Raw genomic sequence first — 461,373 nt, 5'->3', positions numbered from 1 at the left:
CTTCGCCGAGTACGTCCGCGCCGTGCGCGGGCTCCTGGCGGGTGACACCGTTTTGCTGGACGGCGAGCCGGCGCGCATGCTGCACGCCCCCGGGTTGACGGCGGCCCGCCCGCTGGACGTGCCGGTGTGGCTCAGCGTCTTCGGCCCCCGGGGCAGCGCCCTGGCCACAGGGCTGGCCGACGGGATCATCGGTAGGCCACATCCCGGCCTCCCCACGGCGACCATCGTGTCCGGCACGGTCCTCGACGACGGCGAGGACGCCGACAGCGCACGCGTGCGGGAGGCCATCGGGCCCTGGCGGGTCGTCGACTGGCACGACGCCTACGCGCGCGGCGGTGCCGAGGCGGTCGACGCCAAGCCCGGAGGGCGCGCCTGGCGGGAGGCGCTGGAGGAGGTCGCCGAGGCCGGGGAACACCGCCTACTCACCTTCGAGGGGCACGTCACCGACCTGACGGACCGTGACCGGCTGCTGCTGGAACACATCGACACCGCGACCATGGTCGGCGATGCCGCCCGCATCGGCCGCAAGCTGACGCGGCTTGGTGAGCTCGGCTTCCAGGAGGTCGTCTACACACCGACGGGACCCGACGTCCGGCGGGAACTGCGGGCCTTCGCCGGGACCCTGTGACGCCGCGCCGCAGCCGACCGGGTAGCCGCTCCCCCGGCATGCTCGGTAGCTCATGCGCACGATTGGTCCAGCCGCGTGCCCCGTGCCGGGACCGTCGGCCGAGCCCCGAGGAACCGGAGGCCGACGCTCGGGTTCGACCAGGCGGGGCGTTCCAGGCCGTCGGACCGCCCATTCTGTACGCCTCGGCCGTGGCGCAGATCCTTGGCCGGCATCCGGTCCGGGCTCTTCCCACCGGGCAGCGCGCTGCCGGCGGAACGGACGCCGGCGAGCCGGTTTGCGGGTCAGCCGCGGCTCCCTCCGGGAAGCGCTGGGCGCGTGCCGGAGGACGCCGGTACCTGGACATCCGGACCGGCAGTGGCACTTGATCCGCGAGAGCTGCGGATGCGGTGCCGCCCCGTGACCGTAGGCAACGGGGCGGCACGCTCCGGTGGTGGCACAGGGCGCCACCACCGGGCTCAGGCCCGTTCCAGCACGATCAGGTAGATGGCGTTTGGCGCGAGATCGACGGTCGCGGTGTGGGTCCTGCCCGGCCTGACGATCTTCTTGTCGACCAGCTGGAGGCCGGCCTTGGCCGGGTCGAAGAAGTAGTTGCTGGTGTTCTGGTCGATCCGGTACATGAGCTGGCGGACGGGACGGTTCCTGAGCTCGGACGGCATCCGGGACATGTCGATGGTGGCCCGGTAGCTGCGGTCGCCCACGTGCTGCCAGTTCCAGACCATCAAAGACGCGCCGGTACGGTCCTTCGACGCCATCGCGTAGACGCCGTTGTCCCCTTCGAGCGCGCCCGACACGCCGGCGGACACCCTGGTGTCCTTCATCCGGGACTGCATCAGCATGGTGTTGCCGTAGGGAGTGAAGGTGTCGTTGATCGGACCGTTCGGGGTGCGGGTCACGAGCTGGTCCTTGCGCTCCTCGACCCGGTGCCGGACGCACCAGTTGAACATGTAGGTGTCCGGCTGGTTCGCGAAGTAGTAGGCGTAGGTGGCCATGCCGGCGGCCTGCCGGACGTAGTCCTTCTTGGGGTCGGTATCGTCGTAGGCCGGACCGGGGTAGATGCCCGTCTCGGTGACGTAGCTCGGGATTCGCTGGTGGATGCGACGCTCCTTCAGCCAGCCCAGCAGGGTCTCCCGCTGTGACGCCACCACCCTCAGGTCGCCCTTGTACATCGTCGGTGACTTGTACGTGTCGTCACCCCAGGTGAGGTACGCGTGGTAGGCGAGGAAGTCCAGACGCTTGTGCGGGTTCTCGTCGGCGGCGTAGTCGTCGAGGAAGGGCTTCATCCACTTCGGGTCCAGCCACGACAGCGCCGGTCCGCCGAGCTCGATACGGTCCGCGCGCCTGAGGCCCTTGTTGACCTTGTTGATCGCGTCGTAGTACGGCTCGTAGAAGCGGTACAGGTCACCCGGCTGCAGTGTCGTCCTGTCCGGCGGGATTCCCTGCCTGCGCTGGTTGCCGTAGAACTGCCAGTCCGGCTCGTTGAAGGCTTCCACGTACTTGACGCGCGGGTACTTCGCCTTGACGCTCCGCACGATCAGTTCGAGCATCGGCTCGAGGTCTTTCAGAGGCCGCTTGCCCTCGACGAAGTCCGTCGGATTGAGGTTGATCAGCACCGAGTCGGACACTGTGCTCGCCTCGGTGAGGTAGGCGTCCAGTGTGGACAGGTCGCACCGCCGGGTCTTCAGGTCGCACAGGTTGAACACGTCCAGGCCGTCCGCCGCGTTCGGGCTGCTGAGCCAGATGCGGTAGACGTCGCCGTGCAGGCCCTGCCTGTTCAGGAACTTCGCGTCGCCGGCGCGCTGGTCGGGCCACGCCGTCACGTTGCCGAAGTTGTTCAGCCGTTCCGGGCGCGGCAGTTGGCCCTCGCGCGAGCCGAAGTCGACCGAAACCGCAGCCGGCGAGAGCGAGGCGGGGGGTTCGGCCGCCTGAGCCGCGACGGACTGGACAGACGTCACGGCCAGCAGCGAAGCGGCCGCTCCGGCCAGCAATCCTCGCCGGGTGGGAAGTCTCGTACTCGGGTGCATAAGGGAGAACCTCGCTTCCATGAAGCAATGGCGGCCGCTTGCCGCGGGTGTGTGGGGTCGCCGACGGGGGGTTCAGCATAGGGGCGCTCTCTCCAAATGAGAACCTACGTCGCAATGATGGAGAACAAGATTCTGACAACCGGAGAAGTGGCAGGCGCTCGGGTGCGTGCTGGTTCCATCTCGGGTCTCTCGGTGGCGAAGATGTCACGCGCTTGGGGCAGCGGGTGCGGTAGGAGCAGCCAACCGTCCGGAGGGGCGGGGGGTCTCGCCCGCGACGGCTTCGGGGAGAGCGTCGTCGTCGAGGTCCGCCGTGGCACGACCGGGCGAGGCACTCAGCAGCGCCCTGGATGGACACGCCGTGGGCCGACACCGGCTCGTCCATCAGCAGCTCTGGCCGCAGCGGGAGCGCCCGCGCGATGGCGACCCGCTGCCGATCGGCCGTCGCGGCCGTGGCGAGGTCCCGTCGCCCGACGGTGATGCCGGGATGACGTGAATCAAGACGCCGTAGGGTCGTCGATGTCAAGCGAGGTGAGGGCCCGCTCCCACGGCGTCTACTCGTCGCGTGCTCCTGCCTGCCGGGTGACCGAGCGCAGCAGGGGGCGGCTCAGGCCGCCGGCCGCGAGAATCCCGCCGATCCCTGCGGCGCAGCACACCGCGAGAACGGTCAGGCCGCGGGCGTCGAACGACGAGTCGCCGCCGGCCAGCATCATCGAGCCCCCGCACAGCAGCCCGGCCGCGACGGCCCCGCCGGCCAGCACCGTGACCGGGATGAGGGTCTCCCGGTTCCGGGCGCTGTCCAGGACCTGTAGCGGGGTTCCTGCAAGGTGCAGCAGGGCGTAGGTGCGGCGGCGGTCCAGGACGGAGGCGGCCGCGGTGATCCCGGCCGAGGTGATGGCGACCGTGAAGGTCACCACGAGGACCACTCGGGTGAGGGTGGTGAAGTCCTGGGTGAACAGCGACTCGGACCAGTTCACCTCGGTGGTGGTGAGCGGGTACTGATCCGGTGTCAGGCCGGTCAGCGCGGTGCGGGCGCGGTCCAGTTCGGCCGGGCCACCGGAGACGGTGACGGTGACCTGGCGGCTGTCGTAGGGAGCCGTGGCCACGAAGCCGTCGTCCACGCCGACCACGGCGCTCACGTCGGCGGCCCGCAGACGCCGTTCGGCCTGTTCCCGCACCTGTGCCACCTTGTGGACCGGGGCCGCGACGGCGAGCTGGTCGGGGCGTCCTCCCCACGGGGGAGCCGCGTTCAGGGTGAGCAGGGCGAAGAACCCGGCGACGAAACCGGCCAGGGTGAGCCCGGAGACGATCCGCCAGGCGGCCTTGGGATCATCCAGGAGCCGGCGCCCGGCCAGGAGCGTCGCGGGCCGCTTGGCCAGGGCGGTGACGATCCTGCCCAGTATCCGGGCCACCCAGGGCCCGATCACGGCCAGCGCCAGGAAGACCGCGGCGAACGCGTACAGCGCCATCGAGTCGTCGCTGCCGTACTTCTTACTGATCCAGCCGTATCCGGCGACGACGGCCACGAAGACCACCGCCCGCACGGCGCTCGCGCCGCGGCCGAGGGAGCGGCGGGTCACGCCCAGCGGGCCGACGACCACCTGGCGGAGCCCGGCGAGCGCGCTGACGACGACCAGCGCGATCACCCCGGCCGTCACGGCGAGCAGCGGTGGTGCGCCGATCCACAGGTCGGCCGGGTACCAGGAGCCGCCCGCCAGCGGCAGGCTCGCCTCGGCCGGCAGCAGCACGGCGTACCCCAGGGCGCCGAGCAGCGCCCCGGCCGTTCCGGTCAGCAACGCTTCGGCGGCGGTCAGCCCGGCGACACGGCCCGGGGTGGCGCCGATCAGGCGTAGCGCGGCGAGCCGCTGATCGCGGCGGGAGACCGACAGCCGCGCGGCGGAGGCCGCCAGCATCAGCAGCGGAACGATGACAAGGACGGTGGCGACCCGGGCCACGGACTCGTACGCCTTGCCCATGCCGTCCGTCAGCGGCGCACCGGTGAAGGACGCGATGCGGGTGGGCGAGACGATGTCGCCCACCCGGCGCGGGTCCGGCGCCCGCTCGGCGGTGACCGCCGGGTCGCCGGGGCGATGTCCGATCACCGCGACGAGTTCACCGGGGTGGGCCAGTGCCGCGCGGCCCAGGGTTCCGGTGGGTGTGCCGGGCAGCGGGTGACGGTCGGCGGGCAGCCGGTCGAGCAGGGCGCCGAGCGCCGGGGAGACCCACAGTTCGCCGGGGGCGGGGAAGCGGTCCAGACCGGGTGGAGCGGGAACGGCACGTCCGGGCAGTCGGGCGACGTCCACGACGGTGACGGGTACTCCCCGGGTGAACGTGGTCCCGACCGCCTCGACGGCCACGGGGCGGGAGGAGGCCACGGGGTTGCGCCAGTCGGTGCGGTCCGCGCGGTGCTGGAAGCCGAGGTTCAGCGCGACGCACAGCAGCAGCAGTGTGGTGGACACTGCCGCCGCCGCGACCGCGAGCCCGGTGGCGAGCAGGCCGGTGCGGCCGCCGGCCCGGGTGAGCCGCCAGGTCAGTGCCCAGGTGGTGCGGTCCATTGCCCTCATCGCCGGATCCCCGCCTCCGCGTCGGTTCCGGTCTGCGCCGCAGCTTGCTGTCCGGCCAGGCGGCCGTCCCGGACCTCCACCGTGCGGTCGCACCAGCGGGCCACGTTCGCGTCGTGGGTGACCAGGACCAGGGCGGCGCCCTGGCGGCGGGTGACGTCCGTCAGCAGGTGGATCACCTCCATGCCGGTGGCCTGGTCCAGCGCGCCGGTCGGTTCGTCCGCGAAGATCACTTTCGGGCGGCCGACCAGGGCCCGGGCGATGGCCACCCGCTGCGCCTGACCGCCGGAGAGCTGACCCGGACGCCGACTCTCCAGACCTTGCAGGCCCAGCGGCCCGAACCACTGCCGGGCCTCCTCGACGGCCGTCCGGCGTGCCGTGCCGCCGAGCATCAGCGGCAGGGCGACGTTCTCGTCGGCGGGCAGTTCCGGCAGGAGTTGGCCGGACTGGAAGACGAAGCCGAACTCGGTGCGACGCAGCTCGCTGCGGGCCGGCTCGCCGAGCCGGTCGATGCGCCTGCCGTCCAGCAGCACCTCGCCGGAGTCGGGTCGTTCGATGCCCGCCAGGCAGTGCAGCAGGGTGGATTTGCCGGAGCCGGACGGGCCCATGACGGCCAGTGACTGGCCGACCGTCACGTCGAGGTCGACCCCGGCCAGGGCGCGAGCCGTGCCGTAGGACTTGAACAGGCCGGTGCCGGCCAGGACTGCGGAGGAGGTGTTCATCGGTTGCTCTCCCCGGGGGAGGCGGTGTTCAGCGGTTGCATGCCGTTCACTTTCGGCGTGCGCGGCGACCGGTCGGCTCGGCCGGACGGCCGGTTGTGGGGGCCGGACATCGGCCATTCGGCCGAGGCACCTGGGAAGCGCCCATTCCGTATCCTGCGAGGCGTGAACTCCGAAAGTCCGCTGCCCGGCAGGGCGCTGATCGCCGTCGGCTGGATCGTCCTTGGCCTGCTGGGGCTGCTCGACGTGTTCGCCAACGGGGTGCCCGACTACCACGGGACGAGCTTGCTGCCGATGATGTCAGGGCCGCTCATCTGCGTGGCGCTGCTGTGGCCCGCTCGCCGAGCGACCGTGCGGGTACGCGCCGCGATCGTCGCCGGCGGCTCGCTCGTCCTCACGACCGTGATCGCCATCTGGGCGAGCCCGGACAGCAACGGTACGTTCGGGCTGCTGGAGAGTGCCGCTCTGCTGGTGCTGCTCTCCCGCACGGTGGCGGCTGTGCCGCGCACGAAGACCGCGGCGGTCGCGGCGGCAGCCCTGGCTGTGGCGGTCATGGCGATGCCGCTGCGCTTTCTGCCGACGGACATCCACTACGGCAGCGACAACTCCGTCACCGGGTCCCTGCTGATGACGCTCGCCGTCGGCCTGGCTCTCGCCTGGGGCCTGCGGGCAGGGCTGCTGGAGGAGCAGCGGGCTCGCGACATCGCCGCCGTACGCCAGCGTCAGCGCCTGGAACTCGCCCACGACCTGCACGACTTCGTCGCCCACCACGTCACCGGCATCGTCGTCCAGGCCAATGCCGCGCTGCTCCTTCAGCACACCGCGCCGGAGCAGGTCGGGCCGCTGCTGGAGAACATCAGCCGGTCCGGATCGGAGACGCTGGACTCGATGCGCCGCCTGGTGCGGGTCCTGCGCGAGGACGACCACCAGGGCATCCGGCCCGGTGAGGTGTGGGCGGAGATCGCCCGCATGGTCTCCGTGTTCGCCGAGGACGAGGCGGGCGTCCAATTCCACGTCGGCGCGGCGGCCCGCGAGGTACGGCTCGCCCCCGAGGTCGAGACCTCCGTGCACCGCGTCGTGCAGGAGGCCCTCACCAACGTGCGCCGCCACGCGTACGGCGCCGTGGTGGCCGTACGGGTCGACGTGGCCGGGTCCCGGCTGCGGGTCGAGGTGCACAACACCGCGCCAGGTGTTCGCCATTCGGGCCCGGTGGGCGGGCGCGGCGGCTTCGGGCTGGTCGGTCTGCGCGAACGCGTCGAAGCGGTGGAGGGCACACTGACCGCCGTCCCCACCGACGACGGCGGCTGGCGCGTGACCGCCGACTTCCCGGTGCTGGCCGCTGTGGCAGGATCACCGGCGTGAACGACACGGCGATCCGGGTACTGATCGCGGACGACCAGGAACTGCTCCGCATGGGCTTCCGGCTGATCCTCGACGCGCAGTCCGGCATCGAGGTGGTCGCCGAGGTCGCCGACGGCGCCGCCTGCGTGGAACTCGCCCGCCGGCTGCGTCCTGACGTGTGCCTGGTCGACATCCGGATGCCGAAGCTGGACGGTCTGGACGTCACCCGTGCGCTGGCGGGACCCGGGGTCCACCATCCGATGCGGGTCGTGGTGATCACCACCTTCGACCAGGACGACTACGTGTACACCGCCCTGCGCAACGGGGCCTGCGGTTTCCTGCTCAAGGACGCTCCGCCCAGCCTGCTGATCGAGGCGGTGCGTGCCGCCGCCCGCGGCGACGCGCTGGTCTCCCCCGCCGTCACCGTCCGGCTGCTGAAGCAACTGGCCGCCACACGGCCCGCCCCCGACGCCGACAGTCCCCTCACCGACCGCGAGCTGGACGTGGCCCGGCTCGTCGCGGTGGGCCGCACCAACCAGGAGATCTGCGAGCAACTGGTGGTGTCCCTGTCCACCGTCAAGACCCACCTGGCCAACATCCAGCAGAAGATCGACGCCCGCAACCGGGTCGAGATCGCCGCCTGGGCATGGGAGTCCGGGACGGTGCGGGGACGGTAGGACCGGCTGCACAGCCGCTGCGAACCGGTAGTTCGGACGGCGTGTGTCGATGTGTCCCTACGATCGGAACCAGACGGCGCAGGCCCGGCCGGCCGGCATCGCCAACTCCTTGCTGCCGGATTCTCAGTAGCGCTGGGCCCGTGGTCCGGGTCTATGTCCGAGAGTGTCGTGTACGCCGGAGGGGCGTGGCAGGCCCTGCCGACGCGCCCTGACAAGTGGCGACGGTCAAGAGGGAACCGGACGGTGAGTCCCTCGCGCAGGTGCTGCCGTGCCAACCGGCCAGTGCCCGCACGATGGAGTCCGTTGTCGTGGTGAACCGGGTGTGCCGGCACGTGACCGCCCGCACCAGAGCCCCTGTGGGGATTCAGACCGAGCTGGACGACGTCGCCGACGGCGCCGACCGGCGACCCCACCAGCGCCCCCGCCGTCTCGTCCACCTCGACTCCGACGAGACAGCGTGGTCCCCCGCGCTTCTTCGACCGCTGCTTCTTCGACCGCTTCTCGCCGCCGGGCTCAGGGTCTTCGCGGTAGCGGCCCTGACCGGCTCCGTACTGTTTGGCTCCGTGCCGTTCTGCCCCGCAATGGCGCCCTGTGCGCCGCAGGGGAGAACGTCCCATCCCATGGCACACGCCCGCGCTGAGTCCCCGAGTGGCCGCGGACACGCAGAAACTGGGACGGCGGAGCCGACCCGGCGATGGGATGCTCCCCCGCCGCCCCTGACCTCTACGTTCGCGACCGGAGCGGAAGCGGCGTAGTGCCCGAGCCCAATCAGAACGCTTGGGCTTCGTGCTGCCGCCCATATGCCCCACCAGGTACGCGGGGCGAACCTCGTGTGGCACACGAGGAGGCAATGCAGTGATTCCTGAGACGACGCGCATCCGGGCTACCAGGCCCCGGGTGGCCACGCTGAGCGAGTACGCCATCGACGCCGAGCGCGGGTTCGTGCCCGGCGAGGACCCGGTGGACGCGTTGCCCCTGTACTACGAGCCCTGGGAACGGCTCGGCCGGAACATCGCGGCCCTGATCATGACCGGACGTCTGCGCCCGGCGGTGGAGTCGCTGCCCGTCCTGACTCCGGACCGGCTCCGGTCGGCGGGGGAGCAGGAGCGGGCCATGCTGTTGCTGTGCTGTCTGGCGAACGCGTACGTCTGGGGCGCCGAGAGCCCCGTGGACACGCTTCCGGCGCCGGTGGCGCGGCCCCTGCACACACTCGCCCGGGAGCTGGACCGGGCTCCGATCGTCGCCCACGGCTCCATCGTCCTGAACAACTGGCGGCGCATCGACGCCGGTGAACCGCTGAGCATGTCCAACATCGACACCCAGGTGACGTTCCTCGGCGGTGTCGACGAGAAGTGGTTCTACCTGGCGACGGTGGGTGTCGAGCTCGCCGGCGCCCCAGGGCTGCCCCTGCTGGTGCAGGCGCAGCATGCCGTGGCGGCCGATGACCATGCCCTTCTCACCAAGGCGCTGCTCGGCATCCGCGTTGTCGTCGACCAGGTGACGGACGCGTTCCTCGACGTGGAGCGCTGGTGCGACCACTACGTCTTCTACCACCGGATCAGGCCGTTCCTCACAGGTTGGTCCGCGCCGGGACTACGGTTCGAGGGCGTGGACCGGGAGCCGCTGGTCCTGGCCGGCGGGAGCGCCGCGCAGAGCTCCCTCATCCAGGCCTTCGACGCCGGACTCGACATCCCGCACGAGCACGAGACGACGGCGGGATTCCTGAGCGGCATGCGCGCGTACATGCCCGCGCCGCACCGACGTTTCCTCGAGGACCTGGAGGCCGGCCCGTCGGTACGCGGCTATGTCGAGCGGCATCGCAGCATCTCTCCGCGACTGTGCGTCGCCTACAACGGGGCGGTGGAGTCCCTCGTCCGGCTCAGGGCCCAGCACATCGGCATCACCGGGCGCTACATCAAGCGGTTCCAGCGCGACGAGGAGACCGCCAAGGGCACCGGCGGCAGTGATTTCGTCAGCTTCCTGAGGAAGTCGCGTGAGGAGACCACCGAACGGTTGCTGCCGTGACGGCGCGGGTGTACGGGAACTTCGACCAGGCGCAGTTGGACGCCCAGTACTCCCCCAGCAGCCTGGTGGGCGACATCCAGCCGTTCCTGGACGACTACGCCGAGAGCAGTCGTCTGGCTCGGCACGAGCTGGCCCCCGTGGCCCGTCGAGACTCTCGTTTCGGGCCGGCCCCCGACGACCTGCTGGATGTCTACGGTCCCTCGGGATCGGGCAAGGACACCCGGCCCGCCCTGTTCTTCGTGCACGGCGGGTACTGGCAGCAGTTGTCGAAGGAGGACTCCGCGTTCCCGGCTCCCGCCCTGGTGGAGGCGGGCGCTGTCTACGCGACGCCGGACTACACGCTGGCCCCGCGGGCCAGGCTCTCGGACATCGTCGACCAGGTGCGCAGGGCCTTCGCCTGGTTGTGGCACCGCGCGGCCGACCACCGTATCGACCCCGGGCGGATCGTGGTCGCCGGGTCGTCGGCCGGGGCCCATCTGGCCGCCATGCTGCTCGCCACGCGCTGGCGCCGATGGGGCCTGCCCGACGCCCCTGTCGCGGGCGCCGTGCTGTTCGGCGGCATCTACGACCTGGCCCCGGTGCGACAGACCTACGTCAACGACGTCGTCCGCATCGACGCCGGCGAAGTCCGGGACTGCAGCCCCCTGTTCCTGACCGGCGTGCGTTGCCCCGTGGTGATCGCCTGGGGAGAGCATGAGACGGACGAGTTCAAGCGGCAGTCCTCTCTGTACGCGGCGCATCTGCGCCGGCTGGGGTGCCACGTCACCGCCTTCGAGCAGCCCGGACGCAACCACTTCGACTCACCCATGGAACTCGGCACACCCTCCACCCGGGTGCACGCCGAGATGCGCCGGTTGCTGGGCCTGCCGTCCACGTAAGGCCTGCCGCCCACCTGGTCCATCCAGATCCGCCGTTCGCGTCGGCCCGCAGTCCACGCGAACGGCCACACCGCCCGGTCCGGCCGCGCCGGTCCACCGCTAGACATCTGAGGAAGTGCACACCTTGCTCACTCACCTGACCGCCTCGGAAGGCGAGGCCCACCAACTCGACGAAGCCCTGCCGGGCCACCGGGAGTTGTTCCACATACCGCCCGCCGACGGCGGCAGATACCCCGAGACGGCGTACTTCGCGGGCAACTCCCTCGGCCTGCAGCCGAAGGCCACCCGGACCGAACTGGTCGAAGACCTGGCGGACTGGAGCCGCTTCGGCGTCGAGGGCCACCACGACGCCGGCCGCCCGTGGTTCGGCTACCACCGGCTGCTGACCGAGCCGGCCGCACGTCTGGTCGGGGCGCTGCCCGAAGAGACCGTCGTCATGAACTCCCTGACGGTGAACCTGCATCTGCTGATGGTCTCCTTCTACCGCCCCCGGGGCGAGCGCACCCACATCGTGATCGAGGACAGCGCCTTCCCCTCCGACAGCTACGCCGTGCGCAGCCACGTACGGTTCCGCGGACTCGACCCGGACGAGGCGGTCATCAGGCTGCGTCCGCGCCCGGGAGAGGACTGCCTGCGCACGGAGGACGTCGTCGACTTCCTCGACCGCCAGGGACACACCGTGGCGCTGGTGCTGCTGGGCGGCGTCAACTACCTCACGGGCGAGCTGATGGACATCCCCGCCATCACCGCCGCCGGGCACGCCGCAGGCGCGACGGTCGGCTGGGACCTGGCCCATGCGGCCGGCAACGTCCCGCTCCATCTGCACGACTGGAACGTCGACTTCGCCGCCTGGTGCTCCTACAAGTACCTCAACTCCGGCCCGGGGGCCCTTTCCGGGGTCTTCATCCACCAACGGCATGTCACCGACCGCACCCTGCACCGCTTCGAGGGGTGGTGGAGCACCGACGCCGCCACCCGGTTCCTGATGGAGCCGGTCTCCAGCCCGCCCGCCACGGCCGACGCGTGGGCCATCTCCAACCCGCCGGTCCTCGCCATGGGACCCGTGCGCACCTCCCTGCAGATCTTCGACACCGTCGGCATGGTGGCGCTGCGCAAGCGCAGCGAGAAGCTGACCGGATACCTGGAGGGGCTGCTCGACGAGGTCACCGCGACCCGTCCGCTGACGGTGATCACCCCCAGGGACCCGCGGCGCCGAGGCTCCCAGCTGTCGCTGCGCGTCGGCGGTACGACGGCAGCCGATCTCGCCCGGACGCTGCGCCACGAGCACGGAGTTATCGCCGACGCCCGCGAGCCGGACATCATCCGGCTGGCTCCGGTGCCGCTGTACTCAACCTTCCACGACTGCTGGCGGGTGGCCAACGCGCTGGCCCACGCCGTACCGGAGACGACATGACCCGCACAGGCAACGTGACGCCCATCCCGCAGGGACCGCCCCCGACCGCACACGGTGACCGGCAGCCCACGGACGAGCTCACCCGTTCACTCACCCACCGCCAGACCACCATGATCGGCCTGGGCTGTGCCCTGGGCACCGGCCTCTTCCTGGGATCCGGCTCGGCCATCGGCACAGCCGGTCCCGCCGTGATCCTGTCCTACATCGCCGGTGCGGTACTCGTCGCCATCATCGCCCGGGTGCTGGGCGCGATGACCATCGTCCATCCCGTGCGCGGCACCTTCGGAACCATCGCCCACCTCTACCTCGGCCCGTGGGCGGGCTTCCTCGTCCGATGGCTGTTCTGGGCCGGGACCACGGTGGCCATCGGCGGCGAGGTGGTGGCAGCGGCGATCTACATCCGCTACTGGTGGCCGCAGGCCCCGATGCTCCTGCTCATCGCGGCCGTGGCCGCCTTGGTACTGGGGATCAACATCGTCAGCGTCAAGTCCTTCGGCTTCGCGGAGTTCTGGCTCTCGAGCGTGAAGGTGACCGCGGTCGTGGTGTTCATCGCCGCGGGTCTGCTGCTGGTGTTCGTCGGGCTGCCGCACACACCGGCCGCGGGACTGGGAAACCTCACTTCCGACGGCGGCTTCTTCCCACACGGACCTCAGGCCGTCTGGGCGGCCCTGTCCGTCGTGATGTTCGCCTTCGTGGGCTTCGAGACCACCTCCATCTCGGCGGCGGAGACGACCGACCCCACGCGGTCCATCCGCACCGCGATGCGCGCGCTCGTCTGGCGCCTCGGACTGTTCTACGTCCTGTCCATCGGCATCATCGTCACCCTGGTGCCGTGGCGGGACACCGCAGGCGGCGACGGGAGCATCACCGGCAGCCCGTTCGTCCGCGTCTTCAGCCAGATCGGCATTCCTGCCGCCGCCTCACTGACCAACGCCATCGTGCTGATCGCGGCGATCTCCTCGGCCAACGCCCAGCTCTACGCGGCCAGCCGCTTCCTGCACTCGCTCGGCCACGACAGATGCGCCCCCGCTGTGCTGGCCCGTGTGGACACCCGCGGAGTGCCGGTGCGGGCCCTGGTGGTCTCCGCCGCCGGCATCGTCGCGGCAGCCCTGCTCGCCGCCTTCGGGGTCGACAGCGTCTTCAACGTGCTGGTCTCCGTCGCCATCTTCTCCGTCCTCCTGGTGTGGCTGCTGATCCTCGCCTCCTATCTCGCCTTCCGTCGCTCCGACGCCCCGGCGACGGGGCAGGGCCTGCGGGTGTGGGGCGGGGCGTGGACGGCCTGGGCCGGTATCGCGGGTGTGCTGGCGGTGGCCGCGACCGCCGCCGTGGTGCCCGTGATGGCGCAGGCCGCCTGGGTCGGCACCGGCTTCACCCTCGCCCTGCTGCTGGTGTACGCCCTCAAGGTGCGCCACGTGGTGGACCGCCACACGACGGCCGCGCCGAGCGAGGAGGCCGTCGATGCGTGATCAGCCGTTCCTCCCACCGGAGCTCCGGACGGACAGGACAGCCGCCGGAGGCAGCACCCCGCACTCACCGCCGACGACCGGCCACCGCAGGCCGATGCGGCTCGATCACGCATCCGGCTCCCTCCGGACCACCGCGGCGCCCGCCCCGCTGGAGGCACCCCATGCCCACTGAAACCGTGCCCGTCATCCGCAACTTCGTCGGCGGCACCTTCGCCGAAGCCGACCCCGAACACTGCTTCACCAAGACCAACCCGGCCACCGGCACGCCGATGGCCACCGTGCACGAGGCGGACCGGGCCCTGGTGGACCGCGCGGTCCGTTCGGCCCGTGGCGCACTGGAGGACGGCTGGGCCGATACTCCCGTCCGGGAGCGCACGGCGCTGTTGTGCCGGGCCGCCGACCTGATCGAGGAGCGCTTCGAGGAGTTCGTGGCCGCGGAGGTCGGCGACACGGGCAAGCCCGTGACGGAGGCCAGGGAACTCGACGTCACCCGCGCTGTCGCCAACTTCCGCGCGTTCGCCGACATCGTGGCCGCCGCCGGCCAGGACTCGTACCTCACCGACCTGCCGGACGGGCGCCGCGCCCTGAACTACGCGGTGCGCAAGCCGCTGGGCGTGGTGGCCGTGATCGTGCCGTGGAATCTGCCCCTGCTGCTGCTCACCTGGAAGGTCGCCCCCGCGCTCGCCTGCGGCAACGCGGTGGTCGTCAAGCCCAGTGAGGAAACCCCGTCCACCGCCACCCTGCTGGCCGAGGTGCTGGCCGACGCCGGTCTGCCCGCCGGGGCCTACAACGTCGTGCACGGCTTCGGCGCCGGCTCCGCGGGCGAGTTCCTGGTGACCCATCCGGGCGTGGACGGCATCACGTTCACCGGATCGTCCGCCACCGGAACCGAGGTGATGCGGGCGGCGGCGCCCGGCGTTCGCCCGGTGTCCTTCGAACTCGGCGGCAAGAACGCCGCGATCGTCTTCGACGACGTCGACGTCGAGGAGGCACTCGACGGCCTCTCCCGGTCGGTCTTCACCAACACCGGTCAGGTGTGTCTGTGCACCGAGCGGCTCTACGTCCACCGGGCGGTGTTCACGGACATCGTGGACGGCCTGGCCGAGCGGGCCGCCCGGCTGCGGCTCGGCGACCCGCTCAGCACCCGCACCACCACCGGCCCGCTGATCTCCCACGAGCACCGGCGCAAGGTGCTGCGCTACTTCGACCTGGCCGAAGCCGCCGGCGCCAAGGTGGTCGCCGGGGGCGGGACACCGCACCTCGGGCCGGACCTCGACGGCGGCGCGTGGATCGAACCCACCCTGTGGACCGGGCTGACCAACGCCGACCGCCCCGTACGCGAGGAGATCTTCGGACCCGTCGCCGCCCTCATCCCCTTCGACACCGAGGAGGAGGCCGTCGCCCTGGCCAACGACACCCCTTACGGTCTCGCCGCCGCGGTGTGGACCAACGACCTGCGTCGCGGTCACCGGGTCGCCCAGCGCATGGAGGTGGGCATGGCCTGGGTCAACACCTGGTTCCTGCGCGATCTGCGCTCGCCGTTCGGCGGTGCCGGGCTGTCCGGTATCGGCCGGGAGGGCGGCGCCTCCTCGCTCCACTTCTACACCGAGCCGACGAACGTGTGCGTGCAGCTGTGACGACCGACATCGACACCCACCCCGACGCCGTGGGCCGGCGGGCCGGAGACGGCCCCGGCGACGCGATCGAGGCCGCCGTGTCCCGCCTGACCGGCGCTGCGGCGACCCGAACGCCCTGCGCACCCGTACGCGACCTGCTCGGCGACACCGGCATCGACGCCGCGTATGAGGTGCAGCGCCGCCTGGCCGCCGCGCGGACGGCCGCGGGAGCACGCCGCGTCGGCGCCAAGATCGGCCTGACCGCGCCCGCCGTGCAGGAGCAGTTCGGCGTCTTCGAACCCGACTTCGGGATGCTCTTCGACGACATGGTGTTCGCCCACGGTGAGCCCGTGGCGCTGGACCGCTTCCTGCAGCCGCGCGCCGAAGGAGAGATCGCCTTCGTCCTCGGCAGCGACCTGGACCTGCCGGGCGCCACTGTCGCGGACGTCCTGCGGGCCACCGCCTTCGTCCTGCCGGCCATCGAGATCGTGGACTCCCGCATCAGCCGGTGGGACCTGACCATCGCCGACAGCGTCGCCGACAACGCCTCCAGCGGCGCCGTCGTGCTGGGTACCGTCCCGCACACCCTGAACGGCCTCGACCTGGCCCAGGTCGGGATGACGCTGTACCGGGACGAGGAGCCCGTCTCCTTCGGCGCGGGCCACGCCTGCCTCGGTTCTCCAGTCGTCGCCGTCACCTGGCTGGCCCGCGAGCTGGCCCGACGGGGGCAGCCCCTGCGCGCCGGTGACGTGGTGATGTCCGGTGCCCTGGGCCCGATGGTGGAGATCACCGGCGGTGGCCGGTACCGCCTGGAACTGGATGGACTCGGCAGTGTCGAGTCGCGGATCGAGGAGAACGTATGAGCACCGAAGCCGCGACCGCGGCCGGCGGCGTCAAGGTCGCCATCCTGGGCTCGGGAAACATCGGAACCGACCTGATGATCAAGGTGCTCCGGCAGTCGGAGACCCTGCGGACGGCGGCCATGGCGGGTATCGACCCGGCCTCCGAGGGCCTCGCCCGCGCCCGGCGCCTGGATGTGGCCACCACCCACGAGGGGATCGACGGTCTCGCCGCGATGGACGAGTTCGCCGATGTCCGCATCGTGTTCGACGCGACCTCGGCCGGCGCCCACACCCGCCATGCCGAAGTCTGCCGCGAACACGGCAAGCTGATCATCGACCTCACTCCGGCCGCGTCGGGTCCCCTCACGGTTCCCTCAGTGAACCTGGAGAAGCACCTCACCGCCGAGGACGTCAACATGGTCACCTGCGGCGGGCAGGCCACCGTACCCATCGCCGCGGCCGTCTCCCGGGTGGTCCCGGTGGCCTACGCCGAGATCGTGGCCTCCCTCTCCTCCCGTTCCGCCGGCCCCGGCACCCGTGCCAACATCGACGAGTTCACCGAGACCACCGGCCGGGCGCTGCGCGAGGTCGCGGGCGCCGACACGGCCAAGGCCGTCATCGTGCTCAACCCGGCCGACCCGCCGGTGGTGATGCGCAACACCGTCTTCTGCGTCGTCGAGGACGCCACGGCCGGCACCCTCGAGGCCATCGAGGACTCGGTGCGGCAGACCGTGCGGGACGTCCAGGAATACGTGCCCGGCTACGAACTCGTGCAGGACGTGCAGTTCGACGCCCTGCACGAGGTGTGGATCCCGCACCTGGGCCGTCACGTGACGGGCACGCAGGTCACCTGCTTCCTGCAGGTCCGCGGCGCGGGCCACTACCTGCCGGAATACGCCGGCAATCTCGACATCATGACCTCCGCCGCCCTGCGGACGGCCGAGCGCATGGCCGAACTCCGAGGATGGGTGAGCTGATGCACATCTACGTACAGGACGTGACCCTGCGGGACGGCATGCACGCCGTCGGACACCGCTACACCACCGCCCAGGTCCGTGACATCGTGACCGCCCTCGACCGCGCCGGGATCGACGCCGTCGAGGTCGCCCACGGCGACGGTCTCGGCGGCTCCAGCGCCACCTACGGGTTCGGGGCCCACACCGACGACGAATGGATCCGGGCCGCGGCCGAGGTCATCGAGAACGCCACCCTGACCACCCTGCTGCTGCCGGGCATCGGCACGATCGCCGATCTGCGCCGTGCCAGAGACCTCGGCGTGGGCAGCGTGCGCGTGGCCACCCACTGCACCGAGGCCGACATCAGCGCGCAGCACATCGCCTGGGCACGCGAGAACGGGATGGACGTCTGCGGCTTCCTGATGATGAGCCACATGGCCACTCCGGCCCGGCTCGCCGAGCAGGCACGGCTGATGGAGTCCTACGGCGCCCACTGCGTCTACGTCACCGACTCCGCCGGGCGGCTGACCATGACCGATGTCGCCGAACGCGTCGACGCCCTGCGCCAGGTCCTCGCCGAGGACACGCAGATCGGCATCCACGCCCACGAGAACCTCTCGCTGTCGGTCGCCAACAGCGTCACGGCCGTCGGGCATGGGGCGCTGCGTGTGGACGTCGCCCTCGCCGGGCAGGGAGCCGGGGCCGGAAACTGCCCCGCGGAGCCGTTCGTCGCCGTGGCGGACCTGATGGGCTGGCACCACGGCTGCGACCTGCTCGCCCTCCAGGACGCCGCCGAGGACCTCGTCCGGCCCCTGCGGGAGCGGCCCGTCCAGGTCGACCGCGACACCCTGACGCTCGGCCGGGCGGGCGTGTACTCCAGCTTCCTGCTGCACGCGTCCCGCGTCGCGGCGCGGCACGGGATCGACTCCCGTCATCTGCTGCAGGAGGCCGGCCGCCGCGGCCTGGTCGGCGGCCAGGAGGACCTGCTCACCGACATCGCCCTGGACCTGGTCCGGGCCTCCACCACGGCCACGGCTCAGTCCGTCACGGCAGGAGGCGCGGCATGACCAACCCCAGCCATCCGCAACTCGCTCATCGTCTGGACACTGCCCAGAACGACCGGAGCCCCATCCCCAGCATCGCCGACACCTACCCCCTCGGCATCGACGACGCCTACGCCGTACAGGAGGCCCTGGTCGGCCTGCGGAAGGCCAGGGGGGAGTGGCTCACCGGCGTGAAACTGGGCTTCACCAGCAAGGCGAAGATGGCGCAGATGGGCGTCCGCGAGGTCATCGTGGGACGTCTGACCGACGCCATGCGCATCGGCGACGGCGCGGAGCTGGACCTGTCGGACTTCATTCATCCCCGGGTCGAGCCGGAGGTGGCGTTCCGGCTCAGCGAGCACGTCGATCCCGACGATCCCACGACCGACATCGAATCGTGCGTGGACGCGGTGGCCCCGGCCCTGGAGGTCATCGACTCCCGGTACCAGGACTTCCGTTTCACCCTCACCGACGTCGTCGCCGACAACACCTCGGCCGCCGGTTACGCCGTCGGCGCCTGGCGTCCGCTGGGCGATGTGGCGAACAAGGCGGTGCGGCTGCGCACCCCACAGCGGGAGGCCGTCGGATCCACCGCGGCGATCCTCGGGGCGCCCCTGGCCGCCCTGCACGCCCTGCTCGGCATCTGCCGCAAGCGCCGCATCCCCCTCGCACCCGGGCAGATCGTCCTGGCCGGCGCCGCCACCGCCGCCCTGCCGCTCACCGCCGGCGTCACCGCGTGCCACATCGCGGGGCTCGGCACCGTCACGCTGAAAGGCCGCTGATGAACACCGCACACGTCGTCGACGGACTGGCCACCCCCCGGGGACGTTTCCCCCACGTCAAGGTCGTCGGCGACCTCGTCTTCGTCTCCGGCACCAGTTCCCGCAGACCGGACAACACCTTCGAGGGCGCCGAGGCCGACGCCCTGGGCACGACCACCCTGGACATCCGCGCCCAGACCCGCGCCGTCATCAAGAACCTGCGGGCCATCCTGCGGTCCGTGGGCGCCGGCCTGGAGGACATCGCCCAGATCACGACCTACCTGGTCTCCATGAACGACTTCGGCGGCTACAACGAGGTCTTCGCCGAGTACTTCGACGTCGACGGCCCCACCCGCACCACGGTCGCCGTCCACCAGCTGCCGCACCCGCACCTGCTCATCGAGATGCAGGCCATCGCCACCCTCACCCACCGCCGCCAGGGCCACTGATCCGCTCATCCCAGAAGGACACCGTCATGACCCCCATCCCCGAGGTCATCCACTTCCAGAAGTGGATCGCCGACCACGCCCACCTGCTCAAGCCGCCCGTCAACAACCGCACCATGGCCCTGGGCACGGACTTCATCGTGCAGGTCGTCGGGGGCCCCAACCAGCGCACCGACTACCACGTCGACCCGTACGAGGAGTGGTTCTACCAGCTGCGCGGCAGCATGTACGTCAACGTCATGACCGAGGACGGGCCGCACGCCGTGCACATCCGGGAGGGCGAGACCTGGCTGCTGCCGGGAAACCTCCCGCACTCCCCGCAGCGCCCGGAAGACGACAGCGTCGGCCTGGTCATCGAACGCGTCCGTGAGCCGGGCACCCTGGAGAAGTTCCAGTGGTACTGCCCCCAGTGCCACGCCCTCATCCACGAGGTGGAACTCCAGGTGACCGACATCGTGGCCGACCTGCCCCCGGTCTTCGCCGCCTTCTACGACGACCCGCAGGCCCGCGTCTGCGGCGCCTGCGGGACCGAGCACCCCGGGAAGGGATGACCCGTGCACGACCACGACCCTGCACAGGACCCGCCCCAGCGCGAGGCCGAGAACGACACCATCGACGTCCACACCCACTACGTCCCCCACGGCTGGCCCGACCTCCGCGCGGACGCCGGCCCCCTCGCCCCCTGGCTGCGCATCGAGTCGGAGACCGAAGCGATGATCATGATCGGGTCGCAGGAGTTCCGCCGGATCGGCGCGCAGTGCTGGGACGCGGAGACCCGCCTGAAGGACATGGACGCCGACGGCATCGGCAGGCAGGTCGTCTCACCGACGCCGGCCTTCTTCCACTACGGCCGCAGCGGCGCGGAGGCGGCCCGCATCGCACGGATCTTCAACGACCTGGCCCTGGACATCGTCGCCCCGGCACCCGACCGCCTCATCCCCTTCTGTCAGGTGCCCCTGCAGGACACCGACGCGGCCTGCCGCGAACTGGAACGCTGCCTGGCCAACGGACACCGCGGAGTGGAGATCGGCAACCACGTCGGTGACCGAGACCTGGACAGCGAGGGCATCGTCACCTTCCTGCAGCACTGCGCACAGCTGGAGGTCCCGGTCTTCGTCCACCCCTGGGACATGGACGACTCACCGCGCCTGCGCCGCTGGATGGCGCGGTGGCTGACCGCCATGCCCGCCGAGACCCATCTGTCGCTGGTGGCGATGGTCCTCGGCGGGGTCTTCGACCGCATCGACGACCGGCTGAGGATCTGCTTCGCGCACGGCGGGGGATCCTTCGCCTTCTGGCTCGGCCGCATGGACAACGCCTGGCGGGGCCGCCCCGACGTGGTCGGCACCTCCCAGCACCCGCCCTCGCACTACTCCGGCCGGTTCCATGTCGACTCCGTCGTGTTCGACCCCCGCGCCCTGCGCCTGCTGGTGGACACCTACGGCCCTCGGCAGGTCATGGTCGGCAGTGACTATCCCTACCCGCTGGGGGAACGGCCCGTCGGCCAGGTGGTGCGCGACAGTGCCTTTCTCACCCTCGAGGAGAAGGCGCTGATCCGCCGGGGCAACGCCGAGCGCTTCCTCGGGCTCGTCGGCTGACCAGAGCCGCGCACGGTGCCGCGCAGGTGCCGCCTAGCATGGCTGTCGGAGCCGGGGAGGTGGGTGTGATGTTCCAGCCGGAACCCGAGACCGCGGCTGCCGGTCAGCGGGAAGACCTTTTCTCGATCATCGACGCGGCCGGGGAACTCCTTCACGTGCCCATCGTCCTGGAGGACACCGACTTCCGGGTGCTGGCCTGGTCGAGAGGGCAGCACACAGCCGACGAGGAAAGGGTCTCCGGGATCCTCGAGCGGCAGGCCCAGCCCTGGCTCGTCGAGGTGCTGCGCTCGCGGGGGGACATCGCCCGCCTGATCAGCTCCCCGGAACCCGCCTTCCTGGAGCCGGCCTCCGACCAGGCCAAGCCCCGGATGGCCTGCCGGGTCCAGCACGACGGTCCGCATCTGGGCTATCTGTGGGCCAGTACGGAGACTCCCTTCGACTCGCGGCAGTCGGCCCACTTTCGCGCCGCCGCACAGACGATCGCCGTCCGTATGAGCCGCTCGGGCGGCCAGGGCGCCACCGAGCAGGACGACCTGCGGGCCGTCCTGCTCGGTACTGAGGCCGCCGAACAGGCCGCCGGTCGGCTGGGTCTGCCGGCCGCCAAGTTCACCGTGCTCGCCGCCGCGTCGTGCAGGCCGGCGCACGATGCGGCGTTCGCCCAGATCCCGGCGGACGTCCTGCGTCTGTACCTGACGACAGCGCACCCTCGCTCCTTCATCGCACGGCACGATCACGCCACCTACGCGGTGCTGCTGTGGCCGGAGTCCACGGACGACGCCGAAGCCATGGGCCGCTCCCTGAAGATCGCCCGGGACCTGTGGGACCGCGCGGCACTACGCGAGCGCATCGTGCTGGCCGTCAGTACCACCGTCGGGGATCCCGGCCGGATCCCGGCCGCCCGGTCCCAGGCCGACCGGGTCACCGGACTGCAACAGCAGTACCCGGCAGCGCCCCGTGTGGCCTCCTTCGAGGATGTCCAGCTTCTGTACGCACTCTCCCGTCTGCGCGGAGCCCTCCGCCAGGACGATGAGATCCTCGGCGGCGCCGTATCCCTCCTGGAACGCCACGACCGACAGCATCACACGCAGCTCCTGGCCACCTTGCGCTGCTACCTGGACCATTTCGGCGACACCAACGCCGCGGCCACGGAACTGCATCTGCACCCGAACACCTTCCGCTACCGCCTGCAACGCATCCGTGATGTCAGCGGCTTCGACCCGCGCGACGCGCAGACACGTTTCCTGGCGGAGCTGCACCTGCGCCTGCGCGACCTGGACCGGACGGGCGGACCATGACGATCGAGTTCCGGGTCCCGGCCACCGCCACGGAACTGGTGGGCTTCTCCTATTCGCCCGCCCTGGAGGCGGTACTGAGCCTGCACGTCCTCGTGGAACCCAAACACCACCCCGTCCAGCACCCGTGGGTGAGGGCGATGCGCCGACTCTCGCCGGCGCTGAAACGCGAGATCGACGCGTTCTCGTTCGCTTTCCGGTCCTACTTCCCGGAGTTCTTCTTCCCCTCGCCGACGGGCGAGCTGCTCGACTTCGCCGATGAGCTGGAGCGCCTGCGGAGGATCGACCCGGAGCTGGCCCGTCTGGAGTTCGCCCTGCCCCTGCTCACCCCCTGGCCGGCGGACGGCCCGGTCAGGGACCCCGACGTGCTCGCTGAGCCGGTCGTGCGCCGCCGGCTGTCCGAACAGGCGGCAGCCGTCTGCGGAGAGACGCTGGCCACGCTGCTGCTCGACGACCCGGGCGCCCTTCTGGAGCGCTTCCTGCGGCTGCTGGAAGGCTACTGGGAGGAGGCGTTCGCCGAGGAGTGGCGCCGAATCGAGCCGGAACTGGCCGACAGCGTCACGGAGGCCGGCCGGCAGATCGCCGAGCACGGCCTGTACGGCATGCTGCGCGCGCTGTGGCCCGAGGTGCGATGTGATCCCGCGGCCGGAAGGTTCTGGCTGGAGCGGCCGCACGACCATCAGGTCTCCATCGGCCCGCACGAACAACTCGCCCTGGTGCCCAGCGCCTTCGTATGGCCGCACATCCGCGTCAACTGCGACGGCCCGTGGCCTCTCGGGCTGGTTTTCCCCGCATCCTCCATCGTGCGGGAAGCCCGCCCGCGTATCCCCCCGGCCCAACTGGTCGGCGTCCTGAGAGCCCTGGCGGACGACACCCGCCTGCGGGCGCTGCGCCTGATCGCCGAGCGGCCCCGCAGTACCCAGGAACTCGCCCCGCTCGTCGGGGTCAGCGAGGCCGCCCTGTCCAAGCACCTGCGGGTGCTCGCCGACGCGGGACTGCTGGAACGCTGTCGTCAGGGCTACTACGTCCTGTACCGGCTCGTGCCCCGGAAAGTGGCTGAGCTCGCGCCCAGCCTGGAAGGCTTTCTCGGCGGGAACAGCGCCCCGCCGCCGCTTGATTAGCGTTTCGATGAATAAGTTGAACAGCGAATTCATCGACGCCCACAGTTGCGGCATGCCGCTTCTCAACGACCGAAATCTACTGCTGCTCTTCGTCGGCCAGGGCGTCTCCCGCCTCGGAGACGGCCTGTACACCGCCGCCGTCGCCTGGCAGGCCTGGGCCCTCACCCACGACCCGTCGGCGGTCGCGCTCGTCACCGTGGCCGCCTATGCCCCGGCGTTCCTGGCCACCTTCGTCGCCGCCTCCTACGCAGACCGCTACGACCGAAGACGCCTGATGATCGGCACCGATCTCGCCCGCGCCGCCGTGGTCACCGCCGGGGCCGCCATGCTGCTCGCGGGCGTACAGAACCTGACGATCCTGGTGCTGGGAACGGCCCTGCTGGCACTGATCGGCGCTCCGTTCGCCCCGGCCCGCAACGCCATCGTGCCGCAGATCGTGCCGACCGAGCGCCTGCAGCAGGCCAACGGCATCCTGCAAGTCGCCTTCCGAGCCGCCTTCTTCGTCGGACCGCTGCTGCTCACCCCGCTGCTCACCTACGCGTCCTTCGCCGCGGTTCTGGTGCTGGACGTGCTGACGTTCCTGGTCTCCGCCGCGGCCGTGGCCGCCCTGCGTGTCCCCCACCCTGCGCCGGCGGGGCGTCGCCGGGGCCTGGTGACGGACCTCGCCGAGGGCCTCGCAGCCATACGCTCGGCCCCCGACGTGCTGGTCGTCATCACGACCTTCGTGTTCGCGCTCGCCGTGGCCAGTGGCTTCCTGGCCGTCGGCCTCGTCGCCCTGGTCGGCCAGGGTGGTCCGTACGGGCTCCTGCTGGGCATCGCCGGCCTCGCCGAGATCGCCGGCGCGCTGGTGCTCACCAGGCTGCCTCTGCCCGGCCTCGCCGTGACCGCGGTCCTGGCGTGGGGCCTGCTCGGCGCCTTCCGCCTCCCTCTGGGCCTGGTCCACTCGACCGCGGCGATCGCCGTGCTCCTCATCGTCACCGGACTCGCCTCCGCGCTGACCGACATCCCGCTGATCGCGCTGGTCCAGCAACGCATTCCCGAGGCCCACCTCGCCAAGGCACTGGGCCTGTGGGAGGCAGGCGTCGCGGGCGCCCTGGCGGTATCGCCATTCCTGGCCTCCGGCGTCATTGGCCGTATCGGCGTCGGCCCCGCCTTCGTCGTCTCCAGCGCAGCGCTCATGGCACTCGCCGTCGCCGCCGCTGTCGTTCTCACCGCCGTCTCCCGGGCCGGCCGTCACCGCGCCGATCCAGGCAGGGACAGAGGAAACTCCCCAGGTGCCTCGCGATCGCCCGGATCGGCAACTGCTCGGCCAGATACAACCTGCGAATCTCCGCCCAGCCCTACGTGGCCACGTTTGTGATAGCAGGCACGCGCGATCCCTGCGGGGTCTTGGCGTACTCGGCCGGGCGGCCGCTGTGGTGACGAACTTTCCGCTCGTCACCACCGGCGACCAGGCATCTGCCCAGCCTACGAGCGGTATTCCCACTGTTGACAGCGAGAGGCTCTGAAAGGACTTCTACGCGCAATCATGCACACGCACCCCATCGCGGATCCGGCCGCCACGAAGGCAGCCGGCTACGCGCCACCGGCAACCGCGCACTGCTTTTCCGGTCAACGGTCTTCCACTACGGACGGGGGCCAGTTGCCCCTTCACCAGTGTTCTTGCAGAGCCAGCGGTGCGTGATCTCCGCGATCTCCGCCCACCGCGGGTGGAGGGTGACGCCATGACCGAAGTCAGCCGCGTAGTGGTAGTCCGCACCCAGCATCCGGGCCAGCCGGTGAACACAGGCTGGATCGGACAAGATCACTGCTCAGTGACAGCAACTGCCACATCGACACACGAATCGTGGCCACGGTTCCCTACGACAGCCGCCAGGTCACCGCCACCGTCTCCGGCGGCCCGGCCGAACTGGACCGCGCCCGCACCGCGCTGACCGGCCTGACACCGGACCAGTACCCGCTCACCACCACCGACGTGAACTGGTCCGAGACACAGTTCACCCAGGACTTCACCACCCTCACCCAAGTGGTCCTCGTGGTGACCTTCACGATCGCCATCACCTCGGCCGGGATCACCGCGGCCGCCGCCGTCCTGGACCGCCGCCGCACCTACGCCCTGCTGCACCTGGCAGGAACCCCGCTACAGGTCCTGGACAGCGCCCGGAACCGGGAGACACTCATCCCGGTCACGGTGCTGGCCGGCGGGGCCGCCGCGGCAGGACTGCTGTGCGGGGGCTCGATGACGCTGGCCGGCGCCGACTCGTCGTTCGACGGAGCACGCAACGAGTAGACGCCGTGGGGGCGGGCCCGGCACCCAGGACGGAACATGCCGAAGCTGCGCGCGAACCCTTCACCCAGTACATCGAGGACCGGGACCTCGACGGATTGAGTTCCTTGCCCGACGAACACGCCATGTTCCTACCGGGAGCGGGACAGGAACCGGTCTGTCGCACGCCGTGATCGCTCCGCGGCTCTTCCTGGAGAACCTGCTTCTGCCGCCGATCCTCGGCGTCGTACGCACCCAGGGCGTGCTGCGCTACCCGCCGGCCGCGGACTTTCCGGTCTTCTGGTCGTCGCACCTGGACAACGCCGACGTCGCCGCTGCCCTGTTCGATCGCCCCGACATCACCGGCACGATCGCCGTGGGACAGAATCCGGGGATCACGAGCCCCGACCCCGCCCAGGCCATCACCGACCACTTCGGCCGACGCGTGTCCTACGAACCTCTCGCCCGAGGCGTTCGGCCACTGCTCGTCCCCCGCGCCGTCCCTTCGGCCCCGAACGCGTGCAGGCCCACCTGGCCGAGGACTTCCACGACCACAACCGCCCCGCAGGCTTCGGCGACGAAGCCAGCGACCGCGACGTCCTTGTCATGCTGCTGACCGCACTGGCCGCGGCGTTTCCCGACGGCCGGCACACCATCGAACGACTCACCCCGGTCGGAACCGCTGAAGCACTGCTGTACCGGCGGTTCTCCGGCACCGCTTTCCTCGGTGCCGTGGCAGCCGGTGCCCGCGTGGACTTCGCCGGCACCGACCTGTCCGCCGCCGGCAGCGGAGCCTTCACCGCACAACGCCACGTCGAAGACCTGCTCACCCTCACCGGCCAACCGCGCCCGCACCACACCGGATCATGACCGTGTCACCGACGCCGGAAAGCAAGCGGCGGCCGCATCGAGAATGTCGATACGGCCGCCGCTGCCGTGACGAGGTTCCGTCGCCCGACGGTGATGCCGGGACGACGAGAATCAGACGGCGTAGGGGTTTTCGATGATGTAGACCCAGTCCCCCTCGCTCGTCCTCTTCATCACCTCGACCGACTTTCCTTCCAGGGTGCCGTCCTCGCCCGTGATCCGCCAGGGCACCTGGACCATCGCCAGGTCGCCGTTCTGATGGACCGACGCGGCCCCCATCTCAAAGGTGCCGGGCGCGGCGAGGTAGGGCTTCAGCGCTTCCTTGATGCCTTCCCTGCCGTAGACCGGCTCCTGCCCCGGTCCCGGTACGAACATGGCGTCTTCGGCGAACAGGGAACCCAGTCCGTCGAGGTCCTTGTCCTTGAGGTACTGGGCGAAGCGCTCGTGCACGACTTCCGGCTTCATATTCTTTCCTCTTTTCTTTTCGTTTCTTCGTTGCGGACGGGCGGGTCGCCTACAGGCCGATCTGCGTGAGCCATTGACCGGTGGTGCGCGGCGTCAGCCCCGCAAGCTGCTGGGCGCTGCCGTGCGCGCTGATGATCTTTCCGGCACAGTGGCGAGGCCCTCATGCAGTGCGGTGACCGCAGCCGCTCCCGCGCCAGCGGCGGCACGGGGTGAGGTGTCAGCGGGTGTGCGGGACGGGCAGGGTGAGGGGTGCGCCAGTGCAGCGGGGGCCGCATCGAGAATGTCGATACGGCCACCGCTGCCGTGACGAGGTTCCGTCGCCCGACGGTGATGCCGGGATGACGAGAATCAGACGCCGTAGGGGTTGTCTATGATGTAAACCCAGTCCCCCTCGCTCGTCCTCCTCATCACCTCGACCGCCTTTCCTTCCACGGTGCCGCTCTCGCTCGTGATCCGCCAGGACGGCTGGACCATCGCCAGGTCACCGTTCTGATGGACCGACGCGGCCACCACCTCCATGGTGCTGGGCGAGGCGAGGTAGGGCTTCAGCGCTTCCTTGATGCCTTCCCTGCCGTAGACCGGCTCCTGCCCCGGTCCCGGTACGAACATGGCGTCCTCGGCGAACAGGGAACCCAGCCCGTCGAGGTCCCGGTCCTTGAGGTACTGGGCGAAGCGCTCGTGCACGACTTCCGGCTTCATATTCTTTCCTCTTCTATTCTTTTCGTTTCTTCGCTGCGGACGGGCGGGTCGCCTACAGGCCGACCTGCGTGAGCCATTGACCAGTGGTGCGCGGCATCAGCCCCACAAGCTGCTGGGCGCTGTCATGCACACTGATGATCTTGTCCGGCACAGTGGCGAGGCCCTCATGCAGTGCGGTGACCGCAGCCGCTCCCGCGCCGGCGGCGGCACGGGGTGAGGTGTCAGCGGGTGTGCGGGACGGGCAGGGTGACGGGCTCGCCCGGGGTGGGCCAGTGCAGCGGGACGCCGGCGGCGTCGAAGGTCTGCTGGACGTGGCCGCGGTCCTCGGTGTAGTGCGCCCAGCCCTCGGCGTGCACGGCCACCACGAGGGGGTCACCGAGCAGGCGGCGGGCCTCGACGGCCTGGGTCGCGGTCAGCGACAGTCGTATGTCACCGAGCTCCTCGAAGCCGGCCGCGCCCAGGTGCAGCAGCGCCACGTCGACGCGGTACCGGCCGGCCAGGGCGCTCATCGCGTCCAGGTCGACGGTGTCACCGGAGACGTACACGCTCGGTGTGGAGCCATCGTCGGTGTGCAGGAGGAAGCCGGTGACCGGACCGGTGATGTCCTCGGTGCCGACGGGCCCGTGGCGGGCGGGGACCGCGGTGATGTTCAGCGGCGTACGGCCCGGCTTCGACAGGGTCCGGATCTGCCAGGGCTCCAGGCCGACGGCCGCGCCCCCGAGATCGGTGGCGCCGGCGACGGTGGTGAACACGTCCGAGGCACCGGAGGCCACCGCACGCCCGGCGGTGTCAAGGTTGTCCAGATGCCCGGTGTGGCTGACCACGACGGCATCGAGAGCGGGCAGTTGTGCAGGCTTCAGCGCCGGGCCGGCGGTCTTGCGCACCACGACCGGGCCGTCCCGGTACTCGGTGCCGGCGGCGTCGAAGGTCGGGTCGGTCAGCAGCGTCCATCCGGCCAGGCGGATCAGCGCGGTGGGGCCGCCGAGCACCGTCACGGTGTTCACGGCACGGGTCACGGCAACATCGGATACCACAGGTACTCCTTGACGATCAGCGGTTGACTCCCTCACTCTGACCTAGTTACTTCCTATGGGGAAGTACATACCTTTAGGTGAGGTGAGCACGTGCAGGAAAGCACGCGCGGCAACGTCCGTAATCCGGTCTGCCCCGGCAGGCAGCTGTTCGACCTGGTCACCGCCCGGTGGGCCGCCCTGGTCCTGGTCGACCTCATGGAGGGCCCGCAACGCTGGTCCGAGCTGCGCCGACGGGCCGGCGGCGTCAGCGACAAGATGCTCGCGCAGACACTGCGCGACCTCGAAACCGGTGGACTGATCACCCGCACCGTGCATGCCGACCGCCCGCCGACGGTGCTGTACGCCCTGACCGACCTCGCCCGCGGCGCCACCACCGCACTGCAACACCTGCAGAACTGGGCTGAAGAACACACCAGCGACTACGCCCACCACCGACACACCCACCCGAAGCCCTGAAAAGGCAGGCTCGGAGTGCACACGTCACCGTGCTTCTGCCGTGTGAGCGAGCGCCCTGACCAGCACGAACCCCGTGCGGAACCCAGAACTCGATACGGCTCGCTGTCACTCACGGTAGATGTGCTGCCACCGACGGGGGCCGTGCGTTGCGAGCTGCCCAGAGGACCGACGGGGCCGGTCTTGTTCATCCAGAGCATGATCTCGACCTGTTGGGGTCCCAGATGCCGTACGCCGTCGTGTACGCGCCGCTGGAGGGGACGGTCACGTTGAAGCTGGACGTGACCGAGCGCAGCTTGCTGAGCTTCTTGCCGATGCGGTGGGTGGCGTTGGGGTTCGTGCGGCCGGAACGGTGCAGACCTGGGTCCGTAAATCCCAGGTCGGCGGGCAGCGCCTGGCGACACCTTCGAGGAGGCCGCGGAGATCAAGCGACTCAAGACGAGAACATTCGGGGTGGTGTGAGCGTGCACGGCCGTCCGATGACCGCTCCGCGCTGTGTCTCGTTTCCCCGACCAAAGCGACGGCCTCAACGAACCGCCGTACACCACGTCCGTGGACCTGACCGTTGAGACGTCCGCCCAGCGAGATCGTGGTCTGCGTATGCCTGCTCACCGAGTTCGTCGGAGGTGGTGTCGACGATGGTGACGCCGCGCGTGACGTGCGGACTGAACGCCCAGGGGAAGCCGGCCGCTCCCGCCGCCGCGTGTCGCGGAAGCACCGCCGACCACCCCGAAGGCGTGTTATCGGCGGGGTGTGCTGTCCCGCAGGACTACGTTCGTGGAGACCGGTACGATCCGCGGGGCATCGTCGTCGGAGAGCGCGAGTTCCATCGCGCAGAGTCCGACCTGGTGCAGGGGTACGGTCACGGTGGTCAGCGCCGGGTGGACGTCCACCGCTGGGCCGATGTCGTCGAAGCCGGCGACGGCGACGTCCTGGCCGGGGGCCAGCCCGGCGTCGCGGAAGGCCGTCATGACCCCGATCGCCATGACGTCGTTGACGGCGAAGACGAGTTCGATGGCGGCCAGGCCCCTCCGGACGAGCTCGCGGGCGGCCGCACAGCCGCCTCGGCGGCTGAATTCGGCTTCGACCACGTACCGCTCGTCCACGTCGATGTTGAACTCGCGAAGGCCCTCCACGAAGCCGTCGCACCGGTCACGGGACGTCTTGAGTCCGGCGCCTGCGCGGACCACCGCGAACCGACGGTAGCCAAGGCCGACCAGGGCGCGGGCGAGTTGCCGCGCTCCACCGTAGTTGTCGATGCTGACGGTGTGGAACGGCAGGTCGTGCCGGCTGATCAGGACCACGCTGCCGCCCGCTTCCCGGTAGGCGTCGAGTTCCTCGACCAGAGGGGCGCGGGTGTCGGTGCCTTCGATGCGGCTGCCGGTCAGGATGATGGCGCGGGGCCGCATGCCCCGCAGGGTCCTGACGATCTGGAGTTCCCGCTCGGGGGAGCGGTCCGCGACCGCCATGGTGACGATGAGTCCCGCGGCCTCCGCCGCCTGCGTCACCCCTCCCGCGATGGAGGAGAAGTACGGGTCGTCGACACCGTTGACGACCAGCGCGGCGGTGTTGGTCGAGCCCCGCGCGATCGCCTGGGCGGACAGGTGCGGGGTGTAGTCGAGTTCAGCGGCTGCGGCGAGCACACGGGCGGCGTTCTCCTGCTGGACGTTCCGGATGCTGCCGTTGAGCACGCGCGACGCGGTGGCTTGCGAGACGCCCGCCGCTCGCGCCACATCACGCAGGGTCGCCTTGCGCTCCCCCGACACGGACTTCCCGCTGGGGGGCGGAGGAGGCGCTGCCGACCCATCTTCCATGCCGCATATTGTGCACCGGGCCGCACAGCGTCTTGGAGTGCGGGGTGATCAAGGAAGGTCACTCCACGGCAGAACGCTCGCGCCTTCGGATATGTCGCCACGGGCGCGCGGTTACGGAACCGCGATCGGCGAAACCGGCCGTATCCCGTAGAGGGCCGCCACGGATATTCTCGGATACCGTCCCGGCGGCTCGCCTCGTCAAGCGGGAGGGAACGGCACGATGCCTCATCCAGCCAGACCGACAGTCACTCTGCGTGATGTGGCGGCGGCTGCCGGTGTGTCGGTGCCGACTGCGTCACGAGTCCTGGGCGGCAGTTCCCGGACGGTCGCGGCGGAATACCGGCAGCGGGTCCTCGCCGCTGCGGCTGCGTTGCGCTACAGCGCGGACACCTCGGCCCGGGCGATGCGGCGGGCGAACGACGCGATCGCGGTCGTCGGCGACGACCTGACGACCCCTTCGATGGGAATGGTCGCCGCGGCGATGGAACGGCAGGCGCGGGACGCCGGTGCGTTCGTGACCGTCTCGTCGACCCACGGCACCGCCGCGCGCCAGCTGGAAACCGTCCGGCTGCAGCGTGCCCTCCGGCCCCGTGCGCTCATCCTGACGTCCAGCCGCCTCGACGCGAACGCGCTCGACGGGCGCCTGCTCGACGAGCTGCTCGGCTACGAACGCGAGGGCGGCCGGGTGGTGATCGTCGGCGACACCGACATGCCGTTCGACTCCATCAGCTTCGACAACTTCGGCTCGGCAAAGGAACTCGCCCATCACATCGCCGAGTTGGGGCATCGGCACGTGACGATCCTGGCCGGCGCCCGCCGGCGGGGGAACGTATCCGCCCGCACCGCGGGCTTCATGGCCGGGCTCCGCGACGGCGGTGTCGAGGAGCGACACATCCGGATCTCGCATGGTGCGGTGAGCCGCCACGGTGGATTCGACGCGGCGCAGAGGCTGGTCGCCGAAGGGCTGGAGCCGCCCCATGCGGTGCTCGCAGCCAACGACACCATCGCCATCGGTGCGATGTCCGCCTTCCGGGCTGCCGGAGTGGCGGTGCCGGCGGACGTCTCGCTGACCGGTTTCGACGACATCGAACTCGCGACCGACGTGACACCGCGGCTGACGACCGTGTCGTTGCCGCTGGCACAGGCGGGTGCCGAAGCGGTCCGCCTCGCGCTCAGGGCTCGTGCGGAAAAGGAGCACTTGATGATGCGCGGCCAGGTCGTGGTGCGCGACAGCACGACGATCCGCGTGGCCTGAACCGCCCCTCAGCCGGGGTCCGGCCCGGTGGAGGGAGGGCCGACGCACGCAGGACCTCCAGGAACCCCTGCACAAACCCTTGACGCCTTCGGTCACAGACGGCCACACTGCCCGCGGAATACGATTTCCCTACCGTTTCCGAGTACAGACATCTGGGCTTTCGGCAAACTCCAGCGGTTGCCCGAGCTGCCTCGGCTTCCCCGTGGCGATCGATGTGCAGTCGACCGATCAAGCCCAATGCGAGTACGACCTCCCCAGCCTGGCCCCTGCCGGACGCGCGATTCCACGCAACAGGGCCCAGGACCGCGTCTCAGTGCAAGTCACACACCCGCGCCGCCCCCAAGGAAGGCCCCCGTGCACAATGCTTTGAGCCTGCCTGACAGGCACATCAGACGGTTGGCGGCCCTGGCCGCCCTCCTCATGGCACTGGCCCTGCTGACCGGCCGAGCAGTGTCGCCGGCGTATGCCTCCACCGACACGGCGATCACCGTGGACGGCGCCAGCGGCGGCCGCACCTTCGACGGTGTCGGAGCGATCAGCGGTGGCGGCGGCAACAGCCGCCTGCTGTTCGACTACCCGGCCACCCAGCGCAGCCAGGTGCTGGACTACCTGTTCAAGCCCGGCTACGGCGCGGCCCTGCAGATCCTCAAGGTCGAGATCGGCGGCGACACCAACTCCACCGACGGTTCCGAGGCCAGCTTCGAGCACGCGAGGGGCGAGATCGACTGCAACGCGGGCTACGAGTGGTGGATGATGGAGCAGGCCAAGGCCCGTAACCCCGGCATCAAGCTCTTCGCCCTGGCCTGGGGCGCACCCGGCTGGATCGGGAACGGCAGCTTCTACTCGACGGACGGGATCAACTACCTGATCGACTGGCTGGGCTGCGCCAAACAGCACGGCCTGACCATCGACTACATCGGTGGCCGGAACGAGAAGACGTACAACGCCGGCTTCTACGAGCAGCTCAAGTCCGCCCTGGCGGCGAACGGCTACACCTCGACCAAGCTGGTCGGCAGCGATGAGACCAACTGGAACATCGCCACCGCCATGAAGACCGACAGCACCCTGAACAACGCCGTGGACATCGTCGGCGCGCACTACCCCTGCACGTACGCGTCCGCGATGACCACCTGCTCCTCCACCGCCGACGCCCAGTCGCTGGGCAAGCAGCTCTGGGCCAGCGAGAACGGCTCGGAGAACGCCGAAACCGGAGCGGCCCCGGTCGCCCGCGCCATCAACCGCGGCTACCTCGACGCCAAGATGAGCGCCTACATCAACTGGCCGATGCTCGCCGCCGACTACCAGAACCTCTACTTCCACGACCAGGGCCTGGTCACCGCCAACCAGCCGTGGTCCGGCGCCTACAGCGTCTCCCGCACCGCCTGGTCCATCGCCCAGACCACGCAGTTCACCTCGCCCGGCTGGAAGTACCTCGACACCGCCTCCGGATACCTCGGCGGCGACCGCACCAACGGCAGCTACGTCAGCTACGCCGCACCCGACAAGAGCGCCTGGAGCACCGTCTTCGAGACCATGGACGCCACCGCGTCCCAGACGGTCACCCTCAACATCGCCGGCGGCCTGCCCGGCGGCGCACTGCACGTGTGGTCCACCGACCTGTCGCAGCCCGGCGGCGCCACCCCGCGCATGGTGCAGAACAGTGACCTGACCACCGGCAACGGCACGTACACCCTCACCCTGGACCCCGGTCACCTCTACACCGTGACCACCACCACCGGTCAGGGCTCCGGAACGACCACCCCGCCCGCCCGCAACCGACTCTCCATGCCGTACTCGGACTCCTTCGCCGGATACAGCACCGGGCAGGAGGCCAAGTACTTCGCCTCCATGAACGGCGCCTTCCAAGCCGCCCCCTGCACCGGGGGCCGCACCGGCCAGTGCCTGCGCCAGACCGCACCGCAGAAGCCGATCATCTGGTGGTATCCGGCCTCGAACGCCCTCCAGCCCTACACCATCATGGGCGACATCGGCTGGAGCAACTACACGGTCAGCTCCGACGTACTGCTGGAGAAGAGCGGCAGCTCCGCAGAGCTTCTGGGCCGCGTCGGCACCCAGACGAAGTTCAGCGCCGGGGGAATGAACGCCTACCACCTGCGCCTGTCCGACACCGGAGCCTGGTCGCTGCTGAAGACCGACACCGCCGGCAACAACTCGTGGAACTGGACCACCCTCGCCAGCGGTACCGTCACCGCGCCCGGCACGGGTACCTGGCACAAGCTGGCCCTCACCTTCCAGGACAGCACCATCACGGCCAAGATCGACGGAAACACCGTCGGCACGGTCACCGACGCGAGCTACGGCGCGGGCCTGGCCGGCCTGGGCACGGCCGGCTACTACCCCGTCGAATACTCCAACTTCTCCATCACCCACGAACCGGTCAGCGACCTGTCCGGCACCTACAAGCTCGTCAGCCTCAGCAGCGGCAAGGTGCTCACCGTCTACAACGGTGGAACCAGCGACGGCACGCCCGTTGTCCAGAAGACCGACGCGAACAGCGGCAGCCAGCAGTGGAAGCTGGCCTACACCAGCGGTGGCTACCTCACCGTCACGGGTGTGACCAGCGGCAAGGCCCTCGACGTCAGCGCGGCATCCACCTGGCCCGGCACTCAGTTGCAGGTGGGGACCCCCAGCGGGAGCGTCACCCAGCAGTGGCTGATCGTCCCGGCCGGCAGCGGCACGTACACCATCGAGTCCCGTTCGAACGGGTCCAAGGCCGACGTGTCCAAGGCCGGGACCACCGACAACACCCCCATCGACCAGTGGTTCACCAACGGCAGCAGCAACCAGCGGTGGAAGCTGGTGAAGGTGGCCTGACCGGCTGAGCAGCGAGCAAGACCGTGAGCGGGGCAGGCCCGAACCCCGGGCCTGCCCCCCGACTGGTGCCGGAAGCAACGGCGCGCGTGTCAGACCGGCCCACCAGAGCCGGCCCGCTCAAAGCCTTGACGCACTTGACAACCGCTGGGCACCCTGGGCGGAATACGTTTTCCCGCAGGCTTTCCAGAACACTTCCGGAGAGGCAGACATGAGGATTCTCGGCCAACCGCGGTGGCGGAAGAACGGCGACCACGAGGACTCGCGCCACGCCGCGTTCGAGGTGTCGGAACGTCCGCAGGGCCCGGCCGCCGAAGAGCCATGTCCGCCCGGACTCCCCCGGATGTCGTCGCACACTCGCTGGTGCGTCCACCGCACGGACCGGGGCCGTCCGGGCCCCGAGCCGTTACCCGCAGGCCCGGCCACAGGCGTCATGACAGGAGCCAGGACCACACCCCGGACGACAAGAAGAGGACCATGACCGTCAATCGAAGACTTCTGCCACAATCGACCGCCGCCGTACTGTGCGTGCTGGCCGTCGTGATCGCGTCCATCGTGCTCATCCCCGCGCAGCGGGCTTTCGCCGCGGGCACCACCTACTACGTGAGCACGAACGGCAGCGACAGTAACGCGGGCACTACCAGCAGCGCCCCCTGGCGCTCCCTGACCAAGGTCAACTCGACGACGTTCCAGCCCGGCGACATCATTCGCTTCGAGGCCGGTGACAGCTGGACCGGGCAACTGTGGCCGAAGGGGTCCGGCATCGACGGCTCCCCGATCTCCATCGACAGCTACGGGACGGGTGCCAAGCCGAAGATCGCCGGTCAGGGGACGGTCGGCGACGCGGTGCGGCTGAACAACCAGCAGTACTGGGAGATCCGCGACCTCGACGTATCCAACGCGGTGCCCACGGGGACGACGGACGGTTCGAAACTCGGTGACTTCCGCGGCATCGGCGTGCACGGTGACAACGGGCAGACCCTGCACCACTTCGTGATCGACTCGGTCGACGTGCACGACGTGACCGGCGAGGTCAAGTGGGTCGGCGGCAGCACAGCCAACAACAAGCCGGGCATCACCTTCGCGCAGGGCTGGGACCGCTCGAAGGACACCGGCGGCATCGCGTTCCTCACCGGCGTGCAGGACATCACCGCGCCCGGTGCCCCCACGGTGCTCGACGACATCACCGTGGAGAACTCCACCATCAAGAACACCTCGTTCAACGGGATCGTCACGAAGCAGTACGCCGGTGACGCGCCCGGTGCCGTCTACACCGGCTGGGGCAAGCGCGCCACGGCCACCGACCCCGCCTATACCCCGTACACCAACGTCACGTTCCGCGGCAACTACATCACGCAGGCGAACACCCCCTACGGCTGCAACGGCATCTATCTCACCGGCGTCCGCGGCGGACTGGTCGAAGGCAACGTGATCGACCGGGTCGGCGTCTCCGGCGTCGAGACCAACATGGCCGACAACGTCACCGTCCAGCACAACGAGATCATGGGCACCCACCTCGCGGCGGGCGGCGCTGACCAGAACGCCCTGGACCCCGACATCGGCACCACCAACCAACTGTTCCAGTACAACTACCTGCACGACAACGGCGACGGCATCCTGCTGTGTGCGTGCAACTCCGCAGTCAAGTTCGGCAGCGTGATCGTGCGCTACAACGTCGTGACGGGCAGCAGCAGATGGACCCTTCACCTGTCGCAGTCGGCCGGCACGACGGCGGACATCTACAACAACACCTTCTACAACACCGCCGCAGCGGCCATGGTTGACGGCGGTGTCACCAGCCCCGGCAAGGCCACGCTGACCAACAACCTGTTCGGCTCCACAAAGGACGCCACCTTCAGGCTCGAGTCGAGCATCATCTACACCAACAACGGGTACTCGGACACGCTGACCAGCCTGCCCGAAACGACGCCCAAGAAGGGCAACCCGCTGTTCGTCAACGCCGCCGTCACCGGACCCTACGGCGACGAGAACGGTCCCAGACTCGACACCGCGGCCAACTTCGCACTCCAGGCCGGGTCCCCCTTCGTCGACGCCGGTGTCAGCGTCGCCAACAACGGTGGCCTCGACTTCGCCGGCGCTACGGTGCCGCTCGGGAACGCTCCGGAGATCGGCGCCTTCGAACGCGGAGCGCCCAACATCGCCTTCACGGACACCTTCGACAGCCGGCCGACCGGGACGCTCGCCAACGGGACGAACGGCTGGCGGGTCATCTCCACCAATAACGACATCTCCGTGGTGGAGACCCCGTCCGCCACCGACAAGAGCGTCCGCCTGACCCGCACCGTCGACGGCGGCGGCACAGACGGCACGAACCTCGCCCGGCTTTTCAGCACCCCGATGCAGGGCCTGGTGACCATCGACGCGCAGGTTATGCGCAACGACACGCAAGCCGGCTGGTTCGGGTTGCCGTACGTGTACAACTCCAGCGGCGTCCAGGCCGTCAGCGTCGCTTTCGCCCGCGGCCAGATCCACGCCTATCAGGGCACCACCGACACTGTGCTCGGCACGTACACCAACGGCAAGTGGTACCGGGTCACGCTCACCGTGGACACCGTGAACCAGCGCTTCGACCTGGACATCGACGGCGAGCGCATTCTGACCGACGCCACGTTCCGCACCTCGATGCAGGGGATCGCGAAGATCGCCTGGTACTCGAACGGGGGTGAGCGAGGGTCGGTGCACGTGGACGACGTCCGGTTCACGCGCGGTCCCGCGTACGGCCAATAATATCGGCCCTGAAAAGATAAAATCAGGTCTGTCGGGCCGGCGCCGGCCCGACAGACCTGATTTCCGCGCATCGATCAACGTGATGAAATCTGCTGCAGTCCGGCGGTTACCACCGGCACATAGAATGCGGTGATACCGGCCATGTTGGGGTGCGTTCCCGATCCCTCTGTACCAGGAAGACCGTCGACCAGGTCGTCGAATGTGTATTTCGCCCGGTGAGCATCATCGCGGGTGTCGAACGCGGTTTCCCCGAAAACGTCGGCAATGGCGACATCCCACTGCCGACAGGCCTGCAAGGTCACCTTGCGCAGGGCTACCTGAATGCCCCAGTCCCGCGAGCCGAGTTTGTGGGCTGCGACGTACGCGATGCGAGCGGTCGGCCATTTCCGCTTCATCGTCTTCAATGTCCTCTCCAGCTCTTCCGCGTAAGTGCCGACGTCATACGCCCGATCCCGGTAGATCGACTGCGCATCGTTGGTGCCTCCGTCGAAGATGACGAAGTCGGGCGCGACGTCGGGCGCATCCTCGACCTGCGCACGTATTTGCCCACCGGAGGCATGAGGGTCGGCGCCGATGGTGGCACCATTTCGGGCGAACTTGGTGAGGGTCATGCTCTCCTGCTCGGCGACGATGTCCGCAAAACTGCGCGGATACACGTGTCCGTACACAATGCTGTCACCGAACGCGTAAACACTCTTGCCTGCCAATCCATTGTTCACATCATCCTCCTTGCCGCTCCGTCAGCGAGGTTCGATTTTAAGCATAATATTGACCCGGCGCGTGAGGTGCATGTAAATTCACTAGGAATAGAAATCGCTTACTGTCTCACGAAATGGAATGCGCGCGCACATGACTGCAACCAACACAGGATTGCCTGGGGGCGTCGCCATCTCACACGTGTCGGTGTACGACTGGCCTGCCGCCGACGGGGGATGCGGCGGCACTCCTCACATGCACCTGGCGTGTTCGGAGGCCTACGTCGTCACCGGCGGACGCGGTGTCGTGCAGACGCTGACCACATCCGGATACGAGGTCACCCCGCTCCGGGCCGGCACGGTCGCCTGGTTCACGCCCGGCACCATCCACCGGCTGGTCAACGAGGGTGATCTGAGGATCACCGTGCTGATGCAGAACAGCGGGCTGCCGGAGGCGGGGGACGCCGTCCTCACGCTGCCCCCGGAGTACCTGATCGATCCGGAGGCGTACGCACGCGCCACCGTCATCCCGCCCGATGCGCCCGAGGAGGAGCAGGAGCGCGTCGCCCGGGCCCGCCGGGACCTCGCCCTGGAGGGCTACCGGGCACTGCGCGACGCCGAGGGGCCCGAGGCCCTGGCCGCGTTCCACCGGGCCGCCGCCGCGCTCGTGCGACCGCGTATCGAAGAGTGGCGCGAGCGGTGGCGCCGGGGCGCCGAGGCCGCCGCCGCGGCCACCGGGGTGCAGCTCGACTCGCTGGAGCGGGGAGAGTGTCCCCACCTCGCCGATGCCGTCGTGAGATCCCAACAGCCCGCTATTCGTGGGAAGTTCGGAATGTGCGGCCGGCTCGACGTATACGAGAACTGATGCCGGTGCCGCGGGTCACGTCACTGCTTCAGCGGTTGATGGACCGCCCGACGGCGTTGCGCTGCTGGTGGGCGTCGTGGTCGAAGGCGGGTGACCTGCCGAACCGACTGCCGCGCCCCAACCCGTGGAAGCCTGCCGGCTCGCGGGACACCGTGCTCGCGTGGGTCCGTATCGCGCGGGAGGAGTACGCCTTGCCGGCCCGGGCCAACTCCGGCCCGGTGGCGCACGCTGCCGCACCGGCTCGCTCCTCAGAACCGGCCGGAGGGCCGGTCAGGCAGGGGAAAGCACATCGGCTGCCCCGCGACCGCTCCTCCGGCGGCGGTGCCCGCCCTTGGTCACCGCCTGCGGCTGGGTCGCCCTGTCGCAGGCGGCTCGGCCGTCGACTCCCGCCAGATGACGCGGAACAGGGATACCTCAGCCGACACGGTCGCTGTGTGCCTCAAACCCGCGATCAGCTTGTCCATGGCCTTGCTGCCGAGCCGTTCGAGGTCCACGTCGACGGTGGTCAGGGACGGGTTCATGAACTGACCCACGCCGACGTTGTCCCAGCCGGTCACGCTGATGTCGGCCGGCACGTCCCAGCCGCGTTCCCGGGCGCCGCGGACGACGCCGGCGGCGACGAGGTCGTTGGCCGCGATCACCGCGGTCGGTCGCGAACGGCTCGGGAGCGACCGGATCGCCTCGATGCCGGACTCGCCGGACCAGTCGCCGTCGAAGACCCCGACCGACTCGAGGCCGAGGTGTTCGATCGTGTCCAGATAGCTCTGTCTGCGCGCTCGCGCGGAGGCGAACTGCGCGTCGCCGGCCACATGCAGGAACCGGGTGTGGCCAAGTGCTGCCAAATGCTCGATCATCTGAGCCAGGGGCCTGGCGTCGGCCAACTCTCCGATGACGCGCATCTCGTCGTCGAAATCGGCCGAGATCACCACGGTCGTCCTCTGGTGCAGTTGGTTCTCCACCGAGGGGAGTACGGGGGCGAGGGAGAGCATGCCCTCGAACTGTCCCGAGTCGGCGAGTTCCAGCAGGCGCTCGCTCCTGGCCCGTATGCCGCCCCCGGCGCTCACGACGTCCACGAAGTATCCTGCGGCCTGTGCCGTCGCGCTGGCTCCCGCCAGCATGCGTGAGGGGTTGAAGGCCATGGCCGGCATGATTATCGCCAGCCTGCCGGTCTTGCGCGTGCGCATGGACCGCGCCACCAGGTTGGGGCGGTAGTCCAGTTCACGGATCGCCTTCTCCACGCGTTCCAGGGTCGTCGGCTTCAGCCCGCCGTTGAACCGCAGGTACCGCGACACCGTCTGGGGTGACACCCCGGCCAGCTGTGCCACGTCTGTGATCGTCGGCCGTCGTCGCGCCGTGTCAGCGCCGTCCATCCGCTTGCCCCCACCTTCTGCCAACCTTCCGGAAGTCAGAGAGTACACACTCTTGACGGAAAAAGTGATCGTTCACTATGGTCCTCGCAACCCACAGGGTGAACGATCACTTTTTGCGGGAGGGCGGGACCCGGGACGGTCCCGCACCACTGTGTTTCCGATGCCGCCGCTCAAGGGAGCAGTGCCATGAGCTCCATCAATGAACTACGCCGGCTGCGCGGGTCCCAACAGGGCGCGCGACAGCAGAACAAGGCGGCGTTCTTCTTTCTTCTGCCCTGGTTCGTCGGGCTCTTCGGGATCACTCTCGGCCCGATGCTGGCCTCGCTCTACCTCAGCTTCACCAAGTACAACCTGCTGCAGCCGCCGCAGTTCAGCGGACTCGACAACTGGACGCGGATGCTCCATGACGAGCGTCTGCACCAGTCGCTCCAGGTGACGTTCACCTACGTCCTGGTCTCCGTCCCGCTGCAACTGGCGCTGGCCTTGGGACTCGCGCTGCTGATGGACAAGGGAGTGCGGGGCCTCGCCTTCTACCGCTCCGTCTTCTATCTGCCCTCACTGATCGGCGGCAGCGTCGCGATCGCGGTGCTGTGGCGCACGGTCTTCGGCACAAGCGGTCTGGTGAACAAGGGCCTCGACCTGTTCGGCATCCAGGGGCAGGGCTGGGTCTCCGAGCCGGGAACCGCGTTGTCGACCCTCATCGTCCTGAACGTCTGGACGTTCGGCGCCCCCATGGTCATCTTCCTCGCCGGCCTGCGGCAGATTCCGACCTCCCTCTACGAGGCGGCGTCTGTCGACGGCGCGAAGCGCTGGCGCCAGTTCCGCAGCATCACGATCCCGCTGCTGACACCGATCATCTTCTTCAACCTGGTGCTGCAGATCATCCACGCCTTCCAGACATTCACTCAGGCCTTCGTGGTCTCGGGCGGCACCGGAGGCCCCGCCGACTCCACCCTCTTCTACTCGCTGTACCTCTACCAGCGGGGGTTCGGCCACTTCGACATGGGTTACGCGTCCGCGCTCGCGTGGGTCCTGCTCCTCATCGTCGCGCTCTTCACCGCCGTCAACTTCTGGGCCTCAAAGTACTGGGTGTTTTACGATGACTGACCGCGCCGTAGCCGTACCCCGCACGCCGACCGTCGCCCGCTCCCACGGGCGCCGCGGACAGCGCAAGATCCGCGCTCTCCTCAAGCACATCCTCCTCATCGCCTGTGCGCTGATGATGCTGTACCCCGTCCTGTGGATGGTCGTCAGCTCTCTGCGCCCGAACAGCGAGATCTTCCGCAACGCCGGGCTCACTCTGACGCACCTGCGGCTGGAGAACTACAGCAACGGCTGGAACGCCTTCTCCCACCCGTTCAGCCACTACCTGATCAACTCGCTGATCGTTGTGACCGGCGCGATCCTCGGCAACCTCTTCGCCTGCTCCCTGGCCGCCTACGCGTTCGCCAGGCTCGAGTTCAAGGCGAAGCGCGCGTGGTTCGCCATCATGCTCGTCACGATCATGCTGCCCGTCCACGTGATCATCGTTCCGCAGTACGTCCTGTACTCGCAGCTCGGCTGGGTCAACACCTTCCTGCCCCTGATCGTGCCGAAGTTCCTGGCGACCGACGCCTTCTTCATCTTCCTGATGGTGCAGTTCATCCGCGGCATCCCGCGCGAGATCGACGAGGCCGCACGGATCGACGGCGCCGGGCACGCGCGGATCTTCTTCCACGTCATCCTGCCGCTGATGGTCCCGGCGCTGGCGACCACCGCCATCTTCACCTTCATCTGGACCTGGAACGACTTCTACACCCAGCTCATCTACCTCACGGATCCGGACAAGTACACGACACCGCTCGCGCTGCGCACGTTCGTCGACCAGCAGAGCGCGACCGACTGGGGCTCGGTCTTCGCCATGAGCGTCGTGTCGCTCGTTCCCGTCTTCCTCGTCTTCCTCGCCGGACAGCGCTTCCTCCTTCGAGGCATCGCCACCACCGGCGGCAAGTAACCGCGAGGGCGACAGCCGGACCTGCGGAGGCACCGGGTCATGACCGCTCGGGAGCACCGCGGCCACAGAACACACCCACACATCACACACAGGAGAACCACATGCACGCCAACCCCTTCAGACGCGTCGCGATCGGAGCGGTCGCCTCACTCTCGCTCGTACTGACAGCCTGCTCCGGAAGCGGCACCGACACCCCCGCCAAGCTCAGCGACAAGCCCATCACCCTCCGCCTCACCTACTGGGGAGCGGACGCCCGCGCCAAGCTCACCGACGAGGCCATCGCCGCGTTCGAAAAGAAGTACCCCAAGATCAAGATCAAGGGACAGTACAAGGACTGGAACGGCTACTGGGACGCGCTCGCGACGACCACCGCGGCCAAGGACTCGCCCGACGTCGTCCAGATGGACGAGCTCTACCTCGCGTCCTACGCGGACCGCGGAGCGCTGTACGACCTCGGCCAGGCCAAGAAGTTCCTCGACACCTCGCAGTTCGACGCCAACGCCCTCGCCACCGGACAGGTCGACGGTACGCAGTACGCGCTTCCCGTCGGTATCGGCGTCATGTCCGTCGTCGTGAACACCGACCTGTTCAAGAAGTACGGCGTGGCCCTCCCCGACGACAAGACGTGGACCTGGGACGACTACGCCAAGGTCGCGAAGGAGCTGACGGACAAGAGCGGCGGCAAGATCCACGGCACGGCCGGCGCCCCCGGCTTCGACGCCGGAAGCCTCAAGTACTGGGCCCGTCAGGAGGGCGGCAACGTCTTCGGCAAGGACGGAAACGTCACGCTCAAGCCCAAAGCGCTCGTCGACATGTGGAAGTACGGGCTGAACCTCATCTCCTCCGGGGCCAGTGTCAAGGCCTCGACGATGGTCGAGGACCAGACCGCCGGTATCACCGCCGGCAGCTTCGCCACCGGCAAGGCAGCCATGACCGGGGCCTACAACACGCAGGTCACCGCGTTGCAGCAGGCGACCGGCGCGCAACTGAAGCTGCTCCAGATGCCCCACGTCGGCACCGCGAAGGCAAACTTCCTCAAGCCCTCCATGTACTGGGCGGTCTCCAGCCAGAGCAAGCACCCGGCCGAAGCCGCCGAGTTCGTCAACTTCCTGCTCAACGACCCGGCGGCCGCGGACATCCTCAAGACGGAGCGCGGAATCCCCGCGAACAAGAAGATGCTCCAGCACCTCGATTCGGGTCTGGCGGGGACCGACAAGGCGGCCGTCGACTACATGAACGCGGTGACGCCGGGTGAGTCGCCGGTCGTGACGCCCAACGGCGGAAGCGGGATCGAGCCGGAGCTGCAGCGCTACAGCCAGGACGTCTACTTCAAGAAGACCTCGCCCGAAGCCGCCGCGAAGGCCTTCATCAAGGAGCTGCAGGGCGAGATCGACGCGGCCAAGTGACCTCTCCTCCGGGGCCGTGGCCCCTCCCCCCGCGGCCCCGGGGAGAGCCCGCGTCAAGCGAGTCAGAAATCCAAGAGAGAGAAACCACCCATGCCCAGCTCCCGGCCGCCGTACCGCGTGGCCATCATCGGCACCGGCGGTATTGCCCACGCCCACGCCGAAGCCCTCACCGAACTCTCCGCACGTGCACAGCTGGTCGCCGTGGCCGATGTAGACCGGACACGTGCCGCTGAGTTCGCCGACCGATTCTCCGCGCCGCAGGTCTTCAGCGACCCGAAGGACCTGCTGGAGAGCGATGAGTTCGATCTAGTGCACATCTGCACGCCACCGCAGACCCACGCACCCCTGGCATCCCTGGTGATGCAGGCAGGCGTCACCGCACTGGTGGAGAAGCCGACCGCGCTGAGCCTGCGCGAGATGGACCAACTGGCCGCGGTGCAGGAACAGACCGGCTCCAGGGTCCTGACGGTCTTCCAGCACCGGTACGGGGCGGCGGCCGTACGCCTGCGCCGACTTGCGGCCTCCGGCGTACTGGGCCGGCCACTGGTCGCCACCTGCGAAACCCTGTGGTACCGGCCCGACGAGTACTTCGAGGTGCCGTGGCGGGGACGCTGGGACGTCGAAGGCGGCGGCCCCACCATGGGACACGGCATCCACCAGTTCGACCTGATGCTGTCGGTGCTCGGCCCCTGGTCCCGGATCACCGCACTCGCCGACCGCCAGGCGCGGCCCACGGACACCGAGGACGTCTCGATCGCCGCCGTCCGGTTCGCGGGCGGAGCCCTCGCCACGGTCGTCAACTCCCTGCTCTCCCCGCGGGAGACCTCCCGCTTGCGCTTCGACTTCGAGTACGCCACGGTCGAACTGGAGCACCTCTACGGCTACCGCGAGGAGCACTGGCGATTCACCCCGGCACCCGGCCACGAGGAACTCGCCGCCCACTGGGCCGACGGTCACGAGCCGGACGTCACCAGCGGACACAGGAGCCAGATCGAGGCGATCTTCGACGCCTGGGACGCCGGTCAGGAACCCGGCGTCTGCCTGCCGGAGGCGCGCCGCACCCTGGAGTTCGCCGCGGCGACATACGCCTCGGCCTTCCGCGGAGTCCCCATTGCCGCAGGGGAACTGACCGGCGACGACCCGTTCACGCTCAGCATGGACGGCGGCGCCGTGCCCTGGGAACCCATCAAGGAAGTCCTCGTATGAACGCTCTTGCAATCCGCCACGACCTCGGTGCCTCCGTAACAGTCCGAGACGGCGACACCGAGCTGTTCCGCTACGTCTACCAGCCGGACACCGTTCAACTGGAGTCGCCCAAGCCCTACATCCACCCCCTGCGCACTCGGGCCGGCAAGGTGGTCAGCCTGTTCCGTCCCCACGACCACGTATGGCACAAGGGCATCGCATGGTCCCTGCCCCACGTGGGCGAGGAGAACTTCTGGGGCGGCCCCACGTACATCCACGGACGCTTCTACGTCCAGCTGGCGAACAACGGAACCCAGGCGCACCGCCGTATCGTCGCCATGAACCGAGACGCCGATACGGCAACCGTCGCTCACGACCTGGACTGGACCACCCAGTCCGGCGCGCTGTTCTTCACGGAACGCAGGACGCTGCGGGCGCACTTGATCTCCCCGGACGCCTGGGCGTTGACGTTCGAGACGCAGATGACGAACGTCTCCGGAACAGACGTCGCCATGGGATCGCCGACCACCAAGGGACGGGAGAACGCCGGCTACGGCGGCCTGTTCTGGCGGGGGCCACGATCGTTCACCGGCGGTCAGTTCGTGACCGAGGAAGGCCTGGGCGGCGACGAGGTCCGCGGGCGGCGCATGCAGTGGATGGCTTTCGCGGGCCGCCACGACGAGACCGACGCCGAGTCGCTGGTGCTCATGGTCGACGACGCAGCCAACCCCAACCACCCGCCGCAGTGGTTCGCCCGTACAGAGGAGTTCGCCTGCCTCAACCCCGCACCGTTCTTCAGCGAGGAGCTGACCATCGAACAGGGCTCCACCGTGCGGTTCCGCTACGGCGTCGGGATCGCCGATGCCGACGCCAACGCGGCTCCCGCGCTCGCCGACGCGGTGCGCGAGGTGCTCGCGCGGTCCGAGGCGCCCGTCGCTGCCGGTGAAACCGTATGAGCCCCACAGGGTGGTGACCGGAGTGCCGGGCGGGTGTCCGGCACTCCGGCTTGCCCAAGAGTTCGGACATAACGGAGTCCAACTAGGTGTCCTGCGCAGGAGGGTCGAAGGCCCGCACTGGCGGGAGTGGTCCGTCAAAGCGTTCGACCTGGACAAGTGCCGTTCCTGAGCTTGGGCCTTGGGCGAGCTTCGAGGTGCCCTTGTCGAAGGTGAGCACGTTCGGGTTGCCGTGCGCGTCGAGCCCACCAGGCTCGATGGGGTCGTACCACGCTCCGGCATGGAGCACGACGACGCCGCTGCGGACTCCTGGGTCGATCACCGCACCGGCGAGACACTGACCACGGTCGTTGAAGACCCGAACGACGTCACCCGCGCGGATGTGGCGGGCTGTCGCGTCGTCGGGGTTCACCTGTATCGGCTCGCGTCCCCGGACCTTGGACTCAGCGCTGTGGTCTGCTTGGTCGTACTGGCTGTGTAGACGGGTTCGCGGCTGCGGAGAGAGCAGGTGCAGGGGGAAGCGCTCCGCAACCGTCGAGCCCAACCACTCCTGAGGCTCGAGCCAGGTGGGGTGTCCCGGACAGTCGTCGTAGGCGAAGGACTCGATCGTCGCCGAGGTCAGTTCAACCTTGCCGGAAGGCGTGGCCAACGGGTTTCGCATCGGGTCCTCACGCAACAACGCCAACGGGTCGGCCCGCCGATCGGGCTCCGGCAGGGGAATGGTGACCTCGCCGGCGGCCCAGAAGGTCCGGAAGTCAGGAATCGGCATGCCGGCAGCGGCCAGGCCGTCTCGCGTGGTGTCGTAGAGATGCCGCACCCACTCATCGGCAGACCGACCTTCGGTGAACTCGCGGCGGAATCCAAGCCGGTCTGCCAAGTCCGCGAACACCGCATAGTCGTCGCGTGCCTCTCCCGGGGGGTCTACCGCGGCGTGCATGACAGAGAGGTGCGACTCGTGGCGGCCGAACGCCACGTCGTTGCGTTCGAGATAGGTGGAGACTGGCAGCACGATGTCGGCATGCTTGGCGGTGGCGGTCCAGAAGGACTCGTGCACGATGATCGTACGGGGTTGTTGCCAGGCCTCCACCAGGCGATTGAGGTCCTGGTGATGATGGAACGGGTTTCCCCCGCACCAGTAGACGAGGTCGATGTCGGGAAAGGTCACGCGGCGGCCGTCGAAGTCGATCTCTTGCCCAGGACCCAGCAGCATGTCGGCGATGCGAGCAACCGGGATGGGCGCGATCTCGGGAAGCTCACGCACTTTTTGCGGGAATGCGGCGACCGGAAGCTTGCGTTGACGCGCGCCGGTGCTGTGGTGGGTGCCGAACCCGAGCGCGACCCCCCTCTGGGGCCGACCCAGGTGACCGGCCATGGCGGCGAGAGCAATGGCGGCCCAGAAGGGCTGCTCGCCATGGTCACCGCGCTGAATGGACCAGCTCACTGTGATCAACGTCCGGCCGCCCACGATCCGGCGCGCAAGGTCACGGATGGTGGCGTCAGGGATGTCACACACCTCGGCCGCCCAGCTCGCGTCCTTGACGACGCCGTCCAGAGACCCGGACAGGTATGCTACGAGATCCTCGGCCCCCACGCAGCACTCCCGCAGGAACTCGGCATCGTGGTCGCCGGCGGCCCACACCTCGTAGGTCAGGGCCAGCATCAAGGCGGTGTCTGTGTTGGGCCTGACGCGGACCCATTGCGCATCGTCGATGTCGAGGTCGCTCCGCTGTGGACTGATGTTGACCAGCTCGACGCCGGCCTCGGCGCACATCCGCAGGCCCGAGCGCGACCGGTGCACGTGCACCCCGCCGGGGTTGACCTGAGCGTTCTTGGCAGGAAGGCCACCGAAGGCCAGGAGGAGGTCGACGTGGTCCGCGATCTCCTCCCACGTCGGGACGGACAGCAAGTGCTCATTGGCTGAGGTGCCGAGCACGTGCGGGACGATCCGCGCCATGGCGGCGAAGCTGTAGCTGTCGGTCGAAGGCGTGTAGCCACCTGCCACGTTGAGGAAGCGATGCACCTGACTTTGCGCATGGTGAAAGCGCCCAGCGCTTGCCCACCCGTAGGAACCTCCGAAGATCGAGCTGGGCCCGCGCGTGTTGTGGGCGCGCTTGATCTCTTCTGCCACCAGGTCGAGCGCGCGCTCCCACGAGACAGGTGTAAAGGTGTCGTCGCCCCGTGGTCGCGCGGGCGTATCCCTGTTCCGCAGGTAGCTGGTCCGAACCATGGGACGAAGGACACGACCTCGACCTTGGTCATAGCTCGTTCGGCGGTAGCCGATCGTGGCCGGCTCCGGGTCGTCCAGGGGTGAGATCCAGCGGACCTCCCCGCCCTTGACGACGACTCGATACCTCCCCCAGTGCGTGGCAGTCGTGAACACTCCGTGGTGCACATCTGTTCGAGCGGGGCGCGGGTTCTGCATAGGTGAACGTCCTCTCATCAAGCAATGCGTGGCAGTCGTGACCGAGCGGAGTTCACCGCTCGTACTGACCCGAGCACGGCGGACCCACCATCCACCGAGACCCGGATGGTGAACGGCGTTGGACAACGACTCGAGAGCCGGCCCCGTGGGTGGCAGGCGTCTGGCTGCCCGCTCGCGAGTCCCGACCTCGCTCAGGCCGGGCGAAGACCTTGGTCAACCCTCGTTCGAACGCCTCTGGGGTGCGTGCGGACGCCGACCCAACCTCGCGGTTTCGCCTCACATGAGCGCTGCCATCATCGCCCCGCCATCGAGCCAGACCTCCTTGCGCACGATCAGACCCTCGCGGCACGTCATGACGTCGAGGATGCCGAAACTCACGCGTTGCCCGCGCGGCTCGACCACCGTGCCGCCCAGGTTCCATAGCTTGGCCAGGGTGCCGGTGAGGATCGAGCGGCACAGGTAGCCCCCGTCGTGGGCCACGATCTCCTGGAGGTCGAACTGCTGGTCGGGCCGGGCTTCGAGCAGGAACCCGAAGGCCGCCCGGCACTCCTCGGAGCCTCGCGCCTCGGGCGCTCCGGCCATGTGGACCTTGGAGTCCGCCGTGCGCGAGCAGCACCGGAGTTGACCGAGTCGACGACTCACTCCCGGGCTGCCTCCTGGCAACATGAATCCCGCCGACTTCGTAGTCAACGATCGTGTTCGACCTCGCGTCTTACCTTCGGCCAGGGACCCGGACCGCTCAGTGACGGGTAATGGGATGGGACTCAGCGGTGCTCAGATGGCCGAAGAACGGCAGCAGGCCGGTACGGTCGTGACAATTGACGTATTCGGCTCGGGCGCCGCCCTCCGGCACCACATAGACCTCGTGACCGAGCACCACGGTGACGTCTGGCGCGAAGTGCGCCGCCAGCTCGCCGAAGCTCTTCAGGATCGCAAGATGAGTCGGATGCTCATGGGCCCATGCCTCGAGGTGCGCCAGCGACTGCCACCAAGCCAGAGAGGACGTCTGCACCTGCGATCCGGCCGGGAAGTCGACGTCGAGCTTGCGGATACTGAGACACCCGGTCGTGAGGGGGTTGTCCACCAGGTAGTCGACCCCTACTTGATAGACGGGGAGCATCCGCTCCTCGAACCAGTCGCGCTCTGCATCGGGACAGTGCCGCCAACCCTGAGGCGACCTGATGAAGCAGGCGTTTTCCGGCACCTCGAACCAGATATGGCGGTCAAGCGAAGTCACGACGCCCATTGAGACGTCCTGCACGGTCGCCGGAAGGGCGCCGTCCTCGGCGTCGTGGATACGGTCGCGCATCGACCCGAAGTAGGAGTGGAACGGGTTGAGCTGCGTCGATCGACTCTCGGCGATACCCCATCGGACGTCCTCGGTCGAAAAGGACGTCTCCAGTCGGCGCGCCGGCACCTGAATCGTCTCGACCCACAGGCCGATGCCTCGCTCAACCAAGCTCGGCGCCCAGGACTCCAGGGGGTGCTCCGCACGCCATCGCTGGTAATCCTCGTCGGAGGTCCAGTAGGTCATGAAAACCTCGTTGGCGCGGCCGGCTGCGTCCACATGGCGTCCGGCCTCGGCCTGATAGACACAGGACTCTGCTGCCAAGGCCCCCTGCAGCCGCTCATGCACGTCCTTCGCATCAGTTCCTGGGAGGTACTGAATGCCTATCTGCGCCATGACGATGACTTCGTCGAGCGATGAGAAAGTCGAGCTGTACGCGGAGTAGGGATTGTGGAAGTCGCGAGGTCGTATCTTCGTCACCGTCGGTTCCTCTCATGGGCAACTCATGGCTCAGCGTTGCTGCGCGCGACCCCGCGTCGTCAGACCCCGAGCAGGTACTGCCGACCCGTACTCGTTGGAGGCCACCGAGGCGTGCGACGGAGACCGAGACGCGCCGGCCGTCACCCGAACGGGTCCTCTTCGCTTCGCAACCTTCCGTCACAGCGCCGGCGGGGCTGTTCAGACTTGACCCTGCTCCCGCATGGGTCGATCCTCGGAGCAGCGCGAGCGGTGAGGTCACCACGCGCCGGCCTTCCCGGGGACCAAGTGAATATCGGGTTCTTTGGACAGAGGCGAATGACGACGCACGAAACCTTTCAGGCACCAACGGCGCCTCGTGACGGGCGCCGCCCTTCGTATCTCGCGCGTACTCAGGGAGATCTGTTTGCAGCAGCTGGTGTCGTACGTCGGGCATCGACCAGCGGCTCGGCCGCAGAAAGGCGCCCCGTGTGGAGGGTTCGGTGAGCACCACGCTGCTCCGGTTCGCCGCCGAGGCACGCATGTGTGGGGAGCAGGAGGAGATCCAGACCAGGATCCTTGAGGAAATGTGCCGCGTCATCCCCGGAAAGGCCGCGGGCGTGTATCTCCTGGGCAGCGACGGTAACGCGGCATCGAGCGTGCTTGCGCATGGCGTCAGCGAGTACTTCCTCGCCAGGTACGAACATCAGGGGCGCGACTCGGACCCTGTGCTGCAGGCGGTGTTGACACGTCGTTCAGCGGTGACGGAAGCAGAGATCTCAGAGCCAGCCGAGTGGATGCTCCTTCCCCTCTACAGGCAGGTGCTCGCCCTGCACAGCATCGCCCACACGTTGCAGGCACCTCTGATCGTGGCCGGAGAGGTACGAGGCACCTTGAACGTGGCTCGGACGTCGAGCCAGGGCAGATTCGCTCTCGCGGAGCTGACCGTGATGGAGGCGCTCGGCCGTCTGTCCGGCCTGGCCATGGAGAGGAACAACGTCGCTGAAGAGCTCGACAGACGGCTCGCGCGCGCGTCCGCGGCCCTTGAGCTGATCGACGAACCGGTCATCGTGACGGACACACGCACTGCGGAACGCACCGCGAATCCAGCGGCACGGCAGGTCCTCGCCGGGCTGTCAGAGGACCAGACCTTCGACGATGTTCTGGCCAGGGCGCGCGAAGGAGCAGCACATGTTCGCGACGGTACGGCGCGCCCGAGCGTAGATCCGGAGACCGGCCTGAGGCTACGGTCGGTTCACCTGCCGGACGACGACATGATCATCACGATCATCCACAACCGGGTCGACGCACCGTCACCGACTCACGCACGGACTTGGATCCAGGGAGTCCTGAGCCCCAGGGAGTACGAGATAGCAGACCTCGTTGCCTCGGGCTTGAGGGATGGCGAGATCGCGGTACAGCTCTTCCTGAGCCCTCACACCGTCAAGAAGTACTTGAAGAGCACGTACCGTAAACTCGCGTTGCGGTCACGGGTGGAGCTCACTCGAGCGATGCACGGTGGTGCCTAGGCGGTGTCTTCAAATGATCTTGCGTGGTGGATTATGGTCGGGTGATACGTCGTCATGAACTGTCTGATGCGGAGTGGGAGTTCGTCCGGCCGCTGCTGCCCGAGTCGTTGCGTGGCAGGAGGCGGTTGGACGACCGCACGGTGCTCAACGGGATCGTGTGGAAGTTCCGCACCGGGGTGGCCTGGCGGGATGTACCCGAGCGCTACGGTCCGTGGGCCACGCTGTAGCTAGCGGTGGTTTGTTGACGGCGGATCGGAGCGGTAGTAGATCGGAGGTGAGAGTTTCCAACTCGCCTTCGTGGAGTCGCAGATGACGAAGCGGCTGCCATGCCCGCCTGCTCCCGGTCCGTTGGAAGCCTACGCCGCCCGATTCGATGATCTCTTCGAGACGCTGGCGCAGCGGCGTGGCTTTCGCGAGTATCTGTCCGGGCTGCTGCTTCCGCGGGACCGGAACAAGACACTGACCTGCCTCGTCGGCACCGAGCCGGTGGTCGGCGCCCAGCATGCGGCGGTGCAGCGGCTGCAGTTCTTCCTCTCGGAGTCGACCTGGGACAACCACCGGGTCAACGGGCGCCGTCTGGAGCTGCTGGTAGCCGACCCGGCGACCGGGCCACACCCGGGCGGGGTGCTGGTCATCGACGACTCGGGTGACCGCAAGTCCGGCAGTGCTACTGCTCATGTGGGCAAGCAGTACCTGGGCTCGGTCGGGAAGGTCGACCGGGGCGTCGTTACCGTGACCACCTGCTGGGCGGACGAGCGCATCTACTACCCGGTGCACGCCCGCCCCTATACCCGGCCCACCACTTCCCGCAGGGGAAGAAGGACCCGGGCTTCCAGTCCAAGCTGCAGATCGCGGTGGCCCTGGCTGCCCAGGCCAAGGCGGCCGGGATCGTCTTCAGGGCGGTGGCCGCCGACTGCGCCTACGGCGACCACGACAGCTTCCGTGCTGGCCTGCACGCAGCTGGCCTGGCGTTCGTCATGGCCCTCAAACCCCGGCACGGCACCTGGTCCTACGGCACCGACGCGTACACCCCCGTCGACGCCGCCCACACTCTGACCTGGACCGACGCCGACCATCCCGGGGACTGGACACGCATCGAGCGCACCTTCCGCGACGGACACGCTGCCACCTGGTGGGCCGCTGAAGTCCGACTCGGCTGGTGGGGCCCGGACGGTAACGTCCGCCTGGTCGTGGCCACCACCGACCCGGCCACCCTGCCGGCGAAGGCGACCTGGTACCTGGCCACCGATCTGCCCCGACCCGGCTCCCCACGCGTTGCCGACTCGCCCTACCTGCCCGCCGACCTCGCTGAGATCGTGCGGATCTATGGGCTGCGGCACTGGGTCGAGCAGAGTTACAAACAGGTCAAAGACGAACTCGGCTGGGCCGACTTCCAGGTCCGCTCCGACACCGCCATCCGCCGCCACCAGACCCTGGTCGACTGCGCGTTCAGCTTCTGCTGGAACACCTGGTTCACCCCACCGCCACCACCGTCGGTCGACCCGACGCCCGAGCCTGACACGCCGTCAAAAGCGGCAGCGAGGGGGCGGTACAGAACATCATCCGCCCCAACTGCCCTGCTGGCCCCGGGCGATCCGGGCCGTCCGTGGCTGGCTGGTGCCCTGGAACATGCTGCAACGTTGCTGGCGGGCCTGGAGAGCCCAGCCTCCGCCCAGCGAACTCCAGGCACTGCTCGACGCCGTCGCCACCGGCAGACCTCTTGACCTCTACCGCTCCGATCCGCCGTCAACAAACCACCGCTAGCCTCGCCGTTTCACTTGAGTACGACGGCTGTTGAGGCGGAAACGCGAAAGTGCCTTCCTGACCTGGGACGATGAACCTTGCTGAGGGGTTCTGTCGGTCGCGGCGGAGGGCACTTTCTACGTGCAGGTTATCGGGTTGCGCCCCAAGATCCATGTCAGCGCGGATGGCTCGGGGGTGGTCGGTCATGCCGGGGCACGACTGCTGGCGGATCTCGCCGATGCCACCGGGCTGAGCGCCGCGTACTCCGCCGCGCTCAGGCCACTTCGGCCGCGCGGAACCGGACATGACCCGGGCCGGATCGCCACCGACCTGGCGGTGATGCTCGCCGACGGCGGTGAGGCCATCGCGGACCTGGCCGTCCTGCGTGACCAGGCAGAGGTGTTCGGCCCGATCGCCTCGACACCGACGGCCTGGCGGCTGCTCGCCGACACCGACGAGAGGGCACTGGCTTCGCTGCGGGCGGCCCGCGCCCAGGCCCGGGAAGTCGCCTGGCTGCAGGCCGCCGAGCACGGTGAGGGCATCCCCGCAGCCCGGGCCGCGGGACGCATGTTGCCCGGTCTGGTCCTGGACCTTGATGCCACACTGGTCACCTGCCACTCCGAGAGAGCGCAGGCCGCACCCACCTACAAGGGCGGCTTCGGGTTCCACCCGCTGCTGTGCTTCCTGGCCAACACCGGCGAGGCACTGTCCGGCCGGCTGCGGCCCGGCAACGCCGGCGCCAACACCGCCACCGACCACATCATGGTGCTCGACCAGGCCCTCGCGCAGATTCCCGACGCCCACCGGCACGGAACCGACATCCTCATCCGCACCGACGGCGCCGGATCCGCGAAAGCCTTCACCATGCCAAAGCAGCGAAAACGACTCGCCCACCCGACAGCTGACGATCAACTACGTCTCATCAGCCCAACCGAAACGGCGAGGCTAGAACTGCTCATGCTGCAACCCTACGGGCGGACACCTGACGCGACGAGACCCCGGCAGATTCGTCGGGGCCTCATCGCGCTCCGAGGATCGGTCCCCTACGAGACGTTCGCCGTCTTGACGCTCGTGTTGCCGATCGGCACGTCGATCCGGTCCCGAGCGACGACGACCCCGTCCTTGACGACGTAGCACTCGACGACGTGCTCACCCTTGAAGTCCGAGTGCTCAATGCGGACTCCCCGCTTGCTCGAGTCGACGATCTGGCCACGGATCATGTCCCGCCGCTCGGCTTCCGGACCACGATTGAGCACCTTCCACTTCAGCGTGTAGGGCTCCCCGACCGAGCAGTGGGTGACCACGAACCTCAAGCTCTTGTCGGCCTTGAGCAGGATCCCGCCGCGACGCATCGCGCGGAGCCAGGTCGGACGCCATCCGGCCTGCGTGACCTCGCAGTCGATGGACACAGTCTCGGAGACGTCGACCGGGAACTCGTCCTCGATAAACTCCTCGGTGTCCCTGAACGACCGGGACGACTCGCTCGCGCTCTTCGCCAGCGGCACCGACGTGCCGAAGACCTCGCGCCACTTCTTGTTGGCGGACGTCTTGTCTTCGTCCGTGATCGCCTCGAGGCATCGGTTGTACGCCTTCTTCGCCTTCGGCTGGAACTGCGCCTTGACGTGGACCCGCTGCCGGCTGCCCAGCGCCAGGTAGTACTCCTGCTCTGGCTGATCTTTGAGGAATTCGAAGAAGTCGCGGGCCATGAGGTCGAACGAGCCTGTGCCCGCTGCGTCGTAGTCGTCGGTCTGGTCGAAGAAGTTGTAGATGAGGGCGTCGATGAGCAGGCCGCCCATGTTTACGCCGGTCGCGTTCTTCCATGCCCTTGTCATCCGGGCGAGGTGGCGCATGTTCGTCGAGGTGCGGTCGTTGCACTCCTTGGTCGCGGCGATCTCCTCGCGCGGTTTGGTGACCTTCCAGCCCTCAGCCTTCGTGTCCGGGTAGTCGAAGCTGCCGTCGGCGTTCTCGAATGCCGGCTGGACCTCGAACTTGAACGCGTTGGACGTGAACCGCACTCGGACGACGCACTGGTCGACGCGGATCTCCGTGTTCTTGTACCGCGCCTTGAGGTCGTCGCGGACCCTCTCGAGAATCCTCCGCGGGCCGGTGTCCCCGTCGTAGCTCGACCGGATCCCGGGCGGGAGGATGAAGATCATGTCGAGGTCGGACACGCCCTTGATCGCGGTGTGCCGGCCGAACGATCCGACCATCAGCTTGTAGTCGGTGCAGCCGTCCTTGTCGCGGAAGTCCTTGTTGAGCGCTTTCGTGATCTCGTCCCGGCGCGAGGCGACCGTCGTGGCCGTCTCCCCGACCTTCAGGTTCTGGAGCAGCGTTTCGAAGATCTCTGAGGTCTTCATCGTCATGCCTGTCCTTCGCCGAGCCGGAGCGCCTCCGGGAGGAAGAGGTCGATCTCGCGCGAGGTGAACGTCATCTCCTCGTTGTTCTGCAGCCCACCCTGGGCGCGCGCGAACGCCCTGTTGCTCGTCCTGGGCGCGTCGGCGTACGCGTTGTGCGCGGCCTGCTGCAGCTCGTCCCGCCGTTCTCGGCCCTCCGCGCTGGAGACGGTGCCGGACATCAAGTCGGCGATGAGGGAGATGTACGACTCCCGGACGTCCCACAGCCGAGAGGCGATGCCGCGGTGGGCCTGAGACTCCTCCTCGAACTTGAAGGTCTTCGTCCCAAGGCTCATCCAGCTGACCAGGAGCGCGATAGAAGAGGTCGCGAGGCTCGTCAGCACCGCGTTGCCCAGCAGGCCGACCACCGCGGCAAGGAAGGTGCCCGAGCTGATCCCGGTGAGCGCAATGAGGACGCCCTGCTGCCACCGGTGCTTACTGATCTCGGCTCGTTAGGGTGATGTTTGCTGAACTTGCTGATGCGGGTGAGGTGTTGTCGGTAGTCCGTGGTGTGTGAGATACGCGGATGGGGGCGGGCTGACGTCTTCAGCACGGCGGCGTCGGGAAGCGGTGCGGTTACAGGCGGCGGAACTGTTCGCGCAGCAGGTCAAACCGCCCGAGGTGGCCCGGCAGCTGCGTGTGAGTCTGAAGTCGGCTTACCGGTGGCAGCAGTTGTGGCGGCAAGGCGGTGCCGACGAGATGCTTTCGCGAGGACCGAGCGGGAGTCGGTGTCGCCTTTCGCCACGCTGTCTGGAAAAGCTCGCCAGGTATCTCGAGCAGGGTCCGGCCGCGCACGGCTGGACGGAGGACCAGGTGTGGACCGCGGCGAGGGTGGCCACGCTGATCGGCAGGAAGTTTCACGTCTCCTACAGCGTCTCGGGCTCGACGAGGCTGATGCACCGGCTCGGCTTCAGCCCGCAGGTCCCTGCGCGGCGGGTCGCCGAGCGCGACGAGCAGGCCGTCATCGCGTGGAAGGAGGCGACCTGGGCGGAGGTAAAAGAGCCCGGGCGGCCTGTGGGGGCTACATCTGCTTCGAGGACGAGGCAGGCTTCACCCGCCGACCGCCCAGAGGACGCACCTGGGGCCGGCGCGGCCACACCCCGCAGGTGACGGTGAGCGGACGACGCTCGGGACGACTGTCCGTGGCCGGGATGATCGCCATGCGGCCCGGCTCCCGCACCCGGCTGTGCCACCGCCTGCGCACCCACCGAGCGGGCAAAGGCAAACGTCGCAGCATGGGCGAGCGGGACTTCATCGCGCTGATCGACGGAGTCCACCAGCTCGTCAAGGCGCCCATCGTGCTGGTCTGGGACCGCCTGAACACCCACGTCTCCCGCGCCATGGGCGAGCTGATCGCCGAGCGTGAGTGGCTGACGGTATTCCTGCTGCCCGCTTACTCACCCGACCTCAACCCGGTCGAGTGGGTATGGGCGCACGTCAAACGCAGCCTGGCCAACCTCGCCGTCGTCGCCCTCGACCGGCTCGAAGCACTCGTGCGCAACAGGCTCAAGCGCCTTCAGTACCGGTCCGGCATCCTCGACGGCTTCATAGCGGGCACCGGCCTGGCCCTCGACGAACCAGCGTCACCCTGACGAGCCGAAGTCAGTAGTGAAGCAAATGTCCGCTTGCTTCTCATGAGTCTTGTGGCTGTAGACCACGCGCCCGAAAGCCTCTCGCATCTGCGTCAGAAGGTAAAGGTCGCGGTCGGGCACCGCGTTGCTCTCGGGTGTCAATTCGTTCCTACTCGGTCGAGGACTCCTGGACAGGCGCCTGAAAGTCAGTTGCACATCTTCTGAGTATCGCGGCGACCACTGACACTCCGACCGACTTGAACTACCTCCCGTTCAGACCTCGCTCGATCCGGCCCGCCCTGCGGCCCTCTCCTGCTTCGCGCAGGTAGCGGAGAGCGGTGGACACAATGCCGCGGAGCCGCTCACGCTCCTTATGGGTTGATTCGCGGCAAGGTGGGGAGGTCGTTGCCCGTCCTCTGGAAACCCCCGGCCGCCTTCGCGGCGGCGGCCACGCAAACCACGTTCAGGATTTTTTACAGACGATCATGAAGTCATGATCACCACAGAGTCCCAGGCCACCCCGGGCGGACGGCAAACAACTCATTCCGGGAATCCAGAGAACCAGTTCCCTCTGACGCCGCCCCTCTGGGTAGCCAGCCCATCTACATCTCGGCGCCTGACAGCAGTGAGAGAAGCTGTCGAAAATCTTGATCTTCGTACCTGGCCGGTCCCGACAGAGGCGGTCGGTGAGCCGCCGGACCGGAGCCCGGCGCTGTTACCGACCGATGTACCTCTACAGATCGCGGTGACCACAATTGGACTCCGCAAGTTGTGGCTCCACCGCTCCGCCTAAAACACATGCCACCACCTGCTTCTGCATAGCGACCACGATGCGCCACACGGCTCGTGGGTGGTCCGGCGCCATTGCTGGCACCGGAACCATACTCAGGCAAGAGAGGAGCTCCTGACGCGCTGTTGCAGTGGCCAGGCTCGGCGGACCGTCGGGTCCAACTGGTAGAGCTGTTCGTCGTCCTGGGCCAGAACGTCAAGGATGCACAGCACTTCCAGGGCCCGTTGCGGTGCGGGGTGGCAGTCCTGAAGGAGCTCCACCAGGTCGTCCCACGGCAGAGGCTCGTCGAAGGCAACCAGCTCGGTCAGGAGTGTGCCCATGTCAGGGGACGCCGTGAGCCCGAGCCCATCCAGGAGGGCGGTGCCGAGATCACCGGTGGCGACTGCCTCGCTGACGTTCTTGCAGATCGCCGGAACGCGGCGGCCCTGTCGGGCCTGTGCGAGTGCTGCGTCCAGGAGAATCGGCCAGCCCCCGGTGGCCTCCATGAGCCGGTTACGGGCCTCCGTCTCCGCGAAGGGCTCGAGTGCCTCCACGTCCGTGGCCCAACTGCTGATTCCTTCGAGAGTGACCCGGCGCAGCGGGATCAGGGCGTTGTCGGGATCGAACTCGGCCGCGAGCGCCACATGCTCGGCCTTGCAGGCGTCTGCCAGCGCCACAACGGTCCTAGTGACACCGGCCGGCGGCTGAACCGTTTCCACCTGCCGGAGGCTCTCTCTAGCCTTGTCCAGATCTTTCAAACGGCTGAGTTTCACCACCACGATGCGGTGCATGGGGCCGGGCCGGCCCGTACTGAGCAGGTCCTTGTATTGCTGTGGGGATTTGGAAGAGACGATGGGTTCCAGCTTGGAAGGAGCCCTGTTCTGCTGGTCCGCAAGCACGGCCTCGACAGTGTCCAGCCCGGTGGCGGTACTGCCGATGACGATTCGCAGTTCATTTCCCGGAGCGGTGAGGCGGGCGAGCTGCTGTTCGGTGAGCGGGCTGATGCGGCTGTCGGCGGTGATGGGCCGCCTCGCCTGGGCCGCAGTGAGCTTGGTCAGCGGCTTGGAAGTGTCGTGGTTCTCCAGAGCCTCCTCGATTGCATGCTGATTTCCCAGGAGGCGAAGGACGTTGGAAGAGCGCAGTCGCCAGCCCTGCGGGTCGCCGGCCAGGATCCCCAGGCCGGTCATCTCCTCCAGTAGCGCGCGGAACTCGTCGGGGCCCTGGCCGGTGAACCCTTGCGGCCACCATTCGTCGCAGGCCCTGCTCAGCGCCCGGGTGGGCATGCGGTGATCGACGCCGCCCGCGTGTGCTTCGAGGGCCACAACGAGCGCGATGAGCTTGTAGCGAGGATCCAGTTCGAGGGTCAGGTTGATGGTGTTGCGCGTGCGGTCGGTGAGATCCTGCGACCCGATGACCCTTTCGAGGACGGCGTTGTCCACATGCCACGGTGGTGTGCCGGGAGCAGGCGGCGTGCTGACGCGGGTGTTGAGAGAAGCCTGCACGAGCGCCTGTCCGGCAAGCTGAAGCAGTTTGGGGTGGTAGTTGCAGTAGGCAAGGATCCGATGGATGAGCTCGTCAGGGATCCGGATTCCCAGAGCTTCCAGGGGCTGCCGGACGAGTCGGAAGGCCGGTGCCGGCGCCAGCGGTCCGATGACGACGGGCTTGCCAAAGTGGGCGTCGTACAGAGGCTGATTCGGCAGGCCGGAGAAACGCTGCACCTGGTGGAGGCCGGCGAAGACGGGCTTGAACCTGCGGTTGGTGTTGCTCATGAGTTCCCGCAGGCGCGTCGTCTGCGGGAAGTTCTCCTGGGCCTCGGCATCGAAGAAGATGTCGCACTCGTCGAACAGGACGAGGAGCCGGCGGGCAGGGTCGTCGTCGAGCCAGGCAGTGATGGCGGCGGTGACACGGTGTTGCGCGGTGCCACGCCTGGCCTGCCGGACCGGCGGGCCGATGTCCTTGCGGTCGAGTTCACGACCGATCATGTCCCACAGCTCGTCGGTCTTCTGACCGAGCCCGAGCGTGGTGGGCAACGCGATGTAGAGCGCGGCATGACCCGGCGTCGTCTCGAAACGGCGTGCGGCGGCGCGCAGGAGCGCCGACTTGCCGAGCTGGCGTCCTCCATACAACAGCTGGGCGCCTGTCATGGAGGTGATGTCGCTGAGTTCTTGCTGGCGCCCGTAGAACATCTCGCTGGGGACGGACTCATTCGCGTCGGGGCGGTAGGGGTTGGTGGCGGCGAACGGCGCGAGGATGCGCTCCGTCGTGGTGAACCGGTTGCTGGCCTTGGACGCCAAGTAGGCCACGGCTGCGGCGTCCAGGCACAGCATGGGCTTCATGGGCTGTTTGGCCGTCTGTAGAGCGAGTTCACAACGGGAGGCGGCGGGCAGCGTGCCCAGGACGACGACGAGGATGGGCAGAGTGCTGGTGTCCTGGTCAGCCCACGCGGTCAGGGTGGTCACGTCCGACACATCGGGAGTCAGGAGTACGCGCAGTCGGCCGCCCGCCTCGGAGCCGAAGGCCGGGAGCCGGCATCCACCCAGCAGCTGGACATCGGTGAGTTCGATCCACCTCCGGTTAGGGGCGTACGGACCCACCGGGTGTTCGCTGCCGTACTCGATTCCCGCGATGCGCAGTGCGCTGCGGAGCAGATGATTGCCGCTCTTGAGGGTGCGCCAGTTCCTGAGGAGTTGCGCCCAGGCACGCAGCGTCTCCGTAGTGGTATTGCGCTCGCGGGTGCGCAGTTGGGAGAAGTCCAGACCGGCGTGCGTGCCACCACCGTCAACAGCCTCGATGAGCTCCGGTGTGATGCCCTTGGGGAGGCTGTCGGGCACCGAGGGGAAAAACTGTTCGAGGTCGTTCTCCGGTGCCGAGGTGGGCGGGTGTTCTCCGGCGAGCGCGGTGAGCAGGTAGTCCTCCGCCGTCGCCAAGTCCCCTACGTCGACGAGTTGCGTGATTCTCGTCATGACGTCGCTGGGGACGCCTCCCTGCGCGTTGTTGATCTCCTCCTTGGCACGTTGCATGAGGTCGGACCCGGCCCGGTCGGCAAGCCGGGGCATGATGTCTTTGATCGCGCCGATCTGCCGGTCGACAGCGCTGAAGTCGTCGCCTGCCAGGTCGGTTTCAGCGGCCTCGACCCGTGCCGTGACATCGGAGCGGCCCGGTTCGGGAAGGCGACCTTGTCGTGTGGCTGTCGCCACGATGCCGCGGATCTCGTCGATCGACGCGCGTGCCGTGGCCAGCGCATGGCCGCGGGCCTGCTCGACGGCGTCCCGCAGGGAGGTGTCGTCGTCCTCGGACTCGCCTTCGGCCGCTTCCACCGCCGCACGTGCCGCCGCGAAATTGCCAGCGTCCGCCTGGTCACGTGCCGCCTGTGCCCAGGTACGGGTCTGAGCGTGCACGATGTCGTCCAACGTCACCTCGCGCGCCGGTTCCAGCGCCCTGGTCAGCGGGAGACGGGAGCAGCGCAGCAGGTCGGCGTTGAGCGCGCTGCCCGGCGTAGGCTCGGCGCCGGGCAGTGTGGCGCCGTCCAGCAACCGGGTAGTTGTCCGGATGCTGTCCAGGACCGTCTCGGTCACGACGGCACTGAAGGACTCGGAGACGGTGTCCGCATGAGCGCGCAGCTCGGTGTAGGCGTCGTCGGTCTGCGCGCGGACGTCACGGCGGAGATTCGCGAGCACGCTGTTCAGCGAGGGGCTACGGGCAGCGCTGCGGGTGGCCAGCAACCAGGTGTTGACGATGTCGAGCGACTCCGCGGCGTACTGAAGAATGCGGCGCCGAGCAGCGCCCTGCAGTACGGCACTGTTGCGGCGGAGCCGGTTGTCGATGTCCTTGAGTTCTTTGGCCAAAGCGGCAGTAGTGAGTCGGCGCACCTGGGCGGCGACCTGGTCGGCGCGGTCGCGCAGGTCGCCGGCCGCCGTCGCGACCAGTGACCCGATCAGGCCGTCGGCGTCCCACCAGGAGCGGACGATCGCCTCTGCGCGGGGGAAGTGCAGGTGGCGCGGCGCTGCGAGGTGCAGGCGGGCATCCTCCGAAGCCCGGCTGACCTCGGTGTCGGCCTCGGTGATGCTCTCGAAGACGTTGAGGCCGTCTGCTGCGCTGAGTTGACCGCGTGCGGAGGCTGTCCCCACCGCGCGGCACAGCTGCTGAAGGTGTGTCATGCCGGAGCAGTTGGCTGCAAGGGCGTTGACCAGTTCGCCGGCGTTGGGGTCGGCGGTGAGAAGGGCTGCTCGGAGGGCGGCAGCGAGCAGCAACATACGCTCGTCGTGACCGGTCACGCTCGGGTGATCGATTTCCAGGTCGATGCGCTCGCGTACGGCGCCGGCGCACGGGCCCATCTCCGAACGCACGCAGTGCGCCAGTTGAAGGGTCTCCAGCGCCTGCCGGAGGGAGGGACGGCCTGCGGCGTGGGCCGCGTGTCCCGCCAGCGCGAGTTCGCCGGTGGAGATCAGACGCGTGATCAGCGCGATGTCGGCGGGAACAGGCTCTTGTGCCGCCAATTCGGTGACGGACGGTGCCAGTGCTTCGGTCGCCGTGTCCTCCGGCAACGGCGACTCGGTGCGGACGATCGCGGGTGAGGTGACATGAGCGGCTTCGGACGGTGGGGCCGTCTCTGGATCGGGCACCTCGTCGGAAGACTCTGCCGAGGTGGATTCGGGGGCGGGATCAGTAGGTGGCACTTGTGTACTGGGGGGATCGACCGGCGGCTCCTCTGCGTCGCCTGCCGAGCCGTCCTGTGCGGTCACCTTTCCGCGCAGGATCAGTGCGGCGACGCTGCTGACGTCCTGGGGTGCCTCTTTGAGGAGGGCAAAGAGTTCATCGACCGCTGAGTCGTCGTCACCCTCGTGGGCATCCGCCAGCGCGACGAGCAACCGCAGATGCTCCGAATCGGCCGCGGGGGCGTCGAGCAGCCGCAGTGCCTGTTCGCGGACGGACTCCAGGGATGTGCTGCCGGACGGGCCCTTGAGCGCGGCGACACGCAACAACAACGCACGATTTACCGCCTGTTGCGTCTGCTCGGCGGCGGCAGTACGGGCGGCGGCGCACAAGGACCGGACATCGGCCGGATCCGGCGGCACGGCCGCGGAGACCCGGGTACCGAGATCTTCGTGCAACTCGATCGCGGCACTCCGCAGAGCGGTGAGGGCGGCGATGTCGTCGTGGGTGGGCACCCGCTCCGACGTCAGATGGGCGGTGACGCGCGCTGCGGCAGATCGTGCAGAGACGAGCAGCGCATCCAGGTCCTCGGCCCGGGTGCTCCAATCGGCGCGTTCCGGCTCCCCTCCCGCGGACGAATGGTCAGGTGCGAGGCCTGTGTTCGCAGCCTGTGACGGCCCCGTCTCGTCATGGCGACCGTTCTGGGAATTGGGCACGAGAAGGAGCCAGGCTCGCTCCAGGGCGGAGCAGGCGTCGATGGTGTTATGCACATCCTCCTTCGGCCACGCGGGCATGGGGTACCTCTGCAATGCGTGGCGCAGGAGGGCGGTGTGGCCAGGTGAGAAGAAAGGAGCCGAGAAGGCGGCCAGCAACAGCTCCGGACGGGACTCGGAGAACGCGGCGACGGCTTGGTCGAGATGGTGGTCACCACCATGCCACTCATGGTCGTGAAGGGCGCCGGCAAGCGCTCTGATGGTGGGCTGGGAAATGGTGCCCGCAGCCCGCATCTGCGTATCGGCATTGCGTTTGCGCAGTGTGGCAAGACACTGCTCTGCAGCCCGCGAACTGAGCCGGGCGGAGGGCACACGCAGATTCTGGAGCATGGCGATGCGGTCACGGTTGCGTACGCGTTGCAGCAGTTGGAGTAAGGCCGTGGCATCGAGTGCGGCGAGTACGTCCCCGATGGGGTTGCCCAGATGATCGATGGCCTCGCGCAGCTTCTCGGCCAGGTCGGCCGGCGGCTCGGGCAGCTGAGGAGTGTTCGATGTGTGTCGCGTCATGGTGGACCTCAAGTGCATTCGCTCAAGTCATCGTGCCAGGAAGGGGGTTGTTCGGTGCCGCGCCGATGACCGCGGACGAAGGTGTAGCCAGCTGGGAGGGTTATATCGGCGTCCGGACCGAGCATCTCGATGCGCCACCGCGCATAGGCGGCGCGTGCGTGATCGCTTGCCTGCCGCCCCGGGGGGAGCTTACGACGATCAGGTGGTACGTAGTGCGCTTTTACATGATTTCGTAGCACCCGGTGTTCAAGTGCGTCCGTCCGCTGTCGCGTTGTGGGCGCTTTGTCACCCGGCCACCAAATGAACAGGTCCGGTTCCCCCGCTCCCGTCTCGCGCTCCAGCAGCCCTCGGGCGGCCATGTCTTCACAGGTGTGAATCACCGTCCACATGAGCCGGGGCGGCACGGGGCCAGGTCCGAAAAGAGCGGCGCTGAGTCGGTGGCCCCGCATGGAGCGGGCGTCGAACAGGCCCGGTGTGCCGTGGCGGCGCAGTCCCGCGACGACGAGGGAACACAGGCTGTCGACCGCTGGGGCGTACCCGGTGCGCGCTGGCCGCCGAGGAGCCGGGGGCTGCCGCTCCGGCTCTTGCGGTGTGAGGCCGAGGTGGCGTCGTAGGACGCCGATGTCGCAGGCCCAGGAGAACGGGCCGTGGCCGTCGAGATGAAGGGGCTCGTCCAGCGGGGCCGTGATGGCGTGCAGACGACGTCCCCCGCGCGGCACGGTGACGGTGAGTTTGATGCCGGGATAGAACGACCATGGCCAGGCTACGCCGGTCAACCCTGCACCTGTTAGGCCGATTTCCTGTGGTTCTCGGGGGTCCTCCGCATCACCGTCGTGATGTAGTTCGAGGATGAACGGGCCGTCTGGCAAATCCTCCCGGGCGATGGTCGGCAGCGGAAGGGTGCCGTCGTCGATGTGGCGCGGCAGCAGAGAGCAGGTGTAGACGGTGAGGCTGTCGTCGAGATGCTCGACGGCCGGCACGGGTTCGTCAGGTGCGTTCTCCTCCGGCAGGGCTGGTGCCGAAGTGTCCTCCGGCGGGGTGCAGGGCTCCCCTGACGGCTCTTGCCGGACGGGGGCCTGGTCGAGGTCCGGCGGTGTGGCGGGGAGGGAGCCCGTGTGCTCGTGGTGTCCGACACCCAGCGGTACCAGCGGGTCGACGCCGTGGACATACCAAGGGACGGGAGGCTGCTGTGCACGCCAGATGCCGCCTTGTTGCCACAGGTCGTCGATACGCAGGTCGACCTGTGGCGTGGGCTGGGCCGCACGGTCGGCGATCGCGAGGTTGACGACAGCCTGGGAGACCAGCGCGTTCGTACCTTCGGTGAGGTCCCGTGCTCCTGCCGCGTCGGCGGCGGCACATAGCAGAGGCCAGATCGCGGTGTAGCGCGGTGGGCCGGTACGCGCACGGTGGACCCGTTGGGCGACCTCGTCGACCATGGAGCCCGGCAGGCCGACCGTGTCGATCGCGGTCACGGCGTACGGACCCCACGTACGCAGGCCGGGCGAACGGCGGAGCAGGTCGGCGATGGTGTCGAAGCTCGCGGCGAGTGCCTGGTCCAGCAGGTCGGTGTCGTGAGGGTCGTCGATGAGCCCGGCGAGCGGACCGGTGGCCAGCAGGGGACGTGCTTCGGTGAGCAGGTACCTCTGGTAGAACGCCGCGTCGTCGAGCAGCGGGAGGTCAGGCGTCTGGTACAGGGCGGTGGACGTCAGGTGCCCACGTGTGTCGAGGAGTCCGGACCTGCGCAGTCTGGCGGTCTCCTTCAGCTCGATCGCGGAGGGCGGGCCGAACGCGCCGGTGTCCACGACCAGGGTCTCCTCGCGCTCCCAGAGGCCGTCTGGACGAAGGAAGCCGGCGCGGTCGCCCGAACGGGCGGCGGGCATCCAACCGTCGTCGTCACACTCCCGGGACGCGCCGAACTTGCCCACGGCCTCCGCCCACAGCCAGCGTGTTCCGCGCTCAATGCGGATGAACGCGCCGACCGGTACCGCGGACCGGGCCGCGTCCGCGGCGGGACGGACCGCGTGGAAGCACTCCGGATCCAGTAAAGCCGAGTGGTAGGCGCCGAGGGCGAGGTCGAAGCCGAAGTGCAGTGCGTTCCAGGCACAGGCGAGGTGCAGGGCCCCGCCGCGTGCAACCGCGACCTGGCGCAGATAGCGGCTCGTACGTTCCGCGACAGCCGTATCCATCTGATCCGCGCCGAGCAGCAGTTCCGGTACGAACAGCGGTTCGTCGTCGAAGGGCGCCCACGCGGGTGGCTCCGTCAGGGGCAGCATGCTCACACCTCCTGCGGCGAGTGCTCGGCGTAGCGGCGCAGCCGCCACAGGGCCCCGTCCTCTGTGGGCAGTACATGGTCGTCCGCATGGAGGCGTTGGAGGGCCGCGAGTACGTCCGATGAGTGGATGCCGGGATCCACACCGCGCAGTCGGTGGTACAGCAGGCGGGGCCACAGCGGTCTGCGAACACCGTCCTTGCGGGAGAGGTAGGTCTCCTCGCCGCGCAGCACCCGGCGGATCATCGCCCGTGTCAGGCCTCGGTAGTTGTCCCAGAGCAAGGCGTAGATCCACTGGTCGGCCGCGCGCCGGTAGGGTTCGCTGTCACGGTGCACTGCCGGGCGCGGCCGCGGGGTGTTCAAGGCCTGCAGCAGCCGCGGTGTCTTCGCGGCAGAGACGTCGGTGGCCCAGCAGGCCGAGCAACGGGTCGCCGAGGTCGCGCACACGTGCCCGTCGCCACCGAGCGGGCTGCCGGTGAAGTAGACGCTGAACGCCTCGGTCGCGCAGTCGGCGGCGCTGTACCAGTCGCGCAGGTCGGCGAGGTCCTGGCGTGCGCGTTCACGGGCGGCGCGCATGCGGGCGTCGAAGGTGTCCGGCAGAGCCGTGCCGTCGGGTACCCGAACCGCCGTCAGCGTGCGCCGGTTACCGGCCTGGGAGACGTCGACGACGCCCAGGTCGTGCAGGGCCGCGAGCGCGGTCCACGCGGCGGCGGGGTCGGGCACTACCGGACCCGCTGCGCTGTCCTGAAGGAGCGCGTACACATCGGTCACCTGGTGGCTTCCGGGCCTCTGCTCGGCGAGATCGCCGACTACCGCCGCGGCCGGGCCCCATTCGGAGCCGACGGCGCGGAGTGCGCTGGGTATCGGCGTGATCCGCACGCGCTCGGGGAAGTCACCCAAGTCGGTGAGCGCGTCCAGCGAGGCCAGGACGGCAAGCGCGCGTACCACGGAAGTGCGGTATGTATCCCACACGGCCATCTGCTGAGCCTGCTGAGCCGGCAGCAGGCCCGCCTGGAGGTCGGCGGCCATGCAGTCGGCTGCGAGCCGCTCCGGGTCGAGGATCCCGGAGGCACCGGCTCGCAGCACCGACTGGCCCAGTCGGCGCAGTACATCGGGTGACAGGCCCTGGGCTGCCAGCCAGGCCACGGTCCGTAGCCCGCGCCCCGTTCCGAGTGCCATACCGGTCGACGGGGCGTCGACCTCGTTCTGCGCTCGCCCGGCCTGGTCCCGGCCCGCCCGACCGAGCTGCTGGTAGAGCGCCGACAAGTCCGTGGGCGGCGACACCACGAACACACAACGGATGTCGCGGCGGTTAATCCCCAGCCCGAAGGCACTCGTCGCGACGATCAGCAGCGGCGCGAACCCGTCCTCGCCGGGGCCCGGCGCTTCCTTGAACTCCGTGAGCACCGCGGCCTTCTCCGCCTCTGACAGCCTGCCGTGGAAGCGCCTCACGCGCTGGCTGCCCTGGACAGCGAACTCGCGCAGATGGGCGTAGAGCGCCTCGACCTCCTTCACCGTCAGGCAGTAGAAGATCGCATGGTCCTCGCACGCTTCTGCGACCCGCTCGGCGAGACCGGCGACGGCTTGAGGGCCGCCCGACCGCATCGTCCGTCGATAGACCGCCAGTTCGGGCCGGAGCGGTGATGCCTGCACCGTCACCAGAGTCTCATCGCCCGCCGCCGTGCTCTCCAGGCCGAACAGTCCCTCCCGGAGACCGGCTCGAACCTGCCGGTTCGCCGTCGCGGTCACCGCCGTGACCCGCACCCCGAACCGCTCTCGCAACTCGCGGAGCAACACCTCCACGCGGCGGAACCCCGGACGGAAGTCGTCACCCCACTGCACGAACGTGTGCGCCTCGTCTACTGCCACCCGCTCCAGAACACCGGTGCGCGCGGCCTGCCTCAGCAGATCCGCGAAACGTCGATCGGCGAGTCGCTCCGGGGAGACGTACACCAGCTTGATGCCGTGCCGACCGGTCCCGCGGAGTTCCTCAGCGACCTCGGTCTTCCCGCTGCGGCTGTTTGATTCCGCCATGGGACCGACCAGCGCCCGCACCGCGCCGCCAACCGCGGACGACAGCTCCAGTGCCTGGTCCGCCATCAGCGCCACCAACGGCGAGACCACCACGGTCACGCCAGGCAGGACCAGCGCCGGCAGCTGGAAGGTGTACGACTTTCCGAACCCCGTGGGCAGCAGTGCCAGCACATCCCGGTTCTCCCCCACCGCGCGGAACACGGCATGCTGCTCGGGCTTCAACGTCATCGGGCCGTCTTGGAAGCGCAGGTGTCCGGCGACCGCCTCGCAACGCTCGGCCAGCAGGGAAGGGAGCGTCCCGTCCTCGCGGGCACGCACAACTTCCTCGGGACTGAGCCCTGCCTGGCGAATCAGACGCGTGGCAGGCAGCAACGTGTGCTCCTCCAACGCCTGCGGTGTGCACAACTCCTCTGCGCGCGAGGCGTCCAGGCGCCCCTGCTCGGCAAGAAAGCGCCAGATGATCTCCCATCCCTCAGCCATCGTCACGATGTTCCCGCCCGCCGCCTCGCCCGTGAGCGGATCGGCTGTGAGCAGTCCCTGATCCAGCGACTCCAGAAAGACCTGGCGGTAGGCGCGGCGCAGGGCGGTCGTCCCGGCCAGTTTCCGGTCGCTGATCACGACGACACCCCGGTGGTCCACCGAGCGCAGTAGCCGTCCCACGGCCTGGCGCAGGTCCATCGCCGCCAACGGCAGGTAGTACTCACGCGTAGCGGCTGCCTCGGGGTCGGCCACCCCTGCTGCCCTCGCCCGTTCCGCGGCTGCCGCGCGCCGAGCGGCGATGATCGGGTCCGCGAAGGGTGCGAACGGAAGTTTATTGATCCATACCAGGCCCAGCCGCCGTGCGGGGAAGTCGACTCCCTGCCACATGCCGCGCGTGGCGACGCAGAAGCCTCCCAGGTCATGGAACTCCCTGGCCGCTCTCGCGTTGCCCAGCAGCGGCGCCACCGCCAGCGGCAGTGAAGCGCCGTCCACAGCCAGTTGCTCCGACAGTCGCTCCGATACCGCCTCCGCCGCCGCCGTAGACGTCGTCAGCACCAGCGCACCGTGTTCGAAGGCCCCGTGCCGTTCACGAACCACCTCACGCGCGTAGCCCGCCAACTGGTGCGCCACCGTACGGTGGGCGGCCTGCGGATGCTCGGCCCAGCTCGGGAAATCCGCGAGACACAGCAGCCGGGCCTGCCGGGAGGCGTCGAACGGACTCGGCAGCGCGATCCCATCCACCTCACTGCCCAGGCCGAGACGTTGCCGCACGAAGGCCCAGGACCCCGCGACCGTGAGGGTCGCCGACACATAGAGGATGCGGCCGAAGCCACTGCGCACCCGGTGCCACTGCGGATCCCCGCTCAGTTCGATCGGTGCGGAGGAGACCGAGAAGGGGTAGCGGCGCGCCGTCACCGCGGCGGTCACCTCGCCGCCCTCGCTCGCGAAGACCACTCGATTCGCCAGACCTGTTCTCGCCGTCAGCCCGGGCAGAACCTGTTGCAGCGGCTCGTCCACCAAGTCTTGCGTGCTCTCCGAGGGCTCCTCGTCCCACTCCGGTTCGTCGTCTCCGTCATCACCAGCCGCCTCGTCCGTGGTGTCCACCGGGTCCGGGGACGTCCCCAGCACAGCGCGAGCGTCGGCCACCACCGTCGCGGCCTCCTGCGCCAGCATCCCTACACGCGCGATGAGCAGTGCGGCACGTTCGCGTTCCCACCACGGCGCCTGCAGTACCTCCGGCAGCCGCGTCAGCCGCGCGAACTCCCGGCCCGCTGCCTGAGCCCAGCCGCCCAGCTGCTCAAGGCGCCCCAGCAGCTGACGTGCCCCGGCCACCGTGATGAGCCCCCCGTACGGACTCGCCAAAGTCGCGACGCGCCGTCCCGGTTCGCCTCCCACCGCGTCGAAGACCCCCTGCGCCGCACGGGGCATCGCCTCGGTCTCCAGCAGCCGTTGCCCTTCGCGCAGCAGCCTCGCGAACTCCGAGACATCGGCGCGTTGGAACTCCCGGGCCCACCGCTCCGTGTCGGCGAAAAGGTTCTCCACCACGCGGATGTCGACCTGCGCCGTCGACGCCACGGTTACCGCCTGCTCCAACGCGTGTGCCTCATCGGCCACCAGCAGGGTCGAACGGTCGAAGGCACCGGCATGCGCCTGCAACAACGCATGGTTCGCGATCACAAGTCGATGCCCGGCCACGGCCTCGCCCACCGAGTCCGTCCACGGCGCGAGCGGCGAACCCGAACCAGGCCGGTAGTCCTCCGCCTCCTGGCTCACACTCGCCAGCCACAGCGCCAACATCCCGCCGGACAAGGCCTGCACGTACTCCACCAGGAACGCCGGCAGATCCTGTACGTCCACACTGCGCGCCGACCACACCTGCGCCCGCCCCCGCGCAGTCGCCAAGCGACGTACGAACCACACCAGCACTTCACGGAAGATCACGTCGCCGACGAAGCGAATACGGCCCGCCCGACGCCCGCCAGCCGCCTCGGCCGCATCCACGAGCGCGGCCACCAGCGCCCGTAACGACACGCGATTGCGCCGGCCCTTCACCACATCAGCGAGCGACTCCAACCCCGGCGTCACCCGAGACAGGGCCATCACATCACCCGCCAACTGCCCCTGCAGCTGGCGGGTGAAGGTCGAGATCACCACCCGTCGGCCAGGGTCGGCCGCCAACCAGTCCAGAGCCGCCGCCAGCACGGCCAGACTCTTGCCGGTCCCCGTCGGAGCCTCGCACAACCCGTCCCGCCCGGCGTCGACCTGTGCGCCGAGCCACCGTGCCATCTCCTGCTGCGCCGGCCGCCACTCCACCTCCCTGCCCGCCGCGACGGCCACAGCGAGCCGGTGCGGGTCCACCCGACCGCCAGGACCCAGGAGTTGAGCCGGAAGCGTGAGAGCGGCCAGGCCCGGACTCTCTCGGTCCGGCGCGCGGACCGGCTCGCCCCACTCGTGCAGTGCAACCGCCAGCAACTCGGCGACGCTCTCGTCGTCCACGCCCCCGACCGGCTTCCGGTCCGTCAGCGACGCCACCAGCTCCCACGCGGCGGATCCCGTCCCGACGGACGCCACCAGCCGCCACCACGGTTCCGACCAGCCGGCCACGACCTCCACCGCCGCCCCCACGACCAGTGCGGTCACCCGGGCATCCACGAGAGCGTCATGCAGCCGCCCGGCCTGCGTCGCAACTCCTCCCGACGCGGCCACATCAGCGAGCCGGTAGGAGTCCAGCCACGGCCACACCGCCTGTGCCAGGTACAGCGCGTCCACCCGCAGCACACCATCGACCACGGGGAGCCCTGCCCGAGAGCACTCCTCGTCGAGCCAGCCGAAGTCCGCGGCCGTGCCGTTGTACGCCACCAGCGCGTCGGCGTCCCCGAGCCACTCCCGAAAGGCGCCCAACACATCCTCGGCTGCCCGGACTTCCTCCCGATACCGGGCCAGGGCCTGATCGCCGCGGATCAGCTCCTCCCATTCCGGATCGGGCAGACGCAGCCATGCCTCGAACTCCGGTGCCTCGTCCACCCATCCGGCATCGGCGGACAGCCGCACCGCACCGAGCTGGTAGATCCGCCGCTCCCCACCGGAATGCTGGGCACTGGGCCGGACCGCGGCCTCGACATCCAGCACCACCGCTCGTAACACGCCTGGTCTGCGCCCGTCCCCCTCTTCCGAGTCCGTGATGTCGGCCACCACACATGCCTCGACGACCCCATCACTTGTCCTTACAAGCCCCAGGCTCTCGGCGTCGCGGACCAGTTGAGCCAGACGTCGGCGACTCACCCCGGGCCAGAACTCGCGGGCAACGCGCAGCAGGGTGTCAGAGTCCATGGCACCGTGCTCTCTCAGCAGCTCGGCCAACCGGCGAATCAACGCGTCCGACACCCGGCGTCTCCCTAGCCTTGACCGAGAGTTAAGTCGATCACATTTATCCCAGGTCGACCAGCGATTCGCCCATCTTCCCGACTTGGTTCGGATGCGACCTCCCCCAGATGCGGGGTGCGCTCAGCAGGCTCCTCGGGCACCACCATGAGGTCGCCTGCACAGACCTCCGCGCTGCTCGCCACCGCTGACGGACCCGCGGTTGCCGACCTTGCACAACGACTCTTCTGAAGCCTAAAACCCTGGGACCCTTCTCACTGACCAGCCATCGGCCACGAACATCCCACAAGCACGGGGTGAAGGTCGCGATGTTGTCCCGTTCGTCCGGCTGAGGCCCCCGCAGGGAGGGAGCAGCCGACACCGTCCGGATGGTCGTTCGCCAGCACGGGAACACCCCTTGAGGAGCACATCAGTTCCCGATGTCGTCTCGCGAGTCGGGAACAGCCCCGCCAGCGCGGGGAGCAGCGGTGCATCGGCGTCACGGTGATCGTGCGCTCGGGAACGACCCCGCGAGCGGGGGGGAGCCCCTCGCACGTGCCCGTAATGAGTGGGACCGTGCGCTCTCTCGGCTGCCACAGGGATGGTCCCGCCCATGCCGGTTGCCGAAGGTATCGCGGTGCTCACCGGTGTGACGGCAGCCGGCTTTTGAGTCCGCCGTTCGACCCAACGGTGAGGTTCGCTTCCTCGACGCTCTTCGGCCGCCGACGACGTCCGGAAGCCCGCTCCTGGACCGAACAATGGCTTTGCTACGCCCCCTTCGGTGACTACCAGCGGCAGCTGCGTCGGTGAACGACGCGTATGGAGAAGGCCGAGAGGCGGCTTCGGGTCACTCGTCCTTGACCAAGATCCGGGCCATACGCGGACCATAAAGTCACCCGCCCACCGGTACCGCACCGTCACCGCAGGTCAGCGAGGGTATTGCTCATGTACCACCAAGAGACGAAGAATCTGCTGGTGAGCTACTCGCCGAAGAAGCCCGGTTTCTTCTAGGCACCGAAAATGGGCGCCTGAACTGGGCAGATGCCCGTCAGGCGCCCATCTGTCGATGCACCCGCACTACGAGCCGAAATTCGGCCTCACTCCCGATTCCTTTCGCCGGTATCCCACCTCTGACCAGCTGTTCCGGGGCGTGTCCGGGCCAAGCCCTGGCCAAGGCGCCTGTGGACGCATCCTCGTGCCCGTCCCACCGCCGCATGGAAACGGTTCGCGTGGTGACGTGCTTCGGCGAGGAACGTGGCGTGGCGGCGGAAGAGAACCTGGATGCTCTGCCCCGCTCTTGGCGCGCACTCGGCCGGGTCGACCCCGGACGCCAGCCGGAACGGGATGCCTGCGTGGCGCAGTTCGTATGGCCGTGGCGCCAGTTCATGGGCAAGCCCGTACCGAGCGAGCGCTCCCGTGCTCGCGCCATTGATTGCGGCCGTCACGTCGGCGGCCCTGACCGACGGCGTGGCTCGGCTCCAAGCCGGTGGCAGCCGACAGCCGCGGGTTTCGCTGTCGGCGGGCGCCGAGCGGCGACCCGGGCCGGGCCCCGGACGTCGTGTGCACCGCTCACCGCGCCGACAGCCGCGCCGTCCGTGTTGAGGAGCGAGCCCGCGGCAGATCAGTCGTCGTCCCCGGCGCCGCCCGACGCCGTCTTGGAGAAGCCGTCGTGCCACGCGGCCTTCGCCCCCGAGTCGCCGATGCGGTAGACGTCCACGACGGCTCCGGCGGCCACGACGAGCGACAGGACCGCGGCCGCTATGCGCACCGGCGCGGCGGACAGGCGTGTGCTGCGCCGAGAGGTTCCGGACTCGGCGGTGCGGCGGGCCGCCCACCAGACGACGACCGCCAGAACGAACAGGCCCCCGGCCCAGGGGAGCAGGCCGTCGCCGAGCTCAGCATGCCGGCGCACCAGCGCGTTGCTGTCGACGTGTTCCTCCAGCCACTCCCCGGCCTCCGTGGCAAGCGGTACGCTCGCCAGCGTCACCAGGGCGAGCAGCGGCAGCACGATGCCCATCCGCTGTGCCGCCTTCGGCCAGAACGCGCAGACCGCGAGTGCCAGCGCGGTCAGGGGAACCAGCACGACGACGAAATGCACGAGCAGGACGTGCGCGGGCAGGCCGTTGACCAGGCTCATTGGAAAGCTCCTCCAGCAGGTTGACAGACCGTCTGTTGATCAGGCGCGTCAGCCTGGCACAGGAAGTTCTCAGCTTCTTCTGAGCTCCCTCCCGATCGATTTTCGGCAGTCGGTGATGTCGTGGCGTACCCGGATGCCGGACAGCGGTTCGCCCATCGGTTCGGCCCGATCTCACGGCTTTCCCCGTCCCCGCTCGGGGAACGTTCGGGACGACGAGAGGCTGCCGCAACATTCGGGTGCACGTGAGCCGGCAGCGGTCAGCATCATGCCCCGGCGCCTTGCCCGCGGCCCGGCCGCTCCAGCGACCGTGACCACGCCCTCGCTCACACCGGCAGCCTGATCACCTGACGCCGGGCCGGCGTCCGGACCCGCTACCGGCACCGGCACCGGCACCGGCACCGGCACCGGCGAGCCTGGTGCCCTGATGGCAACGTGAAACGGATCGTCCAGCGGGCCGAGGATGTCACTCCCTTCGTCCACTCACGCCTGGCATGCCCGCTCACGCCGGACACGCCCGCTCACCGACGGGTTCGCCCAGCGGGGAGAGCCGCTTCGGCAGGTGCTCGACCTCCGGCCGGAACAACGTGCCTCGATCAGAGGGAGTTCGTCTTCGTGGCCCGGCCAGGCCGCCCGGTGGGTCGGACGCGGGTGGCCCGGCAGTACCGGGATCAGCCCTGGTAGCCCACCAACGCCATCATTCCGGCTTCTCCGTGGTAGGCGTTGTGGCAGTGCAGCATCCATTGCCCCGGGTTGTCCGCGTCGAAGAACACCGACAGCGTCTTCTTCGGCAGGACGATCGCGGTGTCCTTGCGCGGGCCGCCGCTGCCGATCTGGTAGGTGTGGCCGTGCAGGTGCATCGGGTGCCACATGGTGGTGGTGTTGACGAAGTCCAGCCGTACCCGCTCGCCTTCCTCGACCGTGATCGGGTTCGCGGTCGGGTTGTTCATGTCGAAGCGTTCGCCGTTGATGGCCCAGTTGTACGTCATCATGCTGCCGGTCAGCTCGATGCGGTGGACCCGCTCCGCCTTCCTCGTCGGCAGCCGCACGTCGTCCGCAGCGCGCAGCCTCGCTGCGGTCGTGATCATTCCGTCCAGTTCCTTCGGGCGGGTCGTCGGCTTCGGCGCACCGCCCGAGCCGGTGCGGACCAGAGCCATACCGCCGGCGTTCTTGCCTTCCGCCAGTGCGACGAGCGGGAAGACGCCGTCGTCCAGGGTGACAAGGGCGTCGTAGCGCTCGCCCATGCCGATCAGCACGGTGTCGACCTGCTGCTGCCGGATCGGGAATCCGTCGGTGTGGGTGAGGGTGAGCTTGTGGCCGCCGAGGGCCACGCGGTAAGCGGTGTCGCCGCCGGCGTTGATCAGGCGCAGCCGGACCCGCTTGCCGGGCCTGGTGCGAAAGACGTCCGGGTCGGCCGGGACACGGCCGTTGATCAGGTGGTAGGGGTACCTCACATCACCTGCGTCACCCCCGAGCAGTGGGCTCTGGGCGCCCATCATCATGAACTTCATCGACATGCCGCCGCTGGAGGAGGGGGACGGTGAGCTGCTCGTCATGCCCGTGTCACTGCTCATGTCCCGCATGTCCATCCCGCCCATGTCTCCCATGTCGTGGCCCTCGTGGCCGGAGGAGGTGGACGAGCTGGACGAACTGCCGGAGTCGTCGCCCATGTGCATCCCGCCCATGCCCCGCCTCAGCTCGGCGAAGGCTTCGTCCGGGGTGCCGGTGACGCCGTCGAGCCAGTCGTCGAGGACGATCACCCACTCCTCGTCGTACGACAGTGGCTCCCTCGGGTCCTCAACGATCAAGGGTGCGTACAGGCCCCGGTCGAGCTGTACACCGACGTGCGGGTGGAAGAAGTAGGTGCCGGGGGCGTCCGCGGTGAACCGGTAGGTGAAGTTTCGTCCTGCCCGGACGACGTCCTGGGTGGCCGGCGGTACGCCGTCCATGTCGTTGCGCAGGGCGATGCCGTGCCAGTGGACGGAGGTGGTGGCTCGGTCCGGCAGCTGGTTGGACAGCGTGGCGGCGAGCGTGTCGCCAGCCGAGAGGCGCACTTCCCTGCCCGGCATCCGACCGCTGAAGGCCCACGTACTGGCCGTGGTCCCGGCGCCCAGGTCGACCGTGGCCCGGGCTGCGGTCAGGGTCAGTTCGTGTGTCCTGCCAGTGCTGGTGCGCTTTTTGTCGGCGGCGACGACAGCCGGTCCGGAGGGGCTGGTCAGGGCGGGCGTGTTGCTGGAGTCGCCGCAGGCGGCGAGCGTGCCCGCGCTCGCGACGCCGAGCCCGGCCAGCAGGACGGATCGGCGGTTCATGCTGTTCACAGAGAGTGTCCTTGTCTCGATATCACCGGTGTTCGGTCGCGTACGGGCATGACTGGGCGCAGGTGTGGCGCGCTCAGCCGTGAGTGCGGCCTACAGCAGCAATCGAGAGAGAACCGAATCGGGTGGTGCCCTGCCCGTCGTTCCCGGGACGTCCCGGCCGGCGGCTGCTCCGCGGTGGAAGGCCGGAGCCCAGCCGGTGACGGGCTGGTGGGGAGGCGCGAGCTTCAGGCTGTCGACGCCCACGGCGGAGCAGTGCTGCATCGCCGTACTGGAGCATGCCCCGTCATCCTCGGCCGCAGTCGCGGGCGCGGGCGTGGTACCGGGCGGGACGTTGTGCCCGTTCGTGTGCAGGGGCGCGGTCGGCGGGGGCGCGTGGTGCATCCCCGTGAAGCTGCTTGTGTCCGCGGTCCCCGTCGGCGGCACGTGGGTGATGGCCGCGGCCGTCTCGTGGTGTACGAGAACGGCGAGCACCGTCGCCATCGCGATCACGGCAGCGCGTGTCCACCGGAGCATGGCACCGTGAGCCGCGCCTCCTCGGTGAGCGACTGTCGTCATGGCTTCCATCCGCGCTCGAGCTGTAACGGCCCGTCACCGTCAATATACCCGGGAGGGGTAATCCGGCTCCTCCCCTGGCGGGTCGCTCTTCAGCCTGCGCTCGGGTACCCCTACCAGGTAGGGGCTGAACGGCCCACCGGTCCCGGGCCGTCCGGCCCCGGACCACCGCACCGGGCAGAGCAATGATGGACGTGAAGGCAATGAGTCGCCGGGAGCCCTCCCAGCGCCCGGTCGCCGACAAGCCGAAGCCGAAGCAGGTGAGTGGCGATGATGTTCTGGTACGCCCACGGTATGAACGGGTGGGGCTGGTTCGGGATGTCGATCGGCATGGTCGCGTTCTGGGCACTGGTCGTCACGGCCCTCGTGCTGGGTTTCCGCGCCGTCAACCGGCCCTACGAACACACCCACGCCCCCGCCGTACCCACACCGCAGCAGATCCTCGCCGAGCGGTTCGCCCGCGGGGAGATCGACGAGGAGGAGTACCGGCGCCGCCTGGGCGTGCTGCACGTCGGCCCTGCCGCCAAATCCTGAATACCCGGCCGCGCCCTGTGCGGCCTCGGCCTTCCGCTGAGGGAGGTTCGTGATGAACGGCAGGCGCAACTACGCCATGTACGCGCTCGCCGCAGCGATCGTCGTCGTCGGCGGCGCCCTGATCGTCGGCCAGCGGGCAGGCCGCGACGAGAGCGAGCCACGCCAGGCCCTCCAGGGACACGATGATGTTCTTCATGATGAAGGGCATGCACGACCAGGGCATGCACGGCGGCCACGATCAGCACCGTGACGACCGGGACGAGGACCCGCTGCGCAAGCACGACCACCCCACCGGACCGGGTCCGCCCCGACCGGCCCGGGTCCGCCCAGGGGGTGAGTGCCGAGGCTGCTGTCATCGCCCACGCCGACCTCCGGCCCGCCTGAAGGCCGAGGTGACGAACCGAGCCACGTCGGCCTTCAGGCGGGCCGGTGAGTCGGATGGCGGTATCACCGTGGCGAGCGCTCCCGGGTACGGCGAACCTGGGAACGCCGGCCGGTCTCCGGCCGCGCCTGCCCACAGCAGCCTCGCTCCCGAAAGGCCGTCCCCGTATGTCATTCACCTCTCCGCACCGGGGCCGCACCGCACTTGCCATGGGCAGCGCCTGCGCCCTGCTCACCCTGGCCGGGTGCTCGAGCGGTGACGGCACCGGCCCCGCCACCACGAGCGCCTCATCCGCCGCGACCGGCACGAGTCCTGGCGGGACGAGGATCGTGATCGAGAACTTCGCCTTCAGCCCGGCGAACCTGCGGGTGCGTCCCGGAGCGAAGGTCACCGTCGTGAACCGGGACTCGGCCGCACACACCGTGACCGCCACCGGGGACAAGGTCTTCGACACCGGCACCATCGGGGGCGGAGCGACCACCACGTTCACCGCTCCGTCCACTGCGGGCAGTTACTCCTACCTCTGCACCATCCATCCGAACATGAAGGGCACCCTCGTCGTGACGTGACGCCGGAGGGGGTCCCGACCTCTGCCCGAGTGCGCGGGGCTGGCCCCCGCGGGCAGGGCGAGGACGCCCTGCTCCCCCTTTGTCCCACTGGCCGCGGCCGGCACCCCGTGAACGGCCGGTACCGGCGGCAGCTGTGATGGGGGCAGGGCTTGGCAAGGGCCGCTACCCTGCGCCTCCAGGCTGCCGGGTCAACAGTGAGCGCAGCTCCTTCAGCGCGGCCTCGGTGACGTCCGGCTCGTCGAGGACCAACTGATGCAGCACGAGGCCCTCCAGAGCGGCGAAGACCAGCCGGGTCAGGGCAGGGCTGGTGCCTTCGGGCAGGCTGCGGAACAGTTCCCTCTCCGTGGCCTGGAAGTACTCGTCGTACAGCGCGCGGATCTGCGGCAGCAGCTCGGGCCTGCGCCGGGACTCGAGCATGAGTTCGTACTGGAACGTCTGCAGGGCCGGCTGGCGGGTGACCATGTCCGCCAGTCCCGCCGCGAAGTCCGCGATGTCGCCCGTGCCGGGTTCCAGGGAACTCGTACTCGCGCTGGTGCGCACCGCGTGCTCGAGGGCTGCCTCGATCAGCGCGTCGCGTGAACCGAAGTGGTGCACCACGAGGCCGTGCGTGACACCCGCTTCCTCCGCGACGGCGCGATAGGTGAGCTTGCGCAGCCCGCCCCGGGCCACGACACGCACGGCCGCGTTGAGCAGGGCCTCGCGGCCGGTCCCGTAATCCACCCGCTTGCGGGGCCGGGCGGGTGGCTTCTCGGCGGAATCGCTCATGGGCGCGACCCTACTCGTACGCCGGGACCGGCAGACCGCCGCAGGGGGTCAACGCCTCGGCGGGCGGATGCCGCGGAACTCCCCGTCGCCACCGAGGACGGCGGACAGCACCTCCTCGACGGTCTCGTCCTGATCCTGGCGCCGTGCCGGTCCGCGAACTCCGCGATGTTCCCGGCCGGTTCGGGATCCCCGGGGAAGCCCTACGACCCCCGGCACGTCCCGCGGCGCCGAATTCACGGGACCGAGTCGGCGTAGCACCTACGGGTATCGGCCAGGACGTCCGGGGTCGGTATCGGAGCGGACGGTGGCCGGATTCCGGGGCGGACGGTGGCGGCCTCCACAGTGCTTGGGCCACGCCCGGCGCCGGGCCGTAGGATCTCGGTTGCCGGGACCACCAGGTTTAACACATGTGTTCGAATGCCGGCAGGGCCGTTCAGGCATGAGCGGAAGGTGCCGACGGCACCTTTTCTGGAGGGAGCGGGAGTGGCGGAGAGTCCGGCGCAGGGGCGGAAGGGCGGCCCCGCGGCGCCCCAGTTGCGGCTGGATGAGCTGCTGGAGGGCCTGCAGGCACAGGTGGCACAGGTTCGCGCGACACGGGACCGAGTGCACACGCTGCTGGACGCGGTCCTCGCCATCGGCTCCGATCTGGATCTCGATGTGGTTCTGCGCCGCATCACCGAGTCTGCGGTCACCCTCGTGGACGCCCGGTACGGGGCCCTGGGCGTGCTCGGCGAGGAAGAGAAGATCCGGCAGTTCATCACGGTCGGCATGGATGAGGACACCATCCGCACGATCGGCCACTATCCCGACGGCCAGGGCATCCTCGGGCTGCTGATCCGCGAGCCGGAGCCACTGCGCCTGGCCGACCTGGGCCGCCACCCCGACTCGGTGGGCTTCCCCGCCGGGCACCCACCGATGACCACCTTCCTCGGGGCGCCGGTGCGCGTGCGCGACCAGGTCTTCGGCAACCTGTACCTGACCGACAAGAACGGCGGGGCGCAGTTCGACGAGGACGACGAGGCCGTGCTGCGCACGCTCGCTGCCGCGGCCGGCGTCGCGATCGACAACGCCCGCCTGTACGAGGACTCGCGCCGCCGGGAGCAGTGGCTGGCGGCGAGCAGCGACCTGACCCGCAGTCTGCTGTCGGGCACCGACCCGAACCAGGTGCTGTACAAGGTGGCCTCCACCGTCAGGACTCTGTCCGGAGCGGATCTGGTGACGCTGGCGGTGCCGTTCGACGGCGGAGACGAGCTGGTGATCGAGGCCGCCGACGGCGAGGGTGCCGAGCAGGTCCACGGGCTGGTACTGCCGGTCACCACACTGGCCGCGAAGGTCTACCTCTCCAACGAACGGATCACCAGCAGCGCCTTGTCCGACGAACCGCAGGCCGGGGGCGGCTCCGCGGCGCAGATCGGCCTGGGGCCCGGCTTCCTGCTCCCCCTCGGCGGCGGCGAGCACGCGCGCGGGGTCCTGCAGGTCGCCAACCTGCCCGGCGGCCCGGAGTTCTCGGACACCACCATGGCCATGATCAGCAGTTTCGCCGACCAGGCCGCGCTGGCCCTGCAGATCGCCGAGCACCGGCGCGAGGCCGACCACCTGCTGGTCCTGACCGACCGCGACCGCATCGCCCGCGACCTGCACGACCTGGCCATCCAGCGCCTCTTCGCCTCCGGACTGACCCTGAACTCGGTGCTCGGCCGGGTGTCCGACCGGCCTGAGGTGGCCGAGCGGGTCCAGCGGGTCGTCGACGACCTCGACGACACCATCAAGACCGTGCGAGGCACGATCTACGCCCTGCGCGAGCGCGACCGCTCCGACGGGCGCGGCGGGCTGCGCGCGAAGCTGCTGGCCGAGACCGACCGGGCCGCCGCCGTACTCGGCTTCGCCCCCGCCCTGCGCATGACCGGCCTCCTGGACACCGACGTGCCCGCCGACCATGCCGAGCACCTGTTGGCGGTGTTGCGCGAGGCGCTGTCGAACGCCGCCCGGCACGCACACGCCTCCGCCGTCGAGATCACCGCCGAGACCGACGGCACCCGGCTCCGGCTGCGCGTCGCCGACAACGGAACCGGCATGGCCCCGGCCGTCGACCGCCGCAGTGGCCTGGACAACCTCCGACAGCGCGCCGCCGACCTCGGGGGCAGCTTCACCCTCGAGCCGAACGATCCCACCGGCACCATCGTGGAATGGACGGTGCCACTCGCCGTGGCCTGAGCCCCGTAGACCGTGATCGTTCCGGTCACGGTGGGCCCGGTCGTGTAAGCGCGCCCGCCGGACGCCGGTCCGGCGGGCGGTCCTGGCCGTCCTCGCGGGCCCCGTGCTGGGCCAGGTCCCGCAGCCCTTGCCGCTCGGCGCGGGGGTCCTGTCAGTCCAGCCGGACGGTGAGCAGGACGAGGGTGTCGCTGTCGGCGATGAGCCGGTGACGCTGATCGGGGATGGCCACGAGGACGTCCTCCCGCAAGTCCCATTCCCGCTCGGCGGTGGCCAGTCGGGCTCGGCCGGCAAGGCAGATCAGGGTCGCGGCGCCGGGGGCCTGGTGCTCGGCGAGTTCACGTCCCGCTGTCAGGGCCAGCAGCGTGGTTCGCAGTCCGGGCACGGCTACGACGGTGCGTGCGGCGCGCCCGGAGCCGGCCGTGCGGGCCTCGGCCAGCAGGTCCTGGCCCAGATCGCGCAGTGGCACGACCGCACCGGGTCCGTCGGGTGTCGAGGTCATCGGGTGCGCTCCCATCCCCGGCGCGGCGCGCGGGCTCCGAGCTGGACGTCGCGGCTTCGGTAGACGATGTAGGGGCGGGTCAGGTAGCCCACCGGCGCGGTGAGCATGTGGACGAGCCGGGTGAAGGGCCAGGCCGCGAAGAGCAGCAGGGCGCTGATGGCGTGGAGCTGGAACAGGACGGGCGCGCCGGTCATCCGGCCCGGGTCGGGCTGGACGTAGAAGATGCTGCGGAACCACGGCGAGATGGTCTCGCGGTAGTCGTAGCCGCCGCCGACGACGTTCGCGGCCACGGTGGCGGACAGGCCGAGCACGATGGTCAGGGCCAGGGAGACGTACATGGCCTTGTCGTTGCGGGTGGTGGCGGAGAAGACCGGGCCGACGGTGCGGCGGCGGTAGATCAGGATGGCCAGCCCGCCGAGGGTGGCGACGCCCGCGATCGTGCCGAGGACGACCGCGCCGATGTGGTACATGTGTTCGCTGACGCCGGCCGCTTCGGTCCAGCTCTTGGGGATGACCAGGCCGCCGATGTGGCCCAGGAGCACGACGAGGATCCCGAAGTGGAACAGCGGGCTGCCGATGCGCAGCAGGCGGTTCTCGTAGAGCTGGGAGGAGCGTGTGGTCCAGCCGAACTTGTCGTAGCGGTAGCGCCAGACGTGGCCGAGGACGAAGACGGCCAGGGCGACGTACGGGAGAACGACCCACAGCAGAATGCCGCCGGTGCCGGCCTCCGCCGCCAGGGTGAGGGGCTGCGCGGGCGCGGTCATCGGGGACCTCCTACGACGGGGTCGGGCAGGAACACCGGGGATGCGTACGGGTCGAGGCCGACCTGTTCCTCGGGCGGGCCCTGGGCGGCCAGCCGCAGGACGGCTTCGCGGTCGTCGCCGGCGAGGGCGGGCAGGGTGGCCGAGACGGAGTCCAGCACGGGTGCCCAGGGCGAGCCGTCGTCGTCGAGGGCCAGGCGCAACAGCTCCAGGCCCGCGCGGTGCTCGACGAGCAGTCGGTGTCCGGCTTGCGGGTCGGTGGCCGCGAACTCCAGGACGACAGCGAGGTGGTCGGGCAGTTCGTCGTCCCCCAGGCGCCATCCGGCCGCGGCGTAGGTCTGCTTCAGCCGCAGCAGGGCGAGGCCGCGCTTCCTGGTGTCGCCGTGCGCGTAGTACGTCAGGTACAGGCAGCAGCGTTTGCGGTGGTCGAAGGTGGCGACGTACGCGGTGGCCAGGTCGGCGGGGGCGTTCTGCTCGGCGTGTGCGGCGAAGCGGAGCAGGGGGCGGGCGACCGGCTCCGGCAGGGTGGCGGCGACCCGGCGGGCCAGGGCCAGGCGCTGCTCGAACTGCTCGTCGGGATAGGCGAGCAGCAGGGACTGGGCCTGCCAGGCATGCGCGTGCCAGGACTGGGCGCGGGTTGCGCGCTTGGTCTTCTTCATGGCTTCGGCTCGACCTCCCCACCGTCGGCCCCACCAGCGCCGGAGCCGCCGGGTGGTTGGTCCGGGAAGAGGCCGGGCGGGGAGCCCTTGCCGTCCCAGTTGAGGAGGTTGACTCGGGTGGCCTTGTCGGTGGGGGTGGCCGGGTTGTCGGAGGTCTGCCGGTCACGCAGGACGTGGAAGTTCTCCACCGCGATCGGGGCGGCGCCGCCGGAGGTCTCGCCGAAGGGACCGGAGCCGCCCATGCCGGGGCCGCCCTCGTAGTCCAGGCTGCACTCGGTGGCCAGCTCCTCGAGCTTGTGGGCCTGTTCGGCGTGGGCGGGCGGGATGACGTACCGCTCGTCGTACTTGGCCAGGGCCAGCAGCCGGTACATGTCGTACATCTGCTCCTCGCCCATCCCGACCGCCTCCGGGATGGACGCGTCCGGCTCACGGCCGAGGTTGATGTCGCGCATGTACGCGCGCATGGCCGCCAGGCGGCGCAGCACGGCGTCCACCGGGGCCGGGTCGCCGGCGGTGAACAGCTGGGCGAGGTAGTCGACGGGGATGCGCAGGGCGTCGACGGCGGCGAACAGGGTGCGGTGGTTCTCGGCGTCCTGGCCGGTGTCGCGGACGGCGTCGACGACCGGGGACAGCGGCGGGATGTACCAGACCATGGGCAGGGTGCGGTACTCCGGATGCAGCGGCAGCGCCACCTTGAAGGTGTTGATCAGGGCGTGGATCGGGGAGCGCTGGGCGGCCTCGACCCAGTCCCTGGGGATGCCCGCCCGCTCCGCCTCCCGCACGACGTCCGGGTCGTTCGGGTCGAGGAAGACCTTCCGCTGTGCCTCGTACAGGTCGGTGTCGTCAGGGGTGGAGGCGGCCTGAAGGACGCGGTCGGCGTCGTACAGGACCAGGCCGATGTAGCGCAGCCGGCCGACACAGGTCTCCGAGCAGACGGTGGGCAGGCCGACCTCGACCCGCGGGAAGCAGAAGGTGCACTTCTCCGCCTTGCCGGTGCGGTGGTTGAAGTAGACCTTCTTGTACGGGCATCCGGTGACGCACATCCGCCAGCCGCGGCAGCGGTCCTGGTCGACGAGGACGATGCCGTCCTCCTCCCGCTTGTAGATCGCGCCGGAGGGGCATGAGGCCGCGCAGGACGGGTTGAGGCAGTGCTCGCAGATCCTGGGCAGGTAGAACATGAAGGTCTGCTCGAACTCGAGCTTGATCTTCTCCGAGACCTGGTTCAGGAGCACGTCCTTCTCGCCGGTCGCGGCGGAGTTGCCGAGGTCGTCGTCCCAGTTCGCCGACCAGGAGATCTTCATGTCCTTGCCGGTGATCAGGGACTTGGGGCGGGCGACCGGGGTGTGCTCCTGCAGCGGTGCGTTGGTCAGGGTCTCGTAGTCGTAGGTCCAGGGCTCGTAGTAGTCGTCGAGTGTGGGCAGCACCGGGTTGGAGAAGATCGTGATGAGCTTCTTGAACCGGCCGCCCGCCTTCAGCGCGAGCCGGCCCTTCTTGTTCAGCTCCCAGCCGCCGCGCCATGTCTCCTGGTCCTCGTAGCGGCGAGGGTAACCCTGGCCGGGCCGGGTCTCGACGTTGTTGAACCACACGTACTCGACGCCGGTGCGGTTGGTCCACGCCTGTTTGCAGGTGACCGAGCAGGTGTGGCAGCCGATGCACTTGTCGAGGTTCATCACCATCGCCATCTGGGCCATGACACGCATGTCAGTACTCCACGTCCTGGTTCGTGCGACGGCGGATGACGGTGACCTCGTCGCGCTGGTTGCCGGTCGGGCCGAGGTAGTTGAAGGCGTAGGACAGTTGCGCGTAGCCGCCGATGAGGTGGCTGGGTTTGATCAGCAGCCGGGTCAGGGAGTTGTGGATGCCCCCGCGACGGCCCGTGGTCTCGGTGCGCGGCACGTCGATCAGGCGGTCCTGGGCGTGGTGCATGTAGACGGTGCCCTCGGGCATGCGGTGCGAGACGATCGCGCGGGCGGCGACGACGCCGTTGCGGTTGACCGCCTCGATCCAGTCGTTGTCCTCGACCCCGACCTTGGCCGCGTCCTGGGTGCTCATCCAGATCGTCGGCCCGCCTCGGGACAGCGACAGCATGAACAGGTTGTCCTGGTACTCGGAGTGGATGGACCACTTGTTGTGCGGGGTCAGGTAGCGCACGGTCACGCCGAGCTCGCCGACCTCCCCCACCCGGGGTTCGCCGAACAGCGCCTGCATGTTCAACGGTGGCCGGTAGACGGGCAGTTGCTCGCCCAGCGCGGTCATCCAGTCGTGGTCGAGGTAGAAGTGCTGCCGTCCCGTGAGGGTGTGCCAGGGCTTGAGCCGTTCGACGTTGACGGTGAACGGCGAGTAGCGGCGCCCTCCGGTCTCCGATCCGGACCACTCCGGCGAGGTGATGACCGGCACCGGGGCGGCCTGGGTGTCGGCGAAGGTGATCTGCTTGCCCTCGTGCTCGGCGGCCAGATCGGCCAGTCGGGTCCCGGTACGCGCCTCCACGGTACGGAAGCCCTGAGTGGCCAGGTGCCCGTTGGTGGTGCCGGACATCGCGAGGATCGCCTCGCACGCTGCCACGTCCCGGGCGATGGACGGCCTCCCGTCGGCCGCCCCGCCGCGCACGGTGCCGTTCTTGTGCCGCAGGTACTCCAGCTCGCGCTCCAGCTTGAAGGTGACGCCCTTGGTGGTGGCCCCCAGGCTGTCCAGCAGCGGTCCGAGCGCGCCCATCTTGTCGGCAACGGCCGCGTAGTCGCGTTCCACCGTGATCAGCTTGGGCATGGTGCGGCCGGGCACCGGCTCGCACTCGCCCGCCTTCCAGTCCCGGACGCGCCCGTGCGGATTGGCCAGCTCGTCCGGGGTGTCGTGCAGCAGCGGCGCGGCCACCACGTCCTTGCGCACGCCCAGATGCCGGGCGGCCTGGTGGCTGAACTCCTTCGCGATCGTGTGGAAGGCGTCCCAGTCGGTGCGGGTCTGCCAGGGCGGGGCGATCGCCGGGTTGAACGCGTGCACGAAGGGGTGCATGTCCGTGCTGGACAGATCGTGTTTCTCGTACCAGGTCGCGGCCGGCAGCACCACGTCCGAGAAGACCGTGGTGCTGGTCATCCGGAAGTCCAGGGTGAGCAGCAGGTCGAGCTTGCCCTCGGGGGCCTCCTCCCGCCACACCACGTCCTTCGGCCGCGCCTGTGGCGGCGCCTCGGTGGCGCGCACCGATGCGTCGGTGCCGAGCAGGTGCTTGAGGAAGTACTCGTTGCCCTTGGCCGAGGAGCCCAGCAGGTTGGCCCGCCACACGGTGAGCACCCGTGGGAAGTTCTCCGGGGCGTCCGGATCCTCGCCCGCGAATCGCAGGCGGCCCGCCTTGAGTTCCTCCACCACGTGCGTGCCCACATCACGGCCCGCGGCCTCGGCCTCGTCGGCCAGGCCGAGCGGGTTGCGGTCGAAGGTGGGGTAGGAGGGCATCCAGCCCATCCGGGCCGACTGGGCGATCACGTCGGCCGTGCTCTTCCCGGCGAAGGGGCCGCCGCCGCCCGCGGCGGCGAGGGTGTCGGCGGAGAACGGGTCGTAGCGGAACTGGTCCCCGTGCAGATACCAGTAGGCGGTCTGGATCATCTGCCGGGCCGGCCGGTTCCAGTCGGCCGCGGTGGCGATGGCCGAGTAGCCGGTGATCGGCCGGACCTTCTCCTGACCGACGTAGTGTGCCCAGCCGCCCCCGTTGACGCCCTGACATCCCGTGAGCGTGGTCAGGGTGAGGAAGGCCCGGTAGATGGTGTCGGAGTGGAACCAGTGGTTGGTGCCGGCCCCCATGATGATCATGGAACGGCCGCCGGACTCCTCCGCGTTGGCAGCGAACTCCCGGGCGATACGGGCCGCCCGGTCCGCGTCCACGCCCGTGATGGCGGCCTGCCAGGCGGGGGTGTACGGCTCCTGCGCGTCGTCGTAGCCGCCGGGCCACCTGCCGGGCAGGCCGTCGCGGGCCACTCCGTACTGGGCCAGCAGCAGGTCGAAGACGGTGGTCACCAGCTTTCCGGCGACCCGGCGTACCGGCACCCCGCGCCGCAGCCGGCCCGCGCTGCCGTCGGGGACGTCGAAGCGAGGCAGCTCGACGGCGACCGGTGCCTCGTCGCCGCCCTCGGCGGACAGCAGCGGGTCGACGCCTGCGAGGTCCAGGTTCCATTTCCCGGCGCCCGCATCGCCGTAGCGGTCGCCGAGCGTGCCGTTCGGCACCACCGGCTGCCCGGTGGCCGCGTCCAGCAGCACGGTACGGAACTCCGCGTGCTCGGTCGCAGCAGCCTCGCCGCCGAGGTCGGCGGCGGTCAGGAACTTGCCCGGCGTGTACGTGCCCGGTTCTCCCTCGGCCTCGTCGAGGGTGACCAGGAAGGGCAGATCCGTGTACTGCTTGACGTAGCCGGTGAAGTACGAGGTGGACCGGTCGACGAAGAACTCCTTGAGGACCACATGCCCCATGGCCATCGCCAGCGCGCCGTCGGTCCCCGGCTGGGCGGGCAGCCACTCGTCGGCGAACTTCACGTTGTCCGCGTAGTCCGGAGACACCGCGACGACCTTCTGGCCGCGGTAGCGGGCCTCGGCCATCCAGTGCGCGTCCGGCGTGCGGGTCACCGGCAGGTTCGAACCCCACATGATCAGATAGCCGGCGTCCCACCAGTCCCCCGACTCCGGCACGTCCGTCTGGTCGCCGAACACCTGAGGTGAGGCCACCGGCAGGTCCGCGTACCAGTCGTAGAACGACAGCATCACCCCGCCGAGCAGGGAGTAGAACCGCGCGCCGGCGGCGTGCGAGACCATCGACATCGCCGGGATCGGGGAGAACCCGGCCAGCCGGTCCGGGCCGTACTCCTTGATGGTGTGCACATGGGCGGCGGCGACCATCTCGGTCGCCTCGTCCCAGTTCGCCCGCACCAGGCCGCCCTTGCCGCGCGCCTTCTTGTAGCGGCGTGCCTTCTCCGGGTCGGAGACGATGTCCGCCCAGGCCGCCACCGGGTCACCGAGGCGGGCCTTCGCCTCGCGGTACATCTGCAGCAGCACCCCGCGCACGTACGGGTAGCGCACCCGGGTCGGCGAGTAGGTGTACCAGGAGAAGGCGGCTCCGCGAGGGCAGCCGCGCGGCTCGTACTCGGGGCGGTCGGGGCCGACGGACGGGTAGTCGGTCTGCTGGGCCTCCCAGGTGATGATGCCGTCCTTGACGTACACCTTCCACGAGCAGGAGCCGGTGCAGTTCACGCCGTGGGTGGAGCGGACCACCTTGTCGTGCGACCAGCGGTCCCGGTAGAACTCGTCGGCCTGCCGGCCGCCCTTCCTGTGCAGGGTGCGCAGGTCGTCGGAGACCTCCGCCCGGGTGAAGAACCGGCGGGAGCGCACCAGGGCCTCCGCCAGATCGCTGTCCATGCCTGCCCGTCCCGGGCTGATCTCCGCGCTCACCGTGCACTCCACCCCGGGCACCGCAGGCCCGTTCGAAATCGTGATCGGTTCCGGCCGGAAACGACTCTATGGCCTCCTCCCACTCGAAGGTCAACAGCCACACCACGAACCACCTGCGGCTCGGCAAGGATCGTCAGCGTCCGCGGGCGGTCGCCCGGGCTCCACGAAGCCGTACCACCGACCGGACTCCGCGCCCCCGCTCGGCAGGAACGGGGGCGCGGAGTCCGGTCGGTGTGCTCATGAGGGGACGGGATCGCGGCCAGGTCAGGCGGCCGGCCGGGACAGCGCGCCGCCCGCCTCGGTGCGCACAGCCTCGACCGCTTCCCACTCCTCGGTGCTCAGGTTCGCCAGTGCGGCAGGAAAGACGCCGTCCTGCTCCTTGAGAATGTGGTCCCGCAGCAGGGCCATCGCCTCCATCAGTCTCTGCGGCCAGGCCGGGTCCGAGGGCGTCGCGCCGTCGGCGGCCTCGTCGAGCACCGACTCGATGCGGCGGTGCTCGGCCTCCAGGACGGCGATCTGGTCGGGGAAGTCCCCGGCCAGAGCGGGGAACAGGCCGTGCTCCTCCACCCGGGTGTGCGGGCCGAGCACGGCCACGATCTCCCGGGCGACCTCCGCCATCCCGGCCACCCCGCCCTCCTGGTGGGCGGGGAGCAGGTGGCTGATCAGGCGGACCACCTCGTCGTGTTCACGGGTCAGCTCGTCGATCGACGCCAGGGACTGGCATCCGCAGTATTCGCACACCGGCTCTTCTCCCTGTCCTTCGTTTTCCCTGGTCTCGTCGGGTCGGGGTCAGGCGGTGGTGCCGGCGGTGCGGTGCCCGCGCCCGCTGCCGGTGCGCGGCTTGCGCTCGCCGTCCTCGGCCGCGGTACGGACACCGGTGAGGGTGAAGGCCAGGGCCGCGGCGGCGACGACCGCGAGCAGCACGAGACCGGCCGCGTACGTCCCGTACTCGCCGTACAGCGAGCCCATCACCAGCGGCGGCAGGAATCCGCCCAGCCCGCCCGCGGCACCGACCACGCCGGTGACCGAGCCGACCTGGTTCGCCGGGGTCCGCAGGGCCACCAGGGCGAAGGTCGCCCCGCTGCCCGCGCCGAGCGCCCCGGCCATGGCCAAGAACGCGATGGTCCCCACCGGGGCCAGCGCCGGGGTGAACGACTGCACGACCGCGCCGGCCACGACCACGGCCAGCGACCCGGCCAGCACCCGGACCGGACCCAGCCGGTCCGACAGCCAGCCGCCGATCGGCCGCATCGCCACCGCCAGCAGCACGAACCCGGCCATACGGTTCGCGGCGTCCGCCTGGGTCAGCCCGTAACCGGTCTTGAGATAGGTGGGCAGATACACCGAGAAAGCCACGTAACCGCCGAACGCGACCGCGTACAGCGCGGACGCCTGCCAGGTGATGCCCAGCCGGGCGGTGGCGGCCAGCCGCCGCGCCAGCGGCTCGCTCGGCACGGTACGGCCGGGCGCGTCACGCAGCAGCAGCGCGGCAGCCACGGCATACACCGCCAGGACCGCCGCGGTGATCAGGAACGGCGTCGCCATGCCGCGCGCGTCGACCAGCTTCACCGTGGTCAGGGCACTGATCGCGGTACCACCCATACCGGCACCGAACACACCGATCGCCAGGCCCCGCCGCTCGGGCGGGAACCACGCGTTGACCAGCGGCACACCCACAGCGAAAGCGGTACCGCCGATCCCCAGGAAGAACCCGCCGACCAGCAGCGCGGCCAACGAGGAATGCCCGGCCAGACCGAGGTAGAGCACCGGCACGATGGTCACCGCCGACACGATCGGGAACATGACCCGGCCACCGAACCGGTCGGTCAGCGCACCCACCGGGATCCGCCCCAGAGAACCCACCACCACCGGCACCGCCACCAGCAACGACTGCTGAAACGACGACAGATCCAGACCGTCCTTGAACCGCGGGCCCAAGGGACTCAACAGCGCCCACGCCCAGAAGTTCACAGCGAAACCCACCGTGGCCAGAGCCAGCATCAGCCACGCCCGGCCGGACACCGGAGCACCCGCCGACGCGCTCCCGCTCCTCGACTTCAACGACTGGACCATGGTGTCCGTCCCTTTCCTCTGCCCGGTGGTACCGCACCACGCGACCACACCCAGCAGGCCCCTTGCCTGCCCAACGGCATCCGCAACCACTGTCCGCAACCACCACCACCGGCATGGGCCAAGAGTCCCTACCGACCGCCGAACAGACCCCCCATTCGGGGCCCAGCCGTCCCACCCCCACCCAACCACCCCGCCCGCCTCCCCACTCCTCAACCTCCCCGCTCCTCAGCCTCCCCGCCTCCCCGCCCGCCCGCGCACGGATCGCCGACCCGCCCTACCTGCCTGCCTGCCCGCGCACGGGTCGCCGGCCCGCCCGCCCTGCCTGCCGGCCTGCGCACGGGGGCCGCCAGGCCCGCCCTGCCTGCCTGCCTGTGCACGGGGCCGCCAGGCCCGCCCTGCGCGAAACAGGGACCCCGGGTCGGCGCTCCCGACGGATCACCGGAAAAGGTGGGCCGGTCGGCCCTACCTCCACGCAGCACCTGCGGGGACCCTGGACCGATGTCCCAGAACGACGCCTTTCGCGCACTCGACCGGCAGGAGTGCCTGCGCCTGCTGGCCAAGGTGCCCGTCGGCCGCGTGGTGTACACCCGGCAGGCACTGCCCGCGGTCCTGCCCATCAACTTCTCCCTGGACACCGACGCCTCCGTCCTGCTGTGCACCTCACCGGACTCGGACCTCGCACGCGCCATCGACGGCGTCGTGGTCGCCTTCGAGGCGGACGAGTTCGACGCGGCCACCCGCTCCGGCTGGAGCGTGGTCGTCACCGGACGGGCCACCGTCGTGACCGACCCCGCCGAACACGAACGCCTCTCACACACCGGCCCCAGCTCCTGGATGCCCCTGCACAACCCGGCATTCATACGCATCAAGTCCGAGATGGTCACCGGACGCGAACTCACCGGAGCGCACGTCACGCGGTAAGGCGCACCCCCGAGCGACCGCTGGTTTCCGCGGAGGGCTCGGCGCCGCTCGATGACTCCCTTCGTCTCGGCTGCGGGTCAGGTGGCGGGCAGGGCGGTGGCCAGCAGGACGACGCCGAGCGAACCGACGAGAGAGACCACCGCCAGGATCCGGGCGAGTTCGGCACGGCCCTTGGCGTGGGCGATGCCGTGCCCGCCCGCGGCGGCCATCACCACGACGAACAGGGCGAGTTTGGTCGCGAGGGTGCGTCCGTAGCCGGGTTCCGCGAGCGAGGCCCAGGTGACTCCCGTGTGCCAGGCCATGGCCCAGCCCGTGGCCAGCTGCGCGGGCAGGAACACCCCTGCGGTCAGCATGCCGAACCGGCGGCCCGCCGCGGCGGTGAAGGGGTCCTTGGCCTCCGGTGCGAGCAGGTGACGGGCCAGCGGCAGGACCACCAGCGTCAGGGCCAGTTGGCCGCCGACCCACAGGGCGGCGCCGGCCACGTGCACGAACCGCACCAGGGACCACCAGCCGACGGTGTCCATCAGCCGCTCACCTCCACCATTCCGTGCGCGCCGGCTTCGGCGTGACGCATGTCGTGGTCGACGAACGCGTAGTGGCCGGCTTCGGGGAACGTCGTCTCGACGAAGCCGCCCTGCGCCGTGGCCAGGTCCAGCACCTGCGAGCCTCCTGCCCCGCCGGGCTTGAGCAGGTAGGCGCCCTCCTTGTACACGGTGTCGAAGACGGTGCCGACGATGTGGAAGGCGATGCCGTCGGACGGGCCGGCGGCGATGACCCAGAAGCGGGCCCGCTCTCCGGCCCTCACCTTCAGGGGCCGCTGCTCGTACTGGTTGGCGACGCCGTTGAACACCCAGGCGTCGGGCATGTCCTGACGCATCTTCGCCACCTGGGCAGCGCTGCCCGGCGTGCCGAGGTAGAGCTCGGAGGAGACCAGTACGTACTCGTGGTCGGCCTTCGCCAGGCCCGGCGGGTCGATGATCACGGCGCCGTACATGCCGTTGCCCATGTGCTGGAGCATGGGTGCGGTGCTGCAGTGGTACAGCCACGCCCCGGCCCTGTCGGCGCGGAAGCGGTACACCAGTCGCTCGCCGGGCTGGATGGTGCGCATGGGCTTGTCGGGGGCGAGTGAGCCCGCGTGGAAGTCGATGCCGTGGCCCATGCCCGGGTCGTCGTCGACGAGGGTCACCTCGAAGACGTCGCCGACCTTCCCGTGCAGGGTGGGGCCCGGTGCGGTGCCGCCGAAGGTCCACATCTGCTGCTTCACACGCGGGGCGACCTCGACCGTCGCACGGGCTGCGTGCAGTTCGACCTTGTGGACCGTGCCGCCGGGCGCCGGGGCCAGGTCGGCGGTGCGCTCTTTCCAGCCCTTGGTGAAGTCGGCGGACAGGTCGAGAGCGGCACCTTTCGTGGCGGTCATGGAGTGGCCGTCGTGCGCGCTCGCCCCGTCGGCGGCGCCGGTGACGACGATGTCCATGGTCATCCCGGCTGCCCGGTGGCCCGGCAAGGTGCACCATGCCTCGCGGTTCTCGGTGACCGGTCCGAGCTCGAGTGTGCGGGTCTGGCCGTGGGCGAGCATCGGAGTGGTGGGCCCGTCCTCGACCCTGAGGTCGTGGCGCTGGGTGTCGGTGTTGGTGATCTTCAGCTTCAGGGCGGTGCCCGCGGTGACCTCGATCCGGGCCGGGCGGATGCGCATGTCGGCGAGGGTGACGGCGACGGTGTGGGTGATTCCGGATCCCGCGCCGTGCGCTCCGGCGCCGCTCGCCTCACTGCCGGTGTCCCCGCCGCTGTTGGCCACGAGCACGGCCAGCACGATCAGGACGGTGCCGGCCGCGGTGCCCCACAGGACCGGACGCCGTGACGCCCCGCCCTGTTCCGCGTCCCGGCGAAGGCCCCGTCCGCCGCGGACCAGTACGCGTACGACGAGGGCGAGGAAGACGGTCCCGGCCCCGCCGGCCAGCAGCATGCCCGCCGTCCGGAAGGCGTGGGGCAGCGGCAGCGCCGGCAGGGCCACGCCGAGGTTGAGCGCGCCCACCCGCGCCACCCAGCCCCGTTCGAGTACCGCCCGCAGCGAAGCCCGCTCCTTGGGACCACTGGACAGCACGATGGGCAGCAAGTAGGTGAGGGCTCCGATGAGGACCTGCGCGACGAGGCCGACGAGCAGTACCGGGAGAAGGGAGCCGATGTCGTCCCGGACCGCGGCGAGCGGCCGTGCGGCCAGGAGCACCAGGTCCACCGTGACGCCGACGCACAGCCACCCCATGGCGGCGGCCAGCATCCATGCGGCGGCTGCGGAGATCGCGGGCCGCCTGTGCACCGTTCGGGCGAACAGCTGCGCCGCGACGGCGACACCGGCCGCGTAGAAGGCGACACCGCATGCTGCGGCGGGGCGCGATCCGGCTGACAGCCCGGCGACGGCGGTCAGCAGGCCGCCCCCGGTCAGCACCAGCACCCGGCGTGCCGACCGGGTGGTGCGCTCGGCCATGCGCACGCCCAGCACGGTGGGCCAGAGCATGAACAGCGTGCCCAGCACGGGCAGTCCGATCCAGCCGAGGAGCGTGACGTGCACGTGAGCCAGCTTCAGGCCGCTGTAGTGCTCCGCACCGGCCTTGCCGGTGGCCAGCAGCCAGCCCAGCACCGCGCCGACGACCAGTGCCGCCGCGGCGGCCCGGTAGTAGTCGGCGATCGGGGCGAGCCTTCCGCCCAGCGCGCCCCGGCCCATGCGGACCAGCACCGTCAGGTGCGCGCCGACTGCGGCGATCAGCAGTACGCAGCCGACGCCGGTCAGGACGGACCGGTCGGCCCACACACCGGTCAGGACACCCAGCGTGCCGATGTTGACGCCGGCCAGCCGGGCGTCGCTCCAGCGCCGGTCCGGTGGCCGGGCGTGGAGCATGGCGACGGCGAAGTGCTCGCTCCACACCACGATGGCGGTGGTGGCGGCACCGAGCAGGAACAGGTGGATGGCCAGCCAGCGGGCCACCGGCAGCGTCTGCTGGATGCTCGCCGCCGACAGTGCGAGCACCACCCAGACCGCGACCAGGATGTGGGCGCCCAGGTGGCGGCTGCGCAGGCCGGACGCCTTGAACCTGCTGGGCGGGTGGCCACCGCCCCCGGCCGGGTCATCGTTCTTGCTGTACACGGTGCTCCTTGCCGCCTTCTGCGGCGGTCGGACCGGGACGGGCCGGCGAGGGATCGCCCGTGTCGCCGGACAGCAGCGCGGCCAGTTCCCGTTGGTGTGGGAAGGAACCGGGGACGTAGCCGCACCACGGTTCCTCGGCGAACGGATCGCCGGTGACGCCGTAGGCGCGGGAGCGGGAGCCGCCGCAGACCCGCCGGAACTCGCATTGCCCGCACCGGCCGCCGAGCATGCCGTCGGCGCGTAGGCCGGTGAACAGCGGTGAGGTGCGGTAGATCGACGTCAGCGGCGACTCGCGCACGTTTCCCGCGCTCAGCGGCAGGAAGCCGCTGGGGTGCACGGTGCCGGTGTGGGAGACGAAGACGAAGCCGCGGCCCGCGTTGACGTCCAGCGGCGGACGCCGGACCCGGCGCGTGGCGGCGTCCAGGCCCAGGACCGCGGCCCTGTCGGTCAACTCCTGGTACAGCGGCCCGAGTCCGAGCACCGCCACGTGGTCGTCGCCGGTGGCGGCGAGGATCTGGCGCTGCAGGGCGACGCGGCGGAAGTGGTGGGCCTCGGTGGTCTTGGCGGGCACCGCCAGGCCGACGTCGTGGACGAAGTTGAGGACGTCCTCCACCTCGGCGGGGGTCAGTGCGCCGAGGGTGCGGCCGCGGCCGGTGGGCACCAGGAAGAAGGCGCTCCACAGCATCGCCCCGTGGTCGGCGACCAGGCGGACGATGTCGGGCAGGTCGTGCAGGTTGTGCCGGGCGACCGTGGTGTTGATCTGCACTCTCATCCCCAGGGCGCGGGAGGTGTCCCAGGCGTCCAGGGTCCAGCGGAACACCCCGGGCACCCCGCGGAAGGTGTCGTGGATCTCGGCTGTGGAGCCGTCCAGGCTGAGCGAGAGGCCGGACGCGCCCGCCGCGTGCACTTCCCGCAGCCGTTCCTCGGTGAGCGTCGGCGTGCCAGAGGGGGAGACAGCGACCCGGACGCCCGCTTCCCTGCCGTACGCGATGAGTTCGCACAGGTCGGGGCGCTGGAACGGGTCGCCGCCGGTGATCACGAACAGTGGGGCGGGCTGCCCGAAGTCGGCCACCTGGCGCAGCAGGTCCTTGGCGGCCGCGGTGTCCAGTTCTCGCGGGTCGCGGTCGGGCACGGCCTCGGCCCGGCAGTGCAGGCAGGCCAGCGGACAGGCCCGGGTGGACTCCCAGATGACGATGAACGGGCGCTCGGCCGCGTCGTGCCGCTGGCGCCGGATGGCGTGGGCGGGGGCGCTCATCGCACGGCCCTTCCGAGCGCCCTCGCGCTGTGTCCGGCCGCCCTGGAGTCAGGGCAGACGAGGCGGGCGGCCGGACGATGGCCGGGCCGGGCCGTGCGCGGCACCCACCGCGAGCGACAGCGGTGGAATCGGCCTCTTTGGCGGTCGATGTGGTCGTGCACGGGACTACCTCCGGATCGGTCGCCGTCAGCATCCACCGGCGGCGGTGCTCGGCGCGGCGGCCGATGGTCTTCACTGGCAGGGCCGACAGTCCCTCTTCGCGCGAGGTGGCGCAGGGCCGGTCGGGCCGTAGGGCTGCGGCAGGGTCAGGTGGGGTTCGAGGAGCGGGAGGTCAGGGCGCCCGCGGTGGCCACCAGCGCGCCTCCCAGGCCGGTGAACGCGGCGCCCAGACCCGTGACCAGGGTCGTGAGGTGCCATGCCTGGTAGGCGGACATCAGCGAGGCGCGCAGGGACTGGCCCATGAACGCGGTCTGGCGCAGCTGGGAGAGTTTCTCGTCGTCGCCTCCGGCGGCGTGCAGCTCGGTCGTGATCTCCGCGTAGGTACGGCCGCCGGTGGCCTTGGCGAGGTTGCCCCTGATGAACTCGGCGTAGGCGTGCGCCTCGGGGCCGGTTTCCACCCGTCGGCCGGCGTAGGCGGCGAGGTCGGCGGGCAGCCCGCGTTCGGGGAAGGCGATCTTCTGGGCGGCCAGCTCGGTGGTGATCTCCTTCCTGCCGCTGCGGCCGCGCCACAGCATGACGGGTCCGGCGACCACGAGCGCTGCGCCGACCGTCCCGAGCAGGGTGCCGGCCCGGCGGTGCGATCCGTCCATGACGTGTCTTCCTTCTTTCCTTTGCTGCGGGTTGCGTGACGGCGTGTGCACGTCGGCTGGGGCCGGGTGCACGCACCGCCGGGACGAGTGGCGCGGGGTCAGCGGTGGCTGAGCCGCAGTCGCCAGGCTTCGGGGCCGCGTTCCAGGTACTCCACCGAGAACACCCCGGGGCTGCGCTGCTCGATCTGCGCGAGCAGCGGCAGCGGGTCGTGATGGGCGACCAGTACCATCGCGGTGCCGGCGGGGACGGCGTCGAGGGCGCCGAAGACCGTGGCGTGTCGTATGGCGTGCGGCACGTCCCGGACGTCCAGTTGGGGTTCGTTCTCCTCCTGCGCACCGCCGCAGCCGCACACTCCGCCGCAGCCGCCGGTCTCCTCGTTCTGCCGTTCGTACATGTCGTGGCCTTCCTCGTGGTGCCGGTCCTGGGTTGCGCCCTTGGTGGACGAGTCGTTCGCGAGCCGGTGGTGCATGTCCGTGAGCAGTTCCGCCAGACGGACGTCGGGGGTCATGGCGAGCAGCGGCAGCACGAGGCCGTTCTCCTTGGCCAGGTGCTCCTCGAAGAGCACCTGGAGGGCCCGGGCGTCGGCTGCGGCGTCCACCGGTTCGGGTGCGGCGCGCAGGGCGCCGACGAGCGTGGTGAGGCAGCGGTGTTCGCCGATCAGGCTCTCGACGAGCAGGCGGGCCTCGGGGATGCGGTGGGCGGCGGGGTAGAGCGCGGCTTCCTCGGCCGCGGCGTGGGGCAGGAGCGAACGGTCGCAGAAGGCCACGAGACCGGCGTGGAGCTGCTCGGCGGCGCTCGGGTCGCGGTGGACGGCGGTGAGCAGCATTTTCACCCGTCCGGCCAGTTCGCCGGCGAGTCGGGCGTGGTGGGCCTCGGCTGATTGCAGGGCCGTGGCGTCCTCGGCGTCCGAGGCAAGGGTCAGCTCGCTCATGGCGGTGTCTCCAGCAGGTCGGGGCGGCTCAGCCGGCCCATGGGTGGGGAAACGCGCATCCGCGGTGCCGGCGCCCGGGTGGATGCGGCGTCCGGCCGCACCGGGCGGCCGGACGCACGATCGAACCGGGCGACACGCGCCTTACCCGCTGCGCCCGCGGCGGCCAGGGACGGGGGATCGGCCACCAGAACGGGCGCGGGATGCGGTCGTACCTGACAGATGGGCATCTGCGGTTCGATCAGTGCCCAGCATGCATGACGAGCCTGCCCGACTCCCTGGCCGACCGGGCCCGGCACCGGGGCCATTGGTCCCTGTTGGGAGCGCCGCGGACGGGCCGGAAGGCCACCCGGCAGGGACCGGCGGCCCCAGGTGCGGCAAGGCCCGCGCCCCATAGCGTTCCCAGTCATGGAGAACGATCAGAACGCGCGGCGTCGGGCGCCGAGCGCGGGTGAAGGCCGGCCGCCTGCGGCCCGCCGACTGCGCACCTGCTCCCCCGGCCGGGTCCGCTGTCCGTACGTGCGCGGCACCCTGCTGAAGCTGTGACGCGAAGCCCACGAGCGGTTCGGCGACCTCGTGGCAGCCCGGACCGAGATCACCGGCGCCTCCGCGAAGGCGCGGGCATACAGCTGATCCTGCCGCGCTCCGGCCCTGAACCGACCTCGGTCCGGGCGGAGTCGACAGCCGTGGTGAAGGCCCTGCCGGCCACGCCCGCGGCGGAGCACCCGGCCCGGTTCACCGACTGGTCCGCCGCACAGGACCCCGGGGCGCCGGAGCGCCACGGAGACGGCGAGTTCGCCCCTCCGGGCATCCGCGTGCCTTCCACGCCCACCCCGCCCACTTGCGTGCCACCCGCTCCGACCAGCCGTACGGAAGGCCCCCGATGAGCGCCGCCCCCACCCCCCTGGCCCCCGCCTCTACGAGCGGCGCCGACCTGCTGCTGTGGGTCGCCGTGCCCTACATCTGTCTCGCGGTGTTCGCCGTCGGACACGTCTGGCGCTACCGGCAGGACCAGTTCGGCTGGACCTCACGCACCACCCAGCTCCTCGAACACCGCTGGCTGCGCTACGGCAGCCCCCTGTTCCACCTGGGCGCCTTCATGGTGATCGCCGGACACGTCGTGGGACTCGCCGTCCCCGACTCATGGACCGAAGCCGCCGGCATCACCGAACACGCCTACCACACCACAGCCGTCTGGGCCGGCTCCGTCGCGGGCATCGCCATGGTCGCCGGACTGGGCATGCTGTCCGCACGCCGCCTGCTGACACGATCGATCCGGCTGGGCACCGACCGCAGCGACAAACTGCTCTTCCCCCTGCTGTCCGCCACCGTCCTGCTCGGCATCACCGCCACCGCCGCCCACAACGTCTTCGGCCCCGGCTACGACTACCGCTCCACCGTCTCCGTCTGGTTCCGCGGCCTGTTCGTCCTGCAACCCCACCCCGAAGCCATCGCCGGAGCACCCCTGCTGTTCCAGCTCCACGCCCTGAGCGCGTTCCTGCTCTTCGCCGCCTGGCCCTTCACCCGCCTCGTCCACGTGTGGAGCGCCCCGGTCGGCTACCTCACCCGGCCCTACCTGGTCTACCGCCGACGGGCCACACCGGCTCCGACGGCAGCGGGGGGCCGGCGACGGTCGGCATCCACCGGGCGGGCGGCATGAGCCACACACCCGCGCTCGCACCGGACGCCACGACCGCCCCGCGCACGAACGCGGTGGGCGCGAGCCGCCGAACGGGCCTGGTCATGCTCGTCACCGGGATCGTCGGCTGGCTCGCCTCCTTCCAGCTCACGGTGGACGACTGGCGGCTCCTGAAGGACCCCGCCTACCGACCACCGTGCAACATCAGCCCCGTCGTGAGCTGCGGCAGCGTCATGTCCAGCTCGCAGGGCAGCCTCTTCGGCTTCCCCAACATGCTGCTCGGACTCGGCGCCTTCGCCGCGGTGACCGCCCTGGGCGTCGCCGTCCTCTCCGGGGCGCGCCTGCACCGTGGGCTGTGGCTCGCGCTGGAGGCAGGGATGCTGGCGGCGGTGGTGTTCGTGCACTGGCTGATCGGGCAGTCGCTCTACGAACTCAACAAGCTCTGTCCCTACTGCGCCGTCGTCTGGATCGTCACCATCACCCTGTTCTGGTACATCACCGTGCACTGCCTGGAGCGGGGAGTGATCCCCGCGCCCCGGGGTGTGCTGGCGGTCGTCCGGGACACGCACTGGATACTGCTCGGCGCCTGGTACGGGGTGATCGCTCTCCTGGTCCTGACCCGCTTCTGGCCGTACTGGAGCAGCCTGATGTAGCCGGCCACGGCGCTGCGCACCGCCTGCTCGCTGATCACACGGACGAAGGAGGACCTGATCGTGGACGACGTACTGAGGGAGTGGACGGCGGTGGTGAAGGCCGACCTGGGCATCGACCTGGAAGTCGACCGGGCCCTGCTCCTCGCCCTCGCGGGCGATGCCGCACACGGCGTCGCCCGGCCCGCGGCCCCTTTGACGACCTTCCTCGTCGGGTATGCGGCGGGCCGTGCGGGCGGCGGCTCCCGAGCAGTGGCGGATGCGGCCCGACGCGCCGGGGACCTCGCCGCCCGGTGGGCCGGTGAAGCCGGCCACGGTCCCCGGACCGCGTGACAAGTCCTCCGCGCCGCCCCGTCCGACTGCCCCTGTGTCTAGGTGTCCCTCCGTCGCTGTGCCCCCGGTGTTCCGTGTTCCCGGTGTTCCCGGTTGTCCCTGTGCCCCTGGCCTCGCAGACCATCGTGAGGTCAGGGGCACAGGGACAACCGGCTGTGTCGGCGTGGTCAGGAGGTCCCCTCGTGCGAGGCGGGCGCACGGCCGAACAGGCCGCCCGGTGAGGCTGCGTTGCGGACCTCGCGCAGACCGGGATGGCGTTGCCGCAGCCGGCGCTCCAGGCGCTGGTGCAGCGTGAACCAGGAGGCGGGGCAGCCGTGGCAGGCGCCGCCGAGGCGGACCGTGACGATGCCGTCGCGAACGCCGACGAGTTCGATGCTGCCGCCGTGGGACCGGACGAAGTCGCCCACCTCCCCGGCGAGGACCTCGCGTGCCACACCGTGCAGTTGCTCGTCGTCGTCGCAGGAGGAGGTGCCGTCGACCGTGATCCATCCGGCGGGGTCGTCGAGGGCGGCGTACAACGCGCTGCGGACCCGGGCGCCCTCTTCGGACCAGTTGCGTTCCGCGCCGAGGCAGGTGATCACTGCCTCGCCGTCCAGGGTGATCTGCGCGAGGGTGCCGTCGGCCAGCAGCGCGGCCAGCGGTGCGGGTACGTCGGCGAGCGGGCCGGTGCCCCTGCCGGTGAGGACGTCGCCGGACATGACCCAGCGCAGCCGGTCGGGCCGGCCGGGCATCTGCTGAGGATGCATGGGAATCATGGCCGCCGCTCACCCGCCCAGCAGGACGGTGACCGTCCGGGCCAGGTAGGCCATCAGCCAGGCCAGTACGGTCAGATAGGTGAGGGCGATCGCCGGCCATCTCCAGGTGCCGCTCTCCCGGCGCAGGACCGCCACGGTGGCCATGCACTGCAGGGCGTACACGAAGTAGACCAGCAGGGCTGCGATGGTGGGGGCGGTGAACACCGGCTCTCCGGCGCGGGGCCCGTCGGGGTACGTCATGGCCTGTAGTGCCCGGCCCGGGTGTTCGGGGTCGTCGGCGGCGGCGACCTGCCCGAGGGTGGCCACGAACGTCTCGCGGGCACCCTGGGCCGACAGGACACCGACGTTGATGCGCCAGTCGAAGCCCAGCGGGTCGAAGACGGGGGCGACCATGCGGCCGAGGTCGGCGGCGTAGCTGTGGTCGACGGTGTAGGCGGACACGGCGACGGAGTCGGTGGTGTCGACGCCGGCCGTCCGCAGCTGCGCGTCCGTGTACAGGGGCAGGTTCAGCAGCAGCCACAGAAGGACGCTGGTGGCGACGATGACGGTCGTGCACTTGCGCAGGAAGGCGCGTGCGGAGGACCACATCGCCACCAGCACCGCGCGCGGGGCGGGCAGCCGGTAGGGCGGCAGTTCCATGAAGAACGGCACCGGTTGTCCGTGACGGTCGCCGAGCTTCTTGAACGCCCAGGCGGCCAGCATCGCGGATACGGCGCCCAGCAGGTACAGGCCGAACATGACCAGGCCCTGCGCGCCGAACGGGCCGGCCTTCGCGGACGGGTCGACGAGCAGGCCGATGAGCAGCACGTAGACCGGCAGTCGTGCCGAGCAGGTCATCAGGGGCGCGGCCATCATCGTGGCGAGGCGGTCCTTGGCCGAGGGCAGCGTGCGGGTGGCCAGGATGCCGGGGATCGCGCAGGCGAACGACGACAGCAGCGCCACGAAGGCCCGGCCCTCGAGGCCGAAGCGGGCCATCACCCGGTCCATCAGGAACGCCGCCCGCGCCAGGTAGCCCACCCCTTCCAGCAGGGCCAGGAGCAGGAACAGCAGCACGATCTGCGGAACGAACACCAGCACGCCGCCGACACCGCCGATGAGGGCGTCGCCCAGCAGGCCGGACAGCCTCGGACTGTCGACATGGGCGTGCACCTGGCCCGACAGCCACGCGAAGAGCGTCTCCACCCAGTTCTGCAGCGGGGCGGCCAGCGTGAAGACAGTCTGGAAGAACAGCGCCATGACCGCGAAGAACACCATCGGCCCCCACACCGGATGCAGCACCACCGCGTCCACGCGCCGGGTGCCCCGGTGGTGTTCGGGAGGCCGGTAGCCGGCGAAGGCCAGGACCGATTCCGACCAGGCGTCGCGCTCGGCGGGGTCGGCGGGCGGTGGCACGGCAGGGGCCGGCCAGCTGCGCCATGTGGTGAGCCGCTCGCGCAGCTGCGCGATGCCCAGGCCGCGGTGGCCGACCACGGGCTGCACGGGCACGCCGAGCGCCTGCGCGAACGCGTCGATGTCCAGGCGCCCCTGGCGGCGGGCCAGTTCGTCGGTGAAGGTCACCACCACACAGGCCGGCAGCTCGCGGGCGAGGACCTGGGCGACGAATCCCAGGGAGCGCCGCAGCGTGGTGGCATCCACCACGACCAGCAGGGCGTCGGGCCGGTGCGCGCCCTCCAGCCGGCCTTCGAGCACATCGACGGTGATCTGTTCGTCGGGGCTGACCGGCTCCAGGCTGTAGGTGCCGGGCAGATCCTCGATCTCGTGCCGGTGCCGACCGGTCCGGGACGTGCCGACGAAGCGCGACACCGTCACGCCGGGGTAGTTGCCGGTCTTGGCGCGCAGACCCGTCAGTCCGTTGAAGACGCTGGTCTTGCCGGAGTTGGGGGCACCCACCAGGGCGATCCGCGGTGCTCCGGTCACCGTCGTGTCCGTGCCGCCGGCGTCGTGGCAGCCCGCGCTCACCGCTGCACCTCGCCGACGTGCACGCAAGCGGCCTGGGCCCGTCGCAGGCACACCTCGTAGTCCTTGACGCGGTAGAGGACCGGGTCACGCAGCGGCGCCCGGCGTACCACCTCCACCACCGCTCCCGGCGTGAACCCGAGGTCGTGCAACCGGCGGACCACGGTGGGCGCCCCGTCGGCGACGACGCCCGTCACCGTGGCGCGAGCGCCGGGCACGAGATCGGCCAGTGAGCGCGGCGCGGCCGTCACGGTGATCTCCGGCCGCGTGAGTCCTCGTACAGCCCGTCAACAGCACTCATCCAGGTCTCCACCACGTCGCACCGGGGCGACCAGCACCCCGCACAAGGAACATCAAGAACGTTTGATAAGGCGACGCTAACCTCACCTCCGTGCTGGAGAGGTGGGGCTTACAGCCCTGTGGCAGGGGCCCTTCGGCCCCATCGGCCAGGACCACAGGGCCGTCAACAGGCTCGCCGGACGAAGGGCAGGGCTGCCACCATCGGTTCGGGGCGGATGCCCGCTCCGTGGCCATGTCACCGGCCTCGCTCGCGGGCCTGCCCGCCAGGGGCCGCTCCAGTGCGGCGACGGCCGTGGGCAGCGGCTCGGCGCCCGGGAGGTTCGCCAACAGCGCGACGGCTTCACCCGGTTGCGGACCGGCTGCGCCATCAGCCGTCGCGTCAGTCGTGAAGGGCACTGTGCCCGGCGGTGCTTCGGCAGCCCGGGGCCGGCCCGGTTTCGCGAGACGGCCGTCCGGCCCTGCCAGGACGACCCCGTCGGCCTCTGCCGCCGCCGGTCACCGATCCGTCACCTCCGGCCGGACGCTCCGCAGGCCGGAGCCGTCGGCCTCGTCACCGGCCGGCCCCGCCCGGACGGCTCCGCCGGCCCGTCCACATCAGAGTGCCGGCCTTGTTTTCGTACGCTTCCCCAGTGGCCGGTTCCGGACGCGCCAGTGACCGTTGCCCGCCGGGAAGCACCGTCCGGCGGGCCGCTCTTCCGGCACTCACACGATCTCGAGGACGTCCCTGACGGGGCGGCGGGGTGTGGCCGGGCCCCTCGGGCCGTAGCCGACGCGCAGCACCATCTGCACCTGGCCCGTGCCCGATCCCGGGTCGCGGGCCAGCAGGCGCAGCTCGCGGCTCTCCAGGGCGTGGGAGGTCAGGGAGGTGGCCAGATCGGCCAGCGTGGCCTCCAGCAGGACGCGTTCCAGTGCCTGCCCGGCGCGCAGCCAGTCGGCGGGTCCGTCGCCGAGGGTGCTCAGAAGGGCCAGGTGGGGGGTGTGCTCGAAGGTGGTCGTGCCGCGGTCGGCCACGGCGCGGCGCCCGGCGAAGTCGCGCACAGGGGCTTTGCCGTCCCATTTGCGGGGCCCGAAGGCGTACTCGGGGACGCCGTCGACGGCGGTGTCCGCCTCCGGGCCGAGGCGGGTCCAGCGGACCAGGTCCTCGCCGGCGTCGGGGTCCATGGCGTCGCGGCTCTCAGCGTCTCGGACGAGGTCGAGCAGGGTCTCGGTGTGCCAGAGGCCGGGGAAGAGCAGCTCGGCTTCCTCCCGCGCCGCCGCGCTCCGCAGGACGGCCCGCAGCTCGTCGGGGATGTCCTGCTCGGCGAAGGGGTGCCGACTGGTGTGCCGCTGCCGGATCGCGGGATACAGCCGCGCCAGGCCGTCGTCCCGCGGGTTCCCGGCCGGGTCGGCGAGATGAACGGCGGCGAGCAGCAGCGGGTCCTGCGGCTCGGGCAGCAGCCTTGTCCGCGGCACGAGGTCCGCGTGCGCGGCGGCGACGCGCAGGTTGAACAGAGCCGCCCCGCAGCCGATGTGCAGCGCCCGGTTGCCGGGATCGGAGCGGGGCATGGCCCGCTCCGGATCGGCTCGCAGCAGCAGGAGACGCTCGTCGGACAGAAAGCGGAAACGCCACGGCTGCGCGTTGTGCATGGACGGGGCCGCGGTGGCCTCGGCCACCAGCATGGCCACCCTCTTCTCGTCGAGCTGACGCAAACCCATGTCGGCCTCCTCGTTCGCTCCCGCCACAAGGGCCTGCCGCCATCAGGTACCCCATTGGGCAGTGGGGCGGACGGCTTGCCGCCGCACATCACAGGGGCGGTCGGTCTGCACCCGGCGGGCCGACCCCCAGTGTCCTCCCGACGGGAGCCCGCGGTCGTGAGTTGCGATTGCGGCGCGTCACGGCCGCCGGCCTCCACTCCCCCGGCGGCACATGCCGCCGGAGCCACCCGCGGGCGCTCGGAACCTCAGGCGGCGGGCGGTCGGACGAGGGTGTTGTCGCCGGTGCGGCCGGCGAAGTAGTTCACGACGTTGGCCGCGGTCGTCTCGGCGATCTGCCCGACGGCGTCCTGGGTGAAGTACGCCTGATGGGATGTGACCAGGACGTTGTTGAAGGTCATCAGCCTCGCGAGGCGTTCATCGGTCATCACCTCGAGCGACTTGTCGAGGAAGAACACCCCGGCCTCCTCCTCGTACACGTCCAGGCCGACACCTCTCAGCCGCCCCGCCCGCAGGGTTTCCAACAGCGCGTCGGTGTCCACCAGACCGCCGCGGCTGGAGTTGACCAGGATCGCGTCGTCCTTCATCAGCGCGAACACACGGGCGTCCACGAGGTGGTGGGTGTCCTCCAGCAGCGGCACGTGCAGGCTGACCAGGTCCGCCTCGGCGAACAGCCGCTCCCGTTCGACGTACTTCATACCCAGGGCCAGACAGTCGGGGTTCTCGGCCACGTCCCAGCCCAGCAGCCGCATCCCGAAGCCGTGGGCGATCCGCGAGAACGCGGCCCCGATCTTCCCGGTGCCCACCACCCCCGCGGTCCGGCCGCGCAGGTCCCTGCCCATCAGCCCGTCGAGCCTGAAGTCGAACTCCCGGGTCCGGTGCGCGGCCCGCACGATCCGGCGGTCCACGGCGAGCGCCAGCGCCCAGGCGAACTCGGCCACCGAGTACGGCGAGTAGAACGAAACCCGCGCCACGGTCAGCCCCAGCGCCTCGGCCGCCGTCAGATCGATGTTGTTGTAGCCGGTGGAGCGCTGGGCGATCATCCTCGTGCCGCCCTCGGCCAGCGCGCGCAGCACGTCCGCGTCCAGGGTGTCGTTGACGCTGCTGAGCACCACCTCGCGGCCGGCCGCGGTCGGGGCGGTGTCCCGGTTCAGGAACAGCCGCAGACAGCGCAGTTCATGACTCTCGCCGAACTCGCGGGCGAATGCGTCGTGCAGCAGGGGTTCCTCGTCCGCGAGGACCCCGTACGCGATGATCTCCATGTGTTCCCCTCCCGTGGGCGGTTGATCATCTCTCCACCGTAGAGGCGGAGTCCTGGGGCAGGTCCGACGGGCCTCAACGGCATGGCGGACCGCGTCACACGCCGGGGGCCGCTCCTGGCGTGCGGGGATCGCGGCCGTTGCGGGCATCCCGACGCGATCCTGCCCGCTCGCCCGGCGGGTGGACGGCAGACACCCGGCCCTCTTTCGGGGACCTTCGGCCCTGCTCGGCGCCCTGGCGTGCCGCCTACCGCGGGTGCGGGAAAGGGATGCCCGACGGCCGGCCCGCACATCCTCGCAGCACCTCCGCGACACGGTCCTCCGAGCCTGGGACACCGCGATGTCGATCTTCCCGGCGCCGTGGACGAGCGACGGCGTGCGCGTCAGGGCCGGTTAACCTGTCGGCGTGATCGAGAACCTTCCTCCATGCCCGAAGTGCTCCTGCGAGTACACCTACGAGATGAACACCCTGGTCGTGTGCCCTGAGTGCGGCCATGACTGGATGCCCGCGGAGAGCGGGGCGGACGAGGACGGCGCTTCCGCGGTGCGGGTCGTCAAGGACTCCGTCGGCAACGTGCTGCGGGACGGCGACAGCGTGATCGTGGTCAAGGCGCTGAAGGTCAAGGGCAGCCCTTCCGGGATCAAGGCCGGCACCAAGGTGCGTGGCATCCGCCTCGTCGACGGCGTCGACGGCCACGACATCGACTGCAAGGTCGACGGTTTCGGGGCGATGCAGCTGAAGTCCGCCGTGGTCAGGAGAGCCTGACCCCGCCACCCCCGCCCTTCCCGTCGGGACCACCGGCACAGTGACCTGCAGAATTGCAAAATTTCGCAATTGGTTAGATGCTGTGTTGGTTGTGTATGCAGGTAGCCACGAGCAGAGCCGTTCGCGTCCGCCCCTCCGGGCGGGGTTCGCAGGGAAGCCGAGGAGTCGTGTCCGTTCCGCTGTACCAGGCCGAGGCCGAGTTCTTCCGGACGCCGGGGCATCCTGTGCGGATACGGGCACTGGAGCTGCTCCAGGAGCAACCGGTGCGGGCGCGGGACCTGCTCGCGGCCGTCGCGCTGAAGCCCTCCGGCCTGTCGCGGCAGCCGGCGGTGCCGGCCGGACGGAACGAGCGGCTGACCGAGTTGCGGGAAGGCGAGGTCGCCACGCGATGACCTCGCAGACGAGCCGGGTCCGGGCCCGGATCACTTCGCTGCTGCCCACGCGTGCCGACCTGGCGGAGACGCGGCGCGACCCTCGCCGGGATCTGCTGGCCGGGCTGACTGTGGCCATCGTGGCGCTGCCGCTCGCCCTCGGCTTCGGCGTCTCCTCCGGCCTGGGCGCGGAGGCCGGCCTGGCGACCGCGGTCGTCGCAGGTGCGCTCGCCGCGGTGTTCGGGGGGTCGAATCTGCAGGTGTCGGGGCCGACCGGCGCCATGACGGTCGTTCTCGTGCCCATCGTGGGCGAGTACGGGCCCACGGGCGTCCTGACGGTCGGCCTGATGGCCGGCGTGATCCTCGTGGCGCTGGCCGTACTCAAGGCCGGCCGTTACATGCAGTACATTCCGGCGCCCGTGGTCGAGGGCTTCACCCTCGGCATCGCCTGCGTGATCGGCCTGCAGCAGGTCCCGAACGCACTCGGCGTACCCGGGCCCGAGGGCGACCGGGTGCTGGTGGTGACCTGGCGGGCGGTGGAGGAGTTCACGAAGTCCCCGAACTGGACCGCGCTCGGCTTCGCCGTCGCCGTCGCCGCGGTCATGCTGGTCGGGGCGCGATGGAGGCCGACCGTTCCGTTCTCCATCCTGGCCGTGATCGCGGCGACGGTGGTCGCGCAGGCCGCCGGGCTGGACGCGGCGAAACCGATCGGCGACCTGCCGGCCGGGCTGCCCGCGCCCTCGCTGTCCTTCCTGGACATCGGCTCCCTGGGGACGCTCATGGCCCCGGCCGTGGCGGTCTCCGCCCTGGCCGCCCTGGAGTCCCTGCTGTCCGCCTCGGTCGCCGACGGCATGACGGTCGGCCAACGCCACGACCCGGACCGCGAGTTGTTCGGCCAGGGGCTGGCGAACATCGCCGCCCCGCTGTTCGGCGGGGTACCGGCGACCGGCGCGATCGCGCGTACCGCGGTCAACGTCCGCACCGGCGCGAGCTCCCGGATCGCCGCCCTCACCCACGCGGCGGTCCTCGCCGTGATCGTCTTCGCGGCGGCGCCTCTGGTCTCGAAGATCCCGCTCGCCGCGCTGGCGGGCGTGCTGCTGGCCACGGCCGTCCGCATGGTCGAGGTCGGCTCGCTGAGGGCCATGGCGAAGGCCACCCGCTCGGACGCGCTGATCCTCGTCCTGACCGCCGTCGCGACCCTGGCCCTGGACCTCGTGTACGCCGTCATCATCGGCCTCGCCGTCTCCGGCGCGCTCGCGCTGCGTGCCGTCGCCAAGCAGGCCCGCTTCGACCAGGTGCCGCTCGACCGAGGTGACCACAGCGCCGAGGAACACGCGCTGCTGGCCGAGCACATCGTGGCCTATCGCATCGACGGTCCGCTGTTCTTCGCCGCCGCCCACCGCTTCCTGCTGGAGCTGACCGACGTCGCCGACGTCCGCGTCGTGATCCTGCGGATGTCCCGGGTGTCGACGATGGACGCCACCGGCGCCCTGGTCCTGAAGGACGCGGTGGAGAAACTGCGCCGTCGCGGCATCACGGTCCTCACCTCCGGGGTGCGCCCGGACCATCGGCAGGTCCTGGACTCCGTCGGCGCGACGGAGTTGCTGCGCCATGAGGGCGGGGAGTACGACACCACCCCCGAGGCGATCCGAGCCGCCCGCGGTCACCTGGAGGCGGCCGGCGTGCTGCGCGCCGTTCCCGCCCGGAGTCCCCGAGCCCCCGGTGTGTCCAGCACCTCCAACACCTCCAGCAAGGAAACCTTGCGATGAGCACTCCGCCCGTTCCCCTCCGTGTGGCCGGGGTCTTTGGTGCGGATGCGCTGCGGCCGGCTGAGGGCGGCAGCACCGGCCGGCCGACGCACCCGGCAGCGGAACCTGACCGTGATCCGGCCCACCCGGCACATGTGGAACACGGCCGCCCGGTCGTGCGTACGCCTTCCCCGGCCGCGGTGGTGCCCGCGACGGCGACGTACCGAGTGGACGAGATCCGTGGCGTGCCCGGCACCGGCACGACGGTCACCGTCTCCGGTCCCGCCGCGGTGATCACAGACCTCGACGAGGCCGCCCGCCCCCACTGCCTCAAGGGCATGCGGGGTGCCCCCCTCCGGCGCACCCCGAGGACCCGGACCGACGGCGCGCACGACGTCCTGCTGAGCCCGCGTCCCCGAACCGGCACAGGTCTGCGCCCTGCCCGCGCGGAGGTGTGATGTCCACGCGGCTCGAAGCCCTGCCCTACCGGCACGTGCTCACGCTGCCCACCGAACCGTCCGCGGTACGGACGGCACGCGAGACGGCCGAGCGGGCCCTGGTCGAATGGCGGGTAGGGATGCGTCACCCCACGGTGGGCCCGGCCCTGCTGATCCTCAGCGAGCTGGTCACCAACAGCGTCCGCCATGCCGCGGACCTCTCCCCGACGATGACCGTGATCTACGCGGCGGGCCCGGACTGTCTGGCCTTCGCCGTCCATGACCGCCATCCCTACCAGCCCGCCCTGTACGGGGCGCTCGCCGTTTCCGGCACGGGCGGTCTGGCCACCGTCATGGAGATCACCCTCGGCCTGGGCGGCACGGCGGTGGTCCGCGCGGACGCCGACGGCCGGGGCAAGAGCATCTGGATCACCCTGCCCCTCTGACCGATGGTCACGCATACCACCTGCAACCCGCACAAGGGAGCTCACCCGATGACCATCGACTGGCGCTACACCGTCGGGGAGAACCTCGGCATCCTCTCTGTCGCGGGATGCCTCGGCCCGGAGGCGGTGCACCGCTTCACCGGCGCCATCGGCTGGGCCCTGGCCCGCGGCACCGGGCCGGTGATCGTCGAGCTGACCGAGCTGCGCGGCTGGTCGGCCGAGGGACAGGCGGCGATCGCCGAAGCCGCGCGCTGCATGGCGGAGGCCGGACGCAGCCTGGAGCTTGCCGCCATCCCCGCCGACGGCTCCCTCGTCCCGACCGGAGACGGGGTGCCGATCCCGGTGCACGCCGACCTGGCCGCCGCTCTCGCCGCGCACGCCCCGGGAATCGGAGAGCACGTCCAGGGCCGCCACGAGTGGCGCACCACCGGATGGACTGACGAGAACCCGCCGGGCACCTGACCCCGTCGGCGCCCGACCCCGTCGGCTCGCCACAGGGCGAAGGCCCCGTCGCCGTGGCCGGCGGGCGTGACAGCGGCGCGACGGACGGCCGACGGTGCGCCCGGCCGACGGGCTCGGGCCGCGGGAATCCGCCACTCGGTCCGACGGCGATGTCACCGCACTTGCGGCGGCAGCCGGGGCAGGTGAGTCAGGCGACGCCGGTGCCGCGCAGCGCGGTTCGCCTCATGTCACCCTCCTCACGCGACCTCAGAAATTGCTAATATTGGCAATTCCTGAGGTCGTCATTGCCGGATGCGGCGATCCGGTTTCTCCATGCGGGTTCGGCATGGCCGGAGCCGCACGCGAGGATGGGCCACATGTTGTCGACGAGTGGGTGGATGCGATGCGCCGAGGCCCGGCCGGAGGGGCCGTTCTGTCGGGCCGAGGAGGCGACGGCACGATGAGTACGCCGCTGTACCAACTGAAGGCCGAGTTCTTCAAGACCCTCGGCCACCCGGCCCGTATCCGCATCCTGGAGCTGCTGAGCGAGCGCGAGCACGCGGTAGCCGAGATGCTTCCCGAGGTGGGCATCGAACCCGCCCATCTCTCCCAGCAGCTCGCCGTGCTGCGGCGCGCGAACCTGGTGGTGACCCGCAAGGAAGGCTCCACCGTCTACTACTCGATGACCAGCCCGCACGTCGCCGAGCTCCTCCGGGTCGCCCGCACCATCCTGTCCGGCGTCCTGGCCGGCCAGGCCGAGTTGCTCGCCGACCTGCAGGCCGCGCAGGGGGAGGCGAAGCCGCCGTCGTAGCGACCGCCCCGGACGGGCACCCCGGCGAGACGGGAACGCACCCGCCGGAGAGCTCCGCGCATCACGGTGAGCGCGGTGACAGGGTCAGCCGGGAGCTCGGCGTGACGGGAACGGTCCGAGTATGCCGAGGCGCTTCGTCGGAGAGGGCGAGACGAGGCATGGGAGTCCTCGGGTCGCGGCCCAGCGGTACTGCCAGACCCGCTTTCTGTGCGACAAGTACGGCCTGCCGCTACCGACCGCGTTGACGACCGACGGGGACGACGACCCCCTGGCCGACGTCATGTGACCAGTGGCGCCGGCACACCGAGGTTGACCCTCCACCATGTCGAGGGCTCAGGGTTACGGGTGTGGAGAACGAGATGCGCAGCATCGGGGAGATGGCCCGGGACAGTGGACTGAGCGTGAGCGCGCTGCGGTTCTACGACCGTGCCGGGGTCCTGGGCCCCGCCTGGGTGGACCCGGTCAGCGGCTACCGCTGGTACGAGCCGGGGCAGTTGGAGGAGGCCCGTTTGCTGGCCCGGCTGCGTCGGGCGGGCATGCCCCTGGCCGACATCCGGCTCGTGCTGGCCGGCTGGGCCGGTGCCGACACGGACCTGGTGCGCGGTCTGCTTCAGGCGCACCTGCGCCGTCTCGAGCTGGCGCTGTCCGATGCCCGCGTCGAGTTCTCCACGCTCCGAGCTCTACTCGACCGCAGGGAGACAGACCCCATGACCTCATCCCACACCGCCGCCCCCGCCGCCCGGTTCTCCGTCCCCGCGCCGGAGTTGGCGGCCGCGTTGGACGCTGTGCGTTTCGCCGCCGGTACGGACGCGGAGCTGCCGATGCTCGGCGGAGTCCTGTTCGACGTCGAGGGCGACGGCCTGCACCTCGCGGCCACCGACCGCTACCGGATGGCCGTCGCACAGGCGCCCGCGACCGGTCACGAAGGGGACCGGAAACAGGTCGTCGTGCCTCTTCCGCTCGTGGACTCGATGCGGGCGCTGCTGACCGGCGAGGAGCCCGTCCGGCTCGCGGTGGACGGTGACCGCGTGACGCTGGAGACCGGCGACCGGCAGACGGCCGGTCGGAGTCTCGGCCACGAGTTCCCCGACTACCGCCGTCTCGTCGACGTCCCGGCCGGTCGCCGGGCCCACGTCGACACGACGGCTTTCCGTAAGGCTCTGGAGACCGGCCCGGTCCGCACGAACGAGACGCGGGATCAGGACGGCGAGCCGCACGATCTCAGTGTGCTCAGGGTGACGGAGAACGGGACCGTCGTCGTGTGCGACGACGGTGACGACGACCAGGGCAACGTCGCCGTCAACCGTGAGTTCCTGCTGCACGCGCTCGCCGCCGGAGCCCGTGACGAGCTGATCCTGGAGCTGGGCGCGCCCACGGCGCCGCTCGCGATCCGCCGGCCCGACGGTGAAAGCGCCTTCTCCTTGCTGATGCCGGTCCGTCTGGAGAACTAGACGAGTCATTCCGAATGCTGACGGTGCGTCTGGGAACGAAGGCAGGGCGTCCAAGATCGATCTGTGACGAATGATCTGGACGCCCCGCTGACCGCACTGCACGTGAAGATCGACGACGAGGCCTGGCCGGCGAGGAAGCCGCGGCCGAGCGGGGACCAGGGCACCAGGCCGATGCCGAGTTCCCGCAGAACGGGAAGGATCTTCTCCTCCACCTGCCGCTCGAAGAGCGAGTACCCGTACGGGAGCACGGAGACCGGGGTGACGGCGACGATCCCGCGTCGACCACGATCAGCAGGGTCAGAAGCCGTTGCGCATCTACCGTCAGCGACGGCGAGTCGAGCCCTGAGCTTTGCATGCAGTTCATGCTGCTCAGGGCGCTCGCTCATACGGCGGAAGCCGGTGACGTGTGCACACCGAGCCTGCCCTTTTCAGGGCTCCGGGTCGGTGGTGTGGGTGCGCCGGTAGTGGTCGTAGTCGCTGGTGTGTTCTTCGGCCCAGTTCTGCAGGTGCTGCAGTGCTGAGGTGACGCCGCGGGCGAGGTCGGTCAGGTCGTACTGCACCGTCGGTGGGCGGCTGGTGTGCACGGTGCGGGTGATCAGTCCACCGGTCTCGAGGTCGCGCAGGGTCTGCGCGAGCATCTTGTCGCTGACGCCGCCGGCCCGTCGGCGCAGCTCGGACCAGCGTTGCGGGCCGTCCATGAGGTCGACCAGGACCAGGGCGGCCCACCGGGCGGTGACCAGGTCGAACAGCTGCCTGCCGGGGCAGGCGGGATTACGGACGTTGCCTCGCGCGCTTTCCTGCACGTGCTCACCTCACCTGAAGGTATGTACTTCCCAAGAGAAAGTAACTCGGTGAGAGTGAGGGAGCCAACCCCTGATCGTCAAGGAGTACCTGTGGTAACCGACGTTTCCGTGACCCGCGCCGTGAACACCGTGACGGTGCTCGGCGGCCCCACCGCGCTGATCCGCCTGGCCGGCTGGACGCTGCTGACCGACCCGACCTTCGACGCCGCCGGCACGGAGTACCAGGACGGCCCGGTCCTGGTGCGCAAGACCGCCGACCCGGCGCTGAAGCCCGCACAACTGCCCGCTCTCGACGCCGTCGTGGTCAGCCACACCGGGCATCAGGACAACCTCGACACCGCCGGGCGTACGGTGGCCTCCGGCGCCTCGGAGGTGTTCACCACCGTCGCCGGCGCCACCGATCTCGGGGGTGCAGCCGTCGGCCTGGAGCCCTGGCAGACCCGGACCCTGTCGAAGCCGGGCCGCACGCCGCTGAACATCACCGCGGTCCCCGCCCGTCACGGGCCCGTCGGCACCGAGGACGTCACCGGTCCGGTCACCGGCTTCCTCCTGCACACCGACGACGGCTCCACGCCGAGCGTGTACGTCTCCGGTGACACCGTCGACCTGGACGCGATGAGTGCCCTGGCCGGCCGGTACCGCGTCGACGTGGCGCTGCTGCACCTGGGCGCGGCCGGCTTCGAGGCATTCGGTGACATACGACTGTCACTGACCGCGACCCAGGCCGTCGAGGCCCGCCGCCTGCTCGGCGACCCCCTCGTGGTGGCCGTGCACGCCGAGGGCTGGGCGCATTACACCGAAGACCGCAGCCACGTCCAGCAGACCTTCGACGCCGCCGGCGTCCCGCTGCACTGGCCCACCCCGGGCGAGCCCATCACCCTGCCCGACCCGCACACCCGCTGACGCCTCACCCAGGGCCGCCGCCGGCGCACCGGCCCGCCCCTTCTACGCCGCCGCAGACGCGGGAGCGGCTGCGGTCGCCGCACCGCGCGAGGGCCTCGCCACCGTGCCGGACATCACCATCGGCGCGCACGACAGCGCCCAGCAGCTTGTGGAGGCCGACGCCGCGCACCACCGGTCAATGGCTCACGTGGATCGGCCTGTAGCCGACCCGCCCGTCCGCAACGAAAGAAAGAAAAGGAAAGAACATGAAGCCGGAAGTCGTGCACGAGCGCTTCGCCCAGTACCTCAAGGACCGGGACCTCGACGGACTGGGTTCCCTGTTCGACGAAGACGCCATGTTCGTACCGGGACCGGGGCAGGAGCCGGTCTACGGCAGGGAAGACATCAAGGAAGCGCTGAAGCCCTACCTCGCCTCGCCCAGCACCATGGAGGTGGTGGCCGCGTCGGTCCATCAGAACGGCGACCTGGCGATGGTCCAGCCGTCCTGGCGGATCACGAGCGAGAGCGGCACCGTGGAAGGAAAGGCGGTCGAGGTGATGAGGAGGACGAGCGAGGGCGACTGGGTCTACATCATCGACAACCCCTACGGCGTCTGATTCTCGTCGTCCCGGCATCACCGTCGGGCGACGGAACCTCGTCACGGCAGCGGTGGCCGCATCGACTTTCTCGATGCGGCCACCGCTTGCTGTCCGGCGTCGGTGACACGCTCAGTGTCCGGTGTGGTCCGGGCGCGGTTGGCCGGTGAGGGTGAGCAGGTCTTCGACGTGGCGTTGTGCGGTGAAGGCTCCGCTGCTGCCGGCAGTGAACAGGTCGGTGCCGGCGAGGTCCACGCGGGCACCGGCTGTCACGGCGCCGTGATCCGAAAACTGCTGACGGCAGGGGGTGTGCGGGACTGCCAGGAGGTCGGGCGGGCTCTGGCCTCGGCCTCGGCCTCGGCCCGGCCATCGTGCGGGATGTCGCGAAGTCGCACGGCGGCACCGTCTTCGCATGCACAGGAAATGGCGGCGCGGAAGTCGGGTTCGGCGCGAACGGCTCACGACTGGTGCGGCGAGCCTCGCTCACGGCGGGCCGTCCGGAATCGGGGCCGGCGGGACGACAGCAGGGGGTCAGTCACCGGGCGGACTCCGGCGCGACTGCCGGTTGTTCGGCCTCGGAACCAGGCGGGACGCCGATGCGCAACTGCCCGGGCCGCTGTGCTCTGGCTGTGCGGGCCAGGGTGAGCGCGGCGGTCACGGCCAGAACGACGAGGGCGGCGCCCGAGAGGAGGAAGGCGTCCTTGACTCCGGTGAGTGCGATGGTGGTCGAGGCCACGAAGGGAGAAACGGCCAGGGCTCCCGCCACTCCGGCCTCCCACAGACCCAACGCCTTCGCCAGATGGTGGCTCGGTATGCGCTGCTGCACCAGCGCGATCAGGGGGATGTCCGTGAGGGCCGAGGCCAGCCCGGTGGCGATCAGGAGCACTGCGGCCCCGGCAGTGGAGGTGACGATTCCGAGCGGCGCACGGAAGATTCCGAGCAGGGCCCAGGCCAGCACCGCCGCCAGGGCGAGTCTGCGCATCCGCAGGCCGGCCAGCAGGAGTGCCCCCGCCACTTCCGCGACCCCGGCGACGCCCAGCAGCAGGCCGTAGCGGCCGCCCTGCCCCACGACGACAACCAGCCCAACCGTCAGGAAACCGCTGGTCAGAGCGAGGGCGAGCACGAAGGTCACGATGACCACGATCACATCGGGAGCGGCCCGAACGGCCTTGAGCCCGGCGGCGAGATCGGCCCACAGGCCCGCCTGGCCGGCGGCCAGGACGGGGCGGGTCACGCGGATGGCGGCCACGGCGCCCGCCGAACCGAGGAAGGTCAGTCCGTTGACCACCAGCGCCGCCCGCAGGGAGCCGTAGGCCAGCAGCGGCGCGAGCATGAGCGGGCCGACGAAGAAGGCGGCCCGGAAGGCGACTTGCAGCAGACCGTTGGCCTGTTGCAGACGGTCGGCCGGGGCGATCTGCGTGACGATGGCGTTGCGGGCCGGGGCGAAGGGGGCGCCGATCAGGGCCAGCAGTGCCGTTGTCACCACGAGCAGGGGCAGGTTCAGCAGACCGAGGGACAGCAACACCGCGGCCACCGCCACTACGGCGACCCGGGCCAGATCGGTGGCGATCATCAGCTTGCGGCGGTCGTAACGGTCGGCGTACGAGGCGGACACGAACGTGGCCAGGAACGCGGGCGCGAACGCGGCCACGCTGACCACGGCGACGGCCGTCGGGTCCTTCGTCAGCGACCAGGCCAGCCAAGCGGTCGCGGCGGTGTACAGGCCGTCGCCGAAGCGTGAGACGGCCTGGCCGAGGAAGAGAAGCAGGAAATCGCGGTCCCTGAGCAGTGACATGCCGCCACTGTCGGATCTTCTCGGGCACCTGATCCAGTTATTAGGCAGATGACTAATCAACGGGGTCGGTGGTGTGCAGAAAGCTCTCCAGGCTGGGGGCGAGACCGGCCACCTGCCCGGGCAGGAGCCGGTACAGGACGTAGTAGCCCTCACGGCGGCGTTCGAGCAGGCCCGCGTCCGCCAGGATGCGCAGGTGCTTGGACAGGGCGGCCTCGCTGACGCCGACGAGCGGCGCCAACTCCTGGGTGCTGCGCGGGCGTTCGGCGATCAGCCGGAGGGCCCGCAGGCGGGTGTCGTCGGCGAGCGCGCGGAGCATGCCGACGAGCTGTGCGGGAGGAATCCTGGGGCGGGCTTCCCGGGCGATCGACGAGACGGGAAAGACGAGCCCGAGGGGCCAGGGGCCGTCGCAGTTGACCCGGACGTGCGGCCACACATAAGTGCTGGGGGCGAGCAGCAGGGTGTCATCCGGGCCGATGGCGACCTCGTGGTCGTGCGGGCGTTCCAACCAGAAGCGTTCGGCCTGCCGGTCGCTGCGCACCTCCGGCCACAGGCCGCGGAGCATGCCGTACAGGCCGCGCTGTTCGATCTGGTGCCCGGCCTCGCTCACCCCGGCGGCCAGTTGCGGTTCGATCCGCGCCCATTCCCCCTCGAACGCCTCCCGCCAGTAGCGCTCCAGCATGCTCAGGAACCTTTCGAGGAGTGCGCGGGGGTCGTCGAGGAGCATCGCGGCCATCGCTTCGTCGCTCTCACGTGTGACCCGCTCCCGCAGCAGGCCGCGTACGTCCGGTTCCCGCAGCGCGTGTGGATCCCTGCCCTCGCCGCCCCACCACGGCGAGAGCAGCGGGATGGCGAACTCCAGCCGGACCAGGTCCGGGTCCGCCATGCGCAGGCCGGCCAGCTCGCTGCCGAAGTCCGCGAGCCCGCCGGTCGGCCGCGGAAAGAGGAACTCGGGGGTGTACGAGCGCACCGCGTAGGAGAACGCCTCGATCTCCCGCTTCAGGGCCGGCGACAGCTTGCGCATCGCGCGTACCCAGCCGTGCTGGACGGGGTGGTGTTTGGGTTCCACGAGCACATGCAGGCTCAATACGGCTTCCATCGTCGGCGAGTAGGCGAACCCCACCCGCTCCGCACCACCGGCGGGCACCCGGAACACGATCGTCATGACTCGCCATCATCGCCGTCCGGCGGCCCCGGAGGGAGCGTGCCGCGCGAGACGGTCGTCGGCGATGCCGACTTGACGGCCAGGATGTGCGCAGTCGCCGGGCACAGTGGCGTCACGGAGCACTTCGCCGAGGAACTCCTCACCCCTTGCGTGCGGTTTGCCCCTTACGCCGGTGGCTGTCCGGTGGCAGGAGGTGTGGGGCCGGTGGGCGAAGTGGCAGACCTTGTCGCGGTACAGGTGGTCCGACAGCTCGTTGCCGCAACCACCGAGCTGGGTGCCGCACCAGTACGTGTAGGCGGGATGGCGCCGGCGCCAACGGGTCAACTCGTCCGCGTCGGTCGGCAGGATGATCGCGCGCCCGGAGTTTCGGCCTCCGATCACCGCGGCAACGGCCGGGCGACGACGTACTGCTGTGGACCCGGGAGATCCAGAAGCTGGCGGAGCACTACGCCGGTCGGTGACGGTCTCGTCGGTCGGCCTCGGCGGGGCGTCCGCCGGCGTGACCCCGACGAGGAGTGGGCCGGTCCGCCTCAAGCTCCCGCCGTGGGAAGCAGCACCTCCGCCCAGACCGTCTTCGTGTACGCCTCGTGGACCGTGCGTCCCCAACGGTCGGCGTAGGCCTCGACGAGGAGCAGGCCGCGGCCCGACGTCTCGTCCGCGGGCCGCGCGGTCACGGGCGGGGGCATGCGTTCGGGGCGGCTGTCGGTCACCTCGATCCGGAAGCGGTCGGGCAGGAGGCGCAGCGTCAGCCGGAAGTCGCGGCCGGGGAGGCTGCCGTGCCGGATCGCGTTGGACGCCAGCTCGGCGGTGACGAGCGCGACGGCGCGGGCCGGGTCGGCGTCGTACGAGATCCCGGTCCACTCGGTGAACTGCTGGACGGCGAGCCGGCGGGCGAGGCGGGCGCCACGTCTCGTACTGGTGAAACGCAGGGTCAGTTGGCGGACGGGAGCCAGCGACGGCTTCGCCTCGTCGGTGAGGTGTTGGTGTGTCACGGTGTCAGCGTGACCGGGCGTATGGCCCGCTGACCAGGTACGACGCCCGTACGCCGTCCTCATCGTACGGAGTGGGCGGGCGGTTGCGGGCTTGGTTGTACGGGGCTTGTACGGGCGTTGTACGGGTCCGGCGCGTGTCCCCGTTCCCGCGAACCGCGTTGGGCATGGACCGGTGGCGAGCGCGGCCGTGGCGGGGCGCGGAGCGGGATGGGAAGGACGTGAGGCTGTGAGGACGGCACGGGACGCACGGGAGACGCGGACGGGGCGAGGCGCGAAGACGAAGGACGAGGGGCCCGACGCGCCGGGCGAGTGGTCGGCGTACGGGGTGCTGTTGCAGTACCTCCGCAAGCGGGCCGGGCTGAACCAGCAGCAGCTCGGGGACACGATCGGCTACTCGCTGGAGCAGGTCGCCTCGGTGGAGCAGGGACGGCGTCCCGCGAAGGCGGCGTTCACGGTGGCGGCGGAGCGGGCACTTGAGGCGGGCGGGGTCCTGGACGCGCTCCAGGGGGAGGTGGATCGGGCCAAGTTGCCGAGGTTCTTCAGGAACGTCGCGCTGCTGGAGGCGGAGGCGCTGAGCAGGTTCTCGTACGATCCGCTGCTCATCTCTGGGCTGTTGCAGACGGAGGCCTACGCGCAGGCGCTGCTCGAAGCTCACTTTCCGCCCTTGGACGACGAGACCATCGAGCAACGCGTCGCCGCGCGCCTGGCACGGCAGGGCCTGCTCACCCGCAAGAGCCCGCCCGTGGTCTTCGTGTTCGTGGTAGAGGAAGCCGCACTTCGACGTGTGGTGGGCAACAAGGCAGTGATGCGTGAACAGTTGAAAAGCCTGTTGGCATGCTCTCGAAGTCGTAACGTCGAACTTCAAATCATGCCAACTGCCCGAGGTGCCCACAGCGGGCTCAACGGACCCATGGTGTTGCTGGAGTCAAGGAATCGCACGCGGCAGGTATACGTCGAGGCGCAGGACGTGGTGACCGTCAGGACTGCTCCGGACGAGGTCAGCGAGTTCTGGCTGCGGTATGGGATGCTGCGCACGCAGGCCCTCAACACCGAGGAGTCCTCTCGTCTCATCGAGCGCATGGCAGGGGAGCTATGAGCACCGACCAGCACACCGCTGAGGCCGCTGAACTGGACTGGTTCAAGAGCAGCTACAGCGGAACCAGCGGCGGCGACTGCGTTGAGGTGGCCGCCAGCCTGGACGCCGTGTACGTACGGGACTCGAAGGCCGTGGGTGGCGGGCCGGTGCTACGGGTCGGCCGGGGCGAGTGGGCGGCGTTCGTCGCGCTCGCGGTGGAGTAGGGCCAAGCGCGGCTTCTGAACGGAACAACGGGCTCGCTCACAACACTTGGGGTGTCGTGAGCGAGCCCGTTGTCATGCCGACGGTTCAGAACAGGGCACCCTCAGCGCCCTCACGGAAATCCGACCCGCCTCGCGCGGCAGGGGGCTGGTGAGCGACATGAGCGATCGGCTTGCGGCAGGCGGGCTGGCAACCTGATCACCCACGTGACGATGTGTCAGCCCTTGTTGGCGCCAAGGGTGAGACCGCTGACGAACTGGCGTTGGAGGACGAAGTACACGATCAGGGTGGGGATCGCGGTGAGCAGGGCGCCGGCCGCGACGAGGTTGGGGTCGGTGAAGTACTGGCCGGAGAGGTTGTTCAGGGCCGAGGTGATCGGCATGTTCTCGCCGGTGGAGATCAGCACGATGGCCCAGAAGAAGTCGTTGTAGATCCAGATGGACAGCAGGGTCGCCAGCGCGGCCATGGCGGGGCGGCACAGCGGGAGCACGATCTGCCAGTACAGCCGCCATACGGAGGCGCCGTCGACGAGGGCGGCTTCGGTGAGTTCGTGGGGCAGTGAGCGCATGTAGTTGGCGAGGACGAAGGCGCAGAAGCCGGACTGGAAGGCGACGTGGATGAGGACCAGGCCGAGCGCGGAGTCGTACAGTTTGCCGCTCATGGTGATGCCGGGCAGGTCGGCCAGCAGGTAGAGGCGGTACAGCGGGGTGATGATCACCTGTTGGGGGAGCAGGTTGCCGGCGGTGAACACCAGGAGCAGGAAGAGGTTGACGCGGAAGTCGAAGCGGCTGACGTAGAAGGCGACGCAGGAGGAGAGGAACAGGGTGAGCAGTACCGCCGGGACGGCCACCAGCAGGGTGTTGGCGAGGTAGTGGAGCATGTCCGACTGTTCGAAGGCGTCGGTGAAGTTGTCCGGGCTGAGGGTGTCGGGCCAGGAGACGTAGCCCTTGGTGCTGGTCTCGGCGTAGGGGCGCAGGGCGGCGAACAGGGCCCACAGCAGGGGGGCCAGCCAGGCCAGGGCGGTGGCGGCGAGGAAGGTGTGCAGCAGGATCCGGGCGGGCCGCGGTGGGGTGCGCTGCTTTTGGAGCGCGTTCACGGTGCTCATGCGCTGCGTTCCTTCCGGAAGGTCGACACGAGGTAGGGGATGATCACGGCGAGGGAGATCACCAGCAGGACCACGGCGATCGCGGAGCCGTAGCCGATGCGGCTGGACTCGCCGATGATGTTGTTGGTGACCAGGATCGAGAGCAGTTCGGTGCCCTGGGCGCCCTTGTTGAAGACGAAGACGAGGTCGAAGGCGCGCAGCGCTTCGATGATCGTGACGACGAGGACGACGGTGTTGGTGGGGCGCAGGGTGGGGAAGACGACGTTTTTGAAGGTCTGCCATTCGTTGGCGCCGTCGAGTGCGGATGCTTCGCGCAGGGAGGGGTCGACGCCCTTGAGTCCGGCGAGGTAGAGGATCATCATGTAGCCGGCGTGGCGCCAGGACGCGGCGATGAGGACGGCCCACAGGTTGAGGTCGGGGTCGCCGATCCAGTCGATGTAGTGGCCTGGCCGGTTCGCGCCGATGAGGTTGTTGATCAGGCCGGTGTCGGGGTTGTAGACCAGTTGCCAGACGAAGCCGATGACGGCCATCGAGACCACGACCGGGAGGAAGAACGCCGTCTGGTAGAGCCGGCTGAAGCGGATCTTCTTGTCCAGCTGGACGGCCAGGAACAGCCCGAACGGGGTCGGGACCAGGATGAGCACGACGAACCAGACGATGTTGTGCTCGACGGCGGGCCAGAACTGCGGGTTGTTGGTGAACAGTTCCCGGAAGTTGTCCAGTCCCACCCAGGTGATGGAGCCGAAGCCGATGCCGTCCCAGGTGGTGAAGGCCAGCGCGATCGAGGCCAGGGCGGTGACCCAGACCAGGGCGATGTGCAGGACCGTGGGCACGCCGGCCATCAGGGTGAGGGTGAGCCGGTCGCGGCGGGTCAGCAGCCGCCGGTGGCCCAGCGGGGCCCGCTTCTTCGGGGGTGCGGTGCCCGCAGGCGGTGGGGGGGCCGCCTGCGGGGTCTTCGGTGTGGTTTCGGAGCTCATGGTGTCGGTGTTCGTCCGCTTCAGCAGGAGGGTGGGTCTCAGCCGGAGGCGAAGATCGTCTTCTTCTGGCGTTCGATCGATGCCAGCAGGCCGTCGATGCCCTTGGGGTCGCGGACGAACTTCTGCAGCGCGGGCTGCATCACCGTGGAGGTGAAGTCCGGGCGGCTGTCGCGGTCCATGAACTGGGTGAGGTGCCTGGCGCCGGCGATCGTCGCGTACGCCTTCTTCTGCAGTGCGGTGTAGGAGGAGGTGTCGGCCTTGTTGGAGGCGGCGACCAGGCTCGGGTCGGACTTCAGGTAGATCTGCTCGGCCTGCGGCGTGCCCAGGAACTCCAGGAGTTTGAGCGCACCGGTGTTGTTCCTGGGGTTCTTGGAGAGCATGAAGCCGTCGGTGGGCGCCTCGACGGTGTCCTGGCCGTGGGCGGGGTCGATCTGCGGGAAGGGGAAGAAGTCCAGGTCGTCCAGGTCGGCCTTGTTCGTGAACTGCTGGGCCACGAAGCTGCCGAACAGGTACATGCCCGCCTTCTTCGAGATCAGCGTCTGGGCGGCGTCCTGCCAGGTCCGGCCGACGGCGCCGTCCTGGTGGTAGGGCAGCAGCTCGGCCCAGTGGTCGAAGGCGGTGCGCACCTTCGCATCCGTCCACGACGCCTTGCCCGCCATCAGCTCGACATGGAAGTCGTAGCCGTTGGTACGGAAGTTGATCTGGTCGAAGGTGCCGAGCGCGGGCCAGGCGTCCTTGTCGCCGAAAGCGAACGGGACCAGACCGTCCTTCTTCATCTGCTTACACAGCGCGAGCAGCTGGTCGAAGGTCGCCGGGACGGTGTAACCGTGCTGCTGGAACACGCTCTTGCGGTAGAAGACCCCCCAGATCGACGTGGAGACCGGCACGAAGTAGTACTTGCCGTCCGCGCCCTTGCTCAGCGCCTTCATCGCGTCGGGGAAGTTGCCCCCGATCTTCTGCCACACGTCGTCGACCGGGGAGGCCAGGCCCTTGGCCGCGAAGAACTGCATCCGGTAACCCGCGAACCAGTTGAACACGTCGTCCGGCGTGCCCTGCAGATAGGAGTTGATCTGCTCCTGGAACGTGTTGTGGTCCTTGGTGTTCACGTCCACCGCGATCCCCGACTGCTTCGTGAACGCCGCGTAGATCTCGGCGAACGCCTTCTTCGGCACCGCGTCCGAGGCGTTGGAACCGAGCGTGACCGTCTTCGGGTCGGCAGCGCCACCACTGCCGCCACAGGCACTGAGCACCGGCACACCGGCACCCAGAACCGCAGCACCGGCGACACCACGCAAGACCGTACGGCGGCTCGCGGCAGGCACCGGCCGGCCGAAGGACGAAGGGTTCATTTTGGCTCCTGACAGGACGGCCGAACCCGAGACGGCGGGTCGACCGAGGGATGCGACGGGGAAGTGGTCGTCAAGGCGACCCAGACTCAACACGATCGAACAAATACGACCGGCGGCTGCGAGGAAGAGTGAATGCTCCCGGGAGTCGCTGTCAAGCCCCTCCACCCCGGAGGCGGTGCCGACTGCACCGGTCCGAAAATCCGGCACATTCCCGCCGTACAGGAGCGGCCGCCCCACGCCGTGAGCCCGGCAGCGAGCCCGGCAGTGACTGACAACACATCTTCTGACCAGCATCTTTGCGTCGCGTGAAAAATCCAGCGGCGAACGCCGTGCCCCCTCGTGCCGGACCGCCGCACTCCCCCGCATCCAGCGCCCCGCCACCAAATCGATGCCGCGCGGACCCTTGACGTACAGCTCTCGGCTACGTAGACATGACCACGCGATCAGACCGCGTGATCATAGGGTTGACCTCGTTCGATGCAGATGTGTGACCTTCTGGAGACTTCATGGCACCAGCGATGGGCGAGAACGACGGCTTCTCCGCGCCGCGCAGCGCGGACGTGGCCCGCCTGGCCGGGGTGTCCCGCAAGACGGTCTCGCGGGTGCTCAACAACGAGCCCTACGTCTCCGACGCGGCTCGCCAGAAGGTTCTCGCAGCCGCCGAAGAACTCGGATACCGCCTCAACCAGGCGGCCCGCACGCTGGCCTCCGGGCGCACCGGCTCGATCGGCGTGGTGGCCCTCGGAACCGTCGGGTACGGCACCGCCTCCCTCCTCCTGCACATCGAGCGGGCCGTGCGCGACGCCGGATACGCGCTCCGCGTGGTCAACACGCCGGACGGCGACCCGGTGGGCATCGCCGGCGCCGTGGAGTCACTGCTGGAGCAGGGAGTGGACGGCGTAGTCGTCTCCGAACCCATCGTGGAAGGAGACGTCGGCGTACGCGTCGACGTGCCGGTGCTCTTCCTGGGGGCGCCGCCGGCGTTCTCCGCCGCACGGACGCTGACCGTGGGCGTGGGCGCCCACGCGTTGGCGCAGGCGGCGACCGAGCATCTGCTGGACCTGGGACACGCGACCGTTCACCACCTCGCCGGTCCGCGCCGGTGGTACGCCACCAAGGACCGTATAGAGGGATGGCGGGCGGCGCTCGCGGCGCGGGGCGCGCACGAGCCGCCGCTGCTCAACGGTGACTGGTCGCCCGCCTCCGGATACGCGGCGGGCTACGCTCTGGCCTCGGACGCCTCGGTGACCGCGGTCTTCGCCGCGGGCGACGAGATGGCCATCGGCCTCATCCACGCCCTGCGGGACGCAGGGCGGCGCGTGCCCGAGGACATCAGCGTCGTCGGTTTCGACGGCAATCCGGTCTTCGCCTATGTCTCCCCTCCCCTGACCACCGTGCGTCAGCCCTTCGAGGCCGCGGCCCGGGAAGGCATCCGCCTGCTCGTGCACGCGATCGAGAAGCCCGACACCGACCTGCCGCAGGCGAGCGACCCACCGGTCCAACTCGTCGTCCGCGGCTCGACCGCGCCTCCGCCGTCCCACCAGGACCGGACGGTGCGGCGCTCCGTCTGAGGAACCCGGCAGGGGAAACACCCGCACACCCGGGCACCGCTTTGCCGCTCGTCGGCCGTCTCACCGTGAGCCGGCCGATCCCCGTCGCCGCGCCGCCGACTTCTTCCCCGACGGCGGCCGCGGCCCGCGGGCCCGCCGCCCCCACCGGGATCTCTCCGGGGCGGCGGGCACCGCACCACACCATCCCTTCCCTGTTCTGGGAGCCGCACCATGTCCCCTGCTACGTCGGTCGTCAGACCCGGCACCGCTCAGCGTTCCGCCCCCGCCACCGTCCTGTTCCTGCTGCTGTCGCTGGTCGTCGCCGCGGCGACGGTGTTGCTGCCCGCCGCGGACCGGGCGCAGGCCCTGTCCCGTCCCTCGCAGACGATGTACACGCCGCCCCCGGGTGCGCCTTCACCCGGTTCGCTGTACCCGCGAGCGGTACGCCTGCAGCACAACGGATCCGCCAACGGCACCCTGCTCGGCACGTTCGAGCAGTACACCTCCGGCACGCCCGTCTTCCCGATCTACCGCAGCACCGACAACGGCAACTCCTGGAGCAAGATCTCCGACATCGCCGACACCCAGAACGGGTGGGGCATGCGCTGGGAGCCCGAGCTGTTCGAGCTGCCCACGGCCATGGGCGGCTTCCCGGCGGGCACCATCCTGGCCGCCGGCGCCTCGGTTCCCTCGGACCGCTCGGCCATCAAGATCGATGTCTACGCCAGCACCGACCGCGGCCTGACCTGGACGTTCGTCAGCAACATCGCGACCGGCGGCACCGCGTTCGACACCAACGGGAACACCCCCGTCTGGGAGCCGTTCTTCCTGGTCTCCGGCGGCAAGCTCATCGTCTACTACTCCGACCAGCGCGACCCCGCCCACGGCCAGAAGGTCGTGCACCAGGTCTCGACGGACGCCCGCACCTGGGGCCCGGTCGTCGACGACGTGGCGATGCCCACGTACAGCAACCGTCCCGGGATGCCGACCGTCACCAGGCTGCCGAACGGCAACTACGTCATGGCGTACGAGTACGGTGGCGCGCCCGAAGGCAACTTCGCCGTCTACTACAAGATCTCCTCCGACCCCGAGGCCTTCGGCTCCGCCACCGGCATCCCCCTGCGTACGGCGGAAGGCGTGGTACCCCAGAGCGCTCCCTTCATCACCTGGCTGCCCACCGGAGGCCCCAACGGCACCCTCGCCGTCAGCGCCAACAGCGCCGACGACCTGTTCATCAACACGCAGAACGGCGCCGCGAACACCTGGACGCGCGTCAACGCCGGCGTGGCCGGCGGATACAGCCGCGGTCTGACCCCCCTCGCCGACGGACACAGCCTGCTGATACTCAGCGGAGGACGGGGCGGCAACAACCTCTCCAACCCCGTCACCTACGGCACGATCGACCTGGGCGGCAGCATCTCCGACGGTGCCACCTACACCGTCACCAACGCGGGCAGCAGCCGGCTGCTCGCCATCGCGGGCGGCTCCACCACCAACGGCACCTACGCCACCCAGCAGAACGCCGACAACGCGAACGACCAGCAGTGGCGGTTCGTCCAGCAGCCCTCCGGCTACTTCAAGATCTTCAACGTGGCCAGCGGCAAGGTGCTGGGCGTGGAGAACCAGTCCACCGCCAACGGCGCCAAGATCCTCCAGTGGGACGACAACGGCACCGTCGACCACGAGTGGTCGGTCGCCCCGAACCCCGCGGGCGGCTTCTCCCTCGTCAACCGGCTGACCGGCAAGTACCTGGAGATCCCGAACGCCTCCACCACCGTCGGAACCGTCGCCGGACAGTGGGACGCCACCAGCTGCGCCTGCCAGCGCTGGAACCTCGCCCAGACCGCCCTGTCGCCCCTGGGCACCGGTCAGTACGTGCTGGTGAACAAGAACAGCGGCAAGTACCTCGACATCCCGAACGGCTCCACCACCGCGGGCACCGCCGTCGGCCAGTGGCAGAACACGGCCTACACCTCCCAGTACTTCACCTTCCAGTCCGCGGGCAGCGGCGCCTGGACCATCAAGAACGTCAACAGCAACCTCAACCTCGACATCCAGGGCTCCTCCGGTACCGCGGGCGCGGCCCTCGTCCAGAACACCGCCTCCAGCGCCAACTCCCAGAAGTGGACCCTCACCGACGCGGGCGGCGGCTACTTCAAACTCCGCAACGTGAACAGCACCCTCGTCGCAGGCGTCGCGCAGTCCTCCACCGCCAACGGGGCAGCCGTCGTGCAGTGGAACGATGTCAGCGTCGACGACCAGCTCTGGAAGATCGTCCGAATCAACTGACGGCTTCCGCCTGTGTCATGACGGGCGCGGGGACCGCCGACGAAGCGGTCCCCGCGCCCGCCGTACGTCCCGGCCGGCCGGTCCCTTCCTCCTCGGGGCCGGCCGGTCGCGCGGGCACAGCCGATCTCCCCTCCACGGTGACCGAGGCGCTCGGCTCCACGCGCCGCACCGTCGGCATCCCACGCGAAGGCCCGCAGGCGACGCCGTGAGCGGCACGTCGGTCCTGCCGCGCGGCGCGGGGTTCAGCGGTTGCGCAGAGCCTCGCGCGCGGTGTTCAGATCGGCCGCGCCCGGCCGGTTGTGGGGCAGTTTGCCGAGCAGGGTCGCCATCCCGCACGTGTTCGTGACAGCGGAGTAGACCAGGCCGCCCGCCATGCCGGCCGACATCAGCAGCAGGACCGGATGCACGAGCAGGCCGAGCAGGACGCCGAGCAGGACAGCGCTGCCGGCGGTGAAGCGGACCTGGCGTTCCATGCTCCACACCGCCCGGGTGTCACGGGCGGCCGGTGTGTCCAGGCCGTGCCCCGCGGCGGTCCAGGCTCCGGTGCCGCCGACGAGGGTGGCCGTGACGACACCCTGCTCGGCCAGGATCTCGCAGGCGTTCGCGGAGCGGGTTCCGGAGGCGCAGACCACCAGGACGTCCGTGGCCTCGGCGGCATGCCGGATCTCCGGCAGCGCGCGCCGGATCTGGTCGAGGGGGATGTTCAGGGCTCCGGGCAGGTGGCCGGAGGCGTACTCGGCCGGGGTGCGCACGTCGATGACGGTCAGCTCATGGATGCGGGTGCGCGCCTGATCGGCGCCGAGGGAACGAGGAAAGGAGATGTGAGTCATGGCAGATGTGATCCTTGATGGTCGACGCCGTCCCGAACCGGGACGTACAGTACCCCTAGGGGTATTTTCAGAGGAGTGATCGTGGAACTGGAGCTCGAGGGTGCGGACCTGAAGGCCGTGCTGAACCGGCTGCGTCGCGCGCAGGGTCAGATCTCCGGAGTGATCCGGATGATCGAGGAGGGGCGTGACTGCGAGGACGTCGTCACCCAGCTCGCCGCCGCTTCCCGCGCGCTCGACCGGGCCGGCTTCGCGATCATCGCGACCGGACTGCAACAGTGCGTGGCCGAACTGGACTCCGGGCGCAAGAACGGTGAGGACACGGTCGCCATGCGCGCACGGCTGGAGAAACTGTTCCTGTCGCTGGCCTGAGAGCCCGCGCGTCGGTGGCGCTCACCGCCGCCGACAAGCGAGCCCGTCGGTCACCACGGTGGCGCTCACCGCGGCACCGCGGTGGCGCTCACCGCACCGCGTCGATCAGCATGGAGGCCGCCACCGCCAGCAACACCCCCGCGAAGATCCGCTGAAGCGTGGGCCCGGACACTTTCGCGGCCAACCGCTTGCCGTCCCACGCGCCGAGGACCGCGGTCCCGACGAACGGACCGACGACCGTCCAGTCGAGCTTCTCGACCGTGCCCGCGCGCATCGCCAGCGCGGCCAGCGAGTTGACGCTGATGACCAGCAGGCTGGTAGCCACCGCGTTGCGCATGCGCAGATCCAGCACGCTCACCAGCGCCGGTACGGCGAGAAAGCCACCGCCGACCCCGAGAACGCCGGTGACCGCGCCGAGTCCGGCACCGGCCCCCGCCGCCCGCGCCGGCCGCACCGTCACCGAGCTCCCGGCGGCCGGCCTCGGCCACAGCATGCGCACGGCGGCGGCACCCGCGACCACGGCGAAGCCCGCCGTCAGGGCGGCGGCCGGGACCCGGGCGGCCAGGGCGCCCCCCAGCATCGCCGGACCGATCCCGGCCGCCGCGAACAACAGCCCCGTCCGCCAGCGGACGTTCCCGTCCCGAGCGTGCGCGGACAGGGCCGTGACCGAGGTGATGGTGACGACGACCAGACTCGCGGTGGTGGCCCCGACCGGACTGAAACCGAGCAGGTAGATCAGGGCGGGGACGGCCAGCACGCTGCCGCCGCCCCCGAGCGCGCCGAGCGCCAGCCCCATGACCCCCCCGGCGGCCAGGGCGAGTATGAGAGCACTCACGCGACCGTGCCGTTTTCCCCGCGCGCGTCCACGACCGGCAGACCCGCCTGCGCCCAGTCGCGCATACCGCCGATCACGTCCACTGCCGCCGCGCCGCGCGCCGCCAGCAGTTCGGCCGCCTGCCGGGAGCGGTTCCCGGCGCGGCAGACCACGATCAGGGGCCACGCCTGCGCCTGTGGGGGCAGCCCCGCGCCGGCGGCCAGCGCGGACAGCGGCAGGTGCACGGCCCGGGGCGCGTGCCCCGCCTGCCACTCGTACGGCTCGCGCACGTCCAGCAGCACGGCGTCGACCGCGCCCTCGGCCGCGCTTGCGTGGCCGGTGCGCGCGGCGGCCTCCCGCACGGTCACCCGCCCCGCGCCTGTCTGTACTCGTCGAAACATGCTCATGTCGGCTTCTCGCTCCTGTCTGCCACGCCGGTACGAGGGACCGGCAGGGGTCCGGGTGGCGCCTCGCGCCCGTGGGGGATTCCGGTGTCAGGGATTCCGGACGACGAGTCCGGCCCGGCCGGCCGCGTCGAAGGAGTCGTCGACGGCGACGACGTCGCGGCCTGCGGCGTCCAGCAGGGAGGCGGCGATGGCGGCACGCATGCCGCCCGCGCAGTGCACCCACACCTCACCGTCGGGGACCTCGCCCAGGCGGCGGTGCAGGGTGTGGACCGGGATGTGCAGCGAGCCGTCGATGTACCCGCCCGCCCGCTCCGAGCCTCGCCGGACGTCGAGGACGACGACGCCCTCGGCCGGATGACGAGCCGCGAGGTCGGCGAACGCCGCGCGACGGCAGGAGGCCGGAGCCTCGCCCTCGCGCAGCCAGTCGGCCGGCCCGCCGGTGGCCGCCGCGGCCGGCCGGTCGATGCCCACGCGGACCAGCTCACGCTGGGCACGTGCGAGTTGTGCGGGTGACTCGGCGAGCAGGGTCACCGGCTTGTCCCACGGAATCAGCCAGGCCAGATACGTCGCGAGCTGCCCCTCGGCCTCGAAGTTGAACGAGCCGGACACATGCCCGGCGGCGAAGGCGACGCGGTCGCGCAGATCCACCACCCACTCCCCCGCCGCCAGCCGGGCGGCGATCTCGTCGGCGTCGGCCACGGCCGGTGGAGTGAGATCGACGGGTGCGGGTCCGGCGGCGTTGGCCGGCCCCATGTGCGCGTAGTAGGCGGGGATGTCGTCCAGGCCGGCCAGCAGACCGGCGACGAAGGCGTCCACGTCCCGGGTGAGGGCCTCGTTGGACGCCTTCTCCTTGCCGATGGTCGAGGCATCGCCCTGCGACTGCGAGGACGAGCAGAAGCTGCCGAAGCCGTGCGTGGGCAGCACCTCCGCGTCCTCGGGCAGCTCGGTGGCCAGCCGGTGCACGGAGGCGTGCTGGGCCCGGGCGAGCCGCTCCGTCAGCCGTGGCTCGACGAGGTCCGGCCGGCCGACGGTGCCGATCAGCAGCGAACCACCGCTGAACACCGCGACCGCCGTGCCGTTCTCCTCCAGTGCGTAGGAGGTGTGGTGCGGGGTGTGGCCGGGCGTGGCCAGCGCCCGCAGGGACAGGCCGGCGCGGGCGTCGATCTCCGCGCGGTCCCCGTCGTGCACCGGTACGCGCTCGAAGGCGACGCGGGCCCCGGCGGGGACGAGATAGGCGGCGCCGACGACCCGGGCCAGCTCCAGGCCCCCGGTGACGTAGTCGTTGTGGACATGCGTCTCGACGACATGGGAGATGCGCACCCCTCGCCGGACGGCCGCGGCGATCACCAGGTCGAGGTCACGCGGCGGGTCGACCGCCACCGCGGTCTCCTCACCGCCCGCGAGATAGCTCCGGTTGCCCAGACCCGACAACTCGATCGTGTCGACGAAGAACACGACGTACTCCCTTCCAGCGATGAATTACCCCCGGGGGTATATCTACGAAGGTAGCATGAGTACCCCGGGGGGTATTTTCGGAACCGGGAACCGGCAGGCCCCGGCGACCCGACCGCGCGCCTTCGCCGCCGTGCCCGGCCCGGGCGTCGCCGTGCTCGACGGGCACGCCCGCACCGCCGGCCGCCGCTCGCGCCGGCCGCCGCATGCGGAGGACCTCGGCCCGCGGCACGGATACACGACGCGCACGTCACGGACGGCCGTGGGGCGGGCGTCACCCGGGAACTCCGGTCCGGCCGGCCCCGGGACGACCGGATAGAGTGCGCGAAACGGCAGCCTGGTCAGGCACTGGTCAGGAACCGGTCAGGGAGGGGAAGCGTGACCGACACCCGACCCGCGGACGGCGAAGCGCAAGCTCAGCGGCAGAGCCGACTGCTCCACCGCCTGATGCGCCACCTCCCCCTGATCGCCCCCGTCCTGCTGTGGGCGGTGCCCTGCGTGGTGCTCCTGCACACCGGACAGCACTGGCCGCCGTCCGTCACGTGGGCCGGCACCGCCCTGTTCGCCCTCGGCCTGGTCGGTATGCCGCTCGCCATGGCGCGCGGCCACGGCCGGCGTCAGCAGGACCGGGCCGCGATCGTCGGTGACACCCTGCTGGGCACGAGCTGGGTTCTGTTCACCTGGTCCGTCCTGCTCGGCGTCCTCCTGCGACCCGCCCTGACCGTGGCCGGCGCGGGCGGGAGTCAGGACCGGGCCCGCATCGTCACCTGGGCCGTCCTCGGCGTGAGCGCCGTGCTGCTCGCCCGGGGGTACGCCGAGGCCCGCCGCGTACCGCGGGTGCGCCGGCTCGACGTGCGACTCCCGCGGCTGGGCGCCGGACTGGACGGCACCCGCGTCGCCCTCATCACCGACACCCACTACGGCCCGCTCGACCGCGCCCGCTGGTCGGCACGGGTGTGCGAGACGGTGAACGCCCTGGAGGCCGACCTGGTCTGCCACACCGGCGACATCGCGGACGGGACGGCCGAACGCCGCCGCGCCCAGGCCCTCCCGCTCGGTTCCGTGCGGGCCACCCGGGCCCGGGTGTACGTCACCGGCAACCACGAGTACTACAGCGAGGCCCAGGGCTGGGTCGACCTGATGGACGAGCTGGGCTGGGAGCCGCTGCGCAACCGTCATCTGCTGCTCGAACGCGGCGGCGACACCCTCGTGGTCGCCGGCGTGGACGACGTCACCGCCGAGTCCTCCGGTCTGGCAGGCCACCGCGCCCACCTCGCCGGAGCCCTGGACGGCGCCGACCCCGACCTGCCCGTCCTGCTGCTGGCACACCAGCCCAAGTTCGTCGACCGGGCGGCGGCCGCCGGCATCGACCTGCAACTCTCCGGCCACACCCACGGCGGCCAGATGTGGCCCTTCCACCTCCTGGTCCGCATCGACCAGCCCGTCGTCGCGGGCCTGAGCCGGCACGGCGCCCGCACCCTCCTCTACACCAGTCGCGGCACCGGCTTCTGGGGCCCGCCGTTCCGCGTCTTCGCCCCCAGCGAGATCACCCTGCTCGTACTGCGCTCCCCGCACCCGCCCACCGCGTCGTAGGAACACCGGGCGATGGCCGTCGCCGGACGCCCCAGGCTCGGAGGTGGGTCACCAGGCCGGTTCGCCGTGACGGTCGTGAAGGGACGGTCTCCCCGCCTGGTCCCGCCGGGGTCCGGCACATGCCGGCGCGCCGCGCGGGGTGGTCCCGTGGGTGTGTTCGGTGCGGACCGGACCCCGCTGTCCAGGACTCCCGCCCGGGCCGGGCCGCCGGGCGATCCCGGCGCACGGACACGCGCCGAGCGGAACCCGGTGCGGGCGGTCGTCGTACGGGGCCCCGTGGCTCGCCGCCCGGCCCGTGTTCCAGGACGGCGACGCCCTGAGCCCCGGGCGGTGCCACGTCCGGCCGAGGAGGCCGGCCGGCGGGCGCCGGGTCGAGCGCGGTGCGTCAGCGCATGTCCGCCGCGTCGAGCAGGGCGGCCACCGTGGGAGCGACGAGCCCTGTCGGCGTGTCGGCCCCGATCCCCGCACGGGCACTCGCGCCGTCGAAAACCAGGATCAGCTGCCGGGCCAGCAGATCCGGGTCGCTCGCCCCACCCCGTTCGGCCTCGGAGCGGAAGAAGGCCGTCAGGTTCTCCTTGATCCGGTGGGCCACCCGGCTCGCCGGGTGGCCCTGATTCTTGAGCTCGATCTGTACCGCGAGGTACCGGCACCCCTGGAAGTCGGGCTCACCCGCCTGGGTCACCAACTGGTCGAACACGTGCATGATCCGCTCACGAGGTGAACGGTTGTCGTCCGCCGTGGGCAGGAGCGTCGCCGCATAGGCGGAGGCGCGCTCCTCCAGGCTCGCCGCCAGCAGTTCGTCCTTGCTCTCGAACAGCTGGTACATGGAACGCTTCGACACCCCCGCCGCCTTGCACAGCGCGTCGACGCCGATGCCGACACCGTCTCGGTAGGTGAGGGTGGCTGCCGCCTCCAGCAGGCGCTCTCGGGGACTTGGCTTCGCGTCGGTGCTCATATGGCGAGGTTAACCCGATTCCGCCCAATTGAAAACCGATCGGTTTACGAGGGGCGGTGGGGCGGTCCCCGACGCCGCCCAAGGCCGGGAAGGCACGGGAACAGGGTTCCCACCCCACCGGGATGGCGGCCTTCCCGGCCGCACCCGCGCGGGCGGCGGGAGCGCGGCGCTCGCCACGAGCGTGCCGGGAACATCGAGCCTGGGCCGCTCGGTGACCGCGGGCCTGGCGGCCGGCAGCAGCACCGCACCCGCCGGCGCGACGGCCGCGAAGACGACGTTCACGTACATCACCCAGCGCCATGACGCCCATTCGGTGAGCATGCCGCCGAGCGGCAGCCCGATCGCGCCGCCCGCACCGGCCGGCGCACTGAAGACGTCGAACGCCTTCGGCTTCTCGGCCGGGCCGGTGAAGGTCACGCCGAGCAGTGAGAGCGCCGCGGGCGCGAGCAGCGCGGCGAAGAGACCCTGGGCCACCCGTGCCGTGACGAGGACGTCGAAGCCGGTGGCCGCGCCGCCGGGGACGGACGCGCACGCGAATCCGATCAGGCCCGTCACGAAGGCGGTACGCCGGCCGAACAGGTCGCCGAGCCGGCCACCGGGCAGCAGCAGACCGCCGAAGGCCAGGGCGTAACCCGGTCACCCCGGACCGCGATCCCCTCGCGGCGCTTGCGTCGGGAAACCGATCGGTTTACCGTGGTGGAAACCGATCGGTTTCCGATTCTGTGGAGGCAGTCATGACCGCTCTGAAGGGCGCGAACGTCCTCGTCACCGGCGGCAGCCGGGGCATCGGCAAGGCCCTGGTGGAGGAGCTCTACGCACGCGGCGCCGGCAAGGTCTACGCCACGGCCCGCGACCCGCGCAGCGTGACGCACCCCGACGCGGTACCCGTGGCCCTGGAAGTCACCGACCCGGCCTCAGTGACGGCCGCCGCCGCACAGGCGGGGGACGTCACCGTGGTGATCAACAACGCCGGCGCCGCGGTCGGCGCGTCCTTCCTCGACTCCCCGGTGGACGACGTGCGCCGGGAGTTCGAGACCAACTTCTACGGCCCGCTGCTCGTCGCCCGTGCCTTCGTGCCGGTCATCGAGCGCAACGGCGGCGGCCACCTGCTCAACGTGCACTCCGTGCTCTCCTGGATCGCGCTCGGCGGCTCCTACAGCGCTTCCAAGGCCGCCCTGTGGTCGCAGACCAACTCCCTGCGCCTGGAGCTGCAGCCGCGCGGTATCTCCGTCACCGGACTGCACGTCGGCTACGTCGACACGGACCTCGCGGCCGGCGTCGACGCACCGAAGTCCGACCCCCGCGACGTGGCCGCGCTCGCCCTCGACGGCATCGAGACCGGGGCCTACGAGGTCCTCGCCGACGACATATCACGCCAGGTCAAAGCGGGCCTCGCCGGCGATCTCGCCGGCCTGTACGCCCAGCTTGCCAAGTAGCCCCACTTCACACAGGAGACGACGACATGGCCACCCAGGACCCACGTCCCACGATTCACGTCCCCGGGACCACCAGCCACACCATCCCCCCGCGCGCGGGACGCCACCGCCACGAGGGGAACCTGCGCTACCTCGAGGCGGGCACCGGTTCCCCCGTGGTCCTGCTGCACACCGTGCGCACCCAGGCCGAGCACTTCCGCCACCTCGTCCCGCTCGTCTCGGACAGATACACCGTGTACGCCCTCGACCTGCCGGGGATGGGCTACTCGGAGATCGTGCCCGGGGCGTCGTACGACGAGCCGGCCATGCGCGCGGGCGTCGAGCGGCTGCTGACCGGACTCGACCTCCACGACGTCACGTTGGTCGGGGAGTCCATGGGTGCGGTGCTCGCCCTGACCACGGCGGCGGACCTCCCGGAGCGCGTCCGGCGTGTCGTGGCGGTGAACGCGTACGACTTCCACGGCGGGATCGCCCGGTCCTCCCTCCTCGCGCGCGCGGTGGTCGGCGGCGTCCTCGCGCCCGGCGTGGGCCCGGTGATCGCGGGGGTGGAGCCCAGGCCCGTCCTTCGCAAGATCCTGCAAGGCGGCCTCGGCGACCAGACCGCGCTGCGGGAGGACTACGTGAACGAGCTCCTCCAGGTGGGCGGCCGCCCCGGCTACCCGGCCGTCGCCCGGGCCGTGTACCAGGCCCTGCCCGGCCTTATCGCGGCCCGCTCTCGCTACCCGCAGGTCAAGGCCCCTGTCCACCTGGTCTACGGGGAGAAGGACTGGTCCCGGACGTCGGACCGGGAGGCCGACAGGAAGCTGCTGCCGGCCGCCGACTTCACGCAGGTGCCGAAGGCCGGCCACTTCATCTCCCTGGAACGGCCCGACGTACTGGCCGACTTGCTGAACGCCGTGGCGTGACCGGCCCGGGACGGCCGTGGTCGCCCCTGTTCGGGTCCAGCGCGGGTGCGGTGCGTTCGGGGACCAGGTCCGACCGGACGGTGGACGGGGCCTGGGCGGGACGGGCCCGCGCCGCCGAAGTAGGGGGTGTCGGCCTGGAGGACGAGGCCCCGAACCGCGACGGACCCGTGGTCCCGGTGTCTCACTTCTCCAGGACGAAGATCGGCTTGTGGCCGGCGCGGCCCGAGGTCAGCACGTCGGGGATCTCGTCCCAGCCGTGGATCCCACTGGTGACCAGCTCGGGGTGGAGTGTGCCGGCCGCCACCGCCTCCAGGGTCGGCGTCATGTTCGGCCGCGCGTGGCCCTTGCCGTTGTGGAAGTGGACGCCGCGCTGGTAGAGCGAGAGCAGCGGGAGCCGGACGTCGTCGAAGTAGATGCCGACGCTGTTGACGTGACCCTCGGGCATGACCGACAGCAGCGCCTTGCGCAGCCGCTCGGGGTCGCAGCCGGCGTCCACGGCGAGGTGGAAGTCCTTCTCGCGCTTGCCGTCGATGTGGTGGACCTCGGCGCCGAGTTGCTCGGCGACCTTCATCCTGACCGGGTCGTCGTCGTAGTAGACGGTGCGGGCGTTCGCGCAGTGGACCGCGACGTCGACGCAGTAGAGGCCGATGGACCCGGTGCCGCCGAAGACCGCGACCTTCGGGTCGAGGATCCCGGCGACGGTCGGCATCACGGTCTCCCAGCCGAGGGCGAGGTTGTCGCCGATCGACGCCAGGTGTACGGGGTCGACCCCGGCGGGCAGCTTGGCGAGGTTGAAGTCCGCGTAGGGGACGCGGACGAGTTCGTCGAAGGTGCCGCCCCAGGCCCCGTTCACCGGAAGGCCGTACTGGGCGTCGCCGTGGAGGAGGCAGCGGGCGGTGTGCCCGAGCCTGCACTGCGCGCAGGTGCCGCACGCGATGTGCCACGCGACGCCGACGACGTCACCGACCGCGACGTCCTTGCAGTCGGGGCCGACCTCGACCACCGTGCCCACGCACTCGTGGCCGATCGGGAACGGGCCCGATCCGGAGAACGGCGTCCTGTCGTCGATGACGTGGTGGTCGAGGTCGCACGTCGTCGCCGCGAGCGGGCGCACCAGCGCGTCCGTCCCCTCGACGACGGTGGGGGCCTCGACCTCCTCGAAGCGCAGTTGCCCGGGGGCGACGAACATCAGGCTCTTCATGGGAATGCTCCTCGGTTGTGTGGGGGCTCCCGGGCCGAACGGCGGGTCCGTCGGCCCGGGTCGCGCGTTCGGTCAGACGGCGCCCAAGTCCGGGTCACCGGCCGGGATCGCGTCCAGGAAGACCATGTCCGGGGGGCCGGCCAGCGCCTGCGCCAGGGCGGCGCCGATCTCCCGCATCGCGGCGCCCTTCATGTGCGCGCCCAGCGCCTCCCGCGAGGCCCACTTCTCGATCATGACGAACTCACCGGTGGTGCCGGCCTTGCGGTGCAACGCGTACCGCAGGCACCCGGGTTCCGCGTGCACCGCGGCCATGGCCGCCTTGAACGTCTGCTCGACCAACTCTTCCCGGCCCGGCTTCGCGACCATCGTCGCCACCAGGACCACCTGCTCGGACATGGGTACACCTCTCCGTTATGACGATCGTAATAATCCTGGCAGATGCTACAGGCTCGTTCACGACGGCCGGCGGACGCCGGTTCTCCGCGCCACGTCGGCGTGCGGGGCACACCGCGCAGTTCACGGCGCAGGCGGGCGCGCGCGATGTCGGCGGAGTCCAGCAGATAGGTCTGGCGCATCCGCCACGGTGCGCGGTGGCCCTGCCGGGGGAAGCTCTGGACGCCGCGCCGGACGTAGCCGGCCGCCAGCTCGATCATGGGCTGAACAGGTCCGCGTCGGCCGAGATGCACACGCGCTCGGCGTGTAGATGTCGGAGTCGGCACGGACCCCCGGATACCGGAAGAGATCCCACGTCCCGCCCGGTGACTCCCGGGCCTCCAGTACGGCGTACGACCGGTCGGGACACTGCGACTGCACCCGGTACGCGGCGTCGATGCCGGAGATCCCCGCGCCGACGATCAGGACATCGACGTGGGCGGGCGGCGAGGGGGGCGAGGAACTGGTCATGGCACTCGAGTATCGAAGCGCCCGGGTGCCTCCGCTTGCCCCTGGACGACAAATATTTAACCCTGCGCGACAGCCTGCGCAGGGTCGGGCGGCGATGCCGGATGCGTGTGCGGGTGGCCGGCCTCGCGACGGACCTGCGACGGCGTCCTGCCGAACCACCGGCGCACCGCACGGGTGAGCGCCGCCTGTCCGGCCAGTTCCACCATCGATGCCACCTGCGAGAACGGCATGTCGGTCCCCGTCAGCAGCCGGTGCGCGGCGTTCTTCCGCACCTCGTCGAGGATCGCCTGGAACGAGGTGCCTTCCCGCGCCAGCCGCCGCTGCAGGGTGCGCGGATGCAGGTGCAGCCACTCCGCGATCACATCGATCCGCGCCGGGACCGTGCCCAGTGCACGGCCGACCGCCGAACGCAGCAGGGCCGCCCCGTCGCCGCCGAGACGGTCGACAAGGCGATCGATGCCCCGGATCGCAGCGGCCCGAATCTCCATCCGGGGTTCAGACGCCCAACGCGGCGCGCACCGCCTTGACGCGCTCCTCGGTGAAGACTCCGCTCTCCAGCAGCGGCAGGACCGACAGCACGCCTCCGGACGAGCCCCAACTGCCCTCGTCGATCACCCGGAAGTTGACCCACCAGGCCGGCGCCGGCTTCTCCAGCCCACAGGCCGCCGCCAGCGCGGCCAGCACGCGCTCGATCACCTCGGCCCGCACCTCCGGCTGCCAGGCCGCGTCCATGACCGCGAGGTCGATCACCATGACGTCGGTTCCCGGGTCGAGGTCCGCCACCAGTCGGCCGCCAATGGCCATCATGTCCCGCTCGCGCTCCACGAAATGCACCTGGAACCCGACCCGAGCGGCTGGGGCGTGCTGCCCCACCTCGGGCACCAGCACCGCGTCCGTCAGCGATTCGGCCAGCTCACGGCGTTGCTCCAGGCTCAGCCGGCCCTTGGGCGTGTTCACGGTGATGATGGTCACGGCATCCCCCTATGACAGTCGTTATAAGTCGCAGATTACACCATTCCATAACGGTCGTCATACAGGCAGGCCCCTCACCACACGACCCGGCCACGGCTTCCGACCTCGGGCTTCGGACCTCGGACCTCGAGTTCCCGCTCAACGCCAACCATGAGGCCGGCACCATCCGTCCGGGGGTGACCGCCGACGACTTCCCCCGCGCCATCGCCGGCATCTGGCAGATCGACGTCAACGGCGACCGGCGCGCTCAGGCCACCGGACTGCCGGACATCGTCATGGACGGCCTGCACGCCGGAGCACCAGGGCGACGCTGAGCGCGGACGGGCAGACGACGGCGGCGAGAGGCGAGAGGCGGTGGGCGGTCGGGCGTCGAGAAGCGGGAGCGGTCACCGGAATCCGCGCGGCGCCGACACTGCCGTCGCCGCCGTCGCCGCCGTCGAACACGGTCCGGTTCCCTCCATGCGGCGATCAGGCGACGGGCTCCAGGCGGACACAGCACCGACCCGGACCGGGTGAAAGACAGGCCGCGTAACCGCTCTCCCCCAGCCCGCGCAGAACACCTCGCAGCAGGTGCAGGTTCATACCGCAGACCGTCTGCGTGTGCTCACGGGCCAGGGCATGGAAGGGACAGTTGCCCAGCACGATGGCGCCCTCCTCGCGGTGCGGCTCGAATCCGTACCGCTCGAGGACGTCGCACAGGACCGCGCCGCCCGACTCCCCCAGGCCGGCACCGAGCTCTTCGGCCTTGCGATGCAGCACCTGTCGCACCGCCTCACCGGTCGCGGCGGATTCCTCCACGGCCTGGGCGAGCAGTCGCCCGGCGAGTTCGTAGCGCCGGTCCGGCAGGCTGACCGCGATCTGTTTCGTCGAGCGCCGGTACAGCTTGGCCGGCCGGCCCGCGCCAGGCCCCACTCGCCCGCTGCGCCGCTCATAGACCACGTCGAGGAGGGACTCGTCGGCGAGGCGGTCGAGGTGGAACGCCGCGGTCTGGCGCGCCAGACCCAGTGCGGCCGCCGCCTCGTCCCGGCCGACGGGGCCCGGTTGGCGCACCACATGGTCGTACAGCCTCCTGCGCGTCGGCTCGTCCAGAGCGGCGATGGCGGAGACGTCTGCGTCGCGTACTTCCTTCGGGTCGGTCACGAACACCAGTGTAAAACCCATGGCCATTGACTAAAGAAGAGTTCCGAGCTTCTATAAGTAATGAGAGTTGTCGATAGAAGGAGTGGTCGTCATGTCCTCCGTCACCACAAGCACCACGTCCGCCGCCCCGCGGCGCGGCCTGCTCGCCGATCCGGGCTATCAGGCGTTCGTGATCCTGCGTACGGCCTTCACGGTGGCGCCGATCGCGTTCGGGCTGGACAAGTTCGCCAACCTGCTCGTGGACTGGCCCGCCTACCTCGCGCCGTGGATCGACGACCTCGTTCCCGGGAGCGCCCAGGCCGCCATGTACGCCGTGGGCGCGATCGAAATCGTGGCCGGCGTCTCCGTCGCCCTGGCTCCCCGCTTCGGCGCCTGGCTGGTCGCAGGCTGGCTGGGCGGCATCATCGTCAACCTCCTGACCATTCCCGACTACTACGACATCGCGCTGCGCGACTTCGGCCTCCTCCTCGCCGCCGTCGCACTCGCCCGCCTCGCCGAGCGTTACCACGGCGCACGACGGCGCTGAACAGGCGCGACGCGTGCCGGCCGGCTCCGGCGGGCGGGCCCTGCGGGGACCGCCCGTCACGGCCGGCCGACCTGCCGGCCAGGGCATCCGGCCGACGCGGCCCGCACCCGTACAGCGAGGCTCCTGCCGGGCCGGACGCGGGACGGAACCTCTGACGGGCGAGCCGTTCGGACCCGGCGTCCGTCGGGTGGCCACAGCGGACGAAACGGGAGGAGGCTGGAAGCAGGCGACCTGTTCCGGCAGCGGTTCTCGATCGCCGCGGAGGTCACGGCAGCGGTCTCGATCGCCGCGGAGGCGGCGGACGCGCGGGCCGTCCAGCGGATGGAGGAAGCCCATGAGGGTCGGAGTACTGACCGGCGGTGGTGACTGCCCCGGCCTGAACGCCGTGATCCGCAGTGTCGTCCGCAAAGGCGTCGACGCGTACGGCTTCGACTTCGTCGGGGTACGGGACGGCTGGCGCGGCCTGCTCCGGGATGTCGTCCTGCCACTGGACATCGCCAGGGTGCGGGGGATCCTCCCCCGCGGCGGTACCATCCTCGGCTCCTCCCGCACCAACCCGCTCACCCACGAGGACGGGCTGCGACGCGTCCGGGACACGCTCGCCGCGCACCACGTGGACGCGCTCGTCGTGATCGGCGGCGAGGACACGCTCGGCGTGGCCACCGAACTCAGCCGTCAGGGAGTCCCGCTGGTCGGTGTGCCCAAGACCATCGACAACGACGTCTCCGGCACGGACTACACCTTCGGCTTCGACACCGCGGTCGGTATCGCGACCGAGGCCATCGACCGGCTCCACACCACAGCCGAGTCCCACATGCGCGCCCTGGTGGTGGAGGTCATGGGGCGGCACTCCGGATGGATCGCCCTGCACGCCGGCGTCGCGGGCGGCGGCAACGTGATCCTCGTCCCGGAGCGGCCCTTCGACATCGACGAGGTCTGCGAGCAGGTGAGGAACAGATTCAGGATCAACTACGCCCCGATCGTCGTGGTCGCCGAAGGGGCCACCCCGAAGGAGGGGCAGGTGGTCCTCAAGGACCGATCGCGCGACGAGTTCGGCCACGTACGGCTGTCCGGCGTCGGCGAGTGGCTGGCTCGGGAGATCTCGGAGCGCACCGGGAAGGATGCCCGCACCACGGTGCTCGGGCACGTTCAGCGCGGTGGCACCCCGAGCGCCTTCGACCGCTGGCTGGCCACACGCTTCGGGCTGCACGCCATCGACGCGGTCGAGGACGGTGACTTCGGCGTCATGGTCGCCCTGCGGGGCACCCGGATCGTCCGCGTCCCCCTCGCCGAGGCCACGGCGACGACCAAGCTCGTCGATCCGTCGCTGTACGACGAGTTCGAGGTCTTCTTCGGCTGACCGGCCCCGCCGACGGGGCGGGAGGCGGCCACGCGGCTCCCGTACGGCCGAGGCGCACCACGAGTGCTGCGCAAGGAGCGGCGGCCGAGGGCCGGGGGCAGATTCACGGACGACCGGGCCCGCAGGTTCACGGACGACCGGGCCGCAGGTTCACAGACGGAGAACGACCAGCGCGGTGTCGTCGGTGGCGCCGGTCGGGGGCAGCAGGTCGGCCAGGAGGGCGTCGGCCAGTTCCTCGGGGTCGGACCGCCCGTGCCGGACGAGGGAGTCGGCGAGCCGGGCCAGGCCGACGTCGATGTCCTCGTGGCGACGCTCGATCAGGCCGTCGGTGTACAGGACCAGGGTGGCGCCCTCGGCGAAGGCGGTGCTGGCCTGCGGCCGCGGGACGTGCTCGGGACGCGCGCCGAGGGGCGGGTCGGTCGCCTGGTCGAGAAAGGTCACGGTGCCGTCCGGGTCGAGCAGGGCGGACGGCGGATGCCCCGCGCTGCTGTACGTGAGGGTGTGGGTGGCCCAGTCGATGAAGGTCTTCACCACGGTGCTCGACTCGGCCCCCTCGACATGGCGGGCGTACAGGCCGAGGGCCTCCACGGCCCGGGCGGGGCCGTCGGCGACCCGGGAGGCCGCGCTGAGCGCGCTGCGCAGCTGCCCCATGACACCGGCCGCCCGCAGACCGTGGCCGACGACGTCACCGACGGCGACCGCGATGCGGTCACCGGGCAGCTCGACCAGGTCGTACCAGTCGCCGCACACGTTGAGGGTGCCGACGGCGGGCCGGTAGCGGACGGCGGCCCGATGGTGCCCCACCAGCGTGGGGGCGGGCAGCATCGCCGCCTGCAGGGCCAGGGCGACCTCGCGATCGTGCGCATGGGCCCGGCGCAGACGTTCGTTCACGTCCTGCAGTTCACGGGCACGGGTGTACAGCTCGGCCTCGAGCACACGGGCCCGGCTGCTGTCACTGCCCGTGCCGCCGCGGGCGCGGATGAGTTCGGTGACCTCCTCCACCCGGTGCACGATCAGCACCACGTCCCCGTCCGGGCCCAGGACCGGCGCGTTGACCGGGCTCCAGAAGTGCTCCACCCAGTGGCCGGGCCGTGCGCGGTCCTCGATGTCGTAACGCAGCAACGCCATGGTGTCCCGCTCGCCGGTGGCCACCACGCGCAGCATCGACGCCTGGGTCTCCCGCATACCGGCGGCGGCCGCGTCGTTGGGGTTCTCGGGGAAGACGTCGAACATGTAGCGGCCCAGCAACTGCTCGCGGGTGCGCCCGGCCAACCGGAGGAAGTCCTCGTTGGCGTCGGCGTACACCAGATCGGGGGTCAGCAGAGCCACCATCCCGGGGAGTGCCCGGAACACGGCCGCGTAGTCGATCCGCGGTTCCCTCATGTGCTGCCCGCCTCGGTGCCGCCCGTCACTGTGCTGCTCCACGATAGGAGGGAATGCGCCACCGGGTCCGGGCACTGCCCCTTCCGGCCCACAGCCGTCACCTGCGCGGCCCCCCAGCGACGGCGGCCTTCCTCGCCGCGTGCGATCGGATCGTTCACCCGGTCGATCCGGCCTGTTCCGTCCGGCCGTCCGGCCTGTCCGGCTCCTCCGTCCGGCCTGCCTGGTTGTCGGGGCCGGTTCTCCGGGCCGGTTGTCGGGCTTGTCCTTCCGGTCCCGTCCCGCGAGGTCGGGGACCTATGTCCCGTCGGGTTGGGCCCTTCGGCCCAGGACGGGCGAGTGGACGTGGGACGACGGTGAAGGTGGCGCGCCGCAGGGCCGTCCCGCGTAGCGGAGTCGGCCATCTGCCCGGCAGGCGATGACGGGGCAGTCAGTACCGCCCCTCGGAGGGAGGCAGGTCCGGTGTCCGTAAGCGCACTCGAGACGGCAGCCGTGCCGGCGTTGGTCGAAGACGCTGCGGCGGCCCCGTCCATGCACAACGCACAGCCCTGGAGATTCCGGTTCCTGCGCGCGGACGACGTGTTCCAGGTGTACGCGGATCTCGAGCGGGCCATGCCGCAGGCCGACCCCACCACCCGCTGTCTGCACCTGGGCTGCGCCGCCGCCCTGTTCAACCTGCGCACCGCCATGGCGCACGCGGGCTGGGCGACGGACACCGAGCTGCTGCCCGACCCGGCGGACCCGCGCCTGCTCGCGGTGGTGCGGCTGACCGGCCCCGCGCCCACCGAGCGTGGCGTCGTGGAGGATCTCGCTCCGCTGTACCCGGCGATCCGCCGCCGGCACACCAGCCGTCGGCCCTTCACCGACGAGGTGATACCGCACGCCGTCAAGGACGCCCTGAGCGCCGCCGCGCTTCTGGAAGGGGCGCGGCTCGTCTTCCCCGACCCGTGGCACATCCACACACTGTTGGACCTGGTACGCGACGCCGAAGGGCGCGATGCGACGGATGCCGCGGCATCCGAGGAGCTGCGGCGCTGGATCCGGGTGGGTCAGGACGCGGTGCGAGCGGCGAGCGACGGGGTGCCGGACTACGCGTTCGGTCCTCGCAAGCTCTACGGAAGCGCGCCCGTGCGTGACTTCGCCGGCCGGGGCGCGGTTCCCGGCCGGGAGGCCGCCGCGTTCGAGAACGTGCCTCAGCTCGCCGTGCTGGGCACCACGAGCGACGGGCCCAGGGACTGGCTCCTGGCGGGCCAGGCGATGGAGCGCGTCCTGCTCGAGGCCACTCTGGACGGGCTCGCCACGTCCCTCACCTCCCAGGCCCTCGAATGGCCCGAACTGCGATGGACCCTGCGCGACCCGCAGTCGGCGATGGGATTCGTCCAGATGGTCCTGCGGCTCGGATACGGCCCCGCGGGCCCGGGCACGCCGCGCCGCCCCGTGGACGAGATCCTGGAGATCGCCTGACGGAGGGGAGATCGCCCGACGGAGGGACGCCGACGAGAGCCTTCCTCCGAGCGCTGCCGACATGGCGGAGGAGCTGTGCGGTCGCCGTGGACAGCGGCCGTCCGCCCCCCTCCGGAGACGGTTGACGGCTACCGGACCCGGGCCGGATACCGAGTTGCCGGGACCTTCGGCCCCATGCGCCGATCCCCTCGCCGTCCGAGGGTGGTGACAGGTGGTGGGAGACGGCCGGCAAGCAGCTGGAGGCCGATTCATGGACGCACAGGATTCGCCGTACACATCCGGTCCGCCGTCGAGGCGCGGCGATGACGCGCCCCGGGGTGCGGACTCGCTGAGACGTACCTCCGACCGCGTCGAACACTGGTTTCGGCGCTTCCTGACGGTCGTTCTCCTCGTCGGCCTGCCGACGGCCTCGGTCAGCGCGGGTCTGGCGTCGTACGAGGCGTCGATGCGCACCGTACGAGCCCAGGCGGCGGAACGGCATCAGGTCACCGCCCGGCTGGCATCGACCGTCGGCGGTGACGAGTGGGCGAAGCGGCCGGCGCAGGTCCGCTGGACCGACGCCGACGGCACCACGCGGACCGGATCGGCCCTCGTGAAGCCGGGAACGCCCAAGGGCACCACCGTACGCATCTGGGTCGACCGGAACGGAACGGTCACCACCGAGCCGACGACCACGCTCAACGCGATCGCCGCCGGCTGGCTCATCGGCGGGATGACGGCGTTCGGCGTGGCCGCCGGGACCCAGGCGGCGCGGGCGGGCATGCGCCGGGCCCTGGACCGGAGAAGGTATGCGCAGTGGGACGCCGAGTGGAACCTGGTCGAACCCTTCTGGTCCGCACGATTCCGCAGGTGACAGCACCACCTCGGGGAAGGGGCCGGGTCATGGCGTCTCCCGCACGGGCACGCCGCCGGCGGTCTCTCGACGCCGGCATGACACACCCGGCGGTCGGGGCAGTCGGGCATTCAGCCATTCGGACGGGGCAGTCGGGCGCCCGGCGGTCGGCGGGCCGTGACCCGCCGGACGACGACCGGCCCCGGCAGACCCGACCGCCCCGTCGGAAGCCGTCAGGGCCGCCGTGCGCGCGCTACGCCCTCCGCAAGGGCACCCGCCAGGTCAGCGTGGTTCCGCCGCCCTCGGGACTGCCGGACACCAGCCGGCCGCCGAGCTGCTCGGCGCGCTCCGCCATGTTGCGCAGCCCGCTGCGGCGGCCGTCGGCGGGGATGCCCACGCCGTTGTCGGTGACGGTCAACCGCACCTCCCGGCCGTCCGTGGCCAGGACCACCTCGGCACGGCTCGCACGGGCATGCCGGGCGACGTTGGTCACGGCTTCGGAGAGCACGGCCACCACGTGGTCGGCGGTCTCCTTCGGGACGTCGGTGTCCAGCAGCCCCTCCATCCGCACGCTCGGGGCGAAACCCAGGACCGGCGCCGCCTCCCCCACGACCCGCACGGCACGCGCCCGCAGACCTGCCTCCCCCGAGCCGTCCCGGGTGCGCAGCCCGAAGATCGTCGATCTGATGATCTTGATGGTCTCGTCGAGGTCGTCCACCGCCCGCGCCACGCGTTCCGAGGCCCCCTCGTGCTCGATGAAACGGCCCGCGCTCTGGAGGGTCATCCCGGTCGCGAACAGCCGCTGGATCGCCAGGTCGTGCAGGTCGCGGGCGATCCGGTCCCGGTCCTCCAGCACGGCGATCTGTTCGGCGTCCGCACGGCGTTCGGCCAGCTCCATGGCGACGGCGGCCTGCGCGGCAAAAGCCTGCAGGGTCTCGGTCTCGGTCTCCGAGAACATCGGCCCGCCGGCCTCCCGTGCCAGCAGGACCACGCCTCGTGCGCCCGCCTCGCCCGTGCCGATGGGCACGGCCACGGCAGGGCCCAGTCCGTCGAACCGGGCAGGCTCGAGGGAGATCCGTTCGTCGTTGTGGACGTCGACGCTGGTGACCGGAGCCGCGCCGGCGAAAGCCAGTCCCATCAGGCTCCTGTCCATGGGCAGCACGAGGCCCCGGTGCGCCTCGGCGTCCATCCCGACGGCGATCTCCACGGCGAGCGCGCCGGTGTCCTCCATCGGCGCCGCGACCGCTGCCAGGGCCGCCCGGGTGAGCTCACCGGCCCGCTCGGCGATCAGGCCGAGGACATCGGTGCGCGAACCGCCGGACATGAGGCTGTGGGTGATCTCCGCGTTCGCCCGCAGCCAGCGCTCGCGCTGCCGGGACTCGGCGTACAGCCGGGCGTTGTCGATCGCGACCCCGGCCGCCACGGCCAGCGTGAGCGTGACCGAGACGTCGTCCTCGTCGAACTGGGCGCCACCCCGTTTCTCGGTCAGGTACAGGTTTCCGAAGATCTGGTCGCGCACCCGGATCGGGACGCCGAGGAAGGTGTTCATCGGCGGGTGGTGGGCCGGGAAGCCGTACGAGGCCGGGTGATCGGAGATCTTCGCCAGACGCAGCGGCTCCGGGTGACGGATCAGCTCGCCCAGGATGCCGTGGCCCTCCGGGTACGGGCCGATCTCGGCGATCTGCTCCTCGCTGACCCCGACCGTGTGGAAGGCGGACAGTCGCTTTCCGTCCGGACCGATCACGCCGAGCGCCGCGTACTCGGCGTCGACGAGCACCGCGGCCGCCTCCACGATGCTGCGAAGGGCCTGTTCGAGGTCCAGCTCGCGGCCGACCGCCAGTACCGCCTCCAGCAGGCTGTGCACGCGGTCGCGGGTGCCCCGGGCGGCGTCCAGCCGCGCCTGCAACTCCTCCAGCAGCTCGTCCAGTCGCAGCTGAGGCAGCCGTACGCGGGCCTCCTCCGGGCTTCCCACGTGTGCTCCTCCAGGTCCCCTCGAGCTCGGACGCCCACGAGTCCGATCATGTGTCACGTTAGTGCCCGGCCCGAGCGCGCGGTAGCGGATCCGGCCGGGCATCCGTGGATTCCTGCCCGGACCGCCCTGCCCCCGGAGAGAACCGACGGCCCCTGTCCCGCCGTCACCGCGGTGCGGCCCCGGAGCGCGTCACCCGCGGTGCGACCCGTCATGCGTGCGGCCGCCACGGGGGTCCGGTCCGCGGGCGGCCGGGCACGGCGTTTCCAGATCCCCCGGCCGGGCCGCTCCGGCCGTGGGCCGACGGCGGCAGGGGCCGCCCGGCCACCGTGGCACGGCCGGGCGGCCCCGATCGAGCGGACCCCGTGGGGCCGATGCGCCCGAGTGAGGGGGCCCTTCGGCCCTGCTTCGGCCCGCAGGCCCGAACAGCGCCGAAACGCGGCCCCGCGACTGGTACACAGAAGACGCCACCGCCCGAGGCGACGCGGCTTCCCTTCCCCCACCTCTTCCGGGAGATCCCATGCTGTCCGCAGAATCCGCAGCTCTCGTACGGGCCACCCTGCCCGCCGTGGCCGGAGCGCTCGACGAGATCACCACGCGCTTCTACGCCACGATGTTCCACGACAGGCCGGAGCTGCTCGACGGGATGTTCAACCGCGGCAACCAGGCCAGCGGCGCGCAACGCCGCGCCCTCGCCGGTTCGATCGCCGGCTTCGCCTCCGCGCTGCTGGAGAACCCCGAAGCCCGTCCGGACGCGCTGCTGTCCCGGATCGCCCACAAGCACGCCGCCGTGGGTGTCACCGACGACCAGTACACGATCGTGCACAAGTACCTGTTCGGCGCGATAGCCGAGGTTCTGGGGGACGCGGTGACGCCGGAGGTGGCGGCCGCCTGGGACGAGGTCTACTGGCTGATGGCCGGCGCCCTGATCAGCCGCGAGGCCCTGCTGTACCAGGACGCGGGAGTCCAGCCCGGCGGGATCTGGCGGCCCTGGACGGTCGTCGGACGCCGTGCCGAGACCGCCGACGTGGTGTCCTTCCTGCTCCGTCCGGCCGACGGCGAACCGGCGCCGCGGGCCCGGGCGGGCCAGTACGTGAGCGTCCGCGCGGCCATGGCCGACGGAACCCACCAGCTGCGCCAGTACAGCCTGTCCTCGGCCCCGGGCGAAGACCTGCGGCGGATCACCGTGAAGCGGGTGGACGGCGACGCCGACGGCCCCGACGGCGAGGTCTCCACCCTGCTGCACGACACCGTCCGCGAGGGGGACGAACTGCTGCTGTCCGCCCCGTTCGGCGACGTCTTCCTCGACGGCCCGGCCGGCGACGTCACCCCGCTCGTCCTCGTGTCGGCGGGCATCGGCTGCACGCCCATGACCGGAATCCTGGCCCACCTCGCGTCCCTCGGATCGACCCGCCCCGTACTGGTCCTGCACGCCGACCGCTCTCCGGCCGACCACGCCCTGCGCGCCGAGACGCACGACCTCGTCGCGCAACTGCCGGACGCGCGGGCCGTCTTCTGGTACGAGCACCCGGCGGCGGAGGAACCCGACGCCCGCACCGGCCTGATGGACCTGGAGGGCATCGAACTCCCCCGCGACGCCACCGTGTTCCTGTGCGGTCCACTGCCCTTCATGCGGGACGTGCGCGGCCGGCTGCTGAGCGCCGGGGTCCCCGCACAGCGCGTCCGCTACGAGGTCTTCGGCCCCGACCTGTGGCTGCCCGGCACCGCCGCCTGAGCCTCGTGGTCGCTACGGCCTCCACGGGGAGGCCGTAGCGACCGACGGCGACACCGGGGCGCCACCCCCGGTCCGCCCGCGTCGCGACGGCGCCCGCGGGCGAGGGCGCACCCGGGCGTTCGGCACAAGGCCCGGGCAGTGTCTCCACCGTCGGTGACGCTCCGCCGGAGGCGTCGCGTGCCGGGGGCGTCCGCCTCCCCCGGGCGGTGCCGGTCGGGCCCGGAAGCCCGCGGCAGCCGCCGAACGGGCCCGGCCGAGCACTGAACCGCCCTCGGTTCAGACCCTGATGCGGCGTCCCGTGACGGCGTACGGTTCGACGCGCACCCACACGTCCCGCCGGCCGCCGGCCCAGGGCGTGCTGTAGGCGTGCCGCGCGAGCCGTTCGGCCTCGCCCGGGTCCGTCACCATGCGCGCGTTGCCGCGCACCAGCACACTCCACCCCTGGCTGAACGCGTCGTCGATGCGATCGATCTCGAAGGCGACCCGGCTACCGACCCCCAGCGCCGGCGTCGCGCCCCGTGCGGTCCTGAAGACGATCGTGCCGTCGACGACGCTGTAGTTGACCGGGACGATCACCGGGCCCTGGGCGGTGGACACCGCGAGCCTTCCGACACCGTGGGTCGAGAGCAGGTCGCCGCACTCGGTCCTGCTCAGCTCGGTGAACTCGGCCGTACGCTCGGCCCGTCCGGGGCCCGGTGGCAGATCGACGTCCCCTCCGGTGAGCGCCGCGAGCGTGGTCTCCAGGACTCCCGCCAGTCTGAGCAGCGCGCCCTGGCCCGGCGCGGCGACGGCGTGCTCCTCCAGGTGGCGCAGATAGCCCGGGTCCATGCCCGCGCGGATGGCGGTCTCCTGGCGTGTCAGCCCCAACTGGGTCCGCCGTGCGGCCAGTCGACGGCCCAGGTCGCCCGAGGGCCGCCCCTTCGTCGGGTCGGCGTGCTTCGGTTCGGTCATGCCCGTTCACGTCCTCTCCTCAGGTCGCCCGGACAGCGACTTCCTCGTGCGGCTGCTCGCCGAGGACCACCTTGAGCGCGCCGGTGTCGGCGGCCCGGCCGAAGACGTCGTACGCCTCCTCCATGCGGTCCAGCGGGAAGGTGTGCGTGACCAGTTGGGCGGTGGGCAGCCGGCCTGCGGCGGCCATCCGCAGCAGGGTGGGCGTCGAGCGGGTGTCCACCAGACCGGTGGTGATGGTCACGTTCTTGATCCACAGGTCTTCCAGGTGCAGCGTGACGGGCCTGCCGTGCACACCGACGTTGGCCACGTGACCGCCGGGCCGCACCATCCGGGTGCACAGCTCGAAGCTCTCCGGCGCCCCCACCGCCTCGATGACCACGTCGGCGCCGAGCCCGTCGGTGAGGTCGGCGATCAGCTGCCCGGGATCCTCGCGGGCATCGGCGACGGCATCGGCGCCGAACTGCCTGGCGGCCTCCAGCCGGGAGGCGGCCAGGTCGACGGCGACGATCCGCTCGGGCGCGAACAGGCGCGCGGTGGCGATCACCGCGAGGCCGATGGGCCCGGCCCCGACGACGGCGACGGTGTCTCCCGGACGCACTCGCCCGTTGAGGACGCCCACCTCGTAGGCGGTCGGGAAGATGTCCGCCAGCAGGACGGCGTCCTTGCTCTCGACCGCGCTGGGCAGGACGTGCACCGACAGGTCGGCGTAGGGGACGCGGACGTACTCCGCCTGGGTGCCGTCGATCAGATGGCCCAGGATCCAGCCCCCACCGCCCCGGCACTGGCCGTGGGCGCCCTCGCGGCAGTAGCGGCAGCGGCCGCAGGCGCTGATGCACGAGACCAGCACACGGTCGCCCGGACGCACGGTCCGCACATCGCTGCCGACCTCCACGATCTCTCCGACGGCCTCGTGGCCCAGGACCGTGCCCGGGCGCACCTCGGGGACGTCGCCCTTGAGGATGTGCAGGTCCGTGCCGCAGATCGTGACGGCGACGACCTTCACGACGGCGTCGGTGGGCTCCTTCAGAGCAGGGTCGGGGACCTCTTCCCAGGCGGACCGCCCGGGACCATGGAAGACGAAGCCTTTCATCTCGCTCCTCACCGTCCCTCTCGTCGCGTACCGATTTGTCCTGTACGTTCAGCCTGTCCGATAATCACCCTTTCCGCTTGGGCCGTCCGGCCCACCCGGCCCGCCGGACGGTCCCGTGCCGCCGGGGTCAGCTGTTCCAGGTCCAGTCGGCCACCTCGGGCAGGTCGGTGCCGTGCTCGCGGATCCAGGCCTGGTGCCGGGTGCGGGCGTCGGCCATCCGCTGGCGTACGGCGGCGGCGCGCACGGCGAGGCCGGGGACGCGGTCGATGACGTCCATGACGAGGCGGTAGCGGTCGAGGTCGTTGCGGACGACCATGTCGAACGGCGTGGTCGTGGTGCCGGACTCCTTGTAGCCCCGTACGTGCAGGTTCCGGTGGCCGGTGCGGCGGTAGGCGAGGCGGTGGATCAGCCACGGGTAGCCGTGATAGGCGAAGATCACCGGCTTGTCGGTGGTGAACAGCCCGTCGTACTCGAAGTCGCTCATCCCGTGCGGGTGTTCCTCGCGCGGCAGCAGCCGGGTCATGTCGACGACGTTGACCACCCGGACGGCGAGGTCCGGAAGGTGCCTGCGGAGCAACTGGGCGGCGGCCAGCACCTCCTGGGTGGGCACGTCGCCGGCACAGGCCAGCACGACGTCCGGCTCACCGCCGTTCTCCGTGCCCGCCCACTCCCAGATCCCGGCGCCGCGCGCGCAGTGGGCTCGGGCCTCGTCCATGGAGAGCCAGTCGAAGCAGGGCTGCTTGCCGGCCACGACGACGTTGACGTAGTCGCGGCTGCGCAGGACGTGGTCGGCCACGGACAGCAGCGTGTTGGCGTCCGGCGGGAGGTAGACCCGTACGACGTCCGGGCTCTTGTTGAGGACGTGGTCGACGAAGCCGGGGTCCTGGTGGGAGAAGCCGTTGTGGTCCTGGCGCCAGACGTGCGAGGTCAGCAGGTAGTTGAGGGAGGCGATGGGTGCGCGCCAGGGCAGCTCCCGCGAGGTCTTCAGCCATTTGATGTGCTGGTTGACCATGGAGTCGACGATGTGCACGAACGCCTCGTAGCAGGAGAACAGACCGTGCCTGCCGGTCAGCAGATAGCCCTCCAGCCAGCCCTGGCAGGTGTGTTCGGACAGGATCTCCATGACCCGGCCGTGATGCTCCAGGTGCTCGTCGACGGGAAGGTGTCCGGCCTGCCACGCCTTTCCGCTGACGTCGAAGACGGCCTGGAGCCGGTTGGAGGCGGTCTCGTCCGGGCCGACGAGGCGGAAGTCGCGTCGATCGCCGGTGTCCTTCATCACCCGGGCCAGGAGGTCTCCGAGGACGCGCGTCGGTTCGTGCAGGGTGGTACCCGGTTTGTCGACGGGGACGGCGAAGTCGTCGAGCGGCGGGACGGGCAGGTCCCGGACGAGCAGTCCGCCGTTGGCGTGCGGGGTGGCGCCGAGCCGCTTGGGGCCCTCGGGGACGCAGGCGAGGACGTCGGCGGTCGGCCGCCCGTCGGGGCCGAAGAGCTCCTGCGGACGGTACGAGCGCAGCCAGGTCTCCAGCTGACGGAGGTGCTCGGGGTTCTCCCTGACGCCGGCCAGCGGGACCTGGTGGGCGCGCCAGGTGCCTTCGACGGGCAGGCCGTCCACCTCGGCGGGACCGGTCCAGCCCTTCGGAGTGCGCAGCACGATCACGGGCCAGTGCACGCGCTCGGTGACGCCGTCCTGGCGGGCGGTCTGCTGCATCACGGCGATCCGGTCCAGGGCGTCGTCCATCGCCGCCGCCATGGCCCGGTGCACCTGCATCGGGTCGTCGCCGGTCACATGGATCGGGTCGTGGCCGTAGCCGCGCAGCAACGCGTCGAGTTCGGACTCGGGGAGGCGGGAGAGCACCGTCGGGTTGGCGATCTTGTAGCCGTTGAGGTGCAGGATCGGCAGGACGGCGCCGTCGTGGACCGGGTCGAGGAACTTGTCGGAGTGCCAGGAGGCGGCCAGCGGACCGGTCTCCGCCTCGCCGTCGCCGATCACACAGGCGACCAGCAGGCCGGGGTTGTCGAAGGCGGCGCCGTAGGCGTGGGACAGCGAGTAGCCCAGTTCACCGCCCTCGTGGATGGAGCCGGGAGTCTCCGGGGCGACATGGCTGGGCACCCCGCCCGGGAAGGAGAACTGCCTGAACAGCCGGGCCATGCCCGCGCCGTCCCTGGGCACGTCCGGGTAGGTCTCGCTGTAGCTGCCCTCCAGCCAGGAGTTGGCCAGGATCGACGGCCCCCCGTGACCGGGCCCCCACACGCACAGCGCGTCGAGTCCCCGCGCCCTGATCACCCGGTTGAGGTGGGTGTACACGAGGTTGAGACCGGGCGAGGTGCCCCAGTGGCCGAGCAGCCGGGGCTTGATGTGCTCGGGCCTCAGCGGCTCGGTCAGCAGCGGGTTGGACATCAGGTAGATCTGCCCGGCGGCCAGGTAGTTGGCGGCCCGCCAGTGCGCGTCCAGGGTGCGCAGTTCGTCGTCCGTCGGTGCGGTGGTGGTCCGGGGCTCGGCCTCGGGCATCGTGGGACTCCTGAAATCGTCGGTGTGGACGGCCATTTCCGTCACGCCTGCTCGGGGACGACCGCGACGGCGCAGGCGGAGTGGTGCAGGAGCGCGTGGGACACCCGGCCCAGCTGGAGCCCCAGGTGTCCCGGGTTGCGGCGGGCCCCGACCACCACCAGGTCGGCCTCGCGCGAGGCATGCAGCAGGACCTTCCTGGCGGGGCCCTCGACCGTCCGCCGGTGCAGGTCGATCTCCGCGGGCGTCCCCTTCAGCGCCCGGTCCAGGACTTCGACGGCGTGCTGCTCGTGCAGACGCGCGGGTTCGCCGGCCAGCAGCGGGTGGTCCGTGGTCTCGTGCGAGGGGCACCGCCAGGCCCGTACGGCGTCCAGGGTCGCGTGGCGCAGCTGCACCTCCCGGGCGGCGAAGCGCAGGGCGGCGGAGTCCTCCCCCTGCTCGCCGACGCCCACGGTCACGCGGCCGCGCGCGTCCGCTCGGACCCGGTTGTCGCCGCCGGGACGCACCACGATCACCGGGCAGTCCGCGTGGGCGGCGACGGTCAGGCCGACCGACCCGAGCAGCATGTCGACGAAGCCGCTGCGGCCCCGGCTGCCGAGCACCAGGGCGCAGGCACGGTGCCCCTCGTGCACGAGCGCGTACTCGGGCTCCTCCGGCAGCACGTCGGTGGAGATCCCGACGCCGGGCTGCCGCAGCCGGGCGCGCTCCGCGGCCACCCGCACGATGTCCGCGGCCCGCACCTGCTCGGACGGCTTGCCGAGGTCCTCCGCGAGGGACTCGCCCTCGTAGCGCTCCCAGAGGGAGGCGTACACCAGCCGCAGCGGGGCCCCGCGCAGGGCGGCCTCGTCGGCCGCCCAGTCGACGGCCCGCAGGCTCGGCTCCGAGCCGTCCACTCCGACGACGATCGGGAGATCCACGGCGCTCACCGTCCCGCGTCCAGGTCGAACACGATCCGGGCCTTGACCTCGCCGCGCAGCACCTCGTCGATGGAGTCGTTGACGGAGGCGAGGGGGCGGGCCTCGTAGACGACCCGCGTGCGGCCGGCCGCGTGCAGCTGGAAGACCTCGGCGAGGTCCTGCCGGGTGCCGACGATCGAGCCGATCACCGAGGTGCCGTTCAGGACGGTGTCGAAGACGGGGACGCGGACCGTGCCGTGTGCCGGCAGGGCCACCATGACCAGCTTGCCGCCGCGCCGCAGCCCGGAGTTGACCGCTTCGAACGCCGCGTCGTTCACCGCGAGCGCGATGGCCGCGTGGGCGCCGCCGTGCCGCCTGAGCACCTCGCCGACGTTCTCCTTGCGGGCGTCGACGACGATGTCCGCGCCGAGTTCGGCGGCCAGTTCGAGCTTCTCGTCGGTGACGTCGATCGCGGCGACCGTGGCTCCGGCGATCTTCGCGTACTGCACGGCCAGGTGGCCGAGGCCGCCGACGCCGGAGATCGCGACGAGCTGGGCGGGCCTGACGTCGGCGACCTTGAGCGCCTTGTACGTCGTGACGCCCGCACAGGTCAGCGGGGCGGCCTCCAGGGCGGTGATCCCGTCGGGCACGGGCTGGGCGAAGTCGGCCCAGGCGAGCATCTTCTCGGCATGCCCGCCGTCGCATCCGTAGCCCGTGTTGATCTGCTGCTCGCAGAGCGTCTCCCAGCCGGACAGACAGTGCTCGCACCGCCCGCAGGCCTTGCCCAGCCACGGAACGGCGACCCGCTGCCCGACGGAGAGGTGGGTGACTCCCTCGCCGAGCGCCTCCACCAGGCCGACTCCCTCGTGCCCGGGGACGAACGGCGGGTTCGGCCTGACCGGCCAGTCACCGTGGGCCGCGTGGATGTCGGTGTGGCACAGCCCGGACGCCTCCACCCGGACGCGGACCTGGCCCGGGCCGGGCTCGGGGTCGGGGCGTTCCTCGATGACCAGGGGCTCACCGAACGCTCGTACGACCGCTGCCTTCATGGTTCTCTTCTCCTCGCGAGTGATCGGGAGTGATGGGGGGTGGCCGGGGCCGGGGGTGGGTCAGCCGTGGGGGACGACGGCGACGGGGGCGGTGCAGTGATGCAGGACGGCGTGCGTGACATGGCCGATGTGCGCGCCGAACGGGCTGCGGCGGATACGCCGGCCCACGACGACGAGAGAGGCGTCCCCGGAGGCCTCCACGAGGTGGACTGCCGGACTGCCGTAGCGGGACACCTCGACGACCTGCACGTCCGGGTACTTCTGCTGCCAGGGCCGCAGAGCCTCCTCCAGGGCCGCGGCTTCGGCGAGTGCGAGTCCCTCGTGCAGGGCGGGGCTGACGGGCGTGCCGTACGCGTAGTACGGCGGCGGGTTCCAGCCGTGGACGACCCGCAGGGACGTCGCCCGGCGCCTGGCGGCGTCGAAGGCGAACTCGACCAGCGTCTCGTCCGCGTGCTCGACGTCGAGTCCGAGGACGACGGGCAGGAAGGGCGTCGCGGCGGAGGGGACGCCCGCGGGGTCCGCCTCATGCTCGTCGGCCGCCACTTCCAGGGCCCGCACCAGCACCACGGGGCGGTCCGCGTGCGCGACCGTGGACAGGCCGACCGAGCCGACCACGAACCCGCCGATCCCGCCGAGGCCGCGCGAGCCCAGCACGAGCAGTTCGGCGCTCTTCGCCGCCTCGGCCAAGGCGTCGGCCGGGTTGCCGGAGACCTGCTCGGTGTGCACCTCGACGCCGGGGTGACGCAGCCGGAGGCCTTGCGCGGCCTCCCGGGGGACCCTCTCGGTCCAGTGCTGCTGGGTCTCCGCGCCGAGGAGCGGCGCCTGAGCCATCGGCTCCGGTACCGGCTCCCACACGTGGACGATCTTCAGCGGCAGCCCGCGCAGTTTCGCTTCGCGGGCCGCCCATTCCGCGGCCGCACGGCTCTCACGCGAGCCGTCGAGACCTACGGTGATGGTGCGGAGCATGATCTCCACCTCCTGGGGCGAGGGATCTGATTCCAGAGTCGTCTTCGGGCGGTTCCCGCGGCAGGGGCCACTGGTCCCGGGTCGGGGCCGTCCGGCCCCCGCACGTCCTCGCGCCGGGGCAGGACGGCGGGCTCACCACGTCGGCGGCGTTCACCGCGGTCGGCCGTGGTCGCGGACGACGGGCAGCCGGACCCGGAGCCGACCGGCGCCCGGGGTGTCGCCGCCGACGACACGTCGGGGCGTGGCCCGACCCGACTTACTCTGGTCCCGCCCCCGGCCGAACGCCGGATGCCGAAGGTCCGCGCCGAAGGGGCCGAACGGCCTTGTGTGCACGGGCCGTTCGACTCGATGTGACCCTGCTGACGCGCCGGACCCCGCCGAAGGGCGCGTAGCCGGTCACCCAGCGGTGGATCATGTGGGCAGACGAGGGAAGGCAGCAGATGTCCAAGGGGCCGGCCAGGTATGCGGGGTGGCGACGACTGATGCCCGGTGCGGTCGCGCTCCTCGGCTACCGGCGCGCGTGGCTGTCGGGCGACCTGCTCGCCGGGGTGACCGTGGCCGCCTATCTGGTGCCGCAGGTCATGGCCTATGCGGGCGTGGCCGGGCTGCCGCCGGTGGCCGGACTGTGGGCGATCCTGCCGGCGCTCGCGCTGTACGCGGTGTTCGGATCCTCACGGTTGCTGTCGGTCGGCCCGGAGTCCACGACGGCTCTCATGACGGCCGCCGTGATCGCACCGCTCGCCGCGGGCGACCCGGGCCGCTACGCCTCCCTGGCAGCGGCCCTCGCGGTCACGGTCGGGCTGCTCTGTCTGGTCGCCCGGACGGTACGGCTCGGCTTCCTCGCGGATCTGCTGTCCCGCCCGGTCCTGATCGGCTATCTGGCGGGGGTGGCGCTCATCATGATGGTGGATCAGCTGCCCAAGCTGACCGGGGTGCGCGTGAGCGGTACCGAGTTCTTCCCCCAGCTGTGGTCCTTCCTCGCCCACCTGCCCGACGCGCACCCGGCGACCGTCGTCTTCTCCGCCGTCGTGCTCACGTTCCTCTTCCTGACGGCCCGGTACGTCCCCGCCGTGCCCGGCCCGCTCGTCGCCTTCGTCCTCGGCACGGCCGCCGTCGTGCTCTTCGACCTCGACGGGCGGTACGGGCTGAAGGTCATCGGCGAGGTGCCGTCCGGTCTGCCGGGCCTCGCCGTGCCGGACCTGAGTGAGCTGCCGCACCTCGTCCTGCCCGCGCTCGGCGTGCTCCTGGTCGCCTACACCGACTTCATCCTCACCGCGCGGGCCTTCGCCGACCGCGACGCCGAAGGCCCCGGGCTCGATCCCGACCAGGAGTTCCTCGCCCTGGGCGCGGCGAACCTGGGCGCGGGGGTGCTGCACGGATTCCCGGTGAGCAGCAGCGCCAGCCGCACCGCGCTCGCCTCCACGGGCGGCGCCCGCAGCCAGGCGTACTCGCTGGTGGCCGCGGCGGTGGTGCTCGCCGTGCTGCTCTTCCTCAGCCCGCTGCTGACCCGCACGCCGTCCGCCGTGCTCGGCGCGCTCGTCGTCTACGCGGCGGTCCGCATGATCGATCTCGCGGGCTTCCGCCGGCTGGCGTCCTTCCGTCGCAGGGAGCTGCTGCTGGCGCTCGGGTGCCTCGCCGGGGTCCTCGCCCTGGACATCCTGTACGGGGTGATCGTGGCCGTCGGCCTGTCGGTGGCCGAACTGCTGACCCGGGTGGCGCGCCCGCACGACGCGATCGAGGGTGTGGTCCCCGGCGTGGCCGGCATGCACGACGTCGACGACTACCCGCAGGCCCGCACCATCCCCGGTCTCCTGGTCTACCGCTACGACTCGCCCCTGTTCTTCGCCAACGCGGAGGACTTCCGGCGTCGCGCCCTGGCCGCCGTCGACGAACAGAGCGCCCCGGTCCGCTGGTTCGTCCTCAACACCGAGGCCAATGTCGAGGTCGACATCACCGCCCTCGACGCGGTGGAGGATCTGCGACGCGAACTGAGCCGCCGCGGTATCGTCTTCGCCCTCGCCCGGGTGAAGCAGGACCTGTGGGACGACCTCGAGAAATACGGCCTCGCGGCGTCGGTCGGCGGGGACCACGTCTTCCCGACCCTGCCGACGGCGGTGGCCGCCTACCGCGCGTGGCTCGACCGTCGGTAGACGGCCGGGCCCCGCTCCCCGAAGGCGCTCACCGACGCTCCCGGACGGGCCCGGCCCCCGCGGGAACCGGACGGGTCCGGGGCCCTGTGCGAAGCGGTGTGCGGTACCGAAAGGACCGGTCACTGGACCACATGGCCCATGGTCCCCGTCATGAACGAAGCGCACGCTGTCCCCGGAAGCCCGAAGCCGGCAAGGGAGGCCCGTCATGCCCACCACCTCAACCCCCGACATCGTGCACTCGCTGTCCGCCGAGCACCGCGAGCGGCTCATGCGCTTCGCCCGCGAGGTCAGTGTCCCCCAGGGAACGCGTCTGTTCGAAGAGGGCGAACGCGCCGACCGCTTCTGGATCATCCGCACCGGCAGGGTCGATCTCGACATGCGCGTACCGGGCCGTCGGGCGGCCGTCATCGAGAGCCTCGGTCACAACGAGCTGGTCGGCTGGTCCTGGCTGATCCCCCCGCACGCCTGGCAGATGGGCGCCGAGGCGATGACTCCGGTGCGGGCCTACGAGTTCGACGCCACGGCCGTCCGGTCGATGTGCCAGGACGACCCGGCCCTGGGTCATGAGATCGGCCAGTGGGTGGGCCGGGTCCTCGCCCACCGTCTGCGTTCGGCCCGGACCCGCCTCCTCGACCTGTACGCCCCCTACGGCGCCGGCAGCCTCATCTGACGCGCCGGACCCGGCCGGCGGAGTAGGGCCGGTCGGCCCTGGCGCACTCGGCCCCCGCGCGTGATGATCGGAAGCACGGACAGGTCGCTGTCCGGCCTTTGCCGGGGAACGAGGGATCACCATGCCAGAGCCGCGCACGTTCAGCGAGCAGAACCCGATCCGGGTGTTCCTGCTGGACGACCACGAGGTCGTCCGACGCGGTCTGGCGGACCTGCTCGAGGCCGAGCCGGACATCTCGGTGATCGGTGACGCGGGCACCGTCGACCACGCGCTCGCCCGGGGCCCGGCACTGCGCCCCGACGTCGCCGTCCTGGACGTACGGCTGCCGGACGGCGACGGGATCTCGGTCTGCCGGGAGTTGCGCAGCCAGATGCCGGAACTGGCCTGTCTGATGCTGACCTCGTTCGACGACGAGGAGGCCCTGCTCGACGCGATCATGGCCGGCGCCTCGGGCTACGTCCTCAAGCAGATCAAGGGGTCCGACCTGGTCTCGGCGGTGCGCACGGTGGCCTCGGGCCAGTCGATGCTGGACCCCTCGACCACGGCCCGCCTGATGCGTTCGCTGCGGGCCGACCCGGTGGACGACCCCGCCGTGCCGTCCGAGCTGGCGAGCCTGTCACCGCGCGAGAGGGACATCCTGGCCCTCATCGGCGAGGGGCTGACCAATCGCGAGATCGGCAAGAAGCTCTACCTCTCCGAGAAGACCGTCAAGAACCACATCTCCCGCCTCCTGGCCAAGCTGGGCGTGCAGCGCCGGGTCCAGGCCGCGGTCCTCGCCTCCCACCTGGAGCAGCCGGAAGCGGGCGAACGCCGGGCGAGGTGACGTTCCGGCAGTCGCCCGGGCACCGTCGGCTTCCACGCCAGTCCGTCGCCTAGTCACCCCCGCCGTCCCCGCCTCCCCCGTCACCCCCGCTGTCGCCTCCGCCGCCGTCCGCACCCCAGCCGTCACCGCCGCCGGGTTCGTTGTCGTCGCTCCCCCTGCCGAGGTTGGTGAACCAGGGGCGGCCCCACCCCTCGTCGTCGGCGACGGGCTCGGCCCCGCGCGCCGGACGCCGCTCCGACCGGAACCGCGCCGAGCCCGTCGTGTCGCCGAGCCCGAAGGCCACGGCGAAGACCTGTGCCACGACGGCGTCCAGCGGATCGGGACTCTCGTACCGCACGGACGCCAGCGGCAGCAGTACCGCTCCAGGCTCGGGCGCCGGTCGGCGCGGGGGCCTCGTCAGCAGGGCGACACACCGTTCGTCGCGCAGCAACCGCGAGGTCAGCGCGTTCTCCCGGCGCAGCACCCAGCGCCGCCCCGGCAGCCGCACCTCCACGTGACTTCTGGATCTGCGCAGCTTCTTCCTCAGTGTCAGCCGCGCAGCGACGCCGTCGACCGTCAGGCGCAGGCCGGCGGACTGTTCGGTGGAGTAGGGGTCGAAGCCCTGCGGGGCCCGGATCCGCACGACGGGGGCGTGTGGCCCCCACGCGTCCACGCGCACCAGACGCCGGTCCACGGCGACGGTTATCGGCCCGGCCGGGCCCGGTGCGAAGCGCCGGGCGATCCAGAGCGGCACCTCCTCGGCCCGGGCCCGGTCCGCCAGGGCGGCCACCTGGGCGGGCCCACCGCACTGCCGTACCGCCAGCTCTCCCAGGCCGCGGGCGAACTCGGCGGCCCGCCGCACCCTCACCGGCACGGCGGCGCCCGTGACGCGGGTCACCGGCACCACCCCCGCGTCCTCCGCCAGCCGCTCCAGCGGGCGCTCCGTCCCGCCTCCGCCGAGCCAGTACCCGCGCTGGAACGCGTCGGCCATGGCAGCGAGGTTGAGTTCGCTCAGCGAGGTGGTCCTGCCGCCCCTGCGCATGTGGTCCTCGGTCAGGTCCACGGTCCGCGCGAGCGGGTTCCACGACCGTTCACCGTAGAGCACCCGGTTCATCCTTGCCCCCGTTCACACACTCGGCTCGACAGAACCCACCTGTACGCATCGCTACTTGCTGACGGCGAAACGCATCAGGGCGTGTTCGTCGCCCTGCTTGACCTTGCCCGTCACGTTGATCACCTCGAGTTTCCAACTGCCGCCGACCCGCAGGGCCTTCGCCACGGCGCAGCCGTTGTCCTGAGTGAGCAGGCTCGGCCAGATGTCGGCGACCTGCTGGGAGGTGCCGCCGGTCGCGTCATAGACCTTGAAGCTGATGTTGCGCGCCTTCTGGAAGGAGCTGCCCTTCTTGTAGGCCGCGGCGACGAACACGATCGACGTGATGTTGGCCGGTATCCGGGCGAACTCGACGGTCACCGTCTCGTCGTCCCCGTCCCCGTGGCCGGTCTGGTTGTCACCGCTGTGCACCAGCGAGCCGTTGCCCATCGGGTCCAGCGAGTCGAGGCCCGCGAGACGCACCGGGTCCGTGCCCTGCATGGCGACGGCGATCAGGTCGAGGTCGGTGCCGGTCTTGCGGCGCAGCTTGCCCAGCACGCCGCCGCTGCTGCCGGCGGTGGGGTCCCAGGAGACCCCGATGGACAGACGGGTGACTCCGTCCAGGTCGGCCGGGCCGTCTTCCTTGGTGAGGGTGATCATGCGTGGCTCATCCTTATGTCAGAAGGGACTACAACCGCAGAGTCTGCCTGGTGGCTCCGCGGTTCCCGCATCGCGGTCGACGATGTGGGCGTCGTGGGCCCGACGGCGCTTTTGGACCTGTTCGGTGCGCAGTGCGGTCGCGGTACGCGCCGCTGCCGCCCGCCCCGCGGGCAGCAGCGCCCCCAGGTTCACGCGGCAAGGGAGCCAGGGCACGGCGATCCACCACGACCTGGCCTCGCTGACCTCGCGCGAACGTGAGGTCCTGGGTCCGGTGGCCCGCGGACTGAGCAACGCCGCAGTGGCCGGCCGTCTGCACCTGGCCGAGACCACGGTCAAGACCCGTGTCTCCCGCGTACTCGGCAAGCTGCAACTGCGCGACCGCGTCCAGGCAGTGATCGCCGCCTACGAGACCGGGCTGGTCAGCGTGGGAGAGCGGGGGCCCGCGCAGCCCAGCGCCGGGCACCCGTGAGGCGGACCGGCGGTCGCCGATGGCGCGGCACCTCGTCGAAGCAGCGAATTCGCCGTCCCGCTGCGCGCCGGAGTCCGAAAATCCTATGCTGACGCCGAGGGTGGCAACGACCTGGGGAGATGCCTGATGAGCGCAGCAGGCAAAGGCACGTCGGCATGGAAGTCCGGGGTCAAGCGGCTCCTGGGGCGCACGGGATTCGACATCGTGCGCAGCGGCAACAACCTGGGGGGCGTCGACGACTTCATCCCCTTCGAGGCGACGATGCGGGCCGCCCGGGCGTCCGGTCTGTCGGTCGGCGACCACATCGACGCGGTGATGAACGGGACGCCAGGCGCCACCCAGTCCACGATCGACGAACTACGCGCTCTCGGAGTCTTCGCCGCCGGCCCCGCGACGGTGCTGGAGATCGGCCCCGGGTCCGGACGGTATCTGGAGAAGACGCTGAAGGAGTGCGCGCCGGACCGCTACGAGATCTACGAGACGGCGGCGCCCTGGGCCGACTACCTGGTGAACACGTTCGGCGTGATCGCTCTGCCGACCGCGGGATCCAGTCTCGCGCCGACACCCGACGGCAGCGTCGACCTCGTTCAGGCGCACAAGGTCTTCAACACCGTGACCTTCCTCTGCGCCGCCCGCTACTTCTTCGAGATGGCACGTGTCACGAGGCCCGGTGGCCGCATCGTCTTCGACGTCATGACCGAGACCTGCCTGGACCCGGCCGCGGTGCGCACCTGGGCGACGCAGGGCGGGACGGGACACGGCTCCTTCCCGGCGGCCATGCCGCGCGGGATGTGCGTGGACCTCTTCGCGTCCCTCGGCTGCGGCCTGGAGGCCGGCTTCCTGGCCCCGATGGGCGTCGCCTCCACGGAGGTACTCGTGTTCCGCAAGGCGGCCTGACCAGCCCTGCGGGCGCGTCGACCCACTGAACACGCACATCACGAGCGGCTTCCGATCTCCCGCCCATGGGCCGGACAGGGAAAGCCGATTTCCGTGCGGTTCCGTGCGGCTCCGGTCGGCGGCGCGGGCTCCGCGGGTCAGCCATAGGGGTGGCGTCGCGGAAAGGCCGACCAGGGTGACAGCGAGGAGCCGGGGGTGCCGACGCGCGTGGACGGCCCTGCGGCTCAACACGGCCGGCTAGAGCCAGCCGTTGCGTTTGAAGCCGCGGTGGATGACGACACAGGCGGCGGCCATGACGGCGAGGGCGAGGGGGTAGCCGAAGCGCCAGCGCAGCTCGGGCATGTGGTCGAAGTTCATGCCGTAGACGCCGCACACCATGGTGGGTACGGCGATGATCGCGGCCCAGGCGGTGATCTTGCGCATGTCCTCGTTCTGGGCGACGGTGACCTGCGCCAGGTGGGCCTGGAGAATCGAGTCGAGCAGGGCGTCGAAGGCGGCGATCTGTTCGGTGACGCGCAGGAGATGGCCGGCGACGTTACGGAAGTACGCCTGTATCTCCGGGTCGACGCGGCTCCTCGGATCGGTGGCGAGCCGGTCGAGGGGGCGGGCGAGCGGGACGACGGCACGCTTGAATTCGAGGAGCTCGCGTTTGAGCTGGTAGATCCGGCCGGCGTCGGCGGTTCGGGGGCTGAGCGGGGAGAAGACGTCGGTCTCGGCCTGCTCGATGTCGTTGTGGACCGCGTCCGCGACGGCGACGTAGTCGTCCACGACGTGGTCGGCGATGGCGTGCAGGACGGCGGAGGGGCCCTTGGCCAGTTGCTGCGGGTCCGCCTCGAGGTCCTCCCGCAGGGGTCCGAGGGAGCCGTGCCGGCCGTGGCGGACGGTCACGACGAAGTCGGGCCCGGTGAAAACCATGATCGATCCGGTGTCGACGACCTCACTGGACGCGGTCAGCTCGGTGTGTTCGACGTAGGTGACGGTGTTGAACACGGCGAACAGGACCTCACCGTACTGCTCGACCTTGGGGCGCTGGTGGGCGTGGACGGCGTCCTCCGCGGCGAGCGGATGCAGACCGAAGAGCTCCGCGGCTCCGGCGAATTCCTCCGCGCTCGGTTCGTGCAGGCCCAGCCAGACGAATCCGCCCCGGTGCCTGCGGGTGTACCGCACCGCCTCCTCCACGGAGCCGGCCGACGGCCGGCGGACTCCGTCGTGGTAGACGACGCAGTTGACGACGGCCGAGCCGAGCGGGGATCGGGCCGGATGGCTGAGGTCCACGCGCCGTCGGCTGCGCCGCGCCAGGTTCGCGACTTTGCGCAGGTGGGCGACCATCGACATGCGGGACCTCTTTCACCGGGGTGCGGACAGTGTGCCAAACACCCGCGAGCCGCAAGTGAACCGGACCGGCGGAACGCCCGGCCCGAGCAGGGACTCGGACGTTCCGGCGGCCTGCCGGGCGCCATGACGCCGGGCAGGCCGCGACTTCGCGTCAGACGGCCACGGCGGTCAGGGCCTCGGCCCCGCCCCCTCCCTCGGCACCCTCGGACCTCTCGACTTCCTCGGCCTCCTCGGCTTCCTCGAGGAGGCCGACGAGGGTCGCTCGCGCCCGGGCCACCCGCGAGCGGATCGTCCCTACCGGGCAGCCGCCGGCCTCGGCCGCCTCCGCGTAGGGCAGGCCCGCCAACTGCGTGAGGACGAACGCCTCCCGGCGCTCGGCGGGCAGCGCGTCCAGCAGGTCGAGAAGGGCCACGCCGTCGTCGAAGCCGGGCAGGCCGGCGGGCTGGGCGCGCTCGGCCCAGAGCGTCCAGTCGTCCACGTCGGCCCGCCGCGGCCGGGCGGCGGCGTGGCGCAGACTGTCGACGACCGTGCGGCGTGCGATGGACAGCAGCCAGGTGCGTGCGGAGGAGCGCCCCTCGAACCGGTGCAGGCTGCCGAGTGCCCGCAGGAACGTGTCCTGCGCGAGGTCGTCGGCCAGCTGGCGGTCTGCGGACAGGTACGTGACGTAGCGGACGACGTCCGGACGCAGGGCCCGCACGAACCGGTCGACGGCGTCGCGATCGCCGGTGCGCGCGGCGAGCGCCCAGCCGGTGGCCGCGTCGTCGGGCGGCGTGGTCCCGACGTGCCGACCGGACGCCGTGTGCCCCGTGTCGCGCTGCCCGGACGGCGCCGGGAGCAGGGGGAGAACGGGAGTGATCACCTGAAGTCCTTCTCGGGTGGTCCGGGACGACCGGCGCGAGGCGGCACGAGGCGGCACGGCACGCCACGGCATCCGGGCGGGTGCCCGGAGGGACGTGCACGCCGTGCGGTCCCGCCGCCGCGGAAGGTCCCGGGACAGGGGGGAGAGGGGAACGGGGCGAGGACGTACGACGTGTGCACGCCCCGTGCCCGAAGCCTCGGAGCCGGCGGCCGCGACGGACACGGCGCCGGCAGGACGGCTTCGGGAAGCCGGCTGTCTCAGACGACAGCGGTCCCGGCCGGGGGCCCCCGGGAGATGATCGTGTGCGTGAGCGTCAGCCGCGGGATCCGCTCGGCGCGCTCGCGCGTCGGCCGCAGGCGGGGCCGGCGCGGCACGGCGGGCAGCGCCGCGAACGGGAGGAAGAGCGGGACGGCGAGCCGTCCGGCGACGGCGCGCAGGAGCCGGAACGCGGCCCGCTCGCCGTGGGCCAGCCACAGACCGGTCAGCAGGGCGGCCAGCGTGTGGGCGGCGAGCATGCCCAGCGACGACATGCCGCCGGCGCCGTGTGCGAGGTGGCCGAGGTGCTCGGCGTGCGCCGCGTGCCCCGGGTACGGGGAGCCCGCGGAACCCAGGGAGCCCATGCCCATCGCGCCCATGTCCATCGTGTTCATGGACATCGAGCCCGCGGACACCGAACCGGCGGACATCGAGCCCGCGGACACCGAACCCGTCGACATGCCGCTCATGTCGGGTGCCGCGGAAGCGTTCGCGGACGCCGGCGCCGCCGTCAGGCCCCACGAGAAGGCCGAGTGGAGCGCCCCCTGCGCGACGACCACGACGGAGACCACCAGCGGGAGCCGGCGCTCACGGCCCGCCAGACTCCAGCCGACGCCGCTCGTGGCGGCGAAGCCGGCGGACATCGTCCACCACGGCACGGCGGAGCCCGACATGAGGACGTGTCCGAGGGCGGCGAGCAGCACACAGACGGCCGCGAACACCGCGACGCGTACCGTGCGCACACCCCATCCAGCAGTCATGACGGCCTCATCCTCGCATCCGGACTCCGCTCGTCGCGGGTGGATGCGCACAACGCCCTGAGCGTTCGCGCACTGCGAGACCGGCGCGCGCGGGGGGGCGTAAGGTCCGATGATGAGGGAGTAACTCCTGACCGCGCTCCCTGGCCCTGCGTTCCGGGGAAGGTGAGAACGTGGCGGACACCTCCGCCGAAGGCCGCCGTGCCGACCCGGGTCCGGAACTGCTGGAGCCGGTGCTGGTCGAACTCGCGCGGCGGACCGGCGCCTCCGTGACAGCCGTCTATCTGCTGCAGGAGGACCAGCCCGTCCTGCGGCTGACCGCGCTGGGCGGGGCTCCGTGGGAGATCTCGATGCCCTGGGCACGGGTGGTGCTGGACGCCGTCTCGCCGGTCTCCGACGCCGTCCGGGAGCGGCGCCTGGTGTGGGTGGGCGGGCAGGAGGAGATGGCGCGCCGCTACCCGCGGCTGGCGCTCGTCGTGCCGTACCGCTTCGCGCTGGCCGCCGCCCCCGTGGCCACCGGCGCCGAAACCTGGGGCGGTCTGGTGCTGCACTGGCCCGCCTCGCACCCGCCGGAGCTGAGCCCGCACGAGCGGGAGGCCATCACCGGCGCGTGTCACCGGCTGGGCCTGATCCTGCGGCACGCCGCCGAGAAGGGCCGGCCGGTGCGGCCCGGTGCGGAACCGCTGATGCTGCCGCCGCCGCGGGCCCGCACCACGGAACGGGCCGAGGCGCAGGCCGCGGTCGACTTCGTCGAGCGCATCCCCGGCGGCTGCTGCTCACTGGGCGTGGACGGCCGTATCGCCTTCGTGAGCACCAGGGCCGCCGAACTGCTCGGCGCCGACATCGAGGCCCTGCTCGGCACGAAGCCGTGGGAGGCCCTGCCCTGGCTGGACGAGCCGACCGCCGAGGACGGTTACCGGGCGGCAGTGCTCAGCCGTGAGCCGGTGTCCTTCACCGCCCTGCGCCCGCCGGACCGGTGGCTGTCGTTCCGGCTCACCCCGGACGGGTCGGGCATCAGCGTGCACATCGTGCCCACCCATTCGGCGCACGTCCACGCGCCGGTCTTCGACCCGCCCCGACAGGAGGCGGGCGCGTCCACGGCTCCCGGACGGGCCGCCACCCTGTACCACCTGATGCATCTGGCCGCCACGCTCACCGAGGCGGTCGGCGTGCGGGACGTGGTCGACCAGGTCGCGAACCAGATGCTGCCCGCCTTCGGCGCGGAGGCGCTCGCCCTGATGACCGCCGAGGACGGCAGGCTGCGGATCATCGGCTACCGCGGCTATCCCGCGGACGTCATGGAACGCTTCGACGCCGAACCGCTCACCTCCGCCACCCCGGCCGTGCGCACCCTGGCGACGGGCGTGCCCGCCTTCTTCGGCGACTTCGCCGAGCTCAAGCGCGCCTACCCGCCCGCGGTGCTGCAGGACGGCATGGGAGCCTGGGCCTTCCTGCCGCTGATCACCTCCGGCCACCCCGTCGGTTCCCTGGTGCTCGCCTACCGCCGGCCCCGTGCCTTCGCCCCCGAGGAGCGCGCCGTCCTCACCTCCACCGCCGGACTGATCGCGCAGGCCCTCGACCGCGCCCGCCTGTACGACACCAAGCACCAACTCGCGCACGACCTGCAGGCCGCCCTGCTCCCCCACGCCCTGCCCGGCGTCCCCGGCCTGGAGGTGGCCGCCCGCTATCTCCCCGCCACCCGCGGCATGGACGTCGGCGGCGACTTCTACGACCTGATCCGCCTCGACGCCACCACCGCAGCCGCGGCCATCGGCGACGTCCAGGGTCACAACATGACGGCCGCCGCCCTGATGGGGCAGGTCCGCACCGCCGTCCACGCCACCGCGGGCGCGCCACCGGACGAGGTCCTCGCCCGCACCAACCGGCTGCTCACCGATCTCGACCCCGGGCTGTTCACCAGCTGTCTCTACGCCCACATCGATCTCACCGAGCGGCGCGCGTGCCTGGCCACCGCCGGGCACCCGCCCCCCGTGCTGCGCCGTCCCGACGGCGGCACCGAGATCCTTCAGCTGCCGCCGGGTCTGCTGCTGGGCATCGATCCCGACGCGCCCTACTCGTCCACCGAGGTCCCGCTGCCGCCCGGTTCGGTGCTTGCCTTCTACACCGACGGGCTCGTCGAGGCGCCCGGGGTGGACCTCGGGGACGCCGTCGCCGCCCTCGCCCGCCAGCTGGAGCGTGCCGGGCCGGGCACCCTGGACGCCCTCGCCGACACGCTCATCCAGCACGCCCGACGCTCGGCGCCCCGCAGCGACGACATCGCCCTCCTGCTCATCCGCCCCACCGGGCGGCCCTGAGTCCGTGCTCAGGCCAGGGTCACCTCGACCGGCAGCTTCTTGATGCCGTTGACGAAGTTGGAACGGACCCGGGGGACGTCGCCGGCCAGCCGGATGTCGGCGATCCGCGGGACGAGCTCCTCGAACATGATGCGGATCTCGGTGCGGGCGAGCAGGTTGCCCAGGCACAGGTGGGGGCTGCCCTTGCCGAAGGTGACGTGGTCGTTGTGCGGCCGCGCGACGTCGAAGTCGTACGGGTCGCCGAAGACGGCCTCGTCGCGGTTGCCGGAGGCGTACCACATGACGACCTTGTCGCCCTCCTTGATGTGCTTGCCGCCGAGTTCGACGTCCCGGGTGGCGGTGCGGCGGAAGTGGTACACCGGGGAGGCCCAGCGCAGGAACTCCTCGACCGCCGTCGGGATCAGCGAGGGGTCGTCCCGCAGCCTGGCGAGCTGGTCGGGGTGCTGGAGCAGGGCCAGCATGGAGTGGGAGATGGTGTGGCGGGTGGTCTCGTTGCCGGCCACCACCAGCAGCAGGAAGTAGTTGTCGAAGTCCTGGGCGGAGAGCGGGATCCCGTCGCGCGGAGTGGTGTTGACGAGCTTGGACACCAGGTCCTGGCCGTCGCCGCCGCGCCGCCGCCGGGCCAGCTCGCGGCCGTACTCGAAGACCTCGAGCGAGGCGGGTGAACGGAACGGCAGATCGCGGTACTTCTCGCTCTCCGCGCTGTGCAGGAGGACGTCGGCGTAGTCCGGGTCGGTGTTGCCGATGATGCGGTTGCCCCAGTCGATGAGCTGCTGGTTGTCCTCCGGCGGCACGTCGAGGAGCCGGGCGAGCACGTTGATGGGGAAGTCGGCGGAGACGTCGGCGACGAAGTCGAAGGAGCCCTTGGCCAGGGCCGCGTCCAGGGTCCTCGCGGTCAGGCCGCGCAGGAAGTCGCTGTAGCTGTTGATGACGCCGGCGCCGAACTGGCGCTGGATGACGCTGCGCAGGGCGCGGTGGCGGACGCCGTCCATCTCCAGGATCGAGGCGCGCTTCTTGATCTGGTCCTCGTCGACCTCCTCCAGGTTGACGAAGCGGGTGGAGGTGAAGGTGTCGGCGTCGCGGTCGACGCGGGCGATGTCGGCGTGCCGGGTGACCGCCCAGAAGCCGGAGTTGGGGACCTCCTCGGGCTGCCAGTGGACCGGGTCCTCGTGGCGCAGGGTGTGGAACATCCGCCACGGGGTGACGCCGTCCGCGAAGTTGTCGAGGTCGGCGAGATCCACCCGGTCCAGCGGCAGGGGCTCTTCGAGGGCGTCGCGCAGCTCCGCCCGGCTGGTGGGGACGGCGGCGGTGGGGCTGTTCATCGGGTGATCTCCTGTGCGGGGCGAAGCGGGCGGGGCGGGGCGAAGCGGGCGGGGCGGAGCTGGCGGGGCGGGCGGAGCGGCCCGGGCTGTGGCCGGTCGCGGGCTCGGACCGTCGGTCGGGCACAGGCCCGAGCCGGCCGGCCGGGTCACAGGTGGTAGGCGTACTCGGTGAACTCCCAGTCGGTGACGTGCCGGCCGAACCGCTCGGCCTCGTTGCGCTTGTAGGTGAGGAAGGAGGACGTGAAGTCCTTGCCGAGGACGTCGGTGAAGGCGGTGTCCGTCTCCAGCGCGTCGAGCGCCTCCGGCAGGCTCGTGGGCAGCAGGGCGGAGCGGGCGGTGTCGTATCCGTAACCCTCCAGCGGGGCGGCCGGCTCCTCGCCCGCCCGGATGCCGAGCAGGGCGGCGGCGATCGTGCCCGCGACGAGCAGGTAGGGGTTGGCGCCCGCGTCGCCGAGGCGCAGTTCGAGCCGGGCGCCGCTGCCGCGCTCCGGCGGGATGCGGACCATGGCGCTGCGGTTGTCGAGGCCCCAGTCGATCAGCCACGGCGCGAGGGTGTCGGGGCCGAACCGCTTGTACGAGTTCACGGTGGGGTTGGCCAGCGCCGCGAGGGCCGGTGCGTGGGCGAGGATGCCCGCGACGGCGTGCCGGGCCGTGGTGGAGAGGCCGTGGGCGCCGGCCGGGTCGTCGAAGGCGTTGCGGCCGGCGGCGTCGTCGCAGGAGAGGTGGAGGTGGAAGCCGGAGCCTCCCGCGTCGCCGAAGGGCTTGGCCATGAAGGTGGCCAGTCTGCCCTCCTGGCGGGCCAGTTCCTTGACCGCGGCCTTGAAGCGGAAGGCGCGGTCGGCCGCGTCCAGGGCGTCGGAGTGGGTCAGGTTGATCTCGATCTGGCCGCCGTCGAACTCGTGGTTGCCGTTGGTGACGCCCACACCGAGATCGCGCAGCTGGCGCAGGGTGCGCAGCAGATGGTTGGCGGGGTCGGCGCGCAGGCCGGCGGTGTAGACGGCGCCGGTCGTCTCCGGGGCGCGGCGCCAGCCGGTGGGGGTGCCCGGGGCCGGTTCGAGGAGGAAGTACTCCAGTTCGGGGCCGACGACGGGTCGCAGTCCCTGCTCGGCGCAGTGGGCCAGGACGGTGCGCAGCAGGTCTCGCGGGGATTCCGCGGCCGGTTCCCCGGTCGCCGGGTCGCTGACCTCGCCGAGGCAGGCGGCGACGCCGGGTTCCCAGGGCAGCGGGACGGCCGTGGACAGGTCGGGGCGTACGCAGACGTCCGGCAGTCCGGCGTCGAGGCCGCCCGGCACGGGGACCACGTCGCCCTGGGGGGAGGTGTGGTAGACGGCGCGGCAGAAGGCCAGGCCGTGCTCGTAGGCCGAGGGCAGATGGTCCAGCAGGACGTCGCGGGCACGGTCGGTGCCCATCAGGTCGGGGTACTGCACCCGGACCACGTCGACGCCCTCGGCGGCAAGCCGCTCCATGTGCCGGCGGATGTCTGGGCTGTCGGATGCGCTCACCGGGTTCTCCTAGGGCGGAAAGGCGGGGCTCCCCCGGGGGGCGTCGGCCGGACGGGGGGCGCACAGGAGGCGGGTCCGGGGCCGGGAGGGAGCGGGAGGACGGTCCCGGGCGAACCCCCGGGAACCATTCGTTTGATCCCGAACGGTAAGGAAGGTAGTCGCGACCCCGCAAGGGGGCGGTGCAAAAAATAATCCATCTGGACAGGTATTGACCAGGGGGCGACGGCTTCCTATGTTGTTTGACGCCAAACGAGTCAGGGCGGCACTCTCCCGCCTCCCTGTGGCAACGGGGCCCGGCCCTCACCGGACGCCTGTGGCCCGCGGGCCGGGCCCTCCCACCTCCTCCCCTTCCGCTCCGACGCGCTCACCCCTCAGGAGGACCGCCTTGAAGGTCGTCGTCGACATGAACAAGTGCCAGGACCACGGCCAGTGCGTCTTCGCCGCCCCGGACGTCTTCTCGCTGGACGACGGCGGACGGCTCGCCTACGTCCCCGACGCCGACGACGCTCTGCGCGACGAGGTCGAGGAAGCCGCCGACGTCTGCCCCCTGCAGGCCATCCGGATCGAGGGCTGAGTCCATGACCCGGACGATTGTCGTCGCGGGCGGCTCGATGGGCGGACTGCGCGCCGCCGAGCAGCTGCGCACGGCGGGCTGGACCGGGTCCGTCACCGTCGTCGGCGACGAGCCCCACATGCCCTACAACCGGCCTCCGCTGTCCAAGGACGTGCTGGCCGGCACGACGCCGTTCGCGTCGCTTGCCTTCACCCCGAAGGCGGCCGCGGCCGACGTGCAGTGGCGGCTCGGCACGAAGGTCGTCGCCGCCCGGCTCGACGAACGGACCGTCACCCTCGACGACGGCCACACGCTGTCCTACGACGGACTGGTCGTCGCCACCGGGATGCGGCCGAGACGGCTGCGCTGCCCCGGACCCCTCGTCGGCCGCCACACCGTCCGCACACTGGACGACGCGAAGGGCCTGCGATCCGAGCTGACCCGGCCCGGAGTCCGGCTGGTCGTGGTCGGCGCGGGATTCATCGGCTGCGAGGTGGCCGCCACCGCCGTCCGTCTCGGCGTGGCCGAGGTGACCGTCGTCGACCCGCTGCCCCTGCCCATGGCCGGCCCGCTCGGCGAACTGCTCGGCCGTGCGCTGCTGAAGCGGCACGAGGAGCGCGGCGTGCGCTTCGCACTGGGCACGGCAGTGGCCGGTTTCCGGGGCGAGGAGCGGGTGAACGGCGTCGTCCTCGGCGACGGCCGCGTGCTGCCCGCCGACGTGGTGGTCGAGTCGGTCGGCTCGGTCGCCAACGTGGAATGGCTCGAAGGCAACGGCCTCGACCTCGTCGACGGCGTCCTGACCGACGATCGGCTGCGGGCCGGCGGCCGGCCCGACGTGGTCGCCGTCGGCGACGTGGCCCGGTTCCCCAACGCCCGCTACGACGGCGTGCCCCGCCGCGTCGAACACTGGTCGATCCCCACCGACACCGCCAGGCACGCCGCGAAGACCCTGGTCGCCGGTCTCACCGGCGCCGACGCCGGGCCCGGCCCCTTCGCTCCACTGCCCACCTTCTGGAGCGACCAGCACGACTTCCGGCTGCAGTCCTTCGGAGCGCCCGCTCTCGGCACGGACGACGTACGCGTCCTGGACGGCGACCCCGAGGGGGACGTCCTGGTCGGCTACCACACCGGCGGCCTGCTGGTCGGCGTCGTCGCCCTCGGCGGTCCGGCCACCGCGACGGCCGCCGCCCGCTACCGCGCCCAGTTGCTGAAGTCGCCCGCCCTCACCCCGTAAGGAAGCCCGTCATGTCCCCTGTCCGTGGTTACTTCCACCCCAAGACGGCGAGCGGCGCGTCGTCGCTGATCCCGTCGCCGCCGTGGCGCTACTCCGGCGACCTGCTCACCGTCGAGTACCGCACCGATCCGGCAAGAGTGCGCGAACTGCTTCCCGAGCCGCTGGAACTCGCCGACGAGGACCCGGGCGCGGTGGCGTTGATCTGGGCCGACTGGCAGTCCTGCGCCGCCTCCGGCGACGAGCTGCTCGACCCGGTGCTCTCCCAGTACAAGGAGGCGTTCGCGGTCGTCCGCTGCCGGTACCAGGGTCGGACCTACTCGCGGTGCGTCTACATCTGGGTCGACAAGGACTTCGCCATCGCCCGCGGGCTGCACCAGGGATATCCGAAGAAGCTCGGCTCGATCCACCAGACCCGCCCGCACCCCTACGGACCCGCCCCGCGCATCGAGGCGGGAGCCCGGTTCGGGGCGACGCTGGCCGCGGCGGACCGGCGGCTGGCCCAGGCGGTGGTGACGCTGCGCGAGCCGTCGCAGGCGAACGGGTTCGTCAACGCACACCCCATGGCCCATCACCGCTGGCTGCCCTCGATCGAGAAGGGGAAGGGCCTGGCCCTCGACGAGCTGATCGAGACCGGTGCGGCGTCCTTCGAGGCGGGTCCCGCGTGGGCCGGGGAGGCCGAACTCGAGCTGTTCGAGGCGCCCACGGAAGAACTGGCCCGGCTGGAGATCCGCGAGCCGATCGCCGCCTACTACCGGCAGGTCGGCGTCGTCTGGGACGGCGGCCGGCTGCTGGAGTCCGGTATGTCCGGCGCCGAGTGACCCCCTCACGCATCACAGAACCTGGAGACTGGACATGATCGAACACACCCTCACGGTGGCCGGGGTCACCGTCGACGCACGGCACTGGATCGGCGGCGAACGCGTCGCCTCCGCCGAGACGTTCACCGACGTCTCGCCCATCGACGGCCGCGCCATCGGCGAGATCGCGCGCGGCACCCCGGTGGAGGCCGCCGCCGCCGTGGCCGCCGCCAAGGCCGCCTTCCCCGCCTGGGCGGCCACCCCGCGCGCCGAACGCGCCCGCATCCTGCACGCCGTCGCCGACGGCGTGGAGAAGCGGCTCGAGGAGCTGGCGATCGTCGAGACCACCGACAACGGGGCCCTGCTGCGCTCGCACCGCCGCGGGGTGATGCCCCGGGTGGCGCACAACTTCCGCTTCTTCGCCGACTGGCTGCTGAAGCTGGAGCACGAGGACTTCGACACCCGGGGCCACCGCAACCACGTCTCCTGGGACCCGGCGGGCCCGAGTGTGCTGATCACCCCGTGGAACGCCCCGCTCATGCTCGCCACCTGGAAGGTCGCCCCGGCCCTCGCGGCCGGCAACACCGTCGTCCTCAAGCCCGCCGAGTGGTCCCCGCTGACCGCGTCCCTGCTCGCGGACATCGCCGCCGAGGCCGGGCTGCCGGCCGGAGTGCTGAACGTGGTCCAGGGCTACGGCTCCGAGATCGGCGACGCGCTCACCTCCCACCCGGACGTCCGCCGCATCAGCTTCACCGGATCCGTCCCGACGGCCCGGCGGATCGCCGCGTCGGCCGCCGCCCACCTCACCCCGCTCAGCCTCGAACTCGGCGGCAAGTCACCGCTGCTGGTGTTCGCCGACGCCGACCTCGACCTCGCCGTGGACCTGGCGGTGGAGCAGTACGACAACGCCGGCCAGGTCTGCCTGGCCGCCACCCGGTTCCTGGTCGAGGAGTCGGTAGCCGAGGAGTTCACCCGGCGGTTCGCCGAGAAGGCCGGGCAGCTCACCCAGGGCGACCCCCGCGACGAGGCCACCGACATCGGGCCCAACATCCACACACGTCAACTGGAGAAGATCGACGGCTTCGTGCGGCGGGCCATCGCGTCCGGGGCACGCGCGGTCGTCGGTGGGCACCGCAAGGACGGCCAGTACTACGCGCCGACGCTGCTCACCGACGTGGCCCAGGACTCGGAGATCGTCCAGGAAGAGGTCTTCGGACCCGTCCTCACGCTCCAGACCTTCACCACCGAGGACGAAGCCGTCCGGCTCGCCAACGACACCCGCTTCGGCCTGGCGGCCACCCTCGTCACCGGCGACCGCGAGCGCGCGGAGCGCGTCACGGCACGACTGGTCGCGGGCACGGTCTGGGTGAACTGCTTCTTCGTCCGCGACCTGCAGGCGCCCTTCGGCGGCTCCCGTCAGTCCGGCGTCGGCCGCGAGGGCGGCTCCTGGAGCTTCGACTTCTACTGCGACCTGAAGAACACCGTGACCGCGCCGAACGGATGGAGCCCGGACCATGGGTGAGATCGTCGGGGCGGGTCTGCTCGCCCACGTCCCCACCATCGTGCTCCCCGAGCAGGAACGGCTGGAGCTCAACCAGGGCAAGGAGATCACCCTCGTCACCGGGCTGCGGCAACTGCGCGAGGACGTCTTCGCCCGCGACGACTACGACACCGTCGTCGTCCTGGACTCCCACTGGGCCACCACCGTCGAGTTCGTCGTCACCGCCCAGCACCGCCGCGCCGGGCTGTTCACCTCCGAGGAACTGCCGCGCGGAATGTGCCGGATGCCGTACGACTTCCCCGGTGATCCCGAACTGGCCGGGAACATCGCGAAGTTCGCGGACCGGCACGGCACCTGGATCACCGCGATCGAGGACGACTACCTGCCGATCTACTACGCCACGATCAACCTCTGGAAGTTCCTCGGCGAGGGGCTGCCCGACAAGCGGTGGGTGACCATCGGGGTGTGCCAGACCGGTGACATGGAGGACCATCTGCGACTCGGCCGCGCCCTGGCCGACGGCATCGCCGCCACCCCGGGCCGCCGTGTCCTGCTCATCGCGTCCGGCGCCCTCTCGCACACCTTCTGGCCGCTGCGCGAACTGCGCGACCACGAGGCCGGCGACCTGGTGCACATCCGTACGCCCGAGGCCCGCGAGGCCGACCACGAGCGCATCGCCTGGTTCAAGGAGGGCCGCCACGACAAGGTCCTCGACACGATGGACGAGTTCTGGAAGTACCGGCCGGAGGCGAAGTTCTTCCACTACCTGATGATGGCCGGCGCCCTCGGCGAGCAGGCCTGCGTCGCGACCGCCCGCCAGTACGGCGAGTACGAGAACTCGATCGGCACCGGACAGGTGCACCTCTGGTTCGACCGCCCGTCCGACGGCTGGACCGGCACGGCTCCGGCCGCGGCCGGACCGGCGCACACCCCGCCCGGCGGCCTCCCGGACAGCCGTCCCGCCGCCGGCCGCACCCCGCACAGCCGCCCCTAGGAGCCCCGCCATGCCCGAGTACCGCCGCATCCTCCTCGACGGCGCCGCCGTCCAGGTCACCGTCGACGGGGACGAACTCGTCGCCGGCGACGGCCGTCGCGTCAAGACCGAGGAGGCGCAGCACCTGCCACCGGTGGTGCCGTCGAAGGTGATCGCCGTCCATCTCAACCACCGAAGCCGCGTGGACGAGTTCGGGATCGACCTCCCGGCCACCCCCACGTACTTCCACAAGCCGACCTCCTCCCTGAACTCCCACCGGGGCGCGATCGTCCGCCCGGAGGGCTGCAAGTGGCTCAACTACGAGGGCGAGGTCGCCATCGTGATCGGCAGGACCGCGCGCAACATCTCGCCCGCCGAGGCCGGGGAGTTCATCGCCGGATACACCGTCGCCAACGACTACGGTCTGCACGACTTCCGCGACACCGACGCCGGCTCCATGCTCCGGGTGAAGGGCTCCGACACCCTGTGCCCGCTCGGGCCGGGACTGGTCACCGACTGGGACTTCCACGGAAAGCGGCTGCGCACGTACGTCAACGGCGAGGTCGTGCAGGACGGTTCGACCGACGAGATGCAGTGGGACATGCACTACCTGGTCGCCGACATCGCCCGCACGATCACCCTCTACCCGGGCGACGTGCTGTTGTCGGGCACCCCGGCCAACTCGCGGCCCGTGCGGCCCGGCGACGTCGTGGAGGTGGAGGTGGAGGGCCTCGGGCGGCTCACCAACCACGTCGTGACCGGCCCGACCGCGGTCCGCGCCGACGTCGGCGCCCAGCCCACCGAGTCCGAGGAGGTGCTGTCCACCGCGCTCGGCGGCGACTGGGAGTTCCGCGGCGTCCGCCCGCCCCGGCGATGACACCCGCGAGGGGCGCTGCCGGGCCGGCGGGCAGGGTCACGGCATGACCGACTCCGCGGACGCCCCGACGGGCCACCGGCCGAGGAAGCGACTGCACGGCGGCGAGGGGCGCGAGGCCCTGCTGAAGGCCTCCGTGCGCGGGGCGGCGCGGGGCGGACTGCGCAGGCTCACCCACCGGGCCGTCGTGGAGGAGGCCGGGTCACCCACGGTCCGGCCGTGCACCGCTTCGGTTCCCGCGACGCGCTGATCGAGGCGGCCCTCGTCCACGCGGAGCCCTCCGGCCGCGCGCGGCCATCCGACCCACATGGTCATCCGGCCCGCACGCCTCCCCCGTTCCGGCGCCGGGGCGGAAATCTTTCCGCAGAGCCTTGCCAAACGGATAGCGCGCGACCACGATGAGGCAACTCGTTTGGCTCAAAACAAACTCCCATCCCTTCCCGTCCCGACAGGTGATCCGAGTGGACAGTCAGACGGCGGTCGCCCCGCACTCCTCGCACGACACAAGCACGGCAGGCAGGCTCAAGCCCGATTCCCTCGGCGTCCCGGGCATCCTGTTCTTCGTCCTCTCCGCCCAGGCCCCGCTCACCGGCATCGCCGGGGCCGTCCCCATCGCCGTCGCCATAGGCAACGGGGCGGGCGCGCCGGCCGCGTACCTCGCCGCCGGCGTCATGGTCCTGCTCTTCTCCATCGGCTTCGTCGCCATGGGCCGCCACGTGGTGGACGCCGGCGCCTTCTACACGTACATCGGCAAGGGCCTGGGCCGCTCGGCCGGCTCCGGCAGCGCCGCCGTCGCCCTCTTCGCCTACTGCGCCATCCAGGCCGCCATGTACGGGCTCTACGGCGCGACGCTCGGCGGCCTCGTCGCGTACTACACCGACGTGCACCTCGCGTGGTGGGTCTGGACGCTGCTCACCATGGCGGTCGTCCAGGTGCTCGGCGCGGCCGGGATCGAGATGGGCGCGAAGCTGCTGGCCGTCTTCGTCCTCGCGGAGTTCAGCATCCTGATCGTGTTCGCCCTCGTGACCTTCTTCAAGGGCGGCGGCCCCGAGGGCCTCGGCTTCGGCGAGAGCTTCTCACCGCACGCCGCGCTCCAGGGCGCTCCCGGCGTGGCGCTGATGTTCGCCGTGGCGTCGATGTTCGGCTTCGAGGCCACCGCCATCTACGGCGAGGAGGCGCGGGAGCCCCGCAGGACCGTGCCGCGCGCCACCTATCTGTCGGTCGCGGTGGTCACCGGCTTCTTCGCCTTCACCTCGTGGATGCTGGTCTCGGCGCACGGCGGGTCCGCGGCGACATCCGAGGCGGGCAAGGCGCTGGAGTCCGGTGACGCGACGACGTGGGTGTTCGCGCCGATCACCGCCCTGTTCGGCTCCTGGGCCGGTGACGTGCTGCCCGTCCTGCTGGCCACCTCGCTGTTCGCCGGCATCCTGGCGTTCCACAACTCCGCCAACCGCTACCTGTTCTCCCTCGGCCGTGAGGGGCTGCTGCCGCGCCGGCTGACCAGGCTCAACCGGCGCCACTCGCCCTGGGCGGCCGGCACCGTGCAGACGGTGATCGCGGCGGCGCTGGTCGTCCCGTTCGCCCTGCTCGGCAAGGACCCGGTGCTGACGCTGTTCTCCTGGTTCAGCGGAATCGCCGTACTGGCGATGATGCTCCTGTACTTCCTGACGTCCGTCTCCGTGGTCGTCTTCTTCCGCCGCTCCCGCGCCGACACCCGGCTGTGGAACACGCTGGTCGCGCCGCTGCTGGGCGCGCTCGGCATCGCCGGCGCCATCTGGCTGATCATCGAGAACTTCACCACGCTCATCGGGGGCGACCGGAGCACGGCCGTCTGGCTCCAGCTGACCGTCCCGGCGGTGCTGGTCCTCGGGCTGTGCGTGGCACGGCTGACCCGCGGCAGGCACGCCGCCACCGCCTGAACCGGCGTTCCGTGAACGGCCGGCGGCGGCCTCACTCCCCGGACGCCGCCGCCGGCCCCGGATCACCGGCCGGGGAACACGGCCCGTCGGCCGCCCCGCACACCCCTCCACAGACCGCGTAGAGAACAGGAGAGCCGAGATGCCGGCCCTCACCCATGACGATCTGCTGCGCCGCGCCAAGGAGCTGCGGCTGCCGTCCCTCCACCACATCGACGGGGCGGACGAGCCGGGTTCGGGCGCCGTGTTCACCGTCGTCTCACCCCGCGACGGACAGGTCCTCGGCGAGGTCGCCGACGCGCGCGAAGCCGAGGTCGACCTGGCCGTGGCCGCCGCCCGCCGGGCCTTCGACTCCGGGCCCTGGCCGCGGCTCGCGCCCGCCGAGCGGGGCCGGATCCTGCTGCGCGTGGCCGAACTGCTCGAGGAACGGCGGGCGGACCTCGCCCTGACGGTCAGCCTGGAGATGGGCAAGCCGTACACCGACGCGTACGGGATCGAGCTGCGCGCGGCGATCAACACCTTCCGCTGGTACGGGCAGCTGGCGGACAAGGTGACCGACGAGTCGCCGCACGCCGCCCCGGACGCGCTGGCGCTGGTCACCCGGGAGCCGACCGGCGTCGTGGGCGCCGTCGTGCCGTGGAACTTCCCGCTGACGCTGGCGAGCTGGAAGGTCGCGCCGGCGCTGGCGGCGGGCTGCACGGTCGTGCTGAAGCCGTCGGAGAACTCACCGCTGTCCGCGCTGATGCTGGGGCGGATCGCCACCGAGGCGGGGCTGCCGCCGGGCGTGCTCAACGTCGTCGCCGGGGACGGCCCGACGGCTGGCCGGGCGCTGGGCCTGCACCCCGACGTGGACGTGCTGGCGTTCACCGGCTCCACCGCGGTCGGCCGGCACTTCCTGCGCTACGCCGCCGACTCCAACCTCAAGCGCGTCTGGCTGGAACTGGGCGGCAAGTCACCGAACATCATCCTTCCCGACGCCCCCGACCTGGAGAAGGCCGCCGCCACCGCCGCCTGGGGCATCTTCTTCAACCAGGGCGAGATGTGCACCGCCCCGTCCCGGCTGCTGGTGCACTCCTCCGTCGCCGAACGCGTCACCGAGGCGATCGCCGCCCGGGCCCGTGACCTGCGGGTCGGCGACCCCCTGGACCCGGCGACCGAGATGGGCGCACTGGTGGGCGAGGGGCACCTGGAGCGCGTCCTCGACCACATCGCCGCCGGGGTCGGGCAGGGCGCGCGACTGCGGGCCGGCGGCGCCCGCACCCTGACCGGCACCGGCGGCAGCTACCTGCACCCCACCGTCTTCGACCAGGTGGACCCGGGCATGCGCCTCGCCCGCGAGGAGATCTTCGGCCCGGTGCTCTCGGTGCTGACCTTCGACGACGTGGAGGAGGCGGTGCGGCTGGCCAACGCCACCGAGTACGGCCTCGCCGCCGGCCTGTGGACCTCCGACCTGTCCACCGCCCACAAGGTCTCGCGCGCCCTCAAGGCCGGGACGGTGTGGGTCAACTGCTACGAGGAGGGCGATCTGACCGTCCCCTTCGGCGGCATGAAGCAGTCGGGCAACGGACGCGACAAGTCCGCGCACGCTCTGGAGAAGTACACCGAGCTCAAGACCACCTGGATCCAGCTGTGACGACGCCGGCCCCACGTCCCCTCGTCGCGATCCCCGCCCGCTTCAGCGCGACCACGTCCGCGCTGCGCTACGCCGCCGAGGTCAACGCCCGGGCCCTCGTCGAGGCCGTCTGGCGGGCCGGCGGCGAACCGGCCGGCCTCCATCCCGCCGACCAGGACGAGCGGGACGTCGCCGCCCGCCTCGCCCGCTTCGACGGCGTCCTGCTCCCCGGCGGCGGCGACCTCGCCCCGCACCGTTACGGCGCCGCCGACGCCCACCACAGCGTCTACGACGTCGACGAGCTGCAGGACGCCTTCGATCTGCGGGTCGCCCGCACCGCACTGGACCTGGGGCTGCCGCTGCTGGCGATCTGCCGGGGCCTGCAGGTCGTCAACGTCGCGCTGGGCGGCTCACTGGAACAGGACATGGGCGGCCCGGAGCGCGAACACCGGCATGTCGTGCACCCGGTGGCGGTGCGGAGCGGCTCGCTGCTGGAGCGGGCCGTCGACGCCGGGAAGGTCGACGCCTCCTGCTACCACCACCAGCGGGTGGAGCGCGTCGCCGAGGGCCTCACGGTCACCGCGCGCGCCGCCGACGGCACCGTGGAGGGCCTCGAACTCCCGTCGGGACAGGGGTGGTTCACGGCCGTCCAGTGGCATCCCGAGGACACCGCTCAGGAGGATCCCGCGCAGCAGGGCCTCTTCGACGCCCTCGTCCGGGCCGCCCGGGAAGGTCGCTGACGCCGGCCCGGCGCTCGTCGGTCCGGGCCGCCACCGCCACGCGACAGCGGCCGCCGGGCCCGGGCCCGGCGGCCGCACACTGTCGCTCACCGGCGTGTCACAGGACGACCGCCTCGGTCGTGGCGGGCTCGTCGAACTGGGTCCGGTACAGCTCCGCGTACCGTCCGCCGGCCGCCAGAAGTTGCTCGTGGTCGCCGCGCTCCACGACCCGGCCGGCCTCGACGACGAGGATCAGGTCGGCGGCGCGGACGGTGGACAGCCGGTGCGCGATGACGACGGCCGTACGGTCCGCGAGCGCCTCGGCGAGGGCCTCCTGGACGGCCGCCTCGGAGGTGTTGTCGAGGTGGGCGGTGGCCTCGTCGAGGATGACGACGCGCTGGCCGGCCAGCAGCAGCCGGGCGATGGTCATGCGCTGGCGTTCGCCGCCGGAGAGCCGGTAGCCGCGTTCACCGACGACGGTGTCGAGACCGTCGGGCAGGGAGCGCACGAGGTCGTCGAGGCGGGAGCGGCGCAGCGCGTCCCACAGGTCGTCCTCGGTGGCCGACGGGCGGGCGAGCAGGAGGTTGGCCCGAACGGTGTCGTGGAACAGGTGGCCGTCCTGGGTCACCATGCCGAGGGTCGCCCGCAGGGAGCTCGCGCTCAGGTCGCGGACGTCCACGCCGCCGATGCGGACGGCGCCCTCGTCGACGTCGTAGAGGCGCGGCAGGAGCTGGGCGATCGTCGACTTGCCGGCGCCGGAGGAGCCGACGAGGGCGACGGTCTGCCCCGGGTCGGCGCGGAAGGAGACGCCGTGCAGGACCTCGGCGCCGCCGCGGGAGTCCAGGACGGCGACCTCCTCCAGGGAGGCGAGGGAGACCTTGTCGGCGGACGGGTAGCCGAAGCGTACGTCGTCGAACTCGACGGAGACCGGGCCCTCGGGGACCTCGCGGGCGTCCGGCTTCTCCTCGATCAGCGGCTTGAGGTCGAGCACCTCGAAGACCCGCTCGAAGCTGACCAGCGCGCTCATCGCCTCGACGCGGGCCCCGGCGAGCGAGGTGAGCGGGGCGTAGAGGCGCGTGAGCAGCAGGGCGAGGGCGACGACCGCGCCCGGTTCGAGGGAGCCCTTCAGCGCGAGGTGGCCGCCGAGGCCGTAGACCAGGGCGAGGGCCAGCGCGGAGACGAGGGTCAGGGCGGTCATGAAGACCGACTGGGCGGTGGCGGTGCGGACTCCGATGTCGCGCACCCGGGCCGCGCGGGCCGCGAACTCGGCCGACTCCTCCTCGGGGCGGCCGAACAGTTTGACCAGCGTGGCCCCGGGGGCGGAGAACCGCTCGGTCATCCGGGTGCCCATCGACGCGTTGAGCGCGGCCGCCTCCCGCTGCATGCCGGCCATCCGCCTGCCCATCCGCCGCGCCGGGATCACGAACACCGGCAGCAGGACCAGCGCGAGCAGCGTGACCTGCCAGGAGAGGGTGAGCATGACGGCGAGGGTGAGCACCAGGGTGACCAGGTTGGAGACCACTCCGGAGAGCGTGTTGCTGAACGCGCGCTGCGCTCCGATGACGTCGTTGTTGAGTCGGGAGACGAGCGCTCCCGTACGGGTACGTGTGAAGAACGCGACCGGCATCCGCTGCACATGATCGAACACGGCCGTGCGCAGATCCAGGATGAGCCCCTCCCCGAGCGTCGCCGACAGCCTCCTGCCCAGGATGCCGAGCGCCGCCTCCAGCACCGCGATGCCCGCGATGAGCAGCGCCAGCCGCACGACGGTGCCCGGGTCGCCGTGCGACACGATCGCGTCGACGACCTTCCCGGCGAGGACGGGGGTGGCGACGGCCAGCAGTGCCGTCAGCACCCCCAGCACGACGAACAGCGCGATGCGGCGGCGGTGCGGTCGGGCGAACACGCCGATGCGGCGCAGTGTCGCGCGGTCGAAGGGGCGGCGTTCCTGTTGGCTGTTCATGACGCTGTACAGCTGCGTCATGGCGATCGCGTCCATGCTCATGGGACCGACCGTAGAACCTCAAGCATTATTGAGGTCAAGTCCTTTCCGACGTCCGCCCGTCCGCACGCCTCCGACCCCGTCGGGGGCGCCGACCCGAAGACCGCCTGCCCGAAGGCCCCCGGCACGGGCGCTGTGCGCACGACGCCCCCGAACACGAAGGCCCCGATGACCGTGAGCAATGTTCCATCCACGCTGGTGAAACCGGCGGTTGTCCCCGTTCGGGAACCCTCGGCGGGTGTGACAGCGGTTCCTCTCGCCCCCGTCGGAGCGGCCCGGCGGCTGCCGGTGCGTCAGCTCCTGTGTCTGCTTCCGCTCCTGCTGGTCACCGTGGTCGCGGTGCGCCACCGGTCCGTACTGGCCGACGGGGTGGCGCAGTTGCGCGGCGCCGAGGCGCCCTGGCTGCTGGCCGCGGCCGGCGCGACCTGTCTGACCTGGGTGGCGGCGGCCGTCACCCGGCAGGGCGCGGTCGTGCAGCGGCTGCCCGGACGGCGGCTGCTGGCGGCGCAGTTCGCGGCGGGCGCGGCCAACCACCTGCTGCCGACGGGGCTGGGCGCCGGCGCGGTCAACCTGCGGTTCATGTCGGTGTGCGGGGTGCCGCTGGCCCGCTCCTCGGCGGCCCTCGCGCTGTACCTGCTGGCGGAGGGCGTGGCCCGGGTGGGCCTGCTGGCCGCGCTGCTGCTCGCTTTCCCGGACGCGCTGCGGCTCGGCCCCCTGCTGCCCGGCGGGGCGTTCGGCCCGCTGCTCGCCGCGCTCGCGACGGTGGCGCTGGTCGCGGCGGGCGCGCTCGCCTGCGTGCGGCGGCTGCGGTCGGCGGTGTGCTCGTTCCTGCGGACCGCGCTCGGCGAGGCGCGTTCGGTGCACTCCCGGCCCGCCCGGGCGCTGGCGCTGTGGGGCGGTTCGCTGGCGTTCCCGCTGCTGCAGGCGGCCGGCTTCGCCGCCGTGGGGCGGGCGTTGCACCTGCCGGTGCCCGCGGCGCACATGGCGGTCGCGTACGTGGCGGCCACGGTGGCCGTCGCGCTGGTGCCGACGCCGGGCGGGATCGGATCGGTGGAGGCGGCGCTGGTGGTGGCGCTGGTGGCGGCGGGCGGGCCGGTGGCGGTCGCCACCGCGGTGGTCCTCGGCTACCGCATCATCACGGTGTGGCTGCCGCTGGTGCCGGGCGCGCTGACGCTCGCGGCACTGGTGCGCATGAAGATCGTCTGAGCCGGTCGCCCACGGCGGCCCGCCGCCCGCCCGCGCACACCGTCGCGGCGCGCACGCGTCAGCGCGCCGGAACGTTTTCGGCCGTCCGTGACCGCGGGCCCGTCCGACTCCTCCCGGCCGCGGCCGGGTGCCTCGCCCGAGCGGCGCGATCCCGCCGTCGCGGCCGGCTCCTCCGGTACGAACCGCCGTGCCGGATACGGCAGGATGGAGCGGTCGCGCCCCCGGGTGCCCGACCGGGCGGGGGCGCCATCGCACTCCCCGGAACCGAACAGGTGACATCGTGACGAGACTTCACATCCGGCCGTCGGCGGCCGCGTCGGCCGCGGATCGACTTCCCGGAGGTGACCGGTGAACCGCGCGCTGACCCTCGACGACGGCGTCCTCGCCGGAATCGCCCTGGCCACCGGTCTGCTGACGGCCTTTCTGTCGCGCACGGTGCTGCGCTGGCTGGCGAAGCACGCCAAACGCACGAAGTGGAGCGGCGACGACGTCGTCGTGGACGCGCTGCGCACCGTCGTGCCGTGGGCCGCGATCGCCGGCGGCGCGGCGGCCGCGGCCGCGGTGCTGCCGCTGACCAAGGCGGTCCAGCACACCGTCAACCAGTGTCTGACAGTGCTGCTGATCTTCGTGGTGACCGTGTCGGCGGCGCGGGTGGTCGCAGGACTGGTGCAGACGGTGACGTCGTCGCGCTCCGGCGTCGCCGGGTCGGCCACCATCTTCGTGAACATCACCCGCATCCTGGTCCTGGCGATCGGCTTCCTGGTGATGCTGCAGACGCTGGGCATCTCCATCGCGCCCCTGCTCACCGCCCTCGGCGTCGGTGGTCTGGCGGTCGCGCTCGCCCTTCAGGACACCCTCGCCAACCTCTTCGCGGGCATCCACATCCTCGCCTCCAAGACCGTCCAGCGCGGCGACTACATCAAGCTGAGCAGCGGCGAGGAGGGCTACGTCGAGGACATCAACTGGCGTCAGACGACCGTGCGCGCGCTCTCCAACAACCTGGTCGTCATCCCCAACGGGCAGCTCGCGAAGACGAACATGACCAACTACATGCGCCCCGAGCAGCAGTTGACGGTCCTGGTGCAGGTGGGCGTGGCCTACGACAGCGACCTGGAGCAGGTGGAGCGGGTGACCTCGGAGGTCATCGCGGAGGTCATGACGGGAGTGGACGGCGCCCTGCCGGAACACGAGCCCGCGATCCGCTTCCACACCTTCGGCGACTCGCGGATCGGCTTCACCGTGATCCTGGGCGTCGGCGAGTTCAGCGACCAGTACCGGATCAAGCACGAGTTCATCAAGCGGCTGCACCGCCGCTACCGCGAGGAGGGCATCCGGATCCCGGCGCCCGCCCGCACGGTGGCGTTGCAGTCGGGCGCCGTCGTCATCCCGCAGCAGCGGACCGGCGACGAGGCCGTGCAGGGCGAGATGTCCGCCCTGCACGACTGACGGCGGCCGCTCGGGTCAGAGCGTGGCCGAGTTCTCGTGCCGACGCGCGTCCGGCAGGCGGCGCGGCGCGGTGAGGGACGGCGGCACCGGGGTGACCGTCCAGTCCGGGTGACCGGGCATCCTCGGTGTCGTCGTGCCGTACAGCCAGTCGCGCAGGAAGCCGGAGACGTCCTGCCCGCCGACCTGGGAGGCGACGGCGATGTAGTCCTCCGTCGACGCCGAGGAGTCGCGGTAGCGGGCCAGGAAGGCCCGCTCGACCGCGTGGAAGGCGTCCTCGCCGATGAGCCGGCGCAGCGCGTACAGGACGAGGACGCCGCCCAGGTAGCGCTGGCTGTCGAAGAGGTTGGCGGCGTTCGGCGCGGCGACCGGGCCGGAGGACCTGCGCCACTGGTCGCCGCGCGCGTAGGTGTCCTTCATCCGGGCCTCGAAGGTGGTCAGGCCCAGGGAGTCCGCCCAGCCGCGCTCGTAGCGGTAGAGCAGCCCGTAGAAGTCGGCGTGGCCCTCGTTGATCCACAGGTCGGCCCAGGTGGCGGGGCTGACGCTGTTGCCGAAGTAGGAGTGGACCAGCTCGTGCATCATGTGCGAGCCGATCTTCGGCTCCGCCTGCAGCAGGAAGTTCGGCTTGTAGAGCGTGAGGGTCTGCGTCTCGAGGCCGGTGAAGTCGAAGGCGTTCGGGGCGTCGGAGTTGCAGGGCAGCAGTCCGTACGTCTCGAAGGGGTAGGCGCCCAGCCGGGCCTCGAGCCACTCGACCAGGCCCGGGGTGAGGGCGAGAGCCGGCTCCAGGGCCTCGGCGCGGGCGACCGGCACGACGTCGCGCAGGCGCAGCCCGTGCGGTCCCTGGCGCTCCTTGACGACGTAGTCGCCGACCGTGATCTGCACCAGCTCGGTGGCCATCGGCGAACGGGAGCGGTAGGTGTACGCGGTCCGGTCGCCGGCCAGGTTCTCGGTGCACACCAGCGAGCCGTTCGCAACGGCCCGCAGCGCGGCGGGCACGGTGAGGCGGAAGGTGAAGTCCGCCTTGTCCAACGGGTGGTCGTTGCAGGGGAACACGGTGTGCGCCGCGTCCGGCTGGGGGCATATCGCGAACCCGTCCGGGGTCGGGACCCAGGCGGTGTGCGCGAGGGCGCGGCGCGGGTCGGCCGAGTACGTCACGCACACCGTGGCGCGCTCGCGTGCGCGCAGTGGCCGGGCGGGCGTGATCCGCAGCTTCTCGTCCGCCTGCTCGAAGGCGGCGGGGCGGCCGTCGACGCGGACCGTGCGGATGTCGAGGCCGAGGGAGTCGAGGGAGAACCGGGTGAGGGCCTGCGTGGTGCGCAGGTCCAGGGTGGCCGTGGCGTCGACGAGGGTGGTCGTCGCGTCGTAGGAGACGTCGAGGTGATAGGCGGCGACGCGGTAGCCGCCGTTGCCCAGGTTCGGGAAGACGGGGTCGGCGAGCGTCTCGGGGGCGGGGGCGTCGTCGGGCTTCCCGTCCGCGTGAGCCGTGGTTCCCCCGGCCAGGACTGCTGCCGTGCCGATCAGGGCGGCCGCCGGGGCCGTCACTCTGCTGCGATATCTCATGGTCCGCTTTCGCTCGGGCGGCCGGGTGGTCGGTCCGGCCGTCGGATCAGGTCGAGGATCTACCTGCTTGACCGCGGAAACGGCGGATTCGGTTGCATCCGGCGGACACCTCGGCCGTCCCGGATGTGAGGAGACCCCTGTCGAGCCGGACCCGAGCACGAGATATCTTGATGTCGAGCAATGTTGCAGACGTGGAGCGGAGCACCCGGTGACTGACTCGACCATCATCTACACGCACACCGACGAGGCCCCGGCCCTGGCGACGTATTCGTTCCTGCCGGTGGTCCAGGCGTACGCCTCGCAGGCGGGTGTCCCGGTCCGGACGCGGGACATCTCGCTGGCCGGACGCATCATCGCCGTGTTCCCGGAGTACCTGACCGAGGACCAGCGGATCCCGGACGCGCTGACCGAGCTCGGCGAGCTGGCGAAGACGCCCGAGGCCAACATCATCAAGCTGCCGAACATTTCGGCGTCGATCCCCCAGCTCAAGGCCGCGGTCGCCGAGCTGCAGGCCCAGGGCTACGCGCTGCCGGCCTACCCGGACGACCCGAAGACCGACGAGGAGCGGGACATCCAGGCCCGTTACGACAAGGTCAAGGGCTCGGCCGTGAACCCGGTCCTGCGCGAGGGCAACTCCGACCGCCGCGCCCCCGCGTCGGTCAAGAACTACGCCAAGACCCACCCGCACCGCATGGGCGCCTGGTCGTCGGAGTCCAAGACCAACGTCGCGACCATGGGCGAGAACGACTTCCGCTCCACCGAGAAGTCCGTGGTGATCTCCGAGGCCGGTTCGGTGCGGATCGAGCTGGTCGCCGAGGACGGCTCCACCACGGTCCTGCGCGAGTCGGTACCGGTCCTCGAGGGCGAGGTCGTCGACGCCTCCGTGATGCGCGTGGCCGCGCTGCGCGAGTTCCTCACCGCGCAGATCGCCCGCGCCAAGGCCGAGGGCGTGCTGTTCTCGGTGCACCTGAAGGCCACCATGATGAAGGTCTCCGACCCGATCATCTTCGGTCACGTGGTGCGCGCGTTCTTCCCGAAGACCTTCGAGCAGTACGGCGCGACGCTGGCCGCGGCCGGCCTGTCCCCCAACGACGGCCTCGGCGGCATCCTCAAGGGCCTGGAGTCGCTGCCCGAGGGCGACGCGGTCAAGGCCTCCTTCGAGGCCGAGCTCGCCGAGGGCCCGACCCTGGCGATGGTCGACTCCGACAAGGGCATCACCAACCTGCACGTGCCGTCCGACGTCATCGTCGACGCCTCGATGCCGGCCATGATCCGCACCTCCGGCCACATGTGGGGCCCGGACGGCCAGGAGGCCGACACCCTCGCGGTCCTGCCTGACTCCTCCTACTCCGGCGTCTACCAGGCCGTGCTCGACGACTGCCGCGCGCACGGCGCGTACGACCCGTCGACCATGGGCTCCGTCCCGAACGTCGGCCTCATGGCGCAGAAGGCCGAGGAGTACGGCTCGCACGACAAGACCTTCGAGATCAAGGCCGCCGGAACGGTCCGTCTGGTCGACGCGGCCGGCAACGTCCTCATCGAGCAGCCGGTCGCCGAGGGCGACGTCTTCCGCGCCTGCCAGACCAAGGACGCGCCGATCCGGGACTGGGTGAAGCTGGCCGTCACCCGCGCCCGCGCCACCGGCGACCCGGCCGTGTTCTGGCTGGACGAGACCCGCGCGCACGACGCCAACCTGATCGCCAAGGTCAACACCTACCTGGCGGAGCACGACACCGAGGGCCTGGACATCCGCGTCCTCGCCCCGGTCGACGCCACCAAGCTGTCGGTGGAGCGCATCCGCCGCGGCGAGGACACCATCTCGGTGACCGGCAACGTGCTGCGCGACTACCTGACCGACCTCTTCCCCATCCTGGAGCTGGGCACCAGCGCCAAGATGCTGTCGGTCGTCCCGCTGATGGCGGGCGGCGGCCTGTTCGAGACGGGCGCCGGCGGCTCCGCGCCCAAGCACGTCCAGCAGCTGGTCAAGGAGAACTACCTGCGCTGGGACTCCCTCGGCGAGTTCTTCGCGCTGGTGCCCTCCCTCGAGCAGTTCGCGACGGCCACCGGCAACACCCGCGCCAAGGTCCTCGCCGACGCCCTCGACCGCGCCACGGCGACCTTCCTCAACGAGGACAAGTCCCCGACCCGCCGCGTCGGCGGCATCGACAACCGCGGCAGCCACTTCTTCCTGTCCCTGTACTGGGCGCAGGAGCTGGCCGCGCAGACCGACGACGCGGACCTGGCGAAGGCGTTCGCGCCGCTCGCCGAGACGCTCGCCGCGAGCGAGCAGACGATCGTCGACGAGCTGATCGCCGCGCAGGGCGAGCCGGCCGACATCGGCGGCTACTACCAGCCCGACCCGGCCAAGGCGGCGGCGGTCATGCGCCCGTCGGCCACCTGGAACGAGGCCCTCGCCTCGCTGAGCTGACGCACGCGGCCGAGCGCCGCACCCGTACGGCACCCACCGCGCCCCGACCGGCACCGACCGGCCGGGGCGCGGCACGTTCACCGGTCGCGGCGCGGTGTCACCAGTCCCGGGTGGCGATCAGCTTCTCCACGTCCGCGTCCGCGAAGCCGTAGGACCGGGCGACGAACCAGAAGTCCCCGGCTATCTCCTCCCGGGCCACGGTCTCGATCTCGCTGCCCGCCTCCCAGAAGGCGTCCTGCAGGGCGTTGAACTCCTCGGTGGCGGCCTGGGTGAGGGCGTACAGCGCGTCGAGACCGGCGGGCCGCTCGGCCTCGACGCGCTCGCACAGCCGCAGCAGGATCTCCCTGCCCCGGTCCACCAGGTGATCCGGGTAATAGCCGTCCCGGTACAGCCCTTTCAGGAACGCGTGCTCCGCCACCTGCTCGTTCGTCGCCGCCATGCCGCTCCCCCTCGGTTCCCCGCCATGCTCTGATGGCGTCTCCGATCATGCACCACGCCACTGACAACGCCCTGGAGCAGCCTCATGACCTCCGCCGTACCGTCCTTCGCGTTCCTTCCCGGCGCCGCCGGATCGCCGGTGATCCTCCATGTGCCGCACTCGGCGCGGGAGATACCGGCCGAGGTGCGGGCGGGCATCGTGCTGGGCGACGGGGCGCTGGAGCGGGAGCTGGACCACATCACCGACGCGCACACCGAGCGGATCGCCGAGGAGGCGGCCCGGCTGGCGGGGGCGGCCCCCTGGCGGTTCGTGAACCGGCTGTCGCGTCTGGTCGTCGACCCGGAACGGTTCCCGGACGAGCGGGAGGAGATGCGGGCCGTCGGCATGGGCGCCGTCTACACCCGGACCACGCACCGCGAGCCGCTGCGGCCCGAGGACGCCGACCCCGAACCGCTGCTCGCCCGCTATTTCCGGCCGTACGCGCGGGCGATGGCCGACGCCGTCGGCGAACGGCTCGCGGCCGTCGGACGGGTCGTCGTCATCGACGTGCACTCGTACCCCGCCGCGCCGCTCCCCTACGAGCTGCACGGTGACGGGCCTCGGCCGGCGGTGTGCCTGGGCACCGACGGCTTCCACACCCCGGCGGAGCTGGCCGCGGCCGCGCGCACGGCGTTCGGGGAGATCGGCGGCACGGGCCTCGACAGTCCGTTCGCCGGGACGTACGTACCCCTGGCGTACTACGGGAAGGACCCCCGGGTGAGCGCGCTGATGGTGGAGATCCGCCGGGACACGTACATGAGCGAGCCGGGCGGCCCGGCCGGCCCGGGACTCACCCGGCTCGCCTCGGCGCTGGCGGCTCTCGTGGACGCCGTCACCGGCTGAGCGCCACCGGCCGGCCCGTACGACCCGCCCCGCACCGCCGTCCCCGCCCCGCCGTCCTGGCACCACCGGCCCGCGGGCGAAGGCCTCAGGCCCGCAGCCACTCCGTGACGACCACGTCCCCGCCGGTCCGCAGCCGCAGGGCGAACGGGCCGGCGGGCGGCGCGGCGCAGGCGAAGCGGCCCAGGCCGTCGGCGGTGAGCGCGGCGCCGGCCCGGGGGCCGTGCAGCACCTCGATCGACGCGGGCCGCGGCGGCAGCAGCTGTCCGAGCAGCCCGTCCTCGGTCACCTCGACGTCGACGGTGAGCCCGTCCGAGTGGAACGTCAGCATCCGCGGCACGTCCACCGCCCCCCGCACCGGGACGGCGTCGACCAGCGAGTCGAAGGTCAGCTCGGCGATCCGCGCGTCCAGGTCGTACAGCGCGTAGGCCTCGACGGCGGCCCGCCTCAGCTCGGCCGGCACCGGGTCCAGGACGGCGGCGGCACCGCGGAGTTCCTCCTCCGTCCGGTCGTGGTCGAGCTCCTCGTCGACGAGGGGGACGTCCCCGAAGAAGTCGTCCGGCTCGCCGTCGTCCACCTGGTCCATGCCGTTCATGGCGTTCACCGAGCTCCCCGTGCGTCGAGTCGGGCGCGCAGGCGGCGCAGACACCGCTGGCGCATCGGGCCGATGCTGCCCACGGCGATGCCCAGGGCCGCCGACACCTCCTGGTAGCTGGGCGGCGGCGTGGCGATCAGCACCCGCAGCAGTTGCCGGCAGCGTTCGCCGAGCGCCTCGAACTCCTGCCACAGGAACCGCACGCGCTCGCCCTGGGCGGCCGCCTCCTCCGAGTCCAGCACCGACTGCTCGGGCGTGCGGTCCTCGCTGGCCCGGTCGAGCAGGTGGGGATCGTCGGTCGGGGTCAGCCGCCGCAAACCCTTGATCACTTTCAGGCACTCGTTGCGGGCGGTGCTCGCGAGCCAGGACCCCGCCTTGTGCGGCTCGCGGATCCGCCCGAGATGCTGGGCGAAGCGGAACCAGACGGTCTGGTACACCTCGTGCCCGTCGGCGTCCGACAGCCGGTGGGCGCGCACCACCGCCCACACCAGGGGGCTCAGCCCGTCCACCAGCCCCTTCCAGGCCGCCGCGTCGCCGTCGACGGCGGACTGGACGAGCGCGCCGACCTCAGTACGGTCCACCGTCCCACCCCTCGTGTACGGCCTGTCATCGTACGCCGTGGCGGGGTGCGTCCCGGACGTCATGAGGCCCTCACGCGGGACCGACCGGGACCGGCCGCCAGGTGGGCGGCAGCAGGGCCGGCACGCCGACGCCCCGCACCTCGGCGAACTCGGCGTTGCCCGCCAGCAGTTGGCGGGCCGCGGCCCGGGGGTCGGTCAGCTGGTTCGCGGTCATGTGGGCGGCGACGAGGCCCGCGGCCAAGGGGGTCGCGAAGGACGTACCGCTCCAGGACGCGAGCCCCTCGAACATCACCTGGTCCGGCTTGCCCGGGGCGGCCTGCCGCGCCTCGCTCAACACCCCGGTGTGGCGCGGGGACCGGCAGGTGCAGGCGTACGAGAAGCCGTAGCGGCAGGCCTCGTAGGTGGAGTGCTGGTAGACGTACGGGACGGGCGCGCCGAAGCCGGTGAAGGCGCTGACCAGCCGCTCACCGGGGGCGTACGCCTTCACCCAGGGGCCGTGGTTGCTGAAGCACGCGCCGAACGCGCCGTCGCCGCGCAGCGCGCCCACCGACAGGACCGCGTCGGCGTGTTCGGGCAGGGCGGCGTAGGCGGCCGGCCAGAACGGCGCCGCACTGGCGTTGTTGCCGGCGGCCGCGACCAACAGGGTGTGATGCGCACGGAGTTCGTCCATGAACGCGGCGACGCCGAGCAGACCGTCGACGCGGCCGTTGGAGGTGCCCGCGGAGAGGCTGAGGATGTCGGGCCAGCCGTCCTCGACGGCGTCGAAGAGTCTCTCGCCGAACTCGGACTCCAGGATCGCGCCCGCGTCGTTGAGCGTGCCGCGCACGGTGACATCGGTGTTCGGCGCGACGGCCGCGACGAGCCCGGCGATGAACGTGCCGTGACCGACGTACTGCCGGAGCACGCCGTCCTCGTCGGTCTCCGTGACCTGGAGGTCGCCCTCGGTGTGCGCCAGCAGCGGGTAGGAGCGGTAGTCGTGGGTGAGGCCGGTGTCGACGACGAGGACACCGACGGCGCGCGCCGGGTCGTACGCCGTCCCCGCGGCGCCGGGGTTGGCCGGCCCGGTGCGCGGCGCGGGCACCGGCTCGTCGCCCGGGCAGGCGTTCACCGCGATCGACACCACGTGGTTGCGGCTGACCAGTCGGCGGCCCGCCCGGCCCTCCGTCTCCCGCAGCGCGCGCAACGCCCCCGCGACGGCGTGGTCGGCGGCGCGGCCGCCCTCGCCCGGGTCGCCGACCCGGATACGGGTGATACCCGACCGGTTGGCCTGCGGGCCCGCGCGGCGCACATGGTCGGGGACGAGGCCCTCGGTCGCGGTGAAGTGCGTGCGGACGGCGTCCTCGACGACCTGGGCCTCCTCGCCGTCCCGGGCCAGGACGACGCCCTTCTCGTAGATGAACTCGGCGGAGTCGTCCGGGCCCATCGCCAACGGGACGTCGGGCAGCGAACGCTGGATCTGGTCGAACTGCTCGTGGAAACGCTGCGGTGCCATGGCATGTCCTCCCCTGCAGGCCGGTGGTCGTCAGAGTGAGCCGCGAGGCCCTCGTCTGATACACGTGGTGCGACGGCGGACGAGGGTGGTGCGGTTGCGGCCGCACGCCCCTTCGTCACGAACCGGTGTGGTGTGCGGCCCCGAGCACTACCATCCCTGGGGTGACAGCGGGAAACGACTCGGTTCTCGAACTGCTGCCGATGGTCTTCGCCGCCCCGGGCGACGCGTTGTCGCGGGCGGAGGCAGTGCTCGCCACCGATCCGACGCCGTTGCACGCCTCGGTCGCCCACCAGGTCATCGGCATCTGGCAGCGGGACTGGGGGGACGTCCGTCTCGCCCTCGACCATCTGCGCCGCGCCCGGGACCTGGCGGCCCGCTCGGACTCGGCCGAGCGCGAGGCCGACGTCCTCGGCACGCTGGGCGTGGCGCTGGTGCACGCGGGCCGCACCCGGCAGGGGCTGGCCGCGTTCGAGCGGGGCGTCGCCCGCGGCACGGGCCACACCCGCGCCCGCGTGCTCTACCGGCGTGCCTACTCCCTGTGGGTGCTCGGCCGTCATCGCGAGGCGCTGGAGGACGTCCGCCGGGCGATACCCGTGCTGCGTCAGGCGGGCGACGTGATCTGGACGGCGCGCGCCCGCACCCTGCGGGCCACCGTGCATCTGGCCCTCGGGGCGGTGGAGCGGGCCGAGGCCGACTTCACCGCGGCCGAGGCGCTGTGGGACACCACCGGCCAGGAACACGACAAGGCGGACGCGGTGGAGAGCCGGGGGCTGGCCGCGTTCCACTCGGGGGACGTGCCGGCCGCACTACGGCTCCTCGACGAGGCGCAGGAACGGTACGCCAAGCTCGGCACGCCGACGTTCATGCTCGCCATCCGCCGCTGCGAGGTCCTGATGGCGGCCGGTCTCGCACCGGAGGCGCTGGCCGAGGCGGATACCGCGATCGGCGTGCTCGACGGGATCGGCGGACAGTCCACCCGCAAGGCGGAGCTGCTGCTGACGGCCGCGCGGGCGGCCCGGCTGGCGGACGATCCGGGGACGGCGACCGCCCGCGCGGCCGTGGCCGAGCGGCTCTTCGCGGGACAGCGGCGCACCTGGTGGGAGGCGCACGCGCGGCTCGTGCTGATCGAGGGCCGGGCGGCCACCGGACGCAGGTCGGGCCGGCTGGTCGCGGACGCCGCCCGGCTCGCCGAGCGGCTGGCGGCGTTCCAGGCGCCCGCCGCGCCGGAGGCCTGGCTGCTCGCGGGCCGGATCGCGCTGGACCTCGGCTGGGCCGCGGACGCCGAGCGGTATCTGCGGATCGCGGCGCGCAGCCGGCGCAGCGGTCCGCCGCTGGCCCGGGTGACGGGCTGGGCGGCCCAGGCACTGTGGGCGCGGGCCACCGGCTCCGGCCGGGGCGTGCTGGAGGCGTGCCGCCGCGGCCTCGACGTCCTCGACGACCACCGCACGACACTGGGGGCCTCGGAGCTGCGGGCCCGCGCGAGCGCGCGGGGCGCCGAACTGGCCTCACTGGCCCAGCAGTTCAGCCTGGAGCGGGGCGGCCCGCGGCAACTGCTGGCGTGGAGCGAGCGCTGGCGGGCCACGGCGCTTTCCACGCCGCCGACCCGGCCGCCGGCCGATCCGGCGCTGCTGAGCGGACTCACCGCCTTCCGGGTGATCGCCTCCCGTGCGGAGGCCGCCCGCCGGGACGGCCGGCCGGTGCCGGCGCTGGAACGCGAACAGCGGCGGCTGGAACGGGAGATCCGCTCCCGGACCCTGCACATCCGCGGGGTCGCGCCCTGGGGTGGCGACCGCTTCGGCGGCGGCCGGTTCGACACCGGGCGGCTGCTGGACCGGCTCGGCGAGGGGCGGCTGGTCGAACTGGCCGTGCTGGACGGCCGGGTGCAGGTGCTGCTGTGCGGGGGCGGGCGGGTGCGCCGGTTCGCGGGCGGGCTGCTGGCCGACGCGGAGCGGGAGGCCGAGCACGTCCAGGCCGGGCTGCGCCGGCTGGCCCATCCGGGCGCGGAGGGGCGGCTGCCGGTGGTGGAGGCGATGGGACGGCGGCTGGAGGAGCTGCTCCTCGGCGAAGCGTCCGGGCGGCTGGGGCCGGGCCCGGTCGTGGTGGTGCCGCCGGCCCGGTTGCACCGGGTGCCGTGGGCGCTGCTGCCGGCGCTGCGCGAGCGGGTGGTCAGCGTGTCGCCGTCGGCGAGCGGCTGGCTGCGGGCCCGGGAGACGGAGCCGCCCCCGGACGGACGGCACGTCCTCGTGCGCGGGCCGGGGCTGGCCACCTGCGGTGCGGAGGTCCCGGAGGTCGCCGGGCGGTACGGCGCGCCCGTCGTGCTGGAGCACGAGGACGCCCGGGTGCCGCGGGTGCTGGCGGAGCTGGACGGGGCGGCGCTGGCGCACATCGCCGCGCACGGCACGTTCCGCGCCGACAGCCCCATGTTCTCCTCGCTGCGCATGGCGGACGGGCCGCTGATCGTCCACGACTTCGAGCGACTGGCCCGCAGCCCGTACCGGATCATCCTCTCCAGCTGCGACACCGCCCGGCTCGCCTCGGTCGGCGCGGACGAACTCCTCGGTCTGGTCACGGCGTTGCTGCCGCTCGGCACGGCGGGAGTGATCGCGAGCAGCGCTCCGGTCAACGACGCGGCGGTCGTCCCCCTGATGCTGGCCCTGCACGAGGGCCTGCGCCGCGGTCTGTCCCTCGCCGAGGCCCTGCGGGACGCGCGGGCCGCGCTCCCGGGAGACGCCCTGCACCAGGCGACGGGCTGGGCGTTCACGGCGTTCGGCGCAGCGTGAACGGGCCCCCGCGGCAGAGCCGTCGCGCCCGGAGGTCACGGCCCTGCCCCGTCCGAGCCGTCCCTCCCCCGCCTCCTCCCGTCCCGGTCCGCCCCACCGCGCTCCGGCCCGCCCCCTCCGGCGTCCTCGGTGCGCGTGCGCGCTCAGCTCACTGGCGGGGTTTGTGCGTCGCGGCGAACTCGTCGGCGGCGGCGAGGTCGAAGTCGCCGTGGTCGCTGCCGAGTCCCTGGGCGACGAGTGCGGCGGCGGCGCTGCCGAGGACGGCGGCGTCGCCCGGCGTGCGGCCCAGGCTGACGCCCCTGAGGTAGCCCGCCGAGAACGCGTCGCCGCATCCGGTGGTGTCGACGACGTCGACCTCGAAGGCGGGCACCGGCTCCGCGCCGTCCGCCGTCACCACGAGCGCGCCCTTCCCGCCGCGCGTGACGGCGACGACGCCCACGCCGGCGGCCAGCAGCTTCCGGGCGCCCGTGAGCAGGTCGCTCTCGCCGGTGAAGCCGAGCACCTGGTCCTCGTTGGGCAGCAGATGGTCGATGTGCGGCAGGGCCGCCTCGATCTGCTCGAAGCTGCCGAGGACTCCGGGGGCGAGCAGGTCCACGGAGGTCACGACGCCGTGTTCCCCGGCGTACGACAGGATGCGCGCCGCCGCGTCGACGCCGATCAGCTCCGGGCCACCGAGGTGCAGATGGGTCGCCTCGGCGAGGGCGTCCCAGGGGACGTCGTCGGGGCCGTACGTGATGTTCGCGCCGAGCAGGTGCAGCGAGGGACGGTCCCCGTTCGGCCGGATCGGCAGGACGCTCGCGGAGGTGGCGGTGTCGGTGCGGCGGACCAGGAACCCGGTGTCGACGCCGCCCCGCTTCAGCAGCTGGATCAGCATGTCGCCGGTCGGGTCGGAGCCGACGGCACCCGCCGTGCGCACCTCGGCGCCCAGTTTGGCGAGGGTGAGCGCGGTGCCGCCGGCGGTTCCGGCGGCCGTCATCCGGATGTCGTCCACCAGGGTCGCGCCCTGGCCCTCGGGTATCTCCTGCACCGGACGCACCAGTACGTCGAGTACGTGCACGCCCATCGTGACGACCTTCATCGGACTTCCTCCTGCGCGGGTGGAACGGGGTGGGTGGCGCCGTAGTTCCGGGCGATCGCGGCCTCGACGACCGCGAGCTGCTGCTGTTCGTCAAGAACGCGCGGCCGGCCCATGGCCGCCGCGCGCTGGTAGACGCCGCAGGCCCATTCGAGGAGCAGCGCGTTCTCGACGGCCTTGCCGAGGGTCGGGGCGTGGGTGAGCGCGCCGTGGTTGGCCATCAGGGCGGCACTGCGGCCGTCGAGCGCGTCGAGCACGGACTCGGCGAGTTCGGGCGTGCCGAACGTGGCGTACGGCGCGACCCGCACCGTGCCGCCGAGCGCGAGCAACTGGTAGTGGATACACGGCAGTTCGTCAAGCACGCAGGAGAGGGCGGTGGCCATCGGGGCGTGCGTGTGGACGACCGCGCCCGCTCCGTAGCGGCGGTAGACGCCGAGGTGCAGCTCCAGCTCCGAGGTCGGCTGCAGGTCCCCGGTGACGACCTTGCCGTCCAGGTCGACCACGGTCACCTGGTCCGGGGTGAGGTCGGCGAGGACGGCGCCGGTCGCGGTGACGGCGACCCGGTCCTCGACGCGTACGCTCACGTTCCCTGCCGTGCCGATGAGGAGGCCTTCGGCCCCCAGGCGCCGACAGGCGTCCGCCACGGCGGTCCGCTCCCTGCCCGGCGTCGCGCTTGAGGCGGTCATGGGCGCGAAGGTAGCGTAAACATGAAACAAAGTCACGTTCAGATTTGGAGGCAGTTCCTTGGTCCAGGCGACCGCGGGTCCCGACGGCGGCGTTCCCCTGCGCCGCACCCCCAGGCAGGCGCGCAGCAGGGCACGTCTGGCGCTGATGCTGGAGGCCGCCGAGCGCATCCTGGTGGACGAGGGCGTCGAGGCGCTCACCACGACCCGGGTGGCGGCGGAGGCGAAGGTGTCGGTCGGCTCGCTGTACCAGTACCTCCCCGACCGCAACGCGATCATCGACGCCCTCGCCACGGGGTACTTCGCCCGGCTGGAGGGCGTCATGGACGACCTGGTCCGGGCCGCGGCGCGGGAACGGTGGGACGACCCGGTGGGCGTCCTGGTCGACACGTACGCCGAGGTGTACCGGACCGAACACGGCTTCCGCGCGCTGTGGTTCGGCAGCGGGCTGACCGAGCGGACCCGGGCCGCCGACCGCGAGCACAAGGCGCGGATGGCCGACGGGGTCCGCCGGGTCCTGGCCGCCCTGGACGTGGCCGGCGACGACGGGGCACTGGCCAGGGCGGGCCACGCCGCGCTACTCGCCGCCGACGCCCTCGCCCAGGAGGCGTTCCGCCGCTCCCCGGAGGGGGACGCGCTCCTGCTCGACGAGGCGAAGACGATGCTGCGCGCCTACCTCACGGAGATCACGACCCGGCACGCCGGGGCATGACGAGGGCGGGGACGGCGCGGCTGGGGAGCAGGCACGCGCGTACGGTGACGGGCGGCCCGCGCCGGCAGCGGGAAAAACCGCCTGCCCGCGTGGCGGGACGGCGGATACCGTCGGGCGTCAGCAGACCGCACCGGCGGTCTGCTCGACCAGGAAGCGAAGAGACTCCCGTGACCAGGCAGCACCGAGACACCACGACCCTTTGGCGTCCCACCGGCCCCGGGGAACTCGAGCTGGTGCGTGAGCTCGAGTGGCGCGCCTGGCCGCCCCGGCTCCCGGAGCAGCCGATCTTCTATCCGGTGCTCAACGAGGACTACGCGGTCAGAATCGCCCGGGACTGGAACGTCAAGCACGACGGCGCCGGGCACGTCACCCGGTTCGAGGTCGACACGGAGTTCCTGCGCCGATATCCGGTGCAGCGGGCCGGCGGCCGGACGATTCTCGAACTGTGGGTTCCGGCCGAGGAGTTGCCCGAGTTCAACGCGCACATCGTGGGCGAGATCCAGCTGGTCCACACGTTCTCGTGACACGGCCGGGGCCCCGTCCAGGGTAAGGAGGACGGGGCCCCGGCCGCTCGAGCGCGGGCGGTCAGGCGCCGAGCGGGTGCCGCGGGTCCAGCAGTTTCGCGATCCGCTCGGTGATCGTCTGGGAGTTGTTGCCGCCGGGCGCGTTGCGGCCCACCGTCGTGGACACGGCGATGGACAGCCGCTTGTGCGGCTCGTACGCCATCACGGCCGCGTAGCCGAAGAAGGACGGGTTCTGGAGCACCCAGCCGTTCTTGACGACGACGCCGAGGCCGAAGTGGAAGTCCTCGGTCATGGGCAGGCAGACCGTCGCGGGGCAGGTGGCGGTCGGGTGGCCGAGGCCGACCGTGCCCGGGTTCAGCTGGGTGCGGAAGGACTGTCGCGAGAGCAGCTCACCCGAGCCGACGGCCTGTCCGGAGCGGGCGAGGTCGCAGACGTCCTGGGTGATGACGGCGCCGGGCGCGGTGGTCCAGGACGGGTTCCAGTAGGTGGACTCCTCGTAGGTGCCGCGCTCGTCGTCGTAGGCGTGCAGCACCGGCTTCGGGATGACCGCGGTGTCGCCGCCGCGGGTGTTGCGCAGGCCGAGCGGACGGTAGACGCGCCTGCTCAGCAGGCGGTCGAGCGGGGTGCCGGAGATCTTCTCCAGGGCGCGGCCGAGGAGGACGAAGTTGGCGTGCGAGTAGCTCCAGTTCGTGCCCGGCGCGTACCACAGGGGGTGGCTCAGGGAGATCCCGACGACCTCCTTCGGGGTCCAGTGCCGCCAGGGGTCGGCGTAGAGCTTCCTGAGGAAGACCGGGTCGGTGACGTAGTCGTGCAGGCCCGAGGTGGAGTCGCCGAGCATGCGCAGGGTGATCCGGTCGCCGTGCGGTAGGCGCGGCAGCCACCTGGACACCGGGTCGTCGAGGTCCGCCCGGCCCTCCTCCACGAGCTGCAGCAGCACGGTGCCCATGAAGGCGATGCCGACCGAGCCGGTCCGGAAGTGCATGGCGGGGGTGGCGGGGACGCCCGTCATGGACTCGCCGACGGCGGTCGTGACCAGGTCACGGCCGCCGACCGTGACCTTGACGAGGGCCGCCTCGAGGTCGAGCTCCTTCTTGGCCCTGCGGACGATGTCGAGGACCTCGCGTGCCTGACCCCGCGGGTCACGAGTCGTGGTGCAGGCGTGGTCCTGGCGATCGGGGACGGCGGCCGCGACCGCGGTCTGCAGGGTCGAGGCGAGGAGGGCGGCGGCGCACAGCAGCGCCGTACGGGTACGCGTCATACGCGCACTATGGGCTGATTGTCGCAACGGGCCGGCCGTCAACACTCCGGACACCCGCGCCACGGCCCCGGACGGAGGACGAGGCCTGCGCCGACTGCCCGGTCACCGGGCCGCCCCGGCGCGCCTGCCGGGACCACGCAGCCAAGCCGGCCGACGACCTCCCGAGGACCGGCTCGACTGCGGAGTCAGCCCAGTCTTGGCAGCCGCCCGGCTCACGTCAAGACCCGTCTCACCGCAGAGCGCACACGACTCGGGCCGAGCGCACACGGCGGCCCGGCACCGCCGTCCGCCGTCCGGTCGCCGCCGTCTGCCGCCCGAACTCCGTCGAAGGGCCGCCCGGACTCCTCCGGCCGGCGGCCCCGGGCTCCTCCGACGGGCCGCCCGGGCCCGACGGTCGGGCCGCCCGCGAGCGGCACCCACGAAGAGCTGTTCCAAGACATCCACGGCCAGAGAGGGGTCGGAAGCGGCCATGACCACGAAGCCTTCCCCGCCGCTCAGGGGCCGACACACGGATAGCGACCCGCCGTGCGGACGATGCCGGAAACGGATGTCCCGATGTCGGACTTGCGGTCCCAAGGGGCCTATTTCCAGGAGTCGTTGACGCTTCGACCAGACCCACGGCCGACGGTCGCGGGAGGCGGCAGAAGGGGTTCATCCGCATTCCTTCACCCCACCCGGCGCGTGCGACTGACCGAATCGTTGCGGCTGGATACCGGCCGATCGTTCGAACGTTGACCAGTGAGTAATAAGAGCACTACCTTTCAACGCGTTTCGAGCACGCGCTGTAGAACGGCGTTCCGCGGTGAACCTCTGCCCGCTGGAATCCGGTGAGCCGCCTTTGCTGTCCCGAACCCCCCACCGTGCAGTCTCACCTTGATTCGGAGAATCATGACGTCCGCTGTGCGTACCGAGGACATGATCATCGGCATCACTCCGTTCGGAGAGCCCGACGCGGGGCTCGCCCTGGCGGTCAACCGGGCCGGCGGCCTGGGCGTACTCGACCTGGGGCCGGGTGACCGAAGATCCCGGGAGGCACTCGCGCGCCTGCGCCGGGCCTCCCCCGGTGGGTTCGGAGTCCGGCTCGGCGCGCACTGCGCGCTCGGTCCCGCCGACCTGGCCCCGGACGGCCCGCACACGGTGATCCTCACCGCGGAAGCGGCTCGGGGCGCGCAACATCCCTTGGTAATAAGCAATTTGACGAGCCGTCATCGCGTATTGGTGGAGGTCGTCGACCTGGCCGGTGCGCGGGACGCGATGCGCGTCGGGGCGCACGGCCTGATCGCGCGCGGCGCCGAGTGCGGTGGCCGGATCGGCGAGCTGAGCACCTACGTCCTGCTCCAGCAGCTCCTCGCCGCGCCCGAGGTGAGCGTCCCGGTGTGGGCGTGCGGCGGCATCGGCCCGCGCACCGCGGCCGCCGCGGTGGCCGGCGGGGCGGCCGGCGTGGTCCTGGACAGTCAGCTGGCGCTGCTCGCCGAGTCGGCCCTGCCCGAGCCGACCGCGGCCGTGCTGCGCACCCTGGACGGTTCGGAGACCGTCGTCCTGGCCGGTCACCGCGTCCTGCTGCGGCGGGGCCCGGACGCGCCGCGGTTCGCGCCGGACCCGACCGCCGAGACCGTGGCCGCGATGCTGGGCGCCCAGGACCCGCGCACCCAGTTGCTCCCGGTGGGCCAGGACGGGTTCCTCGCCGCCCGGTTCGCCGAGCGCTGGGTCGACGTCCGGCGGACGGTCCGCGCGCTCAGGGACGCGGTCCTGGACGCCCTGCGCGACGACACCGCCGGGCAGGCGCTGCGGGACGGGTCGCCGATGGCCCGGGCGCTCGGCACCCACCTGCCGGTCGCGCAGGGGCCCATGACCCGGGTGAGCGACGGCGCGGCGTTCGCCGCGGCGGTGGCGGCGGACGGCGCCCTGCCGTTCCTCGCGCTGGCGCTGGCGGACGGCGAGCGGACCCGGGCGATGCTCGCCGAGACACGGGACGCGGCCGCCGGCCGGCCCTGGGGCGTCGGCGTCCTCGGCTTCGCGCCGGAGGAGGTGCGCGCCGCCCAGCTGGAGGCCGTACGGGAGCTGCGGCCGACGCACGCGATCATCGCGGGCGGACGGCCCTCCCAGGCACAGGCGCTGGAGCGCGACGGTGTGCGCACCTTCCTGCACGTGCCGTCCCCGGGACTGCTGCGGCAGTTCCTGGAGGCGGGGGCGCGCCGGTTCGTCTTCGAGGGCGCGGAGTGCGGCGGGCACGTCGGACCGCGCGCCAGTTTTCCGCTCTGGGAAGCCCAACTGGCCGTACTCGAAGATTTTTTGACGGATCGTGAGGCATCCGACGTCCAGGTGTTCTTCGCGGGCGGGGTGCACGACGAGCGGTCGGCGGCGATGGTCGCCGCGCTCGCCGCCCCGCTGACCGCGCGCGGAGCGGCCGTCGGCGTGCTGATGGGCACCGCGTACCTGTTCACCGAGGAGGCGGTGGCGCTCGGGGCGATCCGGCCGCTCTTCCAGCAACAGGTCATGGCGGCCGGGAGCACCGCGCTCCTGGAGTCCGCGCCGGGTCACGCCACACGGTGTGTGCCGAGCCCGTTCGCGGCCGGCTACCGCGACCGGGCGGCCCGGCTGCGCGCCGAGGGGGTGCCGCAACGGCGGATCTGGGAAGAGCTGGAACGGCTCAACGTCGGCCGGCTGCGCGTCGCCAGCAAGGGCGTGACCCGCGACGCCGACGGTCTTCTCACCCCCGTCGACGAGGAACGCCAGCTCGCCGAGGGGATGTTCATGGCCGGGGAGGTGGCGGTGCTGCGCTCGGCCCCGACCACGCTCGCCGCCCTGCACATGTCCGTGACGACGGGAGCGCTGGATCATCTCGCCCGGCGCGCTGCCGAGTTCGGCCTGCCCGACGACCCCGACGAGGCGGCCGCACCGGCCCCGCTCGACGTCGCCGTCGTCGGCATGGCCTGCATGTTCCCCGGGGCGCCCGACCTGGCCGCCTTCTGGGCGAACGTCGTGGGAGGCGTGGACGCGGTGGGCGAGGTCCCCGCGGACCGCTGGGACCCGGCAGTCCACCACGGCACGTCCACCCCGTCCAAGTGGGGCGGATTCCTGCCCCGCATCCCCTTCGACCCGCTGCGCTACGGCATCCCGCCGGCCTCCCTCGGCAGCGTCGAGCCGGTGCAACTGCTGTCCCTGGAGGCCGCCCGGCGCGCCCTGGAGGACGCCGGGTACGGCGACGGGGGGCGGCGGTTCGACCGCTCCCGCACCTCCGTGGTGTTCGGCGCCGAGGCGGGCAGCGACCTGTCGAACGCGGCCACCCTGCGGGCGGTGCTGCCGTCCTACTACGGCGAGGTCCCGGCCGGCCTCGACGGCCAGCTGCCGCAGCTCACCGAGGACTCCTTCCCCGGCATGCTCGCCAACGTCATCTCCGGACGGATCGCCAACCGGCTGGACCTGGGCGGCGCCAACTACACCGTCGACGCGGCCTGCGCCTCCTCGCTGGCCGCCGTGGACGTCGCCTGCAAGGAGCTGACCGGCGGCACCTCCGACGTGGTCCTGTGCGGCGGCGCCGACCTGCACAACGGCATCAACGACTACGTTCTCTTCTCCTCCGTGCACGCCCTGTCCCCGACCGGCCGCTCCCGCGCCTTCGACGGCTCGGCGGACGGCATCGCCCTCGGCGAGGGCGTGGCCTGCGTGGTCCTCAAGCGTCTCGCGGACGCCGAACGCGACGGCGACCGGATCTACGGCGTGATCAAGGGGCTCGGCTCCTCCAGCGACGGGCGTTCGCTCGGGCTGACCGCGCCGCGGCCCGAGGGGCAGCGCTCGGCCCTGGAGCGCGCCTACCGCAACGCGGGCGTCTCCCCGGCCGACGTCGGGCTCCTCGAGGCGCACGGCACCGGCACGGTGGTCGGCGACCGTACCGAACTGCGCATCCTCACCGAGGTGTTCGACGAGGCGGGGGCCAGGCCGGGCGGCTGTGTGCTCGGCTCGGTGAAGTCGCAGATCGGGCACACCAAATGCGCCGCGGGACTCGCCGGGCTGATCAAGACGCTGCTGGCCCTGCACACCGGCGTCAGGCCGCCCACGCTGCACGTCGAGGCCCCCAACCCCGCCTGGGACGCGGTCGCCAGCCCCTTCGCCTTCCATGCCGAGGCCCGCCCCTGGGCGGCTCCGCCGCGCGAACGCCTCGCCGGGGTGAGCGCGTTCGGATTCGGCGGCACCAACTTCCATGTGGTGCTCGCCGCGCACGCCGACGGCGTGCCACCGGTGCGCGCGATGGACGCCTGGCCGGCCGAGCTGTTCGTCTTCCGGGGCCGTGACGAGGCCGCGGCCCGCCGTGCGGTGAGCGAACTCCTCGACGCCGCGCAGACCGGGGGACGGCCGTGGCGGCTGCGGGACCTCGCGCTGAGCGCGGCGCGCCGGGCGGACGCGAGCACGGATCCGACGTGGTTCGCGGTCGTGGCGACGGACGTCGACGACCTGGCGGAGAAACTGCGGCGGCTGACGGACGACCCGGCCGGGAACGCGCCGGCGCGCGGCGTCCACCGCGCCGTTCAGCACGAGGAGCGCGACGCACGCCCCAGCGACGGTGCCGGGGAGGGCAAGGTCGCCTTCCTCTTCCCCGGGCAGGGCAGCCAGCGCACCGGCATGCTCGCCGACCTGTTCGTGGCCTTCCCCGAGCTGCGCCCGTACCTGGAGCTCGGGCGCGCCCACGCCGACGCCCTGTACCCGCCGGCCGCCTTCGACGACGCCGGCCGCGCCCGGCAGCAGGCCGCGCTGACCGACACCCGCGCGGCCCAGCCGGCCCTCGGCCTCGCGGGCCTCGCCGCCCACGCCGTGCTCACCGCGGCCGGGGTGCGCCCCGACATGGCGGCCGGGCACAGCTACGGCGAGCTGGTCGCGCTCTGCGCGGCCGGCGCCCTGACCCCCGAAACACTGCTGGAACTGAGCGCCGAACGGGCCGCGGCGATCCTGGAGGCCGCCGGACGCGCCGACGGAGAAGGCGGCCAGGACGGCGGCGACGGCGACCCCGGGACCATGGCCGCCGTCACGGCCGGCGCCGACGCGGTGACCGAGGTGCTGACGGCGGGATCCGCACCGGACTCCGTCGTCGTCGCCAACCGCAACTCGCCCCAGCAGACGGTGATCTCGGGACCGACGGACGCGGTCGCCGAAGCCGTCCGGCTGCTGCGCGAGGCCGGGCTCGGTGCCCGGCGCATCCCCGTGGCCTGTGCCTTCCACAGTCCGCTGGTGGCGGGCGCCGCCGACCGGTTCGCCGGGGCGCTCGCCGAACGCCCGGTGCACGCCCCCGAGTTCCCCGTCTGGTCCAACCGCACGGCCGCCCCCTACCCCGCCGACGCGGACGCCGTCCGGGCCGGACTCGCCGCCCAGATCGGCGCACCGGTCGCCTTCGCCGAGCAGATCGAGGCGATGTACGCGGCCGGGGCGCGCGTCTTCGTCGAGGCCGGACCGGGGTCGGTGCTCACCCGGCTGGTCGGGCAGATCCTCGGCGACCGCCCGCACCGCACGGTGGCCTGCGAGCCCCGGCCCGGCGGCGGGCTCGGCGGCTGGCTCGACGCCCTGGCCGCGCTCGCCGTCGCGGGGCAACCGGTGCGCGCGGGATGGCTGCTGCGCGGCCGGGACGCGGTGGACGCGGTACGCACCCCCGTGCCGAAGCGGCCCGGCTGGACGGTCGACGGACAGTTGGTCCGCACCGCCGCCGGTGCGCTCCTTCCCGGTGCGCTCGCACCGGCCCGACGAGTCGCGGAGACCCAGGAGACGACAGTGACGACCAACCCCCCGCCCGGCGTGCCATCCGACCGGGACGCGCTCATCTCCGAGTTCCTGCGCACCAGCCGCGAGATGATCGCCGCCCAACGGGACGTGCTGCTCACCTACTTCGGCGGCGCTCCGGGGACCGTGATCGCCGCTCCCGCGGCCGTCCCGCAGCCGCGGGCGGTGCAGGCGCCGGCCGAACTCGCCGCGCCACGACCGCAGTCGTCTGCGCCGGGGACCGCGTCGGCGGAGACGGTCGCGGCGGACACGGGAGCACCGGCCGAGGCGGTGACGCCGGCCGGCGGGCCGCCGGACGTCCAGCGGGTCGTCCTGGAGATCATCAGCGAACGCACCGGATACCCCCTCGACATGATCGAACCCGACCTCGATCTGGAGGCGGACCTCAGCATCGACTCGATCAAACGGGCGGAGATCGCCGGTGAGCTGGCCCGGCGGCTGGGCGGCGTCGGCGCGGACCTGACCGCGATGGACGACGCGGAGCTGGAGGAGCTGACGAAGGCGCGCACCGCCGCAGCGGTGACCGACTGGCTCACGGCCCGGCTGGGCGACGGCCCGGCACCCGGGACCGCGCCCACCGCACCCACTCCCGCGACCCCCGCCCCCCTCGCGCCCATCGCACCCGAGGCGCCCGGCGCCGACGAGGTGCGTGCCGAAGCTCCACGGCGGCACGTGCTGCGGCCGGTGCTCCTCGACGCCGCGGCGCAGGCCCCCGCCGACCCGTCCGCGGTGCTCTCCGGCACCCGCTGGACCGTCCTCGGGGACGCCCCGGAGGTCGCCGCCCGGCTGGTCGCGCACGGCGCGGACGTCACCGTCCACGGCCGGGACCACGTCCTGTCACAGGACGACGGGGCGGTGGACGGGGTGCTGTACCTCGGAGCTCTCATGAACGCGGGCGACGGGGCGCCGGTGCTGCCGGAGGCCTTCCCCGTGCTGAAGGCGGCCCTCGAGGGCGGCCCGCGGTGGCTGCTGGCCGTCCGGCGCGCCGACGGCGACACGCCCGACGCACGGCCGGCGGGCCTGCGCGGTCTGTTCCGGACCCTGGCACGGGAGTGCCCGGACACGCTCGCACGGGTCGTCGACCTCACCGACGTGTCGGCGTCCGCCGTCGCGGACTCGGTGGTCGCCGAGGCCGTCGCCGCCGACCGCACGCCCGTCGTGCTGCGGACGGCGGCGGGACGGCACGGGTTCGAGCTGGTGGAGGCACCCCTCGGCGCACTCGGCAGCACCGGCGCCGGACCGGCCGGGGACGGCGTCGCGGAGGCGGCCGCGCTCGGCCTGGACCGGAACTCGGTGGTGCTGCTGGCGGGCGGCGCGCGGGGCATCACCGCACAGTTCGCCGCCGCGCTCGCCGGGGCCGCCCGCTGCCGGCTGGAACTGCTCGGCCGCACCCCCGCGCCGGACGGCCCCGAGGACGCGGACACCGCGGCCGCGCGCACCCCCGCCGCACTGCGCGCCGCGCTCGCCGCACGCGGCGGTCTGAGGCCGGCCGAGATCAACCGCGCCGCCGAACTCCTGCTCGCCCAGCGGGAGATCACCGCCACACTGGCCGAACTCGAAGCACTCGGCGGGCGGCCCCGCTACCGCACCGTCGACTTCCGGGAGCCTGACTCGGTGCGCCAGGCGGTGAAGGAGATCCACGCCGAGCACGGCAGGCTCGACGGAGTCGTCCACGCGGCCGGCGTCATCGAGGACCGGCTGATCGGCGAGAAGAGCCCCGAGTCGTTCCAGCGCGTCTACGGCACGAAGGCGACCGGTGCGCACGCCCTGCTCACCGCGCTGGAGGAGCTGCCCTCGGCGCCCGCGTTCACCGTGCTCTTCGGCTCGGTCTCGGCCGTCCTGGGCAACCGGGGCCAGGTGGACTACGCGGCCGCCAACGACGCGCTGGAGACGCTCGGCGCGGCGTTCGCCGCCCGCACCGGCCGCCGCGCCGTGACGGTGCACTGGGGTCCGTGGGCGCCCACCGCCGGTCACACCGGCATGGTCGGGGCCGAGTTGGCCCGCGAGTACGCCCGGCGCGGCATCCGGCTGATCGACCCCGAGGAGGGAACCGCGGCGCTGCTGCGGGAGCTGGCCTGGGGCGAGGAGTCGGCGACCGCCGTCGTCTACACCGCCTCGGGCTGGTGACCGCCGCGGTGACGTCGTCCGGGCCGGCCGAGGCAGGTCCCGCACCGGTGACGGGACATCAGAGATCGGAAGGACAGCTGCCGGAGCGGCTGGTGACAGCACGTCAGGTGCCGGTGGCCATCGTCGGGATGTCGGTGCTGCTGCCGGGCGCCGCCGGGCTGGACGCGTACTGGCGCAACCTGCGGGACGGGGTCGACGCGATCGGCGAGGCGCCGGAGGGACGCTGGGACTCCGCGTTCTACCGGCCCGGCACCGCCGCCGACCCGGCCGTCGCGGACCGGGTGTACACGCGGCGCGGCGGGTTCGTGGACGGGCTCGCGGAGGTCGAGGTCACCCGGTTCGGGATCATGCCGAACTCGGTGGCCGGAACCGAGCCCGACCAGCTCATCGCCCTGCACGTGGCCTCGGCCGCGCTCGAGGACGCGGGCGGCGCGGACCGGCTCCCCGAGCGGGAGCGCGTCGGCGTCGTCCTCGGCCGGGGCGGCTATCTCACGCCCGGTCTGGTCCGGCTCGACCAGCGGGTGCGCACCGCCGGCCAACTGGTGCGCACCCTGGGCGAGCTGCTGCCCGACCTGACGGACCGGCAACTCGACCGGGTACGGGACGCGTTCACCGAGCGACTCGGCCCGGACAGTCCCGAGTCGGCGATCGGTCTGGTGCCCAATCTGGCCGCCTCCCGGGTCGCCAACCGGCTCGACCTGCGCGGGCCTGCGTACACCGTGGACGCGGCGTGCGCCTCGTCGCTGGTCGCCGTGGACCAGGCGGTGGGCGAACTCGCCTCCGGCCGATGCGACCTGATGCTCGCCGGCGGGGTGCACCACTGTCACGACATCACGCTGTGGAGCGTCTTCTCGCAGCTGCGCGCCCTCTCCCCCAGTCAGCGCATCCGCCCCTTCCACCGGGAGGCCGACGGCATCCTGATCGGCGAGGGCACGGGCGTCGTCGTCCTCAAACGGCTGTCCGACGCCGAGCGCGACGGCGACCGGGTGTACGCCGTCATCCGGGGCACCGGGGTGGCCAGCGACGGCCGGGCGGCCGGGCTGGTCAACCCCGATCCGGGTGGTCAGGCACTGGCCGTGCGGCAGGCGTGGCGGGCCGCCGGGCTCGATCCGGCCGCACCCGGCTCGGTGGGTCTGCTGGAGGCCCACGGCACCGCCACCCCGGCCGGGGACGGCGCCGAACTCGCCACGCTGGCGGAGGTGTTCGGCCCCGGGGACGGCGAGGCGGTCCTCGGGTCGGTCAAGTCGATGATCGGGCACACCATGCCCGCCGCCGGGGTGGCCGGCCTGGTCAAGGCCGCCCTCGCGGTGCATCACCGCACGCTGCTGCCGACGCTGCACTGCGACGACCCCCACCCGGCGCTGGCCCGCACCCGGTTCCGCACCCTGGACAAGGCCGCCGACTGGGAGACCACGGCCGGGCAGCCCGTGCGGCGGGCCGCCGTCAACGCCTTCGGGTTCGGCGGCATCAACGCGCACGTGGTGCTGGAGGAGGCGCCCGCCGCCCGCGGGCCGCGCGCCTCGGCGGCGCCCCGCGCGACCCTGGACGTCGCCGAGCCCGAGCGCGTCCTGCTGCTCGCCGCCGGCTCGCCCGCCCGGCTCGCCGCCCTTCTCGACGGGGCCGACGACGCCGTGCGGGCCGCCGGCCTGGACCCCTCCCGACCGCACCCGGACGCGGGAGGGGCCCGACTCGGCATCGTCGAACCGACCGCCAAACGGCTCGCGCTGGCCCGCCGCGCCATCGCCAAGGAGCGTGCCTGGCACGGCCGCAGCGACGTCTGGTTCCGGCCGAGCCCGCTGCTGGGCGACGGCCGGGGCCGGCTGGCGTTCCTGTTCCCCGGACTCGAGGGCGACTTCACCCCGCGGGTCGACGACGTGGCCGCGCACTTCGCTCTGCCCGCCCCGGCCGTCGACGGCGACCGGACCGGCGACGTGGGCCGGCACGGCTTCGGCGTCGTCGCCGTCGGCCGCCTCCTCGACGCCGCGCTGCGCCGCAGCGGGATCGTGCCGGACGCGGTCGCCGGACACAGCGTGGGCGAGTGGACGGCGATGGCGGCGGCCGGACTGTACGCCGGGGACGAGGTCGACGCCTTCATGGCGGAGTTCGACCCGGACACCGTCGCGGTCCCCGGGCTGGCCTTCGGCGCGATCGGCGCGTCCGCGGAGCGCGTGCGGGCCGCGCTGCACGACGAGGGCGGAGCGCGGGCGGGTCTGGTGCTGTCCCACGACAACGCGCCCGGCCAGTCCATGGTGTGCGGTCCGCAGGCGGCGGTGGAGGACTTCGTGCGGGCGTTCCGCGCCCGGGGCGTGCTCAGCCAGGTGCTGCCGTTCCGGTCGGGCTTCCACACACCCATGCTGAGGCCCCACATCGGCCCGATCGAGGCGGCGGCCGCCCGGTTCCGGCTGCATCCTCCGCACACCCCGCTCTGGTCGGGGACGACCGCCGCGCCGTTCCCCGCGGACGAAGACGGCGTCCGGTCCCTGTTCGTGCGGCATCTGCTGGAGCCGGTGCGCTTCCGGCAGCTCGCGGAGGCCCTGCACGCGGCCGGTCACACGACGTACGTCCAGGTCGGACCCGGCCGGCTCGGCTCCCTCGTCGGCGACACCCTGGGCGGACGCGACCACCTGGTGGTCGCCGCCAACTCGCCCCACCGCACGGGCCTCGCACAGCTGCGCCGGGTCGCCACCGCGCTGTGGACGGCCGGAGCCGCGGTGGCGCCGCTGCTGCCGCCGCCCTCGTCCGGCGCAGGGACGGCGGGCCGGCGCCGGCCGCCCCCGACACGGCTGGACCTGGGCGGCGCCCTGGTCTCGCTCGCCCCGCAGCGCCTCGCCGAGCTGCGGGACGAACTCCGGGACGAACTGCGGGCCGTGCCGCGCGCCTTCCTGGGCGCGGCCCCCACCCGCACGGACCACGCCGCCCCCTCTCTCGCCCCCACGGCCGGCCCCGGCGGTCCGTCCCCGCTGGACGCCCTCGTCGCGCGCTCCCCGGTCGCCGCCGAACTGAGCGCGCTGCTGCGCGACACGGCGGACACCGCCGCCGCCCTGATGACCGCGCACGCTCCGCCGCCGGTGCCGCACCGTCCGGTCGCGCCCGCGCGCAGGACGGTCCGTGTCTCCACGGACGCCATGCCGTACCTCCTGGACCACTGCTTCTTCCCGCAGCGCCCCGGCTGGCCCGACCTCGCCGACCGCTGGCCGGTCGTCCCGGCCACCACGATCGTGCAGCACGTCATGGACGCGGCCGCGGACGCCGCACGGGCCGCGGACGCCGGCCGGGCGGTGCCGGTCGCCGTGCACGGGGCGCGCTTCGAGGAGTGGCTCACCGCCGCCCCCGCCGTCGACGTGCCGGTCACCCTGACGCCCGAGGGCGCGGACCGCCTGACCGTCTCCTTCGGCCCGCGGGCCCGGGCCACCGTGGAACTCGCCGGAACCCATCCCGCGCCGCCGCCCGCTCCCTGGGCCGCCCGCCCGGGCCCCGAACGCACCCCCGACCACACCGCCGCCCAGCTCTACGACGAGCGCTGGATGTTCCACGGCCCGGCGTTCCGCGGCGTCACCGAACTCACCGCGATCGGCGACCGCCATGTGCGCGGGGTCATCACCACCCCGGCCGCGCCCGGTGCGCTGCTGGACAACGTGGGCCAGATCCTCGGCTACTGGATCATGGCGACCCGCTCCGAGCGGACCGTGGTGTTCCCGGTCGGGATGCGCGAGATGCGCTTCCACGGGCCGCATCCGACGCCCGGGACGCGGGTGGGATGCCTGGTGCGGATCACCTCGCTCACCGACGCGTTCCTCGAGGCCGACGTCCAGCTGACGGTCGACGGCACGGTCTGGGCGGAGCTGCGCGGCTGGCAGGACCGGCGCTTCGACAACGACCCCGGCACCCGGCCCGTCGAGCGGTTCCCCGAGCGCCACACCCTGTCCGAGACCCGTCCCGGCGGCTGGCAGTTGCTCCACGAGCGATGGCCGGACCTGGCCTCCCGCGAACTGATCATGCGCAACTCGCTGGGCGGCGCGGAGCGTGCGCAGTACGCGGAGCACGCCCCGCGGGGACGGCGGCAGTGGCTGCTGGGCCGGATCGCGGCCAAGGACGCGGTACGGCGGTGGCTCTGGGACCACGGCGAGGGGCCGGTGTTCCCGGCGGAGCTGCGGGTGCGCAACGACGCGGCCGGCCGCCCGTACGTCACCGGCGAACACGGCCGTACCCTCCCGCCGCTGGACGTATCGCTGGCCCACTGCGCGGAGGCGGGCGTGGCGATCGTCCGCCCGCACCGGCCCGGCCCAGGGCCGGGCATCGACATCGAGGAGGTCGTCGAGCGCACCGCGCAGACTCTCGCCGCCGCCCTCGGCGGGCCCGAACTGCGCCTGCTGCGCGCCCTGTCCGCCGGCGGCGGCTCCGAAGCCCTGTGGTTCACCCGTTTCTGGGCGGCGAAGGAGGCCGTCGCGAAGGCGGAGGGCACCGGATTCGGTGGCAGACCACGGGACTTCAGGGTCCTCGACGCGACACCGGCCGGAGACCGGCTGACCGTCGCGGGCCGCCTGGAACGCGCCTACACCGTGCACTGCGCACCGGCCGCCAACCCGCCCCGGCTGCCGGAGCGCGCGTACGCGGTGGCATGGACGACGGGACCCTCGACCGCGAAGGAGTACGACACCCCATGACATCCCCCACCCCCCGCTCCCCCGTCACGGCCGAGGAGGAGTCCGTCCTCGCCGACCTCAGCGGGATGCTCGCGCGGCTCCTGGAGGACGAGTACGGCCTCGACGACGTCGAGATCGGCATGCACACCACCTTCAACCGCGATCTCGAGCTGGAGAGCATCGACCTGGTCACCCTCGCCGGACTGCTCCAGGAGCGGTACGGCGACCGGGTCAACTTCGCCGAGTTCCTGGCCGGCATGGAGTTCGACGAGATCATCGAACTCACCGTGGGGCGGCTCGTCGAGTACGTCGTGACGAGTCTGAAGGCCGCGGCGGAGGCGGGCTGAGCCATGGCGATGGTCGACACCGGCGCCGTCCGGTTGCACGTACAGCGGCTCGGCCCGAGGGAGGGCCGGCCGGCCACCGCCACCGTGGTGCTGGTGCACGGTCTGCTCACCGACAGCCTGGCCAGCTACTACTTCACCGTGGCGCCCGCGTTCGCGGCCGCGGGCCTCGACGTCGTCATGTACGACCTGCGCGGCCACGGACGCAGCGCACGCCCCGCCGAGGGCTACACGCTGGACCACAACGTGGACGACCTCGAGGCGCTTCTCGACCGGCTGGGGGTGACCGGTCCGGTGCACCTGGTCGGCAACTCCTACGGCGGCACGATCGCGTTCGGTTACGCGGCCCGGCATCCCGGGCGGGCGGCGAGCGTGACCCTCGTCGAGTCCGAACCGGCCACCGCCGCCTGGGCCGTGAAGCTCGGCGGGATCCTGGACCGGGTGGTGACCCAGCTCGCGCACAACGAGCCCGACGCGATTCGCTGGATCAGCGCCCACCGCGGACACAACACGGCACGCCTGGCCAAGGGCGCGGCCCGGCTCGCCCGCGACACCACCCTCGGCCGGGACATCCCGGCCAGCCGGGTGCTGACGCAGGACCGCATCGCGGCGGTGCGCTGCCCGGTGCTCGCCGTGTACGGCGGCGACTCCGACCTCGCCGCACTCGCGCCGTGGCTGGAGTCGGTGCTGCCGGACTGCCGGACCGTGGTGATCCCGGGACATGAGCACTCGGTGCTCGTGGAGGCGTCGGGCGCTGTCGGCGGGCACATCCTCTCCCTTGTGGAGGAGGCCGGACGGGCCGCGGCGAAGGCCGCCGGATGAGCCGGTTCCTGTTCGTCGTCCCCCCGCTGGTCGGGCACGTCAACCCGACCGTCGGCGTCGCCGCCGAGCTCGCCGCACGCGGCCATCGGGTGGCCTGGGTCTGTCCCGACCCGGAGCTGGTCGGCCGGCTGGCGGGACACGCGGCGGGCCCGGTCTTCGCCTGCGGCGGAGCACCGGTGGGCGAGCGGCCCGCGGATCTGCGCGGGCCGGAGGCGCTGAAGTTCCTGTGGGAGTGGTACCTGCTGCCGCTGGCCGAGGCGATGGCGCCGGGGGTGCGGGCGGCCGTCGGGACTTTCCGGCCCGACGTCGTCGTCGCCGACCAGCAGGCCTTCGCCGGCGCGCTGGTCGCCGAGCGGCTGGGCCTGCCCTGGGCGACCTCGGCGACCACGTCCGCCGAGTTCACCGACCCGCTGGCCGGACTGCCCAAGGTCCGCCGGTGGCTGGACGAGCGGCTGACCGCGCTGCGCGCCGCCGTCGGCGACCCCGGCGGAGCCGGCGACCCCCGCTTCTCCCCGCATCTCGTCCTCGCCTTCAGCACACCGGAGTTGGCGGGTACTGCGCCCGACGGCCCCGGGAGAGGCGGGGGCGGCGGAGGCCGCGGGGGCGTCTGCTGGGTCGGCCCGTCGGTCTCGGCCCGGCCGTCGGCCGCCGGCTTCCCGTGGGAGTGGCTCGACGCCGGTCGCGCCACCGTGCTGGTCACGCTGGGCACCGCGAACGCCGACGTCGGCGGCCGCTTCCTCGACCTGTGCCGGAGCGCGCTGCGCGAGCGGGCCGACCGGGTGCAGGGGGTGATCGTCGACCCCGGCGGCACCCTGGCGGCGCGGGAGCCGGACAAGGACGTGCTGATCGTGCCGTCCGTGCCGCAACTCGCCCTGCTGGAGCGGGGAGTCGGCGCGGTGGTCTGCCACGCGGGGCACAACACCGTGTGCGAGGCGCTGTGGCACGGGACTCCGCTCGTCGTCGCCCCCATCCGCGACGACCAGCCGGTGGTGGCCGGGCAGGTCGTGGACGCGGGCGCCGGGGTGCGGGTGCGTTTCGGCCGGGTCACCGCGCAGCGGTTCGGGGCGGCGCTCGACTCCGTCCTGGACGACCCCGGACCCCGCGCGGCGGCCGACCGGATCCGCACCGCGTTCCGCGCCGCGGGCGGCGCGTCCGCCGCGGCGGCCCGACTCGACGAACTGGCACGGGAGTCCAGATGACCGATCAGACCACGTCCGGCACGCCGGCCGAGCCCGTCAGGCCCGTCAGGCCCGCCGAGCGGATCGCCGAGCTGAGGCCCGGCTACCGGGCGGACCTCGCCGGTGGACTGGAGCGCTTCTTCGAGCCCCGCCGCACCGACTGCCCCTGGTGCGGCGCGCGGGAGCTGTCCACCCGCCTGCACACCACCGACCTGCTCCAGCACAAGCCGGGCCGGTTCGTCCTGGACCGCTGCGAGCGCTGCGGGCACACCTTCCAGAACCCCCGGCTCAGCGCGCAGGGACTGGAGTTCTACTACCGGGACTTCTACGACGGACTCGGCGAGAAGAAGCTCGGCGACACCTTCGGGGGCCGGACGAAGATGTACCGCGGCCGGGCCGAGTCGATGCTGCCGCACGACCCCGCGCCCAAGACCTGGCTGGACGTCGGCACCGGGCACGGTCACTTCTGCGCCGCCGCCCGGGAGGTGCTGCCCGGCACGGTGTTCGACGGGCTCGACTTCACCGACGGCGTCGAACTCGCCGAACGGGAGGGCCGGGTGGAGCGCGGCTACCGGGGTGAGTTCCCACGCCTGGCGACCGAACTCAGTGCCCGATACGACGTGGTGAGCATGTTCCACTACCTGGAGCACAGCACCGATCCGGACCGTGAGCTGCGCGCCGCACGGGAGACCGTCCGGCCCGGCGGACACCTGCTGATCGAGGTGCCGGACCCCGAGAGCCGCTACGCACGTCTGCTGGGCCGCTGGTGGCTGCCCTGGCTCCAGCCGCAGCACCTGCACCTCGTGCCGGTGGCCAATCTGCGGGAGCGGCTCACGAGCCTGGGGTTCACGGTGGTGGCGGAGCAGCACGCGGAGCCGCACGACCCGGTCGACCTGCTGGCCGGCGTCTGGCTCGCGCTGGACCACGCGGCGCCGCGCGACGACGCGCCCTGGCTGCCCCGACCGCCCGGCGCGCTGCGCCGCACGCTGCGGGGGACGCTGCTGGTCGCCGGCATCCCGGCGCTGGTCGTGGCCACCTTGCTGGACCGGTTCGCGGTGCGGCCGCTGTCGCACCGGCTCGGCGTGTCCAACGCCTACCGGCTGGTGGCCCGCCGGGACTGACCGGCCGGGCCGGCGTGGCCGACCACTCGTGGAGCACCACGACATGCCCGGCGTCGACCACGCTACGACGGCGACGGCGACGGCGACGGCGAGAACGAGGGGCAGGACCGCGCCTCCTCCGCGCTGATCGCCCGCCACGTACGACAGGACACGTCGCCCTGCGCCTGCGCCCCCGGCGCGCGAGGCCGCGTCCGCCGCCCCGGCGCGCCACGTCGCCCGACCGCGACAGGGCCGAGGTCCCGGGGCCCGAGGGCGGCCGGGCCTCTCAGCGCACCGTCGCCGCGGCCGCCTCGGCGACCACCGCGGCGACGGCGGCCGGCTGCTCGACGAGGGCGAGGTGTCCCGCGTCCGCCACCGCGACCGTGCGGACCCGCGGGCAGGCCTCGAGGCCCCGCCGCTCGCCGTCCGTCAGGCCGATCGCGTCCCGGTCCCCGCGCACCACCCAGGCGGGGACCCCGGCCTCGCACAGCCGCGGGACCAGGGACGGATACCGGTCGAGGTACGCGTAGTAGGCCCGCACGATCCGGCGGCAGGCCGCCGGGTCGCTGCCGCCCATGGCCGCCGCCAGCGCCTCGGCGCGGTGCGGCGGCAGTTCGCGTTTCAGCGCCCGGGGCAGCAGCCGGATCATGGCCGTCCAGGCCGCGCCGCCCAGCACGGGCACCCGGCCCAGGGCGTTCAGGACGGTCAGGAAACGCGCCTCGTCGCCGCGCGAGAAGGTCGGGGACAGCAGCACCAGCGGGCCCCGGAACAGGCCCAGCGCGGCCATCTCCAGCGCCACGTTCGCGCCCAGGCTGTGGCCGACGACGGTGTCGCAGCCGGCCTCGGCGGCGAAGTCCGCCATCAGCCGGGCGTAGTGCTCCATGGAGACGTCCGCCGGCGCCTCGGTGGGGCCGAAGCCCGGCTGTGTCACCGCGACCATCCCGAGCCGCGCCACCGCGGGCTCGGCCATCACGTCCGCGTAGAACTCCGTCGTGCACAGCCCGCCCGGAATCATCAGCACCCGGTGCGCGGCGTCCACCGCCCCCGCCCGCCGGATCTGCCACCGTTCACCCATACCCCCGAGCCTGACCCCGACCCCGCGAGGCCGCACCCGCAACGTCGGACGCCCGGCCCCTCGTCCGGCGGCCGACCGACGACCGACCGCCGGACGAGGGGCCCGCGGACGGCGGGCGGGCTCCCACCCGGAACGCGGCGCGCCCCCGACGATGTGCCGCCCCGCCGGGGCGCACGCCACACACGGTGTCCAGCCCATGGGGACGGCCCGCCTCGCTAGGGTCGCCGCATGACCCACAGCTTCGCTCTCCACATCCCCGACGCCGCACTCGAACCCGACCCGCTCGACCCGGCGCAGATCGTCTCCGGCTCCCCCGAGGTCAGCGGCAAGGTCGTGTGGGAGTCCGCCGACGGCCGGCAGATCCGGGGGATCTGGCAGATCACGCCGGGCGTGGTCACCGACACGGAGGCGGACGAGCTGTTCGTCGTGGTCAGCGGTTCGGCGACCATCGAGGTCGAGGGCGGGCCGACGCTGACGGTGGGCCCCGGGGACATGGCGGTGCTGCGCGAGGGCGACCGCACCACGTGGACGGTCCACGAGACGCTGCGGAAGGCCTACGCGATCAGCCGGTGAGCGGGTCCGGGGGAGCCGTCGTCCCACGGATCTCCAGCAACGGCGCGGCGAGCTGCACCCGCCCCGCTCCTCCGCCTCCCTCGAACCGGTCCAGGAGGCAGCGGGCGGCCCGGCGGCCGACCTCGTGGCCGGCGTGGTCGACGGTGGTCAGCCACAGATGCCGCAGCCGGGAGATGCTGGTGTTGTCGTAGCCGACCACGGACAGGTCCCCGGGAACCCCGAGGCCCAGCTCCTCGGCGGCCGACAGCGCGCCGACACCGGCCATGTCGTTCACGGCGAACACGGCCGTCGGCCGGTCGGGACGGCCCAGCAGCCGCACGGCGGCACGGTGGCCGCCCTCCTCGGTCATGTCACTGGCCTCGACGACGGGCCGCTCCACACCGTGCTCCCGCATCACCGCCTCGAAACTGCGCCGCCGCAGCTCGCCGACCGCGCCGTACCCCGCGATGTGCGCGACGCGTCGGTGACCGAGCGCCAGCAGGTGCTCGGTGACCAGGCGCGCGCCCTGTTCGTCGTCGCCCGCGACCACGTCGACCCCCGGCGGGACGGCTTCGCGGGCGCCGGCGACGACGACCGGGATCCGCTCGGCCACCGCGCCGAGCGCCGCCGGGTCGGGCAGCGTCCCGACGATCACCAGTCCGTCCGCCCCGAGGTCCAGGAACGGGCCGGCGGGATCCTGCCCGACGCGCCGGTGGAGCCGGGCGTCGGCGAGCAGCATGTGCATTCCGTGCGCGTGCAGCAGGGAGTTGAGGCCGTCCAGGAGGTCCACATACCAGGGGTTGCGCAGATCGTGCAGGAGGACGCCGACCATGGGGGGCGCCCCGCCCGGACGGGCCGGCGGGCCGGGGAGGGCGGCGCGCCGCTCGCTGAGGCTGCGCGCGGCCGCGTTCGGCCGGTAGCCCAGCTCGCCGGCCGCGCGCAGGACGGCCTCCCGCTTCTCCGCGCGCACCTGCCCGGTCCCACGCAGCACGAGAGAGACCAGGGATTTGGACACGCCCGCGCGGTCGGCGACGTCACGGATGGTCGGCGGTCTCATGACATGGACCGTTCCATGTCGCCGCGCGGCTGTCAAAGGGGTCCCTGTCCTCGCGGCCTTGAGACCTCGGAAGGCTTGACACCTGCGACGGGCCGCCCTCAGGGTGACTTGGACAGGACATGGACCGGTCCATCGGGGGCCGGCAGAAGGCTGAGAGGGGCCGTCATGGTGGACGCGCTCGGTGTCGCCGTCGTCGGGTTCGGCTGGATGGGCCGGGTGCACACCCAGGCGTACGCCCGCGTCCGGCACCACTACCCGCAGCTCGCCCTGCGTCCGGAGCTGGTGGTCGTCGCCGAGGAGGTCCCCGGCCGGGCGGAGGAGGCCGCCGCACAGTTCGGCTTCACCGCCACCACCCGCAACTGGCGCGAAGTGGCCGCCGACCCGCGCGTGCAGGCCGTCAGCATCACCGCGCCGAACTTCCTGCACCGCGAGATCGGCGTCGCGATGGCCGAGGCCGGCAAGCACATCTGGATCGAGAAGCCGGTGGGCCTCACCCGCGAGGACGCCGTCGCCGTGGCGGACGCGGTGGCCCGGGCCGGAGTCCAGGGCTCCGTCGGCTTCAACTACCGCAACGCGCCCGCCGTGGAGACCGCCCGCGCGATGATCGCCGCCGGTGAACTGGGCGCCGTCACCCATGTCCGCGTCCGTCTTTTCAGCGACTACGCGGCCCACCCCGAGGGCGCGCTGACCTGGCGGTACGAACGGGAGCGCGGCGGCAGCGGGGTGCTCGGCGACCTGGCCTCGCACGGCGTGGACCTGGCCCGCTTCCTGCTCGGCGACATCACGTCGCTCTCGGCCGACACCGCCGTCTTCGTCCCGGAGCGGGCCCGCCCGACGGCGGCCACGGCGGGCCACAGCCTCGCGGCGGGCGGTGAATTCGGCCCGGTCGAGAACGAGGACTACGTCAACTGCCTGCTGCGCTTCGCCTCCGGCGCGCGGGGCGTGCTCGAGGCCTGCCGGGTCTCGGTCGGCGCGCAGAACGACTACGGCTTCGAGGTGCACGGCACCGAGGGCGCGGTGTTCTGGGACTTCAGGAGGATGAACGAGCTGGGCGTCAGCCGCGGCACGACGTACCAGGACCAGCCGGTCAGCACGGTGTACGTGGGCCCGGGCGACGGCGAGTTCGGCGCCTTCCAGCCGGGCGCCGCGAACGCGATGGGCTACGACGATCTCAAGGTCGTGGAGGCCCACCGCTTCCTGCGCTCGGTCGCCGAGGGCACCCCGCACGGGGCGACGCTCGCGGACGCGGTGCACAGCGCGACCGTGCTGGAGGCGATGTCGCGCTCCGCCGAGAGCCGCTCCTGGGTCGACGTGCACGCGTAGGGGGGGGGCGGCGGGACCACCGCCGGTCGCCGGAACCACCGCCGGTCGCGGGGCCCGGCCCCGCGACCGGGCCCGCGCGACCCGGCAGTCCTCAAGGGCCGGCCCGGACCAGCCCCGCGGGGAGCCGAGAGGCCGGCGCCGCATCCGCCACGCCGAGATCTCGGGGGGACTCCATGTCCGAGGTCGTCGTCCGGCGCCCGGCTGTACGTCCGAGGGGCGTCCGGAACACCCGGCCGGACGCCCGGGAGGGCCGGGGAAGCGCACGCCCCGGGCGGCGGCCAGCGTCAGCCGGCCGCCGCCCGGGGCGGCATGTTGTACGGCGTGACGACCTGGATCGCCGACGGCAGCGAGGGCCCGGCCGGCGGCAGCGCGCCGTGCGCCCGCATCACGGTGTGGCAGGCCTCGCGCACGTCGTGGCGCAGGTCGTGGTGGAGGACTGCGGACAGCCGGTGCTCGCGCAGCAGCAGGGTGTTGTCCTGGTCGAGGTCGTGGGCGACGAACACCGCGCACGTCCGTCCGAGGTCGGCGAAGGCGCGCAGGGCGGCGATGTTGCCGCCGCCGATCGAGTAGACGGCGCGGATCTGCGGGTCCCGCTCCAGTGCGCCGCGCACGAGGTCGTACTGGGTGGCGTCCAGGCCCTGTCCGCCGACGATCTCCACGAGCGCCCGCTCCGGGTGCCGGGCCCGCATCACGCCGCGGAAACCCATCTCGCGCTCCTCCTCGTTGCGGAAGAACCCGCTGCTCAGGCTGGTGAGGACATTGCCGGGCCGGTCGCCCAGCCACTGGCCCACGAGATAGGCGGCGGTCGCGCCGGCCGCGCGGTCGTCGATGCCGACGTAGGCGAGCCGGGCGCTGGCGGGCAGGTCCGTGACCAGCGTGACGACCGGGATGCCGGCGGCCACCAGCCGGCCGACGGCCGCGGTGACCTCGGGAACGTCCGGCGCCTTGAGGATCACCCCCTGCGAGCCGCGGCGGGCTATCCGGTCCAGGGTCGCCACCAGTTCCCCGGCCGGTCCGGTCTCGCGGAAGTGGAAGCGCGAGCGCAGCACCGCCGGGTGCAGCGACGGCAGCTCGGCCTCCAGGGCGGAGCGGACGGCGGTGGTGAACCGTTCCGGCGCCTGCATCACGATGTCGATCATGAAGGTGCGGCCGACGAGCCTGACCTGGGTGCGCTGGCGGTCGAGGTCGGCGACGGCCCGGCGCACCTCCTGCGCGGTGGACTCGCGCACCCCGCCCCTGCCGTTGAGCACCCGGTCGACGGTCGCCTCGCTCAGACCGGCCTGACGTGCGATCTCACGGAGGGGGAAGGGGTGACCCACGGAATACTCCTCGGCATCGGCTTGAGGGGTTTTTGACGGCCGCCTGCTGGTTGTTCGACGGGTTTGTCATGACAAGAATGGCAGGGCTGAGCCGCCGTTGTCATCGAAGGGACACCGATGTCCTTCACCTCCGTGCAGGGCCCCGCCTGGCTGACCGAGCAGGACTGCGACCTGGACGTGTTCCGCTCGCTCGTCGAGCGCACGACCGACCTCGCCGACTTCCCGCACGCCGCGGGCATCGAGGAGAACGTCCTCGTCTACGACAGCGCCCGTCTGCGGGCGGCCGGTGACGGCGGCCGTGCGGTGCGCGCGGAGCTGGTGCGGGCCTTCTCCCGCGGCCCCGGCGTGGTCGTGCTGCGCGGCGCCTTCCCCGACGCGACGGTCGTCGACCGGCTGACGGCCGTCTTCGACGCGCTCATCGCCGCGCAGCACGCCTCGGGGGCGACCGCCGGGGACCACTTCGCGAAGCCCGGCGCCAACGACCGCGTCTGGAACGCCCTGGAGAAGGCCGCCCTCCACGACCCGGCGGCGTTCGCCGACTACTACGCGAGCGACGTCCTCGCCCTGGTCGCCCACGCCTGGCTCGGTCCCGGCTACCAGGTGACCTCGCAGGTCAACGTGGTCAACCCGGGCGGCGCGGCGCAGAGCCCGCACCGCGACTACCACCTCGGGTTCCTCTCCGACGAGGCGGCCGCCGCCTACCCCGCGCACGTCCACCGGCTCTCCCCGGTGCTCACGCTGCAGGGCGCGGTGGCGCACTGCGACATGCCGGTGGAGTCCGGGCCCACGCTGTACCTGCCGTACTCGCAGACCTACGAGCCGGGCTATCTCGCCTGGCGGCGGCCGGAGTTCCGGGCCTACTTCGCAGCGCGGCACGTGCAGTTGCCGCTGGCCAAGGGCGACGCCGTGTTCTTCAACCCGGCCGTCTTCCACGCCGCCGGCGCCAACCGCACCGCCGACGTGCGCCGGACGGCCAACCTGCTCCAGGTGTCCTCGGCCTTCGGACGCGCGATGGAGACCGTGGACCGGGAGGCGGTGGTGAACGCGGTCTACCCCGTGCTGCTCGGCCGCAGGGCTCGGGGCGCCGGCGAGGAATGGCTGGAGCGGGTCGTCGCCGCGAGCGCCGAGAGCTACCCCTTCCCCACCAACCTCGACGCCGACCCGCCGGTCGACGGACTGGCCCCGCCCCCGCAGGCGGACCTCGTACGACGGGCGCTGCGCGAGGAGTGGACCCCGCGGACGCTCCGGGACGCGCTGCGAGCAGGCGCCGCACGGCGCACCAGCTGAAAGACATCTCACGGATTAGGAACCCCGTACATGGGACTTCTCGACGACAAGGTCGTACTCGTCAACGGCGGCAGCCAGGGTGTGGGCGCCGCCGTCGCACGGGCCGCGGTCGGTGAGGGCGCCCTCGTGGCCGTCACCGGACGGCGGCGGGAGCCGGGCGAGGCGTTGGTCGCGGAACTGACCGCCGCGGGCGGCAAGGCCGTGTTCGTCCGGGCCGACCTGGCGGACGCGGAACAGGCGCGGGCGTCGGTGGCCGAGACGGTGAGGGCCTACGGACGGGTCGACTGCCTGGTGAACTCGGCGGGGCTGACCTCCCGGGGCACGCTGCTGGACACCTCGCCCGAGCTGTTCGACCAGCACATCGCGATCAATCTGCGGGCGCCGTTCTTCGCCATGCAGGCGGCGGTCGCGGACATGCTGTCCCGCGAGGCCCCCGGCACGATCGTCAACATCATCACCTCCTCGGCGCACGGCGGACAGCCCTTCCTCGCGCCGTACGTCGCCGCCAAGGCCGGCCTCATGGGCCTCACCCGCAACGCCGCGCACGCCCACCGCTTCGACCGCATCCGGATCAACGGACTCAACATCGGCTGGACGGCCACCGAGGGCGAGGACGCCACGCAGCGGGCCTTCCACGGCGCGGGCGACGACTGGCGCGAGCAGGCCGCCGTACGGTTGCCGATGGGCAGACTGGGCCTGCCCGACGAGATCGCCGACTTCGTCGTCCTGCTCCTGTCGGACCGGTCCGGCGTGGTCACCGGTTCGGTGATCGACTGGGACCAGAACGTCCTCGGCGGGCTCGACTAGACCGCCGCCCCCGCCCGCCCTCCCCGTCTCCGTCCCCTCCCCGTCTCCGTCCCCTCCCCGCAAGACCCTCAAGGAGCTGCACCCTCATGCGCATCGGAATCCTCGGCCTCGGCCGCATCGGCGCCTTCCACGCCGAGACCCTCTCCGGACTCGACGCCGTCGAGTCGCTCGTCGTGGCCGATCCGTTCGCCGAGGCCGCCAAGGCCGCCGCCGAGCGGTTCGGCGCCGAGGTGGCGGACTCCCCCGAAGCGGTGCTGGCCGCCGGGGTGGACGGCGTCGTGATCGCCGCCGCGACCGACGCCCACCCGGGCCTGATCCTCGCCGCCGTCGAGGCGGGCGTCCCCGTCTTCTGCGAGAAGCCCGTCGCGCGGACGATGGCGGAGGGCGTCGAGGTGCTCAAGGCCGTCCAGGGCAGTCCGGTGCCCATCCAGATCGGCTACAACCGCCGTTTCGACGCGGGCTTCGTGGCCGCTCGGGCCGCCGTGCGCGCCGGTGAGCTGGGCACGCTGCACACGGTCCGCTCGACCACCCTGGACCCGGCCCCGCCGCCCGCCGCGTACGTGGCCGCCTCCGGCGGTATCTTCCGGGACTGTTCCGTGCACGACTTCGACATCATCCGCTGGGTCACGGGCCGCGAGGTGAGCGAGGTGTACGCGGTCGGCGGCAACCGGGGCGCCGACTACATCAAGGCGGCGGGCGACGCCGACACCACCGGCGCGATCCTCACCCTCGACGACGGCACGATCGCGGTGGTGTCCAACTCCCGCCACAACGCCCGCGGTTACGACGTACGCATGGAGATCCACGGCTTCACCGACTCGATCGCCGTGGGTCTGGAGGACAAGCTGCCGCTGCGCTCGGTGGAGCCCGGGGTCACCTTCCCGGCCGGCACCCCGCACGACTTCTTCATGGACCGCTTCACCGCCGCGTACCGCGCCGAACTCACCGCGTTCACCGAGGTCGTGGCGGGCGCCCGCCCCTCGCCCTGCACGATCGAGGACGCGCTGGAGGCGGGCTGGATCGCCGAGGCGTGCACGCTGTCCCTGCACGAGCACCGGCCGGTGACGATCGCGGAGGTTCGGGGTTCCTGACCCTTTTCGAAGCGGCCGGGCGAGGGCGGCCGGGGCAGGGGCGGAGCGCGCCCCGGTCCCCGGCCGCCCTCGCCGGGCTCACAGGCCGTAGCGGATCGCGACCTGGTCCGGGTCGTAGGCGTCCCGCGCCGGGTCGCGTGGGGTCGCCGGCCTCTCCTCCACCAGATCCTGCGGGTCCACCCGCTCCGGCAGTGCACCGAACCGAGCCCGGCGCCCCGCCTCCGCGGCGTCCGCCCGCTGCTCCTGCGGCTGTTCCGCCTGCTGCTGCTCTTCCCGCATCTCACCCTCCCCGCGCTGCTCGGCACGTTCCCGTCCCGTGCCCTCTGTCTTCTGCAACGTCCTCACCGCGCCGCCGGTTCCGCAGGGAGGTCGAAGACGTGGTCCGGTGAGACGATCCTCGTGATCGCGTCGCCGAACAGGGTGCTGGGTTCCTGGTTCTTGTAGTCGATGTCGGTGTTCAGCACGACGACCAGGGTGGCCTGCGCCGACGGCAGATAGACGGTCAGCGACTCGTAGCCCGGCAGGGAGCCGTTGTGGCCGATCCATCCCTGCACGTCGAAGATGCCGAGGCCGTATCCCGCGCCGGGGATCGTGGTGGGCGGGGTGGTCAGCCGCTGCTTCTGGGTGGCCGCGCTGACCATCCGTTCGCCGTCGGGCAGCACACCGGTGGCCACGGTGCGCGCCCAGACCCGCAGGTCGTCCAACCGGGAGATCATCGCGCCGGCCGCCCAGGCCCAGGAGGGGTCCCAGTCCGCCGAGTCCTCGACCTCGCCGGACGCGGTCTGGTTCGTGTAGCCCTGCGCGTGCGGCGTCGGGAACTCGTTTCCGGTGGGGAAGAGGGTGTCGTCGAGGCCGGCCGGATCCAGGATGTGCTCCTGGACGTATTCGTCCAGGGGCTGCCCGCTCGCCTTCTCGACGACCAGGCCGAGCAGGATCAGGTTGGTGTTGCAGTAGAAGAACTTCTCGCCCGGCGGGAACAACACGGGGTGCCTGAACGCGTAGTCGAGCAGTTGCCGCGGCGTGAAGGGCTTGCGCGGGTCGGCGGTGAGCGCCTTGAAGAAGGCTTCGTCCTGCGAGTAGTTGAACAGTCCGCTGCGCATGCCGGCCAGCTGGCGCAGGGTGATCTCGTCGCCGTTCGGCACGCCGTCGACGTACTCGCCGATCGTGTCGTCCAGACCGATCGTGCCCTGGTCGACCAGTTGGAGGACGCCGGTGACGGTGAACGTCTTGGTCTCGCTGCCGATGCGCATGAAGAGGCCGGGGTCCATCTCCCTGCCGGTGCTCTTGTCCGCGACGCCGAAGGACTTCACGTAACGGCCTTTGTCGGGCGTCCAGATGCCGACGCTCACGCCCGGGACGTCCGCCTGTTCCATGACCCGCCGGACGGCCTGGTCGACCTGCTGCCGTACCGAGGGGGTGAGTTCGACGACGTCGTCGCCACCGGACGGGTCGGGCGAGGGCGGTGGGGTCGCGGAGACGGCGGTTGCCGGGCCGGGCGCGGCGGCGGTGACGCCGACGGCGGGCGCCAGCAGCGCTCCCACCGCGGCGACGACGACCGCGCCCCCGCGCAGACGTGGATACGGGTGTGTCATGGGCTCGCTCCCGCGTGTGGGGGGTTGCGCCGCAGGCCACAGCCGCACCATGGGGCACGGGCCGCATGCGGCCCATCTCCCCCACCATACGAGCGCGGGAGCGTCGCCGCCTGTCGGCGACGGACGCTCCCGTCCGGTCCTGCCGGTGTCTCAGGACCGGCCCTCGTCCTCGTTCGCCACGGGGGCGGTGAGGTCCTTCTCCTCCGGGAGCTCGTCGACGTCGACGCCACGCACCTGGGACAACTCGTGCTTGAGAGCCGCGAGTTCGGCGCCGCCGGCCATGTGGTTGGTGAGCTCTTCGAGGCTGACCCGGTCACGGGAGGCGGTGAGCTCCATGGTGCCGAGGCGCAGGACGCTGAAGTGGTCGCCGACCATGTAGGCGTGGTGCGGGTTGTGGGTGATGAAGATGACGCCGAGGCCGCGGTCGCGGGCGGCGGCGATGTACTTCAGGACCACACCCGACTGCTTGACGCCGAGGGCGGCGGTGGGCTCGTCCAGGATCAGCACCCGGGCGCCGAAGTAGACGGCGCGGGCGATGGCGACGCACTGACGCTGGCCGCCGGAGAGCGTGCCGATGGGCTGTTCCAGGTCGTCCAGGACGATGCCCATGTTGCGCAGTTCGCGGTCGGCGGTCCTCTTCATGGCGTCGATGTCGAGACGGCGCACGGGCCAGGGGCCCTTGGTCATCTCGGAGCCGAGGAAGAAGTTGCGCCAGACCGGCATCAGGGGGACGGTGGCGAGGTCCTGGTAGACGGTGGCGATACCGCGGTCGAGGGCCTCGCGGGGCGTCGTGAAGCGCACCGGCCGGCCGTCGACGAGGAACTCGCCCTCGGTGTGCTGGTGCAGCCCGGAGACGATCTTGATGAGGGTGGACTTGCCGGCCCCGTTGTCGCCGAGCACACAGGTCACCCGCCCGGGATGGACGGCGAGGCTCACGCCGTGCAGGGCACGGATGTTGCCGTAGGACTTGCCCGCGCCGCGCAGTTCGACGATCGGGCCGTCCCCGGTCTCGGGGACGGTGTCCGCGATCACGGCCCCGTGGGTACCGCTCTTGTCGGTGGATGTCATGGGGTGGGTCACCTCCGGGTCGCCGTGCGGCTGACCCACAGATTGATCAGGACGGCGCCGAGGAGCATCACGCCGAGGAAGGCCTTGAACCAGTCGGGGTTCCAGCCGGCGTAGACGATGCCCTGCTGCACCATGCCGAACATGAAAGCGCCGAAGACCGGGCCGATCGCCGAGCCCGCGCCGCCGGTCAGCAGACAGCCGCCGATCACGGCCGCGGAGATGTAGATGAGCTCCTGCCCCACGCCCTCACCCGACTGCACGGTGTTGAACGTGAACAGCTGGTGCATCCCCACGAACCAGGCGCCGAAGCCGACCAGCATGAACAGCGAGATCTTCGTGAACGTCACCGGCACGCCGACCGCCCGCGCGGACTCCTTGTTGCCGCCCACCGCGAAGATCCAGTTTCCGTACCTGGTGCGCAGCAGCACCCAGGTCGCCAGCGCCGCGAACACCAGCCAGTACACGATGGTGATCTTCACCTGGACGTCGCCGATGTGGAACGACGACGCGAAGACCTTCTTGGCCTGTCCGAAGCCGTCCATGTCGCTGATGTCGTCGGTCGCCACGTTGGTGGTGACCAGCTTGGTCACCGCCAGGTTCACACCCTGCAGGATCAGGAAGGTGCCCAGGGTGATCAGGAAGCTCGGCAGGCCGGTCTTCACCACCATCCAGCCGTTGAGGAACCCGATCCCCAGCGACACGATCAGCGCCACCACCACACCGACCCACACGTTCATGGTGAGCTGGTAGCTGAGCATGCTCGCGGTGAGCGCCGAGGTGATCACCGCGACGCCGGACGACAGGTCGAACTCGCCGCCGATCATCAGCAGCGCCACCGGCAACGCCATGATCCCGATGGTCGACGACTGGTAGAGGATGTTCGCCATCGCGCTGCCCTCGCGCACCGGCGGGGCCGTGATCAGGAAGAACACGTACACGGCGACGGCGCCCAGGAACACCCCCACTTCGGGGCGCGCCAGCAGCCGCAGCGCGAGTGACCGCCTGACGGTCCGGCCGTCGCTCTGCTGCGGGCCGGAGGCCGGCGGTGTGGTCACCGCCGGCTCGGCATGGGTCTCGCTCATCACCGGGTGCCCTTGGCGGCGTACGCGGCGACCGCCTCGACGTTGGACTTGTCGACGAAGGCCGGGCCGGTCAGCACCGGCTGCTCGCCGCCGCCCATGTAGTTGCCGTTGTTCTTGTAGAGCCACAGCGAGTCGATCGCCAGGTAGCCCTGGAGGTAGGGCTGCTGGTCGACGGCGAACTGGATCGTGCCCTTGCTGATGGCACCGGTCAGGTCCTTGTTGAGGTCGAACGTGGCGATCTTGGCCTTGCTGCCCGCGTCGGCCGCCGACTGCACCGACGTCAGCGCGAACGGGGCGCCGAGGGTGACCACGTAGTCGATGGCCTTGTCCTGGCTCAGCTTGGCGGTGATCGTCGACTTGACCGACGGCATGTCGGTGCCGTTGACGTTGAGGACCTCGGTGGTGCCCTTGAAGGTCTTCTTCACGCCGTCGCAGCGCTGGGTGAGGCCGATGTTGCCCTGCTCCTGGATGACGCAGACGGCCTTCTTGGCGCCCTCGGTGTTGAGCCGGTTGCCGAGGGCCTCGCCGGCCACGGTCTCGTCCTGGCCGAAGAACTCCATCAGGCCGAGGTTCTTCCACTCGCTGACACCGGAGTTGAGGCCGACCACGGGTATCTTCGCGGTCTTCGCCTTGGCTATGACGTCCTTGAGCGCGTCCGGCTTGGCCAGGGTGACGGCGATGCCGTCGACCTTCTGGTCGATCGCGTTCTGGATCAGGTTGGCCTGGTTGCCGGCGTTCGGGTCGGCGGAGTAGACCAGCTTGACGTTGTCCTTGGCGGCGGCGGCCTCGGCGCCCTTGCGGACGATGTCCCAGAAGGTGTCGCCGGGCGACTGGTGGGTCACCAGCGCCACCGTCATCTGCGGGGTGCTCGCCTTGCCCGCGGAAGCGCCGTCCGCGCTCTCCTCGGACTTCTTCCCGCCGGAGCTGCTGGAGCAGCCTGCGAGGGTCAGGGCCACTGCCGCGGCCATGGCCACGACCGGAGCGATGCTGCGTGAGCGGGACGGAGAAGAGCTGTCCATCTTTCCTGCACCTCACTGTGCGACGGAGAAAAACGACGGGAATCGGGTGGAGGCGATCGGGCGGATCCAGAGCCCTTTTCTTCTCAGATTGGGGCCGGGGGGCCGGGTCCGCGACTGTTCAGGTGTCCCGGACCCGGCCTGTGCACTGCTGGGACCGGATTCAATTCCCTGGCGAGCCCACTGTCAATACTTTGTTATGACATCATTTCACGAGCAGGTCCGAATGTAAGAACAAAGCCTTGACAGTGCGAGCTCCCGGGACCTACACCTGGGGAGTGCCGGTCCCGATCGCCGTGAGGAGCCTCCCATACGGAGCGATCACCCGGGCAACCGGACCTGATCTTGCCGGAGGCGCAAAGTTTCCACGGTTGCGGCCGCGCCGCACCGACGACCCGAAGGGGTGCCCCGATGGCGAAGCCCAGCGCCCGGACCCGTGCCACGCCGGGCTGCGCGCTCGACGCGCTGCACTTCGCACTGGACCGCACCAGCCCGGTGCCGCTCTACCACCAGCTCGCCCGGCAACTGGAGAAGGCGATCGAGCGGGGGGCGCTCACCCCGGGTGATCTGCTGGGCAACGAGATCGACCTGTCGACCCGGCTCGGACTGTCCCGCCCGACGGTCCGCCAGGCGATCCAGTCGCTCGTCGACAAGGGGCTGCTGGTGCGCCGGCGCGGCGTCGGCACGCAGGTGGTGCACAGCCAGGTGAAGCGGCCGCTGGAGCTCAGCAGCCTGTACGACGACCTGGAGGCGGCCGGCCAGAGGCCGACGACACGCGTGGTGCGCAACGAGCGGGTGCCGGCGACCGCGGACGTAGCCGCCGCACTGGCCGTGGCGGAGGGCAGCGAGGTCACGCTGCTGGAGCGGCTGCGCGGGACGCACGGGCAGCCGGTGGCGTTCCTGGCCAACTACCTGTCTCCGGCGCTGCCGGACTTCGACACCGGGCGCCTGGAGTCGACGGGCCTGTACCGGCTGCTGCGCACCGCGGGCGTCACCCTGCACAGCGCCCGTCAGACGGTTGGCGCCCGCTCCGCCACCGCCGAGGAGGCCGCCCTCCTCGCCGAGGCGGAGGGGGCGGCCCTGCTGACCATGCGGCGCACCGCGTACGACGACACCGGCCGGGCCGTCGAGTACGGGACGCACATCTACCGCGCGTCCCGGTACGCGTTCGACTTCCAGCTGCTGGTCAGACCGTGAGGCGGCGAGCCCCGGCCGGCCAAGGGCCCGGCCGCCGCGGCCGGTTCAGCGGGGCGCCATGCGCAGGGCGCCGTCCATCCTGATGGTCTCGCCGTTGAGGTAGTCGTGGTCGACGATCGTCAGCGCCAGCCGGGCGTACTCCTCCGGGCGGGCCAGTCGGCGCGGGAAGGGCACGCCGGCCGCGAGCGAGGCGCGGAACTCCTCCGACACGGTCGCCAGCATCGGCGTCTCCACGACGCCCGGCGCGATGGTGCACACCCGGATGCCGTACTGGGCCAGGTCGCGGGCGGCGGGCAGGGTCAGCCCGACGACCCCGCCCTTGGAGGAGGCGTACGCGGCCTGGCCGATCTGGCCGTCGTACGCGGCGATCGAGGCGGTGTTGACGATGACGCCCCGCTGGCCGTCCGCGTCGGCCTCCGTCTCGGCGATGGCCTCCGAGGCGAGCGCGAGCACGTTGAACGTGCCGACCAGGTTGATCTGGATCACCTTGGCGTACAGGCCGAGGTCGTGGACGCCCTTCTTGCCGAGGATCCGCGCCGACGGGCCGATGCCGGCGCAGTTGACGACCGTCCGCAGTGGCACGCCGGACCCGGCCGCGGTCGCGACGGCGGCCCGGACCTGCTCGGGGTCGGTGACGTCGGCGGGCACATAGGTGACGCCGTCGACCTCGGGCGCCTTGTCGACGCCGTCCTTGAGGTCGAGGGCGAAGACCCGCGCGCCGCGCCCGGCGAGGGCCTGCGCGGTGGCCGCGCCGAGGCCGGACGCACCGCCGGTGACGAGGGCGGCGGTGTTCTCGAGCTGCATCATCACTCCTTGCCGAGGACGGTGAGCACACCGCCCTCGTCGCGGTCCAGCGCACGGGAGATGATCATGCGCTGGATCTGGTTGGTTCCTTCGAAGATCTGCATGACCTTGGCCTCGCGCATGAAGCGCTCCACCGGGAAGTCACGGGTGTATCCGTACCCCCCGAGGACCTGCACGGCGTCCGTGGTCACCTTCATGGCGTTGTCCGTGGCCACGAGTTTGGCGATGGACGCCTCCCGTGTGAAGGGCAGGCCAAGGTCCTTCAGCCGGGCGGCGGCCAGCGCGGTGGCCCGTGCCGACTCGATGGCCGCGCCCATGTCGGCGAGCACGAACGCCAGACCCTGGTGCTCGATGATCGGCTTGCCGAAGGTCTCCCGCTCGCGGGCGTAGCGCACCGCGTGGTCGAGGGCGCCCTGGGCGAGACCCGTGGCGACGGCGGCGATGCCCAGGCGGCCGCAGTCGAGGGAGGCGAGCGCGATCTTCAGCCCCTGTCCCTCCTCCCCGATCCGGCGTTCGACGGGCACCCGGACGCCCTCGAACCGCATGGTCGCGGTCGCCGAGCCGGTCAGGCCCATCTTGCGCTCCGGCGGGTCGGCGCTGAGCCCGGGGGCGTCGGCCGGGACGAGGAAGCAGGAGATGCCGTGCGTCCGGTCGTCGGAGGTGCGGGCCATCACCGTGTAGAAGTCGGCGTAGCCGCCGTGCGTGGTCCAGGCCTTGGTGCCGTTCAGCACGTAGGAGTCGCCGTCGCGGACCGCGCGCGTGAGCATGGCCGCCGGGTCGGACCCGGCGTGCGGCTCGGACAGGCAGTACGCGCCGAGCAGCTCACCGGCCAGCATGTCCGGCAGCCATCTGCGCCGCTGCTCCGCGTCGCCGAAACGGGCCAGCGGGAAACAGGACAGGGCGTGCACCGAGATCCCCACGGCGACGCTCGACCAGACCGCGGCGATCTCCTCGAGGACCTGGAGGTAGACGTCGTACGGCTGGTCCGCCCCGCCGTCATCCTCGGCGAAGGGCAGCCCGAGCAGGCCGCTGCGGCCGAGGGTGCGGAAGACGTCCCGGGGGAACGCCCCGTCCGCCTCCGCGTCGGCGACCCGGGGTGCGAGTTCCTTGGCGGCGAGGGTGCGGGTGAGCTGGATGAGCTCGACGGCTTCCTCGGTCGGCAGGGCGCGGGTGGCAGGCATGGTGACCTCCACGAAGGAGTGCGGAATGGGCGGAGTACTGAGAATGATACTGGCGTGCGTACGAACGTATCATTCACGGTACGCCATGAAGGCCGCCCGCAGCCAGGCCTGAGAGCAGCTCGAGCGGTGTCGCCGACGTGATCGCGAAGCGGCCGCGAGACCGGACGGTGACCGGGCGGATGGCCGGACGGGGCCGCGTGCCGAGCCGGACGGAAGGCCGGACGGAAGGCCGGGCAGCGAGCCTGACACCGAGCCGGGCGGAAGGCGGGGCGGAGAACCGGCGGCCACCCCCGGACAGCAGGCGGACGGAGAGTGGGGCGCGCGGCTCAGGAGGAGACGGCGTGCACGATCAGCGAGGCGAGCTGTTCGTAGGCCTCCGCGTCGGTCAGTCCGGTGCGAGCCTGCAGTTCGCCCTGCTGGATCTGCCGCATGGTGGCGGCGGCCACCTCGCCGACGAACGCGGTGTGCACCTCGCGGAAGGCGCCGTCCGACACGCCTTCCGCGATCAGCCGGCGCACCCGCTCGGCGGCCATCCGGGTGTTGGCCTCGTACACCTCGCGGGCGGGCGGGAAGTCGGCCACGTCGTCGAGGAAGCCGCGGGAGAGCGGGCGCAGCTGCTCGGCCACGGCGGTCAGATAGGCCCGCACGCGGTCCGAGGGGTCGGCGGTCAGCGCCACCCGCTTCTCGACGGCCTCGGTCGCCCCGCGGAAGTAGTGCTTGACCGCCTCGACGACCAGCCCCTGCTTGCTGCGGGCGAGCTGGTACAGCGTCGTCTTGGAGCAGCGCAGCCGCTCGGCGAGGTCGTCGAGCGTGAGATGGGCGAACCCCTCCGCCGTCACCAGTGCGACGAGTCGTTCCAGCAGGTCGGCCTGTCTGGCGGTGCGGCGGGAGGAAGAGGACGGCATGATCCCCAGCCTGACATGCTCCTCCCCCCGAAGGGCGAGGATTCCGGCCTTCTCCGCCATTGGCCACGCCGCTGCCCGGCGCCGTTACCAAAATGTCGGGCTGGGAGCCGATTGTCGTGACGGTGGGCGCCGTGCACAATGCACGAGTCCGCCTCGCCCCGTGCACGACGGCGGTCCCTTGAGGAGGACGGGCCATGGTCACCGCCTGGTGGTTGCCGGTGGCGGCGCTCGGCGGTGCGGGCCCCGCCGGTCTGCTGACGTTCTGCCGCATGCGCCGAAGCGCCTCGGCCCGGGTGGCGGAGCTGGCCCGGCTGGAGCACCTGGTGGAGCGCCGGGCCGAGCAGGTCACCGCGCTCAGCCACGAGCTGCGCACCCCGCTCAGCATGATCAAGGGCGCGGTGGATCTGCTGCGGGAGAGGTCCCCGGGTCCGCTGACCGCGGCGCAGGAGAGGTTGCTGCTGGTCGCCGACCACCAGTCGACGCAGGTCATCGGCCTGTGCGAGAGCCTCCTGATCCAGGCGAAGATCGAGGCGGGGCTGTTCACGCCGCGCATGGAGAAGGTGGACGTGTCGGTGGTGGCACGGGACGTCGTCACCGCGATGCGTCCGCTGTGCGCCCAGCGCGACCAGCGGGTCGGTCTGGACGTTCCGCAGGTGATGCCGCGGATCCCGGCGGACCCGATGCTGTTGCGACAGGCACTGACGAACCTGCTGTCGAACGCGAGCCGGTTCACCACCACGGGCGGGAGCATCGACGTCCGCGTCGCGCTCATCGACACCGGCGTCGCCGTCTACGTCACCGACGACGGCGCCGGCATGACACGGGCCGAGCGGCACCGGCTGTTCCACCGCTTCGCCACCGGGCGGCCGCTGGCCGACGGGACCGGCCTCGGTCTCGTGATCACGAAGACGGTGGTGGAGCTGCACGGAGGCGAGATCATGGTGCACACCGCGTCGTCCCGCGGGACGACGTTCCTGCTGACCCTGCCCGACGCGTCATGACGGCTTCGGCACAGACCGCGGCCGGGCCAACCGTCCTGGTGGTCGACGACGAACCGCAGATGACGATCATCATCGAGTTCGCCCTGCAGACGCAGGGGTTCACCGTGCTCACCGCGCACGACGGGGCGACCGCGCTGAACCTGCTGCGCCACCACGCGGTCGACCTGGTCGTGCTGGACGTGATGATGCCGGCGATGGACGGGCTCACCCTGTGCGGCCGGATCCGGGCCCGGTCGGACGTACCGGTCATGCTGCTCACCGCGCTGTCGGGGCACGACGACGTGATCTCGGGCCTGGAGCACGGCGCCGACGACTACGTGACCAAGCCGTTCCACCCGCGCGAGGTGGCGCTGCGCGCCCAGGCCCTGGTGCGCCGGCACCGCCGGGGCAGCGGCGGCGCGGTCCGTGTGGGCCGTCTGGTGATCGATCCGGCGGCGCAGTCGGCGACGCTGGCCGGACGCCGGCTGGACCTGCCGTTCACGGAGTTCAAACTGCTGTCCCACCTGGCCTCCCGACGCGGTGTGCCGCAGTCCTGGCAGGACCTGCTGCGGGAGGTGTGGGGCGCCACCGACCTGCTGGGCGGACGGGACGTGGTCAAGTCCACGGTGTACCGGCTGCGTTCGCGGCTGGCCAGCGCGCCGGGCGGCTCGGCGTACCTGCGCACGCTGCGCGGCGTCGGCTATCTGATGCCGGACCTGCCCGTGGAGGACGGTGCGGGCGGCGCGGGGAGCGACGGCGATCCCGGCGAGGAGCCGCAGAAGCCGGCGGCGGCCCGCTGACGGCCCCGGGGCCCGCCGGTGACGGCGCTGTCACCGAGGCTCACCACTGCGTCACCGCAGGCCCGTTCACCCGCTCCTAACGTGGCCGCAACATCGCTCGGCCGGGCCGGTCGGGCTCGCACACGCGGAGGTCAACGTCGTGACAGTCGTGACTAGGGAAAGACGATCGCGCCGCGGCGCGGCAGTGACGGCAGCGGTTCTGGCGGCCGTGGTCGCCGCCGCGAGCGGCTGTGCGCGCGAGGCGGGCGACGTCGGCGCCGCACAGGACGGTGGCGTCGTGCACGTCGCCTGCGGCGCCACCGAGGAGTGGTGCGCCGCCACCACGAAGCAGTTCGCGAAGACCTCCGGAGTGAAGGCCGACTTCGTCCGGCTCTCCAGCGGCGAGGCGCTGGCCCGGATCCAGGCCGGCAAGGGCAACGCGGAGTTCGACGTCTGGTACGGCGGCCCGGCGGACGGGTACGCGGCCGCCGGCGACCAGAAGCTGCTGGAGCCGTACGTGTCGCCGAACGCGGCCGCCATCCCCGCCAAGTACAAGGACGCCTCCGGTCTGTGGACCGGCGTCTACGTCGGTGTGCTCGGATTCTGCAGCAACGGCGCGCTGTTGAAGGAGAAGGGTCTCAGCGCCCCGCGGTCCTGGGCCGACCTGCTCGACCCGAAGCTGAAGGACGACATCGGCATCGCGCATCCGTCCACGTCGGGCACGGCCTACACGGCCCTGTGGACGCAGGTGCGGCTGGCCGGCGGGGACGAGGACAAGGCGTTGGCGTACATGCGCAAGCTGCACCCCAACGTGCTGCAGTACACCAAGTCCGGCTCGGCGCCGGCGCAGATGACGGCGCGCGGCGAGGTCGCCGTCGGCGTCCTGTTCTCCCATGACTGCACAGCCACCAAGGAGGCCGGCTTCCCGGGCCTGGAGGTGACCTTCCCCGCCGAGGGCACGGGCTACGAGACCGGCGGCGTCGCGCTGGTCAAGGGCGGGAAGGACCCGGTGAGCGCGCGGAAGTTCGTCGACTGGGCGCTCACACCGCAGGCTCAGGAGATAGGCGCCGGAGTCAAGGCCTACCAGGTCCCCACCAACCCCGCCGCCAAGGTCTCCGGCAAGGTCGTGAACCTGGCCTCCGTCAAGCTGGTGGACTACGACGCGGCCCGGGCCGGAGCGGCGAAGCCGGCGCTGACCAAGCGGTTCGACGAAGAAGTCGCGCAGGCGCCCAAGTCATGACCACGACGCTCTCCGGCCGTGCGCCGTCCCCGTCCGCCCCGACCGGGGCGGCGGTGCCGCGCAGGCGCCGCCGGCCCGACCTGGGCGTGGGCATCCTGATCACCGCCGTCGCCCTGCTGGTCGTGATCGGCGCGGCGGTTCCCCTGGTCGCGGTGCTCGCCACCGCCTTCGCGCCCGACGCGCTGCCGCGCTACGCGGAGTTCTTCACCTCGTGGGTCGACCTGGTCGTGCTGCGCAACACCCTGGTGCTCGGCACGCTCGTCGGGGTCTGCGGCACGGCGCTCGGCTTCCTGTTCGCCTTCGTCCAGGCCCGGCTCGACGTGCCGGGCAAGAGGATCCTGCACGTCGTCGCCCTGCTGCCGATCGTCAGCCCGCCGTTCGCGATCGCCACGGCCACGGTCGTGCTGTACGGGCGGCGCGGCGTCGTCAGCAACGGCGTGTTCGGCCTGGAGTACGACATCTACGGCCTCGACGGGCTGGTGTTCGTGCTGTCCCTGTCGCTCTTTCCCGTGGCGTATCTGGGGCTGCTCGGCATGCTGCGGGGTCTGGACCCGGCACTGGAGGAGGCGGCGATGAACATGGGCGCCTCCCGGTGGCGGATCCTGCGCACGGTGATCCTGCCGCTGGTGGCCCCGGGGCTGGTCGCGCCGTTCCTGCTGCTGTTCGTGGAGGCGATCGCCGACCTGGCCAACCCCCTGGTGCTGGGCGGCGACTACACCGTCCTGGCCGGCCGCGCCTACCTGGCGGTCACCGGTGAGTACGACATCACCGGCGCCTCGGTCTACTGCGTGATCCTGCTGGTGCCGTCGCTGGCGATGTACTTCGGGCAGCGGCGGTGGATGAACCGGAAGGTGCGCACCACCATCACCGGCCGGCCCTCCGGCAGCGTCCATCTGATCGGCGGCTGGGCCAGGTGGCCGTTCTACGGCCTGGCGCTGCTGGCCGCCGCGGTGATCCTCAGCCTCTACGGCACCGTGATCGCGGGGTCCATGACCCGGGTGTTCGGCGTCGACAACACGTTCACCCTCGACTATCTCGAGGAGGTCGTCGCCGGGGTCGGCGTGGAGGCGGTGCTGGACACGCTCAAGTTCGCCGCCATCGCCACTCCCGTGGCGGGCATCGTCGGTCTGGTCATCGCCTGGCTCGTCGTGCGGCACCTGGACCGCACGGCCTGGCTGCTCGACCTCGGCGGCACGCTGGGCGTCGCCGTCCCCGGCACCGTGCTGGGCATCGGGTTCGTGCTGGCGTACCGGCCGGACCGGTGGATCGGCCCGGTGCACGCGCTGCCGAGTCTGGTGGGCGGGAGCGCCGTCGCGGGGGGCGCGGTCGCCATCGTGCTCGCGTACATCGTCCGCAGCGTTCCGGCCGGCCAGCGCACCGCGGTGGGCTCGCTCACCCAACTGCACCCCTACATCGAGCAGGCGTCGACCGACCTGGGGGCGAGCCCCCTGCAGACCTTCCGCCGGGTGACGCTCCCCCTCATCCGGCCGGCGCTGCTGACCGGGCTGAGCTACAGCTTCGCCCGCAGCATGACCTCCGTCTCCACGATCGTCCTGCTGGTCACCCCCCAGACGAAGATCATCACGTCTCAGGTCCTCAGTGCCGCCGGCACGGGCCGGTACGGCGTCGCCTTCGCCTACTGCACCGTGCTCACCGTGCTGGTGCTGGCGGGCTTCGCGGTCATCCGCGTCCTCGTCGGCGCCGGCGCAGCCCTGCAGCGCACCGCCACCTCCGAAAGGCAGAAGTCATGACCGCCGCCGCGCCCGAACTCCACCCCGCGCCCGTGCGCGAGGCCGACAGCGGACACCTGCGGCTCGACGCCCTGACCAAGCGGTTCACCGGCCGCTCCGGCACGGTGACCGCCGTCGACAGCGTCTGTCTCGATGTCGAGCCCGGAGAGTTCATCACCCTGCTCGGACCGTCCGGCTGCGGCAAGACCACCACCTTGCGGATGGTGGCCGGTTTCGAGGAGTCCTCCAGCGGCAGCATCCTGCTCGACGGCGGGGCCATCGACGCGATGCCCCCGCAGCGCAGGCCCATGGCGATGGTGTTCCAGAGCTACGCGCTGTTCCCGCACATGACCGTGGCGGAGAACATCGCCTACGGGATGCGGCTGCAGCGCCGGTCCCGCGACGACATCGCCACCAGCATGCGGATGGCCGTCACCAGCATGAACCTGGTCGGTCTGGAGGACCGCAGCCCGCACGAGCTGTCCGGCGGCCAGCAGCAGCGCGTCGCGCTGGCCCGCGCCCTGGTGGTGCAGCCCAAGGTGCTGCTGTTCGACGAGCCGCTGTCCAACCTGGACGCCAAACTGCGCGACGCGATGCGGGCGGAGATCCGGCGCATCCAGAAGATGTTCGGCATCACCAGCCTCTACGTCACCCACGACCAGGACGAGGCGATGAGCATGTCCGACCGGATCGTGGTGATGAACAAGGGAAGAGTGGAGCAGGCGGCGACGCCGGGCGAGATCTACGCGAGGCCGGCCAGTGTCTTCGTCGCCGACTTCATCGGCCGCGCCAACTTCCTCGAGGCGGCTCCCGAGAGCGTCGCCGAGGGCCGGGCGACGGTGAGCGTGCTCGGCCGCCGGCTCACCGTCGCCGCGCACCCCAAGGTGACGGCCGGCGCGAGCGACACGTATCTGATGGTGCGTCCGGAGACCGTCAGGCTGTCCGCCGTCACCGACGGCGGCGCCGGGATCGGCGCGGTCCTGCGCTCCACCTTCCACGGCCCGACCACCGACTACGAGGTGGAGACGACCGGCGGCACCATCACCGTCACCGAACCGGGCGTCGACCCGCGCGAGGCCCTGACGGAGGGCACCAACGTCGACGTCGTCCTCGACCCGGACCGGGCCTACCTGCTCACCCAGAGCTAGGGGTCTTCGTCCGCGCGCACCGACGGAAAACACGCAGAGGCCGTGTCGAAGTGTTCCGATACGGCCTCTGAACGACGACTTCCCGGTCGGCGGAGCAAGGTTCTGACGATCTCTCACCCGAACGGCGGGGGCGGGGGTACAGTCGGAATGTGCGCCTTGGGCCGATCACATCGCGCGTGTCGTCCGGGAGCAGCATCCGGGTGCGCATGCATGCGGGGGAATGCTTTGAAGGAACGCTCGTGGAGATCGACGAGGACTGCCTCGTCATCCGCACCGCGGACGCGGAGATCATCCTGGAGGCGGAAGCCATCCAGTTGGTCGAACGACGCTCGCTGGGGCCCGTCTCGGCCGGCGACGAGCCGACCGGCCCTTCGCCGGCCGTAATTCAGCGACCGGAGCCCCCGGCGCCGCTTCCGCAGCCTCCCCCCGTCCCGGTCGTGCTCCCGCCCGCCGCCCTGCTCGCCCTGGAGGCGCTGGAAGAGCGGGTCCGCGGCCTCCCGCTGCACATCGCCGAACCGGATTTCACCGTCTACACCGACGACCTGGACGGCGAGACCCGCGAGCAGTTGAACCGCGACCTGCTGAGCATCCGTAACAGCTACAACTACGCCCTGAAGGTCCGGGACACCGCCAAGATCCTGCAGTGCGCCGGCCGCCTGCGCAGAGTCGCGGACAGCTTCAACGCCGCCGACTGCCTGCAGATCGCGGGACGGATGGTCTGGCTGCTCGGCGAACGGGGCAGGGCACTCGAGCTGTTCGCGGACGCCGCCGACGCCCTGAACGACAGTTCCTCCTGCTTCGATCTGGCGGTGGCCCAGCGGCACGCCGGTGAACTCGCCTACGCCACCACCCTGCGCAACTGCGTCGACCAGGACGCCCCCGCGGACGACCCGGCCCTGACCGCGCTCGTCGCCTGCGTGCTCGTCGACGGCGTGGGCGCGGCCGAACTCGCCGGTCTCGTCCTGGACGCCGCCGGCTGGGAGCCCGGCCCGGCCCGGCTGAGCGTCCTGCACGGCGGCCTGCTGTGCGCCCCGCGGGACGGACTGACCGGGTTCCCGGTCGACGACTGGAACTCACCCGGCGCGTCCGCCGACGCGTTCGCCGTGGTCGCCGCCAGGCTGCACCCGCAGCCCGCTCCGGCCGCCCCCGTGAGGCCCGCGAGGCCGGCGCCCGTGCCCCCGGCCTCGCGTCCGGGACCGCGTACGGTGGCGTCCGCCCCACCGCGTCCGGTCCCCGCGCCGGCCGTCCGCGCACCGCACGTTCCGCCGTCGGCCGCGCCCGCCCCGGCGGTGTCCCGGGTCGCGCCGCCGGCCGCGCCCGCCCCGGCGTCCCGGGTTCCGCTCGCCGCGCCCGCACCGGACCCGCAGGTCCGAACGCCGGGACCCGACGACGCACAGGTGCGCACCCTGTCGGACAAGGTCCGCGCCTGCGCCGACCGCGGGGACCTGACCGCGGCCCGGCAGGCGCTCACCGCGCTGAAGTCCCTCGCGCCCCGTCACTCCCTGACCTGGGGTGCGGAGAAATACCTCTCCCAAGCCGTCGGCGCCCAGAGCCCCTCCGTCCCGGCCTCCACGGCAGCCACCGTGCACCAGCAGCCGCACAACGGCGCCCAGCAGGACAAGGGCCCCTTCGCCCGCGCCGAGGCCGCGCAGCGCCGCAAGGACTACCCGGCCGCGAAGCGCTATTTCCAGCAGGCCATCGAGCAGGGAGACCATCGTTCCCGCGCGGTGCGCAGGCTCGTGAACCTGCTGTCGACCCGCCTGCAGAGCCGCGACGAGGCCCTGGCGCTCCTCCAGGAGCACAGAGACCTGTTCGTGACGGACGCCGAACTCTGGAACTGGTCCCAGCAGCGCAGCACCATCCTGGAGCACGCCGGACGGTGGGAGGAGGCGCTGGCCGAGTTGCGCGTCATGCTCGGCCGGGGTCCCGCCGCCGGCGACGAGCGGGTGCGGCTGGTGGGCCGGATCGCCATGGCGCTGCTCAAGACGTTCCAGTACCAGGAGGCGAGGAAGCTGCTGGAGGCCGAACTCCAGCGCGACCCGCACCAGTTGCCCCTGCGTGCGGCCCTGGACCAGCTCATCCAGGCCATGGAGACGAACGTCTACTCCAAAGTGGATGCCGTGGTGCAGCTCCAGTACGCGGCCACGTCCCATCTCAGTCCCCTGCTGACCTTCCATCTCGACCGCTGCGAGTACCGGGGCGTGCGGGCGGAGAAGGTGGCCAAGCGGACGTTCACCGAAGACGACATCAAACGCCTGGACGACCTGGTCTCGGGGCGCGCCAAGGGGCGCCTCAACAGCAACTTCCCCCGCGAGCGTGCCGACTACAACCTCTCGGCCGCCCGGATCATGCGCGACCTCGGGAGTACGGACGACCGGTTCCGCAGCCGGCTGCGCTACTTCGCGGCCGCGATGGGGGACGCGTGTGCCATCGAGGCGAAGGGCAACCCGGACGTCATCCGGACGTACTACCTGGAGTCGGTGAGCGTCAAGAGCGACTGGGACGACCTGGTCGACGTCAAACTCCGGCAGTTGGTGATGTCGTTCACGCACAGCGGCGTGCAACTGCTCGACATGAGCCGGTTGCCGTCCCTGGAGAAGGCGTTGGCCCTCGTGATGGCCGAGAAGCACCTGACCCGGATGGTCCTGGTGACGCTGCTCGCGCTCCCGACGGTCGGCGAGACGGTCACCCGGCTGATCAGGCGGGTCTGGGCGGACCGGACCACCCGCGAGATCTTCCAGAAGGCGCTGACGGACCACCTCGACGACGACGTCACCGTGACCGACGAGTCGAGCTTCACGCAGGCGTGGCTCGCGGCGGCGAAGGAGGACGTCCACCGCCGCAACGTCTACCACCAGATAAGCGTGTTGGCCGAGACGATGCCGGCCCTGACGGCCCTGGACCGGCACACCACGGAGCTGGACCGGATCGCCGAGGAAGTGATCGGTCTGGCTTCGGCGACCGACCGGGCCCGCATCGAGCACTGCCGTTCGGTCGTCACGGAGCTGCGCCAGTACGTCCGGCAGAGCGTGTACGTCGAACGGGAGCGGCTTTTCGGCGGCACGAGCAGGACCATCCGCGCCCATGTCGAGGAGTACGAGAGCGCCCCGACAGCGCTGTCGCTCCAGATCCTGCACCCCTACCTGTGCGCGCTGGACATGGAGCTCAGAAAGCACTTCGAGGCGTACCAGAAGAGTGTCGAGCCGGAGAACCTCAAGGTGGAACTGGTCGTCGACCGGTATCTGCCCAGCGGGGGCCGGGTGGACGTCCAGCTGCAGGTGTCCAACGAGCCGGGGGCGAGCCCGGTCAGCAATGTCGTGCTGACCGTCCTGCCCAGCGCCGACTACACGGCCACGGAGGCCACGATCGCGGTGGCCGAGTCCATCGGGGCCGGTGAGTCGAAGACCTGCCAGATCTCCCTGGTCGCGGGGAAGCCCACCATCGAACAGGAACTCATCACCCTGGTCAGCCGGATCGGATTCACGTTGCGCTCGCAGCGCCGGGTCGAGGCCGAGGTGGAGCCGAAGTCGATCCGGCTGCACACCGACACCAAGTGGACCGAGATCCCCAACCCGTACAGCGCGGGTCTGCCGGTGGAGAACCCGGCCATGTTCATGGGCCGCGACCCGCTGATCGCCAATCTGGCGGAGACGGTGACGGGCCCCCACCGGGGAAGCGTGATCGTCTACGGACAGAAGCGTGCGGGGAAGTCGTCGGTGCTCTTCCACCTCCGGGAGAAACTGACGCTGCCGAGTCTCGCCGTGAGCTTCAGCATCCAGGATCTGGCGGGCGACATCTCCTTCGCCGACTTCCTCTACCGCATCGGCGACGACTTCCACTGGTCGATCAGCAATCTGGTCGTGGAAAAGGGCTGGGAGACCGATCCGCTGCCCGAGCCCAGTCTGGAACAGATCCGGCTCGCCCCCCAGCAGAAGTTCATCGAGTACATGCGTCGCCTGCTCGCCTGGCTGAGAGCGACCCCGCCCCTCACGGACGGCCATCTGGTGCTGCTGATCGACGAGTTCAGCATGGTGCACAAGGAAATCCGCAGCGGAAGCCTGCCCGAGAGCTTCATGAAGGGCTGGAAGGCCATGCTCGAAAGGGGGTTCTTCCGCTGCGTCCTGGTGGGCAACGATCTGATGCCGCGCTTCATCCAGGAGTTCCCGAACGAGTTCCAGGTGGCCACCGAGGCTCGGGTGTCGTATCTGGAACGCTCCTATGCGTGCAACCTCATCGAGGACCCGATCCGGCTTCCCGACGGAGCCAGCCGGTACCGGGGCAACGCCGTGGACCGCATTCTCGAACTCACCGGCCGGAGCCCGTACTACATCCAGTTGTTCTGTCACGAGCTCGTGCTCTACATGAACAGCGACGACGTGCGCGGGCCGGCCATCGGGCCCGCGGACGTCGAGGTCGTCGCGGACCGGCTCATCGTGGCCCTCGGTGAGAACGAGTTCGACAACCTGCTCACCCCCGGCGACAGCGAGGTCACCGACATCAGCGGCGAGCTCGTCATGGACGTCCTCAGGGCGACCAGGAAGGAAGTCGGACGGGCCATGTACCACGTGGGGGACCCGAACGCCCACCCGGAGGCCGAGCGGGTCATCCAGGACCTGGAACGCAGAGAAGTGCTCCAGCGCCTCTCCGGAAACCGCTACCGCATCAGCGTCGGACTCTTCAGCCAGTGGTTGCAGCATCGATGGGCGTGAACACACCGGAGCCGTACGGCCTCCCGGGCCTGATCACCAACCCCTTCGCGGGGTACGGATCGCCCGTCGCGGGACCGGAGTTCGTCGGCCGTACGACGGCGTTCAGCTCAATCCGCAACCGGACGTTCACCTCGCTGGAGACGGCTTCGGTGTCGATCGTCGGACCGCCCCGGGTCGGGAAGTCCAGCCTCGCCCGGCACGTCCACGACCAGCTCGCCACGGGCCGCAGCGTCCGGGGCCTGACCTTCGTGCCGGTGTGGATCACGGTCAGCGGGTGCGATTCGGAGCAGTCACTCTTCCGGGAACTCGCCTACGCCGTCCGGACCTGGATGTCCGACCGCGACCTGCACGCCGACCGGCTGGAGGTCCTGTACGAGTCCCTGTCCGCGGCGGGGTCCTGGGACGACATGCGCATGCGGATGCGCACCTACATGCGTCAGCTCCGGTGGCTCCGGTACCAGGTGGTGGCCGTGCTGGACGAGTTCGACGCCGCCCGGAACGTCTTCCGGCGCTCCGCTCCCTACGAGTTCCTCCGCGCCCTCGCCTACGAGCCGGATGTACGCGTCGCCCTCATCACCACGTCCCGGCGGGACCTGACGGAGATCGTCATGCGGTCGACGCCGGAGTTGTCCACCTTCCCGCAGATCTTCGGGCTCCCGGTGACCCTGGGATGCTTCGACGCCCGGGAACTCGCGGCGCTGATCGCGAGATCACCGCACATCGACACCGATCTGGGACAGCCGCTGCTGGCCTGGCTGGCCCGGGAGGCCGGGGGCCAGCCGTTTCTGGCATCGGCGCTGCTGTCCGTGCTGCACGACCGGTGGGCGGTGCACGGGGTTCCGTCACCCGCCGACCTTCCGCACCACCTCGGCGAGGCCGTCGCGACGTGCAGTCACCTGACGGTCCGCCACCACGAGCAGATGCTGGAACTGCTGCGCGACGAGAACCGGCTCACCACCCTGCTGGAAATCCTCTTCGGACCCCAGGAGACCGCACAGCCGCAGGACGCCGAGCGGCTGGCCAGGGAGGGCATCATCCGTCCGACCACCGACGGCTGGGAGGGGTTCTCGGAGAGCTTCCAGGAGTATCTCGGGCTGCTGGAGCGCAAGTCGGACGACTGGTCGTTGTGGCAGGCGACGGAGACCGGTCTGCGGGCCGGCCTGACCACCGCGCTGCGGGCCGCCTACGGCGACCTGTGGCTGGTCAAGCTCAGGGAGTGCCAGAAGCGGCTGATCGAGCAGTGCGAGAACCGGCAGGAGCGGGTGCGACGGGGGTTCGGGGAGCTCGCTTCGGACGAGAGCCCGCTCGACTACGCCTACCCGCAGGACCTGCTGGCCGTCATCATGATGCACTGGGAGCAACTGCGGCCCGTCCTCGGCCGCTCCAGGGGTGACTGGCAGGAGAGGCTGGAGCTCATCGCACGGGTGCGCACGCCGATGGCGCACAACCGGCGCTCCGGCACCTCCCCCCTGCTCATGGAACAGTTCCGCGAGTACTGCCGGGACGTGCTGCGCTGGCTGCCGCAGCCGGTGGACGGGGAGCCGTCCTCCACACCCTCAGGGCGTCCCCGCGCCCCGGTCGGTGACGTGGACGCTGGGCCGGTCGATCAGGGCGCCGTAGACGCCGGCGTCCAGCCGTAGCTCCCGGGTGCCGGGAATGGCCCGGTGCTCATGGTCCGGGCGGGTGCAGGTGGGGAAGGCCGAGTACAGGGCATAGCGCCGGCCCTGCGCCTGGTGGACCTTCTTGACCTCCTGCACCATCGGGCCGAAGTCGGAGTCCTGGGACAGGATGATCAGCGTGGAGTACTCCTGCTGCCAGGCGCCGCGCAGGGCGAGGGAGGCGAGTCTGATGTCGGCGCCCTTCTCCTTGCGGCGACCCGCCGGGGTGTTCGACGCGCCGCAGTTCCCGCACGTCACCTTGCGGTCCAACGTCGTACTGCACCGTGTGCACGCCGGCTGGTGGTAGCTGAAGCGGGCCGACTCGTGGTGCACGCCGTAGTTGCGGAGCCGGCGCAGGCGCTTGCGCCAGGCGTGGAACTCGGGTGCCTCGTCGGGGCGGTTGCGGTCCGGCAGGGCCATGACCACGGCAGCTGCGCTGACGGCGTCCGCGCCCGCCTCGGCGGCCACGTGCAGGGCGAGCCGGTCAAGCGGGAACTCGGCGGCGGACCGGTATCCGAAGCACCGCAGGGCGGCGACGTAGTGGTTCCATCCGTCGACCAGAACCAGGCAACCCGATCCCACCCTCCGCCCCCCTTGCGAAAGAACGCGACCCCCACACGGCCCCGAGAGTACCGGGGCACGGAAAAACCCCGCTGGGGGCCACAGGTCTGTTTCCAGAAGCGACGCTAGCAGCGGGGGCACTACACAGTGTAGTGAACCGGTCAGAATGCTTCAAGCGGTTGAGCCCCGGGGGGACCGGGGGGCGGGTTCCGGTGTCCACCGAACCCGCCCCCCGGTCGATCTCGCCCTCCGGCGGGGTGTCAGGCCGCGTCCTCCTCCGCCGGTTCCTCGATCTCCTCGGCCAGCCCGCCCTTCTCGTTCGCGGCGACCTTGAAGCTCAGCAGCGTCCCCGGCGCGAACCGCTGGACCGCCGAGCGGGGGGTGAAGACGTGGTGACTGTTGCCGAGCCTGTCCTGGACGCGCAGCCAGCCGTGGGCCTTGCCCTCGGGCAGCTTCAGGGTGCCTTCCGCGTAGTCGTCGACGAGGAGGATGCCCACGGCGTGGCGGTTGCGCTCGCCGTCGACCCGCCCCGTCGCCACGAACACGATCCGGCTGCCGACCCGCAGGGACTCCCCGGCGTCCTCCGGGTACACCAGGTGGCCGGCCCGGAAGTGGAAGTCCTCGCCGGACCGGGAGTCACGGACGAACCCGAAATTGGCGTCCGGCTTCCAGCAGGTCACCTCCCCGGAGTGCCGCTCCTCCAGGGCCCCTTGCCGCTTGTCCTGGGTCCCCTGACGCTTGTCCTGGGCCGGCTGGCGCTTGCCGGCGGAGCGCTCGACGGGGAGGCGGGTCGTGCCGGGCGGCGAGGCCGGGGCCTGTCGCATCCGGTCGGTGTTGCGGGTCACCGCCTCCGACTTGAGCCCGTACAACTGCTGGTCCCAGAGGATCTCGTAGTACTCCACCGGCTGGTCGAAGCCCTTCAGCGGAGCCCGCTGCACATCTCCCTGGTACTGCTCGGGAACGCGGCCGAGGGCGATGCCGAGCCGGCTGGCGATCCTCATGACGTTGGCCGCGGACGCCGTGGCCCGGTCGACGAAGATGGCCTTCGGGGAGGCCGCGTCACACAGGCGCTTCGCCTTGTCGACCACCGTGCCCACGTAGTCGTGGCCGCCCATCGGCGTGGTGAAGCCGACGACGGAGCCCGTGCTGACACCGACGCTGCAGTTGAAGTCGATGACGCCCCGGGCCCCCGTGCGGCCCTGGTTCGCGTCGTGGACCGCCTCCTGCACGGACACGGCGACGTTGACGGCGTCGGTCGCCCGGTCGCTGTCGAACGTGATCATGATGCCGTCCCCGAGGTACTTGATCTCCGCCCCGGGGTCCGCCTGCACGGCGAGGGCGGTGACCGTGTCGTACAGCCAGCCGAGAGCGGGCAGCCAACTCGCCTCCGGCTGCTGCTCCTTCATGGCGGTCGAGCCCACCTGGTCGATGAACAGGACGGTGCGCGCCTCCCGGGACTGGGGCTCGGCGAACGCTTCACGGAGCTGAGTGGCCATGTCTGTCACCCTTCGGTGCGATGTGATGTGCCGCGGACGGGAACGGGGCCCGATCGGCCTCCGCAACCTCCTAACGGACAGCGGGCCGAGCACCCCGCGCGGAGCCGCCGTTGACCGCCACCGACCGCCGCCGGGCGCCGTTGACACGCCGGTGACCGGCCGTCATAGTGACGGGACCGCCTCACCGCGGCCGAGCACTTCGCTCCCACTGTGCCGTGCACAGGACACGTTGGCCCCCCGGGCCGGCCCCACCCATGTGGGCTTCCTCATCCCAAGGGAACGTGTCATGTCGAAGTCCAGCTCCTTCTGCACCGCCCCCGCCACCTGCCTGCCGCGCAGCGCGAACATCGTCTGGGGCGTCACCCGCCAGGCCCGCCGAGCGCTGCACGAGGCCGGCCGGTCGGGCCCCTGCCATCGCCCGGCGCCGTTCGGGACGGTGGACCCGACGGCGAGCCGCCCCCGCGAGGTGTGCGAGAGCGTCGGCTGCGTCGACCTCTTCATGGACGTGTGGATCCTGGCGCACTCGGCGACGCACGCCCGCTTCCGGACGCTCGGCCCGCTCCCCGACTCCGCCTTCGCCTACCTGACCAGCAGCGCCCGCTCGCAGCTCGCGGAGCTCAACCGCCGGGGCCGGGTGGCCAGGGGCGGGGTGGCACGGCCCCAGCGCCGGGACGGGACCGTCGGCCGCATCGCGATCACCTACGAGGACCCCTGGACGGCGGACGTGTTCCGCTTCCTCCTCGGCTATGCGGCCGCCCCGGGGCCCGCAACGGCCGCGTGGCCGCTGGACACCCTCGTGTGCCGCAAGAACGCCTGGGACGGCGGCGACCGGGTGCCGGGCAGCCGGGCGGCGCACGACGAACTGCGCGCCGACGTCGAGAGCTGTCTGGCGGTGGTCCGGCGGGTGGCGGGCGTCCGCTGGCTCCACGACTGCATCCTGCTGCCCCTGGCCAACCGCGGCACACGGCCGTCCGTGCCGGTGGACGACGACGCGCGGCCGGACCGGGCCACGGAGGAGGACGCCGACGGTCTCGACGCCGCCGCCACCGTGATCCTCCAGGACCTGCTGGCCCGGACGGCCGCCGGCGTCGGAGCGGGCACGGCCCTGCGCGCCGCCGTCGAGGCCTGGCTGGGCGACGGCCCGCCTCCAAGGGCATGGGCGGCGACCCGCGGTGACGACATCGCCCTGCGACGCCTGGCGAAGCGCCTGGTGTCGGACCTCTCGCAGCAGAAGGAGGCGGCATGACCACCACACCCCGGCGAAACGGGCGCACCCCGACCGGCCCCCCGGCCGAGATCGACGCGCTGATCGAGGCGACACGGCAGGAGAACGCGCGGGCCGACACCAAGTCGGCCGCCCTCCTCACCGTCGTGGGCATCGGGTTCACCGCGTTCTCGGTGGCCGGCGCGTCAGCCGTGACAGTGCCGGTGCACGGTGTCGCGCGCTGGCTCTGCCTCGCGGCGTTGGCCGGGGTGTGCACGGTGGCGGAGCTGCTGCTGCTGGTGCTGCGCCCGGTACTGGGGACGGGTGACGTGGGCCAGCGGTACTTCGCGGCCTGGCGCCGCTACGCCTCGGCCCCCGAACGGCTGGCCAGGGAACTCTCCGTCGACGAGGAGGCGTGCCGCACCCTGATCCGGCTGAGCGGCATCGTCTGGCGCAAGTACCGTCTCATCCAAGGGGCGGTCGATCTGATGATCGGCGTCCTCCCTCTCATGGCCGTCGCCCTGTCCGTGACGCTGCTGACCCGAAGGTGACCCGCGCCCGCGCCGCAGCGGCGCGGGCAGGTCCGTAGCGCCCAGGGCTCCGAGGCCCTACCGGAGTGTTCCGGCCATACGGCCTCGGAGTCCGGCAGGTGTTCGCGGTGCTGATCGGTTCTGTGCCATAGCACTCGCAGGTGTGTGAATCTGTCAAGGCTCGCGATCGTATGTGTTGGATCGATATGCCTGCTCGACAGGTCGAACAACGCTATATCCACGCATGATTGACCGTTCGACCCTATGGGTGTACAACTGCCTTCGCGATCGGAAACGTTGAATGTTGGTTGCTTATGTTCAATAACTGACCCACTCAATGGAGAGACGGCCCTGCGATGGCAGCTTCAGTCAGCCCCGACATGTCCGAACCCGATGCGTACGGCTCCCCCGGAGGGCTCTCCCGCCGGGGCCTCCTCAGGGGCGCCGCGGTCACCGCCGGAGCCGCCGCGCTGGGCGTCGGCGCGTCCGGCACGGCCGACGCGGCCGACGCCCTGGTCACCGCGACGGCCCCCGACGGCAGCACCACGATCACCATGTCCCTGACCGGCGGCGCACTGAGCTGGGCGGCCGCGCGCCGCGGCGCGACGGTGGTGGACGCCTCCGCCCTCGGGCTGAGACTGGGTGACGGGACGATGCTCGGCCGCAGCGGCACGGTCGTCACCAGGTACCAGCACTGGACCACCGACACCACCTGGACCCCGGTGTACGGCCGTAACGCGACCGTCCGCGACCGATACCAGGAGATGCGCTGGAACCTCCAGGACAGCGCCACCGGGATCAACTTCAGCGTCCAGATCCGCGCCTACCCCGGCGGCGTCGCCTTCCGGTACGTGCTGCTCGACCACGGCACCGCCACCGTCGCCGACGAGCTGACCACGTTCGTCTTCCCCGACGGCGCCCTGGTCTACAGCGCCCGCGACGAGGACCCCTACAACCCGGTCGCCCCCGACGCGATCCCCTCCACGGGCACCTCCACCACGGACACCGGACCGCTGACCGATCTGCCGCTGACCGCCACGTACGCGACGGGCGGCCTGATCGCCTGCGTCTGCGAGTCCTCCCGCGTCGGTTTCCCGCGGCTGATGCTCAGTTCCGTGCCGGGGCAGCCGGGCGCCCTCGCCGCCTACCTGATGGAGCACACCGCCCGGGGTGCGGACACGGTCCGGACGACCTCGACGGTGACCACGCCGTTCGCCACCCCATGGCGGGCCGTCGTGACCGGCTCCACCCATGCCGAGCTGGTCGACAACGCCGAGCTGGTACTCAGCCTGGCCCCCGCCACCGCCCTGGCCGACACCTCGTGGATCAGGCCCGGCAAGGCCTTCCGCTGCCAGCTCACCACCGCCGGCGGGATGGCCGGCGTCGACTTCGCCGTGGCCCGCGGCATGCAGTACATCGAGTACGACGACGGGTGGTACGGCGACGCCAGCCACAGCACCGACGCGACGAAGCCCATACCGGAGATCGACCTGCCCTCGGTCCTCTCCTACGCCGCGGGCAAGGGCATCGGTGTCATCCTCTACGTCGACCGCAGAGCGGCGGGCAGTCCCGACAGCCTGTTCGACCTCTACAAGGGCTGGGGCGTCGCGGGCGTCAAGCTCGGGTTCATCAACGACGGCACCCAGGCGATGACGAACCAGATCACGAACTGGGTCAGGACGGCGGCCGGGCACGAGCTGCTGATCGACCTGCACGACGACGTCAGGCCGTTCGGCTACGAGCGCACCTACCCGAACTGGATCAGCCTGGAGGGCGTGCGCGGCAACGAGCGCTTCCCGACCGCGAGCCACAACGTGACGCTGCCGTTCGCCCGCAACATCGGCGGCCCCATGGACTACACCATCTGCTACGGGCAGTCGCGGAACCGGACCACCAACGCCCACCAGATGGCGATGGCCGCCGTGTACTACCAGCCGCTGGCCTTCCTCTACTGGTACGACCAGCCGTCCAAGTACGCCGGCACCGCCGGCTGGCCCGGGTTGCCGTGGTTCGACGCCGTCCCCACCAGCTGGGACCAGAGCCGCGCCCTCGCCGGGTCGATCGGACGGTACGTGGCGGTGGCTCGCCGCAAGGGCAACACCTGGTACCTGGGCGCGATGACCGACGAGAGCGCCCGGACGCTGTCCCTCCCGCTGTCCTTCCTCGGCAGCGGCACGTGGACGGCGACGGTCTACGCCGACGGCACTCCGGGCGCCTCCCCCTACCAGACTCCCGTCGCGGTGAGCACCCGGACCGTCACCTCGGCGACCGCGCTCAGCGTGGCCATGGCCCCCTCGGGCGGTCAGGCGGTGCTCCTCGAGCCGAGCTGACGCCACGCCAGCCGGAAACCGGGCCGGGCAGGCCGGCGACGGCGCAGTCCGGCCCGCGGTCCCCGTGGTCCCTGGGGTCCCTGGGGTCCCTGGGGTCCCTGGGGTCCCTGGGGTCCCTGGGGTCCCTGGGGTCCCCGTGCCGGCGAACGGCACGGTCACGTCAGGAGGTTCTCGGACTGCGGATCGCACAGCGCTTCGGGCCCGTTCAGGCAACCCGGTCCCTCACGGGGCCGCCGAAACAGTCGAAAGGCCGTTTCAGATTCTCTCTGAAACGGCCTCTGACCTGCGACTTCGAAAAGTCGGGACGACAGGATTTGAACCTGCGACCCCTTGACCCCCAGTCAAGTGCGCTACCAAGCTGCGCCACGTCCCGGTGCGCTCCGCACGGTGTCGGCCGTGTGATCGCGCGAACAGCACTTTACCCCACTCGGAGCGCTGCACCGAAGAGGGCCCGCGCGCGGGACAATCCGGGATATGGACCGTTGGGGCAGCACAGGAGGCACGAGCGGCGGCCGGCCGGCCGGCGCCAGGGACCGGGACGGCGAGGGGCGGGCGCGCAACGCCCGGCCGCGGGACGGACTCGGCCGGCCCCTTCCGTACGGCACGCCCGGTGTGGAGCGGCAGCCCGAGGGCGTCGTCCGCGCCCCGGAGGAGACCGTGACCGAGGCGCAGGCACTGCTGGACGCGGGGAAGCCCTTCCACGCGCACGAGGTCTTCGAGGACGCCTGGAAGTCGGGCCCCGCCGCGGAACGCGCCCTGTGGCGGGGGCTCGCCCAGCTCGCCGTGGGTCTCACTCACGCGGCCCGGGGGAACCTCACGGGCGGGGTGCGACTGCTGCGGCGCGGCGCCGGGGCCGCCGAGGAGTGGGCGGCCGGCGCGGGAGAGGACCGGCCGTACGGGCTGGATCTCACCGGGCTGGCACGGTGGGCGCGTGAGCTGGCGGCGTCGGTGGAGCGGACGGGCACGGCGGTGGACGCGCGGGCCCGGACGCCCCGGCTGCGCTGACGCCGGACCCGACCCCGCGGCCGGGCGGCGCCGGGCCCCGCCCGTCCCGTACGCCGGCGAAGGCTGACGTCCGGCGCCGCCCGGCCCGCGTCTCGGCGAAGGCTTCCGACGCGCGGCCCGGCGCAGCCACGGCACCCCGACGGCCGCGCCCGGGCCGTCTACCGCAGCAGCAGCTGCAGTCCGCCCACGACGGTCGCCGCGATCACCAACTGCTCGAACAGCCGCTGGTTGATGCGGTGCACCGCCCATTTGCCGAACAGCGCGCCGGGGACGACGAACGCGACGAGGGCGGCGTCCAGCAGCAGCGAACGGCCGTCGATCAGGCCGAGGCCCACGCTGAACGGCACCTTCGACACGTTGACGATCAGGAAGAAGAACGCCGACGTGCCGAGGAAGCCGAGTTTGCGGAAGCCGGCCGAGAGCAGGTACATCGACATGACCGGGCCGCCCGCGTTGGCGACCATCGTGGTGAAGCCGCCGAGCACGCCGTAGGAGCGGGCCTTGAGGCGTCCGGCCCGGGTGACCACGGCGTCGGGGTCGTCCGCCGCGTCGGGCGCGCGCCGCCGCCACACCGTGACTCCCGCCATCAGCAGCAGGATCGCGCCGATCGAGGTCCGGACGATCCCGTCGTCGGCCCGCACCAGGAACAGCGTGCCGAGGACCACACCGGCCGCGACCGCCGGGAACAGCCGCCACAGGGTGGGCCAGTGGGCGTGCCGCCGGTAGGTGAGGACGGCCAGGACGTCCCCGGCGATGAGGATCGGCAGCAGGACGCCCGTGGAGGCGCGGGCGGGCAGGACCGCCGCGAAGACGGCGAGGCTGACCGTGTTGGCCCCGCTGACGGCCGTCTTGGAGAAGCCGACGAGCAGGGCCGCGAAGGCCAGGGCGGCGAACTCCCAGCCGGTGATGTGCCACAGGGTCATCGTGTTCATGCGGGGACCGATGCTACGCACATCTATCGAACACCCGGGGGCCCGTCTCGCCAGGTGACCGGTGCCGCCGGCGCCGGGAGGCGGCGCGCGCGGCCGGTGCGCCCCGTCAGTGCCGTTCGACCAGCACCGCGGTGCCCTGCCCGACGCCCACGCACATCGTGGCCAGCCCGCGCTCGGCCCCGGTACGGCGCATCCGGTGCAGGAGCGTGGTGAGGATGCGGGCCCCCGAGCCGCCCAGCGGGTGACCTAGGGCGATCGCCCCGCCGCTGGGGTTGACCAGGTCGGGGTCGACGCCCAGCTGGTCGACGCAGGCGAGCGCCTGGGCGGCGAACGCCTCGTTGAACTCGGCCTCCTGGACGTCCTCGACGGTCCACTCCGCCCGGGCCAGCGCCTTGCGGGTGGCGGGCACCGGACCGAGCCCCATCACGTCGGGGTGGACGCCGGCGGAGGCGCCGGCGACATAGCGGCCGAGTGACTCCAGGCCCAGCTCGTTGAGCGCCTCCTCGCTGACCAGGAGCAGTCCCGCCGCACCGTCGTTCATGGGCGAGGAGTTGCCGGCGGTGACCGTGCCGCCCTCCCGGAAGACCGGCTTCAGCCGGGCCAGCTTCTCGTACGAGGTGTCCTCGCGGATGCCCTCGTCGGCCTCGACGAGCACGCCGTCGGGACGCCGCACCGGCAGCATCTCGTCGTCGAAGTGGCCGTTCTCGCGGGCCCGCGCCGCCAGCCGGTGGCTGCGCAGGGCGAACTCGTCCTGGCGTTCGCGCGTGATCCCGTACCGGACGGCGACCTCCTCGGCCGTCTCCCCCATGGCCAGCAAGCCGTGCAGGTCCTTCATCGCGGGGTTGACCAGGCGCCAGCCGAGCCGGGTGTCCACCGTCTCGACGCGATGCGGAAGGGCCTCCTCGGGGCGGGCCAGTACGAAGGGGGCACGGCTCATGGACTCGGAGCCGCCCGCGATCACGATGTCGGCCTCGCCCGCGGCGATGGCGCGGGCCGCGGTCGTCACGGCCTCCAGTCCGGAGGCGCACAACCGGTTCACGGTGGCGCCCGGCACGGTCTCGGGCAGACCGGCGAGCAGGGCGGCCATCCGGGCGACGTTGCGGTTGTCCTCGCCCGCCTGGTTGGCCGCGCCCCAGTAGACGTCGTCGACGCGCGCCGGGTCGAGCGCGGGCACCTCGGCGACGAGGCCGCGGACGACGGCGGCGGCGAGGTCGTCGGGCCGGACGCAGGACAGGGCTCCGCGCAGTCTGCCGACGGGGGTGCGGCGGGCGGCCGCGAAGTGGACGGGGCGCACGACGGACTCCTTGGTTAGCACTGCTAGTTTTCGACTATAGACCCCGGCACGGCACCCTGGGAAGATCCCCGGACGCCTTCGCCGACGCAGCTGGAGCAGCGATGACCGCACCCGTCGTCACCGGTACCCACGTCCTCACCCAGACCCACGGCACGATCGCCGCGCGCGTGTGGGCCCCTCCGGTCCCCCGCAGCCTCGCCCTGGTGGTGCACGGTTACGGCGAGCACTCCGGGCGCTACGAGGAACTGGCCGGCGTCCTGGCCGGTCACGGCGCGGCCGTCTACGCCCCCGACCACCGCGGGCACGGCAGGTCGTCGGGCGAGCGCGTGGTGATCGAGGACTTCGAGGACGTCGTCACCGACCTGCACGCCGTCGCCGAGTTCGCCCGGGCCGCGCACCCCGGCCTGCCGCTGGTCGTGATCGGGCACTCGATGGGCGGTCTGATCGCGGCCCGGTACGCGCAGCGCCACGGCGCCGGCCTCGCCGCGCTGGTGCTCTCCGGCCCGGTGATCGGCGACTGGCGGCTGCCGGCGCGACTGCTGGCGTACGACGAGATCCCCGACGTCGCGGTCAGCCCGGCCGCGCTCTCCCGCGACCCGGGGGTCGGCGCGGCGTACGCGGCGGATCCGCTGGTCTGGCACGGACCGATGAAGCGGCCCACGCTGCGGGCCTTCGAACGGACCCTGGCGACCGTCGCCGACCACGGCGACGTCGGGGCGCTGCCGCTGCTGTGGCTGCACGGCGACGACGACCGGCTGGTGCCGCTGCCCGGCAGCAGGACCGGCGTCGAGCGGCTCGGCGGCGGCGCGCACACCGAGCGGATCTACCCGGGAGCCCGGCACGAGGTCTTCCACGAGACGAACAGGGATGAGGTGTTCGCGGACCTGACCCGCTTCCTCGACCGGGCCCTCGCCTCCTGAGGTGTTCCCTCAGCTCCCTCCGCGCCGGATCGGGGAAAACGCCTGTTTGCAGGGGTACGCCCGGGGCACCCGCGCCTCCATGGAGTGGTTGCGCGTCGCCGCCTGCGTGGGCGAGGACCCAGAGCTGTTCTTCCCCGTGGGCACGGCCGGACCGGCCCTGCGGGAGGCCGCGGCGGCCAAGCGGGTCTGCGCCCGCTGCCCGGTGCGCGCCGAGTGCCTGTCCTTCGCCCTCGACAGCGGACAGGCCTCGGGTGTCTGGGGCGGGACGGGCGAACAGGAACGCGTGGCACTGCTCCGTACCGCATCACACGACGCGAGAAGGAGGAGCACCCTATGACTGTCGTGAAGAGCCCCTTGCCCGAGCCGGCCCGCCAGATCACGTTCGACGCGCTGCAGGGCACCCTCGTGGATCTCCTCGGCCTCTCCCTGATCGGCAAGCAGGCGCACTGGAACATCGTGGGACCCCGGTTCCGCTCGATCCACCTCCAGCTGGACGAGGTCGTCACCGCGGCCCGCGCCTACGCCGACACCGTCGCCGAGCGGGCGGCGGCGCTGGGCCTGCCGCCGGACGGCCGCCCGGAGACGATCGCCTCCGCGTTCACCCTGCCTTCCCCCAAGGACGGCTGGGTGCGGGACGAGGACGTCGTCCAGGTGATCGCCGAGTCCCTGGGGGCCGCCGTCACACGGCTGCGCAAGCGGATCGCGGCGACCGAGGAGGCGGACCCGGTGACCCAGGACCTGCTGATCGGCATCACCGCGGACCTCGAGAAGCAGCGCTGGATGTTCGAGGCGGAGAACTGGCCGCGCGAGAGCTGACCCGCGCCGACCCACCCGGAGAAAGGCCCGCCATGACCGACGCACTCGAACTCGACGCTCTCTGGGAGGAGTTCCACCACGCGGTGAACATGACCTCGCAGGAACTCGCCGCCTGGCTGCGGGTGCGCGACGCCGGTGAGAGCACGGAACCGGTACCCGACCGGGCGGGCGGCACCACCGGGCAGCGGGTGCTGGAGATCCTGCAGAAACGGCGCACCGACCTGACCGACGACGACGTCCGGGTGATGTACCGGGTCGTGGACACGGTCGCCGCGCGGGCGGACGAGGAGAACGAGCCCGAGGCGCAGGAGACCCGGCGACGTCACCGCCTCATGGCGATCGGGCACGATCCGCTCAGGCCGTAGGCCCCGGACGGAGTCGGCGCGTCACCCTCAGCGGGCCAGCCGGGACAGTGCCGCCGAGACCAGTGTGCGCACGCCCGGCGCGAGCACCGAGAGGTCCGGCGCGAACAGCGGACTGTGGTTGCCCGGCACGCCCGCCGCCTTCTCCCTCACCCCCTCCCCCGGCGCCGCCTCCCACACCGGCGCCGGGGTCGAGGTCACGTACCAGTAGTCGTACGGCACGCCTTTCGGGGCGAGCAGGGAGAAGTCCTCGCTGCCGAGCGCCTGGCCGAAGTCGAACACCGTGTCCGGGCCGAAGAGTTCCCGGTGCACGGCGGCGATCTCACCGTCCAGCGAAGGGTCGTTGACCGTGGTCGGGCAACCGGGCCGGACGGTGACGTCCGGCGGACGGGGGCAGCCCGCGGCGGCGCACTCCGCCTCGACGATCCGCCGGATCGCGGCGAGGAGGCGGCCTCGCACCCGGGTGTCCCGGGTGCGTACGTTCACCCCCAGCCGCGCCTCGTCGGGGATGACGTTGGACGTCGTGCCCGCGTGGAAGCGTCCCACGGTGAGCACCGCGGAGTCGTTCGCGGCGATCTCGCGGGCGACCACGGTCTGCAGCCGGGTCACGACGAAGGCGGCGGTCACCACGGGGTCGACCGTGGACTCCGGCCGCGACCCGTGTCCGCCCACGCCGTGCACGACGACGTCCACGTCGTCCGAGGCCGACAGCGTCAGCCCGGGGGTGTGCGGGTAGAAACCTGCGAGCCCCGGCGCGACATGCTGGCCGAACAGCACGTCGGGTCGCGGGAAGCGGTCGTGGACGCCGTCGGCGACCATCGCCGCGGCACCGCCCCCCGCCTCCTCCGCGGGCTGCCCGACCACGACGAGCGTCCCGGACCACGTCTCGCGGGCGGCGGCGAGCGCCTCGGCGGCCGCCGCCAGCCAGGTGACGTGCAGGTCGTGGCCGCACGCGTGCATCACGCCGTCGTCGACAGAGGCGTAGGCGAGGCCCGTCGCCTCCCGTACGGGCAGCGCGTCCATGTCGCCGCGCAGCCACACCACCGGTCCGTCGCCGTTGGCCAGTACCCCGACCACGCCGGTGCGGGCCACGCCCTCCGTCACCCGGTACCCGGCCGCCCGCAGCCGTCCGGCCAGTGCGGCGGCGGTGCGGTGTTCCTGGAAGGACAGTTCGGGGTGGCGGTGCAGATCCCGGTAGAAGTCCTCCAGCCACCCGGATTCCAGGTCCGGGGTGATCTCCCGGGCCAGGCGGGCGACGACGGCCGGTTCGGTCATTCCGCGCATGCGGCCACGTTACGCGCGCCGCCCCGGCACGGTCGGCGGAACGGTCCGGCTGGGGGTGGCATCCCCGCACGGACGGCGGACGCCCCGGAGCCGCCTGCGGCCGCCCGCGGTCTCGTCGCGAGCGGGTCCTCGGGACGGCCGCAGCCCCCGCCGCCTCCGCACGCGCCTCGACCTGAGGCATGATCGAGGCATGACCGCCCCGAGCCCGTCGGGCCCCGCCGCCCCCATCCGGGTCCTTCTCGCCGACGACCAGGACATGGTCCGCACCGGCTTCCGTTTCTTCCTCGACGCGCAGCCGGACATCACGGTGGTCGCGGAGGCCGCCGACGGCGAGGAGGCGGTCGCGCTGGCCCGCACCGTACGGCCGGACGTGTGCCTGCTGGACATCCGGATGCCGAAGCTGGACGGTCTCGCGGCCACCCGGCTCCTGGCCGGACCGGACGTCGCGGACCCGCTGCGGGTGGTCGTGGTCACCACCTTCGACCTGGACGAGTACGTGTACGGGGCACTGCGCGGCGGCGCCTGCGGCTTCCTGCTGAAGGACTCCGGGCCCACGCTCCTCGCGGAGGCGGTCCGGGCGGCCGCCGCGGGCGACTCCCTGGTCTCGCCGTCGGTGACCGTACGCCTGCTCCAGCACCTGACCGGCCCTCAGACCCCGGCCGCCGACCGCCCCGTCGCCCTCCCGGACACGCACACCGAACCGCTGACCGAACGCGAGCTGGACGTCGTCCGGCTCGTCGCACTCGGCCGGACCAACGCCGAGATCGCGGCCGGGCTCTACGTCTCCCTGTCGACGGTGAAGACGCATCTGTCGAGCGTCCAGCTGAAACTGGGCGCCCGCAACCGCGTCGAGATCGCGGCCTGGGCCTGGCAGCACGGTCATGCGCGGCCCCGGACCTGAGTCGGGCGCGGGTTCAGAGGCCCAGCACGCGCGTGATGGTGCGCAGCACCCCGTCGTCGTTGTTGGAGGGCGCCAGGTGACGGGCCCTGCGCACCACCTCGGGGTGGGCGTTGGCCATGGCGAACGACCAGTCTGCGGCGTCCAGCATCTGCAGGTCGTTGAGGTAGTCGCCGAACACCATGGTCTGCGCGGGCGTGACCCCGAGCTCGTGCTGGAGGCGGCGCAGTGCGGCGCCCTTGTCGGCGGTGCGGTTCATGACGTCGACCCAGTGCTCGCCCGAGACCACCACCTGGTGGGTCCGCGCGAAGGGCGCGAGCGCCGGCGCGGTGCTCTCCTCGGCCGACCCGAAGTCGAACAGGGCGACCTTGAGGATGTCGTCGTCGACGGCGGTGACGTCCTCGACGACCTCGTGGCGCAGGTAGTACCTGGCCGCCTCGGCCAGGAACGGCTCGTCGGCCCGCTCGACGTACGCCGACCGCTTCCCGCAGACCACGGCGCCGAGGTCGACGCCGTCGGCCGCGAGCCTGCGCACGGCCTCCGTCACCCGCACGACGACGGCCGGGTCCAGCGGGTCCGAGCTCAGCTCCTGTCCGTCGCGCACGACGTACGCGCCGTTCTCCGCGATGAACGCCATCCCCTCGGCCGCCCCGGCGACCCCGGCGAAGTCCGCGGCCAGCGTGGCGTACTGACGTCCGCTCGCCGGGGCGAAGTGCACCCCGCGCTCGCGCAGCAGCGCCAGCACGCGCCACAGGTCCGCGGGCGCCTTCTTCTCGTCGTCGAGCAGCGTGCCGTCCATGTCGGTGACGATCAGCCGGATGTCCGCGGGGCCCGTCGGGGGTTCGGAGAGGGCCGGTCCGGGGGCGTGCGAGTACGGCATGTGCTGCTTCCTGTTGGTGAACGACCGGATTTTCACCCTACCGGGGACAACGGTGATCATCCGGCGGCACAATGGCGGCAGAGGCCCGGGAGACGGCAGGGCGCGGGCAGGACACGGGAAGGGGCGGTCACGTGAGCGGGCCGGGACGGCTGGACACCAGCGTGGCGCACAACGCGCGGGTGTGGAACTACTGGATCGGCGGCAAGGACAACTACGAGGTCGACCGCGGCGTCGGCGAGCACGTCGCCGCGATGTTCCCGCTCATCCGGGACATCGCCCGCGCGGACCGCTGGTTCCTCGGACAGGCGGTGCGGTTCCTCGCCGAGGAGCGCGGTGTGCGGCAGTTCCTCGACATCGGCACCGGGCTGCCGACGGCGGACAACACCCACGAGATCGCGCAGCGCGTCGCGCCGGAGTCGCGGATCGTCTACGTCGACAACGACCCCATCGTGCTGGCGCACGCCCGCACCCTGCTGACCGGCACCCCCGAGGGCCGCACCGACTACATCGACGCGGACGTGCACGACCCGGCCGCGATCCTCGAACGCGCGGGCCGCTCCCTGGACTTCACGCGGCCGGTCGCCGTGATGATGCTGGGCATCCTGAACTTCGTCCTGGACGTCGAGGCGGCCCGGGACATCGTCCGGCGGGTCATGGCCGACGTCCCGGCCGGCAGCTTCCTGGTCCTGACCCACCCCACCCACGACGCCGAGGTGGGCGGCGAGGGCCAGATCCCGGCGATGAGGTTCTGGAACGAGAACGCCAAGCCGCCGATCACCGCCCGCAGCGGCGCGGAGATCGCCGCCTTCTTCGAGGGTCTGGAGCTGCTGGAACCGGGCCTGGTGTCGTGCTCGCGCTGGCGCGGCGCGGCCGACTCCCTCCCGGTGGTGCCGCAGTACGGCGCGGTAGCCGTGAAACCCTGACGGACGTACGGGCACGCGCCGATCGTGGAGGACGTATGACCACCCTTGCCGATCCCGTCCCCGGCGGGCGTCCCGGAGACGTCGAGCGGGCGACCGCGCTCAGCGGGGAGCTGGCCGCGGCGGGCGTGCACGGCGTCGTGCTGGCCTACGTCGACACCGCGGGGATCGGCCGGGTGAAGGCGGTCCCCACGGGCAGGCTGGCCTCGGCGGCGGCCTGGGGCGTCGGGATGTCGCCGGTGTTCGACACGTTCCTGGCCAACGACGCCATCGTCACGACCGACGCGCTGGGCTCGCCCGACGGCGATCTGCGTCTCTACCCGGACCTCGACGGGCTGGTCGTCCTGGCGGGTCAGCCCGGCTGGGCGTGGGCGCCGGTCGACCGTGTCACCCAGGACGGCGACCGCCATCCGGGCTGCTCCCGCACGTTCCTGCGGCACGTCGTGGCCCACGCGGCCCGCGCGCACGGGCTCGCCTTCCGGGCCGCCGTCGAGATCGAGTGGGCGGTCGGCCTGGACTCCGCGCCCGCCGACACGTTCGTCCCGGCCACCGGCGGACCGGCGTACGGCGCGACGCGTCAGGTCGAGCTGAGCGACTACACCGCCGACCTGCTGGCCGCGTGCGCGGCGCAGGGAGTCGACGTCGAACAGATCCATCCCGAGTACGCGCCCGGCCAGTTCGAGATCTCCGTGGGCGCCCTCGACCCGGTGGCGGCGGCCGACCGCAGCGTCCTCGTCCGGCAGACGGTGCGGGCGGTGGCCCGCCGGCACGGGCTGCGGGTCTCCTTCTCCCCCGCGGTCGTCGCGAAGGGCGTCGGCAACGGCGGCCACATCCATCTCTCCGCGTGGCGGGACGGCGTGAACCTGCACGCGGGCGGCGACCGGCGGCACGGCATGACGGCCGACGCCGAGGCGTTCGCCGCCGGAATCCTGGCCCGCCTCCCGGCGCTGACGGCGGTGACCGCGCCCAGCCCGGCGAGTGCCCTGCGCCTCCAGCCCTCGCAGTGGGCGGGGGTCTTCACCGCGTGGGGCCTGGAGACCCGTGAGTGCGCGGTGCGTCTGGTGCGGGGCACCGCGGGCCGGCGCGCGGAGCAGGCGAACCTGGAGGTCAAGCCGGTCGACCTGGCCGCCAACCCCTATCTGGCCCTCGGCTGCGTCATCGCGGCCGGGCTGGACGCAGTGGCCTCGGGCGCGGTGCTGCCCGAGGAGAGCACCGGGGACCCGGTGCGGCTCGGCGCCGGGGAGGCAGCCGCGCGGGGCGTGCGCCGGCTGCCGTCCTCGCTGGCCGGGGCCGTGGCCGAGTTCCGCGCCGACGAGGTGCTGCGCGCCGCCCTCGGTCCGGTCCTCGCCGACGCGGTGACCGCCGTGCGGCAGGGCGAGATCGACGCCGTCGACGGGCTCGACGACGACCAGGTGGCCGCCGCGTACCGCTGGGTGTACTGAGATGGCCGGCCGAGCGGTCCACGAGGCGCTCGCCGAGCTGGAGCTGGTGGACCACCACTGCCACGGCGTGGTCACCGACCCGCTGGAGCGGCCGGCCTTCGAGGCGCTGCTGACCGAGGGGGACGCCTGGCCGGGGTTCTCCACCTTCGACACGCCCGTCGGTGTGGCGGTGCGCCGCCACTGCGCGCCCCTGCTCGGCCTCGACCCGCACGCCCCCGCCGACGCCTATCTGGCCCGGCGCGCCGCACTGGGCCCGCGGGAGGTGAACCGGCGGTTCCTCCAGGCCGCCCGCACCGGTGTGTTCTGCGTCGACACCGGGTTCGCCCCGCACCGCGTCACGACGCCCGCCGAGCTGGCCACGGCCGCGGCACCGGCGGTCGCGCACGAGGTCGTGCGGCTGGAGGCGGTCGCCGAGGCCGTCGCCGCGCGCGGCGTCGACGCCGACGGGTACGCCGACGCGTTCCGGGCGGCAGCGCTGGCCGCGGTCGGGCGGCCGGGCGTGGTGGCGGTCAAGTCGGTCGCCGCCTACCGGACCGGTTTCGACCTCGACCCGGCCCGGCCCCCGGACGCCGACGTCACCCGGGCCGCCCGGCGCTGGCTGGCGGGCGGCGGACGGCCGGCGGACCCGGTGCTGACCCGGCATCTGCTGTGGACGGCGGTCGATCTGGGGCTGCCCCTGCAACTGCACACCGGCTTCGGCGACAACGACATCCGGCTGCACCGGGCGGATCCGACGCTTCTCACGGACTGGCTGCACCTCACGGCGGGCAAGATCCCCGTGCTGCTCCTGCACTGTTGGCCCTACCAGCGGCAAGCCGCCTACCTGGCGGCGGTGTTCGAGCAGGTGTACCTGGACGTGGGGCTCACCCTGCACCATGTGGGTCCCGTGCGAGCGCGGGCGGTCCTGGAGGAGGCACTGGAGATCACACCGTTCCGCAAACTGCTGTACAGCTCGGACGCCTATGGTGTGTCGGAGTTCTACTGGCTCGGCGCGCTGGCCTTCCGCCGGGGTCTCGGAGACCTGCTCCAGGACCGGGTGGACGCGGACGAGCTGAGCCTGCCCGACGCGCTGCGCCTGGCGCGCCGGGCCGGAGCCGACAACGCCCGCCGGGTCTACCGGCTTCCCGACGGACACTGAAAGTATGATCGAACAATGTCTGACTTGACCGAGACCACACCGGGTTGGCTGAGCTCCGACGAGCTCGAGATGGCACGCGCCCGTATGCCGATCCTGTACGTCGAGGCCGTGCCCGTGCGCGTCGACGACAGCGGCGAAGTCACCAGCGTCGGCCTGTTGCTGCGCATGGGGCCGGACGGCAATGTCAACCGGACCCTGGTGTCCGGCCGCGTGCTGCACCACGAGCGCGTCCGGGACGCCCTGCTGCGCCACCTCGAGAAGGACCTCGGCCCGGTGGCGCTGCCCCGGGTGCCGACCTCGCTCCAGCCGTTCACGGTCGCCGAGTACTTTCCGACGCAGGGCATCACCCCGTACCACGACCCGCGTCAGCACGCCGTGTCACTGGCCTACATCGTGCCGGTGACGGGCGACTGCCGGCCCCGGCAGGACGCGCTGGACCTGGTGTGGTTCAGCCCGCAGGAGGCCGCATCCCTGGCGGTGCAGAGCGAGATGCCCGGCGGGCACGGGTTCCTGCTCCGGCAGGCCCTGGCCCACGTGGGCCTCTCGGCCTCCTGACCGGGATGCCGCCGGCCCGGCGAGCGCTGGTGGGCGCCGCCGGGAGCCGTCCCTGCACACTCGTCGTGTGCAGGGGCTGCTGTTGCGGCGACGGCCGCAAGCATCCCGGCTTCGACCACCACCGGCAGCTGGCCCGGCTGCGGGCGGCCGCGGGCGCTTCGGGCGGCGCCTTCGCCGTCCGCACGACGGACTGCCTCGGTCCCTGCGACCAGGCGAACGTGATCGTCGTCCAGCCCTCGGCCGTCGGCCGCCGGGCGGGCGGCCGGGCCTGCTGGGTCGGCTTCGCCATGGACGACGACTGCACGGAGGAGATCCTGGCGTGGGCGGCGGCGGGCGGTCCGGGCCTGGCCGACCCGCCGACGACGCTGGAGCTGCAGTTCATCGCCCCGCCCAGGGGCGCGCGGACCCGCGGCCGCCGTCAGGACGCGATCCGGAAGTAGCGCGCGGGGCACCCCGGGCAACCGGGTCGGCGCGAACGCCTCCCGCCGGCCCCTCGGATGTATGTCCCGCAGGACGACACCCTCGTCGAAGCCGGGAAGCCCGCGCGGCTGGGCGAGCTCGAGGGCCGGCGGCCGGCCCGTCCGACAGGCGCGGCCGGACGGCGGAGCGCCGGCACCTCCTCCACCTGGGCACGGATGCGGACCGCGAGGAGCGCCACGCCGGGCCGGGCGCGTACACGGGTTGCCCGGCGGACTCCCGGCCACCGTCGGCGAAGCGCCGTACCTGCCTGGACGTCGGGCCCCGGGCGACGCCACGCCGATCCGCGGACTCAAGTCTCGTGTCCGGTGTTCTCGCTCGGCAGGAATCTCTGGCGGACCCAGAGGCTCAGCAGTGCCGCTCCCCCGACCAACAGCGGCACCGGGTCCCGAACAGACGGACCCAGCGCGAATCCCAGCGCCGTCGCCGTGCAGACCGTCAGGGGAACGAACCCCGCAACACCCTCCATCCCGCTTCGCAGCGCGGGCCGAGCGGTGCCCAGCGCGCTCGCCCCGCCGGGCACCCAGGGGCCGACGGCGACCACCAGCAGTCCCGCGGTGGCGCAGATGTCGACCAGTTGGCAGGACAGCACCTCGGGGCCGTGCGGGCCGACCGTCCGCAGCCGCAGGGTGTCACCGACCAGCATGAGGGACAGCCCGGCGATCCCGGCCCACAGGGTGGCTCTCCGGTCGCTGCGCACCAGGCGGCGCACGGCGAAGAGAAACCCGAGGAACACCACTTCGGCGGCCCACAGGACACCGACCATCCCCGTCCCCAGCCGCCAGCCGTCACCGGCGCCCCGCAGCAGGACCCATACGGTCATGAAGACGGCCCCCGCGGTGACGACCCCGTCGAGCAGGCGCCGCAGCAGCGCATGCCGACCCGTACCGGCATCGGCCGCGACCACCAGACCGGCCATCCCCAGACCGACCGTCAGTGTCACCCCGGTGACCATCACCGAACCCGGCAACGATCGCACGTCCCACCCCGACGCCGTGGGCTGAGCCGACAGCACGGCGACCACGGCCCGGTACACGCCTCCGGCGACCGCGGAGGCGCCCAACAGCAGCGCACGCGTCCGCACCCGCCCGCTGATGCCCCTCGCGCGGAGCATCAGGGAGGCCGCCAACGCCCAGCTGCCGGCGGACGGCCCGAAAGCCGTGATCCGCGCCGCCCCGCCGCCGGCCGCCCAGGACCCGCCGAAGGTCAGCACCGCCCCCGCCAGGCATGCCACGCCGACCGCCGCCCAGCTCCGCGCCCAGGCCCGTTGGCGGCGGCAGGCCCGGAGCCTGAGCGTGTCCGGCGGCTTTCCCAACCCCGACATCAGGTGCGCCTCTCCACCGGTCCCCCGTCCGCCGGGTCTCTCCCGCAATCACCGGATCCACTCGGAAACCGTAGAGACTCGCCACCGTCCCCGAGCGAAACCATCAATGCTTTCACCCGTACCGCGTACGGGAGGGGCGCGAGTGGCGCGACTTCCACGCCCTCCGCCCCATCCCGGCGTCACCCCGCACGGGTGGCCGGCACACCTCGCCTCCACCGGGGCGTAGGGCTCCGGGCGTCCGAGTCACCAGCCTTGCCGGTGTTCGCCCAGCGGAAGTCCGCGGTCGCGGAGCCAGGCTTCGCCCTCGGGCGTCCGGGCGACGCGGGGGCCGCCGGAGACCCGCAGCCGAACTCGCCGGGGACGGCTTGGCGATCTGCTCCAGCCGGACGCTGTTCCGGCAGAGTTGCACGCCGCAGTCCCCGGATTCCGACAGATCCCGCCGTCCACAGGCCCAACTCACGTCCAGAGACAGCGGACCGAGAACGGACACCGTCTCATCCAGTTCCTCATCGGTACGGTCGGGGTCTGACTCGCTGCGGGGATCACCGAAGGGCGAGGTCGAATCCAGCGTGAAAGTCAGCCTCTCGGGCAGCGGCCAGAGGTCGGTCAGGTCGGGACGCAGTGTCCCGGACGGCGCCTTTGCCCGAGGTCGGCGAGCCCCGACGGCCGGCAGTGGTGGGCGCCGCGGCGCGTGGCCTCGGGGCCAGTACCGCGCGCAGCGCCGGGGTCAGGCTGTGACGGATCTCGGACGGGGTGAGGGCGGCGGGGGTGGGGAGGGGGTTGAGGTAGCGGGTGTAGATGAGGCCGCCGAGGATCGTCACCACGGCCGTGGCGCGGGCGGTCGCGTCCCGGCCGCCGAGAAATTCAACAAGCCGGGCCAGCAGCTCGCGTTCCAGGTATTCGCGGATCACCTCGGCGGCTTCGTCGCCCTGGACGGTGAGCTGCTGGAAGTCGGCGTCCTCCCACAGGTCGGTCACCGCGTCGACCAGGCGGTCGGGGAGGGTGGCCGGATCGCCGCCGAGGACGTCGTCCACCGCCAGCGCACTGGCGCACTGGAACTGCATCACGTCCGCGAACAGGCCCTTCTTCGAGCCGAAGTGGTACGCGATCAGCGCCGGGTCGACTCCGACGGCCCCGGCCACCGCGCGCAGGGTGGTGCCCCGGTAGCCGTGCTCCAGGAACAGCGAACGGGCCGCCGAGACGATCGACTCACGGGTCGGCGGGTTGCCGCGCGGGCGGCCTCGGGTGCGGGCGCGGGCAGGGACGGCGTTATTCATCAGCGTTGAGCCTGCGGTGAATGAGCAGCACAGTCAAGGGCGTTCCCGCTACCACACGAAGGGATGACCCGACACCATGCGTATCGCAGTCTTCGGCGCCAACGGACCGACCGGACGCCGCCTCACCGAGCAGGCCCTGGCCGCCGGCCACGAGGTCGTCGCCGTGACCCGCAGACCCGGCTCCCTGTCCGCGCGGCCCGGCCTTGCCGTGGCCGTCGCCGACGCCACCGACCCGGCGGCTGTCGACGCCGCGATCGACGGAGCGGACGCCGTCCTCTCCGCGCTGGGCGCGCGCTTCAGCAAGGAGACCATCACCACCTACTCCGCGAGCGCCGCCGTCATCACCGGGGCCATGGCCCGCCACGGCATCAAGCGGCTGCTCGCCGTCAGCTCCAGCATCGCTGACCCGAACTGGCGCCCTACCGGCGCGCATTTCTTCAACCACGTGCTCGACCCGCTGGTGAACCGACGTCTCGGCCGTACCCTCCACGAGGACATGCGCCGTATGGAGGCCGTGATCGGTCAGACGGGCCTCGACTGGACCTTCGTCCGGCCTTCGGGCCTGTTCGAGCACCCCGTCGTCACGGACTACCACACTGCCGAGACAAGCGCCGACGGCGTCTTCACCGCCCGTGCCGACCTCGCCGCGAGCATGCTGCGCGAAATGACGGAGCGGCGGTACGTCCGTACGGCCATGGGCGTCATCACCACGGCCGTGAAGCCGAACATCGCCAAGCTGATCTGGAACGAGGGCGTGAGGAAGAAATGAGCCGCCTCACCTTCCGACTTCCGTCCGTCGCAGAAGCGTTCCTCGACCGGGGCGGCGCGCTCGCTTTCGACCGCGCCGCCCGCCTCCCGGGCACCGTCCGCGGCCGCGCCTTCACGGAGACCATCGTCAAGCCGCTGGTCGGCGACGAATTCCCGGCAGCCGGGCGGAAGTTGTTCGCTCCGGACCTGCGCGAACTACGCGCCGGCGCCGTCCTCCACCAGTTCGAGGCCTCCACGCAGCGCACGTTGACCGGGTCAAGGTGCGCTGCACCCCAGTCAAGTGCGCTGGTCCCCAGCCAGTCCCCAGGAACGACAAGGAGCCGTTTCAGATCTCCTCTGAAACGGCTCCTGATCCGCGACTTCGAAAAGTCGGGACGACAGGATTTGAACCTGCGACCCCTTGACCCCCAGTCAAGTGCGCTACCAAGCTGCGCCACGTCCCGTTGCTCGCCTGACCTGGGGTTTCCCCTGGCCGAACGTGCAGGGAAACCATACCGCACTCGGGTCGGTGGTCGCGCACCCGTTTCCCGGGCCGCGGCACGCCGGCGCCGTCAGCCGCCGCGGGCGACGCCGAGGTCCGGATAGGCCTCCAGCAGGCGCTGCGGGGCCGCCTGCCGCCAGGAGTCGGCGAGGACGTCGCGCAGCTCCTCCTCGTCGTCGAGGGCGGCCAGCCGGGCGCGCACCCAGGCGAACGGGGCCTCGTGGTCGGCGATCCAGAACTTCCCGGGCTCCGCGAGCACCAGTTCGTCGCGCTCCTCCTTGGGGCAGCGCACGGCGAGGGAGGTCTCCTCCTCGGGCAGGGTGGCGAACATCTTCCCCGCGACCCGGAAGGTGGGCATGCTCCAGGCGGTCTTCTCCGTGGTGTCCGGCAGGGACAGGGCGATACGGCGTACGTCTTCGGCGTCCGGCATGCTCCGCACGGTAGCGGCTGCCGCTGACAGTCACCTCGCGGCGAGGTGTTCGCGGATCTCCCGACGCGACACCTCACGGCGGGACGCCCCACCCCGCGAGGCCTCACACCGCGGAGCCTCACACCGCGGCGGCCTCGCCGAGGGCCTCCAGCACCGGCCGGATCAGCGGGTGGCCCTCGGCGCCCCGGCGGACGGCCGCGAAGACCCGCCGGGTCGGCGCGATGCCGTCGACCGGCCGCACGACCACCCCCGTGAGGTCCATGCCGCGCAGCGCCGAACGCGGGACGAGCGCGACGCCCGCATCCGCCGAGGCCAGCGCGACGACGGCGCGGAAGTCGTCGGAGGAATGCTCCAGGCGAGGCTGGAAACCCGCGTTCTCACAGGCCAGGACGACCACGTCATGGCAGGGGTTGCCAGGGTAGGGGCCGATCCAGGGGTCCTTGGCCAGCTCGGCCAGCGGGACCTCGGCGGCGTCGGCGAGCCGATGGGAGACGGGCACCACCGCGTCGAAGGGCTCCGCGTACAGCGGCAGGTGCGTCAGCCGCGGATCGTCGGCGGCCGGGGCCCCGCGGTACTCGACCGCCACGGCGACGTCGACCTGCCGGTCGAGCACCATCGGCAGGCTGGCGTCGCCCTCGGCGTCCTGGACGCGCATCCGTATGCCCGGGGCGGTGCGGGCGAGCCGCGCCACCGCGGGAGCCACCACGAGGGCGATGCCGGTCGCGAAGGCCGCGACGGTGACCGTGCCCGCCGCGCCGGAGCTGTACGCGGCCAGTTCCGCCTCGGCCCGCTCCAGCTGGGCGAGGACGGCGTTGGTGTGACCGAGCAGGATCTCGCCGGCGGGGGTGAGCCGTACGCCCTTGGCGCCGCGCTCGACCAGCCGGTGCCCGGTCTCCTGCTCCAGGGCCGCCAGCTGCTGGGAGACGGCGGACGGGGTGAGATACAGCGCGGCGGCCGCCGCCGTCACGGTGCGGTGGTCGGCCACCGCACGGAGGATGTGGAGCCGCCGCGCTTCGATCATGGGATCGATTATCGCAATATGTCGGGGCTCTCAGGACCACTGCCCGACCGGACCGTCCGCGGCGCGTCCCGCCCGCCCCCGGGTACGGACGCACCGACCACCGACTGCGGACCGCTGCCGGTTGCGGGCCGCGGCCGGCAGCGGAGCCCCGCGGTTCAGACCGTCGCGGCCGCCGACTCCCCCAGCTCCGCCCGGGCCGCGACGAACGCGTCGACGGCTCGGTCGACGTCGGCCGTGGAGTGCGCGGCGGACAACTGGACGCGGATGCGGGCCTGCCCCTGCGGAACGACGGGGTACGAGAACCCGATCACGTACACCCCGCGCTCCAGCAGCAGCTCCGCCATCCGGCCCGCCTTCGCCGCGTCGCCGATCATCACGGGGGCGATGGCGTGCTCGCCGGGGAGCACGTCGAAGCCCTCGGCCGTCATCCGGCGCCGGAACAACGCGGTGTTCTCGGCGAGCCGCACCCGCAGGTCGTCCGCCGACTCCAACAGGTCGAGGACCTTCAGGGAGGCCGCGGCGATGACCGGGGCGAGGGTGTTGGAGAACAGGTACGGGCGCGAGCGCTGGCGGAGCAGGGCGACGATCTCCGCGCGGGCGGCCACATAGCCGCCGGACGCCCCGCCCAGCGCCTTGCCCAGGGTGCCGGTGAGGATGTCCACCCGGTCCATCACACCGTGCAGCTCGGGCGTCCCGCGGCCGCCGGGGCCGACGAAGCCGACGGCGTGCGAGTCGTCGACCATGACCATGGCGTCGTAGCGGTCGGCGAGGTCGCAGATCTCGGCGAGGGGCGCCAGATAGCCGTCCATGGAGAAGACGCCGTCGGTGACGACCAGGCGGCGGCGCGCGTCCGACGCGTCCTTCAACTGCCGCTCCAGGTCCGCCAGATCACGGTTGGCGTACCGGAACCGGCGCGCCTTGGACAGCCGGATGCCGTCGATGATCGAGGCGTGGTTGAGGGCGTCGGAGATCACCGCGTCCTCGGGGCCGAGGAGCGTCTCGAAGACGCCGCCGTTGGCGTCGAAGCAGGAGGAGTACAGGATCGTGTCCTCCTGGCCGAGGAACGCGGACAGCCGCGCCTCCAGCTCCTTGTGCACCTCCTGCGTCCCGCAGATGAAGCGCACGGAAGCCATGCCGTAGCCCCAGCGGTCCAGGGCCTCGTGGGCGGCGGCGATCACCTCGGGGTGGTCGGCGAGCCCCAGGTAGTTGTTGGCGCAGAAGTTGAGGACCTCGCCCGGCCGGCCGCCCGCGGTCACCGCGACGGTCGCGGACTGCGGGCTGCCGATCACGCGCTCGGGCTTGTGCAGACCGGCGGCGCGGATCTCGTCGAGGGTGACGCGCAGGTCGTCGCGCACGGAGTCGAACATCGCAAAGCTCCTAGGGAAGCACTCGGAAGCGTCGGAAACGGACGGCTCACGCGGTCCAGTCGAGGATGACCTTGCCGCCGCGGCCGCTCGCCGCGTCGGCGAAGGCCGCCTCGAAGTCGCGGTGGCCGTACCGGCCGGTGATCACGGGGGCGAGGTCCAGGCCGCCCTCCAGCAGCACCGACATCGCGTACCAGGTCTCGAACATCTCGCGGCCGTAGATGCCCTTGATCGTGATCATCGAGGTGACGATCCGGGCCCAGTCGACGGGGAACTCCTCGGCGGCCAGCCCCAGCATCGCGATCCGCCCGCCGTGCGTCATGTTGGCGATCATGTCGCGCATCGCCTCGGGCCGGCCGGACATCTCCAGGCCGATGTCGAAGCCCTCGCGCAGCCCCAGCTCGCGCTGTCCGTCGGCGATGGACGCCTCGGAGACGTTCAGCGCGAGGCTCGCGCCGATCTTCCGGGCCAGCTCCAGCCGTTCCTCGCTGACGTCGGTGACCATGACGTTGCGGGCTCCGGCGTGCCGGGCCACGGCGGCGGCCATCAGGCCGATCGGGCCGGCGCCGGTGATCAGGACGTCCTCGCCGACGAGCGGGAAGGACAGCGCGGTGTGGACCGCGTTGCCGAACGGGTCGAAGATCGCCGCCACGTCGAGGTCCACCGGCACCCGGTGCACCCACACGTTGGACGCGGGCAGGGCGACGTACTCGGCGAAGGCGCCGTCCCGCCCGACGCCGAGGCCGACGGTGGCCCGGCACAGATGGCGACGGCCCGCCAGGCAGTTGCGGCACTTGCCGCAGACGAGGTGTCCCTCGCCGCTGACCAGGTCGCCCACCGCGATGTCCGTGACGTCCCGGCCGGTCCCGACGACCTCGCCGACGAACTCGTGACCGAGCACCAGGGGCGCGCTGATCGTCTGCTGCGCCCAGCCGTCCCAGGACCTGATGTGCAGGTCGGTGCCGCAGATGCCGGTGCGCAGCACCTTGATCAGCACGTCGCCGTGCCCCACCACGGGCTCCGGGACGTCCGTGAGCCACAGTCCGGGCTCCGCCTTCTCCTTGACCAGCGCCTTCAACGCAACGGCTCCTGTGATGAGGGCCCGGCGCGGGCAGGCCGACAGGCCCCGCAACCGGGAAGACGGGTGGATTCGCCCAGCAATCTGCCGCACTCCGCCGGGCCAGGTCCATCGAGCTTTTCTTAAGCGCCGCCACAGCTCCGCTTCACACCGGTTCCCACGGGTCCCACCGCGTGGACCGGCGTTCACCCGGTTCACCCGCGTGGCGGCGCCCGCCTGGTCCGGCTTCCCGCACACCACGGTGGGCCGTGCCACCCTGGACCGCAACCCGCACGAGGCCGGCCGACTGACCTGGAGCCCCTGATGACCACAGCACGGGACCTGATGATCGTCGCGATCGACATGACGGCGGCCCGACCCGTCGGGCAGGGCGATCTGTCGCTCGCGCTCGCGGGCGCCGAGGTGCTCGACCTGGTCGGGGCCGGGGTGCTCGCCGTGGACGGCGGCCTCCTCGTGCCCGGCCCGCCTTCGGCACCGCACGACCCGCTCCTTCAGGAGGCCGCCTCGGCACTGCTGCGCGAGCCGCCGTACGAGTCGGTCGAGGACTGGCTGTGGCGTCGCGGGCGCGGTCTGGCGGCCGCCTACACGGCCCGGCTTGAGGCGGACGGCGTGCTCGGCCGCCCCCGTCGCCTGATCGGCGCGCGGACCGCGCCCGTGGACTCGCCGGCCCGCGGCGCCGCCACCGCCCGCTGGACGTCACAGGAACCGGTCCTCGCCGGGCTGGCGGCCGCCGTCGGTCTGCGCGAGGAACCGGCCGGCGGCCTCCCGGACGCCCTCGGCGAATCAGTCGTGACGGTGGTGGCGACGGTGGCCGACGCGGTGACGGAACTCGAGGCCGTCCGGCAGCGGCGGTCCATCGAGAAGGCGGCGTTCGACAACGTCTGGCGGGCTCCCTGACCGGCGCTCAGGGCGGGAGATCGCCGGCGTCGCGCCGCTGCAGCCGTCCGGCGAGGTCGGCGGCCGTGGCCTTGATGGTCTCCAGGCCGGCCTTGCCCCAGGGCCGGGGCGCGAGGGCGGCGACGCACACCGTGCCCAGCACCATCCCGGTGGTGTCGATGAGCGGTGCGCCGAGGTAGGAGCGGATGCCGTACTCGTCGACCACCGGGTTGCCCGCGAAGCGCGGGTAGTCGCCGACGTCCTCCAGGACCAGCGCCTTGCGCCGGACGACGACGTGCGGGCAGTAGCCGTACTCGCGGGGCAGTCGGCGGCCCACCTCCGGCTTGCCGCCGCGAGCGGCCCGGCCGCCCTGCGGGGTGTGCAGCCCGGCGAAGAACTGGCGTTCCCCGTCGAGGAAGTTGACCATGGCGTACGGCGCTCCGGTCACCTCGGCGAGGCGGTCCGCGAAGGCGTCCAGGGCGGGTTCGGGCTGTTCCCCGAGACCGAGTCGGCGCAGCCTGCGGGCACGGGCAGGAGCCTCCGTGTCCTGCGGGGTGAGCAGCAGACGACCGACCGGACGCGGTGGGTCGTAGCTCATGGCCGGGCTCCGTCGCTGTGGACGAACGTCATATGCGGCTCCGGGGCGTTGGGTGCGGGCGTCACATGTGCGCGCCGCGGCTCGGCTGGGGTGCGGCCGGCGCGTGGGCGATGAGGTGTTTGACGAGGGTGAGCAGGGTCTGGACGCCCGAGGCGGAGATCCGCGCGTCGCAGCGCACCACGGGGATCTCCGGGTCCAGGTCGATGGCGGCCCGCACCTCCTCGGGGTCGTAGCGGTGGGAGCCGTCGAACTCGTTGACGGCGACGATGAAGGCGAGTCCCCGTTCCTCGAAGAAGTCGACGGCCGCGAAACACTCCTCGAGGCGCCGGGTGTCGGCCAGGACGACCGCGCCGAGGGCGCCCTCGGACAACTCGTCCCACATGAACCAGAACCGCTCCTGTCCGGGCGTCCCGAACAGGTACAGCACATGCTGCGGGTCGAGGCTGATCCGGCCGAAGTCCATGGCGACGGTCGTCTCGACCTTGTTCTCGATGCCGTCGAGGTTGTCGGTCTCGGCGCTGACGGTGGTGAGCAGTTCCTCCGTGCTGAGCGGCGCGATCTCGCTCACGGCGCCCACGAAGGTCGTCTTGCCGACGCCGAAGCCGCCCGCGACCAGGATCTTCAGTGCGGTGGGGAAGGGGTCCGGGCCGCCGCCGTCGTGCGCTCCGCGGCGGCGGTGCGCACCGTACGCCTCGTACGCGTCGTCGTGCTCAGAGCTGTCGTCGTAGTCCATCGAGCACTGCCTCCAGAAGGGCCCGGTCGGTGGGGATGTGGTGGTACTCGGGGGGTTTGGTGGTCAGCGCCCCGCAGTCGAGGAGGTCGGACAGCAGCACCTTGGTGACCGCCGCCGGCAGCTTCAGATGGGCCGCGATCTCGGCGACCGACACGGGTGCACGGGTCAGGTCGAGCGCCAGTGCGTGTTCGGGGCCGAGATAGCCGAGGGGGGTCGCTCCGGTGGCCATCACCTGCGACATGAGGTCGAGGGCGACGCTGGGCCTGGTGCGGCCGCCGCTGACCGTGAAAGGGCGCACCAGCCGTCCGGCCGCGTCGTCGAGCCACGGCCCGTCGCCGGCCGCCGCCACCCTCAAGGTCCCATCACCGACGGTTCGACGGCGTGCTGCCGGGGCGCGGTCGTCAGATACGGCCGGACGCTCTTCACCAGCATCGCCATCTCGTAGCCGAGCACGGCGGCGTCGGCCTCCCGTCCGGCGAGCACCGCGAGGCACGTGCCGGAGCCGGCGGTGGTGACGAAGAGCAGCGTCGAGTCGAGTTCGACGACGACCTGCCGGACGTCGCCGCCGTCGGCGAACCGGACGCCGGCGCTGCGGCCGAGGGAGTACAGGCCGGACGCCAGCGCCGCCATGTGGTCGGCGCTGTCCGCATCGAGGCCGTGGACCGACTTCACCAGTCCGTCGCAGGAGAGCAGCACCGCGCTCATGGTGTGCGGCACGCGCTGCACGAGGCCGCTCATCAGCCAGTCGAGGTCGGATACATGGCCGGTCGGCGCATCGCTCGCCATGGTGGATCGACTCCTTGGGGTACGAAGGTCTGCGGGAGCACTGGGGGTGGGGGTGCTCACAGGGCTCATCCGGCTGGTGCGCTCCCGTCGTGCCGGGCGGTGGATCGGTCGGGTTCGGGCAGGTCGGGCCCGCCCCGCGCGCCGTACGCCTCGGGGGGCGCGGCGGCATGGGCGGGGCGTGCCTCGGACATCTGGGACCGGTGCGCCCGTCGTGTGTCGACGGGGAGCGGCGCGGGCGGCAGGAGCGGGAGCGGGACGCCCCGGGCGGCTGCGGCCGTCGCGCCGCCGCTACGACCGGCGTCGTCCGGATGCTCGCCGCGGCCCTGCGCCGACGGGTGGAGCGATCCCGTGTGCCAGGGCTGCTCAGTCGGGGACGGCTCGGGCCGGGCGGCCGGCTGCGATCCATGGGGCTCGGGCCGGAATGCGCGCTGCGATCCGTACGGCTCGGGGCGGGTGGTCGGCTGCGAGGAGTCCGTCGGCGGGTACGGGGCCGGCTCCGCCGCGTCCGCCTGCAGGCTCTGCTGGGCCTCGGCGAGACCGACGCCCCGTTGGAAGGCGGCCATCAGACCGGGGTCGTGACCGGCGGACGATTCGACGTCCGGACGGGGCGCCGGCCCGCCGCGCAGCTGGGGGACGATGTGCTCCTGGGCGCGGCGGCGGGGCAGGTGGGGCTTGCCCATGGTGCCGCGCACCGTGCCGACACGCGGCGTGGGCGCGATGCCCTCGTGCTCCTCGACGACGGGGCGGTCGCCGCTCCGGATGCCGGGCACGGCCTCGGCCGGGTTGGGTCTCGCCGCCCGGGCGTCGCGGACGGGGAGCGGGATGGGCCGGTCGCCGTCGCCCCGCGGAGCGCCGGTCTCCGGTGTCTGCGGGGCGTGAGAGGTGCGCCCGGCTCCGGAGGCGCCCTGCGGCGGCAGAAGGCCCGCACGCTCTCCGGGCTCGGGCGTGTTCCGGGCCGGCGAGGACGCGGTCGGCCCCGGCGGCCGTGCCGGTGCGGACTGGACGCCGGCTCCCCCCGGCATACCGCCGCCCGACGAGAGGACGGACGCGGCGTCCTGTGTCTGCGGGTAGGCCTGCGCCGACGAGAGCTCGGTCCGGGTGTGCGCCGCGGCCGTGACGTGCGCCGGGGCGTCGGCGGGGGCGAACGGCCGGCCCGCGTCCCTCGTGTCCCGTGCCGTCGTCCGCTCGTCTCCGGCGACGAGTCGCGGTCCGGGGCGGCCGGGTCGGGTCGGCGAGACCGCGGGCAGCGGCGGGGCCACGGCCGTCGTACGCGGCGTCGCCACCGGGGTCACTGCGGAAGGCGTGGCGGGCACGAGCGGCCGTCCCGCACCGTCGGTGTCCGGGCCCGGCGACGCCGCCGCGAGGACGCCCGGCGCGGAGCCGAGCAGGGCCTGCGGCACGACGAGGACGGCCTGGACGCCGCCGTAGATGTTGCTCTGCAGGCGGACCCGGATGCCGTGCCGCCGGGCCAGTTGGGAGACGACGAACAGACCGATGCGCCCGTCGGCCAGCAGCCGCCCGACGTTGACCTGGTCGGGGTCGGCGAGCAGGGCGTTCATCCGGCTCTGTTCCTCGACCGGCAGGCCGAGCCCGCGGTCCTCGACCTCGACGGCCAGGCCGGAGGTGACCAGGTTGGCCCGCAGCAGCACCTGGGTGTGCGGCGCGGAGAACACCGTGGCGTTCTCGACGAGTTCGGCGAGCAGGTGGATGACGTCGGCCACGGCATGACCGCGCAGTTCACCCTCGACGGGCGGGACGAGTTTCACGCGGGCGTACTGCTCGACCTCGGCGATGGCGGAGCGCAGCACCTCGGTCATGGGAACCGGGTTGCTCCACTGCCGGCGCGACACCGCCCCGCCGAGGACGGCGAGGTTCTCGGCGTGCCGGCGGATGCGGGTGGCGAGGTGGTCGACGTGGAAGAGGCCCTTGAGCAGATCGGGGTCCTCGATCTCGTTCTCCAGCTCGTCGAGGATCGAGATTTCACGGTGCACCAGGGATTGCAGACGCCGCGCGAGGTTGACGAACACCTCCAGCTTCTGTTCGCTGCCGGTCTGGCTCGACAGCTGTGCGGCCTGCACGACGGCGGTGACGGCCCCGTCGTGGGCGCGTGCCAGGTCGGCCGCGAGGAGCTCGAAGTCGTCCGCGCCGGCGGGCAGTCCGCCCCGCGAGGCGCGTTGCGGGGGGACCTCGCCGCGGCGCAGCGCCTCGACGGCGGCGCGCAGGTCGGCCTCGCCGCGTGCGCTGCCGCGGCGCAGGGCGGCGATGCGGTCGCTGACGGAGCGGGCCGCGCGGTCGGCGGCCACCGCCGCGATCACGATGCCGACGCCGGTCACCGCGGCGGCGCCGGCCAGGACCGCCCACAGGGTCGGGCCGGGGCGCACACCGCTGGAGCGCACCGTGAACAGGACCACCGCGCAGGCGCTCAACGCCACCGCGGTCGGCGGGAGCACGGCGAGCCGCACCAACTGGGGCCGTATGTGCGTCTCGGCCGGCGCCGGTGCGATGCGGGCGACGGGCCGCCCGTGCCGCCCGCCCTCACGGCGGTCTGCTCGTGCGGCGGGTGCGCGGAGGTGAGACATCGGTGTCCTCGTACTGGTCCGTCGAGCCGGGTCGTCGGTCGGGAGAGCCGGGAAACACGGCCCGGTGTCGCCCGACGGCCACTCACAGTAGTCGGCAACCCATCATGTGCGGTGGGCAGTTGACAAAGTCCCCCAGTCGGCGTCCCGCTCTGGTATGAGGGATCGCACGGCAGACCGATATGCCCGCGCGTCGCACGAGGCAGCATGAAAAGAGTTCGATCAGACCTGGTCAGAGGCGATCCGAAAGCGACTGTGCGGGCCGAGGGGCGATGCACCCCCGACCCGCACGATGGAACGTCACGGCGTTCCGGTCGGCCCGCCGGAGCCGCTTCCGGCGCCTCGCCACCCTCGGCGACACCCACCCGAATGTCACTCTGGGTATCGGTATTGGCCTTGGATGTCGGATCGCCCAGACTCCATCAGCGTCATCCGAGGAGTGGTCACGTCCACCGACACCCCCACCGTGCACGATCTCGCCCGCGCCCTCGCCGACCAGGGCGACCCCGGTACGGCTCCCCCTGTGGTGACGGTGATGTCGCCGGACCCCTCCACGACCCAGCGCGGGCGTCGGGCAGATCACCCCGGATCACGCGACGGGTCTGGCCGCGGCCGCACCCCGCCGAGGGAGGGCTGATCGAACCTGTGGTCTCACCTCCGGCCGGCTCAGCGGTGGGCGGCCGGGGGTCGGTAGGAGTCCACGGTGGCGCCGAGCACCTCCGTCCAGGGGGTGGCCGTGAGGCCGAAGGCAGCGGTGGCCGCACCCGAGTCCATCACAAAGGGGCGTTCGAACTGGTAGTTGACCTCGCGCAGGGCCCGCACGGTCGGGTTGAGCACCCCCAGTGCCGCCAGCACGACGGCCGGGACCTCACCGACCCGGACCGGCGCGACCCCGGCGGCCTCGGCGAGGTCGGCGACGGCCTCGCGCTGGGTACGGGGCGGGTTGGTAGGGACGTGCCAGGGGCGGCCCCAGGCCCGTTCCTCGCTGCCGACGGCGACCAGCAGCCGGGCGGCGTCCTCGGTGTAGGTCCAGCTGTGGGCGGTGTCGGCGCTGCGCAGCACCTGGACGCCGCGGCCGGCCAGCAGGCGTGGCACCACCCGGGCCCCGAGCGGGCTCTCGGCGTGCGGGCCGATGTAGTCGGAGCTGCGGATCTCGGTGGCCCGGATCCGTCCGGCCCGGTGCAGTGCCAGCGCGTCCTCCCACATCCGGGCGCGCACCCGGCCCTTGACCGAGTTGGGGTCGAGCGGGGTGTCCTCGGTCATCGGGGCGGTGACCGCGCCGTAGCCGTAGAGGTTGCCGACCGTGGCCAGGACGGCGCCGGAGCGTTCGGCGGCGGCCAGCAGGGCGGCTGCGAGTGGGGGCCAGTCCGTGGCCCATCGGTGATAGGCCGGGCTGGCGCAGTTGTAGAGCACAGCCGCGCCCGTGGCCAGCTCACCGAGCGCGGCGGCGTCGGTGGCGTCCAGCCGCAGGCGCCGTATGCCCGGCAGCAGGTCGGTCGGACCGGCCGTGGCGGGCGCTGCTCCCGAGCGGCTGACCATGACGACCTCCTCGCCGCGTGCGGCGAGGAGCCGGGCGGCGGCCGAGCCGATGGGGCCCATGCCGACGATCAGGTGCTTACCCACGGTTTCCTCCGGTGCGCCAGAGAACAGTGTTCTCGTTTGGTCGATGCCGAGAGAGTGGCGCAGCCCGAGGGCGTTGTCAAGAACAGTGTTCTCGTTTGCGTCCGGTGTTCTCGTTCCGCTTGATCCGTGTCAGCATGGACTCATGTCCACCCCTCACAAGCCCCCCACCGCACGGGAACGGGCCCGGATCGAGTTCACCGCGGAGATCAAGGCGGTGGCCCGTCGGCAGCTCGCCGAGAGCGGCGCCGCCGCGCTCTCGCTGCGCGCCGTCGCCAGAGAGCTCGGCCTCGCCTCCGCTTCCGCGCTCTACCGCTACTTCCCGGGCCGCGACGCCCTGCTCACCGCGCTCATCCTGGACGGCTACACCTCACTGAGCGACGCCGCCGAGGCCGCCCACGCCGCGCCGGACGCGGAGCCGGGGGCCGCGCTGGAGCGCTGGGTCGGCGTCTGCCACGCGGTGCGGGACTGGGCGTTGGCACATCCGCACGAGTACGCGCTGATCTACGGCTCGCCGGTGCCCGGCTACACCGCCCCCCAGGACACCGTGGCGCAGGCGACCCGGCTCCCCTACCTGATCGGCGCCCTCTTCACCGACCCGCCCGGCAACGACGGTCACCGCCCCGCCGACACCCGGCCCGCGATGCCCGACGACGCCCGGCAGTCACTGGCGCCACTGCTCGCCGGGCTCCCTGCGCACACCCCGGCCGACCTGGTCATGAGCAGCCTGATGGCCTGGACCTACCTACTGGGCGCCATCTCCTTCGAGGTCTTCGGCCACCGCCGAGAGATCATCGCCGACCCCCGCGCCTTCTTCGACCACGAAGCCCGCCGCCTCGGCGCAGCCCTCGGTCTCGCCACCTGAAGGAACGGCAGCGGCCGGCCGGCCGCTGCGACGAGTCACCGAAAGCCGGTTCGCTCAGGGAAACGGCGCTACCGGCCCCGCTTCGTCAGCGGGGATCACGAGTGGCACCCGGTCGGCGCCGAAGCTGGTGCTGTCCACCTTCCGGGCGGTGTGCGGACGACGACGTACGCCTCGTACCAGTTGCTTTTCGCGTCCTGCTCCGAAGGGGCGGCTACGCTCCCCAGAAACCGCCGTCGCGGGAGTCGGCCCCTCCCCGCGCCCACACCTGTGCTTCGTAGGTATGGGGTGGAGCCAGAGCGAGGCAACTGCCCGGCCCCCGCATGCGCCCGGAGCAAAGGCCGGCGGCGGGGCGACCGTTCTGCGGCAACTGCCCTGCCCCGCGCTGACGCTGACCGCGTGCCGGGGCGCCTCCATCCTCCGTCCGGGCCATTCGGCCGCGAACCGCACCCCCGGCCGGGCCCACGACGGGCAGTCTCGGGCCCATGCCATGATCGGTGGCATGAGCACAGACACCGGACACTCGGGGATCGTCCACTGGAGGCGCAGCGTGTGGAACGGCGCCCGCTGCGAGCCCGTCCTGGTCACCCTGCGTCCCGACAGCCTGCACGTGCGGGATCGCTCCCTCGGCACGGTTGTGCAGGCCGACCCACGCACCGTGACCGGTCGCCTCACCCGGCTCGGCACCCTCGTGCTGACCGTCGACGGACGGCGCTACACCCTCGTGGGGCGCGGTGCCTCCCTGTCCCCCGCGCCCAGCGCCGACCAGCAGCAAGCACTCGAGGACACCGGACAGGGATCACCGCCGCCGGGCGCTGCCGGCGGCGCGGTGGACCAGTTGCTCAACGGTGGCGCGGCGGCACGGATGCGTGACTGGTGCACCCGACTGGCAGCGGCAGGAGCCCGGTTGAGGTGACCGAAAGGCGACGCAGCGGATCCGGTGGCGGCTCCGTGCGGCCGCCCGCTCCCATGCGGTCAGAGACCGGCGGCCGTTTGCGGGCCTGTTGCCAAGCCCGGTTCTGAGCAGCCTGGCGTGCAACGCCGGCCCGGTGTCCGAGGGCACCGGAGTGGCCGGGGAGAGGAACTGCCCGCGCTGCGGGAACGGCTGAGCCCGGTCACCCGGCCGATGGACCGCTCCCGGTCACGCCGTTGCTGCGGGTCGCCGTCGGGCAGCACGGGACCGACGGCGACCCGCGGTCTTCGCGCAGGACGCCCCGGGACGTGATCTTCCTGGTGACGGACGCCGTGAAGGTGTCACCGCTCACCCGCGAGGTCGAGATCCTTCTTGCTCGTCCCGGCCACGGGCTCAGCACTTCGAGGACGTCGCCAGGGGCGCGCGATCGGGCCCGAGACGGCCCGCCACCACGCCTCCTCCGGCAGCTTCCCCGCCGGCTCGAACGGCTCGCCCGGCCGCGGGATCGCCACCGCCTGACCGACCTCGTCGCCCGCATCCTTCATCCACTCCCCCGGCTCGGCCCACGCGTGCGTGGCGAGGTTGAAGGTGGCCCAGTGGATCGGCATCATCACCCCGGCGACGCCCCCCTGGAGGTCGAGGTGGGCCCGCATGCCCTCCTCGGGCGTCATGTGGATGTCCGGCCAGAAGTCGGAGTACGCCCCGACCTGGATCATCGTCGCGTCGAACGGGCCGTGCGCGGCGCCGATGTCCCGGAAACCGTCGAAGTAACCGGTGTCCCCGCTGTGGAAGATCCGGTGCTCCGCACCCGCCACCACCCACGAGGCCCACAGGGTGTGCTGGGTGTTGCGCAGGCCCCGGCCGCAGAAGTGCCGGGCCGGGGTGGCCGTCAGGGTCAGCCCGCCGACCTCGGTCGCCTCGTACCAGTCCAGCTCGCGCAGCCGCCCGGCGGACACGCCCCAGTGCTCGAGATGGGCGCCGACGCCGAGCGGCACCGCGAACAGGGTGTCCGTGCCGGCCAGCGCCTTGATGGTGGGCAGGTCCAGGTGGTCGTAGTGGTCGTGCGAGATGACGACGACGTCGACCGGGCCGAGCGCGGCCAGCGGAAGCGGCACCGGGTGCAGCCGCCTGGGTCCCACGAAGGCGAACGGGGAGCAGCGCTCGCCCCAGACGGGGTCGAACAGCACCCGCTGCCCGTCGATCTCGGCGAGCACGCTGGAGTGCCCCATCCAGGTCACCCTGAGGCCGGTGACCGGCGGCTTGGCGAGGTCGGCGAGGGTGGTGGCGTGCACCGGCACGGTGCCCGTGGGAGCACGCCGGGGGCGCTGCTCCTTGTCGAAGAAGACCTTGGCGAACTCCGTCATCGAACCCGCGGGGCGGATGCGCGCCGGGCCGCCGGGGTTCTGGAAGACGCCGTCCTTGTAGTGGGGCGATCTGCGGATGCGCGCCAGGCGCCCACCGCTCGGATCCGCGCCGAAGGCCTCGGGCTGCAGACCGCGGAGCCCGGAGCTCAGGGGACGGAAACCGGACACGGTACCTCCAGGTGGAGTCGCTGAGGCATTCCATTATGGTCGCCTCCCCCGACAACGCGTTTCCGGCCCTCGTACCACCTCCCGATACCGACCCACTGTTCAGTGACGCCCCGGTCCCGGGGTCCGGGTGTCCGGCGCCCCCTGTTTGTCCCTGACCTGGACGGACGACGTCACCGGCCGTCGGGGCTTCCTGGTCGTCGACGCTCTCGTGCGCGCCGTCCGCAGCGGCCTTCTGCGGATGCGGCGGATGCGGGAGGGCCGTAGCCCGCCGCTTGCCCTGCACGCCCGACGGCACGCGTGCGCAGTCGATCGCCGGCAGCTCACACCCCTCACAGGGGCGTGCGGCCTGAGGGGCGTTCAGGCAGAGGTGTCGGCGCGGACGGTGGGGGTGCGGTCATCCGAGCACCGGCCGACGGTCCCTCCCCGGCGCCACTCCCGTGCGCCCACCTCACTGGTGGAGCGGCCGGCCGTACGACGCCCACGGCCGGCCGTTCCTCGGGTGCGAGCCGTGACTCGGGACCCGCTACGCGACGGCCGCGATGCGCATCCTGATGTCGTCCGGCGAGAGCGTCCCCTTGGCGATCACATGATCGCCGGAGGACTCCCCGCGCAGCCGGCGCCCGATCCAGGGCACCAGGTACTCGCGCGCCCAGTGCACGTCGTCGCGCCGTACGTCGAGGGCGCCACGCGGCGGCAGCAGCGGCCAGGGCTGCTCCGGATCGGCCGGCACGTCGAGGCCGAGGACCTGCCCGGCGCGCAGGGCCACCCGCGTGTGCCCCTCCGGGGAGAGGTGGAGCCGGTCGCCGTCCCAGGCCCTGCGGTCCTGCACGGACTTCAGGGACCACAGGTCGAGCACGGGACAGCCGTACCGGTCGGCGACGGCGCGGACGTGCCCGTTGTAGGTGGCGATCTTGCCGCGCAGGTGTTTCAGCACGGGGACGCCACGAGTGTCGAAGCCGGTGGTCACCATGACCGTGCCGGCGACGGCGGTCAGGGACGAGATCGCGCGCTCGAAACGCTCGGCGACCTCGTCCGGGTCGGTGCCGGGACGGAGGATGTCGTTGCCGCCCGCGCAGAAGGAGACCAGGTCCGGGGCGAGTTCCACCGCCCTGGGGAGCTGGTCCTCCATGATCTGGTCGAGCAGCTTTCCGCGGACCGCGAGGTTGGCGTAGGTGAAGTCGCCTTCGGGCCGCCGGTCCGCGAGAAGCACCGCGAACCGGTCGGCCCAGCCGACGAACGCCCCGTCGGGGCCGGGGTCGCCGACGCCTTCGGTGAAGCTGTCCCCCACCGCCACGTACGACCCGATCACTGATCTGTTGTCACTCTTCGAATCGTCTGCCACGGCAGATCATCATTCACCTTCGAATGTGACCTACGCGACCGTAGGCAGGGCTTGACGGTCGGTGAGAAAAGCCACGCCTAAAGAATTTGCCAATCAGGGAACAAGGGACCACACGCGGAAGTCGTTGATGCGGAAGTGGCTCCAGGTGGTGCGGAAGGCGAAGTGGCCGCTCGTGTAGGGCTCCGGGTCGGTGTGGTCGAACACCAGCCGGCCGTTGTTCCACCAGCGGACGACCGAGCCGTCGGAGACGATCCGCACGTGGTGCGGCCGGTTCGCGACGAGCAGCGGCTCGGTGTAGTCGTACAGCAGCGGGCGCACACCCGGCTCGCCCACGTAACGGCGCAGCCTGGTCGTGGTGTTGCCGTTGGCGCCGTAGCCCACGTAGTACGTCGTGAGGTGGTCGTACTCGGCGAGGGCGCCGCCGCGCGGGGTGGCGAAGAGATCGTCCGGGGAACGGACGTCGACGGCGTTCCAGAAGTTGTTGAGATCGGACACGCGGTCGTTGGGGCCGCCGGCGGACACGGGCGTGGCGACGTACTCGAGGACGTACGGCCCGTCGAGCCGCCGCGTGAACCAGACGGTCGCGCCGGCGGGCACGTCGATCTCGAGGCTCCCGCAGGAGGCGGCGACCGTGCCGCCCTGCTCCCGCTCGACGGCCCACCGGCCGAGCCCGTGCCGGAAGTCGTCGTGGGCGAGGAGCCGCCGGCGGCGGGGCGCGGCGCTCGCCGTCGTCGCGGGTGCGAGGGCGGCCAGGGCGGCGGAGGCGGCGAGTGTGCCGAATGCTCTGCGCGTCGTCGTCACGGGATGCGGCTCCTTCGGGTGGGACCGGGGCGGCGGGGCGGCTTCGGTGTGCGGCGGGCCCCGCGCAGACGCCCGGTCGGCGTCCGTCGGGTCCCGGGCCGACGCCGAAAGCGCTTGCCGTCTGACCGGACCACTGTGTCCGTATCGGCCTCGCCTGTCGACGGTGCGACCGGACACGCCACAGGACCGCAATCGAACGATCATGAATGAGCGGAGCCGGCGGTGTCCGTGACGCACGCACGCCGGACACGCCGAAGGCCGGCCCCGGATCGTGCGATCGGGGTCCGGCCTCGGGCTGCGTGTCGGGCGCGGGGGCGTCGGCGGTGTCAGCCGACGGAGACGCCGTGGGCGCGGAGGTAGGCGACCGGGTCGACGTCCGAGCCGTAGTCCGGCGTGGTGCGGATCTCGAAGTGCAGGTGCGGTCCGGTCACGTTGCCCGTCGCGCCGGAGAGCCCGACCTGCTGGCCCGCGCCGACGGTCTGGCCGGCCGAGACGGAGAGCTGGGACAGGTGGGCGTACTGGGCGTAGTAGCCGTCGTTCAGCTTGATGACGACCTGGTTGCCGTAGGCGCCGCCCCATCCCGCGGAGACGACGGTGCCCGCGGCGACGGCCTTCAGCGAGGTGCCGGTCGGGACGACGAAGTCGACGCCGGTGTGGTAGCCGCTGGACCACATGCTGCCCGACTGGTGGTACGGGGTGCCGACGGTCGCGCCGGACACGGGCAGGGTGAAGCCGCTCGCGCTGCTCTCGGCGGCCTGGGCGGCCGCCTTCGCGGAGGACCCGGAGGACGACGACTTCGACGCCTCCGGGGACTTCGAGGTCGTCGCGGACCTCGAGGACTTCGCGAAGGAGTGCGCCGAGGACGAAGAAGACGACGAACCGGACGACTTGGGGGCGCCGGACGCGGCCTTCGCGCCGATGGACAGCTTGAGGCCGGGGTGGATCAGCGAGGGGTCGGCGCCGACGGCCTCACGGTTGTCCTGGTACAGCTTCTTCCAGCCGCCGCCGACGTGCTGCTCGGCCGCGATCTTCGAGAGGTAGTCGCCGGAGCGCACGGTGTAGGTCGTGGCGGCGGACTTCCGGGTCACCGGAGCGGTCGGCGCGGCCTTTTGGGAAACCGTCTGCGCGACGGCCCGGGAGACGCCCTGGGGCGCGGACTCCGGAGTTGCCGCGTGGGCGCCGGAGGCGGCCATGAACGGAAGGGCGAGCGCGGCACCACCGGTTCCGGCGGCGGCTATGGAACGGGTGAGGCGCTGGGCCTTGGGACGGCGGTGCTTACCCTTCGCGGGCATGACGAATTCCTCTCCGGCGCCTGCGAGGTGAGCTGTCGGGTGCGGACTGGAGATGTCCGGCCGCGTCGGGACGCGGCTTTACCCCGAGCCTGTTCCGGGACCGGAACAGGCGGTGATGCCTGTGGGTCCCCCGCTCCTGCCGTGTACGGGTGAGTGTGCGGATTCCGGGCGGCGGCAGGATTGGGCGTCCGTCCGGATTGGTGTGGAACGTAAGCGACCGGGACGCACAGGGACAAGCAGAGGTTGCACGGTGATGGCTTTTATCTTGATCCGCCGCCTGAATTCCCGGTCACGCTCCGTGAATCAGAACAGCCTTTTCGGCGCAAGCACCCTGGAAATCCGCATGAATTACGTGAACATGACGGGCGACGTACGGTCACGGATATGACGCTGCTCACGTGACGCTTCTCCAGCTTTTCCTGTTCCAGAGCGAGTTGGAACGAAGAATCCAATTCGGACAGAAACCTCAGATGCGACGCAGTCGGATAACCGTCGCATCAAGGTCGCCTCGCAGCCCCGTGCCCATTCCGTGATGCAGAAGCACCGCACCTCGGTGGATTTCACCAGTTTCACGGCATTCGTACGACGCCGTCGGGTCGAGTCCGCGCAGCCGCAGCGCCGGAACGGGCTCGCCGAACCGCTGCGCCTGGAGCCAGGCGAGGACGACCGTCTCGTCGCCGAGCACGTACTGGACGGCGCTCAGGCCGCCCGCCGGGGGACGCAGCCGATACAGGTCGCCCTGCTGCACGATCGTCCGGATGTCCTTGTAGAGGTCCACCCACCGGCGGGCCTCGGCGAGCTCCTCCTCACTCCACTCGGCGAGGTCCCCGCCGACGCCGAGCACCCCGGCCATCGCGCTGACGAACCGGAAGCGCAGCGAGCTGACCCGCCCGTTGAGCTGCGTGTTGGGGCTGTCGGTGACCCACGCGGCCATGACCCGGGCGGGGTGGATCTGGCTGAAGCCGTGCTGGATGTCGAGCCGGTCCAGCGGGTCGGTGTTGTCGGAGGTCCACACCTGGTCGGTGCGGCTCATGATCCCCAGGTCGACTCGTCCGCCGCCGCCCGAGCAGGACTCGAAGGCGACGCCCGGGTGGGCCGCCCGCAGCCGGTCCAGGAGGCCGTACAGGGCCCGTACGTGGTCCACCCACAGGCGTTGCGGGTAGGGGTCGTCCGGCCAGCCGGCGTCGGTGAAGCAGCGGTTGAAGTCCCACTTGACGTAGTCGATCGGCGCGCTGGACAAGAGCCCGTCCAGCTGTTCCCAGAGGTATTCCCGGACGTCTTCACGCGCGAGGTTCAACATGAGCTGATTACGGAACTCCGTCCGCTTTCGTCCTGTTTGGAACTGTACCCAGTCCGGGTGCGCCCGGTAGAGGTCGCTGTCCGGGTTGACCATCTCGGGCTCCACCCAGATGCCGAACTGCATGCCGAGGGCGCGCACGTAGTCGGCGAGGGGCTTCAGCCCGTTCGGGAAGCGGTCCGGGTTGGGCTGCCAGTCGCCGAGCCCGGCGTGGTCGCCGGTGCGGGCCCCGAACCAGCCGTCGTCCACCACGAAGAGCTCGACGCCGATCGCCGCGGCGCGCCGGGCGAGGGTCGCCTGCTGCTCCTCGGAGATGTCGAAGTAGGTGGCCTCCCAGGAGTTGAACAGCACCGGCCGGTCCTGCTCGGCGTCCGGGACGACATGGGCCCGCTGGTAGGCGTGCCAGGCGCGGCTCGCCCCGCCGAAGCCGGCGTCGCTCCACAGGCCGGCGAAGACCGGCGTGGTGAAGGAGTCGCCCGCCGCGAGACGCAGCAGGCCCGAGTCGTCGTACCCGGCGCCGCCGGTGATCTGCACGCGCGCGTCGGGGAGCCGGGCGACGGCGATCCGCCAGGATCCCGACCAGCCGAGGGCACAGCCGTAGACCTCGCCGCGCTCCTCGATGGCGTCGGTGTCGAGGGCGACCCAGGGCAGGTGCTGGTGGCCGGTGTGGCCGCGACGGCTGCCGATGACCGTCTCGCCGTGGCCGAGCGGGGTGCGCGCGAGCCGCGACTCGGCGGCCCAACGGCCGTGCAGCTGCGACAGCCGCCAGTCGTCCCGCTCGGGCAGGGTCCAGGTGGCCGAGTCCGCGCGGAGCAGCTCCAGCGGCTGCTCGCCCTCGTTGCGCAGGGTCGTCCACCGCTCGACGACGTCGCCGCGCATCCGGTAGTGCAGGGTGACGGCGAGTCCGTTGTCCCGGAAGCGCAGCCGCAGTTCGTCGCCGTCCCGCTCGTGCGCCTCGAAGGTCCACTCGGTGCCGCGACGCTCGTCGGTACGCACCGACAGGGCGGGCCGGACGAACCGGGGGCCACCCTCGACCGGGTACTCCTCACGGCCGTCGAGCGGGGACTCGAAGGACGCCCCGCGCTCCGACCACGGAAGCGCGGCCAGGGCCTCGGCGTCGGCGAGGGCGATGGCCGGGCCCCAGTGCAGATGGACCAGTTCGTCCGCCTCGGTGAGGTGGAGGGCATAACTGCTGGTGGGCCCGGAAAGGACCCAGGTGCGGCCGGCGTCGGCGATCTCGGGCATCAAAAACCCCCACTGATACGAACAGGTGCGATCAAGCGTCAACATCATCGAACGCGGTCCGCCCGTCGGGCAACTTCCGGCGGACGACGCCCCACCTGGGCGGACGTCCGACCTGGGCGGCCTGCGGTCGCCCCGTTGCCCCGACGACCGGTGTCGTATGGTCGAGGAGGTCCTGTCGGCCACCACGAGCCGCGCCGACGCGGACCGACTGGGAGGGAGCCCCCGTGACGCAGCAGATCCCGTCGACCGAGCCCGAGCTGGCCGGCGTGCGCAACTTCCGGGACGTGGGGGGTCTGCCGACCGTCGACGGCCGGCGCGTGCGCCACGGTGTGCTGTTCCGCAGCGGCCATCTCGCGCACGCGACCGACGAGGACGCCGCGTTCCTCGCCGGCCTGGGCCTGCACACCGTCTTCGACTTCCGCAACGCCGCGGACCAGAGGCTGGAGGGCCCGGACGTCGAGCTGCCGGGCGTGCGCAACGTGAACCTGCCCCTGTCGGACCCGGCGGACGGCGCCGAGTTCTGGAAGATGGTGCGGGACGGCGAGATCGACCAGCTGCGCGGGATCCTCGGAGACGGCAGGGCGGCCGGCCGGATGATCTCCTCCTACCGCAGGATCGTCACGGAGCGCACGGCAGAGCACTCACAGGTGCTGCACGCGCTCGCCGAGGACAGCGTGCCGGCGCTGATGCACTGCGCGGCGGGCAAGGACCGCGCGGGCCTGTCCGTCGCGGTGACACTGCTCGCCGTGGGCGTGGAGCGCGAGGCGATCCTCGACGACTACCTGCAGTCCAACGCCAAGCACCGCCGCTACAAGGTGCGCCGCAGCGCCACCTCGGCCGCGGCCTACTCCCCCGAGGTCATGGAACTGCTCGACCCCCTCTTCGACGCCCGCGCGGAGTACCTCGAGGCGGCCTTCGAGACCGTGCAGCAGACCTGGGGCGGCGTCGACGCCTATCTGGAGCAGGGCCTCGGCGTCTCCCCCGAGACCCGCGCCCGACTGCGCGAGCGGCTCCTGGACTGACGGCCCCTCTACTGCTTGGCGCCCACCTCGAACAGCAGCCAGAGGAACCCCGCGAGGAGATGTCCCACGGCGATGTAGATGATCAGCCGGATCCAGAGGGTGCGGGGGAACTTCTCCTCGATGTCGCTCATGACGTCACTCCGGTCTCCGGCGGGTTCGGGCCCAGGCACATCGTGGCCGTGGGGCTGTGCAGCAGCGTGTGTACGAACAGGAGCTCGACCCCGTCGGCGTCCTGGGCGGCGATGCGGTGCGGGGTGAGCGAGTCGAAGTGCGCGCTGTCACCGGGCCCGAGCAGCTCCGCGGCGTCCGCCAGCCGCAGCCGCAGCCGCCCGCGCAGCACGTGCAGCCATTCCTCGCCCGGGTGCACCCGCACGATGTCCCCCTGCGCCCCGTGCGGCACGTGGACCCGCAGGGCCTGCATCGCCCGCCCGGAGGCGCCGGTCTGCCAGTACGTCCAGCCGCCGGCGCGGGTCGGCTCGATGGCGGCGGCGCGCACGACGGCGTCCCGGTCGGCGGCCGTCTCGCCGAGCAGCTCAGAGACCGTCGTACCGTAGACCCGGGCGAGAGCGAGCAGCATCGGCAGCGAGGGCTGGCGCCGCCCGGTCTCCAGCCGGGAGAGATGCGCGGGCGAGAGCCCGGCCGCCCGGGCGGCGGCCTCGAGGGTGAGGGCGGCCCGGCGGCGCAGGTCATGCAGTTGCGGGGCGACGGCGGAGAGCGCCTCGCTCTGTTCCGCCGGGTGCCCGGACTCGGTTGAGCTCATGCCTCCATTGGACGCCCCTTTTGCCTCTTTGGCAAATCCCTTGCCTCAGAGGCAAAGCACCGGCCGACCTGGCCGCCCGCGACCGGCGCGGCGGCAGGCTCGGGGCTGCGCCGCCGGTGGCGTCAGCGGTCGGCGTCAGCGGTTGGCGACCGCCTGTTTGACCAGGGTCTTGCTGAAGTCCCACATCAGTCCGCCGCCGCTGTGCGCGTCGTCCATCACCGCGGTGAAGGCGTCGACGAACCGGTCCACCTCCCGCTCCCCGACGATCAACGGCGGGATCAGCTTGATCACTTCCAGATGGTCGCCGGAGACCTGGGTGAGGATCCGGTGGCGCTGCAGCAGCGGCACGACCACCATCTGCGCGAAGAGCCCCTTGCGGGCCGCCTGGAGCATCGTCCAGCGGCCGCGCAGCTTCAGCGATCTGGGCTTTCCGAACTCGATGCCGATCATCAGACCCCGGCCGCGGACGTCGGCCAGCAGTTCGTACGTGTCGACGAGGGCCGCCAGCCTTGTTCTGAGCAGGTCGCCGGTGGCCCGGGCGTTCGCCACGATCTGCTCGTTCTCCATGACGGACAGCACGGCGAGCCCGGCAGCCATGGCCTGCGCGTTGGAGCCGAAGCTCGCCGAGTGCACCAGCACCCGGTCCATCGAGGAGTAGACCTTCTTGAAGATCCAGTCCTTGCCGAGGGTGGCCCCGACCGGCACATAGCCGCCGGACAGCGCCTTGGCCACGCACACGAGGTCCGGTTCGACCCCCTCCTCGTGCTGGTAGGCGTAGAAGTCGCCGGTGCGCCCGAGGCCCGTCTGCACCTCGTCCGCGATGAGCAGCGCCTTGTGGCGGTGCAGCAGCTCCTGCGCGGCGCGCAGATAGCCCGGCGGCGCCTCGTGGACGCCCTTGCCCTGGACCGGCTCGACGACCAGGGCGGCGACGTCGCCCTTCTTCACCTCGCGGGCCAGCGCGTCGAGATCGCCGAGGGGGACCGCCGTGTCGGGCAGCAGCGGGGCGAAGCCGTCCCGGAACCCCGGCTCGCCGTTCACCGACAGCGAGCCCGTGGTGAGCCCGTGGAAGGCGTGGTCGCAGTACAGGATCCTGGGCCGGCCGGTGGCGTACCGGGCGAACTTCAGCGCCGTCTCCACGGCTTCGGTGCCGCTGTTGCCGAAGAACGCCCGGTCCAGGTGGGGGCTGTGCGCGAGCAGCTTCTCGGCCAGCAGCCCCGGCAGCGGCTGGCAGTCGAAACGGGTGAGGTCGGCGAGCCCCGCGTCGAGGACGTCGTGCAGCGCCTTGCGGACGACGGGGTGGTGACGGCCGAGACCCATGACCCCGAACCCGGCGAGCATGTCCAGGTAGTCGTGGCCCTCGGCGTCCCAGAAGTAGGCGCCCTCGCCCCGCTCGTAGACCTTGTCGAAGCCGATGGTGTGCAGCATGCGCGGCAGTTGGTGGTTGAGATACCTGCCGTGCAGCTCGTAGCGCTCGGCCCCGCGCTCGGCCAGCAGCGCGCCGAGGTCGAACTCCGTGGTCATTCAGCCTTCTCCTTGAGTGGGCCGGCGAGCGGGGCGTCGGCGGACCTGACGCCCCGCACGGCCAGGCTCGCGCTGATCCGGCCGGCGATCTCGACGGGCGTGAGACCGACGTCGGCGAGCACCTCGCCGCGCTTGGCGTGCGCGAGGAACTGCTCCGGAATGCCGAACCGCCGCACGGGCACGTCGACCTCGGCGTCACCGAGGGCCAGCGCCACCGCCGAGCCGACGCCCGCCGCCCGGCTGTTGTCCTCCACGACCGCCACCAGCCGGTGCTCGGCGGCGAGGCCGGGCAGGGCCGGATCGACGGGTTTGACCCACCGGGGGTCGACGACCGTGCAGGCGACACCCCGCGCCTGCAGCAGCTCGGCGGCCCGCAGGCACACCGGCGCCATCACGCCGACGGCCACCAGCAGCACCTCGGGCCGTTCGGCGCGGTGCAGGACGTCCATGCCGCCCACCGTGCCGACCGCGGGGATCTCCGGTCCGACCGACTCCTTGGGGAAACGGACCAGGGTGGGCGCGTCGTCCACCGCGACGGCCTCCCGCAGCTGGGCGCGGAGCTGCTCGGCGTCGCGCGGGGCGGCGATCCTGAGCCCGGGCACCACCTGCAGCACGGACATGTCCCACATCCCGTTGTGGGACGCCCCGTCCACGCCGGTGACCCCGGCCCGGTCCAGGACGAACGTCACCCCGCAGCGGTGCAGCGCCACGTCCATCAGCAACTGGTCGAAGGCGCGGTTGAGGAAGGTCGCGTAGACGGCCACGACGGGGTGCAGGCCGCCGGTCGCCAGGCCCGCCGCGCTCACCGTCGCGTGCTGCTCGGCTATGCCGACGTCCCAGACGCGGTCGGGGAAGCGTTCGGCGAACCTGCCGAGCCCCACCGGGTGGAGCATCGCCGCGGTGATCGCCACGACGTCGTCGCGCTCCTCACCGATCGCCACGATCTCGTCGCCGAAGACGGACGTCCAGGACGGCCCCCCGGCGGGCGCGAGCGGGGCGCAGGTCAGCGGATCCATCGCGCCCACGGTGTGGAAGTGGTCCTCCTCGTGGGCGAGAGCGGGTTCGTAGCCGCGGCCCTTCTCGGTCAGGCAGTGCACCAGCACCGGCCCGTGGAAGCGCTTCGCCCGCCGCAGCGCGGACTCGACGGCCTTGACGTCGTGCCCGTCGATCGGACCGACGTACTTCAGACCGAGGTCCTCGAACATGCCCTGCGGGGCGAAGGCGTCCTTGAAGCCCTTCTTCGCGCCGTGCAGGGACTCGTAGACGGTGTGCCCGACCAGCGGAGTGCGCAGCAGGACGTCCTTCCCCCAGGCCAGCATCCTCTCGTAGCCGTCGGTCGTGCGCAGCGCCGCCAGGTGGTTGGCGAGGCCGCCGATGGTGGGCGCGTACGACCGCTCGTTGTCGTTGACGACGATGATCAGCGGCCGGTCCCTGGCGGCCGCGATGTTGTTCAGCGCCTCCCAGGCCATGCCGCCAGTGAGCGCGCCGTCGCCGACCACCGCGACCACATGGCCCTTCCCGCCCTGCACCTGGCGCGCCTTGGCGAGACCGTCGGCCCAGCCCAGCGCGGTGGAGGCGTGACTGTTCTCGATGACGTCGTGGGCGGACTCCTCGCGCGCGGGGTAACCGGACAGGCCGCCCTTCCCGCGCAGCTTGGAGAAGTCCTGACGCCCGGTCAGAAGCTTGTGCACATAGCTCTGGTGGCCGGTGTCCCACAGGATGCGGTCGTCCGGCGACTCGAACACCCGGTGCAGGGCGACGGTCAGTTCCACCACGCCCAGGTTGGGTCCCAGATGTCCACCGGTCCGGGCGACCGCGTGGATCAGGAACTCTCTTATCTCGTCAGCCAGTTCACCGAGTTCCGCCTCGGACAGCGCCTTCAGGTCGCGTGGTTGCCGGATGGTCTCCAGGATCGTCACGTCGGGCCCCCTCTCGGTCCGTGCCCTGCCTCAACTCACCGTCACTGCCGGGGTCCCCGTGGCCACGGGGACCCCGGTGGCGGCCCCGTCCCGCTCCAACTGCTCGGCCAGCTTCATGGCCTCCTCGATGAGGGTCTCGACGATCTTCGACTCGGGGACGGTCTTGATGACCTCGCCCTTCACGAAGATCTGCCCCTTGCCGTTGCCGGAGGCGACGCCGAGGTCGGCCTCGCGGGCCTCGCCGGGGCCGTTGACCACGCAGCCCATCACGGCGACGCGCAGCGGGACCTCCATGCCCTCCAGCCCCGCCGTCACCTCTTCGGCGAGCTTGTAGACGTCGACCTGCGCGCGGCCGCAGGACGGGCAGGAGACGATCTCCAGACCGCGCTGCTTGAGGTTGAGGGACTCCAGGATCTGGTTGCCGACCTTGACCTCCTCCACCGGCGGCGCCGAGAGGGAGACCCGGATGGTGTCGCCGATGCCCTCGCAGAGCAGCGCGCCGAAGGCGACCGCCGACTTGATCGTGCCCTGGAAGGCGGGGCCGGCCTCGGTGACGCCGAGGTGCAGGGGGTAGTCGCACTGCGCGGCGAGCTGCCGGTACGCCTCGATCATCACCACCGGGTCGTTGTGCTTGACCGAGATCTTGATGTCGCGGAAGTCGTGCTCCTCGAACAGCGACGCCTCCCACAGCGCCGACTCCACCAGCGCCTCCGGGGTGGCCTTCCCGTACTTCTGCAGCAGCCGGCGGTCCAGCGAACCGGCGTTGACACCGATGCGGATCGGCGTGCCGTGCTCCTTCGCCGCCTTCGCGATCTCCCGCACCTTGTCGTCGAACTGCCTGATGTTGCCCGGGTTCACCCGCACCGCCGCGCAGCCCGCCTCGATCGCCGCGAACACGTACTTCGGCTGGAAGTGGATGTCCGCGATCACCGGGATCTGCGACTTGCGCGCGATCGTCGACAGCACGTCCGCGTCGTCCTGCGTCGGACACGCCACCCGCACGATCTGGCACCCCGACGCCGTCAGCTCCGCGATCTGCTGCAGCGTCGCGCCCACGTCCGACGTCCGCGTCGTCGTCATCGACTGCACCGACACCGGGGCGTCTCCGCCCACCGCCACGGAGCCGACCTGGATCCGCCGGCTCCTGCGGCGCGGCGCCGGCGGCCGGACCGGCATCCCGGGGACGCCCAGCGAGACCGCGGTCATCGCCTCACTCCCGGTTTCCGTTGACGGTCTCGCGCAACGCGCGCAGGGACTCCTTCAGCGACCCCATGGTGGCCAGGACGGCGGTCGGCTCGTAGCCGCAGTGCGCCATGCAGTTGGCGCAGCGCGGGTCCTTCCCGCGGCCGTACCGGTCCCAGTCGGTCTCCTCGATGAGCTCGCGGTACGTGGGCACGTATCCGTCGCTCATCAGGTAGCAGGGCCTCTGCCAGCCGAACAGCGAGTAGTTCGGGATGGCCCACGCGGTGCACGGGAAGTCGACCTTGCCCTCGAGGAAGTCGAGGAACAGCGGCGAGTGGTTGAGCCGCCAGCGACGCCGGTTGCCGCCCGAGAAGGCCTTCTTGAACAGTTCGCGGGTCTGCTCCACCCCCAGGAAGTGCTCCTGGTCGGGCGCCTTCTCGTAGGCGTAGGCGGGCGAGATCATCATCTCGTCGACCTTGAGGTCGTCGTTGAGGAAGTTGAGCACCTCGACGATGGTCTGCGGGGTGTCGGTGTTGAAGAAGGTGGAGTTGGTGGTCACCCGGAAGCCGCGCCGCTTGGCCTCCTTGATGGCCGCCACGGCCTCGTCGAAGACGCCCTCCTTCGCCACCGACTCGTCGTGCCGCTCGCGCAGACCGTCGATGTGCACGGCGAAGGCGAAGTAGGGCGAGGGCGTGAACTTCTCCATCTTCTTGCGCAGCAGCATGGCGTTGGTGCAGAGGAACACGTACTTCCTCTTCGCCACCAACTGCCGGACGATCTCGTCGATCTGAGGATGCATCAGGGGCTCGCCGCCCGCGATGGACACCATGGGCGCGCCGGACTCCAGCACCGCGCCGACGGCCTGGGCGACCGGCATGCGCTGTTTGAGCACTCCCGCCGGGTGCTGGATCTTGCCGCAGCCCTCGCACTTGAGGTTGCAGGCGAAGAGGGGTTCCAGCTCGACGATGAGCGGGAACTTGTCCCGCTTGCGGAGCTTCTGTTCAGCCAGGTATGTAGCGACCTTGATGGACTGGCGCAGCGGCATGGCCATGTGGCTCACCTCCGGGGGAGCAGAACATTACGGTGCCATTCGAAAAAAGCAGGCAGCACTGAACGAAGGACGCGGAAAGCCGATATTCCACCGCGCACCGTGCCGATCCGGACGAGTTCATGTTCAGGAGCGTCCACGACCACCCGTACGGCCGCAACCGGGCGCGGTTCGGCGCGCACGGCGCTCAGGAGCGTGGACGCCGACTCCATGTCGACCGCGATCGCGCCCGTCGCGCGCAGGTCGGCCCGCTCGTGTCCGCGTACCACGTGGTCGGAGCCGGTGAGCGGGCCGGTGTGCACGGTGCGCCCCGGCAGGATGCGCACGAGTTCCTTGACCAGCAGGTCGGCGCCGACGCAGGGCACCCGGCCGCGCGGGTCCCGGGTCTCCTCGGCGACGACCAGGTCGCCGGGGTGCATGCCGGGGGCGAGTCCGGCGCAGAAGCCGGTGGCCAGCACGGCCGCGCCGCCGAGCACCGGGCCGGCCAGCACCCGGGTGACGGAGCGTTCCGCCGCTCTGGGGCCCATGCCCGTCCGCAGGACGGTGACCGGCCCGTCGGCCCCGCTGCGGTCGCCCAGGCGCAGGGCGAGGTGCTCGATGCCGAGCGCGCAGGCGATCAGCAGCGGCGCCGGGACGGGCTGCGTGCTCATCAGCTCCCCTCGGCCTCGGTGGACACCGCGTGCGGGACGGGCTTCTTGCTGAACGGCTCTCCGTGCAGGTACCGGCCCAGTGCGGTCAGCGGGAAGACCTGCCGGTAGAGGTGGTAGTTGATCGAGAAGTCCCAGGGGAAGCCGGTGCCGGTGAAGTACGGCTCGTCCCAGGAGCCGTCCTGCCGCTGTGTCGCCGCCAGCCAGGCGACACCGCGTTCGACGGCCTTGGAGTCGCGCTCCCCCGCCGCCAGCAGCGCCATCAGGGCCCAGGCGGTCTGCGAGGCCGTCGAGGCGCCCCGGCCGCTCCAGCGGACGGGGTCCCGGTAGGAGCGCAGGTCCTCGCCCCAGCCGCCGTCGTCGTTCTGCACCCGTTCCAGCCAGGCCACCGCCCGGCGGATCGCGGGATGCCGTGGGGACAGTCCGGCCGCGGTGAGGGCGGGCACCACCGACCCGGTGCCGTAGACGTAGTTGACGCCCCAGCGTCCGAACCACGAGCCCTCCGGCTCCTGTTCGGCCAGCAGCCAGGTGATGCCGCGCCGGGTGCGCGGGTCGTGGGAGAGCCCCTCGACGGCCAGCATCTCGACCACGTGGGCGGTGACGTCGGCGGACGGCGGGTCGATGACCTCGCCGAAGTCGCAGAACGGCAGCCGGTTGGGGAACGGGCTGGTGTTGTCGACGTCGAAGGCGCCCCACGCGCCGTTCTTCGACTGCATCCCGAGGTTCCACCGCACCCCGCGTGCGATGGCGCGGTCCATCCGCTCCGGGTCGTGGTGCGCGACCCGGCGCAGGGCGAGCACCACCTCGGCGGTGTCGTCGATGTCCGGGTAGTTGTCGTTGTGGAACTCGAACGCCCAGCCGCCCGGCGGCAGTTGGGGCCGTCGTTGCGACCAGTCGCCGGGGCGCACGACCTGTTCGCCGAGCATCCAGTCGGCGGCCTTGACCAGTTGCGGATGGTCGGCGGGCACTCCCGCGTCGGCCAGCGCGATGGTCGCCAGGCAGGTGTCCCACACCGGCGACTGGCAGGCCTCGATCATCCGGGCGCCGTCCTCGCGCCACACCGCGTACCGGTCGAGCGACGCGAGCCCGGCCCGCATCACGGGATGTCCGAGGTCGTAGCCGAGCAGGTGCAGGGCGATGACCGAGTACACGGCGGGCGGCTGGATCCCGCCCCAGCAGCCGTCGTTCTCCTGCCGCTCGACGATCCACCGGGCGGCGGAGTTCAGGGCCGCCCTGCGCAGTCTGCGCACCGCGACCGTCCGGTAGCCGCGCACCACCTTGTCGAGCCGCTGGAAGAGGCCGTCCCAGCTGTTCACGGGGGCAAGGGGCCTGGGCGGGTTCGGGTTCGCCGGGTCGGTGTGCAGCTCGTCGAGCGGGAACGGCGCGGGGCGCACCGGGCGCTTCGCCGAGACGACGGTGAGCGGCACGATCGTCTGGCGGGCCCAGCAGCCGAAGTTGTAGATGCTCAGCGGGAACCATTTGGGGAAGAACAACAGCTCGGGCGGCAGTTCGGGCAGGTCCTCCCACTTCCACCAGCCGAACAGGGCCAGCCAGATCCGGGTGAAGACCCGGGCGGCGGCGATGCCCCCCTGGTCGCGGATCCAGGCGGAGGCCCGGGCCATGTGGGGCGCGTCGGGTTCGTCGCCGGCCAGTCGCAGGGCGACGTACGCCTCGACGGTGGCGGAGAGGTCGGGCGGCCCGCCGTAGAAGGTGGCCCAGGTGCCGTCCTCGCACTGCTCGCCGCGGACGAAGAGCGCGGTGGCCCGGGTGGTGGCCTCGTCGCGGATGCCCAGGAACTGGCGGAGCAGCAGGTCCTCGGCGTCCATCGTGACGTTCGTCTCGAGGTCGCCCTTCCACCAGCCCTCGGCGTCCTGCCGGGCGAGCAGGAAGTCGGTGGCGCGTTGCGTGGCGCGTGCGGCGGCTTCTTGTACCCCGGCCGCCACGGGGATGGTGAGGGCGGTTTCGCTGGCCGCGGCAGCGCGGGGCGGCAGGGCCGCCCCGGTGCTTCCGTCGGTCGTCGCTGTCATGGCTTCCCCTTCGTGCAGTGTGCATGTCGTTGCGTCTGCTGTGGGTCCGCCGTCGGCCGGTGCTCTCTCTCCTCGCACACCGGCCGGCGACTACGCGAGGGCTATTCGACCGATAGTGATCATCTCTTTCGTACGACGACGAAGTCGGCGAGCGCCGTGAACCGCTCCCGCACCGGCTCGGGCATGTCCACGGCGTTCAGGGCCTCGATGGCGACCGCGTGCTGCCGGCGTGCCTCCCCGGCGGTCCACTCGCGGCCGCCCGCCTCCTCGATCAGGGCGGCCCGGGCCGCGAACTCCTCCTCGGAGAAGTTGTCGAAGTCGCTGCTCTTGGCGTCCGCGGCGAGGATCTCGCCGAGCCGCTCGGAGGCGGGACCGCCCGCGGCGAGGGCGGCGACCACGGGCAGCGACTTCTTGCGCTGGCGCAGGTCGCTCCAGGTCTGCTTGCCGGTGGCCTCGGGGTCGCCCCAGATGCCGAGGAGGTCGTCGACGGCCTGGAAGGCGAGACCGAGGTGGTGGCCGTACTTCTCCAGGGTGTCCGCGGTGCGCTCGTCGGCGCCGCCGAGCACCGCGCCGATGGAGCTGGCGCAGGCCAGCAGCGCGCCGGTCTTGTTGCCCTCCATCTCCAGGCACTCCTCGACGCTGACCCGGTCGCGGTGTTCGTAGGAGATGTCCTGGGCCTGGCCGTCGATGAGGGCGCGGGTGGCGGTGGTCAGCCGGCGCGTGGCGCGACCGGCCTCGACGGTGCCGAGTTCCAGCAGGATCTCGTTGGCGAGGGCGAACAGGGCGTCGCCGACCAGGATGGCCTGGGCGGGGCCGTGCACCTTCCAGACGGTGTCGCGGTGCCGGCGCTGCTCGTCGCCGTCCATAAGGTCGTCGTGCAGGAGCGAGAAGTTGTGGACCAGCTCCACGGCGACCGCGCCGGGGACGCCGACCTCGGGAGCGGCGCCGGCGACCTCCGCGGAGAGCACGGCGAGCGCGGGGCGCACCGCCTTGCCGCCGTCGCCGTCGGTCGGGTTGCCCTGCGCGTCGATCCAGCCGAAGTGGTAGGCGGCGACCGTGTCCATGGGCGGCGCCAGACGGTCGACGGCCGCCCGCAGCACCGGTGTGGCCAGGGTGCGGCCGCGCTCCAGGAGCGCGGTCACGTCCACCGCGGTCCGCCGGACGGCCGACGTGGCCGGGGGCACAGTGGGCACAGATTCTCCTCTTGTCGCGGTACCGGAGGGGGTGCGGGGGTGTGCCGAGCCGTGCTGATCGAACGTCACCGGGTCCCACCTCGCAGGGGCACGCCGGTCCCCTCCGGCCGTCGGCCGGGGGTGCGGGGGTCGCCCCCCGGGACGATGCAGTGGGCCGCTTCCTCGAAGTCGAAGAGGCGGCGTGGTCGGGGCCGGCCCAGGGCGCCGAGCGCGGCGTCCGCCGCGCTCACACCGCTGCGGACCGCACTCTCCATGGTCGCGGGCCACCCTGTGGCGGTCCACGCTCCGGCCAGGTACAGGCCGGGTGCTTCGGTGCGGGCGCCGGGGCGAAGCCGCCCGACGCCGGGGGCGGGGGCGAACGTGGCGGTCCGCTCCCGGGTCACGAAGAAGTCCTTCACCTCGGCGCGGCGCGCGCCCGGCAGCAGCCTTCGCAGCTCGGGCAGGTACCGCTCGCGCAGGGCGGCGACGGGCTCGTCGATCTCGTCCTGCGCGGCGGACTGGGAGAGGGCGAGGTACTGGCCCTCGCGCAGCCCGGAGGCGTGGGTGCGGTCGAACACCCATTGCACGGGGGTGCCGAGGGCCGCGAAGAAGGGCGCGTCGAGCACCTTGCGGTCGTAGACGACGTGCACGTTGAGGATGGGCGCGGTGCCGATCTCGAGGAGTCGCCCGGCGTCGTGGAGCGCTCCGTCGGGCAGCAGGTCGTAGGCCTCGCGCTGCGGTACGGCGAGCACGACGGCGTCCGTGCGGAGCGTCGCGCCGGGAACCCGCACGCGCCAGGTCCCGTCGTCGTCGGGTACGAGGGAGGTGACGCGGGCACGGACCTCGGTGCGCACGCCCGCGGCGTCGAGCGCCTTGCGGGCCAGCCGGTCGTGCAGCTCGCCCAGCGGGACGTGCGCCCAGCCGATGTCGGCCGCGCCCGGCTCGGAGAGCAGGCCGGTCTTGAACACCATCGCGGCGAGTCCCAGCGAGCAGTCGCCGGCGACCGCGTTGAGGGTGGCGACCCCGACGAGGTCCCACAGGGCCTCGACGGCGCGCGCCGACTGTCCGTGCGCGGTCAGCCAACTGCCGAAGTCCTGGGCGTCCAGGGCCGGATCGGCGAGGTCGAGCCCCTTGAGCGCCAGTGCGGCGCGGCCCACCCCGGCGCGTTCGGCGAGCGAGAGATGCGGATACACGGCGAGGCTGCGCCCCAGATGCAGGGGCACCGGCAGCGCGTCGCGGCGCAGCCTGCCGAGCCGTCGCCCCTCGGGCCTGTCGACGTCGACGACGGGCACATCGAGACGATTCTGCAGCGGCGCGAGCGCGCCGGCGTCGATGCGGTCGAGGAACCACCGGTAGGCGGTGCAGCAGCGCAGGTAGACGTGCTGTCCGTTGTCGACGGTCAGTTCGCCGCGGCGGAAGGAGAAGGCGAGGCCGCCGAGCCGGGGCCGGCCCTCGAGCAGGGTGACGCGCACGCCCGCGTCGGCGAGCGCGAGCGCGGCGGTGACTCCGGCCAGCCCGCCCCCGACGACGACGGCGGTGCGTCCCGCGGGTTCGGGCGCCCGGGCGGCGTCCGCGAGCTGCTCGTCGTTCATCGTGCACCCTTCTGTGCCGGCCGGCCACGGTGCCTGAATGCTGCACCGCAGGCCGTCGCAGTCAGGGACGCCGCGCCGCACCGGAGGGTTGCGCACCGCTTTTCCGCGGTGACGTCACCGCGGTCCACGTGGTCGCCCGGCACGTCCATCAGACGTGCCTCCTGACGCTCCGTCGCGACGCGTGCCGGGCGTCCAGGCCCGACAGGCCGCGCACGGCGACATAGGCCTTCTCCCGGCCGGGCAGCGAGACGCGGCCGCGCAGCACGGCCTCGGGGTCGCGCTCGATGCGGTCGAGGAGCCGGCGGTAGATGCCGGCCATGGCGGCGACGCAGGCGCCGCTGCGCCGGTCGAGCATGGGCAGCAGCCGGTAGCCCTCGGCGAACAGGGCGCGGGCGCGCCGCACCTCGAAGTGGACGAGACCCGCGAAGTCGGAGCCCTCCGGCGGCTTCGGCCCCTCGAACCCGGCCGAGCAGCCGAACTTGGCGAGGTCGTCGGCGGGCAGATAGGTCCGGCCTCCCGCCGCGTCCTCGCGGACGTCTCGGAGGATGTTCGTGAGCTGGAGTGCGAGCCCGAGCGTGTCGGCGTACTCCGGCGCGCGCTCGGCGCCACGCGCCCCCGGCTGGGTGCCGAACACCCCGAGGGAGAGCCGCCCGATGGCGCCCGCCACGCAGCGGCAGTACACCTTCAGGTCGTCCCAGGTCTCGTACGTCTCGCCGCGCACGTCCATCAGCACGCCGTCGATCAGCTCGTCCAGGCCGCCCAGCGGGACCGGGAAGGCCCGGGCCGTGTGCGCGAGGGCGACCGCGACGGGGTCGGTGTCGTCCTCCTCGATCTCGCCCGCGCGGATGCGGGTGAGCAGTGCCCGGGTGTCCTCGAGCCGGGCGCTCTTGACGTCGCCGTCCAGCGCGCCGTCGCCGATGTCGTCGACGCGGCGCGAGAAGGCGTAGAGCGCGGACATCGCGCGGCGTTCGGGCGTGGGCAGCAGCCGGATCCCGTACGCGAAGTTGCGGGCCTGCTGTCCGGTGACGGTCTCGCAGTAGCCGTAGGCGGCGAGTACCGGTGCGGACACGTGCACGGACGACTCCACGGTCCGGATCACCCCTCTCCTCGCAAGGTCACGCCCACCTCGCGCAGCAACTGGAGCTTGCCGGGCTTGGGCGGGCCGGGAAGTACGTCGTACTCGGCGGCGGCGATCGCTCGGATCGCGGCCCTTCCTCCCGCCACGAACCCCGCGAGCAGCAGTCTCAGCCTGCCGTGGACGCTACCCACCAAGGGGGCGCCTTCATTCAGGAGATCGCGCGCGCGTTGCGCCTCGTACGCCACCAGCGCGCGCACCGACGCCCCCGCGCTCGCCGCGGCGAGGTCCGTTTCCCGGACGTGAAAGCGCTTCATGTCCGCGGCGGGCAGGTACACACGGTCGCGGCCGAGGTCCTCGGACACGTCCTGCAGGTGTTCGACGATCTGCAGCGCGGTGCAGATCGCGTCGGAGAGGCGGATCCGCTCGGGGGTCGAGGCGCCGGTGACGGCGAGGACCAGGCGGCCCACGGGATTGGCGGACAGCTCGCAGTAGGCGAGGAGGTCGTCGTAGGTCTCGTACCGCGTGACGATCTGGTCCTGCCGGTTGGCGGCGATCAGGCCGAGGAAGGGCTCGGGACGGAGCGCGCGGCGGCGGACGGCCGGCTGGAGGCGGCGCAGCAGGGGGTGCCGGGGCGTGCCGTCGAAGACCCGTCGCAGATCGGCCTCGAACGCGTCCAGCAGGACCGTGCGGTCAGTCGCCTCGGCGGCCGACACGCCGAGCAGCCGGGCGTCGGCGCCGCCCGGGGCGAGGTCCCCGTCGCCGATGTCGTCGACGAGACGGGCGAAGCCGTAGACGGCCATGAGGTCGTCACGCCAGGCCCGGGGCAGGAAGAAGGGAGCCACGGGGAAGTTCTCGTGCGCGGCCTTGTCCAGCGTGCCGTCCACCGGGTCGCCGGTGCGCGGCGCGACGGACGCCGTCATCCCCGGCCGCCCGCTGCGGAAACGGCGCGGCCCGCGCTGAGCTGGGGAGTTTCCGTAGCCAATGCCGTCACATCTCCCGTTCTACACTGCCGACCCAATACACACTATTTCGGACACGCCGCCCGCACGTCGGCGCGAGGCTTCGGCCGTGGCGCTGAGCGTTATCGCCCCACTTGACGCGTTTCGGGACCGGTCCAGCTTACGTTGTACAACGCAGCCTGGTGCGCAGGGGGTGTTCTGCACATCACAACAACACACCGATTGGCGTCAAGATTCCTTACCCGGAGGGGAGTTGGCGCTTCCTTTGCAGACGCGGGGCCCCGCCGGACAGTTCCGGCGGGGCCCCGACCGGGCGGCCTACTTGCCCGAGAACTTCTCGTACTCCCGCAGGACCTCTTCGGTCGGCCCGTCCAGGCGCAGTTCGCCGCGTTCCAGCCAGAGCACGCGGTCGCAGGTGTCCCTGATCGACTGGTTGCTGTGGCTCACCAGGAACACCGTGCCGGCCTGCTCGCGCAGCTCCCGCACCCGCGCCTCGGAGCGCCTGCGGAACTTGGCGTCGCCGGTGGCGAGGGCCTCGTCGATCATCAGGACGTCGTGGTCCTTGGCCGCGGCGATGGAGAACCGCAGCCGGGCCTGCATGCCGGAGGAGTAGGTGCGCATCGGCAGGCTGATGAAGTCACCCTTCTCGTTGATTCCCGAGAAGTCGACGATCCCCTGGTAGCGCTCCCTGATCTCCTCACGGGACATGCCCATGGCCAGACCGCCCAGGGTGACGTTGCGTTCGCCGGTGAGGTCGTTCATCATCGCGGCGTTGACGCCGAGCAGGGAGGGCTGTCCGTCGGTGTACACCCTGCCGCTCTCCGGCGGCAGCAGCCCGGCGATGGCGCGCAGCAGCGTGGACTTGCCCGAGCCGTTGGAGCCGATCAGGCCGATGGCCTCGCCCCGGTGGGCGACGAAGGAGACGCCGCGCACCGCGTGCACCTTGCGCACGCCGCGCTCCTCACCGCGCTTGACGATCCGGCTGAGGGCGGCGGTGGCGCTGCCCTTCCCGCTCTTGGCGCCGTTGACGCGGTAGACGATGTGGACCTCGTCGGCGATGACCGTCGGGACCCTGCGTCCCGCCCGGTCCCCCGGAAGCGGATCAACCACGGCCGTACCTCTCCTCCGCCTTCCAGAAGTACACGAACCCGCCGACGGCCATGAGGACCGCCCAGCCGCCCGCGACCGCCCACACGTGGTCGGGCAGGTTCTCCGCGCCGTACTCCTCGATGAGCGCGAAGCGCATGAGGTCCATGTAGATGGCGGCGGGATTCCACTGCAGGACGTTCGCCACCCACTGCGGCTTGTCCGCGAGGAAGACGGGGATGGAGAACATCACGCCGGAGGCGTACATCCACGTCCGCATCACGAACGGCATCAGCTGCGCCAGGTCGGGGGTCTTGGCGCCGGCCCGCGCGAACACCAGCGCCAGGCCGGTGTTGAAGCAGAACTGCAGGGCCAGCACCGGGACGATCAGCGTCCAGGACAGGTCCGGGTAGCTGCCCATGCCGATCACCACGGCGAACAGCACCAGCATCGAGTACAGCAACTGCTGGAGCTGCTGCAGCGCGAAGGAGATCGGCAGCGAGGCGCGCGGGAAGTGCAGTGCCCGCACCAGGCCGAGGTTGCCGGAGATCGCCCGGACGCCGCTCATCACCGAGGTCTGCGTGAAGGTGAACACGAAGACGCCCGTGACCAGGAACGGGATGTACACGTCCTTGGGCATCCCGCGGCTGGCGTTGAGGAGCAGGCCGAAGATCATGAAGTACACGGCCGCGTTCAGCAGGGGCGTGGCCACCTGCCACAGCTGGCCCAGCTTGGCCTGGCTGTACTGCGCGGCCAGCTTCGCCCGGGAGAACGCCAGGATGAAGTGACGGCGCCCCCACAGCTGGCGGACGTACTCCCGCAGCGGAGGCCGGGCGCCGCTCACGGCCAGCCCGTACCTGGCTGCCAGCTGCGCCGCCGTGAGGCCCTCGTCGGGCGACGGAAGCGCGCTCACGGCGACTCCGACGTCATGCGTTGTCTCACTCACAGGTAGGAAACCTTCGTCTTCGGGATGCGCAGCCCCTGGGGGACCCGCATGAGCCGGGGGCCCGCGGTACGTCCCGGGGCCCTCAGGGACGAGCTTGTCAGATCACCGGAGGCCGGCCCAGTCGGGTCAGCCGCCACACCGTACGCCACTTCATGGGCCTGCGCGGCCCGCAGGGAGTGCTCCAGCCCTCCCGGAAACCGCCGAACCACGCCTTCAGGGCCGGCCCCGAGGGGCGGCGGGCCAGCGTGAGCAGCATCCAGACCCCGAGGTAGACCGGGACCAGCGGGGCGGGCAGGTTCCGGCGGGCCAGCCACACCCGGTTGCGGGCCACCATGCGGTGGTACACCGCGTGCCGTGAGGGTGCGGTCGTCGGGTGGTGGAGCACCATGTCCGACCGGTAGTCGATCATCCAGCCCGCGTCGAGCGCCCGCCACGCCAGGTCGGTCTCCTCGTGGGCGTAGAAGAACTCGCCGGGGAGACCGCCGACCTGCGCGAGCACCTCCGTGCGGACGGCGTTCGCGCCGCCGAGGAAGGTGGTCACCCGGGACGAGCGCATCGGGTCGGAGGCGCGCAGCCGGGGCACGTGGCGGCGCTGGGTGACGCCGGTGTCCGGGTCGGCGATCCGGAAGCTGATGATGCCCAGTTCCGGATCGGCGTCGAAGGCACGGCGGCACAGTTCGGCGGTGTCCGTGCGGGCCAGCAGGCCGTCGTCGTCCAGGAACAGCAGGATGTCGACGTCGCGGCCGCCGGGCCCGAAGGCCTCGATGCCGACGTTGCGGCCGCCGGGGATGCCGAGGTTCTCGGGCAGCTCGATCGTCCGGACGCCCTCGGGGACTTCCGGGACGGGCGCGCCGTTGCCGACCACGACCACCTCCACCCGGTCGCCGTCCTGCCCCGCGACCGAGTCGAGCAGGGCGCGCAGCTCGCCGGGGCGGTTGCCCATGGTGATGACGACCGCGCCGACCTTCTTCGCCGCGCTCACTTGAGCCTGCTCGAGGCGAGGATGGACACCAGGTGCAGCAGCGTCTGCAGGAGCGCGATGCCCGCCAGCACGGCCACGCCGAGCCGGGAGAAGAACAGGTCGCCGCGCAGCTGGTCGGCCACGGCCAGGACCAGGATGAGCAGGGACGCCTCGATGCCGAGGATCAGCCGGTGGAACTTGAGGGCCGCGGCGGCCCGGCGGGCCAGCGCCATGCCGGAGGAGCGCGGCTCGGACGCCGCCTCCTTGACCGGCGGCAGCCCTCCCTGATGACGGGCGACGCCGACGAGGTCGGTCTCCGCCTTGATCAGGATGGCGCCGAGCGCGGCCAGGGTGCCGAGGAAGGCCCACAGCCAGTCGATGCGCCCGCTGCCCCACAGGTCGGCGGCGCGCAGACCGAAGCCGACGAGCACCGCCGCGTCGGTCAGGTACGCGCCGACCCGGTCCAGGTAGACGCCCGCCAGCGAGTACTGCTTCTTCCAGCGCGCGATCTCGCCGTCCACGCAGTCCAGCAGCAGGTACATCTGGACGCAGACCACGCCGAGCACGGCGCCCGTGATCCCCGGCACCAGCAGGGCCGGGGCCGCGAGCACCCCGAAGACGGTCATCAGATACGTGAGCTGGTTGGGCGTGACCCTGGTGTTCACCAGATAGCGGTCCACCCGCAGGGACACCTCACGCATGTAGAGGCGTCCCATCCAGTGCTCACCGCTGCGCCGGTCCTTCACCCCCGGGGGGTGGACGACCGGTCTGAGTTCAGCTACCGATGGCCTTGACATATTCGGTGTAGACGTCCTTGATCTGGTCGGGCTTGAGGTCGAGGTGTTCGAGGATCGTGTAGCGGCCGGGCCTGGTCTCGGGAGCGAACCCCACGGCGCGGACGAACTCGTCCACCGTGAAGCCGATCTCCTCCGGCAGGACGGGCAGTCCGTGCCGGCGCAGCACCTGGGCCATGTAGGCCGACTCCTCGTGGGCTCCGCGCAGGTACATCGCGAAGGCCGCGCCGAGTCCGCACTGCTCGCCGTGGGCGGCGGCCCGCCGGGGGAAGAGCAGGTCGAAGGCGTGGTTGATCTCGTGGCACGCGCCGGAGGAGGGGCGGGAGTCGCCCGACACCGACATCGCGATGCCGCTGAGCACCAGCGCCTCGGCCAGCACCTGGAGGAAGCCGGTGTCGCCGATGCCGCCCGGGTGGCGCAGCACGGCCTCGCCGGCCTGCCGGGCGATCGCGGCCGCGAGACCGTCGATCTTCTCGCCCTTGACCCGGTTGGCGAGCTCCCAGTCGGCGATCGCCGAGATGTTGGACACCGCGTCGCCGATGCCGGCGCGCACGAACCGCACCGGGGCCTCGCGGATGACGTCCAGGTCGATCACGACCGCGATCGGGTTCGGCACGCCGTAGGAGCCGCGTCCCGCGTCGTTGTCGAGGGTGGCGACCGGCGAGCACAGGCCGTCGTGCGCGAGGTTCGTCGGCACGGCGACCAGCGGCAGGCCCACCCGCGCCGCGGCGAACTTGGCGCAGTCGATGATCTTGCCGCCGCCCAGGCCCACGACGGCGTCGTAACGGCCGGCCTTTATGTCGCCGGCCAGCCGGACCGCGTCGTCGAGGGTGCCGCCGCCCACCTCGTACCAGGTGGCGCCGGACAGGGCCGGGGTGAGCCGCTCGCGCAGCCGGGCGCCCGAGCCGCCGCTGACGGCGATCGCGAGCTTGCCCGAGTGCGAGATGCGCTCGTCGGCGAGGACCCCGACCAGGTCGTCCAGGGCACCCGGGCGGATGTCCACGACGACCGGTGAGGGGATCAGCCGGGTCAGTACTGGCACGCGATCTCCCGTCCGCGGGCGAGATCGTCGTGGTTGTCGATCTCCACCCACTTGACGTCGCCGATCGGCGCCACGTCGATGCGGAAGCCGCGGTTCACCAGTTCCTGGTACCCGTGCTCGTAGAACTGCTGCGGGTCGGTCTCCCACACGGTCTTGAGGGCGTCGGCCAGTTCGGGGGCCGCGTCGCCCTCGATGAGGGTGACGCCGATGTACTCACCGGTGGCCTCGGCCGGGTCCATCAGCTTGGTGATCTTCGTCATGCCCCGCTCGGGGTCGACGACGACCTTCATCTCCTCGTCCGCGAGGGACTTCACGGTGTCCAGCGCGAGGATGATCCGCCTGCCCTCACCACGGGCGGCGAGTAGCGTCCTCTCGACGGAGACCGGGTGCACGGTGTCGCCGTTGGCGAGGATCACGCCGTCCTTGAGCGCGTCACGACCGCACCACAGGGAGTACGCGTTGTTCCACTCCTCGGCCTTGTCGTTGTCGATGAGGGTGAGCTTGAGGCCGTACTTCGCCTCCAGCGCCGCCTTGCGCTCGTACACGGCCTCCTTGCGGTAGCCGACGATGACCGCGACCTCGGTCAGCCCGATCTCGGCGAAGTTGCCGAGCGTCAGGTCCAGGACCGTGGGCTCGCCTTCTATGCCCGCGGGCCCCACCGGCACCAGCGCCTTGGGCAGGGTGTCGGTGTAGGGGCGCAGACGCCGTCCGGCGCCGGCCGCCAGCACGAGGCCGATCATGCGGGTTCTCCTTCATCGTGTACGGCGGGAGCGCCGCCCTTGTGGGCGGACACCCAGAAGCGGATGCTCTCGACGAGCCCCACGACGGCGACGGCCACGGCGAGAACCGTGAGCGCGACCGTGAACTGCGAAGCGGTGAGCAGCGCGGCCAGCACGGCCACGAGCAGCGTCCGCCCCTCCTGCCCCCCGACGGTGCGCACCAGCCAGGCCGGCGGCGCTCCGGCGTCGCCGCGGATGCGGTACACCGTGTCGTAGTGATGGTAGGCGACGGCGGCGACCAGCCCGAAAGCCGCGGGAAGCGCTCCGTCCACGTCGGCCCGGGCCGCCAGGATCAGGATCGTGCCGTACTCGGCGGCGCGGAACAGCGGGGGGACCAGCCAGTCGAGGGCGCCCTTGAGGGGATGGGCGACGGCCTCGGCGGACAACAGGACGTACGCGCCGGCCATCAGGACGACCCACCAGCTCGGGCCCCACATCCAGGCCGCGAGGGTGACCAGCACGGCGCCGACGGCGGCGCTGAGGAGCGCGGTCGGCCGGGGCCTGCCGGGAAGGAAGCGGACCAGCGCCTCGGTCAGCGGCCCGCTGTCCGCGAGGTCCGCGAGCGCCTGCGCCGCCCGGTCCGTCCGCCTGGCCTTGCGGGTGAGGGAGCGCAGGACACGGCCCGCCGTGGTGTACGTCGCCGCGAAGGCGCAGCCGACGAGCAGCGCGTAGAAGGTGATGCGGGGGGTGGTGGCCGCGGTCAGCACGGCGATCATGGCCCATCGTTCGCCGATGGGCAGAACTATCATCCGCCGCACCCAGACCGTCCAGCCGACGCTGTCGAGCTTGTCGGAGAGGGCGGCGGTGGGGCTGGTGTTGGCGGTCGCGTCGTGGTTGGCCTCGTTGAAGGAGAAGTCCACGACGTGCCGGCAGGTCTGCAGGACCATGGCGCCCAGCGCGAGCGCCCACACGTCGTCGCCGCCGCGGGCCGCTCCCAGGGCGAGGCCCGCGTAGTAGGCGTACTCCTTGGCCCGGTCGAAGGTGGCGTCGAGCCAGGCGCCCAGGGTGGAGTACTGCAGGGAGTAGCGGGCGAGCTGGCCGTCGACGCAGTCCAGGACGAAGGAGGCGATCAGCAGGACGCCGGCCGCGACGAACCCGCCGCGGGTGCCGGTGGCCGCGCAGCCCGCCGCGATCAGCGCGGTGATCAGCGAGGCGGTCGTGACCTGGTTCGGGGTCAGGCCGCGGCGGGCGCACCAGCGGGCGATGTAGCGGGAGTACGGGCTGATGAAGTAGGTGGTGAAGAAGCCGTCGCGGGCCTTGACGGCCGACTTCAGGCGCACCGCCTCGTCGTCCAGGGCGGCCACGGCCTGCCGTGCCTCGTTGCGGGTCTGCGGGTCGACCGGCACCTGCGCGACCAGACTGCCCAGTTCGGGGTGGTGCACGTCGGCGCCGTCGGCGTCGAGGGCGGCGACCACGCGGTCGGCGAGGCTCTCGACGGCCAGCAGGGTGCCGCCGCTCGCGGAGTTCTCGCGGGCCATCGCGCGGGTCAGGGCCCGGCGGGCGGCCGGCTGCGCGGTCAGCGCGCCCGGGATCGCGGCGAGCGGGAAGCGGGGATCGGTGAGCCCCAGGCGCAGGGCGTGCTCGTGACCGACGAAGCGGGCGTCCACCACGGCGACGCGCTGGTCGCCGGGGACGGCGGCGAGGAGTGCCTCGGCGTCACCGGCGTCGGAGGCGGTCAGGACGTCGAAGCCGAGGGACCGCAGGTCGCCCTCGATCGACGATCCGGGGACCGGCGAGCCGGTGAGGATGGCGGTCGACAACCGAACTCACTCCCTGGGTCCGGCGCGCTTCACGCCGGTGATGAACGATGGGGGGCGCCCCTTGGCCGCACCGGCGACCTCACCGGCGCCGCACCAGGCGGGCGGCATGTCGGCAGAGGCTATCGGATGCCGGGAAGGCCGCGTTCACCGCCCGTTGCGGCACGGCCGACACGGTCCCCCGGCGCCACCGGCCCCCGGTGGAACCGGCCTTCGCCGAGATCATCATGGGTGATCGGCGGCCCGGCCGACAAACCGCGTCCCCCGGAGCCGACATCCCGGACACCGCCCGCGGCCCGGGCCCTGACCGAGGTCGGCATAGGGTCACAGGCATGACGTGGCTGATCACCGGCGGAGCCGGATACATTGGGGCACATGTGGCGCGGGCCGTGACGGGGGCCGGCGAAAGGGTCGTCGTGCTGGACGACCTCTCGTCCGGCGTCACCGCTCGGCTCGGGGCGGACGTCCCGCTCGTCAGAGGCTCGGCACTCGACGCCGACCTGCTCGGGAAGACCCTCGCGGAGCACGCCGTGACCGGTGTGGTGCACCTGGCCGCGCACAAGCAGGTGGGCGAGTCGGTGGCGCAGCCCACCCGTTACTACCGGGACAACGTGGGCGGTCTCGCCACGCTGCTCGAGGCGGTGGCCGAGGCCGGGATCCGGCGGTTCCTGTTCTCCTCCTCCGCGGCCGTCTACGGCAATCCCGATGTGGACCTCATCACCGAGGACACCCCGTGCGCTCCGGTGAACCCGTACGGCGAGACCAAGCTCGCCGGAGAGTGGCTGGTGCGGGCGGCGGGGCAGGCGCACGGCATCGCGACGACATGTCTGCGCTACTTCAACGTGGCCGGGGCGGCGGCGCCCGAGCTGGCCGACACCGGGATCTTCAACGTCGTGCCGATGGTCTTCGACCGGCTCACCCGCGGCGAGGCCCCGCGGATCTTCGGCGCCGACTACCCGACGCCGGACGGGACCTGTGTGCGCGACTACATCCACGTGGCGGACCTGGCGGAGGCCCATCTCGCGGCGGCCCGGCGGCTGAGCGCGCCGGACGCGGCGGGCGACCTGACGGTGAACATCGGCCGGGGCGAGGGCGTCTCGGTGCGCGAGCTGGTCACCCTCATCGGCGAGGTCACCGGCGACACCCGCCCGCCCGTCGTCGAGGGACGCAGGCCCGGGGACGCGCCGCGCGCCGTGGCCGCGGCGGACCTGGCGGCCCGGGAACTGGGGTGGACGGCCCGGCGAGGGGTGCGGGAGATGGTCGGGTCGGCGTGGCAGGGCTGGCGGCTGCACCGCCCCTGACCTGGTGGAGCTGCCCTGACCTGCACTTCGTTTCCGCAGGTCAGGGCACATGACAACGGTGTTCAGTGCCGCGTTGCCGGATACCCCCCACCCGTAGTTCACTGTGAGCCCGGGCAGCGCACGGATCACGGGAAGGCTGTATCCATGGGGGCTGGGCACGACCACGGCCACACGCACGCGCAGGTGCCGCCCACCGGCACGGCCGCGGCGGCGTACCGCGGCAGGCTGCGCGGCGCTCTGGCGATCACGCTCGGCGTCATGGTGGTGGAGATCGTCGGCGGGGTGCTCGCGGACTCCCTGGCGCTGGTCGCGGACGCGGCGCACATGGCGACGGACGCCCTGGGGCTGGGCATGGCGCTGCTCGCCATCCACTTCGCGGGCCGGCCGCCGAGCGCGAACCGCACCTTCGGGCTCGCCCGCGCCGAGATCCTGGCCGCCCTCGCCAACTGCCTGCTGCTGCTCGGGGTGGGCGGCTACGTCCTGTACGAGGCGGTCCAGCGGTTCTTCACGCCGGCCGCCACCGAGGGCGCACTGATGATCTGGTTCGGCGCGATCGGCCTGGCGGCGAACATGGTCTCGCTGACCCTGCTGATGCGCGGCCGGGCGGAGAGCCTGAACGTGCGCGGGGCGTTCCTGGAGGTGGCCGCCGACGCGCTGGGCTCGGTGGCGGTGCTGATCTCGGCGGTGGTGATCCTGACCACCGGCTGGCAGACCGCCGACCCGATCGCCTCGCTGGTCATCGGCCTGATGATCGTGCCGCGGACGGTGAAGCTGCTGCGCGAGACGCTCGACGTGCTGCTGGAGTCGGCCCCGAAGGACGTCGACATGGCCGAGGTGCGGTCCCACATCCTCGCCCTGGACGGGGTGGAGGACGTCCACGATCTGCACGCCTGGACGATCACCTCCGGCATGCCGGTGCTGTCGGCGCACGTGGTGGTCAGTTCGGAGGCGCTCAACGCGATCGGCCACGAGAAGATGCTGCACGAGCTCCAGGGCTGCCTGGGCGACCACTTCGACGTGGAGCACTGCACCTTCCAGCTGGAGCCGAGCGGGCACGCCGAACACGAGGCGCGGCTCTGCCACTGAACGCTCTCTGGCCGCGCCACCCGATTCATACAGAAGTTCGATGCGGTTCCGCGGACCCGTCACCGGGCAAGATCACCTCCGGGGTCCCCGCCGCGCCGACGGGACACGCGCGCGGGACATGCGCGCTTTCCCGCGAACGGCCGGGAGCGCCGGGCGAGTGCGGCAGACTGGGACGCGAGGACCGATGCTAAGGATGGGTATGCCGATCACACCTGCCACCGCGACACACGACTCGTCGAACGGGATCGCCGAAGCGATCTTGCTGGAGCTGGTCGACGAGAACGGCGTCACGATCGGCACCGCGGAGAAGCTCGCCGCCCATCAGCCGCCCGGGCAGCTGCACCGCGCGTTCTCGGTGTTCCTCTTCGACGAGCGGGGCCGGCTGCTGATCCAGCAGCGCGCGCTCGCCAAGTACCACTCCCCCGGCGTGTGGTCCAACACCTGCTGCGGCCACCCCTACCCGAACGAGGCGCCGTTCGCGGCGGCCGCCCGGCGCACCCATGAGGAGCTGGGCGTCTCCCCGTCACTGCTCGCCGAGGCGGGCACCGTCCGCTACAACCATCCGGACCCGGACTCGGGCCTGGTGGAGCAGGAGTACAACCACCTGTTCGTCGGGCTGGTGCAGTCCCCGCTGCGGCCGCAGGCGGACGAGGTCGGCGACACGGCCTTCGTGACCCCCGCCGAGCTGGCGGAACGGCACGCGAAGGAGCCGTTCTCGTCCTGGTTCATGACCGTCCTGGACGCGGCACGGCCCGCGGTCCGCGAGCTGACCGGCCCCTCGGCCGGCTGGTGAGGCTCAGGGCGTCCGCACGGGCTTGAGCGGCAGGGCGGCCCAGATCACCTTGCCGCCGCCCGCCGTGTGCTCGACGTCGCACACCCCGCCCGCCTCCCTGGCGATCTCCCGTACCAGGAGCAGTCCCCGGCCGCCGGTGCGGCCGTGATCGGCCTCCAGGGCGGTCGGGCGGTAGGGGTGGGCGTCCTCCACGGCGACCCGCACCCACTCGGCTCCGACGGCGACCTCCACCGCGAGCACCGGCGACAGCAGGGCCGCATGCCGGACGGCGTTGGTCACCAGCTCGGAGACGATCAGCAGGAGCCCCTGGGTCAGGTCGTCGGAGAGCGGTACCCCCTGGCGGTACAGCAGGTCCCGCACGGCGTGCCGGGCCTGCGGGACCGAGGCGTCCACGGCGGAGGCGGTGAACCGCCAGACGCCTTCGTAGGGCAGCGGGCGCGGCACGGACTCCCCGGCGGGCTCGGGGAGTGCGCCTGGTCCGCCCTCTGGGCGTGGGTCGGGCCCGCGCCCGTGATCGTCCATCGTCCGGTCCCCGCCCTCGCGCTCGATTGTCGCCACATCCGAAATGTTGACGACGAGGCGGTCCGCTTCGGATGACTGAACAGAAGTCAGCAGTTATCGAGCGTTTTCGACCACATCCGGGAGAGCAGGGCGACCGCAGGACCGTTTCTTTCGCGTTCACGCCACCTTCGCGCCCTCTTCGGGTCGTACGGGTCCGGCGGCGACGCTCTTCCCGTTTTGGCTCCTTTTGCCGCCGATGCCGTTCCCGCACCGGTCGGCCCACGTGATCATGGGACGAACCGGGCGGTTAGCATCCGGGGAATGGAGCCCGAACTGCTGCACGGCGTCACGGACGCGGTCGCCACCGTCGTCCTGCACCACCCTGCGAAGCGCAATGCCATGACGGCCGCGATGTGGGCGGGGCTGCCCCCGCTGCTGGACGCCCTGGCCGCCGACCCCGCGGTACGGGCGCTGGTGCTGACGGGGGCGGGCGGCACGTTCTGCGCGGGCGCCGACATCTCCACGCTGCAGGACTCTCCGGACGAGGCGCAGGCGCTGGCGGTGCGGGCCGAGGAGGCCCTGGCGGCGTTCCCGAAGCCGACGCTGGCCGCCGTGCGGGGCTACTGCGTCGGCGGCGGCGCCCAGCTGGCCGCCGCCTGCGACCTGCGGTTCGCCGAGGAGGGCGCGCTGTTCGGGGTGACGCCGGCCCGGCTCGGCATCGTCTACCCGTCCTCCGCCACCCGGCGACTGGTGTCCCTGGTGGGGCCCGCCACCGCCAAGTACCTGCTGTTCTCCGGCGAGTTGATCGACTCCGGGCGGGCGCTGCGCACCGGTCTCGTCGACGAGGTGCTCCCCGCGGACGCGCTCGACGAGCGGGTCGGCGAGTTCACCCGCCTGCTGACGTCGCGCTCGCAGCTGACCCAGGCCGCCGCCAAGGAGTTCGCGAACGGCCGCACCGACCGGGACGCCCACTGGAGCGCGCAGGCGCGCGGCAACGGCGACACCGCGGAAGGCGTCGCCGCGTTCCTGCAGCGCCGGGAGCCGCACTTCACCTGGAGCACGCCGGGCTGGGACGGCCGCGGCCGGATGACCGCGCCCTGATCCATGATTGTCGGCGCCACCTGCCACAATTGCCGCGCAACCTCAGTGGAGAAGGCGGTACGGGATCGTGACGACACCCGGGTCCATCGAAGCAGGATCCATCGAAGGCAGGATCGCCGAGGAACTCGGCGTACGGGAGCGGCAGGTCAAGGCCGCCGTGGAGCTGCTCGACGGCGGCTCGACGGTGCCCTTCATCGCCCGCTACCGCAAGGAAGCGACCGAGATGCTCGACGACGCGCAGCTGCGCACGCTCGAGGAGCGGCTGCGCTACCTGCGGGAGCTGGAGGAGCGGCGGTCGGCGGTCCTGGAGTCGGTCCGTGAGCAGGGCAGGCTCACCGACGCGCTCGAGGCGCAGATCCGCGGCGCGCAGACCAAGGCGCGCCTGGAGGACATCTATCTCCCGTTCAAGCCCAAGCGGCGCACCAAGGCGCAGATCGCGCGCGAGGCGGGTCTCGAGCCGCTCGCCGACGGCCTGCTCGCGGACGCCTCGGTCGACCCGCACGCGGCCGCCGCCGCGTTCGTGGACGCCGACAGGGGCGTCGCCGATCCGCAGGCCGCGCTGGACGGCGCGCGGGCCATCCTCACCGAGCGGTTCTCGGAGGACGCCGACCTGATCGGCGAGCTGCGCGAACGCATGTGGGCGCGCGGGCGGCTCGCCGCCCGGGTGCGCGAGGGCAAGGAGGAGGCAGGCGCGAAGTTCGCCGACTACTTCGACTTCGCGGAGCCGTTCACCGCGCTGCCCTCGCACCGGATCCTGGCGATGCTGCGCGGCGAGAAGGAGGACGTCCTCGACCTCGTCCTGGAGCCGGAGGAGCCCTCCGAGCAGCCCGGCCCCTCCTCGTACGAGCCCGTGATCGCGTCGAGGTTCAAGATCGCCGAGCGCGGTCGCCCCGGCGACAAGTGGCTGAGCGACACGGTCCGCTGGGCGTGGCGCACCCGCATCCTGGTCCACCTCGGCATCGACCTGCGGCTGCGGCTGCGCACGGCCGCCGAGGACGAGGCCGTGAACGTGTTCGCCGCCAACCTCCGCGACCTGCTGCTCGCCGCCCCGGCCGGCACGCGCGCGACGCTGGGCCTGGACCCCGGCTTCCGTACGGGCGTGAAGGTCGCCGTCGTCGACGCGACCGGCAAGGTCGTCGCCACGGACGTGATCTACCCGCACGTCCCGGCGAACAAGTGGGACGAGGCGATCGCGGGGCTCGCGCGGCTGGCGAAGGAGCACGCGGTCGACCTGGTCGCCATCGGCAACGGCACCGCGTCCCGCGAGACCGACAAGCTGGCCGGCGAACTCATCGCGAACCACCCGGAGCTGCGGCTCACCAAGGTGATGGTGTCCGAGGCGGGCGCCTCCGTGTACTCGGCCTCCGCCTTCGCCTCCCAGGAGCTGCCCGACATGGACGTGTCGCTGCGCGGCGCCGTGTCGATCGCCCGCCGGCTCCAGGACCCGCTCGCCGAGCTGGTGAAGATCGACCCCAGGTCGATCGGCGTCGGCCAGTACCAGCACGACCTGTCCGAGGTGAAGCTGTCGCGTTCGCTGGACGCGGTGGTGGAGGACTGTGTGAACGGCGTCGGGGTGGACGTCAACACGGCCTCGGCGCCGCTTCTCTCGCGGGTGTCCGGCATCTCCTCCGGTCTCGCCGAGAACATCGTGGCGCACCGGGACGCCAACGGGCCCTTCACCTCCCGCTCCGAGCTGAAGAAGGTGGCCCGGCTCGGCCCGAAGGCGTACGAGCAGTGCGCCGGCTTCCTGCGGATCCGCGGCGGCTCCGACCCGCTCGACTCCTCCAGCGTGCACCCCGAGGCGTACCCGGTGGTGCGGCGCATGGTGAAGACCTCCGGCCAGGAGGTGGCCGCCCTGATCGGCAACACGGGCGTCCTGCGCTCGCTGCGGCCGGCGGACTTCGTGGACGAGACGTTCGGGCTGCCTACCGTCACCGACATCCTCAGGGAGCTGGAGAAGCCCGGGCGCGACCCGCGGCCCGCCTTCAGGACGGCGACCTTCAAGGACGGCGTGGAGAAGATCTCCGACCTCGCCTCCGGGATGGTCCTGGAGGGCGTGGTGACGAACGTGGCGGCCTTCGGGGCGTTCATCGACATCGGCGTCCACCAGGACGGACTGGCACATGTCTCCGCGCTGTCGAAGACGTTCGTCAAGGACCCCCGGGACGTCGTCAAGCCGGGCGACATCGTCAAGGTGAAGGTGCTCGACGTCGACATCCCGCGCAAGCGGATCTCGCTGACGCTCCGGCTCGACGACGAGGCGGCACCGCAGGGCGGGCAGCGCCAGCCCTCCGGCGGGGGCCGCTCGCAGCGCGGCGGCGGACGACCGCCGCAGCAGCGGCAGCAGGGCGGGCAGCGCGCGGGCGGCGGAGGCGGCGGCGGTTCACGCCAGGCTCCGCCGCCGGCCAACAGCGCGATGGCCGACGCTCTGCGCCGAGCGGGTCTGACCGACCCGAAGAAGGGCAGTCGCTGACGACACAGTGAAGGAGCGGGCCGGGACCGCGGGCGGACGCACCGCGGCCCGGACGGCTCGTACAGAGGCCGCATGGATGCTTTCCGGGTCCTCAGCCGGAGCATGTGGGCCGGCGACGGCCACGAGAGCGCGTGGACCGGGGCGGGCGACGGCGCGCTTCGGGCCCGGGGGCGGGCGGTGCCTCCGCAGCGACATCGTCCTCGGCCCGGACGGGTACGTCTTGGACCACCCCGGGCTCGCCACCCGGCCGGGGTGAACGGCCCTCCCGGCGGCTACCGCTCCGTCACCTTGCCGTCCGCGACCTCCAGGCGGCGTGTCACTTGGACCGCGTCCAGCATGCGCCGGTCGTGGGTGACGAGCAGCAGGGTGCCCTCGTAGGCGTCGAGGGCCGACTCCAGCTGCTCGATGGCCGGCAGGTCGAGGTGGTTGGTCGGCTCGTCGAGGACCAGGAGGTTGACGCCCCGCCCCTGGAGCAGCGCGAGGGCGGCACGGGTGCGCTCACCGGGCGACAGGGTCGCCGCCGGGCGCATGACGTGGTCCGACTTCAGGCCGAACTTGGCCAGCAGGGTGCGCACCTCGACCGGCTCGGTGTCGGGGACGGCGGCGCGGAACGCCTCCAGCAGCGCCTCCGCGCCGTGGAACAGCGCCCGAGCCTGGTCGACCTCGCCGACCAGGACGCCGGATCCCAGGGCCGCGTGTCCGGCGTCCAGCGGGACCCGCCCGAGCAGCGCCCCGAGGAGGGTGGACTTGCCCGCGCCGTTCGCGCCGGTCACCGCGACCCGGTCGGCCCAGTCGATCTGCAGCGTCACCGGACCGAAGGTGAAGCCGCCGCGGCGCACCTCCGCGTCGCGCAGCGAGGCGACCACCGCTCCGGAGCGCGGGGCGGCCGCGATCTCCATGCGCAGCTCCCACTCCTTGCGCGGCTCCTCGACGACCTCCAGGCGCTCGATCATGCGCTGGGTCTGCCGCGCCTTCGCGGCCTGCTTCTCGCTGGCCTCGCTGCGGAACTTGCGGCCGATCTTGTCGTTGTCGTTGGCCGCCTTGCGGCGCGCGTTCTTCACGCCCTTGTCCATCCAGGAGCGCTGGGTCTGCGCCCGGTCCTGGAGGGCGGCCTTCTTGTCGGCGTACTCCTCGAAGTCGTCGCGCGCGTGCCTGCGGGCCACGTCCCGCTCCTCGAGGTAGGCGTCGTAGCCGCCGCCGTAGAGGTTGATCTGCTGCTGCGCCAGGTCCAGTTCGAGGACCTTGGTGACCGTGCGGGTGAGGAACTCCCGGTCGTGGCTGACGACCACCGTGCCGGCGCGCAGGCCGGTCACGAAGCGTTCCAGGCGCTCCAGTCCGTCCAGATCGAGGTCGTTGGTCGGCTCGTCGAGCAGGAAGACGTCGTAGCGGGACAGGAGGAGGGAGGCGAGGCCCGCGCGGGCGGCCTGGCCGCCGGACAGGGAGGTCATCGGCTGGTCGAGGTCCACGCCGAGCCCCAGCGAGTCGGCGACCTCCTCGGCGCGTTCGTCCAGGTCGGCGCCGCCGAGGTCGAGCCAGCGCTCCAGGCTCGTCGCGTAGGCGTCGTCCGCGCCGGGCGCCCCGTCGACCAGGGCCTGGGTCGCCTCGTCCATCGTGCGCTGCGCCTCGGCGACGCCGGTGCGGCGGGCGAGGAACTCGCGGACGCTCTCACCGGGGCGGCGCTCTGGCTCCTGGGGAAGATGGCCGACGGTCGCGGTCGGCGGGGAGAGCCTGAGCTCGCCCTGTTCGGGCGCGGTGAGCCCGGCGAGCAGCTTCAGCAGGGTGGACTTGCCCGCGCCGTTGGCGCCGACCAGCCCGATCACGTCCCCGGGGGCGACCACGAGGTCGAGCCCGGAGAAGAGGGAGCGGTCGCCGTGTCCGGCGGCGAGGTTCTTGGCGACGAGAGTGGCAGTCATCAGACAGCAGATCCTAGTGCGCGGGCGGCGTCCGGGGCGCCGGGGTCCCTCCGGTCGCCGAACCGGGACGCGGTCGGTCGGCGTGCGGGCGCGGACACTCAGGCGGGCGGCGGCGTCGTCGTGGTCGGCGGCGGGGTCATCGGGCCGGCGGCGGCTGTCGTCCTGGCCGAGCGGGGGCCGACGGGTGCGGGTGCGGGCGCGTGTCCCCGCCCCGTGGAGCGGACCACCTCGGCCGTCGCGGGTGCGCTGTGGTGGCCGTGGCGCATCGAGCCGATGGTGTCGGCGCGCGCATGGGCACTGCGCCGGCCGGAGGTGTGCCAGGAGTCGGCCGCACAACCCGAGGAGAGCGGGGTGCGGCTGGTCGAGGGGGCGATGAGCCCGGTGGACCCGGCGAACGTCGAGGCCTGGGCGGCGGACGGCTGTCCGTGGCGCGGTGGGCCGGCTGTCCGTGTGCGGCGGGCGCGACGGACGCGCCGTGATCCACGACCACGGCGGCGGGGTGACCGTCGCCTGGGGACGCGCGGAGGAGGCGGCCGGGCCGGCCGCCTCCTCCTGACCGGTCACGGACGCCGGTGCCCCGCTCCCGGCCGACCGGTCACGGGATCGGGAGCACGCCGGGGCCTGTCGGTCACGGGATCCGGAAGGCGCTCCTCGGCGCACCGGTGCCGGCCGGCGGGGCCGCGTGCGGTGCGCGGTGCGTGGCGTCGGCCGCCGGTGATCCGGCCGTCGCGGCGGCGAAGGCCTTCGCGCCGCCCACGACGGGGACCCGGGCCGAGGTACGGGCCAGGTCCAGGGTGAGCGTCGGACGGTCGGCGGGCGGGTCGATGAGGTCCTTGTCGGTGCCCGCCACGATCAGTGCGAGGCGATGGCCGGACGGTACGACGTGGTCGGTGGCCGCGAGGTCCAGGGTGATCGTGTACGCCCTGCCCGGGGTCAGCGGCACGCCCCTGCCGGGATCGGCGGAGGTCCCGAGGTCGGCCCAGCCCCGGCTGACGACCGTGGCGCCGACGTCGAGCGTCGCGGCCTTCGTCTCCTTGAAGCAGGCACTGTCGCCCGCGGTGCTCACGCCCCAGCAGGTGCGGTCGGCGAGGGTGGTGATCCCCTCGCCTCCCGCCGCGTAGTCGCGGATCGTGTCGGGACCGAGGTCGACGAGGACGGCGCTCAGGTGGGCCGTCGCCGTGCTGGGCGTGGCGGTGACGGTGACCTTCGAGGAGCCGGACAGCCGCAGGTCCCGGGTGAGGGCGCCGGTGACGAAGCCCGCCTTGTCGGGCGTCGGGGTGTCGATCTGCGCGGCCCAGTCCCTCTCGTCGCGCTGCGGGTCGTCGGTGAAGGCGGCGGCGCCGGTGCTCCCGCGCAGGCCGAGCGTCCCTGCGCCCGGCCGGTCGCCGGCGGCCGGGCGCAGGGTCGTGGTCTGCGTGCCGCGCGGCGGCCAGGACGCCGAGGTGACCCACTGGTCGGGGTGGCGTTCGACGTCGGCCATGGGCTCGCGGTCGATGCCGTTGTCGTAGCCGAGGAGTTCGTGGTCGAACCAGCGGTGCAGGGTGTCGACCCAGGCGGCGCGGCGGAAGTCGAAGGGGTCGACGTGGCCGGTCTGGGAGAGCCAGATCTTGCGGTGCACGCCGTTCTTCGCGAGGGCGTCCCACCACTGGCCGAGGTGCTTGGTGCGGACGTTGAGGTCCTGCATGCCGTGCACGAGGAAGACGCTGGCCTTCACCCGGTGCGCGTTCTTGACGTAGTCGCGCTCGGTCCACAGCGGCGTGCGGTCACCGGTGCGCGGTGCCTCGTCGACGAGCCGGCGCTGCACGGCGGTGCACCCGGCGCGGGCGTCGGGGCTGCTGACGTAGTCGGCGAGGGCGTCGGGGCCGGAGTCGTAGAGGGGCGCGCCCCGGGCGAAGTAGTAGTCGTACCAGGAGGAGATGGCGGCGATGGGGACGATCGTCCTCAGTCCCCGCACGCCGGTCGCGGCGACGGCGTTGGCGATGGTGCCGTCCCAGCTCTTGCCGATCATGCCCGTTCTGCCGTTGGTCCAGCTCGCCTCGGCGGTCGTTGCGCCGGTGCGGCTGGTGTAGCCCTTGGCGCGGCCGTTGAGCCAGTCGACGACCGCCTTCGCGGACTGCACCTCACCACGGCCGCCGACGTCCTCGCAGCCGTCGGAGCGGTTGGTTCCGGCCAGGTCGACACCGACGAAGGCGTAGCCCCGCGGCACGAAGTAGTTGTCGTAGAACAGCGGCATCCCGACGACGCGGCCCTCGGCGTCGTAGGTCTTGCGCTGGCTCTCGTTGCCGCGTCCGCAGCAGGAGTAGTAGGGGCTGGCGTCCATGATGACGGGCACTTTGCGGCCCTGCGCGGCGGGTTCGCGGGGCCGGACGATGTCGACGGCGACGCGGTCGGTGCGGCCGTCGCCGTCGGCGTCGAGTCCGGTGTCGACCCAGACGGCCTCGCGGACGGCGTTCTCGTAGGAGTAGACGGGTCGGCTCTCCCGGGGGGCTCCGTGGGCCGCGACTGGGGTGAGGAGGGCGGCCGCCAGGAGGGTGACGGCCGCCGTCGCGAGCGGCCTCCAGATCGTGAAGCGCATGCGTGTCCACATGCGCTTCGACGGTACTCGCGTCAACTCCCGTGCAGAAGAGGGCAGATGAGGCAGCGGCGGGCAGTGCGCCGGGAGGTGCGCCAAGTCCGGCCGGGACCACGCGCGCCGAGGCGGACCGCTCGTGCCGGCCGGTTCGCGGCCACGAACGACGTCCACGAGCACGGTGCTGCCGGGGGCCGGCCGCCGCTCCGCCCGCGATGCCCGAAGTCCGCGAACTCCCGTCTGACAGAGGGCGGCTGTGGGTAACAAGCCGTACGGGAACCGCGAAGAGAGTGGGGGGACGGCCATGGCGGCTGCACGGAACGGCAACGAGGGTCTGGGCGTGTGGAGAGTGGTGCCGCTGATCGGGGCGGTGGTCATGGCCGTCGGGCTCATCGGCGGCGTGCCGGTGCTGACCCTGCTGGGCGCGATCGTCGCCCTCGTCGGGGTGATCGGCCTGTCCGCTGCGAGACGTAAGCAGAACTGACCTCGCCCGGGCTCCCCGGGCCGCCGGTCAGCGGGCGCTCGCCCGCGCCAGCAGTTCGGCGCGGGGCAGGGCGGCGCTCTCGGCAGCCGGCACCGTGCACGCGTACGCCCCCGCCAGTGCCCCGAACTCGGCGCACCGGCGGGGCGGTTCGCCGTGGAGACGGCCGAACAGGAAGGCGGCGGCGAAGGCGTCGCCCGCGCCGTTGGAGTCGACCACCGGCCCGGGCGGGACGACGGCGGGGACGTGTGTCAGCTCGCCTCCTGCCAGCAGATACGCTCCCTCGGCCCCGGCGGTGGCGACGACCGCTTCGGCGCGGCCGTGCTCGGCGATGCGGCGCATGGTCGCCCGCGGGTCGGGCAGGGCGGTCGCGGAGACGAACACGACGTCCGCCGCCAGGGCGAAGGCCGCCTGGTAGGGGTTCTCGCCGTCCCAGTTGTGCAGGTCGGTGGAGATGCCGACGCCCGCCTCGCGCAGGACGGGCAGCGCCTCGGCACAGGGCTGCGTGATGGACACGTGCGCGTGGCGGCTCGCCGCGGCGAGATCGCGCAGGGTGCCCGTGGGGAAACGGTCGTCCGGTCGCCCGCGGCTGGTGTCGTACAGCGACAGCCGCCTGCCGTCCGGGCTCACCAGGTTGACCGCGCGCTTGGTGCCGGCGGGCTGCGGGATCGCGGTGAGGGCGATGCCGTGCTCCTCGTGCAGGGCGCGGACCAGGTCACCCTCGGGATCGTCACCGAGGAAGTCGAGATGATGGGTGCGCAGGCCGAGAGCGGCGAGGCCCAGGGCGACGAAGTCGCCGGTCTGGCCGGCGCGGGCGCGGATCCCGCTGTCGATCATGTAGCTGTCGGCGTACGGGAGCGGCAGCTCCGGCACGTACACGATCGTGTCCACGCCGGCCCCGCCGAGCACCAGTACGTCGATGTCGTGGACGTCCGCGACGCCGTGGACGTCGACGACATCGCCGGTTCCGTCGATGTGCCCGGTCTGTGCGCGCATGTGCGCTACCCCTCCCCGTGGTCGTACACCGTCACCGCGACGCCCCGCCGTACGAGCCGCTCCCGCACGAGCGGCTCGACGCGGGACCACTTGCCCCCGGCCAGCCCGCAGCCTATCCGTGGCATGTGCACGGACGCGCGGAGTTCCCGTGCCGTCCGAGGCCGGTCCGCAGGCGCACCTGTCCGCAGGCCCGCCTGTCGCTCCGCCGTCACGGGTTTCACAGCATCGGTGTGACAGCGATACTGCTGCACATGACGAGCGAGACCGAGGATCCGGCCCTCACGGTCGACGAGCTGGCCGCGCGCGCCGGGGTCACGGTGCGCACGGTGCGCTTCTACGGCACGAAGGGGCTGCTGCCGCCGCCGGTCATCGGACCGCGCCGGGTGGGGCGTTACGGCGCCGGGCACCTCGCGCGCCTGGCCCTGATCGAGGAGCTGCGCGGACAGGGGCTGACGCTGGCGGCGATCGAGCGCTATCTGGAGCGACTGCCGCCCGGTCTCGACGCCCACGACCTCGCCGTGCACCGGGCCGTGGTGGCTTCCTGGGCGCCGGACGCGGTGGAGACGGTGACCCGGGAGGAACTGCAGCGGCGGGCCGGGCGCACGCTCGGCGAGGAGGATCTGGACCGGCTCGTCGCGATGAACGTCGTACGCCGCGACGACGACGGGTACGGGCTCGACCCCGGCCTGCTGCGGCTGGGGGTCCGGCTGCTGGACATGCCGTTGTCGCCGGAGTCCATCCGCGCGGCGCGCACCGTCCTGCTCGACCATGCGCGCGCGGCGGCCCACGAGCTGTCGCGGCTGCTGCGCGAGGAGGTGCCGGAGCGCGACGCGCGGGCCGTGCGGTCGCTGTCGGCCCACATGCAGCCGCTCGTCGTCCAGGCGCTGCTGACGGCCTTTCAGCGCTCGCTCACGGAGGAACTGCGGGAGTGGCTCGGGGAGCCGTCGGCGGACGGCTCCCCGTGACGGTCCGGGCGCTCAGCGCGCGTCCGTGAAGGTCTCCCCCCGTTGCGCCTTCTCCACCAGCAGCGCGGGCGGGGTGAAGCGGTCGCCGTAGCGCGCGGCGAGCTCACGCGCGCGGGCCACGAAGCCCGGGAGCCCGCCGTCGTAGCCGTTGATGTACTGGAGCACGCCACCGGTCCAGCCGGGGAAGCCGATGCCGAAGAGGGAGCCGATGTTGGCGTCGGCCACGGAGGTCAGGACGCCCTCCTCGACGAGCCTGACGGTGTCGAGGGCCTCGGAGAAGAGCATGCGCTCCTGCATGTCCTCGAAGGGGATCTCGGCGCCCGCGCGGGTGAAGTGCTCGCGCAGCCCCGGCCACAGACCGGCCCGCCTGCCGTCCTCCCCGTACTCGTAGAAGCCGGCGCCGCCGCTGCGCCCCGTGCGGCCGAACTCGTCGACCATGCGGTCGATGACGGCCTCGGCGGGGTGTCCGGGCCAGGTGCCGCCGGCCTCCTCGACAGCCCGCCTGGACTCGCGCCGGATCTTGCGCGGGAGGGTCAGCGTCAGCTCGTCCATCAGGGATAGCACCTTGGCGGGGTAGCCGGCCTGCGCGGCAGCCTGTTCCACGGAGGCGGGCTCGATGCCCTCGCCGACCATGGCGACGCCCTCGTTGATGAAGTGGCCGATCACCCGGGAGGTGAAGAAGCCGCGCGAGTCGTTGACGACGATCGGCGTCTTGCTGATCTGCCGCACCAGGTCGAAGGCGCGCGCGAGCGCCTCGTCGCCGGTGCGCTCGCCCTTGATGATCTCGACCAGCGGCATCTTGTCGACGGGCGAGAAGAAGTGCAGCCCGATGAAGTCCGCCTGGCGCTGGACTCCTTCGGCGAGGGCGGTGATGGGCAGCGTGGAGGTGTTGGAGCACAGCAGGGCGTCGGGGGCGACGACCTGCTCGATCTCCTGGAAGACCTTGTGCTTGAGGGCGGTGTCCTCGAAGACGGCCTCGATGACGGCGTCGCAGCCGGCCAGGTCGGCGGGGTCCGCGGCGGGCGTGATGCGGGCGAGGAGCGCGTCCGCCTTCTCCTGGGTCGTGCGGCTGCGGGAGACGGCCTTGGCGCACAGCTTCTCGGAGTAGGCCTTCCCCTTGAGGGCGGCCTCCAGGGAGACGTCCTTCAGGACGACGTCGATGCCGGCGCGGGCGCACGCGTAGGCGATGCCGGCGCCCATCATCCCGGCGCCCAGGACGGCCGCCCTGCGCACCGGGCGGGGTGCGACGCCCTTGGGGCGGCTGAGGCCCGAGTTGACGGCCTGGAGGTCGAAGAAGAACGCCTGGATCATGTTCTTCGAGGTCTGCCCGGCGGCCAGTTCGACGAAGTAGCGGGCCTCGATGACCTGTGCGGTGTCGAAGTCGACCTGGGCGCCCTCGACGGCCGCGGCGAGGATGTTGCGCGGCGCGGGGTAGGGGGCGCCGTTGGTCTCCTTGCGCAGGCTCGCCGGGAACGCGGGCAGGTTGGCGGCGAACCGGGGGTTCGACGGGGTGCCGCCCGGGATGCGGTAACCCGGCCGGTCCCAGGGCTGCTGCGACTCGGGGTTCGCGTCGACGAAGGCGCGGGCCTTGGCGAGCAGTTCCTCGGGCGTGCCGGCGACGTCGTCGACCAGACCGTTCTCCAGGGCCCGCCGCGGGCTGTACTGGGTGCCCTTGAGGAGGACCTTCAGGAGGGCGTCGGTGATGCCCAGCAGCCGGACCGTGCGCACGACGCCGCCGCCGCCGGGGAGCAGGCCGAGGGTGACCTCGGGGCAGCCGATCTTCGATCCGGGCGCGTCGAGCGCGATGCGGTGGTGGCAGGCGAGGGCGAGTTCGTAGCCGCCGCCGAGGGCCGCGCCGTTCAGGGCGGCGACGACGGGCTTGCCGAGGGTCTCGATGCGGCGCAGGTTGCGCTTGATCTCCAGTCCGCCGTCCAGCAGTTCCTGGGCCGTGTCCGGGGTGACGCGGATGAGGTCGCGCAGGTCGCCGCCGGCGAAGAAGGTCTTCTTGGCCGAGGTGAGGATGACGCCCCGGACGGAGTCCTTCTCGGCCTCCAGGCGGTCGGCGACCGCGGCCAGGGAGGCACGGAAGGCCGCGTTCATGGTGTTCGCGGACTGGTCGGGGTCGTCGAGGACGAGGGTGACGAGGCCGGTGCGGTCCTGTTCCCAGCGGATGGTGGTGCTCTGTGTCATGACGGTTTCTCCGTAGAGGTCTCGGGTTCCGCTGGGGTGGTCAGACGCGCTCGACGACGGTGGCGATGCCCATGCCGCCGCCGACGCAGAGGGTGGCGAGGCCGTAGCGCTTGTCCTGGCGCTCCAGTTCGTCGACGAGGGAGCCGAGGATCATCGCGCCGGTGGCGCCGAGCGGGTGGCCCAGCGCGATCGCGCCGCCGTTGACGTTGACCTTGTCCAGGGACAGGCCCATGTCCTTGACGAAGCGCAGGACGACCGCGGCGAAGGCCTCGTTGATCTCGACGAGGTCGATGTCGTCGATGGTCAGGCCGGCCTTGGCGAGGGCCTTGCGGGTGGCGGGCGCGGGACCGGTGAGCATGATCGTCGGCTCGGATCCGGAGACGGCCGCGGAGACGATCCGCGCGCGCGGGGTGAGCCCGTGACGCTCGCCGACCTCCCTGGTGCCGATGGCGACCAGGGAGGCGCCGTCGACGATGCCGGAGGAGTTGCCCGCGTGGTGGACGTGGTCGATCTTCTCGACCCAGTGGTACTTCTGCAGCGCCACGGCGTCGAACCCGCCCAGTTCGCCGATGTCGGCGAAGGACGGCTTCAGCCTGGCGAGGGAGTCCGCGGTGGTGCCGGGGCGGGGGTACTCGTCGTGGTCGAGGACGACCAGTCCGCTGCGGTCCCGCACCGGGACGACCGAGCGGTCGAAACGGCCCTCCTTCCAGGCCGTCGCCGCCCGCTCCTGCGACAGGGCGGCGTACTCGTCGACGTCGCGCCGGGAGAAGCCCTCGATGGTGGCGATGAGGTCGGCGCCGATGCCCTGCGGCACGAAGTTGACGTCCAGGTTGGTCATCGGGTCGTTGAACCAGGCGCCGCCGTCCGAGGCCATCGGCACCCGGGACATGGACTCGACGCCGCCCGCGAGGACGAGGTCCTCCCAGCCCGAGCGGACCTTCATGGCGGCCAGGTTGACGGCTTCCAGGCCCGAGGCGCAGAAGCGGTTCTCCTGTACGCCGGCCACGGTGTCCGGCAGGCCGGCCGCGATCGCGGCGGTGCGCGCGATGTCGGAGCCCTGGTCGCCGACGGGGCTGACCACGCCGAGCACGATGTCGTCGATCGCGGCCGGGTCCAGGCCGGGGAAGCGGTCGCGCAGTTCGTGGATGAGGCCGACGACGAGGTCGATGGGCTTCGTTCCGTGCAGGGAGCCGTTCGCCTTGCCGCGCCCGCGCGGGGTGCGGATCGCGTCGTACACGTACGCTTCGGTGCTCACTGGTGGGCCTTTCGGGAGGGTGGGCCGGGCGGGGTCAGTCGCCCCGGGCCGGGGGGTTCGGCAGGGGCTGTTCGAGGTCGGGCGCGAGTCGCGGCACGTCCCAGTCACGGGCCACCCGGTGCGTGTCGGCGCCGGGCAGTGCCGGGCCGGTGCGGACGGCCGTGGGCGTCCCGGAGAACCGGGGCGCGGGGGCGGGCTGGGTGATGCCGTCGTGGCGGACGAAGGTGCCGCGGGCCGCCAGGTGCGGGTGGTGCGGGGCCTCGCGCAGCGACAGCACCGGCGCCACGCACGCGTCGGAGCCCTCGAAGACCGCCGTCCACGCGTCGCGGGTGCGGGTGCGGAAGCGGGCGGCGACGGCCTCCCGCAGCTCTCCCCAGCGCGTCCAGTCCCTGCGGGCGCCACGGAGGTCCCCGCCGAGGCCCAGGAGGTCCACGAAGGCGTCGTAGAACTGCGGCTCCAGCGCGCCGACGGCCATGTATCCGCCGTCGGCGGTCTCGTAGACGCCGTAGTACGGGCAGCCGCCGTCGAGGAGGTTGGCGCCGCGCCGGTCCTGCCAGCCGCCGGCCGCGAGCATGCCGTGGATCATCGCGGAGAGATGGGCGGCGCCGTCCACGATGGCCGCGTCGACGACCTGGCCGACGCCGCTCACGCGCGCGTGGTGCAGCGCCGCGAGGACGCCGACGACGAGGTAGAGGGAACCGCCCGCGTAGTCGCCGAGCAGGTTGGCCGGGGCCGGCGGGGGTGTGTCCGGGGAGCCGATCAGGCCCAGGGCGCCGGTGAGGGCGATGTAGGCGATGTCGTGGCCGGCGCGCTGGGCGAGCGGACCCTCCTGGCCCCAGCCGGTCATCCGGCCGTAGACCAGTCGGGGGTTGCGGGCGTGGCAGTCCGCGGGGCCGACGCCGAGCCGCTCGGCGACGCCCGGCCGGTTGCCCTCGATCAGCACGTCGGCGCGGGCTGCGAGGTCGAGCACGCGCGCGGGGCCGTCCGGCGCCTTGAGGTCCACGACCACCGAGCGCTTGTTGCGGTTGGTCACGTCGTGGGCGGGGTCGATGCCGAGGGCGGGCCCGCCGGGACGGTCCACCCGGACCACGTCGGCGCCGAGATCGGCCAGCAGCATGCCCGCGAAGGGGCCCGGGCCGATCCCGGCGAGCTCCAGCACGCGCACGCCGTCCAGCGGGCCGTGCCCGGTCGTCCGTCCCGTCGTCATCCGGCCCCCTCGCTGTGACACAACTGATGTAACACCAGTGATGCTAGGAACGTGTCCCCGCGGACACAAGTGCCCAGCAAGCGCTTGGTCGGTTCACGGCGCGCCGCCCGGAGGTCAGCGTGTCTCCAGCTCCGTGACGAGCCGTCGGGGAGCGATCGTGCGGCGGCTCTCCTCCACCCGGTCGCAGAGCAGCCCGGCCTCGGGCGCGCCCTTGCCTCCCAGCGGGAGGCGCACCCGGCCCGACCTGCGGAGGCCGTGTCCGGCGGGTCCGGTGCCGGGGGCGGCGAGCGCAGGGGCGTGCACGGTCTCCTCCACGAGTCCGACGGTGACACCCCTTGGGTGACTGCCGTCGTCGACACCGAGGAGGACGAGCACCTTCCCGTTCACCTTGCCCGCACTCTCGCCCCGGGGGAACTCCTCCGCCGCACCCGGCAGTCCGAGTGCGAACTCGCGCGCTTTCTCCCACTTCCTGCGGGCATTGCGGTCCACGCTCACCTGCCGCCTCCGGGTTCGTCGTCGACCTCCGCACTCCTCACGCTAGCCTCAGCCACCGACAGCGGCACGGGCTGCCACCGCGAAGGGATGTCATGAGCAGGCTGAAAACGAGCGACCGTCCGTACGACATCGTGCTCTTCGGGGCGACGGGCTTCGTGGGAACGCTCACCGCGGAGTACCTCGCCGTCCATGCTCCCGCCGGGCTGCGCTGGGCCATCGCCGGGCGCGACGAGCGCAAGCTGGAACTGCTGCGCGAACGGCTCGGCGTGGACGTCGGGGTGCTGCGCGCCGACGTCGCCGACCCGGCGTCCCTGCGCGCGCTCGCCAAGGACGCCCGCGTGGTGGCCACGACGGTGGGCCCCTACGTGCGCTACGGCGAGGAACTGGTGGCCGCCTGCGCGGACACCGGCGCGGACTACCTCGACCTCACCGGCGAGCCGGAATTCGTCGACCTGACGTACGTCCGGCACGACACACGCGCGCGGGAGACGGGGGCACGGCTGATCCACGCGTGCGGCTTCGACTCCGTACCGCACGACCTCGGCGTGTACTTCACCGTCCGCCGGCTCCCCGAAGGCGTGCCGCTGACCGTGGACGGCTTCGTGACGGCCGACGCCTCCTTCTCGGGCGGCACCTTCGCCTCGGCGCTCGACCAGTTCGCACGCGGCCGGCAGATGCTGGCCGCGGCACGGGAACGGGGACGGCACGAGCCGCGGCTCATGGGCCGCCGGGCCGTCGCCCCGGTGGGCGCGCCACGGTTCGCCGGGGAGGTCGGCGCCTGGGCGCTGCCGCTGCCGACCATCGACCCGCAGATCGTGCTCCGGTCGGCCCGGGCGCTGCAGCGCTACGGCCCCGACTTCCGCTACCGGCACTACGCGGCCGTCCCGCGGCTGCCCGTCGCCGTGGGCGGCGTCGCCGCGGTCGGGGCGCTCGCCGCGGCGGCCCAGGTGCCGCCCGCCCGGCGCTGGCTGTCGGACCGTCTCAAGCCGGGTGACGGGCCGAGCGCGCAGAAGCGGGCGCGGAGCTGGTTCTCCGTCCGGTTCGTCGGCGAGGGCGGCGGCCGGCGGGTGTACACCGAGGTCGCGGGCGGCGACCCCGGCTACGACGAGACGGCGAAGATGTTCGCCGAGGCGGCGATGGCGCTGGCCTGCGACGACCTCCCACCGACGGCCGGGCAGGTCACCACGGCCGTGGCGATGGGCGACGCGCTGACCGGGCGGCTGACCCGCGCGGGCCTCCGTTTCCGCGTCGCGGCGCGCCGCTGACCGCGGCCCCGGAGCCGTGGGCGGCCCGGCAGCGCCCTCAGAGCGGCCACTGCACGAGCGTGTAGATCATCCCGACGATCCAGCCGAGGCCGGCCAGGACGGCGAGGATCAGTGCGGCGTTCACGGCACGCTCGACCGGACGTTCCGGGGCGGCGAGGGGCTTGGGAGCACGATGCGTGGTCATGCCGCCCAGCCTGCCGACGCGGGCGCCGGGGGTACATCCGTACGGGTACTCAGACGACGTACTCGTGCGGCCCACCCGGACGGACGACCGGGCGGCGGCCCGCACCGCGTGCGGAGGCCCCGTGGGGGCACGCCGTGCCGCACGGCGTGCCCCCACGGGGCCTCCCCCCTGGATTGAGACTTTCCCCCGCGGTTCCCCGAAGACTCCCAGGGGATCACCGCCGCCTCGGCGCCGAAGTCTCACTGGGCACTTCAGTGAAACGATTGAACGTGTCAGGTCACGGCGAAAGGGGAGCAGCATGAAGTTCGTTCTTGAGGTCACCGTCGACGAGGGCGCGACCGCTCAGGACCCGGTGGGTGAACTGCAGCGGATCCTGCGGTACTGGGGCGGCAACCTCAAGCACTACGCCCTTGAGGACGGGGACGGCTCGGCGATCCTCGACTCGGACCACCGGGAGGTGGGTCAGTGGCGGATGGTGGCTTCCTGAAGGGCCCGGCGGCACAGTGAGTCGGCCCGGCGGGTGGTCTCCGGGAGCCGGAAGCGCGGGGTGAGGGCCAGGGTGTGGGCGCAGGCGTCGTCCAGGGTGACGCGGTGGCCGACGGAGACGAACACCGGCTTCACGCCCGCCCGGGTGCGCAGCGCGCGACCCACCTCCTCGTCGCCCGCCAGCAGCGGGGACGCCGATCCGCGCGGGGCGTCCGGGTCTGCGTGGGTGAAGACGAACGGGTTCTTGGCGACGCCGATCGTCGGCAGGCCGGTGAGCACCCCGAGGTGGCTGGCGAGGCCGAAGCGCCGGGGGTGGGCCAGACCGTAGCCGTCGCACACCACCAGGCCCGGCTCGTGCGGCAGGGCGTCCAGGGCGGCGAGCACGGTGGGGATCTCCCGGAACGCGAGCAGGCCGGGCACGTAGGGGAAGGAGATCCGCCCCACGGCGGTGGCCTCGGCGACGACCTCCAGGCTCGCCGCGTCCAGCACGACGGCGGCCGCCGCGACGACGTCGCGCTCGTCGTCGTAGGCGACGTCGACCCCCGTCACGTGCCCGGCGCCCACGGGCGGCCCCGGCTCGAGCAGTACACGGGCCCGCAGCTCGTCCTGGACGGCGCGGGCCTCTTCCTCTGTCGCGGGCCAGCCCGCGGGAATGCTGACGGTCGTCATGGTGAGGACGAGCGTACGGCCCCGGCGGGCGGGCCCGCGATCACGTTTTCCGTTCGCGGCCGGCGTCGGCGTCAGTCGCCGAGCGCGCGCCGCAACTGGCTCTTGTTCATGTCCGAGCGGCCCTTGACGCCCCGCCGCCTGGCCTCCTCGTACAGCTGGTCGTAGGTGGGCCCCTGAGAACCCTTGCCGGACCGCTGACCGCCCCGCCTGCCGGACGACATGTCCTCGGTGGAGGTGCGGCTCGCGGTCCTCGACTCGCCGGACCGGGCGCGCTCCTTGTTGACCGTCCGCGCGGCGATCTCCTTCGCGCGGCCGGGGCTCTCTCCCCGGTCCTGCGCGCTCTCCTTGATGTGCTCGTACTGGCGCTCCCGCTTGGGGCTGGAACCGCGTGGCATGGACGCTCACTCCTTCCGTGTTCGTCCCCACCGGGTACCCGGAAGGGGCTTCCGGGTACCCGCGACGGGCCTCAGCTCTCCAGGCGTGCCACGCGTCCCTGTTCGCCCGCGGCCCAGCAGCCGAGGTCGGGCGTGCAGTCCACGGTGTCGTACGAGCCGGTGTCGAGGGTGCGCCAGGTACGTCCGGCGTCGGTGGTCAGGTCGGTGCCGGCGGGGCCGACCGCGAGGGCCGCGGTGCGGCTGTGGGGCAGCCAGGCGACGCCGGAGCGGTAGGCGGGCGGCGGGCCCGCCGCGGGCCGCCAGGTGCGACCGCCGTCCGTGGTCGTGGCGGCGGCCTGCGGTGAGGGCTGGTCGGGGCGGTAGTCGCCGCCCACGGCGAGGCCGTGCGTGCGGTCGCGGAAGGCGAGGGCGAAGACGCCGCGCGCGGGGTCCGCGGCGGGGACGGGAACGTCGGCGGCCTTCCAGGTCATCCCGCGGTCGGAGGAGTGCAGCACCCGCGCGCGTGCGCCCCCGCCGGTGGCCAGCCAGACGTCCCGGGCCCCGGCGGCCACCAGGCACTGGCCGCTCGCGGCGAACCCCGCCTCGCCTTCCAGGGCGGGAGGCATCCCCGCGTCGGGCAGCACGTTCCAGGTGCGGCCGCCGTCGCCGGTCGACAGGACGCGGAACCTCCCGTCGACGGGATCGCTCACGGCGAGTCCGTGGCGGCGGTCGAAGAAGGTCATGCAGTCGTAGAACGCGCGGGGGTCGGTGTTGCGGAAGGACTCCGTCCAGGTCGTCCCGCCGTCCTCGGTGCGGTACACGCGTGAGGTCTCGCCCTCACCGATGGCGAGGACCACGGCGCGGCGCGCGTCGAACGCCTCGACGTCGCGGAACTGCAGGTCGGCCGCGCCAGGCGGGGAGACGTCCCGCCAGGTCGCGCCGCCGTCGGCGGTGCGCAGGACGACGCCCCCGGTGCCGGCGGCCCACGCGGTGTCGCGGTCGACCGCCGCGAGACCGCGCAGGCGCGCGGTGACGCCGGTGTCCCTGAGCTCCCAGCGGGGCGCCGCCGGACGTTCCGGATGTGCGTGCGCGGGCAGTGCGGTGAGCACGGCGAGCGCCGCCCCGCAGGCCGCCGCCGTCACCCGGCCGCCGGTGCGCATCGTCCGTGACGTGCGTCGCGTCTTCCCCAAGCGCCTCATGCGGGGCGAAGCTAGTCCAGGCTCCCGCCGGCGTCCAGAGGCCGTCGTCCGCCCCAACCGCCTTACGGGGCACGGCGGGAGAGCCGAGTCACTTCCGTGCATGAAACGCGGTGACCGAGGTCACTCGAAAGTGGTGTGCACGGATCGGCCGGTTCCGGCGTCTCTTCCAGTGTCCGGTCCCACCGCCCGGAGTTCCGTCCCGCCGTCCCGAGGGAGCAAGGCGTTGTCCACCGTCATCGAACAGCTCGTAGAGGCCCGCCTGGTCGCGGCCGCGCCTCGCATGCCCAACATCCCCGCCACCTTGCACTACGACCGTCTGGACCCGTTCGCCGTGCGGATGACCTTCCCGGCTCCGGCCACCCTGGAGGGCGTCGAGGTCTGCTGGACGTTCTCCCGCGAACTGCTCGCCGCGGGCCTGCACGACGCCGAGGGCCATGGCGACGTCCGGGTGCGCCCCTACGGGTACGACCGCACCGTCCTGGAGTTCCACGCGCCCGAGGGAACCGCCGTCGTGCATGTCCACTCGGCCGACATCCGCCGCTTCCTGCGGGCGGCGAGCGACCTGGTGCCGACCGGGACCGAGCACCGCCAGCTCGACCTGGACCACGACCTGGCGGAGCTGATGCGGGACGCCTGCTGACCCTTCGGTAAATCCTTTGACGGCCCTTTCCGGCCCTCCTACGGTGTGAAGCGCTTCTGTTGCCGCCGATCGGAGTAGGACGTTGCTCGTCTGAGGTCCCGAGACACCCGCGCCACATCCCTCACAGGTGTGTGCGCAGCGTGCGACCTCGGCCTCGAGCCGTCCCGGCGGAGCAGGGCTTTTCGTGCTGTCTCCGCAGTCCCCGCCCGCCGCGGTGGTCGCCTCCTCCGGTGTCTCGACACGTGTCGCCCCTGACCGCACACGCACCCACGAGGCCCGCTTTGCATCAGTCCATCACCTGTACCTCCCTCGCCTTCTCCTGGCCCGACGGCACCCCCGTCTTCGACGACCTCGACGTCGCCTTCGGCAGCGGCCGCACCGGACTCGTCGGCGTCAACGGCTCCGGCAAGTCGACCCTGCTGAAGCTGATCGCCGGAGAACTCGAACCCGCCGACGGCGCCGTGCGCGTCACGGGCGAGGTCGGCTACCTGCCGCAGAACGTCACCCTGGACACGGACCTGCGGATCGACCAGGTGCTCGGCATCGCCGACCGGCGGGCCGCCCTGCACGCCATCGAGGCCGGCGACGCGGCCGAGGAGCACTTCGAGACCGTCGGCGACGACTGGGACGTCGAGGAGCGCGCCCTGGCCACCCTCGGTGAGCTCGGGCTCGGCCACGTCGACCTCGACCGCACGACCGGCGAGGTCTCCGGCGGCGAGTCGGTCCTGCTGCGGCTGGCCGCTCTGCTGCTGCGCCGGCCGGACGTCCTGCTGCTGGACGAGCCGACCAACAACCTCGACCTGTACGCCCGGCGGCGGCTGTACACGGCCGTCGCGTCCTGGCCGGGCGTGCTGGTCGTGGTCAGCCACGACCGGGAGCTGCTGGACCTCGTCGGCCAGATCGCCGACCTGCGCGCCGGGGAGATCACCTGGTACGGCGGCAACTTCACCGCCTACGAGGAGGCCCTGGCCACCGAGCAGGAGGCCGCCGAGCGCATGGTGCGCGTCGCCGAGGCCGACCTGCGCAAACAGAAGCGCGAACTGGCGGACGCCCAGGTCAAGCTCGCCCGCCGGAAGCGGTACGGGCAGAAGATGTGGGACAGCAAGCGTGAGCCCAAGATCGTCATGGGCGCGCGCAAACGCGCCGCGCAGGAGTCGGCGGGCAAGCACCGGATCATGCACGAGGAGAAGCTCGCCGAGGCCAGGGACCGGCTCGACGACGCCGTGGAGGCCGTACGCGACGACGACGAGATCCGCGTCGACCTGCCGTACACGGCCGTACCGCCGGGGCGCGAGGTCCTCACCCTCATGGACCTGCGGCTCGCCCACGGCGCGCGCGTGGAGGGCGGTTTCGACCTGCGCGGTCCCGAGCGGGTGGCACTGGTGGGGCGCAACGGGGCCGGGAAGACGACGCTGCTGCGCACGATCGCCGGGGAGCTGGCGCCCGAGGCGGGCGAGGTGCACGCGCACGTGCCGCTGCGATTCCTGCCGCAGCGGCTCGACGTCCTCGACGGCGACCTCACGGTCGCCGAGAACGTGGCCCGTTTCGCGCCCGGAGCGACCAACAACCGGATCCGGGCCCGGCTCGCCCGCTTCCTGTTCCGGGGCGCCCGCGCCGACCAGAAGGCGGCGACCCTCTCGGGCGGGGAGCGCTTCCGGGCGGCCCTGGCGGCCCTGATGCTCGCCGAGCCGGCGCCGCAGCTGCTGCTGCTCGACGAGCCGACCAACAACCTCGACATGGCGAGCGTGCGCCAGCTGACGACGGCGCTGGAGTCGTACGAGGGGGCACTGGTCGTGGCCGGCCACGACCTGCCGTTCCTGGAGTCGATCGGCATCACGCGCTGGCTGCTGATGGACGGCACGCTGAGGGAGACGACGGCGGAGGAGGTGGCGGACCCGGCGTAGGGTCCTGCGTCGCCCGCGGGGACCGGGTGACCCGCGCGGGTCTCGGGAGGGCCACATTGTTACCGAGGGGTTTTGTCGTGGTGGTCCCGCGCTGCATGATGGCTGACCGGCGCCGTGCCCGAGGCGCCGGTATCCCACCCGATTCGGAGACCTGGACGTGCCCAGCAAGAAGGCCCTCATCCGCCGCCCCAGCCCGCGCCTCGCCGAAGGCCTGGTGACGCACGTCGAGCGGGAGAAGGTCGACGTGGAGCTCGCCCTGGAGCAGTGGGAGGCCTACGCCGACGCGCTGCGGACGCACGGCTGGGAGACCGTCGAGGTCGATCCGGCCGACGACTGCCCGGACTCCGTGTTCGTCGAGGACACGGTGGTGATGTACCGCAACGTCGCACTGATCGCTCGCTCGGGCGCCGAGTCCCGGCGCGACGAGACGGTCGGCGTCGAGGAGGCCGTGGCGCGCCTCGGCTGTTCGGTGAACTGGATCTGGGAGCCCGGCACGCTGGACGGCGGCGACGTGCTCAAGGTCGGGGACACCATCTACGTCGGCCGGGGCGGGCGGACCAACGCGGCCGGCGTGCAGCAGCTGCGGGCCGCCTTCGAACCGCTCGGCGCGACGGTGGTGGCGGTGCCGGTGAGCAAGGTGCTGCACCTGAAGTCGGCGGTCACGGCGCTGCCCGACGGCACGGTGATCGGTCACATCCCCCAGGTGGACCGGCCCTCGCTGTTTCCGCGCTTCCTGTCGGTGCCCGAGGAGGCCGGCGCGCACGTGGTGCTCCTCGGCGGCCCGCACCTGCTCATGGCGGCGAGCGCGCCGAAGACGGCGGATCTGCTCGCCGACCTCGGGCACGAGCCCGTCCTCGTCGACATCGGCGAGTTCGAGAAGCTCGAGGGATGTGTGACATGTCTCTCGGTGCGGCTGCGGGAGCTGTACGCCTGACCGGGTGACCCACTCACCTTTTCAGCCCTGGGACCTGCGGGTCCGGGGCTGTTCGGCATGCCCCGAACGGCCCGGGGAACCCGCCTGATCAGCGATCTTTACGCCCTGTTTAGTCCACGGCTTCATAACCTACGGGTTCGTAGCCTACGATCCCGTAAGTTCCGGTCCGCTCGCCGGACGGTTCCACTCCGCTTCACGTCCCCTGGAGTTCCTCGTGTCGATCACCTCCCCTCACCTCGGCAATCCGGCCGTCTGGACCGACGCCAAGCTGCTGTTCGCGTTGGAGGAAGTGGTCGAGACGGAACTCAACCGGCACCTGAAGGTCACCAAGGACTGGATGCCCCACGAGTACGTGCCGTGGAGCGACGCCCGCAACTTCCCCGGCTTCTTCGAGGACGGCGAGGCCTGGGGCAAGGAGCAGTCCAAGGTCACCGAGATCGGCCGGATCGCGCTGGTCGTGAACCTCCTCACCGAGGACAACCTGCCCAGCTACCACCACGAGATCGCCTCGCTCTTCGGCCGGGACGGCGCCTGGGGCACCTGGGTGCACCGCTGGACGGCCGAGGAGGGCAGGCACGGCATCGTGATGCGCGACTACCTGCTCGCCTCGCGTGCGGTGGACCCGGACAAGCTGGAGCAGTTCCGGATGGCCCACATGGGCGAGGGCTTCGAGTCGGACAACCGGCACTCGATGCTGCACTCGGTCGCATACGTGTCCTTCCAGGAGCTCGCGACCCGTGTCTCGCACCGCAACACCGGCCACCAGTCCGGCGACCCGGTCTGCGACCGCATGCTGGCCCGTATCGCGACCGACGAGAACCTGCACATGGTCTTCTACCGCAACCTGCTGAAGGCCGCCTTCGAGCTCGCCCCCGACCTCACCATGCAGGCCGTGCGCGACGTCATCGTGAACTTCCGGATGCCCGGCCACGGCATGCCCGGCTTCGAGCGGGCCGCCGCGCAGATGGCGATCGGCGAGATCTACAACCTGCGCATCCACCACGACGACGTCATCCAGCCCGTGCTGCGCTTCCTGAAGGTCATGGAGATCGACGGCCTCGGCCCCGAGGGGCGGCAGGCGCAGGAGGAGCTCGGCCTGTTCATGGGCGGCCTGGACGCCGAGGCCCTGAAGTTCGACGAGAAACTGGCCGCGCGCAAGGCCCGGATGGCGGTCCGCGCCGCGGGCTGACGGCGCCACTCGCAACGAACGGCCCGCACCCGGAGGCGACGTCTGCCGGGCGCGGGCCGTTCGCGCGCTCACCAGTCCGCCTCCCGGTAGTCCTTGAGGAACACCCCCGAAACCGGGTCGCCCGCCTCGCCGCGCACGATCGGGTCGTACACGCGCGCGGCGCCGTCCACGACGTCCAGTGGCGTACGGAATCCCGCGTCCGCCATCCGGGCCTTCTTCGGCGCCGGGTTCTCGTCCGTGATCCATCCGGTGTCGACAGCGCACATGTGCACGCCCTGTTCGGCGAGCGCGGCGGCGCTGGTGCGGGTGAGCATGTTCAGGGCGGCCTTGGCCATGTTGGTGTGCGGATGCCCGGGCATCTTGTTGCGTACCGCGAACCGGCCCTCGACCGCGGTCACGTTGATCACGTACCGGCGCGGACGCGGGGACGCCAGCAGCAACGGCAGCAGCCGGTCGCACAGCAGGGCGGGGGCGAGCGCGTTGACCAGCTGGGTCTCCAGGACCTCGGCCGGGTCGAGCGCGCCCAGCCGGGCCGACCAGGAGTTCTCCGGGGAGGGGTCGGGCAGCAGTCCGGCCTCGTCGGCCTCGCGCAGTGCGGCCGGGAGCGCCGACACCGTGCCGCCGAGCCCCTCCAGCATCCGCATCGGCGTGAAGCCCGGCGCGCGTCGGGCGCCCTCGGGCAGGGCGTCCCGCTCCCCGGCGGCCAGCAGGGCGTACGACTCGGGCGGGCGCCGCACCGTCTGGGCGGCGTTGTTGACGAGGATGTCGAACGGCTCGCCCTCGCGGCGCAGTTCGTCGCACAGACCCAGCACCTGACGGGGGTCGCGCAGGTCGACGGCGAGGACCGTGAGCCGGTGCAGCCACCGCTCGCTGCCCGGCTCGGCCCGGAAACGGCGGACGGCGTCGTGCGGGAACCGGGAGGTGACGACGATCTCCGCGCCGTCCCGCAGCATCATCAGCGCCAACTGGAAGCCGATCTTGACCCTGCCGCCGGTCAGCAGTACCCGGCGCCCCCGCAGGTCGGTGCTCAGAGCGCGGCGGGCGGCGTTGTCGGCGGCGCAGACGGGGCAGAGGCGGTGGTAGAACGCGTCGGCCTCCCGATAGGACGACTTGCAGACGTAGCAGGGCCGCGACCGGTGGAAGACGCCGCCCACGCCGCCGTTCACGAGGGGCGCGTCCTCGCGCCGGTCCAGCGCACCGGTGGCGGTGGCGGCCATCGTCGCCGCGTCGGCTGTCGTCGCCTCGGCGCTGCGGACACGGCGCCTGCGCCGCCATCCGTCGCGCGCGAAGGACGTGGCCACCCGCTCGGCGTGCAGCCGTACGGGATCGTCGACCGGCAGCGCCCGCAGCTTGCCCACGACCCGGTGGAAGGCGGCCAGCTCCGTCTCGGTGACCTGTGAGGTCTGCGCCGCCCTCGTGTTCTCCTCGCCCATCCGCCCCTGCCCCCGACCCGCGCCTGTGCTCCGTACCGTGGTCCCGCCCGGACGCGGACCGGCGTTTCCCCCCTGACGAGGTGGCCACTCGGCCCTGGCTCCACGGGACCGCGCACGCGTTCGGTGCGGCCGGCCGGAAGCCGGCGTGACCGCCTGTGCAGGGCGGTACGACTGCCTGCGCACCACGTCCGGACACGCCCCCGGATCCTAACCGCACCCCCGCGACGCGGTCGTTCGAATTCCGGGACGGCGACGGGTCGTTGCGTCACCGCGGCACGCGTCAGTCGGCCGTGCGCCTGATCTGCAGGCGCTCCTTCTCGGACAGACCGCCCCAGACGCCGAAGCGCTCGTCGTGGGCCAGGGCGTAGTCCAGGCAGGCGGGACGCATCTCGCACATGCCGCAGATGCGCTTGGCCTCACGCACCGAACTGCCGGGTTCGGGGAAGAAGAAGTCCGCCCCGGTCTGCGCGCACAGCGCCTCCCGCTGCCAGGAGAGGTCGGGCGTAGGAATCGTGTCGGTGTACATGGCCAGAACAGTGCCCGGCGGCGCAAAACATTCGATCAACGCCGGGTATACGCGCGGCGCGACGGGCTCCGCGCCCGGCCCGGTGCCGGTGCGCGGCCGGTGCGCCGAAGTCGTCCCGGCGTCGTCCCGGCGTCGCCCGGAGGTCGCCCTGACCTCGGCCTCGCGACGCCCCCCGATGATGGCGTGGCCGTGCGGCCGGCCGCACGGCGGCGCGCGGAGCCACCGGATTTTGGGGACCCCGCGGCATCCGGGCACGCACCCGGCGAGCGCGACGGCATCGCGGTCGCGCTCGCGCGCCTCACCGGCGGCTGCCCTCAGGGTCGGCGCGGGCACCCTCCCGGGGCCGGTGACGGCGGGTGCGCTCGGGCAGCGATTGCCAGTGGGCGGTGCCAGACTCGGCAGTGCAGAGAACGGGACCCCTTTCGAGGAGGGCGATGATGCTCACCACCCGTTTCGTCGACGGCGCTCCGAACTGGGTCGACGTCGGCACGCCCGACATCGACGGCGCCACCTCCTTCTACGAGGCGCTCTTCGGCTGGCGGTTCCGGTCGGCGGGACCCGACGCCGGCGGCTACGGCTTCTTCCAGCTGGACGGCAGGACCGTGGCGGGCGGCATGCAGACCACCCCCGAGCAGGGGCCGCCGTCCTGGACCGTCTACTTCCGGACGACGGACGCGCAGGCCACCGCCAAGACCGCCGAGCAGGCGCACGGCAGAGTGCTGCTCCCTCCGACGGACGTGATGGGCCAGGGCACGATGGCGGTCCTCGCGGACCAGGCGGGCGTCACCTTCGGCCTCTGGGAGCCGGCCCTGACCAGGGGCGTGGACGTGGCGGACCGACCCGGCTCGCTGTGCTGGGTCGAGCTGTACACGCCCGACATCGCCGCGGCGGCAGCCTTCTACAACACCGCGCTGGGCCTGGAGACCTCCGCCGCCCCCTTCCCCGGCGGCACGTACACCTGCGTCAACCCGGCCGACGGCGGGGAGGAGGCGATGTTCGGCGGGATCGTCCCGCTGGCCGACGATATGGCGGAGGCCGGGTCGGATCCGTACTGGCTGCCGTACTTCGAGGTCACCGACGTGGACGCGGTCGTCGCCGAGGCCACCGGCCGGGGCGGCAGACTGCGGATGCCCGCCACGGACATGGAGGGCGTCGGCCGCATCGCCAAGCTCGCCGACCCCTACGGGGCACGCTTCGCGGTGATCAGAAGCCTCCCGCAGGAGACGTGACCGGGCGGCCCGGCCTCACCGTGAAGGCCGCGACGGCGAGCGCGGCATCAGGATCAGGGCGGGAGCGCGGCGCGCCGGTTCGGCGCCCGGGCCCTGCCCAGCCGTACCCGGCGCGCGGGTGCCGGGCCGTCGCCGCCGCGTGGCGCTCTAGGCCGAGGCGCGGCGCACCAGCGTGGTCGGCAGCACCACCGGCGCATCGATGCCGGCCGCACCGCCCGTGACCCCGTCGGCGGTGCGCCTCTCCAGTCGGCGCAGCAGGAGGCGGGCCATGATCCGGCCCATCTCCTCGATGTCCTGGCGGACCGTCGTCAGCGGCGGGTCGGTCTGTTCGGCGACGGGCAGCATGTCGTCGAAGCCGACCACGGCCACGTCCTCGGGCACGCGCCTGCCCCGTTCCCGCAGCACGCGCACGGCGCCCGCGGCGGTGAGGTCGTTGGCGGCGAACACGGCGTCGACGTCGGGGCGCCGCTCGAGGAGTGTGCGCATGGCGCGTTCGCCGCCGCCGGGGGTGAAGTCGCTCTCGACGACCAGACCCGGATCGGCGTCGCCCATGACCTCCCGGTACCCGTCGAGCCGGTCCGCCGCGGAGGTCTGGTCCAGCGGGCCGGTGATGTGCGCGATGCGGGTGCGGCCGAGACCGGCCAGCAGGCGTACGGCGTCGCGGGCGCCGCCGCGGTTGTCGCTGTCCACGTAGACCACGTCGCGCGTGCCGTCGCTCCAGCCGGGCCGGCCGCCGAACACGGTCGGAACCCCCGCGCCCTGGATCAGGCCCGGCAGCGGGTCGTCGAGGTGCAGGGAGAAGACCAGAGCCCCGTCGACATGGCCGCCGGCGAGATAGCGGGCGACGCGGGCGTGGTCGTCCCGGCCCTCGGTGAGCAACAGCACCAGCTGGTTGTCGTGGGCGGTCAGCTCCTTGCTGATGCCGCGGAGCTGGAGCGCGAAGAAGGGGTCGGCGAAGACCCTGGTCTCCGGCTCGGCGATGACGACGGCCACGGCGTCGTGTCGCTTCGTCACCAGGCTGCGCGCGGCCTGGTTGGGCACGTAGCCGAGTTCCTCCACGGCCTGCCGCACCCGTTCGACGAGCGGTTCCCGGACGCCGTCGCCGCCGTTGACGACTCGTGACACGGTCGCCCGGGAGACCCCGGCCAGTTCGGCCACGGCCTCCAGCGTGGGACGCGACGCTGTCTCGGTCACTTCGGGGCTCCTCCTGGCCGGCTGCGGATCAGGATAGCCCCGGACCATGCGCCGGACGGGCCGGATGAGAGCGCTCTCGCCGCACCCGCGGTATCGCAACCCCCGCCCGACCGCACCCCCGCACCCCGCACCGGCGGCGCGTCCGGCGGTGGCACCGCGACGGACCGGGCCTGCACGGGGCCGGGCCGGCCGGATCAGGGAGTCGTGGCGCCCGCCGGGGGCTCTCCCGCGTCGGGCGCCGCCTTCTTCGCCCTGCTGGGCTGCACCCGCTTCGGCTCGCCCGGCATCTTCGGGTACTCCGGCGGATACGGCAGGTCGCCGAGGCCGTGGTCGTGCTCGTCGCGCCGGGCCAGGTCGAGGAGGGCGTCGAGGGAGAAGGCGTGGTCGTCCATGTCTGCGTGCACGTCGCCGAGTTCGGCGTATCGGACGGGCATGCTCGCGATGTCGAAGTCGCGGGGGTGGGCCTCGCCCACCTCCTCCCAGCGCAGGGGCGCCGAGACGGGAGCGTGCGGGCGCGGGCGCACGGAGTAGGCGGAGGCGATGGTGCGGTCGCGGGCCGTCTGGTTGTAGTCGACGAAGATGCGCTCGCCGCGTTCCTCCTTCCACCAGCGGATGGTCACCCGGTCCGGCATCCGGCGCTCCATCTCCCGGCCCACGGCGATGGCGGCACGCCGGACCTGGGTGAAGGTCCAGCGCGGCTCGATCGGCACGAAGACATGCAGTCCGCGCCCGCCCGAGGTCTTGGGCCAGCCGCGCAGACCGCCGAACTCGTCCAGCACGGACCGCAGTTCGTGGGCGGCGCGGACGGCGTCGGCGTAGTCGGTGCCGGGCTGCGGGTCGAGGTCGATGCGCAGTTCGTCGGGGCGGTCCACGTCCGTGCGGCGCACCGGCCACGGATGGAAGGTGAGGGTGCCGTACTGGGCGGCCCACAGGACGGCCGCCTCCTCCGTCGGGCACATCTCGTCGGCGCTGCGTCCACTGGGGAACGTGATGTGCGCCGTCGGGATCCAGTCGGGCATGTTCTTGGGCGCCCGCTTCTGGAAGAAGGACTCCCCGCCCACTCCGTCGGGGTAGCGCTCCAGGGTGGTGGGGCGGTCGCGCAGGGCACGCAGGATGCCCGGGGCGACCGCCTGGTAGTAGCGGGCGAGGTCCAGCTTGGTGAAGCCGCGCTCCGGGAAGAACACCTTGTCCGGGCTGGACAGGCGCACCGTCCGGCCGGCCGCTTCCAGTTCCACCGCTTCGCCCATGCGAGCCACGGTAGACACACCCCCGGCGACTCGCATGCGCGCGCACCCGGCGACTGGCACCCCCGCCCGGCGGCCTCGCCCGCCGGGCGTTCCGGACGATCGGCGCGCAGAATCGCACCATGGATCTGCCCGTGATGCCGCCCGTGAAGCCGATGCTCGCCAAGTCGGTGGCGGCGATCCCGCCGGGCATGCAGTACGAGGCGAAGTGGGACGGTTTCCGCGCGATCGTCTTCCGGGACGGGGACGAGATCGAATTGGGCAGCCGCACCGGAAAGCCCCTGACCAGGTACTTCCCCGAGCTGGTGGAGGCATTGCGGGAGCGGGTCCCGAAGCGGTGCGTACTGGACGGCGAAATCGTGATCGCCCGGGAGGGACGGCTCGACTTCGACGCACTGACGGAGCGCATCCATCCGGCGGACTCCCGGGTGCGCACGCTCGCCGAACGGACGCCGTCGTCCTTCGTCGCCTTCGACCTGCTGGCGCTGGCCGACGACGCCGTCCTCGACGTGCCGCAGAGCGGCCGGCGTGAGCTGCTGGCCGGGGCGCTGGCCGCAGTGACGGCGCCGGTGCACCTGGCGCCGGCGACGACCGACGTCGAGGTGGCCCGACGGTGGTTCGAGGAGTACGAGGGCGCGGGCCTCGACGGGGTGATCGCCAAGCCGCCGAACCTGCGATACCTGCAGAACGAGCGCGCCATGTTCAAGGTCAAGCACGAGCGCACCGCGGATGTGGTGGTCGCCGGATACCGCTTCCACAAGAGCGGGCCCGTGGTGGGATCGCTGCTGCTGGGCCTGCACGACGACGCGGGCGTTCTCCAGCACGTGGGGGTCTGTGCGGCCTTCACCATGAAGCGCCGGGCGGAGCTGGTCGAGGAGCTGGAGCCGCTGCGGATGGCGGAGGCGGCCGGGCATCCCTGGGCGGCCTGGTCGGACGAGGCGGCGCACGAGAGCGCCCGGCTGCCCGGGGCGCCGAGCCGCTGGTCGGGCAAGAAGGACCTGTCCTGGGTGCCCCTTCGGCCCGAGCGGGTCGTCGAGGTGGCGTACGACCACATGGAGAACGGGGCTCGTTTCCGGCACACGGCGCGGTTCCGCCGCTGGCGCCCGGACCGCACCCCGGAGAGCTGCACGTACACGCAGCTGGAGGAACCGGTGCGCTACGACCTGGCGGAGATCCTCGGGGCGCCGCCGCGCACCTGACCGTGGGGAGACCCGCCACGGGCGGTGCGGCACGACGGCCACGAGCGCCGCCACCGCGGTGGCGATCACCCGCACCGCCACCCGGGCCACAGCCGGCCCACGGCCTACGGCCTACGGCGTCATCAGGATCTTCACCGCGCCGTCCTGCTTGTGCTGGAACATGTCGTACGCGTGCGGGGCCTCCGCCAGCGGCATCCGGTGAGTGGCGAAGTCGTCGACGCCGAGCGGGTCGTCGTCGGTGAGGCAGGGCAGGATCCGGTCGGTCCAGCGACGCACGTTCGCCTGACCCATGCGGATCTGGAGCTGCTTGTCGAACATGGTGAGCATGGGCAGCGGATCGGCCATCCCGCCGTAGACGCCGACCAGGGAGAGCGTGCCGCCGCGGCGCACCAGCTCGATGGCGGTGTGCAGGGCGCCGAGCCGGTCGACGCTGAAACGTTCAGCAAGCGGGCCGCTCAGTTTCCGCGGCAGCAGGGCGGAGGCGTTCTGGACCATCCGGGCGGCCGCGCTGCCGTGCGCCTCGGTGCCGACGGCGTCGATCACGGCGTCCGGGCCGCGGCCGTCGGTCCGGTCGCGGATGGCGGCGACGAGTTCCTTCTCGCTGTCGAAGCTGCGCAGGTCGAACGTCTCCACGCCCCGCGCGCGGGCCCGGCGCAGCCGGTCGCCGACCAGGTCCACGCCGAAGACCCGGCCCGCACCGCGCACCTGGGCCACCCGGCAGGCCATGTCGCCGATGGGGCCGAGGCCCAGCACGGCGACGCTGCCGCCCTCGGGCACGTCCGCGTACTCGACCGCCTGCCAGGCGGTGGGCAGGACGTCGGAGAGGTAGACGAAGCGGTCGTCGGGCGGGCCCTCGGGCACCTTGATGGGGCCGAACTGGGCCTGGGGCACGCGCAGGTACTCGGCCTGGGCGCCCGGTACCGCGCCGTACAGCCGGGTGTAGCCGAACAGGGCGGCGCCCATGCCCTCGCCGGTGACCTGGGTGGTCTCGCACTGGGTGGGCAGGGAGTTCAGGCACATCCAGCAGTTGCCGCAGGCGATCTGGAAGGGCACCACGACCCGGTCGCCGGCCTTCAGGTCGGGCACGGCCGCGCCGACCTCCTCGACGATGCCCATGGGTTCGTGTCCCAGGATGTCGCCAGGGGTCATGAACGGGGTGAGCACCTCGTACAGGTGCAGGTCGGAGCCGCACAGTCCGCTGGACGTGATGCGGATGACGGCGTCCGTCGGTTCCTGGACGGTCGGGTCGGGCACGGTGTCCACCCGCACGTCCCGCTTGCCCTGCCAGGTCACAGCCTTCATCGCGGCGCGCTCCCTCCGCCGGCCGGTCCGTCCCGGCGGGTCCGGGGGGTCCGGTCCCGGCTGCCGCCCGGGTACCCGTGCCGCGGTCCCCGAACCGCGGCGGCGGCCGTTCGCGGTCACGGATGGCCGCTCCCGCCCGGCGAGCGCACAATCGAGACACCGAACGGGGTGGACACGATGAGCGCGAGAGATCCGAGTCGTCCGAAACGCTCCAGACGTCCGGCGCGCGCGGTGCTCGCCGGACGCTCCCCGGCCGCGGCGGCGCTGCTGGCCCCGGCGCTGGCCGCCGCTCTGGCGGTCTCGCTCACGGCGGGCTGCACGACGTCCCGGGAACCTTCGGTGGACGACGGCCGCAGCGCGTCGCAGAAACCGAGCCCCGGCGGGGACCGTCCGAGCGCGGTCGCCGCCCCGGTGCTCGCCGTGAAGATCGACAACGCGCCGGCCGCGCGACCGCAGACCGGTCTCGACGCGGCGGACGTCGTGTACGTGGAGCAGGTCGAGGGCGGACTGAGCCGGCTGATGGCCGTGTACGCGACACGTCTGCCGAAAGCGGTGGGTCCGGTGCGCAGCGCCCGCGAGTCCGACCTGGAGCTGCTGCGCCAGTTCCATCAGCCGGTGCTCGCGTTCTCCGGGGCCCAGGGCAGGCTGCTGCCGCTGATCGACAGAGCGCCGCTGGACGCCGTCACGCCCTCCGACGCGTCCGGCGCGTACTTCCGCGGCGCGGACCGGGCGGCGCCGCACAACCTGTTCCTGCGCCCGAGCGGTCTGCTGCCCTCCGCTCCGGGCGCCGCCGCGCTGACCACCGGGTTCCGGTACGGGCCCGCGCCCTCGGGCGGCACCGCGACGGCCTCGCGGGCCGTGCGCTACCCGGCGGCCCGCTTCACCTTCACCTGGTCCGCGAGCAGGGCCGGCTGGCTGGTCTCGACGGACGGCGCGGCGACCCGGACGAGCGACGGACTGCCCCTGGCGCCGGCCACGGTGGTCGTGCAGTACGTGAAGGTGCGCGCGTCGCGCTTCCACGACTTCCTGGGCAACAACACGCCATACACCGAGACGGTGGGTTCGGGAAGGGCGCAGGTGCTGCGGGACGGACGGGCCTACGACGTGAACTGGAAGCGCGGCACGGCGACCGGGGGCACCGACTTCACCACCTCCGACGGCGCCCCGGTCGACTTCGCCCGGGGCCAGGTGTGGGTGGTCTTCGCGAACGCGTCCTCGGCCTCCTCCGCGTCCTCGGCCTCCTCCGCGCCCCGGGCCCCGAACGCGGCACCGGCTCGAGCGCCCGCGTCGCCGCCGTGACCGGCGGGCCGGGCCCGGACACGGCGGCGCGCCGGGAGTCGCGACGCGGACGACCGGGCAGGGCGGGCAGGGCGGAACGACCCGCCTACCGGGACGCAGGAGCCGGGCGGTCAGTACGGGGCGGGCAGCGGCTCCCCCGGATTGCGCAGCCCCTCGGCCGCGTCCGACACGCGCTGGATGAGTTCGAGGAACACCGTCTGTTCCGCGGCCGACAGCGGCGAGAGGAAGACCTGGTTCATCCGGGCCGTGCGCACGGTGAGCCTGCGGTGGGTGCGCAGCCCTTCCTCGGTGAGCCCGAGCAGGAAGCGGCGGCCGTCCTGCGGGTCGCGGACCTTGTCGAGGAGCCCCCGGCGGATGAGCCGGCTGATCACCTCGGCGATCGTGGAGCGGTCGAGCCCCACCCGCTCCCCCGCCGTGCGCTGGTCGAGGCCGGGCTCGGCGACGAGCGCGTTCAGCACCGCGAACTGCGGGGAGGTGATCTCCTCGGAGACCATCGCGTTCCACAACAGGTAGTGCGCCTGTTGCAGCCGTCGGGCGAGATGCCCGGGGTGGCTGGTGAGGTCCACCGCTGCCATGTGCGCTCCTCTGCATGGAGTCGACGTCTGCCTTCGTCCCGATATTTCATCGGTGCACTGAACGATACCCGCCTTCACCCGACCAGATCTCGCGTGCGGCCGACCTTCCTCATCCTCCGGCCTGGGGTCTTGACGAGGATCCCCTCCGATGGCAGCGTGAGAAAACCTTCGGAAGAATAATCAGTGCCCTGATTAATTGACCCTCGACTCGGCTCGGCCGCCGGGGCGGCAGCGCGGCGGCCGCCACCCTCCGCATCGGCAGTGGGCCGGGGCCGCACCCCACTCCCGCCCCCGAACGTCAGGAAACACGGGAAACGTCATGACTCTCACGCAAGCCGACATCGACCTGGAGATCGCGGCCGAGCACGCCGCCTACGAGAAGCGGCTGGCCGACGGCGCTCCCGTGGAGCACCAGCCCCGGCGTGACTACGCGCCGTACCGCTCGTCCGTCCTGCGCCATCCGCGGCAGCCGCCGGTCACCATCGACGTGACGCAGGACCCGGAGCTGGTGGAGCTGTCCTCCCCGGCCTTCGGCGAGCGGGACATCACGGAGATCGACAACGACCTCACCCGGCAGCACACCGGCGAGCCGGTCGGCGAACGGATCACGGTCTCCGGCCGGTTGCTGGACCGCGACGGACATCCGGTCCGCGGTCAGCTGGTGGAGATCTGGCAGGCCAACTCGGCGGGGCGGTACGCCCATCAGCGTGAGCAGCACGACGCACCGCTGGACCCGAACTTCACGGGCGTCGGCCGCACACTGACGGACGACACCGGTTTCTACCGCTTCACCACGATCCAGCCCGGCCCCTACCCGTGGCGTCAGCACCTCAACGCGTGGCGGCCGGCCCACATCCACTTCTCGCTGTTCGGCACGGCGTTCACCCAACGGCTCGTGACGCAGATGTACTTCCCGAGCGACCCGCTGTTCCCGTACGACCCGATCATCCAGTCGGTCACGGACGACGCGGCGCGGCAGCGACTGGTCGCGACCTACGACCACAGCCTGTCGGTACCCGAGTTCTCCCTTGGCTACCACTGGGACATCGTGCTCGACGGACCGCACGCCACCTGGATCGAAGAAGGACGCTGAGCTGCCATGACGAAGATCGACACGAGCCGTCCGGAGAGCGTGCTGCCCACGCCGTCGCACACGGTCGGCCCGTTCTACGGCCACGCGCTGCCGTTCCCCGGCGGCGGCGACATCGCTCCGGTCGGCCACCCCGACGCCATCGCGCTGCAGGGCCATGTGTACGACGGTGCGGGCAACCCGTTGCCGGACGCGTTCGTGGAGCTGTGGGGCGCGGACCCCGAGGGCGACGTCCCGCAGGTCGACGGCTCGATGCGGCGCGACCCGTCGAGCGGCGGTTTCCTCGGCCGCAACGGCGTGGAGTTCACCGGGTGGGGACGGATCCAGACGGACGCGAACGGCCACTGGTCGGCGCGCACGCTGCGGCCCGGCGCGCGCGGGCGGAGCGCCCCGTACCTGAGCGCCTGCGTGTTCGCGCGCGGTCTGCTCGTCCACCTCTACACCCGGATCTACCTGCCCGGCGACGAGGCCGCGTTGGCCGCCGACCCGCTGCTGCGGCGGGTTGACCCGGCACGGCGCGACACGCTGATCGCCACGGCCGGCCCGCACGGCACCTACCGTTTCGACATCCGCCTTCAGGGCGAAGGCGAGACGGTCTTCCTGGAGTTCCGGTGACATCTGCGCCCTCCGACGTCCCGTACGGCACCGGTCTGCTCTCCCCCGGGTGGACGGGCTCCCCCGCCGCCTCCGCCACCGACGACCGGGCCTGGCTGCGCGCGCTGCTCGACGCGGAGGCCGCGCTCACCCGCGCCCAGGAGGCTCAGGGTCTGGCCCCGGAGGGGGCCGGGGCGGCGGTCACCTCGGCCGCGCAGGGCGGCGGCTTCGACGTGCGTTCCCTCGCCGAACGCGCCCGCGGCGGCGGAAACCCGGTGATCCCGCTGGTCGCCGACCTGACGGCGGCGGTCGGCGAGCGGTACGGCCCGTACGTCCACCGGGGCGCGACCAGCCAGGACATCATGGACACGGCGGCGATGCTGGTCGCCGTCCGCACGCTCGGCCTCGTGCTGGCCGACCTCGACCGCACCCGGAGCGCACTGACCGGGCTCGCCGCGGCGCACCGGGACACGGCGATGCCGGGGCGGACGCTGACCCAGCACGCCGTACCGACCACGTTCGGGCTGAAGGCGGCCGGGTGGCGTTCCCTGGTGCTGGACGCCCGGGACCGGGTGACGGCCGTACGGGACTCGCTGCCCGCCCAACTCGGCGGCGCCGCCGGGACCCTGGCCGCCTTCACGGCGTACGGCGCCGCGGACGCGACGGCACTGCCCGCCGCCTTCGCCGATGAACTCGGCCTGACGGAACCCCTGTTGCCGTGGCACACCCTGCGCACGCCGATCGCCGACCTCGCCGGCTGTCTGGCGTTCACCGCTGGTGCGCTCGGCAAGATCGCGGCGGACGTCCTCACCCTCGCCCGAACCGAGATCGGCGAGCTGGCCGAGGGCAGCGGGGGCGGATCCTCGGCCATGCCGCACAAGGCGAACCCGGTGCGCTCGACGATGATCGCGGCGGCCGCCCGGCGCGCCCCCCAGCTCGCGGCCGTGCTGTACGGGGCGCTGGCCGCGCAGGACGAGCGCCCCGCCGGCGCCTGGCACGCCGAGTGGGAGCCGCTCAGGGACCTGCTGCGGCTGGTCGGCGGAGCCGCCCGCGACGCGGCGGAACTCACCGAGGGGCTGCGTGTGGACGCGGACGCGATGCGCTCCAACCTCGGGCTCACCCACGGACTGATCGTCTCCGAGCGGCTGTCGGCCGAGCTGTCGGCGCTGCTCGGCCGCGCCCGCGCCAGGGAACTGCTGACGGAACTCGCCGGGCGCGCCTACGCCGAGAACCTGCCACTGGGCCGACTGCTCGCCGAAGAACCGGACGTGACCGGGACCGGCCTCGGCGACCTCGGCGAGCTCACCGACCCCGCCCGCTACACCGGCTCCGCCGGAACCCTCACCGACCGTGCGCTGGAGCGACGTTGACCGAGAACCTTCTCCACCACCGCGCCGAGGGCCCGGCCGGCGGTCCCCCGCTGCTGCTCGGCCCCTCCCTGGGCGCCTCGTACGCCGTGTGGGGCAAGATCGCGCCCGAACTGTCCGCCACCCACCGGGTGGTCCGCTGGGACCTGCCCGGCCACGGGGGCTCGGCCCCCGGCCTGATCGGTCCCGGAGCCACCGTGGGCGACCTCGCCGACCTGGTGCTGGCGCTCGCCGACTCCCTCGGCCTGGAGCGGTTCGCGTACGCGGGCGTCTCCCTGGGCGGGGCGGTGGGCCTGCATCTGGCGCTGCATCACCCGCAGCGGGTGTCGTCGCTGGCGATGATCTGCTCGTCCGCCCACTTCAACGGGTCGAGGCCATGGGAGGAGCGGGCCGCGCTGGTGCGCGCGGAGGGGCTGGCGGGGCTCGTCGAGACCGCGGACGCCCGCTGGTTCACGCCCGGGTTCACCGTGCCGGAGCTGATCGCGGACCACCGCGCCGCGGACCCGGAGGCATACGCCGCGTGCTGTGACGCGCTGGCCGCGTTCGATCTGCGCGAGCGGCTGCCGGAGATCGCCGTACGGACCCTGCTGATCGCCGGTCGCCGGGACCCGGCGACGCCGCCGGCGCATCTGCGGGAGATCGCGGACGCGGTCCCGGACGCCACGCTGGTCGAACTCCCGGGGGCCTCGCACCTCGCCCCCGCGCAGTGCCCCGAGGCCGTGCTGACCGTGCTGCGGGCGCATCTGGACGGTCCGGCGAAGCGGGGCATGGAGGTGCGGCGCGAGGTGCTGGGCGACGCCCACGTGGACCGGGCCCAGTCCCGGCAGAACGCGTTCACCGCCCGCTACCAGGACTTCATCTCCCGCTACGCGTGGGGGGAGATCTGGACCGACCCGACGCTCGACCGCCGCGAGCGCAGCATGATCACCCTGACCGCGCTGGTGGCGCACGGCCACTACGACGAACTGGCGATGCACGTCCGGGCGGCCCGCCGCAACGGGCTCACCCCCGAGGAGATCGGCGCCGTACTGCTCCAGACGGCCGTCTACTGCGGGGTCCCGGCCGCGAACTCGGCCTTCGCCACCGCCCAGCGGGTACTGGCGGAGGAGGACGACCCGACCGGTTGAGACGTACGGCGGGCGGGCCCGGACGCCGGACCGGGTGCGCCCCCGGCCGGATGCCGACGCGGGCCGAGGACGGGACAGGGACGAGGCGGGAGGACGGGGACAGGGGACGGGGTGGGAGGACGACGGCGGGCTCGAGGGCGGGCTTCGAGACGTTCCCTCTCCCCCGCGCGGCAGGACGGCGGCCAGGTCACGCCGGACGGTCCTGCGCCCCCCTCGGCCGGGAAACCGTGCGGAACGGTGTGCCGTGCAGCACCGTGCGCACACCGGTGAGCCGGATCATCGGCATAGCCAAGACCCCCGACTGCGCACAGGAGCGCAGGCCAGGCACCGTAACGCTCGGCACGGCCGGCGGTCACGCTAGACTATGACGATCGTCATATCCAGGGGAGCCGGAAGGGAGCACGGCCTTGGCTCGATCCAGCGCGCCGTCACGCGATCGCATCGTGGCCGGTGCGGCCGACCTCATCAGCAGGCGCGGCCTCAACGCCGCGAGCATCCGCGAGGTGGCCAGACACGCCCAGGCGCCGCTCGGCTCGACCTACCACTACTTCCCCGAGGGCAAGCAGCAGCTGGCCACCGAGGCCGTGCGGTACGCGGGAGGGGCGGTCGCCCGCATCCTGCGCAAGGAACTGGAGGCGGGCCCGGTCGCCGGCCTGCGGGCCTTCCTGGCCCTGTGGCGCGGCATCGTCGTCGCCGGCGAGTTCCGCGCCGGATGCCCGGTGCTGGCCGTCTCCGTCGAGGAGCCGCCGGCCGACGAGATCCCGCCGGCCGTCATCGCCGCCGCCGAGGCGTTCGAGGAGTGGGAGCGGCTGCTCACCCAGGCGCTCCGGACGCACGGCGCCGACTTTGGCCGGGCCCCGGAGCTCGCGTCCCTGATCGTGGCGTCCGTCGAGGGCGCCATCGCCATGTGCCGCGCCAAGCGCAGCATGGAGCCGTTGGACCGGGTGGCACGGCAGCTCGAAGCGATCATCTCCGACGCGCTCGGCCGACCGGCCTGACGCACGGGACCGCAGCGCCCCGGCCCTGCCGCCCCCTATCTCCTGGTCTGGTTCGGGACCAGGCCGACCTGCGGTGCGCCGAGCCCCTGCAGGGCCTGCTGCGCCTTCTCCACCAGGCCGTCCGCCCCGCAGGAGCGGGCCAGCGTCAGGCCCCGGCCGAGTTCGGCGACCGAGCGGGAGAGGATGCCGTACTCGACCCGCGCGGCGGCGTGTTCGTACTGGCAGGGCGACAGTTCCAGGTAGGTGACCGCCTGCTGGGCGAGCCGGACGGCCCGCTGCCCGGTCTCCAGGGCGGCCGCGCAGCGCAGGGCCTCGCCTATCGCGGTGTCGGTGCCGAAGCGCTCGGCCTGACGGCGGGCCTCGGCGGCGAGCCGGCTCGCCCGTCCCGGGTCCTCCACGGCGAGGGCCCGGGCCAGGTCGACGGCCCAGGGCACCGTCACCGGGTTGAGGTGACCGCGGGCCGCCGCCGCCTTCTCCGCCTCCTCTAGTTCGTTGACGCCCTCCTGGACCCGGCCGACGGCCAGCAGCAGCCGGCCGCGCACCGACCGGGGGTCGGGCAGCACGATCGTCGACGGATAGGGCGGGGCGAAGCCGTACTGTTCGGCCACCTCCCAGGCCCGGTCGGTATGGCCGCGCACCAGCAGCGTGTCGACCAGGTTGCAGGTCGCCGACCAGTACAGGGGCAGCCCGCGGCCGACGCGTTCGGCGAGGCGCAGGGACTCCCTGAGCGATTCCTCCGCCTCCTTCAGACGCCCCCTGCGGCGCAGCCCGAGGCCGAGGTAGCCGTGCGCCAGGGCGAGGTGACCACCGCTCCAGCCGGCCGACACATAGGCGCGCAGGGCCTCGTTGAAAAGGGCGTCGGCGCGGTCGAGCCGGTCGGTGTAGGCGTAGGAGCTGGCCAGCATCATCAGCAGCTCGATGCCCCACTCCTGGTCGGTCCAGCCGAGCCCGGGGGCGAGGCGGCCGTTGACGAGGGCGCGGTCGCAGAACTCGACGACCTCCTCGGCGTTCTCCCCGTGGGTCATCAGGTCGAAGCCGCGCAGGATGAGCAGCGCGCGCTCGGAGTTGTCGCGGCCGGTGCAGGAAGCCGCGAGCAAGGCGAGCTTCTCGGAGCGCCGGGCGGAGGTCGGCTCACCGGCGTTCACGCCCTCCCACATGAACTGGACGGCCTGCAGCCGCAGCCGTGCGGGGCCGGGTGAGTGCCGGGCCGCCTCCGCCTCGACCGTGCGGACGGCGTCCTCCAACTGGTCGTTGTGCAGCAGCGCCTGGGAGAGGCGGTACACGGCGTCGACCCGCTCGTCGCCGTCGAGGCCCGGCAGGGACAGTGCCTTGCGCAGGTGCTCGATGGTCCTGGCCGGTGCGGTGAGCAGGGTGGCGCAGCCCAGTTCGTACAGCACGCGCGCGTGGACGTCCGGCACGGGCGGTTCGCGCAGAGCCCGCTCCAGACAGCGGCGGGCCGCGTCGGGGGCGCCGACCGCGAGGTGTTCCCGGGCGGCCTCGCGCAGTTGCTCGACGAGTTCCTCGTCGCCCTCCGCGTGCACCTTCAGCAGATGCCGGGAGGCGGCCGCGAGGCCCTTTCCGGCGTCGGCGACGACCTGGGCGGCGATGCCGTGCATCGCGGTGCGCAGGCCGCCGGGGATGGAGTCGTAGACGGCGGAGGCGATCAGCGGGTGGACGAACTCCAGGTCGCCGTCCTCGGCCGGGGCGGCGGCGGGGTCGGGCTCGGTGAGGATGCGGGCGTTGCGCAGCAGTTCGGCGCAGCGAGCCGCGTCGTCCCGGCCGAGGCCGGCGAGCCGGGCGGCCTGGGCGACGGAGATGTCGGCGCCGAGGATCGCGGCCGCCATCGCGAACTTGGTGGCGTCGACGCCGAGTTTCTCCAGGCGGTCGACGAGTCCTCCGCCGCGGGCCGCCCGGTTCAGGGCGCGCAGCTCGGTGGCCGAGGACTCACTCGGCGTCAACTCGCGGTCGCGGACCTTGGCGAGGAGTTCGACCGTCTCGTACGGGTTGCCGTCGGTGACCGCCCACACCTCGCGGCAGAAGGAGGCCTCGGCGTGGTCGCCGAGGGTGGCGCGGGTCAGGCCGGCGACCGCGGCCGGGGTCAGGGCGCTGAGGCTGGTGACGGCGCGTCCCGCGGCCTCGCCGACGGCGTCGAGGTGCCGGGCGGCGTCGCCCTTCACGTCGCCGGGCCTGCGGGCCACGACGATCAGGACGGGCAGTTCGTCGAGGCGTTCGACGAAGGCGGCCAGCCAGCGCAGGGATTCCTGGTCGGCCCAGTGCGCGTCGTCGACCAGCAGCACGAGCGGGTAGTCCCGCCTGGCGAGCCGGGTGACGGCGGCCACCAGGCCGTCGCACACGCCCTGCGGGTCGGCGTTGCCCTCCCCGGGTTCGACGATGCCGAGGGCGGGACCGGCGATGCCGAACCAGTCACCGAGGTACTCGCGGGCCTCCTCCGGGTGCAGGGACATCAGTGCCGGCTGCAGCAGTTGCCGCACCATGTTGAAGGGGACGGACCTCAGTGTCTCGCCGCCGCGGGCCGACCAGACCGCGCAGCCGCGGGCCTCGGCGATGCGGCGGGTCTCGGCCAGCAGGGCGGTCTTGCCGAATCCGGCCTCGCCGCGGAGCACCAGCAGGTGACCCGTGGAGGACCGGTCGGCGCAGAGCTTCTCCACCGCCTGCGCGAGGGCGGCGACCTCCGCGTCGCGCTCCCACAGGGAAGCCGAGGCGGCCGCCGCCGGCCTGACCTCCGTCATCCCGCTACCTCCCCAAGTCGCCCGAACGACGTACCGACGTCGAGCGTAGCTCTCCGACGGCTCACGCGGAGGGCTGTCCGCGCAGGTCCCGCCTCGACGGGTGACGGCTCGCGGAGCCGAAGGCCCCGGCGGGCCTGCGAAAGTGCTCCGATCACGTCAACGCCGAATGACGCGCACCGAATTGACGTCGAATTCGCGCCATCGGGGCGGCCGGGCGCCGGGGCCGGTTCCGACGGAGTGTCCTCCCTCTCATCCGGATCTCACCGACGCCTCATACGGTGGGGGTATGACGCAGGTGACTCCTCCCGGGTGGTATCCCGATCCGGGGCAGACGAATGACGGTCCCGCCACCGAACGCTGGTGGGACGGCAAGGCATGGACGGACCAGACCCGCGCCGCGGGCTCGGCCGCCGCTTGGGGTCCGCCGGCGCAGACCGCGGGCGACGGCACCCCCGCGGCCCACCCCGGCGGCGCCGGGCAACCGGGGTACCCGGCAGGCCCGGCGTACCCCGGGGGCCCGGCGTATCCCGCAGGCCCCGCCTACTCGGGTGGCCCCGCGTATCCCGGGGGCCCGGCGTATCCGGGAGGCCCCGTGGGCGGTCCGGCGTATCCGGGAGGCCCCGGATACGCCGGCCACCCGGGGTACCCCGCGGCGCCCGCGGCCGGCCGGCGGCGGGGGCTGCGCACGGGCATAGCCGTGGCGGCCGCTGTCGCCGTCCTCGCCAGCATCGGGATCGGCGTGTACGCGCTGGCCAAGGACGACAGCTCGGGCGGCGGTGGCACGGCCCAGGGACCGGGCGGACGGGGCGGTCCCGGCGACCCGGACGGGCAGGGCGACGGCGGCCGGGGCGGGTCGGGCGGCTCGGGCGGAGGGTCGCCCTCGCCCGGGGGCACCGAGCCGCCGACGATCAAGAGCGGCTCGGTGACCGACGCGCTCAACGGCATCAGCATCCCGATCCCGAAGGGCTGGTCGGGCCAGCAGCTCCGGGTGGGCGTCCAGGTCGTCTCCGACGCCTCCTACACGTGCCCGGGCGACACCACCAAGACCTGCACCAAGGGGGGCGTGTCCTCGTGGCCCGCCGAGGCGCTGGGGAGCAAGGGCGCCACGGCCGAGGAGGTCGCGAAGGCGGACATCGCGGCCGGCGCCGAGGCGTCGTACGGCGGCACGACGTACGGCGCGATCACCTCGCACCAGGTGCTCGCCTCGAAGGCGGTGACCGTGGCCGGGCAGAAGGGCTACCAGGTGCGCTGGAAGGTGGTGACGAGCAAGGGCGCGGACGGCTACGTCGAGTCGCTGGCGTTCCCGGCGCCCGCGGACCCCAAGCGGGTGGTGGTGCTCCGCTTCGGCCTCGACACCGATCAGGACGTGTCCGTCATCGACACGATCACCAAGAGCGTCAAGGTGGCGACGGGCGGTGGCAGCGGACAGGACGTCTGACGGCCGGACCCGGCCCGCGGGACACGGTCGGCCGGGCGGGGCGCCTCTACGCTCGTAGGGGCGCCCCGCCCGGCCGGGGGGTGCGCGCCGCCCCCGTCCCCACGGTGCGGCGCGAAACAGGTCGCCGTCCGGTCATCCCGTGGACGGCGGCCTGGGTCCTCGGGATCCCGGGCCGGCCTCGGAGCGGTCCGCCGGCAGGTCGCCGCCGGAGCCGAGGCCCAGGGCCGGCAGCACGGCGGCCTCCACGAAACGCAGCAGGTACTCCTGGTCCGCGTACTCGCCGTCGACGACCGGACGGGCCCGGATCACCCCGAACAGCTGCGCGGGAACGTACTCCAGCGCCGGGTGGCCGCCGGCGATCTCACCGCGTTCCACCCCGCGCCGCAGGATCTCCCGGAGCGCGTCGATCTCCGGGGCGACGATCGCCTCCCGCAGCGCGCGGGCGAGCTCCTGGTCGCCGGTGACCGCGTGGCCGAGGGCCTGGAGCAGCTCGGTGTCGTGGGTGGACCAGCGGCCGACGGCCCGCGCGGCCTCGCGCAGGTCCCCGGCGAGCGAGCCGGTGTCGATGCCGGTGAGCCGGGCCTGCCGGCGGGAGCGCAGTGCGGCGACGACGAACTGCGGCTTGGTCCTCCACTGCCGGTAGAGCGTGGACTTGCTGCAGCGGGTGCTCGCCGCGACGCCCTCCATGGTGACTGCCTCGTAACCGCATTCACGGACCTGGTCGAGGACGGCGTCGAAGAACTCCTGTTCCCGCTCGGGCGTGATCTTCGAGCGGCGCGTGGCGGCGGCCGACTCCGGTCCGTCCGCGGCCTGCGACGTCATCTGCTCTCCCCCTGGCTTCTCCGCCTCGGGCGCCGCCCGCCCGAAGGCGGTACGGGCCCGAATCGGTCCCGGTCTCCATTGTGGCGCACATCAATCGATACGCCAGTGTACCGATACGCTTCCGTATCGGTACACTGGCGTATCGGTACGACATCGTATCGATGGTGCCACGCACGAGCCGCCGCCCGGGCAGCACCACCTCACACGCACCACCGTCAACGAAGGGGCCGGGGGATGAATGCCCGCACCGAGCCTGCAGAAGCGGAGCCCGTCACACCGGCGAGGCCGCCCGTAGTCCGGGAGCTCCTGCTCGTCGCAGGTCTCTTCGTCGTCTACAAACTCGGCCGGCAACTGGCCGCGGGTCACACCGGCGAGGCGTTCCGCGACGCCCGGGACGTGTGGCACGCCGAGCGGTGGCTGCACCTGCCCGGCGAGGGCACGGTGCAGTCCCTTCTACTGCACGGCGACGGCCTGGCCGAAGGCGCGAACGCCTACTACGCGACCGTGCACTTCCCGGCCACCCTGGCCTTCCTGGTCTGGCTGTACCTGCGCCGCCCGGCGCACTACACCTGGGCGCGGCGGGTGCTGGCCGCGATGACCGCCGCGGCCCTGGTGCTGCATCTGGCGTTCCCGCTCGCCCCGCCGCGGATGCTGGCGGCGACGGGCCTGCTGGACACCGCGCGCGTGTACGGACCGTCCGTCTACGGCCCGCCGCAGACGGACCACCTCTCGAACCAGTTCGCGGCGATGCCCTCGCTGCACTTCGGCTGGGCGCTGATGGTGGCGATCGGCCTGATCGTCGCCACCCGGTCACGGTGGCGGTGGCTGTGGCTGCTGCACCCGCTGCTCACCCTGCTGGTGATCGTGGGCACGGCGAACCACTACTGGCTCGACGCGATCGCCGCGGCCGTCCTGCTCGGTGCGGCGCTGGCGCTGATCCCCGCGCCCCCGCGCACGGCCGGTACGGCCGCCACGGCCACCGCCGGCGGACCCGACGCGCGCGCCCTCGTCCCGGCCGAGCAGCCGGTCCCGGCCGGAGCGGGCCGATGAACGCCACCCTGGTCGCCGTCGTCCTCTCCCTGTTCTCGGCGGTCGCGTACGCGGCCGCCGCGGTCGCCCAGGAGCGGCTCGCCTCCCGGCACCCCGGTTCGGGCCTGGTCCGCCTGCTCGGCAACGGGGCCTGGTGGTGCTCGGTGGGGCTCAACGCCGCCGCCGCCCTGCTGCACGTCGTGGCTCTGAAGTACGGGCCGCTCACCGTGGTGCAGCCGCTCGGCGCGCTCACCCTGGTGGCGGCGGTGCCGATGGGTGCGCGGGTCGCCGGACGCCGGGTGGACGCCGCCGAGTGGCGGGGCACCGCCCTCACCCTGGCCGGGCTGGCCGCGATCCTGGTCACGGCCTCGGGGCCGGCCCCCGAGGACGTCCTGAGCGGGCCGGAGGCGGTGGCCGTGGCAGGGGCGACGGCCGCGCTGATCGGGCTGCTGGCCCGCCGCGGCGCCCGCCCGGGGCTGCGGCACGCGACCGCGTCCGGCTTCGCCTCGGGCGTCGCCTCGGCGCTCACCCAGACCGTGACGGTGGCCGCGACGGACCGGTCGGGCTCGCTGCCGAGCCTGCAGGTGATCGGCGTGGCGCTGCTGGTCGCGGCCTTCGCGACGGGCGGACTGCTGCTGTCGCAGACGGCCTACCGGGACGGTCTCGGCGCCCCGCTGGCGATGGTGACGCTGGCCAACCCGGTGGCCGCCGCGGCGATCGGCCTCGCGCTCCTCGGCGAACGGCTCCAGGGCGGGCTCGCGGGGATGCTCCTCGCCCTCGCGGGAGCCGGACTCGCGGGGCGGGGCGTGGTGCTGCTGTCGCGGGCCGCACCGCACCCGGCGGCCGTCACGGACGAGGAACACCCGGTGGCGGCGGTGCTGGCCCTGAGGCCGGAGACGGCGTCCGCCGAACCGGCGCTGCTCCCCCGGCCGACGACCGGCCCGGAGCACCTCACCCCGCTCTGACGCAAGGACGGGTGGCATCTTCCGGGAAGGTGCCACCCGTGCGCGTAAGGGGTGAGCCGGGAACACACGGGCACACGCGGAGCGGGTCAGCCCAGACCGCGGGCGTCCTGCTTGAGCGCGGTGTCCACGGTCAGGGCCGTGGCGACGACGAGGCTCAACAGCGGCTCGGGCAACTGGTAGTGGATCTGCAGGACGTAGTTGTCCGCGGTGGTGAACATCGTCTTGGCGAGGCCTTCCCAGGTCTTGGTGATCCGGGCGACCTCGTTGTCCGCGTGGTCGACGATCGCGAAGTTCCACGCCCGCCAGTTCTCCGCCTTGATGGCGCCGATCTGCCGGCCGTCCGCGTTGATCGCGAAGTTGATCTTCCCGAAGACGTTCTGCTGGACGATCTCGCCGACCGGCTGTCCGTCGGGACGGGTCACGAGCACCCGTGACTTGAAGATCTTCGCCGGCCGGGTCAGCAGCAGCACCGGCCGGCCGTGGGCGTCGCGGATCTCCAGTCGTTGGGTCAGGTACTGGTCGATGCTGGCGAGGAAGCGCACGATCTTGCGCAGTGTGCTCTGGCCGACCTGGACCACCGAGCCGAGCTGGTTGCCCTGCTGGTCCATCACCTTGTACTCGTTGGTGAGCTCGATCAGCTTCGCCTTCTGGTTCACCACCAGCACCGGCTCGCTGAACAGGGAGCCGCCGCCGGGACCGCTCGGCGTGACCCCGGCCTGCTGCTGCACCTGCCGCTGGACCCGGGCGTCGGGCCCCGCCTGCTGCGGTATGTGCGGGACGGGGCCGCCCTTGACCTCGGCGTGGGTCTGCTCGGTCCACTGGGCGCCGTCCCAGTAACGCAGGGTCTGGGCCGCTCCGTGCGGATCGGGATACCAGCCTGCAGGTGTGTTCGAATGCGTGGTCACCGGGGCACACTATCCCGACCCCGCCGGGACCTGACCAGTCCCCGCGATCAGGAGTTCGTCGCGCACGCACCGCAGCCGCGGGGCCGGCGCCCCTCGAAGACGTGCAGGACGCTCCGACGACCCTTGACTCCGGGACGCACGGGGGAGGACAGTTGGATTTACGACGTATATATACCTCGTAAGACACAGGAGCGTCCCGCTATGGCGTGGAGCGAACCGCCCTCGGCTCCCTCCGGGAGGAAGCGCCGGTCTGTGTCGTCTCCGAACGGTGACGTCCCCCCGCCCGGCGCAACCACCGACGGCACCCGGCCGGAGACGGGCCGGGCGGAGCGGGTACGCAGGACCACGCCGTCCACGGTCCTCGTCACCGGCGGGGCCGGCTTCATCGGCAGCCACGCCTGCGTGGCCCTGTTGGACCACGGCTATGAGTTGATCGTGGTCGACGACTACTCCAACAGCACACCCCAGGTCCTGTCCCGCGTGGAACGGCTGGCCGGCCGCTTCGTCGGCGCCGTCTACGAACTGGACATCCGTGATCGCCACTCCCTCTCGGCCGCCTTCGACCGGCACTCCGTGGACGCCGTCCTGCACTTCGCCGCACACAAGGCCGTGGGCCGGTCGACACGGATGCCCGTCCAGTACTACGACTCCATCGTCGGCGGCACCACCACCCTGCTGCGGGCCATGCACGAGCACGGGGTGCACCAGCTCGTCTACGCCTCGTCCTGCTCCGTCTACGGCGACGCCGGCGGCGGGCCGCTGACGGAGACCACCCCCGCGCGGCCCACCAATCCCTACTCGGCCGCCAAGTGGATCTGCGAACAGCTGCTCGCCGACGTCTGCCGCCGCTGCCCGGAATACACCGTGCTCTGCCTGCGGTCCGGCAACTCGGCCGGCGCCCACTCCAGCGGACTGCTCGGCGAGGACCCCCGCGGCACACCGGACAACCTGATGCCGCACATGGCCCAGGTGGCCGTCGGCCGACGCAGCCGCCTCCCCGTGTTCGGCGGCGACTACCCCACGCGGGACGGCACCGCGGTCCGTGACTACCTCCACGTCATGGACACCGTCGAGGCACACCGCGTCGCGCTCGACCATCTCGCCGACGCACCGGGCATGCACGTGTACAACCTGGGCGCCGGCAAGGGCAGTTCGGTCCTCGATGTCGTCGCCGCGTTCTCCCGGGCGAGCGGCCGACCCGTTCCGTACGAGGTCGTGCCCCGCCGCCCCGGCGACGTCGCCGAAGTCGTCGCCGACGCGACCGCCGTGGAGCGCGCCTGGGGCTGGCGCCCCAAGCGGGACCTCGCCGACATGTGCCGGGACTCCTGGCACTTCCAGCGGCTCAACCCCCGTGGCTACGCGGGCTCCGCACGGCGGCCGGAGAGGGAGGAGTGGTACGACCCGTAGGGCGAACAGCAGTCGGTGACGTGCGCCGCCCCCTTCCGGGGAGGCCGCGTGACGAGATGCGGGGGGCGCGCATGGCACCTATGCTCGGTACAGGGAACACAAGTTGATGCTCCCCGGCAGCCCCCGGTGCCCTCCGCCCAGGGGAGGCGCTTGCTCTTGCTCCTGTCTCATCGGCTGATGGCCGCCCATGTCGCGCTGGCCGGCGTGGCCACCTCCCTGTACATGACCTTCCCCGAACTGCGTGCTCCGCTCTGGGCCGTCATCGGGCTGGGAGGCGGCGTCGCCGTCGCCACCGGTGTCCGCATCCACCGGCCCGCGCACCGCGGGCCGTGGCGGTTGCTCGCCGCCGGGATGCTGGCCTTCGCCGCGGGCGACGCCTTCTCCCACGCGCGGGAGACGTACTTCCACGCCTCCCAGCCGTTCCCGTCGCCGTCGGACGCCTGCTACCTCGCCGTCTACCCGCTCGTCGCCGCGGGGCTCCTCGGCCTCGTCCGGCACCGCCGGGCGGACCGCGACCTGTCCAGCCTGCTGGACGCGCTGATCGTCGCAGCCGGGCTCGCCCTGCCCGTGTGGGTCTACCTGGCAGAGCCCTCGGCCGAGTCGGGGGACCTGACCTGGCTGCAGCGGGCGATCGGCATCGCCTACCCGCTGGGCGACATCGTGGTGCTGGCGCTGCTGGTCCGATTGCTCACCCCCCGCCCCGTGTCCGGCCGCAACGGCGCCGTACGACTGCTCGCCCTGGGCACCCTCACCCTGCTCTGCCTCGACATCGCCTACGGGATCCTCCACCCCGACGGCAGGTGGCAGACCGGCACGCCCCTGGAAGCAGGGGGGATCGTCTTCTGCACCGCGTACGGGCTGGCCGCACTGCACCCCTCGATGGCGGAACTGACCGCACCGGTCTCCGCGGCACGGTCCGTGTCCTCGTCCCTGTTGCCGCCCTGGCGCCGGCTGCTGCTGCTCACCGGGGCCGCGCTGATCGCGCCCGCGGTCCTGATCCGCCAGGAACTCGTCGGCCACACGGACGACGCGTCGGTGGTGGCCGCCTTCTCCGTCGCGCTGTGCCTGTTGGTGATCCTGCGGCTGGCCATGATGATCGTGGCGCATCGCAAGATCGTCGTGCGGGAACGGGAGCTGCGCGCGGCGTCCGCCTCCCTGGTGGCGGCGGTCTGGCCGGAGGACGTGGCGCGCGCCTGCGACACCACGGTCGGCGCGCTGTTCGGGCCGAACGTCCGGCACGCCACCATGCTCCTGCCGGGCCGCGACGCACAGGCTCTGTACACGCATCTCGGCTCCACCGGCACCGAGCACCGGGACGTCACGGAGAGCGCCGCGTCCTCCCGGCACGGGCCCGCCGACGCCGGCCGCTACCGCGACGTCATGGTCCCGGTGGCCGCCCTCGCCCCGGACATCACCGAACGGCTCGGGGGGCTGCCCATGGCGCTGCTCTGCCCCCTGGTCCAGCCGGCCCGCCCGGCCGGCGGCGAGCTTTCGGGAGTGCTGGTGACGGCGGGAGCCGAGCGTCAGCTCACCGAGATACGCGACTCGCTGGGGATCCTCGCCTCGCATGCGGGGCTGGCGACGGAACGTCTCGCCCTCCGGCAGGAAATCATCCACAAGGAGAGTGAGGCGTACTTCCGCACCCTGGTGCACAACGCCTCGGACGTCATCCTCATCGTCAACGAGGACACGACCGTCCGCTACGCCAGTCCGTCGGCGCGTGCCGTGTTCGGCCGCGTCGAGCTGATCGGTACGCGGCTGCGGGAACTGGTGGACCCCCGGGACCGGGTCCGGGTGGACCGGACCATGACGGCTCTGCGCGGCGAGGGGCAACAGGAAGTCCACGACAACTGGTGGGTGACCCCGGCAGCGGAGGACACGGACGACACCGAGGGCGCCGAGGGCACGGACCGCATCGAGGTGGACGTGCGATGCCGCGACCTGCGGCACGACATCACCGTGGGCGGCCTGATCGTCACACTCCGGGACGTCACCGAACAGCGCAGGCTGGAGCACGAACTCACCCAACGGGCCTTCCACGACCCCCTGACCGGGCTGCCCAACCGGACCCTGCTGCTGGAGCGGACCGAGCGCGCACTGCTGCGCGCCCGCCGGGATCCGGCCGTCACCTGTCTGCTCTTCATCGACCTGGACAACTTCAAGAACGTCAACGACACGCTGGGCCACTCGGTCGGCGACCGGCTCCTGGGCGCCGTGGGCGAGCGCCTGTCGAGGATGCTGCGCCGCAGCGACACCGCCGCCCGGCTGGGCGGCGACGAGTTCGCGGTACTGATGGAGGACGTGAAGCAGCCCCTCGACGCCGAACTCCTGGCCGCGCAGGTGATCCAGACGCTCAATCAGCCCTTCCAGCTGGCCAGCGATTCGGTGAGCGTCTCGGCCAGCGTGGGTGTGGCCACGGCCAAGGACAGCACGGACGCGGAGGAGCTGCTGGCGCTCGCCGATCTGGCCCTGTACGCGGCCAAGGCCGCCGGGAAGCGCCAGTGGCGTCGCTTCCGGCCCCAGCAGCGCGTGCGCATGGTGGAGCGGCACGAACTCCAGGCACGGCTGAACGACGCGGTCAGCAGAGAGGAGTTCACCCTGCGCTACCAGCCGGTGGTGGACATCACCGCAGGCGACGTCGTCGGCTTCGAGGCCCTGGTCCGCTGGCCGCACCTGCGGTACGGCCTGGTCCCGCCGGACCAGTTCATCCCACTCGCCGAGGAGAGCGGGCAGATCTCCCCTCTGGGCGCCTGGGTGCTGGATCACGCCACATCCGACATCGCGTGGCTGCAGCGCAGCGCCCGGCGGTCGACGGCGCCGTACGTCAGCGTCAACGTGTCCGCCCGGCAGTGGCACGGCACGGAGTTCTACGACGAGGTGCGCGGCGCTCTCGCCACCCCCGGTCTCGTCCCGGGCACGCTGCTGCTGGAGATCACCGAGTCGGTGCTCATGCAGCGGGACACCGAGATCGACGCGCTCGTCCTGGCGCTGAAGGACCTCGGGGTACGCATCGCGGTCGACGACTTCGGCAGCGGATTCTCGTCGCTGCGCTACCTCAAGGAGTTCCCCGTCGACGTACTCAAGATCGACAAGACGTTCATCGACGACATCACGCGCGATGGCCGGCAGGTGGCGCTGGTCGAGGGGATCATCCGCCTCGCCGACACACTCGGCCTCGAGGTGATCGCCGAGGGCATCGAGGAGCCGGCACAGCGGGAGGTGCTGGCAGACATCGGGTGCCGGTTCGGCCAGGGGTACCTCTATGCGCGGCCGATGACGGTGGAGCAGGGCGAGGCCGTGTGTCGCCGGCAGGACGGAGACCGGGCGCCGCCTCCAGGCTGAGCACAAGCGCCCCACCCCGCGCCGGACAGCCGTCCGGCCCCGAGGGCGAGCGGCCCGGCACCGGACGAGGTACCTCCGCGGACGGCTACGGCCGTCCCGCCGTTCCTGCGGCGAGGCGTTCAGGCCCCGACCGGGCACGGCGCGATGAGCCCGGATCCACTCGCGTTCCACGGTTCCCGGCCGCGGGGAGCCGGGGATGACGCCGCCGACAGGGCGAACGCCGTCTCCACCAGGGCGATGTGGCTGAACGCCTGGGGTGCGTTGCCCAGTTGGCGTCCGGCGTCCGGATCCCACTGCTCGGACAGCAGTCCGACGTCGTTGCGGACGGCGAGGACTCGCTCGAAGGCGTTGCGGGCCTCCTCGACGCGCCCCGTGGCGGCGAGCGCGTCGGCGTACCACAGGGAACACGTCACGAACGTGCCCTCGGGGCCCTGCGGATCGTCCACACCGCCACCGCCCGGCGCGTATCGGCGGAGGAAGCCGCCGCGGTCGAGTCGGCGCATCTCGCGGACGGTGCACCGGATTCTCGGATCCCCGGCCGGCAGGAAGCCGAGCCTGGGCATCAGCAAGGCGGAGGCATCCAGGCCGGGGGAACCATAGGACTGCACGAAGGACCGCTGTCCGGCGTCCCAGCCCTCGCGGAGGACCTGCCGACGCACCTCGTCCCGCAGGACCCGCCACTCGGCCGAGGATCCGTTGCGCCCCAGCAGTGCCCCCATGCGCAGGGCGCGGTCGGCGGCCACCCAGACCATGACCTTGGAGTGGACGAACTGCCGCCGCGGTCCTCGTACCTGCCACAGTCCCTGGTCGGGTTCCCGCCAATGCCGCTGCAGGAATCCCATCAGCACCTCCGCCAGCTCCCACACATGAGCGGGCAGGGGGATCCCCGCACGCACCGACAGCAGGAGCGTGTCCAGGACTTCGCCGTAGACGTCCAGCTGGAACTGGCCCGCCGCGGAGTTCCCGAACCGCACCGGTTGTGATCCCTCGTAGCCGGTCAGCCAGGGCGCCTCGGTCTCCCGGAGCAACCGCTGCCCGCCGAGGCCGTACACGGTCTGCACATCGGCCGGGTCGCCCGCGATGGCCCGTACCAGCCAGTCCAGCCAGGCGGAGGCCTCGTCCCGGTAGCCGCAGCGCAGCAGGCACGACAGGGCGAGCGTGGAGTCGCGCAGCCAGCAATACCGGTAGTCCCAGTTGCGTTCGCCGCCGATGCAGCCGGGCAGCGAGGTCGTCGGCGCGGCGACGATGCCGCCCGTGGGCGCGTAGGTGAGCGCCTTCAGCGTGATCAGGGAGCGCACCACGGCGTCCCGCCATGGCCCTCGGTAGCGGCACTGGCCCGCCCAGTGCCGCCAGAAGTCGTCGGTCTCCTTGAGCATCGTCTCCGCCGGGACGCCTTCCGCCGCGGGCGGCCCGGGGTGGTGCGAGGGCGCCCACACCAGGGTGAGGGCGAGTCGCTGTCCGGCCCGGACGGTGGCGTCCCAGACCGTGGAGCCGTCCCGGTCGAGGGCATGCACCGGAGCTTGCGCGCTCAGCCACATGGCGTCCGGACCGGCGACCGCCACGGTGCCGGCGCCGGTGTCGCGGTGCCAGGGAACCACGCGGCCGTGATGGAAGCGCAGGCGCAGCTCGCTGCGTACGGGCACGGCGCCCGACAGGCCCTCGACCACGCGGACGATGCACGGCGCCTGGGCACGGGGCGGCATGAAGTCGGTGACCCGTACCGTCCCCTCGGCGGTCTCCCACCAGGTGTCCAGGACCAGCGTGTCGGGGCGGTAGGCGCGACGGGTGCACGTACCGGGAGCGGCGATCGGGGCGACCCGCCAGAAGCCGTTGTCCCGGGTGCCCAGCAGCGCGGCCAGACAGGCTTCCGAGTCGAAGCGGGGCACGCACAGCCAGTCCACGGAACCGTTCCGGCCGACCATGGCGGCGGTTTCCAGATCACTGAGGAGGGCGTAGTCCTCGATGGGGGAACTCATGGGCCCCACTGCCTTCGGACGAGTACATGTGATTACATCGTATACATACATCGTACTGGAGCAACTCCGACGAGAGCCACCAAAACCGACATCTCTTGACAAGGCCCATGAACGGCCAGAAAATGAATATACGACGTAAACGTACAACGAACACTCGGCTTCCTGCCCTCGGCCCCTCGCGACAGAGGTGAATTCACATGGTGTCCTTGTTGCCGCCAAGCTCCGCGAAGCGGGACGCGCACTCCCACGAGGGGATTCCGTCCTGCCTCAGACGACCTCCGGTGGAACTGGAGATCGTCATTCCCGCGGTCAACGAGGAGCTCCGCCTCCCCCGCACCATCGCGGCGACGGTCGACTACCTCAGGGAACAGACCTGGTCGTCCGCTGTCGTCGTGGTCGACAACGACAGCGTGGACTGCACGATCGACGTACCCGAACGCTTCGACACCGCCATGACCCGAGTCCATGTCATCGGTTGCGCCGAGCACGGCAAGGGCGCCGCCGTCCGGCGCGGCATCCTCACCTCCTCGGCCCGCTTCATCGGATTCGTCGACGCCGACAACGCGACGCCCATCGCGACGCTCGACAAGGCGCTCCCGCTCCTCCGGGACGGGCACGCTGCCGTGATCGCCTCCCGGCACATCGACGGCGCCCACTGCGAGGTGGACTCGGCGCTGCGCCGGTGCGGCGGCTGGACCTTCCGGAGGCTGACCCGGCTGAGCCTGCCGGACATCGCCGACACCCAGTGCGGTTTCAAGTTCTTCGACGGGCCGCTCGTCCGGAACGTGGCGGCCGCCTGCCAAGTGAACGGGTTCGCCTTCGACGTGGAACTGCTCACGCGGCTGACCCGGCTCGGCGGGTCGGTCGTCGAAGTACCCGTCGACTGGTCCGACATGCCGGGCTCGACGTTCTCCGCCCAACGCGACGGTCTCCGCTCCATGGCGGACATGCTGCGCGTCTCGCTCTCGCGGGGTGACTCCCGATGACCGCGCTCGATCACATCGCCCGCACGAACGTCCTCTTCCTGAACTGGCGCGACCCCGCACATCCGCAGGCCGGGGGTGCGGAGGCGTACGCTTACGAGATCGCGCGACGGCTCACCGGCGCGAACGCGCGGGTGACCCTCTTCGCCTCGCGCTTCCCCGGCTCCCGGGCCGAAGAGTCGGCCGACGGCGTGCGCGTCCTTCGAGGCGGGGGCACGTTCGGCGTCTATGCCGCCGCGGCCGTGCACCTGCTGAAAAACCGTCACACCTACGACGCGGTCGTCGACTTCCAGAACGGCATCCCCTTCTTCTCCCCCCTCTTCACACCGCGCTGGACCCCGGACATCTGCGTCATCCACCACATCCACCAGAAGCAGTTCGACCTGTTCTTCCGCTGGCCCATGAACACGGTCGGGCGCCTGCTGGAGAAGCAGATCAGCCGCTGGGTCTACCACGGGCGTGCCATCGTCGTCGTCTCCCCCTCCAGCCGGGAGGGCGTGCGGGCAGAGCTGGGCTTCCACAACCCGATCTACCTCGTGCCCAACGGCAGCCCCAAAGCGCCCTCCGCGCGCGTCGACCGGGCCGCGACGCCCACGATCACCGTGGTCAGCAGGATGACACCCCAAAAGCGCGTGGACCTCCTGCTCCGGGCCCTCCCCGAGCTACGGCGGCGCTGGCCCGGACTGCGCGTCGACCTCGCCGGCGACGGCAGCGAACTGCCGAACCTGCGCAGACTCGCCTCCGCGCTCGGTCTCGACTCCACCGTCGAGTTCCACGGCCATGTCAGCGAGGAACGCAAGCGGACACTGCTCGGCAGGGCATGGCTCACCGTGGTGCCCTCGGTCGCCGAGGGCTGGGGCCTGACCGTCATCGAGGCGAACTCCCTGGGCACGCCCGCCCTCGCCTTCGACGTCCCCGGCCTGCGCGACGCCATCCAGCACGGCCACAACGGCTGGCTGCTCCCCACCGACACCACCCTGGCCGCCGGAATCGCCACCGCCCTCACCGAACTGGGCGACGCCGACGCCCGCGAGCGGACAGCGGATCGGTGCCGCACCTGGAGCGCGCGGTTCTCCTGGGACGACAGCGCCGAACGGCTCGCCCAGGTGGTGCTGGAGGAGTCCCGGCGCGTCCGACGGCACCGCAGGTCACGCCGCCGGGCCAGCGACCTCACGGTTCTCTCGAAGTTCCAGGCCCGAAACGGCGACGACGTCGAACACGCCCTGAACACCATGCTGCGGGAGACAGACCAGTGGAGCCGGCGGGGCGACTCCTTCCGCCTGCTGCTGCACGGCTGCGACGAACTGAGCGCGTACCGGGCACTGCGGCGACTGGGCGTGCGCGAGGCCATGTTCCGGCTGGCCCACCGGCGAGAACAGCTCGTACGTCCCGACGCGGGCGACGTGGACACCCCGCGGGCGACGCGTACGCCGACCGGCCCCGAGCCCGGAACCACGGAACGGCGGGATCCCCCATGACCGCCCTCCGTACGACGACGAAGCCTCGGCCGACGGCCCGCCCGGACGTGGTGACGGCGGTGCACGGCGCACGATGGATCACCGCGTCCGTCATGATCGTGGGCGTCGTGAACTACGGGTACGCGCTGCTCCTGACCAGGCTGCTGGACGTCGGCTCGTACGCGCGGTTCGCCGCCGGGGCCGGGCTGCTGCTGAGCGCGGTGACCGTCGCGAGGGTGACGGTCCCGTGGGTGCTGGCGCAGGCGCTGGCCCGTGCCCGGTCCGATGCCGAGCGAGGCGACGCGGGCCGGTTCGCGATCATCACCGGCACCGGAGGCGGGCTCGTCGCCGCCGGCGTCGTCGCCGGCGTCGCGACCGGGTTCGCCGGACCCGCCACGACCACGGCACTGGCGCTGAGCACGTTCTGTTTCTATGTGACGTCGGTGCCCGTCGGCCGGCTCCAGGGCGAGGAGCGGATGCGGACTCTCTCGCTGCTGGGTGTGGCCGAAGTGGGGATCAAGACGGCGGCCGGCGTGGCACTGGTCATGGCCCTCGGGCTGGGCGACACCGGCGCGCTGGCGGCCTTCGGGGTGGGCTTGCTGCCCCTCCTGCTGTGGTGGCCGGCTCTGCCGCGGGGCAGCGGACGGCCCTGGCGCAGCGCCTCGGCCAACCGGGACCTGTGGCGGCGCGCGCTCGGCATCGCGCGGCTGCAGGGACTGGTCGCGCTGATGGCCGCGATCGACGTCGTCCTCGTGGCCGCGTTGCCCACCGACCGGTCCGACGCCGCGAGCTACCAGGCGAGCGTCACGCTCTCGCGGGTGCCGCTGTTCGTGGCCTCCGCGGTGTCCATCGCCTTCTTCCCGGCACTGTCCCGGCGACGGGCCGACACCTCGCTCAGTGCCAGCGCCGTACGGCTGTACGTCATCGCCGCCCTGCCCCTCGCCGTGACGGTCGCCACCGCGCCGAACGCCGTGTTGACCTTCGCCTTCCCCGCCGACTACAGCATGATGAGCACCCTCGCGGCCTTCACAGCGGTCACGGGCTTCGGCATCGGCGCGATCAACCTGGTCGTCACCTTCTCCCAGGCCGCGGACGACTACTCCTGCGCACGCCGGCAGATCGCCGGCCTGGTGGGCTACACCCTCGCCCTCCTGGCGGGCTGGCGGATCGACGGCGTACACGGTATGGCCGTCGGTGGCGCGGTGGGCACGTTCGGAGCGCTCGCCCTGTTGCTCCACCGGCTCGTCCGCCGCCGGGGGAAAGCCTTCCTCAGCCGGGTGCCCCTCGTGGAACCGCTGCTGATGGTGGGGGTGCTGGTGCTGCTGCATCCGTATCCGCGGTTGTGGCTGATCGCCGCGACGGCCGTCGGCCTGCGCGCCGTGGAACGGTTCCTGCGCCGCCCCGGGGCACCGGACCCGCCGGAGGCCCTGTCCGAGTCGGCCCCGTCGCCCCGGCACGACGGTGCCCGTCCCGACGGTGCAGCGGACGGCGCGACCGCCGGCCCGTCCCGTCCGGCTGCGGCCCGCGCGTCTTCAGCCATCCCCCCCGACGAGTCAGGCACAGCCATGACCCACCGTTCACCGCAACCCCCGACGCTCCGAACGAGTCCCGCCCAGGAGCGGCCCGACCACCTCCTGGTGGAAGCCGTGTGGCGCGGGAACCCGCCTCCGACCACCGATGCCGCCCTGCGGCGCGCGCTGTTGCTCGCGCGTGAGAACCAGGTGGAGGGCCGCCTCGCGCGGGCGTACCCGCAGCAGTTGGCGCATGTCGTCGCCGACGTGGACGCGGCCGGCGTGCTCCTGTGGAAGAACGTCCGCGAGGTCACCGGGCGCCTGCGTGCCGCGGGCATCCCCACCGTGCTCGTCAAGGCGGACGTGGCCGTCGGCCATGCGTGCGGCGACTTTGATCTGGTGGTGCCCGACGGGCGGTGGCAGGACGCGTGCGACGCCCTCGAGGGCTGGTATTCCGGTCGTTCGACCTACTGGCTGGAGCGGTCCACCAAGGTACAACTGGCGCCTCGGCGCGGCCCGTCGGTCCATCTGCACACCGCCGTGTCGTGGTTCGGTGTGCCCGTGATGTCCACCGGCCGGCTGTTCGACCGCGCCTCGTCCGACGGAGGAGCCTGGCTGGTACCCCACCCTGCGGACGCGCTGCGCATATGGCTGGCTCATGGCCTGTTCCAGAATCTCTCCTTCGATCTGTCGGAGCTGTTCGCGTTGCGGGACCTGCTGCTGCCTGATCTCTTGGAAGAGGCACGGCGTGAGGCCGCGCGCGAGGGCTGGCCCGCCGGGTGTGACCAGGCGCTCGCCGTCGTGATCGAGGCGATACGCCGGCTGGACCAGGGGTTGCCGGGCAGGCTTCCGGTACCGCTGCCCGCAGCCGCGTCCCTCCGCGTGGGCGCGGAGCACGCGCTGCACCTCCTGCGGAGTGGACGCGTCTTCGTCGCGGCCCGGGAGGCGGCCCTGCGGGTTCCGCTCGTCGTCGCCAAGGAGCGCAGGAGGTTCGCCTGATGAAGCGCATCCTGCTGGTCGGTGTGTCCGGGCCGGACGGCGCCGGAAAGTCGTCCTTGGCCGGGCGAGTGGCAAAGGACCTGCGCGGTCAGGGGTACGCCGTGGCGACCCCGTACTGCTACGGCTGTCTCGTCTGCCGGCACCTGCCGCGAAGGCTTCGGTTCCGGTTCACCGCGTCCGTCGGGGAGCGCCCGTCGACCGGCTCGGGCGACGGCGCGTGGATCGGCCGGCTCCACGGCTGGGTGGACGCGGCGGAGCTCGCCGTCCGGCTGGCGGGGGCTGTCGTACGGGCCCGATGCACGGCTCTCGGCCGGCCGGCCGCGGTGGTGACCGATCGTGGTCCGCTCGACGGCCTCGTCAAGTTCGACCCTTCGCCCGGCTCTGCTCTGACGGCCGTCTTCACACGGCTGTCGCGGGCGTATCAGGTCACCCTGCTTCTCGATGCGGAGCCGGAGGTGCTCGCGGGGCGCGACGGCGAGTTCGCCGTCGGTCCGCTGGCGGACCTCCGAAACGACTACCGGCGCTGGGCATCGCGGTCGCGGCACGTGGACGTGGTGAACGCCGCCGCCCCGCCCGCCGAGGTCGCGGCCGAGGCCATGGCACGAGTGCCGGTGGAGCGGCACCCGCCGGCGGGCGCGGCCGAACCGTCTCCCGACGCGGCGGACACCAGGAAGCACGTGGTGATCTCGACCTTCGACGACATCCGCAACCCGCACTACCACGGCGGCGGCGCGCTGCTCGTGGACAAGGTCGCCCGCCGCCTGGCCGGCGAGTATCGCGTCACGGTCATCACCGTGGCAGGGCGCGGCGGCAGCGAGACCCGTGACGGTGTGCGGTACCGAAAGCTGCCGCTCGGCTGGGCCGGACCACGTTCGGGGCAACTGCTCTATCACGCCGTACTGCCGTTCGTGGCCCGCCGGCTGCCGCACGACCTGTGGCTGGAGAGCTTCACGCCGCCCTTCTCCACCGGATTCCTTCCGCTGTTCTCACGGAGCCGGGTGGTGGGGCTCGCCCAGTCGCTCAGCGGCGCGGCCATGTCACGCAAGTACCACCTGCCCTTCTCCCTGGTGGAGCGATTGGGGCTGCGGTTCTACGAGGACGTCGTCGTCCTCAACGAGGCCGACGGCGCGATCGTCCGCCGTCGTTCCCCGAGGGCCGTCACCCACGTGATCCACAACGGCGTCGATCAGAGGCCCGTCGACCCCGGGCGGATCGGCGACGGCGACTACATCGCCTACCTGGGACGTGTGGACGTCTGGGCCAAGGGACTGGATCTCCTCCTCGCCGCCCACTCCAGCGGCCCGCCGTCGATGCCCCTGCTGCTCGCCGGTGCGGGCGCCCCCGGCGAGGTGGCCAAACTCGTCGCACTGCTCAGGGCGACCGGAGCCGACGCGCGCTGGGTCGGTGAGGTGACGGGCGCGCGGAAGGACAGCTTCCTGGCGGGCTGCGCCTTCACGGTACTGCCGTCCCGCGGCGAGGCGTTCGGCATCGCCGCACTCGAAAGCATGTCGTACGGCAAGCCGGTGGTGCACTTCGATCTGCCCACCCTGCGATGGATGGACGGCGGCGGGAACGTCGCGGTCCCCGCCTTCGACGTGGACGCCCTGGCCCGCCGGTTGCGTGCTCTCGCGGAGGACGAGCACATGCGCCGAGAGCTGGGGCTTCTGTCCTACCGGGCCGCGCAGCGGTTCTCCTGGGAACGGACGACCGGTCGGTATCTCACCCTCGTCCAGCGGCTGTTGAGCTCCCCGCGGCCACCCAGCGATGACACCGGGGCGGCGACCCGGGAACCGAGACGAGAGAAGGCCGGATCATGAGGGCCGATCCACTCACCGCCGCGATCGGGACGGGTACGCCACTTGTCGTGCTCTCCCCGCACCTGGACGACGCGGTCCTGTCCTGCGGGGCGTTGATGTCGCACGCCGTCGGACACACGCAGGTGCGGGTGGCGACGTTCTTCACCGAGCCCGGTGCTCCGCCGTACACCGTGTCCGGGCGGCAGTACCTGCGGCAGGTCGGACAGCCGGACGCCGAGCGCCTGTACCGGGACCGGCGTGCCGAGGACCGCGAGGTACTGCGCCGTCTCGGTGTGGACTGGCTCCACCTCGGTCTGGTCGACGGCCTCTTCCGCCGGAGGGCCGCGGCGTCCGGCGGGGGCCGGGGCCGACTGCGCCGCGTGCTGCCCGAGGCCGCGCACGTCTATCCCACGTACCGGCTGCACCTCGCCACGGGCCGGATCTCCCGGCACGACGCCGCCACGGTGAGCCGTGTGCTGGCCCTGCTGGAGGAGCTGGCGTCCCCGCCGCGTACGGTCCTGCTGGCCCCCTCGGGAGTGGGCGGACACGTGGACCATGTGCTGGTGCGGACGGCCGCCGAACTCAGCGGCGCACCGGTGGTCTACTACAGCGACTTCCCCTACAACCAGCGAAACGGCCTCGATCCCCGCTTCGTCGAGCGCAACGCGCTCGTCGAGGTCGAGTGGGCCCGCGAACTCGCCGCCAAGCCGGCGCTGGTACGGGGGTACCGCTCGCAGGCGGACGCGCTCTTCCCCGGTGGCCGCATCCCCCTGGTGCCGGAGACCTACATGCTCACCGACGGCGAACGGACGGGTGACGGAGGGGTCGGGGGTTCGCCATGGCCGTCGTGAGCAGGGCCCTGCCCATGCCGGTGGCGTGGCTGCGCGCGGTACCGCTCTGGGCGGTGGCGGTCTGCGGCGGCCTGTTCACCGCACTGCTCCGTCTGTTCGGGGTCGGCCGCGGGCCGGACGTGTTCGGTGACGAGATCTTCTACTGGCGCTTCGGTCACTCCGTGGCCCATGGGGGCTTCCCTCGGGACGACGGTGGGCTGTTCTGGCTCCACCCGCCCGGCTTCTTCTATCTCGAGGGCGGCTGGGAGCGACTGTTCGGCGCGTCCGCGGACGTCGTCTCCGGGGTGTACCAGATGCGTCAGCTCAACGCCCTGCTCGCCGGATTCACCGCCGTGGTGCTGGTGTTGCTGACGGCACGCGTCACCAGATCCACCCTGGCCGGCGTCGCCGTGGGCGCGGTCTTCGCCATCGATCCGTTCATCCTCCGGATCAACCAACGCGTACTCATCGAGACGTCGGCGATGCTCTGGGTACTACTGGGCTATCTGGTGCTGCTGCCGTTGACGGAAAGGAATCCGGGGGTCAAGGGGCGTCGGCGCGCGGCCGCTGCCGGGCTCCTCTTCGGCCTGGCCATCCTGACGAAGGACGTGACGGCTCTCGTCACCGTGCTGCCCCTGCTCGCCGCCACGGTGTTCATCTGGCCGTCGAAGCGGTCACTGCCATTGCTCGCCGCCGGTTTCGCCGCCGTGCCGTACGCGATTTACGTCAGCACCGTGGCGTGGGCGGGCCATATCGACGCGCTGTGGGGGACCAAGACTCACGGAATCAGACGGCTGCTGGGCCTGGTGCAGGAGACCGGCTTCAATTCCGGGAAATCGACCTCCCTTTCCCAGCGCCTCATCGAGGAGATGTCCAGCTTCGGAAGCACGTATGTGCTCCTGATCCTGGCCCCCTTGGCCGTGGTTCCTCTGCTGCGTCGCGGTGGCCCGCCGCAGCGTCTGCTGGCGCTCTGGTATGTGTCGGCGACCCTGGCCCTCGGCTACGCCGTCGTGAAGGGCACACTGGAGGAACAGCAGCTGTACCTGCTGATCGTTCCGACGATCGTGATCCTGACGATGAGGGCCGTACAGCTGTGGGAGCGGCGGACCGAGCGCGCGCCCCGCGCCGCCGTCTCGCGCGTCGCAGCGGTGTCCATGCTGACGCTGACCCTGGCGTGGTCCGGGTTCACCTTCGCGGGGGCCACCGCACAACCCGACGACGGGTACGAGCGACTTCGGCAGTACATGACACGACACGTCCCCGCAGGCAGTTCGATCACCTCCATGAGCGAATCGAGCAGCCTGCTCCTCGAGGACCGCTACCGCATGGGCGAATGGGCCACGCCGCAGGCTCGGGCGAGGGAGCGAGTTGCCTACGTCGTCGTGCCGTGGCGGATCGTCGAGCACAACCTCTCCTCGTTCACACCACGCGAGGCGCGGCAGCTCACCCGGCACGGTGCACTGCTCTTCTCCTTCCATGGCCGCACGTACGGCACGGTGGAGCTGTACCGGGTGCCGGTGCCGCCCCCGTCGCTGTTGGGCGGCCGCGATGGCTAGCCCCTCGGCGCGGAGCCGGGTACTGCTGTTCACCAGCTGCCCGTACGAGGGCGGTGCGGGTGCTGACACCCGGCTGGCCTCGTCCATCGCCGAATGCATGCCGGATCGGGACTTCGTGTGGTTCTCACGGTGGCCCTCGCGCGGCCAGCGCGGGCCGACGCGTGGCCGAGCCGTGCCCATCGTGTCGCACGACGGTGGCCCGCACGTTCCGGAACGGTTCCAGGCAGCCCTCCTCGGTGGTGTCCTTGCTCGCCGTACGGATCTGGTGCACGCGGTCCTGACGATCGGGAGGACATACCCGTTGTTCTCCCGGCTGCGGAGGTGCATTCTCGGCGGCGGTCCGGTCATCCACACGGTGTCCGGAGTGGTGGACGCCGGTCTGCTGGAGCGAGCGCGGCCGCTGGGAGTGACCGTCGCCCTGTCGGAGGCGACGGCCGGACAGTTGCGCGCGGCGGGGTTCGGCGACGTCCGGGTGATTCCGCCGACGATTCCGCTGGACCGGTGGCCGTGGCAGCCGCGCGTCGGAGGGACTCCCGTCGTGTTGTTCGCCGGTCACCACGACCCGGAGGGCGGCGCGCACGAGACGATCGCCGCTGCGTCGGAGGCATACCGGCGCGGGGCCCGGTTCCGGCTGGTGCTGGCCATGCGGGCCCGGCTGGGTCAGGACGTGCGCCCACTGGAGGCAGAACTGCGGGCCCTGGCGGCCCGAGAGGGACTCCCGGACGTCGACATCCTGGGCCATGTCTCCGACATGCCCGGGCTGTTGCAGGCGACGGATGTGCTGCTCTTCCCCCCGCAGAGGCTGGGTGGGAAAGCGGACATCCCCTTCGTGGTGCTGGAAGCGCTGGCCACCGGACGCCCGGTGATACTCAGCGATCTTCCCCAGTTCGCCACGCTCGGGGACGCGGGACTGCGCGCTCCTGCCGGGGACCGACTGCGGACGGGCGAACTGCTGACTCAGCTGCTCGAGCGGCCCCAGTGGTGGGAGATGCAGGCGAGGCTTGGGCGTGCCACGGTTGAGGAGGTGTTCGGGCCCGACCGTTTCCGAGCGCAGTACGAACGGTTGTACAAGGAGGTCCTGCCGTGAACCCGGCACGGCGCGCAGCGCTGCGACGCGCGGTCGGCCAGACCGCACACCACCGGAGGCCTCTCGGCATCATCGCCGCTGTGCTCCTCGCCGTGGCCTGCGTCCGGGTCCCCCCGGGCGACGAAGGCCCGAGTTATTACTTCGGGGCCCTGCAGAGCAGACCGGAGAAAGCGCACCTCGAGCGGAGCAAGGGCATCCAGGTCGCCGAAATGCAGATCTCCTGGGACCGGTACGAGGTCCGGGAGGGGGAATATTCCTCCCAGTACCTCGAAAGCGTCAAACAGGAATTGGACCGGTTCCAGAAGGCGGGCTTGCTCGTCGAGGTGAGCCTGGGCCTGAACCGCGCGCCGAGTTGGCTTTACGAGAAATATCCCGAAGCCTCCTATGTGAACCAGAATTCAGATCGCCTCACGGAAACCCCCAACATGGTCTTCAGCCAGACCGTGCGCGAGAAAGCGCAGGGTTACGTCGACCAGCTCGCCAGGGTCATCGGACTCGACAACTTCTGGGCCATCCGGGTCGGGGTGAGTGGCTCCGGCGAGTTCACCTACCCTTCGGACGGCCCCGGTCTCCCGGATACGAAGACCTACTACTGGGCGTTCGACAAGAACGCCCAGAGCGGGGCCCGGACGGGGCGGCCGCCCACCGTCACCGCCAACCCGTTCCCCGGCTGGAAACCGGGTCAGCACACCTATCGGGGGAAGGCATTCACCAAGGCTCAGGTCGGCGAGTGGTACGACTGGTATCTGCGGTCTCTGTCCGACGCCGTCAACTGGCAGATCAAGTACTACAGGTCACTGGGCTACGACGGGTTCCTGAAGGTGCTCGTGCCGGGCATGGGCTACTACCCCCAGAACTACCAACGCACCCTCGATGGTCACCTCCACGTGGACGAGACGGATGATTCCCGGCTGGTCGGGATCGGGGCTGGTTTCTACAAGACCCTCGGCCAGATCCACGACCGCCGGAACGTGCAGATCGTGCCAACCTCGCTCGTGGACGGCACGGGAGAGCCGAGGAACAACGGCTGTGCCCCCGGCGACCGCCAGGTGGACATCCAGGCCCCACCCGGCCACGTCCAGACCAGCTGGTCCTCGGTGCGCTGGATCAGCCGCATCGCGCGGCAGTACAACTTCGCCCTGCTGAACGGAGAAAGCGCCGGGACCCATGTGAGCCCTTACTATCCCGGCGTCGTGGCCCAGGCAGCCCGACAGATGAAGAGCTGCGGACTGCAGGGGCTGATGTGGGCGTTCGAAAGGAACCTTTACGACGGTACTCCGGGCTCGTCACTCGCGGACTACTCCGCGGTGATCTCCCGGTACAACTGAGGTGATCGCGATGGATGTCACTGTCCTCCGACCCGACGAGCTGACCCCTGCCGACCTCACCGCGTGGCGCGCCATGCAGGCTGCCGACCTCACGCTGGCCAACCCTTTCCTCTCTCCCGAGTTCACCCTTGCTGTGGGGCACCAGCGGGCGACCGCCCGTGTCGCGCGGCTCTCCGAGGGGTCCCGAACTGTTGGCTTCTTCCCCTTCGAACGGCATGCCCTCGGCTCAGGCAAGCCCATCGGCTCGGGCTTCTGCGACTGCCAGGGCCTGATTCACGAGCCCGGCCTCGACTGGGATCCGGTGGAGCTGCTCCGGGCGTGCGATCTCGCGATGTGGGAGTACGACCACCTGGCGGCGGGACAGACGCCCTTCGAGGCCGCCGGCACGCCTCGCGCCCGAGCCGGCTCGCCCATCATGGAGCTGAACGGCGACCACAGCACGTACTTCGAACATCTGCACCGCAAGTTCCTCAAGTCGGCGCGTCAGAAGGAACGAAAGCTGACCCGTGAAGTGGGCCCGGTCCGTCTGGTGTTCCATGCGTCCGAAAGTGCACTCCTCGACACCCTGATCCGCTGGAAGTCCGCCCAGTTGCGGGAGAAGGGGCGTCGCGACCTGCTGTCCCAGGAGTCGTTCCAGGCGATTCTGCGAGAGCTCTTCGATGTCTCCTCGGAGTCCTGCTCCGGCACCCTGTCCGTGCTCTACGCGGGTGAGGAGCCCGTCGCCATGCGCTATCAGTTGCGGTCGTCCCAGGTGCTCGCCGGCTGGTTTCCCACCTACGACACCCGGTTCGCCCGTTACTCGCCCGGCATCCTGTTGTGCCTCAAGCTCGCCGAGGCCGCCGCGGATCGCGGTATCGTCCACATCGACCTGGGCAAGGGCGCCGGGACGCACAAGGACGATCTCAAGACGGCGGAACTGACCGTCACCGAGGGGTACGTCGCCCGGCACACCCCCAAGGCAGCGCTGTGCCGGGCGCGGATGGCGTCGGGGCGCACCGCTCGTGAGGCGATTCGCACCAACCCGGCGGTCCATCGCGCCGCGGTGAAGGCGGCGAACGCTGCCGACCGGCTGCGCTGACGGCCTGTCGGGAAGAGCGTCAGTAACCCTGGAAGCGAATCGCGCGCCGCACGGCCTTCCGAAGCCCTCGGTCGGGTGCGTAGAGGGGAAGCCGCTCACGGTAGTAACGAGCGGACGGTGAGCGGTCCGTTCCGAAGCTCTCCTTGAACCGGGCGAGGGATTCCCCTTGGAGAGACCCGCCGAAGTCGTACTGCCGGCAGCCCGTCGCACACAGATCCTCGATCGCCAGCCGGTGCAGCAGGTGATTGGCCCGGGTCGGATGAGCCAACTCCCGGTTCATGGCCGCGCGCCAGAACAAGGCGTGGTTGTTGTGACGCAGCACGATGATCGCCGCGGCCGGCTCCCCGGCGTGCCAGGCCATCCACATCGCGTACGAGTCTCCGAGCCGGGCGGCGACGGTTTCCAGCAGGCGCAGGGGAAAGACATGCTTCCTGCGCCACCGGGCCAGTGCCAGCGGCTCGTGCTGCTGTTCGGCCCAGCGCACGATCGACTGCTCGAACAAGTCGTAGAAGACCGGGACCAGACGGCCGGTCCGGTCCACCTCTACGTCGATGTCGGATTTCTCGGCGCGGCGGACCCCCCGCCGTACGCCCTGGTGGAAGCGGCGCTCCCACACGGTGCGGAATCCGCCCTCGAGGTTCAGGACGTGTATTTCCTGCGACTGCACCCGGAAGCTCGCCGGCGCGGTGCGCGCCCACACGTCGTCCTCCTCCGGCCGGAACCGCACACTCACCCGGTTGGCCGGTCGCCTCTCGAGGTCGTCGAACACCGCCCGGGCTTCCGTCGAACCGACGCCTCCCGGACACAAGTGCCCCCCGATGCCCCACTCGCCCGGCCAGGATTCCTCCTCGCCCAGCCAGAGCGGGCGGCGCCGGCTGGCCACCAAGGGGAGCAGCAACCGCCTGCCGTCCTCGAACTCGTACAGCCGACTGGCGTCCCGGTACGGGCCCGTGGCGCAGATGCAGTCCAGCCAGACCGGAGTCTGGGTGATGCGGGTGGCCGGATCTTCGTCGGCCAGCTTCGACCAGGTGCCACGCGGTGCGGGGGTGGTGATCTGCACAGGACCTGCAGAGGTGTTGACCAGGAGTACAGATGTGCTCACAGCCTTCTCCTGCCTGGTGTGCGGGGAATGACCCTGGCGACGGGGAGACCTGCGTCCACGGTCCGATCCTAGGCTGCGCACGGAAGGCGGGCATCTCAGACGAGCAGAAAAGGTTTACAATGTAAAGGTACGTGGTAGACAAGGCGTCACTGCCAGGAAACACGGCACATACCACGGGGTGAGGAGGCGGGACATGGCCGAGAAGCGGGCCGGAGCCCATAAGAAGGATGAGGCGGTTGCGTCGCCTGCGCGACGCGCCAGCGACCGTGGGCGGTACGGCAGGCTCAGCCGGGAGCGGGTGCTGGCCGCCGCCCTGGAACTGGTCGACCGGGAAGGGCTCTCACCCCTGAGCATGCGCCGGCTGGGCGCCGAGCTGGGCGTGGAGGCCATGGCGCTCTACCGGTACGCGGCGAGCAAGGACGCCCTGCTGGACGGACTGGTCGAGGCGCTGTACCTCGAGTTGGAGGAACGGCTGACCGCCGGGCCCGAGGCCGAGGCCTCGGCTGCCGCCGCCCCTGGGTGGCGCACCGGACTCCATCGCTTCGCACGGACGATGTACGACGTCTGCCTCACTCATCCTCGGGCGGTGCCGCTGCTGGCCACGCGCATGCTGGCCGTTCCGCTCGCGCAGCGCCCCGCCGCCGTCCTCAGGAGCCACGAACGCCTGCTCGCCCTGCTGCTGGAGGCCGGGTTCGACGAAGCCACCGCCGCCACCGTCTTCCGTGCCTTCACCGCCTGGCTGCTGGGCTACGTGTCCGTGGAGCTGCAGCCGATGGTGGACAACCCCGAAGAGCCGGACCCCGCGTTCCGACTCGGCCTGCACCGCATGTCGCCCCAGGAACTGCCCAGACTCCGTCAGGCCGCCCCGGCCCTCGCCGAGAAGGGCGGGGTCGATGGCCTGACCGCCGGGCTGGACGCCCTGCTCGACCGACTCACCGGGGCGGGCCGCGAGGAGCAGTAGCGCCCGTGGCGCAGGGTGAACGGCTCCGGGTCCGCCGCAGGCTCGACCATCAGGGCCGCCGCGCTCCCTACGCCCAGGCTCGACGCGTTCCGCGCATCGGCGTGGTCGGGACGTCCCCGGCCCCCGCTCCGGATCGTCGCGGGAGCCCGTGGCCAGGCCGTGCCGCCGTCCGCGGGGCCGGGCGCCCCGTCACGCTCGGCGGCGCTCCGGCCGCACTCATGTCGCGTCGGCGCGAGCCAGACGCGGCAGGGCGAGAAGGACCGTCGTGGCGGCGAGCAGGGCCGCCGTGCACGGCACCCCGTAGCCCGCCGGGGCCTCCGCCGCGTCGACCACCCACCCGCCCGCGGCGTAGCCCAGCGCCACCCCGGCGGAGAGGCCCGAGACGATCCAGGTGATGCTCTCGGTGAGCCGGGCGGCCGGCGCCAGGTGGCCCACCAGGCCCATCGTGGTGATCAGGACCGGGGCGATGGACATGCCCGCCACGAAGAGCAGCCCCGCCAGCACCGCGAGACCCGGCGCGAACAGCAGCGGAGCCATCGTCACCACCATCGCGCAGACACTGACCAGCAACCGCCGCGTGATCGCCCCGCGCGGCCTGACCGCGCCGAAGACCACGCCCGCCAGGCACGAGCCCAGCGCGTACACGCCCAGCAGCAGGCCGGAGAGCGCCTTGTGGTGGTGCGCGTCGGCGAACGCCACCGTCACGACCTCCACCGAACCGTAGGACGCGCCCACCGACGTCGCCGTCAGTACCGACAGGCCGATCCCCGGAATGCGCAGCGCGCTTCCCTCGGCGCGTTGCGGCTCGGTGCGTACCGGCGGTTCCGTACGCCGCTGGGCGGCGAACAGCAGGACACCCACGGTGAGCAGGATCGCGGCCGTCAGCAGTCCGGCCCCGGCCCCGGCTCCGAAGGACAGAGTGATCGTCAGGATCGGGCCGACGACGTACACCACCTCGTCGAGCACCGACTCCAGCGAGTACGCGGTGTGCAGCAGCCGCGGTGACTCCCGGTGGATCTCCGCCCAGCGGGACCTGACGAGCGCACCCATGCTGGGCATGCAGCCCGCCACCGCCGCCGCGACGTACAGCGCCCAGGCCGGAGCGGCGTACCGGGCGCACAGCAGCAGCGCGCAGATGGCGGCGACCGTCACGGCCGTCGCCGGGAGGACGACCCGGCGCTGGCCGTGACGGTCGACCAGCCGGGAGATCTGCGGTCCGATCGGCGCGGTCGCGAGCGCCTGCGTGGCGGAGACCGAGCCGGCGAGCCAGTAGTCACCGCCGAGCCGCGACACCATGACGACGATGCCGACGCCGATCATCGACTGCGGAAGGCGTGAGACGAAGCCCGCGGCGGAGAAGAGCAGACTGCCTGCGGGAGAGAAGATCCGGCGGTAATCGGAGAGCATGGACTCCACGCCCCGTCAGGAGCCGATCGTCGCTGGGCGGATCCGGTCCGCCCACCCCGTCCTCCTTGCACTCGATTCTCACGCGGGGCGCGGTAGGTCGCGACGCGACGCGGCATCTCGCCCTGCGCATGCGGGAAATGGTGAGCCGAGTTAGCTTGGGAAGACACGTCGACCTTTCGGCGACAAGGAGCCCGCACAGCGGCGACCGCGTACAGCGGCGATCGTGTCCACAGGCGACCGGAGCCGAGTCCCCCCGGAGAATTCTCCTTCTGCCAGCCCGGCCCCTACGGGCTTCGCCGCCGTCGCCCGGCGCCGTTCGCCCAGCTCGGCCCACTCGACAAGTGGCCCTCCCAGGAGGTTAGTTGGGATGAAGGCGCGACTGCGAAGCCAGGCCGTGACGGCTGCTGTCAGCACATGCATCGTGGTGCTGACGGTGTTCTACTACATCTTCCCGACCGAGCGGCTGATATTCGTCGCCATCGGGGCGACCGGCGTTGTCGGTGTCGTCCTGGGCGTCCTTCTCAATCGCCCCGCTCACCGACTCCCCTGGCTGTTGCTCGCCGCGGGAAACCTGGCCTTCGCCGCGGGCCAGACCGCCCAGATCGTCCTCATCCAGGTGTTCCACGAGGAGATCCCCTTCCCGTCGATCGCCGACGGCTTCTATCTCGCGGCATATCCGCTCTATGCGGCCGGGCTGCTGGGCTTCGTGCACTGGCGCACGAGTTGGCGCGACCGCGCGAGCCTCGTCGACGCCCTGACGCTGACCGTCGGTCTGGCGCTGGTGTCGTGGCTCTTCCTCATCGATCCGTACGCCCACGTCGAGGGCCTCACCTGGGTGCAGAAGGCGTTCTCCATCGCCTATCCGCTCGGCGACATCCTCGTACTGGCGATGCTGCTGCGCCTGCTCGCCGGCGGTGGCGGCAAGAGCCGCTCCCTCATGCTGCTCACCGCGGGCACCGTCGGCCTGCTCACGGCCGACGTGGCCTACGGCCTGATTCAACTGAACGGGACCTGGCACACGGGTACCGCGGTCGATCTCGGCTGGGCCGTCCTGTACGGCGCCTGGGCGGCCGCCGCGCTCGATCCGACCATGCGTTCGCTGACCCAGCCGGTGCCATGGCGCGCCGAGACCGGCGTGGGCCGGCTGATCCTGCTCACCCTGGCGTCGTTGATCGCGCCGGCCATCCTCCTGACGGAGTCGGTGCGCGGGGTGAGCTCCAGCGTCGGCGTCATCGGGGTGTTCTCCGCGGTGCTCTTCCTCCTCGTGCTCTACCGTCTGGCGGGAGTGGTGGCGACCCACCGGCGGGCGGTCGGCCGGGAGAAGGTGCTGCGCAACGCGGTGTCGTCGCTGGGCGGAGCAGGCGATCTGCGGGACGTGGCCGCCGCCGTGCACCGCGCGGTGACGGAGCTGATGTCGCACGGCTCGCCGCGTTCCGCGCTGCTCACCGTGCCGGACGACACGCTCTGGTTGAACGGGCCGCACGGCGGCGTACGCGGGCCGCTGGCCGCGCCGGTGACCGCGGCCGTACGGGAACTGATCGCGTCCGGCGAGACGAGTCTGGTGGCCCTCGACGGTGCGGGGCCCGATCTCGCCGCCCGTCTCACGGGCCCGGACGAGGAGCCGACCCACGCCGGCCATGCGCTGGTCTGCCCGCTCACCTCGCAGGACCACCCCTCCGGCGATCCACTGATCGGGGCACTGGTCGTGGCCGGGGACGAGCACGAACTGGTCGTGTTCCGCGACACACTGGCGACTCTCGCCGCGCAGACGGCACTTGCCGTGGCGAGGGTCGCGCTCGCCGAGGAAGTCAACCGGCACAACAGCGAGATGTACTTCCGCACCCTGGTGCAGAACGCCTCCGACGTCATCCTGATCCTCGACGAGGACGACCGGGTCCGTTACGCCAGCCCCTCCGCCGACCAGGTGCTGGGTGTTCCGAACCTGGAGGGCACCCTGCTCATCGACATGGTGCCGCCGCAGGACAGCCGCGCGGTGGTCGAGACGCTCGGCCGGATACGGAGCCGCGAGTACCAGAGCAGACGCGAGCACTGGCGCATGGTCCGCACCGACCACGCGACCATCGAGGTCGAGGTGAGATGGAGCGACCTGCGCGAGGAGGCCACCGTCGGCGGGGTGGTGCTCACCCTGCGGGACGTGACCGAGCAGCGCAAGCTCGAACGCGAACTCACCCACCAGGCGTTCCATGACTCGCTCACCGGACTGGCCAACCGCCTGCTCTTCCAGGAACGGGTCAACCACGCCCTGACGCAGGCTCAGCGCGAGGGCACGGTGGTCGGCGTGCTCTTCATCGACGTGGACGACTTCAAGGTCGTCAACGACATACACGGCCACGGTGTGGGCGACGAACTCCTGGTCGCGCTGTCACTCCGGCTGCAGACCACCGTCCGTGCCTCCGACACCGCCGCGCGCATCGGCGGCGACGAGTTCGCCCTCCTGGTGGAGGGCTCCGTCACCCCGGCGGGCGTGGAGAAGTTCACCGAACACGTGATGACCGTGTTCGCGGAGCCGTTCCGGCTCAGTGTGGGCCCGGTGAGCACGTACGCCAGCGTCGGCGTCGCGACGACGGAGGACAGCATCGACTCGGTCGAACTGCTGACGCACGCCGATCTCGCGTTGTACGCGGCGAAGACGGCGGGCAAGCGCCAGTGGCGCCACTACCACCCGGAGCTGCAGAGCGGGATGGCCGAGCGCGCCAAGTTGCAGGAGGGCCTGGACAATTCGTCGATCGAGACGTCGTTCATGGTGCTCTACCAGCCCATCGTGGATCTGGCGAGCGGGCGGGTCGCCGGCTTCGAGGCGCTCGTTCGCTGGCCCCACTCCACGCGCGGCATGGTGCTGCCGGAGCAGTTCATCACGCTGGCCGAGGACAGCGGGCAGATCGTCCCGCTCGGCGCCTGGGTGCTTGACCAGGCCACGGCCGAGGCTGTGCGGTGGGAGGACTCCGTGCTGGATTACGGGACGGCCGACCACAACGCACCGTACGTCAGTGTGAACGTGTCGCCGCGTCAGTTCCGGGACGACGAGTTCCACGACGTGGTCCGGCGCGCCCTGCAGTTCTCCGGCATCGACCCGTCGTCTCTCGTACTGGAACTGACCGAGAGTGTGCTGATGTACAACGACGAGCGCATCCTGGCCGAGATGAGTTCGCTCACCGATCTCGGCATCCGCTTCGCGATCGACGATTTCGGAACGGGCTACTCGTCGCTCAGTTATCTGCGTGAGTTCCCGATCTCGATACTCAAAATCGACAAGTCGTTCATCGACCAACTCGGGCGCTCGCCCGAGCAGTACGCTCTTGTCGAGGGCATCACCCATCTCGCCGACACACTCGGCCTCACCGTGATCGCCGAAGGAGTGGAGGACGAGAGGCAGCAGGAGTTGCTGATCTCCATGGGCTGCCGCCTCGGTCAGGGGTACCTCTTCGCCGAGCCGGTCAGCGCCGAAGAGGCGCAGCGCCTCGTCCTCGCGCCGCCGCTCGTCCCCGCGGCCAAAGTGCCCGGGGCGCCCGCGGAGGGGAAGCGGTGATGGCGACGGCCCTCTCCCGCGGGGGGTGCAGGTCACGCTCCGCAGGACTCCGCGCGAGGCAGGAGGCCCAAGGTGACGGAACGTGATCGCCCGTTGGCAGAGTCGGCTGCGTGCGTCGTACTGCGCAACGACGAGGAGCAGTACGCCATCTGGCCCGCCGATCGCCGTATTCCGGCCGGATGGCGTCGCATCGGCGGACCGGCGTCCGCCGCGTGCTGCCGAAGCCTCGTCGACCGTCTGTGGACCGACATGCGGCCCGCGAGCGCCCGCACCGGGCGGCGGCCCGCCGGTGCCGGGCCGAGCACCGTGCCCGAACTGGTCCGGGAGCAGGCACGACGTGCGCCGTCCGCTCTCGCGGTGCTCTCGGACGAGGGCCGGCTCAGCTACGCCGAGCTGACCGGCCGCGCCGACCTGCTGGCCCACGAACTGCGGGAGTCGGGCGTCGGCGCGGAGTCCGTCGTCACCGTGTGCCTCGATCGCGTGCCCGAGCTGGTCGTCGCGCTGCTGGCGGTGCTGGGCTCCGGCGGCGCGTTCCTGCCCCTCGACCCGGCGACTCCGCGGCAACGGATTGCGGCGCTGGTCGCCAGGACCGGTTCACGCCTCGTCGTCTCGAGCCCCGAGCACGCCCCGATGTTCACCGGATGCGAAGCCCGGATCGTCCACGCCGGGGCCGCCGGGGAACCGGCCACGCGGACACCGTCGGCGGGACCGCCGCCGCCGGCACCCGGCCCCCGGCCGGACGACCTCGCCTACGTGATCTACACCTCGGGATCCACCGGGCCCCCCAAGGGGGTGATGATCACCCATCGGTCGCTGGCCCACTCCCTCACCGCGGCGGCCCGGGCGTACGAACTGACCCCCGGCGACCGGGTGCTGCACGCCGCGGCGCTCGGCTTCGACACCTCACTGGAGCAGATCTTCGCCACGCTGATCAGCGGCGCGACGCTCGTCCTCGCGGGACAGCACACGTGGGCGCCCACCGACCTGCTGCACCGCCTCCCGGAGCACGGGATCACCGTCGCCGACCTGCCCCCCGCCTACTGGCACCGGATCGTCTCCGTCCCGGACGGCGACGAGAGCCTCGCGTCGCTGAGGCTCGTCATCATCGGCGGCGAGATCGTCACCGCGAAGGACTGCCGCGCCATTCTGCGCCGGATCCCCGGCGCGCGGCTCGTCAACGCCTACGGGCTCACCGAGACCACCATCACCTCCACGCTCTGCGACCTGAACGAGGAGGTCCTCGCCGCGCCGGACACCGCCGTCGCTCCGATCGGCAGGCCCCTGGACGGCAATCACGTCCACGTTCTCGACGCCGGACTGCACCCGGTGCCGCCGGGCGAACGCGGCGAGATCTACATCGCCGGACCGGGGCTGGCGCGCGGTATCTGGCGGCAGCCCGCCCTGACCGCACAACAGTTCCCGCCCGACCCGCACGGCTCGGCGCCGGGGGGCCGGATGTACCGGACCGGGGATCTGGGCCGCTGCCGCCCGGACGGCAGCGTGCAGGTTCTGGGCCGGGTCGACGACCAGATGAAGATCCGCGGGTTCCGGGTCGACCCGGCCGAGGTCGAGGCCGCGCTCGTCTCCCTTCCGCAGGTCGGCCAGGCGATGGTGGTGGCCCGGACGCGAGCCAGCGGCGACCGGGAGCTCATCGCCTACTTCACGCCGGCCCCACCGCCCGCCGACGGCGAGGCGGTGGTGCCCGCACGACTGCGGTCCGCGCTCGCCGAGATCCTGCCGGGCTACATGATCCCGGCGTCCTTCCACCCGATGGAACGGCTGCCCGTCACGCCCGGCGGAAAGCTCGACCGGCGGATCATGCCGGAAGCCGGGACCGCGGCGACGACGGCCGACGCCGACGACCGGCCGGTACCGCAGGGGATGGCCCTGTTGTGGGGCCAGATCCTGGGTGTGGACCACGTCCGTCCGCACGACGACTTCTTCGAGCTCGGCGGCAACTCGCTGCTGGCCATGGAAATGCTCGCCCGCACCCGCGTCGTCTTCGGCATCGGCATCACACAGATCCGCGACCTGACCCGCTCACTGCTGCGGTATCCGACGCTCGCCGCGTTCGCCGAGTCCGTGCGCCAGGCCCGTGCCGGCACGCTGGCCCACCCGGACGGCAAGAGCGTCGACTTCACCGCCGAGACCGATCGGCGTGTTCCGGCAGTGGGCCGTGACGCGCCGGCTCCGGACCCCCGGCGCCCCGGCGACGTCCTCCTCACCGGGGCGACGGGGTTCTGCGGCGCGCACATGATCGACGAGCTGCTCCGCAGGACGACGGGACGGATCCTCTGCCTGGTCAGGGCCTCCGACGAGCGCCATGCCATGGAACGGATCCGCGCGAGCCACCGGCGTTACGTCCTCAGCGACCTGTCCAGCGAGCGCGTCCAGCCGGTCGTCGGCAACCTGGGGAAGCCCGGACTGGGGCTGTCCCCGAGCCGGTTCGAGGAGCTGGGATCGGTCATCGACGCCGTCTACCACTTCGGCGGCCAGGTCAACTTCATCTACCCGTACCACGAGTTGCGCGCGGCCAACGTCGACGGAACATACGAGATCATCCGCCTCGCCGCCGGCCGGGCCGTCCCCGTCCACTTCACCTCCAGCATGGCAGTGCTCGCCGGATACGGGCCGGCCGGCGTGCACGAGGCGACGGAGAGCACCGCGCTTCGCTTTCCCGAGTATCTGTCGGTGGGATACGTGGAGACCAAATGGGTCGGCGAGGCGCTGCTGCACAAGGCGTCCGCCGCGGGCCTGCCGGTCGCCGTCTACCGCCTGATGGACATCACGGGCAGCAGCGGAACCGGCGTGATGAACACCAGCAGCGAGATGGCCGCCCTCATCAGCTTCATCGCGCGGACGGGGCTGTGCCCTGACGTCCGGCTGCCGCTGGACTTCCTGCCGGCCGACCACCTGGCCCGCGCGATCGGGTACGTCTCCACCCGCCGTCCCGCTCGCGGCGAGGTCTACCACCTCACCAACCCCCGTCCCGCCCTGCTGAACTCACTCGCCGAGCGGCTGCGCAAGCGGGGTTACCCGGTCCGTACGATCCCCTACGCCGAATGGATCGCCACGCTGGTGAAGTACGCGGCCGGGCACCCCACCGACCCGATCACCCCGTTCGTCCCGCTCTTCGTCGACCGGTGCGCCCGCGCCGACATCACCGTGAGCGAGATGTACTTCCAGGGCGTCTTCCCGGAGTTCACCCGCGGCAACGCGGAACGGGCGCTCACGGACGCCGGGATCGACATTCCGCCGGTGGACGCGGGGATGATGGACCGCTACATCGACTTCCTCCGACAGGCCGACTTCGTCGGGCCGGTGGACGGCCAGGCGCAGGGAGCGGCACGGTGGTGAGCCGATGCGCCGACTGGGAGGCGCTGGACGTGCTGGAAGCGGCGCCCGACGGTCCGGTGGCCTTCTCCGCCGACATCGGTCCGGCCTGTCTCCTGGCGGCGTACCGTGCCGGCGTCTATCCGTTCCCGGCATCCAACGAGTACACCCGCACCCTCAACGAGGTGGTCTTCGCCGATCAGGTCCTGGAGGGCCGCATCCGGCTCGTGGGGGAGGAATCGGCCGACCCCTACGCCGTCTCCTGGTGGTCGCCCGACCCCAGGCCGGTGCTGCCCGTCTCCGCCCCGCACCTCAGCCGGAGTCTCGCCCGGCGGCTGCGCAACCGGCTGCCGTGGTCGACCAGCCTGGACCGGCGGTTCGAGCGGGTCGTCCGTGAATGCCGCGGCGACCGCACCCCCCTGTGGCTCACCGAAGAGCTGATCTCAAGCCTGCTGACCCTGCACGATCTGGGTCATGCCCACAGTGCCGAGGTGTGGGAGGACGGCGATCTGATCGGTGGCGTCTTCGGCCTGCGGCTCGGGTCGGTCTTCAGCATGGACTCGATGTTCTTCCACCGTCCGGGCGCCTCGAGGGTGGCGGTGACGGACCTCGCGGCGCGCTTCGCCCAGGCCGGCGGCGTGCTGCTCGACGCTCAGCGGGACAGTCCGCACGTCCGCAGTCTGGGCGGCGTCCTCGTGCCGCGAGAGCAGTACATGCGACAGCTCCGCCGCACCACGCACGACGGCCTCCCGATGCCCACCGCCACCTTGCCCGCCCGCCGCCTCGCCCAGCCGAGGGGATCGTGCTGACCGCGGCCGTCGGACTGCTCGATACGTGCCGAGGCGCGCGGACCCGTGGGAAGCGAGCCCCCACCGAGGCCGCGGCACCCTCGCTCCTGAGCACCCAAGGCCCCCTGCGTCCGCCGGACTTGCCGGCCCGGCAGTCGCACGGCCGGATCCCCCTCGGATACGGCTGCGTCCTGTCCGCTCCGACTACCTCGGGAGGTTTTCGGGGGCTGAACGCAGCGTCGGGTCCGACGTCGACGAACCGTCGAACCCGACGCCGTACACGGAGACCACGAGGTCAGGACCGCTCAGTGGACCACCGGCGCTCCCGGACGACTCGTCAGGTCCGTGTTGCGCGGTGAACCGTCGGTCAGGCGACGCTCACGCAGGCGTTGGCCTGGAGTGCTGCGCTGGTGGTGAGCGCCGCGTTCAACGCCAGAGTGATCTGGGCCTGGTTGAGCGGGTAGGTCGTCAACGCGGCGATCAGGGCCTTGAGGTCCTCGTGCAGTTGGAGGGCGAGAGCCGCACAGATCGGCGAGGGCGTGGGCACCGACGGCAGACACAGCTGGGCCTGGAGCGCTACGACCGTGGCCTGGGCCGCGGTGACTGCCGCCTGGGCCGCGACGACGTCGGGCGGCGTGGCGGCCAGCGCGGTCTGGGCGGCCTGCAGCTGCGTGGACAGCTGAGCACTCAGAGCGGCGCAGGTCCCCGACGTGGGCCCCGCGGTCTGCGATTCCTGGACGACAGGGACAGGACTGGTGATCTTCGAGGTCGTGGCTGCCGTGGCTGCCGGAGCGACAGCCATGGCCAGGGACGTCAGGACCGCGGCCGAAACGAGAGCGGGCCCGAAGCGGTTGAGGGATGGCATTCCGCGCCTTTCTTCGTGTGTGCATGAGAGATCCGGTGGGGGAGTTCCCGTGTTCAGAAGGCCCCGCAACGTGATCGACGGCAATCCGGTCGTCCTGTTCACTCGAGCCCACAGCCGGACCCGGGCACCGGGGGTCGGCAGAAATCACCAGTTCAGAAGCGTGCGGAGCAGGCAATTCGAACCGCGGTGCCCATTGCTGTGAACGAGTGGCCCGCGCGGTGGTCCCGCCAAATCGCCTCCCGCCGTGAGGGTCACGCGGAGGCGGGGAGGAAACAGACAGCACCACGGCCCGGATTGCGGTGCCTGGCCGCCGGCTCCACGATGAGGTCATGACTGCCGTGGGCCCCGCGGACCGTTTCGACGCGTTTCGGGCCCTGGCCGGCCGGCGCGGCCGGCCGGGACGCCGGCTGATGGAGTCGCTGGCGGAAGCCAGGGCGGGAACGGCGGACGCCCCCGAAACCTGGGCTCCGGCTGTCGCCGCCGATATGGACCTTCCTGCTGCCGCCGCGCTCGGGCCGGCCGGCTACTACGCGGACCTCGCCGCCCCGCACGGCCGCCGTCATGTCCGCGTCTGTGCGGCGACGGCGTGCTTCGCCGCACAGGCCGGTCAACACCTCACCGAGGTGGCACACGAGCTGGGCGTCACCGTGGGCATGGCCTCACCGGACGGCGAGACCTCCCTGCAGGCCGTCCGCTGCCTGGGGTACTGCTACGCGGGCCCCGCCGCGCTCGACGGTGACACACCCCACGCCGGCCCGGCGCTCGCCGGGCAGCTCGCCGGGCGCGAGCCCCCACAGGCACCGGCGATCCCGGCGGCTGACGACACCGGTGACCCGGTACTGCTGGGAGGGGTGGTCGCCGGGACGCTCCCGTGGCAGGTGTGGCCGCAGGTGGTCACTTCAGGCACTCCGGACGAGGTCGAGCTGGAGGTGGCGGCCTCCGGGCTGCGAGGACGCGGTGGCGCGGGATTCCTGGTGGCCTCGAAGTGGGCGGCCGCCGGCCGGGTTCCCGGCACCGTCGTCGTGGCCAACGGTGACGAGGGGGATCCCGGCTCCTACGCCGACCGGCTGTTGATGGAGGCGGAGCCGGAGCGGGTGCTGGAGGGCCTGGCCCTGGCATGCTTCGCGTGCGGGGCGGAGCGGGGTGTGATTCTGGTGCGCTCGGAGTATCCGCAGGCGCTGGCGCGGATGCGGCAGGCGGTGGGGCAGGCGTACGCCGACGGGCACCTGGGCCCGTCCGTGCATGCGACGGACACGAGCCTCGACGTCGAGGTGGTCGCGGGCGCAGGATCCTACGTCGCGGGCGAGGAGACCGCCCTCATCGCGAGCCTGGAGGGGGACCGGGGCTGTGCCCGGCCGCGTCCGCCCTATCCCACCCGGCGCGGTCTGTGGGGCGCGCCGACGGTGGTCAACAATGTCGAGACCCTCGCCTCCGTCCCCTGGATCATCGCCCGCGGCGGAGAGGCCTACGCCCGACGCGGGACCAGAGGCGAGACCGGGACGAAACTGGTCTGCCTGTCGGAGCGGTTCGCCCGGCCGGGGGCGTACGAGGTCGAGCTGGGTACCTCGCTGCTGCGGATCGTCACCGAGCTGGGCGGCGGTCTGAAGGACGGCAGTGAGCTCGCCGCGTTGCAGGTCGGTGGCCCGTTGGGCGGTTTCCTCGGCCCCGACGCCCTGGACGTGCCGCTGACCACCGTCGACCTCGCGTCCCGGGGCGCCGCGCTGGGCCATGCCGGGTTGGTCGCCTTCGACCGGCGGGTGACCCCGCAGGAAGCGCTGCGGCACATCTGGCAGTTCGCGGCGGAGGAGAGCTGCGGTGCCTGTTCCCCCTGCCGGGTGGGCTCGCGTCGTGGCCTGGAGCTGGCGTCCGACGACAGCTCGCCCGGCCCTGAATGGGAACGGCTGGGACGCGTGCTGACCGAGGCGAGTCTGTGCGCCTTCGGGCGGCGCATCCCACCCGCGGTGCGCAGCCTCGCCCGCGCCTACGGCGGGCAACTGGCGGGATGGGAGTCATGACCGGGAGCAGGGTCGAGGTTCAGGTCGAGGTCGACGGCGCGGGCGTCGTCGTTCCCGAGGGAGCCTCACTGCTCACGGCGGTACGGGCGGCCGGTGTCGAGTTGCCCGCGCTGTGCTCCGACGACCGGCTCAGCCCTGCCGGGTCGTGCCGTACATGTCTCGTGCGGGCCGACGGGACGGTCGTGGCGGCCTGCGTGACCCTGGCCGCGCCAGGAGCGCAGGTCGAGGCCGCCGTCGGCGATCTCCGGCAGCTGCGCCAGGACGCGGTGGAACTCATCGCCTCCGCGCTGCCGCCCCGTGCCCTCGCTGAGGACAACCCCAGCGAACTGGCCGAGGTCTGCCGGTCGTTGGGCATCGCCCCCGACACGGCTCGGGATGCCGCAGGCCGGGGTGGGGACGACTCCCACCCTTACGTCCACCTGGACCGGGACCTCTGCATCGCCTGCGGGCGGTGTGTGCGCATGTGCTCGGAAGTGCAGGGCACCTTCGCCCTGACCCTGACCGGCCGGGGCGCCGAAACCGTGGTGGCTCCCGGAAACGGCGGGTCCTGGGCCGAGTCGGACTGCGTGGCCTGCGGCGGGTGCGTGGACACCTGTCCCACCGGCGCGATCACCGAGCCCGGACCGGGGCGCGGTCTCACCTCCGCCCACCGGCCGGCTGCGACGCGTACGACGTGCGGATACTGCGGCGTCGGCTGTGCCCTGGACGTAGTCACCTCCGACGGCGAGGTCACGGCCGTCCTGCCGGCCCGGGACGGCCCGGTCAACCAGGGGCACGCCTGCGTGAAGGGCCGCTTCGCCCACGGATATCTCACCTCTCCCGAACGGCTCACCCGGCCCCTGCGGAGGCAGGGCGGCCGCCTGGAGCCGGTGAGCTGGGAGGAGGCGCTCGGGTACGTCGCCGGACGGCTGCGCGCGGCCGTCGCGGACGGCGGCGCGGACTCCGTGGCGGCGATCTCCTCGGCCCGCGCCACCAACGAGGAGAACTACCTCGTCCAGAAGTTCATGCGGACCGTCATCGGCACGAACAACGTCGACAACTGCTCCCGCCTGTGCCACTCCCCGTCCGCCGCCGGCCTCACCGCCTCCTTCGGCCTCTCCGGCGGCACCGACAGCTTCGACGACGTGGAACGGTCCGACTGCCTGCTCGTGGTCGGCGCCAATCCCGTCGAGGCCCACCCGGTGGTCGGCGCGCGACTGCTCCGGCAGGTGCTGCACGGAAGAGCCGAGCTGGTCGTCGCCGACCCCCGCGCCGTGGGCCTCGCCCTGCACGCCGACGTGCATCTGCGGCCCCGGCCCGGCACCAACGTGGCGCTCTTCCACGGACTCGCCCGCATTCTCGTCACCGAAGGACTGGCCGACGCGGATTTCCTGCGCGAGCGGGCCACCGGGCTGCCGGAGCTCACCGAACTGCTGGAGGACTACCCGCCCGACCGGGTCGCGGAGATCACCGGGGTGCCCGCCGTGGACCTGGTCGCCGCCGCGCGGCTGTACGGCGGGGCCGAGCGTCCGGCCATCGTCTACGGTCTCGGCGTCACCGAGCATCTGCACGGCACGGACGGTGTGCGGTCGCTGGCCAACCTGGCGATCCTGCGCGGCGCCGTCGGCACCGACCGCGGGTACGGTGTCAATCCGCTGCGCGGCCAGAACAACGTCCAGGGCGCCTCGGACATGGGCGCGCTGCCCGACCTGCTGCCGGGCTACGGGAAGGTGACGGACAACCGCGCACGGTCCCGGGCCGAAGCCGTCTGGGGTGGGCGGATTCCGGGATGCCCGGGCCTGCGGATCCCGGACATGTTCGCCGCCGCGCGGGCCGGGGATCTGCGGGCGCTGTGGGTCATCGGCGAGGACGTCTGCGCAACCGACCCCGACACCGACCGCGTGGCCGAAGCTCTTCGGGCGTGCCCGCTCGTGGTGTGCAACGAACTCTTCCTGTCCGAGACCGCGCGCCATGCCGACGTCGTCCTGCCCGCCGCGTCCTGGCTGGAGAAGGACGGCACCTTCGTCAATTTCGACCGCCGGTTCCAGCGGGTCCGCCCCGCCGTGCCTTTGCCGGGTGAGGCACGGAGCGACTTCGACATCGTGCGTGCCGTCGCCGCCGCGATGGGCAGCGATCTGGGCTGCCCGACGCCGGCCCACGCCTTGGCCGAATGCGCGCGGGTCGCGCCCGTCTTCGCCGGTCTCTCCCATGACCGGCTGGATCGGGAACCCGCCGTGCCGTGGCCGTGCCCTGACCCCGGTCGCCCGGGGGAGGCAAAGCTGTACGAAGAGGGGTTCGCCACGCCGGACGGGCGGGCCCACCTGTCCGCCGCCCCCTACCTGCCACCCGGTGAGCAACCCGACGACGACTACCCGCTGCTTCTGGTCACCGGGCGGCGCTGGGCGCACTACAACTCCGGCAGCATGACCCGCCGCGGCGGCAACCTCGCGCTCGATCCCGTCGACCACCTCGACCTCCACCCCGACGACGCCGCCCGGTACGGCGTACAGGACGGCGTACAGCTCACCGTGCGGAGCAGGCACGGCCAGGCCCGGCTCGTCGCCCGCGTCAGCGAACAGATGGCACCCGGCCAGGTGTTCAGCTCCTTCCACTTCCCCGCGAGCGGCGTGAACCGTCTCACCTCCGGCCACTCGGACACGGTCACGTCCTGCCCCGAGTACAAGGTCACCGCGGTACGTGTGTCCGGCGCGGTGCACGGGGCCGGCCGGTCGGGCCCACACGGATGACAGCAACCCGACGCTCAGCTCGTCGGCAGCACGAGGGTGCAGGTCTCCCCGGGTGCGACGGTCACGGCGCGGTCGGACAGCAGCACGCGCAGCGGCGACTCCTCCGAGTCCGGCACACCGATCTCCAGCTGTCCGCTGCGGCGGCGTACGCTCACGCCCCAGTGACCGCGGTAGCGCAGCGAGAAGCCGTACTCGGAAAGCGCCGGCAGGGGGACCGGGTCGAACCGGAGGGCGTCCTCGCGGGTCTCCAGTCCGGTCAGGCCGCGCTGGACCAGGTCGAGGGTCCCGGCCATCGCGCCGAGGTGGATGCCTTCGCCGGTCGTACCGCCCTGGAGGTCGGCGACGTCGGCCTCCAGGGCCTCCTGGACGTACTGCCATGCCTCGGCCCGTCTGGCTCTGGCGAGCACCAGGCCGTGGACGAGTCCGCTGAGGGTCGAACCGTGGCTGGTGCGCCGCAGGTAGTAGTCGACCGTCCGGCGCCAGACCTCGTCGTCCACGTCGTGGCCGAGACGCCCGAACAGCTCCCGCAGTTCCGCGGGTGAGAACAGGTGGCCGAGCATGAGGACGTCGGCCTGCTTGGACGCCTTGTAGCGGTTGACCGTGTCGCCCTCGGCCTCCAGGATCCGGTCCAGCCGCCGGATGCCGGCGTACCGGGCACGGTAGGCGTCCCAGTCCAGTTCGGCGAGATCGCCGTACCCCTCGAACTGGCTGATGACGCCCTGGTGGAACGGGACCCGCAGTTGCCGGGAGATCTCGTCCCACGTCGGCGGCTCCCCGGCGTCCAGCCGGATACGGTCGCACAGTTCGTCCCGGCGCCAGGCGGGCAGGCGCCGCAGGAGGTCAAGGGCACGGACGAGGACCCAGGCGGCGGTGACGTTCGTATAGGCGTTGTCGTCCAGTCCCGGCCGGGCGGCGCCCGGGTAGGCGTCGTGGTACTCGTCGGGGCCGACCACGCCCCGGATGCGGTAGCGGCCCGTGCCGGGGTCAGGGACCGCGAGCCCGGCCCAGAACCGGGCGATCTGCAGAAGCATCTCCGCGCCCCTGGTGTGCAGGTACTCCGTGTCGCCGGTGGCCTCGCAGTACCGCCAGATGTTGTAGGCGATCGCCGACCCCACGTGGTGCTGGAGCCGGGAGTGGTCGGGCAGCCAGCGTCCCGAGGCGGGGTTCAGGTGCCATTCCTGGCTCTCCTCCCGTCCGTCGCTGCCGCTCTGCCACGGGTACATCGCCCCGGCCCTTCCGGCCTCGGCGGCCGCCCGGACGGCCCGCGGCAGACGCCGGTACCGGTAGTCCAGCAGCGCCCGGGAGACCTCCGGAAAGTGCAGATTGAGGTACGGGAGCACGAACAACTCGTCCCAGAACACGTGGCCGCGGTACGCCTCACCGTGCAGTCCCCGCGCCGGGACGCCCACGTCCAGGTCCGCGGTGTGCGGGGACAGCGTCTGCAGGAGGTGGAAGAGGTGGAGGCGCAGGACCCGGCCCGCCCGGCCGGGGACATGGATCTCGGCACGCCGCCACAGTCGATCCCACGCAGCGGCGTGGGAGTCCAGCAGGGCGGGGAAATCCGCCGCCTCGCGCACCCGGTCGACCGCCGCGCCGAGCGGGTCGCTGATCGCCGTGTCGCGCGAGGTGTGCAGCGCCACGGTCTTGTCCACGGTGACGGGCCGGCCGGGAGCGATCTGGACCACCATGCGGTGGAGGGCATGGCTGCGGCCCGGGCGGAGCACCGTGGAGGCGGGGAGCGAGCCGGTGACGGCCGTCCGGGCGGCCATGGCGACACGGATGTCGGAGGTGCTGGTGCGGCAGCTCAGCCAGACCGTGCCGGGCTCTTGAGCCCCGGTCCGTACGCCGCCCAGTTGGCGGTGTTCAAGGGCGCGGTAGCGGTGCACGTTGCCGTTGACCACGTCGCCGTCCACAGCGGACTCGACCTCGATCTCGCCCGACCAGCCCTCGGCCGTGAAGACGGTCCGCAACGCGGCCAGGTGCGGGTCGCCCATGTGGACCAGGCGGGTCTGTTCGACGGCGAGCACGCCGGCCCCGTCGGCCCGGTGGCGGAGTGTGCGGGTGAGCGTGGCGCGGCGCAGGTCCAGGGTGTGCCGGTGGTCGACGACCGGGTGGGTGTCCGGGGTGAACCAGGTGCCCCGCCCACCGTCGGCCCGGCGTACCCGGAAGCGCAGGGGGAGCCAGTTCGGGAGGTTGACCAGGTCCTCGTTCACCACCTGCCGTCCCGCCACCGTCGACTCCAGGCGGTTGTAGCACCCGGCCACGTAGGTTGCCGGGTAGTGCACCAGCCCCGCCCGGCACTCGGGCACCGCTCCCCGTGTGGCGAAGTAGCCGTTGCCCAGTGTGCACAGGACTTCACGCAGCTGCTCGCCGGCGGGGTCGTAGCCCTCCCACTCCCACGTCCATTCCGCCATCGCGCGCTCTCTTCCCGGCTCGGCAGGCCACAGCGACGCGGTGGCCTCAGACCCGCTGGGGTACGACGGCGACCGGGCAGGCGGAGTGGTGCAGCAGGGTGTGGGCGACCCTGCCGAGCTGGAGACCGAAGTGACCATGCCTGCGGACGGCTCCGACGACGACCAGGTCGGCGTCGGCCGCCGCGTCGAGCAGGACGCGGTGGGCCGGGCCCTCGACGGCGCGGCGGTGGACGGAGAGGTCGGGGTGTTCCCGCACGGCTTCGCGCAGCGCGTCCTCCAGTTCGGCGGAGGCCCGCGCGTCGTGCGCCTGGGCGGTGTCGTCCACGACGAGGGGATCGTCCCCGTGCTCATGGGCCGGGCGGCGCCAGGCCCGGACGGCTGTCAGGGCGCAGCCGCGCGCCTGTGCCTCACGGGCGGCGAACCGCACGGCGCCCGCGCGGTCGGCGGCTTCACCTACGCCCACCACAACCCGGCCGAGGGACCCCCGGGGGTCGGGCTCCGCGCCCCGGACCACGACGACCGGGCACACGGCTCGTGCCGCCACGGTCAAGCTGACCGAACCCAGGAGCAGCCCGGACACCTCACCGCGCCCGCGTTCCCCCACGATCAGGGCGAACGCGTCGGGCGCAGCGCGCAGCAGCGCGGAGACGGCGTCGTCGGGCACCACCTCCTCGGACACCTTCACCTCCGGGTTCCGGAGCCCGGCGCGTTGCGCGCAGGAGGCGACGATGTTCCGCGCCATCACCTCTCCGGCATGCCTGCCGGTGGTGAACGACGGCAGGGTTCGTTCGTAACGCTCCCACCGGAAGGCGTGGAGCAACCGCAGCTGCAGTCCGTGGCGTGCCGCCTCGTCCACCGCCCAGTCGACCGCCAGCAGGCTGGAGTCCGATCCGTCGACGCCTACGACCAGCGGGAGTTCCATTGCCGCCACCGCCTTCCCGTACGGCTGCTGAGAGACCCCCTGTGAATACCGTCGCACCGCCCGCGAGCCACCGCGACACAGGTGTCGGGCCGCTCCGGTCGGGTTGCGGTGGTACGGGCCCGCTCTCTTCGAGGAGACCGGGAAGAGGCCGGCCCGGGTCGCCTACTGGTCCGCTGCGGTGATCCGGCGGCCGGTGAGGCTCGTGGGGCGGATCGACACCCACATCTCCCGTTCACCCCCCGGCCAGGGTGTGGTGTGGGCCCGCTCGATGAGCCCGCGCACGGCGTCGGGTTCCGTGACGACGCTCGCGGGTCCGACGGCGAGCACGCTCCAGCCTCGGCTCAGGGCGTCGTCCACGTGGTCGACCTCGAAGGCGACCTCCGTTCCGACGGCCGCCGCGGGCAGCGAGTCGGGGGCGGTCCCCGGAAGGCGATGGCGTCGTCGACGACCTCGTAGTTGACCGGGACGACCGCCGGGCGGCCGTCGGACGCCGACACCGCGACGCGCCCCACGCCGTGGGTGGACAGCAGGGCGCGGCACTCGTCCGGGCCGAGGTCCCGCAGCCGTGGATGCAACAGCGCGTGACCCTGGCCGGGTGGCAGGTCCGCTCCTCCTCCGCGCAGGGCGGCGGCGGTCGTACCCAGTGCGTCGGCCAGCCTGATGAGAGCCGTCATGCTCGGGTCGGCGGGGTGCTCCTCCAGGTAGGCCAGGTAGCCGGGCGACATCCGTGCGCGGCGGGCCGTCTCCTCGCGGCCGAGTCCCTGTCGGCGGCGCTCGGCGGCCACCCGTCGGCCGATGTCGCCGGGGTTGGCCGCATCGGCCGCCGGCATGCCCGGGGAAGCGGCCCCCGCCTCGCCGGTGTCCGGTGCGGCGGGCTCGTGAGCCGTCCCGGGCTGCCCGTGCTCCAGGTGGTGGATGTGCGCGTCGGGACCGGGGAACACGAGCGTCACCTCGTCCGTGTCCGACCAGCGCACGTCGTACGGCGGTGTGCCGTCCGCGTGGTGGAGTCCCACGACCTCCCCGTCGCGCCGGGTGGCGTCGGACTTGGTGCTTTCGATGACGAGTTGGTCGCCGAGGTGAGCTCGCATGATGGGCGCCCTCTCTCGCGGATGGTGCGGACGGTGCTGTGCCTCGCGTGGGAATTGGGCTCAGCCGGTGATCTCGATGCGCTGCGTCTGCCCCCTTCCGGTCTGGGGGACCCTGACCGTGAGGACGCCGTTGCGTGTGCGGCAGCGCGACGCCGTCGGCCGGTGGCCGCTCGTCGGCGAGAGCGATCACGTCCGTACACCCGGGACGGCGGAACACCTGTCCGGGGCCGGGTGCCGTCACCTTCGCCGACGACAGCTTCATCACCGGGCGGCCGTCGTCGCGTCCGACATCGCTGCACCTCCTCCCGTGGGCCGCGTCCGGTCGCCGGTTGTCACCGGCGGAAGCGGCGCACCTGTCGGACGGACGCCTCGGCGGATTCACGCGCGGCGCGATGTGCTCGCCGCGCGGCGACGGCGGACCGGATGTGTACGGCGATCCTCGGGCGTTCACGGGTCGTCCTCCAGCGGGTGCTGGTCGCTCCCCCACTCCGGGTCCAGTTTCGGACACCGACGGGTCAGGGTCCTGGGCCGAAGGTCCCTGCCGGACCGGCTTCCGGCCCCGGGAGCCGTACCTCACGTCTGGGGCACGACCGCGACAGGACAGGGCGCGTGGTGCAGCAGCGCGTGGTTGACCAGGCCCAGTTGCAGACCCATGTGGCCCTGTCGTCTGCGCGCGCCGACGACCAGCAGGTCCGCCTGCGACGCCGTGTCCAGCAGCGCCCGGCGGGCCGGGCCTTCGATCACCCGTCGGTACAGCACGGGCCCGCCGGACGGCTCCGCCGCATCACGAAGCGCGTCGTCGAGTACCTGGGCCGGAGGGCGCCTGGGCGCCTCGGGGGCGTACCACCTCGGGCGCGGAGACACCGCGGGACCACCGGATCGGCGGCTCCAGGCGTGCACCGCCACCAGTGGACAACGCCGCACACGCGCCTCCCGGAACGCGAACCGCACGGCCGTGCCACTGCCCTCGCCCTCCTCGACACCGACGACGACGCTTGCGAACCGGGCCTGCCGGTGCTCCGCCGCGCCGCGCACCACGACCACCGGACAGTCCGCCCGCGCCGCCACGGCCAGGCTGACCGCGCCCAGCAGCATCCCGGCGAGACCGCCGAGCCCCCGGGACCCGAGAACCAGTGCGAAGGCGTTGCGCCCCTCGTCGACGAGCGCGGCGGCGGGGTCCTCCCGCAGCACCTCGCTCGACAGCCGCACCGAGGGGGCACGTTCCCCGGCACGGAGCGAAGCCATGGCGATCACGTCGGACGCCTCGCACTCGCCGGCCGCCGCGTGCAGAAGGCGCAGCGGCACCCCGTGCCGGGCCGCCTCATCGGCGGCCCAGTCCACGGCCTCCAGGCTCGCCTCGGATCCGTCGACGCCCACTACCAGGGGAATCGTCACCGTTGCGGTCTCCTCTCGTACCGGATCCGCGTCTTCCGGGCTCCCGTCCTGCCTGGTCCACATGCGCGCCGGATGGGATTGGGGTACTTCTCGAAGGGAGAGAACGCACCACGCTCGGCGTGTCGGCGACGCCCGGACCAGTGCGCCACCGGACTCGTTCACCGTCATCTCCAGCTTCGTACGAGACGGAGGCCGCCGCCATGCAACCAGCGACCACCGTGGGACCCGACGGCTCACCCGAGAGCCTCGCCGCCGCCCGCTGGGCCGCCGGCGAGGCCGAGAACCGGGGGCTCACCCTGCGGCTGCCGCATGCCTGGCCGCTGCCGGCACCCGAACCGGCCCACGTCACCGCCGAAGTCGACCAGAACTACCGGGCGAAGCGTCCGGTCCACACCGCGCAGAAGGAGTACCCGCAGGTGGAGGTGGCCGACAGCGTCCGTCCCGCCGGCCCCGTCAAGGCCGTCGTCCAGGCAGCCGAGGGCTCCGCGCCGCTGGTCGTCGGCCGGCGCGCGCACCGCCACGGTGTCGCACCGCGCCTCGGTCCAGTCGCCCACCCGGCCCTCCCTCGCGGACGCTGCCCCGTAGCCGTCGTCCCCCATGACTGAGCCGGGCCGTCCCGGGCGGCAGTCATCGCGGGCGGAGGTGCGCGAGACCCACACCGCGATCCTGTTCTTCGCCGGCGACCGTGCCTACAAGGTCAAGAAACCCGTGGACCTGGGCTTCCTCGACTACACCGAGCGGGCGGCGCGCCGGACGGCGTGCGAGCGCGAGGTCGCCCTCAACCGCCGCTTCGCGCCGGATGTGTACTTGGGCCTGGGCGAGGTCTGCAGTCCTGATGCCGAGGCGCCGGAACCGCTCGTGGTGATGCGCCGTATGCCGGCGGACCGCCGCCTGTCCCGGCTGGTGCGAACAGGCGCTCCGCTCGACGACGTGCTGCGGGCCGTGGCCAGACGGCTCGCCACCTGGCATGCCGAGGCGCCCCGCGGCCGGGACGTGGACGAACAGGGCACGCGCGACGCGCTGTCATCGCGCTGGGAGGCGAGCTTCGCGCAGATCCGCGCGCTGGCCGGCGGGGGCTCCGTGCCCGACGGGATGCCCGAGGTCGAACGGCTCGTGCACGGCTATCTCGCCGGGCGCGAGCGGCTTTTCGACTCCCGCATCGAGCAGCTGCGGGTGGTCGACGGCCACGGAGACCTGCTCGCCGAGGACATCTTCTGCCTTGACGACGGACCCCGCGTCCTGGACTGCCTGGAGTTCGACGACCGCCTCCGCTACGTCGACGGTCTCGATGACGCCGCCTTCCTCGCCATGGACCTCGAACAACTCGGCGCCCCGGATGCCGCGGCCCACTTCCTCGCCCGGTACAGCGAGTACTCCGGCGACCCCGCGCCCCCGTCCCTGTGGCACCACTACGTCGCCTATCGCGCGTTCGTCCGCGCCAAGGTGTCGCTCATCCAGGCGGGCCAGGGAGCGCCGGGAGCCGAGCCGGCGTCACGACGGCTGATCTCGACCACCCTGCGCCACCTGCGCACCGCGGCCGTCGCACTGACCGTCGTCGGCGGACCGCCCGGCAGCGGGAAGTCCACCCTCTCCGGTGCGCTCGCCGACCGGCTGGAGGCGACGCTCCTCAGCAGCGACCGCCTCCGCAAGGAACTGGCGGGCATTCCCCCCGAGCGGTCGGCTGCGGCCGCATACGGCGAAGGGCTGTACACCGCCGAGTGGACGGCCCGGACCTACGCTGCCCTGCTCGACCGCGCGGCGGCCCTGCTGGCGGCCGGTGAGTCCGCCGTGCTGGACGCCACGTGGTCCAGCACGGAGCAGCGTGCGGCGGCCCGGCGTGTGGCCGAGCGCACCAGCGCCGACCTGGTGGCCCTGCACTGCCAGGTACCGAGCGACATGGCGACGGCCCGGCTGAGCGCGCGTGCGCCCGGGCCGTCCGACGCCGACCTCGCCGTCGCCACCGCCATGGCGGCCGGGGAGCCTCCGTGGCCCGAGGCCGTCACCGTCGACACCAGTGGGCCTCTGGAATCCGCCGTATCCCGGGCGCTGGCCGCCGTACGGCCGTGGGGCACCGGCCGGGCGCCGGTCTTCCGCCGCCCCTACATGGAGCCGGACTAGGCATCGAACCGGAGGCCACCATGGGCGAACAGAGACCGGAGTCCCCTTGCCGCTCCAACGCGACGCGGACCCGCCGCCGGACGTGGTGACCGGTCCTCAGGTCACTGTCCTCCGGCTGACGGACAGCCCCGGTCGCTGCCGGCCGGCCGTCCGGACGGGCACGTCGGCTTCCGCTGCGGGGCCACCGACCCCGCCGCGCCGTGGGGTCGGCAGCTCTGTCGGCCGGTGCCGGCTATGTCGGCAGGGGGACGAATGGCCCCTGCCGCCCGGGCCCGACGGGAGCGGAGGCTGGGAGAAGGACCGGTGTGGTCGTCGCGGCGTCGAGGAGTCGGGTGACACGGATGAACGGTGAGACCACGGCTGAGGTGACGCGCGTGCTGGTCGTGGAGGACGACCGAGGGATCGCGGAGTCCCTGGTGCGCGGGCTGCGGCAGGCAGGCTACGCCGTCGAGGACGTCCGCAGCGGCGGTGCCGCCCTGGCGGCCGCCTCCCCCGATGTCGTCCTGCTGGATCTGGGGCTGCCGGACATCGACGGTGTCGAGGTGTGCCGGATGCTGCGTGCCCGGTCGGACGCCGCAATCATCGCGGTCACGGCCCGGGGTGAGGAAGCGGACCGGGTGGTGGCCCTGGACGAGGGTGCCGACGACTACCTGGTCAAGCCGTTCGGGCTGGCCGAGTTGCTGGCGAGGATCCGGGCGGTGCTGCGTCGGCGGCGCCCGGCCGGGCCGGAGATCGTCCGGCACGGTCCGCTGGCACTCGACCTGCGCACCATGCGTGTGTCGGTGGACGGACGTGCGGTGGCGTTGACGCCGAAGGAGTTCGGCATCCTGGAGTGCCTGGCCGCCGATCCCGGCCGGGTGATGAGCCGGCAGCAGATCCTCGAGCAGGCGTGGGACGCCCACTGGTACGGACCGACGAAGGTGCTGGACGTGCACATCGCAGCGCTGCGCCGCAAGCTCGGTGTGCCGGGACTGATCGAGACGGTCTACGGGCACGGCTTCAGGCTCGGGCCGGTCCAGGCGCCCCCGGAACAGTCGTGAGCCGCCGGATCGCCTGGACGCTTGTGGTCCTGACCTCTGTGCTGCTGGTGCTGGCGGTGGTGCCGTTGGCGGTGTCGCTGACGGCACGTGAGCGCGTCGCCCACCGCGACAGCCAGCGCGCGGCCACGAGAGTGATCGCCGCGGCGGCCGAGGAACACCTCTCCGACGGCAAACCGGGCACCCTCATGCGCAAGGAGCTGGATGCCGCAGCCCGAGCGGGGGACTGCGCCGCCGTGTACGACTCCTCGCACCTGGTGGCCACCACGCCGTGCAAGGCGGCGCAGGGTGAGGAGGCGGAGGAGTTGGTGGCAGACGTGCTGCGCGGCCGTGAGCCGGAGCCTCCGGAGAGCGAGGGGCGCCTGCTGACCGCGGAACCGGCCGGTGACGTGCGCGAGCCCGCCGGCGCGGTGGTCCTGGCCCGGTCCTCTGCTTCGCTCGACGCCCGGATCGCGGCGATCTGGGGCTGGTCCGCGGCGATCGGTGCCGCAGCGCTTGCCGCCTCCGTGCTGCTGTCCGTCCGCCTCGCCCGCTGGGTGAGCCGGCCGCTGTCGACGCTGGACGCATCGGCCCGGCGCCTGGGCGAGGGCGTTCTCGACGAGCGGGCCGACGTGGGAGCAGGTCCGCCGGAGGTACGCCGGCTCGCCGCCACCTTCAACACCATGGCGGCGCGCACGGAAGCCCTGGTGCACGGACATCGAGCCGTGATCGCGGACGTGTCCCATCAGCTGCGCACCCCGCTGGCCGCGCTGCGCCTGCGCCTCGACGTCCTGGCCGCCGGCTCGGACGACGCCACCGCCGCCGATCTTGCCGCCGCCCAGGAGGAGATCTCCCGGCTGTCCCGGCTGGTCGACGGGCTGCTGGCGGTCGCGCGCGCCGAGCAGGCCACACCCCGCCCGACCGCCGTGCGGATCGGCGTAGTGGTGGCCGAACGCGTTGCCGCCTGGGCGCCCGTCGCAGAGGAGCGCGGCGTCCGGCTGGCCGCGGATTCCGACGGTGCGCCACCGCCCGTCGCGCTGGGGGCAGGGCACCTGGAGCAGATCCTCGACAACCTGATCGCCAACGCCGTGGACGCCGTGCCGTCCGGCGGGAGCATCGCCATCGACCACCGTGCGGCCGGGGCCACCGCCCGGGTGCGGGTCCGGGACGACGGTCCCGGGATGACGGCCCATGCGAAGGCGGTCGCCTTCCGCCGGTTCGGCAACCCCGAGGCCGGCGGGACCGGGCTCGGGCTCGCCATCGTCCACCGCCTGGTCACCGTCAACGGCGGCACGGTGCGGCTGGCGGACACCCCCGGTGGCGGGCTGACCGTCGTACTGGAACTGCCGCTGTGGCCGGAGCCCGGCCGGGAAAGGGCCGGCGGACCGAGATCTTTACCGGATCCGAAGAAGAGGTGAGCCGGTTCCCCGGAACCGTGAGCACAGCCTGGAGGTGTACGCGGCCGATCCGGCCACCGACCCTCCAGGAGCCCCGCCATGGCATCCTCACCCGACGACCTCCCGCCGACGCCCCCGCCGACCGGTTCCCCGCTCGCGCGCGATCGCGGCCTGCGCCGCAGCCGCCGTCTGACCCGGTGGATCGCCGTCACCGCCGTGGCCGGCGCGGCGGGGCTGGGCAGCCTCTACACGCATCTGCTGCCAGGAGGCTCGGCATCTCCCCCACCGACCGTCACCCCATCCGCGCAGAACCGGGCGACGTCCTCCTCCGCCCCCGCGACGGGAGGGAACGAGCGGAGTGACCACCACGAGGACGACGACGAGGACGACGACGAGGGCGCGGCCCCTGCCGCTCGACCGGCGCCGCAGCCTCCTGCCCGACCACCGGCTCCCACCCAGCAGCGGCCGCACACGACGACGGGGGCGTCATGACCACGCACACGCCCGCCCCCTCCCCCGCCCAGGTCGTCTTCCCCGCCCTGGGCACCACCGCCACCCTGCTCGTCACCGACCCGGGAGCCCTGCCCGTCGCGGCAGAGGTCCTGCGCACCGAACTCCGCGCCGTCGACCTGACCTGCAGCCGCTTCCGGCCGGACTCCGAACTCACCCGCGTCAACCTGGCCGCGGGTGCCCCGACGACAGTGAGCGAACACTTCGCCGACGCGCTCCAGGCCGCCCTGCGGGCCGCCCGGATCACCGACGGCGCCGTCGACCCGACCGTGGGCGGCGCGGTGATCGCGCTCGGCTACGACCGTACCTTCGCCTCCGTGCGCCCCGACGACGCGCGCCCGGTGCCCGTCGGCCGCCCCGCGCCCGGCTGGCAGCGGATCAGCTGGAACCCGCGCACCCGGCGGCTCCGTCTGCCCCCGCACACCCGCCTCGACCTGGGCGCCACCGCCAAGGCCCGCACCGCCGACCGTGCCGTCCACCAGGCCGCCGCAGCGACCGGGTGCGGGGTCCTGGTCGGTCTCGGCGGCGACCTGGCCGCGGCCGGGCCGACACCGGAGGGCGGATGGCGGATCGCTCTCGCCGACGACCACGCGCAGTCCGTGACGGAGCCGGGCCCGGCCGTGGCCTTGACCGGCGGGGCCCTGGCGACCTCCGGCATCCGGGTGCGCGCCTGGCGACGCGGCGGACGCACCCTGCACCACATAGTCGACCCCGCCACCGGGGAACCGGCCCCGCCCGTGTGGCGCACGGTCACCGTCTCGGCCGCCACCTGCGTGGACGCCAACACCGCGAGTACGGCGGCGGTCGTGCTCGGCGAACGGGCCGTGCACTGGCTGCGCTCCACCGGCCTGCCCTCCCGCCTGGTCGGCCTCGACGGCACCGTCGTACGCCTCGGCGGCTGGCCACCCGACTCCCCGGCCCCCGACCCCGGAGGTCCGCGATGACGCCCCTCGCCCTCGCGGGCAGCCCCCTGTGGTACGCCGGGCGCGCCGGCGGCACCCTCGCTCTGATCCTGCTCACCGCCACCGTGGTACTCGGGATCGCCTCCGGCGGGCGGTCCACACCCCGCCGGATCGGCCGGTTCGAGATCGGGCTGCTGCACCGCAACCTGTCCCTGCTCACCCTGGTGTTCCTCACCGCGCACGTCGTGACGGCGGTGCTCGATCCGTTCGTGCACCTGGGGTGGGCGGTCGCCGTGGTCCCGTTCGGAGCGTCGTACCGGCCGCTCTGGCTCGGGCTCGGCACGGCCGCGGCCGATCTGCTGCTCGCGGTGCTGGTCACCAGCGCAATGCGGCTACGACTGGGGGTGCGACGCTGGAAGGCGGTGCACTGGCTGGCCTACGCCGCGTGGCCGCTCGCCCTCTTCCACGGTGCCGGAACCGGCACCGACACCCGCCTCCCGCTCCAGCTGTGGCTCTACGCCGCATGCCTGGCCTCGGTGGTCGCCGCCGTGTGGTGGCGCCTGGCGAAGGCCGGTCCCGGACGGGTGGCCGGGCGCCTCGCGGCCGCCGCGACCGCGATCGCCGTACCGGTGGCGCTGACCGCCTTCCTGACCGCCGGGCCGCTCCAGCCCGGCTGGGCCCAGCGTGCCGCCACGACCGCGCTGCTGATCGGAGGCGGACGGTGAACCACTCGACCGCGGCGCCCTTCACGCCCGGCCACCGCGCACCCGGGCCGGACAGCTCCGGCGCGCGGCTGCTGGCGGGATGGCATGCCACCGGGCGACCGGCCACTCTGGCCGATCACCTGCGACGCTACGGGCCGCCTCCCTTCACCGGGGGCACGCCGGGGCTGGTCGACTCCGTCGAGGCGGCCGGGCTCACCGGACGTGGCGGCGCCGGGTTTGCGACAGCCCGGAAACTGCGGGGCGTGATGGACGGCCGGGGCCCGGCTGTGGTGGTCGTCAACGCCATGGAGAGCGAACCCGGCAGCCGCAAGGACCAGTTCCTGCTCGCCGTCGCACCCCACCTGGTCCTCGACGGCGCCGTCCTCGCGGCGGCCGAGGTCGGAGCCGACACCGTCCACGTGTGCCTGCCCCGCACCCGCACCGCCCAGCACCGGCAGCTCGGCACCGCCGTGGAGGAACGGCGACGCGCCCGCCTCGACCCCGTACGGATACGCCTGCACGCCCTGCCGCACGGCTACGTCTCCAGCGAGTCGACGGCACTGGTGCGCTGGCTCGACGGGGGACCGGCCCGTCCGCAGGGCAGCCCTCCGCGCAGCCACGAACGCGGGGTCGCCCGGCGCCCCACCCTCGTCCACAACGCCGAGACCCTCGCCCACCTCGCCCTCATCGCCCGTCACGGACCGGACTGGTTCCGGCAGGCCGGCACCGTGGACGAGCCCGGCACCACGCTCGTCACCGTCTCCGGGGCCATCGCCGCTCCCGGTGTCCTGGAAGCACCGCTCGGCACGCCTCTCGCCACACTGCTCGACCGTGCCGGAGGCCCCACGGGACCCGTCCGGGCCATCCTGCTCGGCGGCTTCGCCGGCACCTGGCTCCCGGCAGAGAACGTGCACACACCCCTTGCCCGCCGCGAACTGGCTCCGCTGGGCGCCTCACCCGGCGCGGGCGTACTCGTCGCGCTTCCCCACACGGCCTGCGGGCTGACGGAAACGGCCCGGATGCTCGCCTTCCTTGCGGCCCACGGCGCCCGCCAGTGCGGGCCCTGCCGCTACGGGCTGCCCGCCGTGGCCGAGGACTTCGCCGCACTGGCCGCCGGACACGCCCATCCGGAGCTGCTGTCCCGCCTGCACCGCCGGACCGGTCTGCTGCCGGACCGGGGCGCCTGCCGTCACCCCGACGGTGCCGCCCGCCTGGCCGCCTCCGCCATGCGTACCTTCGCCGACGACGTCGGCCACCACCTCACCCACGGCACCTGTCCCGCGGCCCACCGACCGCCTCGCATTCCCGTACCGCCCGCCACGCCCCTGGAGACCTGGCGATGAACCCGAACCGGATCCTGCGCATCGACCGGATCGCCTGCACCGGTCAGGGCCTGTGCGGCGAACTGCTCCCCGAGCTGATCGACCTCGACGAGTGGGGCTATCCCATCCTCAAGGACCGCATCGTCCCCGACCGGCTGCGCAGCCACACCCGACGGGCCGTCGCCGCCTGCCCCCGCCTGGCCCTGCACACCGACGACACCTGAGGGTGGCGCGCAGACCGGCCGCTTCCCCCGCTCTTCCCCGGCCGTCGACGTGTATCGACCGGGCGCGCCGGCCTGGCACAGGGACTGCCCGGCTTCTCGTGAGGAGTTCCTGTGCCGTCCGTCCGGCCCGGAAGCAGAGCCGGACGTCCCCTTCCGCAAGGGCCGGGTGCCACGATGGGATGGAGGGAGACGATCCGGCGGTCACCGTGCCGGACCGACCGAGGTGTGCCATGAACCACTCCACTCTCGCAGCGCGGCTGCACCGCCTGACCGCCCCCGGCTTGTCCCGACTGCTCGAACCGGTCCTCCTGGCCGTCACGGCGTCAGCTCTCACCGGCGGCGGCGTCGCCTGGCTCGCCGACGCCCCGCGCCTCGCCGACCTGCTCTGGGCTCTGGGCACCGTGGCCGCCGTCGTCCCCGCGGTGTGGTGGGTGCTGGCCGCGTTGCGGCGCGGACAAGCGGGCGTGGACCTGATCGCCGTACTCGCGCTCGGCGGGACCCTGGCCGTGGGTGAGTACCTGGCAGGTGCGCTGATCGCGCTGATGCTCGCCACCGGGCGCACCCTGGAGGCCGCGGCGCAGCGGCGCGCCTCCCACGACCTGCGGGCCCTGCTCGAACACGCACCGCGCTCGGCACACCGGCGCACGGGCGCGGGTGTGACCACGGTACCGCTGGGACAGGTCGTCGTCGGTGACCTGCTCGTCGTCCGTCCCGGTGACGTCGTGCCCGTCGACGGCCGGGTGGAAAGCGCCGCCGCCGTGCTCGACGAATCGGTGCTCACCGGTGAGCCCGTCCAGGTCGAGCGGCTCCTGGGTGAAGGAGTGCGCAGTGGTGTGGTCAACGCCGGTGGCGCCTTCGAACTGCGGGCCACCGCCACCGAGCGGGACAGCACCTACGCCGGGATCGTACGGCTGGCCGAGCAGGCCGGGGCCGAGTCCGCGCCCGTCGTGCGGCTGGCCGACCGCTACGCCGCCTGGTTCCTTCCGCTCTCCGTCGTCGTCGCCGGACTGGCGTGGCTGATCAGCGGGTCCGCCGTCCGGGCGGTCGCCGTCCTGGTCGTCGCCACCCCGTGTCCGCTGCTGCTGGCCGCCCCGGTCGCGATCGTCTCCGGTCTCTCCCGCGCCTCCCGTCTCGGCGTGGTCGTCCGCGACGGCGGCGCGCTGGAGAACCTCGGCCGGGCCCGCACTCTGCTGCTCGACAAGACCGGCACCCTCACCCGAGGCCGCCCGCGGGTCCTCGACGTCACCGCCGCCCCCGACCTGAAACCCGCGGAAGTCCTGCGGCTGGCGGCCTCACTCGACCAGTACTCGCCGCACGTCCTGGCTCAAGCCATCGTCGACACCGCCGGAGAACGCGGACTGGAGCTGACAGCCTCGACGGACGTCACCGAAGAACCCGGCCGAGGCCCCACCGGCACCGTGGACGGGCGCCGGGTCTCCATAGGCCGCCTCGCCCCCGACACCGCGCGGCCCGTCTGGGCCGGGGCGGTCGACAACCGCGCCCTGCTCGACGGCGCGGCCGTCGCCTGGCTCACCGTCGACGGAGAGCCGGCCGGCGCGGTCCTGCTGCGCGACCCCCTGCGCCACGATGCCCCGCGCACCCTGCGCCACCTGCGGGCGGCCGGCATCAGCCGATTGCTGATGCTCACCGGCGACCGGGCCGCGCCCGCCCGGGAAGTCGCCGCCGTCCTCGGTCTGGACGACGTGCGCGCCGAACTCAGCCCGGCCGACAAGGTCGCCGCCGTCCGCGCCGAACGCGAGCACGCGGTCACCGTGATGGTCGGCGACGGCGTCAACGACGCTCCGGCCCTGGCCGCCGCCGACATCGGGGTCGCCATGGGCGCGCGCGGCTCCACCGCCTCCTCCGAGGCCGCCGACATCGTCCTGACCACCGACCGGGTCGACCGTCTCGCCGACGCCGTCACCATCGCCCAGCGCGCCCGCCGCATCGCCGTCCAGAGTGCCCTCGGCGGCATGCTGATGTCCCTGGTCGCCATGGCCGCGGCCGCGGTCGGCCTGCTCCCGCCCGCCGTCGGCGCGCTGCTCCAGGAGGGCATCGACGTCGCCGTCATCCTCAACGCTCTGCGTGCCCTGCGCGTCGATCAGGCCGCACGACCGGCCCTCACCCCCGCCGCCGAAGCGCTCATCCACCGCTTCGCCGACGAACACCACGACCTCCAGGACGTCCTCGACGCCGTACGCGACGCAGCCGATCGCCTCTCCGACGAGCCCGGCCCCGCGGCACTCGCCGCCGTGAAGGAGTCCCACCGTCTGCTCGTCGAGCGGCTGCTGCCTCACGAATACGCCGAAGAACACGAGCTCTATCCCGCGCTCGCCCCCACCCTCGGCGGCCCCGAGGCCACCGCCACCATGAGCCGCGCCCACACCGAGATCGAACGCCTCTCGCGCCGGATCGCCACCCACCTCGAACTGGCCGGTGCCGACGGGGGCCCGGCCCCCGAACAACTCGACGATCTGCGTTCCTGCCTCTACGGCCTGAACACCGTCCTGCGGCTGCACTTCACGCAGGAGGAGGAGAACTACTTCTCCCTCGCCCCCTGAAGGGCCCCAGGAAGGCTTCGGTGCCTGCGACGACCGACGGGCGTGCGGGCGCGGCCGGCCCACACCGCCTCGATGGCGTCGGCCTCGACCACGTCGTCGATGTCCCGTACCAGTGCCGGCAGTTCGGGGGACGAGGTCCTCCTCCAGCCGTCCCTCCAACGTCACCACGCCGTTCTGCACGGTCACTTCGACGGCATGTGGATCCAATAGCTGCTGCCTGACCAGGGACTCGGCCTCGGCCTGGATCACTGGATCCCCCGCCTGCGGGAGGCGCTCGACCGGGCCGACCTGGCCTTGGAGCAGGCCGAGCACGAGGACGGCGTAGGCGGCGTAGGGCGGCGCTGGGCGGCGCTGGGCGGCGCGGTCAATCGAGCGGTGAGGGGTGGTTACTGGAAGGCAGCGTGGATCTCGTGTTCGGTCGCCGTGTGGGAGACGAGGAGGAGTTCGTCGCCGGGGCGCAGCCGCTCCGCCGGGTCCGGCACGGTCGGCTGCCCCGCGCGGACGATCGTGGCGACGACCGTCCCCTCGGGCAGCCGGACTTCGCCGAGGGCCCGGCCCGCCGTCCTGGACTGCTCCGTGATGGCCGTTTCGATGACCTCGACGCCGGCCTTGCTGAGCCGCAGCAGGGCGACGGTATCGGTGGCGCCGGTGGCCTCCTCGATGAGGGAGATCAGCGGGGTGGCGGAGGGGACGGCGACGTCGACTCCCCAGCGTTCGTCGAACAGCCAGGCGTTGTCCGCGTCGTTGACGCGGGCGGCGACGCGGGGCACCGAGAACTGCCGTTTGGTGAGGAGGCTGATGACGAGGTTGTCCTCGTCGTCGCCGGTGGTGGCGATGACGAGGTCTGCGGTCAGGGCGCCGGAGTGTTCCAGGAGGGCCGGTTCGCAGGCGTCGCCCGCGACCAGCCGCACCGAGAGGCGACCCTCCAGCTCGGCCACGCGGTCGTCGTCGATGTCGATCAGGGTGACGTCGTTGCGGGCCGCTGCGAGCACCTGGGCGATCTGGGTGCCGAGCCGTCCCGCGCCGGCGATGAGCACGTTCACGTTCCCAGCTCCTTGTCGAGGAAGCCTCGCAGCCTGCCGAGCGCGGTGGCGGCGACGGCGAAGGTGACCAGGTCGCCCGCCTGGGCGGAGGTGCCGTGCGCGGGGATCAGGGAGCGGCCCCCGCGGGTGACCTCGATGACGCGGATCTCGCCGTCGACGTCGAACTCGGTCAGCCGTCGGCCGACGAGGTAGGCGGGCGCCTCCGAGCGGACGAGGAGGGTCTCGCCGTTGCCGAAGTCGAGTTCGGGGCTCAGGTGGCGGTGCAGCAGCATCTGGTGGAGCTGGTGGACGGTCCAGCGGACGCTGGCGATGGTGGAGATGCCGAGGTCACGGTAGATGTCGGCGCGCCGCGGGTCGTAGATGCGGGCGACGACGATCGGCACGCGGTAGGTGTCCTTCGCCGTGCGGGCGCTGACGATGTTGCTGTTGTCTCCGGAGGTGACGGCGACGAAGGCGTCCGCGTGCTCGATCCCGGCGGCCTGTAGGACGGCGCGGCTGTAGCCGTTGCCCTCGTGGAAGCTGATGCGGGGGCTGTCGGGCAGCCGCCGGGCGGCCTTGGGGCGCCGGTCGACGACCTCGACGTCGTGTCCTTCGGAGGCGAGCAGAGCGGCGAGGCCGGCGCCCACCCGTCCACAGCCGACGACGATCACTTTCACCGTGGGGCTCCTTTCCGGCGCGCGTCACGTCGGCGCAGCCACGCCTTGCGGATCTCGTCCGCGAGCAGGGGCAGAGTGCCGAGGGCGGCCAGGACGGCCCAGTCGGCGGCGGCGAGCGGGGCGGTGTTGAACACCGCCTGCAGCGGGGGCAGGTAGCTGATCGCGGCCATGAGGGCGACGCCGAAGCCGCCTGCGGCGAGCAGGGCCGGGTTGGACAGCAGGCCCACTTTCAGGATGCTCTGCCGGTCGGTGCGCACGGCGAGCGCGTTGAAGAACTGGCTGAGCACGATCCCGGCCTGGACCATGGTGATCGCCTCCCGGTACACGGGTGTGTCCTTGGTGAAGTCGTCGAACGGGATCCCCGAGGCGGTGATGTGCCAGAAGAAGACGGCGGTGACGCAGGCCGCCTGGATGCCGCCGAGGAACAGGATCCGTCCCATCACGGCGGCCGAGAACAGCCGCTCCCGGCGGGAGCGCGGCGGGCGGTCCATGACGTCGGGTTCGGGCGGCTCCGCCCCGAGGGCGAGGGCCGGCAGCACATCGGATCCCAGGTCGATGGCGAGGATCTGCACGGCGCTGATGGGCACCAGCGGGAATCCGGCGAAGGTGGCCGCCAGGATCGGGACGAGCTCGCCGATATTGTGACTGAAGAGGTAGACGAGGAACTTGCGGATGTTCTGGTAGACGGCGCGGCCGAGCCGTACCGCCACCGCGATGGAGGCGAACGAGTCGTCCAGCAGGACCATGGCGGCCGCCTCGCGGGCCACGTCGGTGCCCCCGGCCCCCATCGCCACACCGATGTCCGCGTGCTTGAGCGCGGGGGCGTCGTTCGCACCGTCCCCGGTCACCGCCACCACCTCACCCCGCCGCTGGAACGCGGTCACCACGCGCATCTTGTGCTCCGGGCTGACCCGGCACAACAGCAGCTCGGACGGCTCGGCGAGCAGCGCGTCCAGCGCCCCGTCGTCCATCGCGTCGAGCCGGCCGCCCGTCACCACGACCGGATCGGGCCGCCGTACGATCCCCACCCGGCGGGCCACGGCCTCCCCGGTCAGCGGGTGGTCCCCGGTGACCATGACGATCCGGATGCCGGCCCGTCGGCAGGCGGCGACCGCGTCGGTGACCTCCGGGCGGGGTGGGTCCAGCATGCCGACCAGGCCGAGGAGAGTCAGCCCGGACTCGGCCTCGTCCTGTGCGGGGCGGGGCCCGTCCAGCTCCCGCCGTGCGACGGCCAGTACCCGCAGCCCCTGTGAAGCCAGCTCGTCACCCGCCGCGACGACCGCAGCCCGGTCCCGCCCGGTCAGCGGCCCGCGCCGCCCGTCCCACTCCCGGTCGGTGCAGCGCACGAGCAGTTCGACGGGCGCGCCCTTGACGTACGCCTGGTGGCCCGTGCCGGTCTTGTGGACGGTGGTCATCAGCTTGCGGTCCGAGTCGAAGGGGAACTCCGTCACCCGCGGCGCCGCCTCCCCCTCCGCCTCCAGTTCCAGACCGCCCTTGGCCGCTACGACGAGCAGCGCGCCCTCGGTCGTGTCGCCGAGCACCCTCCAGCGCTCCTTGGGGCCCGTCGGCGCCACCAGGCGGGCGTCGCAGCACAGGCCCGCCACCCTCAGCAGCTCGCGCACCGGCGCCGGCTCGGCCACCTCCCCGTGCGGGGCGTACCCCACACCGGTCACCGCGTGGATCACGCCGTCCGTCCACACGCGGGTGACGGTCATCTCCGCCTGGGTGAGCGTCCCGGTCTTGTCGGTACACACCACGGTGGTCGATCCGAGCGCCTCCACCGCCAGCAACTGCTTGATCAGGGCCTGGCGGCGCGCCATCCGCCGTACGCCGATCGCCAGGGACACCGACAGGGTGGCGGGCAGCCCTTCCGGGACCAGCGCCACCATCACCCCCAGCGCGAACACGAACGAGGACACGACGGACTGGCCGGTGGGCAGCCGTACGGCGAACATCAGCGCGCCGATCGCCAGGGCCGCCCCCGCCACCCGTCGGGCCATGACGGCCACCTGGTACTGCAACGGCGTCTTCTGCCGGGGCGCGGCGGCGGCCAGTCGGTAGATCCGCCCGAACTCCGTCGTCGCACCGGTGGCGAACACCACGGCCCGGCCGGCTCCCGCGACGACGTCGGTCCCCATGAAGACGCAGTTGCGGGCCTCCAGCGGCGGCCCGGCCGCCACCGGATCGGCCGTACGGCCCACCGCGTTGCTCTCCCCGGTCAACGGAGCGTTGTTCACCGCCAGTTCGTGCGCCTCGACCACCCGGCAGTCCGCCGACACCGCGTCCCCCGCCTCCAGCACCACCACGTCACCGGGCACCAGGTCCCGGGCGGGCACCTCCAGCCGTTCCCCGCCGCGCAGCACCCGGCAGACGTGCGGCACCATCGCCTCCAGCGCCTGCGCCGTCCGCTCGGCCGAGTACTCCTGCGCGAAGCCGATGGCCGCGTTCAGCACCACGACGGCCAGGATGGCCACCGCCAGCTGCAGGGTGCCCGCCTCACGCGGTTCCTGCAGCCCGTACGCCAGGAAGGTGATCGCCGACGCGACGAGCAGCACCACCGCGAAGAGATCCGTGAACTGCGCCCCCACCTCGCGCCATACGGGACGTCGTCGCGCACGCGGCAACTCGTTGGCCCCGTACCGCTCCAGCCGCTCCAGCGCCTGCGCCGACCCGAGGCCGCGCCGTGAGGTGTCCAGCGCGGAGAAGACATCGGCAGCCACGAGTTGTCGTACCGAAGCATCAGGAGCGCAAAGGGAAGGGCCACCGACCGCCGCGCTCTCCTGCGCGCCGGGCGACGGATCCGTATCCGTATCCGTGCGCATCACGCGGACCCGTGAGATGACCCGGTCCTCGTCGCCGGTGTCACCGACCGGACGACGCAAAGGGCCTTGGACGAGGCTTCCATCACGGGCTCCAGGGTTTCGGCGGAGGTCTCGCCGGTTCGCCGCCACGGAATCGGCGGTGCCCTGCCATCGTGTGCGGGCCCGGCGGATGCCACCAGGGCCGTCCGGGGCAGACGAGGGGCCGTCCGGCCCCTCGCACCCAGTCGGTGATGACGGGGCAGCGGGCGTGGTGCGGCGCTTTCTGGCTCACCGGGCCAGGCAGCATGCCCAACCCGTGAACCCGCCGTGACCGCGAGTCCCCACGACCAGGACCGGGGCGCGTTCCGCGGGGTCTGGCTCGACACCCACGACGATCGGCCGACGTCCGTGCACACCGCTCATGGCGCCTCCAGGTGATCTCCGCGCCGCCGTCTGTCCGCTCTCCATCCAGCCTCGCTCCTTCCGCCGAGTGCCGCACGCCGCGGCTCCACCAGGGCGACAGCCTGGACGACGTGCCGAAGGCCGTCGCCGCGTGGCCCTGCCGTCGGGACCGTCCGGCCCATGCGGCTCACGCCCACCGGGCGGAGAGTGGAAGCAGGAACGCACGCGACACGAGGAGGCGGAAGCCATGTGGCACCGCACCGTGAGCGACCTCATGACCACGTCGGTCGTGAAGGTGCACCGGGACACCGGCTTCAAGGAGCTGGCCAAGCTGCTCGCCGAGTACGACATCACCGCCGTACCGGTCGTGGACGACGAAGAACACGCCGTAGGTGTGGTCTCCGAGGCTGACCTGCTGCGCAAGGAGGCCGCCCAACTGGATCCGGCGGGGCTGCTGCCCGTGCTGCGTCCGCGGCCCGCCGACCGGGCGAAGGCAGAGGCCACGACCGCCGAGGGACTGATGAACAGCCCTGCCGTGACGGCCAGGCCTCAGTGGACGGCGGTGGAGGCCGCCCAGGTCATGGAGCGTCACCACGTCAAACGGCTGCCGGTGGTCGACGAGGCCGACAGGCTGGTCGGTCTGGTCAGCAGGGCCGATCTGCTCCGTGTCTTTCTGCGGGGCGACAGCGCCCTCCGGGAGGAGATCTCGGGAGAGGTACTCCTGCGCACGCTCGGGATCACGCCCGGCGCGGTCACCGTGCGGGTCGTCGACGGCCGGGTGTCGCTGAAGGGCACCGTCGAGCGCAAGTCACTCGTCCCGGTCGTCATCCGCCTGTGCCAGGGCGTGGACGGAGTGGTCGACGTCTCCGCGGAGCTGCACCACCGGGTGGACGACACCTCCACGGTGCCGGAGCCCGAGGCGTCACGCCGCGCGGGACTGGCCACGTGAGCGGAAGTGCCAACACGAGACGAGGTGGCCGGACATGACCGGGACTCCGTACAAGGTGAGCGATGTGATGACCCAGACGGTTGTGGCCGTCGGGCGTGACGCGCCGTTCAAGGAGATCGTGCGGACGATGGAGCAGTGGAAGGTCAGCGCCATGCCCGTGCTGGAGGGAGAGGGACGCGTCGTCGGTGTCGTCTCCGAGGCCGATCTCCTGCCCAAGGAGGAGTTCCGCGAAGGCGAGCAGAGCCTCTCCCAGCAGCGACTGCGCCTGGCCGATGTCGCCAAGGCCGGTGCGACCAGGGCGGAGGAGCTCATGAGCACCCCGGCCGTCACCGTCCACCCGGACGCCACTCTCGCCCAGGCCGCGAGGATCATGGCCGTCCGGCACGTCAAGCGGCTGCCCGTGGTCGACGACATCGCCATGCTCCAGGGCGTTGTCAGCCGTGCCGACCTGCTGAAGGTCTTCCTGCGGTCGGACGAGGAGATAGCGGACGAGGTCCGCCGGACTGTGGTGTCCTCTCTGTATCCGACCGCCGGCCACTCGCTCGACGTCACCGTGCACGAGGGGGTCGTCACCCTGCGTGGACACGTTCGCGACACCGCGCTCGTCCCCATCGCCGTACGCCTGGTGCGCACCGTCGAAGGGGTCGTGGACGTCGAGCAGCAGCTCACCGGCCACAGCTAGCGCACCTTTGCGACCTGCGCTTGTGCGGGGGCGATGAGGCTGTGACCTGCCAGGACGGGTTGCAAAGGCGACGACCCGCAGACACCAACCCTCCTGGTTCCACCGTTCCTTCACCTCTGCGCTCAGGGCGGGGCAGGCCGGGGCCCGGTCCTGTCCCGCCCTGGGGCTCACCGCGTCAGGGTCAGGGGATCTTCACCAGCTTCCACTGCTGGTTGGTGGCGCCGGTGGTGGGCCACTGGATGATGGCCGCGCCGTCGGCGGTGGAGTTCGCGGAGACGGCGACGTTGTAGGCGTTCGAGCGTGACTCGATGGTGTAGTTGCCGTTGTCGGCCGGGGCGATCTGCCACTGCTGGTTCGGCTGGCCGGTCGCAGTCCACAGCTGGAACTGGGTGTCGGGCGTCGTGGTGGCGAAGGGGATGTCCAGTGCCTTGTTGCTGGCGACTCCGGTGACGGTGTAGTAGCCGGCGCTGTTGCGGGCCAGCCTCCACTGCTGGTTGGTGGCGCCGCTGTCGGCCCACTGGATGATGGGTGTGCCGTTGGCGGTGGCGCCTCCGGAGGCGTCGAGCGCCTTCCCGCTCCGCACGCTGACGATCTTGTAGGTCCCGGAGAGGTCGGGGACCGTTCCGGGGGTGATGGACAGGTTGGAGTACTGCACGGGGTAGTAGCCGGCGGTGCCGAGGCCGGCCATGCCGCCCTGGTAGCCGGTGTCGGTGACCGTGCCGACCGTGGTGCCGTCGATCTTGGCGGTGATCGTGGAGCCCTGGAAGCCGAGGGACAGCTTGTGCCAGGTGTTCGTGCCGGGCGCGGACACGGTGCCGCCGGCCAGGGTGGTCCAGATCCAGGTGTTGTTCGTGGTCCAGCTCGTCTTCAGCAGCGACCAGGTGCCGGTGTCGGACAGCCGCAGGTGGTAGGCGTTCAGACCGCCGTTGTTACGGCCCTGGGTGCCGACCCGGCCGAGGATCTCGGCGGCGCTGCCGCTCTTCTCCAGCAGCACGTCCGAACTGACGGTGTAGTTGCTCCAGCCCAGCTCGCCCATGATCGTGTAGGGCTGGGTGCTGTTCTCGTGGGTCCACTTGATCGGCTGGACCTGTGCCGTCTGGCGCAGGCACTGACCGGTGCGGCCGCCGGCGCAGGAGGCCGACTCGAACGCGCCGTTCATGGTGGCGAAGTACCTGGCCTCGCGTCCGGCGCTGTAGCCGGCGAAGGTGTCGGAGTAGGACAGTGCGAGCTGGCTGCGCTGGGGGGAGGTGACCGTGCCGGGGGCCTGCCCGCCGGTGGTGGTCACCGTGTAGACACGGCCGGGCTGCAGGGTGAGTGTGTAGGTCCCGCCGGTCGCCGCAAGGTCGGTGCCGCGCACCATGGCGGGCGTGTCCTTGCCGGGCTGCGACAGGTCGGTGGACCACACCCGCAGGGTGCCGCCGGGAAGCCCGCCCGCCACCTTGAGGCTGACGGTCTGCGCCTCGGTGGCCTGCGTCGTCTCCAGGACGGTGCTCCAGGCACTCTTGTCGGGTGCGGCGTAGCTGACGTAGCTGCCGTTGACGCGGTTGCCCCCGAGGTAGCCGCCGGCGGTGTCGAGGTACTTCCAGCCGGGCGCGGTGAACTGGGTCGTCTGCGCGATGACCCAGGCGGTACGGCCCACACGGTAGTTGCCGGACCAGGGCTGGTTGGCGTTGACCAGACCGACGGTCTCGAAGTCGAGGTTCTGGTAGATGGACGCGACGATCGGCCAGTTGATGTAGGCGGTGGTCCTGGCGTCGAGGTAACCGCGGTTGAGGGCGCGGGCCACCGGCGCAGCACCGGTCTCGGCGTCCTGCGAGCCGTTCTCACTGGCCCAGATCGGCTTGCCGAGTGTCTGGGCGTCCGAGGTGGACGAGCAGGCCGTCATCGCGGAGATGCCACCGCAGGTGTAGTGGCCGCCGGCGATGTCCACGGCGTCGTACAGGGCGCTGTCGTTCTTCATGTCGGTGGCGATCTTCCAGGCGTTGTCTCCCCAGTTGTCGCCGCCGACCAGCTTGAGCGAGGAGTAGCCGTTCGCCCGCAGGGCCGACTTCAGGCTCACGTACCAGGAGGCGACGTAGTCCTTCTCGTTCCAGCCGCCGAGGTAGTCGACCGTCAGACTGTGCTGCTTGGCGCAGTTCAGCCAGGACAGGTAGTAGTCGATCATGTCCTGGGAGTGGAAGGTGCCGTTTCCGATCCAGCCGGGCGCGCCCCAGGGCATGCCGAGGATCTTGATGTTGGGGTTACGGGCCTTGGCCTGCTCCATCAGCCACCACTGGTAGCCGGCGTCGCAGTCGATGGTGCCCCTGGTGTGCTGGTGGCTGGCCTCGGCGCCGTCGGTGGAGTTGGTGTCACCGCCCATCTCCACCTTGAGGATCTGCAGGTTCGCGCCGTAACCCGGCTTGAACAGGTAGTCGAGGACCTGGTTGCGCTGGGTGGCCGGGTAGTCGTACAGCAGGCGCGTGTTGCCGCCGCCGCCACTGATCGCCCCCACACCGTCGAAAGTACGGCCGCCGCTCGTGCCGTCCACCGTGATCGAGGTGGCGGGTATGGATGCCTGCGCGGTCGACGGGAACGGCCCGTAGAGCAGGGCGAGCGTGAGGAACAAGACGGCAAAGGCCGCCAACCGTCTGGTGTGCCTGCCGGGCAGACGCAGGATGTCGGGCAAGGGTCGGTCCTCCTGGGTGGTTCCGCGCCGAGGTTTCGGCACGTACGAGAGGGGAGGTGTTGTGGGAGTGCGAGGTGCCGGGTGTATGCCCCAGGCCGGGGATCATGCGCCCCGGCCTGGGACGGCTCCTCGCGTACGAGCGCCAGTCGGGTGTCACCGAAGGCGGGGCGCGACGCCGCTCGCCGCGGCCAGTGGTGTGCCGCGTCGCCGAGTCCGGTGGGGTAGTCGGTCGTGGCCTCGTGGTGGACCGGATGGAGGGGTGGTCAGGGACCTTCCGGGGGTCTCAGGTGCGTGTCCACTTCTGGTTGGCTCCTCCGGTGCAGGTCCACAGGAGCAGCTTGGTGCCGTTGGCGGTCGCGGCGCCGGAGGCGTCCAGGCACAGGCCGGAGAGGTTGTTGGTGATCGTGCCGTTCGCGTTGGCGGTCCACTTCTGGTTGGTGCCGCCGGTGCAGTCCCAGATGATGACCTTGGTGCCGTTGGTGGTGCCGCCGTTGTCGGCGTCCAGGCACTTGTTGCCGTAGACGACGAGTTCGCCGCGCGAGGTCTGGGTGAAGGTCTGGTTGCGTCCGCCGGAGCAGTCCCAGATCTGTGCCTGGGTGGCGTTGACGTAGGTGTTCTTGTCGATGTCCACGCAGCGGTTCGAGGCCGTGCCGACGAGGGCGGTGCCGTCGGTGCCGGGGATGCCCTGGACGCGCAGGGCGTCGATGTCGGGGGCGGTGCTGCCGGAAATCGCGGCGAACTTCACGGTGTTGGCGCCCTTGGCCAGGTGGGCGAGCACGGACACGGTGCGGTAGGTGGTGGCCGAGCCGGTCGGCGGGAAGGCCACGCGGTAGGGGAACTGGCCGTTGACCTGGACGGTGGCCCTGCGGGCCGTGCTGCCGCCGTTGGCGTAGGTGATGTCCACCAGCTTGGTGCCCGCCGAGGAGGCGGTGACACCGGTGAACGTCGGGGTGGTGGCGGTGGTGGTGTCCTCGAAGGTGGAGCCGGACGCCTCGGTACCGGAGACGGTCAGCAGCACCGCGTCGTTCGCCGGCACGGAGGTGGTGTAGCCGGTGGCGAACGAGCCGGCGTCCGTACGGGTCCAGGCGTTGCGCACGGTGGCGGACGCGGTGGTCAGGCCGAGGTCGGCCCAGCGGACGGTGATGTTCGCGGCGGAGCCGGTGCGGTTGAACAGCATCACCGCGCGCCTGCCGGTGCCGGACAGCACCTTGCCGTACACCTGCAGGTTGCGGGTGTCCTCGGCGACCTTGACGCCCTGCAGTCCGCGCGGGTCCTGGTCGACGGCCAGAACCTCGGGGTTGGTGAGGATGTCGCGGGTCTCCGCGCTCATCGTGGCCACGTTGTTCCCGGCCAGCAGCGGTGCCCCGGAGATCGACCACAGGCTCATGTGCAGCCGGTTGCGTGCGGCGCTCATACCGCTCAGGCCCACCATCATCATGTCGGGGTCGTTCACGTACCCCGTGTGCTGGGCGGCGGGCTGCAGGGCCTGGTCGAAGTTGCGGTACATCTTCGTCAGCCCCGGCGTCTCCTTGTAGAAGAGGACGTCGTCACTGGTGCGCCACAGGTCGCCGTAACCCGTCGCCCAGTTCCACGGCAGTCCCGTGCCCCACTCGCAGAAGGACAGCACCAGCTTGCGGCCGGTGAGCGCGGAGGCGGCCTCGTTCGCGGCGGAGATCTGCTTGTACTGCGTCTCCTGGTTCAGGCCCTCCACCCGGCCGCCGCACCAGTCGATCTTCACGTAGTCGAAGCCCCAGCGCTGGAAGGTCTCCAGATCCTGCTGGTAGTGGCCCTCCATACCGGTGTTGGGCGCGGCCGGCCGGGTCGTGGGGTAGTAGTAGCCGCAGCCCTGCTTGCCCGCGTCGGTGTAGATACCGGCCTTCAGGCCCTTGCTGTGGATGTAGTCGGCGATCGCCTTCATGCCACCCGGCCACAGGTTCTCGTCCACGACGATGTTGCCGGTCGCGTCACGGGCGCCCTGCCACCAGCCGTCGTCGAGATTGACGTACTTGTAGCCGGCCGCCGCCATACCGGAGGAGACCAGGGCGTCGGCCTGCTGCTTGATCACGTTGGAATCGATGCTGCTGAAGAACGAGTTCCAGGACGCCCAGCCCATCGGCGGCGGGGTGACGTCGATCTGGCTGGTGCTCACGGCGACCGGTTCGGCGGACAGGGACGCCGGCGGCTCCGGCCGGTCAAGAGACGCCAGACCCAGGACGGCGAGTCCGGTGGCGAGGACCTGCGCAGTGATGCGCCTGGTCCAACTTCGTTCAGCGGTGCGGAACATGCGGCTCTCCAAGGGAAGGGGGAGGGAACACTGACCTCAAGCCCCAGGCCGGCGTCTGCGGAGGTCCGACGGCTCGGAGCGTCGTACCAGGCCGGCAGGGCGCGGGTTCGGGGGCGCTGTGGTCAGTCCCGGCGCCTCAGCGGGCGACGGAGAAGGTGGTGATCGAGCACTCTTCCGCAGCGCAGACCGGATCGATGCGCAGGGCCTGGTTCGAGTGCCTGATGACATCCTGGGCGAACGTACTCGCGCCGCCCAGCCTCAGTTCGTGGCTGTGGTGCCGCAGGGAGCAGGTCGCAGGACCGACTCACCGGACGGACACCCCCAGTCGTCGGCGAGGCCGGGAGGAGTGAATGCGCTCATCAGCTCTCCATGGGAGGCGTGCGGCGGAGCGAGCGATCGGCGAGCCAGGCCCGTGAAGAACACCTGCCCGGCATCCACCGCCGTCCGGTATACAGCCGCCGCTCGGTGAACTGATCAGAAAAGTAGAGCTGGGATGAGGCAACGTCAATGATTTTGTCCAGACGCGTTGAGTTTTGTGTGTTTGGAGAGCCAATGCTGCCTCCAGATGTGGGCCCGCCCCCACCGCAGGCGGGCGCCGCCCGACGAACTGTCGGGCAGCACCGGCCCCGTGGTGCCACGGTGGTCGCACTCCTGCCACTTCTGGCGGTGCGGTCACACGATCTGCCACTTCTGGTTGCTGCCGCCCCAGCAGTCCCACAGCTGGGTCCTGGACGTGGTCTCCTTCACATCGAGGCAGCGGCCTGACTGGGCGCCGCGGACCGTGCCGTCGGAGTAGAAGATCCACTGCTGGTTGGCCGCGCCGTTGCAGTCGTTGATGCCGACCGTCGTGCCGTTGGCCGTGCCCGCCGCGGTGGCTTCGAGGCACTTGGTCCCGCCGTAGACGGTGATCTGTCCGCCGGCCGTGCGGGTCCACTTCTGGTTGGTGTTGCCGGTGCAGGTCCAGATTATGGTTTGGGTGCCGTTCACCTGGGAGGCGCCGGGGACGTCGAGGCAGCCCGGGACGCCGACGTTGCGCAGGGTCGTCGTGGGCGAGCCGTCACCTGTGTTCCAGGCGTACTCCAGACGGTCGACGATGGTGGTGTTGCGGACGCTCAGCGACAGGTTGGTGCCGGTGCCGTGGAGAGCGTAGAGGGAGTACCAGTCGTAGTCCGGGCGCATCGTGCGCTTGCCGCCGAGGGCCGGCCAGTAGATCGCGCCCATCCCCTTGGCCCGGACGGTGTCCGTGGCGGCGCGCAGGTAGCGGACCAAGTTGTCCGTGCTGCCCGCGTCGTTGTAGTTGCGGCCGTCGTCCATCGGCGCGCCGAACTCCCCCAGCACGGTACGGGCGCCGCAGGTGCCGATCCGGGAGTTGAACAGGGTGACCCAGTCGTCGTAGGACCGGGCGCTGAACGCGTACCCGTAAAGGTGCAGTGACAGATAGGTCCCGGCCAGGCGGCTGTCACTGCACACGGAGGTGACATCGTCGTTGAAGCCGGTGCCGCTCACGAAGATCCGCTCCTTGGGGAGGGTCGGATAGCGGGCGATCCAGGTGGCGGCGAAGTTGCGCCAGTCGGTGCTGGTGTAGCCGTGGGGCTCGTTCATCGGCTCGAAGTAGACCCGGCTGTTGGAGCCGTACTTGGCGATGACGGCGTCCCACATCGTGTAGAACGAGGCCGTGTTGACGACCTTGCCGCCGGAGGAGGCCCCGTCCTCCCAGTAGGACAGGACCACGTTGAAGCCCTTGGCCGTCGCGGCGTCGACGGCTCCGGCGTAGGCGTCGCCCCACGCCGTGCCGGGAGCGGTGTTTCTGTTCATCGGCAGCCGTACGGTGTTGGCGCCGACGGTGCTGTTGAACCCGCTGTAGAGGGCGTCCGCCTTGGCCCTGATGGTCGCGTAGGTGTCGGTCGCGCTCATCCCGTCGAGGACGAGGGGGGTGTCGGTGTAGTTGTCTCCGATACGGGCCCAGTTCACGCCCCTGAACTGGGTGGGGTCCACGGCCGCCGAGGCCGACGGCGCGGCGGACAGCAGGCTGACGGGCACGGCGACCAGGGTGGTCAGAGCGGCTGCCAGCACGCGGCGGAGCGTGCGTCCTTGTCCGGTGGGTCTGCCGGAGTGGGCACCGCGCGGGGGGCGGGAGACACGGGAATGGAACATCATTGTTCTCCTCTGGGGACGGGCGGCGGAGACCGCCGCTGTTCAGGCGGCTTGCCTGGTGCCGTACCGGAGCGGTCCGGGCCGGGGCCAAGCCGTCTGCGGCTCGGTGAACAGGGGGTGGCTGTCAGAGGTCAGTGAGGGTCAAAGGCGAGCATGGCTCGGCAGTTGCGCCAGACGACGAACAGCGCGCAGCCGGGGACCACGGCCAGCCCGAGCAGGGGCGCCTGGTTGACGATCATCAGGGTGGCGCCCAGCAGACCGAGGTTGGCCAGAGCGAACGGCCAGCGGCGCACCGAGGCGTACGAGGCCGCGAGCAGCGTGCGTCGGACGGTCGCCCGCCGGCCGTCGGGCAGGGCGGCCATCGCGGTGATGCCGGAGCTCACGGTGATCAGGACCACCACCCCGAGCAGCGGCGCCAGCGCCGCTCCCGCCGCAGTGCCACTCAGGACGACCAGGTCGGTGAGGCCGACCGCGGCCAGAGTTGCGAACGGCGACCAGGTCAGCAGCGCCGGCCGGAACAGGCGCCGATAACAGCGGAACGCCTCGGTCGCAGGCACCCGCTCCTCCTCGACGGTCAGGCGGAGGTAGGCGAAGACCGCCGCGAGGGTGGGACCGGCGCCGAACGAGAGCAGGGTGAGGAGGACCGGGTACTGCCAGGGCCGGGGCTCGGCCGACAGGGCCAGCAGCAGCGGCAGGCTGGTCACCGCTCCCACGAGGTTGACCATCAGGACCCGGTGGACATGGGACCAGATGAGGTCCCAGGAGCCCTGGCTGAGGTTGAACCGGGGACCGCGGTCGTCGACACGGGTACTCATCGCGGTGGTCACTTCATTCCGCTGGTGGCGATGCCCCGGACGAAGTGGCGCTGGCCGAGCAGGAACACCACCACGATCGGCAGCACGGACAGCACCGAGCCCGTCATGATCATCGCGTACCGGGCGTCGTACACACCCACGAACGACCGCAGGCCCAGCTGCACGGTCCACAGGTCGTTGTCCGTCAGATAGATGAACGGGCCCATGTAGTCGTTCCAGGTGAGGACGAAGGTCAGCAGCGCCAGGCCGGCCAGCGCGGGCTTGGACAGCGGCAGCATGATCCTTGCCCAGATGCCGTACTCGCTCAGTCCGTCCAGGCGGGCCGCCTCGCTCAGCTCCTCCGGGATGGACTGGTAGTACTGCCGCATCAGGAAGACACCGAAGGCCCCGAACGCCTGGAGCAGGATCAGCGACAGGTGGGTGTTCACCAGTCCCAGGCGCTGCATGATGATGTACTGCGGCACCATGTACGCCTGCCACGGCACCGCGATGGTGGCGATGTAGGCGAGGAAGAGGGCGTCCCGTCCGGGGAAGCGGACCTTGGCGAAGCCGTAGGCGGCGAAGCTTCCGGTCAGCACCTGGAGCAGGGTGATGGTGACGCTGAGGAACAGGGAGTTCCCCAGATACGTGAGCAGTGGTATCTCGGTCCAGATGTCGGCGAAGTTCTGCCAGTGGAAGGACCTCGGGATCCACTGGATCGGGACTGTGAAGACCTCCGAGTCCTGTTTCACCGAGGAGACCAGCATCCAGGCGAACGGGACGAGGATCGCGGCCGACAGCACGGCCAGGACCGCGTACAGCAGGGCCTGGCCCGCCACCCGTCCGGCCCGCGACCGGGCCCAGGGGTGCCCGGTCCGGTCCCGGGACGGGGTGGCGCCGCTCGGCGGCGGCGCGGCCGTGGTGGCCGACGCACTGTCCTTGCGCAGCACGGTGGTGCTCATCGCTCGTGCCTCCGCTGGAGTCTGAACTGGATCACGGTGATGGTCATGACGAGCAGGAACAGCACCAGGGAGATGGCCGAGGAGTAGCCGAACCTGCCCTGGGTGATGCCCTCCCGGAAGATGAGCTGCGACAGCACCAGCGTCGACCGTCCGGGGCCGCCCTCGGTCATGACCTGGACCAGGTCGAAGACCTTGAAGCTGGCGACCGTGAGCATGACCAGGACGAAGAAGGTCGTGGGCCGCAGCCCCGGCAGGGTGATGTGCCAGAACCGCTTCCACGGGCCGGCGCCGTCGACCCTCGCGGCCTCGTACAGCTCCGCCGGGATGGTCTGGAGCCCTGCCAGGTACAGGACCATGTAGTAGCCCATGTCCCGCCAGACGCTGGTGATGATCACCGCCGGCATCGACCAGTCCGTCGAGGTGGTCCAGCCCGGCGGGTTGTCGATCCCCACCGCCCGGAGCAGCTGGTTGACCGGTCCGACGTCGGGGCTGAGCAGCATGTTCCACACCACGGCCACCGCGACCAGTGACGTGATGTACGGGAAGAAGAAGGCGGTGCGGAGGAAGCCGACACCGCGCAGCTTCTGGTTGAGCAGGATGGCCAGGCCCAGGGAGGCACCCAGGGTGAGCGGTATGTGGCCGACCGCGTAGTACGTCGTGTTCGACAGGGCCGCCCAGAAGTTGTCGCTGTCGAACATCCGGCGGAAGTTGTCGAGCCCGACCCACTCCGGGGTGCTGTAGGAGTTCCATTCGGTGAACGCCAGCAGCAGGGTCGCGATCACCGGGACCAGCGTCAGGGCGGCGAAGCCGAGGAAGTTGGGAAGGATGAAGCTCCAGCCCACCAGGGTGGTGCGTCGGCGTCGCCGCCGAAGGCCCGGCGTTCCTGCGATCGGGCTCATTCGACTTCGGACTTCACGCGGGCGCCCATGTCCTTGATACCGTCGCCGATGGACTTCTCACCGGACATGACCAGCTCGTGCTCCTCGCCGAGGATCTGGTCGATGTCGGAGGACTTGTCGCTGACCGGCATCTCCAGCTTGACCGTGTCGGGGCTCATGGCCTGCTTCGACAGGGCGTCGGTGGGCATCCCGTCGACACCGAAGAGGTTGTCGACGACCGTGGCGTCGGAGTAGGCGGGATGGACTCCGATCCTGGCGATCGCGGCCGCGCCCTTGGGACCGGAGGCCCACAGCACGAACTTCTCCGCGGCCTCGGCGTTCTTCGCCTTCTTGTTCACGGCGAAGGCGGTCGGCGAGCCGAAGGTGACGGTCTTGCCGTTGTCGGTGATCTGCGGCATCGGCGCCATGCCCCAGTCGACGTCGTGCAGACCCTGGGCCTTCTCCTGCAGTAGCCGGGCGGGCCACCAGGTGCCCATGGGGACCATCGCGGCCTTGCCGGTGGTGAGCATCGAGTTGTACTCGACCTGCTGGCTCTTGGCCGTGGAGAAAGGTATCGCGGCGCCGGACTTCTGGAGGTCCAGGGCCATCTTGTACTGGTCCTTGAAGAAGGAGTAGTCACCGCCCAGCAGGTCGCCGCCGGTCTGCGCAGCGGATATCGCCTGGATCACGGAGCGCCAGGTGTGCAGGTAGGTGCCGTAGACCTTGGAGTCGCCCTTGCCCTTGGTGAGCTTCTTGGCCAGCTTGGCGTAGTCCGACCAGGTCAGGTGGGACAGGTCGGCGCCGTCGACGAGCTTCCTGTTGTAGAAGAGCACCCAGAAATCCTGCCGGTAGGGCAGGGCGAAGTAGTCGCCGTCGAGGTCGAAGGCGTCGAGACCGGAGTACTTGGCCTGGTCGAGCTTCTTGGCGTCGGAGCCGAGCGAGCGGAGCTGACCGCGGGTGGCGAACCGGGCGTAGTCGGTGACGTTCTTCATGGTCAGCACGTCGGTGGTGTCGCCGCCGGCGAGCATGGTGGTGACCTTGTCGGAGTAGTCGTCGGCGAGGATGTCGACGGGCTGGACGTCGATCTTCGGGTTCTCGGCCTCGAAGCCGTCGATCAGTGCCTTGAACTCCGGGGTGCTCTTGTAGTTCCAGAGGGCGATCTTGACGACGGTCTTGCCGTCGGCGGTCCTGGCGGGTTCGTCGCCCGCACCGCAGGCGGTGGTGAGCAGGGAGAGCGCGGCGAGGGCGGTGAGGGCTCTGAGCGGGTGGCGCATGGGAACGGCTCCTGTGGTGCGGGATGGGGCAGGGGGTGCGGGATGGGGCAGAAGCGGGGGTCTCGGGGCGGTGGAGGGGGCGCTCAGGCGTGACGGCCCAGGGCCCACTCCTGCGCGGTGATCTCGTGGCGCAGGGGGTGTCGCGCGATCCACCGGGCCAGCTCGTCCAGGGTGTGGTCGGTGAGGCGATGGATCTCCGAGCCGAGCGAACCCGCGATATGCGGAGTGATCATCACTCCGGGCAGGTTCCGCAGCGGTGACTCCGCGGGCAGCGGCTCGGGGTCGGTGACGTCGAGGATGGCGTGGAGACGGCCGCAGGCGCACTCGGCGGCCAGTGCCTCGGAGTCGATCAGGCTGCCCCTCGCCGTGTTGATCACCGTGGCGTGGTCGGGCAGCAGGGCGAGTTCCTTCGCGCCGATCATGTGTCGGGTCTCCGGCAGTTCGGGCGCGTGCAGGGAAAGTACATCGGCTCTCAGGAGCAGTTCGTCCAGCGGGACGAGGGTGGCGCCCGCCTTCCCCACCGCGACCGGGTCCGCGTAGGGGTCCGCGACCAGGCAGGTGGTCCCCTCCAGGACTCGGAGCAGTTCGACGACCTTGCGGCCGATCCGGGAGAAGCCGACGATCCCCACGGTGCGGTCGAAGTTCGACAGGTCGCCGTAGCCTGTGATCACCGGCCCCCAGCCCCGGTAGGCGCGCTGTTCGTCGGCGGCGAGGAACGGGGCCTTCTTGCCGGCGAGGATCACGGACGCCAGCGTGTACTGCGCGACGGGGACCGCGTTGGCGTCCGCCGCCGAGACCACCCGGATCCCGCGGCGATACACCTCGTCCCCCACCAGGTGGCGGACGCTGCCCGCGCAGTGCAGCACGGCCCGCAGCGCGGGGGCGGCGGCCAGCAGCTCGGGCGTCAGCATGGGCGCGCCCCAGGAGGTGATCAGGACCTCCGCCTCCCCGAGGCGGGCCCGCTGCCCCGGGTCGTCGAGGCTGTCGGTGAACATCAGCTCGTCGAGGGTGACCAGGTCGGCCAGGCGCGCGAGGCGGACGGAGTCGAAATGCGCGGCGAAGCTCTCGCTGTCCATGACGATCAGAGCGTGGGGCTTCCTCTGCATCGGACGTCGGTCCTTCCCGTGAACGGTTCACGTCGGCCAGTTGGCTTGATTGCGCCGATCGTGTGGGAACAGGGATAGTGGTCCGCAGCACATATCCACTACGCTTCGAACGCAAATGAATCAAAACGCACACACTCGAACAGATCATTTGGCGTGAGCTGTCCGACGACGGGGGCTGTCGATGACCGAGAACCGGCCGTTCGCCCTTCAGCGCAGGGAGCGACTCATGGACGAGTTGCGTCTGCACGGCGCCGTACGGGTCCGTGACCTGGCACTCCTCCTGGAGGTCAGCGAGCTGACCGTACGCCGCGACATCGCCGCCCTCGCCGCGCGCGGCCTGCTGACGAAGGTGCACGGGGGTGCCGCCCTGCCGACCGAACTCGACTCGGCCCAGACCCAGGCCCGCCGCACCCGCCCGGCGGCGACCGCCTTCTCCGTCGGGATGGTCGTGCCGTCGTTGGACTACTACTGGCCGCAGGTCGTCAGCGGTGCCCGCGCGGCCGCGGCCGCCCTCGGTGTCCAGCTCCAGTTGCGCGGCTCCAGTTACGACCAGGCCGAGGACCGCCGGCAGATCAGTCGGCTGGTCGAGGCCAAGCAGGTGCAGGGCCTGCTCCTGGCCCCCAACCTCGACGGCGACGGCGCCGGCGAGATGATCGACTGGATCGGCAACCTGCCGGTGCCGACCATCCTGGTGGAGCGGCAGATCTCCTCCTGGACGCCGACCCTGCGCCAGCTGGAATGGGTACGCAGCGACCACGCACTCGGTCTGGAGATGGCCGTGCGCCACCTCCACGAGCACGGACACCGCCGGATCGGGCTGGTGCTGTCCAAGGGCAGTCCGACCTCGGTCCACCTCGCCCACGGCTGGCACAAGGCCTGCGCGGAACTCGGCCTTCCCGACGACTTCGTGGTCCGTGCGGGGGTGGCCCTCTACGAGCCGGGCCACCGGCAGGCCATCGAGGAGATCCTGGAGCGGTGCCGCAGGTACGGGACCACCGCGCTGATCGCGCACAGCGACCCCGACGCCATCTCCATCGCCCAGTACCTCTCCGAGCAGGGCATCGCCATCCCGGACGACATCGCCCTGGTCGGCTACGACGACGAGGTCGCCCATCTCGCCGAGCCCGCGATCACGGCCGTCCGCCCGCCCAAGGCCCGCGTCGGCCGGACGGCGGTCGAGATGATGGTCTCCCGCCTCAAGGAGGGCAAACGCCGTCCGCCGCAGCGCGTGCTCATCCTGCCGGAACTCATCCTGCGCGACTCCTCGGTCAGGAGGACGACGATCTGACCCGGTGGCGGGCAGAACGCGGACGTCACCGTGACCCGGTGGCCGGCACTTCGACGCACAGGGTGTGACCGTCCGGCCAGGTGAGTACGGCTTGGTGACCGCCGTCGGGAGTGGGGTGCACGGCAAGGGCGGGGGCGGGTACGTCCGCTCCGCCCCGGTCGAGGAGCACGATCGCGGCGAGCACCTCGCCGTACGGCACGCCGTCCGTGGCCAGCCAAGGCGTCGCGCTGCGGCTGCCGAGCGGGCTGTCGTCCTTCGCGATGGCGACTCCGCCGTGGTGCAGCCCACGAAGGCCGCAGAGCCGCGACCGCAGGGACGCGGTGCGTGCCTCGGCGTACGGGCCTTGCCAGCCGTGGGCGCCCGACCGGGTACGGGGCTGGAGGTCGGCGGCCAGCGGCCAGCCGCCGAGGCGGACCGAGCACCAGGTGGGGTCCGGTCCCGTTTGCGGCGGGTCGACCCTGATCAGCCGGATCTCCGTCCCTGCCCGCAGCACCGAGACGACGGTGATCACCGGACCGGGCCTCGTCGGACCGTTTCGGCCGGAGCCGTGGTCAGGTGAGTCGTCGGCGCCGCTGTCGACCCAGCGCACCGGTCCCCGTGAGGCGGCGGTGAGCACCCCGCCCGCGAGCTCACGGGCGAACAGGGTCGTGAACCCGCTTCGATGGCCGGCCCGGCCGGCGTCGTCGAGCACCACGACCGCGTTGTCCACGGGGTCCGTCACGGCCGCGCCGATCAGGGGCGGAACGGTGGCCGTGGAGTAGCCCAGCCGCGCGTACAGCGGTGAGTCCGCGCGCAGGTCGCCGGGGCCCGCGTGATCGGTACCGTGGTTGAGCACCACCGCGATGCCGTCGCGGCGCCGGGCACCGAGCAGCCAGCCGGGGGCCTCGATCACTCGGGCCACGTCCCCGGCCTCCACCGGCAGCGGCTTCTCCGGGGCCGTCCACACCGGATGCTCCGCGGGCAGCATCAGCCCGAGCATGCCCTTGGTCGCCCAGTACGGCGAGCCGGGCCCGGAATACGCCTGCCGCATCGCGGGCCAATCGGCGTGCCAGCCCAGGCCGAGGAGTCCGTCCCGGTCGGGGGCCCCGTGGTCGGTGAAGTACCGGACCATGCCGCTGGTCACCCGGCGCACCAGGCCGGGCGGTTGCCCGCCGGTGCCGGTCACCGCGCCGACCCAGAAGGGCGCCGCGGCGGCGAAACGGTAGATCAGACTGCGGCCCTGCAACAGCGGGGAGCCGTCGGCGCCGACCATGCGTACCGCGTCGTCGAGATAGCGGGCGAGGTCGTCGGCCCAGGTCTGGCGCAGGGACGGCGGGCACAGGGTGCCGGTGACGTCGAACAGGTGGGTCCACAGCAGCGGGTAGAGGTGCAGCGCCCAGCCGGCGTAGTGGTCGTAGGCCCGTTCTTGTCCGTCGCTGAGCCAGCCGCCGGGGCGGCGCAGTGAGGCGTGGACGGCCAGGTCCTCCTCGATGTCGTCAGCCGACCACGGTCCGCCGACCTCGCGCAGGAACGACTCCACGACGATCCGGAACCAGACCCAGTTGATGGGCGGGTAAGGCTGGTTGACGACGGTCCCCAGCCATCCGACGATCCGTTCCCGCACCCCGTCGTCCAGCCGGTCCCACAGCCAGGGCCTGGTCAGTTGCAGCACCAGCGCGACGGAGGCGGCCTCGACCTTGGCCTGGTCGAGTTCGTCCGGGCGGGGCCAGGCCTCCGGTGAGTGGGGGTCGGTGCCCGCCGCAAGGCCCTCCGCATACCGTTCCAGCAGGCCTGCGGGGTCGGCGCCTTTCTCCCCGGTGACGCGGAAACCGGCGAGCAGGAAGGTACGGGCGAAGCCCTCCAGGCCGTCGGAGACCAGGCCGTGGCGGCTCGCCGGACCAGGCAGTCCGATCCGGGCCCCGCGCGCAGAGCGATACGGATCAACCGCCGCGAGCATCCGGTCGGCGAGATCGGTCCAGTGGTGTCTGGTCCATCCCGTGTACGGGGACAGATCCCGATCCTCGCTGGGCGTCATCGATTCCTCCGTGAGGTGGTGGGAAGGCCACCCCATCCGCGATCCGGCTGACAGTCAACGATTCGGAACATGCTCGAAGGCAATCGACCGTACCCGATCGCATCCGAACAGATGAGGGTCTGCTCGGCCCGGATGGTCCTGCATCGGGCTCAGTGGCGGGAGAAACCCGACCGGGGCCATGGCCGAGGTGCCGCAGGCGCCCGCAGCGCCGCCCGCCCACCCGAGCGTCGAGGTGCCGGTGCCCGCACCGTGTCCACCGACCGCACTGCTGCACCTGGCCGGGACCCCCTGCGCGTCCTGGACGCCGCCCGCAACCGCGAGACGCTCGTCCCGGTCGCCGTGCCGGCCGGCGGGGCTGTCGCCACGGGGCTGATGTGCGCGGGATCGATGACGGCGGCCGACGGCGGCTCGTCGCTCGACGCACACGGCGCGACCGTTCTCGCGGCGTGCTTCGCCGTCGGCGTCGGCGGGATCCTGGCGGCCGGCGCGCTGAGCCGCCCTCTCCTGCGCGCGGTCACCCGGCAGGCGGGGGCGCGGGGAGAGTGAGCACTTCGGAGGGGCACGACGGCCGTTCAGCCCCCGCGTCGGGACTGCGGCGTCGACGATGCGGCGACGGGAGCCGTCGGTCGAATCTTCGCAGTTGGCAGGACCGGACGAAGTCGACGTGGGCCGGGTCCCAGCAGGCGGGCGGTCACCAGCCGTGCGACGCCTTCTCGCGGTGCCGGGCGAGGAAGCGCGCCGACCCGCCCGCCACACCATGCGCTTGCTCCGGCAAACGGTTACCGGAACGTAACCATGCAGGCGTTACCAGCGGTAACTACCGCTGCTAGTTTTTCGCGCAATCACGCAACGCAGCACCACGAGGAGTGAGCTGTGAGCCATAACCGAAGCCGTCCCCGTTCCACCTCCAACCGTCTGGCCGCCGCCTCGCTCGCCATTGCGGCCTGCGTCTGCGTCGGCGCGCCCACAGCCGACGCCACCGCAACCGACACCGAACCCGTCGTGTCCCGGGGCGTCAGCATCCCGGCCTTCTACACCCCGCCCACCCAACTTCCCTCCGCCAACGGCGCCTTGGTCCGGCATGAGCCACTCTCCCTGGGGCTCTCGCTGCCCGGCCTCGACGGCCGCCCCCTGCCGGGCACCGCAACCCGGCTGATGTACAAGTCCACCGGCTCCGACGGCCGGGCCGTCGCGGTGACCGGCGCCTACATCGAGCCGTCGGCGAAGTGGGACGGCGACGGGCCCCGCCCGCTGGTGGCGGTGGCCTCGGGGACCATGGGCCAGGGCGATCAGTGTGCGCCCTCGTTCGCCCTGCAGCACCCGCTCACCATCAGCGGACAGACCCTCTCCCTCGCCTACGACAACCTCGCGATCTACCGTCTCCTCGCCACCGGAGCGGCCGTCGTCGTCACCGACTACGTCGGCCTGGGCGCCACCGACCGTCTGCACACCTACGTCAACCGCCTGGACGAGGGGCACGCGCTGCTGGACGCCGTCCGTGCGGCGCGCGCTCTCCCGGGCACGTCCCTCACCTCCGGCTCCCGCATCGGCCTGTACGGGTACAGCGAGGGCGGCGGAGCCACCGCGTCGGCGGCCGAACTCCAGCCCGTCTACGCGCCCGACGTCCCCCTGGCAGGCACCTACGCCGGCGCGCCGCCCGCCGACCTGACCGCCGTCATGAAGGGCATCGACGGCAGCGTTCTGGCCGCCGCACTGAGCTGGGCGATCAACGGCTTCGACCAGGCCTACCCCGACATGCGGGACGTCACCGAGGCCAACATCAACGACGCCGGGCGCAAGGCCCTCGCCGACACCTCCACCATGTGCATCGGCGAGGCACTCACCCGCTACGGCTTCGCCCGCAGCAGCGACTGGACGACCAGCGGCAAGTCCGTCGCCGACATCATCGCAGCCGAACCACGCGCCCAGGCCGTCCTCGACAAGCAGCGCATCGGATCCCTCAAGCCGGCCGGTCCCGTCCGGGTGGCCACCGGCGTCCAGGACGACATCGTTCCGCACGCCTAGGCCCGCCAACTGGCCGTGGACTGGTGCCGCAAGAGCGCCAACGTCACCTACACGGCCGTCGACCTGCCCAACCTCGGCGACAAGCTCCTCACCAACCACCTCGCCCCCCTCATCACCGACCAGGGAACGGCCATCTCCTGGCTCACCGACCGCCTGAAGGGCAAACCGACCACCTCCAACTGCTGGACCATGCCCTTCCAGCGCTGACCGGGCCATCCGGCGGCCCGACCATCCCGCGGGCCGCCGGTACGGCCCTTTCGACCGAGACGATCGCCCGGTCCGGGGGCCGAGCCCGGCCGTTCAGCCGATACGGGTGAGGGCCCGGCGAGGAAAACGGACAGACCGTAGGTGTGATCCAGGTCGTCCCGGCCACCTCCCCGCAGTCGGAGGCCGCATCCGACCTCATATTTCACCTGCGGGACGACGTGATCTCCGAGGCTGAACAGGGGGCGTCGGCAGTCGGCGCACCGCGTGGGTCGTCGGCTCCGTCTCGGCCGTGGCGCGCGCGGGGGAACGGCGCGGCCGAGGCCCGCCCGCCGTGGCCGGCGGCTCGCGTCCGCCGGTCAGCCTCCCTTCTGCTGCGCGGCGGCGAGCGCGGCCTCGGCCTTCCTGCGGTAGACGGCCAGCTTCTCGGCGGGGGCGATGATCTGGCGGCTGCGGGACCTGACGGACACGTCGTGGTCCCCCGCGGCCCTGCGCAGCGCGCCCACGGTGGCCTGTTCGCGGGGGACGTGGGCGAACGGGTCGAAGGAGTACCAGCGCATCGCGTTCTCGTGCGTCATCTTGTTGATGTCGGTGTCCGGCACGGAGTTCGCGGTCAGCACCTCGTGGAGTTCCTCGGGGGCGTTGGGCCACATCGAGTCGCTGTGCGGGTAGTCGGCCTCCCAGCAGATGTTGTCGATGCCGATGTCGTGACGGAGCTTCACCCCGATCGGGTCGCTGATGAAGCAGGTCAGGAAGTGCTCGCGGAAGATCTCCGAGGGCTGCTTGCCGCCGAAGTCCTGGAGCGTCCAGGTGGCGTGCATCTCGTAGGTGCGGTCGAGGCGGTCCAGGAAGTACGGGATCCAGCCGGTGCCGCCCTCCGACAGGGCGATCCTGATGGCCGGGTACTCCTTGAGGACGCGGGACCACATCAGGTCGGCGGCCGCCTGCACGAGGTTGATGGGCTGGAGGGTCATCATCACGTCCGGCGGGGCGTCGGGCGCGGTGATGGCGAGGCGGCCGGAGGACCCGATGTGCAGATTCATGACCGTGCCGCAGTCGGTCAGTGCCCGCCATACCGGATCCCAGTACTCGGAGTGGAAGCTGGGGTAGCCGAGCGGGACCGGGTTCTCCGGGAAGGTGAGGGCGTGACAGCCCTTCTCGGCGACCCGGCGTATCTCCTGGGCGCACAGTTCGGCGTCCCAGATGGCGGGGAGGGCCATGGGGATGAAGCGGCCGGGATGGGCGGCGCACCACTCGTCGATGTGCCAGTCGTTGTAGGCGCGCACCAGGGCGAGCGAGAAGTCGGAGTCCTCGGTGGCGAACAGGCGGGCGGAGAAGCCGGGGAAGGAGGGGAAGTTCAGCTGGGCGAGGACGCCGCCGGCGTTCATGTCGGCCACCCGCTCGTCGACGTCGTAGCAGCCGGGCCTGATCTCCTCCAGGCCCTGCGGCTCCATGCCGTACTCCTCCTTGGGCCGGCCCGCGACCGCGTTGAGCGCGGCATTGCCTATCCGGGCGTCCCGGAACTGCCAGACGTCACTGCCGTCCTCGCTGTGGACCAGACGCGGAGCGTCCTTCTTGTAGCGGGCGGGCAGGTGGTTGGCGAACAGGTCCGGCGGTTCGATGATGTGGTCGTCGACGCTGATGAGGATCATGTCGTCGCGGTCCATGGGACTCCTTGTGGCTGAGGGGCGTCAGTCCGAGGCGGGCAGGGCCTTGGGCGGTTTGACCGCGAGGGGCTCTCCTCCGTACGTGAGGTGGCCGGCGCCGGAGGCGGTGCAGAGGAGTTCGAGCGTGTCGGCCGCATCGACGTAGCGCTTGCCGATGAGGGTGTCCGGTGCCTGCCCGGGCGGCTGCGGGGCGGGGGCTTCCCGGGCCGGCAGCATCGGGCTGCCGCCGCATTCGACCGGGCCCGCCACCTGCTGCGGGGCCCGGATCACGATGACGCGGGTGGTTCCGGTGACCGAGGCCAGTTGGTCACCGGGGCGCAGGCCCGGGGTGAGGGGTGAGGCCATGGCGCGGTTCTCCTTGGTGTGCGGTGCGGCTGCGGATGCTGGTGCGGGCCGGGCGAGCCTCTCCCCGAGCAGGTCCAGGTCGTGGGACTGGCGGGCGAGCCAGAAGCGCAGGAATCCGGTGAGCGAGTAGCGCAGGAACAGGGCCCCGCCCACCACGGTGGCGGCGATACCGCCGAGGCCGACGGCGAGCGCGTCGCCCTGGGCGAGGGAGTTGTCCGTGGCGTGGGCGAGCGGGAAGGCGAGCGTGCCCAGCACGAGCCCGGCGGCCATGAGCCCTGTGCCCAGGCGCAGCCAGAGGGTGGCGCGGGCAGCGGCGGGGTCGGGGATCTTGAGTTCGGCGAGTTCGCGGATGAACCGTTCTGCACGCGCGTCGGGAGGGGTGGTCATGTCGGGCTCCCCAGGTAGTAGGAGGAGAGTTCGGCGTGCAGGGAGCCGTCGGGGTGCCCCTGCCACTGGATGCGGCCGCGGACGACGACGGCGGCGTGGTCGGCGATCTTCAGCACGGCCGTGGCGAACTGCTCGACGACGAGCAGCGCGACGCCCTGCCGGGCGATCTCGGCGACGAGTTCGTAAAGCTCGGCGACGACCACCGGCGCGAGTCCCATGGAGAGCTCGTCCAGGAGGAGGACGGCCGGGTCGGTGGCGAGGCCGCGGGCCAGGGCGAGCATCTGCTGTTCGCCGCCGGAGAGCGTGCCCGCGGGCTGGGTGCGCCGGGTCGCGAGGACGGGGAAGCGGGCGTAGGCGTTCTCCTCGATCTCCTGCTGGGCGCGGCCCGTGAAGGTCATCATCCGGAGGTTGTCGCGCACGGAGAGGTTGGGGAAGACGCCGCGGCCCTGGGGCACCAGGCACACGCCGGCGCGGGCGAGGTCGCGGGCGTGGATTCCCGTGGCGCTCCGGCCGCCGAGCAGCAGTCGGCCGGAGCTGGGTCGATGTACTCCGGCGGCGACCGACAGGAGGGTGGTCTTGCCGGCTCCGTTGGGGCCGAGGAGGGCCACCACCCGGCCCGCCTCGACGGCCAGGTCGACGGCGTGCAGGACGGTGATGGCACCGTGGGCGGCGTGGATGTCCTCCAGCTCCAGCAGGGGTCCGCTCATGGCCGTGCCTCCCCCAGATAGGCGGCGATGACCCTCGGGTCGTGCCGGACGCGGGCGGGCGGGCCGCCGGCGACGACGGTGCCCAGGTCGAGGACGTACACGTCGTCGCAGACGGTCATGACCAGGCTCATGTCGTGCTCGACGAGCAGGACGGCCGTGCCCTCGTCGGCGAGCGAGCGCAGCAACTGGCCGAACCGGGCCGTCTCGTCGGCGTCCTGTCCGGCTGCGGGTTCGTCGAGGAGCAGGACGCGTGGGCGCAGGACGAGGGCGCGGCCGACCTCGACGAGGCGGGCCAGGCCGGTGGGGAGCGTGTCCGCGAGGTCGCCCGCCACGGCGGTCAGGCCGAGCCTCTCCAGTACCGTGTCGGCCGTTCGGGCCGCGTGGCGGCGCCCGGGACCGAGTTCGGCGGCGACCAGGAGGTTGTCGCGCACGGAGAGTCGGCCGAAGAGCTCCAGGTGCTGGAAGGTGCGGGACATTCCGCGCCGGGCGCGGCGGGCGGGGCCCTCGCGGGTGATGTCGCGGTCGCCGAGACGGATACGGCCGGTGCGGGGTCGGCGCAGCCCGCACACCACGTCGAACAGGGTGGACTTTCCGGCGCCGTTGGGGCCGATGAGGCCGGTGACCCGGCCCGCCTCGGCGCTCAGGGACACGCCGTCGAGAGCGCGGCGGCCCCCGAAGGAGACGGTGACCCCCTCAGCTCGCAGCAGTGGTGGCACGGTTCAGCACCTCCCCGTCGTCGGGCCGCCAGGGGCGGCGCAGGCCCCACCACTCGGGCGGGATGTCGGTGGGCGGCTGCCGTCGGGCGGTCGCGCGGGAGCGCAGCAGCAGGGCGGTGACCACGCCGACCGTGAGAAGCAGCCGGCCGTTCGCCACGTCGAGGACGGCAAGCAGCCAGCACCCGCCGAGGACGGCGAGCAGCGCGGACAGCAGGGGCCGGTTCCGGCCCAGCGGCCGCCATTGCGCGCGCAGCCGGGCCAGTACGCCGCTGGGGCTCTGGGCGAGACCCATGCCGGCGAGGGCGACGAGCAGGGACGTCACGTCGTGGGCCCATGGGCCGGCCCCGTGCAGCAGCTGCGCCGGGGCGACGAAGGCGATGCCGGTGAACAGTCCCGTGCCGACGGCGCCGAGACCGCCGATGACGGCGATCAGGAAGAGGGGCAGTCCGGCGACGAGGTTGAACTGCTCGGCGGTGACGGTCTGGAGCTGCATGCCGTACAGGGCGCCGCCCAGCCCCGCGATGCCGGCGGACAGGGCGAAGACGGCGGTCTTGGTGGCGAGGAGCCGTCCGCCGAGGGTGGCGTAGGCGGCCTCGCTGTCGCGCAGTGCGATCAGCCGGCGGCCGAAGCGGCCGCGGCGCAGCGCGGCCACACCGAGCGAGGCGAGGGCGAGGCAGGCGGCGGAGAGCACCAGCAGCTGGGCCGGGGACGTGAGGTGCAGGCCGAACAGGTCGGGGCCGGTGACCGCGACCGAGCCCTGGTCGAAAAGGGCGATGCGCACGCCCAGTACCTCGAAGGCGGGCAGGGTGAAGATCCAGCGGTCGAGGACGACGGCGAAGGCCGCGGTGCCGAGGGCCAGGTAGATACCGGACAGGCGCAGCGCGGGCAGCGCGATCAGCGCGCCGACGGCCGCGGCGACCAGGACGGCTACGGGCAGTGCCCACAGCTCGCCGTGGGCACCGAGGTGTCCCCAGACCACGGCTCCGATGCCGGCGATGGACAGCTGGCACAGGGAGATCTGTCCGGTGTGTCCCGCGAGCGGCACGAAGGACAGGGCGATGACGCCGAGCGGGAAGAGTGTGCCGTAGGAGATGACGGCGTCCTCCGCCAGGACCGTCACCAGCACCAGGGCGAACAGCAGGACGGCGCCCGCCAGGAGGAGGCTGCCGCGTGTCGTGGGGTGGGGGACGGGAACCGGGGTGCGGCCCCGGCCGCGCAGCCGACGGTGGGGGAAGGCGAGCAGGGCCAGGAACAGCAGCAGGGCGGGGGCGGCCAGGCGCAGGCCCGGCAGGTAGTCGTTCTGCGGCAGGTATCCGGCGAGGTAGGCCTCCAGCAGGCCCACGACGAGCGCCCCGAGGAAGGTGAGCGGGAGGCTGCGCAGGCGGCCGAACACGGCGGCGGTGTACGCGCTGACGATGAGCAGGGAGAGCTGCTGGGCGTCGAGTGCGACGGCGGGGGCGATGAGGATGCCGCCGACGGCGGCGAGTTGGATGCCGAGCACCCAGGCGAGGCGGGTGGCGCGCAGTGGGTCCGCGCCGGTGAGGCCCGCGAGCGCCCGGTCGTCGACGCAGGCGCGCATCTCCGTGCCGGCGCAGGTGCGGTGCAGCAGGAACCACAGGGCTCCGGCGATCGCGAGGGCGACCGCCATGGTGATGGCCTGGTGCCAGGTGACCGCGGCCGGGCCGATGCGGAGGGCGGGCCGGTCGGCGAGGAACGGCGTGAGCGGGCGCGCGGTGTTGGGGTCCCACACCCAGCGGGCGAGCGCGATGCACCCGGTGAGCAAGGCGACGGTCATCACCAGGCGTTCGGCCTCGCCGAGGGCCTGCACCGGCCGCATCAGCACGCGTTCGACGAACAGCCCGAAGGCCGGAGCCAGGACGAGCAGGACGAAGGCGAGGGCGAGGGGGACCGGCCAGCCCCAGCCGACCGCCAGTTGCCAGTAGGCGAAGGCGGACAGCATCCCGGCCGCGCCATGGGCGAAGTTGAACACACCTGTGGTGGCGTGGGTGACCACCAGACCGGTGCCGATCACGGCGTAGACGGCGGCGGTGCTCAGGCCCACGACCGTGAAGGCCAGGAACTGATCCATGGCTTGGAAATTAGCTTCTCTCTATTGGAGAAGCAACCATCCGGCGTGATACTCCTTGAGTGAGAATGACATTCTCGCGTAGTCCGAAGAAGGTGCGCAGCGTTTCGCAGACGAGAGGACGGGGCCCTTGAGCGACACCGACGACCTGGTGGAGATCGAACAGCTCCTCGCCCGTTACGCGGTGGCGATGACCCGCGGGGAAGTCCACCGGGTGCTCGCCGTGTTCACCCCGGACGGCACCTACAGCGCTTTCGGGGACACCTACCCGCTCGACGCGTTCCCGGCGCTCGTCTCCGCCGCCCCGAAAGGGCTGTTCCTCGTGGGCACGCCGGTGATCGAGCTGGACGGCGACACGGCCGTCGGCACCCAGCCGCTGTGCTTCGTCGAGCACTCCGCGCACGAGATGCGCATCGGCTACTACGACGACACCTACGTCCGCACGCCGAAGGGCTGGCGGCTGCGCACCCGGGCCATGACCTTCATCCGCCGCAGTGGCGCCCACGACTCGGGCCGCCCGCACGCCTTCGAGCACACCCGCCGATGAGGACCGGGGACTTCCGGCGGACGGTGGGCACCTGGCTGGACGGTCACGACCTGTCCCCCGGCCCGGACCACGGTCTGGACGCCCAGGTCGCCCAACTGGCCCGCGTCCGGCGGGAGCTGTGGGCGGCGGGCTGGATGCGACACGGCTGGCCGGGCTCGGTCGGCGGGCTCGGCGGTCCGAGCGTGCTGCGTGCGGTACTGGGCGAAGAGGTCGCCTCGCGGGATCCGACGGAGCCCGGCCTGTGGTCGATGGTCGAGGTACTGGTCCCCACGCTGATCGACTACGCGCCGCCCGCGCTCGCCGCCGCCATGGTGCCCCGGCTCCTCAGCGGACAGGAGCAGTGGTGTCAGGGCTTCTCCGAGCCGGGCTCGGGCAGCGACCTGGCCTCCCTGTCGACCAGGGCGGTGCCGGACGACGACGGCTGGATGGTGACGGGGCAGAAGGTCTGGACGAGCCTTGCCCAGTACGCGGCCCGCTGCGTCCTGCTGGCCCGGACGGGAGGGCCCGGACACGGGGGGATCAGCGCCTTCTTCGTCGACATGGACTCCCCCGGCGTCACCGTACGGCCGCTGCGCACCATGCACGGCGTGGACGAGTTCGCCGAGGTGTTCTTCGACGGCGTACGGGTCCCCGCCGACCGTCTGCTGGGCTCCCCCGGTGACGGCTGGCGCCTGGCGATGGACCTGCTTCCGCACGAACGGTCCACCTGCTTCTGGCACCGCGTCGCCCATCTCTACAGCCGGCTCGACCGCCTCCTGGCCGACGACTGCGAACCGGACGCCGACGCGCTGGGTGCGGTGTGGCTGGACCTGCACGGAGTGCGCTGCCGCTCTGCGGCGACCCAGCGGGCCCTGGCCGACGGCGGACCGTTCGGCCCGGAGACCTCCGTGGACAAGATCCTGCTCGCCGGCGCCGAGCAGCGGCTCTTCGACACCGCGCGGGACCTCCTGCCCGGGGCCGTGGAGCTGGCGCCGGACGGGGCATGGCGCACCGAGTACCTGTACTCACGGGCCGCGACGATCTACGGAGGCACCGCCGAGATCCAGCGCAACATCGTCGCCCGCCGGCTGCTGGACCTCGGGAAGGAGTGAGACGCGGTGGACGCAACCGATCGCGCACTGCTGGAAGACGCCCTGCGCAAAACACTGACGACGAACGCGCGGGGAGCCGGCGTGGACGCGGGCCTGGCCGAACTGGGCTGGGCGGAGATGCTCGCCGAGGAGCCGGACGCCGCCGTCCCGCTGGTGTTCCGGCTGCTCGGCGAGACCGGCGTGCAGGCTCCGGTCCTCAACGACGTCGTCCTGCTGGCCGCGGGCCGCCCCCTCGGAGAAACCGTGCCGCTGCCGTACGCGGGAGGGGCCTGGGTGCGGTGGGTCCGGGGGGACGGGGCGCCGGCCGGCCCCCTGGACCCCGGGCTGCCGCTGCGCGGCGCCGAGCCGGGCGACCTTCCCGCGGCGGCCGTGGCGGCAGGACGCCGGGCGCTGGGCTGGTGGCTCCTGGGCACCGGACAGGCCATGGTGACGCTCGCGCGCGAACACGTCCTGAACCGGGAGCAGTTCGGCCGCCCCCTGGCCTCCTTCCAGGCGCTGCGGCACCGGCTGGCCGAGACGTATACGGCGCTGGAGGCGGCCGAGGCCGTGCTCGCGGCCCGGTTCACCGACACCGCCGACCACACCGGCGCGCTGCTCGCCAAGGCCACCGCCGGCCGGGCCGCTCTCACCGCTGCCCGCCACTGCCAGCAGGCACTCGGCGGCATCGGTTTCACCGCCGAGCACGCCCTGCACCGGCACGTCAAACGCGCCCTGGTGCTCGACGGGCTGCTCGGCTCCACGCGTGAACTGACCCGTGAGGCAGGCCGGGTGCTGCTGCGTGAGACACGTGCGCCCCGCCTCGTGCATCTCTGAGGAGCCACCGTGACCGACCTGTGGAACGACCTGCTCGGCTGCCTCGGCCTCGCCCCCTGCGGACCGGGGGCATACGAGGGCCGCTCACAACAGCTGGAGTACCGACGGCTGTTCGGCGGCCAGCTGCTCGCCCAGTTCGCCTGCGCCGCCCAGCTCGCCGCGCCGGGCAAGGGCCTGAAGTCACTGCACACGCAGTTTCTGCGGGAAGGGCACCCGGATGAGCCGGTGCGCTACGAGACCGACCTGCCGCAGGAGGGCCGGACGTTCGCCGCGGTACGGCTCACCGCGCGCCAGGAGCACGGCGTCATCGCGATGGCGAACGCGAGCCTGCACGCGTGGGAGGAAGGACCCGACCGACAGACGACACACCCCGTGCCGGCACCGCCCGAGCCGGAGCACGTCGTCGAACTCGGCCTGCTGCCCTGGGAGTCCAGGGCGACGGCCGACCTCGACACGACGAGGTCCGAGCCTCCCGGGTACGAACTCTGGACCCGGATCCCGCAGGCTCCGCATCCCGTCGCCCCCGCCCTGCTCGCCTACGCCACCGATCTCACGCTCATCGGCACCGCCCTGCGGCCCGTCGAGGGCCTGACGCAGAGGGACGCCCCTCGGGCGTTCACCTCGGCCGTCACCTCGCACACCGTGTGGTTCCACCGGCCTTTCACGACCGGGGACTGGGTGCTCCTGCGCCAGCACAGTCCGCTCGCCGCGCACGCGCGATGCTTCGGACACGGCGAGGTCCTCGCCCCGGGGGGCGAACTGCTCGCCTCCTACGCGCAGGAGGCGCTGCTGCGGTTCACGGCCTAGTGCCGCGCCAGGCGGCGTTCGCCCCGTCGGGCGACCGTTGCCTGGCGCGGCACCGGGCCACGGTCACGGCGCGGGCACGTCCAGGACCAGGGCGGAGCCCATGCCACCCCCCGCGCACATCGACGCCACGCCCACTCCCCCGCCCCGGCGCCGCAACTCGTGAACGAGCGTGACGACCATGCGGGTCCCGGTCGCGGCCACCGGGTGGCCCAGTGAACAGCCGCTGCCGTTGACGTTCACGAGGCCCGGGTCGAGTCCGAGGCGGCCGATCGCGGCGAGCGGTACCGACGCGAAGGCCTCGTTGATCTCGAACAGGTCCACGTCGGAGACGGTCATCCCCGCCCGTGCCAGGGCTTTGGGGATGGCGCGCACCGGGGTCAGACCGGTCTCGGCCGGGTCCAGGGCGACCGAGGCCCAGGAGCACACCCTGGCCAGCACGGGCAGGCCGAGCCTCTCCCGTGCCAGGCGCTCGTCGGCCACGGCCACGGCCGCCGCGGCGTCGTTGGCGCCGCAGGCGTTGCCCGCCGTGATGGAGAAGCCGTCGATGTCCGGGTGGAGCGGCTCGAGCGCCGCCAGCTTCTCCGCGCTGGTGTCGCGGCGCGGGTGTTCGTCCGCCTCGAAGAGGCCGTACGGGGTGTCGACCGGCACGGTCTCCTGCTTGAAGCGGCCCTCGTCGAGGGCGCGGACCGCGTTGCGGTGGGAGCGCAGCGCCCATGCGTCCATCTCGGCCCGGGTGAGCCCCTCCCGCACGGCGGTGTTCCAGCCGACCGTGATCGACATGTCGAGGTTGGGGGCGTCCGGGCGGTCGGGGTGCGAGGGCGGCACCCAGCGCTCGCGGTCCCGGAAGGACAGCTTGGGCGCGGTGGAGGCGGAGTTGACACCGCCGGCGAGCACCAGGCGGTCCATGCCGGCCCGCACCGAGGCCGCCGCGGTCGAGACGGCGGCGAGTCCGGCCGCGCAGTGGCGGTTCAGGGCGAGCCCCGGAACCTGCGGCAGACCGGCCGTCACGGCGGCGTGGCGGGCGATGACGCCACCGCCGTAGTGCGATTCGGCGAGGATCAGATCGTCCACGAGGTCCGGGGACAGGCCTTCGGCGACCGCCGTGACGATACGGTCCGCCAGGTCGTGGGCGGTCGTGTCGCGCAGGCTCCCCTTGAAGGCGGTGCCGATCGGGGTGCGCAGGGCGGCGACGAGCACGGCGTCAGGCATCGGCGGCCTCTTCCAGTTCGGCGACCAGGGTGCGGCGCAGAAGCTTTCCGGTGGGGGTGCGAGGCAGTTCGGGGCGGAAGACGACGGTGTCCGGGGTCTTGGCCGACCGCAGGCGCTGCTTGGCGAAGGAGCGGATCTCGTCCGGGTCACCGGCTCCGACCAGCACCGCGACCAGACGCTGCCCCCACTCCGGGTCGGGCAGCCCCAGTACGGCTGCCTCGCGCACCCCCGGGTACTGGAGCAGGACGTCCTCGATCTCGGCGGGGGCGATGTTCTCCCCGCCCCGGATGATGGTGTCGTCGGCGCGCCCCTCGATGAAGAGGTAACCGTCCTGGTCCAGGCGGCCCCGGTCGCGGGTGGCGAACCAGCCGTCACCGTCCGCTCCTGCGTCCGGCTCCGCGTACTCGCCGGAGATCTGCTCCCCGCGCACGAAGACCAGCCCCGTCTCACCGGGTTGGAGCCGGGTCCCGCGCTCGCTTCGGATCTCGACCTCCACGCCGGGCAGCGGCCGGCCGACGGAGCCGAGACGGGCCCGTACCGCCGGGTCGTCGGAGGCGATCGCCCTCCAGTGGTCGTCGGGGCCCAGTACGCAGACGGACGAGGCGGTCTCGGTCAGCCCGTAGGCGTTGACGAACCCGGTCCGCGGGAACTGCCGCAGGGCCCGCTCCACCACCGGGCGGGGGCAGCGCGCTCCGCCGTAGGCGAGGCTGCGCAGGTCGGGCACACCGGCCTCCGCGTCCGCGAGTTCGTCGGTGATCCGGGCGAGCATGGTGGGGACGACCATGGCATGGGTGACCCGCTCCCGGCGCACCGTGGCCAGCCAGTCGGCCGGGCCGAAGGCCGCCTGGTAGACGACGCGGCGACCGGCGTACAGGTTCGTCAGCAGGTTCATCAGGCCGGCCACGTGGTAGGGCGGGAGAGCCACCAGCGTCGCGTCGGAGGCCTCGGCCGAGCCGAAGTCCTGGGTGTTGAAGACGTAGGCGAGCAGATGGCGGTGGCGCAGCAGGGCCGCCTTGGGGGCGGCGGTGGTGCCGCTGGTGTAGAGGACCACGGCGGTGGCGTCGCGGTCCTCGGGGACGGGCCGCCCTTCGGCCTGGCCCGGCGTCGGGGTCAGCAGCGCGTCGAGGTCGGCCGGACGCAGCACGTGCGCACCGGGGTGCCGGGCGATCAGGGCGTGCGACTGCTCTTCGCCGAGCCGGTAGTTGAGGGGGACGAACGGGATCCCGGCCAGGGCCGCGCCGAACAGGGCGACGGGGTAGGCGAGGTGGTTCGGGCCCAGGTACAGGACCGCGGTGCGGTCACGGAAGCGGTCGGCCGCGTGGCGTGCGAGGCGATGGAGCTCGGCCGCGGAGAGCGAGCGGCCGCCCTCCGTGACGGTCGGCCGGTCCCCCGCGGAGGTGGCCATTTCCAGGATCACGGCTATATTCATGAGAATGCCATTCTCTTACACTCAGAGCACTGCTCGCAAGAGAGGGGAATGACGTGCGCATCGATGATTCGGCGGCCCTGGTGGTCGGGGGCGTCGGCGGCCTCGGCGAGGCGACGGTACGGCGACTCCACGCGGCGGGCGCCCGGGTCGTGGTCGCCGACCTCGCCGACGACAAGGGCAAGGCACTGGAGGCGGAGCTCGGTGTGCGGTACGTCCGCACCGACGCCACGGACGAGGACGCGGTGGCCGCCGCGGTGGAAGCAGCCGAGCAGGCGGGCGAGTTCCGGATCGCCGTCGACTGTCACGGCGGCCCGGCCGGCGGCGGACGGCTGGTCGGCAAGGACGGGTCCCCCCTGGGCCTCGCCGCGTTCCGCACAACCGTCGACGTCTATCTCACCGGCGTCTTCAATGTCATGCGCATGGCAGCCGTGGCCATCGCGCGCACCTCCCCCCGGGGCGAGGACGGCGGGCGTGGCGTGATCGTCACGACGTCGTCCATCGCGGCCTACGAGGGCCAGGTCGGTCAGCTGCCGTACGCCGCGGCGAAGGGCGGGGTGAGCGCGATGACGCTCGTCGCCGCCCGGGACCTGTCCCCGCTCGGCATCCGCGTGGTCTCCGTCGCTCCCGGCACCGTCCTGACACCCGCGTACGGGAAGGGCGCCGACCGCCTGGAGGCCTACTGGGGACCCCAGGTGCCGCATCCCCGGCGCATGGGGCGTCCCCAGGAGTACGCCGCACTGGTCCAGCACCTGTGCGAGAACGACTACCTCAACGGTGAAGTGGTCCGCCTGGACGGCGGGTTGAGATTCCCACCGAAGTAGCCCCCACCGAAGGAGTCCCATGCGCACGAGACCCAGAGGCCTTGCCGCCCTGGTGGCGCTTGTCGGCATCACCGCCTTCCTGTCCCCGGCTCAGGCCGCCCCGGCCTCCTCGGCCGTTCCGCCTCCTCCCGCTCCCGAGCGGATCAGGGTGAAGAGGCTGCCGCTGCCGCCGACCGCCCCCTCGCACGAGGCCGGATCCTGCACCCGCGCCGTGAACCCACGCGGAACCGGCTGTGTGTCGGCCGACTGGGGGGCCACGATGCGGGCCGGGGGCTTCCTTCCGGAGGGCCGCGTGGTCACCGCCAACGTGACCTTCACCGGCGCCCCGGCCGCGCCAGACCCGGCGCGGGTCTACAGCGGAAGCCAGCTGATCGCCGTACGGACGGACGGGAAGACCTTCCCGAACGGCGACGCGTGGAAATGCCTCACGTGCGGCACACCGCCTGAGAACAAGCAGGGCATGAACCCCGACATCAGCTACCCGCAGCCCTTCGCCGACGGCCGGCGGGTGCTGTGGGGGACGAACATCCTCGACTGCGGCCCCTACCGGCTCGCGTCCGCGGCCTGCACCCCGGCCCGCGTGCGCGTCCACCCGATCCACTGGAACACCGAGGCCGACGGTTCGGGTGCCGGCGGCACGATCCGGGAACTGCGCCTGCACCCCGACCAGGTGCACCTCGGATTCAACGCCACCTCGATCACGGCCGGACGGTTCGACCAGTACGGCTACTTCGCGCGGCTGAGGTTCGACCCGTCCCCCACGACGGGCACACCGCGGGTGCCCCGCTACGACCTGGAAAAGGTCACCCGCATGTTCGACTCCGCCACCACCGAACAGCCGGTGCACGTCGACCCCGAGGACTCCTCGAAGCTCGTGTTCGACGCCTCGGTGCCCTCCGTCGGCGAGCTGCGCGGCTTCTCGAAGGACGGCAGGGAGGTCTTCTACGTCGGTTTCCCCGCCGAATCGTCCAACATGGACCTCATGGCCGCCGACCTGCACACCGGCAAGGTCCGCAGGGTGACGTCCGACCCCGAGTACACCGACCCCATGGACTCGTCCCCGGACGACCGGTGGATCGTGGCGCTGGACACCCGGGGCAGCGACCGCATGGCCTTCATGTCCGGCATGAGCGGCATCCCTCCGATCACCGACCTGCTGAGCACCTCGGCGGTCTCCTCCGTGCGCAACAACGGCGACCGGCGCTTCTTCCAGCCCTACCTCATCGACCGTCACGGTGACCGCGGCCGCTATCAGGGCCAGCGGCTCAACTACGCGAACACCTCCGCGAACTGGAACGCGGGTGCCGATCCGCGCTGGTCCCCGGACGGGACGGCGGTCGTCTACCACGAGCGCCTGGTGTCGGCGCCCGCCTGCGGCGGAGCGAACCCGCTGCCCTGCCCCGTGTCCGAGGAGCCGGGCGGCCGCCGTACCCGGCTGATGCTCGCGGAGCTGGTCGAGCGTGAGCCGGTACGCGCCCGGCCGGTGAAGCCGGTCTTTGACGAACTGCCGTGGGGCACGCCCTACGTCCCGGGCAGCGCGGTTCCGGAGCGGCCCTACCCGCCCCAGGGCACCTACACCCTGCGCGGGAAGGCGTCCGGCGGCGCGAAGGTCGACATCGTGTGGGACGACGACGCCAAAACCGGTGTGAAGACGGTGTCACTGCGCTACACGCACTACTCGGACGACGGCCGGACCTTCCTCGACGGCACCGAGAGCGTGACCCGTGTCAGCCGCAGCTCCACCCTCACCACCCTCGACTGGAGCTCGGACCTGGTCAAGACCGGGCCGAAGGGCAGGACACTGGCCACCAAGAAGACCGGCGCCGATGGCTTCCACCTGACGATCGACCTGTGGGACACGGTCTTCCAGGCGGCCGGCACCCTGACCACGACCGTCGGCGGGCGGACCTACCACCAGCCGGCGAACGGGACCTGACACCGGCCGGGGGCCCGACCCGCCGAAGCACGGGTCAGGCCCCCTTCCGCCGGATCGGGCGGCATCAGAGCAGGTCGCCGTGTTCTCCCAGGCGCGGCGGCGGGCCGTACGACGGATGGTGCCCGGCGATCCGGAACGGGCTCGCGACCAGGCGGTGTTCACCGGCCCGCACGACGGCGTCGGGAAACTCGACGAGTGCCTGGGGCAGCGTGCGTACGGCGGCGGCCGGGACGCCCAGCGGACGCAGCCGGCGCTCCCAGCTCACCGCCGAGTCGGCGGCGAGCGCTTTCGTCACCGCGGCCACCACCTCCTCCCGGCGGGCCGTACGCTCGGCCATCGTCGGGTAGCCCTCGATGCCGGCCTCGGCGGCGAAGGCACGCCAGAAGCCGTCGTGGGTGATGAAGAGGGCCAGGTGTCCCTCGGCGGTGGGAAAGAGCTGGGCGGGGACGTAGTGGGCGTGGGCCCCTCCGAGGCGGCGCGGGGCCCTGCCGTCGTTGAGCCAGGCCGCGACGTGGTAGTTCAGCTGCGAGAGCATCACGTCGCGCAGCGACACCTCGATCTGGCCGCCGCGTCCGGAGACGATCTGCGCCAGCAGTCCCAGAGCGGCCGCCATTCCGGCCGAGTTGTCGACCGAGGAGTAGCCGGGCAGCGCGGGCGGTCCGTCCGGGTCGCCCGTCATGGCCGCGACACCGGTGGCCGCCTGGACGACGTAGTCGAAGGCGGGCAGGTCGCCCGCGTCCATGCCCCAGCCGGTGACGGCCACGCACACCAGGCGCTCGTTGTAGGGCTTCAGCGCCTCGTAGGTCAGACCGAAGCGCTCGACGGCGGACGGTTTGAGGTTGACCAGCAGGGCGTCGGCGTCGCGAACCAGCTCGTGCAGCCGGTCCTGGCCGGCCGGAGCCGACAGGTCCACGCGGACCGAGCGCTTGTTCCGGTTGAGGCTGGCGAAGTAGGCGTCGGAGACCTGCCGGGACAGGTCGCCGCCCGGCGGTTCGATCTTGGTCACCCGGGCACCCAGGTCGGCGAGCAGCATGGTGGCGTACGGGCCGGCGAGGATGTGGCCGACCTCCAGGACGCGCAGGCCGGCCAGCGGACCGTTCACCGCAGGTCCGCCGCGATCGCGGCGACGGCGTCACGGGTGCGCAGCTTGGAGGCGACGAGTTCGTCGCGGCCGTTGCCGATGGGCAGCAGGCGGACGGACAGGTCGGTCACGCCCGCGTCGGCGAAGCGCCGGAAGCGGGCCCGGATGGCCGCCTCGTCACCCGCCGCGCACAGGTCGCCGACGTCACGCGCGTCGCCGTACTCCAGCAGCCGCTGGTAGTTGGGGGACACCTCGGCCTCGCCGAGGATGCGGTTGGCGCGCTCGCGCGCGGCGTCGGCCTCGTGCGGTGCGCACAGACACACCGGGATGCCGGCGACGATGCGGGGTGCCGGGCGGCCCGCGGCCTCGGCGGCCCTGGTGATCGTCGGGACGACGTGCTCGGCGACCGACCGCTCGTCCGCCATCCACAGGACCGTGCCGTCGGTGTACTCCCCCGCGATGCGCAGCATCACCGGGCCGAGCGCCGCCGTCAGGACCGGCAGGGAGGTGAGCGGGGCGATGGTGAGCGGGTTGTGGACGCGGAAGACGTCGTTCTCGATGTCCACCGAACCGTCGCCGGACAGCGCCGAGTTGAGCACCTCCAGGTAGGCGCGGGTGTACGCCGCGGGCTTCTCGTACGGCAGGCCCAGCATGTCCCGGACGATCCAGTGGTGCGAGGCGCCGACGCCGAGCGTGAGCCGGCCGCCCGCCGCCGCCTGTGCGGACACGGCCTGGCGGGCCAGCGCGATGGGGTGCTGGGCGTGGACCGGTACGACGGCCGTGCCCAGTTCGATGCGCTCGGTGGCCTGGCCCATGAGGGCGATGGCGGTGAGGGCGTCGAAGTCGGTCGGCACCTGGGGCACCCACACGGTGTCGAACCCGGCCTCCTCGGCCCACCGGGCGTCGTCGGCCATGCGGGCCGCCTTGTGCGCGGCATTTCCCCGTTCGGGGCCGCTCATCACTCCGACTCGCATGTCAGTCCTCCGGGGCTGTCAGGGCGCGGATGTCCGCGACGATCGCGTCGAGCGGGGTGCCCGTGGGGTAGACCCCGGCTGCCCCGGCCTCCCGCAGCCGCGCCACGTCCGAGGCGGGGATGGTGCCGCCGACCACGACGGGGATGTCGTCGCCGCCCGCGGCGCGCAGCGCGTCGACCGTGCGGCGGGTGAGGGTGAGGTGGGCGCCGGAGAGGATGGACAGGCCGACCAGGGCGACGTCCTCCTGCACGGCGGTGACGGCGATGTCGTCCACGCGGTGCCGGATGCCGGTGTACACCACCTCGAACCCGGCGTCCCGCAGGCCGCGGGCGACCAGCTTCGCGCCCCGGTCGTGGCCGTCCAGGCCGGGCTTGGCGACGAGTACGCGCACCGGTGCGGTCATCAGAACACCACCGGCTGCCGGAACTCGCCCCACACCGCGCGCAGGGCGTCGGCCATCTCGCCGACCGTGCAGTAGGCGCCCGCGCAGGCGACGAGCGGGTCCATCAGGTTGATGTCTCCTTCGGCGGCGCGCCGCAGGTCGTCGAGGCGGGCGCGCACCTCGGCGGCGCTGCGCTCGGTCTTGACCCGCGCGAGCCGCTCGAGCTGGCGTTCGCGGCCCTCGGCGTCGAGTTCGTAGGTGGCGAGGTCGGGCGGGGGCTCGTCCGCGGTGAACCGGTTGACGCCGACGACGGGTCGCTCACCGGAGGCTGTCTGCTGGTGCAGCCGCCACGCCTCGTCGGCGATGAGCCCCTGGAGGTAGCCGTCCTCGATGCAGCGCACCATGCCGCCGTGCGCCTCCAGGTCGGCCATGATCTCGACGATCCGCTCCTCGGTGGCGTCGGTCAGGGCCTCCACGAAGTACGAACCTCCCAGCGGGTCGGCGACCTTGGTCACGCCTGTCTCGTGCGCGAGGACCTGCTGGGTACGCAGGGCGAGCGTGGCCGACTCCTCGCTCGGCAGGGCGAACGGCTCGTCCCAGGCCGCGGTGAACATCGACTGCACCCCGCCGAGCACGGAGGCGAGCGCCTCGTAGGCGACGCGCACGGTGTTGTTGCGGGCCTGCGGGGCGTGCAGGGAGGCCCCGCCGGCGACACAGCCGAAGCGGAACATGGCCGCCTTGTCGGTGCTCGCGCCGAACCTCTCGCGCACGATGGTCGCCCAGCGCCTGCGTCCCGCACGGTACTTGGCGACCTCCTCGAAGAAGTCGCCGTGGGTGTAGAAGAAGAAGGAGACCTGCGGGGCGAACTGGTCGATGGTCATCCGGCCGCGTTCGAGGACGGTCTCGCAGTAGGTGACGCCGTCGGCGAGGGTGAACGCCATCTCCTGTACGGCGTTGGCGCCCGCGTCCCGGAAGTGCGCCCCGGCGACGGAGATCGCGTTGAAGCGGGGCACCTGCGCGGCGCAGAACTCGATCGTGTCCGCGATGAGCCTGAGCGAGGGCTCCGGGGGCCAGATCCAGGTGCCGCGCGAGGCGTACTCCTTGAGGATGTCGTTCTGGATGGTGCCGGTGAGCTTCGCCCGGGGGATGCCCCGCTTCTCGGCGGCGGCGACGTAGAAGGCGAGCAGGACGGCCGCGGTGCCGTTGATGGTGAAGCTGGTGCTGATCCGGTCCAGTGGGATGGTGTCGAAGAGGATCTCGGCGTCGGCGAGGGTGTCCAGCGCGACTCCGACGCGGCCGACCTCGTCGGCGTACTCCGGGTCGTCGGAGTCGTAGCCGCACTGGGTGGGCAGGTCGAGCGCCACCGACAGGCCGGTGCCGCCCTGGTCGAGGAGGTAGCGGTAGCGGCGGTTGGACTCCTCGGCGGTGCCGAAGCCCGAGTACTGGCGCAGGGTCCAGGTGCGGCCCCGGTATCCGGTGGGGTAGTTGCCGCGGGTGAAGGGGAACGCGCCCGGCTCGGGGGGTTCGGCGCGGCGGTCTGCGGGCCCGTAGACCGGCTTGAGGGGGATGCCGGAGTCGGTGCGGAAGTCGTGGGTCATGACAGTTGGTCCTTCATCACCTTTCCGGTGGCGTTCAGCGGCAGTTCGGTGCGGAACTCGACATGGCGGGGCACCTTGAAGCCGGCCATCCGCTCGCGCGCCCAGGCGATCAGCCCGGCCTCCGTGATCCCGGCGAACCCGGTGCGCGCGACCACGAAGGCCTTGCCGACCTGGCCCAGCCGCTCGTCGGGCACGCCGATGACGGCGACCTGGGCGACGGCCGGGTGTCTCAGCAGGAAGCCCTCGATCTCGGCGGGGTAGGCGTTGAAGCCGCCGACCACGAACATGTCCTTCTTGCGGCCGACGATCCGCAGGCGGCCCTCACAGTCCAGTGCGCCGAGGTCGCCGGTGTGCAGCCAGCCGTCGGCGTCGACGGTCTCGGCGGTGGCCTCGGGGTCGTCGAGGTAGCCGCGCATGACGGCGTAGCCCCGGACGAGTACCTCCCCGTCCTCGGCGACGCGCACCTCGAAGCCCTCGCACGGCCTGCCGACGGTGGTGGCGACGGCCTCGTAGGGGTCGCCGGGGCGGGAGGCGGTGACGGTGCCGGCCTCGGTGAGGCCGTAGCCGGTCATCAGGTGTGTGAACGGC

At 71.8% G+C, this 461,373-nt stretch carries 373 protein-coding genes, 2 tRNA genes, 15 pseudogenes and 1 riboswitch (2 of these 391 cut by a window edge); of the genes and pseudogenes, 195 read left to right on the top strand and 195 right to left on the bottom strand.

The features are described 5' to 3' along the window. Positions 1–628, top strand: partial view of an LLM class flavin-dependent oxidoreductase gene (locus C6376_RS36130; RefSeq protein ID WP_107447265.1) — the 3' portion only. Its footprint begins 335 nt before the window's first position; only the last 628 of its 963 coding nucleotides appear in the window; its start codon lies beyond the left edge, outside the window; the stop codon is at positions 626–628. 455 nt (positions 629–1,083) lie between these two features. On the opposite strand, the gene C6376_RS36125 is transcribed toward C6376_RS36130, so the two are convergent. The 3 genes from C6376_RS36125 to C6376_RS36115 form a co-directional block, all read right to left on the bottom strand. Further along, on the bottom strand, positions 1,084–2,580 hold the full coding sequence (locus C6376_RS36125; protein WP_159083363.1) for a hypothetical protein: 1,497 nt from the start codon (positions 2,578–2,580) through the stop codon (positions 1,084–1,086). A 620-nt stretch (positions 2,581–3,200) separates the two neighbouring features. After that, positions 3,201–5,210: an ABC transporter permease gene (locus tag C6376_RS36120; protein ID WP_107447263.1), complete on the bottom strand. Its 2,010-nt coding sequence runs from the start codon at positions 5,208–5,210 to the stop codon at positions 3,201–3,203. After that, positions 5,207–5,929 (bottom strand): ABC transporter ATP-binding protein, encoded by a 723-nt coding sequence (locus C6376_RS36115; RefSeq protein WP_107447262.1) that lies wholly within the window; start codon positions 5,927–5,929, stop codon positions 5,207–5,209. Before C6376_RS36115 ends, C6376_RS36120 begins: the two co-directional genes overlap by 4 nt. A gap of 162 nt (positions 5,930–6,091) precedes the next feature. On the opposite strand from C6376_RS36115, the gene C6376_RS36110 reads away from it, so the two are divergent. From C6376_RS36110 to C6376_RS36015, 19 genes are all read left to right on the top strand, one after another. Further along, the gene (locus C6376_RS36110) at positions 6,092–7,288 is read left to right on the top strand and encodes a sensor histidine kinase (protein ID WP_107447261.1); all 1,197 of its coding nucleotides are present in this window, start codon (positions 6,092–6,094) and stop codon (positions 7,286–7,288) included. Next, positions 7,285–7,944, top strand: a complete 660-nt coding sequence (locus C6376_RS36105; RefSeq protein WP_107447260.1) for a response regulator transcription factor — start codon at positions 7,285–7,287, stop codon at positions 7,942–7,944. Before C6376_RS36110 ends, C6376_RS36105 begins: the two co-directional genes overlap by 4 nt. 855 nt (positions 7,945–8,799) lie before the next feature. Next, positions 8,800–9,969 (top strand): indoleamine 2,3-dioxygenase, encoded by a 1,170-nt coding sequence (locus C6376_RS36100; protein WP_159083362.1) that lies wholly within the window; start codon positions 8,800–8,802, stop codon positions 9,967–9,969. Continuing rightward, positions 9,966–10,847: an alpha/beta hydrolase gene (locus tag C6376_RS36095; protein ID WP_107447258.1), complete on the top strand. Its 882-nt coding sequence runs from the start codon at positions 9,966–9,968 to the stop codon at positions 10,845–10,847. Before C6376_RS36100 ends, C6376_RS36095 begins: the two co-directional genes overlap by 4 nt. A 124-nt stretch (positions 10,848–10,971) precedes the next feature. Continuing rightward, positions 10,972–12,261, top strand: coding sequence for a kynureninase (gene kynU / locus C6376_RS36090; protein ID WP_216825648.1), 1,290 nt, complete (start codon positions 10,972–10,974; stop codon positions 12,259–12,261). Then, positions 12,258–13,727, top strand: a complete 1,470-nt coding sequence (locus tag C6376_RS36085) for an amino acid permease (RefSeq protein WP_107447257.1) — start codon at positions 12,258–12,260, stop codon at positions 13,725–13,727. Before kynU ends, C6376_RS36085 begins: the two co-directional genes overlap by 4 nt. Positions 13,728–13,888: 161 nt before the next feature. After that, complete coding sequence (locus C6376_RS36080; protein ID WP_107447256.1) at positions 13,889–15,364, top strand: 2-hydroxymuconic semialdehyde dehydrogenase; 1,476 nt, start codon at positions 13,889–13,891, stop codon at positions 15,362–15,364. 65 nt (positions 15,365–15,429) lie between these two features. Next, on the top strand, positions 15,430–16,206 hold the full coding sequence (locus C6376_RS36075) for a 2-keto-4-pentenoate hydratase (protein ID WP_254076442.1): 777 nt from the start codon (positions 15,430–15,432) through the stop codon (positions 16,204–16,206). Beyond that, the gene (locus C6376_RS36070) at positions 16,203–17,162 is read left to right on the top strand and encodes an acetaldehyde dehydrogenase (acetylating) (protein WP_107447254.1); all 960 of its coding nucleotides are present in this window, start codon (positions 16,203–16,205) and stop codon (positions 17,160–17,162) included. The genes C6376_RS36075 and C6376_RS36070 overlap by 4 nt, the downstream gene beginning before the upstream one ends. Further along, positions 17,162–18,208 carry a 4-hydroxy-2-oxovalerate aldolase gene (gene dmpG, locus C6376_RS36065; RefSeq protein ID WP_107447253.1) on the top strand — a complete coding sequence of 349 codons (1,047 nt, stop codon included), beginning with the start codon at positions 17,162–17,164 and terminating at the stop codon, positions 18,206–18,208. Before C6376_RS36070 ends, dmpG begins: the two co-directional genes overlap by 1 nt. Further along, positions 18,205–18,966, top strand: a complete 762-nt coding sequence (locus C6376_RS36060; RefSeq protein ID WP_107447252.1) for a 2-keto-4-pentenoate hydratase — start codon at positions 18,205–18,207, stop codon at positions 18,964–18,966. Before dmpG ends, C6376_RS36060 begins: the two co-directional genes overlap by 4 nt. Then, positions 18,966–19,394 carry a RidA family protein gene (locus tag C6376_RS36055; protein ID WP_107447251.1) on the top strand — a complete coding sequence of 143 codons (429 nt, stop codon included), beginning with the start codon at positions 18,966–18,968 and terminating at the stop codon, positions 19,392–19,394. Before C6376_RS36060 ends, C6376_RS36055 begins: the two co-directional genes overlap by 1 nt. Before the next feature lie 26 nt (positions 19,395–19,420). Beyond that, on the top strand, positions 19,421–19,942 hold the full coding sequence (locus C6376_RS36050) for a 3-hydroxyanthranilate 3,4-dioxygenase (RefSeq protein ID WP_107447250.1): 522 nt from the start codon (positions 19,421–19,423) through the stop codon (positions 19,940–19,942). A gap of 3 nt (positions 19,943–19,945) precedes the next feature. Then, entirely contained in the window at positions 19,946–20,989 is a 1,044-nt protein-coding gene (locus C6376_RS36045) for an amidohydrolase family protein (protein ID WP_254076204.1), read from the top strand. A 38-nt stretch (positions 20,990–21,027) separates the two neighbouring features. Next, complete coding sequence (locus tag C6376_RS36040; RefSeq protein WP_107447249.1) at positions 21,028–22,284, top strand: CdaR family transcriptional regulator; 1,257 nt, start codon at positions 21,028–21,030, stop codon at positions 22,282–22,284. Continuing rightward, a complete protein-coding gene (locus C6376_RS36035) occupies positions 22,281–23,402 on the top strand; it encodes a DUF5937 family protein (RefSeq protein ID WP_107447248.1) in 1,122 nt (373 codons plus the stop codon). The genes C6376_RS36040 and C6376_RS36035 overlap by 4 nt, the downstream gene beginning before the upstream one ends. A 52-nt stretch (positions 23,403–23,454) precedes the next feature. Further along, a complete protein-coding gene (locus tag C6376_RS36030; protein WP_107449386.1) occupies positions 23,455–24,762 on the top strand; it encodes an MFS transporter in 1,308 nt (435 codons plus the stop codon). 486 nt (positions 24,763–25,248) lie between these two features. After that, on the top strand, positions 25,249–25,692 hold the full coding sequence (locus C6376_RS36025; protein ID WP_216825647.1) for a hypothetical protein: 444 nt from the start codon (positions 25,249–25,251) through the stop codon (positions 25,690–25,692). 495 nt (positions 25,693–26,187) lie between these two features. Next, the gene (locus tag C6376_RS36015) at positions 26,188–26,538 is read left to right on the top strand and encodes an ester cyclase (protein ID WP_107447247.1); all 351 of its coding nucleotides are present in this window, start codon (positions 26,188–26,190) and stop codon (positions 26,536–26,538) included. A gap of 111 nt (positions 26,539–26,649) precedes the next feature. Here C6376_RS36015 and C6376_RS36010 read toward each other — a convergent pair whose 3' ends face one another. From C6376_RS36010 to C6376_RS36000, 3 genes are all read right to left on the bottom strand, one after another. Continuing rightward, positions 26,650–27,000 carry a DUF4440 domain-containing protein gene (locus C6376_RS36010; protein ID WP_107447246.1) on the bottom strand — a complete coding sequence of 117 codons (351 nt, stop codon included), beginning with the start codon at positions 26,998–27,000 and terminating at the stop codon, positions 26,650–26,652. Between the two features lie 348 nt (positions 27,001–27,348). After that, positions 27,349–27,699 carry an SgcJ/EcaC family oxidoreductase gene (locus tag C6376_RS36005; protein ID WP_107447245.1) on the bottom strand — a complete coding sequence of 117 codons (351 nt, stop codon included), beginning with the start codon at positions 27,697–27,699 and terminating at the stop codon, positions 27,349–27,351. 221 nt (positions 27,700–27,920) lie between these two features. Beyond that, positions 27,921–28,715 (bottom strand): MBL fold metallo-hydrolase, encoded by a 795-nt coding sequence (locus C6376_RS36000; RefSeq protein ID WP_254076203.1) that lies wholly within the window; start codon positions 28,713–28,715, stop codon positions 27,921–27,923. 108 nt (positions 28,716–28,823) lie between these two features. Between C6376_RS36000 and C6376_RS35995 the strand changes: the two genes are divergently transcribed. Beyond that, on the top strand, positions 28,824–29,189 hold the full coding sequence (locus C6376_RS35995) for a helix-turn-helix domain-containing protein (protein ID WP_107447243.1): 366 nt from the start codon (positions 28,824–28,826) through the stop codon (positions 29,187–29,189). 737 nt (positions 29,190–29,926) lie between these two features. Here C6376_RS35995 and C6376_RS35985 read toward each other — a convergent pair. Continuing rightward, positions 29,927–31,000 (bottom strand): LacI family DNA-binding transcriptional regulator, encoded by a 1,074-nt coding sequence (locus C6376_RS35985; protein ID WP_107447242.1) that lies wholly within the window; start codon positions 30,998–31,000, stop codon positions 29,927–29,929. A gap of 220 nt (positions 31,001–31,220) precedes the next feature. Here C6376_RS35985 and C6376_RS35980 point away from each other — a divergent pair, with 220 nt between their 5' ends. The 3 genes from C6376_RS35980 (at position 31,221) to C6376_RS35970 (ending at position 37,835) form a co-directional block, all read left to right on the top strand. Beyond that, on the top strand, positions 31,221–32,255 hold the full coding sequence (locus C6376_RS35980) for a LacI family DNA-binding transcriptional regulator (RefSeq protein WP_107447241.1): 1,035 nt from the start codon (positions 31,221–31,223) through the stop codon (positions 32,253–32,255). 354 nt (positions 32,256–32,609) lie between these two features. Continuing rightward, a complete protein-coding gene (locus C6376_RS35975) occupies positions 32,610–35,090 on the top strand; it encodes an RICIN domain-containing protein (RefSeq protein ID WP_254076200.1) in 2,481 nt (826 codons plus the stop codon). Between the two features lie 474 nt (positions 35,091–35,564). Then, positions 35,565–37,835, top strand: coding sequence for a right-handed parallel beta-helix repeat-containing protein (locus C6376_RS35970; protein ID WP_107447239.1), 2,271 nt, complete (start codon positions 35,565–35,567; stop codon positions 37,833–37,835). Between the two features lie 74 nt (positions 37,836–37,909). Here C6376_RS35970 and C6376_RS35965 read toward each other — a convergent pair whose 3' ends face one another. Continuing rightward, on the bottom strand, positions 37,910–38,554 hold the full coding sequence (locus C6376_RS35965; protein WP_107447238.1) for an SGNH/GDSL hydrolase family protein: 645 nt from the start codon (positions 38,552–38,554) through the stop codon (positions 37,910–37,912). 130 nt (positions 38,555–38,684) lie between these two features. Here C6376_RS35965 and C6376_RS35960 point away from each other — a divergent pair, with 130 nt between their 5' ends. Continuing rightward, positions 38,685–39,395, top strand: coding sequence for a cupin domain-containing protein (locus C6376_RS35960; RefSeq protein ID WP_107447237.1), 711 nt, complete (start codon positions 38,685–38,687; stop codon positions 39,393–39,395). A gap of 335 nt (positions 39,396–39,730) precedes the next feature. Here C6376_RS35960 and C6376_RS35950 read toward each other — a convergent pair whose 3' ends face one another. After that, the gene (locus C6376_RS35950) at positions 39,731–40,720 is read right to left on the bottom strand and encodes a LacI family DNA-binding transcriptional regulator (RefSeq protein WP_216825646.1); all 990 of its coding nucleotides are present in this window, start codon (positions 40,718–40,720) and stop codon (positions 39,731–39,733) included. A 231-nt stretch (positions 40,721–40,951) separates the two neighbouring features. Here C6376_RS35950 and C6376_RS35945 point away from each other — a divergent pair, with 231 nt between their 5' ends. From C6376_RS35945 to C6376_RS35925, 5 genes are all read left to right on the top strand, one after another. Further along, positions 40,952–41,872 carry a carbohydrate ABC transporter permease gene (locus C6376_RS35945; RefSeq protein ID WP_107447234.1) on the top strand — a complete coding sequence of 307 codons (921 nt, stop codon included), beginning with the start codon at positions 40,952–40,954 and terminating at the stop codon, positions 41,870–41,872. Beyond that, positions 41,865–42,758 (top strand): carbohydrate ABC transporter permease, encoded by an 894-nt coding sequence (locus C6376_RS35940; protein WP_107447233.1) that lies wholly within the window; start codon positions 41,865–41,867, stop codon positions 42,756–42,758. Before C6376_RS35945 ends, C6376_RS35940 begins: the two co-directional genes overlap by 8 nt. 101 nt (positions 42,759–42,859) lie before the next feature. Beyond that, complete coding sequence (locus tag C6376_RS35935; protein ID WP_107447232.1) at positions 42,860–44,164, top strand: ABC transporter substrate-binding protein; 1,305 nt, start codon at positions 42,860–42,862, stop codon at positions 44,162–44,164. A 90-nt stretch (positions 44,165–44,254) separates the two neighbouring features. Then, positions 44,255–45,370: a Gfo/Idh/MocA family protein gene (locus tag C6376_RS35930; RefSeq protein ID WP_107447231.1), complete on the top strand. Its 1,116-nt coding sequence runs from the start codon at positions 44,255–44,257 to the stop codon at positions 45,368–45,370. Then, complete coding sequence (locus tag C6376_RS35925; protein ID WP_107447230.1) at positions 45,367–46,305, top strand: PmoA family protein; 939 nt, start codon at positions 45,367–45,369, stop codon at positions 46,303–46,305. The genes C6376_RS35930 and C6376_RS35925 overlap by 4 nt, the downstream gene beginning before the upstream one ends. A gap of 82 nt (positions 46,306–46,387) precedes the next feature. On the opposite strand, the gene C6376_RS35920 is transcribed toward C6376_RS35925, so the two are convergent. The 3 genes from C6376_RS35920 to C6376_RS35910 form a co-directional block, all read right to left on the bottom strand. Continuing rightward, complete coding sequence (locus tag C6376_RS35920; RefSeq protein WP_107447229.1) at positions 46,388–48,724, bottom strand: molybdopterin-dependent oxidoreductase; 2,337 nt, start codon at positions 48,722–48,724, stop codon at positions 46,388–46,390. 276 nt (positions 48,725–49,000) lie between these two features. Next, on the bottom strand, positions 49,001–49,366 hold the full coding sequence (locus C6376_RS35915) for an ester cyclase (RefSeq protein ID WP_159083360.1): 366 nt from the start codon (positions 49,364–49,366) through the stop codon (positions 49,001–49,003). Positions 49,367–49,463: 97 nt separating this feature from the next. Further along, on the bottom strand, positions 49,464–50,492 hold the full coding sequence (locus C6376_RS35910) for a phenylacetaldoxime dehydratase family protein (RefSeq protein ID WP_107447227.1): 1,029 nt from the start codon (positions 50,490–50,492) through the stop codon (positions 49,464–49,466). A gap of 479 nt (positions 50,493–50,971) precedes the next feature. Between C6376_RS35910 and C6376_RS44085 the strand changes: the two genes are divergently transcribed. The 4 genes and pseudogenes from C6376_RS44085 to C6376_RS35890 form a co-directional block, all read left to right on the top strand. Further along, positions 50,972–51,997, top strand: coding sequence for a LuxR C-terminal-related transcriptional regulator (locus tag C6376_RS44085; RefSeq protein ID WP_159083359.1), 1,026 nt, complete (start codon positions 50,972–50,974; stop codon positions 51,995–51,997). A gap of 41 nt (positions 51,998–52,038) precedes the next feature. Beyond that, a pseudogene (locus tag C6376_RS35900) lies at positions 52,039–52,209 on the top strand (transposase); the annotation flags it as partial. Positions 52,210–52,306: 97 nt separating this feature from the next. After that, positions 52,307–53,721 (top strand): annotated as a pseudogene (locus tag C6376_RS46590) (IS701 family transposase). 160 nt (positions 53,722–53,881) lie between these two features. Beyond that, positions 53,882–54,592 (top strand): annotated as a pseudogene (locus C6376_RS35890) (transposase); the annotation flags it as partial. A 191-nt stretch (positions 54,593–54,783) separates the two neighbouring features. Here C6376_RS35890 and C6376_RS35885 read toward each other — a convergent pair. Beyond that, a complete protein-coding gene (locus C6376_RS35885; RefSeq protein ID WP_254076198.1) occupies positions 54,784–56,097 on the bottom strand; it encodes a nucleotidyltransferase in 1,314 nt (437 codons plus the stop codon). A gap of 2 nt (positions 56,098–56,099) precedes the next feature. After that, positions 56,100–56,576 carry an SLATT domain-containing protein gene (locus tag C6376_RS35880; RefSeq protein WP_107447224.1) on the bottom strand — a complete coding sequence of 159 codons (477 nt, stop codon included), beginning with the start codon at positions 56,574–56,576 and terminating at the stop codon, positions 56,100–56,102. 127 nt (positions 56,577–56,703) lie between these two features. Here C6376_RS35880 and C6376_RS35875 point away from each other — a divergent pair, with 127 nt between their 5' ends. Both C6376_RS35875 and C6376_RS35870 read left to right on the top strand, forming a co-directional pair. Further along, on the top strand, positions 56,704–57,243 hold the full coding sequence (locus C6376_RS35875; RefSeq protein WP_107447223.1) for a winged helix-turn-helix domain-containing protein: 540 nt from the start codon (positions 56,704–56,706) through the stop codon (positions 57,241–57,243). Further along, entirely contained in the window at positions 57,159–57,725 is a 567-nt protein-coding gene (locus tag C6376_RS35870) for a transposase (protein WP_107449384.1), read from the top strand. The genes C6376_RS35875 and C6376_RS35870 overlap by 85 nt, the downstream gene beginning before the upstream one ends. On the opposite strand, the gene C6376_RS46585 is transcribed toward C6376_RS35870, so the two are convergent. The 7 genes from C6376_RS46585 to C6376_RS35835 all read right to left on the bottom strand — a co-directional run bounded on the left by C6376_RS46585 (position 57,717) and on the right by C6376_RS35835 (position 77,481). Further along, positions 57,717–57,812 carry a hypothetical protein gene (locus tag C6376_RS46585; RefSeq protein WP_367881094.1) on the bottom strand — a complete coding sequence of 32 codons (96 nt, stop codon included), beginning with the start codon at positions 57,810–57,812 and terminating at the stop codon, positions 57,717–57,719. The two genes, C6376_RS35870 and C6376_RS46585, sit on opposite strands and share 9 nt — an antisense overlap. Positions 57,813–58,589: 777 nt before the next feature. Further along, entirely contained in the window at positions 58,590–64,406 is a 5,817-nt protein-coding gene (locus C6376_RS35865) for a hypothetical protein (RefSeq protein ID WP_107447222.1), read from the bottom strand. 8 nt (positions 64,407–64,414) lie between these two features. Further along, complete coding sequence (locus tag C6376_RS35860; protein ID WP_107447221.1) at positions 64,415–66,679, bottom strand: hypothetical protein; 2,265 nt, start codon at positions 66,677–66,679, stop codon at positions 64,415–64,417. Positions 66,680–66,681: 2 nt separating this feature from the next. Next, positions 66,682–72,519 carry a DEAD/DEAH box helicase gene (locus C6376_RS46265; protein WP_107449383.1) on the bottom strand — a complete coding sequence of 1,946 codons (5,838 nt, stop codon included), beginning with the start codon at positions 72,517–72,519 and terminating at the stop codon, positions 66,682–66,684. A gap of 1,651 nt (positions 72,520–74,170) precedes the next feature. Beyond that, positions 74,171–74,686 (bottom strand): DUF2231 domain-containing protein, encoded by a 516-nt coding sequence (locus C6376_RS35845; protein WP_107447220.1) that lies wholly within the window; start codon positions 74,684–74,686, stop codon positions 74,171–74,173. Positions 74,687–75,354: 668 nt separating this feature from the next. Next, positions 75,355–77,001: a multicopper oxidase family protein gene (locus C6376_RS35840; RefSeq protein WP_107447219.1), complete on the bottom strand. Its 1,647-nt coding sequence runs from the start codon at positions 76,999–77,001 to the stop codon at positions 75,355–75,357. A gap of 90 nt (positions 77,002–77,091) precedes the next feature. After that, positions 77,092–77,481: a hypothetical protein gene (locus C6376_RS35835; protein WP_159083357.1), complete on the bottom strand. Its 390-nt coding sequence runs from the start codon at positions 77,479–77,481 to the stop codon at positions 77,092–77,094. A gap of 342 nt (positions 77,482–77,823) precedes the next feature. Between C6376_RS35835 and C6376_RS35830 the strand changes: the two genes are divergently transcribed. From C6376_RS35830 to C6376_RS35825, 3 genes are all read left to right on the top strand, one after another. After that, a complete protein-coding gene (locus C6376_RS35830; protein WP_173985799.1) occupies positions 77,824–78,087 on the top strand; it encodes an SHOCT domain-containing protein in 264 nt (87 codons plus the stop codon). A 52-nt stretch (positions 78,088–78,139) separates the two neighbouring features. Continuing rightward, positions 78,140–78,337 carry a hypothetical protein gene (locus C6376_RS44080; protein WP_159083356.1) on the top strand — a complete coding sequence of 66 codons (198 nt, stop codon included), beginning with the start codon at positions 78,140–78,142 and terminating at the stop codon, positions 78,335–78,337. 299 nt (positions 78,338–78,636) lie between these two features. Further along, positions 78,637–79,038, top strand: a complete 402-nt coding sequence (locus tag C6376_RS35825; RefSeq protein WP_173985798.1) for a cupredoxin domain-containing protein — start codon at positions 78,637–78,639, stop codon at positions 79,036–79,038. A 162-nt stretch (positions 79,039–79,200) separates the two neighbouring features. On the opposite strand, the gene C6376_RS35820 is transcribed toward C6376_RS35825, so the two are convergent. Next, on the bottom strand, positions 79,201–79,803 hold the full coding sequence (locus tag C6376_RS35820) for a TetR/AcrR family transcriptional regulator (RefSeq protein ID WP_107447217.1): 603 nt from the start codon (positions 79,801–79,803) through the stop codon (positions 79,201–79,203). 534 nt (positions 79,804–80,337) lie between these two features. Between C6376_RS35820 and C6376_RS35815 the strand changes: the two genes are divergently transcribed. Further along, complete coding sequence (locus tag C6376_RS35815) at positions 80,338–82,017, top strand: GAF domain-containing sensor histidine kinase (RefSeq protein WP_107449380.1); 1,680 nt, start codon at positions 80,338–80,340, stop codon at positions 82,015–82,017. 151 nt (positions 82,018–82,168) lie between these two features. Here C6376_RS35815 and C6376_RS35810 read toward each other — a convergent pair whose 3' ends face one another. The 7 genes from C6376_RS35810 to C6376_RS35780 all read right to left on the bottom strand — a co-directional run bounded on the left by C6376_RS35810 (position 82,169) and on the right by C6376_RS35780 (position 91,355). Then, positions 82,169–82,516 (bottom strand): cupin, encoded by a 348-nt coding sequence (locus tag C6376_RS35810; protein ID WP_107447216.1) that lies wholly within the window; start codon positions 82,514–82,516, stop codon positions 82,169–82,171. After that, positions 82,513–83,280, bottom strand: a complete 768-nt coding sequence (narI, locus tag C6376_RS35805) for a respiratory nitrate reductase subunit gamma (protein ID WP_107447215.1) — start codon at positions 83,278–83,280, stop codon at positions 82,513–82,515. Before narI (C6376_RS35805) ends, C6376_RS35810 begins: the two co-directional genes overlap by 4 nt. Next, positions 83,277–83,936: a nitrate reductase molybdenum cofactor assembly chaperone gene (narJ, locus tag C6376_RS35800; RefSeq protein ID WP_107447214.1), complete on the bottom strand. Its 660-nt coding sequence runs from the start codon at positions 83,934–83,936 to the stop codon at positions 83,277–83,279. Before narJ ends, narI (C6376_RS35805) begins: the two co-directional genes overlap by 4 nt. Next, positions 83,933–85,636: a nitrate reductase subunit beta gene (gene narH / locus C6376_RS35795; protein ID WP_107447213.1), complete on the bottom strand. Its 1,704-nt coding sequence runs from the start codon at positions 85,634–85,636 to the stop codon at positions 83,933–83,935. The genes narJ and narH overlap by 4 nt, the downstream gene beginning before the upstream one ends. A 1-nt stretch (position 85,637) precedes the next feature. After that, entirely contained in the window at positions 85,638–89,321 is a 3,684-nt protein-coding gene (locus C6376_RS35790; RefSeq protein ID WP_107447212.1) for a nitrate reductase subunit alpha, read from the bottom strand. 297 nt (positions 89,322–89,618) lie between these two features. Next, positions 89,619–90,095 carry a hemerythrin domain-containing protein gene (locus tag C6376_RS35785; RefSeq protein ID WP_107447211.1) on the bottom strand — a complete coding sequence of 159 codons (477 nt, stop codon included), beginning with the start codon at positions 90,093–90,095 and terminating at the stop codon, positions 89,619–89,621. Positions 90,096–90,143: 48 nt separating this feature from the next. Continuing rightward, the gene (locus tag C6376_RS35780) at positions 90,144–91,355 is read right to left on the bottom strand and encodes an MFS transporter (protein ID WP_254076437.1); all 1,212 of its coding nucleotides are present in this window, start codon (positions 91,353–91,355) and stop codon (positions 90,144–90,146) included. A 570-nt stretch (positions 91,356–91,925) separates the two neighbouring features. Here C6376_RS35780 and C6376_RS35775 point away from each other — a divergent pair. Next, positions 91,926–92,348, top strand: coding sequence for a pyridoxamine 5'-phosphate oxidase family protein (locus C6376_RS35775; protein ID WP_107446358.1), 423 nt, complete (start codon positions 91,926–91,928; stop codon positions 92,346–92,348). Between the two features lie 77 nt (positions 92,349–92,425). Here the strand turns inward: C6376_RS35775 and C6376_RS35770 are convergent, their stop codons facing one another. From C6376_RS35770 to C6376_RS35750, 5 genes are all read right to left on the bottom strand, one after another. Further along, entirely contained in the window at positions 92,426–92,872 is a 447-nt protein-coding gene (locus C6376_RS35770) for a hypothetical protein (RefSeq protein ID WP_107447209.1), read from the bottom strand. After that, complete coding sequence (locus C6376_RS35765) at positions 92,872–95,487, bottom strand: multicopper oxidase domain-containing protein (protein ID WP_216825645.1); 2,616 nt, start codon at positions 95,485–95,487, stop codon at positions 92,872–92,874. Before C6376_RS35765 ends, C6376_RS35770 begins: the two co-directional genes overlap by 1 nt. Further along, positions 95,468–96,742, bottom strand: a complete 1,275-nt coding sequence (locus tag C6376_RS35760; RefSeq protein WP_107447208.1) for a TIGR04053 family radical SAM/SPASM domain-containing protein — start codon at positions 96,740–96,742, stop codon at positions 95,468–95,470. The genes C6376_RS35765 and C6376_RS35760 overlap by 20 nt, the downstream gene beginning before the upstream one ends. 305 nt (positions 96,743–97,047) lie before the next feature. Further along, positions 97,048–97,551, bottom strand: a complete 504-nt coding sequence (locus tag C6376_RS35755; protein WP_107447207.1) for a hypothetical protein — start codon at positions 97,549–97,551, stop codon at positions 97,048–97,050. A 98-nt stretch (positions 97,552–97,649) separates the two neighbouring features. After that, positions 97,650–98,483, bottom strand: coding sequence for a DUF2249 domain-containing protein (locus C6376_RS35750; RefSeq protein ID WP_107447206.1), 834 nt, complete (start codon positions 98,481–98,483; stop codon positions 97,650–97,652). A 405-nt stretch (positions 98,484–98,888) separates the two neighbouring features. Between C6376_RS35750 and C6376_RS44075 the strand changes: the two genes are divergently transcribed. The 4 genes and pseudogenes from C6376_RS44075 to C6376_RS35735 form a co-directional block, all read left to right on the top strand. Then, positions 98,889–99,026: a hypothetical protein gene (locus C6376_RS44075; protein ID WP_159083355.1), complete on the top strand. Its 138-nt coding sequence runs from the start codon at positions 98,889–98,891 to the stop codon at positions 99,024–99,026. Positions 99,027–99,363: 337 nt separating this feature from the next. Further along, positions 99,364–100,140 carry a respiratory nitrate reductase subunit gamma gene (gene narI / locus C6376_RS35745; RefSeq protein WP_107447205.1) on the top strand — a complete coding sequence of 259 codons (777 nt, stop codon included), beginning with the start codon at positions 99,364–99,366 and terminating at the stop codon, positions 100,138–100,140. Next, positions 100,137–100,772, top strand: a complete 636-nt coding sequence (locus C6376_RS35740) for a vitamin K epoxide reductase family protein (protein WP_254076197.1) — start codon at positions 100,137–100,139, stop codon at positions 100,770–100,772. Before narI (C6376_RS35745) ends, C6376_RS35740 begins: the two co-directional genes overlap by 4 nt. 69 nt (positions 100,773–100,841) lie before the next feature. After that, positions 100,842–101,102 (top strand): annotated as a pseudogene (locus tag C6376_RS35735) (DUF6457 domain-containing protein); the annotation flags it as partial. Between the two features lie 167 nt (positions 101,103–101,269). Here C6376_RS35735 and C6376_RS35730 read toward each other — a convergent pair. From C6376_RS35730 to C6376_RS35710, 5 genes are all read right to left on the bottom strand, one after another. Beyond that, complete coding sequence (locus C6376_RS35730) at positions 101,270–101,848, bottom strand: NifU family protein (protein ID WP_216825644.1); 579 nt, start codon at positions 101,846–101,848, stop codon at positions 101,270–101,272. An 18-nt stretch (positions 101,849–101,866) separates the two neighbouring features. Beyond that, a complete protein-coding gene (locus tag C6376_RS35725; RefSeq protein ID WP_107447203.1) occupies positions 101,867–103,816 on the bottom strand; it encodes a ferrous iron transporter B in 1,950 nt (649 codons plus the stop codon). Beyond that, positions 103,813–104,064: a FeoA family protein gene (locus C6376_RS35720; RefSeq protein ID WP_107447202.1), complete on the bottom strand. Its 252-nt coding sequence runs from the start codon at positions 104,062–104,064 to the stop codon at positions 103,813–103,815. The genes C6376_RS35725 and C6376_RS35720 overlap by 4 nt, the downstream gene beginning before the upstream one ends. Before the next feature lie 751 nt (positions 104,065–104,815). Further along, the gene (locus C6376_RS35715; protein ID WP_107447201.1) at positions 104,816–105,808 is read right to left on the bottom strand and encodes a nitroreductase; all 993 of its coding nucleotides are present in this window, start codon (positions 105,806–105,808) and stop codon (positions 104,816–104,818) included. Positions 105,809–106,053: 245 nt separating this feature from the next. Continuing rightward, a complete protein-coding gene (locus C6376_RS35710) occupies positions 106,054–107,067 on the bottom strand; it encodes a 2-hydroxyacid dehydrogenase (RefSeq protein WP_107447200.1) in 1,014 nt (337 codons plus the stop codon). A gap of 403 nt (positions 107,068–107,470) precedes the next feature. On the opposite strand from C6376_RS35710, the gene C6376_RS35705 reads away from it, so the two are divergent. From C6376_RS35705 to C6376_RS35670, 9 genes are all read left to right on the top strand, one after another. After that, positions 107,471–107,830, top strand: coding sequence for a zinc ribbon domain-containing protein YjdM (locus C6376_RS35705; protein ID WP_107447199.1), 360 nt, complete (start codon positions 107,471–107,473; stop codon positions 107,828–107,830). Positions 107,831–107,997: 167 nt separating this feature from the next. Continuing rightward, complete coding sequence (locus tag C6376_RS35700; protein ID WP_107447198.1) at positions 107,998–108,222, top strand: hypothetical protein; 225 nt, start codon at positions 107,998–108,000, stop codon at positions 108,220–108,222. Further along, positions 108,219–109,970 carry a SulP family inorganic anion transporter gene (locus tag C6376_RS35695; protein ID WP_107447197.1) on the top strand — a complete coding sequence of 584 codons (1,752 nt, stop codon included), beginning with the start codon at positions 108,219–108,221 and terminating at the stop codon, positions 109,968–109,970. The genes C6376_RS35700 and C6376_RS35695 overlap by 4 nt, the downstream gene beginning before the upstream one ends. Positions 109,971–110,125: 155 nt before the next feature. Further along, entirely contained in the window at positions 110,126–110,407 is a 282-nt protein-coding gene (locus tag C6376_RS45805) for a hypothetical protein (protein ID WP_254076196.1), read from the top strand. Next, positions 110,407–110,832, top strand: a complete 426-nt coding sequence (locus C6376_RS35685) for an anti-sigma regulatory factor (RefSeq protein ID WP_107447196.1) — start codon at positions 110,407–110,409, stop codon at positions 110,830–110,832. The genes C6376_RS45805 and C6376_RS35685 overlap by 1 nt, the downstream gene beginning before the upstream one ends. A gap of 48 nt (positions 110,833–110,880) precedes the next feature. Continuing rightward, the gene (locus C6376_RS35680; RefSeq protein ID WP_107447195.1) at positions 110,881–111,294 is read left to right on the top strand and encodes a hypothetical protein; all 414 of its coding nucleotides are present in this window, start codon (positions 110,881–110,883) and stop codon (positions 111,292–111,294) included. A gap of 439 nt (positions 111,295–111,733) precedes the next feature. Then, positions 111,734–112,084, top strand: coding sequence for a metalloregulator ArsR/SmtB family transcription factor (locus tag C6376_RS35675; protein WP_107447194.1), 351 nt, complete (start codon positions 111,734–111,736; stop codon positions 112,082–112,084). Between the two features lie 121 nt (positions 112,085–112,205). Then, positions 112,206–112,370 (top strand): hypothetical protein, encoded by a 165-nt coding sequence (locus C6376_RS44070; RefSeq protein WP_159083354.1) that lies wholly within the window; start codon positions 112,206–112,208, stop codon positions 112,368–112,370. A 73-nt stretch (positions 112,371–112,443) separates the two neighbouring features. After that, entirely contained in the window at positions 112,444–113,535 is a 1,092-nt protein-coding gene (locus tag C6376_RS35670) for a MerR family transcriptional regulator (RefSeq protein WP_107449376.1), read from the top strand. 125 nt (positions 113,536–113,660) lie between these two features. Here the strand turns inward: C6376_RS35670 and C6376_RS35665 are convergent. Together C6376_RS35665 and C6376_RS35660 are read right to left on the bottom strand one after the other, a co-directional pair. Next, a pseudogene (locus C6376_RS35665) lies at positions 113,661–113,801 on the bottom strand (aldo/keto reductase); the annotation flags it as partial. Positions 113,802–113,963: 162 nt separating this feature from the next. After that, positions 113,964–114,338: a helix-turn-helix domain-containing protein gene (locus C6376_RS35660; protein ID WP_107447193.1), complete on the bottom strand. Its 375-nt coding sequence runs from the start codon at positions 114,336–114,338 to the stop codon at positions 113,964–113,966. Positions 114,339–114,428: 90 nt separating this feature from the next. On the opposite strand from C6376_RS35660, the gene C6376_RS35655 reads away from it, so the two are divergent. Together C6376_RS35655 and C6376_RS35650 are read left to right on the top strand one after the other, a co-directional pair. Then, a complete protein-coding gene (locus tag C6376_RS35655; RefSeq protein WP_107447192.1) occupies positions 114,429–115,241 on the top strand; it encodes an MBL fold metallo-hydrolase in 813 nt (270 codons plus the stop codon). A gap of 245 nt (positions 115,242–115,486) precedes the next feature. Beyond that, positions 115,487–115,837 carry an SgcJ/EcaC family oxidoreductase gene (locus tag C6376_RS35650; RefSeq protein ID WP_107447191.1) on the top strand — a complete coding sequence of 117 codons (351 nt, stop codon included), beginning with the start codon at positions 115,487–115,489 and terminating at the stop codon, positions 115,835–115,837. Positions 115,838–115,948: 111 nt separating this feature from the next. Here C6376_RS35650 and C6376_RS44065 read toward each other — a convergent pair whose 3' ends face one another. From C6376_RS44065 to C6376_RS35630, 5 genes are all read right to left on the bottom strand, one after another. After that, entirely contained in the window at positions 115,949–116,089 is a 141-nt protein-coding gene (locus tag C6376_RS44065; protein WP_159083353.1) for a hypothetical protein, read from the bottom strand. Between the two features lie 262 nt (positions 116,090–116,351). Next, positions 116,352–117,611, bottom strand: a complete 1,260-nt coding sequence (locus tag C6376_RS35645; RefSeq protein WP_107447190.1) for an MFS transporter — start codon at positions 117,609–117,611, stop codon at positions 116,352–116,354. Positions 117,612–117,663: 52 nt separating this feature from the next. After that, positions 117,664–118,773: a DUF5937 family protein gene (locus tag C6376_RS35640; protein ID WP_107447189.1), complete on the bottom strand. Its 1,110-nt coding sequence runs from the start codon at positions 118,771–118,773 to the stop codon at positions 117,664–117,666. Positions 118,774–118,782: 9 nt separating this feature from the next. Then, the gene (locus C6376_RS45800; RefSeq protein ID WP_254076195.1) at positions 118,783–119,154 is read right to left on the bottom strand and encodes a hypothetical protein; all 372 of its coding nucleotides are present in this window, start codon (positions 119,152–119,154) and stop codon (positions 118,783–118,785) included. A 149-nt stretch (positions 119,155–119,303) separates the two neighbouring features. After that, positions 119,304–119,765 carry an ATP-binding protein gene (locus tag C6376_RS35630; RefSeq protein ID WP_254076194.1) on the bottom strand — a complete coding sequence of 154 codons (462 nt, stop codon included), beginning with the start codon at positions 119,763–119,765 and terminating at the stop codon, positions 119,304–119,306. A gap of 226 nt (positions 119,766–119,991) precedes the next feature. Here C6376_RS35630 and C6376_RS35625 point away from each other — a divergent pair, with 226 nt between their 5' ends. Together C6376_RS35625 and C6376_RS35620 are read left to right on the top strand one after the other, a co-directional pair. Next, positions 119,992–120,861 (top strand): helix-turn-helix transcriptional regulator, encoded by an 870-nt coding sequence (locus C6376_RS35625; protein WP_107447187.1) that lies wholly within the window; start codon positions 119,992–119,994, stop codon positions 120,859–120,861. Continuing rightward, a complete protein-coding gene (locus C6376_RS35620; protein WP_107447186.1) occupies positions 120,858–121,064 on the top strand; it encodes a DUF397 domain-containing protein in 207 nt (68 codons plus the stop codon). Before C6376_RS35625 ends, C6376_RS35620 begins: the two co-directional genes overlap by 4 nt. A gap of 215 nt (positions 121,065–121,279) precedes the next feature. On the opposite strand, the gene C6376_RS35615 is transcribed toward C6376_RS35620, so the two are convergent. Genes C6376_RS35615 through C6376_RS35605 form a run of 3 tightly spaced genes read right to left on the bottom strand, consistent with a single transcriptional unit; the run spans position 121,280 to position 124,493 of the window. Further along, entirely contained in the window at positions 121,280–122,167 is an 888-nt protein-coding gene (locus C6376_RS35615; protein WP_107445402.1) for a carbohydrate ABC transporter permease, read from the bottom strand. Further along, the gene (locus C6376_RS35610; protein WP_107445401.1) at positions 122,164–123,144 is read right to left on the bottom strand and encodes a carbohydrate ABC transporter permease; all 981 of its coding nucleotides are present in this window, start codon (positions 123,142–123,144) and stop codon (positions 122,164–122,166) included. The genes C6376_RS35615 and C6376_RS35610 overlap by 4 nt, the downstream gene beginning before the upstream one ends. Positions 123,145–123,182: 38 nt before the next feature. Continuing rightward, a complete protein-coding gene (locus tag C6376_RS35605; protein ID WP_107445400.1) occupies positions 123,183–124,493 on the bottom strand; it encodes an ABC transporter substrate-binding protein in 1,311 nt (436 codons plus the stop codon). Positions 124,494–124,999: 506 nt separating this feature from the next. Between C6376_RS35605 and C6376_RS35600 the strand changes: the two genes are divergently transcribed. Together C6376_RS35600 and C6376_RS35595 are read left to right on the top strand one after the other, a co-directional pair. Continuing rightward, positions 125,000–126,064, top strand: coding sequence for a LacI family DNA-binding transcriptional regulator (locus C6376_RS35600; RefSeq protein ID WP_107447185.1), 1,065 nt, complete (start codon positions 125,000–125,002; stop codon positions 126,062–126,064). Positions 126,065–126,274: 210 nt separating this feature from the next. Then, positions 126,275–128,332: an RICIN domain-containing protein gene (locus C6376_RS35595; RefSeq protein ID WP_107447184.1), complete on the top strand. Its 2,058-nt coding sequence runs from the start codon at positions 126,275–126,277 to the stop codon at positions 128,330–128,332. Between the two features lie 242 nt (positions 128,333–128,574). On the opposite strand, the gene C6376_RS35585 is transcribed toward C6376_RS35595, so the two are convergent. Next, a complete protein-coding gene (locus tag C6376_RS35585; RefSeq protein ID WP_107447182.1) occupies positions 128,575–129,162 on the bottom strand; it encodes a rhodanese-like domain-containing protein in 588 nt (195 codons plus the stop codon). Positions 129,163–129,243: 81 nt separating this feature from the next. Here C6376_RS35585 and C6376_RS35580 point away from each other — a divergent pair, with 81 nt between their 5' ends. After that, entirely contained in the window at positions 129,244–129,531 is a 288-nt protein-coding gene (locus C6376_RS35580; protein WP_107447181.1) for a metal-sensitive transcriptional regulator, read from the top strand. Positions 129,532–129,619: 88 nt separating this feature from the next. Here C6376_RS35580 and C6376_RS35575 read toward each other — a convergent pair whose 3' ends face one another. From C6376_RS35575 to C6376_RS35565, 3 genes are all read right to left on the bottom strand, one after another. Continuing rightward, positions 129,620–130,366 carry a sulfite exporter TauE/SafE family protein gene (locus C6376_RS35575; protein WP_107447180.1) on the bottom strand — a complete coding sequence of 249 codons (747 nt, stop codon included), beginning with the start codon at positions 130,364–130,366 and terminating at the stop codon, positions 129,620–129,622. Continuing rightward, positions 130,363–130,752, bottom strand: a complete 390-nt coding sequence (locus C6376_RS35570) for a rhodanese-like domain-containing protein (RefSeq protein WP_107447179.1) — start codon at positions 130,750–130,752, stop codon at positions 130,363–130,365. The genes C6376_RS35575 and C6376_RS35570 overlap by 4 nt, the downstream gene beginning before the upstream one ends. An 87-nt stretch (positions 130,753–130,839) precedes the next feature. Continuing rightward, positions 130,840–132,207, bottom strand: a complete 1,368-nt coding sequence (locus tag C6376_RS35565) for a rhodanese-like domain-containing protein (RefSeq protein WP_107447178.1) — start codon at positions 132,205–132,207, stop codon at positions 130,840–130,842. Positions 132,208–132,582: 375 nt separating this feature from the next. On the opposite strand from C6376_RS35565, the gene C6376_RS35560 reads away from it, so the two are divergent. Further along, complete coding sequence (locus tag C6376_RS35560; RefSeq protein ID WP_107447177.1) at positions 132,583–133,797, top strand: metallophosphoesterase; 1,215 nt, start codon at positions 132,583–132,585, stop codon at positions 133,795–133,797. Positions 133,798–134,182: 385 nt separating this feature from the next. Here C6376_RS35560 and C6376_RS35555 read toward each other — a convergent pair whose 3' ends face one another. Both C6376_RS35555 and C6376_RS35550 read right to left on the bottom strand, forming a co-directional pair. Next, positions 134,183–134,752: a TetR/AcrR family transcriptional regulator gene (locus C6376_RS35555; RefSeq protein ID WP_107447176.1), complete on the bottom strand. Its 570-nt coding sequence runs from the start codon at positions 134,750–134,752 to the stop codon at positions 134,183–134,185. Positions 134,753–134,911: 159 nt separating this feature from the next. Then, positions 134,912–135,382: pseudogene (locus C6376_RS35550) on the bottom strand (MFS transporter); the annotation flags it as partial. A 104-nt stretch (positions 135,383–135,486) separates the two neighbouring features. On the opposite strand from C6376_RS35550, the gene C6376_RS35545 reads away from it, so the two are divergent. After that, positions 135,487–136,188: an SDR family oxidoreductase gene (locus tag C6376_RS35545; protein WP_107447175.1), complete on the top strand. Its 702-nt coding sequence runs from the start codon at positions 135,487–135,489 to the stop codon at positions 136,186–136,188. Between the two features lie 26 nt (positions 136,189–136,214). Then, positions 136,215–137,093 (top strand): alpha/beta fold hydrolase, encoded by an 879-nt coding sequence (locus tag C6376_RS35540; protein WP_107447174.1) that lies wholly within the window; start codon positions 136,215–136,217, stop codon positions 137,091–137,093. A 181-nt stretch (positions 137,094–137,274) separates the two neighbouring features. Here the strand turns inward: C6376_RS35540 and C6376_RS35535 are convergent, their stop codons facing one another. The 5 genes and pseudogenes from C6376_RS35535 to C6376_RS35515 all read right to left on the bottom strand — a co-directional run bounded on the left by C6376_RS35535 (position 137,275) and on the right by C6376_RS35515 (position 140,169). Continuing rightward, positions 137,275–138,294, bottom strand: coding sequence for a zinc-binding dehydrogenase (locus C6376_RS35535; RefSeq protein ID WP_107447173.1), 1,020 nt, complete (start codon positions 138,292–138,294; stop codon positions 137,275–137,277). A 72-nt stretch (positions 138,295–138,366) separates the two neighbouring features. Then, positions 138,367–138,690 (bottom strand): putative quinol monooxygenase, encoded by a 324-nt coding sequence (locus tag C6376_RS35530; protein WP_107447172.1) that lies wholly within the window; start codon positions 138,688–138,690, stop codon positions 138,367–138,369. A gap of 300 nt (positions 138,691–138,990) precedes the next feature. After that, positions 138,991–139,197, bottom strand: a pseudogene (locus tag C6376_RS35525) (NAD(P)-binding protein); the annotation flags it as partial. 56 nt (positions 139,198–139,253) lie between these two features. Further along, positions 139,254–139,685, bottom strand: coding sequence for a helix-turn-helix transcriptional regulator (locus C6376_RS35520; protein WP_254076193.1), 432 nt, complete (start codon positions 139,683–139,685; stop codon positions 139,254–139,256). Between the two features lie 7 nt (positions 139,686–139,692). Then, entirely contained in the window at positions 139,693–140,169 is a 477-nt protein-coding gene (locus C6376_RS35515; protein ID WP_107447171.1) for a tautomerase family protein, read from the bottom strand. Positions 140,170–140,294: 125 nt separating this feature from the next. Here C6376_RS35515 and C6376_RS35510 point away from each other — a divergent pair. Further along, positions 140,295–140,483: pseudogene (locus C6376_RS35510) on the top strand (TetR/AcrR family transcriptional regulator); the annotation flags it as partial. Positions 140,484–140,637: 154 nt separating this feature from the next. Here C6376_RS35510 and C6376_RS35505 read toward each other — a convergent pair. Continuing rightward, complete coding sequence (locus tag C6376_RS35505; RefSeq protein WP_107447170.1) at positions 140,638–141,336, bottom strand: metalloregulator ArsR/SmtB family transcription factor; 699 nt, start codon at positions 141,334–141,336, stop codon at positions 140,638–140,640. 64 nt (positions 141,337–141,400) lie between these two features. Between C6376_RS35505 and C6376_RS35500 the strand changes: the two genes are divergently transcribed. Both C6376_RS35500 and C6376_RS35495 read left to right on the top strand, forming a co-directional pair. Continuing rightward, positions 141,401–141,835, top strand: coding sequence for a DoxX family membrane protein (locus C6376_RS35500; RefSeq protein WP_107447169.1), 435 nt, complete (start codon positions 141,401–141,403; stop codon positions 141,833–141,835). Between the two features lie 334 nt (positions 141,836–142,169). Next, a complete protein-coding gene (locus tag C6376_RS35495; RefSeq protein ID WP_107447168.1) occupies positions 142,170–143,195 on the top strand; it encodes a 6-phosphofructokinase in 1,026 nt (341 codons plus the stop codon). A 150-nt stretch (positions 143,196–143,345) separates the two neighbouring features. Here C6376_RS35495 and C6376_RS35490 read toward each other — a convergent pair whose 3' ends face one another. Next, complete coding sequence (locus tag C6376_RS35490) at positions 143,346–144,578, bottom strand: PP2C family protein-serine/threonine phosphatase (protein WP_107447167.1); 1,233 nt, start codon at positions 144,576–144,578, stop codon at positions 143,346–143,348. A 459-nt stretch (positions 144,579–145,037) separates the two neighbouring features. Here C6376_RS35490 and C6376_RS35485 point away from each other — a divergent pair, with 459 nt between their 5' ends. Then, positions 145,038–146,039, top strand: a complete 1,002-nt coding sequence (locus tag C6376_RS35485; RefSeq protein ID WP_254076192.1) for a nitroreductase — start codon at positions 145,038–145,040, stop codon at positions 146,037–146,039. A 250-nt stretch (positions 146,040–146,289) separates the two neighbouring features. Further along, positions 146,290–146,892 carry a hypothetical protein gene (locus C6376_RS35480; RefSeq protein WP_107447166.1) on the top strand — a complete coding sequence of 201 codons (603 nt, stop codon included), beginning with the start codon at positions 146,290–146,292 and terminating at the stop codon, positions 146,890–146,892. Between the two features lie 232 nt (positions 146,893–147,124). Here the strand turns inward: C6376_RS35480 and C6376_RS35475 are convergent, their stop codons facing one another. After that, the gene (locus tag C6376_RS35475) at positions 147,125–148,843 is read right to left on the bottom strand and encodes a GAF domain-containing sensor histidine kinase (RefSeq protein WP_107447165.1); all 1,719 of its coding nucleotides are present in this window, start codon (positions 148,841–148,843) and stop codon (positions 147,125–147,127) included. Positions 148,844–149,360: 517 nt separating this feature from the next. On the opposite strand from C6376_RS35475, the gene C6376_RS35470 reads away from it, so the two are divergent. Beyond that, positions 149,361–150,575, top strand: a complete 1,215-nt coding sequence (locus C6376_RS35470) for a globin domain-containing protein (RefSeq protein ID WP_107447164.1) — start codon at positions 149,361–149,363, stop codon at positions 150,573–150,575. Positions 150,576–150,851: 276 nt separating this feature from the next. On the opposite strand, the gene C6376_RS35465 is transcribed toward C6376_RS35470, so the two are convergent. From C6376_RS35465 to C6376_RS35440, 6 genes are all read right to left on the bottom strand, one after another. Next, positions 150,852–151,526, bottom strand: coding sequence for a pyridoxamine 5'-phosphate oxidase family protein (locus C6376_RS35465; RefSeq protein ID WP_107447163.1), 675 nt, complete (start codon positions 151,524–151,526; stop codon positions 150,852–150,854). Between the two features lie 19 nt (positions 151,527–151,545). Next, positions 151,546–152,616, bottom strand: a complete 1,071-nt coding sequence (locus C6376_RS35460; RefSeq protein ID WP_107447162.1) for a zinc-dependent alcohol dehydrogenase family protein — start codon at positions 152,614–152,616, stop codon at positions 151,546–151,548. 127 nt (positions 152,617–152,743) lie between these two features. Continuing rightward, complete coding sequence (locus tag C6376_RS35455) at positions 152,744–155,125, bottom strand: phosphoketolase (RefSeq protein ID WP_107449373.1); 2,382 nt, start codon at positions 155,123–155,125, stop codon at positions 152,744–152,746. A gap of 41 nt (positions 155,126–155,166) precedes the next feature. Continuing rightward, the gene (locus C6376_RS35450) at positions 155,167–156,039 is read right to left on the bottom strand and encodes a universal stress protein (RefSeq protein WP_107449374.1); all 873 of its coding nucleotides are present in this window, start codon (positions 156,037–156,039) and stop codon (positions 155,167–155,169) included. Positions 156,040–156,044: 5 nt separating this feature from the next. After that, entirely contained in the window at positions 156,045–157,067 is a 1,023-nt protein-coding gene (locus tag C6376_RS35445; RefSeq protein WP_107447161.1) for a zinc-dependent alcohol dehydrogenase, read from the bottom strand. Positions 157,068–157,127: 60 nt separating this feature from the next. Continuing rightward, a complete protein-coding gene (locus tag C6376_RS35440) occupies positions 157,128–158,033 on the bottom strand; it encodes a universal stress protein (protein WP_107449372.1) in 906 nt (301 codons plus the stop codon). Between the two features lie 440 nt (positions 158,034–158,473). Here C6376_RS35440 and C6376_RS35435 point away from each other — a divergent pair, with 440 nt between their 5' ends. The 3 genes from C6376_RS35435 to C6376_RS35425 all read left to right on the top strand — a co-directional run bounded on the left by C6376_RS35435 (position 158,474) and on the right by C6376_RS35425 (position 161,676). Then, positions 158,474–160,183, top strand: a complete 1,710-nt coding sequence (locus C6376_RS35435; protein ID WP_107447160.1) for a SulP family inorganic anion transporter — start codon at positions 158,474–158,476, stop codon at positions 160,181–160,183. A 205-nt stretch (positions 160,184–160,388) separates the two neighbouring features. Continuing rightward, positions 160,389–160,853, top strand: coding sequence for a Crp/Fnr family transcriptional regulator (locus C6376_RS35430; RefSeq protein ID WP_107447159.1), 465 nt, complete (start codon positions 160,389–160,391; stop codon positions 160,851–160,853). Between the two features lie 121 nt (positions 160,854–160,974). Beyond that, positions 160,975–161,676, top strand: coding sequence for a response regulator transcription factor (locus tag C6376_RS35425; protein ID WP_107447158.1), 702 nt, complete (start codon positions 160,975–160,977; stop codon positions 161,674–161,676). Between the two features lie 49 nt (positions 161,677–161,725). Here C6376_RS35425 and C6376_RS35420 read toward each other — a convergent pair whose 3' ends face one another. After that, positions 161,726–162,769 carry a hypothetical protein gene (locus C6376_RS35420; protein WP_107447157.1) on the bottom strand — a complete coding sequence of 348 codons (1,044 nt, stop codon included), beginning with the start codon at positions 162,767–162,769 and terminating at the stop codon, positions 161,726–161,728. Between the two features lie 51 nt (positions 162,770–162,820). After that, positions 162,821–163,405 carry a TerD family protein gene (locus tag C6376_RS35415; RefSeq protein WP_107447156.1) on the bottom strand — a complete coding sequence of 195 codons (585 nt, stop codon included), beginning with the start codon at positions 163,403–163,405 and terminating at the stop codon, positions 162,821–162,823. A gap of 211 nt (positions 163,406–163,616) precedes the next feature. On the opposite strand from C6376_RS35415, the pseudogene C6376_RS45795 reads away from it, so the two are divergent. Beyond that, positions 163,617–163,874: pseudogene (locus C6376_RS45795) on the top strand (response regulator transcription factor); the annotation flags it as partial. A 126-nt stretch (positions 163,875–164,000) separates the two neighbouring features. Further along, positions 164,001–164,771, top strand: a complete 771-nt coding sequence (locus tag C6376_RS35405) for a methyltransferase domain-containing protein (RefSeq protein WP_107447154.1) — start codon at positions 164,001–164,003, stop codon at positions 164,769–164,771. A 237-nt stretch (positions 164,772–165,008) separates the two neighbouring features. Here the strand turns inward: C6376_RS35405 and C6376_RS35400 are convergent, their stop codons facing one another. From C6376_RS35400 to C6376_RS35390, 3 genes are all read right to left on the bottom strand, one after another. After that, positions 165,009–166,106, bottom strand: coding sequence for a magnesium and cobalt transport protein CorA (locus C6376_RS35400; RefSeq protein WP_107447153.1), 1,098 nt, complete (start codon positions 166,104–166,106; stop codon positions 165,009–165,011). A gap of 151 nt (positions 166,107–166,257) precedes the next feature. Beyond that, on the bottom strand, positions 166,258–166,965 hold the full coding sequence (locus tag C6376_RS35395) for a sigma-70 family RNA polymerase sigma factor (RefSeq protein WP_254076191.1): 708 nt from the start codon (positions 166,963–166,965) through the stop codon (positions 166,258–166,260). Between the two features lie 257 nt (positions 166,966–167,222). Continuing rightward, positions 167,223–167,981, bottom strand: coding sequence for a hypothetical protein (locus C6376_RS35390; RefSeq protein WP_107447151.1), 759 nt, complete (start codon positions 167,979–167,981; stop codon positions 167,223–167,225). A 170-nt stretch (positions 167,982–168,151) separates the two neighbouring features. Between C6376_RS35390 and C6376_RS35385 the strand changes: the two genes are divergently transcribed. Then, positions 168,152–170,293 (top strand): SpoIIE family protein phosphatase, encoded by a 2,142-nt coding sequence (locus C6376_RS35385; RefSeq protein ID WP_107447150.1) that lies wholly within the window; start codon positions 168,152–168,154, stop codon positions 170,291–170,293. Positions 170,294–170,301: 8 nt separating this feature from the next. On the opposite strand, the gene C6376_RS35380 is transcribed toward C6376_RS35385, so the two are convergent. Further along, positions 170,302–171,615, bottom strand: a complete 1,314-nt coding sequence (locus C6376_RS35380) for a cytochrome P450 (RefSeq protein WP_107447149.1) — start codon at positions 171,613–171,615, stop codon at positions 170,302–170,304. Between the two features lie 146 nt (positions 171,616–171,761). Further along, positions 171,762–173,117 (bottom strand): glutamine synthetase family protein, encoded by a 1,356-nt coding sequence (locus C6376_RS35375; protein WP_107447148.1) that lies wholly within the window; start codon positions 173,115–173,117, stop codon positions 171,762–171,764. A gap of 385 nt (positions 173,118–173,502) precedes the next feature. Between C6376_RS35375 and C6376_RS35370 the strand changes: the two genes are divergently transcribed. The 10 genes and pseudogenes from C6376_RS35370 (at position 173,503) to C6376_RS35325 (ending at position 183,317) form a co-directional block, all read left to right on the top strand. Next, on the top strand, positions 173,503–173,691 hold the full coding sequence (locus C6376_RS35370) for a ferredoxin (RefSeq protein WP_107447147.1): 189 nt from the start codon (positions 173,503–173,505) through the stop codon (positions 173,689–173,691). Between the two features lie 4 nt (positions 173,692–173,695). Then, positions 173,696–174,904 (top strand): NAD(P)/FAD-dependent oxidoreductase, encoded by a 1,209-nt coding sequence (locus C6376_RS35365; protein ID WP_107447146.1) that lies wholly within the window; start codon positions 173,696–173,698, stop codon positions 174,902–174,904. 11 nt (positions 174,905–174,915) lie between these two features. Next, positions 174,916–175,722 carry an acetoacetate decarboxylase family protein gene (locus C6376_RS35360; protein ID WP_107447145.1) on the top strand — a complete coding sequence of 269 codons (807 nt, stop codon included), beginning with the start codon at positions 174,916–174,918 and terminating at the stop codon, positions 175,720–175,722. Positions 175,723–175,756: 34 nt separating this feature from the next. Beyond that, complete coding sequence (locus C6376_RS35355; RefSeq protein ID WP_107447144.1) at positions 175,757–177,223, top strand: aldehyde dehydrogenase; 1,467 nt, start codon at positions 175,757–175,759, stop codon at positions 177,221–177,223. Then, positions 177,216–178,196 carry a 3,4-dihydroxyphenylacetate 2,3-dioxygenase gene (locus tag C6376_RS35350; protein ID WP_254076190.1) on the top strand — a complete coding sequence of 327 codons (981 nt, stop codon included), beginning with the start codon at positions 177,216–177,218 and terminating at the stop codon, positions 178,194–178,196. Before C6376_RS35355 ends, C6376_RS35350 begins: the two co-directional genes overlap by 8 nt. Before the next feature lie 10 nt (positions 178,197–178,206). Next, on the top strand, positions 178,207–179,052 hold the full coding sequence (locus C6376_RS35345) for a fumarylacetoacetate hydrolase family protein (protein ID WP_107447143.1): 846 nt from the start codon (positions 178,207–178,209) through the stop codon (positions 179,050–179,052). 43 nt (positions 179,053–179,095) lie between these two features. Beyond that, positions 179,096–179,319 (top strand): annotated as a pseudogene (locus tag C6376_RS35340) (TetR family transcriptional regulator); the annotation flags it as partial. A gap of 191 nt (positions 179,320–179,510) precedes the next feature. After that, entirely contained in the window at positions 179,511–180,968 is a 1,458-nt protein-coding gene (locus tag C6376_RS35335) for an APC family permease (protein WP_107447142.1), read from the top strand. A 139-nt stretch (positions 180,969–181,107) separates the two neighbouring features. Next, entirely contained in the window at positions 181,108–182,598 is a 1,491-nt protein-coding gene (locus C6376_RS35330; protein ID WP_107447141.1) for an aldehyde dehydrogenase, read from the top strand. Further along, entirely contained in the window at positions 182,595–183,317 is a 723-nt protein-coding gene (locus C6376_RS35325) for a gamma-glutamyl-gamma-aminobutyrate hydrolase family protein (protein ID WP_107447140.1), read from the top strand. The genes C6376_RS35330 and C6376_RS35325 overlap by 4 nt, the downstream gene beginning before the upstream one ends. Positions 183,318–183,414: 97 nt before the next feature. On the opposite strand, the gene C6376_RS35320 is transcribed toward C6376_RS35325, so the two are convergent. Continuing rightward, positions 183,415–185,295, bottom strand: a complete 1,881-nt coding sequence (locus tag C6376_RS35320) for an ABC transporter ATP-binding protein (protein WP_107447139.1) — start codon at positions 185,293–185,295, stop codon at positions 183,415–183,417. Between the two features lie 243 nt (positions 185,296–185,538). Between C6376_RS35320 and C6376_RS35315 the strand changes: the two genes are divergently transcribed. Both C6376_RS35315 and C6376_RS35310 read left to right on the top strand, forming a co-directional pair. Next, positions 185,539–186,504, top strand: a complete 966-nt coding sequence (locus tag C6376_RS35315) for a lysylphosphatidylglycerol synthase domain-containing protein (protein WP_254076189.1) — start codon at positions 185,539–185,541, stop codon at positions 186,502–186,504. A gap of 348 nt (positions 186,505–186,852) precedes the next feature. Then, a complete protein-coding gene (locus tag C6376_RS35310; RefSeq protein WP_107447137.1) occupies positions 186,853–187,950 on the top strand; it encodes a mechanosensitive ion channel family protein in 1,098 nt (365 codons plus the stop codon). 15 nt (positions 187,951–187,965) lie between these two features. Here the strand turns inward: C6376_RS35310 and C6376_RS35305 are convergent, their stop codons facing one another. After that, entirely contained in the window at positions 187,966–189,507 is a 1,542-nt protein-coding gene (locus tag C6376_RS35305) for a M1 family metallopeptidase (protein ID WP_107447136.1), read from the bottom strand. 208 nt (positions 189,508–189,715) lie between these two features. Between C6376_RS35305 and C6376_RS35300 the strand changes: the two genes are divergently transcribed. Further along, complete coding sequence (locus C6376_RS35300; protein WP_107447135.1) at positions 189,716–191,935, top strand: NADP-dependent isocitrate dehydrogenase; 2,220 nt, start codon at positions 189,716–189,718, stop codon at positions 191,933–191,935. Between the two features lie 97 nt (positions 191,936–192,032). Here C6376_RS35300 and C6376_RS35295 read toward each other — a convergent pair whose 3' ends face one another. Continuing rightward, positions 192,033–192,374, bottom strand: coding sequence for a DUF5713 family protein (locus C6376_RS35295; protein ID WP_107447134.1), 342 nt, complete (start codon positions 192,372–192,374; stop codon positions 192,033–192,035). 84 nt (positions 192,375–192,458) lie between these two features. On the opposite strand from C6376_RS35295, the gene C6376_RS35290 reads away from it, so the two are divergent. Further along, entirely contained in the window at positions 192,459–193,256 is a 798-nt protein-coding gene (locus C6376_RS35290; protein WP_107447133.1) for an N-formylglutamate amidohydrolase, read from the top strand. 85 nt (positions 193,257–193,341) lie between these two features. Here C6376_RS35290 and C6376_RS35285 read toward each other — a convergent pair whose 3' ends face one another. The 3 genes from C6376_RS35285 to C6376_RS35275 are packed head-to-tail and all read right to left on the bottom strand — an operon-like array spanning position 193,342 to position 195,921. Continuing rightward, a complete protein-coding gene (locus C6376_RS35285; RefSeq protein ID WP_107449371.1) occupies positions 193,342–193,848 on the bottom strand; it encodes a hypothetical protein in 507 nt (168 codons plus the stop codon). Between the two features lie 5 nt (positions 193,849–193,853). Further along, a complete protein-coding gene (locus tag C6376_RS35280) occupies positions 193,854–194,492 on the bottom strand; it encodes an RNA polymerase sigma factor (RefSeq protein ID WP_173985794.1) in 639 nt (212 codons plus the stop codon). 7 nt (positions 194,493–194,499) lie between these two features. Further along, the gene (locus C6376_RS35275; protein WP_107447131.1) at positions 194,500–195,921 is read right to left on the bottom strand and encodes a S8/S53 family peptidase; all 1,422 of its coding nucleotides are present in this window, start codon (positions 195,919–195,921) and stop codon (positions 194,500–194,502) included. A 161-nt stretch (positions 195,922–196,082) separates the two neighbouring features. On the opposite strand from C6376_RS35275, the gene C6376_RS35270 reads away from it, so the two are divergent. Further along, positions 196,083–198,701 carry a CHAT domain-containing protein gene (locus tag C6376_RS35270; RefSeq protein WP_107447130.1) on the top strand — a complete coding sequence of 873 codons (2,619 nt, stop codon included), beginning with the start codon at positions 196,083–196,085 and terminating at the stop codon, positions 198,699–198,701. 148 nt (positions 198,702–198,849) lie between these two features. Here the strand turns inward: C6376_RS35270 and C6376_RS35265 are convergent, their stop codons facing one another. Both C6376_RS35265 and C6376_RS35260 read right to left on the bottom strand, forming a co-directional pair. Continuing rightward, positions 198,850–199,779 (bottom strand): carbohydrate kinase family protein, encoded by a 930-nt coding sequence (locus C6376_RS35265; RefSeq protein ID WP_107447129.1) that lies wholly within the window; start codon positions 199,777–199,779, stop codon positions 198,850–198,852. After that, positions 199,776–200,462, bottom strand: coding sequence for a class II aldolase/adducin family protein (locus C6376_RS35260; protein WP_107447128.1), 687 nt, complete (start codon positions 200,460–200,462; stop codon positions 199,776–199,778). The genes C6376_RS35265 and C6376_RS35260 overlap by 4 nt, the downstream gene beginning before the upstream one ends. Positions 200,463–200,520: 58 nt before the next feature. On the opposite strand from C6376_RS35260, the gene C6376_RS35255 reads away from it, so the two are divergent. Both C6376_RS35255 and C6376_RS35250 read left to right on the top strand, forming a co-directional pair. Then, positions 200,521–201,171, top strand: a complete 651-nt coding sequence (locus C6376_RS35255) for a TetR/AcrR family transcriptional regulator (protein ID WP_107447127.1) — start codon at positions 200,521–200,523, stop codon at positions 201,169–201,171. A gap of 167 nt (positions 201,172–201,338) precedes the next feature. After that, positions 201,339–201,695, top strand: coding sequence for a hypothetical protein (locus tag C6376_RS35250; protein ID WP_107447126.1), 357 nt, complete (start codon positions 201,339–201,341; stop codon positions 201,693–201,695). A gap of 61 nt (positions 201,696–201,756) precedes the next feature. Here C6376_RS35250 and C6376_RS35245 read toward each other — a convergent pair whose 3' ends face one another. Next, the gene (locus tag C6376_RS35245) at positions 201,757–202,953 is read right to left on the bottom strand and encodes a serine hydrolase (RefSeq protein ID WP_107447125.1); all 1,197 of its coding nucleotides are present in this window, start codon (positions 202,951–202,953) and stop codon (positions 201,757–201,759) included. 888 nt (positions 202,954–203,841) lie between these two features. Between C6376_RS35245 and C6376_RS35240 the strand changes: the two genes are divergently transcribed. The 6 genes from C6376_RS35240 to C6376_RS35215 all read left to right on the top strand — a co-directional run bounded on the left by C6376_RS35240 (position 203,842) and on the right by C6376_RS35215 (position 218,954). Further along, the gene (locus C6376_RS35240) at positions 203,842–210,846 is read left to right on the top strand and encodes a type I polyketide synthase (protein WP_107447124.1); all 7,005 of its coding nucleotides are present in this window, start codon (positions 203,842–203,844) and stop codon (positions 210,844–210,846) included. Between the two features lie 92 nt (positions 210,847–210,938). Then, the gene (locus C6376_RS35235; RefSeq protein WP_107447123.1) at positions 210,939–215,510 is read left to right on the top strand and encodes a type I polyketide synthase; all 4,572 of its coding nucleotides are present in this window, start codon (positions 210,939–210,941) and stop codon (positions 215,508–215,510) included. Beyond that, entirely contained in the window at positions 215,507–215,836 is a 330-nt protein-coding gene (locus C6376_RS35230; RefSeq protein ID WP_107447122.1) for an acyl carrier protein, read from the top strand. The genes C6376_RS35235 and C6376_RS35230 overlap by 4 nt, the downstream gene beginning before the upstream one ends. 3 nt (positions 215,837–215,839) lie before the next feature. Continuing rightward, positions 215,840–216,655, top strand: coding sequence for an alpha/beta fold hydrolase (locus C6376_RS35225; protein ID WP_107447121.1), 816 nt, complete (start codon positions 215,840–215,842; stop codon positions 216,653–216,655). Beyond that, positions 216,652–217,854, top strand: coding sequence for a glycosyltransferase (locus tag C6376_RS35220; protein WP_107447120.1), 1,203 nt, complete (start codon positions 216,652–216,654; stop codon positions 217,852–217,854). The genes C6376_RS35225 and C6376_RS35220 overlap by 4 nt, the downstream gene beginning before the upstream one ends. Further along, positions 217,851–218,954 carry a class I SAM-dependent methyltransferase gene (locus tag C6376_RS35215; RefSeq protein WP_254076188.1) on the top strand — a complete coding sequence of 368 codons (1,104 nt, stop codon included), beginning with the start codon at positions 217,851–217,853 and terminating at the stop codon, positions 218,952–218,954. The genes C6376_RS35220 and C6376_RS35215 overlap by 4 nt, the downstream gene beginning before the upstream one ends. 265 nt (positions 218,955–219,219) lie before the next feature. Here C6376_RS35215 and C6376_RS35210 read toward each other — a convergent pair whose 3' ends face one another. Further along, entirely contained in the window at positions 219,220–220,008 is a 789-nt protein-coding gene (locus tag C6376_RS35210) for an alpha/beta fold hydrolase (protein WP_107447119.1), read from the bottom strand. A gap of 228 nt (positions 220,009–220,236) precedes the next feature. Between C6376_RS35210 and C6376_RS35205 the strand changes: the two genes are divergently transcribed. Further along, positions 220,237–220,581, top strand: a complete 345-nt coding sequence (locus C6376_RS35205; RefSeq protein ID WP_107447118.1) for a cupin domain-containing protein — start codon at positions 220,237–220,239, stop codon at positions 220,579–220,581. On the opposite strand, the gene C6376_RS35200 is transcribed toward C6376_RS35205, so the two are convergent. Beyond that, a complete protein-coding gene (locus C6376_RS35200; RefSeq protein ID WP_107447117.1) occupies positions 220,571–221,617 on the bottom strand; it encodes a LacI family DNA-binding transcriptional regulator in 1,047 nt (348 codons plus the stop codon). The genes C6376_RS35205 and C6376_RS35200 overlap by 11 nt on opposite strands. Before the next feature lie 165 nt (positions 221,618–221,782). Here C6376_RS35200 and C6376_RS35195 point away from each other — a divergent pair, with 165 nt between their 5' ends. Continuing rightward, positions 221,783–222,940, top strand: coding sequence for a Gfo/Idh/MocA family protein (locus C6376_RS35195; protein ID WP_107447116.1), 1,158 nt, complete (start codon positions 221,783–221,785; stop codon positions 222,938–222,940). A gap of 284 nt (positions 222,941–223,224) precedes the next feature. Here C6376_RS35195 and C6376_RS35190 read toward each other — a convergent pair whose 3' ends face one another. Continuing rightward, positions 223,225–224,259 (bottom strand): LacI family DNA-binding transcriptional regulator, encoded by a 1,035-nt coding sequence (locus C6376_RS35190; RefSeq protein ID WP_107447115.1) that lies wholly within the window; start codon positions 224,257–224,259, stop codon positions 223,225–223,227. A 117-nt stretch (positions 224,260–224,376) separates the two neighbouring features. On the opposite strand from C6376_RS35190, the gene C6376_RS35185 reads away from it, so the two are divergent. The 3 genes from C6376_RS35185 to C6376_RS35175 all read left to right on the top strand — a co-directional run bounded on the left by C6376_RS35185 (position 224,377) and on the right by C6376_RS35175 (position 227,444). Next, a complete protein-coding gene (locus C6376_RS35185) occupies positions 224,377–225,546 on the top strand; it encodes a phytanoyl-CoA dioxygenase family protein (RefSeq protein ID WP_107447114.1) in 1,170 nt (389 codons plus the stop codon). A 30-nt stretch (positions 225,547–225,576) separates the two neighbouring features. After that, positions 225,577–226,353, top strand: a complete 777-nt coding sequence (locus tag C6376_RS35180; RefSeq protein ID WP_107447113.1) for an SDR family oxidoreductase — start codon at positions 225,577–225,579, stop codon at positions 226,351–226,353. An 86-nt stretch (positions 226,354–226,439) separates the two neighbouring features. Beyond that, complete coding sequence (locus C6376_RS35175) at positions 226,440–227,444, top strand: Gfo/Idh/MocA family oxidoreductase (RefSeq protein ID WP_107447112.1); 1,005 nt, start codon at positions 226,440–226,442, stop codon at positions 227,442–227,444. A gap of 78 nt (positions 227,445–227,522) precedes the next feature. On the opposite strand, the gene C6376_RS35170 is transcribed toward C6376_RS35175, so the two are convergent. From C6376_RS35170 to C6376_RS35150, 5 genes are all read right to left on the bottom strand, one after another. Next, on the bottom strand, positions 227,523–227,723 hold the full coding sequence (locus C6376_RS35170; RefSeq protein WP_107449369.1) for a hypothetical protein: 201 nt from the start codon (positions 227,721–227,723) through the stop codon (positions 227,523–227,525). A 62-nt stretch (positions 227,724–227,785) separates the two neighbouring features. Next, positions 227,786–229,036 carry a serine hydrolase gene (locus tag C6376_RS35165; protein ID WP_107447111.1) on the bottom strand — a complete coding sequence of 417 codons (1,251 nt, stop codon included), beginning with the start codon at positions 229,034–229,036 and terminating at the stop codon, positions 227,786–227,788. Between the two features lie 150 nt (positions 229,037–229,186). Continuing rightward, positions 229,187–230,104 (bottom strand): ATP-binding cassette domain-containing protein, encoded by a 918-nt coding sequence (locus tag C6376_RS35160; RefSeq protein WP_107449368.1) that lies wholly within the window; start codon positions 230,102–230,104, stop codon positions 229,187–229,189. Between the two features lie 8 nt (positions 230,105–230,112). Continuing rightward, on the bottom strand, positions 230,113–231,186 hold the full coding sequence (locus C6376_RS35155) for an ABC transporter permease (RefSeq protein ID WP_107449367.1): 1,074 nt from the start codon (positions 231,184–231,186) through the stop codon (positions 230,113–230,115). Further along, the gene (locus C6376_RS35150; RefSeq protein ID WP_107447110.1) at positions 231,186–232,205 is read right to left on the bottom strand and encodes a sugar ABC transporter substrate-binding protein; all 1,020 of its coding nucleotides are present in this window, start codon (positions 232,203–232,205) and stop codon (positions 231,186–231,188) included. The genes C6376_RS35155 and C6376_RS35150 overlap by 1 nt, the downstream gene beginning before the upstream one ends. Positions 232,206–232,613: 408 nt before the next feature. Here C6376_RS35150 and C6376_RS35145 point away from each other — a divergent pair, with 408 nt between their 5' ends. Continuing rightward, positions 232,614–233,399, top strand: a complete 786-nt coding sequence (locus tag C6376_RS35145; RefSeq protein ID WP_107447109.1) for a GntR family transcriptional regulator — start codon at positions 232,614–232,616, stop codon at positions 233,397–233,399. Between the two features lie 45 nt (positions 233,400–233,444). On the opposite strand, the gene C6376_RS35140 is transcribed toward C6376_RS35145, so the two are convergent. The 3 genes from C6376_RS35140 to C6376_RS35130 form a co-directional block, all read right to left on the bottom strand. Further along, on the bottom strand, positions 233,445–234,203 hold the full coding sequence (locus C6376_RS35140) for an SDR family NAD(P)-dependent oxidoreductase (protein ID WP_107447108.1): 759 nt from the start codon (positions 234,201–234,203) through the stop codon (positions 233,445–233,447). A 2-nt stretch (positions 234,204–234,205) separates the two neighbouring features. Further along, the gene (locus C6376_RS35135; protein WP_107447107.1) at positions 234,206–235,384 is read right to left on the bottom strand and encodes an acyl-CoA dehydrogenase family protein; all 1,179 of its coding nucleotides are present in this window, start codon (positions 235,382–235,384) and stop codon (positions 234,206–234,208) included. A gap of 326 nt (positions 235,385–235,710) precedes the next feature. Next, a complete protein-coding gene (locus tag C6376_RS35130; protein ID WP_107449366.1) occupies positions 235,711–236,289 on the bottom strand; it encodes a TetR/AcrR family transcriptional regulator in 579 nt (192 codons plus the stop codon). A gap of 194 nt (positions 236,290–236,483) precedes the next feature. Between C6376_RS35130 and C6376_RS35125 the strand changes: the two genes are divergently transcribed. The 7 genes from C6376_RS35125 to C6376_RS35095 all read left to right on the top strand — a co-directional run bounded on the left by C6376_RS35125 (position 236,484) and on the right by C6376_RS35095 (position 248,515). Beyond that, positions 236,484–237,290: a sensor histidine kinase KdpD gene (locus tag C6376_RS35125; RefSeq protein ID WP_107447106.1), complete on the top strand. Its 807-nt coding sequence runs from the start codon at positions 236,484–236,486 to the stop codon at positions 237,288–237,290. Further along, a complete protein-coding gene (locus C6376_RS35120; RefSeq protein WP_107447105.1) occupies positions 237,287–238,069 on the top strand; it encodes a response regulator transcription factor in 783 nt (260 codons plus the stop codon). The genes C6376_RS35125 and C6376_RS35120 overlap by 4 nt, the downstream gene beginning before the upstream one ends. 184 nt (positions 238,070–238,253) lie before the next feature. Continuing rightward, complete coding sequence (locus tag C6376_RS35115) at positions 238,254–239,288, top strand: ABC transporter substrate-binding protein (RefSeq protein ID WP_216825643.1); 1,035 nt, start codon at positions 238,254–238,256, stop codon at positions 239,286–239,288. Next, the gene (locus tag C6376_RS35110) at positions 239,285–241,039 is read left to right on the top strand and encodes an iron ABC transporter permease (RefSeq protein WP_107447103.1); all 1,755 of its coding nucleotides are present in this window, start codon (positions 239,285–239,287) and stop codon (positions 241,037–241,039) included. Before C6376_RS35115 ends, C6376_RS35110 begins: the two co-directional genes overlap by 4 nt. Continuing rightward, entirely contained in the window at positions 241,036–242,166 is a 1,131-nt protein-coding gene (locus tag C6376_RS35105) for an ABC transporter ATP-binding protein (protein ID WP_107447102.1), read from the top strand. Before C6376_RS35110 ends, C6376_RS35105 begins: the two co-directional genes overlap by 4 nt. A 239-nt stretch (positions 242,167–242,405) precedes the next feature. Beyond that, entirely contained in the window at positions 242,406–246,875 is a 4,470-nt protein-coding gene (locus C6376_RS35100) for a hypothetical protein (protein WP_107447101.1), read from the top strand. Then, positions 246,872–248,515 carry an ATP-binding protein gene (locus tag C6376_RS35095; protein WP_159083351.1) on the top strand — a complete coding sequence of 548 codons (1,644 nt, stop codon included), beginning with the start codon at positions 246,872–246,874 and terminating at the stop codon, positions 248,513–248,515. Before C6376_RS35100 ends, C6376_RS35095 begins: the two co-directional genes overlap by 4 nt. On the opposite strand, the gene C6376_RS35090 is transcribed toward C6376_RS35095, so the two are convergent. Together C6376_RS35090 and C6376_RS35085 are read right to left on the bottom strand one after the other, a co-directional pair. Then, the gene (locus C6376_RS35090) at positions 248,432–249,115 is read right to left on the bottom strand and encodes an NYN domain-containing protein (RefSeq protein WP_159083350.1); all 684 of its coding nucleotides are present in this window, start codon (positions 249,113–249,115) and stop codon (positions 248,432–248,434) included. The two genes, C6376_RS35095 and C6376_RS35090, sit on opposite strands and share 84 nt — an antisense overlap. Before the next feature lie 239 nt (positions 249,116–249,354). After that, positions 249,355–250,590, bottom strand: a complete 1,236-nt coding sequence (locus tag C6376_RS35085; RefSeq protein ID WP_107447098.1) for an adenylate/guanylate cyclase domain-containing protein — start codon at positions 250,588–250,590, stop codon at positions 249,355–249,357. Between the two features lie 286 nt (positions 250,591–250,876). Between C6376_RS35085 and C6376_RS35080 the strand changes: the two genes are divergently transcribed. From C6376_RS35080 to C6376_RS35070, 3 genes are all read left to right on the top strand, one after another. After that, positions 250,877–251,836 carry a hypothetical protein gene (locus C6376_RS35080; protein ID WP_107447097.1) on the top strand — a complete coding sequence of 320 codons (960 nt, stop codon included), beginning with the start codon at positions 250,877–250,879 and terminating at the stop codon, positions 251,834–251,836. Next, entirely contained in the window at positions 251,833–252,345 is a 513-nt protein-coding gene (locus C6376_RS35075; protein WP_107447096.1) for a Pycsar system effector family protein, read from the top strand. Before C6376_RS35080 ends, C6376_RS35075 begins: the two co-directional genes overlap by 4 nt. 359 nt (positions 252,346–252,704) lie before the next feature. After that, entirely contained in the window at positions 252,705–254,654 is a 1,950-nt protein-coding gene (locus C6376_RS35070) for a glycoside hydrolase family 97 protein (protein ID WP_107447095.1), read from the top strand. A 299-nt stretch (positions 254,655–254,953) separates the two neighbouring features. Here C6376_RS35070 and C6376_RS35060 read toward each other — a convergent pair. Further along, a tRNA-Pro gene (locus tag C6376_RS35060) sits at positions 254,954–255,027 on the bottom strand. 101 nt (positions 255,028–255,128) lie between these two features. On the opposite strand from C6376_RS35060, the gene C6376_RS35055 reads away from it, so the two are divergent. Continuing rightward, positions 255,129–255,659, top strand: coding sequence for a DUF309 domain-containing protein (locus tag C6376_RS35055; protein ID WP_107447094.1), 531 nt, complete (start codon positions 255,129–255,131; stop codon positions 255,657–255,659). A 158-nt stretch (positions 255,660–255,817) separates the two neighbouring features. On the opposite strand, the gene C6376_RS35050 is transcribed toward C6376_RS35055, so the two are convergent. Next, positions 255,818–256,591, bottom strand: coding sequence for a sulfite exporter TauE/SafE family protein (locus tag C6376_RS35050; protein ID WP_107447093.1), 774 nt, complete (start codon positions 256,589–256,591; stop codon positions 255,818–255,820). A gap of 106 nt (positions 256,592–256,697) precedes the next feature. After that, complete coding sequence (locus tag C6376_RS35045; RefSeq protein ID WP_107447092.1) at positions 256,698–257,885, bottom strand: thiolase family protein; 1,188 nt, start codon at positions 257,883–257,885, stop codon at positions 256,698–256,700. A 101-nt stretch (positions 257,886–257,986) separates the two neighbouring features. Between C6376_RS35045 and C6376_RS35040 the strand changes: the two genes are divergently transcribed. The 4 genes from C6376_RS35040 to C6376_RS35025 all read left to right on the top strand — a co-directional run bounded on the left by C6376_RS35040 (position 257,987) and on the right by C6376_RS35025 (position 259,986). After that, positions 257,987–258,805, top strand: a complete 819-nt coding sequence (locus tag C6376_RS35040) for an alpha/beta hydrolase (protein ID WP_107447091.1) — start codon at positions 257,987–257,989, stop codon at positions 258,803–258,805. Positions 258,806–258,884: 79 nt separating this feature from the next. Continuing rightward, a complete protein-coding gene (locus C6376_RS35035; protein ID WP_107449365.1) occupies positions 258,885–259,142 on the top strand; it encodes a WhiB family transcriptional regulator in 258 nt (85 codons plus the stop codon). Then, the gene (locus C6376_RS35030) at positions 259,139–259,621 is read left to right on the top strand and encodes a Dps family protein (RefSeq protein WP_107447090.1); all 483 of its coding nucleotides are present in this window, start codon (positions 259,139–259,141) and stop codon (positions 259,619–259,621) included. Before C6376_RS35035 ends, C6376_RS35030 begins: the two co-directional genes overlap by 4 nt. A gap of 32 nt (positions 259,622–259,653) precedes the next feature. Next, positions 259,654–259,986, top strand: a complete 333-nt coding sequence (locus tag C6376_RS35025) for a DUF3140 domain-containing protein (RefSeq protein WP_107447089.1) — start codon at positions 259,654–259,656, stop codon at positions 259,984–259,986. Positions 259,987–260,013: 27 nt separating this feature from the next. Here the strand turns inward: C6376_RS35025 and C6376_RS35020 are convergent, their stop codons facing one another. After that, entirely contained in the window at positions 260,014–261,258 is a 1,245-nt protein-coding gene (locus tag C6376_RS35020) for an amidohydrolase (protein ID WP_107447088.1), read from the bottom strand. 199 nt (positions 261,259–261,457) lie between these two features. On the opposite strand from C6376_RS35020, the gene C6376_RS35015 reads away from it, so the two are divergent. Further along, positions 261,458–262,168 carry a response regulator transcription factor gene (locus tag C6376_RS35015; RefSeq protein WP_107447087.1) on the top strand — a complete coding sequence of 237 codons (711 nt, stop codon included), beginning with the start codon at positions 261,458–261,460 and terminating at the stop codon, positions 262,166–262,168. Positions 262,169–262,181: 13 nt separating this feature from the next. Here the strand turns inward: C6376_RS35015 and C6376_RS35010 are convergent, their stop codons facing one another. Next, a complete protein-coding gene (locus C6376_RS35010; RefSeq protein ID WP_107447086.1) occupies positions 262,182–263,045 on the bottom strand; it encodes a Cof-type HAD-IIB family hydrolase in 864 nt (287 codons plus the stop codon). A gap of 131 nt (positions 263,046–263,176) precedes the next feature. Between C6376_RS35010 and C6376_RS35005 the strand changes: the two genes are divergently transcribed. Genes C6376_RS35005 through C6376_RS34985 form a run of 5 tightly spaced genes read left to right on the top strand, consistent with a single transcriptional unit; the run spans position 263,177 to position 267,540 of the window. Next, positions 263,177–263,968 carry an SAM-dependent methyltransferase gene (locus C6376_RS35005; protein WP_107447085.1) on the top strand — a complete coding sequence of 264 codons (792 nt, stop codon included), beginning with the start codon at positions 263,177–263,179 and terminating at the stop codon, positions 263,966–263,968. 35 nt (positions 263,969–264,003) lie between these two features. Next, a complete protein-coding gene (locus C6376_RS35000) occupies positions 264,004–265,407 on the top strand; it encodes a glutamine synthetase family protein (protein WP_107447084.1) in 1,404 nt (467 codons plus the stop codon). Position 265,408: 1 nt separating this feature from the next. Further along, positions 265,409–266,545 (top strand): amidohydrolase family protein, encoded by a 1,137-nt coding sequence (locus tag C6376_RS34995; protein WP_107447083.1) that lies wholly within the window; start codon positions 265,409–265,411, stop codon positions 266,543–266,545. A gap of 15 nt (positions 266,546–266,560) precedes the next feature. Beyond that, the gene (locus C6376_RS34990; RefSeq protein ID WP_107447082.1) at positions 266,561–267,100 is read left to right on the top strand and encodes an NUDIX hydrolase family protein; all 540 of its coding nucleotides are present in this window, start codon (positions 266,561–266,563) and stop codon (positions 267,098–267,100) included. A 5-nt stretch (positions 267,101–267,105) separates the two neighbouring features. Beyond that, positions 267,106–267,540, top strand: a complete 435-nt coding sequence (locus C6376_RS34985; RefSeq protein WP_107447081.1) for a hypothetical protein — start codon at positions 267,106–267,108, stop codon at positions 267,538–267,540. Between the two features lie 329 nt (positions 267,541–267,869). Here C6376_RS34985 and C6376_RS34980 read toward each other — a convergent pair whose 3' ends face one another. Both C6376_RS34980 and C6376_RS34975 read right to left on the bottom strand, forming a co-directional pair. Then, positions 267,870–268,901 (bottom strand): hypothetical protein, encoded by a 1,032-nt coding sequence (locus tag C6376_RS34980; protein WP_254076187.1) that lies wholly within the window; start codon positions 268,899–268,901, stop codon positions 267,870–267,872. Between the two features lie 689 nt (positions 268,902–269,590). Further along, positions 269,591–270,178, bottom strand: a pseudogene (locus C6376_RS34975) (TetR family transcriptional regulator); the annotation flags it as partial. Positions 270,179–270,254: 76 nt separating this feature from the next. Between C6376_RS34975 and C6376_RS34970 the strand changes: the two are divergent. After that, positions 270,255–270,947: an NAD(P)-dependent oxidoreductase gene (locus C6376_RS34970; protein ID WP_107447079.1), complete on the top strand. Its 693-nt coding sequence runs from the start codon at positions 270,255–270,257 to the stop codon at positions 270,945–270,947. A 368-nt stretch (positions 270,948–271,315) separates the two neighbouring features. On the opposite strand, the gene C6376_RS34965 is transcribed toward C6376_RS34970, so the two are convergent. The 5 genes from C6376_RS34965 to tdh form a co-directional block, all read right to left on the bottom strand. Beyond that, positions 271,316–271,389 (bottom strand) — tRNA-Pro (locus tag C6376_RS34965). Between the two features lie 108 nt (positions 271,390–271,497). Continuing rightward, entirely contained in the window at positions 271,498–271,857 is a 360-nt protein-coding gene (locus tag C6376_RS34960; RefSeq protein WP_107447078.1) for an MmcQ/YjbR family DNA-binding protein, read from the bottom strand. 118 nt (positions 271,858–271,975) lie between these two features. Further along, entirely contained in the window at positions 271,976–272,878 is a 903-nt protein-coding gene (locus tag C6376_RS34955) for a LysR family transcriptional regulator (protein WP_107447077.1), read from the bottom strand. Between the two features lie 155 nt (positions 272,879–273,033). Continuing rightward, on the bottom strand, positions 273,034–274,245 hold the full coding sequence (locus tag C6376_RS34950) for a glycine C-acetyltransferase (protein WP_107447076.1): 1,212 nt from the start codon (positions 274,243–274,245) through the stop codon (positions 273,034–273,036). A 46-nt stretch (positions 274,246–274,291) separates the two neighbouring features. Then, positions 274,292–275,320 (bottom strand): L-threonine 3-dehydrogenase, encoded by a 1,029-nt coding sequence (gene tdh, locus C6376_RS34945; protein ID WP_107447075.1) that lies wholly within the window; start codon positions 275,318–275,320, stop codon positions 274,292–274,294. A 303-nt stretch (positions 275,321–275,623) separates the two neighbouring features. Here tdh and C6376_RS34940 point away from each other — a divergent pair, with 303 nt between their 5' ends. Further along, positions 275,624–276,217: a GPP34 family phosphoprotein gene (locus C6376_RS34940; protein WP_107447074.1), complete on the top strand. Its 594-nt coding sequence runs from the start codon at positions 275,624–275,626 to the stop codon at positions 276,215–276,217. A 7-nt stretch (positions 276,218–276,224) separates the two neighbouring features. On the opposite strand, the gene C6376_RS34935 is transcribed toward C6376_RS34940, so the two are convergent. From C6376_RS34935 to C6376_RS34910, 6 genes are all read right to left on the bottom strand, one after another. Next, on the bottom strand, positions 276,225–276,794 hold the full coding sequence (locus C6376_RS34935) for a GAF domain-containing protein (protein ID WP_107447073.1): 570 nt from the start codon (positions 276,792–276,794) through the stop codon (positions 276,225–276,227). A gap of 61 nt (positions 276,795–276,855) precedes the next feature. Further along, the gene (locus C6376_RS34930) at positions 276,856–277,527 is read right to left on the bottom strand and encodes an ATP/GTP-binding protein (RefSeq protein WP_254076186.1); all 672 of its coding nucleotides are present in this window, start codon (positions 277,525–277,527) and stop codon (positions 276,856–276,858) included. Continuing rightward, a complete protein-coding gene (locus C6376_RS34925; RefSeq protein WP_107447072.1) occupies positions 277,505–277,876 on the bottom strand; it encodes a DUF742 domain-containing protein in 372 nt (123 codons plus the stop codon). The genes C6376_RS34930 and C6376_RS34925 overlap by 23 nt, the downstream gene beginning before the upstream one ends. A gap of 2 nt (positions 277,877–277,878) precedes the next feature. Further along, positions 277,879–278,313, bottom strand: coding sequence for a roadblock/LC7 domain-containing protein (locus C6376_RS34920; RefSeq protein WP_107447071.1), 435 nt, complete (start codon positions 278,311–278,313; stop codon positions 277,879–277,881). Positions 278,314–278,378: 65 nt separating this feature from the next. Beyond that, complete coding sequence (locus C6376_RS34915; RefSeq protein ID WP_107447070.1) at positions 278,379–280,892, bottom strand: sensor histidine kinase KdpD; 2,514 nt, start codon at positions 280,890–280,892, stop codon at positions 278,379–278,381. Between the two features lie 663 nt (positions 280,893–281,555). Beyond that, complete coding sequence (locus C6376_RS34910) at positions 281,556–282,512, bottom strand: NAD-dependent epimerase/dehydratase family protein (protein ID WP_107447069.1); 957 nt, start codon at positions 282,510–282,512, stop codon at positions 281,556–281,558. Between the two features lie 142 nt (positions 282,513–282,654). Here C6376_RS34910 and C6376_RS34905 point away from each other — a divergent pair, with 142 nt between their 5' ends. Then, positions 282,655–283,374 (top strand): TetR/AcrR family transcriptional regulator, encoded by a 720-nt coding sequence (locus C6376_RS34905; protein ID WP_107447068.1) that lies wholly within the window; start codon positions 282,655–282,657, stop codon positions 283,372–283,374. 499 nt (positions 283,375–283,873) lie between these two features. Continuing rightward, complete coding sequence (locus tag C6376_RS34900) at positions 283,874–284,287, top strand: hypothetical protein (protein ID WP_107447067.1); 414 nt, start codon at positions 283,874–283,876, stop codon at positions 284,285–284,287. 338 nt (positions 284,288–284,625) lie between these two features. On the opposite strand, the gene C6376_RS34895 is transcribed toward C6376_RS34900, so the two are convergent. From C6376_RS34895 to C6376_RS34875, 5 genes are all read right to left on the bottom strand, one after another. After that, the gene (locus C6376_RS34895) at positions 284,626–285,816 is read right to left on the bottom strand and encodes an MBL fold metallo-hydrolase (protein WP_107447066.1); all 1,191 of its coding nucleotides are present in this window, start codon (positions 285,814–285,816) and stop codon (positions 284,626–284,628) included. A 523-nt stretch (positions 285,817–286,339) separates the two neighbouring features. Further along, entirely contained in the window at positions 286,340–287,125 is a 786-nt protein-coding gene (locus tag C6376_RS34890) for an SGNH/GDSL hydrolase family protein (RefSeq protein ID WP_107447065.1), read from the bottom strand. A gap of 126 nt (positions 287,126–287,251) precedes the next feature. Then, a complete protein-coding gene (locus tag C6376_RS34885; RefSeq protein ID WP_107447064.1) occupies positions 287,252–287,959 on the bottom strand; it encodes a DUF6250 domain-containing protein in 708 nt (235 codons plus the stop codon). Between the two features lie 326 nt (positions 287,960–288,285). Further along, positions 288,286–289,251, bottom strand: coding sequence for a LysM peptidoglycan-binding domain-containing M23 family metallopeptidase (locus tag C6376_RS34880; RefSeq protein ID WP_107447063.1), 966 nt, complete (start codon positions 289,249–289,251; stop codon positions 288,286–288,288). Between the two features lie 4 nt (positions 289,252–289,255). Next, positions 289,256–289,413, bottom strand: a riboswitch (cyclic di-AMP (ydaO/yuaA leader). A gap of 304 nt (positions 289,414–289,717) precedes the next feature. Beyond that, on the bottom strand, positions 289,718–291,793 hold the full coding sequence (locus C6376_RS34875; RefSeq protein ID WP_107447062.1) for an alpha-galactosidase: 2,076 nt from the start codon (positions 291,791–291,793) through the stop codon (positions 289,718–289,720). Between the two features lie 224 nt (positions 291,794–292,017). On the opposite strand from C6376_RS34875, the gene C6376_RS34870 reads away from it, so the two are divergent. Then, positions 292,018–292,815, top strand: a complete 798-nt coding sequence (locus C6376_RS34870; protein WP_107447061.1) for a tyrosine-protein phosphatase — start codon at positions 292,018–292,020, stop codon at positions 292,813–292,815. 8 nt (positions 292,816–292,823) lie between these two features. Here the strand turns inward: C6376_RS34870 and C6376_RS34865 are convergent, their stop codons facing one another. The 20 genes from C6376_RS34865 to C6376_RS34775 all read right to left on the bottom strand — a co-directional run bounded on the left by C6376_RS34865 (position 292,824) and on the right by C6376_RS34775 (position 314,088). Continuing rightward, entirely contained in the window at positions 292,824–292,946 is a 123-nt protein-coding gene (locus C6376_RS34865; protein ID WP_107447060.1) for a DUF6126 family protein, read from the bottom strand. Continuing rightward, on the bottom strand, positions 292,943–293,575 hold the full coding sequence (locus C6376_RS34860) for a helix-turn-helix domain-containing protein (protein ID WP_107447059.1): 633 nt from the start codon (positions 293,573–293,575) through the stop codon (positions 292,943–292,945). Before C6376_RS34860 ends, C6376_RS34865 begins: the two co-directional genes overlap by 4 nt. 135 nt (positions 293,576–293,710) lie before the next feature. Beyond that, complete coding sequence (locus C6376_RS34855; RefSeq protein WP_107447058.1) at positions 293,711–295,096, bottom strand: aspartate aminotransferase family protein; 1,386 nt, start codon at positions 295,094–295,096, stop codon at positions 293,711–293,713. Next, a complete protein-coding gene (gene dxs / locus C6376_RS34850) occupies positions 295,093–297,015 on the bottom strand; it encodes a 1-deoxy-D-xylulose-5-phosphate synthase (RefSeq protein WP_107447057.1) in 1,923 nt (640 codons plus the stop codon). Before dxs ends, C6376_RS34855 begins: the two co-directional genes overlap by 4 nt. A gap of 30 nt (positions 297,016–297,045) precedes the next feature. Further along, positions 297,046–298,221 (bottom strand): flavodoxin-dependent (E)-4-hydroxy-3-methylbut-2-enyl-diphosphate synthase, encoded by a 1,176-nt coding sequence (ispG, locus tag C6376_RS34845; protein ID WP_107447056.1) that lies wholly within the window; start codon positions 298,219–298,221, stop codon positions 297,046–297,048. A 4-nt stretch (positions 298,222–298,225) separates the two neighbouring features. Next, entirely contained in the window at positions 298,226–299,248 is a 1,023-nt protein-coding gene (hpnH, locus tag C6376_RS34840; protein WP_107447055.1) for an adenosyl-hopene transferase HpnH, read from the bottom strand. Between the two features lie 5 nt (positions 299,249–299,253). Continuing rightward, entirely contained in the window at positions 299,254–299,895 is a 642-nt protein-coding gene (locus C6376_RS34835; RefSeq protein WP_107447054.1) for a 1-hydroxy-2-methyl-2-butenyl 4-diphosphate reductase, read from the bottom strand. Next, positions 299,895–301,919, bottom strand: coding sequence for a squalene--hopene cyclase (gene shc, locus C6376_RS34830; protein ID WP_107447053.1), 2,025 nt, complete (start codon positions 301,917–301,919; stop codon positions 299,895–299,897). Before shc ends, C6376_RS34835 begins: the two co-directional genes overlap by 1 nt. Positions 301,920–302,038: 119 nt before the next feature. Further along, on the bottom strand, positions 302,039–303,103 hold the full coding sequence (locus tag C6376_RS34825) for a polyprenyl synthetase family protein (protein ID WP_173985943.1): 1,065 nt from the start codon (positions 303,101–303,103) through the stop codon (positions 302,039–302,041). A gap of 74 nt (positions 303,104–303,177) precedes the next feature. Continuing rightward, a complete protein-coding gene (hpnE, locus tag C6376_RS34820) occupies positions 303,178–304,683 on the bottom strand; it encodes a hydroxysqualene dehydroxylase HpnE (protein ID WP_107447051.1) in 1,506 nt (501 codons plus the stop codon). Further along, a complete protein-coding gene (locus C6376_RS46580; RefSeq protein ID WP_367881068.1) occupies positions 304,680–304,832 on the bottom strand; it encodes a DUF6380 family protein in 153 nt (50 codons plus the stop codon). The genes hpnE and C6376_RS46580 overlap by 4 nt, the downstream gene beginning before the upstream one ends. After that, on the bottom strand, positions 304,832–305,782 hold the full coding sequence (hpnD, locus tag C6376_RS34815; RefSeq protein ID WP_107447050.1) for a presqualene diphosphate synthase HpnD: 951 nt from the start codon (positions 305,780–305,782) through the stop codon (positions 304,832–304,834). The genes C6376_RS46580 and hpnD overlap by 1 nt, the downstream gene beginning before the upstream one ends. Next, a complete protein-coding gene (gene hpnC / locus C6376_RS34810) occupies positions 305,779–306,681 on the bottom strand; it encodes a squalene synthase HpnC (protein WP_107447049.1) in 903 nt (300 codons plus the stop codon). Before hpnC ends, hpnD begins: the two co-directional genes overlap by 4 nt. Before the next feature lie 357 nt (positions 306,682–307,038). Then, positions 307,039–307,830 (bottom strand): ABC transporter ATP-binding protein, encoded by a 792-nt coding sequence (locus C6376_RS34805; protein WP_107447048.1) that lies wholly within the window; start codon positions 307,828–307,830, stop codon positions 307,039–307,041. Further along, entirely contained in the window at positions 307,823–308,752 is a 930-nt protein-coding gene (locus tag C6376_RS34800) for an ABC transporter permease (protein ID WP_057582726.1), read from the bottom strand. The genes C6376_RS34805 and C6376_RS34800 overlap by 8 nt, the downstream gene beginning before the upstream one ends. A gap of 97 nt (positions 308,753–308,849) precedes the next feature. Next, on the bottom strand, positions 308,850–309,734 hold the full coding sequence (locus tag C6376_RS34795; protein WP_107447047.1) for a glycosyltransferase family 2 protein: 885 nt from the start codon (positions 309,732–309,734) through the stop codon (positions 308,850–308,852). Continuing rightward, on the bottom strand, positions 309,731–310,510 hold the full coding sequence (locus C6376_RS34790) for a CDP-alcohol phosphatidyltransferase family protein (protein ID WP_107449362.1): 780 nt from the start codon (positions 310,508–310,510) through the stop codon (positions 309,731–309,733). Before C6376_RS34790 ends, C6376_RS34795 begins: the two co-directional genes overlap by 4 nt. Continuing rightward, positions 310,488–311,549, bottom strand: a complete 1,062-nt coding sequence (locus tag C6376_RS34785) for an iron-containing alcohol dehydrogenase family protein (RefSeq protein WP_107447046.1) — start codon at positions 311,547–311,549, stop codon at positions 310,488–310,490. The genes C6376_RS34790 and C6376_RS34785 overlap by 23 nt, the downstream gene beginning before the upstream one ends. Beyond that, a complete protein-coding gene (locus C6376_RS34780) occupies positions 311,537–312,289 on the bottom strand; it encodes a sugar phosphate nucleotidyltransferase (RefSeq protein WP_107447045.1) in 753 nt (250 codons plus the stop codon). The genes C6376_RS34785 and C6376_RS34780 overlap by 13 nt, the downstream gene beginning before the upstream one ends. Continuing rightward, a complete protein-coding gene (locus tag C6376_RS34775; RefSeq protein ID WP_107447044.1) occupies positions 312,286–314,088 on the bottom strand; it encodes a DUF5941 domain-containing protein in 1,803 nt (600 codons plus the stop codon). Before C6376_RS34775 ends, C6376_RS34780 begins: the two co-directional genes overlap by 4 nt. Before the next feature lie 329 nt (positions 314,089–314,417). On the opposite strand from C6376_RS34775, the gene galE (C6376_RS34770) reads away from it, so the two are divergent. The 3 genes from galE (C6376_RS34770) to idi all read left to right on the top strand — a co-directional run bounded on the left by galE (C6376_RS34770) (position 314,418) and on the right by idi (position 317,265). Next, the gene (galE, locus tag C6376_RS34770; protein ID WP_107447043.1) at positions 314,418–315,386 is read left to right on the top strand and encodes a UDP-glucose 4-epimerase GalE; all 969 of its coding nucleotides are present in this window, start codon (positions 314,418–314,420) and stop codon (positions 315,384–315,386) included. 144 nt (positions 315,387–315,530) lie between these two features. Next, positions 315,531–316,472: a cation diffusion facilitator family transporter gene (locus tag C6376_RS34765; RefSeq protein ID WP_107447042.1), complete on the top strand. Its 942-nt coding sequence runs from the start codon at positions 315,531–315,533 to the stop codon at positions 316,470–316,472. 199 nt (positions 316,473–316,671) lie between these two features. Continuing rightward, the gene (gene idi / locus C6376_RS34760; RefSeq protein WP_107447041.1) at positions 316,672–317,265 is read left to right on the top strand and encodes an isopentenyl-diphosphate Delta-isomerase; all 594 of its coding nucleotides are present in this window, start codon (positions 316,672–316,674) and stop codon (positions 317,263–317,265) included. Positions 317,266–317,268: 3 nt separating this feature from the next. Here the strand turns inward: idi and C6376_RS34755 are convergent, their stop codons facing one another. Then, positions 317,269–317,787: an ATP-binding protein gene (locus C6376_RS34755; protein ID WP_107447040.1), complete on the bottom strand. Its 519-nt coding sequence runs from the start codon at positions 317,785–317,787 to the stop codon at positions 317,269–317,271. Between the two features lie 300 nt (positions 317,788–318,087). Here C6376_RS34755 and C6376_RS34750 point away from each other — a divergent pair, with 300 nt between their 5' ends. Together C6376_RS34750 and C6376_RS34745 are read left to right on the top strand one after the other, a co-directional pair. Beyond that, the gene (locus C6376_RS34750; RefSeq protein WP_107447039.1) at positions 318,088–318,867 is read left to right on the top strand and encodes an enoyl-CoA hydratase/isomerase family protein; all 780 of its coding nucleotides are present in this window, start codon (positions 318,088–318,090) and stop codon (positions 318,865–318,867) included. Positions 318,868–318,934: 67 nt separating this feature from the next. Then, positions 318,935–321,340 carry a Tex family protein gene (locus C6376_RS34745; RefSeq protein ID WP_107447038.1) on the top strand — a complete coding sequence of 802 codons (2,406 nt, stop codon included), beginning with the start codon at positions 318,935–318,937 and terminating at the stop codon, positions 321,338–321,340. A 272-nt stretch (positions 321,341–321,612) separates the two neighbouring features. Here C6376_RS34745 and C6376_RS34740 read toward each other — a convergent pair whose 3' ends face one another. Continuing rightward, entirely contained in the window at positions 321,613–323,253 is a 1,641-nt protein-coding gene (locus C6376_RS34740) for an ABC-F family ATP-binding cassette domain-containing protein (RefSeq protein WP_107447037.1), read from the bottom strand. A 120-nt stretch (positions 323,254–323,373) separates the two neighbouring features. Between C6376_RS34740 and C6376_RS45790 the strand changes: the two are divergent. Both C6376_RS45790 and C6376_RS46260 read left to right on the top strand, forming a co-directional pair. Continuing rightward, a pseudogene (locus C6376_RS45790) lies at positions 323,374–323,628 on the top strand (amino acid oxidase); the annotation flags it as partial. A 58-nt stretch (positions 323,629–323,686) separates the two neighbouring features. After that, a complete protein-coding gene (locus C6376_RS46260; RefSeq protein ID WP_301554753.1) occupies positions 323,687–323,809 on the top strand; it encodes a hypothetical protein in 123 nt (40 codons plus the stop codon). A gap of 72 nt (positions 323,810–323,881) precedes the next feature. On the opposite strand, the gene C6376_RS34735 is transcribed toward C6376_RS46260, so the two are convergent. After that, the gene (locus C6376_RS34735) at positions 323,882–325,840 is read right to left on the bottom strand and encodes a Xaa-Pro dipeptidyl-peptidase (protein ID WP_107447036.1); all 1,959 of its coding nucleotides are present in this window, start codon (positions 325,838–325,840) and stop codon (positions 323,882–323,884) included. A gap of 286 nt (positions 325,841–326,126) precedes the next feature. Here C6376_RS34735 and C6376_RS34730 point away from each other — a divergent pair, with 286 nt between their 5' ends. Next, the gene (locus tag C6376_RS34730; protein ID WP_107447035.1) at positions 326,127–326,306 is read left to right on the top strand and encodes a hypothetical protein; all 180 of its coding nucleotides are present in this window, start codon (positions 326,127–326,129) and stop codon (positions 326,304–326,306) included. Between the two features lie 27 nt (positions 326,307–326,333). Here the strand turns inward: C6376_RS34730 and C6376_RS34725 are convergent, their stop codons facing one another. Both C6376_RS34725 and C6376_RS34720 read right to left on the bottom strand, forming a co-directional pair. Beyond that, positions 326,334–327,299 carry a PfkB family carbohydrate kinase gene (locus tag C6376_RS34725; protein WP_107447034.1) on the bottom strand — a complete coding sequence of 322 codons (966 nt, stop codon included), beginning with the start codon at positions 327,297–327,299 and terminating at the stop codon, positions 326,334–326,336. 5 nt (positions 327,300–327,304) lie between these two features. Further along, positions 327,305–327,469, bottom strand: a pseudogene (locus C6376_RS34720) (Appr-1-p processing protein); the annotation flags it as partial. 81 nt (positions 327,470–327,550) lie between these two features. Here C6376_RS34720 and C6376_RS34715 point away from each other — a divergent pair. After that, positions 327,551–328,264: a MerR family transcriptional regulator gene (locus tag C6376_RS34715; protein ID WP_107447033.1), complete on the top strand. Its 714-nt coding sequence runs from the start codon at positions 327,551–327,553 to the stop codon at positions 328,262–328,264. A 12-nt stretch (positions 328,265–328,276) separates the two neighbouring features. Here C6376_RS34715 and C6376_RS34710 read toward each other — a convergent pair whose 3' ends face one another. The 4 genes from C6376_RS34710 to C6376_RS34695 form a co-directional block, all read right to left on the bottom strand. Further along, positions 328,277–330,454, bottom strand: a complete 2,178-nt coding sequence (locus C6376_RS34710) for a 3-hydroxyacyl-CoA dehydrogenase NAD-binding domain-containing protein (RefSeq protein ID WP_107447032.1) — start codon at positions 330,452–330,454, stop codon at positions 328,277–328,279. A 40-nt stretch (positions 330,455–330,494) separates the two neighbouring features. Then, positions 330,495–331,709 carry an acetyl-CoA C-acetyltransferase gene (locus C6376_RS34705; protein WP_107447031.1) on the bottom strand — a complete coding sequence of 405 codons (1,215 nt, stop codon included), beginning with the start codon at positions 331,707–331,709 and terminating at the stop codon, positions 330,495–330,497. 34 nt (positions 331,710–331,743) lie between these two features. Beyond that, positions 331,744–332,916, bottom strand: a complete 1,173-nt coding sequence (locus C6376_RS34700) for a CaiB/BaiF CoA-transferase family protein (protein ID WP_107447030.1) — start codon at positions 332,914–332,916, stop codon at positions 331,744–331,746. Positions 332,917–333,030: 114 nt separating this feature from the next. Continuing rightward, on the bottom strand, positions 333,031–333,411 hold the full coding sequence (locus C6376_RS34695; RefSeq protein ID WP_107447029.1) for an MmcQ/YjbR family DNA-binding protein: 381 nt from the start codon (positions 333,409–333,411) through the stop codon (positions 333,031–333,033). Between the two features lie 92 nt (positions 333,412–333,503). Between C6376_RS34695 and C6376_RS34690 the strand changes: the two genes are divergently transcribed. Then, the gene (locus C6376_RS34690) at positions 333,504–334,676 is read left to right on the top strand and encodes a trans-acting enoyl reductase family protein (RefSeq protein ID WP_107447028.1); all 1,173 of its coding nucleotides are present in this window, start codon (positions 333,504–333,506) and stop codon (positions 334,674–334,676) included. Positions 334,677–334,713: 37 nt separating this feature from the next. Here the strand turns inward: C6376_RS34690 and mmpA are convergent, their stop codons facing one another. After that, positions 334,714–334,860, bottom strand: a complete 147-nt coding sequence (gene mmpA, locus C6376_RS44575; protein ID WP_173985793.1) for a morphogenic membrane protein MmpA — start codon at positions 334,858–334,860, stop codon at positions 334,714–334,716. Positions 334,861–335,158: 298 nt separating this feature from the next. On the opposite strand from mmpA, the gene C6376_RS34685 reads away from it, so the two are divergent. Then, on the top strand, positions 335,159–335,347 hold the full coding sequence (locus C6376_RS34685) for a hypothetical protein (protein ID WP_107447027.1): 189 nt from the start codon (positions 335,159–335,161) through the stop codon (positions 335,345–335,347). Here C6376_RS34685 and C6376_RS34680 read toward each other — a convergent pair. From C6376_RS34680 to C6376_RS34670, 3 genes are all read right to left on the bottom strand, one after another. Continuing rightward, a complete protein-coding gene (locus tag C6376_RS34680; protein WP_107447026.1) occupies positions 335,323–336,015 on the bottom strand; it encodes an endonuclease V in 693 nt (230 codons plus the stop codon). The two genes, C6376_RS34685 and C6376_RS34680, sit on opposite strands and share 25 nt — an antisense overlap. A gap of 71 nt (positions 336,016–336,086) precedes the next feature. Beyond that, entirely contained in the window at positions 336,087–336,410 is a 324-nt protein-coding gene (locus tag C6376_RS34675; RefSeq protein ID WP_107447025.1) for a plasmid stabilization protein, read from the bottom strand. A gap of 71 nt (positions 336,411–336,481) precedes the next feature. After that, complete coding sequence (locus tag C6376_RS34670) at positions 336,482–337,549, bottom strand: oxidoreductase (RefSeq protein ID WP_107447024.1); 1,068 nt, start codon at positions 337,547–337,549, stop codon at positions 336,482–336,484. Between the two features lie 262 nt (positions 337,550–337,811). On the opposite strand from C6376_RS34670, the gene C6376_RS34665 reads away from it, so the two are divergent. From C6376_RS34665 to C6376_RS34650, 4 genes are all read left to right on the top strand, one after another. Next, the gene (locus C6376_RS34665; protein ID WP_107447023.1) at positions 337,812–338,228 is read left to right on the top strand and encodes an SsgA family sporulation/cell division regulator; all 417 of its coding nucleotides are present in this window, start codon (positions 337,812–337,814) and stop codon (positions 338,226–338,228) included. A 281-nt stretch (positions 338,229–338,509) separates the two neighbouring features. Beyond that, the gene (locus C6376_RS34660; RefSeq protein ID WP_107447022.1) at positions 338,510–340,132 is read left to right on the top strand and encodes an ABC-F family ATP-binding cassette domain-containing protein; all 1,623 of its coding nucleotides are present in this window, start codon (positions 338,510–338,512) and stop codon (positions 340,130–340,132) included. Positions 340,133–340,289: 157 nt separating this feature from the next. After that, entirely contained in the window at positions 340,290–341,066 is a 777-nt protein-coding gene (ddaH, locus tag C6376_RS34655; RefSeq protein ID WP_107447021.1) for a dimethylargininase, read from the top strand. Between the two features lie 214 nt (positions 341,067–341,280). Next, a complete protein-coding gene (locus C6376_RS34650; protein WP_107447020.1) occupies positions 341,281–342,255 on the top strand; it encodes an acyl-ACP desaturase in 975 nt (324 codons plus the stop codon). Positions 342,256–342,323: 68 nt separating this feature from the next. Here C6376_RS34650 and C6376_RS34645 read toward each other — a convergent pair whose 3' ends face one another. Together C6376_RS34645 and C6376_RS34640 are read right to left on the bottom strand one after the other, a co-directional pair. Further along, complete coding sequence (locus C6376_RS34645; protein ID WP_107447019.1) at positions 342,324–343,688, bottom strand: SDR family NAD(P)-dependent oxidoreductase; 1,365 nt, start codon at positions 343,686–343,688, stop codon at positions 342,324–342,326. A gap of 280 nt (positions 343,689–343,968) precedes the next feature. Further along, positions 343,969–344,214 carry a WhiB family transcriptional regulator gene (locus C6376_RS34640; protein ID WP_173985792.1) on the bottom strand — a complete coding sequence of 82 codons (246 nt, stop codon included), beginning with the start codon at positions 344,212–344,214 and terminating at the stop codon, positions 343,969–343,971. A gap of 437 nt (positions 344,215–344,651) precedes the next feature. Here C6376_RS34640 and C6376_RS34635 point away from each other — a divergent pair, with 437 nt between their 5' ends. Further along, entirely contained in the window at positions 344,652–345,443 is a 792-nt protein-coding gene (locus C6376_RS34635; protein ID WP_107449360.1) for a VOC family protein, read from the top strand. Positions 345,444–345,590: 147 nt separating this feature from the next. On the opposite strand, the gene C6376_RS34630 is transcribed toward C6376_RS34635, so the two are convergent. Further along, entirely contained in the window at positions 345,591–346,637 is a 1,047-nt protein-coding gene (locus tag C6376_RS34630; RefSeq protein ID WP_107447018.1) for a LacI family DNA-binding transcriptional regulator, read from the bottom strand. A 194-nt stretch (positions 346,638–346,831) separates the two neighbouring features. Continuing rightward, positions 346,832–347,884: a non-homologous end-joining DNA ligase gene (gene ligD / locus C6376_RS34625; RefSeq protein ID WP_107447017.1), complete on the bottom strand. Its 1,053-nt coding sequence runs from the start codon at positions 347,882–347,884 to the stop codon at positions 346,832–346,834. A 119-nt stretch (positions 347,885–348,003) separates the two neighbouring features. Here ligD and C6376_RS34620 point away from each other — a divergent pair, with 119 nt between their 5' ends. Then, on the top strand, positions 348,004–349,080 hold the full coding sequence (locus C6376_RS34620; protein ID WP_107447016.1) for an ATP-dependent DNA ligase: 1,077 nt from the start codon (positions 348,004–348,006) through the stop codon (positions 349,078–349,080). 111 nt (positions 349,081–349,191) lie between these two features. On the opposite strand, the gene C6376_RS34615 is transcribed toward C6376_RS34620, so the two are convergent. Then, entirely contained in the window at positions 349,192–350,382 is a 1,191-nt protein-coding gene (locus C6376_RS34615) for a zinc-dependent alcohol dehydrogenase (protein WP_107447015.1), read from the bottom strand. Between the two features lie 177 nt (positions 350,383–350,559). Here C6376_RS34615 and C6376_RS34610 point away from each other — a divergent pair, with 177 nt between their 5' ends. After that, positions 350,560–351,681: a DUF3048 domain-containing protein gene (locus tag C6376_RS34610; RefSeq protein ID WP_107449359.1), complete on the top strand. Its 1,122-nt coding sequence runs from the start codon at positions 350,560–350,562 to the stop codon at positions 351,679–351,681. Positions 351,682–351,791: 110 nt separating this feature from the next. On the opposite strand, the gene C6376_RS34605 is transcribed toward C6376_RS34610, so the two are convergent. Then, positions 351,792–352,256 carry a MarR family winged helix-turn-helix transcriptional regulator gene (locus C6376_RS34605; RefSeq protein WP_107447014.1) on the bottom strand — a complete coding sequence of 155 codons (465 nt, stop codon included), beginning with the start codon at positions 352,254–352,256 and terminating at the stop codon, positions 351,792–351,794. A gap of 319 nt (positions 352,257–352,575) precedes the next feature. Between C6376_RS34605 and pcaH the strand changes: the two genes are divergently transcribed. From pcaH to C6376_RS34580, 5 genes are all read left to right on the top strand, one after another. After that, entirely contained in the window at positions 352,576–353,349 is a 774-nt protein-coding gene (gene pcaH, locus C6376_RS34600; protein WP_107447013.1) for a protocatechuate 3,4-dioxygenase subunit beta, read from the top strand. 6 nt (positions 353,350–353,355) lie between these two features. Next, positions 353,356–353,961, top strand: coding sequence for a protocatechuate 3,4-dioxygenase subunit alpha (gene pcaG / locus C6376_RS34595; protein WP_107447012.1), 606 nt, complete (start codon positions 353,356–353,358; stop codon positions 353,959–353,961). Further along, a complete protein-coding gene (gene pcaB / locus C6376_RS34590) occupies positions 353,958–355,310 on the top strand; it encodes a 3-carboxy-cis,cis-muconate cycloisomerase (RefSeq protein WP_107447011.1) in 1,353 nt (450 codons plus the stop codon). The genes pcaG and pcaB overlap by 4 nt, the downstream gene beginning before the upstream one ends. Further along, positions 355,307–356,434 (top strand): 3-oxoadipate enol-lactonase, encoded by a 1,128-nt coding sequence (gene pcaD, locus C6376_RS34585; protein WP_107447010.1) that lies wholly within the window; start codon positions 355,307–355,309, stop codon positions 356,432–356,434. Before pcaB ends, pcaD begins: the two co-directional genes overlap by 4 nt. 407 nt (positions 356,435–356,841) lie before the next feature. Then, positions 356,842–357,432 (top strand): TetR/AcrR family transcriptional regulator, encoded by a 591-nt coding sequence (locus tag C6376_RS34580; RefSeq protein ID WP_107447009.1) that lies wholly within the window; start codon positions 356,842–356,844, stop codon positions 357,430–357,432. Between the two features lie 35 nt (positions 357,433–357,467). Here C6376_RS34580 and C6376_RS34575 read toward each other — a convergent pair whose 3' ends face one another. Continuing rightward, a complete protein-coding gene (locus C6376_RS34575) occupies positions 357,468–360,182 on the bottom strand; it encodes an AAA family ATPase (protein WP_107447008.1) in 2,715 nt (904 codons plus the stop codon). Positions 360,183–360,468: 286 nt separating this feature from the next. Here C6376_RS34575 and C6376_RS34570 point away from each other — a divergent pair, with 286 nt between their 5' ends. After that, positions 360,469–361,620 carry a DUF2510 domain-containing protein gene (locus C6376_RS34570; RefSeq protein WP_107447007.1) on the top strand — a complete coding sequence of 384 codons (1,152 nt, stop codon included), beginning with the start codon at positions 360,469–360,471 and terminating at the stop codon, positions 361,618–361,620. Positions 361,621–361,752: 132 nt separating this feature from the next. Here C6376_RS34570 and C6376_RS34565 read toward each other — a convergent pair whose 3' ends face one another. After that, positions 361,753–362,442, bottom strand: coding sequence for a TetR/AcrR family transcriptional regulator (locus tag C6376_RS34565; protein WP_254076185.1), 690 nt, complete (start codon positions 362,440–362,442; stop codon positions 361,753–361,755). 234 nt (positions 362,443–362,676) lie between these two features. Here C6376_RS34565 and C6376_RS34560 point away from each other — a divergent pair, with 234 nt between their 5' ends. Together C6376_RS34560 and C6376_RS34555 are read left to right on the top strand one after the other, a co-directional pair. Next, a complete protein-coding gene (locus C6376_RS34560) occupies positions 362,677–363,492 on the top strand; it encodes a phosphatase PAP2 family protein (protein ID WP_107447006.1) in 816 nt (271 codons plus the stop codon). After that, the gene (locus tag C6376_RS34555) at positions 363,489–364,436 is read left to right on the top strand and encodes a hypothetical protein (protein ID WP_107447005.1); all 948 of its coding nucleotides are present in this window, start codon (positions 363,489–363,491) and stop codon (positions 364,434–364,436) included. Before C6376_RS34560 ends, C6376_RS34555 begins: the two co-directional genes overlap by 4 nt. 86 nt (positions 364,437–364,522) lie before the next feature. On the opposite strand, the gene C6376_RS34550 is transcribed toward C6376_RS34555, so the two are convergent. After that, positions 364,523–365,341, bottom strand: coding sequence for a phospholipid scramblase-related protein (locus tag C6376_RS34550; protein ID WP_107447004.1), 819 nt, complete (start codon positions 365,339–365,341; stop codon positions 364,523–364,525). Between the two features lie 252 nt (positions 365,342–365,593). Here C6376_RS34550 and galE (C6376_RS34545) point away from each other — a divergent pair, with 252 nt between their 5' ends. Together galE (C6376_RS34545) and C6376_RS34540 are read left to right on the top strand one after the other, a co-directional pair. Then, positions 365,594–366,748, top strand: coding sequence for a UDP-glucose 4-epimerase GalE (galE, locus tag C6376_RS34545; RefSeq protein WP_301554727.1), 1,155 nt, complete (start codon positions 365,594–365,596; stop codon positions 366,746–366,748). Positions 366,749–366,904: 156 nt separating this feature from the next. Then, positions 366,905–370,090 (top strand): putative bifunctional diguanylate cyclase/phosphodiesterase, encoded by a 3,186-nt coding sequence (locus tag C6376_RS34540; protein WP_367881067.1) that lies wholly within the window; start codon positions 366,905–366,907, stop codon positions 370,088–370,090. A gap of 119 nt (positions 370,091–370,209) precedes the next feature. Here the strand turns inward: C6376_RS34540 and C6376_RS34535 are convergent, their stop codons facing one another. Then, positions 370,210–372,066, bottom strand: coding sequence for a glycoside hydrolase family 15 protein (locus tag C6376_RS34535; protein WP_107447001.1), 1,857 nt, complete (start codon positions 372,064–372,066; stop codon positions 370,210–370,212). A gap of 197 nt (positions 372,067–372,263) precedes the next feature. Here C6376_RS34535 and C6376_RS34530 point away from each other — a divergent pair, with 197 nt between their 5' ends. The 9 genes from C6376_RS34530 to C6376_RS34490 all read left to right on the top strand — a co-directional run bounded on the left by C6376_RS34530 (position 372,264) and on the right by C6376_RS34490 (position 384,691). Further along, positions 372,264–373,052 carry a glycosyltransferase gene (locus C6376_RS34530; RefSeq protein ID WP_107447000.1) on the top strand — a complete coding sequence of 263 codons (789 nt, stop codon included), beginning with the start codon at positions 372,264–372,266 and terminating at the stop codon, positions 373,050–373,052. Next, positions 373,049–374,527, top strand: a complete 1,479-nt coding sequence (locus tag C6376_RS34525; protein WP_107446999.1) for a glycosyltransferase family 4 protein — start codon at positions 373,049–373,051, stop codon at positions 374,525–374,527. The genes C6376_RS34530 and C6376_RS34525 overlap by 4 nt, the downstream gene beginning before the upstream one ends. After that, positions 374,524–377,016 (top strand): lipopolysaccharide biosynthesis protein, encoded by a 2,493-nt coding sequence (locus C6376_RS34520; RefSeq protein ID WP_107446998.1) that lies wholly within the window; start codon positions 374,524–374,526, stop codon positions 377,014–377,016. The genes C6376_RS34525 and C6376_RS34520 overlap by 4 nt, the downstream gene beginning before the upstream one ends. Further along, positions 377,016–378,833 (top strand): glycosyltransferase, encoded by a 1,818-nt coding sequence (locus C6376_RS34515; protein WP_107446997.1) that lies wholly within the window; start codon positions 377,016–377,018, stop codon positions 378,831–378,833. Before C6376_RS34520 ends, C6376_RS34515 begins: the two co-directional genes overlap by 1 nt. Next, entirely contained in the window at positions 378,830–379,663 is an 834-nt protein-coding gene (locus C6376_RS34510; RefSeq protein WP_107446996.1) for a PIG-L deacetylase family protein, read from the top strand. The genes C6376_RS34515 and C6376_RS34510 overlap by 4 nt, the downstream gene beginning before the upstream one ends. Continuing rightward, on the top strand, positions 379,660–381,198 hold the full coding sequence (locus C6376_RS34505; protein ID WP_159083348.1) for a glycosyltransferase family 39 protein: 1,539 nt from the start codon (positions 379,660–379,662) through the stop codon (positions 381,196–381,198). The genes C6376_RS34510 and C6376_RS34505 overlap by 4 nt, the downstream gene beginning before the upstream one ends. Before the next feature lie 181 nt (positions 381,199–381,379). After that, a complete protein-coding gene (locus C6376_RS34500; RefSeq protein ID WP_159083347.1) occupies positions 381,380–382,285 on the top strand; it encodes a glycosyltransferase family 4 protein in 906 nt (301 codons plus the stop codon). Next, complete coding sequence (locus C6376_RS34495) at positions 382,282–383,613, top strand: beta-galactosidase (RefSeq protein ID WP_107446993.1); 1,332 nt, start codon at positions 382,282–382,284, stop codon at positions 383,611–383,613. Before C6376_RS34500 ends, C6376_RS34495 begins: the two co-directional genes overlap by 4 nt. A 10-nt stretch (positions 383,614–383,623) precedes the next feature. Further along, the gene (locus C6376_RS34490; RefSeq protein WP_159083346.1) at positions 383,624–384,691 is read left to right on the top strand and encodes a GNAT family N-acetyltransferase; all 1,068 of its coding nucleotides are present in this window, start codon (positions 383,624–383,626) and stop codon (positions 384,689–384,691) included. Between the two features lie 19 nt (positions 384,692–384,710). On the opposite strand, the gene C6376_RS34485 is transcribed toward C6376_RS34490, so the two are convergent. Beyond that, entirely contained in the window at positions 384,711–385,793 is a 1,083-nt protein-coding gene (locus C6376_RS34485) for a GNAT family N-acetyltransferase (protein WP_159083345.1), read from the bottom strand. Positions 385,794–385,986: 193 nt separating this feature from the next. Between C6376_RS34485 and C6376_RS34480 the strand changes: the two genes are divergently transcribed. Next, on the top strand, positions 385,987–386,754 hold the full coding sequence (locus C6376_RS34480; RefSeq protein ID WP_107446990.1) for a TetR/AcrR family transcriptional regulator: 768 nt from the start codon (positions 385,987–385,989) through the stop codon (positions 386,752–386,754). A gap of 216 nt (positions 386,755–386,970) precedes the next feature. Here C6376_RS34480 and C6376_RS34475 read toward each other — a convergent pair whose 3' ends face one another. Then, complete coding sequence (locus C6376_RS34475; RefSeq protein WP_107446989.1) at positions 386,971–388,161, bottom strand: MFS transporter; 1,191 nt, start codon at positions 388,159–388,161, stop codon at positions 386,971–386,973. Between the two features lie 367 nt (positions 388,162–388,528). Here C6376_RS34475 and C6376_RS34470 point away from each other — a divergent pair, with 367 nt between their 5' ends. The 3 genes from C6376_RS34470 (at position 388,529) to C6376_RS34460 (ending at position 395,850) form a co-directional block, all read left to right on the top strand. Then, positions 388,529–391,708 carry a bifunctional diguanylate cyclase/phosphodiesterase gene (locus C6376_RS34470; protein ID WP_107446988.1) on the top strand — a complete coding sequence of 1,060 codons (3,180 nt, stop codon included), beginning with the start codon at positions 388,529–388,531 and terminating at the stop codon, positions 391,706–391,708. Positions 391,709–391,780: 72 nt separating this feature from the next. After that, positions 391,781–395,065 carry an amino acid adenylation domain-containing protein gene (locus tag C6376_RS34465; RefSeq protein ID WP_107446987.1) on the top strand — a complete coding sequence of 1,095 codons (3,285 nt, stop codon included), beginning with the start codon at positions 391,781–391,783 and terminating at the stop codon, positions 395,063–395,065. Then, entirely contained in the window at positions 395,062–395,850 is a 789-nt protein-coding gene (locus C6376_RS34460) for a leucyl/phenylalanyl-tRNA--protein transferase (RefSeq protein WP_254076184.1), read from the top strand. Before C6376_RS34465 ends, C6376_RS34460 begins: the two co-directional genes overlap by 4 nt. 346 nt (positions 395,851–396,196) lie before the next feature. On the opposite strand, the gene C6376_RS34455 is transcribed toward C6376_RS34460, so the two are convergent. Continuing rightward, positions 396,197–396,694 (bottom strand): hypothetical protein, encoded by a 498-nt coding sequence (locus C6376_RS34455; RefSeq protein ID WP_107446985.1) that lies wholly within the window; start codon positions 396,692–396,694, stop codon positions 396,197–396,199. A gap of 329 nt (positions 396,695–397,023) precedes the next feature. Here C6376_RS34455 and C6376_RS34450 point away from each other — a divergent pair, with 329 nt between their 5' ends. Beyond that, the gene (locus C6376_RS34450; protein ID WP_107446984.1) at positions 397,024–398,709 is read left to right on the top strand and encodes an NAD(P)H-dependent oxidoreductase subunit E; all 1,686 of its coding nucleotides are present in this window, start codon (positions 397,024–397,026) and stop codon (positions 398,707–398,709) included. Next, positions 398,706–401,435 (top strand): formate dehydrogenase subunit alpha, encoded by a 2,730-nt coding sequence (gene fdhF / locus C6376_RS34445; protein ID WP_107446983.1) that lies wholly within the window; start codon positions 398,706–398,708, stop codon positions 401,433–401,435. Before C6376_RS34450 ends, fdhF begins: the two co-directional genes overlap by 4 nt. A 14-nt stretch (positions 401,436–401,449) precedes the next feature. Here fdhF and C6376_RS34440 read toward each other — a convergent pair whose 3' ends face one another. The 4 genes and pseudogenes from C6376_RS34440 to C6376_RS34425 all read right to left on the bottom strand — a co-directional run bounded on the left by C6376_RS34440 (position 401,450) and on the right by C6376_RS34425 (position 407,254). Next, positions 401,450–403,849: a glycoside hydrolase family 65 protein gene (locus C6376_RS34440; RefSeq protein ID WP_107446982.1), complete on the bottom strand. Its 2,400-nt coding sequence runs from the start codon at positions 403,847–403,849 to the stop codon at positions 401,450–401,452. A 46-nt stretch (positions 403,850–403,895) separates the two neighbouring features. Next, positions 403,896–404,771, bottom strand: coding sequence for a universal stress protein (locus C6376_RS34435; protein ID WP_107446981.1), 876 nt, complete (start codon positions 404,769–404,771; stop codon positions 403,896–403,898). 162 nt (positions 404,772–404,933) lie between these two features. Next, a pseudogene (locus C6376_RS34430) lies at positions 404,934–405,859 on the bottom strand (pyridoxamine 5'-phosphate oxidase family protein). A 573-nt stretch (positions 405,860–406,432) separates the two neighbouring features. Next, a complete protein-coding gene (locus C6376_RS34425) occupies positions 406,433–407,254 on the bottom strand; it encodes a universal stress protein (protein ID WP_107446980.1) in 822 nt (273 codons plus the stop codon). Positions 407,255–407,454: 200 nt separating this feature from the next. Between C6376_RS34425 and C6376_RS34420 the strand changes: the two genes are divergently transcribed. The 10 genes from C6376_RS34420 to C6376_RS34375 all read left to right on the top strand — a co-directional run bounded on the left by C6376_RS34420 (position 407,455) and on the right by C6376_RS34375 (position 418,008). Continuing rightward, a complete protein-coding gene (locus C6376_RS34420) occupies positions 407,455–407,859 on the top strand; it encodes a universal stress protein (protein WP_107446979.1) in 405 nt (134 codons plus the stop codon). A gap of 37 nt (positions 407,860–407,896) precedes the next feature. Then, complete coding sequence (locus tag C6376_RS34415; RefSeq protein ID WP_107446978.1) at positions 407,897–409,372, top strand: AAA family ATPase; 1,476 nt, start codon at positions 407,897–407,899, stop codon at positions 409,370–409,372. 341 nt (positions 409,373–409,713) lie between these two features. Beyond that, a complete protein-coding gene (locus C6376_RS34410) occupies positions 409,714–410,412 on the top strand; it encodes a response regulator transcription factor (protein WP_107446977.1) in 699 nt (232 codons plus the stop codon). Further along, positions 410,409–411,806, top strand: coding sequence for a HAMP domain-containing sensor histidine kinase (locus C6376_RS34405; RefSeq protein ID WP_107446976.1), 1,398 nt, complete (start codon positions 410,409–410,411; stop codon positions 411,804–411,806). The genes C6376_RS34410 and C6376_RS34405 overlap by 4 nt, the downstream gene beginning before the upstream one ends. Positions 411,807–411,884: 78 nt before the next feature. Next, a complete protein-coding gene (locus tag C6376_RS34400) occupies positions 411,885–412,277 on the top strand; it encodes a hypothetical protein (protein WP_107446975.1) in 393 nt (130 codons plus the stop codon). After that, a complete protein-coding gene (locus C6376_RS34395) occupies positions 412,274–413,239 on the top strand; it encodes an FAD:protein FMN transferase (RefSeq protein ID WP_107446974.1) in 966 nt (321 codons plus the stop codon). The genes C6376_RS34400 and C6376_RS34395 overlap by 4 nt, the downstream gene beginning before the upstream one ends. After that, the gene (locus tag C6376_RS34390; RefSeq protein WP_107446973.1) at positions 413,236–413,922 is read left to right on the top strand and encodes a ferric reductase-like transmembrane domain-containing protein; all 687 of its coding nucleotides are present in this window, start codon (positions 413,236–413,238) and stop codon (positions 413,920–413,922) included. Before C6376_RS34395 ends, C6376_RS34390 begins: the two co-directional genes overlap by 4 nt. Then, positions 413,919–415,244, top strand: a complete 1,326-nt coding sequence (locus C6376_RS34385) for an NADH-ubiquinone oxidoreductase-F iron-sulfur binding region domain-containing protein (RefSeq protein WP_107446972.1) — start codon at positions 413,919–413,921, stop codon at positions 415,242–415,244. The genes C6376_RS34390 and C6376_RS34385 overlap by 4 nt, the downstream gene beginning before the upstream one ends. Further along, positions 415,241–415,447 carry a ferredoxin gene (locus C6376_RS34380; RefSeq protein ID WP_107446971.1) on the top strand — a complete coding sequence of 69 codons (207 nt, stop codon included), beginning with the start codon at positions 415,241–415,243 and terminating at the stop codon, positions 415,445–415,447. The genes C6376_RS34385 and C6376_RS34380 overlap by 4 nt, the downstream gene beginning before the upstream one ends. A 230-nt stretch (positions 415,448–415,677) precedes the next feature. Then, on the top strand, positions 415,678–418,008 hold the full coding sequence (locus C6376_RS34375) for a heavy metal translocating P-type ATPase (protein WP_107446970.1): 2,331 nt from the start codon (positions 415,678–415,680) through the stop codon (positions 418,006–418,008). A 386-nt stretch (positions 418,009–418,394) separates the two neighbouring features. On the opposite strand, the gene C6376_RS34365 is transcribed toward C6376_RS34375, so the two are convergent. From C6376_RS34365 to C6376_RS34355, 3 genes are read right to left on the bottom strand one after another with little or no spacing between them, the layout of a single operon-like run. Further along, on the bottom strand, positions 418,395–419,051 hold the full coding sequence (locus C6376_RS34365; RefSeq protein WP_107446969.1) for a TrkA family potassium uptake protein: 657 nt from the start codon (positions 419,049–419,051) through the stop codon (positions 418,395–418,397). Beyond that, complete coding sequence (locus tag C6376_RS34360; protein ID WP_107446968.1) at positions 419,048–419,707, bottom strand: TrkA family potassium uptake protein; 660 nt, start codon at positions 419,705–419,707, stop codon at positions 419,048–419,050. The genes C6376_RS34365 and C6376_RS34360 overlap by 4 nt, the downstream gene beginning before the upstream one ends. Continuing rightward, complete coding sequence (locus C6376_RS34355) at positions 419,704–422,427, bottom strand: cation-transporting P-type ATPase (protein WP_254076183.1); 2,724 nt, start codon at positions 422,425–422,427, stop codon at positions 419,704–419,706. The genes C6376_RS34360 and C6376_RS34355 overlap by 4 nt, the downstream gene beginning before the upstream one ends. A 730-nt stretch (positions 422,428–423,157) precedes the next feature. On the opposite strand from C6376_RS34355, the gene C6376_RS34350 reads away from it, so the two are divergent. Both C6376_RS34350 and C6376_RS34345 read left to right on the top strand, forming a co-directional pair. Then, the gene (locus tag C6376_RS34350; protein ID WP_107446967.1) at positions 423,158–423,859 is read left to right on the top strand and encodes a CBS domain-containing protein; all 702 of its coding nucleotides are present in this window, start codon (positions 423,158–423,160) and stop codon (positions 423,857–423,859) included. A 34-nt stretch (positions 423,860–423,893) separates the two neighbouring features. Beyond that, a complete protein-coding gene (locus C6376_RS34345) occupies positions 423,894–424,541 on the top strand; it encodes a CBS domain-containing protein (protein WP_107446966.1) in 648 nt (215 codons plus the stop codon). Between the two features lie 181 nt (positions 424,542–424,722). Here C6376_RS34345 and C6376_RS34340 read toward each other — a convergent pair whose 3' ends face one another. From C6376_RS34340 to C6376_RS34305, 8 genes are all read right to left on the bottom strand, one after another. Beyond that, the gene (locus tag C6376_RS34340; protein WP_254076182.1) at positions 424,723–427,206 is read right to left on the bottom strand and encodes an RICIN domain-containing protein; all 2,484 of its coding nucleotides are present in this window, start codon (positions 427,204–427,206) and stop codon (positions 424,723–424,725) included. Between the two features lie 283 nt (positions 427,207–427,489). Then, positions 427,490–429,490: an RICIN domain-containing protein gene (locus C6376_RS34335; RefSeq protein WP_107446965.1), complete on the bottom strand. Its 2,001-nt coding sequence runs from the start codon at positions 429,488–429,490 to the stop codon at positions 427,490–427,492. A 672-nt stretch (positions 429,491–430,162) separates the two neighbouring features. Next, positions 430,163–431,563: a ricin-type beta-trefoil lectin domain protein gene (locus C6376_RS34330; protein ID WP_254076181.1), complete on the bottom strand. Its 1,401-nt coding sequence runs from the start codon at positions 431,561–431,563 to the stop codon at positions 430,163–430,165. Between the two features lie 212 nt (positions 431,564–431,775). Next, positions 431,776–432,459, bottom strand: a complete 684-nt coding sequence (locus tag C6376_RS34325) for a DUF624 domain-containing protein (protein WP_159083344.1) — start codon at positions 432,457–432,459, stop codon at positions 431,776–431,778. A gap of 8 nt (positions 432,460–432,467) precedes the next feature. Then, on the bottom strand, positions 432,468–433,400 hold the full coding sequence (locus C6376_RS34320; RefSeq protein ID WP_107446963.1) for a carbohydrate ABC transporter permease: 933 nt from the start codon (positions 433,398–433,400) through the stop codon (positions 432,468–432,470). Continuing rightward, positions 433,397–434,299, bottom strand: a complete 903-nt coding sequence (locus tag C6376_RS34315; RefSeq protein WP_107446962.1) for a carbohydrate ABC transporter permease — start codon at positions 434,297–434,299, stop codon at positions 433,397–433,399. Before C6376_RS34315 ends, C6376_RS34320 begins: the two co-directional genes overlap by 4 nt. Next, positions 434,296–435,552, bottom strand: a complete 1,257-nt coding sequence (locus C6376_RS34310; RefSeq protein WP_107446961.1) for an ABC transporter substrate-binding protein — start codon at positions 435,550–435,552, stop codon at positions 434,296–434,298. The genes C6376_RS34315 and C6376_RS34310 overlap by 4 nt, the downstream gene beginning before the upstream one ends. Before the next feature lie 83 nt (positions 435,553–435,635). Beyond that, positions 435,636–436,658: a hydroxyacid dehydrogenase gene (locus C6376_RS34305; protein WP_107446960.1), complete on the bottom strand. Its 1,023-nt coding sequence runs from the start codon at positions 436,656–436,658 to the stop codon at positions 435,636–435,638. 181 nt (positions 436,659–436,839) lie between these two features. Here C6376_RS34305 and C6376_RS34300 point away from each other — a divergent pair, with 181 nt between their 5' ends. Beyond that, entirely contained in the window at positions 436,840–437,946 is a 1,107-nt protein-coding gene (locus C6376_RS34300; protein ID WP_107446959.1) for a substrate-binding domain-containing protein, read from the top strand. A gap of 25 nt (positions 437,947–437,971) precedes the next feature. Here C6376_RS34300 and C6376_RS34295 read toward each other — a convergent pair whose 3' ends face one another. Further along, positions 437,972–439,960, bottom strand: a complete 1,989-nt coding sequence (locus tag C6376_RS34295) for a DUF2264 domain-containing protein (RefSeq protein ID WP_107446958.1) — start codon at positions 439,958–439,960, stop codon at positions 437,972–437,974. Positions 439,961–440,209: 249 nt separating this feature from the next. Here C6376_RS34295 and C6376_RS34290 point away from each other — a divergent pair, with 249 nt between their 5' ends. Further along, positions 440,210–440,506, top strand: coding sequence for a hypothetical protein (locus C6376_RS34290; RefSeq protein WP_107446957.1), 297 nt, complete (start codon positions 440,210–440,212; stop codon positions 440,504–440,506). Between the two features lie 390 nt (positions 440,507–440,896). Continuing rightward, positions 440,897–442,192, top strand: a pseudogene (locus C6376_RS34285) (lipase family protein). A gap of 356 nt (positions 442,193–442,548) precedes the next feature. Here C6376_RS34285 and C6376_RS34280 read toward each other — a convergent pair. The 5 genes from C6376_RS34280 to C6376_RS34255 are packed head-to-tail and all read right to left on the bottom strand — an operon-like array spanning position 442,549 to position 448,100. Further along, positions 442,549–443,856, bottom strand: a complete 1,308-nt coding sequence (locus C6376_RS34280) for an amidohydrolase family protein (protein WP_107446956.1) — start codon at positions 443,854–443,856, stop codon at positions 442,549–442,551. A gap of 24 nt (positions 443,857–443,880) precedes the next feature. Further along, a complete protein-coding gene (locus C6376_RS45785; RefSeq protein WP_254076180.1) occupies positions 443,881–444,588 on the bottom strand; it encodes a hypothetical protein in 708 nt (235 codons plus the stop codon). Beyond that, complete coding sequence (locus C6376_RS34265) at positions 444,585–445,295, bottom strand: ABC transporter ATP-binding protein (RefSeq protein ID WP_107446955.1); 711 nt, start codon at positions 445,293–445,295, stop codon at positions 444,585–444,587. Before C6376_RS34265 ends, C6376_RS45785 begins: the two co-directional genes overlap by 4 nt. Further along, a complete protein-coding gene (locus tag C6376_RS34260) occupies positions 445,292–446,011 on the bottom strand; it encodes an ABC transporter ATP-binding protein (RefSeq protein WP_107446954.1) in 720 nt (239 codons plus the stop codon). Before C6376_RS34260 ends, C6376_RS34265 begins: the two co-directional genes overlap by 4 nt. Continuing rightward, positions 445,989–448,100, bottom strand: coding sequence for an ABC transporter permease (locus C6376_RS34255; protein ID WP_107446953.1), 2,112 nt, complete (start codon positions 448,098–448,100; stop codon positions 445,989–445,991). Before C6376_RS34255 ends, C6376_RS34260 begins: the two co-directional genes overlap by 23 nt. Positions 448,101–448,227: 127 nt before the next feature. Between C6376_RS34255 and C6376_RS34250 the strand changes: the two genes are divergently transcribed. From C6376_RS34250 to C6376_RS34235, 4 genes are read left to right on the top strand one after another with little or no spacing between them, the layout of a single operon-like run. Continuing rightward, the gene (locus tag C6376_RS34250) at positions 448,228–448,644 is read left to right on the top strand and encodes a nuclear transport factor 2 family protein (protein ID WP_107446952.1); all 417 of its coding nucleotides are present in this window, start codon (positions 448,228–448,230) and stop codon (positions 448,642–448,644) included. Next, a complete protein-coding gene (locus C6376_RS34245) occupies positions 448,641–449,735 on the top strand; it encodes an acyl-CoA dehydrogenase family protein (protein ID WP_107446951.1) in 1,095 nt (364 codons plus the stop codon). Before C6376_RS34250 ends, C6376_RS34245 begins: the two co-directional genes overlap by 4 nt. 6 nt (positions 449,736–449,741) lie before the next feature. Continuing rightward, positions 449,742–450,548, top strand: a complete 807-nt coding sequence (locus tag C6376_RS34240; RefSeq protein ID WP_216825642.1) for an acyl-CoA dehydrogenase family protein — start codon at positions 449,742–449,744, stop codon at positions 450,546–450,548. Positions 450,549–450,557: 9 nt separating this feature from the next. Continuing rightward, the gene (locus tag C6376_RS34235) at positions 450,558–451,355 is read left to right on the top strand and encodes an acyl-CoA thioesterase II (RefSeq protein WP_107446950.1); all 798 of its coding nucleotides are present in this window, start codon (positions 450,558–450,560) and stop codon (positions 451,353–451,355) included. Positions 451,356–451,418: 63 nt separating this feature from the next. Here C6376_RS34235 and C6376_RS34230 read toward each other — a convergent pair whose 3' ends face one another. Together C6376_RS34230 and C6376_RS34225 are read right to left on the bottom strand one after the other, a co-directional pair. Continuing rightward, positions 451,419–452,564, bottom strand: a complete 1,146-nt coding sequence (locus C6376_RS34230; protein WP_107446949.1) for a thiolase family protein — start codon at positions 452,562–452,564, stop codon at positions 451,419–451,421. Then, complete coding sequence (locus C6376_RS34225; RefSeq protein WP_107446948.1) at positions 452,557–453,993, bottom strand: class I adenylate-forming enzyme family protein; 1,437 nt, start codon at positions 453,991–453,993, stop codon at positions 452,557–452,559. Before C6376_RS34225 ends, C6376_RS34230 begins: the two co-directional genes overlap by 8 nt. Positions 453,994–454,046: 53 nt before the next feature. Here C6376_RS34225 and C6376_RS34220 point away from each other — a divergent pair, with 53 nt between their 5' ends. Both C6376_RS34220 and C6376_RS34215 read left to right on the top strand, forming a co-directional pair. Further along, a complete protein-coding gene (locus tag C6376_RS34220) occupies positions 454,047–454,814 on the top strand; it encodes an SDR family oxidoreductase (protein WP_107446947.1) in 768 nt (255 codons plus the stop codon). A gap of 19 nt (positions 454,815–454,833) precedes the next feature. After that, positions 454,834–456,750 carry a hypothetical protein gene (locus tag C6376_RS34215; RefSeq protein ID WP_107446946.1) on the top strand — a complete coding sequence of 639 codons (1,917 nt, stop codon included), beginning with the start codon at positions 454,834–454,836 and terminating at the stop codon, positions 456,748–456,750. Between the two features lie 64 nt (positions 456,751–456,814). Here the strand turns inward: C6376_RS34215 and C6376_RS34210 are convergent, their stop codons facing one another. The 5 genes in view from C6376_RS34210 to C6376_RS34190 are tightly spaced (at most 1 nt apart) and all read right to left on the bottom strand, a layout consistent with a single transcriptional unit that may run on beyond the window. Beyond that, positions 456,815–457,852 carry a CaiB/BaiF CoA-transferase family protein gene (locus C6376_RS34210; RefSeq protein WP_107446945.1) on the bottom strand — a complete coding sequence of 346 codons (1,038 nt, stop codon included), beginning with the start codon at positions 457,850–457,852 and terminating at the stop codon, positions 456,815–456,817. After that, positions 457,849–458,805, bottom strand: a complete 957-nt coding sequence (locus C6376_RS34205; protein ID WP_107446944.1) for a TIGR03564 family F420-dependent LLM class oxidoreductase — start codon at positions 458,803–458,805, stop codon at positions 457,849–457,851. The genes C6376_RS34210 and C6376_RS34205 overlap by 4 nt, the downstream gene beginning before the upstream one ends. A gap of 1 nt (position 458,806) precedes the next feature. Further along, the gene (locus C6376_RS34200) at positions 458,807–459,208 is read right to left on the bottom strand and encodes a cobalamin B12-binding domain-containing protein (RefSeq protein ID WP_107446943.1); all 402 of its coding nucleotides are present in this window, start codon (positions 459,206–459,208) and stop codon (positions 458,807–458,809) included. Next, positions 459,208–460,785 (bottom strand): methylmalonyl-CoA mutase family protein, encoded by a 1,578-nt coding sequence (locus tag C6376_RS34195; protein WP_107446942.1) that lies wholly within the window; start codon positions 460,783–460,785, stop codon positions 459,208–459,210. Before C6376_RS34195 ends, C6376_RS34200 begins: the two co-directional genes overlap by 1 nt. Further along, positions 460,782–461,373 carry the 3' portion of a FadD3 family acyl-CoA ligase gene (locus C6376_RS34190; RefSeq protein ID WP_107446941.1) on the bottom strand. Its footprint extends 851 nt past the window's final position, so the window shows 592 of its 1,443 coding nt (coding positions 852–1,443); its start codon lies off the right edge, out of view; its stop codon occupies positions 460,782–460,784. The genes C6376_RS34195 and C6376_RS34190 overlap by 4 nt, the downstream gene beginning before the upstream one ends.

The organism is Streptomyces sp. P3 (assembly GCF_003032475.1).
Taxonomy (GTDB): Bacteria; Actinomycetota; Actinomycetes; order Streptomycetales; family Streptomycetaceae; genus Streptomyces.
This window is presented reverse-complemented; position numbering and strand designations above follow the sequence as displayed.

What these genes read in the sequence shown, in the direction of transcription:
- C6376_RS35535 (WP_107447173.1), bottom strand. Translation starts at nt 138,294, where the DNA reads ATGAAGAGCCTGATGTTCGTCGCCCCCGGGCAACTGCGCTTCGAGGAG.
- C6376_RS35210 (WP_107447119.1), bottom strand. Translation starts at nt 220,008, where the DNA reads ATGGGTGAACGGTGGCAGATCCGGCGGGCGGGGGCGGTGGACGCCGCG.
- C6376_RS34440 (WP_107446982.1), bottom strand. Translation starts at nt 403,849, where the DNA reads ATGGCGGAATGGACGTGGGAGTGGGAGGGCTACGACCCCGCCGGCGAG.
- C6376_RS36115 (WP_107447262.1), bottom strand. Translation starts at nt 5,929, where the DNA reads ATGAACACCTCCTCCGCAGTCCTGGCCGGCACCGGCCTGTTCAAGTCC.
- C6376_RS34640 (WP_173985792.1), bottom strand. Translation starts at nt 344,214, where the DNA reads ATGTACACCGACACGATTCCTACGCCCGACCTCTCCTGGCAGCGGGAG.
- C6376_RS35175 (WP_107447112.1), top strand. Translation starts at nt 226,440, where the DNA reads ATGCGCATCGGAATCCTCGGCCTCGGCCGCATCGGCGCCTTCCACGCC.
- C6376_RS35830 (WP_173985799.1), top strand. Translation starts at nt 77,824, where the DNA reads ATGATGTTCTGGTACGCCCACGGTATGAACGGGTGGGGCTGGTTCGGG.
- C6376_RS35520 (WP_254076193.1), bottom strand. Translation starts at nt 139,685, where the DNA reads ATGGAGATTCGGGCCGCTGCGATCCGGGGCATCGATCGCCTTGTCGAC.
- C6376_RS44080 (WP_159083356.1), top strand. Translation starts at nt 78,140, where the DNA reads ATGAACGGCAGGCGCAACTACGCCATGTACGCGCTCGCCGCAGCGATC.
- C6376_RS34710 (WP_107447032.1), bottom strand. Translation starts at nt 330,454, where the DNA reads ATGACACAGAGCACCACCATCCGCTGGGAACAGGACCGCACCGGCCTC.
- C6376_RS35195 (WP_107447116.1), top strand. Translation starts at nt 221,783, where the DNA reads ATGGTGGACGCGCTCGGTGTCGCCGTCGTCGGGTTCGGCTGGATGGGC.
- C6376_RS35980 (WP_107447241.1), top strand. Translation starts at nt 31,221, where the DNA reads ATGCCTCATCCAGCCAGACCGACAGTCACTCTGCGTGATGTGGCGGCG.
- C6376_RS35430 (WP_107447159.1), top strand. Translation starts at nt 160,389, where the DNA reads ATGCCCACCACCTCAACCCCCGACATCGTGCACTCGCTGTCCGCCGAG.
- C6376_RS34935 (WP_107447073.1), bottom strand. Translation starts at nt 276,794, where the DNA reads ATGAGCTACGACCCACCGCGTCCGGTCGGTCGTCTGCTGCTCACCCCG.
- C6376_RS35365 (WP_107447146.1), top strand. Translation starts at nt 173,696, where the DNA reads ATGACCCGGACGATTGTCGTCGCGGGCGGCTCGATGGGCGGACTGCGC.
- C6376_RS34740 (WP_107447037.1), bottom strand. Translation starts at nt 323,253, where the DNA reads ATGACTGCCACTCTCGTCGCCAAGAACCTCGCCGCCGGACACGGCGAC.
- C6376_RS35330 (WP_107447141.1), top strand. Translation starts at nt 181,108, where the DNA reads ATGCCGGCCCTCACCCATGACGATCTGCTGCGCCGCGCCAAGGAGCTG.
- C6376_RS34880 (WP_107447063.1), bottom strand. Translation starts at nt 289,251, where the DNA reads ATGCCCGCGAAGGGTAAGCACCGCCGTCCCAAGGCCCAGCGCCTCACC.
- C6376_RS35480 (WP_107447166.1), top strand. Translation starts at nt 146,290, where the DNA reads ATGGACGCACAGGATTCGCCGTACACATCCGGTCCGCCGTCGAGGCGC.
- C6376_RS35040 (WP_107447091.1), top strand. Translation starts at nt 257,987, where the DNA reads ATGACCGCACCCGTCGTCACCGGTACCCACGTCCTCACCCAGACCCAC.
- C6376_RS35920 (WP_107447229.1), bottom strand. Translation starts at nt 48,724, where the DNA reads ATGCAGAACCCGCGCCCCGCTCGAACAGATGTGCACCACGGAGTGTTC.
- C6376_RS34750 (WP_107447039.1), top strand. Translation starts at nt 318,088, where the DNA reads ATGGAGCCCGAACTGCTGCACGGCGTCACGGACGCGGTCGCCACCGTC.
- C6376_RS35390 (WP_107447151.1), bottom strand. Translation starts at nt 167,981, where the DNA reads ATGACTGCTGGATGGGGTGTGCGCACGGTACGCGTCGCGGTGTTCGCG.
- C6376_RS35540 (WP_107447174.1), top strand. Translation starts at nt 136,215, where the DNA reads ATGGCCACCCAGGACCCACGTCCCACGATTCACGTCCCCGGGACCACC.
- C6376_RS44075 (WP_159083355.1), top strand. Translation starts at nt 98,889, where the DNA reads ATGGAGAACGATCAGAACGCGCGGCGTCGGGCGCCGAGCGCGGGTGAA.
- C6376_RS35285 (WP_107449371.1), bottom strand. Translation starts at nt 193,848, where the DNA reads ATGAACGGCATGGACCAGGTGGACGACGGCGAGCCGGACGACTTCTTC.
- C6376_RS34670 (WP_107447024.1), bottom strand. Translation starts at nt 337,549, where the DNA reads ATGCGCACCGGCGGCCGGGTGACGGCGGCGGCCTGCGGGGCGGCGCTC.
- C6376_RS35820 (WP_107447217.1), bottom strand. Translation starts at nt 79,803, where the DNA reads ATGAGCGATTCCGCCGAGAAGCCACCCGCCCGGCCCCGCAAGCGGGTG.
- C6376_RS35110 (WP_107447103.1), top strand. Translation starts at nt 239,285, where the DNA reads ATGACCACGACGCTCTCCGGCCGTGCGCCGTCCCCGTCCGCCCCGACC.
- C6376_RS35305 (WP_107447136.1), bottom strand. Translation starts at nt 189,507, where the DNA reads ATGAGATATCGCAGCAGAGTGACGGCCCCGGCGGCCGCCCTGATCGGC.
- C6376_RS34510 (WP_107446996.1), top strand. Translation starts at nt 378,830, where the DNA reads ATGAGGGCCGATCCACTCACCGCCGCGATCGGGACGGGTACGCCACTT.
- C6376_RS34265 (WP_107446955.1), bottom strand. Translation starts at nt 445,295, where the DNA reads ATGAGCGGACCCCTGCTGGAGCTGGAGGACATCCACGCCGCCCACGGT.
- C6376_RS34280 (WP_107446956.1), bottom strand. Translation starts at nt 443,856, where the DNA reads ATGGACCGCGACGACATGATCCTCATCAGCGTCGACGACCACATCATC.
- C6376_RS35685 (WP_107447196.1), top strand. Translation starts at nt 110,407, where the DNA reads ATGTCCACGCGGCTCGAAGCCCTGCCCTACCGGCACGTGCTCACGCTG.
- narH (WP_107447213.1), bottom strand. Translation starts at nt 85,636, where the DNA reads ATGCGTGTCATGGCCCAGATGGCGATGGTGATGAACCTCGACAAGTGC.
- C6376_RS35545 (WP_107447175.1), top strand. Translation starts at nt 135,487, where the DNA reads ATGACCGCTCTGAAGGGCGCGAACGTCCTCGTCACCGGCGGCAGCCGG.
- C6376_RS35750 (WP_107447206.1), bottom strand. Translation starts at nt 98,483, where the DNA reads ATGAGCGAGCTGACCCTTGCCTCGGACGCCGAGGACGCCACGGCCCTG.
- C6376_RS35710 (WP_107447200.1), bottom strand. Translation starts at nt 107,067, where the DNA reads ATGGAGATCATCGCGTACGGGGTCCTCGCGGACGAGGAACCCCTGCTG.
- C6376_RS34535 (WP_107447001.1), bottom strand. Translation starts at nt 372,066, where the DNA reads ATGAGTTCCCCCATCGAGGACTACGCCCTCCTCAGTGATCTGGAAACC.
- C6376_RS35940 (WP_107447233.1), top strand. Translation starts at nt 41,865, where the DNA reads ATGACTGACCGCGCCGTAGCCGTACCCCGCACGCCGACCGTCGCCCGC.
- C6376_RS35380 (WP_107447149.1), bottom strand. Translation starts at nt 171,615, where the DNA reads ATGAACAGCCCCACCGCCGCCGTCCCCACCAGCCGGGCGGAGCTGCGC.
- C6376_RS34335 (WP_107446965.1), bottom strand. Translation starts at nt 429,490, where the DNA reads ATGTTCCGCACCGCTGAACGAAGTTGGACCAGGCGCATCACTGCGCAG.
- pcaG (WP_107447012.1), top strand. Translation starts at nt 353,356, where the DNA reads ATGACGAAGATCGACACGAGCCGTCCGGAGAGCGTGCTGCCCACGCCG.
- C6376_RS34940 (WP_107447074.1), top strand. Translation starts at nt 275,624, where the DNA reads ATGACCACAGCACGGGACCTGATGATCGTCGCGATCGACATGACGGCG.
- C6376_RS34755 (WP_107447040.1), bottom strand. Translation starts at nt 317,787, where the DNA reads ATGGACGATCACGGGCGCGGGCCCGACCCACGCCCAGAGGGCGGACCA.
- shc (WP_107447053.1), bottom strand. Translation starts at nt 301,919, where the DNA reads ATGACAGCGACGACCGACGGAAGCACCGGGGCGGCCCTGCCGCCCCGC.
- C6376_RS35025 (WP_107447089.1), top strand. Translation starts at nt 259,654, where the DNA reads ATGACCGACGCACTCGAACTCGACGCTCTCTGGGAGGAGTTCCACCAC.
- C6376_RS34865 (WP_107447060.1), bottom strand. Translation starts at nt 292,946, where the DNA reads ATGAGCGACATCGAGGAGAAGTTCCCCCGCACCCTCTGGATCCGGCTG.
- C6376_RS34605 (WP_107447014.1), bottom strand. Translation starts at nt 352,256, where the DNA reads ATGGCAGCGGTGGACCTCACCAGCCACCCCGGGCATCTCGCCCGACGG.
- C6376_RS34680 (WP_107447026.1), bottom strand. Translation starts at nt 336,015, where the DNA reads ATGACGACCGTCAGCATTCCCGCGGGCTGGCCCGCGACAGAGGAAGAG.
- C6376_RS34515 (WP_107446997.1), top strand. Translation starts at nt 377,016, where the DNA reads ATGAAGCGCATCCTGCTGGTCGGTGTGTCCGGGCCGGACGGCGCCGGA.
- C6376_RS34780 (WP_107447045.1), bottom strand. Translation starts at nt 312,289, where the DNA reads ATGATCGGCCTCGTGCTGGCGGCCGGCGCCGGACGGCGTCTGCGCCCC.
- C6376_RS35695 (WP_107447197.1), top strand. Translation starts at nt 108,219, where the DNA reads ATGACCTCGCAGACGAGCCGGGTCCGGGCCCGGATCACTTCGCTGCTG.
- C6376_RS35140 (WP_107447108.1), bottom strand. Translation starts at nt 234,203, where the DNA reads ATGCAGCTCGAGAACACCGCCGCCCTCGTCACCGGCGGTGCGTCCGGC.
- C6376_RS35715 (WP_107447201.1), bottom strand. Translation starts at nt 105,808, where the DNA reads ATGGGTTTGCGTCAGCTCGACGAGAAGAGGGTGGCCATGCTGGTGGCC.
- C6376_RS35600 (WP_107447185.1), top strand. Translation starts at nt 125,000, where the DNA reads ATGGCACCAGCGATGGGCGAGAACGACGGCTTCTCCGCGCCGCGCAGC.
- C6376_RS35435 (WP_107447160.1), top strand. Translation starts at nt 158,474, where the DNA reads ATGTCCAAGGGGCCGGCCAGGTATGCGGGGTGGCGACGACTGATGCCC.
- C6376_RS35185 (WP_107447114.1), top strand. Translation starts at nt 224,377, where the DNA reads ATGTCCTTCACCTCCGTGCAGGGCCCCGCCTGGCTGACCGAGCAGGAC.
- C6376_RS35240 (WP_107447124.1), top strand. Translation starts at nt 203,842, where the DNA reads ATGACGTCCGCTGTGCGTACCGAGGACATGATCATCGGCATCACTCCG.
- C6376_RS35620 (WP_107447186.1), top strand. Translation starts at nt 120,858, where the DNA reads ATGAGCACCGACCAGCACACCGCTGAGGCCGCTGAACTGGACTGGTTC.
- C6376_RS34525 (WP_107446999.1), top strand. Translation starts at nt 373,049, where the DNA reads ATGACCGCGCTCGATCACATCGCCCGCACGAACGTCCTCTTCCTGAAC.
- C6376_RS34480 (WP_107446990.1), top strand. Translation starts at nt 385,987, where the DNA reads ATGGCCGAGAAGCGGGCCGGAGCCCATAAGAAGGATGAGGCGGTTGCG.
- C6376_RS35030 (WP_107447090.1), top strand. Translation starts at nt 259,139, where the DNA reads ATGACTGTCGTGAAGAGCCCCTTGCCCGAGCCGGCCCGCCAGATCACG.
- C6376_RS36060 (WP_107447252.1), top strand. Translation starts at nt 18,205, where the DNA reads ATGACCAACCCCAGCCATCCGCAACTCGCTCATCGTCTGGACACTGCC.
- C6376_RS34475 (WP_107446989.1), bottom strand. Translation starts at nt 388,161, where the DNA reads ATGCTCTCCGATTACCGCCGGATCTTCTCTCCCGCAGGCAGTCTGCTC.
- C6376_RS34685 (WP_107447027.1), top strand. Translation starts at nt 335,159, where the DNA reads ATGAAGTTCGTTCTTGAGGTCACCGTCGACGAGGGCGCGACCGCTCAG.
- C6376_RS34860 (WP_107447059.1), bottom strand. Translation starts at nt 293,575, where the DNA reads ATGAGCTCAACCGAGTCCGGGCACCCGGCGGAACAGAGCGAGGCGCTC.
- C6376_RS35415 (WP_107447156.1), bottom strand. Translation starts at nt 163,405, where the DNA reads ATGATCACCCTCACCAAGGAAGACGGCCCGGCCGACCTGGACGGAGTC.
- C6376_RS34420 (WP_107446979.1), top strand. Translation starts at nt 407,455, where the DNA reads ATGCAACCAGCGACCACCGTGGGACCCGACGGCTCACCCGAGAGCCTC.
- C6376_RS34375 (WP_107446970.1), top strand. Translation starts at nt 415,678, where the DNA reads ATGAACCACTCCACTCTCGCAGCGCGGCTGCACCGCCTGACCGCCCCC.
- C6376_RS34565 (WP_254076185.1), bottom strand. Translation starts at nt 362,442, where the DNA reads ATGACGTCGCAGGCCGCGGACGGACCGGAGTCGGCCGCCGCCACGCGC.
- C6376_RS35595 (WP_107447184.1), top strand. Translation starts at nt 126,275, where the DNA reads ATGTCCCCTGCTACGTCGGTCGTCAGACCCGGCACCGCTCAGCGTTCC.
- C6376_RS34690 (WP_107447028.1), top strand. Translation starts at nt 333,504, where the DNA reads ATGAGCAGGCTGAAAACGAGCGACCGTCCGTACGACATCGTGCTCTTC.
- C6376_RS34255 (WP_107446953.1), bottom strand. Translation starts at nt 448,100, where the DNA reads ATGGATCAGTTCCTGGCCTTCACGGTCGTGGGCCTGAGCACCGCCGCC.
- C6376_RS35675 (WP_107447194.1), top strand. Translation starts at nt 111,734, where the DNA reads ATGAGTACGCCGCTGTACCAACTGAAGGCCGAGTTCTTCAAGACCCTC.
- C6376_RS35355 (WP_107447144.1), top strand. Translation starts at nt 175,757, where the DNA reads ATGATCGAACACACCCTCACGGTGGCCGGGGTCACCGTCGACGCACGG.
- C6376_RS35215 (WP_254076188.1), top strand. Translation starts at nt 217,851, where the DNA reads ATGACCGATCAGACCACGTCCGGCACGCCGGCCGAGCCCGTCAGGCCC.
- C6376_RS34730 (WP_107447035.1), top strand. Translation starts at nt 326,127, where the DNA reads ATGGCGGCTGCACGGAACGGCAACGAGGGTCTGGGCGTGTGGAGAGTG.
- C6376_RS35470 (WP_107447164.1), top strand. Translation starts at nt 149,361, where the DNA reads ATGCTGTCCGCAGAATCCGCAGCTCTCGTACGGGCCACCCTGCCCGCC.
- C6376_RS34245 (WP_107446951.1), top strand. Translation starts at nt 448,641, where the DNA reads ATGAGGACCGGGGACTTCCGGCGGACGGTGGGCACCTGGCTGGACGGT.
- C6376_RS34790 (WP_107449362.1), bottom strand. Translation starts at nt 310,510, where the DNA reads ATGTCAAGGCCATCGGTAGCTGAACTCAGACCGGTCGTCCACCCCCCG.
- C6376_RS35150 (WP_107447110.1), bottom strand. Translation starts at nt 232,205, where the DNA reads ATGGACAGCTCTTCTCCGTCCCGCTCACGCAGCATCGCTCCGGTCGTG.
- C6376_RS34905 (WP_107447068.1), top strand. Translation starts at nt 282,655, where the DNA reads ATGTCCACCCCTCACAAGCCCCCCACCGCACGGGAACGGGCCCGGATC.
- C6376_RS35865 (WP_107447222.1), bottom strand. Translation starts at nt 64,406, where the DNA reads ATGACGCGACACACATCGAACACTCCTCAGCTGCCCGAGCCGCCGGCC.
- C6376_RS34920 (WP_107447071.1), bottom strand. Translation starts at nt 278,313, where the DNA reads ATGGCGAGCGATGCGCCGACCGGCCATGTATCCGACCTCGACTGGCTG.
- C6376_RS34700 (WP_107447030.1), bottom strand. Translation starts at nt 332,916, where the DNA reads ATGACGACGGGACGGACGACCGGGCACGGCCCGCTGGACGGCGTGCGC.
- C6376_RS34765 (WP_107447042.1), top strand. Translation starts at nt 315,531, where the DNA reads ATGGGGGCTGGGCACGACCACGGCCACACGCACGCGCAGGTGCCGCCC.
- C6376_RS34470 (WP_107446988.1), top strand. Translation starts at nt 388,529, where the DNA reads ATGAAGGCGCGACTGCGAAGCCAGGCCGTGACGGCTGCTGTCAGCACA.
- C6376_RS36080 (WP_107447256.1), top strand. Translation starts at nt 13,889, where the DNA reads ATGCCCACTGAAACCGTGCCCGTCATCCGCAACTTCGTCGGCGGCACC.
- C6376_RS36035 (WP_107447248.1), top strand. Translation starts at nt 22,281, where the DNA reads ATGACGATCGAGTTCCGGGTCCCGGCCACCGCCACGGAACTGGTGGGC.
- C6376_RS35825 (WP_173985798.1), top strand. Translation starts at nt 78,637, where the DNA reads ATGTCATTCACCTCTCCGCACCGGGGCCGCACCGCACTTGCCATGGGC.
- C6376_RS36010 (WP_107447246.1), bottom strand. Translation starts at nt 27,000, where the DNA reads ATGAAGCCGGAAGTCGTGCACGAGCGCTTCGCCCAGTACCTCAAGGAC.
- C6376_RS34930 (WP_254076186.1), bottom strand. Translation starts at nt 277,527, where the DNA reads ATGGACTACGACGACAGCTCTGAGCACGACGACGCGTACGAGGCGTAC.
- C6376_RS35070 (WP_107447095.1), top strand. Translation starts at nt 252,705, where the DNA reads ATGTCCGAACCCGATGCGTACGGCTCCCCCGGAGGGCTCTCCCGCCGG.
- narI (WP_107447215.1), bottom strand. Translation starts at nt 83,280, where the DNA reads ATGACCGCGCCCGCGCAGCCCCTCACCCTGGCGGCGGAGGCCGGCACC.
- C6376_RS36120 (WP_107447263.1), bottom strand. Translation starts at nt 5,210, where the DNA reads ATGAGGGCAATGGACCGCACCACCTGGGCACTGACCTGGCGGCTCACC.
- C6376_RS34455 (WP_107446985.1), bottom strand. Translation starts at nt 396,694, where the DNA reads ATGCCATCCCTCAACCGCTTCGGGCCCGCTCTCGTTTCGGCCGCGGTC.
- C6376_RS35945 (WP_107447234.1), top strand. Translation starts at nt 40,952, where the DNA reads ATGAGCTCCATCAATGAACTACGCCGGCTGCGCGGGTCCCAACAGGGC.
- C6376_RS36085 (WP_107447257.1), top strand. Translation starts at nt 12,258, where the DNA reads ATGACCCGCACAGGCAACGTGACGCCCATCCCGCAGGGACCGCCCCCG.
- C6376_RS35075 (WP_107447096.1), top strand. Translation starts at nt 251,833, where the DNA reads ATGACCACCACACCCCGGCGAAACGGGCGCACCCCGACCGGCCCCCCG.
- C6376_RS45785 (WP_254076180.1), bottom strand. Translation starts at nt 444,588, where the DNA reads ATGACCACCCCTCCCGACGCGCGTGCAGAACGGTTCATCCGCGAACTC.
- C6376_RS35650 (WP_107447191.1), top strand. Translation starts at nt 115,487, where the DNA reads ATGAAGCCGGAAGTCGTGCACGAGCGCTTCGCCCAGTACCTCAAGGAC.
- C6376_RS34215 (WP_107446946.1), top strand. Translation starts at nt 454,834, where the DNA reads ATGCGCACGAGACCCAGAGGCCTTGCCGCCCTGGTGGCGCTTGTCGGC.
- C6376_RS34295 (WP_107446958.1), bottom strand. Translation starts at nt 439,960, where the DNA reads ATGACGCCCAGCGAGGATCGGGATCTGTCCCCGTACACGGGATGGACC.
- C6376_RS36070 (WP_107447254.1), top strand. Translation starts at nt 16,203, where the DNA reads ATGAGCACCGAAGCCGCGACCGCGGCCGGCGGCGTCAAGGTCGCCATC.
- C6376_RS35490 (WP_107447167.1), bottom strand. Translation starts at nt 144,578, where the DNA reads ATGAGGGAACCGCGGATCGACTACGCGGCCGTGTTCCGGGCACTCCCC.
- C6376_RS35280 (WP_173985794.1), bottom strand. Translation starts at nt 194,492, where the DNA reads ATGACGTCCGGGACGCACCCCGCCACGGCGTACGATGACAGGCCGTAC.
- C6376_RS35570 (WP_107447179.1), bottom strand. Translation starts at nt 130,752, where the DNA reads ATGAGCATGTTTCGACGAGTACAGACAGGCGCGGGGCGGGTGACCGTG.
- C6376_RS34350 (WP_107446967.1), top strand. Translation starts at nt 423,158, where the DNA reads ATGTGGCACCGCACCGTGAGCGACCTCATGACCACGTCGGTCGTGAAG.
- ispG (WP_107447056.1), bottom strand. Translation starts at nt 298,221, where the DNA reads ATGACCGCGGTCTCGCTGGGCGTCCCCGGGATGCCGGTCCGGCCGCCG.
- C6376_RS34990 (WP_107447082.1), top strand. Translation starts at nt 266,561, where the DNA reads ATGTCTGACTTGACCGAGACCACACCGGGTTGGCTGAGCTCCGACGAG.
- C6376_RS35260 (WP_107447128.1), bottom strand. Translation starts at nt 200,462, where the DNA reads ATGACCGCCTCAAGCGCGACGCCGGGCAGGGAGCGGACCGCCGTGGCG.
- C6376_RS35425 (WP_107447158.1), top strand. Translation starts at nt 160,975, where the DNA reads ATGCCAGAGCCGCGCACGTTCAGCGAGCAGAACCCGATCCGGGTGTTC.
- C6376_RS35275 (WP_107447131.1), bottom strand. Translation starts at nt 195,921, where the DNA reads ATGGCACCGCAGCGTTTCCACGAGCAGTTCGACCAGATCCAGCGTTCG.
- C6376_RS35125 (WP_107447106.1), top strand. Translation starts at nt 236,484, where the DNA reads ATGGTCACCGCCTGGTGGTTGCCGGTGGCGGCGCTCGGCGGTGCGGGC.
- hpnE (WP_107447051.1), bottom strand. Translation starts at nt 304,683, where the DNA reads ATGAACGACGAGCAGCTCGCGGACGCCGCCCGGGCGCCCGAACCCGCG.
- C6376_RS35925 (WP_107447230.1), top strand. Translation starts at nt 45,367, where the DNA reads ATGAACGCTCTTGCAATCCGCCACGACCTCGGTGCCTCCGTAACAGTC.
- C6376_RS34715 (WP_107447033.1), top strand. Translation starts at nt 327,551, where the DNA reads ATGACGAGCGAGACCGAGGATCCGGCCCTCACGGTCGACGAGCTGGCC.
- C6376_RS35605 (WP_107445400.1), bottom strand. Translation starts at nt 124,493, where the DNA reads ATGAACCCTTCGTCCTTCGGCCGGCCGGTGCCTGCCGCGAGCCGCCGT.
- C6376_RS35755 (WP_107447207.1), bottom strand. Translation starts at nt 97,551, where the DNA reads ATGGACGGATCGCACCGCCGGGCCGGCACCCTGCTCGGGACGGTCGGC.
- C6376_RS34305 (WP_107446960.1), bottom strand. Translation starts at nt 436,658, where the DNA reads ATGCAGAGGAAGCCCCACGCTCTGATCGTCATGGACAGCGAGAGCTTC.
- C6376_RS34900 (WP_107447067.1), top strand. Translation starts at nt 283,874, where the DNA reads ATGAGCACAGACACCGGACACTCGGGGATCGTCCACTGGAGGCGCAGC.
- C6376_RS35770 (WP_107447209.1), bottom strand. Translation starts at nt 92,872, where the DNA reads ATGGACACCGTCGGCTGGTGGTCCCTGGTGCGGTTCGTGCACGTGGCC.
- C6376_RS34645 (WP_107447019.1), bottom strand. Translation starts at nt 343,688, where the DNA reads ATGGGCGAGGAGAACACGAGGGCGGCGCAGACCTCACAGGTCACCGAG.
- C6376_RS35500 (WP_107447169.1), top strand. Translation starts at nt 141,401, where the DNA reads ATGTCCTCCGTCACCACAAGCACCACGTCCGCCGCCCCGCGGCGCGGC.
- C6376_RS35130 (WP_107449366.1), bottom strand. Translation starts at nt 236,289, where the DNA reads ATGCCGTCCTCTTCCTCCCGCCGCACCGCCAGACAGGCCGACCTGCTG.
- C6376_RS36055 (WP_107447251.1), top strand. Translation starts at nt 18,966, where the DNA reads ATGAACACCGCACACGTCGTCGACGGACTGGCCACCCCCCGGGGACGT.
- C6376_RS34530 (WP_107447000.1), top strand. Translation starts at nt 372,264, where the DNA reads ATGGTGTCCTTGTTGCCGCCAAGCTCCGCGAAGCGGGACGCGCACTCC.
- C6376_RS35085 (WP_107447098.1), bottom strand. Translation starts at nt 250,590, where the DNA reads ATGGCCACTCAGCTCCGTGAAGCGTTCGCCGAGCCCCAGTCCCGGGAG.
- C6376_RS35970 (WP_107447239.1), top strand. Translation starts at nt 35,565, where the DNA reads ATGACCGTCAATCGAAGACTTCTGCCACAATCGACCGCCGCCGTACTG.
- C6376_RS36050 (WP_107447250.1), top strand. Translation starts at nt 19,421, where the DNA reads ATGACCCCCATCCCCGAGGTCATCCACTTCCAGAAGTGGATCGCCGAC.
- hpnH (WP_107447055.1), bottom strand. Translation starts at nt 299,248, where the DNA reads ATGGCCATGCCGCTGCGCCAGTCCATCAAGGTCGCTACATACCTGGCT.
- C6376_RS35165 (WP_107447111.1), bottom strand. Translation starts at nt 229,036, where the DNA reads ATGACACACCCGTATCCACGTCTGCGCGGGGGCGCGGTCGTCGTCGCC.
- C6376_RS35680 (WP_107447195.1), top strand. Translation starts at nt 110,881, where the DNA reads ATGACCATCGACTGGCGCTACACCGTCGGGGAGAACCTCGGCATCCTC.
- C6376_RS35020 (WP_107447088.1), bottom strand. Translation starts at nt 261,258, where the DNA reads ATGACCGAACCGGCCGTCGTCGCCCGCCTGGCCCGGGAGATCACCCCG.
- C6376_RS34225 (WP_107446948.1), bottom strand. Translation starts at nt 453,993, where the DNA reads ATGAATATAGCCGTGATCCTGGAAATGGCCACCTCCGCGGGGGACCGG.
- pcaH (WP_107447013.1), top strand. Translation starts at nt 352,576, where the DNA reads ATGACTCTCACGCAAGCCGACATCGACCTGGAGATCGCGGCCGAGCAC.
- narJ (WP_107447214.1), bottom strand. Translation starts at nt 83,936, where the DNA reads ATGAAGAAGACCAAGCGCGCAACCCGCGCCCAGTCCTGGCACGCGCAT.
- C6376_RS35010 (WP_107447086.1), bottom strand. Translation starts at nt 263,045, where the DNA reads ATGCCGTACTCGCACGCCCCCGGACCGGCCCTCTCCGAACCCCCGACG.
- C6376_RS34955 (WP_107447077.1), bottom strand. Translation starts at nt 272,878, where the DNA reads ATGATCGAAGCGCGGCGGCTCCACATCCTCCGTGCGGTGGCCGACCAC.
- C6376_RS35740 (WP_254076197.1), top strand. Translation starts at nt 100,137, where the DNA reads ATGAGCCACACACCCGCGCTCGCACCGGACGCCACGACCGCCCCGCGC.
- C6376_RS35640 (WP_107447189.1), bottom strand. Translation starts at nt 118,773, where the DNA reads ATGACGATCGTGTTCCGGGTGCCCGCCGGTGGTGCGGAGCGGGTGGGG.
- C6376_RS35760 (WP_107447208.1), bottom strand. Translation starts at nt 96,742, where the DNA reads ATGAGCGCCCCCGCCCACGCCATCCGGCGCCAGCGGCACGACGCGGCC.
- C6376_RS35035 (WP_107449365.1), top strand. Translation starts at nt 258,885, where the DNA reads ATGGAGTGGTTGCGCGTCGCCGCCTGCGTGGGCGAGGACCCAGAGCTG.
- C6376_RS35790 (WP_107447212.1), bottom strand. Translation starts at nt 89,321, where the DNA reads ATGGACAGCGATCTGGCGGAGGCCCTGGTGCGCTCCCGCCGGTTCTTC.
- C6376_RS34380 (WP_107446971.1), top strand. Translation starts at nt 415,241, where the DNA reads ATGAACCCGAACCGGATCCTGCGCATCGACCGGATCGCCTGCACCGGT.
- C6376_RS35265 (WP_107447129.1), bottom strand. Translation starts at nt 199,779, where the DNA reads ATGAAGGTCGTCACGATGGGCGTGCACGTACTCGACGTACTGGTGCGT.
- C6376_RS35200 (WP_107447117.1), bottom strand. Translation starts at nt 221,617, where the DNA reads ATGAGACCGCCGACCATCCGTGACGTCGCCGACCGCGCGGGCGTGTCC.
- C6376_RS35440 (WP_107449372.1), bottom strand. Translation starts at nt 158,033, where the DNA reads ATGCTCCGCACCATCACCGTAGGTCTCGACGGCTCGCGTGAGAGCCGT.
- C6376_RS35935 (WP_107447232.1), top strand. Translation starts at nt 42,860, where the DNA reads ATGCACGCCAACCCCTTCAGACGCGTCGCGATCGGAGCGGTCGCCTCA.
- C6376_RS34195 (WP_107446942.1), bottom strand. Translation starts at nt 460,785, where the DNA reads ATGACCCACGACTTCCGCACCGACTCCGGCATCCCCCTCAAGCCGGTC.
- galE (WP_107447043.1), top strand. Translation starts at nt 314,418, where the DNA reads ATGACGTGGCTGATCACCGGCGGAGCCGGATACATTGGGGCACATGTG.
- C6376_RS35670 (WP_107449376.1), top strand. Translation starts at nt 112,444, where the DNA reads ATGCGCAGCATCGGGGAGATGGCCCGGGACAGTGGACTGAGCGTGAGC.
- C6376_RS35530 (WP_107447172.1), bottom strand. Translation starts at nt 138,690, where the DNA reads ATGTCCGAGCAGGTGGTCCTGGTGGCGACGATGGTCGCGAAGCCGGGC.
- C6376_RS35960 (WP_107447237.1), top strand. Translation starts at nt 38,685, where the DNA reads ATGACTGCAACCAACACAGGATTGCCTGGGGGCGTCGCCATCTCACAC.
- C6376_RS35885 (WP_254076198.1), bottom strand. Translation starts at nt 56,097, where the DNA reads ATGAAGACCTCAGAGATCTTCGAAACGCTGCTCCAGAACCTGAAGGTC.
- C6376_RS34735 (WP_107447036.1), bottom strand. Translation starts at nt 325,840, where the DNA reads ATGTGGACACGCATGCGCTTCACGATCTGGAGGCCGCTCGCGACGGCG.
- C6376_RS34835 (WP_107447054.1), bottom strand. Translation starts at nt 299,895, where the DNA reads ATGAGCACGCAGCCCGTCCCGGCGCCGCTGCTGATCGCCTGCGCGCTC.
- C6376_RS35105 (WP_107447102.1), top strand. Translation starts at nt 241,036, where the DNA reads ATGACCGCCGCCGCGCCCGAACTCCACCCCGCGCCCGTGCGCGAGGCC.
- C6376_RS34620 (WP_107447016.1), top strand. Translation starts at nt 348,004, where the DNA reads ATGGATCTGCCCGTGATGCCGCCCGTGAAGCCGATGCTCGCCAAGTCG.
- C6376_RS35015 (WP_107447087.1), top strand. Translation starts at nt 261,458, where the DNA reads ATGACCGCCCCGAGCCCGTCGGGCCCCGCCGCCCCCATCCGGGTCCTT.
- C6376_RS35730 (WP_216825644.1), bottom strand. Translation starts at nt 101,848, where the DNA reads ATGCATCCTCAGCAGATGCCCGGCCGGCCCGACCGGCTGCGCTGGGTC.
- C6376_RS35345 (WP_107447143.1), top strand. Translation starts at nt 178,207, where the DNA reads ATGCCCGAGTACCGCCGCATCCTCCTCGACGGCGCCGCCGTCCAGGTC.
- C6376_RS36030 (WP_107449386.1), top strand. Translation starts at nt 23,455, where the DNA reads ATGCCGCTTCTCAACGACCGAAATCTACTGCTGCTCTTCGTCGGCCAG.
- C6376_RS35645 (WP_107447190.1), bottom strand. Translation starts at nt 117,611, where the DNA reads ATGTCACTGCTCAGGGACCGCGATTTCCTGCTTCTCTTCCTCGGCCAG.
- C6376_RS35055 (WP_107447094.1), top strand. Translation starts at nt 255,129, where the DNA reads ATGGACCGTTGGGGCAGCACAGGAGGCACGAGCGGCGGCCGGCCGGCC.
- C6376_RS34230 (WP_107446949.1), bottom strand. Translation starts at nt 452,564, where the DNA reads ATGCCTGACGCCGTGCTCGTCGCCGCCCTGCGCACCCCGATCGGCACC.
- C6376_RS34610 (WP_107449359.1), top strand. Translation starts at nt 350,560, where the DNA reads ATGAGCGCGAGAGATCCGAGTCGTCCGAAACGCTCCAGACGTCCGGCG.
- dmpG (WP_107447253.1), top strand. Translation starts at nt 17,162, where the DNA reads ATGCACATCTACGTACAGGACGTGACCCTGCGGGACGGCATGCACGCC.
- C6376_RS34980 (WP_254076187.1), bottom strand. Translation starts at nt 268,901, where the DNA reads ATGTCGGGGTTGGGAAAGCCGCCGGACACGCTCAGGCTCCGGGCCTGC.
- C6376_RS35405 (WP_107447154.1), top strand. Translation starts at nt 164,001, where the DNA reads ATGAGCGCAGCAGGCAAAGGCACGTCGGCATGGAAGTCCGGGGTCAAG.
- C6376_RS34490 (WP_159083346.1), top strand. Translation starts at nt 383,624, where the DNA reads ATGGATGTCACTGTCCTCCGACCCGACGAGCTGACCCCTGCCGACCTC.
- C6376_RS34410 (WP_107446977.1), top strand. Translation starts at nt 409,714, where the DNA reads ATGAACGGTGAGACCACGGCTGAGGTGACGCGCGTGCTGGTCGTGGAG.
- C6376_RS35205 (WP_107447118.1), top strand. Translation starts at nt 220,237, where the DNA reads ATGACCCACAGCTTCGCTCTCCACATCCCCGACGCCGCACTCGAACCC.
- C6376_RS35155 (WP_107449367.1), bottom strand. Translation starts at nt 231,186, where the DNA reads ATGAGCGAGACCCATGCCGAGCCGGCGGTGACCACACCGCCGGCCTCC.
- C6376_RS36040 (WP_107447249.1), top strand. Translation starts at nt 21,028, where the DNA reads ATGGCTGTCGGAGCCGGGGAGGTGGGTGTGATGTTCCAGCCGGAACCC.
- C6376_RS35295 (WP_107447134.1), bottom strand. Translation starts at nt 192,374, where the DNA reads ATGGCGGCGACGAACGAGCAGGTGGCGGAGCACGCGTTCCTGAAAGGG.
- C6376_RS35245 (WP_107447125.1), bottom strand. Translation starts at nt 202,953, where the DNA reads ATGACGCGTACCCGTACGGCGCTGCTGTGCGCCGCCGCCCTCCTCGCC.
- C6376_RS34205 (WP_107446944.1), bottom strand. Translation starts at nt 458,805, where the DNA reads ATGCGAGTCGGAGTGATGAGCGGCCCCGAACGGGGAAATGCCGCGCAC.
- C6376_RS34725 (WP_107447034.1), bottom strand. Translation starts at nt 327,299, where the DNA reads ATGCGCGCACAGACCGGGCACATCGACGGAACCGGCGATGTCGTCGAC.
- C6376_RS34915 (WP_107447070.1), bottom strand. Translation starts at nt 280,892, where the DNA reads ATGTCTCACCTCCGCGCACCCGCCGCACGAGCAGACCGCCGTGAGGGC.
- C6376_RS35495 (WP_107447168.1), top strand. Translation starts at nt 142,170, where the DNA reads ATGAGGGTCGGAGTACTGACCGGCGGTGGTGACTGCCCCGGCCTGAAC.
- C6376_RS46580 (WP_367881068.1), bottom strand. Translation starts at nt 304,832, where the DNA reads ATGGACGTGCCGGGCGACCACGTGGACCGCGGTGACGTCACCGCGGAA.
- C6376_RS35320 (WP_107447139.1), bottom strand. Translation starts at nt 185,295, where the DNA reads ATGGACGCGATCGCCATGACGCAGCTGTACAGCGTCATGAACAGCCAA.
- C6376_RS34855 (WP_107447058.1), bottom strand. Translation starts at nt 295,096, where the DNA reads ATGACCACGGAGTTCGACCTCGGCGCGCTGCTGGCCGAGCGCGGGGCC.
- C6376_RS35135 (WP_107447107.1), bottom strand. Translation starts at nt 235,384, where the DNA reads ATGCCTGCCACCCGCGCCCTGCCGACCGAGGAAGCCGTCGAGCTCATC.
- C6376_RS34675 (WP_107447025.1), bottom strand. Translation starts at nt 336,410, where the DNA reads ATGCCACGCGGTTCCAGCCCCAAGCGGGAGCGCCAGTACGAGCACATC.
- C6376_RS34615 (WP_107447015.1), bottom strand. Translation starts at nt 350,382, where the DNA reads ATGAAGGCTGTGACCTGGCAGGGCAAGCGGGACGTGCGGGTGGACACC.
- C6376_RS34570 (WP_107447007.1), top strand. Translation starts at nt 360,469, where the DNA reads ATGACGCAGGTGACTCCTCCCGGGTGGTATCCCGATCCGGGGCAGACG.
- C6376_RS34575 (WP_107447008.1), bottom strand. Translation starts at nt 360,182, where the DNA reads ATGACGGAGGTCAGGCCGGCGGCGGCCGCCTCGGCTTCCCTGTGGGAG.
- C6376_RS34875 (WP_107447062.1), bottom strand. Translation starts at nt 291,793, where the DNA reads ATGCCCGAGATCGCCGACGCCGGCCGCACCTGGGTCCTTTCCGGGCCC.
- fdhF (WP_107446983.1), top strand. Translation starts at nt 398,706, where the DNA reads ATGACCGGGAGCAGGGTCGAGGTTCAGGTCGAGGTCGACGGCGCGGGC.
- C6376_RS36005 (WP_107447245.1), bottom strand. Translation starts at nt 27,699, where the DNA reads ATGAAGCCGGAAGTCGTGCACGAGCGCTTCGCCCAGTACCTCAAGGAC.
- C6376_RS35000 (WP_107447084.1), top strand. Translation starts at nt 264,004, where the DNA reads ATGACCACCCTTGCCGATCCCGTCCCCGGCGGGCGTCCCGGAGACGTC.
- C6376_RS46585 (WP_367881094.1), bottom strand. Translation starts at nt 57,812, where the DNA reads ATGCGAGAGGCTTTCGGGCGCGTGGTCTACAGCCACAAGACTCATGAG.
- C6376_RS34390 (WP_107446973.1), top strand. Translation starts at nt 413,236, where the DNA reads ATGACGCCCCTCGCCCTCGCGGGCAGCCCCCTGTGGTACGCCGGGCGC.
- C6376_RS34635 (WP_107449360.1), top strand. Translation starts at nt 344,652, where the DNA reads ATGCTCACCACCCGTTTCGTCGACGGCGCTCCGAACTGGGTCGACGTC.
- C6376_RS34325 (WP_159083344.1), bottom strand. Translation starts at nt 432,459, where the DNA reads ATGAGTACCCGTGTCGACGACCGCGGTCCCCGGTTCAACCTCAGCCAG.
- C6376_RS46265 (WP_107449383.1), bottom strand. Translation starts at nt 72,519, where the DNA reads ATGGACTCTGACACCCTGCTGCGCGTTGCCCGCGAGTTCTGGCCCGGG.
- C6376_RS35170 (WP_107449369.1), bottom strand. Translation starts at nt 227,723, where the DNA reads ATGCGGGAAGAGCAGCAGCAGGCGGAACAGCCGCAGGAGCAGCGGGCG.
- C6376_RS35780 (WP_254076437.1), bottom strand. Translation starts at nt 91,355, where the DNA reads ATGCTGGCTCTGGCCACGGTGGGTTTCGCTGTGAACTTCTGGGCGTGG.
- C6376_RS35180 (WP_107447113.1), top strand. Translation starts at nt 225,577, where the DNA reads ATGGGACTTCTCGACGACAAGGTCGTACTCGTCAACGGCGGCAGCCAG.
- C6376_RS34560 (WP_107447006.1), top strand. Translation starts at nt 362,677, where the DNA reads ATGAATGCCCGCACCGAGCCTGCAGAAGCGGAGCCCGTCACACCGGCG.
- C6376_RS35445 (WP_107447161.1), bottom strand. Translation starts at nt 157,067, where the DNA reads ATGAAGGCAGCGGTCGTACGAGCGTTCGGTGAGCCCCTGGTCATCGAG.
- C6376_RS35160 (WP_107449368.1), bottom strand. Translation starts at nt 230,104, where the DNA reads ATGACATCCACCGACAAGAGCGGTACCCACGGGGCCGTGATCGCGGAC.
- C6376_RS35835 (WP_159083357.1), bottom strand. Translation starts at nt 77,481, where the DNA reads ATGGCGACGGTGCTCGCCGTTCTCGTACACCACGAGACGGCCGCGGCC.
- C6376_RS35120 (WP_107447105.1), top strand. Translation starts at nt 237,287, where the DNA reads ATGACGGCTTCGGCACAGACCGCGGCCGGGCCAACCGTCCTGGTGGTC.
- hpnC (WP_107447049.1), bottom strand. Translation starts at nt 306,681, where the DNA reads ATGACGGCGTCCGTCGCGCCGCGCACCGGCGACCCGGTGGACGGCACG.
- C6376_RS35400 (WP_107447153.1), bottom strand. Translation starts at nt 166,106, where the DNA reads ATGTCGATGGTCGCCCACCTGCGCAAAGTCGCGAACCTGGCGCGGCGC.
- C6376_RS34450 (WP_107446984.1), top strand. Translation starts at nt 397,024, where the DNA reads ATGACTGCCGTGGGCCCCGCGGACCGTTTCGACGCGTTTCGGGCCCTG.
- C6376_RS35555 (WP_107447176.1), bottom strand. Translation starts at nt 134,752, where the DNA reads ATGAGCACCGACGCGAAGCCAAGTCCCCGAGAGCGCCTGCTGGAGGCG.
- C6376_RS34345 (WP_107446966.1), top strand. Translation starts at nt 423,894, where the DNA reads ATGACCGGGACTCCGTACAAGGTGAGCGATGTGATGACCCAGACGGTT.
- narI (WP_107447205.1), top strand. Translation starts at nt 99,364, where the DNA reads ATGAGCGCCGCCCCCACCCCCCTGGCCCCCGCCTCTACGAGCGGCGCC.
- C6376_RS35080 (WP_107447097.1), top strand. Translation starts at nt 250,877, where the DNA reads ATGTCGAAGTCCAGCTCCTTCTGCACCGCCCCCGCCACCTGCCTGCCG.
- C6376_RS34435 (WP_107446981.1), bottom strand. Translation starts at nt 404,771, where the DNA reads ATGGAACTCCCGCTGGTCGTAGGCGTCGACGGATCGGACTCCAGCCTG.
- ligD (WP_107447017.1), bottom strand. Translation starts at nt 347,884, where the DNA reads ATGGGCGAAGCGGTGGAACTGGAAGCGGCCGGCCGGACGGTGCGCCTG.
- C6376_RS35360 (WP_107447145.1), top strand. Translation starts at nt 174,916, where the DNA reads ATGTCCCCTGTCCGTGGTTACTTCCACCCCAAGACGGCGAGCGGCGCG.
- idi (WP_107447041.1), top strand. Translation starts at nt 316,672, where the DNA reads ATGCCGATCACACCTGCCACCGCGACACACGACTCGTCGAACGGGATC.
- C6376_RS34300 (WP_107446959.1), top strand. Translation starts at nt 436,840, where the DNA reads ATGACCGAGAACCGGCCGTTCGCCCTTCAGCGCAGGGAGCGACTCATG.
- C6376_RS35585 (WP_107447182.1), bottom strand. Translation starts at nt 129,162, where the DNA reads ATGACTCACATCTCCTTTCCTCGTTCCCTCGGCGCCGATCAGGCGCGC.
- C6376_RS34960 (WP_107447078.1), bottom strand. Translation starts at nt 271,857, where the DNA reads ATGCCGGACGCCGAAGACGTACGCCGTATCGCCCTGTCCCTGCCGGAC.
- C6376_RS35460 (WP_107447162.1), bottom strand. Translation starts at nt 152,616, where the DNA reads ATGAAAGGCTTCGTCTTCCATGGTCCCGGGCGGTCCGCCTGGGAAGAG.
- C6376_RS34985 (WP_107447081.1), top strand. Translation starts at nt 267,106, where the DNA reads ATGCCGCCGGCCCGGCGAGCGCTGGTGGGCGCCGCCGGGAGCCGTCCC.
- C6376_RS35350 (WP_254076190.1), top strand. Translation starts at nt 177,216, where the DNA reads ATGGGTGAGATCGTCGGGGCGGGTCTGCTCGCCCACGTCCCCACCATC.
- C6376_RS44070 (WP_159083354.1), top strand. Translation starts at nt 112,206, where the DNA reads ATGCCGAGGCGCTTCGTCGGAGAGGGCGAGACGAGGCATGGGAGTCCT.
- C6376_RS34320 (WP_107446963.1), bottom strand. Translation starts at nt 433,400, where the DNA reads ATGAGCACCACCGTGCTGCGCAAGGACAGTGCGTCGGCCACCACGGCC.
- C6376_RS35230 (WP_107447122.1), top strand. Translation starts at nt 215,507, where the DNA reads ATGACATCCCCCACCCCCCGCTCCCCCGTCACGGCCGAGGAGGAGTCC.
- C6376_RS35985 (WP_107447242.1), bottom strand. Translation starts at nt 31,000, where the DNA reads ATGGAAGATGGGTCGGCAGCGCCTCCTCCGCCCCCCAGCGGGAAGTCC.
- C6376_RS35145 (WP_107447109.1), top strand. Translation starts at nt 232,614, where the DNA reads ATGGCGAAGCCCAGCGCCCGGACCCGTGCCACGCCGGGCTGCGCGCTC.
- C6376_RS35220 (WP_107447120.1), top strand. Translation starts at nt 216,652, where the DNA reads ATGAGCCGGTTCCTGTTCGTCGTCCCCCCGCTGGTCGGGCACGTCAAC.
- C6376_RS35610 (WP_107445401.1), bottom strand. Translation starts at nt 123,144, where the DNA reads ATGAGCTCCGAAACCACACCGAAGACCCCGCAGGCGGCCCCCCCACCG.
- C6376_RS35455 (WP_107449373.1), bottom strand. Translation starts at nt 155,125, where the DNA reads ATGCCCGAGGCCGAGCCCCGGACCACCACCGCACCGACGGACGACGAA.
- C6376_RS35225 (WP_107447121.1), top strand. Translation starts at nt 215,840, where the DNA reads ATGGCGATGGTCGACACCGGCGCCGTCCGGTTGCACGTACAGCGGCTC.
- C6376_RS34970 (WP_107447079.1), top strand. Translation starts at nt 270,255, where the DNA reads ATGCGTATCGCAGTCTTCGGCGCCAACGGACCGACCGGACGCCGCCTC.
- C6376_RS35465 (WP_107447163.1), bottom strand. Translation starts at nt 151,526, where the DNA reads ATGACCGAACCGAAGCACGCCGACCCGACGAAGGGGCGGCCCTCGGGC.
- C6376_RS34400 (WP_107446975.1), top strand. Translation starts at nt 411,885, where the DNA reads ATGGCATCCTCACCCGACGACCTCCCGCCGACGCCCCCGCCGACCGGT.
- C6376_RS34310 (WP_107446961.1), bottom strand. Translation starts at nt 435,552, where the DNA reads ATGCGCCACCCGCTCAGAGCCCTCACCGCCCTCGCCGCGCTCTCCCTG.
- C6376_RS34200 (WP_107446943.1), bottom strand. Translation starts at nt 459,208, where the DNA reads ATGACCGCACCGGTGCGCGTACTCGTCGCCAAGCCCGGCCTGGACGGC.
- C6376_RS34995 (WP_107447083.1), top strand. Translation starts at nt 265,409, where the DNA reads ATGGCCGGCCGAGCGGTCCACGAGGCGCTCGCCGAGCTGGAGCTGGTG.
- C6376_RS34555 (WP_107447005.1), top strand. Translation starts at nt 363,489, where the DNA reads ATGAACGCCACCCTGGTCGCCGTCGTCCTCTCCCTGTTCTCGGCGGTC.
- C6376_RS35615 (WP_107445402.1), bottom strand. Translation starts at nt 122,167, where the DNA reads ATGAGCACCGTGAACGCGCTCCAAAAGCAGCGCACCCCACCGCGGCCC.
- C6376_RS35290 (WP_107447133.1), top strand. Translation starts at nt 192,459, where the DNA reads ATGACCTCCGCCGTACCGTCCTTCGCGTTCCTTCCCGGCGCCGCCGGA.
- C6376_RS34315 (WP_107446962.1), bottom strand. Translation starts at nt 434,299, where the DNA reads ATGAGCCCGATCGCAGGAACGCCGGGCCTTCGGCGGCGACGCCGACGC.
- C6376_RS35845 (WP_107447220.1), bottom strand. Translation starts at nt 74,686, where the DNA reads ATGAGCCTGGTCAACGGCCTGCCCGCGCACGTCCTGCTCGTGCATTTC.
- C6376_RS35505 (WP_107447170.1), bottom strand. Translation starts at nt 141,336, where the DNA reads ATGGCCATGGGTTTTACACTGGTGTTCGTGACCGACCCGAAGGAAGTA.
- C6376_RS34520 (WP_107446998.1), top strand. Translation starts at nt 374,524, where the DNA reads ATGACCGCCCTCCGTACGACGACGAAGCCTCGGCCGACGGCCCGCCCG.
- C6376_RS34395 (WP_107446974.1), top strand. Translation starts at nt 412,274, where the DNA reads ATGACCACGCACACGCCCGCCCCCTCCCCCGCCCAGGTCGTCTTCCCC.
- C6376_RS35050 (WP_107447093.1), bottom strand. Translation starts at nt 256,591, where the DNA reads ATGAACACGATGACCCTGTGGCACATCACCGGCTGGGAGTTCGCCGCC.
- C6376_RS35930 (WP_107447231.1), top strand. Translation starts at nt 44,255, where the DNA reads ATGCCCAGCTCCCGGCCGCCGTACCGCGTGGCCATCATCGGCACCGGC.
- mmpA (WP_173985793.1), bottom strand. Translation starts at nt 334,860, where the DNA reads ATGACCACGCATCGTGCTCCCAAGCCCCTCGCCGCCCCGGAACGTCCG.
- C6376_RS35420 (WP_107447157.1), bottom strand. Translation starts at nt 162,769, where the DNA reads ATGAACCGGGTGCTCTACGGTGAACGGTCGTGGAACCCGCTCGCGCGG.
- C6376_RS35775 (WP_107446358.1), top strand. Translation starts at nt 91,926, where the DNA reads ATGTCCCAGAACGACGCCTTTCGCGCACTCGACCGGCAGGAGTGCCTG.
- C6376_RS35810 (WP_107447216.1), bottom strand. Translation starts at nt 82,516, where the DNA reads ATGACCTCGACACCCGACGGACCCGGTGCGGTCGTGCCACTGCGCGAT.
- C6376_RS34950 (WP_107447076.1), bottom strand. Translation starts at nt 274,245, where the DNA reads ATGTTCGACTCCGTGCGCGACGACCTGCGCGTCACCCTCGACGAGATC.
- C6376_RS35860 (WP_107447221.1), bottom strand. Translation starts at nt 66,679, where the DNA reads ATGCTGCCCCTGACGGAGCCACCCGCGTGGGCGCCCTTCGACGACGAA.